This window comes from Plantactinospora solaniradicis (assembly GCF_042658085.1).
Lineage (GTDB): Bacteria > Actinomycetota > Actinomycetes > Mycobacteriales > Micromonosporaceae > Plantactinospora > Plantactinospora solaniradicis.
In genome coordinates this window covers 56,993-417,034 of sequence record NZ_JBHSPR010000020.1, presented here as the reverse complement: position 1 = coordinate 417,034, position 360,042 = coordinate 56,993, and the positions used below count along the sequence as shown (strand labels likewise).

Annotated in this window: 331 protein-coding genes, 5 tRNA genes, 4 pseudogenes and 1 riboswitch (1 of these 341 running past the window's edge); of the genes and pseudogenes, 220 read left to right on the top strand and 120 right to left on the bottom strand. The window is 70.8% G+C overall.

The genetic code is table 11. The features are described 5' to 3' along the window. Positions 1 to 41 precede the first annotated feature (41 nt). On the bottom strand, positions 42 to 536 hold the full coding sequence (locus ACFP2T_RS26310) for a YajQ family cyclic di-GMP-binding protein (protein WP_377425892.1): 495 nt from the start codon (positions 534 to 536) through the stop codon (positions 42 to 44). Between the two features lie 145 nt (positions 537 to 681). Between ACFP2T_RS26310 and ACFP2T_RS26305 the strand changes: the two genes are divergently transcribed. Further along, positions 682 to 765 (top strand) — tRNA-Tyr (locus ACFP2T_RS26305). Between the two features lie 277 nt (positions 766 to 1,042). On the opposite strand, the gene ACFP2T_RS26300 is transcribed toward ACFP2T_RS26305, so the two are convergent. After that, on the bottom strand, positions 1,043 to 1,978 hold the full coding sequence (locus ACFP2T_RS26300) for an aminoglycoside phosphotransferase family protein (RefSeq protein ID WP_377426235.1): 936 nt from the start codon (positions 1,976 to 1,978) through the stop codon (positions 1,043 to 1,045). 215 nt (positions 1,979 to 2,193) lie between these two features. Here ACFP2T_RS26300 and ACFP2T_RS26295 point away from each other — a divergent pair, with 215 nt between their 5' ends. After that, complete coding sequence (locus tag ACFP2T_RS26295) at positions 2,194 to 2,799, top strand: DinB family protein (RefSeq protein WP_377425889.1); 606 nt, start codon at positions 2,194 to 2,196, stop codon at positions 2,797 to 2,799. A 78-nt stretch (positions 2,800 to 2,877) separates the two neighbouring features. Here ACFP2T_RS26295 and ACFP2T_RS26290 read toward each other — a convergent pair whose 3' ends face one another. From ACFP2T_RS26290 to ACFP2T_RS26280, 3 genes are all read right to left on the bottom strand, one after another. Further along, complete coding sequence (locus ACFP2T_RS26290; RefSeq protein WP_377425887.1) at positions 2,878 to 3,780, bottom strand: hypothetical protein; 903 nt, start codon at positions 3,778 to 3,780, stop codon at positions 2,878 to 2,880. Further along, positions 3,777 to 4,109 (bottom strand): PadR family transcriptional regulator, encoded by a 333-nt coding sequence (locus tag ACFP2T_RS26285; RefSeq protein WP_377425885.1) that lies wholly within the window; start codon positions 4,107 to 4,109, stop codon positions 3,777 to 3,779. The genes ACFP2T_RS26290 and ACFP2T_RS26285 overlap by 4 nt, the downstream gene beginning before the upstream one ends. Positions 4,110 to 4,354: 245 nt before the next feature. Further along, positions 4,355 to 5,233, bottom strand: coding sequence for a fructosamine kinase family protein (locus tag ACFP2T_RS26280; RefSeq protein WP_377425882.1), 879 nt, complete (start codon positions 5,231 to 5,233; stop codon positions 4,355 to 4,357). 230 nt (positions 5,234 to 5,463) lie between these two features. Between ACFP2T_RS26280 and ACFP2T_RS26275 the strand changes: the two genes are divergently transcribed. Continuing rightward, the gene (locus tag ACFP2T_RS26275; RefSeq protein WP_377425880.1) at positions 5,464 to 6,102 is read left to right on the top strand and encodes a class I SAM-dependent DNA methyltransferase; all 639 of its coding nucleotides are present in this window, start codon (positions 5,464 to 5,466) and stop codon (positions 6,100 to 6,102) included. A gap of 134 nt (positions 6,103 to 6,236) precedes the next feature. Here ACFP2T_RS26275 and ACFP2T_RS26270 read toward each other — a convergent pair whose 3' ends face one another. Then, on the bottom strand, positions 6,237 to 6,698 hold the full coding sequence (locus tag ACFP2T_RS26270; RefSeq protein WP_377425877.1) for a hypothetical protein: 462 nt from the start codon (positions 6,696 to 6,698) through the stop codon (positions 6,237 to 6,239). A 50-nt stretch (positions 6,699 to 6,748) separates the two neighbouring features. Further along, positions 6,749 to 7,060 (bottom strand): hypothetical protein, encoded by a 312-nt coding sequence (locus ACFP2T_RS26265; RefSeq protein ID WP_377425875.1) that lies wholly within the window; start codon positions 7,058 to 7,060, stop codon positions 6,749 to 6,751. 29 nt (positions 7,061 to 7,089) lie between these two features. On the opposite strand from ACFP2T_RS26265, the gene ACFP2T_RS26260 reads away from it, so the two are divergent. Further along, the gene (locus ACFP2T_RS26260) at positions 7,090 to 7,434 is read left to right on the top strand and encodes a cupin domain-containing protein (RefSeq protein WP_377425873.1); all 345 of its coding nucleotides are present in this window, start codon (positions 7,090 to 7,092) and stop codon (positions 7,432 to 7,434) included. A gap of 102 nt (positions 7,435 to 7,536) precedes the next feature. Here ACFP2T_RS26260 and ACFP2T_RS26255 read toward each other — a convergent pair whose 3' ends face one another. From ACFP2T_RS26255 to ACFP2T_RS26240, 4 genes are all read right to left on the bottom strand, one after another. Next, positions 7,537 to 8,592: a hypothetical protein gene (locus ACFP2T_RS26255; protein ID WP_377425871.1), complete on the bottom strand. Its 1,056-nt coding sequence runs from the start codon at positions 8,590 to 8,592 to the stop codon at positions 7,537 to 7,539. Beyond that, positions 8,589 to 8,936 (bottom strand): PadR family transcriptional regulator, encoded by a 348-nt coding sequence (locus ACFP2T_RS26250; RefSeq protein ID WP_377425869.1) that lies wholly within the window; start codon positions 8,934 to 8,936, stop codon positions 8,589 to 8,591. The genes ACFP2T_RS26255 and ACFP2T_RS26250 overlap by 4 nt, the downstream gene beginning before the upstream one ends. 83 nt (positions 8,937 to 9,019) lie before the next feature. Further along, complete coding sequence (locus ACFP2T_RS26245) at positions 9,020 to 9,520, bottom strand: universal stress protein (RefSeq protein WP_377425867.1); 501 nt, start codon at positions 9,518 to 9,520, stop codon at positions 9,020 to 9,022. A 102-nt stretch (positions 9,521 to 9,622) separates the two neighbouring features. Beyond that, positions 9,623 to 11,287 (bottom strand): MDR family MFS transporter, encoded by a 1,665-nt coding sequence (locus ACFP2T_RS26240; protein WP_377425864.1) that lies wholly within the window; start codon positions 11,285 to 11,287, stop codon positions 9,623 to 9,625. 183 nt (positions 11,288 to 11,470) lie between these two features. On the opposite strand from ACFP2T_RS26240, the gene ACFP2T_RS26235 reads away from it, so the two are divergent. The 3 genes from ACFP2T_RS26235 (at position 11,471) to ACFP2T_RS26225 (ending at position 14,582) form a co-directional block, all read left to right on the top strand. After that, positions 11,471 to 12,055: a TetR/AcrR family transcriptional regulator gene (locus ACFP2T_RS26235; protein ID WP_377425861.1), complete on the top strand. Its 585-nt coding sequence runs from the start codon at positions 11,471 to 11,473 to the stop codon at positions 12,053 to 12,055. 102 nt (positions 12,056 to 12,157) lie between these two features. Next, positions 12,158 to 12,790 (top strand): acyl-CoA-like ligand-binding transcription factor, encoded by a 633-nt coding sequence (locus tag ACFP2T_RS26230; RefSeq protein ID WP_377425858.1) that lies wholly within the window; start codon positions 12,158 to 12,160, stop codon positions 12,788 to 12,790. A gap of 226 nt (positions 12,791 to 13,016) precedes the next feature. Then, positions 13,017 to 14,582 (top strand): FAD-dependent monooxygenase, encoded by a 1,566-nt coding sequence (locus tag ACFP2T_RS26225; protein WP_377426233.1) that lies wholly within the window; start codon positions 13,017 to 13,019, stop codon positions 14,580 to 14,582. A 15-nt stretch (positions 14,583 to 14,597) separates the two neighbouring features. On the opposite strand, the gene ACFP2T_RS26220 is transcribed toward ACFP2T_RS26225, so the two are convergent. Further along, positions 14,598 to 15,494 (bottom strand): Vgb family protein, encoded by an 897-nt coding sequence (locus tag ACFP2T_RS26220; RefSeq protein WP_465264270.1) that lies wholly within the window; start codon positions 15,492 to 15,494, stop codon positions 14,598 to 14,600. A 12-nt stretch (positions 15,495 to 15,506) separates the two neighbouring features. Beyond that, positions 15,507 to 17,156: pseudogene (gene abc-f / locus ACFP2T_RS26215) on the bottom strand (ribosomal protection-like ABC-F family protein). A 242-nt stretch (positions 17,157 to 17,398) separates the two neighbouring features. On the opposite strand from abc-f, the gene ACFP2T_RS26210 reads away from it, so the two are divergent. From ACFP2T_RS26210 to truA, 57 genes are all read left to right on the top strand, one after another. Next, positions 17,399 to 17,983: a TetR/AcrR family transcriptional regulator gene (locus tag ACFP2T_RS26210; RefSeq protein ID WP_377426228.1), complete on the top strand. Its 585-nt coding sequence runs from the start codon at positions 17,399 to 17,401 to the stop codon at positions 17,981 to 17,983. Positions 17,984 to 18,584: 601 nt separating this feature from the next. Beyond that, positions 18,585 to 21,116, top strand: a complete 2,532-nt coding sequence (locus ACFP2T_RS26205) for a putative bifunctional diguanylate cyclase/phosphodiesterase (RefSeq protein ID WP_377425856.1) — start codon at positions 18,585 to 18,587, stop codon at positions 21,114 to 21,116. Positions 21,117 to 21,229: 113 nt separating this feature from the next. Next, positions 21,230 to 21,302 (top strand) — tRNA-Thr (locus ACFP2T_RS26200). Between the two features lie 26 nt (positions 21,303 to 21,328). Continuing rightward, a tRNA-Met gene (locus tag ACFP2T_RS26195) sits at positions 21,329 to 21,401 on the top strand. A 131-nt stretch (positions 21,402 to 21,532) separates the two neighbouring features. Continuing rightward, on the top strand, positions 21,533 to 21,700 hold the full coding sequence (gene rpmG, locus ACFP2T_RS26190; RefSeq protein ID WP_046567246.1) for a 50S ribosomal protein L33: 168 nt from the start codon (positions 21,533 to 21,535) through the stop codon (positions 21,698 to 21,700). Positions 21,701 to 21,897: 197 nt separating this feature from the next. Continuing rightward, complete coding sequence (locus ACFP2T_RS26185) at positions 21,898 to 22,344, top strand: FAS1-like dehydratase domain-containing protein (protein ID WP_377425854.1); 447 nt, start codon at positions 21,898 to 21,900, stop codon at positions 22,342 to 22,344. A gap of 1 nt (position 22,345) precedes the next feature. Continuing rightward, the gene (locus ACFP2T_RS26180) at positions 22,346 to 22,738 is read left to right on the top strand and encodes a MaoC family dehydratase (RefSeq protein ID WP_377425852.1); all 393 of its coding nucleotides are present in this window, start codon (positions 22,346 to 22,348) and stop codon (positions 22,736 to 22,738) included. Positions 22,739 to 22,938: 200 nt separating this feature from the next. Then, a tRNA-Trp gene (locus ACFP2T_RS26175) sits at positions 22,939 to 23,011 on the top strand. 274 nt (positions 23,012 to 23,285) lie between these two features. After that, positions 23,286 to 23,684, top strand: coding sequence for a preprotein translocase subunit SecE (gene secE / locus ACFP2T_RS26170; RefSeq protein WP_377425850.1), 399 nt, complete (start codon positions 23,286 to 23,288; stop codon positions 23,682 to 23,684). 38 nt (positions 23,685 to 23,722) lie between these two features. After that, complete coding sequence (gene nusG / locus ACFP2T_RS26165; protein WP_192765411.1) at positions 23,723 to 24,448, top strand: transcription termination/antitermination protein NusG; 726 nt, start codon at positions 23,723 to 23,725, stop codon at positions 24,446 to 24,448. Positions 24,449 to 24,684: 236 nt separating this feature from the next. Next, positions 24,685 to 25,116, top strand: coding sequence for a 50S ribosomal protein L11 (gene rplK / locus ACFP2T_RS26160; protein ID WP_377425847.1), 432 nt, complete (start codon positions 24,685 to 24,687; stop codon positions 25,114 to 25,116). 85 nt (positions 25,117 to 25,201) lie between these two features. After that, complete coding sequence (rplA, locus tag ACFP2T_RS26155) at positions 25,202 to 25,915, top strand: 50S ribosomal protein L1 (protein WP_377425844.1); 714 nt, start codon at positions 25,202 to 25,204, stop codon at positions 25,913 to 25,915. A 105-nt stretch (positions 25,916 to 26,020) separates the two neighbouring features. After that, entirely contained in the window at positions 26,021 to 26,911 is an 891-nt protein-coding gene (locus ACFP2T_RS26150) for an ATP-binding cassette domain-containing protein (protein ID WP_377425842.1), read from the top strand. Then, entirely contained in the window at positions 26,908 to 27,597 is a 690-nt protein-coding gene (locus ACFP2T_RS26145) for a hypothetical protein (protein WP_377425840.1), read from the top strand. Before ACFP2T_RS26150 ends, ACFP2T_RS26145 begins: the two co-directional genes overlap by 4 nt. A gap of 330 nt (positions 27,598 to 27,927) precedes the next feature. Then, positions 27,928 to 28,467 (top strand): 50S ribosomal protein L10, encoded by a 540-nt coding sequence (rplJ, locus tag ACFP2T_RS26140; RefSeq protein WP_101368155.1) that lies wholly within the window; start codon positions 27,928 to 27,930, stop codon positions 28,465 to 28,467. 61 nt (positions 28,468 to 28,528) lie between these two features. Continuing rightward, positions 28,529 to 28,912: a 50S ribosomal protein L7/L12 gene (rplL, locus tag ACFP2T_RS26135; protein WP_377425836.1), complete on the top strand. Its 384-nt coding sequence runs from the start codon at positions 28,529 to 28,531 to the stop codon at positions 28,910 to 28,912. Positions 28,913 to 29,569: 657 nt separating this feature from the next. Beyond that, the gene (gene rpoB, locus ACFP2T_RS26130; RefSeq protein ID WP_377425834.1) at positions 29,570 to 33,001 is read left to right on the top strand and encodes a DNA-directed RNA polymerase subunit beta; all 3,432 of its coding nucleotides are present in this window, start codon (positions 29,570 to 29,572) and stop codon (positions 32,999 to 33,001) included. A gap of 132 nt (positions 33,002 to 33,133) precedes the next feature. Next, entirely contained in the window at positions 33,134 to 37,027 is a 3,894-nt protein-coding gene (locus ACFP2T_RS26125) for a DNA-directed RNA polymerase subunit beta' (RefSeq protein ID WP_377425831.1), read from the top strand. A 105-nt stretch (positions 37,028 to 37,132) separates the two neighbouring features. Beyond that, complete coding sequence (locus tag ACFP2T_RS26120; RefSeq protein ID WP_377426226.1) at positions 37,133 to 37,486, top strand: hypothetical protein; 354 nt, start codon at positions 37,133 to 37,135, stop codon at positions 37,484 to 37,486. A gap of 160 nt (positions 37,487 to 37,646) precedes the next feature. Further along, positions 37,647 to 38,639: a hypothetical protein gene (locus tag ACFP2T_RS26115; RefSeq protein ID WP_377425829.1), complete on the top strand. Its 993-nt coding sequence runs from the start codon at positions 37,647 to 37,649 to the stop codon at positions 38,637 to 38,639. Between the two features lie 475 nt (positions 38,640 to 39,114). Further along, complete coding sequence (rpsL, locus tag ACFP2T_RS26110) at positions 39,115 to 39,489, top strand: 30S ribosomal protein S12 (RefSeq protein ID WP_101368150.1); 375 nt, start codon at positions 39,115 to 39,117, stop codon at positions 39,487 to 39,489. Between the two features lies 1 nt (position 39,490). Next, positions 39,491 to 39,961: a 30S ribosomal protein S7 gene (gene rpsG, locus ACFP2T_RS26105; protein ID WP_377425825.1), complete on the top strand. Its 471-nt coding sequence runs from the start codon at positions 39,491 to 39,493 to the stop codon at positions 39,959 to 39,961. A 90-nt stretch (positions 39,962 to 40,051) separates the two neighbouring features. Next, entirely contained in the window at positions 40,052 to 42,148 is a 2,097-nt protein-coding gene (gene fusA / locus ACFP2T_RS26100; protein WP_377425823.1) for an elongation factor G, read from the top strand. A 238-nt stretch (positions 42,149 to 42,386) separates the two neighbouring features. Next, positions 42,387 to 43,580: an elongation factor Tu gene (gene tuf / locus ACFP2T_RS26095; protein ID WP_377425821.1), complete on the top strand. Its 1,194-nt coding sequence runs from the start codon at positions 42,387 to 42,389 to the stop codon at positions 43,578 to 43,580. 348 nt (positions 43,581 to 43,928) lie between these two features. Further along, positions 43,929 to 44,237: a 30S ribosomal protein S10 gene (gene rpsJ, locus ACFP2T_RS26090; protein WP_007073037.1), complete on the top strand. Its 309-nt coding sequence runs from the start codon at positions 43,929 to 43,931 to the stop codon at positions 44,235 to 44,237. 11 nt (positions 44,238 to 44,248) lie between these two features. Further along, complete coding sequence (gene rplC / locus ACFP2T_RS26085; protein WP_377425819.1) at positions 44,249 to 44,914, top strand: 50S ribosomal protein L3; 666 nt, start codon at positions 44,249 to 44,251, stop codon at positions 44,912 to 44,914. Beyond that, positions 44,911 to 45,564 (top strand): 50S ribosomal protein L4, encoded by a 654-nt coding sequence (gene rplD, locus ACFP2T_RS26080; protein ID WP_377425816.1) that lies wholly within the window; start codon positions 44,911 to 44,913, stop codon positions 45,562 to 45,564. Before rplC ends, rplD begins: the two co-directional genes overlap by 4 nt. Next, on the top strand, positions 45,561 to 45,863 hold the full coding sequence (gene rplW, locus ACFP2T_RS26075; protein WP_192765397.1) for a 50S ribosomal protein L23: 303 nt from the start codon (positions 45,561 to 45,563) through the stop codon (positions 45,861 to 45,863). Before rplD ends, rplW begins: the two co-directional genes overlap by 4 nt. Before the next feature lie 15 nt (positions 45,864 to 45,878). Then, positions 45,879 to 46,718: a 50S ribosomal protein L2 gene (rplB, locus tag ACFP2T_RS26070; RefSeq protein WP_192765396.1), complete on the top strand. Its 840-nt coding sequence runs from the start codon at positions 45,879 to 45,881 to the stop codon at positions 46,716 to 46,718. Between the two features lie 15 nt (positions 46,719 to 46,733). Continuing rightward, complete coding sequence (gene rpsS, locus ACFP2T_RS26065; RefSeq protein ID WP_101368142.1) at positions 46,734 to 47,015, top strand: 30S ribosomal protein S19; 282 nt, start codon at positions 46,734 to 46,736, stop codon at positions 47,013 to 47,015. Between the two features lie 37 nt (positions 47,016 to 47,052). Further along, positions 47,053 to 47,547, top strand: a complete 495-nt coding sequence (rplV, locus tag ACFP2T_RS26060; protein ID WP_192765395.1) for a 50S ribosomal protein L22 — start codon at positions 47,053 to 47,055, stop codon at positions 47,545 to 47,547. Further along, the gene (gene rpsC / locus ACFP2T_RS26055) at positions 47,547 to 48,428 is read left to right on the top strand and encodes a 30S ribosomal protein S3 (protein ID WP_377425811.1); all 882 of its coding nucleotides are present in this window, start codon (positions 47,547 to 47,549) and stop codon (positions 48,426 to 48,428) included. Before rplV ends, rpsC begins: the two co-directional genes overlap by 1 nt. A gap of 3 nt (positions 48,429 to 48,431) precedes the next feature. Beyond that, complete coding sequence (gene rplP, locus ACFP2T_RS26050) at positions 48,432 to 48,857, top strand: 50S ribosomal protein L16 (RefSeq protein ID WP_192765393.1); 426 nt, start codon at positions 48,432 to 48,434, stop codon at positions 48,855 to 48,857. Further along, positions 48,857 to 49,093: a 50S ribosomal protein L29 gene (rpmC, locus tag ACFP2T_RS26045; protein ID WP_101368138.1), complete on the top strand. Its 237-nt coding sequence runs from the start codon at positions 48,857 to 48,859 to the stop codon at positions 49,091 to 49,093. The genes rplP and rpmC overlap by 1 nt, the downstream gene beginning before the upstream one ends. Continuing rightward, positions 49,090 to 49,368 carry a 30S ribosomal protein S17 gene (gene rpsQ, locus ACFP2T_RS26040; RefSeq protein WP_377425808.1) on the top strand — a complete coding sequence of 93 codons (279 nt, stop codon included), beginning with the start codon at positions 49,090 to 49,092 and terminating at the stop codon, positions 49,366 to 49,368. Before rpmC ends, rpsQ begins: the two co-directional genes overlap by 4 nt. A gap of 114 nt (positions 49,369 to 49,482) precedes the next feature. Next, entirely contained in the window at positions 49,483 to 49,851 is a 369-nt protein-coding gene (rplN, locus tag ACFP2T_RS26035) for a 50S ribosomal protein L14 (protein WP_015619002.1), read from the top strand. 3 nt (positions 49,852 to 49,854) lie between these two features. After that, positions 49,855 to 50,169 (top strand): 50S ribosomal protein L24, encoded by a 315-nt coding sequence (rplX, locus tag ACFP2T_RS26030; RefSeq protein ID WP_377425805.1) that lies wholly within the window; start codon positions 49,855 to 49,857, stop codon positions 50,167 to 50,169. After that, positions 50,166 to 50,735, top strand: coding sequence for a 50S ribosomal protein L5 (gene rplE, locus ACFP2T_RS26025; protein ID WP_377425803.1), 570 nt, complete (start codon positions 50,166 to 50,168; stop codon positions 50,733 to 50,735). Before rplX ends, rplE begins: the two co-directional genes overlap by 4 nt. Before the next feature lies 1 nt (position 50,736). Continuing rightward, a complete protein-coding gene (locus tag ACFP2T_RS26020; protein ID WP_007073023.1) occupies positions 50,737 to 50,922 on the top strand; it encodes a type Z 30S ribosomal protein S14 in 186 nt (61 codons plus the stop codon). 154 nt (positions 50,923 to 51,076) lie between these two features. Then, the gene (gene rpsH, locus ACFP2T_RS26015) at positions 51,077 to 51,484 is read left to right on the top strand and encodes a 30S ribosomal protein S8 (RefSeq protein ID WP_132180521.1); all 408 of its coding nucleotides are present in this window, start codon (positions 51,077 to 51,079) and stop codon (positions 51,482 to 51,484) included. Positions 51,485 to 51,500: 16 nt separating this feature from the next. Further along, a complete protein-coding gene (rplF, locus tag ACFP2T_RS26010) occupies positions 51,501 to 52,043 on the top strand; it encodes a 50S ribosomal protein L6 (protein ID WP_377425799.1) in 543 nt (180 codons plus the stop codon). Next, positions 52,040 to 52,429 (top strand): 50S ribosomal protein L18, encoded by a 390-nt coding sequence (gene rplR, locus ACFP2T_RS26005; RefSeq protein WP_465264269.1) that lies wholly within the window; start codon positions 52,040 to 52,042, stop codon positions 52,427 to 52,429. The genes rplF and rplR overlap by 4 nt, the downstream gene beginning before the upstream one ends. A 32-nt stretch (positions 52,430 to 52,461) precedes the next feature. Beyond that, the gene (gene rpsE / locus ACFP2T_RS26000) at positions 52,462 to 53,076 is read left to right on the top strand and encodes a 30S ribosomal protein S5 (protein ID WP_192765387.1); all 615 of its coding nucleotides are present in this window, start codon (positions 52,462 to 52,464) and stop codon (positions 53,074 to 53,076) included. Beyond that, positions 53,076 to 53,258, top strand: a complete 183-nt coding sequence (gene rpmD / locus ACFP2T_RS25995; RefSeq protein WP_013735939.1) for a 50S ribosomal protein L30 — start codon at positions 53,076 to 53,078, stop codon at positions 53,256 to 53,258. Before rpsE ends, rpmD begins: the two co-directional genes overlap by 1 nt. Beyond that, positions 53,258 to 53,701, top strand: coding sequence for a 50S ribosomal protein L15 (rplO, locus tag ACFP2T_RS25990; RefSeq protein WP_377425794.1), 444 nt, complete (start codon positions 53,258 to 53,260; stop codon positions 53,699 to 53,701). Before rpmD ends, rplO begins: the two co-directional genes overlap by 1 nt. Before the next feature lie 237 nt (positions 53,702 to 53,938). Continuing rightward, positions 53,939 to 55,270: a preprotein translocase subunit SecY gene (secY, locus tag ACFP2T_RS25985; protein WP_377425792.1), complete on the top strand. Its 1,332-nt coding sequence runs from the start codon at positions 53,939 to 53,941 to the stop codon at positions 55,268 to 55,270. Next, positions 55,271 to 55,924, top strand: a complete 654-nt coding sequence (locus ACFP2T_RS25980) for an adenylate kinase (protein WP_377425790.1) — start codon at positions 55,271 to 55,273, stop codon at positions 55,922 to 55,924. A gap of 10 nt (positions 55,925 to 55,934) precedes the next feature. Continuing rightward, complete coding sequence (map, locus tag ACFP2T_RS25975) at positions 55,935 to 56,789, top strand: type I methionyl aminopeptidase (RefSeq protein ID WP_377425787.1); 855 nt, start codon at positions 55,935 to 55,937, stop codon at positions 56,787 to 56,789. Positions 56,790 to 56,907: 118 nt separating this feature from the next. After that, positions 56,908 to 57,483 (top strand): DUF1707 SHOCT-like domain-containing protein, encoded by a 576-nt coding sequence (locus ACFP2T_RS25970; protein WP_377425785.1) that lies wholly within the window; start codon positions 56,908 to 56,910, stop codon positions 57,481 to 57,483. A gap of 214 nt (positions 57,484 to 57,697) precedes the next feature. After that, positions 57,698 to 57,919 carry a translation initiation factor IF-1 gene (infA, locus tag ACFP2T_RS25965; protein WP_007073013.1) on the top strand — a complete coding sequence of 74 codons (222 nt, stop codon included), beginning with the start codon at positions 57,698 to 57,700 and terminating at the stop codon, positions 57,917 to 57,919. Positions 57,920 to 58,049: 130 nt separating this feature from the next. Next, on the top strand, positions 58,050 to 58,163 hold the full coding sequence (gene rpmJ, locus ACFP2T_RS25960) for a 50S ribosomal protein L36 (protein ID WP_043965539.1): 114 nt from the start codon (positions 58,050 to 58,052) through the stop codon (positions 58,161 to 58,163). Between the two features lie 231 nt (positions 58,164 to 58,394). Then, the gene (rpsM, locus tag ACFP2T_RS25955; RefSeq protein WP_192765382.1) at positions 58,395 to 58,775 is read left to right on the top strand and encodes a 30S ribosomal protein S13; all 381 of its coding nucleotides are present in this window, start codon (positions 58,395 to 58,397) and stop codon (positions 58,773 to 58,775) included. 21 nt (positions 58,776 to 58,796) lie between these two features. After that, on the top strand, positions 58,797 to 59,204 hold the full coding sequence (gene rpsK / locus ACFP2T_RS25950; protein ID WP_030329919.1) for a 30S ribosomal protein S11: 408 nt from the start codon (positions 58,797 to 58,799) through the stop codon (positions 59,202 to 59,204). A gap of 16 nt (positions 59,205 to 59,220) precedes the next feature. Beyond that, positions 59,221 to 59,847 (top strand): 30S ribosomal protein S4, encoded by a 627-nt coding sequence (gene rpsD, locus ACFP2T_RS25945; protein WP_196203006.1) that lies wholly within the window; start codon positions 59,221 to 59,223, stop codon positions 59,845 to 59,847. 117 nt (positions 59,848 to 59,964) lie between these two features. Then, positions 59,965 to 60,987: a DNA-directed RNA polymerase subunit alpha gene (locus ACFP2T_RS25940; RefSeq protein WP_192765380.1), complete on the top strand. Its 1,023-nt coding sequence runs from the start codon at positions 59,965 to 59,967 to the stop codon at positions 60,985 to 60,987. A gap of 68 nt (positions 60,988 to 61,055) precedes the next feature. Then, a complete protein-coding gene (rplQ, locus tag ACFP2T_RS25935) occupies positions 61,056 to 61,616 on the top strand; it encodes a 50S ribosomal protein L17 (RefSeq protein WP_377425780.1) in 561 nt (186 codons plus the stop codon). A gap of 115 nt (positions 61,617 to 61,731) precedes the next feature. After that, positions 61,732 to 62,562, top strand: coding sequence for a tRNA pseudouridine(38-40) synthase TruA (gene truA, locus ACFP2T_RS25930; protein WP_377426220.1), 831 nt, complete (start codon positions 61,732 to 61,734; stop codon positions 62,560 to 62,562). Between the two features lie 71 nt (positions 62,563 to 62,633). Here the strand turns inward: truA and ACFP2T_RS25925 are convergent, their stop codons facing one another. Beyond that, the gene (locus ACFP2T_RS25925; protein ID WP_377425777.1) at positions 62,634 to 63,401 is read right to left on the bottom strand and encodes a hypothetical protein; all 768 of its coding nucleotides are present in this window, start codon (positions 63,399 to 63,401) and stop codon (positions 62,634 to 62,636) included. A gap of 1,929 nt (positions 63,402 to 65,330) precedes the next feature. On the opposite strand from ACFP2T_RS25925, the gene ACFP2T_RS25920 reads away from it, so the two are divergent. The 5 genes from ACFP2T_RS25920 to ACFP2T_RS25900 all read left to right on the top strand — a co-directional run bounded on the left by ACFP2T_RS25920 (position 65,331) and on the right by ACFP2T_RS25900 (position 71,066). Next, positions 65,331 to 65,936, top strand: a complete 606-nt coding sequence (locus ACFP2T_RS25920; RefSeq protein ID WP_377426217.1) for a class I SAM-dependent methyltransferase — start codon at positions 65,331 to 65,333, stop codon at positions 65,934 to 65,936. A 101-nt stretch (positions 65,937 to 66,037) separates the two neighbouring features. Beyond that, complete coding sequence (locus ACFP2T_RS25915) at positions 66,038 to 67,720, top strand: ABC-F family ATP-binding cassette domain-containing protein (RefSeq protein ID WP_377425775.1); 1,683 nt, start codon at positions 66,038 to 66,040, stop codon at positions 67,718 to 67,720. A gap of 74 nt (positions 67,721 to 67,794) precedes the next feature. Then, entirely contained in the window at positions 67,795 to 68,868 is a 1,074-nt protein-coding gene (locus ACFP2T_RS25910) for a lysylphosphatidylglycerol synthase domain-containing protein (RefSeq protein ID WP_377425772.1), read from the top strand. A gap of 45 nt (positions 68,869 to 68,913) precedes the next feature. Further along, positions 68,914 to 70,233 carry a glycosyltransferase gene (locus tag ACFP2T_RS25905; RefSeq protein ID WP_377425770.1) on the top strand — a complete coding sequence of 440 codons (1,320 nt, stop codon included), beginning with the start codon at positions 68,914 to 68,916 and terminating at the stop codon, positions 70,231 to 70,233. Further along, the gene (locus tag ACFP2T_RS25900; protein WP_377425768.1) at positions 70,230 to 71,066 is read left to right on the top strand and encodes a class I SAM-dependent methyltransferase; all 837 of its coding nucleotides are present in this window, start codon (positions 70,230 to 70,232) and stop codon (positions 71,064 to 71,066) included. Before ACFP2T_RS25905 ends, ACFP2T_RS25900 begins: the two co-directional genes overlap by 4 nt. Positions 71,067 to 71,106: 40 nt before the next feature. Here the strand turns inward: ACFP2T_RS25900 and ACFP2T_RS25895 are convergent, their stop codons facing one another. Both ACFP2T_RS25895 and ACFP2T_RS25890 read right to left on the bottom strand, forming a co-directional pair. Then, a complete protein-coding gene (locus tag ACFP2T_RS25895) occupies positions 71,107 to 72,729 on the bottom strand; it encodes an ArnT family glycosyltransferase (protein WP_377425765.1) in 1,623 nt (540 codons plus the stop codon). Positions 72,730 to 72,734: 5 nt separating this feature from the next. Next, the gene (locus tag ACFP2T_RS25890) at positions 72,735 to 73,721 is read right to left on the bottom strand and encodes a glycosyltransferase family 2 protein (RefSeq protein ID WP_377425762.1); all 987 of its coding nucleotides are present in this window, start codon (positions 73,719 to 73,721) and stop codon (positions 72,735 to 72,737) included. Between the two features lie 237 nt (positions 73,722 to 73,958). Between ACFP2T_RS25890 and ACFP2T_RS25885 the strand changes: the two genes are divergently transcribed. After that, positions 73,959 to 74,906 (top strand): aldo/keto reductase, encoded by a 948-nt coding sequence (locus tag ACFP2T_RS25885; protein ID WP_377426215.1) that lies wholly within the window; start codon positions 73,959 to 73,961, stop codon positions 74,904 to 74,906. Between the two features lie 46 nt (positions 74,907 to 74,952). Here the strand turns inward: ACFP2T_RS25885 and ACFP2T_RS25880 are convergent, their stop codons facing one another. Further along, positions 74,953 to 75,891, bottom strand: a complete 939-nt coding sequence (locus tag ACFP2T_RS25880) for a DUF559 domain-containing protein (RefSeq protein WP_377425760.1) — start codon at positions 75,889 to 75,891, stop codon at positions 74,953 to 74,955. 119 nt (positions 75,892 to 76,010) lie between these two features. Further along, positions 76,011 to 76,119: riboswitch (TPP riboswitch) on the top strand. Between ACFP2T_RS25880 and thiE the strand changes: the two are divergent. The 7 genes and pseudogenes from thiE to thiC form a co-directional block, all read left to right on the top strand. Further along, a pseudogene (thiE, locus tag ACFP2T_RS25875) lies at positions 76,114 to 76,731 on the top strand (thiamine phosphate synthase); the annotation flags it as partial. It overlaps the preceding riboswitch by 6 nt. A 185-nt stretch (positions 76,732 to 76,916) precedes the next feature. Then, complete coding sequence (thiO, locus tag ACFP2T_RS25870; protein ID WP_377425757.1) at positions 76,917 to 78,167, top strand: glycine oxidase ThiO; 1,251 nt, start codon at positions 76,917 to 76,919, stop codon at positions 78,165 to 78,167. Then, positions 78,158 to 78,358 carry a sulfur carrier protein ThiS gene (gene thiS, locus ACFP2T_RS25865; protein WP_377425754.1) on the top strand — a complete coding sequence of 67 codons (201 nt, stop codon included), beginning with the start codon at positions 78,158 to 78,160 and terminating at the stop codon, positions 78,356 to 78,358. Before thiO ends, thiS begins: the two co-directional genes overlap by 10 nt. Before the next feature lie 95 nt (positions 78,359 to 78,453). Then, complete coding sequence (locus ACFP2T_RS25860; protein ID WP_377426213.1) at positions 78,454 to 79,242, top strand: thiazole synthase; 789 nt, start codon at positions 78,454 to 78,456, stop codon at positions 79,240 to 79,242. 65 nt (positions 79,243 to 79,307) lie between these two features. After that, entirely contained in the window at positions 79,308 to 80,018 is a 711-nt protein-coding gene (locus ACFP2T_RS25855) for a thiamine phosphate synthase (protein WP_377425752.1), read from the top strand. Beyond that, on the top strand, positions 80,015 to 80,833 hold the full coding sequence (gene thiD, locus ACFP2T_RS25850; RefSeq protein ID WP_377425750.1) for a bifunctional hydroxymethylpyrimidine kinase/phosphomethylpyrimidine kinase: 819 nt from the start codon (positions 80,015 to 80,017) through the stop codon (positions 80,831 to 80,833). Before ACFP2T_RS25855 ends, thiD begins: the two co-directional genes overlap by 4 nt. A gap of 52 nt (positions 80,834 to 80,885) precedes the next feature. Continuing rightward, the gene (gene thiC / locus ACFP2T_RS25845; RefSeq protein ID WP_377425747.1) at positions 80,886 to 82,478 is read left to right on the top strand and encodes a phosphomethylpyrimidine synthase ThiC; all 1,593 of its coding nucleotides are present in this window, start codon (positions 80,886 to 80,888) and stop codon (positions 82,476 to 82,478) included. Between the two features lie 92 nt (positions 82,479 to 82,570). Here the strand turns inward: thiC and ACFP2T_RS25840 are convergent, their stop codons facing one another. The 3 genes from ACFP2T_RS25840 to ACFP2T_RS25830 all read right to left on the bottom strand — a co-directional run bounded on the left by ACFP2T_RS25840 (position 82,571) and on the right by ACFP2T_RS25830 (position 87,457). Continuing rightward, positions 82,571 to 85,192: a hypothetical protein gene (locus ACFP2T_RS25840; RefSeq protein WP_377425745.1), complete on the bottom strand. Its 2,622-nt coding sequence runs from the start codon at positions 85,190 to 85,192 to the stop codon at positions 82,571 to 82,573. A 126-nt stretch (positions 85,193 to 85,318) separates the two neighbouring features. Further along, positions 85,319 to 86,143 (bottom strand): ABC transporter ATP-binding protein, encoded by an 825-nt coding sequence (locus ACFP2T_RS25835; RefSeq protein ID WP_377425742.1) that lies wholly within the window; start codon positions 86,141 to 86,143, stop codon positions 85,319 to 85,321. A gap of 132 nt (positions 86,144 to 86,275) precedes the next feature. Then, complete coding sequence (locus tag ACFP2T_RS25830; RefSeq protein WP_377425740.1) at positions 86,276 to 87,457, bottom strand: ABC transporter substrate-binding protein; 1,182 nt, start codon at positions 87,455 to 87,457, stop codon at positions 86,276 to 86,278. A 456-nt stretch (positions 87,458 to 87,913) separates the two neighbouring features. On the opposite strand from ACFP2T_RS25830, the gene ACFP2T_RS25825 reads away from it, so the two are divergent. From ACFP2T_RS25825 to ACFP2T_RS25805, 5 genes are all read left to right on the top strand, one after another. Beyond that, entirely contained in the window at positions 87,914 to 91,057 is a 3,144-nt protein-coding gene (locus ACFP2T_RS25825) for a sensor histidine kinase (protein WP_377425739.1), read from the top strand. Beyond that, positions 91,054 to 91,464: a roadblock/LC7 domain-containing protein gene (locus tag ACFP2T_RS25820; protein WP_101368105.1), complete on the top strand. Its 411-nt coding sequence runs from the start codon at positions 91,054 to 91,056 to the stop codon at positions 91,462 to 91,464. The genes ACFP2T_RS25825 and ACFP2T_RS25820 overlap by 4 nt, the downstream gene beginning before the upstream one ends. 63 nt (positions 91,465 to 91,527) lie before the next feature. Further along, the gene (locus ACFP2T_RS25815; protein ID WP_192765361.1) at positions 91,528 to 91,896 is read left to right on the top strand and encodes a DUF742 domain-containing protein; all 369 of its coding nucleotides are present in this window, start codon (positions 91,528 to 91,530) and stop codon (positions 91,894 to 91,896) included. After that, positions 91,877 to 92,515 (top strand): GTP-binding protein, encoded by a 639-nt coding sequence (locus tag ACFP2T_RS25810; protein ID WP_377425735.1) that lies wholly within the window; start codon positions 91,877 to 91,879, stop codon positions 92,513 to 92,515. The genes ACFP2T_RS25815 and ACFP2T_RS25810 overlap by 20 nt, the downstream gene beginning before the upstream one ends. Before the next feature lie 78 nt (positions 92,516 to 92,593). Beyond that, positions 92,594 to 93,313 carry an SDR family oxidoreductase gene (locus tag ACFP2T_RS25805; RefSeq protein ID WP_377425732.1) on the top strand — a complete coding sequence of 240 codons (720 nt, stop codon included), beginning with the start codon at positions 92,594 to 92,596 and terminating at the stop codon, positions 93,311 to 93,313. Positions 93,314 to 93,423: 110 nt separating this feature from the next. Here the strand turns inward: ACFP2T_RS25805 and ACFP2T_RS25800 are convergent, their stop codons facing one another. The 7 genes from ACFP2T_RS25800 to ACFP2T_RS25770 form a co-directional block, all read right to left on the bottom strand. Beyond that, a complete protein-coding gene (locus tag ACFP2T_RS25800; RefSeq protein WP_377425730.1) occupies positions 93,424 to 94,200 on the bottom strand; it encodes an ABC transporter permease in 777 nt (258 codons plus the stop codon). A gap of 182 nt (positions 94,201 to 94,382) precedes the next feature. Further along, positions 94,383 to 95,402 carry an ABC transporter substrate-binding protein gene (locus ACFP2T_RS25795; protein ID WP_377425727.1) on the bottom strand — a complete coding sequence of 340 codons (1,020 nt, stop codon included), beginning with the start codon at positions 95,400 to 95,402 and terminating at the stop codon, positions 94,383 to 94,385. 449 nt (positions 95,403 to 95,851) lie between these two features. Beyond that, positions 95,852 to 96,940, bottom strand: a complete 1,089-nt coding sequence (locus ACFP2T_RS25790) for a uroporphyrinogen-III synthase (protein ID WP_377425724.1) — start codon at positions 96,938 to 96,940, stop codon at positions 95,852 to 95,854. Then, on the bottom strand, positions 96,940 to 97,308 hold the full coding sequence (gene nirD / locus ACFP2T_RS25785; protein WP_377426211.1) for a nitrite reductase small subunit NirD: 369 nt from the start codon (positions 97,306 to 97,308) through the stop codon (positions 96,940 to 96,942). The genes ACFP2T_RS25790 and nirD overlap by 1 nt, the downstream gene beginning before the upstream one ends. Before the next feature lie 2 nt (positions 97,309 to 97,310). Next, positions 97,311 to 99,890, bottom strand: coding sequence for a nitrite reductase large subunit NirB (gene nirB / locus ACFP2T_RS25780; RefSeq protein ID WP_377425722.1), 2,580 nt, complete (start codon positions 99,888 to 99,890; stop codon positions 97,311 to 97,313). After that, a complete protein-coding gene (locus ACFP2T_RS25775) occupies positions 99,887 to 101,353 on the bottom strand; it encodes an FAD-dependent oxidoreductase (protein WP_377425719.1) in 1,467 nt (488 codons plus the stop codon). The genes nirB and ACFP2T_RS25775 overlap by 4 nt, the downstream gene beginning before the upstream one ends. 64 nt (positions 101,354 to 101,417) lie before the next feature. After that, complete coding sequence (locus ACFP2T_RS25770) at positions 101,418 to 103,538, bottom strand: molybdopterin oxidoreductase family protein (protein WP_377425717.1); 2,121 nt, start codon at positions 103,536 to 103,538, stop codon at positions 101,418 to 101,420. A gap of 232 nt (positions 103,539 to 103,770) precedes the next feature. On the opposite strand from ACFP2T_RS25770, the gene ACFP2T_RS25765 reads away from it, so the two are divergent. From ACFP2T_RS25765 to glmM, 7 genes are all read left to right on the top strand, one after another. Beyond that, entirely contained in the window at positions 103,771 to 104,472 is a 702-nt protein-coding gene (locus tag ACFP2T_RS25765) for a class I SAM-dependent methyltransferase (protein WP_377425714.1), read from the top strand. A 32-nt stretch (positions 104,473 to 104,504) separates the two neighbouring features. After that, positions 104,505 to 104,762 carry a DUF6364 family protein gene (locus ACFP2T_RS25760; protein ID WP_377425711.1) on the top strand — a complete coding sequence of 86 codons (258 nt, stop codon included), beginning with the start codon at positions 104,505 to 104,507 and terminating at the stop codon, positions 104,760 to 104,762. Further along, complete coding sequence (locus ACFP2T_RS25755; protein ID WP_377425709.1) at positions 104,752 to 105,045, top strand: type II toxin-antitoxin system PemK/MazF family toxin; 294 nt, start codon at positions 104,752 to 104,754, stop codon at positions 105,043 to 105,045. Before ACFP2T_RS25760 ends, ACFP2T_RS25755 begins: the two co-directional genes overlap by 11 nt. Positions 105,046 to 105,179: 134 nt before the next feature. Then, the gene (locus tag ACFP2T_RS25750; RefSeq protein ID WP_377425706.1) at positions 105,180 to 106,670 is read left to right on the top strand and encodes a nitrate/nitrite transporter; all 1,491 of its coding nucleotides are present in this window, start codon (positions 105,180 to 105,182) and stop codon (positions 106,668 to 106,670) included. 263 nt (positions 106,671 to 106,933) lie between these two features. Continuing rightward, on the top strand, positions 106,934 to 107,377 hold the full coding sequence (gene rplM / locus ACFP2T_RS25745; protein WP_377425704.1) for a 50S ribosomal protein L13: 444 nt from the start codon (positions 106,934 to 106,936) through the stop codon (positions 107,375 to 107,377). 20 nt (positions 107,378 to 107,397) lie between these two features. Beyond that, positions 107,398 to 107,850 (top strand): 30S ribosomal protein S9, encoded by a 453-nt coding sequence (gene rpsI, locus ACFP2T_RS25740; protein WP_377425701.1) that lies wholly within the window; start codon positions 107,398 to 107,400, stop codon positions 107,848 to 107,850. 113 nt (positions 107,851 to 107,963) lie between these two features. Further along, positions 107,964 to 109,322, top strand: coding sequence for a phosphoglucosamine mutase (glmM, locus tag ACFP2T_RS25735; protein ID WP_377425699.1), 1,359 nt, complete (start codon positions 107,964 to 107,966; stop codon positions 109,320 to 109,322). 30 nt (positions 109,323 to 109,352) lie between these two features. Here the strand turns inward: glmM and ACFP2T_RS25730 are convergent, their stop codons facing one another. Further along, entirely contained in the window at positions 109,353 to 110,528 is a 1,176-nt protein-coding gene (locus ACFP2T_RS25730) for a pyridoxal phosphate-dependent aminotransferase (RefSeq protein ID WP_377426208.1), read from the bottom strand. Between the two features lie 40 nt (positions 110,529 to 110,568). Beyond that, positions 110,569 to 111,756, bottom strand: coding sequence for an MmpS family transport accessory protein (locus ACFP2T_RS25725; protein ID WP_377425697.1), 1,188 nt, complete (start codon positions 111,754 to 111,756; stop codon positions 110,569 to 110,571). Positions 111,757 to 112,009: 253 nt separating this feature from the next. Between ACFP2T_RS25725 and glmS the strand changes: the two genes are divergently transcribed. The 7 genes from glmS to ACFP2T_RS25690 all read left to right on the top strand — a co-directional run bounded on the left by glmS (position 112,010) and on the right by ACFP2T_RS25690 (position 119,497). Further along, a complete protein-coding gene (gene glmS / locus ACFP2T_RS25720; RefSeq protein WP_377425694.1) occupies positions 112,010 to 113,926 on the top strand; it encodes a glutamine--fructose-6-phosphate transaminase (isomerizing) in 1,917 nt (638 codons plus the stop codon). Between the two features lie 29 nt (positions 113,927 to 113,955). After that, positions 113,956 to 114,324 (top strand): holo-ACP synthase, encoded by a 369-nt coding sequence (locus tag ACFP2T_RS25715; protein WP_377425691.1) that lies wholly within the window; start codon positions 113,956 to 113,958, stop codon positions 114,322 to 114,324. A gap of 60 nt (positions 114,325 to 114,384) precedes the next feature. Next, on the top strand, positions 114,385 to 115,854 hold the full coding sequence (locus ACFP2T_RS25710) for an NAD(P)H-hydrate dehydratase (protein WP_377425689.1): 1,470 nt from the start codon (positions 114,385 to 114,387) through the stop codon (positions 115,852 to 115,854). Between the two features lie 47 nt (positions 115,855 to 115,901). Next, positions 115,902 to 117,023, top strand: a complete 1,122-nt coding sequence (alr, locus tag ACFP2T_RS25705; protein WP_377425686.1) for an alanine racemase — start codon at positions 115,902 to 115,904, stop codon at positions 117,021 to 117,023. A 38-nt stretch (positions 117,024 to 117,061) separates the two neighbouring features. Next, positions 117,062 to 118,195: an alpha/beta fold hydrolase gene (locus ACFP2T_RS25700; protein ID WP_377426206.1), complete on the top strand. Its 1,134-nt coding sequence runs from the start codon at positions 117,062 to 117,064 to the stop codon at positions 118,193 to 118,195. Then, a complete protein-coding gene (tsaE, locus tag ACFP2T_RS25695) occupies positions 118,188 to 118,691 on the top strand; it encodes a tRNA (adenosine(37)-N6)-threonylcarbamoyltransferase complex ATPase subunit type 1 TsaE (RefSeq protein ID WP_377425685.1) in 504 nt (167 codons plus the stop codon). Before ACFP2T_RS25700 ends, tsaE begins: the two co-directional genes overlap by 8 nt. 119 nt (positions 118,692 to 118,810) lie before the next feature. Further along, positions 118,811 to 119,497: a uracil-DNA glycosylase gene (locus tag ACFP2T_RS25690; RefSeq protein WP_377425681.1), complete on the top strand. Its 687-nt coding sequence runs from the start codon at positions 118,811 to 118,813 to the stop codon at positions 119,495 to 119,497. Here ACFP2T_RS25690 and ACFP2T_RS25685 read toward each other — a convergent pair. Beyond that, entirely contained in the window at positions 119,486 to 120,178 is a 693-nt protein-coding gene (locus tag ACFP2T_RS25685) for a GNAT family N-acetyltransferase (protein ID WP_377425678.1), read from the bottom strand. The genes ACFP2T_RS25690 and ACFP2T_RS25685 overlap by 12 nt on opposite strands. A gap of 304 nt (positions 120,179 to 120,482) precedes the next feature. On the opposite strand from ACFP2T_RS25685, the gene tsaB reads away from it, so the two are divergent. The 8 genes from tsaB to ACFP2T_RS25645 all read left to right on the top strand — a co-directional run bounded on the left by tsaB (position 120,483) and on the right by ACFP2T_RS25645 (position 129,061). After that, positions 120,483 to 121,184 (top strand): tRNA (adenosine(37)-N6)-threonylcarbamoyltransferase complex dimerization subunit type 1 TsaB, encoded by a 702-nt coding sequence (gene tsaB / locus ACFP2T_RS25680; RefSeq protein WP_377425676.1) that lies wholly within the window; start codon positions 120,483 to 120,485, stop codon positions 121,182 to 121,184. A gap of 13 nt (positions 121,185 to 121,197) precedes the next feature. Continuing rightward, on the top strand, positions 121,198 to 121,677 hold the full coding sequence (gene rimI / locus ACFP2T_RS25675; RefSeq protein ID WP_377425674.1) for a ribosomal protein S18-alanine N-acetyltransferase: 480 nt from the start codon (positions 121,198 to 121,200) through the stop codon (positions 121,675 to 121,677). Continuing rightward, complete coding sequence (tsaD, locus tag ACFP2T_RS25670; protein WP_377425672.1) at positions 121,670 to 122,716, top strand: tRNA (adenosine(37)-N6)-threonylcarbamoyltransferase complex transferase subunit TsaD; 1,047 nt, start codon at positions 121,670 to 121,672, stop codon at positions 122,714 to 122,716. Before rimI ends, tsaD begins: the two co-directional genes overlap by 8 nt. Before the next feature lie 43 nt (positions 122,717 to 122,759). Continuing rightward, on the top strand, positions 122,760 to 123,014 hold the full coding sequence (locus tag ACFP2T_RS25665; RefSeq protein WP_377426203.1) for a hypothetical protein: 255 nt from the start codon (positions 122,760 to 122,762) through the stop codon (positions 123,012 to 123,014). A 57-nt stretch (positions 123,015 to 123,071) separates the two neighbouring features. Then, positions 123,072 to 123,710, top strand: a complete 639-nt coding sequence (locus ACFP2T_RS25660; RefSeq protein WP_377425670.1) for a hypothetical protein — start codon at positions 123,072 to 123,074, stop codon at positions 123,708 to 123,710. A gap of 57 nt (positions 123,711 to 123,767) precedes the next feature. After that, entirely contained in the window at positions 123,768 to 124,382 is a 615-nt protein-coding gene (locus ACFP2T_RS25655; RefSeq protein ID WP_377425668.1) for a hypothetical protein, read from the top strand. 1,125 nt (positions 124,383 to 125,507) lie between these two features. Next, positions 125,508 to 127,220: an ABC transporter ATP-binding protein gene (locus ACFP2T_RS25650; RefSeq protein ID WP_377425666.1), complete on the top strand. Its 1,713-nt coding sequence runs from the start codon at positions 125,508 to 125,510 to the stop codon at positions 127,218 to 127,220. After that, positions 127,217 to 129,061 carry an ABC transporter ATP-binding protein gene (locus ACFP2T_RS25645; RefSeq protein WP_377425663.1) on the top strand — a complete coding sequence of 615 codons (1,845 nt, stop codon included), beginning with the start codon at positions 127,217 to 127,219 and terminating at the stop codon, positions 129,059 to 129,061. Before ACFP2T_RS25650 ends, ACFP2T_RS25645 begins: the two co-directional genes overlap by 4 nt. Here the strand turns inward: ACFP2T_RS25645 and ACFP2T_RS25640 are convergent, their stop codons facing one another. Then, complete coding sequence (locus ACFP2T_RS25640) at positions 129,062 to 129,304, bottom strand: hypothetical protein (RefSeq protein WP_377425661.1); 243 nt, start codon at positions 129,302 to 129,304, stop codon at positions 129,062 to 129,064. Positions 129,305 to 129,938: 634 nt separating this feature from the next. Between ACFP2T_RS25640 and ACFP2T_RS25635 the strand changes: the two genes are divergently transcribed. Together ACFP2T_RS25635 and ACFP2T_RS25630 are read left to right on the top strand one after the other, a co-directional pair. Beyond that, positions 129,939 to 130,628 carry an ArsR/SmtB family transcription factor gene (locus tag ACFP2T_RS25635; RefSeq protein WP_377425660.1) on the top strand — a complete coding sequence of 230 codons (690 nt, stop codon included), beginning with the start codon at positions 129,939 to 129,941 and terminating at the stop codon, positions 130,626 to 130,628. After that, positions 130,621 to 131,907, top strand: a complete 1,287-nt coding sequence (locus ACFP2T_RS25630; RefSeq protein WP_377425658.1) for an MFS transporter — start codon at positions 130,621 to 130,623, stop codon at positions 131,905 to 131,907. The genes ACFP2T_RS25635 and ACFP2T_RS25630 overlap by 8 nt, the downstream gene beginning before the upstream one ends. On the opposite strand, the gene ACFP2T_RS25625 is transcribed toward ACFP2T_RS25630, so the two are convergent. The 5 genes from ACFP2T_RS25625 to ACFP2T_RS25605 are packed head-to-tail and all read right to left on the bottom strand — an operon-like array spanning position 131,885 to position 135,940. Continuing rightward, positions 131,885 to 132,628 carry a copper homeostasis protein CutC gene (locus ACFP2T_RS25625; RefSeq protein ID WP_377425656.1) on the bottom strand — a complete coding sequence of 248 codons (744 nt, stop codon included), beginning with the start codon at positions 132,626 to 132,628 and terminating at the stop codon, positions 131,885 to 131,887. The two genes, ACFP2T_RS25630 and ACFP2T_RS25625, sit on opposite strands and share 23 nt — an antisense overlap. A 17-nt stretch (positions 132,629 to 132,645) precedes the next feature. Further along, positions 132,646 to 133,539: an amino acid ABC transporter permease gene (locus ACFP2T_RS25620; protein WP_377425654.1), complete on the bottom strand. Its 894-nt coding sequence runs from the start codon at positions 133,537 to 133,539 to the stop codon at positions 132,646 to 132,648. 16 nt (positions 133,540 to 133,555) lie between these two features. Beyond that, positions 133,556 to 134,200 (bottom strand): amino acid ABC transporter permease, encoded by a 645-nt coding sequence (locus tag ACFP2T_RS25615; RefSeq protein ID WP_192765325.1) that lies wholly within the window; start codon positions 134,198 to 134,200, stop codon positions 133,556 to 133,558. Between the two features lie 16 nt (positions 134,201 to 134,216). Beyond that, positions 134,217 to 135,191, bottom strand: a complete 975-nt coding sequence (locus tag ACFP2T_RS25610; RefSeq protein WP_377425652.1) for a glutamate ABC transporter substrate-binding protein — start codon at positions 135,189 to 135,191, stop codon at positions 134,217 to 134,219. Positions 135,192 to 135,211: 20 nt separating this feature from the next. Next, positions 135,212 to 135,940: an amino acid ABC transporter ATP-binding protein gene (locus ACFP2T_RS25605; RefSeq protein WP_377426202.1), complete on the bottom strand. Its 729-nt coding sequence runs from the start codon at positions 135,938 to 135,940 to the stop codon at positions 135,212 to 135,214. 213 nt (positions 135,941 to 136,153) lie between these two features. Between ACFP2T_RS25605 and ACFP2T_RS25600 the strand changes: the two genes are divergently transcribed. Next, a complete protein-coding gene (locus ACFP2T_RS25600) occupies positions 136,154 to 137,320 on the top strand; it encodes an ROK family transcriptional regulator (RefSeq protein ID WP_377425649.1) in 1,167 nt (388 codons plus the stop codon). 68 nt (positions 137,321 to 137,388) lie between these two features. On the opposite strand, the gene ACFP2T_RS25595 is transcribed toward ACFP2T_RS25600, so the two are convergent. From ACFP2T_RS25595 to ACFP2T_RS25565, 7 genes are all read right to left on the bottom strand, one after another. After that, positions 137,389 to 138,585: an ROK family protein gene (locus ACFP2T_RS25595; protein ID WP_377425647.1), complete on the bottom strand. Its 1,197-nt coding sequence runs from the start codon at positions 138,583 to 138,585 to the stop codon at positions 137,389 to 137,391. 8 nt (positions 138,586 to 138,593) lie between these two features. Continuing rightward, the gene (locus ACFP2T_RS25590) at positions 138,594 to 139,856 is read right to left on the bottom strand and encodes a sugar ABC transporter permease (protein WP_377425645.1); all 1,263 of its coding nucleotides are present in this window, start codon (positions 139,854 to 139,856) and stop codon (positions 138,594 to 138,596) included. 150 nt (positions 139,857 to 140,006) lie between these two features. After that, positions 140,007 to 140,843, bottom strand: a complete 837-nt coding sequence (locus ACFP2T_RS25585) for an ATP-binding cassette domain-containing protein (protein ID WP_377425642.1) — start codon at positions 140,841 to 140,843, stop codon at positions 140,007 to 140,009. Between the two features lie 263 nt (positions 140,844 to 141,106). Beyond that, entirely contained in the window at positions 141,107 to 142,198 is a 1,092-nt protein-coding gene (locus tag ACFP2T_RS25580) for a sugar ABC transporter substrate-binding protein (protein WP_377425640.1), read from the bottom strand. 391 nt (positions 142,199 to 142,589) lie between these two features. Beyond that, a complete protein-coding gene (gene ybaK, locus ACFP2T_RS25575) occupies positions 142,590 to 143,069 on the bottom strand; it encodes a Cys-tRNA(Pro) deacylase (RefSeq protein ID WP_377425638.1) in 480 nt (159 codons plus the stop codon). A 9-nt stretch (positions 143,070 to 143,078) separates the two neighbouring features. Beyond that, entirely contained in the window at positions 143,079 to 144,308 is a 1,230-nt protein-coding gene (locus ACFP2T_RS25570) for a THUMP-like domain-containing protein (RefSeq protein WP_377425635.1), read from the bottom strand. 127 nt (positions 144,309 to 144,435) lie between these two features. Beyond that, on the bottom strand, positions 144,436 to 144,810 hold the full coding sequence (locus ACFP2T_RS25565; RefSeq protein ID WP_377425632.1) for a MerR family transcriptional regulator: 375 nt from the start codon (positions 144,808 to 144,810) through the stop codon (positions 144,436 to 144,438). 53 nt (positions 144,811 to 144,863) lie between these two features. Here ACFP2T_RS25565 and ACFP2T_RS25560 point away from each other — a divergent pair, with 53 nt between their 5' ends. The 4 genes from ACFP2T_RS25560 to ACFP2T_RS25545 all read left to right on the top strand — a co-directional run bounded on the left by ACFP2T_RS25560 (position 144,864) and on the right by ACFP2T_RS25545 (position 150,074). Next, the gene (locus ACFP2T_RS25560; RefSeq protein WP_377425629.1) at positions 144,864 to 145,865 is read left to right on the top strand and encodes an aldo/keto reductase; all 1,002 of its coding nucleotides are present in this window, start codon (positions 144,864 to 144,866) and stop codon (positions 145,863 to 145,865) included. 297 nt (positions 145,866 to 146,162) lie between these two features. Beyond that, a complete protein-coding gene (gene groES / locus ACFP2T_RS25555) occupies positions 146,163 to 146,477 on the top strand; it encodes a co-chaperone GroES (protein ID WP_192765319.1) in 315 nt (104 codons plus the stop codon). A 78-nt stretch (positions 146,478 to 146,555) separates the two neighbouring features. Continuing rightward, a complete protein-coding gene (gene groL / locus ACFP2T_RS25550; protein ID WP_377425628.1) occupies positions 146,556 to 148,199 on the top strand; it encodes a chaperonin GroEL in 1,644 nt (547 codons plus the stop codon). A 195-nt stretch (positions 148,200 to 148,394) separates the two neighbouring features. Continuing rightward, positions 148,395 to 150,074, top strand: coding sequence for a molybdopterin-dependent oxidoreductase (locus tag ACFP2T_RS25545; RefSeq protein ID WP_377426199.1), 1,680 nt, complete (start codon positions 148,395 to 148,397; stop codon positions 150,072 to 150,074). A 97-nt stretch (positions 150,075 to 150,171) separates the two neighbouring features. Here ACFP2T_RS25545 and ACFP2T_RS25540 read toward each other — a convergent pair whose 3' ends face one another. Then, complete coding sequence (locus ACFP2T_RS25540) at positions 150,172 to 150,567, bottom strand: WhiB family transcriptional regulator (protein ID WP_377425625.1); 396 nt, start codon at positions 150,565 to 150,567, stop codon at positions 150,172 to 150,174. A gap of 371 nt (positions 150,568 to 150,938) precedes the next feature. On the opposite strand from ACFP2T_RS25540, the gene ACFP2T_RS25535 reads away from it, so the two are divergent. Continuing rightward, positions 150,939 to 151,910 carry a response regulator transcription factor gene (locus tag ACFP2T_RS25535; RefSeq protein ID WP_465264271.1) on the top strand — a complete coding sequence of 324 codons (972 nt, stop codon included), beginning with the start codon at positions 150,939 to 150,941 and terminating at the stop codon, positions 151,908 to 151,910. Between the two features lie 43 nt (positions 151,911 to 151,953). Here the strand turns inward: ACFP2T_RS25535 and ACFP2T_RS25530 are convergent, their stop codons facing one another. Then, a complete protein-coding gene (locus ACFP2T_RS25530) occupies positions 151,954 to 152,385 on the bottom strand; it encodes a DUF5319 domain-containing protein (RefSeq protein WP_377425622.1) in 432 nt (143 codons plus the stop codon). A 244-nt stretch (positions 152,386 to 152,629) separates the two neighbouring features. On the opposite strand from ACFP2T_RS25530, the gene guaB reads away from it, so the two are divergent. The 5 genes from guaB to ACFP2T_RS25505 all read left to right on the top strand — a co-directional run bounded on the left by guaB (position 152,630) and on the right by ACFP2T_RS25505 (position 157,965). Then, a complete protein-coding gene (gene guaB, locus ACFP2T_RS25525) occupies positions 152,630 to 154,192 on the top strand; it encodes an IMP dehydrogenase (protein WP_377426197.1) in 1,563 nt (520 codons plus the stop codon). Positions 154,193 to 154,239: 47 nt separating this feature from the next. Then, the gene (locus tag ACFP2T_RS25520) at positions 154,240 to 155,358 is read left to right on the top strand and encodes a GuaB3 family IMP dehydrogenase-related protein (protein WP_377425621.1); all 1,119 of its coding nucleotides are present in this window, start codon (positions 154,240 to 154,242) and stop codon (positions 155,356 to 155,358) included. Positions 155,359 to 155,381: 23 nt separating this feature from the next. Then, positions 155,382 to 156,800: a M1 family metallopeptidase gene (locus ACFP2T_RS25515; protein ID WP_377426196.1), complete on the top strand. Its 1,419-nt coding sequence runs from the start codon at positions 155,382 to 155,384 to the stop codon at positions 156,798 to 156,800. Between the two features lie 46 nt (positions 156,801 to 156,846). Continuing rightward, positions 156,847 to 157,395: a pyridoxamine 5'-phosphate oxidase family protein gene (locus tag ACFP2T_RS25510; protein ID WP_377425620.1), complete on the top strand. Its 549-nt coding sequence runs from the start codon at positions 156,847 to 156,849 to the stop codon at positions 157,393 to 157,395. A 336-nt stretch (positions 157,396 to 157,731) separates the two neighbouring features. Then, a complete protein-coding gene (locus tag ACFP2T_RS25505) occupies positions 157,732 to 157,965 on the top strand; it encodes a GntR family transcriptional regulator (protein ID WP_377425618.1) in 234 nt (77 codons plus the stop codon). Between the two features lie 86 nt (positions 157,966 to 158,051). Here the strand turns inward: ACFP2T_RS25505 and ACFP2T_RS25500 are convergent, their stop codons facing one another. Both ACFP2T_RS25500 and ACFP2T_RS25495 read right to left on the bottom strand, forming a co-directional pair. Further along, positions 158,052 to 159,335: a barstar family protein gene (locus ACFP2T_RS25500; protein ID WP_377425616.1), complete on the bottom strand. Its 1,284-nt coding sequence runs from the start codon at positions 159,333 to 159,335 to the stop codon at positions 158,052 to 158,054. Between the two features lie 20 nt (positions 159,336 to 159,355). Further along, complete coding sequence (locus ACFP2T_RS25495) at positions 159,356 to 160,489, bottom strand: LCP family protein (protein WP_377425613.1); 1,134 nt, start codon at positions 160,487 to 160,489, stop codon at positions 159,356 to 159,358. Positions 160,490 to 160,651: 162 nt separating this feature from the next. Here ACFP2T_RS25495 and ACFP2T_RS25490 point away from each other — a divergent pair, with 162 nt between their 5' ends. Beyond that, positions 160,652 to 162,469, top strand: a complete 1,818-nt coding sequence (locus ACFP2T_RS25490) for an FAD-dependent oxidoreductase (RefSeq protein WP_377425611.1) — start codon at positions 160,652 to 160,654, stop codon at positions 162,467 to 162,469. Positions 162,470 to 162,571: 102 nt separating this feature from the next. Beyond that, on the top strand, positions 162,572 to 164,125 hold the full coding sequence (gene guaA / locus ACFP2T_RS25485; protein ID WP_377425608.1) for a glutamine-hydrolyzing GMP synthase: 1,554 nt from the start codon (positions 162,572 to 162,574) through the stop codon (positions 164,123 to 164,125). A 146-nt stretch (positions 164,126 to 164,271) separates the two neighbouring features. Here the strand turns inward: guaA and ACFP2T_RS25480 are convergent. Further along, positions 164,272 to 164,574, bottom strand: a pseudogene (locus tag ACFP2T_RS25480) (PspC domain-containing protein); the annotation flags it as partial. Positions 164,575 to 164,762: 188 nt separating this feature from the next. On the opposite strand from ACFP2T_RS25480, the gene ACFP2T_RS25475 reads away from it, so the two are divergent. The 3 genes from ACFP2T_RS25475 to ACFP2T_RS25465 all read left to right on the top strand — a co-directional run bounded on the left by ACFP2T_RS25475 (position 164,763) and on the right by ACFP2T_RS25465 (position 168,029). After that, entirely contained in the window at positions 164,763 to 165,710 is a 948-nt protein-coding gene (locus tag ACFP2T_RS25475; RefSeq protein ID WP_377425606.1) for an NUDIX domain-containing protein, read from the top strand. Between the two features lie 61 nt (positions 165,711 to 165,771). Further along, positions 165,772 to 166,734 (top strand): NUDIX hydrolase, encoded by a 963-nt coding sequence (locus tag ACFP2T_RS25470; protein WP_377425603.1) that lies wholly within the window; start codon positions 165,772 to 165,774, stop codon positions 166,732 to 166,734. Positions 166,735 to 167,024: 290 nt separating this feature from the next. Next, positions 167,025 to 168,029, top strand: a complete 1,005-nt coding sequence (locus tag ACFP2T_RS25465) for a CDP-alcohol phosphatidyltransferase family protein (protein WP_377425601.1) — start codon at positions 167,025 to 167,027, stop codon at positions 168,027 to 168,029. A gap of 105 nt (positions 168,030 to 168,134) precedes the next feature. Here ACFP2T_RS25465 and ACFP2T_RS25460 read toward each other — a convergent pair whose 3' ends face one another. From ACFP2T_RS25460 to ACFP2T_RS25450, 3 genes are all read right to left on the bottom strand, one after another. After that, positions 168,135 to 169,388, bottom strand: a complete 1,254-nt coding sequence (locus tag ACFP2T_RS25460; RefSeq protein ID WP_377425599.1) for a phosphatidylserine decarboxylase — start codon at positions 169,386 to 169,388, stop codon at positions 168,135 to 168,137. A 180-nt stretch (positions 169,389 to 169,568) separates the two neighbouring features. Further along, positions 169,569 to 170,024 carry a hypothetical protein gene (locus tag ACFP2T_RS25455; protein ID WP_377425597.1) on the bottom strand — a complete coding sequence of 152 codons (456 nt, stop codon included), beginning with the start codon at positions 170,022 to 170,024 and terminating at the stop codon, positions 169,569 to 169,571. Beyond that, positions 170,021 to 171,850 carry a PspC domain-containing protein gene (locus ACFP2T_RS25450; protein ID WP_377425595.1) on the bottom strand — a complete coding sequence of 610 codons (1,830 nt, stop codon included), beginning with the start codon at positions 171,848 to 171,850 and terminating at the stop codon, positions 170,021 to 170,023. The genes ACFP2T_RS25455 and ACFP2T_RS25450 overlap by 4 nt, the downstream gene beginning before the upstream one ends. Before the next feature lie 262 nt (positions 171,851 to 172,112). Between ACFP2T_RS25450 and ACFP2T_RS25445 the strand changes: the two genes are divergently transcribed. From ACFP2T_RS25445 to ACFP2T_RS25415, 7 genes are all read left to right on the top strand, one after another. Continuing rightward, complete coding sequence (locus ACFP2T_RS25445) at positions 172,113 to 173,309, top strand: ATP-binding protein (protein ID WP_377425593.1); 1,197 nt, start codon at positions 172,113 to 172,115, stop codon at positions 173,307 to 173,309. A 5-nt stretch (positions 173,310 to 173,314) separates the two neighbouring features. After that, positions 173,315 to 173,998: a response regulator gene (locus ACFP2T_RS25440; RefSeq protein ID WP_377425590.1), complete on the top strand. Its 684-nt coding sequence runs from the start codon at positions 173,315 to 173,317 to the stop codon at positions 173,996 to 173,998. Between the two features lie 435 nt (positions 173,999 to 174,433). Then, positions 174,434 to 176,062 (top strand): peptide ABC transporter substrate-binding protein, encoded by a 1,629-nt coding sequence (locus ACFP2T_RS25435; protein ID WP_377425587.1) that lies wholly within the window; start codon positions 174,434 to 174,436, stop codon positions 176,060 to 176,062. A gap of 181 nt (positions 176,063 to 176,243) precedes the next feature. After that, entirely contained in the window at positions 176,244 to 177,170 is a 927-nt protein-coding gene (locus tag ACFP2T_RS25430) for an ABC transporter permease (RefSeq protein ID WP_377425586.1), read from the top strand. Between the two features lie 92 nt (positions 177,171 to 177,262). Next, on the top strand, positions 177,263 to 178,201 hold the full coding sequence (locus ACFP2T_RS25425) for an ABC transporter permease (RefSeq protein WP_377425585.1): 939 nt from the start codon (positions 177,263 to 177,265) through the stop codon (positions 178,199 to 178,201). 8 nt (positions 178,202 to 178,209) lie between these two features. Further along, a complete protein-coding gene (locus ACFP2T_RS25420; RefSeq protein ID WP_377425582.1) occupies positions 178,210 to 179,256 on the top strand; it encodes an ABC transporter ATP-binding protein in 1,047 nt (348 codons plus the stop codon). Then, entirely contained in the window at positions 179,237 to 180,262 is a 1,026-nt protein-coding gene (locus tag ACFP2T_RS25415; protein ID WP_377425580.1) for an ABC transporter ATP-binding protein, read from the top strand. Before ACFP2T_RS25420 ends, ACFP2T_RS25415 begins: the two co-directional genes overlap by 20 nt. Positions 180,263 to 180,446: 184 nt before the next feature. Here ACFP2T_RS25415 and ACFP2T_RS25410 read toward each other — a convergent pair whose 3' ends face one another. Further along, positions 180,447 to 180,764, bottom strand: a complete 318-nt coding sequence (locus ACFP2T_RS25410) for a chorismate mutase (RefSeq protein WP_377425577.1) — start codon at positions 180,762 to 180,764, stop codon at positions 180,447 to 180,449. 311 nt (positions 180,765 to 181,075) lie between these two features. On the opposite strand from ACFP2T_RS25410, the gene pcrA reads away from it, so the two are divergent. Beyond that, a complete protein-coding gene (pcrA, locus tag ACFP2T_RS25405; protein ID WP_377425574.1) occupies positions 181,076 to 183,481 on the top strand; it encodes a DNA helicase PcrA in 2,406 nt (801 codons plus the stop codon). A 33-nt stretch (positions 183,482 to 183,514) separates the two neighbouring features. On the opposite strand, the gene ACFP2T_RS25400 is transcribed toward pcrA, so the two are convergent. Next, complete coding sequence (locus tag ACFP2T_RS25400; RefSeq protein ID WP_377425572.1) at positions 183,515 to 184,498, bottom strand: GntR family transcriptional regulator; 984 nt, start codon at positions 184,496 to 184,498, stop codon at positions 183,515 to 183,517. Positions 184,499 to 184,651: 153 nt separating this feature from the next. On the opposite strand from ACFP2T_RS25400, the gene ACFP2T_RS25395 reads away from it, so the two are divergent. Further along, on the top strand, positions 184,652 to 185,761 hold the full coding sequence (locus ACFP2T_RS25395) for an FAD-dependent monooxygenase (protein WP_377425569.1): 1,110 nt from the start codon (positions 184,652 to 184,654) through the stop codon (positions 185,759 to 185,761). A gap of 59 nt (positions 185,762 to 185,820) precedes the next feature. Here ACFP2T_RS25395 and ACFP2T_RS25390 read toward each other — a convergent pair whose 3' ends face one another. Continuing rightward, positions 185,821 to 186,735 carry a M23 family metallopeptidase gene (locus tag ACFP2T_RS25390; protein WP_377425566.1) on the bottom strand — a complete coding sequence of 305 codons (915 nt, stop codon included), beginning with the start codon at positions 186,733 to 186,735 and terminating at the stop codon, positions 185,821 to 185,823. A 271-nt stretch (positions 186,736 to 187,006) separates the two neighbouring features. Next, positions 187,007 to 187,729 carry a M23 family metallopeptidase gene (locus ACFP2T_RS25385; RefSeq protein WP_377425564.1) on the bottom strand — a complete coding sequence of 241 codons (723 nt, stop codon included), beginning with the start codon at positions 187,727 to 187,729 and terminating at the stop codon, positions 187,007 to 187,009. A 445-nt stretch (positions 187,730 to 188,174) separates the two neighbouring features. On the opposite strand from ACFP2T_RS25385, the gene ACFP2T_RS25380 reads away from it, so the two are divergent. From ACFP2T_RS25380 to ACFP2T_RS25365, 4 genes are all read left to right on the top strand, one after another. Further along, positions 188,175 to 188,582: a cobalamin B12-binding domain-containing protein gene (locus tag ACFP2T_RS25380; protein WP_377425563.1), complete on the top strand. Its 408-nt coding sequence runs from the start codon at positions 188,175 to 188,177 to the stop codon at positions 188,580 to 188,582. Positions 188,583 to 189,110: 528 nt separating this feature from the next. Then, positions 189,111 to 190,289, top strand: coding sequence for an ADP-forming succinate--CoA ligase subunit beta (gene sucC / locus ACFP2T_RS25375; protein WP_377425560.1), 1,179 nt, complete (start codon positions 189,111 to 189,113; stop codon positions 190,287 to 190,289). A 1-nt stretch (position 190,290) separates the two neighbouring features. Then, entirely contained in the window at positions 190,291 to 191,178 is an 888-nt protein-coding gene (gene sucD, locus ACFP2T_RS25370) for a succinate--CoA ligase subunit alpha (RefSeq protein ID WP_377425557.1), read from the top strand. A 148-nt stretch (positions 191,179 to 191,326) separates the two neighbouring features. Next, the gene (locus ACFP2T_RS25365) at positions 191,327 to 192,673 is read left to right on the top strand and encodes a cell division protein PerM (protein ID WP_377425555.1); all 1,347 of its coding nucleotides are present in this window, start codon (positions 191,327 to 191,329) and stop codon (positions 192,671 to 192,673) included. A 112-nt stretch (positions 192,674 to 192,785) separates the two neighbouring features. On the opposite strand, the gene ACFP2T_RS25360 is transcribed toward ACFP2T_RS25365, so the two are convergent. Together ACFP2T_RS25360 and ACFP2T_RS25355 are read right to left on the bottom strand one after the other, a co-directional pair. Further along, entirely contained in the window at positions 192,786 to 193,463 is a 678-nt protein-coding gene (locus ACFP2T_RS25360; RefSeq protein ID WP_377425553.1) for a DUF4190 domain-containing protein, read from the bottom strand. A 30-nt stretch (positions 193,464 to 193,493) separates the two neighbouring features. Further along, the gene (locus ACFP2T_RS25355; RefSeq protein WP_377425551.1) at positions 193,494 to 193,781 is read right to left on the bottom strand and encodes a CD225/dispanin family protein; all 288 of its coding nucleotides are present in this window, start codon (positions 193,779 to 193,781) and stop codon (positions 193,494 to 193,496) included. Between the two features lie 231 nt (positions 193,782 to 194,012). Here ACFP2T_RS25355 and purH point away from each other — a divergent pair, with 231 nt between their 5' ends. Next, positions 194,013 to 196,211 carry a bifunctional phosphoribosylaminoimidazolecarboxamide formyltransferase/IMP cyclohydrolase gene (gene purH, locus ACFP2T_RS25350; protein WP_377425549.1) on the top strand — a complete coding sequence of 733 codons (2,199 nt, stop codon included), beginning with the start codon at positions 194,013 to 194,015 and terminating at the stop codon, positions 196,209 to 196,211. 103 nt (positions 196,212 to 196,314) lie between these two features. Here the strand turns inward: purH and ACFP2T_RS25345 are convergent, their stop codons facing one another. The 6 genes from ACFP2T_RS25345 to ACFP2T_RS25320 form a co-directional block, all read right to left on the bottom strand. Further along, positions 196,315 to 196,842, bottom strand: coding sequence for a hypothetical protein (locus ACFP2T_RS25345; RefSeq protein ID WP_377425547.1), 528 nt, complete (start codon positions 196,840 to 196,842; stop codon positions 196,315 to 196,317). A gap of 86 nt (positions 196,843 to 196,928) precedes the next feature. Next, positions 196,929 to 198,026 (bottom strand): ABC transporter ATP-binding protein, encoded by a 1,098-nt coding sequence (locus ACFP2T_RS25340; RefSeq protein WP_377425544.1) that lies wholly within the window; start codon positions 198,024 to 198,026, stop codon positions 196,929 to 196,931. After that, positions 198,013 to 199,056 (bottom strand): ABC transporter ATP-binding protein, encoded by a 1,044-nt coding sequence (locus ACFP2T_RS25335; protein WP_377425542.1) that lies wholly within the window; start codon positions 199,054 to 199,056, stop codon positions 198,013 to 198,015. Before ACFP2T_RS25335 ends, ACFP2T_RS25340 begins: the two co-directional genes overlap by 14 nt. 4 nt (positions 199,057 to 199,060) lie before the next feature. Then, positions 199,061 to 199,981 carry an ABC transporter permease gene (locus ACFP2T_RS25330; RefSeq protein ID WP_377425539.1) on the bottom strand — a complete coding sequence of 307 codons (921 nt, stop codon included), beginning with the start codon at positions 199,979 to 199,981 and terminating at the stop codon, positions 199,061 to 199,063. Positions 199,982 to 200,038: 57 nt separating this feature from the next. Continuing rightward, positions 200,039 to 200,977, bottom strand: coding sequence for an ABC transporter permease (locus ACFP2T_RS25325; protein WP_377425536.1), 939 nt, complete (start codon positions 200,975 to 200,977; stop codon positions 200,039 to 200,041). Positions 200,978 to 201,073: 96 nt separating this feature from the next. After that, positions 201,074 to 202,705 (bottom strand): peptide ABC transporter substrate-binding protein, encoded by a 1,632-nt coding sequence (locus ACFP2T_RS25320; protein ID WP_377425533.1) that lies wholly within the window; start codon positions 202,703 to 202,705, stop codon positions 201,074 to 201,076. A gap of 476 nt (positions 202,706 to 203,181) precedes the next feature. On the opposite strand from ACFP2T_RS25320, the gene ACFP2T_RS25315 reads away from it, so the two are divergent. Continuing rightward, on the top strand, positions 203,182 to 204,063 hold the full coding sequence (locus ACFP2T_RS25315) for a bifunctional methylenetetrahydrofolate dehydrogenase/methenyltetrahydrofolate cyclohydrolase (RefSeq protein ID WP_377425531.1): 882 nt from the start codon (positions 203,182 to 203,184) through the stop codon (positions 204,061 to 204,063). Positions 204,064 to 204,306: 243 nt separating this feature from the next. Further along, positions 204,307 to 205,257 (top strand): malate dehydrogenase, encoded by a 951-nt coding sequence (gene mdh / locus ACFP2T_RS25310; RefSeq protein ID WP_377425529.1) that lies wholly within the window; start codon positions 204,307 to 204,309, stop codon positions 205,255 to 205,257. Between the two features lie 62 nt (positions 205,258 to 205,319). Here mdh and ACFP2T_RS25305 read toward each other — a convergent pair whose 3' ends face one another. Together ACFP2T_RS25305 and ACFP2T_RS25300 are read right to left on the bottom strand one after the other, a co-directional pair. After that, positions 205,320 to 206,903 (bottom strand): alkaline phosphatase D family protein, encoded by a 1,584-nt coding sequence (locus ACFP2T_RS25305; protein ID WP_377425528.1) that lies wholly within the window; start codon positions 206,901 to 206,903, stop codon positions 205,320 to 205,322. A gap of 62 nt (positions 206,904 to 206,965) precedes the next feature. Continuing rightward, the gene (locus ACFP2T_RS25300; RefSeq protein ID WP_377425525.1) at positions 206,966 to 207,853 is read right to left on the bottom strand and encodes an MBL fold metallo-hydrolase; all 888 of its coding nucleotides are present in this window, start codon (positions 207,851 to 207,853) and stop codon (positions 206,966 to 206,968) included. Between the two features lie 83 nt (positions 207,854 to 207,936). On the opposite strand from ACFP2T_RS25300, the gene ACFP2T_RS25295 reads away from it, so the two are divergent. Next, on the top strand, positions 207,937 to 209,154 hold the full coding sequence (locus tag ACFP2T_RS25295; protein ID WP_377425523.1) for an NADP-dependent isocitrate dehydrogenase: 1,218 nt from the start codon (positions 207,937 to 207,939) through the stop codon (positions 209,152 to 209,154). Positions 209,155 to 209,574: 420 nt separating this feature from the next. Here ACFP2T_RS25295 and ACFP2T_RS25290 read toward each other — a convergent pair whose 3' ends face one another. After that, positions 209,575 to 210,018: a VOC family protein gene (locus ACFP2T_RS25290; protein ID WP_377425520.1), complete on the bottom strand. Its 444-nt coding sequence runs from the start codon at positions 210,016 to 210,018 to the stop codon at positions 209,575 to 209,577. A 47-nt stretch (positions 210,019 to 210,065) separates the two neighbouring features. After that, on the bottom strand, positions 210,066 to 210,644 hold the full coding sequence (locus ACFP2T_RS25285; protein ID WP_377425518.1) for a hypothetical protein: 579 nt from the start codon (positions 210,642 to 210,644) through the stop codon (positions 210,066 to 210,068). Between the two features lie 131 nt (positions 210,645 to 210,775). Between ACFP2T_RS25285 and ACFP2T_RS25280 the strand changes: the two genes are divergently transcribed. From ACFP2T_RS25280 to ACFP2T_RS25270, 3 genes are read left to right on the top strand one after another with little or no spacing between them, the layout of a single operon-like run. Next, positions 210,776 to 211,432, top strand: coding sequence for a response regulator transcription factor (locus tag ACFP2T_RS25280; RefSeq protein ID WP_377425517.1), 657 nt, complete (start codon positions 210,776 to 210,778; stop codon positions 211,430 to 211,432). 5 nt (positions 211,433 to 211,437) lie between these two features. After that, complete coding sequence (locus tag ACFP2T_RS25275) at positions 211,438 to 211,965, top strand: sensor histidine kinase (protein WP_377425515.1); 528 nt, start codon at positions 211,438 to 211,440, stop codon at positions 211,963 to 211,965. Beyond that, positions 211,914 to 212,660 (top strand): sensor histidine kinase, encoded by a 747-nt coding sequence (locus tag ACFP2T_RS25270; protein WP_377425512.1) that lies wholly within the window; start codon positions 211,914 to 211,916, stop codon positions 212,658 to 212,660. Before ACFP2T_RS25275 ends, ACFP2T_RS25270 begins: the two co-directional genes overlap by 52 nt. Positions 212,661 to 212,691: 31 nt before the next feature. Here the strand turns inward: ACFP2T_RS25270 and ACFP2T_RS25265 are convergent, their stop codons facing one another. From ACFP2T_RS25265 to cysC, 5 genes are all read right to left on the bottom strand, one after another. Continuing rightward, entirely contained in the window at positions 212,692 to 213,873 is a 1,182-nt protein-coding gene (locus ACFP2T_RS25265; protein WP_377425509.1) for a serine hydrolase domain-containing protein, read from the bottom strand. A gap of 80 nt (positions 213,874 to 213,953) precedes the next feature. Next, entirely contained in the window at positions 213,954 to 215,033 is a 1,080-nt protein-coding gene (galT, locus tag ACFP2T_RS25260) for a galactose-1-phosphate uridylyltransferase (protein WP_377425507.1), read from the bottom strand. Positions 215,034 to 215,096: 63 nt separating this feature from the next. Beyond that, the gene (locus ACFP2T_RS25255) at positions 215,097 to 215,876 is read right to left on the bottom strand and encodes a DeoR/GlpR family DNA-binding transcription regulator (protein ID WP_377425504.1); all 780 of its coding nucleotides are present in this window, start codon (positions 215,874 to 215,876) and stop codon (positions 215,097 to 215,099) included. After that, complete coding sequence (locus ACFP2T_RS25250) at positions 215,876 to 218,017, bottom strand: beta-galactosidase (protein ID WP_377425502.1); 2,142 nt, start codon at positions 218,015 to 218,017, stop codon at positions 215,876 to 215,878. Before ACFP2T_RS25250 ends, ACFP2T_RS25255 begins: the two co-directional genes overlap by 1 nt. A 120-nt stretch (positions 218,018 to 218,137) precedes the next feature. Then, complete coding sequence (gene cysC / locus ACFP2T_RS25245; RefSeq protein ID WP_377425499.1) at positions 218,138 to 219,667, bottom strand: adenylyl-sulfate kinase; 1,530 nt, start codon at positions 219,665 to 219,667, stop codon at positions 218,138 to 218,140. Between the two features lie 309 nt (positions 219,668 to 219,976). On the opposite strand from cysC, the gene ACFP2T_RS25240 reads away from it, so the two are divergent. The 5 genes from ACFP2T_RS25240 to ACFP2T_RS25220 all read left to right on the top strand — a co-directional run bounded on the left by ACFP2T_RS25240 (position 219,977) and on the right by ACFP2T_RS25220 (position 224,171). After that, complete coding sequence (locus ACFP2T_RS25240; RefSeq protein ID WP_377425497.1) at positions 219,977 to 220,930, top strand: ABC transporter ATP-binding protein; 954 nt, start codon at positions 219,977 to 219,979, stop codon at positions 220,928 to 220,930. Then, a complete protein-coding gene (locus ACFP2T_RS25235) occupies positions 220,927 to 221,811 on the top strand; it encodes an ABC transporter permease subunit (protein WP_377425495.1) in 885 nt (294 codons plus the stop codon). The genes ACFP2T_RS25240 and ACFP2T_RS25235 overlap by 4 nt, the downstream gene beginning before the upstream one ends. 52 nt (positions 221,812 to 221,863) lie before the next feature. Continuing rightward, entirely contained in the window at positions 221,864 to 222,775 is a 912-nt protein-coding gene (locus tag ACFP2T_RS25230; protein ID WP_377425492.1) for an ABC transporter ATP-binding protein, read from the top strand. A gap of 5 nt (positions 222,776 to 222,780) precedes the next feature. Continuing rightward, positions 222,781 to 223,491, top strand: a complete 711-nt coding sequence (locus tag ACFP2T_RS25225; protein ID WP_377425488.1) for an ABC transporter permease — start codon at positions 222,781 to 222,783, stop codon at positions 223,489 to 223,491. 182 nt (positions 223,492 to 223,673) lie between these two features. Then, positions 223,674 to 224,171 (top strand): hypothetical protein, encoded by a 498-nt coding sequence (locus ACFP2T_RS25220; RefSeq protein WP_377425486.1) that lies wholly within the window; start codon positions 223,674 to 223,676, stop codon positions 224,169 to 224,171. Positions 224,172 to 224,249: 78 nt separating this feature from the next. Here ACFP2T_RS25220 and ppc read toward each other — a convergent pair whose 3' ends face one another. Next, positions 224,250 to 227,036 (bottom strand): phosphoenolpyruvate carboxylase, encoded by a 2,787-nt coding sequence (ppc, locus tag ACFP2T_RS25215; RefSeq protein WP_377425483.1) that lies wholly within the window; start codon positions 227,034 to 227,036, stop codon positions 224,250 to 224,252. A gap of 280 nt (positions 227,037 to 227,316) precedes the next feature. Next, complete coding sequence (locus ACFP2T_RS25210) at positions 227,317 to 228,174, bottom strand: hypothetical protein (protein WP_377425480.1); 858 nt, start codon at positions 228,172 to 228,174, stop codon at positions 227,317 to 227,319. 99 nt (positions 228,175 to 228,273) lie between these two features. Between ACFP2T_RS25210 and ACFP2T_RS25205 the strand changes: the two genes are divergently transcribed. Further along, a complete protein-coding gene (locus ACFP2T_RS25205; RefSeq protein ID WP_377425478.1) occupies positions 228,274 to 229,329 on the top strand; it encodes a S66 family peptidase in 1,056 nt (351 codons plus the stop codon). A gap of 236 nt (positions 229,330 to 229,565) precedes the next feature. Then, positions 229,566 to 230,537 (top strand): alpha/beta fold hydrolase, encoded by a 972-nt coding sequence (locus tag ACFP2T_RS25200; protein ID WP_377425476.1) that lies wholly within the window; start codon positions 229,566 to 229,568, stop codon positions 230,535 to 230,537. On the opposite strand, the gene fxsT is transcribed toward ACFP2T_RS25200, so the two are convergent. From fxsT to ACFP2T_RS25170, 6 genes are all read right to left on the bottom strand, one after another. Then, the gene (gene fxsT / locus ACFP2T_RS25195; RefSeq protein ID WP_377425475.1) at positions 230,531 to 234,487 is read right to left on the bottom strand and encodes an FxSxx-COOH system tetratricopeptide repeat protein; all 3,957 of its coding nucleotides are present in this window, start codon (positions 234,485 to 234,487) and stop codon (positions 230,531 to 230,533) included. The two genes, ACFP2T_RS25200 and fxsT, sit on opposite strands and share 7 nt — an antisense overlap. Beyond that, positions 234,484 to 235,635 carry a TIR-like protein FxsC gene (locus ACFP2T_RS25190; protein ID WP_377425472.1) on the bottom strand — a complete coding sequence of 384 codons (1,152 nt, stop codon included), beginning with the start codon at positions 235,633 to 235,635 and terminating at the stop codon, positions 234,484 to 234,486. Before ACFP2T_RS25190 ends, fxsT begins: the two co-directional genes overlap by 4 nt. Continuing rightward, on the bottom strand, positions 235,622 to 236,305 hold the full coding sequence (locus ACFP2T_RS25185; protein ID WP_377425469.1) for a TIR-like protein FxsC: 684 nt from the start codon (positions 236,303 to 236,305) through the stop codon (positions 235,622 to 235,624). The genes ACFP2T_RS25190 and ACFP2T_RS25185 overlap by 14 nt, the downstream gene beginning before the upstream one ends. A gap of 95 nt (positions 236,306 to 236,400) precedes the next feature. Next, positions 236,401 to 237,201, bottom strand: a complete 801-nt coding sequence (locus tag ACFP2T_RS25180) for an AAC(3) family N-acetyltransferase (RefSeq protein ID WP_377425466.1) — start codon at positions 237,199 to 237,201, stop codon at positions 236,401 to 236,403. After that, complete coding sequence (locus ACFP2T_RS25175) at positions 237,198 to 239,537, bottom strand: FxsB family cyclophane-forming radical SAM/SPASM peptide maturase (RefSeq protein WP_377425463.1); 2,340 nt, start codon at positions 239,535 to 239,537, stop codon at positions 237,198 to 237,200. Before ACFP2T_RS25175 ends, ACFP2T_RS25180 begins: the two co-directional genes overlap by 4 nt. Positions 239,538 to 239,965: 428 nt before the next feature. After that, positions 239,966 to 240,778, bottom strand: a complete 813-nt coding sequence (locus ACFP2T_RS25170) for a TetR/AcrR family transcriptional regulator (RefSeq protein WP_377425460.1) — start codon at positions 240,776 to 240,778, stop codon at positions 239,966 to 239,968. Between the two features lie 386 nt (positions 240,779 to 241,164). Here ACFP2T_RS25170 and mfd point away from each other — a divergent pair, with 386 nt between their 5' ends. From mfd to ACFP2T_RS25155, 3 genes are read left to right on the top strand one after another with little or no spacing between them, the layout of a single operon-like run. Continuing rightward, on the top strand, positions 241,165 to 244,794 hold the full coding sequence (gene mfd / locus ACFP2T_RS25165; protein ID WP_377426193.1) for a transcription-repair coupling factor: 3,630 nt from the start codon (positions 241,165 to 241,167) through the stop codon (positions 244,792 to 244,794). 13 nt (positions 244,795 to 244,807) lie between these two features. Continuing rightward, the gene (locus ACFP2T_RS25160; RefSeq protein WP_377425458.1) at positions 244,808 to 245,551 is read left to right on the top strand and encodes a hypothetical protein; all 744 of its coding nucleotides are present in this window, start codon (positions 244,808 to 244,810) and stop codon (positions 245,549 to 245,551) included. 42 nt (positions 245,552 to 245,593) lie between these two features. Further along, positions 245,594 to 246,574 (top strand): nucleoside triphosphate pyrophosphohydrolase, encoded by a 981-nt coding sequence (locus tag ACFP2T_RS25155; RefSeq protein WP_377425455.1) that lies wholly within the window; start codon positions 245,594 to 245,596, stop codon positions 246,572 to 246,574. Between the two features lie 112 nt (positions 246,575 to 246,686). Here the strand turns inward: ACFP2T_RS25155 and ACFP2T_RS25150 are convergent. After that, positions 246,687 to 247,628: pseudogene (locus ACFP2T_RS25150) on the bottom strand (DMT family transporter); the annotation flags it as partial. Between ACFP2T_RS25150 and pdxR the strand changes: the two are divergent. Further along, entirely contained in the window at positions 247,621 to 249,132 is a 1,512-nt protein-coding gene (gene pdxR / locus ACFP2T_RS25145) for a MocR-like pyridoxine biosynthesis transcription factor PdxR (RefSeq protein ID WP_377425452.1), read from the top strand. The pseudogene ACFP2T_RS25150 and the gene pdxR overlap by 8 nt on opposite strands. Before the next feature lie 9 nt (positions 249,133 to 249,141). Then, the gene (locus tag ACFP2T_RS25140; RefSeq protein ID WP_377425449.1) at positions 249,142 to 250,764 is read left to right on the top strand and encodes a DUF885 domain-containing protein; all 1,623 of its coding nucleotides are present in this window, start codon (positions 249,142 to 249,144) and stop codon (positions 250,762 to 250,764) included. A 238-nt stretch (positions 250,765 to 251,002) separates the two neighbouring features. Here the strand turns inward: ACFP2T_RS25140 and ACFP2T_RS25135 are convergent, their stop codons facing one another. Together ACFP2T_RS25135 and ACFP2T_RS25130 are read right to left on the bottom strand one after the other, a co-directional pair. After that, positions 251,003 to 251,707 (bottom strand): hypothetical protein, encoded by a 705-nt coding sequence (locus tag ACFP2T_RS25135; RefSeq protein ID WP_377425446.1) that lies wholly within the window; start codon positions 251,705 to 251,707, stop codon positions 251,003 to 251,005. A gap of 214 nt (positions 251,708 to 251,921) precedes the next feature. After that, complete coding sequence (locus tag ACFP2T_RS25130; protein ID WP_377425443.1) at positions 251,922 to 253,679, bottom strand: carboxylesterase/lipase family protein; 1,758 nt, start codon at positions 253,677 to 253,679, stop codon at positions 251,922 to 251,924. Between the two features lie 309 nt (positions 253,680 to 253,988). Between ACFP2T_RS25130 and eno the strand changes: the two genes are divergently transcribed. The 5 genes from eno (at position 253,989) to ACFP2T_RS25105 (ending at position 258,203) form a co-directional block, all read left to right on the top strand. Continuing rightward, positions 253,989 to 255,272 carry a phosphopyruvate hydratase gene (eno, locus tag ACFP2T_RS25125; RefSeq protein ID WP_377425440.1) on the top strand — a complete coding sequence of 428 codons (1,284 nt, stop codon included), beginning with the start codon at positions 253,989 to 253,991 and terminating at the stop codon, positions 255,270 to 255,272. 31 nt (positions 255,273 to 255,303) lie between these two features. Continuing rightward, on the top strand, positions 255,304 to 255,984 hold the full coding sequence (locus tag ACFP2T_RS25120; RefSeq protein ID WP_377425438.1) for an FtsB family cell division protein: 681 nt from the start codon (positions 255,304 to 255,306) through the stop codon (positions 255,982 to 255,984). Next, positions 255,981 to 256,547: a DUF501 domain-containing protein gene (locus tag ACFP2T_RS25115; RefSeq protein WP_377425435.1), complete on the top strand. Its 567-nt coding sequence runs from the start codon at positions 255,981 to 255,983 to the stop codon at positions 256,545 to 256,547. The genes ACFP2T_RS25120 and ACFP2T_RS25115 overlap by 4 nt, the downstream gene beginning before the upstream one ends. A gap of 80 nt (positions 256,548 to 256,627) precedes the next feature. Further along, positions 256,628 to 257,125, top strand: coding sequence for an amino-acid N-acetyltransferase (locus tag ACFP2T_RS25110; protein ID WP_377426192.1), 498 nt, complete (start codon positions 256,628 to 256,630; stop codon positions 257,123 to 257,125). Positions 257,126 to 257,231: 106 nt separating this feature from the next. Then, entirely contained in the window at positions 257,232 to 258,203 is a 972-nt protein-coding gene (locus tag ACFP2T_RS25105) for a Ppx/GppA phosphatase family protein (protein ID WP_377426190.1), read from the top strand. A 148-nt stretch (positions 258,204 to 258,351) separates the two neighbouring features. Here the strand turns inward: ACFP2T_RS25105 and ACFP2T_RS25100 are convergent, their stop codons facing one another. The 5 genes from ACFP2T_RS25100 to ACFP2T_RS25080 form a co-directional block, all read right to left on the bottom strand. After that, positions 258,352 to 258,720, bottom strand: coding sequence for a hypothetical protein (locus ACFP2T_RS25100; RefSeq protein ID WP_377425433.1), 369 nt, complete (start codon positions 258,718 to 258,720; stop codon positions 258,352 to 258,354). A gap of 229 nt (positions 258,721 to 258,949) precedes the next feature. Beyond that, positions 258,950 to 259,543 carry a GNAT family N-acetyltransferase gene (locus ACFP2T_RS25095; RefSeq protein WP_377425430.1) on the bottom strand — a complete coding sequence of 198 codons (594 nt, stop codon included), beginning with the start codon at positions 259,541 to 259,543 and terminating at the stop codon, positions 258,950 to 258,952. A 10-nt stretch (positions 259,544 to 259,553) separates the two neighbouring features. Continuing rightward, the gene (locus tag ACFP2T_RS25090; protein WP_377425429.1) at positions 259,554 to 261,239 is read right to left on the bottom strand and encodes a hypothetical protein; all 1,686 of its coding nucleotides are present in this window, start codon (positions 261,237 to 261,239) and stop codon (positions 259,554 to 259,556) included. 11 nt (positions 261,240 to 261,250) lie between these two features. Then, positions 261,251 to 262,210 (bottom strand): SDR family oxidoreductase, encoded by a 960-nt coding sequence (locus ACFP2T_RS25085; RefSeq protein ID WP_377425428.1) that lies wholly within the window; start codon positions 262,208 to 262,210, stop codon positions 261,251 to 261,253. Positions 262,211 to 262,418: 208 nt separating this feature from the next. Further along, positions 262,419 to 263,024 (bottom strand): DUF3558 family protein, encoded by a 606-nt coding sequence (locus tag ACFP2T_RS25080; protein ID WP_377425426.1) that lies wholly within the window; start codon positions 263,022 to 263,024, stop codon positions 262,419 to 262,421. Between the two features lie 145 nt (positions 263,025 to 263,169). Here ACFP2T_RS25080 and ACFP2T_RS25075 point away from each other — a divergent pair, with 145 nt between their 5' ends. Next, the gene (locus ACFP2T_RS25075) at positions 263,170 to 263,601 is read left to right on the top strand and encodes a hypothetical protein (protein WP_377425424.1); all 432 of its coding nucleotides are present in this window, start codon (positions 263,170 to 263,172) and stop codon (positions 263,599 to 263,601) included. A 16-nt stretch (positions 263,602 to 263,617) separates the two neighbouring features. Here the strand turns inward: ACFP2T_RS25075 and ACFP2T_RS25070 are convergent, their stop codons facing one another. Both ACFP2T_RS25070 and ACFP2T_RS25065 read right to left on the bottom strand, forming a co-directional pair. Then, positions 263,618 to 263,809 carry a DUF397 domain-containing protein gene (locus tag ACFP2T_RS25070; protein WP_377425423.1) on the bottom strand — a complete coding sequence of 64 codons (192 nt, stop codon included), beginning with the start codon at positions 263,807 to 263,809 and terminating at the stop codon, positions 263,618 to 263,620. After that, positions 263,802 to 264,680: a helix-turn-helix domain-containing protein gene (locus tag ACFP2T_RS25065; protein WP_377425421.1), complete on the bottom strand. Its 879-nt coding sequence runs from the start codon at positions 264,678 to 264,680 to the stop codon at positions 263,802 to 263,804. Before ACFP2T_RS25065 ends, ACFP2T_RS25070 begins: the two co-directional genes overlap by 8 nt. A gap of 256 nt (positions 264,681 to 264,936) precedes the next feature. Between ACFP2T_RS25065 and ACFP2T_RS25060 the strand changes: the two genes are divergently transcribed. Continuing rightward, entirely contained in the window at positions 264,937 to 265,749 is an 813-nt protein-coding gene (locus ACFP2T_RS25060; RefSeq protein WP_377425419.1) for a class I SAM-dependent methyltransferase, read from the top strand. Between the two features lie 276 nt (positions 265,750 to 266,025). Further along, positions 266,026 to 266,355 carry an ArsR/SmtB family transcription factor gene (locus ACFP2T_RS25055; protein ID WP_377425417.1) on the top strand — a complete coding sequence of 110 codons (330 nt, stop codon included), beginning with the start codon at positions 266,026 to 266,028 and terminating at the stop codon, positions 266,353 to 266,355. A gap of 30 nt (positions 266,356 to 266,385) precedes the next feature. Here the strand turns inward: ACFP2T_RS25055 and ACFP2T_RS25050 are convergent, their stop codons facing one another. Continuing rightward, entirely contained in the window at positions 266,386 to 266,817 is a 432-nt protein-coding gene (locus tag ACFP2T_RS25050) for a hypothetical protein (protein WP_377425415.1), read from the bottom strand. A gap of 76 nt (positions 266,818 to 266,893) precedes the next feature. Between ACFP2T_RS25050 and ACFP2T_RS25045 the strand changes: the two genes are divergently transcribed. From ACFP2T_RS25045 to ACFP2T_RS25000, 10 genes are all read left to right on the top strand, one after another. Continuing rightward, entirely contained in the window at positions 266,894 to 267,226 is a 333-nt protein-coding gene (locus tag ACFP2T_RS25045) for a PadR family transcriptional regulator (protein WP_196206101.1), read from the top strand. Positions 267,227 to 267,299: 73 nt separating this feature from the next. Beyond that, positions 267,300 to 268,343, top strand: coding sequence for an HAAS signaling domain-containing protein (locus tag ACFP2T_RS25040; RefSeq protein ID WP_377425412.1), 1,044 nt, complete (start codon positions 267,300 to 267,302; stop codon positions 268,341 to 268,343). Positions 268,344 to 268,553: 210 nt separating this feature from the next. Further along, the gene (locus ACFP2T_RS25035) at positions 268,554 to 269,249 is read left to right on the top strand and encodes a dienelactone hydrolase family protein (RefSeq protein WP_377425411.1); all 696 of its coding nucleotides are present in this window, start codon (positions 268,554 to 268,556) and stop codon (positions 269,247 to 269,249) included. 10 nt (positions 269,250 to 269,259) lie between these two features. Then, entirely contained in the window at positions 269,260 to 269,982 is a 723-nt protein-coding gene (locus ACFP2T_RS25030; RefSeq protein WP_377426187.1) for a uracil-DNA glycosylase, read from the top strand. A gap of 22 nt (positions 269,983 to 270,004) precedes the next feature. Continuing rightward, complete coding sequence (locus ACFP2T_RS25025) at positions 270,005 to 270,820, top strand: DUF4129 domain-containing protein (RefSeq protein ID WP_377425409.1); 816 nt, start codon at positions 270,005 to 270,007, stop codon at positions 270,818 to 270,820. Next, the gene (locus ACFP2T_RS25020) at positions 270,817 to 271,410 is read left to right on the top strand and encodes a hypothetical protein (RefSeq protein WP_377425407.1); all 594 of its coding nucleotides are present in this window, start codon (positions 270,817 to 270,819) and stop codon (positions 271,408 to 271,410) included. Before ACFP2T_RS25025 ends, ACFP2T_RS25020 begins: the two co-directional genes overlap by 4 nt. After that, positions 271,407 to 272,423: an AAA family ATPase gene (locus ACFP2T_RS25015; protein WP_377425405.1), complete on the top strand. Its 1,017-nt coding sequence runs from the start codon at positions 271,407 to 271,409 to the stop codon at positions 272,421 to 272,423. Before ACFP2T_RS25020 ends, ACFP2T_RS25015 begins: the two co-directional genes overlap by 4 nt. 62 nt (positions 272,424 to 272,485) lie before the next feature. After that, positions 272,486 to 273,904, top strand: coding sequence for a DUF58 domain-containing protein (locus tag ACFP2T_RS25010; RefSeq protein WP_417629211.1), 1,419 nt, complete (start codon positions 272,486 to 272,488; stop codon positions 273,902 to 273,904). Between the two features lie 49 nt (positions 273,905 to 273,953). Next, complete coding sequence (locus tag ACFP2T_RS25005; RefSeq protein ID WP_377425401.1) at positions 273,954 to 274,502, top strand: hypothetical protein; 549 nt, start codon at positions 273,954 to 273,956, stop codon at positions 274,500 to 274,502. Between the two features lie 136 nt (positions 274,503 to 274,638). Further along, positions 274,639 to 275,985, top strand: coding sequence for an NAD(P)/FAD-dependent oxidoreductase (locus tag ACFP2T_RS25000; protein ID WP_377425399.1), 1,347 nt, complete (start codon positions 274,639 to 274,641; stop codon positions 275,983 to 275,985). A gap of 89 nt (positions 275,986 to 276,074) precedes the next feature. Here ACFP2T_RS25000 and ACFP2T_RS24995 read toward each other — a convergent pair whose 3' ends face one another. Continuing rightward, positions 276,075 to 277,919, bottom strand: a complete 1,845-nt coding sequence (locus ACFP2T_RS24995) for a hypothetical protein (RefSeq protein ID WP_377425397.1) — start codon at positions 277,917 to 277,919, stop codon at positions 276,075 to 276,077. A 100-nt stretch (positions 277,920 to 278,019) separates the two neighbouring features. On the opposite strand from ACFP2T_RS24995, the gene ACFP2T_RS24990 reads away from it, so the two are divergent. From ACFP2T_RS24990 to ACFP2T_RS24975, 4 genes are all read left to right on the top strand, one after another. Further along, a tRNA-Leu gene (locus tag ACFP2T_RS24990) sits at positions 278,020 to 278,100 on the top strand. Between the two features lie 112 nt (positions 278,101 to 278,212). Next, entirely contained in the window at positions 278,213 to 279,037 is an 825-nt protein-coding gene (locus tag ACFP2T_RS24985; protein ID WP_377425395.1) for a Bax inhibitor-1/YccA family protein, read from the top strand. Between the two features lie 211 nt (positions 279,038 to 279,248). Then, on the top strand, positions 279,249 to 280,004 hold the full coding sequence (locus ACFP2T_RS24980; protein ID WP_377425394.1) for a Bax inhibitor-1/YccA family protein: 756 nt from the start codon (positions 279,249 to 279,251) through the stop codon (positions 280,002 to 280,004). 34 nt (positions 280,005 to 280,038) lie between these two features. After that, a complete protein-coding gene (locus ACFP2T_RS24975) occupies positions 280,039 to 280,380 on the top strand; it encodes a hypothetical protein (protein WP_377425393.1) in 342 nt (113 codons plus the stop codon). Positions 280,381 to 280,432: 52 nt separating this feature from the next. Here the strand turns inward: ACFP2T_RS24975 and ACFP2T_RS24970 are convergent, their stop codons facing one another. After that, a complete protein-coding gene (locus tag ACFP2T_RS24970; protein ID WP_377425391.1) occupies positions 280,433 to 281,692 on the bottom strand; it encodes an acetyl-CoA C-acetyltransferase in 1,260 nt (419 codons plus the stop codon). 54 nt (positions 281,693 to 281,746) lie between these two features. Further along, complete coding sequence (locus ACFP2T_RS24965) at positions 281,747 to 282,382, bottom strand: TetR/AcrR family transcriptional regulator (protein WP_377425390.1); 636 nt, start codon at positions 282,380 to 282,382, stop codon at positions 281,747 to 281,749. Positions 282,383 to 282,505: 123 nt separating this feature from the next. On the opposite strand from ACFP2T_RS24965, the gene ACFP2T_RS24960 reads away from it, so the two are divergent. Further along, positions 282,506 to 283,180 carry an NAD(P)-dependent oxidoreductase gene (locus ACFP2T_RS24960; protein ID WP_377425389.1) on the top strand — a complete coding sequence of 225 codons (675 nt, stop codon included), beginning with the start codon at positions 282,506 to 282,508 and terminating at the stop codon, positions 283,178 to 283,180. 66 nt (positions 283,181 to 283,246) lie between these two features. On the opposite strand, the gene ACFP2T_RS24955 is transcribed toward ACFP2T_RS24960, so the two are convergent. Together ACFP2T_RS24955 and ACFP2T_RS24950 are read right to left on the bottom strand one after the other, a co-directional pair. Next, entirely contained in the window at positions 283,247 to 284,077 is an 831-nt protein-coding gene (locus ACFP2T_RS24955) for an SGNH/GDSL hydrolase family protein (RefSeq protein WP_377425388.1), read from the bottom strand. Further along, positions 284,074 to 285,177 (bottom strand): SGNH/GDSL hydrolase family protein, encoded by a 1,104-nt coding sequence (locus tag ACFP2T_RS24950; RefSeq protein WP_377425386.1) that lies wholly within the window; start codon positions 285,175 to 285,177, stop codon positions 284,074 to 284,076. The genes ACFP2T_RS24955 and ACFP2T_RS24950 overlap by 4 nt, the downstream gene beginning before the upstream one ends. Before the next feature lie 275 nt (positions 285,178 to 285,452). On the opposite strand from ACFP2T_RS24950, the gene ACFP2T_RS24945 reads away from it, so the two are divergent. Next, positions 285,453 to 285,809, top strand: coding sequence for a YkvA family protein (locus tag ACFP2T_RS24945; RefSeq protein ID WP_377425385.1), 357 nt, complete (start codon positions 285,453 to 285,455; stop codon positions 285,807 to 285,809). A gap of 154 nt (positions 285,810 to 285,963) precedes the next feature. Further along, the gene (locus tag ACFP2T_RS24940) at positions 285,964 to 287,340 is read left to right on the top strand and encodes a cystathionine beta-synthase (RefSeq protein ID WP_377425384.1); all 1,377 of its coding nucleotides are present in this window, start codon (positions 285,964 to 285,966) and stop codon (positions 287,338 to 287,340) included. An 83-nt stretch (positions 287,341 to 287,423) separates the two neighbouring features. Here ACFP2T_RS24940 and ACFP2T_RS24935 read toward each other — a convergent pair whose 3' ends face one another. After that, on the bottom strand, positions 287,424 to 288,380 hold the full coding sequence (locus ACFP2T_RS24935; protein ID WP_377425383.1) for a S1C family serine protease: 957 nt from the start codon (positions 288,378 to 288,380) through the stop codon (positions 287,424 to 287,426). A 102-nt stretch (positions 288,381 to 288,482) separates the two neighbouring features. Further along, entirely contained in the window at positions 288,483 to 289,010 is a 528-nt protein-coding gene (locus tag ACFP2T_RS24930; RefSeq protein WP_377425382.1) for a GNAT family N-acetyltransferase, read from the bottom strand. A gap of 26 nt (positions 289,011 to 289,036) precedes the next feature. Between ACFP2T_RS24930 and ACFP2T_RS24925 the strand changes: the two genes are divergently transcribed. Further along, positions 289,037 to 289,366 (top strand): MmcQ/YjbR family DNA-binding protein, encoded by a 330-nt coding sequence (locus ACFP2T_RS24925; RefSeq protein ID WP_377426184.1) that lies wholly within the window; start codon positions 289,037 to 289,039, stop codon positions 289,364 to 289,366. On the opposite strand, the gene ACFP2T_RS24920 is transcribed toward ACFP2T_RS24925, so the two are convergent. Then, positions 289,326 to 290,453 carry a ribonuclease Z gene (locus ACFP2T_RS24920; RefSeq protein ID WP_377425381.1) on the bottom strand — a complete coding sequence of 376 codons (1,128 nt, stop codon included), beginning with the start codon at positions 290,451 to 290,453 and terminating at the stop codon, positions 289,326 to 289,328. The two genes, ACFP2T_RS24925 and ACFP2T_RS24920, sit on opposite strands and share 41 nt — an antisense overlap. 369 nt (positions 290,454 to 290,822) lie before the next feature. Here ACFP2T_RS24920 and ACFP2T_RS24915 point away from each other — a divergent pair, with 369 nt between their 5' ends. After that, a complete protein-coding gene (locus ACFP2T_RS24915; RefSeq protein ID WP_377425379.1) occupies positions 290,823 to 291,446 on the top strand; it encodes a DUF6461 domain-containing protein in 624 nt (207 codons plus the stop codon). A gap of 113 nt (positions 291,447 to 291,559) precedes the next feature. Here ACFP2T_RS24915 and msrA read toward each other — a convergent pair whose 3' ends face one another. Then, entirely contained in the window at positions 291,560 to 292,222 is a 663-nt protein-coding gene (gene msrA / locus ACFP2T_RS24910; RefSeq protein ID WP_377425378.1) for a peptide-methionine (S)-S-oxide reductase MsrA, read from the bottom strand. Positions 292,223 to 292,328: 106 nt separating this feature from the next. Beyond that, entirely contained in the window at positions 292,329 to 292,748 is a 420-nt protein-coding gene (locus tag ACFP2T_RS24905) for an HIT family protein (protein WP_377425377.1), read from the bottom strand. A gap of 23 nt (positions 292,749 to 292,771) precedes the next feature. On the opposite strand from ACFP2T_RS24905, the gene ACFP2T_RS24900 reads away from it, so the two are divergent. From ACFP2T_RS24900 to ilvA, 3 genes are all read left to right on the top strand, one after another. After that, a complete protein-coding gene (locus ACFP2T_RS24900; protein WP_377425375.1) occupies positions 292,772 to 293,914 on the top strand; it encodes a cystathionine gamma-synthase in 1,143 nt (380 codons plus the stop codon). Positions 293,915 to 294,034: 120 nt separating this feature from the next. Further along, positions 294,035 to 295,435 carry an amidase gene (locus ACFP2T_RS24895; protein ID WP_377425374.1) on the top strand — a complete coding sequence of 467 codons (1,401 nt, stop codon included), beginning with the start codon at positions 294,035 to 294,037 and terminating at the stop codon, positions 295,433 to 295,435. 261 nt (positions 295,436 to 295,696) lie between these two features. Further along, positions 295,697 to 296,917: a threonine ammonia-lyase gene (gene ilvA / locus ACFP2T_RS24890; protein WP_377425372.1), complete on the top strand. Its 1,221-nt coding sequence runs from the start codon at positions 295,697 to 295,699 to the stop codon at positions 296,915 to 296,917. A 133-nt stretch (positions 296,918 to 297,050) separates the two neighbouring features. Here ilvA and greA read toward each other — a convergent pair whose 3' ends face one another. Beyond that, positions 297,051 to 297,548, bottom strand: a complete 498-nt coding sequence (gene greA, locus ACFP2T_RS24885; RefSeq protein WP_196200524.1) for a transcription elongation factor GreA — start codon at positions 297,546 to 297,548, stop codon at positions 297,051 to 297,053. A 195-nt stretch (positions 297,549 to 297,743) separates the two neighbouring features. Further along, positions 297,744 to 298,178: a DUF4307 domain-containing protein gene (locus ACFP2T_RS24880; RefSeq protein WP_377425370.1), complete on the bottom strand. Its 435-nt coding sequence runs from the start codon at positions 298,176 to 298,178 to the stop codon at positions 297,744 to 297,746. Positions 298,179 to 298,376: 198 nt separating this feature from the next. Between ACFP2T_RS24880 and mca the strand changes: the two genes are divergently transcribed. The 8 genes from mca (at position 298,377) to purE (ending at position 308,581) form a co-directional block, all read left to right on the top strand. After that, the gene (gene mca, locus ACFP2T_RS24875) at positions 298,377 to 299,258 is read left to right on the top strand and encodes a mycothiol conjugate amidase Mca (RefSeq protein ID WP_377425369.1); all 882 of its coding nucleotides are present in this window, start codon (positions 298,377 to 298,379) and stop codon (positions 299,256 to 299,258) included. 57 nt (positions 299,259 to 299,315) lie between these two features. Beyond that, positions 299,316 to 299,618, top strand: a complete 303-nt coding sequence (locus ACFP2T_RS24870) for a hypothetical protein (protein ID WP_377425368.1) — start codon at positions 299,316 to 299,318, stop codon at positions 299,616 to 299,618. Positions 299,619 to 299,889: 271 nt separating this feature from the next. After that, complete coding sequence (locus tag ACFP2T_RS24865) at positions 299,890 to 302,397, top strand: putative bifunctional diguanylate cyclase/phosphodiesterase (RefSeq protein ID WP_377426181.1); 2,508 nt, start codon at positions 299,890 to 299,892, stop codon at positions 302,395 to 302,397. Between the two features lie 139 nt (positions 302,398 to 302,536). Beyond that, entirely contained in the window at positions 302,537 to 303,928 is a 1,392-nt protein-coding gene (locus ACFP2T_RS24860; protein WP_377425367.1) for an RAD23 family protein, read from the top strand. Positions 303,929 to 304,006: 78 nt separating this feature from the next. Continuing rightward, positions 304,007 to 304,756, top strand: coding sequence for a MerR family transcriptional regulator (locus ACFP2T_RS24855; RefSeq protein ID WP_377425366.1), 750 nt, complete (start codon positions 304,007 to 304,009; stop codon positions 304,754 to 304,756). A gap of 138 nt (positions 304,757 to 304,894) precedes the next feature. Beyond that, entirely contained in the window at positions 304,895 to 306,895 is a 2,001-nt protein-coding gene (locus ACFP2T_RS24850; protein ID WP_377425364.1) for a thioredoxin domain-containing protein, read from the top strand. Between the two features lie 13 nt (positions 306,896 to 306,908). Continuing rightward, positions 306,909 to 308,084, top strand: a complete 1,176-nt coding sequence (locus ACFP2T_RS24845; protein ID WP_377425362.1) for a 5-(carboxyamino)imidazole ribonucleotide synthase — start codon at positions 306,909 to 306,911, stop codon at positions 308,082 to 308,084. Then, a complete protein-coding gene (gene purE, locus ACFP2T_RS24840; RefSeq protein ID WP_377425361.1) occupies positions 308,081 to 308,581 on the top strand; it encodes a 5-(carboxyamino)imidazole ribonucleotide mutase in 501 nt (166 codons plus the stop codon). The genes ACFP2T_RS24845 and purE overlap by 4 nt, the downstream gene beginning before the upstream one ends. Positions 308,582 to 308,667: 86 nt before the next feature. Here the strand turns inward: purE and ACFP2T_RS24835 are convergent, their stop codons facing one another. Beyond that, positions 308,668 to 313,767: an SCO7613 C-terminal domain-containing membrane protein gene (locus ACFP2T_RS24835; protein WP_377425359.1), complete on the bottom strand. Its 5,100-nt coding sequence runs from the start codon at positions 313,765 to 313,767 to the stop codon at positions 308,668 to 308,670. A gap of 261 nt (positions 313,768 to 314,028) precedes the next feature. Further along, positions 314,029 to 315,456: a UDP-glucose dehydrogenase family protein gene (locus ACFP2T_RS24830; RefSeq protein WP_377425358.1), complete on the bottom strand. Its 1,428-nt coding sequence runs from the start codon at positions 315,454 to 315,456 to the stop codon at positions 314,029 to 314,031. Positions 315,457 to 315,964: 508 nt separating this feature from the next. Here ACFP2T_RS24830 and ACFP2T_RS24825 point away from each other — a divergent pair. Then, a complete protein-coding gene (locus ACFP2T_RS24825; RefSeq protein ID WP_377425357.1) occupies positions 315,965 to 318,823 on the top strand; it encodes a M14 family zinc carboxypeptidase in 2,859 nt (952 codons plus the stop codon). Positions 318,824 to 318,890: 67 nt separating this feature from the next. On the opposite strand, the gene ACFP2T_RS24820 is transcribed toward ACFP2T_RS24825, so the two are convergent. Next, entirely contained in the window at positions 318,891 to 319,211 is a 321-nt protein-coding gene (locus ACFP2T_RS24820; protein WP_377425356.1) for a hypothetical protein, read from the bottom strand. A 60-nt stretch (positions 319,212 to 319,271) separates the two neighbouring features. Here ACFP2T_RS24820 and ACFP2T_RS24815 point away from each other — a divergent pair, with 60 nt between their 5' ends. The 6 genes from ACFP2T_RS24815 (at position 319,272) to ACFP2T_RS24790 (ending at position 324,363) form a co-directional block, all read left to right on the top strand. Next, entirely contained in the window at positions 319,272 to 319,409 is a 138-nt protein-coding gene (locus ACFP2T_RS24815) for a hypothetical protein (RefSeq protein WP_377425355.1), read from the top strand. Positions 319,410 to 319,881: 472 nt separating this feature from the next. Beyond that, on the top strand, positions 319,882 to 320,664 hold the full coding sequence (locus tag ACFP2T_RS24810; protein WP_377425354.1) for a helix-turn-helix domain-containing protein: 783 nt from the start codon (positions 319,882 to 319,884) through the stop codon (positions 320,662 to 320,664). Continuing rightward, positions 320,654 to 320,845 (top strand): DUF397 domain-containing protein, encoded by a 192-nt coding sequence (locus ACFP2T_RS24805; protein WP_377425353.1) that lies wholly within the window; start codon positions 320,654 to 320,656, stop codon positions 320,843 to 320,845. The genes ACFP2T_RS24810 and ACFP2T_RS24805 overlap by 11 nt, the downstream gene beginning before the upstream one ends. 136 nt (positions 320,846 to 320,981) lie before the next feature. After that, on the top strand, positions 320,982 to 321,521 hold the full coding sequence (locus tag ACFP2T_RS24800; RefSeq protein ID WP_377425352.1) for a SigE family RNA polymerase sigma factor: 540 nt from the start codon (positions 320,982 to 320,984) through the stop codon (positions 321,519 to 321,521). Continuing rightward, entirely contained in the window at positions 321,518 to 322,936 is a 1,419-nt protein-coding gene (locus ACFP2T_RS24795; protein WP_377425351.1) for a hypothetical protein, read from the top strand. Before ACFP2T_RS24800 ends, ACFP2T_RS24795 begins: the two co-directional genes overlap by 4 nt. Before the next feature lie 257 nt (positions 322,937 to 323,193). Next, complete coding sequence (locus ACFP2T_RS24790) at positions 323,194 to 324,363, top strand: acyl-CoA dehydrogenase family protein (protein WP_377425350.1); 1,170 nt, start codon at positions 323,194 to 323,196, stop codon at positions 324,361 to 324,363. A 66-nt stretch (positions 324,364 to 324,429) separates the two neighbouring features. On the opposite strand, the gene ACFP2T_RS24785 is transcribed toward ACFP2T_RS24790, so the two are convergent. Next, positions 324,430 to 325,479 carry an aldo/keto reductase gene (locus ACFP2T_RS24785; RefSeq protein WP_377425348.1) on the bottom strand — a complete coding sequence of 350 codons (1,050 nt, stop codon included), beginning with the start codon at positions 325,477 to 325,479 and terminating at the stop codon, positions 324,430 to 324,432. 77 nt (positions 325,480 to 325,556) lie between these two features. Here ACFP2T_RS24785 and ACFP2T_RS24780 point away from each other — a divergent pair, with 77 nt between their 5' ends. Further along, the gene (locus tag ACFP2T_RS24780) at positions 325,557 to 325,937 is read left to right on the top strand and encodes a MerR family transcriptional regulator (protein ID WP_377425347.1); all 381 of its coding nucleotides are present in this window, start codon (positions 325,557 to 325,559) and stop codon (positions 325,935 to 325,937) included. 92 nt (positions 325,938 to 326,029) lie between these two features. On the opposite strand, the gene ACFP2T_RS24775 is transcribed toward ACFP2T_RS24780, so the two are convergent. Both ACFP2T_RS24775 and ACFP2T_RS24770 read right to left on the bottom strand, forming a co-directional pair. Beyond that, positions 326,030 to 327,064 (bottom strand): hypothetical protein, encoded by a 1,035-nt coding sequence (locus tag ACFP2T_RS24775; protein WP_377425346.1) that lies wholly within the window; start codon positions 327,062 to 327,064, stop codon positions 326,030 to 326,032. Positions 327,065 to 327,173: 109 nt separating this feature from the next. After that, positions 327,174 to 327,845: a hypothetical protein gene (locus tag ACFP2T_RS24770; RefSeq protein ID WP_377425344.1), complete on the bottom strand. Its 672-nt coding sequence runs from the start codon at positions 327,843 to 327,845 to the stop codon at positions 327,174 to 327,176. 163 nt (positions 327,846 to 328,008) lie between these two features. On the opposite strand from ACFP2T_RS24770, the gene ACFP2T_RS24765 reads away from it, so the two are divergent. Next, entirely contained in the window at positions 328,009 to 328,530 is a 522-nt protein-coding gene (locus ACFP2T_RS24765; RefSeq protein ID WP_377425342.1) for an acyl-CoA thioesterase, read from the top strand. 197 nt (positions 328,531 to 328,727) lie between these two features. Beyond that, on the top strand, positions 328,728 to 330,734 hold the full coding sequence (locus tag ACFP2T_RS24760; protein ID WP_377425341.1) for an acetoacetate--CoA ligase: 2,007 nt from the start codon (positions 328,728 to 328,730) through the stop codon (positions 330,732 to 330,734). Between the two features lie 110 nt (positions 330,735 to 330,844). Here the strand turns inward: ACFP2T_RS24760 and ACFP2T_RS24755 are convergent, their stop codons facing one another. After that, positions 330,845 to 331,552, bottom strand: coding sequence for a TIGR03089 family protein (locus tag ACFP2T_RS24755; protein ID WP_377425340.1), 708 nt, complete (start codon positions 331,550 to 331,552; stop codon positions 330,845 to 330,847). 227 nt (positions 331,553 to 331,779) lie between these two features. Here ACFP2T_RS24755 and ACFP2T_RS24750 point away from each other — a divergent pair, with 227 nt between their 5' ends. Both ACFP2T_RS24750 and ACFP2T_RS24745 read left to right on the top strand, forming a co-directional pair. Continuing rightward, positions 331,780 to 332,925, top strand: coding sequence for a glycosyltransferase family 4 protein (locus tag ACFP2T_RS24750; protein ID WP_377425339.1), 1,146 nt, complete (start codon positions 331,780 to 331,782; stop codon positions 332,923 to 332,925). Positions 332,926 to 333,039: 114 nt separating this feature from the next. Next, positions 333,040 to 334,140, top strand: coding sequence for a mannose-1-phosphate guanylyltransferase (locus ACFP2T_RS24745; RefSeq protein ID WP_377425338.1), 1,101 nt, complete (start codon positions 333,040 to 333,042; stop codon positions 334,138 to 334,140). Here the strand turns inward: ACFP2T_RS24745 and ACFP2T_RS24740 are convergent. After that, positions 334,109 to 334,678, bottom strand: a complete 570-nt coding sequence (locus tag ACFP2T_RS24740; RefSeq protein ID WP_377425336.1) for an NUDIX hydrolase — start codon at positions 334,676 to 334,678, stop codon at positions 334,109 to 334,111. The two genes, ACFP2T_RS24745 and ACFP2T_RS24740, sit on opposite strands and share 32 nt — an antisense overlap. Before the next feature lie 36 nt (positions 334,679 to 334,714). Here ACFP2T_RS24740 and ACFP2T_RS24735 point away from each other — a divergent pair, with 36 nt between their 5' ends. Further along, positions 334,715 to 335,812 carry a hypothetical protein gene (locus ACFP2T_RS24735; RefSeq protein ID WP_377425335.1) on the top strand — a complete coding sequence of 366 codons (1,098 nt, stop codon included), beginning with the start codon at positions 334,715 to 334,717 and terminating at the stop codon, positions 335,810 to 335,812. 245 nt (positions 335,813 to 336,057) lie between these two features. Beyond that, complete coding sequence (locus ACFP2T_RS24730; protein WP_377425333.1) at positions 336,058 to 337,077, top strand: ArsR/SmtB family transcription factor; 1,020 nt, start codon at positions 336,058 to 336,060, stop codon at positions 337,075 to 337,077. A gap of 103 nt (positions 337,078 to 337,180) precedes the next feature. Here ACFP2T_RS24730 and ACFP2T_RS24725 read toward each other — a convergent pair whose 3' ends face one another. After that, positions 337,181 to 338,380 carry a coenzyme F420-0:L-glutamate ligase gene (locus tag ACFP2T_RS24725; RefSeq protein ID WP_377425332.1) on the bottom strand — a complete coding sequence of 400 codons (1,200 nt, stop codon included), beginning with the start codon at positions 338,378 to 338,380 and terminating at the stop codon, positions 337,181 to 337,183. Further along, positions 338,377 to 339,348, bottom strand: a complete 972-nt coding sequence (gene cofD, locus ACFP2T_RS24720; RefSeq protein ID WP_377425331.1) for a 2-phospho-L-lactate transferase — start codon at positions 339,346 to 339,348, stop codon at positions 338,377 to 338,379. Before cofD ends, ACFP2T_RS24725 begins: the two co-directional genes overlap by 4 nt. 99 nt (positions 339,349 to 339,447) lie before the next feature. On the opposite strand from cofD, the gene ACFP2T_RS24715 reads away from it, so the two are divergent. The 3 genes from ACFP2T_RS24715 to ACFP2T_RS24705 all read left to right on the top strand — a co-directional run bounded on the left by ACFP2T_RS24715 (position 339,448) and on the right by ACFP2T_RS24705 (position 343,840). After that, a complete protein-coding gene (locus ACFP2T_RS24715; RefSeq protein ID WP_377425330.1) occupies positions 339,448 to 340,548 on the top strand; it encodes a hypothetical protein in 1,101 nt (366 codons plus the stop codon). Positions 340,549 to 340,673: 125 nt separating this feature from the next. After that, complete coding sequence (locus ACFP2T_RS24710; protein WP_377425329.1) at positions 340,674 to 343,232, top strand: bifunctional FO biosynthesis protein CofGH; 2,559 nt, start codon at positions 340,674 to 340,676, stop codon at positions 343,230 to 343,232. Between the two features lie 350 nt (positions 343,233 to 343,582). After that, a complete protein-coding gene (locus tag ACFP2T_RS24705; protein ID WP_192765159.1) occupies positions 343,583 to 343,840 on the top strand; it encodes a WhiB family transcriptional regulator in 258 nt (85 codons plus the stop codon). Positions 343,841 to 343,873: 33 nt separating this feature from the next. Here the strand turns inward: ACFP2T_RS24705 and ACFP2T_RS24700 are convergent, their stop codons facing one another. Then, on the bottom strand, positions 343,874 to 344,323 hold the full coding sequence (locus ACFP2T_RS24700) for a metallopeptidase family protein (protein WP_192771793.1): 450 nt from the start codon (positions 344,321 to 344,323) through the stop codon (positions 343,874 to 343,876). A gap of 184 nt (positions 344,324 to 344,507) precedes the next feature. On the opposite strand from ACFP2T_RS24700, the gene ACFP2T_RS24695 reads away from it, so the two are divergent. The 8 genes from ACFP2T_RS24695 (at position 344,508) to ACFP2T_RS24660 (ending at position 352,017) form a co-directional block, all read left to right on the top strand. Continuing rightward, a complete protein-coding gene (locus ACFP2T_RS24695) occupies positions 344,508 to 344,876 on the top strand; it encodes a DUF3499 domain-containing protein (RefSeq protein WP_192765158.1) in 369 nt (122 codons plus the stop codon). A 164-nt stretch (positions 344,877 to 345,040) separates the two neighbouring features. Next, positions 345,041 to 345,634, top strand: a complete 594-nt coding sequence (locus ACFP2T_RS24690; RefSeq protein ID WP_377425328.1) for a histidine phosphatase family protein — start codon at positions 345,041 to 345,043, stop codon at positions 345,632 to 345,634. A 260-nt stretch (positions 345,635 to 345,894) separates the two neighbouring features. Beyond that, positions 345,895 to 347,088, top strand: a complete 1,194-nt coding sequence (locus tag ACFP2T_RS24685; protein WP_377425327.1) for a polyamine ABC transporter substrate-binding protein — start codon at positions 345,895 to 345,897, stop codon at positions 347,086 to 347,088. A 3-nt stretch (positions 347,089 to 347,091) separates the two neighbouring features. Continuing rightward, a complete protein-coding gene (locus ACFP2T_RS24680) occupies positions 347,092 to 348,384 on the top strand; it encodes an ABC transporter ATP-binding protein (RefSeq protein ID WP_377425325.1) in 1,293 nt (430 codons plus the stop codon). Between the two features lie 16 nt (positions 348,385 to 348,400). Next, positions 348,401 to 349,258: an ABC transporter permease gene (locus ACFP2T_RS24675; protein ID WP_377425324.1), complete on the top strand. Its 858-nt coding sequence runs from the start codon at positions 348,401 to 348,403 to the stop codon at positions 349,256 to 349,258. A 2-nt stretch (positions 349,259 to 349,260) separates the two neighbouring features. Then, positions 349,261 to 350,064, top strand: coding sequence for an ABC transporter permease (locus tag ACFP2T_RS24670; RefSeq protein ID WP_377425323.1), 804 nt, complete (start codon positions 349,261 to 349,263; stop codon positions 350,062 to 350,064). A gap of 61 nt (positions 350,065 to 350,125) precedes the next feature. Continuing rightward, a complete protein-coding gene (locus tag ACFP2T_RS24665) occupies positions 350,126 to 351,163 on the top strand; it encodes an aldo/keto reductase family protein (protein WP_377425321.1) in 1,038 nt (345 codons plus the stop codon). Between the two features lie 179 nt (positions 351,164 to 351,342). Continuing rightward, positions 351,343 to 352,017, top strand: coding sequence for an NAD(P)H-binding protein (locus ACFP2T_RS24660; protein ID WP_377425319.1), 675 nt, complete (start codon positions 351,343 to 351,345; stop codon positions 352,015 to 352,017). A gap of 58 nt (positions 352,018 to 352,075) precedes the next feature. Here ACFP2T_RS24660 and ACFP2T_RS24655 read toward each other — a convergent pair whose 3' ends face one another. Together ACFP2T_RS24655 and ACFP2T_RS24650 are read right to left on the bottom strand one after the other, a co-directional pair. Then, a complete protein-coding gene (locus ACFP2T_RS24655; RefSeq protein WP_377425318.1) occupies positions 352,076 to 352,435 on the bottom strand; it encodes an immunity 51 family protein in 360 nt (119 codons plus the stop codon). 34 nt (positions 352,436 to 352,469) lie between these two features. Continuing rightward, complete coding sequence (locus ACFP2T_RS24650) at positions 352,470 to 353,267, bottom strand: TIGR02452 family protein (RefSeq protein ID WP_377425317.1); 798 nt, start codon at positions 353,265 to 353,267, stop codon at positions 352,470 to 352,472. Between the two features lie 53 nt (positions 353,268 to 353,320). Here ACFP2T_RS24650 and ACFP2T_RS24645 point away from each other — a divergent pair, with 53 nt between their 5' ends. Next, the gene (locus ACFP2T_RS24645) at positions 353,321 to 353,998 is read left to right on the top strand and encodes a phosphotransferase (protein ID WP_377425315.1); all 678 of its coding nucleotides are present in this window, start codon (positions 353,321 to 353,323) and stop codon (positions 353,996 to 353,998) included. A gap of 72 nt (positions 353,999 to 354,070) precedes the next feature. Here the strand turns inward: ACFP2T_RS24645 and ACFP2T_RS24640 are convergent, their stop codons facing one another. Continuing rightward, positions 354,071 to 355,996: a zinc metalloprotease gene (locus tag ACFP2T_RS24640; protein WP_377425314.1), complete on the bottom strand. Its 1,926-nt coding sequence runs from the start codon at positions 355,994 to 355,996 to the stop codon at positions 354,071 to 354,073. Positions 355,997 to 356,204: 208 nt separating this feature from the next. Next, the gene (locus ACFP2T_RS24635; RefSeq protein WP_377425313.1) at positions 356,205 to 357,080 is read right to left on the bottom strand and encodes an oxidoreductase; all 876 of its coding nucleotides are present in this window, start codon (positions 357,078 to 357,080) and stop codon (positions 356,205 to 356,207) included. 167 nt (positions 357,081 to 357,247) lie between these two features. Between ACFP2T_RS24635 and ACFP2T_RS24630 the strand changes: the two genes are divergently transcribed. Continuing rightward, positions 357,248 to 357,913 (top strand): hypothetical protein, encoded by a 666-nt coding sequence (locus ACFP2T_RS24630; RefSeq protein ID WP_377425312.1) that lies wholly within the window; start codon positions 357,248 to 357,250, stop codon positions 357,911 to 357,913. 43 nt (positions 357,914 to 357,956) lie between these two features. On the opposite strand, the gene ACFP2T_RS24625 is transcribed toward ACFP2T_RS24630, so the two are convergent. Next, the gene (locus ACFP2T_RS24625) at positions 357,957 to 358,844 is read right to left on the bottom strand and encodes an oxidoreductase (protein ID WP_377425311.1); all 888 of its coding nucleotides are present in this window, start codon (positions 358,842 to 358,844) and stop codon (positions 357,957 to 357,959) included. A 114-nt stretch (positions 358,845 to 358,958) separates the two neighbouring features. Next, complete coding sequence (locus tag ACFP2T_RS24620; RefSeq protein WP_377425310.1) at positions 358,959 to 359,675, bottom strand: SDR family oxidoreductase; 717 nt, start codon at positions 359,673 to 359,675, stop codon at positions 358,959 to 358,961. A gap of 104 nt (positions 359,676 to 359,779) precedes the next feature. On the opposite strand from ACFP2T_RS24620, the gene ACFP2T_RS24615 reads away from it, so the two are divergent. Then, positions 359,780 to 360,042 carry the 5' end (the start) of a helix-turn-helix transcriptional regulator gene (locus ACFP2T_RS24615; protein ID WP_377425309.1) on the top strand. 568 nt of this gene lie beyond the right edge of the window, so 263 of the gene's 831 nt are visible here — the first part of the coding sequence; it begins with the start codon at positions 359,780 to 359,782; the stop codon falls past the right edge of the window.

Here is a 360,042-nt window from a genome sequence, read left to right as displayed (position 1 = left end):
GGGATCCTCGATGATCCCGGGCGCCGGAGTCCGGGCGGGGCTTAGCGGTAGTTCGTAAACTGGAGGGCGAGGCCGAAGTCCTCGGTCTTCAGCAGGGAGATGACGGCCTGTAGGTCGTCCTTCTTCTTGCCGGTCACCCGAAGCTGGTCGCCCTGGATCTGCGCCTGTACGCCCTTGGGGCCCTCGTCGCGAATCTTCTTGCTGATCGCCTTGGCCTTGTCCGAGTCGATGCCCTGGATGACCTTGCAGTCGATCTTGTGCACCTTGCCGGACGGACGCGCCTCGCCGGCGTCCAGGGACTTCAGCGAGATGTTCCGCTTCACCAGCTTCTCTTTGAAGACCTCCAGGGCCGCCTTGACCCGTTCCTCCGTCTCGGCCTGGAGGCTGATCCCCTCCTCGCCCGACCAGGAGATGTCGGCGCCGGTGCCACGGAAGTCGAAGCGGGTGGAGAGCTCCTTCTCCGTCTGCCGGAGGGCGTTGTCGATCTCCTGCCGGTCGACCTTGCTGACGATGTCGAACGACGGGTTGGCTGCCATGATCCGCTCCTGCTGTATACGACATGAAGGTGTACCGGTGCCGCCGAGCGGCGGTCCGACATGCCGACCGTACCCGCTTGCGCGACTGCCCGGTGCAACCGCTATCCTTGCTTCCGCTGCCGCGTTGTACGTGGCGGCACGCCCTGGCGGGTTGCCCGAGCGGCCAATGGGAGCGGACTGTAAATCCGTCGCGAAAGCTTCAGAGGTTCGAATCCTCTACCCGCCACCAGGTGCGAAAACAGCCCTTGACCAGGCATAACGCCGGTCGAGGGCTGTTCTCGTCTGTCCAGCCGTCAACGGCGCTGCCCGGCCGTCAACGGGTGCCCACGGAGAATGCGCGGAGAAGTTTCCGGGGACTCAGGTGGTCCCGTCGCCCTGGTCGTCGTCGGGGTTCAGCGCCTCCTCGATCCGGCGCCGGGCAAGCTCGTCCTGCCCCACGATGCACTTCGCGTAGGTCCGTCAGGCTTGCTCGGCGGAACGCTGGCCAGCAGGGGAGCCGCAGATCCTCACGATGCGCTTGAGTCGGCCATGACCTCGTCGATCGTGTACTTGGCCTCGGCTGCCAGGGTGGGTTCGATATCCCGGTAGTAGTGGAGCCCGCCGAGTGATATCGACAGTGCGCGGGCACGGGCTCGTGCCCAGATGGCTTCATCGCATCCGACTCTCGATCGGAAGGCCCGTCGGACGCTGGCGGGCAGAACGGTCCAGGCGACGATCAGGTCGCATGCCGGATCGCCGATGCCGACGGTCGCGAAATCGATGACCGCGCTGAGCCGACCATCCAGGGTCAGGATATTGCCGGGTAACAGGTCCGCGTGGACCCAGGTGGGCGGACCGTCCCATGAGGGAATGTCCAGTGCCTCGTCCCAGATGGCAGTGGCCGTGTCGGTGTCGATCGTGCCTTTCAATCCCGCAATGGCGCCTCGCGTCTGCCCATCCATGCGCGCCAGTGGTCCGCCGCGGTAGGCCCTGGGTCCGTCGGGGATGTCGATGGCGCGAAAGGCGCTGACGAACTCGGCCAGGTCGTCGGTGAGATTGGCAGGCGCGGTGAGGTTGCCGGGGACTGGGTTCGAGCCAGGAAGCCAGCGAAGGATCGACCAGGTCCAGGGGTATTCGTCGGTAGGCTGACCCACGGCGACAGGGGCAGGGATGGCGACGGGCAGGTAGGGGGCCAGTTGCCGCAGCCATCGTTGCTCCTCGGCCTCGTCGCCCGCTGCCCATGGCACGCGGCACAGCCGCACAACCAGGTCAGGTCCCAACCGGAACAGCGCGTTGACGGTGCCGGTTGAGGGCACTCGTCGCAGGGGAAGACCCGCCCAGTGGGGAAACTGTCCGGCGATCAGCCGTGCGACGGTGTCGACCGAGATGTCGATCTCATCGGCGTGCATCTTCCGATCGGGCAGAACACCCTCCTGATGAAGCGCGGTCGTCGCGTCGAGCATCTCCAAGTAGCGATCCCGAGGCAACCGAATCCCGTCTCGAAGACAGGATCCACCGATTCCGCAAGGTCGACCGTCGACATGGCGGGAACACCTCGGGCCGCTACCCGGGCATGGCAGGGCGCAGGCACGGCGTGAGAGTGGGGTCACTGACGGGTGTCGGGGCCTTCCGGAGCCCGCGTGGATGAGTGGCAGGGCGCGTGGCAGGCTCGTGCCCCATGATCGATGAATTCGCGAAAGAGTACCTACACAGCGACCTGCGACGCCTCCGCGAGACGATGCTGTGGAAGCTCGACGGGTTGTCCGAGTACGACGTCCGCCGCCCTCTGACCTCGACGGGAACCAACCTTCTCGGGTTGGTCAAGCACCTGTCGGTATGCGAGTCCAGGTACTTCGGTGAGGTCTTCGACCGGCCGTTCCCCGAGCCTCTGCCGAGGTGGGACGACCTGGGGGCGAGGGGTTTCGACATGTGGGTGACTGAGCAGGAGACGCGTGAGGACATAATCGACCGCTACCGTCGCGCATGGGAGCACTCGGACACGACGATCAGCGCCCTCGCCATCGACTCGCCTGGCCACGTGCCGTGGTGGCCACGTCCCGATGTGAAGCTGTTCAACATCCTGGTCCATGTGCTCAGGGAGACCAGCCGGCACGCCGGTCACGCCGACATCTTGCGCGAACATCTCGACGGCTCGACAGGGACGTCGGCCGAGTACGCGAACTCCGAGCGCGACGCGGCGTTCTGGGAAGCTAGGTGCGAGGCGATTGAGCGGGCTGCCAAGGCGGCGGTGGTTCCATCAACGCGCACGGCTGAACCGGACTGACGCCCTGATCAGCTAGCCACGCTTGCCCACCCACTCAGCAACGTCGCCTGGCCGAAGCGACGGGGCCGGCTTCCGTGTCTACATGCGGGCTTGGCGGCGGCTCGCGATCGTGCTGGCAGCGAGCGTGGCCGCCATGAGGCCGGTGAGGATTAGGAGAGGGGTACCGGAAATACTCATCACAGGGGCGTTTCCGATACACAAGACGTGGTATGTAGCGCGGGTCAGGGCCGGGATCAGGAGAAGCGTGAAGGCGACAATCGGCACCCGTGCATCGATCGGTGCGGCGATGATGGCTAACACCGCGAACGCGTAGAGGGACATGGTTGGAACGCCCGACCAATCGTTGATTGGATTTGGCGTCAATGCCGCGACTGCTAGCGCGCCGAGAAGCAGCCAGATCCACGGCTTTGTTACGGCCCTTCGCGGTGCCCGGAGAAGTGGGAGCAAGGTCAGCAAGGGCAGCAGCAGAGACCAAAGAAGGATGTCTGACATATACCAGAGCTCTTCGGCACGCGAAGTGGACGCCCAAGGTCTCACCCCCCACAGAGAGGTCAGCACAGCCAGTACCATGGCGCCAAGTGCTAGCTTGTACCTACCCCACGCCGTCGTGAGAACTGCTATGGCCAGCATCGTGAGCACGACGACGACCCACGGGGGTATGTGGTACGCGTACTCTGATGACAGAACCGACACCCAATAGATCGGCTGTTCGGCCCAACGCGTTACGCCATAGATAAGTAACGCCAGTGTGCATAGCCGCAACGTGGAGTGGCGCGCCGCCTGGGCGTCGAGTCGGTCGGCGCCTGTGCGAGCGCGAAGACCGCCGATCACCAGGGCCCACGATTCTCGTAGGCTCGGTCGCCGGTGCCCTTCGTCGGCTGGGGCTAGCACGATCTCCAAGATTTCGTCTGCGCGGTACTCGCGATAGGAGCGCGGGTACGCCTTCAGTAGCCACCGGTAATGACGTTCGAGGTCGGTCACGTCAGCGCCGTCCGAGCCACCGCAACCGACCGCGCTTGGCGACCGCGCACCGCTTGTGCGGCGGCGACCATCCGCTCTGCTTCCGCATGCAGTGCGGACAGACCCCGGTCGGTCAGCTCGTAGGTGCGGCGGGCGCGACCGTTGACCACGGACTCATCCGCCACCCGCACCATCTCTTCGCTGGTGAGCCGGTCCAACGCGGTGTAAAGGGTGCCCGCCAACAGGCGCACCCGCCCCCCAGACAACTCCTCCGCCCGCTTGACGATCGCGTAGCCGTGCAACGGCTCATCCTGCAAGGCGGCCAGGATGAAGTAGGTGGGCTCGCGCATCGGCCCCGGCCTTCCAGTCATGGCGTCAATATATACAGATGATCGAAGTATCGGTCAAGCATGACTCAACGCCCCGTGGGCGAACGTCCGTGGTGATCGCGATCGCGGGCAAGGACAGTGGCCACCCAAACGCTGTCGGGGGCCTTCGTCGTTCTGTCCCACCATGTCCCGCTGGACGTCGTTGACGCTCGCCGTTAGGGGCGTATCCGGGGGAAGATCACCGCGGTCAGCCGTCTGGCCTCTGCTCACGATCGCGTCCGGAACGGGGCAAGGGTGGCCCGGATCTGGTCGCCCGCGCCCCAGTCGTCGTCGAACTGGGCCAGCACGGCGAGGTGTTGTCGCAGCTGGACAATCGGCATCCGGGCCCGCCAGTCGCCGTCAAGCGAGGTCAGGTCCGCGTAGACCTCGAAGAACCGTTGTGCCTCGGGCGGGGGCGAGGTCGTCCACACATGGGCGAGGTCGACCTCGGCCCACATGTAGGACACGGCCGGGTCGATCAACGCGGGCTGCCCGTCCGGGGTGGCCAGGATGTTCTGTGCCCACAGGTCGCCATGCGTCAAGCACGCCGGCCGGTCCGGCAGCAGGTCGGGCAGTCGGTGACACAGCCGCTCCAGCGCCGCCCGGTCTCCGGCGTCGAGTGCCGCCTCGACGCGGGGCTCCCCGAGCCACCGAAGCAGCCGGTGCTGTGCGAAAAATACGAAGCCGTCGTCATCCCAGGTATTGATCTGGCGGCGGCGGCCCAGCCAGTTGTCGCGGTGCCATCCGAAGCGAGGATGGGTCGTGCTCATGTGCATGCGGGCGAGCGCGTGCGCGAACTGCTCCCAGAAGATCTCGCTGTGCGGCCTGGGCCGCAGCACCGACAAGACAAGCAGTTCCCGGTGCGCCAGGATCACCTCGGGCGTCGCCACGCCACCGAGCTCGCGCAGGGCGGCCAGCCCTTCGGCCTCCGCGGCGAAGACGTCGTCGGCCGGCGGGTCGACGAAGGCCTTGACGAACACCGACGGCGCGTCCCGGCGGGTGGCTATGCCCGCGAGCGCCGCGAGCCCGCCCGTCGCCGGCTCCACGGTGATGACCTCGCGCATCCCGGCCCGGAGCAGGCGCTCCAGCAGGAACGTCGAGCGCATCAGGACGAACTCCTCTTGTCCGGGGTGCTGGTTCGCCAGAGCTTATGTGAACAACAGTCGACGGCCTCCCGAGGATTGGCGTCCGACCCAAGGTCAGACGACACAACATGCCGTGATCCGCGCCCCTGCCGCAGACCGTGGGGGCCTCCACGGGCGTCTTGACGATCATGTCTGCGTCAACCGCTGTCCGTCCAAGCGGCCACCACTTGAGTCGGGCTACCGTGCCGGGCATGCGTGTTCCCGGCTGGCTCGACGACACCCGGACCTCGTACGACGCCGTGGCGGTCAGTTACGCCGATCTGCTGCGCGACGCACTCGCATGCGAGCCGTTCCAGCGGGGCATCCTGGCGCTCTTCGCCGAGCTGGTGCGCGCTCAGGGGAACGGGCCGGTCGCCGATGTCGGCTGCGGTCCGGGCCGGATCACCGGCTACCTGCACGATGCCGGCCTGGACACGTTCGGCGTCGACCTGTCGCCCGCGATGATCGACGTGGCGCGGCGGGACCATCCCGGCTTGCGATTCGAGGTCGGTTCCATGACGGGTCTCGAACTGCCCGACGGTCGCCTGACCGGCCTGCTCGCCTGGTTCTCCTTGATCCACGTCCCCGATGACGAGGTACCGGCGGTCCTCGCCGAGTTCTTTCGGGTAATGCGGCCCGGTGGGGCGCTGCTGGTGGGCTTCCATGCCGGTGAGGGCAGCAACCTCAAGACGGAGGGCTACGGCGGGCACCCGATGAACGTCTATGTACACCGTCGCTCACCGGCGCGGGTCGCGGCCTGGCTGGAAGCTGCCGGCTTCACCGTCGAGGCCGAGATGTTGCATCGCCCGGCCCCGGACCTCGAAGGTGGATTCGTCTTCGCCAACCGGTGAGGGTGCCGAGACTGCGGCGTCGACCTGGCCGAACTGCTCGTAGTCCGGCCGTCGACGGTATGCCAACACGAGAAGATCGAGCCCGGCTGGGCCGCATGGTCCTGGCCGAGACGAAGCCGCCGCTAGCGGTGTCGTCACCGGCGGCTGGGCCAGCGCCGCCAGCGCCACCGCCCGGTGCTCGGGTCGACGTACTTGAGGCGGTACACCAGGGTGTCCCAGCCCATGTCCCCGAGCAGGGATCCCGAGTGGTAGTGGCGCCACGAATCGTCCTTCGATCCGAGGTGCCAGGCGATCGCGGCCACGAATCCGCCGGCGACACCGATGGCCATCCCGCCGACAGCTCCCACCACCGCGCTCCGGCCGAGGCCGACCGCGTCAACGAACAACCCGCCGAGGACGGTCAGGGGGAGAGCGACTATCAGGCCTGCCATCCCACCTCGCAGGAGCGCTGCGGGCATCTTCCACCGGCCCGCCTGGGTGTAGCAGCTGAACCCGGCGGAAATGGCCGGAATCAGTGCGAGCGGAGCAGGGATCAGTACCAGCAGCCAGGCCGGCCACGCGAACAGGTTGATCAGTTGGCGCCATAGCTCGGCCACGCCACGAGACTATCCAGCACGGTCCATCGATGTCATGCCCGACGAGGTCCTCAGCTCAGTCCATACAGGACCCGCAGGTCAAGTAGATGGTGGCCGTAGACCGTATCGTGCCGCAGGTCGAGGACCAGTACGAGGAACACGTTCGGTGTCTCACAACTGATGAGCACATGCTGGTGATTCGAGATCGGCATGGTCCAGGCGTGGGTGACAACGCCTGCGGAGAAGTCATGGCCGTCGAGATCGCTGTCGTCGATCGAGTCGAAGTAGGGCCAGAAGTCGAACGGTGGAGGGCTGTCCTGGTCGACGCGCACCGGGTGCGGGTCCATGGTGGCGCGGTACTGGGACTCGGTTAGCTGGACCACGCCTCGTCCTCCCTGACTAGACTTCCGCCATGCTGATCATCGAAGGTGCGGGGGTGTGGACCGCGCCTGCCGAGGCGGCCAACGACTGGGTGGAGCACCTGCGGGTGCCGGACCTGTCGGTGGGAACGTACTGCATCCCGGCGGGCGGTCTCGACGATCAGAGCCCGCACACCGAGGATGAGATCTACGTGGTCACCGCGGGCCGGGCCAGGATCGTGACGCCGGACGGTACGGCCGAGGTGGGCCCCGGTTCGGTGATCTTCGTTCCGGCGGGCGAGGAGCACCGGTTCGAGGAGGTGACCGAGGACCTGGCGCTGCTGGTGGTGTTCGGTCCGGCGTACGGCTCGCGCGCGCCGGACCAGCGAGCCAAGTAGGCCCAGGTCGGCTGCTAACGGATCGGATTTCTCCACCACCAATAGGGGTAGTAAGCGGCTACTGACCAGATCCGGCAGGGCCCGTAGCTCGGGCCCGGCGTTCTATTCCTCGCCGTCCGGTGGAGAGCTACGGGGTCCGACCGGGCGTGCCAGCCGACTGGCGGAGTTGTCGAGCGCGAGTACCCGCGCCGACCGTTCCCACCGGTGCACCGCCGCCACCGCGACCGCCAGCGTCGACAGCGGGACCAGCGCCAGCAGCAGCCACTGGGTCAGGTTCAGACCGGCCGGAACTCCCGCGTCGAACGGTCTGTCCATAACCGACGAGTACCTGAGCCCGACCCGGCTGAGCAGCAACGACGCGCCGACCGGGACGAGTAGCGCGAGGATCCGCCGTCGCAACGTCGCGTTGAGGCTCAGCACCGTGAGGAGGCCGATCGTGTATCCGACGGAGAGCAGCAGCGCTTCCAGATAGGTGACGTTGTTGGTGAAGATCCAGGGAGTCCGGAAATTGCCGACGTCCGTGACGGAGAAGGACGGCAGGACGATCGCCGCGATCGCGGGCGCGCTGCCGAGCATCAGTGTGGCAAGGGCCAGCAGAGCGAGCCGCCAGCGCCCGAGCAGGATCGCGCCCGAGCGGGGTCCTGCCACGGTCAGCGCCACCGCGGCCAGCACGGCAAGCGCCGTGGGCCACAGGTTGAACACGGACAGGTAGTCGTACCGGCCGTCCGCCCGTGCCACCTCGAGTGCGGCGGCGGGCCAGGCCAGTACGGCTGCCGGCCGGTGCCATCCGATCGCGGCCAGTACGGCCACGGTCAGCCAGATTGACGCCCAGGTGAAAGGTAGGGGAGAGTCGACCCATCCCTGGCTGAGGTACAACAGCGGCAGACGCGCGGTGTACGCGAACATGACGAGCGGGGCGAGCAGGCCCAGTATCGCCGCCGCATTCCGCCACGGCTGCTCGGACAGTCTGGTGGCGGTGCATCGGAAATGGGCCCGCAGCGCGCTTCCCAGCAGGTCGAGTACGTCCCGAACCCGTGGCCGGCGCTGCTGGGGACCGGCGTCGTCGAGCAGTACGCCGAGCAGCTCTTCCTCGTACTCCCGGCGGTATTCCCACGGGTAGCAGGCCAGCAGGCGGCGGTATCCGCGTTCCAGTGTCATGCCACACCACCATCGGCGAGCAGGCCGGCACGGCGTAGCCGTACCGTGGCGGCGTCGACGTTGCTGCGCAGCCGGGCGGTCTCCTCGGCCAGGCGGCGGGCGCCCAGTGCGGTGAGCCGGTAGTAGCGGCGCAGCCGTGACTGCACCAGTTCCTCGCGCTCGACCTCGGCCAGCCCGTCGGCGCGCAGCCGGTCGAGCACGGCGTACAGCGTGCCGGCGCGCAGGTTGACCCGCCCGTCGGAGATCCGCCGGACCTCCTCCAGAAGCGCGTATCCGTGCTGGGGCGCCTCGACCAGGGCGGCGAGGATCAGATAGGTGGGTTCCCTCATGGGCGGGTCACTCATCGCAGTAGCATATACCTTCCACAGGTATATGCAACGTCCTTGCGCCCGCAGGGAGCCCGGCCCGGCCGGCGGCCTCTTCCCGGTCAGGGGACGACCACGACAGGCCAGCGGCCGAGCCGGACCAGACGGGTCGCGATGGACCCGACGAACCGATGCCCGGCCTGGGCGGACACCCCGACGACCACCAGGTCGGCCCGGACCCGGTCCGCGGCCTGCCGCAGCTCCAGGTAGGGGTCGCCGCGCCGGGTCACGAAGGTGGTCGGGACGCGGTACTCGTCGGCGATGAGGCGGACCTCGGCCCGCAGGTCGGCTGCGAGTTCCTGACATGCCTTCTCCCGCGCCTCGGCGGCGACCCCGGACATCGCGGCGACGAAGGACGCGGGTGCGACCACGAAGACGACGACCAGACGGCACCGCTGCCGTCTGGCCATCCCACAGGCGTACGACGCCGCGTGCATCGACGTCGGGCTCCCGTCGATCCCCACCATGATCACTCGCGGTCCGTCGAAGCCCCGTTCGACGATCAGTTGCTGCTCTGTGGGTCCGTAGTGTTCGTCCTCCGGGGTGGCAACGGGCATGTCCATCTGCCTTCGTCCTCCGCGTAGATCGATCGTGGGGGCGGTTGCCGGACGGCCGCCCGCCGGCACTCGGCACCCGGCGAGCGGCTTCAGGCGTACTCCGGCGGCTCAGCTCCCGGATGGCCGCCGCGTCGCCGCCTCGGTGGCCTGCGGTTCGGTGCTGGCCAGGTCGGTCGGCGGCGCCCCGTCGACGGCGCCGGCGGCGGTGGCGGTCGTGTGCCCCGCATCGGGCAGGTCCAGGCTGGACCGGAGGAAGATCGGCCTGAGCAGGGCCGCGGCGATCACGCCGACGAGCGCGATCGCGGCGGAGATAAGGAAGATGTGCCCGGTGGCGTCGCCGTACGCGTTGCGCACGATGTGCCGCACCGCGTCCGGCAGCCCGTTCAGGTTGAGGCTCCCGCCGGCGTTGCCGGAGGCCGAGGCCGGAACACCGGCGGCGGACAGATCGTGGGTGATCTGGTCGGTGACCCGGCGGGCCAGGACCGCGCCGAGGACGGAGACGCCGATCGTGCCGCCGAGAGAGCGGAAGAACGCGACCGTGGCGCTGGCGGCGCCGATGTCGCGCAGCGGTACGGCGTTCTGCACGGCGAGCACCAGGTTCTGCATGGTCATCCCGACTCCGATGCCGACGAGCAGCATCGCCGCGCCGACGAAGACCAGGGACGTCTCGTGGTCGATGGTGCCGAGCATGAGGAAGCCCGCGACGAGGATGATCGAACCGGTGACGATGTACGGCTTGATGCGCCCGGACCTGGTGATCAGGCGACCCGCGATGATCGACGAGGCGAGCACGCCGGCCATCATCGGGATGGTGAGCAGGCCGGCCTCGGTCGGGGTGTAGCCGCGCCCGATCTGGAAGTACTGGCCGAGGAAGACGGCTCCGCCGAACATGGCCATCCCGACCGCGAGGCTGGCGATGATGGCGAGCGCGGTCGTGCGCTGCCTGACGATGTCGAGCGGTACGACCGGTTCGGCGGCCCGGGACTCGACGAGCACGGCGAGGGCGAGCAGGACCAGCGAGCCGCCGACCATCACCCCGGTCTGCCAGGAGACCCAGCCGAACGAGCTGTCGACGAACGAGATCCAGATGAGCAGCAGGCTGACCCCGGCGGCGATCAGGGCGGCGCCGAGGTAGTCGATCTTGACGTTCTCGCGCCGGACGGTGGGCAGCCGCAGGGTGGCCTGGAGGACGATCATGGCGATGATCGCGATCGGTACGCCGACGAAGAAGCACCAGCGCCAGCCGAGCCACGAGGTGTCGACGATCAGGCCGCCGAGCAGCGGCCCGCCGACGGTCGCGACCGCCATCACGCCGCCGAGGTAGCCGTTGTACCGGCCGCGCTCGCGGGGCGGGATCATCGCGGCGATGACGACCTGGACGAGGGCCTGCAAGCCGCCGACGCCGATGCCCTGGAAGGCGCGGGCGGTGATGAGTTGACCGGCGTTCTGGCTGAGGCCGCTCACGATCGAGCCGAGCACGAAGATGACGATCGCGGCCTGGACGAGGGTCTTCTTGTTGAACAGGTCGGCGAGCTTGCCCCAGATCGGCGTGGTCGCGGTCGCCGTGAGCAGGGTGGCGGTGACCACCCAGGTGTACTGCGTCTGCGAGCCGTCCAGTGCGCCGATGATCTTCGGCAGCGCGGTCGAGACGACCGTACTGCTGATCATGGCGACGAACAGCACCAGCAGTAGGCCGCTCAGCGCCTCCAGCGTTCGCCGCCGGTCCAACGGCTCCGCAGTCGGCGCGGCGGTCGTGGTTGTGGGTGCGCTCATCGTGCGGTCTCCTGCCTGTGCTGGGAGCTGGGCGGCTCGGTGGGCCGGTCGAGGCTGGCCCCGATGCCCGCGCCGCCTCCCTCGCTCCCGATCGTGTTTTCCCATACGAGCTTCACGGGTTCTTGCTCATTGCGCAAGTTTGCTCACTGGGAAATAAGTCACCGCCACGTAGGCTTGTTCCCGATGGACACGACGGTCGGACGCCGGGAGCGTAAGAAGGCCGCGACCCGGCAGACTCTGCACGAGGTCGCGCTCCGGCTCGCCGCCGAACAGGGACTTGACCGGGTCACCGTCGAGGCCATCGCGGACGCCGCTGACGTCTCCCGGCGTACCTTCTCGAACTACTTCGCGAACAAGGAAGAAGCGCTCTTTCACGCCGATCTGGTCCGGATCCGCCGGCTACTGGAACTGGTGCGCGGCCGGCCCGCGGACGAACGCCCCTGGACCGCCCTGAGCCGGGCCGGCGAGGAGCTGACCGCCGGGAGTGACTACCTGGACCCGCAGTGGCTGGCCCAGCGCCGCCTGATCCGCGCCCACCCGAGCCTCGCGGCGCACCAGATCACGGTGTACGGCACGGTCGAGCGGGAACTGACCGCCGAGATCTCCCGACGGCTGCCGGACAGTCCGGATTCGCCGCTGCGGGCGCGGGTGCTCGCCGCGGCATTCCTCAACGCGCTCCGCGCTGCCACGCAGCACTGGATCGATCATCCGGACCGACCCCTCGCCGAACTGGTCCATGACGCCCTCACGTATCTCACGGACCGGTGACCGGCCGGCCGGAGCGGGCCGTCGACCGACGGCCGACGGCAGGAATAATTTTGCGTGGCCCGCATCTTTGCGTGTCACGCAAGAAGAGCTAGGGTGGATGACGTGAGCATCGAAGGCGGCGGGCGGGTCGGACTCCGGCAGCGGAAGAAGGCCGAGACCAGGGCGATGCTCAGTTGGGCCGCCATCCGGCTCGCGGTCGAACGGGGGTTCGACAACGTACGGGTGGAGGACATCGCCGAGGCGGCCGGCGTGTCTCCACGTACCTTCAACAACTACTTCTCCAGCAAGGGCGAGGCGATCGTCGCCCGTCATCTCGACCGTTCCCTCAGGGTGGCGGCGGAACTGCGCCGCCGGCCCGCGTCCGAGCCGCTCTGGGAGTCGATCGTCCACGCGGTGCTCGTACAGCTCGATCCGGGACCGGAACTGGCCGGGCAGCCGATGCCGGAGCACCAACAGTGGGTCGCCGGCACTCGGCTGATGATCGCCGAGCCGTCGGTGCAGGGCGAGTTCCTGCGGGCGAGCGCGCTCGCCGAGGCCGAGATCGCCACGGCCGTCGCCGAGCGCACCGGCACCGACGTCCGGCGCGACCTGTATCCGCAACTCGTGGCCGCCGCCGTCATGGCGGCCACCAACGTGGCAACGCAGCACTGGATGCGCGCCGATCCGCCGGTCGACATGAAACCGCTGCTGACCGAGGCTCTCCACCAGCTCGCTGCGGGACTGCCGACGCCGTAACCCCGGCACCTCACCCGTTCACCTCAACCCGGCACCGCCGGGCCGATGCCCCCTGCGTCGATGCCCCTGCGGTCGATGCCCCGTGCGCCGACGACCCGCCGCGTCGACGGCCCCGCACCGACACATCTCACTCGACACATCTCACGTCGACACACCCCTCGTCGACGCAGCCCGCGCGAACAGCGGATCCCACCCACGGAGGTTTCACCATGTCCGACGATGTCTCATCGCCGGCGCCGGGCCGAACGGCCTGATGCTGGCCTGCGAACTGGCCCTGGCCGGCGTGCGACCGCTGGTGCTGGAGCGGCTGACCGGCCCCACCGACGAGCAGCGGGCCAACGGGCTCGTCGGCCAGGTCGTCCGGATGCTCGATCGTCGAGGGCTGCACGAACGGCTCAGTGGCAGCCCGGCAGCACCGCGCCCGGCACCGTCCTACATGTTCGGTGCGTTTCCGCTCGACCTGTCCGTACTCTCCGACAATCCGGTCTACCTGCTGATGGTGCCGCAGCGTCGGCTCGAACAGATGCTGGCGGAGCGGGCCGCCGAGCTCGGCGTCGAGATCCGCCGCGGGCACGAGGTGACCGGACTGGTCCGGCAGCCCGACGCGGTCACGGTCGAGGTGACGGGGCCGGCTGGCCCGTACCGGATCGAGACCCGGTTTCTGGTCGGGGCCGACGGCGGGCGCAGTGTGGTCCGCAAGCTCGCCGGCATCGGCTTCCCGGGCGTGACCACGGACCGTACGGTCGCCCGGAGCGGCCACGTCAGCGTGCCCGCCGAGCTGATCGATCCGGCGAGCGGTGGTCTGGCGATACCCGGATACGGAATCGTTCCGCCGTTCCTGCACCACCGCACCGAGCGGGGGCTGCTCGCCTGGGCGCCGTTCCCGAGCGGCCCGCCCGCGCTGAACACCCTGGAGCTGCGACCACCCGGCGACGAGGGCCGGGACTTCCCGGAGCCGCTCACCATCGCCGAGCTGCGGGAGAGCGCACGGCGGGTACTCGGCGTCGACCTGCCGCTCGGGCCACCGGAAGGCGCCGGCCCGCACATGCTGCGCAGGCTGACCGGCGGCAACACCCGACTGGCCGACCGGTACCGCGACGGCCGGATCCTGCTGCTCGGCGACGCCGCGCACGTGCACTCGGCGATCGGCGGACCCGGGCTGAACCTGGGTCTGCAGGACGCGGTCAACCTGGGTTGGAAGCTCGCCGCCGAGGTGCGCGGATGGGCGCCACCGGGACTGCTGGACAGCTACGAGAGCGAGCGCCGGCCAGCCGGCGAACGGGTCACCATGCACACCCAGGCGCAGGGCGTGCTGGCCGGGCCGGGCATCGACATCAGCGCCCTGCGTGCGCTGTTCAGCGAACTGCTGGCGGACCGACGTACGGTGCGGCATCTCGCGGACCTGTTGGCCGGCGCGGACATCCGGTACGACATGGGGCCGGACCTCGCCGCCGAATCGTCCCCGCCGATCGGCCGTTGGGCGCCCGATCTGCTGCTGCACACCGAAACCGGCCCGGTACGGCTGGCCGAACTCACCCGCCGGGCCCGGCCCCTGCTCCTGGACCTCAGCGACGGCGGCACGCTGACCGGCGACGCCGCCAGCTGGCGTGACCGGGTCGACGTGGTGACCGCACGGGCGGAGGATCCGACCGTCACCGCGCTGCTACTGCGGCCGGACTGCTACGTCGCCTGGGCGACGGCGTCTCCCCGGCCGGACGACCGGGACCGCGAGGCGCTGCGATCGGCCCTCGTCCGCTGGTTCGGTGCTCCGGCCGAGACCGCCGGTAGCTGACGGAGTGCCGCCCGATCACGGCGTCAGCCGGGCGATGCCGCCGATCTCCAGGGCCACCCAGATCGCCCCGTCCGGGCCGACCGTTATCCCGTGCGGTTCGGAACCGGGCGTCGGCAGGTCGTACCCCCAGATCTCGCCCTCGACCGTGACCCGCCCGACCCGGTTGGCGCCCCACTCGGTGAACCAGCAGCCACCGGCCGGGTCCGCGACGATGGCGTGCGGCCGGGCGGCCCGGTCCGGCAGCGGAAACTCCTGGATCCGGCCGTCCGGAGTGATCCTGCCGAGCTGACCGGCCCCGATCTCGACGAACCAGACGGCGCCGTCGGACCCGGCGGTGATGCCGACCGGTGCGGCGCCCGGCGTGGGCAGCGGATGCAGGGCCGGTACGCCGCCCGGGCCGAGCCGGCCGATCGAGTTCGCCTGGTTGAGGGTGAACCACAGCGCGCCGTCGGGCCCGGCTGTGATCACACTGGGCAGCCCTCCGGAGGTGGGTAGCGGATACTCCGTGACCGTTCCGTCGGTGCTGATCCGGCCGATCCGGTCGGTGTTCATCTCGGTGAACCAGAGCGCACCGTCGGGGCCGGTCGTGATGCCGAACGGCCCACAGTCCGGCGTCGGCAGCGGGTACGAGGTGACCTCGCCCCGGGTGGTGATCCGACCGATCCGATGGTCCCGGAACCGGGTGAACCAGAGCGCACCGTCCGGGCCGGAGGCGATGACCGACGGCCCGCACGACGGATCGTCGAGCGGGTAGCTGTCGACGTGGCCGTCCACGCCGAGTCGGACAATCCGGCCGGCATGCACCAGGGTGCTCCAGAGCGCGCCGTCCGGCCCGGCCGTGATGCCGTACGGCCCCGCGTCAGGGCCTGACACCGGCATTTCCTGGATCGACGGTGGGACGTGTCGTCGCATCGCATTTCCTTCCTACCTCGAAAGTCTTCCTCGAACGCGTGAATCCGAGTCCGTCTCCAGCCGCCCGTCGGTCATCGCGCGGTGCTCGCCACGCCACCGTTGGCGCAGTCGCCGGTCGTGGCTCACCACGAGCAGCGCGCCCGGATAGTCCGCGAGCGCCGCCTCCAGTTCCTCCACCAGACCGGGGGAGAGGTGGTTGGTCGGTTCGTCGAGTAGCAGCAGGTCGGCGGGCCGACTGAGCAGCCGTGCGAGGGCGAGCCGTTGTCGCTGCCCGGTGGAGAGGTCCGACACGGGTACGTCGAGCCGGTCGCGTTCGAACAGCCCCAGGGACAGCAGTCGGTCGCGGTGTGTGTCCGGCGGTCCGGGCAGCCCCCGGCCGAAGGCCGTCAGCAGGGTCTCCCGGGGACGTGTGACCGACGTCGTCTCCTGGGGCAGGTATCCGATCCGGGCCCGGCGGTCCAACCGGCCCGCGTCCGGGGCGAGTTCACCGGCCAGCACCCGCAGCAGGGTGCTCTTCCCCGCCCCGTTCGGCCCGCCGATCAGCAACCGGTCCCCGCCGCGCACGGTCAGCCGGACATCGAGAAGCCGGCCGGCGACCGTGACTCCCGAGACGTCCAGCAGGATGCCGTCGGTCGCCGTGCCGGGCAGCGGCGGAGTGAACCGGAGCGGCTCCGGAGGCGGCGGCACCGGTTGGTCGTACAGGCGCCGTAGCCGTTGTTCGGCGTTGCGGACCCGGCTCGCGACGGACTGTTGGACCCGGCCGGCGTCGCGGTCGTACGCCATCTTGTTGCGGTCCTTCATCAGCCGGCCCGGTGCCACCTGGCGCGCGGTGGTCGCCGCGGCCTCACGTGTCCGGTCGACCTCGGTCCGCCATCGGAGGTGGGCCTCCGCCCAGCGCCGCCGCGCCGCCGCCCGTTCGGCCAGGTAGCCGGCGTACCCGTCGCCGTACCGGGTCAGGGTGTGGCGGTCACCGTCCACGTCGATCAATGTGCTGGTGACCCGTTCGAGGAAGAGGCGGTCGTGCGACACGACGACGGTGGTCCCGACTCTGCCCCTTAGGTGCTCCTCCAGCCAGGTCAGCGAATCGTCGTCGAGATGGTTGGTCGGCTCGTCGAGCAGCAACACCTCGGAGCCGGCGGCCAGGACCGCCGCCAGGTGCAGCCGGGCCCGCTCGCCCCCGGAGAGGCTGTCGAGCCGCCGCTCGTGGTCGACACCGGCCAGGCCGAGCGCGTGCAGGGTGCGCGCCACCCGGGCGTCGGCGCCGTACCCACCACGCAGTTCGAAGACCGTCGCCAGGTCGCCGTACTCGGTCAGCTGCCGGTCGTCGCCGTCGGCGAGCAGCGGCTCCAACTCCCGCAGCCGGGCCTCGATCGCGCGTAGTTCGGCGAGGGCGCCGTCGATGACCTGCCGCACCCGCAGGTACGTCGGCAGCGGTGCTTCCTGTCCGAGCTACCCGACACCGGCGGTGGCGACGACGGTCACCTGTCCCTCGTCGGGCCTCTCCCGACCGGCGAGCAGACGCAGCAGCGTGGACTTGCCCGAACCGTTCTCGCCGATGATCCCGGCGCGTTCGCCGGGGGCGACGGTGCAGGTGACCCCGTCCAGCACGGTCCGGTCGCCGTAGGTCTTGCTGACGGCGTGCAGGCTGATCTGGGTAGGCATTCCGATACTCCTGTACTCCTGGGCGTCGAGCGGTCGGCGTCCGTCGAGGTGACGGCACGGGACGCGGTGAACGCTTCACAGGAGCATCGGAGAGACCTCGCTTAAGGCGACGGATGTAGCAATAAGATACTGCCATGACCCCGCAGCGACCGCCAAGCGACTTCTCCGCCGTACCGGCCGGAGCGGTGCGGCCGGGGCCGGCCCGGCGGCCGGGTGGACGTACCGCGCAGGTGCGCCGCCGGGTGCTCGACGCCGTCCGTGCCCACCTGCTGGAGTACGGATACGACGCCCTGGCCGTGGACGCCGTGGCGGACCGGGCGGGCGTGCACCGCACCACGGTCTACCGGCGCTGGCGTGATGTCGGCGGGCTGCTCGCCGACGTTCTCGCCGAGGCCGCCGACGACGGGTGGCACCCGCCGGACACGGGCTCGCTCGAAGGCGATCTGATCGCGGTCAACCGGGAGGTGTACGCCGCACTGACCGGCGGTTCGCCGATCACGATTGCGCTGATCTCCGCGTCGTTCCGGTCGCCGCAGGCCGCGGAGGCGCTCCGCGCGTTCTGGACCGACCGGTACGCCCGTTGCGAGGTCATCGTGCGGCGGGCCGTGGCGCGGGGCGACATACCGGCGGAAAGTGCCGCACGTCGGCTGATCGTCGCGGCCACCGCGCCGCTCTACCACGAACTGGTGCTCCTGCGGTCGCCTGCCGACGGGCAGCTTGCCGAGCGGGCGGCCCGGGACGCCGCCGCAGCAGCTCGTGCGGGCGCATTCACGGAGGGTGACTCTTCCCGTCCCGTCCAGGCCACCGGCCGATCCGGCGAACACTGAGCGCTCCGCAGTGGACAGCTGCCTCTACTCTGCGGTCGAGGAGGCCGTCGATGGAGACTCCGTCCGTAATGGGCAGAGTCAGATAGATAAAGCGGTTTAACCGATATCTGTCGACGACGGTATTTGATGTAGCTGACCATGTACGGGTGGTGAGTCTTATTGAGCAGTGAGTGAATCATGTCGGCCATTTGCCGGCGAGGTGGTTGCGGCCGGCCGGGGGAGTTGTCCCTACCGAACGGTTAGACTTCGGCGATCCCCGGGTGGTCGCTCTTCCGATGGCTTTGCCGGTTCACCGGACTGTGGCACCATCATGGAACATCTAGCTTCTATGACACATCACTCGACGGGAGCAACCAATGCCTGCATGGAGGTTGGGCCGGTTCGTTGGCTCCCTTCTTGTGCTCGCCGTGCTCGCCGTAGGTGGTTCAGTCGTGAGCGTGGGCGTGATCGACGGGGCGGGCATGAGGGTAGTGACGGCCTCGGAGACGTCTGACGAGGGTATGCAGCCCACCCCTAGGGGCGCCTTCCAGGCCTTCGGCTTCGAGTGGACATAAGAGGGCCGTCCTCGCCGAGGAGCGATCCCCCATAGACGGGGAGTGATATGCCTAGGGGCTCTGCAGTGACACGTCGGTCTCCCGAGCATGCCTGGCTCGTTACCGGTCCGCTCGGAATCCTTGCCGTCGTGCTGACGGCGGCACTCGGCGTACTTGGCGAGAGTCCCATCGGCGAGTGGCCCTTGGCCGCCCTGATCTTCGGCTTGGTCCTGGTCTCCGAGATACCGATGTTCCACTTCGTCGTCCGGCGCCAGACGATGTCGTTCACCATCACCGAGATCCCGCTGCTCTTCGCGCTCTTTGCGCTGCCGCCGCTGACCGTGGTGCTGGTCTTCACCCTGGGCTCGCTCATCACCCAGGTGCGCCGCCGGTTCGCCCAACCCAAGGGCTGGTTCAACGTCGCAAAGGCGGCGACAGCCAGTTCGATGGCCAGCCTCGTCCTACTGGCCCTGCCGGACATGCGCGGGTTCGGGCCGGGCACCTGGGCCATCCTGTTCGCCGCCGTCGGCAGTCACACCCTGGTCACGCTCGGGGCCGTCGTCGCGGTGATCGCCGTGATCCACGGGGCACCGGCCGGCTGGGAGATGATTCGTTCCTCCGGACCGGGACTGGTCGCCGCCACGATCAACGTCGCGGTGGGCCTGGTCGTCATGCTCTGCATCCGGACCACCTGGTGGTCCGCGCTGCTGCTGCTCGCGCTCGCCTGCGCCGTGGCGGTGCTGTACCGGTCGTACGCACAGTTCTTCCGCCAGCACCGCACGCTGGCCGACGTCTACGAGATGACCAAGGCGATGAGCGAGCGCGGCCAGGACGGGACGCTGGCCGACTCGCTGCTGGTGCGGGTCCGGGCCATCATGCAGGCCGAGGCCGCCACCCTCTGGCTGCCGGCCCAGGGGCGCCACCCGGAGGTGCTGTTGACCGCCCGGGTCGACGAGCGCGGGCTGCTCGACATCTCCCGCACCCCGGTCATTGCCCGGCAGCGGGCGTGCGACGAAGGTCGCACGGTTGCCGCCGGCGCCAGGGTGGGCGGGGATCGGGATGTCCGGGAGGCACTGCGTGGGGCGGGAGTCAAGGACGTCATCGTCACCCCGTTGCGATCCGGCCAGGCGGTCATCGGCTCCCTGGAGGTGGTGAACCGACTCGGCGATATCGGCCACTTCACAACGGGCGACCTGCCGATCCTCGAAACGATCGCGGCACACGTGGCGGTGGCACTCGAGAACTCGCGACTGGTTGACCGGCTGCGCCACGACGCTTACCACGACGGGCTGACCAACCTGCCGAACCGGCGACGGGTGAGCGACGCGCTCGAGAAGGCGGTCGGAGTACGCGCCCCCGGCGAGGTGGTGGCCGTGATGCTGTTCGATGTGGACTCACTCCGCCAGGTCAACGAGTCGGTGGGGCACGCGGCGGGTGACCAGGTGCTGACCGAGGTGGCGAACCGACTGCGCGCCTCGGCGCCACCGGCCGCGTTGGTCGGCCGGATCGGCAGCGACGAGTTCGTGGTGACCCTGCGGATGGAGAGCGTGGACGCGGTGCTCGAACTGGCCGCGCAGTTGCGTGAGCAGATCCGTGACCGGATGGTCTTCGACGCGCTGGTCCTCGATGTCGACACCGTGGTCGGAGTGGCAGTGCATCCCGACCACGGCAGTGACTCGGCCACCCTGCTGCAACGGGCCGATCTCGCCGTGACCAAGGCCAAGTCGGCCCCGGACGGGATCCAGTTGTTCAGCCCCGGGCTGGAGTCGCGGTCGTCACACCGGCTCGGTCTCGCCGGGGACCTGCGGCGGGCGCTGGACAACGCCGAGGTACAGGTCTACTACCAGCCCAAGGTCACGCTGCGGAACCGGCGGTTCGTCGGGGTGGAGTGCCTGGCCCGTTGGGAGCATCCGGCACACGGTGCGGTCGCTCCGGAGGACTTCGTGGCGGTGGCCGAGCACACCGGCCAACTCGGCCGGCTGACCGAGCTGGTCCTCCGGGAGGCGCTCCGGCGCAGTCGTGACTGGAGCATCGGTGGTGAGCCGCTGGCGGTCTCGGTGAACGTCTCCGCGCGGACCCTCGGCGACCAGCAGTTCCCCGCCCAGGTGCAGGAACTGCTCACCGAGTACGGCGTCGCCCCGGAACTGCTCACCCTCGAGATCAAGGAAGCCGGTGTGCTGGACGGCACCGAACGCGCGGTGCCGGGGCTGCGCCGGCTGCGTGACATCGGGGTACGTCTGGCGGTCGACGACTTCGGCACCGGCCACTCCTCGCTCTCCTACCTGCGCCGGCTGCCGGTCAACGAGGTCAAGGTCGACCGCTCCTTCGTGCAGGGCATGGCGACCGACCCGGTGGACCTGGCGATCGTGAACGCGGTGGTGACGCTCTCCCAGCAATTCGGTCTGGCCGTGGTCGCCGAGGGCGTGGAGAGCGAACTCACCCTGGAACTGCTACAGGACATCGGCTGCCAGATCGGGCAGGGATTCCTGTTCAGCCGTCCGCTGCCGTACGAGCGGCTGGAGGCGTGGTTCGCCGCCCAGTCGGAGTCCGAGGCCCACCCGAGCGGCGCCGACGTACGGCGGCTGCGGGCGGTGCCGTGAGCCGGTCCACCGGCCGGTTCGATGCCCCGGAACGCTACCGGGGATCTGATTTCACCTCGTGCCGTACGCCGTGTACTCTTACCTCTGCGCGCCAGCGGGAAAGATCGCGCGGTGCCCCCTTAGCTCAGTCGGCAGAGCGTCTCCATGGTAAGGAGAAGGTCTACGGTTCGATTCCGTAAGGGGGCTCAGAGGGTTCAGCTGGACCCGCTCACAGCGGTGTAGCTCAGTTGGTAGAGCAAACGGCTCATAATCGTTGTGTCGCCGGTTCAAGTCCGGCCACCGCTACTCTCGGTCGCCGGTTAGCCCCGGGGGCTGGACCGGGGGGCGCCACTGGTGCCCGCTTTGCAGATCCGCGTGGCAGGCGTCTACGCTGGTACATCGTTAGTCGAAACCGTTGATGAGGAAGGCGCCCCACCGTGGCCAAGGCGACTGATGTCCGTCCGAAGATCACTTTGGCGTGTGTGGAGTGCAAAGAGCGCAACTACATCACGCGCAAGAACCGCCGTAACGACCCGGACCGCATCGAGCTGAAGAAGTTCTGCCCCCGGGACGGCAAGCACACTCTCCACCGCGAGACCCGCTGACGCGGGCCGACGCGAGTCGGCTCACCCAGAACCAGGATCGCCGTTCCGATCCCGGCGAGCGCGCCCCAGGCCCGCTCCGCCGGTGGTCGGGGCGGCGATTTGTTGTGTTCAACGCCGGTTATCCGGTTTCGGTGGCGTTCGTCCCGGTCGCTCCGTGATATCCGGGCGGCTCGCCGGCGCCGTGTAGGTTCGGCGACATGTCCCTGGACCCGTCCTTCGTCGGCCGTACCTACCCGCCGACGGCGCCCTACCAGGTGGGGCGCGAGAAGATCCGAGAGTTCGCCACGGCGATCGGGGCCGAGGAGCCGGCGTACCACGATCCGGACGCCGCCCGGGCCCTCGGCCACCCCGACGTGCTGGCGCCGCCGACCTTCCCGATGACGATCACCATGGCGGCCAGCCGCCAGATCGTCGAGGACCCGGAACTCGGCATCGACTACAGCCGGGTGGTCCACGGCGACCAGCGGTTCCGTTACACCCGGCCGGTGGTGGCCGGCGACGAGCTGGTCTGCGTCAACACGGTCGAGGACATCGTCTCGCGTGGCGGACACGGCTTCCTGACCACCCGTACCGAGGTCAGCACGACGGCCGGGGAACCGGTGGTCACCGTCTGGTCCAAGCTCGTCGTACGCGGAGAGGGCTGACATGGATCTGTCTCCCCGGACCTACCGGATCACCCGCGCGGACCTGGTCCGCTACGCGGGAGCCTCGGGTGACTTCAACCCGATCCACTGGAGCGACCGGATCGCGACCAAGGTGGGCCTGCCCGGGGTGATCGCGCACGGCATGTTCACCATGGCGCTCGTCGGACGCGCGGTGACCGAGTGGGCCGGCTCCCCGGACGCGGTGGTCGAGTACGGCGTCCGGTTCACCCGGCCGGTCGTGGTGCCGGACGACGACGAGGGCACCGAGATCGAGGTGACCGCCGTCGCCCGGGACGCGGGTGAGCCCGGACTGACCCGGCTCGACCTGACCGCCACCTGCCTGGGCGAGAAGGTGCTGGCCCAGGCCCGAGCCGTGATCCGTACGCCGGCCTGACGGTCGTGGCGGTGGGGCCGGGGGTCCGGCGTGGGTCCGTGGCCGTCCGGGACCTGGCCGGCAGGTCGGAGCGGTGTCTCACCGGCACGCTTCGGCGCACCGGTTGGGAAACTCGTGCCTCTACCCGTACACTGGTCCGCCGTGGGGCAAGTGGCCTCTACTCAGGCGTGCGTGCCCGAGTGGGGTCCGGCTGCCCGCACAGGGGTGTAGCTCAATTGGCAGAGCAGCGGTCTCCAAAACCGCAGGCTGCAGGTTCAAGTCCTGTCACCCCTGCGCCTACGGCCTGACCGGTCCCGGGATCGGCGTCGTCATCATTTGGCGACCGGCTCGTGTTGGTGGTAACGGCGGGGTCGACCCGAGGTGGCAATGTCCGCCAGGGTCCGCTCCATCGGGTCCGCCGGTCGCGGGCCGTTCCGGGGGACGGTCGTCCGGGGGTTCGGTCGCGGGCGGTCGGTGCCCGTGGCGGAGACCCCGGTTCCGGCCGGCGTGACCAGCGCAGCGCGCGTTCACCGACGCGCGTACCAACCACCCGGCGACGGAGGGCGAAGTGGCCGAGAAGAATCGGCGCGACGAGGACGACAACGACCGTCTCGAGGACGAGGCGATCGATGACGTCGTCGACGATGACGCCGACGACGACGAGGATGAGGACGAGCCGGTCTCGCGTGGTGGTACTGCCACCCGGGCCCGTACCAAGGCCGACTCGGCGGACAGTCGCCCCAAGACCAAGACGGAAACGGGCCGGGTCGGAATATTCGGCCGGCTTGCCCGGTTCTTCCGCGAGGTCGTGGCAGAGCTGCGTAAGGTCATCTGGCCGACCCGTAAGGAGCTGCTGACCTACACCGCCGTGGTGGTCGTGTTCGTCGCCGTCGTGCTGACGATCGTGGCCGGGTTGGACTACGCCTTCGCCAGAGGCGTGCTGTGGGTCTTCGGCGGCTCCAGCTGACCACCTGCCCCACCTGATAGTGACGGAAGTGAGCGAGCGTGCCTGAGTACGACGAGAGCGCCGAGGCCCCGGACGAGCAGTCCGCGGTGGCGACGGCGGGCAGTGCCGAGTCGGTCGAGGCCGCAAACGAGTCGGAGTTCCCCACGGCGGAGCCGGAGCCGGACGAGGACTTCGATCCGGTCGCCGAGCTGCGGCAGAAGCTGCGCTACGCGCCGGGTGACTGGTACGTGGTCCACTCGTACGCCGGTTACGAGAACAAGGTCAAGACGAACCTGGAGACCCGGATCACGAGCCTCGACATGGAGGAGTTCATCTACCAGGTCGAGGTGCCGACCCGGGAAGAGGTCGAGGTCAAGAACGGCAAGCGCCTCCAGGTCCAGAACAAGGTCTTCCCGGGCTACATCCTGGTCCGGATGGAGCTGACTCCGGAGTCGTACTCCTGTGTCCGCAACACCCCCGGGGTGACCGGCTTCGTCGGCGCGACCGACCGGGCGGACCGGCCGGCGCCGCTCTCGCTCGACGAGGTGCTGAAGTGGCTCGCCCCGGCGGTGGAGACCGAGGCTGCCAAGAAGGCCAAGCCGGAGATCAAGGTGTTGGACTTCGAGGTCGGCGACTCGGTCACGGTCACGGACGGCGCCTTCGCGTCGCTGCCCGCCACGATCAGCGAGATCAACGCCGATCAGCAGAAGCTCAAGGTCCTGGTGTCGATCTTCGGTCGGGAGACCCCGGTCGAACTCAACTTCAACCAGGTCGCCAAGATCTGATTCTGGCTGCCGATCCCGGCGGTCGGCGCCCGGCAGATGCCGTACGGCGTACCGACCGCCCGGGTGGCGCTCCCGCACCGCAGCGACCGCCCGGGTGGCCTCGGCCGACCTCGGCGCGTCGCCCGAGGCGGTCCTGCGCTACTCTTGAACGTCGCCCCACGCGAGGCGCGCTTGACCGTGCGCGCCGACGGGTGACCTCAGGTGCACGTTCCCCAGTTTCAAGCCCAGGAAGAGACATGCCTCCGAAGAAGAAGCTCGTCAAGACGTTCACGCTTCAGCTGCCGGCGGGCCAGGCCACTCCGGCACCGCCGGTTGGCCCGGCGTTGGGCCAGCACGGCGTCAACATCATGGAGTTCTGCAAGTCGTACAACTCGCAGACCGAGTCGCAGCGCGGTGACATCGTGCCGGCCGAGATCAGCGTGTACGAGGACCGGACCTTCACCTTCGTGCTGAAGACCCCGCCCGCCGCCCGGCTGCTGATCAAGGCCGCCGGCGTGCAGAAGGGCTCCGGCGTCCCGCAGAGCCAGAAGGTCGGCTCGGTCACCCGCGCACAGCTGCGCGAGATCGCCGAGAAGAAGATGTCCGACCTCAACGCCAACGACGTGGAACAGGCCGAGAAGATCATCGCCGGCACCGCCCGGTCGATGGGCATCACGGTCAAGGAATAGCTCCACCCCCACCTCCAGCACGATCAGTTCGTGGGAGGGCACGCGGCACCCGCGTACCCGCCAGACACCACAGGAGTGTTCAGACATGCAGCGCAGCAAGAGCTACCGCAAGGCAGCCGAAGCCATCGACCGGGACAAGCTCTACACCCCGGTCGAGGCCGTACGGCTGGCCAAGGGGAGCAGCAACGTCAAGTTCGACGCCACGGTCGAGGTCGCGATGCGCCTCGGCGTCGACCCCCGTAAGGCCGACCAGATGGTCCGGGGCACGGTCAACCTGCCGCACGGTACCGGCAAGACCGCCCGCGTGATCGTCTTCGCGGCCGGCGCCAAGGCCGACGAGGCGACCGCCGCCGGGGCGGACGTGGTCGGTACCGACGAGCTGGTGGCCCGGATCCAGGAGGGTTGGCTGGAGTTCGACGCGGCGATCGCCACGCCGGACCAGATGGCCAAGATCGGCCGGATCGCGCGGATCCTGGGCCCGCGCGGTCTCATGCCGAACCCGAAGACCGGCACGGTGACCATGGACGTCACCAAGGCGGTGTCGGAGATCAAGGGTGGAAAGATCACCTTCCGGGTGGACAAGCACTCGAACCTGCACCTGATCATCGGCAAGGCGTCGTTCACCGAGGCGCAGCTGGTCGACAACTACGCCGCGGTGCTCGACGAGGTCCTCCGGACCAAGCCGTCCGCGTCCAAGGGCAAGTACCTGCGCAAGGTCACCCTGGCCACCACCATGGGTCCGGGCGTTCCGGTCGACCCGAACGTGGTGAAGAACCTGCGGGAGGGGACCGAGGCCTGAGCCTCGCCCGACCCGTAGCTCGTTCAGCCCGACACGGGGCGCCCAGCGGAGATCGCGGGCGCCCCGTGTCGGCATTTCCGGTGCCGCTGTGGCAGTCTCCTTTCCGTGCGTCTGGATCAGGTCTGGCTGCGGTACGGCACGCGTGCGCCGTGGGTGCTGCGCGCCGTCGAGGTCGAGATCGGCCCCGGCCAGAGCGCGGTGGTGCTCGGCCGGAACGGCGCCGGCAAGTCGACGCTGCTCCAGGTGGCCGCCGGGGTGCTCACCCCGAGCCGGGGTGTGGTCCGGGACCGCCCACGGACGATCGGTTGGGTGCCGGAGCGGTTTCCCGCCGACCAGCCGTTCACCGTCGCGCAGTACCTCACCGCGATGGCCAGGATCCGCGCGCTCTCCGGTCCGACGCTGACCCGGACCGTGGACGGCTGGATCGAGCGCCTCGGCATCGCCCCGTACCGGGACGTCCGGCTGCCCGCCCTGTCCAAGGGGACGGCCCAGAAGGTGGGTCTCGCCCAGGCGCTGCTCCGGTCGCCTGATCTGCTCGTCCTCGACGAGCCCTGGGAAGGGCTGGACGCGGCGACCCGTGAGCTGGTCCCGGAGTTGATCAGGGAGGTCCGCGAGGCCGGCGGCGCCGTGCTGGTCAGTGACCACCGGGGCGAGACGATCCGGCTCCCCGACGCGCAGCAGTGGAGCGTCGCCGACGGCACCGTCGCGGTCGTCGTTCCGGCGACCGGCAACGGCGCGAGTTCCGGGGCCGGGTCCGAGACGATGTCCGTCGTGGAGATCGCGGTCCCGGCCGCCCGTGCGGCCGCGACCGTCGCCGACCTGCGCGCCGCCGGCCACCAGGTGCTGCGGGTACGGCCACCCGACCCGGCCGCCCCACCCGCCCGGCCGGATCGGTTCCCCGCTCCGGCCGAGTCCACTCCGCCGGCCGGTCCGGCCCAGCCGGGTCAGCGGGCCGCATCGGTCGGGGCGGACGGCACCGGGAAGGTGGTGCCGTGATCCCGCTGATCGGGATGCGGTTGGCCGGGTTCGTCCGGTCCGCCCGGGCGCTGCCTCCGTTGATCGCCGGACTCGTGGCACTCACCGTGCTGCACGGGGGCACGGGGGCACAGGCAGCCGAGGCGTACGGGGTCTCCGCCGTCGTACTGTTCCCGATCCTGGCCTGGCAGAGCCGGCTGCTGCTGGACACCGAGCCGGACGTCCAGCGCCGGCTCGCGGGAGTCGTCGCCGGTCGGCGGACGGAACTCGCGGCCGGCGTACTCGCCGCCGTGGCGGCCGGGTTGGCCTTCGCGCCGATCGCGTTGCTCGTGCCGTGGCTGGTCGGCGGGGTCACCGGCCCGGAGCGGCCCGGCGATCTGCCGATCATGCTGGGGCTGGCGGTCGGGCTGTGGGCGTACCTGCTGATCCTGCCGGCGGCGATCGCCTTGGGCGCGCTGGCCAGCCGGGCGGCGACGGCGAGTCCGCTCTACGGGTTGGCCGTCCTGGTCTGCGGGGTGGTCGGCGCGTTCGTGTTCGGGCTGAAGACCTCGGTGGTGCCCTGGCTCGCACCGCCGGTGCTGGCGACCGCCCGGGCGAGTACGGCAGGCCCGACCGCGGGCACGCTGACCCTGCTGACGGCGCACGCGCTGGCCTGGAGTGCCGTGGCGCTGGCGGGCTACGCCTGGTTGCGCCGTCGGCGGGCGTGACCGGGACCACCTCGGGTGATTTGGCCGTCACCCGTGACGTACCGTAGGCTGTGATTCTGTCCGTGTTTCTGCGGGCGGAAATCGTAATCACCCAGAGACCGCTGGTCACCGTGCTTCGGCATGGTCGAAGGTCCCGTTGAACGGGGCGGCCCGCGCAGGGCGAGACGGATAGCGTGCCAGGTCATGATCATGTGATCTTCCCGCCCCGTGCGCCGTGCGCCGGGGCGTTTCTCGTTGTGGCGGAGCCTCCGACGCTCCCGTTGCCCGATCGAGCCCGAGGGCCGATCGGTGTCGATGGTGACCAGCCTGGAGCAACGAGAGAGGAGGGACATGGCGGACAAGCCGGTTCGGGCCGACAAGGCCACCGCCGTCGCCGAGCTCACCGAGTACTTCCGCAACTCGGGCGCCACCGTGCTGACCGAATACCGTGGTCTGACGGTTTCCCAGCTGACCCAGTTGCGTCGCTCGCTCGGTCGGGACACGACCTACGAGGTCGCGAAGAACACGCTGGCGAAGCGTGCCGCGACGGATGCTGGCATTGCCGGCCTCGACGAGCTGTTCACCGGTCCTACCGCGCTGACCTTCGTCTCCGGGGACGTGGTCGAGGCGGCGAAGGGTCTGCGGGAGTTCGCGAAGGCCAACCCGAAGCTCGTCATCAAGGGTGGCGTCTTCGAGGGCCGGGCGATCACCGCGGACGAGGTCAACAAGCTCGCCGACCTTGAGTCCCGTGAGGTGCTGCTGGCCAAGATGGCCGGCGCGATGAAGGGCAGCCTGAGCAAGGCCGCTGCCCTGTTCCAGGCGCCGCTGGCGCAGACCGCCCGGTTGGCGGCTGCCCTGCAGGACAAGCGTGAGAAGGAGGGGCAGGCCTGAGGCCAGCCCCGCCGATACCCCGATATTCGTGTAACAGATTGAGGAAAGGACGCCAGACATCATGGCGAAGCTCAGCACCGACGAGCTGCTCGACGCGTTCAAGGAGATGACGCTGATCGAGCTGTCGGAGTTCGTGAAGCAGTTCGAGACGACCTTCGAGGTCACCGCCGCGGCACCGGTCGCGGTCGCCGCCGCCGGTGGCGGTGCGGCACCGGCCGAGGCCGAGCCGGAGCAGGACGAGTTCGACGTGATCCTCGACGCCGACGGTGGCAAGAAGATCCAGGTCATCAAGGTCGTCCGCGAGCTGACCGGCCTGGGCCTCAAGGAGGCCAAGGACCTGGTCGAGGCCGCGCCGAAGGCCGTCCTGGAGAAGGCCAACAAGGAGACCGCCGACAAGGCCAAGGCGAAGCTCGAGGCCGAGGGCGCCAAGGTCACCCTCAAGTAGTTCGCACCACGGCATCCGTCCGGCCCGACCGTTCCGTCCCCGCTCCGCCGAGTGGGACCCGACGGGGTACGGGCCGCGGCGGGTGTCCGCGTCGGGTCGAGTGAGCTGACGCACAGCAATTCGCCACGGGCGGTGATCCGGCGCCGGATCGCCGCCCGTTCCCGTCCGCTGACAGGCTGCGACCGTCGATGATCAGGGCTTTGGTGCCTCCGAGCGTGGGCGTACGGCCGCCCGGGCGGCCAGCGTCGGATGGCGACCCGGGTAAAGACGTCGCCCGACCCGGGCATCAGGCCTTGACGCGGCACGAAGCGGCAGGCACGCTGACATCAGCAAGACCTTCCGCGCTTGCGACGGCCGACACCTGGGTAAGAGCCGACGGCAGCACCACGAGCCGCTGGTATCAGACAGGCCTAGCGGGATGCGTGCGGGAACGTGTAAGCGCGCTCAGCGCGCGCCGACCGAGTGTCGGCGACACGTTCTGCAACGCCCTGCCGTGGTGGGCTGGACAGCGGTTAGCCGCTCGGCTACACTGCTAGTTTGCGCTGCCTTCCGACTTGACCCCTGCTCGGAATGTCCGATTATGGATATTTGGAGTGGGGCCATTGGAGTGCACGCGTAACAGCCGTTCTGCAGCACCGGTCCTCGGAAGGACGCATCTTGGCAGCTTCCCGCCCTGCGAAGACCAGTCGTACGTCGAGCGCTTTCGCGCCCCGCCGAATTTCCTTCGGCAGGATTACCGAACACCTCGAGGTCCCCAACCTCCTTGCCATCCAGAACGAGTCGTTTGACTGGCTGGTCGGCAACGAGGCTTGGCAGGGCCGGTCGGCCGACGACCCGCACGCTCGATCGGGTCTCGCTGAGATCCTCGACGAGATCAGTCCCATTGAGGACTTTTCTGGCACTATGTCGCTATCTTTCTCCGCGCCGCGCTTCGACGAGGTCAAGGCCTCGATCGAGGAGTGCAAGGAGAAGGACCTGACCTACTGCGCCCCGCTGTTCGTGACCGCGGAGTTCACCAACAACACCACTGGCGAGATCAAGAGCCAGACGGTGTTCATGGGCGACTTCCCGATGATGACGCCGAAGGGCACCTTCATCATCAACGGCACCGAGCGCGTGGTGGTCAGCCAGCTCGTCCGGTCCCCGGGCGTCTACTTCGACAAGCAGCCGGACAAGACCTCCGACCGCGACCTCTCCAGCGTCAAGGTCATCCCGAGTCGGGGTGCCTGGCTGGAGTTCGACATCGACAAGCGAGACACCGTAGGTGTCCGCATCGACCGCAAGCGCCGGCAGGCCGTCACCGTCCTGCTCAAGGCCATCGGTTGGACCAACGAGCAGATCCGCGAGCGGTTCGGCTGGTCCGAGCTGATGATGACCACCCTGGAGAAGGACCACATCGCCGGGGTGGACGAGGCGCTGCTCGACATCTACCGCAAGCTCCGGCCGGGCGAGCCCCCGACGCGGGAGAACGCCCAGACCCTGCTCGACAACCTCTTCTTCAACCCGAAGCGGTATGACGTAGCCAAGGTCGGCCGATACAAGTTCAACAAGAAGCTCGAAGTCGGCGTACCCATGAACAAGGGCACGCTGACCGAGGACGACATCGTCGCAACCGTGGAATACCTCTGCCGGCTGCACGCCGGTGAGGAGGGCTACGAGGCCGACGACATCGACCACTTCGGCAACCGCCGGCTCCGTACCGTGGGCGAACTGATCCAGAACCAGGTTCGGGTCGGCCTGTCCCGGATGGAGCGGGTCGTCCGGGAGCGGATGACCACCCAGGACGTCGAGGCGATCACGCCGCAGACCCTGATCAACATCCGCCCGGTGGTGGCGGCGATCAAGGAGTTCTTCGGTACGTCGCAGCTGTCCCAGTTCATGGACCAGACCAACCCGCTGGCGGGCCTGACCCACCGGCGCCGGCTGAGCGCGCTCGGCCCGGGTGGTCTGTCCCGGGAGCGGGCCGGCTTCGAGGTCCGGGACGTGCACCCGTCCCACTACGGCCGGATGTGCCCGATCGAGACGCCGGAAGGCCCGAACATCGGCCTGATCGGCGCGCTGTCCACCTTCGGCCGGGTGAACCCGTTCGGGTTCATCGAGACGCCGTACCGGAAGGTCGTCGAGGGCCGGGTCACCGACCAGATCGACTACCTGACCGCGGACGAGGAGGACCGGTTCGTCAAGGCGCAGGCCAACACCGCGGTGCGGGCCGACGGCGCCTTCGCCGAGGACCGGGTCCTGGTCCGGCGGAAGGGCGGCGAGATCGACTACGTCGCACCGGGCGCCGTCGACTACATGGACGTGTCGCCGCGCCAGATGGTGTCGGTGGCTACGGCCATGATCCCGTTCCTGGAGCACGACGACGCCAACCGGGCACTGATGGGCGCCAACATGCAGCGCCAGGCGGTGCCGCTGGTCAAGGCCGAGTCGCCGCTGGTGGGTACGGGCATGGAGTACCGGGCCGCGGTCGACGCCGGTGACGTTGTCGTCGCCGAGGTCGGCGGTGTGGTCGAGGACCTCTGCGCCGACTACGTGACGGTGCACCAGGACGACGGCCACCGGCGTACCTACCTCCTGCACAAGTTCCGCCGCTCGAACGCCGGCTCCTGCGTCAACCAGAAGCCGGTCGTCTTCGAGGGCGACCGGGTGGAGGCCGGGCAGGTCATCGCCGACGGTCCCTGCACCGACGAGGGCGAGATGGCGCTCGGGCGTAACCTGCTCGTCGCGTTCATGCCCTGGGAGGGCCACAACTACGAGGACGCGATCATCCTGTCGCAGCGCCTCGTGCAGCAGGACGCCCTCACCTCGATCCACATCGAGGAGCACGAGGTCGACGCCCGCGACACCAAGCTGGGCCCGGAAGAGATCACCCGCGACATCCCGAACGTCAGCGAGGAAATGCTCGCCGACCTCGACGAGCGCGGCATCATCCGGATCGGCGCGGAGGTCGTGACCGGCGACATCCTGGTCGGCAAGGTCACGCCCAAGGGCGAGACCGAGCTGACCCCGGAGGAGCGGCTGCTCCGGGCGATCTTCGGTGAGAAGGCGCGTGAGGTCCGGGACACCTCGTTGAAGGTTCCGCACGGCGAGACCGGCACGGTCATCGGCGTACGGACCTTCTCCCGGGAGGACGGCGACGAGCTGCCTCCGGGCGTGAACGAGCTGGTCCGGGTCTACGTCGCCCAGAAGCGGAAGATCCAGGACGGCGACAAGCTCGCCGGCCGGCACGGCAACAAGGGCGTCATCTCCAAGATCCTGCCTGTCGAGGACATGCCGTTCCTGGAGGACGGCACGCCGGTCGACATCGTGCTCAACCCGCTCGGCGTGCCGAGCCGGATGAACATCGGCCAGGTACTGGAGACCCACCTCGGGTGGGTGGCCAAGACCGGTTGGAAGGTCGATGGCGAGGACGCCGACTGGAAGAACGCGCTGCGCGCGATCGACGCCCACGAGTCCGAGCCGGACACCAACGTGGCGACGCCGGTCTTCGACGGCGCCAAGGAGGAGGAGATCTCCGGTCTGCTCTCGTCGACCCTGCCCAACCGGGACGGCAAGCAGCTGATCGGCGCGAGCGGAAAGGCGCAGCTCTTCGACGGACGCTCCGGCGAGCCGCTGCCCGATCCGATCGCGGTCGGCTACATCTACATCCTCAAGCTGAACCACCTGGTCGACGACAAGATCCACGCTCGGTCGACCGGCCCGTACTCGATGATCACGCAGCAGCCGCTGGGTGGTAAGGCGCAGTTCGGTGGACAGCGGTTCGGCGAGATGGAGTGCTGGGCGATGCAGGCGTACGGCGCCGCGTACGCCCTGCAGGAGTTGCTGACGATCAAGTCCGACGACGTCCTCGGCCGGGTCAAGGTGTACGAGGCCATCGTCAAGGGCGAGAACATTCCCGAACCGGGCATCCCGGAATCCTTCAAGGTGCTGCTCAAGGAGCTGCAGTCGCTGTGCCTCAATGTTGAGGTGCTCTCCAGCGACGGTGTGGCCCTGGAGATGCGCGAGACCGACGACGAGGTCTTCCGCGCTGCGGAGGAACTCGGCATCGACCTGTCCCGGCGCGAGCCGAGCTCGGTCGAAGAGGTGTAGGTGGGTGGTGGGTTTGGGGCGGCACAACCCGCTCTGGGCGGTCAGGCTTGATCCCGACGCGGGTTGCGCCGCCCCAAACCCCAGCCCCGGTGAGCTAGCGGTAAAAACGACACGACACGAGGGACATATAACGTGCTCGACGTCAACTTCTTCGACGAGTTGCGGATTGGTCTGGCCACCGCTGACGACATTCGTCAGTGGTCGCATGGCGAGGTCAAGAAGCCTGAAACGATCAACTACCGCACCCTGAAGCCGGAAAAGGACGGACTCTTCTGCGAGAAGATCTTCGGTCCGCAGCGGGACTGGGAGTGCTACTGCGGTAAGTACAAGCGGGTCCGGTTCAAGGGCATCATCTGCGAGCGCTGCGGCGTCGAGGTGACCCGCTCCAAGGTGCGTCGTGAGCGGATGGGCCACATCGAACTGGCCGCGTCGGTCACGCACATCTGGTACTTCAAGGGTGTGCCGAGCCGGCTGGGCTACCTGCTCGACCTGGCGCCCAAGGACCTCGAAAAGATCATCTACTTCGCGTCGTACGTGGTCACCAGCGTGGACGCGGAGGCGCGGCACCGTGACCTCTCGACGGTGGAGAACGAGATTCTCGCCGAGAAGCGGCAGGCCGAGAACAGCCGCGACTCCGAGATCGAGAAGCGGGCCGCCAAGCTCGAGGCCGACCTGGCCGAGCTGGAGGCCGAGGGTGCCAAGGCCGACGTGCGGCGCAAGGTCAAAGAGGGCGGCGAGCGCGAGATGCGCCAGATCCGCGACCGGGCGCAGCGCGAGATCGATCGTCTCGACGAGGTGCTGGACACGTTCCGCAAGCTGGAGCCGAAGCAGCTGGTCACCGACGAGCTGCTCTACCGCGAGCTGCGGGACCGGTTCGGCGAGTACTTCACCGGCGGGATGGGTGCCGAGGCGATCAAGGCGCTGGTCCAGAACATGGACCTGGACGCCGAGGCCGACAACCTCCGCGAGATCATCCGGTCCGGCAAGGGCCAGCGGAAGATCCGGGCGCTCAAGCGGCTCAAGGTCGTCGCGGCGTTCCTGAACACCCGGAACTCGCCGCTCGGCATGGTGCTGGACTGCGTACCGGTGATCCCGCCGGACCTGCGCCCGATGGTGCAGCTCGACGGTGGCCGGTTCGCGACCTCGGACCTGAACGACCTGTACCGGCGTGTGATCAACCGGAACAACCGACTCAAGCGGCTGATCGACCTCGGGGCACCCGAGATCATCGTCAACAACGAGAAGCGGATGCTCCAGGAGGCCGTGGACGCCCTGTTCGACAACGGGCGGCGCGGACGGCCGGTCACCGGGCCGGGTAACCGGCCGCTGAAGTCCCTGTCGGACATGCTCAAGGGCAAGCAGGGGCGGTTCCGGCAGAACCTGCTGGGCAAGCGGGTCGACTACTCCGGTCGTTCCGTCATCGTGGTCGGTCCGCAGCTCAAGCTGCACCAGTGCGGCCTGCCCAAGCAGATGGCGCTGGAGCTGTTCAAGCCGTTCGTGATGAAGCGGCTGGTCGACCTGAACCACGCGCAGAACATCAAGTCCGCGAAGCGGATGGTGGAGCGGCAGCGGCCGGTCGTCTGGGACGTGCTGGAAGAGGTCATCGGCGAGCACCCGGTTCTGCTGAACCGGGCGCCGACCCTGCACCGGCTGGGCATCCAGGCGTTCGAGCCGCAGCTGGTCGAGGGTAAGGCGATCCAGATCCACCCGCTCGTCTGCACCGCGTTCAACGCGGACTTCGACGGTGACCAGATGGCGGTGCACGTGCCGCTGTCCGCCGAGGCGCAGGCCGAGGCGCGGATCCTGATGCTCTCGTCGAACAACATCCTCAAGCCGGCGGACGGCAAGCCGGTCACCATGCCCACCCAGGACATGGTCATCGGCCTCTACCACCTGACCCACCTGACTCCGGGTGAGGTGGGCGAGGGCCGGGCGTTCAGCTCGGACGCCGAGGCGCGGATGGCGTTCGACAACGGCGAGCTGCACCTGCAGACGCCGGTGCGGATCCGGCTGCGTGGCGTGACCGAGGTGGACAACGGCGCCGGTGCGCAGCGGTGGACCGAGCCCGAGGGCTGGACCCCGGGTGAGCCGTTGACCGTGGAGACCACCCTGGGTCGGGTGCTGTTCAACGAGACGCTGCCGAAGGGCTACCGTTTCGTGAACTACGAGATCCGCAAGGGGCAGCTCTCCGCGATCGTCAACGACCTCGCCGAGCGGTTCCCGAAGGTGGCGCTGGCCGCGACCCTCGACGGGCTCAAGGAGGCCGGTTTCCACTGGGCCACCTGGTCCGGCGTGACGATCGGCATGGAGGACGTCATCGCGCCGCCGCGCAAGCGGGAGATCCTGGAGCGGTACGAGAAGGAAGCCGAGCGGATCGACAAGCAGTACCAGCGTGGTCTGATGACCGCCGAGGAACGTCGCGGCGAGCTCATCGAGATCTGGACCAAGGCGACCAACGAGGTCGCCAAGGAGATGGAGACCGCGCTGCCGCAGGAGAACCCGCTGTGGAAGATGATCAACTCGGGTGCTCGCGGTAACCTGCTCCAGCTCCGGCAGATCGCGGCGATCCGTGGTCTGGTGGCCAACCCGAAGGGCGAGATCATCCCGCGGCCGATCAAGGCCAGCTACCGGGAGGGTCTCTCCGTACTGGAGTACTTCATCTCCACCCACGGTGCCCGGAAGGGTCTGGCGGACACCGCGCTGCGGACCGCCGACTCGGGTTACCTGACCCGTCGTCTGGTGGACGTCTCGCAGGACGTGATCATCCGCGAGGAGGACTGCGGGACCGACCGCGCCATCTCGATGCAGATCGCGGTTCAGCTCGACGGCAAGCTGGTGGCACACGAGCACGTGGAGACCGGGGTGCACGCCCGTACCCTGGCCGACGACATCAAGGGGCCGGACGGCAACCTGGTGGCGGAGCGGGGTGTCGACCTCAACTCGATCTCGGTTGACAAGATCGTGGCTGCCGGGGTCGACACGGTCCGGGTCCGCAGCGTGCTCACCTGCGAGTCGAAGCTGGGCGTCTGCGGTGCGTGCTACGGCCGCTCGCTGCCGACCGGCAAGACCGTGGACGTCGGCGAGGCGGTCGGCATCATCGCCGCCCAGTCGATCGGTGAGCCGGGTACCCAGCTGACGATGCGTACCTTCCACACCGGTGGCGTCGCGGGTGAGGACATCACCCAGGGTCTGCCCCGGGTCCAGGAAATCTTCGAGGCCCGGGTCCCCAAGGGCAAGGCGCCGATCGCCGACACCCCTGGTCGGATCCGGATCGAGGACGGCGAGCGGTCGCGGAAGATCATCATCGTGCCGGACGACGGCACCGACGAGATCGTCCACGACAAGATCTCGAAGCGGGTCCGGCTCCGGCCGGGCGTGCACGACGGCGCGCACGTCGCGGTCGGCGAGAAGCTCACCGAGGGCACGATCGACCCGCACGAACTGCTGCGGATCCTCGGCCCGCGGGCGGTCCAGGTCCACCTGACCCAGGAGGTCCAGGAGGTCTACCGGTCGCAGGGTGTGCTCATCCACGACAAGCACATCGAGATCATCATCCGCCAGATGCTCAAGCGGGTGACGGTGATCGACTCCGGCGCGACCGAGTTCCTGCCGGGCGTGCTGGTCGACCGGGCGCTCTTCGAGTCGGAGAACCGCCGACTCGTCTCCGAGGGTGGCGAGCCCGCGGCGGGGCGGCCGGTGCTGATGGGCATCACCAAGGCGTCGCTGGCCACCGACTCGTGGCTGTCGGCGGCCTCCTTCCAGGAGACCACCCGGGTGCTCACCGACGCGGCGATCCACGCCCGGAGCGACTCGCTGATCGGTCTCAAGGAGAACGTCATCATCGGAAAGCTCATCCCGGCCGGTACGGGCATCAGCAAGTACCGCAACATCCGGGTGGAGCCGACCGAGGAGGCGAAGGCCAAGGTCTACTCGATGACCGGCTACCCGGAGACCGACTACGGATTCGGGCCGGCCAGCGGGCAGGCAGTGCCGCTGGACGACTTCGATTTCGGGTCGTACCGCTAGGCAGGGTGAAGGCAGGGAGGCGCCCCGCTCGTCGTTCGACGGCGAGCGGGGCGCCTCGCGTTCGGAATCGGGTTGTCGGGTTTGTAGGCTGTCATCGTGAAGACGATGCCGGTCGCCGGCGCCGTCCCGACGATGCGCCATCCGCTCGACCCGGATCCGGTGCGCTCCACCAAGTCGCGGACGGTGTTCGCGCTCGGCCTTGCCGCCGTGCTGACCGGCCTGTTCGTCGGGGGCATCGTTCCCGCGACGGTCGCGCTGATGCTGGCCCGGCAGGCCCGCCGCGAGGCGTACGCCTCGGGTGGTTATCTCACCGGGGCCGCCTGGCTGCGTCGGGGTGAGCAGTTGGCCTGGGTCGCGATCGCGCTGGCCGCCACCGCGGTGGTGGTGGCGACCGTCATCGGCGTGATCAATCTGGCCGACAGTTCCGTCGGCCGGGATTTCGCGCCCGGAGTCGACTAGGCGGCGCACCCACGCGTCACCACGGGGCACATGGGGATTGGGCGTGCGGCGGTAGCCTGGCGCTTGACAGGGGCACCGGTGCCGGTACGGCTGCGGTGGTCGTCCGATCGGCTCCGGCGCGCGGTAGGCGACGGCTCGGTGGTCATCAGGGGGGATGTTCGTGACGGAGGAGGCGCAGCCACCGGCGGTGGACCGCCCGGCGGAACACACGCCGGAGACGCCGCCCGGATACCAGCCCCGCTACCTCGAACCCTCGTACACCCTGCCGGCGGATTCCGCGTTTGCGGCGGAGTCCGTGTCCGCGCCGGGGTCCGCGTCCGCGCCGGATTCCGTGTCCGTGACCCCGACGGAGCGGGTGGGCCAGCCGAGCGCGTGGGCCCGTCCGGTGTCGGACGGGTCAGCAGGCGCGGCGGTACCGGGATCCGGCGGTGGTCCGACGCCAGGGTCGACGGCGGTTCCGGCGTATGGCCCGGAACCGGTTTCCGCGCAGGCTCAGGCACCGGTCTCCGGTGCGACCCCGACGGCGTTCGCCGGTACGCCGTACCCGGTGACCGGCACTCCGGTCCGGGCCGCCGTCCCTGGCTCGTACCCGTCGCCGTCCGGTATGGGACCGGTGCCGACGTACCCGGGAGCGGCCGGACGGCAGGCCGGCGGAGTTCAACCGTCGCAGGTGCCGGCGCCGCCCCGGGAGTCCCTACGGGCACCCCGGCGCGTCGACGCCGTGCCGGGTACACCGTTCGGCCTGGTGTACCTCGACGTGGCGCCGGTCACCTCGGGGCCGGCGGTCGCGGCCCTGGTCACCGGGATCGCCTCGGTGCTCGTCGCGTTCGGGGCGGGCTGCATGGGGCTGCTCGGTCTCAGTGGCGGTTGGGGTGGCTGGGCGGCGGGCGCCTTCGCGGTGCTCGCCGGGCTGCTCGGCATCGTCGGGGTGCTCCTGGGGGAACTGGGCCGGCGGCAGACCACGGCGGCGGGCTCGGCGGCCCGGCCCGGCGCGAAGCGGCGACCGGTGGCGTGGCCACCGGTTGCCGAGGGCGCCCCACCGGTCCGGTACACCGGGCACGGTCTGGCGGTGGCGGGACTGATCTGCGGTGGCGTGGGTCTCGCGCTGACGGTCCTGGCGCTCGCGGTGTCGGTGTTGTTGCAGGTGGCCTGAGCGACCGGGGCGGTCCGGCCGGCCCGGATGACCGGCCCGCCGAGCCGTTCCGCGAACGAGCCGGTACACTGGAAGGCCGGTGGTGCTTGCCGGCAGTGACGCGAGGATCCGGGCCTGGAAGAGGGTTGTTGACAACCTTCCGAAGTTCTGTTTTGACGTGCCCACTTACGGTAGGTACTCTTTCCTCTCGTGCCCGGGCATGCCCGGGCAACTCGTGCGTGCGCCCGAGCCCATCTGCGGCGATCGGGTGACCACGACAAAGTCGAAAAGGTCGGCCACGTACACGCGTGCCGACCGGCTGGAATCCGGCGCCGGGAACGACGTCGGAAACCGTGAGCGGGCGACACGCCCGACCGCGGGTGCCGGGACCACCCCGAGGTGGCCCTGGTTGGAAGGTAAGAGAGTCACCCGAGAGGGCGGCTAGAGACTCACAGCGCGGCCGCAGACAGACGGCCGAAGGGAGCGGAGAAACCCGGTGCCCACGATCCAGCAGCTGGTCCGAAAGGGCCGTCAGGCGAAGACGAGTAAGACCAAGACGCCAGCGCTGAAGGGAAGCCCTCAGCGGCGCGGCGTCTGCACGCGCGTCTACACCACCACCCCCAAGAAGCCGAACTCCGCGCTGCGCAAGGTCGCTCGTGTGAAGCTCAGCAGCCAGATCGAGGTGACCGCCTACATCCCGGGCGTGGGTCACAACCTCCAGGAACACTCCCTCGTGCTGGTCCGTGGTGGCCGGGTGAAGGACCTTCCGGGCGTGCGTTACAAGATCGTCCGCGGCTCGCTGGACACCCAGGGTGTCCGCAACCGCAAGCAGGCACGCAGCCGCTACGGCGCGAAGAAGGAGAAGAGCTGACATGCCGCGTAAAGGCCCCGCTCCGCGCCGGCCGCTGGTCGCGGACCCGGTATACAACTCGCCGCTGGTGACCCAGCTGGTGAACAAGATCCTGCTCCGTGGCAAGCGTCAGCTCGCCGAGCGCATCGTGTACGGCGCGCTGGAGGGGTGCCGGGAGAAGTCCGGCACCGACCCCGTAGTCACCCTCAAGCGGGCGATGGACAACGTGAAGCCGACCCTCGAGGTCCGCAGCCGCCGTGTCGGTGGCGCGACCTACCAGGTGCCGGTCGAGGTGAAGCCGACCCGGGCGACCACGCTCGGGCTGCGTTGGCTGGTCACCTACTCCCGCGCCCGCCGCGAGAAGACCATGATCGAGCGGCTGATGAACGAGTTGCTCGACGCGAGCAACGGTCTTGGTGCCGCCGTCAAGCGGCGCGAGGACACCCACAAGATGGCCGAGTCCAACAAGGCCTTCGCGCACTACCGCTGGTAAGGACCTTCGGGTTCCGGTGCGGTCCGCCGCACCGGAACCCGGTAACGGTCGCGATTCACGCCGACGAGACGACGATAAGTAGGGATTGAAGTGGCCGCCGCAGACGCGCTCGCCAAGGTACGCAACATCGGCATCATGGCGCACATCGATGCCGGTAAGACCACGACCACTGAGCGGATCCTGTTCTACACCGGTATCACGTACAAGATCGGTGAGGTCCACGAGGGCGCTGCCGTCATGGACTGGATGGAGCAGGAGCAGGAGCGGGGAATCACCATCACCTCCGCCGCCACGAAGTGTGAGTGGAAGGGCCACACGATCCAGATCATCGACACGCCCGGCCACGTGGACTTCACGGTCGAGGTCGAGCGGTCGCTGCGGGTGCTCGACGGTGCCGTCGCCGTCTACGACGGTGTCGCCGGGGTCGAGCCGCAGACCGAGAACGTCTGGCGGCAGGCCGACAAGTACAACGTCCCCCGGATGTGCTTCGTCAACAAGCTCGACCGGACCGGCGCGGACTTCGACCGCTGCGTGCAGATGATGATCGAGCGGTTGAACGCCACGCCGCTGGTGCTGCAGGTGCCGATCGGGCTCGAGGGTGACCACATCGGTGTCGTCGACCTGATCGGGATGCGTGCGCTGACCTGGCGTGGCGAGACCCAGAAGGGCGAGGACTACGCGGTCGAGGAGATCCCGGCCGATCTCATCGACGCGGCCACCGCGGCGCGGGAGAAGCTGATCGAGACCCTCGCCGACGTTGACGACGCGGTGATGGAGAAGTACCTCGAGGAAGCGGAACTCTCGGTCGAGGAGATCAAGGCCGCGATCCGCCGGGCCACCATCGCCGGCAAGGCCAACCCGGTGCTCTGCGGTTCGGCCTTCAAGAACAAGGGCGTCCAGCCGATGCTCGACGCGGTGGTCGACTTCCTGCCGTCGCCGCTGGACGTTCCGGCGATCGAGGGCACCGCGACCGACGGCGAGACCCCGCTGCTGCGTAAGCCGGACAAGAGCGAGCCGTTCTCCGGGCTGGCCTTCAAGATCCAGACCGACAAGCACCTCGGCAAGCTGACCTACGTGCGGGTCTACTCCGGCACGGTCGAATCCGGTTCCCAGGTGATCAACTCCACCAAGGACCGCAAGGAGCGGATCGGCAAGATCTACCAGATGCACGCCAACAAGCGGGAAGAGCGCAGCTCGGCCCAGGCTGGCGACATCATCGCGGTGCAGGGGCTCAAGCAGACCACCACCGGCGACACCCTGTGCGACCCGGCTCACCCGGTCATCCTGGAGTCGATGACGTTCCCGGAGCCGGTCATCGAGGTCGCGATCGAGCCGAAGACAAAGGCCGACCAGGAGAAGCTCGGCACCGCCATCCAGCGGCTCGCCGAGGAGGACCCGACGTTCCGGGTCAAGCTCGACCAGGAGACCGGCCAGACGGTCATCTCCGGCATGGGCGAGCTGCACCTGGACATCCTGGTCGACCGGATGCGCCGCGAGTTCAACGTCGAGGCCAACATCGGCAAGCCGCAGGTGGCGTACCGCGAGACCATCCGCCGCAAGGTGGACAAGGTCGAGTACACCCACAAGAAGCAGACCGGTGGATCGGGCCAGTACGCCCGGGTCATCGTCAGCGTCGAGCCGCTGCCGCTGGACAACGAGTCGCCCACGTACGAATTCGCCAACGCGGTCACCGGTGGTCGGATCCCGCGGGAGTTCATCCCCTCGGTGGACGCCGGCGCCCAGGACGCCATGCAGTACGGCATCCTGGCCGGCTTCCCGCTGGTGGGTGTGAAGCTGACCCTGCTCGACGGCCAGTACCACGAGGTTGACTCGTCGGAAATGGCATTCAAGATCGCCGGCTCGATGGTGCTGAAGGACGCGGCCCGCAAGGCCGATCCGGCACTGCTCGAGCCGATGATGTCCGTCGAGGTCACGACGCCCGAGGAGAACATGGGCGACGTGATCGGCGACCTCAACTCCCGCCGTGGCATCATCCAGGCGATGGAAGAGCGCAGCGGCGCTCGCATCGTCCGGGCACTGGTGCCGCTTTCGGAGATGTTCGGCTATGTCGGCGACCTGCGGTCGAAGACCCAGGGCCGGGCTAGCTACAGCATGCAGTTCGACTCCTACGCCGAGGTTCCCGCGAGCGTGGCGAAGGAGATCATCGCGAAGGCGACGGGTGAGTGAGCGGAAACGCCGCACTCACCCGGTGCCGGGCCGGTGATACCGCGAGCGTGGCGGGCGGGTAATCTCGCCCGCGGCGCTCACGGGCCGGGCTGCGAGACCGGGCCTGAAGGTTTCACCGCCGCAAGACCCACATGACTTCCCGATCGGGAGTACCTCGGTCGGAAAGGCTGTCGACAGAGTCCTAAGCGCCAGGTGGCGCGCCGGGCGTACGAACCAAGAAGTCCACAGGAGGACACCAGTGGCGAAGGCGAAGTTCGAGCGGACTAAGCCGCACGTCAACATCGGCACCATTGGTCACATCGACCACGGTAAGACGACGCTGACGGCGGCCATCACTAAGGTCCTGCACGACAAGATGCCGGACCTGAACCCGTACACGCCGTTCGACGAGATCGACAAGGCGCCGGAGGAGAAGGCCCGCGGCATCACGATCTCGATCGCACACGTCGAGTACCAGACCGAGGCGCGGCACTACGCACACGTGGACTGCCCCGGTCACGCCGACTACATCAAGAACATGATCACCGGTGCCGCGCAGATGGACGGCGCGATCCTGGTGGTCGCGGCGACCGACGGCCCGATGCCGCAGACCCGCGAGCACGTGCTGCTGGCCCGTCAGGTCGGCGTGCCCTACATCGTGGTGGCGCTCAACAAGAGCGACATGGTCGATGACGAGGAGCTGCTCGAGCTGGTCGAGCTCGAGGTCCGCGAGCTGCTGTCGGCGCAGGAGTACCCCGGCGACGACCTGCCGGTCGTGCGGGTCTCGGCGCTCAAGGCGCTCGAGGGTGACCCGGAGTGGACCGACAAGCTCATGGACCTGATGAGCGCTGTCGACACCGCGATCCCGCAGCCGGAGCGCGAGACCGAGAAGCCGTTCCTGATGCCGGTCGAGGACGTGTTCACGATCACCGGTCGTGGCACGGTCGTCACCGGTCGGGTGGAGCGCGGTGTGCTCCTGCCGAACGAGGACGTCGAGCTGGTCGGTATCAAGGAAAAGGGCTTCAAGACCAAGGTCACCGCGATCGAGATGTTCCGCAAGACCCTGGACGACGCTCGCGCAGGCGAGAACGTCGGCCTGCTGCTGCGTGGTACCAAGCGCGACGAGGTCGAGCGCGGCATGGTCGTGGTGAAGCCGGGTACGAACACCCCGCACACCGAGTTCGAGGCGACCGTCTACATCCTCTCCAAGGAGGAGGGTGGCCGGCACACCCCGTTCTTCCAGAACTACCGTCCGCAGTTCTACTTCCGGACCACGGACGTCACCGGCGTCGTCACGCTGCCCGAGGGCACCGAGATGGTCATGCCGGGCGACAACACCTCGATGACCGTGAAGCTCATCCAGCCGATCGCGATGGAGGACAACCTCAAGTTCGCGATCCGCGAGGGTGGCCGTACGGTCGGCGCGGGTTTTGTTAGCAAGATCCTCAAGTAATCGAGTAATCAAGGTAACCCCGATTAGCGCTGCCGTGCGGTAGTACGGCATACTGGTCAGGTTGCGTACCGGCAGGGTGGCTGGCTGCCCGGCAGTCAGCCACCCTTGCTGGGCGTCTGGGGCGTGGTCCGCCACTCCCGGCGCCGCCGAACTTCCCGCAGGGGCGGGGCCGCTTCGGATTTCCGTGGTGGAGTCTGGCCCCGGGGTGCGACACGCCCGACCGCGGGGGTCGGACAACACGGGAAATCGGCAGCGTCCGGGCCAGGCAGGGAAGATTCCGCTCCAGAAGCGGGCTCCGTTGGGGCGGGCGTGCGGACGGACAAGGCGAGAGAAGGAACAGAGGGCACCATGGCGGGACAGAAGATCCGCATTCGGCTCAAGGCATACGACCACGAGGTGGTCGACTCCTCGGCGCGCAAGATTGTTGAGACGGTGACGCGTACCGGGGCTCAGGTCGCGGGTCCGGTGCCGCTGCCCACGGAGATCAATCGCTTCTGCGTGATCCGTTCGCCGCACAAGTACAAGGACTCGCGTGAGCACTTCGAGATGCGCACGCACAAGCGTCTGATCGACATCATCGACCCGACCCCCAAGACGGTCGACTCGCTCATGCGCCTCGACCTGCCGGCTGGCGTCGACATCGAGATCAAGCTGTAGGGACCGGACTAATGGACAGGGAAGTTAAGGGCATCCTGGGCGCCAAGCTCGGCATGACCCAGATCTGGGACAACAACCGTGTTGTCCCGGTGACGGTGGTGCAGGCCGGGCCGTGTGTCGTGACCCAGGTCCGCACGGCTGACAAGGACGGCTACTCCGCGGTCCAGTTGGCCTACGGCGTGGTCGACCCCCGGAAGGTCAAGAAGCCGATCAGCGGCCACTACGCCAAGGCGAACGTGGCGCCGCGCCGGCACATCGTCGAGCTGCGCACCGTCGACGCCGGCGACTACGAGCTGGGCCAGGAGGTCAACGTCGAGACGTTCGCCGCCGGCAGCACCATCGACGTGACCGGCCGGACCAAGGGCAAGGGCTTCGCCGGTGTGATGAAGCGGCACGGCTTCCACGGTCTGCGCGCGAGCCACGGTGTCGAGCGCAAGCACCGCTCGCCCGGCTCCATCGGCGCCTGCGCGACCCCGGGTCGCGTCTTCAAGGGCGTCAAGATGGCCGGCCGGATGGGTGGCGTGCGCTTCACCGTGCAGAACCTGACCGTCCAGGCGGTCGACGTGGACAACAACCTGCTGCTCGTCCGGGGCGCCATCCCCGGCCCCAAGGGCGCGCTGGTGCTGGTCCGGTCGGCAGCCAAGGCCGAGGCGAAGAAGGGTGGTGCTGCCAAGTGACCACCGTTGACGTGCTGAACGTCGAGGGTGCCAAGAGCGGCTCCGTCGAGCTGCCCGCCGCCGTCTTCGACGTACAGGCGAACATCGCGCTGATGCACCAGGTCGTGGTCGCACAGCTCGCCGCCGCGCGGCAGGGCACGCACAAGGTGAAGACCCGCGGCGAGGTCGCCGGCGGCGGCAAGAAGCCGTACAAGCAGAAGGGCACCGGTCGGGCCCGCCAGGGTTCGATCCGCGCGCCGCAGTTCGCCGGTGGTGGCGTCGTGCACGGGCCGGTCCCGCGCGACTACAGCCAGCGGACCCCGAAGAAGATGAAGGCCGCCGCGCTGCGCGGTGCCCTGTCGGACCGGGCCCGCAACGGCCAGGTGCACGTGGTGGAGAGCTTCGTCAGCGGCGACAAGCCGTCGACCAAGGCGGCCATCACCGCACTGGAGAAGGCGACCTCGGCCAAGCGGGTCCTGGTGGTGCTGAGCAGCACCGACGAGCTGAACTGGCTGTCGCTGCGCAACGAGCCCCGGGTGCACCTGCTGGAGGCTGGCCAGCTCAACACGTACGACGTGCTGGTGGCCGACGATGTGGTCTTCACCAAGGAGGCCCTGGACGAGTTCCTGGGTGTCCGCGGTGGGGCGCAGGACGAGGAGAGCGAGAAGTGACCACGATCGCCGACCCGCGAGACATCATCTTCGCGCCGGTCGTCTCGGAGAAGAGCTACAGCGAGCTGAACCAGAACTGGTACACCTTTCTGGTGCACCCGGACGCCAACAAGACGGCGATCAAGATTGCGATTCAGCAGATCTTCAACGTCCGCGTCCTGACGGTGAACACGCTCAACCGCGAAGGTAAGCGCAAGCGGACCCGTACCGGGTACGGCAAGCGCAAGAACACCAAGCGGGCGATGGTGAAGCTGGCTGACGGTGACCGCATCGAGGCCTTCGGCGGCCCGGTCAGCTGAGGGGTATAGACAACAATGGCTATCCGTAAGTACAAGCCGACGACGCCGGGCCGGCGTGGCTCAAGCGTCGCCGACTTCGCTGAGATCACCCGGTCGACCCCGGAGAAGTCGCTGCTGGTTCCGCTGCCGAAGAAGGGCGGGCGTAACGCCCACGGCCGGATCACCACGCGGCACCACGGTGGTGGGCACAAGCGCCAGTACCGTCTGATCGACTTCAAGCGGGTCGACAAGGACGGCGTACCGGCGAAGGTCGCGCACATCGAGTACGACCCGAACCGCACCGCGCGGATCGCGCTGCTGCACTACGCCGACGGCGAGAAGCGGTACATCCTCGCGCCGAAGGACCTGAAGCAGGGCGACCGGGTGGAGTCCGGCCCGGGCGCCGACATCAAGCCGGGCAACAACCTGCCGCTGCGCAACATCCCGGTGGGTTCCACGATCCACGGGGTGGAGCTGCGTCCCGGCGGTGGCGCCAAGTTGGCGCGGTCGGCCGGCGTCGGCATCCAGCTGCTGGGCCGGGAAGGCGCGTACGCCACGCTGCGGATGCCCTCCGGCGAGATCCGGCGGGTGGACGTGCGTTGCCGGGCGACGATCGGTGAGATCGGCAACGCCGACCAGTCAAACATCAACTGGGGTAAGGCTGGCCGGATGCGGTGGAAGGGCCGGCGCCCGACCGTTCGTGGTGTGGCGATGAACCCGGTCGACCACCCGCACGGTGGTGGTGAGGGTAAGACCTCCGGTGGTCGTCACCCGGTGAACCCGCAGGGTAAGCCCGAGGGTCGTACCCGTCAGAAGGGCAAGGCGAGCGACCGCCTCATCGTCCGCCGCCGCTACGCCACCCGCAAGCGCGGCTAAGGGAGATAGGTAGACATGCCTCGCAGCCTGAAGAAGGGCCCGTTCATCGACGACCACCTGCTCAAGAAGGTGGAGACGCAGAACGAAAAGGGCTCGAAGAACGTCATCAAGACCTGGTCGCGCCGCTCGACGATCATCCCGGACATGCTCGGGCACACGATCGCTGTGCACGACGGGCGCAAGCACGTCCCGGTGTTCATCACCGAGGCGATGGTCGGGCACAAGCTCGGCGAGTTTGCGCTGACCCGCACGTTCAAGGGTCACGAGAAGGACGACCGGAAGAGCCGCCGGCGCTGAGCGCCGACCACGGATTAAGGATCAAGGGGTTTCAGCGATGCCAGTAAAGGGCGACGCTCCGGTGCTTCCGGGCGCGCGGGCGGTTGCGCGACACGTGCGCATCTCGCCGACAAAGGCGCGCCGGGTGGTCAACCTCGTCCGCGGTCTGCCCGCGAAAGAGGCGCTCACGGTGCTGCAGTTCGCGCCGCAGGCGGCGAGTGAGCAGGTCTACAAGGTGCTCGCGAGCGCGATCGCCAACGCGGAGAACAACGAGCGGCTGGACCCCGACGCGTTGCTCGTCAGCGAGGCGTTCGTCGACGAGGGCCCGACGATGAAGCGCTTCCAGCCACGGGCGCAGGGCCGGGCGTACCGGATCCGCAAGCGGACCTGCCACATCACCATCGTGGTCGAGGCCGTCGCGCCGGCCACGCCGGCGAAGCGGGCCGCGGCGAAGAAGGCCGCACCGGCCAAGTCGACCGAGTCGGCGCAGGCCGCACCGGCGGCCGAGACCGGGGCCGGCGAGACGCAGAGCAAGACGGAGGGTGCCGAGTAATGGGTCAGAAGGTTCACCCGCACGGGTTCCGGCTCGGCATCTCGACCGACTGGAAGTCCCGCTGGTACGCGGACAAGCTCTACAAGGACTACATCGCCGAGGATGTCAAGATCCGGCGGATGATGTCCAAGGGCCTGGAGCGGGCCGGCATTTCCAAGGTCGACATCGAGCGGACCCGGGACCGGGTCCGGGTCGACATCCACACCGCGCGGCCGGGCATCGTCATCGGCCGTAAGGGCGCCGAGGCGGACCGGATCCGTGGCGAGCTGGAGAAGTTGACCGGCAAGCAGGTGCAGCTCAACATCCTCGAGGTGAAGAGCCCGGAGTCGGACGCGCAGCTTGTCGCGCAGGGCGTGGCGGAGCAGCTGTCCAGCCGGGTGAGCTTCCGGCGGGCGATGCGTAAGGCCATGCAGTCGGCGATGAAGAACCCGCTCGTCAAGGGCATCCGGGTGCAGGTCTCGGGTCGTCTCGGCGGCGCGGAAATGAGCCGCACCGAGTTCTACCGCGAGGGTCGGGTTCCGCTGCACACGCTGCGGGCCAACATCGAGTACGGCTTCTTCGAGGCCCGGACCACCTTCGGCCGGATCGGCGTGAAGGTCTGGATCTACAAGGGCGACGCCGTACCCGGTCGGGAGGCACCGGCCGAGACGGGCCCGGCGCGTCCGCGCCGCGAGCGTGGCGACCGTCCCGAGCGGCCGCGTCGCGGCCGGTCCGGATCGTCCGGCACGACCGCCGGCGGCACCGAGGCCGGTCGGGCGGCGGCGGCGGAGATCTCCGGCGTCCCCGCTGAGGCCACGAACGAAAACGCCGCGCCGGCCACGGCCGCGCCGGCCGCACCGGCCGCTCCGGCCGGGGCGGACAGCTCAGCGCAGGAGGGCTGACAGATGCTGATGCCGCGCAAGCCCCCGAAGGGCTTCCGCAAGCCGCACCACCCCGACCGCCACGGCGCGGCCAAGGGTGGCACCCGGGTGGTGTTCGGCGAGTTCGGAATCCAGGCGCTCGAGTCCGCGTACCTGACCAACCGGCAGATCGAAGCGGCCCGTATCGCGATGACCCGGCACATCAAGCGTGGTGGCAAGGTCTGGATCACGGTGTTCCCGGACCAGGCCCTGACCAAGAAGCCGGCCGAAACCCGGATGGGTTCCGGTAAGGGTTCGCCCGAGTGGTGGGTGGCCAACATTAAGCCGGGGCGGGTGCTCTTCGAGATGTCCTTCCCCAACGAGCAGATCGCGCGAGAGGCGATGCGTCGCGCGATCCACAAGCTCCCGATGAAGTGCCGCATTGTGACGCGCGAAGTGGGTGAAAGCTGATGGCCGCGGGCGTTAAGGCCGGCGAGCTGCGTGAACTCTCCGAGGAGGAGCTGGTCAGCAGGCTGCGGGAGGCCAAGGCGGAGCTGTTCAACCTTCGCGTTCAGTCGGCGACCGGCCAACTGGACAACAACCGCCGGCTGCAGGTCATCCGTCGGGAGATCGCCCGGATCTACACGATCATGCGTGAGCGCGAGCTGGGGCTTTCGGCCGCGCCGACTGAGGTGACTGCATCATGAGTGAAGAGACCACCACCGCGACGCCGCGGGCCCAGCGCAAGGTCCGCGAGGGCCTCGTGGTGAGCGACAAGATGGACAAGACCGTGGTCGTCGAGGTCGAGGACCGGGTGAAGCACGCGCTGTACGGCAAGGTCCTGCGCCGCACCAGCAAGCTGAAGGTGCACGACGAGCAGAACGCGTGTGGTACCGGTGACCGGGTCCTGATCATGGAGACCCGTCCGCTGTCCGCCACCAAGCGCTGGCGGATCGTGGAGATCCTCGAGAAGGCCAAGTAAGAGCCGTACCGCAGGCTCAGGGTTCCGCCAAGCTCAGTCGGCACAGGTCTTCGGTTCGGAAGGCACGGGTCGGAGAGACTGCCGGCTGAGAACTGGCAGACATAGGAGATAGACGTGATTCAGCAGGAGTCGCGACTGCGCGTCGCCGACAACACGGGTGCCAGGGAGATCTTGTGCATCCGGGTCCTCGGTGGCTCCGGTCGGCGCTACGCGAGCATCGGCGACGTCATCGTGGCCACGGTCAAGGACGCCATCCCCGGTGCCGGTGTGAAGAAGGGCGACGTCGTCAAGGCGGTCATCGTCCGCACCGCGAAGGAGAAGCGGCGGCCGGATGGCTCGTACATCCGATTCGACGAGAACGCGGCCGTGATCATCAAGGATGGTGGCGACCCGCGCGGTACCCGTATCTTCGGCCCGGTGGGCCGTGAGCTGCGGGACAAGCGGTTCATGAAGATCATCTCGCTCGCGCCGGAGGTGTTGTAAACCGTGAAGGTCAAAAAGGGCGACACGGTGATCGTCATCGCCGGCAAGGACAAGGGTGCCAAGGGCAAGGTCATCGCGGCCTACCCGAGGCAGGACAAGGTCCTGGTCGAGGGCGTGAACCGGGTCAAGAAGCACACCCGTATCCGCACCACCCAGCGCGGTGCGAAGACCGGTGGCATCGTCACCCAGGAGGCCGCGATCCACGTCTCGAACGTGCAGGTCGTGGACTCCGACGGCAACCCGACTCGGGTCGGGTACCGGATCGACGAGAGTGGCCAGAAGGTCCGCATCGCGCGTAGCACCGGTAAGGACCTGTGATGACGGCAACCGAGACCAAGACCCTGCCGCGGCTCAAGGAGCGGTACCGCAACGAGATCGCGGCCCAGCTGCGCGAGCAGTTCAACTACGGCAACCCGATGCAGGTGCCGGGCCTGGTCAAGATCGTCGTCAACATGGGCGTCGGTGAGGCCGCGCGGGACGCGAAGCTGATCGACGGCGCCATGCGGGACCTGGCCACCATCTCCGGTCAGAAGCCGCAGGTGCGCCGGGCCCGGAAGTCCATCGCGCAGTTCAAGCTCCGCGAGGGCATGCCGATCGGCGCCAAGGTCACCCTGCGGGGCGACCGGATGTGGGAGTTCCTCGACCGCCTGCTCTCGATCGCGCTGCCCCGAATCCGCGACTTCCGCGGTCTGGACGGGCGCAAGCTCGACGGGAACGGCAACTACACGTTCGGGTTGACCGAGCAGTCGGTGTTCCACGAGATCGACCAGGACCGGATCGATCGGGTACGGGGCATGGACATCACGGTGGTAACCACCGCGACGACCGACGACGAGGGCCGGGCGCTACTCAAGCTCCTGGGCTTCCCGTTCAAGGAGAACTGAGATGGCGAAGAAGGCGCTGATCCTCAAGGCGGCCGCGAAGCCGAAGTTCTCGGTTCGCGCGTACACCCGCTGCCAGCGGTGCGGGCGGCCGAAGGCGGTCTACCGCAAGTTCGGCCTCTGCCGGGTGTGCATCCGGGAGATGGCCCACCGCGGCGAACTGCCCGGCGTGTCGAAGGCTTCCTGGTGACACTGCGCCCCATCCGCGGGTGGTGGAGCGAGGACCGCGACACGACCTGGTTTGGGCCCAGCCGCGTCCCGACTGATGTTCGGGGCGAGGATCGCAACGCCGTAGGCCTGGGCTACTGCCCCGGGAACCCCGGCGAGAAAGGCTGACGAGATCCATGACGATGACCGACCCGATCGCAGACATGCTGACGCGTCTGCGTAACGCCAACCAGGCGTACCACGACCGGGTGACGATGCCCTACTCGAAGATCAAGGCGAACATCGCCGAGGTCCTCAAGTCCGAGGGTTACATCGCCACCTGGTTGGTCGAGGAGCCCGAGGAGGGCGCCGTCGGCAAGCGACTGGTCGTCGAGCTGAAGTACGGCCAGAACCGCGAGCGGAGCCTGGCCGGCATCAAGCGCGTATCCAAGCCCGGTCTGCGGGTGTACGCCAAGTCGGACGGGCTCCCGCGGGTGCTCGGTGGGCTGGGCGTGGCGATCATTTCGACGTCCCAGGGGCTGCTCACCGACCGGCAGGCCCGCAAGCGGAGCGTTGGCGGGGAAGTCCTCGCCTTCGTCTGGTAACGGGAGACAGGTAGAAATGTCGCGTATTGGACGTAAGTCGATCCCGGTGCCGTCCGGTGTCGAGGTGACCATCGACGGTTCGACCGTCAAGGTCAAGGGCCCCAAGGGCGAGCTCGCGCACACCCTGGCCGAGCCGATCACGGCGGAGCGGGGCGAGGACGGTCAGTTGCACGTCAACCGGCCGAACGACGAGCGGCGGGCCAAGGAACTGCACGGGCTCAGCCGTACCCTTGTGGCGAACATGATCACGGGTGTGACCGAGGGCTACCGCAAGACCCTGGAGATCGCCGGTACCGGTTACCGGGTGACCGCCAAGGGCAGCGACCTCGAGTTCGCGCTCGGGTTCTCGCACCCGGTGCAGGTGAAGGCCCCGAACGGGATCACCTTCACGGTCGAACGGCCCACGCTGTTCCACGTGGCCGGCATCGACAAGCAGCAGGTCGGCGAGGTCGCCGCAAACATCCGGAAGATCCGCCCGCCGGAGCCCTACAAGGGCAAGGGCGTCAAGTACCAGGGCGAGATCATCCGTCGCAAGGCTGGAAAGGCAGGTAAGAAGTGACCGCCACGCTGCTCAAGCGCCGCCGCGGCGTCGCCGCCCAGCGCGCCATCGGGCGGGCGCGTCGGCACTTCCGGGTCCGCAAGAACGTCACCGGAACGGCCGAGCGTCCGCGCCTGGTCGTCACCCGTTCGCTGCGCCACATCACCGCCCAGATCGTGGACGACGGCCGGGGGCACACCCTGGCTGCCGCCTCGTCCCTGGACGTGTCGATCAGGGGCTCCGAGGGTGACAAGCGTGCCGTTGCCGGTAAGGTCGGCGCACTGCTCGCCGACCGGGCCAAGGCGGCCGGGATCTCCAAGGTCGTCTTCGACCGCGGTGGCAACCAGTACGCGGGCCGGATCGCCGCGCTGGCCGACGCTGCCCGCGAAGCCGGGCTTGAGTTCTAGAACCCCGTCACGATGAGAGAGGAAGGCTGCTGATGCCAGGTCAACAGCGCCGTGGCGGCGGGTCCGGTGGCAACGAGGGTGGTCGCCGCGACAACCGCCGTGAGGGCGGCCGCGGAAACGCGCCCGCCGAGAAGACCCCGCATCTTGAGCGGGTCGTCGCTATCAACCGTGTCGCCAAGGTCGTGAAGGGTGGTCGTCGCTTCAGCTTCACCGCCCTCGTGATCGTGGGCGACGGCGACGGCACGGTCGGTGTGGGCTACGGAAAGGCCAAGGAGGTGCCCGCGGCCATCGCCAAGGGCGTCGAGGAGGCCAAGAAGCACTTTTTCAAGGTGCCGAGGATCGGTGCCTCGATTCCGCACCCGGTGACGGGCGAGGACGCCGCTGGCGTGGTTCTGCTCAAGCCGGCCAGTGCCGGTACGGGTGTCATCGCCGGTGGTCCGGTGCGTGCCGTGCTGGAGTGCGCGGGCATCCACGACGTGCTCTCCAAGAGCCTCGGATCGTCGAACCCGATCAACATCGTGCACGCCACGGTCGCGGCCCTGAAGGGGCTGGAGTCGCCGGAGGCGGTCGCGAAGCGTCGGGGTCTGCCGGTCGAGGACGTAGCGCCGGCCGCGATGCTCGCGGCTCAGGCGGGGGTGACGTCCTGATGGCACGTCTGAAGGTGACCCAGGTCCGGTCCGGGATCGGGACCAAGCACAACCAGCGCGAGTCGCTGCGTTCGCTAGGTCTCAAGCGGATCAACGACGTGGTGGTCAAGGAGGACCGCCCCGAGATTCGGGGCATGATCTTCACCGTGAGCCACCTCGTGAAGGTCGAGGAGGTCGAGTAATGACGATCAAGGTCCACCACCTGCGCCCGGCTCCCGGGTCCAAGACCGCGAAGACCCGGGTGGGTCGCGGTGAGGGCTCGAAGGGGAAGACCGCCGGTCGAGGCACCAAGGGTTCCAAGGCCCGGAAGAACATCTCGGCGGCGTTCGAGGGTGGGCAGATGCCCATCCACATGCGCCTGCCGAAGCTGAAGGGCTTCAAGAATAAGTTCAAGGTCGTCTTCCAGGTCGTCAACCTGGACCGGCTCGCCGAGCTGTTCCCGCAGGGCGGCCAGGTCGGCCCGCAGGAGCTGGTCGAGGCCGGCGCCGTCCGTAAGGGTCAGCCAGTCAAGGTTCTCGGTACCGGGGACCTGGGCGGGGTCACTCTCCAGGTGTCGGCGCAGGCGTTCAGCGCGTCGGCCAAGGAGAAGATCGCCGCTGCTGGCGGCTCGACCACGGAGCTGTAAGGACAACGCGGTCGCGGCGCTCGTTCAGTTCTCGGCAACTGGCGGGCGCCACGGTCTACTAGGGGGCCCATTCGCCCCGTTAATATCGGAAGCGGTGAATGTTCTCCGGGTGGATCTGCCCGGGAGCGCGCCGGACTGTTAGAGTCCGATCCCAGCATGGGTATCGGGTCGATCGCCCGACAGCCACCCCGTCCCGCCACGAACCACCGGCGGCCCGCCTCGCGCAGGAGGAAGAAGTTGCTCTCCGCCTTTCTCAGTGCGTTCCGCACGCCTGACCTGCGCAAGAAGCTGCTGTTTACAGTAGCCATCATCGCGGTCTACCGGCTCGGGGCGACACTGCCCAGCCCCGGCGTCTCGTACGGGAACGTCCAGCAGTGCATCAAGACCATGGAGTCGGGCGAGGGCAACGGTGTCTTCAACCTGCTCAACCTGTTCTCCGGCGGGGCGCTGCTCTCGCTGTCGGTCTTCGCGCTGGGCATCATGCCCTACATCACCGCGTCGATCATCCTGCAGCTGCTCACCGTGGTCATTCCCCGGCTTGAGCAGCTCCGCAAGGAGGGTCAGTCCGGTCAGGCGAAGATCACCCAGTACACCCGGTACCTGACCCTCGGCCTGGGTGTCCTGCAGGCCTCGGCGTTCGTGGCGCTGGCCCGGTCCGGGCAGCTCTTCAACGGCATGTGCCAGGAGTTCCCGATCATCCCGGAGGGCCACGGCCTGCCGGGCTGGCTCACCGTCAGCGTTCTGGTGATCACCATGACCGCCGGTACCGGCATGGTCATGTGGCTCGGTGAGCTGATCACCGACCGGGGCGTGGGCAACGGCATGTCGGTGCTGATCTTCACCTCGATCGCGGCCCGGCTGCCCAGCGAGGGCTGGACCATCAAGAACAACAAGGGCTGGGGCATGTTCGCCCTGGTACTGGTGCTGGTCCTGGTGGTCATCACCGCGGTGGTCTTCATCGAGCAGGCGCAGCGCCGGATCCCGGTGCAGTACGCGAAGCGCATGATCGGCCGTCGGATGTACGGCGGGACCTCCACCTACATCCCGCTGAAGGTCAACCAGGCGGGTGTGATCCCGGTCATCTTCGGCTCGTCGCTGCTCTACCTGCCGACGCTGCTGCTCCAGTTCTTCGACCAGAACAACCTGAACAGCTGGCAGACCTGGGTACAGAACCACCTGGTGCAGCCGGACAGCCCGACGTACATCAGCGTCTACTTCCTGCTGATCATCTTCTTCACGTACTTCTACGTCTCGATCACGTTCAACCCGACCGAGGTCGCGGACAACATGAAGAAGTACGGCGGGTTCGTGCCGGGCATCCGGCCGGGCAAGCCCACCGCCGACTACCTCGACTTCATCCTGAGCCGGATCACCCTCCCGGGCGCGCTCTACCTGGGTCTGATCTCGATCCTGCCGAACTTCTTCTTCATCTGGCTGGACAACCAGCAGTTCCAGAACTTCCCGTTCGGTGGTACCGCTGTGCTGATCATGGTCGGCGTCGGTCTGGAGACCGTGAAGCAGATCGAGAGCCAGCTCATGCAGCGGAACTACGAAGGGTTCCTGCGCTAGATGCGACTCGTTCTGGTTGGTCCCCCCGGGGCGGGCAAGGGGACCCAGGCCGAGTTCATCGCCGCCCACCTGGCCGTGCCCAAGATCTCGACCGGGGACATCTTCCGGGCCAACGTCACCCAGGGCACGCCCCTGGGGGTCGAGGCCAAGCGGTACATGGACGCCGGCAAGCTGGTGCCCGACGAGGTGACCATCAACATGGTCCGGGAGCGGCTGGCCCGGGCGGACGCGGCCGAGGGATTCCTGCTCGACGGTTTCCCTCGGACGACCCCGCAGGCGGCCGCCCTGGACAAGCTGCTGGCCGATCTGGGCACCGCCCTGGATCTGGTCATGGAGCTGGTGGTCGACGACGACGAGGTCATCCGGCGGCTCTCCGGTCGGCGTACCTGCCGGGGCTGCGAGAAGGTCTGGCACATCGAGTTCGACGCACCCTCCGTGCCGGGGGTCTGCGACCGGTGTGGCGGGGAGCTGTTCCAGCGGGACGACGACAAGGCGGAGACGATCGCCGAGCGGCTGCGGGAGTACGCGAACAAGACCGCGCCGTTGATCGACTACTACGGTGCTCAGGGCAAGCTCGTCGGGATCGACGCGACCGGGCCGGTGGAGGATGTCACCGTCCGGGCTATCGACGCCCTGCGCTCGTACGGCGGATAGGCTGGGTTTCATGCGCCGTTCCCAGCTGGACATCCAGCTGAAGACCCCGGAGCAGATCGACCTGATGCGGGCCGCCGGGCTCGTCGTCGCGGCGGCCCTGGACCGGATGCGCGCGGCCGTGGCGCCGGGCGTCTCCACCGCCGACCTCGACGAGATCGCCGAGTCGGTGATCCGCGAGGCCGGAGCCGTCCCCTCCTTCAAGGGCTACCACGGCTTTCCCGCGTCGATCTGCTCGTCCGTCAACGAGCAGGTCGTGCACGCGATCCCGGCCAAGAGCCAGGTGCTCCGCGACGGCGACCTGATCTCCATCGACTGCGGTGCCGTGCTGGACGGCTGGCACGGCGACGCCGCGATCACGGTCGGCGTCGGCGAGGTGCGGCCGGAACTGCTCCGGATGGCGACGGTGGCCGAGGACGCGATGTGGGCCGGGATCCGCGCCGCCGCGCGCGGCATGCTCAGCGGGCGGGGCCGGCTGACCGACATCTCGTACGCGGTGGAGCGTGCGGTCCGGGCCGCCGGCCGGTACGGCATCGTGGAGGGGTACGGCGGGCACGGCATCGGCACCGAGATGCACCAGGATCCGCACGTGCTCAACCACGGTCGACCGGGCCGTGGGCCGCGTCTGGTGCAGGGGCTGGCGCTGGCGATCGAGCCGATGCTGACCATGGGCTCGCCCCGGACGGTGGAACTCGACGACGGCTGGACGGTGGTCACCCGGGACGGGTCGGTCGCGGCCCACGTCGAGCACTCGATGGCACTGCTGGAGGACGGCGTCTGGGTGTTGACCGCGTCGGATGGTGGTCGGGCCCGGCTCGGTGACCTGGTGACCGCCCGGGAGCCCGCTGAGTCCTCCTCAGCCGGCTAGCGGCCCACTCCGGTAGGGGGCCTGGTCCCCCCTTCCGCGCCGATCGCGGGAGCCGGAGCCGACGGTCGGACGATCGCTCGGCGATCCGGGGCTTCGCGGATGTTGGACCGGTGGTGGCATGCTCGTAGTCATGGACCGGCGGGAGCAGATGCGCGCTGCGGACTCGGATCGGGCGGCCGTGGCCGAGCAACTTCTCCGGGCGCTGAACGAGGGCCGGCTCGACCTGGCCGAGTACGAGGACCGGCTGCAACGGGTGTACGCCGCGAAGACGTACGGGGATCTCAACAGCAGCGGGTTGCTCGACGACCTGCCGGGGACGGTGCCGGTCGGCCAGGCACAGGTGGTGCCGATCGGCGAGGGCGGCGCACCGGGCCTGGTGCCGGGTCCGGACGGCCGCTACCCGGGCGCGACGCGGAACTGGCTGGCCGAGACCTGGAACGGCTACTTCGGCGTCGTGACGATCGTCGTGACCATCTGGGCGATCACCTCCCTGGTCTCCGCCGAGTTGCTCTACTTCTGGCCGATCTGGGTGGGTGGACCGTGGGGGGCCGTGCTGCTGCTCGGTACCGTACGCGGGCTGGCGACCGGGGAGCCGCAGCGTTGGGCCGCCAGGCGGGCGGCGAAGCGGCAGGCCAAGATCGAGAAGCGGAATCGCTGGCGCGCTGAGCAGGCCGAAGAGGGCGAACCCGCCTGATATAGTCGCGTTCGTCCGGTCAGCCAGCCCGAGAGTCCCCGGGTTGGCGCTGACGTGCGGGCGCGCGTACACTGGCAGATCGGCGCACAGCGTCCACTCCGGCATGCCCACCCGCGCTTCGGTGGGGCCGGAGCCGCGGCTGGCTCGGGTGCACTCCACCCGGGAAAGGCGTTGTGAGCCGTCCGGAGTAACCGACGTCAGGACAGCGGAGGACATGCCGAAAAAAGACGGAGCCATCGAGATCGAGGGCCGGGTGATCGAGCCACTCCCGAACGCCATGTTCCGGGTGGAGCTCGCCAATGGTCACAAGGTGCTGGCTCACATCAGCGGCAAGATGCGGCAGCACTACATCCGCATCCTGCCCGAGGACCGGGTCGTCGTTGAACTTTCACCGTACGACCTGACCCGAGGGCGCATCGTCTACCGCTACAAGTGAACATTGCCGGGCCGGCCCGTCGGTCCGGGAAGTTTGCGAATCGCCTGATGACGGCCGGGTGTCCGTGTCCGTCCTCAAGACTCGTCGGCGTCAGCGCGCTGCCGGGCAAAGATGGGAAAGTAAGGCAACCGTGAAGGTCAAGCCGAGCGTCAAGCGGATCTGCAACAAGTGCCGGGTTATCCGCCGGCACGGCCGGGTCATGGTGATCTGCAGCGACCCGCGCCACAAGCAGCGCCAGGGCTGATCCGTGTCCGCCGGCCGGGAGAACGGGCCGGCGGAGCAGACGGAACAGCCGGGTCGTAGATCCGTACAACAACACAAGCTCGTCCCAGCCGCGAGCAGCGAAGATCGCCTAGCATGCGTGACCCGCAGTCGTGGCTGACCCCCGGTCGGAGGCCGGGGCCCGTCGGTTCAGGGCAGGCGGGGTGGGGCGGGTCCACACCTCCGTGAGAAAACATGAGGAGTACGCCCGCACATGGCACGGCTAGCTGGCGTCGATCTTCCCCGCGACAAGCGGCTGGAGATCGCGCTCACCTACATTTTCGGGGTCGGACGGACCCGGGCGGTCGAGACGCTCGCCGCCACCGGCATCTCCCCGGACAAGCGCGCCAAGGACCTCACGGACGAGGAGCTGGTCCAGCTCCGGAACCACATCGAGGCCAACTACAAGGTAGAGGGCGACCTGCGCCGCGAGGTCGCCGCTGACATCCGCCGCAAGGTCGAGATCGGCTGCTACGCGGGCATCCGGCACCGCCGGGGACTGCCCGTTCGTGGCCAGCGGACCCGTACCAACGCGCGGACCCGGAAGGGCCCGAAGCGGACCGTCGCCGGCAAGAAGAAGCCCGGCAAGAAGTAATAACTAGGAGCGCACAGACTTATGCCACCGAAGGCTCGTGCCGGGGCCGCCGTCAAGAAGGTCCGGCGCAAGGAACGCAAGAACGTCGCCCACGGGCAGGCGCACATCAAGAGCACCTTCAACAACACCATCGTCTCCATCACGGACCCGACCGGTGCGGTCATCTCCTGGGCCTCCGCCGGCCAGGTTGGCTTCAAGGGGTCCCGCAAGTCGACTCCGTTCGCCGCGCAGCTGGCCGCCGAGGCCGCCGCGCGTCGGGCCATGGAGCACGGCATGCGCAAGGTCGACGTGTTCGTCAAGGGTCCCGGCTCCGGCCGGGAGACAGCCATCCGTTCGCTGCAGGCCGTCGGTCTGGAGGTCGGCCAGATCGCCGACGTCACGCCGCAGCCGCACAACGGGTGCCGTCCGCCGAAGCGTCGTCGGGTCTGAGAGGTAGTAGACAAAGATGGCTCGTTACACCGGTCCCGACTGCCGCCGTTGCCGTCGGGAGAAGATGAAGCTGTTCCTCAAGGGCAGCAAGTGCGATGGCCCGAAGTGCCCGTTCGAGTCCCGGCCGTTCCCGCCCGGGCAGCACGGTCGTGGGCGTACCAAGGAGACCGAGTACCTGCTCCAGCTTCGTGAGAAGCAGAAGGCCCGCCGGGTGTACGGCGTGCTGGAGAAGCAGTTCCGCGGTTACTACGAGGAGGCCGTCGCCAAGAAGGGCAAGACCGGCGAGATCCTCCTGCAGATCCTCGAGTCGCGGCTCGACAACGTCGTGTACCGGTCCGGCCTGGCGAAGTCGCGTGACCACGCGCGGCAGCTCGTCAAGCACGGTCACCTGACGGTGAACGGCCGCAAGGTCGACATCCCGTCGTACCGGGTCAAGGAGCACGACATCGTCGAGGTCCGGGCCAAGTCCAAGGAGATGACGCCGTTCATCGTGGCGCAGGCCGAGGCTGGCTCGAAGACCGTCCCGGCATGGCTGGAGGCGATCCCGAGCCAGATGAAGGTGCTGGTCCACTCGCTTCCGGCCCGGGGTGTCATCGACACCCAGGTCCAGGAGCAGCTGATCGTCGAGCTCTACTCGAAGTAGTTCTCCGGCATCGCCGGTGGTTGGCTCCGGTGGGCGCGTGCCCGACCGGAGCCAACCACCGAGTGCCGAACAGTTTGGGCATCAAATAGCGGGTGCCCCGAACGAAAAGGAAACAACATGCTCATCACCCAGCGGCCGACCCTCACCGAGGAGTCGATCAGCGAGACCCGGTCCCGGTTCACCATCGAGCCGCTCGAGCCGGGTTTCGGTTACACCCTGGGCAACTCCCTGCGGCGTACCCTGCTCTCCTCGATCCCCGGCGCGGCCGTCACGTCGATCAAGGTCGACGGCGTGCTGCACGAGTTCACCACCATTCCGGGCGTCAAGGAGGACGTGGTCGAGCTCGTCATGAACGTGAAGGAGCTCTGCGTCAGCTCCGACCACGACGAGCCGGTCAGCATGTACCTGCGCAAGCAGGGCCCCGGCGACGTCACCGCCGGTGACATCCAGCCTCCGGCCGGTGTCTCCGTGCACAACGCCGACCTGAAGCTCGCCACCCTGAACGGCAAGGGCCGGCTCGACATGGAGCTGACCGTCGAGCGGGGTCGCGGTTACGTCACCGCGGCGCAGAACAAGCAGGCCGGTGCCGAGATCGGCCGGATCCCGGTTGACTCGATCTACTCGCCGGTGCTGAAGGTGACGTACCGGGTCGAGGCGACCCGGGTCGAGCAGCGTACCGACTTCGACCGCCTGATCATCGACGTCGAGACCAAGGCGTCGATCGGGCCGCGTACCGCGCTCGCCTCCGCCGGTTCCACCCTGGTCGAACTCTTCGGGCTGGCCCGGGAGCTGGACGAGAGCGCCGAGGGCATCGACATCGGCCCGTCGCCGCAGGACGCGCAGCTGGCCGCCGACCTGGCGCTGCCGATCGAGGAGCTCGACCTCACGGTCCGCTCCTACAACTGCCTCAAGCGCGAGGGCATCAACACGGTTGGCGAGCTCATCGGGCGTACCGAGGCCGATCTGCTCGACATTCGGAACTTCGGTCAGAAGTCGATCGACGAGGTCAAGATGAAGCTCGCGGGCATGGGGCTGGGCCTGAAGGACTCGGCGCCCAACTTCGACCCGGCGCACGTCGTGGACTCCTTCAGCGAGGCGGACTACGACACCGACGACTACCGCGAGACCGAGCAGCTTTAGTCCGGGGCTAGCCGGAGATCCGGCCACCCACTGGAGATCCGGCCACCCACTATTGAGGAGCACCAAGAATGCCCACGCCCACCAAGGGCTCCCGCCTCGGCGGTAGCCCCGCGCACGAGCGGCTGATCCTGGCCAACCTGGCCACCGCGCTGTTCCAGCACGGCCGAATCACCACGACCCACACCAAGGCCAAGCGGCTGCGCCCGCTCGCGGAGCAGCTCATCACCAAGGCCAAGCGGGGCGACCTGGCGGCCCGCCGCCGGGTGCTGACCGTCGTACGGGACAAGGACGTGGTCTTCAACCTGTTCGACCAGATCGCGCCCCGGTTCGCCAACCGCAACGGTGGCTACACCCGGATCGTGAAGACCGTCCCGCGCAAGGGCGACAACGCGCCGATGGCCATCATCGAGCTGGTCGAGGAACTGGTCGTCGCGCCGGAGGCCCCGGCGAAGAAGACGGCCGCGCGCAAGGCGGCACAGCAGAACAAGGTCGAGGCGCTCGCCCCGGACGAGGAGACCCCGCGTGCCTCGTCAAGCGCCGACCAGGACGCCGAGGCACCGGAGTCGGTCTCCGGTGACACCGCGGCGGCCCGGGAGGACACGGACGAGGCGGACAACAGCAAGTCCTGAGTACGGACCCGCCGTGGCCCGGCATCCCTCGCGGGGTGTCGGGCCACGGCATTTTCCCAGCCGGTTCATCGAGCAGCAGGTGGTCGTGGAGCAGCAGATGGTCGTCGAACACGAGGTGGACGGAAACACCCGGGTACGGCTGGACGTCGCCTACGCCGGAGCCGACTTCTCCGGCTGGGCCGCCCAGCCCGGTCGACGTACCGTCGCGGGGGTTCTGACCGACGCGCTCGGGATGATCGTCGGAGCGGGTCGGGCGACGGGGCTGACCGTGGCGGGGCGTACCGACGCCGGGGTGCACGCCACCGGACAGGTCTGTCACGTCGACCTGCCGACCGGGGTGTGGCGACAGTGGTCGGAGACGCTGCTGCGCCGGCTCGCCGGAGTGCTTCCTCCCGATGTCCGGGTACGCGCCGTCACCGAGGTGCCGGCCGAGTTCGACGCCCGGTTCTCCGCGACCTTCCGCCGGTACGAGTACCGGGTCACCGACGCGCCGTACGGCGCCGAGCCGCTGCGCCGGCACGAGGTGCTCGCCTGGCCCCGTCCACTGGACCTGGCGGCGTTGAACCGCGCGGCGGCGGGACTGGTCGGCGAGCACGACTTCGCGGCGTACTGCCGGCGCAAGGAGCACGCGACGACGGTGCGGGAACTGACCCGGCTGGACTGGCGGCGGGACCCGGACGGCGTACTGGTCGCGACCGTGCAGGCCGACGCGTTCTGTCAGTCGATGGTGCGGAGCCTGGTCGGGGCGATGCTGGTGGCCGGTGACGGGCGACGTCCGGTCGAATGGCCGGGCGGCCTGCTCGGGCGCCGGGAGCGGGCCAGCGAGGTGACCGTCGCACCGCCGCACGGGCTCGCCCTGGTCGCGGTCGGCTACCCGGAGAACGCGGCCGAGTACGCGAGCCGGGCACTACGGACCCGTCGGCTGCGCCTGCCCGCGTCGTCCTGACCCGACGGCGGCCACGACGGCCGGCGTCGCCCTCTGTCGTCGCGGCCCTCTGTCGTCGAGGAACCGCGCGTCTAGTTGGGGGACTGCGCGGGGTCGGCTGGCGCGGACGGCGCGGTGGCGCGCTGCTCCAGGACCTTGCCCCGCAGGTGTGCCTCGATCATGTCGGTGAGGACCTGCCGGGCGAAGACGTCCTCTTCGCCGATGGTGCTGCCGTTGGCCTTGGCGACGACACAGTAGATCAGGAAGTGCCCGCGTTCGTGCCAGCCGGCCTGCGCCGAGTCGCGCGTGACGGCCTCGGTGCCCCGACCAGCGGACAGGCCCAGGAAACGCCCCTTCTTGCCGGCCACGATCGGCTCGATCTTCTCGTGTGCCGAACTCGCCCCTGCCGCGTCCGTCAGGTTGACGATGCCGGCCGTCGCCAGGTACGCGCCGGTGGGAGAGCGTACGGTGCCCCGGACGAACTGGCTGCATCCGAGGTCGACCAGGAGGGCGCCGAGTTCACCGTCGGCGGCCAACTCGCAGTCCTCCGACGCCTGCGTCTTGAGCAGCTCGTACTTCGATTCCTCGGCGGCGATCACGACTTCCTTGCCGGGGAACACCTCTTTGACGGTGAGCGGCGTCGGATCGGCGGCCCGGGAGCTGATGTCCCGGGTCAGGTTGGCCGGCGGCGGTGTGCTGTCGGCGGTACGGGCGTCCCGACCGTATGGCTCGTCGACCACGAAGAAGTAGGAACTCAGCCCGCAGATTCCGAGTAGCACTAGTACGCCGAGCGAGCCGACGACCCACTGCCAGGTTCGTTTGGAGGTCCGCAGCGCCCCTCCGGCGGCCCCGGACGGCACGAGCGCGGTCGAGGGTGCCTCGGCCGGTTTGGTCGGCGTGGCGACCGTCTTGACGGCCGGCGCGGGTGCCGGTGCCGGCGCGCGATCCGGACCCGCCGGTCGGGCCGGGGGCTGCGACCGTGGTGCGGTCGGCGGCGCGGAGCGTGCGCCCGGTGCCGGCCCGGGCCGGGCGCCGCCGGGTGGTCCGGAGCGTGGTCCGACGGGTGATCCTGGCGGGCGGTCCAGGGGTGCGGCGCCGGGTGGTCCGGAGCGGGCGGCGTCGGGTGGTCCGGAGCGGGCGCCGCCGGGTGGTCCGGATCGGGCGCCCGGGGCCGGTCCGGAGCGGGTACCGGGGGCCGGTGGCCCGGAGCGGACGCCGCCGGGTGGTCCGGAGCGTGGTCCGACGGGTGATCCCGGTGGGCGGTCCAGGGGTGCGGCGCCGGGTGGTCCGGAGCGGGCGGCGCCGGGTGGTCCGGAGCGTGGTCCGACCGGTGATCCCGGTGCCCGGTCCGGTGGCGCGGCGCCGGGTGGTCCGGTGCGCCCGGATCTGCCCCGCTCACCGACGGGTCGGGGACCACCTTCCGCCCCGGGGCCGGTCGGTCGGGTACGCGGCGGCGGAACCGGGTTCCGGGACGCTCCGGGTTCCGGGCCCGGCCGGAGCTGTCCGGGGGAATTCCGGGTACCCGCCTGACCTGCCGGCGAGTCGGGTGGGACCGGTCTACCCGGTCGCCGCCCGGAGGGGCGCTCGCTACCCGGTGGTGGTGGCGCCGTCCGCCCCATCGACGCGCGGGGCGGCAGTCCCCGGTCATCGCGACGGTCCGCGGGTCCGGCGCCCGATGTCGGGCCCGTCCGGTCGGCCGATCTGCGTCCGGTGGATGGCGGGATGGGCTCGGGCAGGACCGGGCGGGCCGGATTCTGCTCGGCCGAGGGGGCACGGCGCTGCCGTGGTGCCGGCGTGGACCGACGACCGGACGTCCACGGCTCTTCGGGGCCGGGGCGGAACGGCGCGTCCGGTCCCATCGGATCGGGCTGGGCGCGGCGCCGGCCCCCGCCCGGGGCACGGTCTCCGGGCTCGACCGTGCGGGGTGGAAGCGAGCCCGACGTGGGGGTGCGGATCGGAGCCCTCGGCTCACCGGAGGGGCGCGGCTCGCCAATCGTCGGCGACCGTCCATCGGGGAACGGACGCGTACCGGCCGGAGCCGTCCGGTCGGCGGGAGCCGGCCTGGCGCCCGGGACCGGTTGGCCGCCGGGAACCGACCTGCCTCCCGGAACGGGCCGCCCGGCGGCACCGGGCCGACCTCCGTGGACGGGCCGATCGTCGGGGGCGGACCTGCTGCCGGGGATGGGACGACCGGGGGGCATCGACCTGCCGCCCGGAACGGGCCGACCCGGAGCATCGGGGCGGTCCGCCGGAGTGGCCAGGTGGCGTCCGCCGTCGGCCGGACGTGACGGACGACCTGGCCTGCCGAGCGGCGGATAGCCGCCGGCCGGGCCGAGGACGTCGGGTTCCGGTGCCCCGTGCCGGGATCGCCGCGACCGGCCCGGGCCGTCGGCCGACCCGGTCAGGCCGTCGGCCTGTCGGCCGTACGGGGTGGCCGGTGGACGTGGGTCCGAGATGGACGGATCGAAGGGCGGGACCGGCGGCGACCCCTCCGGCCGCTCGGCGCCGGAACGGCGCCGGGCGGCCCGTCCGGCCGGCGGACCGGCCGCCGTTTCCGGGTCGACCGAGGGCTGATCGGCGCGATCTCGCCGTGACCGTGGCGGCTCCCCGCCCGGTCCAGATCCGCGCCCGTAAACCATGTCGCACAGGGTAACGGAAATAAATGAGAGCGGGCTTCCGCGGATGAATCACGGTTGGTGAACGAGCGGGCATTTGGCCGGTAAGCGGGGCGAAGCCGGTGGCCTGACCACCGGGCAGGGCCGTCGGCACGGTAGGCGAGAATGCGTGGCGTGACCGGCGACCACTATTTCAGCATCGATCCCGCAGTCAGTGCCCAGCGGCGCGAGGTGACGTTCTCCGTCGAGGGGCACGACTACTCGTTGACCTCGTCGACCGGGGTCTTCTCCGCCGACCGGCTCGATGCGGGAACCGCCGTACTCCTGCGCAAGGCCGAGCTGCCCGGGCCGGAGACCTCGGGAGCGCTGCTCGACCTGGGCTGCGGGTACGGGCCGATCGCCTGCGTACTCGCCACCCGGGCGCCGCAGGCGCAGGTCTGGGCGGTCGACGTCAACGCCCGGGCCCGCGAACTCACGGTGGAGAACGCCGCGCGGCTCGGCGTCGCCGACCGGGTCCGGGTCAACGCGCCGGACGAGGTTCCGGACGACGTCACCTTCACCCAACTCTGGTCGAATCCGCCGATCCGGGTCGGCAAGGAGGAACTGCACGGCATGCTGCGGCGCTGGCTCCCCAGGCTGGCGCCGGACGGGGTGGCCTGGCTGGTGGTGGCCCGGCATCTCGGCGGCGACTCGCTGCAGCGCTGGCTCGTCGAGAACGACTGGCGGGTCGAGCGGCATGCCAGTCAGAAGGGTTACCGGGTGCTCCGGGTCAGCCGGTGACCGCGGCCGACGGCCCGACCCGGGCGCGCCGGCGGATGCCCGACCGGCCGGAGTGCAAAACTCGCTGTCCGTAACCGGCGCGGTTCGGGCAGGATGCCGGCGTGGGATACGTGGACGTGGCCGGAGTCGGATACACGCTGCCGGACGGCCGGCAGCTGTTCTCCGAGGTGTCCTTCCGGGTCGGTGAGGGCGCCAAGATCGCCCTGGTCGGGCCGAACGGCGCCGGCAAGACGACGCTGCTCCGGATGGTGGCCGGCGACCTGCCCACCCGAGCCGGTGCCATCGCCCGGTCCGGCGGTCTGGGCGTGATGCGGCAGTTCATCGGCATGATCGGCGACGAGTCGACGCTGCACGACCTCGTACTGTCGCTGTCGCCGCCGGCACTGCGCGCGGCGGGGGAGCGGCTCGCGGCGGCCGAGACCGCACTGCACGCCGCCGAGGTGCGCGGCAAGTTCAGCAGCGCGGCCGGCAAGGCCCAACTGGCGTACGCGGAGGCGCTGGCCGCCTGGGGCGAGGCCGGAGGGTACGACGCCGAGGTGCTCTTCGACACCGTCTCCACGATCGTGCTGGACCTGCCCTGGGAACGGAGCCGGACCCGCCCGGTACGCACGCTCTCCGGTGGCCAGCAGAAGCGGTTCGCCCTGGAGTTGCTGCTCCAGGGCGCCGACGAGGTGCTGCTGCTCGACGAGCCGGACAACTTCCTCGACGTACCGGGGAAAAGGTGGTTGGAGGGGCGGCTGCGCGAGTCGCCGAAGTCGGTGCTGTACGTCTCGCACGACCGTGAGTTGCTGGCCCGGACCGCGGACCGGGTGGTCGCCGTGGAGGGCGGCAGCGCGTGGGTGCATCCCGGCGGGTTCGACAGTTGGCACGCTGCCCGGTCCAGCCGGCACGACCGGCTGGAGGAGCAGCGTCGACGGTGGGACGAGGAGCATCAGAAGCTGCGCGAGCTGATGCTGATGTACAAGCAGAAGGCGGCCTACAACAGTGGCATGGCCTCGCGGTACCAGGCGGCGCAGACCCGGCTGCGCAAGTTCGAGGAGGCCGGGCCGCCGCCCGTACCACCGAAGGACCAGGACATCCGGATGCGGCTGACCGGCGGGCGTACCGGTAAGCGGGCCGTCGTCTGTGAACAGGTGGAGATGGAGGACCTGACCTTCCCGTTCGACCTGGAGGTCTGGTACGGCGACCGGGTCGCCGTGCTCGGCGCCAACGGAACGGGAAAGTCGCACTTCCTCCGGCTGCTCGCCCGGGGCGGCACCGACCCCGATCCGGCCAACGCACCGGTGGACGGCGCTCCGGTGCTGGCTCCGGTCCGGCATGGCGGCGTGGCCCGGCTGGGGGCGCGGGTCCGGCCCGGCCACTTCTCGCAGACGCATGACCGGCCGGAGCTGCTGGACCGCACGCTGGTCGAGGTGCTGTGGCGGGGCGACGACCATCGGGCCGGGATGGACCGACACGCCGCGATGCGGGCGTTGAACCGGTACGAACTGGCCGGGCAGGGTGATCAGCGGTTCGGGACCCTGTCCGGCGGTCAGCAGGCCCGGTTCCTGGTACTGCTGCTGGAACTGTCCGGGGCGACGCTGCTGTTGCTCGACGAGCCCACCGACAACCTGGACCTGGCCTCGGCCGAGGCCCTGGAGACCGGCCTGCGGGCCTTCGAGGGGACGGTGCTGGCGGTCACCCACGACCGGTGGTTCACCCGTTCGTTCGACCGCTTCCTGCTCTTCCGGGGCGACGGCGACGTGATCGAGACGCCGGAACCCGTCTGGGACGTCGGGGGCTGATCGTCGCCCGGCCGGTCCCGTCGGTCCCGCGTGGCCGGCGGGCCGGTGGCCCCGAGCCCGGTATCGTGCCAGCTGTGACGCTGCCCACACCCGGCAGATCGCGGTTGGTCCGGCGGATCCTGCAGGTCGGGATCACCGTGGCGTTCCTCGGCTTTCTCGGCTGGTCGCTGGCGCAGCGGTGGGCCGAGGTTCCGGAGGTACTCGCCGACCTCTCGGTCTCCGGGCTGGTACTGGCCGGGCTGGCCGCCATGGCGGGCGGCTGCTGCGGGTTCCTGGCCTGGCGGGCGATCCTGGCGGACTTCGGCGTCGACCTGCCGGCCAGCGCAGCCATGCGGATCTTCTTCGTCGGGCAGTTGGCCAAGTACGTCCCGGGCAAGGTCTGGCCGATCCTGCTCCAGGCCCGGCTGGGCCGGGGGTACGGGGTGCCGGGGCGGGCATCGGCCGCGGCGGCGCTGCTGGCCATGCTCATCACCCTGGGGACCGGCCTGCTGCTGACCGCCGGAGCGCTGCCGCTGCTCGACGACCGGGCGTTCGCGCGCTTCTGGTGGACCCTGCTGACCGTTCCGTTGGCCCTGACCGTGCTCTGGCCGCCCCTGCTCAACCGGATCATCGGCCGGCTGCTGCGGCTGACCCGCCGCGACCCGTTGCCCCGGCCGCTGACCCTGCGCGGCGTCGGTGGGGCCGTCGGCTGGTCGCTGGCGACCTGGCTCGGGTACGGCGTGCACCTCTGGGTGCTTCTCGTCGACATCGGCGCGGACGGGCCGGACCTGTTGGCCCGGTCGATCGGTGCCTTCGCCGGGTCCTGGTCGATCGGATTCTTGCTCGCCGTCGCGCCGGCCGGCGTCGGGCCAAGGGAGGTGGCGCTGCCGCTGCTGCTGGGTTCGACCGTCGCCCAGCCGGCGGCACTGGTCGTCGCGGTTGTGTCCCGGTTGCTGCTGACCGCCGCAGACCTGGCACTTCCGGTCCTGGCGGTACTCGCCGCCTGGACGCGGCGTCGGAGAGCCGGGGTGGAGGCGTCGGCCGGGGTGGTGGCGTCGGCCGGGGTGGAGACGTCGAACAGCGTGGGGAGGCCGGGCGGGATGGCGCTGTCGGACGGGCCGACCGTGGAGCGGGTGACGACGTCGGAGCCGGCGACGCGCCAGCCGTAACCACGGAACGTGCCTGAATGCCTACGGCACGCTACGCTGCTTGCCGTGCGATGGCTGGTGTTCGGCAGTTACGACGTGCGCCGACACCCTCGGGTCGGCGTGCTCATCCAGGGACTCCGGGCGGCCGGCGACGAGGTCGACGAGGTGAACGTGCCGCTGGCGCTGGACACCGCGGGGCGGGTCGCCGTACTCCAGCAGCCGTGGCGGCTCCCCGTACTCCTCGGCAAGCTGGCCCGGTGTTGGGCGCTGCTCGTCCTGCGGACCTGTCGACACCGATCCCGGCGGGCCGACGGCCCGGTCGACGCCGTGCTCGTCGGTTACCTCGGACACTTCGACGTCCGCCTGGCCCGGTGGCTCTTTCCGGGTACCCCGATCGTGCTCGACCATCTCGTCTCCGCCGTCGGAACGGCCCGGGACCGTGGACTCGCCGACGCCGACGACGGCGTCCGGGGCCGGTTGATGCGGGCGATCGACGACGGCGCGTTACGACGGGCGGATGTCGTCCTGGTGGACACGGCCGAGCACCTGGCCGGGCTGCCGAGGTCCACGAGGGACCGGGGGGTGGTCGTGCCCGTCGGCGCCGGCACCGAGTGGTTCGAGGCCGGCGCCCGCACCACCCGGCAGCGTTGGCACGGCGGACCCGCCGACGCCAGCGGTTCCTCCGCCTCCTCCTCTGTCTCCTCCGCCGGGTGGCGATTGCGGGTCGTCTTCGTCGGACTGTTCACCCCGTTGCACGGCACCCGGACCTTGGGCGCCGCCCTGGCCACGCTGGCGGCCGACGAGTCGATCGAGGTGACCATGGTCGGCAACGGCCAGGACCACCGGGCCTGCCGGCAGGCGGCCGCCGGCAATCCGCGAGTGACCTGGTACGACTGGGTGGGCTCGGCCGAGCTGCCGTCGTTCGTCGCCCAGCATCACGTCGCGCTCGGCATCTTCGGCGACACCGAGAAGGCGCGTCGGGTGGTCCCGACCAAGGTGTTCCAGGCAGCGGCGGCCGGCTGTGCCGTCGTCACCTCCGACACGGCCCCGCAGCGGCAGGCGCTCGGCGACGCGGCGCTGTTCGTACCGCCGGGCGACGTCGACGCGCTCGGTGCCGCCCTCCGTGAGCTGGCCGCCGATCCGGACCGGCTCGCCCGACTGCGGCGGGCGGCCCGACGGCGGGCTGTCGAGTGGTTCTGGCCGGCCACCGTCGTCGCACCGCTCCGGCGGCGGATGACCGCACCGGTCAGCCCGGATGCGTTCCCCGGCCAGGTCGAAGTGGACGCGGCCGATGCGGCGGATGCTGCCGCTGTGGTTGAGGCGGCCGGTGTGGTGGACGCGGACGATGTGGCGGATGCGTCCGGATCGGCGCGGGGGGTCCGATGAGCCTGTCGTCGGCCAACCCGCCGCTGCCGCCCCGGGCGGCACTGCGCTGGCACGTCGTGCGCCGGATCGTGGCGGAGCGCCGGCCCGGCAGCATCCTGGAACTCGGCTGTGGCCTCGGCTCCGTCGGCACCCGGCTGGCCCGGATGGCGACGTACACCGCGGCCGAGCCGGACCTGCGGAGCTTCCGGGTCGCCCACCGCCGGATCACCCCGCTGGGCGGGACGGTGCTGAACGGTGATCACCGGCGGGTGCCGGCATCGGGTCGGTACGACCTGGTCTGCGCGTTCGAGGTACTGGAGCACATCGCCGACGACGCGGGCGCACTGGCCGAGTGGCTGCCACTGGTCAGGCCCGACGGCCACCTGCTGCTGTCGGTGCCCGCCGACCCGCACCGGTTCGGTGCCTGGGACACGCTGGTCGGGCACTACCGGCGGTACTCCGCGGGGCAACTCCGGCAGCGGCTGCTCGACGCCGGAGCGACCGGGGTACAGGTGATCCACTATGGCTGGCCGCTCGGCTACCTGCTCGACTCGGTACGGGACCACTGGGCGGGCCGCCGTGCCACCGGATCCGGGCCGACGACGAGCCCGATCGCCGCCCGCCCGGATCCGGCGGAAGGCGCGGGTGTGCCGCCGTACGGAGAGGACGGGCCGGTGGCGGGAGCGGGCGGTACCGCCGAGGAGCGCACCCGCACGTCGGGACGGATTCTGCAACCGAGCGGCGCACTGGCCGGTGGGGCGATCCGGATGGCGGTCTCGCCGTTCGCCGTACTCCAGCGGATGCGTCCGGATCGGGGTCCGGGGCTGGTGGCGCTGGCCACCCGTCCCGGATAGGTCGAGGAGCCGGACCGGAGCGGGCCGGCGGCCGACGCTCTCAGTCGCGGACGGCGGCCCGGAGGGTGGCCACCGGAAAGAGGGCGTACGGCCCGTCCCGCGCCACGGCCCGTGCCTCGATCGACGCGGGCAACCAGTCCGGGCGCTGCCGCAGGTTCATCAGCACCAGGTCGTCGGGGCGAGCGGTCGGATCGGTACGCAACGTCTCGGCGGTGAGCATCCGGGGCGCCAGCCGCCAGTAGTAGGCGAACCAGCGTGGCGTCGTCACGCTCGTCCCGGCCACCCAGGCGTACCGCTGTCCCGCTGCCGGCGGGTGCTCGGCGACGAGCCGCCCGGCCTGGGTCGGCTCGGTCAGCAGTCGGTGCCGGACCGAACCGGCGACCAGCCCCGCGCCGAGGTACGTCCCGAGGGCGGCCCAGATCAGCACGACGGTGACCAGCCCGGCGGACCGCCGGCCCACGATCCGGGAGAGCGGCCGGGAGCCGCGCCGCGCCGCCTCCGGGCCCGGCGCCAGGGCCGTCGCCGTCGCCAGGGCCGTCGGCGGGGCCGTCGCCGGGGCGGGGGTCGGCTCCACCGGTCCGTCGACCAGGCGCTCCACGATCCGGTCGAGGAGTACGCCCATGCCGACCAACCCGACCACGAGGACCGGATACGACCAGTACGAGTGGACGTACGCCCCGTTGCTCAGCCCCAGCACCCAGGCAGCCGTGAAGCCGATCGCCATCGCCAGGTAGCCCCGGGTCCGCCGGTCCAGCAGCCCGGCGGTCGCGCCGAGCGGCAGCGCGCCGAGATACCAGACCGGAAGCAGCAGGTACGCGAAGTGCCACTGCCGGCCGAGGAACTGCGGAACGGTGTAGTCGCCGCCCGTACTGCGTAGCTCGGCCTGGCCGCCGAGCAGGCCCGCCCCGGTGACGCCGACCACGAAGGCGAGGCTGATCGCGAGCCCGGTCAGCATGCCGGCCGCCACCAGGATCGTCGTCCGGTCGATCCGCCGGGCCAGGAACAGCCACAGCCCCAGCGCGGCGGCGAACGCGATGCCGGGCCAGGACACCAGCGTGGTCAACAGGGCGGCGGCACAGGTGCCGGCGACGAGGGCGCGGCCGGGATCGGGTCGCGCGCGCAGCCGTACGACGGCGGCGGAGAGCGCCAGGATGGGGCCCAGGTCGAACATCAGCGGGCTGTAGACCCAGTAGAAGGGCGTGGCCACCATCAGCCCGACCGCGAGCAGGGTGGCCGACCAGCGGATCCCGAACCCGCGCAGCAACGCGGCGCCGGCCGGGATGATCAGCAGGGCGAGCAGGTACGGCGGCAGCCACACCCGGTATTCGGCGTCGCCGGGCAACAGTCCGGTCAACGCGGTGAGGAGATTGAGCAGGGGCGGATGGTGTGCGTACGGGGACGAGGCGTACGGCGCCCAGTCGGCACCGAACTGCGAGCCGAGGATGCCCTGCTCCTGTAGGTTCCGCTCGTGCAGGGCGTACCGCCCGACGATCCGGCCGAGGTGGTTGTCGCCGAACGGTGCGCCGAGCAGTGGTACCCAGGTCGACGCGACCACGGCGGTGATCCCGCCGACCGCGCTCCAGCCCAGCCGTTCGGTCCGACGTCCGGCGCTCGGAGCGGAAACCGAGGCGGGAGCGGAAAGCGTTACGGTCGTCGGCGACATCCCGCTCACGATCGTTTTCCGGGCGGCCAGTCGATTCTGGACCTGACGATGAGGTCGGCGAGGAGAGCCACCGCTCCGACGATCAGGCCGGCGCAGAGTAGCAGCACGGTGTTGGTGGCGATTCGGACCGGATGCGCGATCAGGTCGTAGACGACTTTTCCTGATCCAATGCCCAGCAGGAAGAGCGACGGCGGCATCAGGACCTTGAGTGGATTGAAATACATCACCATTCGGAGCACCTGGAGGATGTACCGGTAGGCGTCTCGGACGAAGTGGAACTTCGACGATCCCGACCGCCGGGAATAGGTGATCGGAAGGTAGTGCACGTCGTGCTGGTTGTGCAGAAACGCCATCGTGATGGTGGTGACGCAGGAGAATCCGGGCGGAAGCAGTCGGAGGTACGGCAGCGAGACGTCGCGCCGGAATGCCCGGAGCCCGGAGTTGAGGTCCGGGATACGGGTGCCGGCCAACCGTTCGGCGATCTTGCGGATGAGCCACTTCGCGGGAACCCGGAGAAACTTGTGTGAGCCCTGCTCGCTGGTCCGGGCGCCGACGACCTGGTCAACGTGCGGGTCGCGGAGGAGCAGCCGGACGAATTCGGGGATGCGTTCGTTCGGATAGGTCATGTCCGCGTCGGTCCAGACCACGATGTCACCACGAGCCTGTTCGGTGCCGATCCGACGCGCGGTGCCGGAGCCGCCGTTGCGGTGGAAGGCCAGTATCCGCAGCTGCGGAAAGCGGTCGGCGGCCTCGCGCAGGACCTCCAACGTGTGATCGGTGGACGCGTCGTCGATCGCCAGCAATTCGTACCGGAGACCGCTGCGGTCCATCGCCGTGGTGATGCGCTCTATCTCGGTCAGTACGTGCGCCTGCTCGTTGTAGCACGGCAGCACGATGGTCACCTCGGTCGGCGCGCTGTTGTCCCTGCTGACCTGAGCGGGGACGATGGAGGTGTCCGCGCCGGGGCGGTCGAATCGGCCGTTCACCGTCATGTGAACCCCCGCCTCCGACAGTCGCACGGCGACCATGGACGGCACGGGTTTCGTAGCGGTCGCCGAATTCGTGCCCACGATATAGCAGTTTTCGGGCTTCGCACGCGACGCGCCGCCGATGACGATATAAATGGCCATGAAACTGTTTTGTGAATGTCTTTTCCTTCGCCGGGTGTACCGACGGTGGCGGGAGGGCCGGGCCGGGACCGGGAGCATAAGGTTGATCACGTGACTGAGATGACCTACCGCCGGTTGGGCGACTCCGGGCTCGTGGTGTCCGTGGTCGGCGTCGGCTGCAACAACTTCGGCCGCAAGCTCGACGCCGCCGGCACCCGTGCGGTCGTCGACGCCGCGCTGGACGCCGGGATCAACTTCTTCGACACCGCCGACATCTACGGGGAGCCGCACGGCGGGTCGGAGGAGCAGCTCGGTGCCGCCCTGCGCGGTCGCCGGGACGACGTCGTGCTGGCGTCCAAGTTCGGCATGGACATGTCCGGGATGAACGGGCCGGACCATGGTGCCCGGGGGTCCCGGCGCTACCTCGTACGGGCGGTCGAGGCGTCCCTGCGCCGGCTGGGCACCGATCACATCGATCTCTACCAGCTTCACGAGCCCGATCCGGGTACGCCGATCGAGGAGACGCTGAGCGCGCTCGACGACCTCGTACGGGCGGGGAAGGTCCGCTACCTCGGCAACTCGAACTTCAGCGGCTGGCAGATCGCCGACGCGGCGTGGACGGCGCGCACCCGGGGGTTCACGCCGTTCGTCAGCGCCCAGAACCACTACAGCCTGCTGCATCGCGAGGTAGAGGCCGAGGTGGTGCCGGCCGCCCAGCGGTTCGGCCTCGGCCTGCTGCCCTTCTTCCCGCTCGCCGACGGACTGCTCACCGGCAAGTACAAGCGGGGAGCCGACGCGCCGTCGGGCAGCCGCCTGGCCGGCAGCGCTCCGCGCTACGCCGCGCGCCTGGCGTCCGCCCCGTGGGACACCATCGAGGCGATCGAGAAGTACGCGGCCGAGCGCGGTCTCTCCCTACTGGACGTGGCGATCGGTGGCCTGGCCGCCCAGCCCGCGGTGACGTCGGTGATCGCCGGCGCGACCACCCCCGACCAGGTGCACGCCAACGCCCAAGCCGCCCGCTGGCACCCCACCCCCACCGACCTGGCGGCCCTGCTCACCCTCCTCTAGCGCCCGGAGGCGTGACTGGAACGCCAGTGCTGTTTCGGCGGGGTTGTTACCTCGCTGATGTTCCAGTCACGCTCCGCCGAGTGCCCGTGAGCGTGCGTTCGCGGATCGCCTGGGAGGCCAGGCGGGTGATTTGGGTGGGATTACGGAGTACGTCGTCGGCGGTGAACCGGAGCACGATCCACCCGGCGGCCCGAAGGGCGTTCAGTCGGGCGACGTCCCGGCGAAAGTGCTGCCGATCCCGATGGTGGTCACCCTCGTATTCCAACGCGATCCGCCAGCGCGGATAGGCGAGATCCACCCGCCCGAGGAAGCGCCCCTGAGCGTCGTACACGTCGTACTGGGGAGTCGGTGCCGGCAGGTCGGCGTCGACCAGTACCAACCGGAGCCGGGTCTCCATCGGAGACTCGCTCTCGGGCTCGGCCAGGGACAACACCTCGCGCAGCAAGGCAACCCCGGGCCAGCCGGCACGGTCCACGAAATAGCCGGACAGCGCGGCGGGCTTCACCAGCCGGCGGTTGAACAGTGCGTCGATCGCGACGACCGCGCTGGTCCGAGGTGGCCGCCGGCCAAGGTCGAACGCGGTGCGAACCGGCGTGGTGACCGGCAGCCCCGCGAAGGTGGTGACATCCTGCGCCGACAGCGTGGAACGGGTGACGGTCAACTGAGGACGGGGTCGTAGCCGCACCGCCTCGGGCAGCACGACCGAGACCGGACCGGTTCGCGGAAGCAGGTCGACGCCCCACAGGTACGCCGCGCTGAGTCCGCCGATGGCGGCGCCAGGCGGCAGGACGAGCGCCGCCGCGTCGCACCACATCCGGTGGTCGTTCTCGCGATAGCCGTCCACGTGCACGTACACGTCGGGCAGCAGCCGATGCCAGGACGGACCACGCAACATGGCCTTCGTGAGCAGCCCCTCGGCGACCGCCCGGCTGCCCACGAAGGGGAGGAAGGCCAGCTGCCGGGGCATGGTGGACACGCGAGGCATCGACCGAGCATGTCGTAACCGGTCGGTACCCCGCTGCCCCGCCGACGCCGTACCCGAAATGGGTGTGCGGTGGGTCACGGGTCTTTACGTCACCGTTACAAAGCGCGTACGCTCGCCGACAAGTAACCCACGGGAGCCCGGTGCACCGGGCTGAGAGGGGGGCTGAAGCCCCCGACCGTTGAACCTGATCCGGGTAATGCCGGCGCAGGGAGGAGCGTTGCCGTGTCGTCTCTTGGTCGCCTGCATCTCATCACCGACACCCGCCCCGGGCGGGATCCGCTCGCGGTGGTCCGGGCCGCCCTGTCGGTGGCCGGTCCCGAACTGGTCGTCCAGGTACGGGTCGAGGACGACACCGACGACCGCACGGCGTACGAGTTGGCCGGCCAGGTGCTGGCGCTGTGCGCGGCGGCGGGAGCGTCGTGCCTGGTCAACGACCGGTTGCACATCGCGCTCGCGATCGGTGCGTCGGGCGGGCACGTCGGTGGGCGTGATCTTCCGGTGAACGTGGCCCGGCGGGTGCTCGGTCCGGCGGCGGTGCTCGGCGCTACGGCCCGCGATCCGGATGCCGGGGTGGCCGCGGTGACGGCCGGCGCCAGCTACCTCGGCGTCGGCCCGTGTCACGCCACCACCACCAAGTCGGGGCTTCCGGCGCCGATCGGGCCGGACGGGGTTCGCCGGGTCGCCTCGGCGGTGTCGGTACCGGTGATCGCGATCGGCGGAGTCACCGCGGTGCGGGTGCCCGAGCTGCTCGCCGCCGGGGCGTACGGCGTCGCCGTGGTCGGGGCGCTGTCCCAGGCAGCGGATCCGGCCCGGGCCACCCTCGAACTTCTCCACGCGCTGCGTCGACCGACGCTGCCCGCGAACCAGGCCGCCCCGGTCGCGAACCAGACCGCCCCGGTCGCGGCTCAGACCGCCCCGGTCGCGGATCAGGGGCGGCGTGAGGTGCCGGCGCCGGTGATGGGATCCGGCCGAGGCCATCCGCCAGGTGGGGGTGTCGCCGTCGCGCCTCCCGCCGGAGCGGCGGAGTGCTAGCCACCGGCCTGCCCGACGTAGCGGTCATCGGTGCCGGTCCGATCGGACTGGCCATCGCCTGGCGGTGTGCCACTCGGGGGATGCGGGTCACGGTGTACGACCCCGATCCCGGCTCCGGCGCGTCCGACGTCGCGGCCGGCATGCTGGCCCCGGTCGCGGAGACGTACTTCGGCGAGCGGATGCTGACCGGGCTGCTGGTCGAGTCGGCCGCCCGATGGCCGGGCTTCGTGGCCGAACTGGCCGAATGCGCCGGACTGGATGTCGGCTACCGCACCGAGGGCACCCTGACGGTGGCGCTCACCGGCGACGACCTGGCCGAGGCGGAGCGGCTGTGGTCGTACCAGCGGGAGTTGGGCCTGCCGGTGACGCCGCTGCGCCCGGCGGAGCTGCGGGCCCACGAGCCGTCGCTGGCACCAAGATTGCGCGGTGGCGCCCTCGCCCCCGGCGACCACCAGGTCGACCCGCGCCGGCTGGTCGCCGCGCTCCGGATCGCGGCCCGGCGGGCTGGGGTGTCCCTGGTGGAGACGCCGGTACGCCGACTGTCCGACCTGGCCCGCCCGGCGGGCGTGACCGTGGTGGCTGCCGGCTGCGGTACGGCGGCACTGACCGGCCTGCCGATCCGGCCGGTCAAGGGGCAGGTGCTCCGGCTGCGAGCGCCGGGTGGCGCCGGGCCCGGCTTCCGGCGGGTGATCCGCGGATACGCGGACGGCCGGTCGGTGTATCTCGTGCCACGGGCCGACGGTGAGGTGGTGATCGGCGCGACCGTCGAGGAGCGGGGCGATCTCGACGTCACCGCCGGGGCGGTGCTCGATCTGCTCCGGGCCGCGACGGACCTGCTGCCGGAGATCGCCGAGTACGAGTTGGTGGAGGCCCGCGCCGGCCTGCGTCCGGGTACGCCGGACAACGCGCCGCTGATCGGCTCGCTGGTGCACCGGCCGGAGGTGGTGGTGGCGGCCGGGCACTACCGGCACGGGATCGTGTTGACCCCGATCACCGCCGACCTGGTCGCCGACCTCCTGGCGACCGGGGTGGCCGATCCACTGCTCGGGCCGTTGGCTCCGGACCGGTTCACCGCCGAGCGCGGCCCCGACGTCGACGCCCCGCACCGTGCTCCCGCCGTGGAGCGACCGAGCGACCACACCGACCTCGACGCTCCGCCCGGCGGCCCGGCCACCGGGTACGCGAGCGACCGCCCTGTTGTCGATGACCAGCCGTCCCACCTCGGGAGGATGCGATGGAGCTGACCGTGAACGGTGTCGAACGCCGGCTGCCGGGCGAGGTGACCCTGGCGGATCTCGTCGCCCAGTTCACCGGGGAGAGCCGAGGTGTGGCGGTCGCGGTGAACGGTGAGGTGGTGCCCAGGACCGGCTGGCCGGCGCGGGCGTTACGGGACGGGGACCGGGTCGAGGTACTGACCGCGGCCCAGGGCGGGTGAGCGCCGTGTCGACCCCGCCGCCCGCCAGCCTCGTGTCGTCGTCCGCCGAGCAAGGTTCGCCCCGTGTCGGGCGGGTGTCGTCGCCCGACGGGTCGGTGACGCCGGCCGCCGAGTCGGGGTTCGTGCTCGGCGGGAAGACGTTCGGTTCCCGGCTGATTCTCGGCACGGGCGGGGTGACCAGCCCGTACATGCTGGAGCAGGTGGTCCGGGCCAGCGGCGCCGAACTGGTCACCGTCGCACTCCGCCGGATCGACAGCACCGCGACGATGGGCGGCGGGATGCTGGAGGTTCTCGCACGGTGCGGCGTACGGCTGCTGCCGAACACCGCCGGCTGTCGTACGGCCACCGAGGCGGTGACCGTCGCCCACCTTGCGCGGGAGGCGTTCGAGACACCGTGGATCAAGCTTGAGGTGATCGGGGACGAGCGCACCCTGCTACCCGACGCGGTCGAACTGGTCTCCGCCGCCGAGCGGCTGGTCGCCGACGGCTTCACGGTGTTGCCGTACACCACCGACGATCCGGTGCTGGCCCGACGGCTCGCCGACGCCGGCTGTGCCGCGGTGATGCCGGCGGGTGCGCCGATCGGTTCCGGGCTCGGCATCGGCAACCCGCATCACCTGCGGCTGCTCCGGCAGAGCGTCGAGGTACCGGTGATCCTGGACGCCGGCATCGGTACGGCCTCCGACGCGGCGCTGGCGATGGAGCTGGGCTGCGATGCGGTGCTGTTGGCCAGTGCCGTGACCCGGGCGGCCGATCCGGTGCGGATGGCGACGGCCATGCGGCTCGCCGTCGAGGCGGGTCGACTGGCGGCCGGTGCGGGGCGGATTCCCCGGCGGTTCCACGCCCTCGCGTCCACACCGGACGAGGGGCGGCCGGAACTGTGAACCGAGGAACGGCCGGAACTGTGAACCGGGGATCGGCCGGAGCGGTGGACCGAGGAACGGCCGGTGTGCGTGCTGGGCGGGGCGACGTACCGGACGGGATCGTGCTGGTCACCGACCGTCGGCAGGCTGCCCGGCCGATCGACGAACTGGTCCGGGCCGCGGTCGGTGGCGGGGTCCGCTGGGTGCTGCTGCGTGAGCGGGATCTGCCGCGTGACGAGCGGCTGGACCTGGCCGGGCGGCTGCGCGCGATCCTCGCCGAGGTCGACGGCGCCCTGATCGTCGCCGGACCGGATCCGCTCGGCGGGGACGCGGTGCACCTGACCGCCGCCGGGCCCTATCCGCCGCCGGAACTGGGCCTGGTCGGACGTTCCTGCCACGACCCGTCCGAGTTGACCCGACTAACCACCGAGGACTACGTGACCATTTCGCCGGTCTTCCCGACACCCTCCAAGCCCGGGTACGGGCCACCGCTGCGCCCCGCCGGGCTGGCCCGACTGGTTGCCCGGACCCGGGTTCCGGTCCTCGCCCTCGGTGGGGTCGGCACCGCGCAGCACGTCGAGGCGTGCGTCGCGGCCGGTGCGGCCGGGGTGGCGGTGATGGGCGCGGTGATGCGGGCCGAGGATCCCGGCAAACTGGTACGCGACCTCTGCGCGGCCGTCGGCACCGAAGCCTCGCCCGCCGCGTCGCCCGTCTCGCCCGCCCCGCCCGCGCCGGCCGCCCCGCCCGCCGCGTCGCCCGTCTCGCCTGCCTCGCCTGCCGGGCGGTGGACCCGGTGACCCCGCCGGTCGTGTTGACGGTGGCGGGTTCCGATTCGGGTGCCGGTGCCGGTATCCAGGCCGACCTGAAGGTCTTCGCCGCGATGCGGCTGTACGGCACCTCCGTGATCACCGCGATAACCGCACAGAACACCCGTGACGTCCGGGCGATCTTTCCGGTGCCGGCCCAGATGGTGACCGAGCAGCTCACCGCGTTGGCCGACGATCTGCCGCCGATCGCGGTGAAGACCGGAATGCTCGGCAGTACGGCGGTTGCGGACGCGGTGTCGGTGGCCGCGCGGTCCGGGATGCTGCCCAATCTGGTCGTCGATCCCGTGCTGGTCTCGACCAGCGGGCGGCGGCTCGGTGTGGTCAACGCCATCGAACGGCTGTTGCCGTACGCCATGGTGGCGACCCCGAACCGGGCGGAGGCCTCTGCGATCCTCGGTTGGACGGTGTCCACTGCGGACGACATGGCGAAGGCGGCCGGGCAACTCGCCGCGACCGGCTCCCGGTACGTGGTGGTGACCGGTGGAGATGCCGACGCGGAGTCGTCGGCCGACGGCGCCGTGGACGCGTTGTGGACCGGTGCCGAGGTGCAACTCCTCCGGGGGCCGTGGGTCGACACCCGCAACACCCACGGCACCGGATGTTCGTTCTCGGCCGCGATCGCCGGGCGGCTCGCGCTCGGCGACGCGGTGCCGGACGCGGTCGCGTTCGCGAAGAAGTACGTCGCCCGCGCGCTGCTCGGCGCCCAGAACTGGGAGTTGGGCGGCGGTCACGGGCCGCTGGACCACCACGGCTGGTCCGGCGGGGACGGGCGCGGATCGGATTGATCCGACGACCGCGCCGCTCAGCGAGAGCGGCAGGAAACAGGGAGGTTGTCTCATGAAGGCTCGTCGCAAGGTCTATGTGACGGGGGTGCGGCCGGACATCCGGGTGCCGTTCGCCGAGGTCGAGTTGACCGGGACGGAACCGTCGGTCCGGCTCTACGACACCTCCGGCCCCGGGTCGGATCCGGCCGAGGGACTGCCGCCGCTACGCGGACCGTGGATCGCCGAACGGGGGGACGTGGCTCCGGTACGCGGCGCCGGCACCCCGCTGGCGGGGCGGGACGGGCAGCGGCCCACCCAACTGCAGTACGCCCGTGCCGGAGTGACGACGCCCGAGATGGAATTCGTCGCGCTCCGCGAGGGAATTCCTGTTTCAGTCGTACGGGAGGAAATCGCCGCAGGTCGGGCCGTACTGCCGGTGAACGTCAACCATCCGGAGTCGGAGCCGATGATCATCGGCAGCCGGTTCCTGGTGAAGGTCAACGCCAACATCGGCACCTCCGCCGTCACCTCGTCGATCGCCGAGGAGGTGGAGAAACTGACCTGGGCGACCCGGTGGGGCGCGGACACGGTGATGGACCTGTCCACCGGCAAGCGGATCCACGAGACCCGGGAGGCGATCGTCCGCAACTCGCCGGTGCCGATCGGGACCGTGCCGATCTACCAGGCCCTGGAGAAGGTCGACGGCGACCCGGTGAAGCTCTCCTGGGAGGTCTTCCGGGACACCGTCATCGAACAGGCCGAGCAGGGCGTCGACTACATGACCGTGCACGCCGGGGTCCTGCTCGAATACGTGCCGCTCGCGGTCAACCGGGTCACCGGGATCGTCTCCCGGGGCGGCTCGATCATGGCCGCCTGGTGCCTCGCGCACCACCAGGAGAACTTCCTCTACACGAACTTCGCCGAGCTCTGCGACATCCTCGCCCGGTACGACATCACCTTCTCGCTCGGCGACGGGCTCCGGCCCGGGTCGATCGCGGACGCGAACGACGAGGCACAGTTCGCCGAGTTGCGTACGCTCGGCGAGCTGACCTCGGTGGCCTGGGAGCACGGCGTACAGGTGATGATCGAAGGGCCCGGCCACGTGCCGATGCACAAGATCAAAGAGAACGTGGATCTCCAGCAGGAACTCTGCCACCAGGCGCCGTTCTACACCCTCGGCCCACTGACCACGGACATCGCGCCGGCGTACGACCACATCACCTCGGCGATCGGCGCGGCGATGATCGGGATGTTCGGCACCGCCATGCTCTGTTACGTCACTCCGAAGGAACACCTCGGGCTGCCCGACCGCGACGACGTGAAGGCGGGCGTGATCGCGTACAAGATCGCGGCGCACGCGGCGGACCTGGCGAAGGGGCACCCCGGCGCCCAGGCGTGGGACGACGCGCTGTCCAAGGCGCGGTTCGAGTTCCGCTGGGAGGACCAGTTCAACCTGTCGCTCGACCCGGAGACCGCGCGGGCGTACCACGACGCGACCCTGCCGGCCAGCCCGGCGAAGACGGCGCACTTCTGTTCCATGTGTGGGCCGAAGTTCTGCTCCATGAAGATCACCCAGGAGCTCAAGGAGTACGCGGCGCAGGGCATGCAGGAGAAGTCGACCGAGTTCCTGGCGTCGGGCGGCAAGGTGTACCTGCCGCTGGCCTGACCCACGGCAGATCCGGTTGGTCCGCCCGGCACTGGTGTCGCCGGACGGGCCAGCCGGGACCGGCCCGGCCGTACGGGGTGGTCGCTCCGGTGTCAGTCGGCGTGGTGGCGACCGGTCGAGCGCAGTGACCGCCGTACGCCGGATTCCCGGCTCAGATCGTCCGTCGCCGGATCCGGCTCGCTCAGCCCGCTCACCCATTCGACGTATTCCTCGTCGCGGGCCGGTACCGGTTCGTCCGTGCGGTTGCGGCCCTTCGGCTCCCGCTGCTTCGGCTCCCGCTGCTTCGGCTCCGCCGGGCCGGTGTCGGTGGCCCGGGACTGTTCCGGTGCGGACTGGGCGCCGGACCGGTTGCGGCGGAACAGGCCGCGCCGGATCCGCCCGGTCGAGGTGACCGGATCTCCGGTGCCGGCCGGCGTCGTGTCCTGGTCGGAGGTGGCCTCGGGCCGGCTGCCTTCTGCCGCTTCCAGATCGGTCCGGGTCGCGTCGGCGCCGAACCCGTCGGATCCGCCCCGGTGCGCATGGCCCGAGTCGGTCTGGCCCGAGTCGGTCTGGCCCGGGTCGATTCTGTCCGTCTCCCGTCGGCCTGTCTCCGTCCGGCCTGTTTCCGTCCGGCCCGGCTCCGTCCGGCCCGGCTCGGGCAGGGTCGCGTGGCTCGGACTCGCCGGGGCCCCGTTCGGCCGCTCCGCGTCCGCCCGGGTGGCAGGAGCCCGATAGGTACTGATCGGCGCCTGGTCGTCGCCCAGTTCGATGGATTGGTGGAACGACCAGGTCGGCGTCGTATCGCGGTCGGAGCGGGGCCGGCTGCTCGGAGCGAAGGCGTCCCAGCTGTCGTCCGTCCGGGTGGGCACGCTCGGGATTGACTGCTCGTCGCCGCGCGGCCGGGCGGTGGCCGCCGGGCTCACGGTCGAGGCCTCGTCGGACGGCTCGTCGTTGACCCGTCCGTCCCGTCCCGGCGAGCCTGCGTCCGACCCGCCGACCGGGGGTGGCGCGGTGCTCCGCCCGCTGACCGGAGATGGTGCGGTGCCGCGTGCGGTGACCGGGGGCGGTGCGGTGGGAGGTGTGGTGATCGGCGAGGGCGTCGCGGCGGGGCGGGCCACCGGTGGCGGGGCCGCCGGCCCTGGAATCACCGGTGGCGGGGTCGCCGGTCCCGGTATCACCGGCGGCGGGACTGCCCGTCCCGGTACCACCGGTGGCGGCGCCGCAGGCGGGGTGGCTTCTGCCGGTGCTGCCGCCGCTCGCGTCGTCGCTTCTGCTCGCGGTGTGGTCTCTGTGGGTGGTGCCTTGTCCGCCGGTGACTCGGTCGGCCAGAAGTCCTCGGTACGCAGGCGCCGAACCCCGGACCAGCCGGTGGAGAACTCGGCCGGTGCGGATCCACCGGCCGGGCTTCCGCCGAGGCCAGCGGCGCCGGTGACCGGATTGTCGGGCCGGGTGGCCGGCTCGTCCTGCGGTTTCCCGGGCTCGGCATGGGGCGTACCGAAATCGGCCCGGCCGGTGGCGGAGCCGAACCCCCCGACGGGGCCGTACCGGTCGGCCAGCGGCCACTGGATGTCGCTGATCCGATCGGTGGCGGCGGAGTGGTCGGACCCGACGGGTTGATCGGAAACGACGGGTTGCTGTTCGGTCGACAGGCGGGGCGCCGGGATGTCGGCCACGGTGCCGAACGACCGGGTGTCCGAATCCCCGAGCTGCCCGTGTGCCGTCCCCGGGTTGTCGCCCGGCTCTGTGGCGTCGTCAGCGATCGGGCGGAACTGCCAGGTGGTGGCCGGGCTCGGTTCGTCGATGGTGACTCCGGTCGCGGTCGTGGTGGCCGGGGAAGTGGTGTCGACCGTCGGCGTCGGCTCGCCGGGTTCCGGCGTACCGGCGGTGGTCAGCGGCCAGCGGGCCATGGCGGCCAGTACGGACCCGAGACCGCCGGCCGCGACCGCGATCAGCGCTCCCCAGTACGGCGCAGCCTGGTACCCGTCGGACGAATTGCCGGGCCCGGCCACCAGGTATGCCAGCGCGAGCAGCGCCGGCCCGGCGACGCCGCAGCTCGCCACCGCCGGCATCGGCAGCCCGCGCGACCGGGCGAGCGCTCCGGCGAGGGCCCCGATGACCAGGGCCAGCGCCGGCATGGTGACGACCGCGAGACGTTGGGCGGTGCCGGCGCCCAGCCAGCTCGGATCCAGCACTCCGAGACGTACGGCGGGTAGCGGATCGTCAGGTCCGAGGGAGGGCATCACCGACAGCACCGCGAGGAACCAGACGGCCGCGACGACTGCGCCGACGTTCCACCTGATCGGGCGCTGGACGAGCACGGCCAGGGCGGCGACGAATCCGATCCCGGCTCCGAGTGCCGCGATCACGCCGACCGACACCACCGGGTCGGCCGAGGCGACCTGGGCCGTCCGCGCCGGCTGCATGGAGAGCGGTGCGACGACGAGCGCGCCGAGGGCGGCAGCGGCAGCGGTGGCTGCCTGCACACCAGGTGTGGTGGGTAGGTCGTACCGGCGGGCCAGCCGGTCCGCGATCAACGCACCGGTGACCGCCGCCACCATCGCGAACCAGCCCACCCAGACCCGCTGGGCAGGCCACTGGTTCGCGGTGACCGCGTCGAAGGTGCGGTTGAAACGGACGAGGCCGAGCCCGTACGCGATCCCCAACTGGCCGGCGCCGGATACGACCCCGACGCCGAGTGCGGCGAGCAGCACCTTGCCCCAGGTCCGGAAGGCCATGCGGGGCACGTTACGCACTCGCCCTCGGGCACCGCCACCCTGGGCGGGCCGTTCCGCGCCATCGAGCGGTACGGAACGGCCCGGTTACTCGTAGTTATCGACGTGGCGGTCGAAATCGTCGGTCGGTCAGGCCGGTCGGTCGGTCTGACCACTTCCGCTCAGCGCCAGGCCGGGCCCGCCGTTGGCGTCGCCCTTGTCGTGGTCGATGAGGAGTTCGTGCAGCTCCGCGCTGCACCGGGCAACATCCTCGAAGTGCGCGTTGCGGCCCAGGGAACGGGGGCGGGGGATGTCGATGTCGAGCACCTTGCGGATCCGCCCCGGACGCGGACTGAGTACGACGACCCGGTCGGCGAGCAGCACCGCCTCGTCGATCGAGTGCGTGACGAAGACGATCGTCGCCGAGTGCTCCATGTGGATCCGTTGCAGCTCGACCGACAGCTCCTCCCGGGTCAGCGCGTCGAGCGCCGAGAACGGCTCGTCCATCAGCAGGACCTTGGGCTGCTGGATCAATGCCCGGGCCAGCGAAACCCGCTGCTGCATGCCGCCGGACAGCTCGTGCGGCAAACGCTTCTCGAACTCGCTCAGTCCGACCAGATTCAGCAGGTCCCGGGCCCGGGAGCGGTGCTCGGCCTTGCTCCAACCGAAGATCTCGGTAGGCAGCAGCACGTTGTCGAGCACCGAGCGCCAGGGCAGCAGCGCGGGGCGCTGGAAGACCATCGCGATGTCCCGCCGCGGTTTGCTGACGACCGTCTCGCCGACCCGCACCTCGCCGTCGCTGACCGGTAGCAGACCCGCTATCAGTCGGAGCAGAGTGGACTTACCGCAACCGGAGCGGCCCACCACGGCGAGGAACTCCCCGTCCGCGACGTCGAGGTCGATCCCGCGGAGTGCCTCCACCGCGCTCCCGGACCGACTGCCGAAGGTCCGGGATACTCCGGTGAGTCGGATCATCGCTAGGCCACCTCATTCAACGGGTCGACAGTGCCGACAGGCTAACCCGGATGTCTTTACGGAGGCGAGGAGTGCTCCTCGCCGGATTTCCGGCACGGCCGTCCGGTTCCCGCCCGGTACGCCCGCCCCGGCTCAGCTCGCCAGGCGCCACCGTCCGCCACGGGCCACCAGCAGCGTCAGGGCCTGGGGCATCAGTCCGGAGTGGTTCTCCGGGGTCATCCGGATCGGACCCGAGAGCCCGTCGGTCTCCGCGGTCTCCAACAGGTTACGAATGCTGTCCCGGTTCGGCGTCTCGTCGCGGCTGTCGGCGCGGACGGCGGCGTCCACGATCAACTGAATCGCGTCCGCGGCGAACGAGGAATAGCCGTAATAGCCCCCGAACCGGGCGGTGTAGTCCCGGAACCACTGCTTGCGGGCGGCCTTGGCCGGAGTGGTCGCGATGACGTCGTCGATCACCATGGTCTGGGTGAACACCATGGTGGTGTTCTCGGCCGAGTCGGTGCCGCCGCCGACGAACAGTTCACCCGCCGCCACGGCGTCGAAGAAGACGTGGCCGTCGAACTTCTCCTCCTGAATGCTGGTGGAGGCGAGCGTCGCCTGCTCGGCCGGAGTCCAGACGATCAGTGCCTCGGGCTCCTCGGTGACCAGTGTCCGTACCGACTGGCTGACGTCGGTGTCGGTGGCCTTTACCGTCCGCTGGGCAAGGAGGTCGATGCCGGCCTGACCGAGTTCGAAGTCGAGTAGGTCCGATCCCTCCTTGCCGTAGCTGTCGTCGGTGCGCAGCAGGGCCGCCGACTTGACGTTCCGGGCGCGGAGTTCGGCGACGATGGCGGCGACGTTGTCTCGGGCATTTGGCCCGAGTTTGAACATGTAACGTCGTTCGGCCGCCGGGCTGGACACGTCGCCGGCCGGTGCCAGAGCGATCGTCGGAACCTGCTTGTCGTTGACGGTTTTCGCGGCGCCGATGGCGCAGTCGTTGCAACTGCCCATGATGATGCCGCTGATCGCCGGGTTGGACGTGAAATCACCGATGTTGCCCGCCGACACGCTAGGGTCGAATCGATTGTCCCGGACGTCCAGTTTGACCGTGCGGTCGCCGAGCGCGCCGGACTCGTTGAGCTGCTCGACCTTGAGCTCCAGGGCACGCTGGTACGCCTTGCCGACCTGGGCGGCCGCGCCGGAGAGTTCCAGGTCGGCACCGATCAAGATCTCCCCGCCCTCTTCTTCGGGTGCGCCGAACTGGCAGCCGGTCAGCGAGGTTGCCAGGATGGCCGACGCGAGCAGCGCGGGTATCGCGGAGCGGATGGGCCTCAACTCAGTCCTCCAGTTATCCGGCACGGGCGGGGGGCTTGCCCAACCGCCGGTCGGGTCGTCCACAATGGATGGCGCGTGATCTGCCGTATGGTTCGCACGAAACCTTCAAACCCGCAAAACCTTGCCAATGCCGGCCGCCCGGGTCAAGCGCGGGATACCTCGGCCGGTTTCGGGATGACCGGTCCCACATAGTGATAAGAGGGGGTACGGGTGCGGCATTACTTTCCAGATACAAACGACCACTCTAGAGATATATGTGCTGATCAGAGACTTGGCGGTTGGTCGATCTCTCGGGTACGAGGGTAGTAGACACCCCATGATGGCCCTTTGCTGCCCTGCCGTCGCTTCCCAAAGCGGCCTTCTTCTGATGAAATCGCGGCCGTGCCGCGTGCGGCTCGATCCGCTGCAGCAGGCATCGGTCGACGGGTCACGTAAAGAAACGACGGAGGCGATGTCGTGAGCACCGGACCTACGACCCTGCCCGCTAAAGGCCCGCGGGAGGGCGCTGCACCGCGCCGCTGGCTCCCCCGGCTACGGGATACCCGGATCCGGTCCAAGCTCGCGCTGATCCTCGTCGTCCCCGTTGCCGCCGTACTCGCGCTGGCCACGATCCGGCTGGTCGACATCGGCCAGGGCGCCTACGACGCCGGAGTGGTGCGGTCGCTGACCGAGCTCTCCGCCGACGTCTCGGCGCTGACCCAGGACGTGCACAAGGAGCGGATGGCGGCGTCGCGACTCCTCGCGGACGACAAGGCGAGGACCGAGATCTACAACGCGCACGTGAAGCGCACCGACGCCCGGATCGCCGCGTACAACGACCGGCGCGCGCAGGTGAGTGACATACCCTCCTCGGTGGAGGACCGGCTCGCCGCCATCGACGACCACCTGGCAACCCTCAACGGCACCCGGCAGGAAGTGTTGGACCGCAAGCAGATGGCCCCGTCCGAGGCCGCGCTGCGGTACGGCGTGATCATCACCGACCTCGTCTCGTACGGCGAGGCGCTCGGCCAGATCTCCGGTGAGAGCGCCGTCGGTGACAGCCTGCGTACCCTCTCCGCGCTCGCCCAGGCCAAGGAGGCCGTGGCCGAGGAGGAGGCGGTCGTCTACAGCGCCCTGGTCGGCGGCAAGCTCGACGAGGAGCAGTTCTCGGCCTTCGTCGCCACCCTGACCAGTCAGCAGGAGGCGCTGCTGACCTTCGCGGCCTCCGCCGACTCGCGCCAGCGGGCGGTGGTGAACGGCGCGGTCACCGGTGACGCGGCGGTCCTCGCCGACCAGGTGACCCGCGATCTGACCGGGTCGGTCGGGAACACGAGCCCGATCAACGCCAACTCGGCGGCGATCGCGATCGGCGCGATCAACGACCTGATGCGGTGGGCCGAGACCCAGCTCGAAGCCGATCTGCTCGCCCAGGCCGACCAGGCCCGGTCCGAGGTCGTCCAGCAGGCGATCATCGAGTCGGTGATCGTGCTCATCACGCTGATCGTCGCGCTCGCGCTCGCCGTGGTGCTGGCCCGCTCGCTCAACCAGTCGCTGCGCCGGCTCCGCGAGGGTGCGCTCTCGGTGGCCAACCACGACCTGCCCGAGGCGGTCAAGCGGCTGCGCGACATCGGCAACATCGGCGACGGCGGTGTCGACGAGATCGTCCGGCAGGTCCGGGACCCGATCCGGCTGGACAACAAGGACGAGGTGGGCCAGGTCGCGCTGGCCTTCAACGTGGTCCACAAGGAAGCCGTCCGGGTCGCGGCCGAACAGGCCGCCCTGCGGACCAGCGTGTCGACGATGTTCCTGAGCCTGGCCCGCCGAAGCCAGACGCTGGTCGACCGGATGATCGGCGAGCTGGACGCGATCGAGCGCGGCGAAGAGGACCCGAAGCGGTTGGCCCAGCTCTTCGAGCTCGACCACCTGGCCACCCGAATGCGCCGTAACGACGAAAACCTGCTCGTCCTCGCAGGCGCCGACTCGACCGCGCCACGTCGGGACGACGCCCTGCTCATCGACGCGTTGCGGGCCGCGCAGTCCGAGGTCGAGCTCTACAACCGGATCGAGTTCGGCACCGTCGACCCGGACATCTCCGTCGCCGCGCACGCCGTCAACGACGTGGTACGGCTCGTCGCCGAACTGCTCGACAACGCGACCCGGTTCTCGCCGCCGCACACCACGGTGGTCGCCGACGCCCGGCGGATCCGCGACTACGTGCTGATCCAGGTGGAGGACCGCGGCCTCGGGCTCAGCGAGGAGCAGATGGACGCCCTGAACCGGCGGCTGGCGGAGCCGCCGGCCGTCGACGTGGCGGCGTTCCGGCTCATGGGTCTCGCGGTCGTGGGCCGGCTCGCGTACCGGCACGGCATCCGGGTGGACCTGCGTCGCAACGTCGAGGGCGGCACGGTCGCCCAGGTCACCCTGCCCGGTAGCACCGTCGTGCTGCCCAAGCCGCGCGGTCGTGACCAGATCCTCGGCCGTCCCCGGCAGCCGCTGGCCGTCGAGCCGGGGCCGTCCGCGGCCGCGTCGTCGTCCGGTGGCGGCTGGCAGGAGACCCTGGCACCGGTCGGCACGCCCCGTTCCGCCGGCACGCTGACCGAGCAGTGGCGCAACGCGCCGCCGAACCAGTGGCAGACGGCCGGGGATTCCACCGGCCAGCTGCCGGCCAACGCCGGGGGGCTGACCAGCCAGCCGGTGACGCACCTGACGGCGACCCAGTTGCCGGCCAGCCCGTCGCCGTCGTACCAGACGATGGCACCGGCCACGCCGTCGTACCAGCAGGCCACTCCCACGTACCAGCAGGCGGCGCCGGCCACCCCGCAACCCCACCAGGGGTTGGCGGGTGCGTCCGGGGTCAGCTCGCCGACGGTGGCGTACCCGACGGTCGGGTCGTTGCCGCAGCGCGGCGCCGGGGCGGGCACCGCGCACACCATGAACCCGGGGGCGGCCGGCCAGTCCGGCCTGCCGTCCGGACCGGTGGCCGGTACCCCGGTCGGCGGCGCGGCCGCGGTCGCACCCCGGGTGGAGGACACCGGCGAGGCGCCGATCTTCCGGGAGATGGAAGCCGTCTGGTTCCGGTCCCACGGGCAGGACTCGACCGCGATCTTCACGGTTCCGCCGGGTGGTTACCAACAGCCCCCCGCCCCCGCCGCGTCGTCGACGACGGCGCCGGCAACTCCGGGCCGAACCCCGCTGGCGTCCCGTACTCCGGGTCGTTCGGCGCCGCCACCGGCCCCGTACGCACCACCGTCGCCCCCACCCGCCGCAGCCACGCCGCCTCCGGCCGTGCCGCCGCCCGCCGCACCCACCCCACCCCCGGCCGCTCCCGTCTCGCCGCCCGACGGCGCCTGGCGTACCGCGGCCGACGAGGGCTGGGCCCGGGCCAGCCGTGCCGCTGAACCGGCCACCGCCGGCACCACCCGGTCCGGCCTGCCCAAGCGGGTACCGCAGGCACAACTGGTACCCGGTGGCGTGGACAACAAGGCAGGACGGGAGCCGACCCGGCGGACTCCGGACGAAGTGCGGGGTCTGTTGTCGGCCTACCACCGTGGCGTACAGCGCGGTCGGACGGCCGGTTCCGAGCAGAACGGCATGACCTCAATCAAGGAGACGAGCGGATGAACAGGCCAGCAGCGATGCAGGATATGGGTTGGCTGCTCAGTAACTTCGCCGACAGCGTCGCGGGCATCGCGCACGTCGTGGCGGTCTCGGCGGACGGCCTGCTCCTCGCCTCCTCCCGGGACCTGCCGCCGGACCGGGCCGACCAGCTCGCGGCGATCACCTCGGGAGTGGTCAGCCTGACCGACGGCGCGTCACGGATGTTCAGCGCCGGCGGCGTGCTGCAAACGGTGATCGAAATGGACAGTGGCTACCTGTTCCTGATGTCCATCAGCGACGGATCGTCGATGGCGGTCCTGGCCGCCCGGAGCTGCGACGTGGGTCAGGTGGGTTACGAGATGGCGCTCCTCGTGGAGCGGGTCGGCGCAGCGCTCGTGCCGCTGCCGCGCGAGGCAGTTTCTCGTCCGTAGCACCGGCTGATCAAGGATGGATTCGGTGAAGCCGCAACTCGACCACAGGGAGGTGACCACGGCATGGACGGACGACGAGATGATCCACGGGGAGCGCTCGTCCGGCCGTACGCGGTCACCCGTGGTCGCACCGAACCTCGTCAGGACATCGCGCTCGAGGCGGTGCTCGTGGCGAGTCCGGCCGCGGTCGTCGAGTCCCGGTTCGCCGGTCATGACAAGCACCGCATCGCCACAATCTGCGAGGGCCGGGCGCAGTCGCTGGCGGAGATCGCCGCGTACACCCGGCTGCCGTTGGGTGTCGCCCGGGTGCTGGTCGCCGACATGGTGGCGGACAGCCTGCTGACACTGCACAGTGCCGCTCCACCGGCAGAGGCGTTCGAGGAGCGGATGGAACTGCTTGAGAGGGTGCTAAGTGGACTTCGCAGGCTATGACCCGGAGAGGTCGCGGCGCGGCGGTGGAGGTGGCGGTGGAGGGATCACCTCCGCGAAGATCGTCATTGCCGGCGGATTCGGGGTCGGCAAGACGACGCTCGTGGGTGCGGTCTCGGAGATCACCCCGCTGACCACGGAGGCGGTGATGACCGCCGCCGGTGTGGGGATCGATGATCCGTCCAAAGTGCCGGGTAAGGAGACCACCACCGTCGCCATGGACTTCGGTCGGATCACCATGGCCCAGGACCTGATCCTCTACCTCTTCGGTACCCCGGGTCAGACGCGGTTCTGGTTCATGTGGGACGAGATCATCCGAGGCGCGGTCGGCGCGGCGGTGCTGGTCGACACGCGGCGAATCGCCGACGCGTTCGCGCCGTTGGACTACTTCGAGAACCGGCACCTCCCGTACGTGGTGGCGTTGAACTGCTTCGACGGCGCCCCACAGTACGAGCCGGAGGAGGTACGCGAGGCGTTGGCGATCGCGCCTCACGTACCGCTGGTGATGTGCGACGCGCGGCACCGTGAGTCGGTCAAGCACGTGCTGGTGAACGTGGTCCAGCACGCGATGGCGACGCTGCGGGCGGAGCACGGGCGGGGGCAGCCCACGCCGGTCGGCTGAGCCCTCGTCGAGCGGCAGGCTGACCGGGGCTCGGGGAGGCTACGCGGTTCAATCCTGCACAACGAGAGGGACAGACATATGCCACAGCGTGACGGTCCCGACGGCGGCTGCGTAGTCGTCGTCGGGGGTACCTCCGGCCTTGGTCGGGACGTGGCCGAGCACTACGCGAAGCGGGGCCGTGAGGTCGTCATCACCGGGCGCGAGGCCGCCCGGACCGAGGCGGTGGCGGCCGAGATCGGCGGCCGCACCACCGGAGTCGCTGTCGATCTCGCCAGGCCCGAGAGCATCGCCGCCGCACTCGCCGGGATCGGCGAGGTCAAGCATCTTGTCCTCTCCGCGTTCGTCCGGGACGTGAACAAGGTCTCGGACTACCAGATCGACCGCGCGGTCAGCCTGGTCACGGTCAAGCTGGTCGGCTACACCGAGGTGGCACACACCCTGCAGTCCAGGATCTCGCCGGACGGGTCGGTCCTGCTCTTCGGCGGTGGCTCGAAGGACCGTCCGTTCCCGGGTTCGGCGACCGTCTCGACGGTGAACGCCGGGGTGGTGGGCCTGGTGAACGTACTCGCCGCCGAACTGCGGCCGGTCCGGGTGAACGCCCTGCACCCGGGCATCGTCGGCGACAGCCCGTTCTGGGCCAAGCAGCCAGCCGAGATCCACCAGACCTACACCGCTCGTACCCCGACGGGCCGGCTCACCACGATGGCGGATGTCACCGACGCCGTGGTGTTCCTGTTGGAGAACCCGGCCGTCAACGCGGTGAACCTCGACCTCAACGGCGGCGCCGGGGTGGTGTAGCGCGCTCTGGCTGACTGGATGGGTCGGGACCGACCTGCCAGTCGGCCCGGTACGGCCAGGAGCCGGTGGACTCCCGCCCGAGCGGGGCCACCGGCTCCTGGCCGTACCGGTTATGCCGAGATCTGCCGGGCCCAGGGCACCGCCAGCCGTTCTGCGGCGACCACCAGATAGAACAGGCTGACCCCGAGCATCGCCAGCAGCGCGATCGCGGCGAACGCCAGTGAGGTGTCCGCCGACTGACCACTGACCGAGATGATCGAGCCGAGGCCGCCGTTCGGGCTCTGGATCTCGGCCACCACGGCACCGATCAGGGCGAGGGTGATGCCCACCTTCAGTCCGACGAACAGTTGGGGCAGCGCCCACGGCAGCCGTACCTTGAGGTAGGTCTTCAGCCGGGACGCGGACAGCGACCGGGTGAGTTCGCTGAGGTCGGCCGGCGTCGAGGTCAGACCCGCCATGGTCGAGACCAGGATCGGGAAGAACGCGATCAACACCACCAGCGAGATCCTCATCTTCGGCCCGTAGTCCACCCAGACGATCAGCAGTGGAACCAGCGAAACCTTTGGTACGGCGTTGAATGCCACGATCATCGGTAGGGTGGCCTGCTCGACCAGTCGCGAGCCGGTCAGCAGTATCGCGCCGAGCGTCCCGGTGAGTGCTGCGGCGCCGAATCCGACGAGCGTCACCCAGAGCGTCGCCCAACTCTCCTGGAACAGGTAGTTGGGTTCCCGGGAGAACGCGTCGACGACGTCCGGTGGGGCCGGCAGGAAGAACGTCCTGATGTTGAAGACGATGGTCACCAGCCACCACAGGCCGATCGCGACCACGGTGCCCACGATGGGCAGTCCGATCTTGGAGCTACGGGGCAGCTCGGCCTTACTCGCCATGGAACCCGTCCCGGCCGGGTCTGCGGCGGACGGGGTGGAACTCCGGGTGACCCGGCGGGTCGATGGTGTCGAGGGCAGCGCCGCCCGGACGGGTGGACACGTTCAACGCGTTCTCCTCTGGTCGGAAAAGGGGACGGCGAGTGGGTGTCCACTCGCCGTCCCCGAAGCGTGCGCGCCGTTGGTCAGGCCTTGGGCGCGATGGTGAAGTCGATGACCTTCTCCGGGGTCAGGCCCCCTGGGACGAGTCCGGCGCCCTGCAGGATGGCGATGGCCCGAGCGGCACGCTGCTCGTCGAGGGCACCGACCACACCGCCGGGTGCGGACGTCACGTACGGCGTCATCAGCTTGATCTCCGCAGCGGCGCCCTGCTCGTTGACGGCCGGGTTGTTGGCCTTCATGATCTTAGCCGCTTCCTCGGGGTGCTCGATCGTGTACTGCAACCCCTTCAGCGACGCGTCCCGGAACCGCTTGACGATGTCCGGGTTGTCCTTCGCGTACCCCGCCGTGGTGGTGATTCCGGTACCGAGCAGGTCCCGCAGGTAATCGGTGAGCGGCAGGACATTCATCTTCTGCCCGGTCACCGTCTCGGCCGTGTTCCGGGTGATGACGAACGTGCTCAGCACGTCGACCTTCTTGCCCGCGAGCAGACCCACCAGGCCCTGCGGCGGGCTCTCCACGAACTTGAGCAGGGAGGCGTCGAAGCCGGCGAGCTTGCCGTACGCGGGCAGCAGGGTCTTGGTGATCGAGCCGGCCGCGACGCCGACCCGCTTGCCCTCCAGGTCCTTGGGCTTGGTGATGTTGGAGCCCTCGGGGGCGAAGATCGCCACCAGCGTGCTCTGGTGCACCGCTGCGATGACGCGCATCTCGGTGACCTGGTTGTTGCCGGTCTGGATCATCAATTGGGTCACGTCGCTGTAGGTGAACTGTGCCTTGCCGGAGAGCAGGCCCTGGTTGTTCGTGGCCGGAGCGCCCAGCTGCACGTCGACGTCGAGCCCGGATTCGGTGAAGAAGCCCTTCTCCTTGGCCACCCATGCGAAGGCGTCGTGACCACCGGTGCCGAACCCGGTAAGGTACGTCACCTTGTCCGGTGCCTTGCCGTTCTGCCCCGCGTCGGAGTCACCGTCGGAGCCCGAGCAGCCGGCCGAGACCATCAGGGTCGTGGCCAGGGCCGCAGCGGCCAGTACGCGTATACGCCTCGTCATTCCTACCTATCCTTTGAGGAGAAATCCGTTCAGGATGCAGACACGTTGCGGAGGTTTGTGATGCCCGCGTTCCGCCAACGACCTGCGGGTGCAGGTGGCTGTTGACGGGCACATTGACCGACATCTGTCATGATCGTAGTGCTTCGACAGATCTTCCGGCAGTCCTCCTGACGCGAACGCGAGTAGGGCTCGACGCAACCTGGAATCTCTTTGCTACCAGGGTGGCGACGTGCCTATTCGGGGTCCTCTGTGCGCAGATCCGTGGCTGTGGGCGGTGATCCGCCGATGCGCCGCGCACTACCCTGCCAACCGCATGCCCGCCAGTCAAGGAAAGCAATGCGACCGTTACCGGACCCGTCGAAGATCTACTAAGGGCATATGGGGTCAGTCGATGAGCCAGAAAGGCGCTGCTAGATCCCTTGATGATCTAGAAAAGGAACCGGCCAGGATCAGTCAACGGGGAGCCGGTAACCGCGCTTGACCACGGTCTGCACCACGCCGGGCGTACGCAGCCCGGCACGCAGCCGGGCCACCGCCATCTCGACGGCGTGTTCGTCGGCGCCCCGGGGCAGGGTGCGCAGCAGCGCGGCCCGGGACATCACCCGACCGGGTGTGGTCGCCAGCGCCCGCAGCACCGCCATCGGCGCGGGAGCCAGCGGACGCAGCTCGCCGTCCAGAATGGCCGCGTGACCGCGCAGGGTCAGCAGGTGACCCGCCACCTTGACACTGATCGCCCGGGGCGGGAGTTCGTCCACGATGGTCCGGACCAGTGCGCCGAGCCGGGCCCGGTTCGGCGCGACCACCGGCACCCCGTGCCGACGCAGCGGGGCGGCGGTGACCGGGCCGACGCAGGCGGCCAGCACGTCGGAGCGCATCGCGTCCAACACCGCATCGGTACTGGTCCCGGCGGCCCGCAGTAGCGCTCCGACGGCCGGCGCGGAGGTGAAGGTGACCGCGTCCACCAGCCGCCCGGCGATCAGGTCGACCAGCCGGTGCAGCGGCGCCGGATCGGTCGGTGCGGCCCAGCGGTAGACCGGGACCTCGATCACGGTGGCGCCGGCGGCCTCCAGCGCGGCCGTGCACTCGGGCTGTCGTTCGCCGTGCAGTTGCATCGCGATGAGCTGCCCGCGTACGCCCCGCTGCCGGAGGTGCGCGATCACCTCGTCACAGCTCTCCGACGCCGGAGACCACTCGTCGTGCAGCCCCGCCGCCCGGATCGCGCCCCGGGCCTTGGGCCCCCGGCTGACGATGTAGGCCCGGGACAGCACCGAGCGCAGCGGCTCGGCCAGCCCCCAGCCCTCGGCCGCCTCCAGCCAGCCGCGCATCCCGATCCCGGTGTTGGCCATCAGGACGTCGGGCGGGTTGTCCAGGCAGGCCCGGGTGGCCGCGCGAAGCTCGGTGTCGTCGGCCAGCGGCACGATCCGCAGCGCCGGGGCGAGCACCACCCGGGCGCCGCGCCGCTCCAGCATCGCGGTCAGTTCGTCGCGTCGGCGGTCCGCGGTCACCCCGACCGTGAAACCGGACAATTCCTCGGACATCAGCTTTCCCCGGTGGGCCGGCGCCGGGGCGCCACCTCGACCAGGCCGTCGCGGCAGCGCACCCGGTAGGTCGGCACCGCCACGCCGGGCACGTCGAGGCAGTGCCCCGTCCGCAGGTCGTAGACCTGCTTGTGCAGCGGAGAGGCGACCGTCGGGGCCTCGCCACGGCTGCCCACGATGCCCCGGGCCATCACGTACGCCCCGGCGATCGGGTCCTGCTGGCCGATGGCGAAGAGCTGGCCGTCGTAGGTGCGGAAGACCGCCACCTGCTCGCCGTCGACCAGCGCGGCCACCCCGCGCTCCGGCTCCAATCGGGGGTACGCGCAAACCGTCGTCCACCGCACGTCGTCGTTGATCGTGGTGTCCAGAGTCAACTCGGTACCCCCATGGTCGTCGGGAGGCCGAGCGTCACCGGTCGGCGTTCTCCCATGGCCGGAACGGGCTGGCCCCGCTCCACCTCGAACGTGATCGACGGATCCGGTACATCCGGTGCGTTGACGAAGGAGATGAACCGGCGCAGCCGGTCCGGGTCTTCCAGGGTGTCGCGCCACTCGTCCGAGTACGACCCGACGTGCCGGGCCATCGCGGCGTCGAGTTCGGCGCAGAGCCCGAGCGAGTCGTCGACGATGACTGCCCGCAGGTGCTCCAGGCCGCCCTCCATCGCCTCGATCCAGGCGGCGGTGCGTTGCAGCCGGTCCGCGGTGCGGATGTAGAACATGAGGAACCGGTCGACGTACCGGACGAGTTCCTCGGTGGACAGGTCGGTGCCGAAGAGTTCGGCGTGCCGGGGCCGGAAACCGCCGTTGCCGCCGAGGTAGAGGTTCCAACCGTTGTCGGTGGCGATGATCCCGAAGTCCTTGCTGCGGGCCTCGGCGCACTCCCGGGCACAGCCGGAGACGGCAGACTTGATCTTGTGTGGGGCGCGCAGGCCCCGGTACCGCAGTTCGAGGGCGATCGCCAGGCCGACCGAGTCCTGCACCCCGTACCGGCACCAGGTGGAGCCGACGCAGGACTTGATCGTGCGCAGCGCCTTGCCGTACGCGTGCCCGGACTCGAACCCGGCGTCGACCAGCCGACGCCAGATCTGCGGCAACTGCTCGACCCGGGCACCGAACAGGTCGATCCGCTGCCCGCCAGTGATCTTCGTGTAGAGCTGGAAGTCCCGGGCCACCTCGCCGATGACGATCAGCTTCTCCGGGGTGATCTCACCGCCCGGTATCCGCGGCACCACCGAGTACGTCCCGTCCCGCTGGATGTTCGCCAGGAAGTGGTCGTTGGTGTCCTGCAAGGACGCCTGCTCGCCGTCGAGCACGTAGCCGTTGCCGAGCGAGGCCAGGATCGAGGCGACCGCCGGCTTGCAGATGTCGCAGCCCCGGCCGGTCCCGTGCTCGGCGACGAGCCGGGAGAAGGTGCGGATCTCCCGGACCCGGATGATCTCGAAGAGTTCCTGCCGGCTGTGCGCGAAGTGCTCGCAGAGCGCCTTGCTCAGGCTGACCCCGGAGACCGCCAGCAACTGCTTGAGCATCGGTACGCACGATCCACAGCTCGTGCCGGCCCGGGTGCACGCCTTCAGCCCCGGTACGTCGACACAGCCCTCGGCGATCGCGCCGACGAGCTGGTCCTTGGTCACCCCGTTGCAGGAACAGACCTGGGCCGCACCGGGCAGGGCGGCGATGCCGGACCCCGTACCGGTGCCGTCGCCGGCCGGGGCGAGCAGGGCCAGCGGAGGACCGGGGAGGGGACCGCCGACGCTGGCCCGAAGCGCGGGATAGGCGGTCACGTCACCGACCAGAACCCCGCCGAGCAGGGTCTTGGCGTCGTCGGAGAGGACGAGTTTGGCGTAGACCCGGGTGGCCGGGTCGGTGAAGGTCACGTCCAGGCAGCCCGGGGTGGTGCCGTGCGCGTCGCCGAAGGCGGCCACGTCCACCCCGAGCAGCTTCAACTTGGTGGACATGTCGGCGCCGGGGAAGCCCGCCGTACCGCCGACGAGCCGGTCCGCCACCACCTCGGCCATCGCGTATCCCGGTGCGACCAAGCCGTAGCAGGTCCCCTCGACGGCGGCACACTCGCCGATCGCCCAGATCCGCTCGTCGCTGGTCCGGCAGCCCGCGTCGACGCGTACTCCGCCGCGCTCGCCCAGGGTCAGCCCGGCGTCCCGGGCCAGCTCGTCCCGGGGACGGATTCCGGCGGCCACCACCACCAGGTCGGTGGGGAGCCAGCCACCGTCGGAGAGGGTCAGACCGGCGATCTCGCCGTCCGGCCGGGACCGGATCGCGGTGGTCGCCACCCCGAGGTGCGGAACGACGTCCAGCTCCTCGACGTACCGGCGCAGCATCGCGCCGCCGGCCTCGTCGACCTGCACCGGCATCAGCCTCGGGGCGAACTCCACCACGTGGGTGCCGAGACCCAGCAGGCGCAGCGCGTTCGCCGCCTCCAGCCCGAGCAGTCCGCCGCCGATCACCGCGCCGTTGCGCCGGCCCTTGGCGAAGTCGCGGATCGCGGTCAGATCGTCGAGCGTGCGGTAGACGAAAACCCCCGGCCGCAGCGACGGCGTCGGGCCGACCGCGTCCGGGCCCGCGTCGACGTACGCGCCGTCGATCGGCGGCACGAACGGGTACGACCCGGTCGCCAGCACCAGGGCGTCGTACGGGTACTCGCCGGCACCGGTCCGCACCCGGCGACGTTCCCGGTCGATGGCGACGACCGGTTCGCCGAGCCGTAGGTCCACGCCGTCGTCGGGCTGGTGCAGGCTGAGTTCCTCGGCGCTGACCCCGTCGAAGAACGCCGACAACCGGACCCGGTCGTACGCCGCCCGGCTCTCCTCGGCCAGCACCGTGACCCGCCAGCGTCCGTCGCCGTCCCGGGACCGCAACGCCTCGACGAAGCGCTGCCCCACCATGCCGTTACCGACCACGACAAGCTCGCCGCGCTGGCTGCCTCGCTCGGTCACGCCGCCACCTCTTCCGCCGTCTCGGGGGTGTCTATCGCGGACAGCCAGCCGAGGATTCCCTCGACGGCGTCCCGGCAACTGCCACAGCCGGTGGTGGCCCGGGTACCGGCGACAAGCTCGTCCATGGATCTCGCCCCGGCCCGCCAGCAGCGCACCAGCGCGCCCTTGCGGACCGTGTTGCACTGGCAGACCGTCGCCGAGTCGGGCATCAGTGCCGGCGACTCGACCGGCGGCGCGCTCGCCACGTCGCGACTGCGGCCCAGCAACAGCGTCCGCCGGTCGATCGGCACCGGAGCGCCCCGGTCGAAGAGCTGGATCACGGTGCCGACCGCCGGGTTGTCGCCCAGCATGATCGCCCCGGTGAGCCGTTCGCCGACGATCCGCAGCCGGGCGTACGTTCCCCGGACCGGGTCGGAGAAGCTGAGTTCCTCGACGTCGGGGTCGAGGCCGAAGCCCGGATCACCCATCGCGGCGAGGTCGATGCCGGCCGCCTTGAGCCGGGTCACCGAGGGCCGGGGACGGTAGCGGGCCCGGGTGTCCTGCCCGGTCAGCACCTGGGCCAGCACCCGGGCCTGTTCCCAGGCCGGCGCGACCAGTCCGGTCACCACGCCCGCGTGCTGGGCACAGTCGCCGATGGCCGAGATGTGCGGGTCGCTCGTCCGCAGCCGGTCGTCGACCACCACACCCCGGTCGACCGTCAGCCCGGCGGACCGGGCCAGGCCCACGTCCGGGCGTACCCCGCAGGAGAGCACCAGCAGGTCGGCGGCGAGTTCCCGCCCGTCGGAGAGGGTCAGGGTGACCCCGTCGGCGCGGGCGTCCACCGCGCTGGCCGCCACCTCCAGGTGCGCGGTGACGCCGAGCCCGGCCAGGGTACGGGCCAGCACCGCGCCGGCCGCCGGATCGAGCTGTCGTTCCATCAGGTGCCCGACCGGGTGCACGACGTGGACCTCGAGGCCCCGGGTGGCCAGGCCGCGGGCCGCCTCCAGCCCCAGCAGCCCACCGCCGAGCACCAGGGCCCGGCGCGCTCCGGTGGCGACGGAGAGGATCCGCCGGCAGTCGTCGAGGGTCCGGAAGACCGCGACCCGGTCCGGCAGCCGGTCCGGGTCGAGCCCCGGCAGCGGCGGCACCAGCGCCCGTCCGCCGGTGGCGAGCACGAGATGGTCGTACCCGAGGAGGTCGCCCCGGCTCGTCGTCACCGTGCGCGCCGCCGGGTCGACGGCAGTGACCTGGACGCCGGGCTGTACGTCGATTCCGTGCCCGGCCGCCTCGGTCAGCTCCACCCCGGCCTCGTCGACCTTGCCGGCGAGCAGGTTCGACAGCATGATCCGGTTGTACGCGCGATGCTGCTCCGCCCCGAGTACGGTGATCTTCGCGTCGCCGGTCCGGGCCGGCAGCTCGGCTGCCAACCGGGCGCCGGCCATGCCGTGGCCGACGATGATGATCCGGTTGCCTGACTCGCTCACGCCGCCGCCCCGTTCCGTTGGCTTCCGCCGCCGCCTGGCCGATGTCCTTCGCTGTCCTGTTCGCTCACGCCTTCTCCACCCTGACCGCGCAGACCTTGAACTCCGGCATCCGGGAGACCGGATCGAGGGCGTCGCTGGTGACCGAGTTGATCCGGGCCGCGCCCGCCCAGTGGAAGGGAGCGAAGACCGTGTCCGGCCGGATCGTCGCGGTGAGCCGGGCCGGGGCACGCATCTCGCCCCGGCGGCTGGTCACCAGGACCTCGTCGCCGTCCTCCACCCCGAGCCGGGCCGCCAGGTCCGGGTGCAGCTCCAGGAAGGCGCCGGGTGCGGCCCGTTGCAGCGGCGCGATCCGCCGAGTCTGTGCCCCGGACTGGTACTGCGCCAGCACCCGCCCGGTGGTGAGGTAGACCGGATAGTCGGGACAGACCTCCTCGGCGACCGGGCGGTGCTCCACCGGTAGGAACCGGGCCCGCCCGTCCGGGGTGGGAAACCCGTCGGTGAACAGTCGCGGCGTGCCCGGCTCGTCCTCCGTGGGGCAGGGCCAGAAGACGCCGTCCTCGGCGTCGATCCGCTCCCAGCTGATGCCCGCATAGTCGGCCACCCCACCGGCGGAGGCCCGGCGCAGCTCCTCGAAGACGGCCCGGGGGTCCACCGGAAACCGGGGCCCGGCAACGGAGCCGGCGCCGAGCCGCTCGGCCAGCTCGGCGAGCACCGCCAGATCGGTGCGTACGCCCGGCGGGGGTGGGCGGAGGGCACGGCGGCGCAGCACCCGACCCTCCAGATTGGTCATCGTGCCGTCCTCTTCGGCCCATTGCGCCGTGGGCAGCACCACGTCGGCGATCGCCGCCGTCTCGGATCGGACGAAGTCGGCGACGACCAGCAGGTCGAGGTCGCGCAGCCGGCTCTCGACCCGGTTCGCCCGGGGAGCCGAGACCACCGGGTTGGAGCCGAAGACGAGCAGCGCCTTCGGGCCGTCCGGGGTACCGAGCGCGGTCAGCAGCTCGTACGCCGAGATCCCCGGGCCGGGCAGTTCCTCCGGGCGTACGCCCCAGACTCCGGCGACGTGCGCGCGGGCGGCCGGCTCGTCGATGCGACGGTAGCCGGGAAGCTGGTCGGCCTTCTGCCCGTGTTCCCGTCCACCCTGGCCGTTGCCCTGCCCGGTGAGGCAGCCGTACCCGGAGCCGGGACGGCCGGGCAGGCCGAGTGCGAGGGCGAGGTTGACGAAGGCGGTCACCGTGTCCACGCCCTTGGCGTGCTGCTCGGCACCCCGGGCGGTGAGGATGATCGCCCGGTCGGCCGCGCCGAGCGCCCGCGCCGCCGCCTCCAGGTCGGCCACCGGTACCCCGGACAACTGCTCGACCCGGGCCGGCCAGTAGCTCGCCGCCACCCGGCGTACCGGCTCGAAACCGGTGGTACGGGCGTCGACGTAGTGCTTGTCGACCCACCCCTCGGCCAGGGCGATGTGCAGCAGGGCGTTGGCCACGGCCAGATCGGTGCCCGGGGTGGGTTGCAGGTGCAGGGTGGCCTGCCGGGCGGTCGCGGTGGCCCGGGGGTCGATCACGATCAGGGTGCCGCCGCGCTCCCGCTGCTCGACCAGGTAGCGGACCAGCGGCGGCATGGTCTCGGCGACGTTCGCGCCGACCAGCAGGAGGGTGTCGGCGGTGGCGAGGTCGGCGAGGGGGAACGGCAGTCCCCGGTCGATCCCGAAGGCCCGGATCCCGGCGGCGGCGGCCGACGACATGCAGAACCGGCCGTTGTAGTCGATGTTGCGGGTGCCGAGCGCGACCCGGGCGAACTTGCCCAGCGCGTACGCCTTCTCGTTGGTCAGTCCACCGCCGCCGAAGACGGCGACCGCGTCCCGGCCGTGCCCGGCCTGGATCCGGCGGATGCCGGTCACCACCCGGTCCAGCGCCTCAGGCCAGCTCGCCGGTCGAAGCTGCGCCCCGGGCCGGTCCCGGATCAGCGGAGTGGTCAGCCGGTCCGGATGGTCGAGTAGTTCGGCGGCGGTCCAGCCCTTCTGGCAGAGGCCGCCCCGGTTGGTCGGGAACTGCCGGGGGAGCACCTCCACCCGGTCGGCGGTACGCCGCAGCGTCATGCCGCACTGCAACGCACAGTAGGGGCAGTGTGTGGCCACGTCCTGGGACACATCCCCCGAATGCGTCGCAGCCCGTGCACCGTCCGTCATGTTCCGAAGCGTGCAGGCGTCCGGTTTCACGGTCGGGTCTCTCTTGTTTCGGGCCTGTCAAGAGCCGCTCACACGAATCCGGGGCAGCGAGCCGGCCGGCATCCGGCCTCGTCGATCGGAGCCGTCGGTCCGGAGTGGAGCGGACGCGGCGGCTGGCGCGGGCCCGGGGCGACGGGCCTAAGATGAACGGCGTTATATGAGAAGAACGTTCCGTATGTCAGGAGGCGCTTCGATGGCGGTGGTGTCGCTCTTCGAAGCCGTGGCCGGGTCGTACGACGAGTCCCGCCGCAGGTTGGTGCCGTGCTTCGACGACTTCTACGGCACCGCCGTGGAGGTGGCTTCCCCGCCGCTGCGCCGGGCGCTGGCGTCCGGGCGCATCCCTACCGTACTTGATCTAGGTGCCGGTACGGGACTGCTGTCGATCCTCCTCGGCGCCGCCGTACCGGGCATCCGGCCCACCCTGGTCGACGGGGCACCGGCGATGCTCGCGGTCGCCGAGAGGCAACTCGGTCGGCGCGGCGTACCGCACGAGACGGTGGTCGCCGACCTGACCGGGCCGCTGCCCGGCGGCCCGTACGACGCGGTGGTCTCCGCCCTGGCCATCCACCACCTCGACGACGCCGGCAAGCGGGACCTCTACCGCCGGATCCGGCAGGTGCTGGTCCCCGGTGGGGTGTTCGTCAACGCCGAGCAGGTGGCCGGGGCCACACCCGACCTGGACCACCGGTACGACGAGGTGTGGCTGGCCCAGGTCACCGCGCTCGGCGCGAGCGAGGCGGAGATCGCCGGCGCCCGGGAACGGATGCGGCACGACCGCCCGGCGCCCATGCCGGACCAGTGCCGGTGGCTGGTCGAGGCCGGCTTCGTCGGTGTCGACTGTTTCTACAAGTCGTGGCGATTCGCCGTGTTCGGCGGTCGGCGCGAGCTGGAATGACGGTCGGTCATACCGTCGGTAGGCTGGGCGGCATGACTGCCAAGGTGACCCTCTCGTTTTCGGACGAGACGATCGAAGAGGCGCGACAGTTCGCGAAACGCGACGGCATGTCGCTTTCCGCCTGGATCGATCAGGCCGCCCGGGAGAAGGCCCTCCGGGAGGTCTTCGCGGCGCACGCGGCGGCCGTCGGCCGGGCCCGCCTGGACATCGAGACCGCCGCGCTCGCCGACGCCCAGGAGGCCGCGATGGTCGACGCGGCATTCCGCGGCAGGCGCCCGAGTGCTGCGTAGGGGCGAGATCTGGCGCATCGACGGAGCCCGGTCCCGCCTCGGCCTGGTGGTCAGTTCCGACGTCTACAACGCCACCGACGTACCGATCGTGATCGTGGCGGAGGTGGTCGACGAACAGTTGCTGCGTGACTCTCCGCTCGCGGTCACCATGGGCAACTACGTGGTGATGCCCGACCGGCTCTCCTCGCCGATGAAGAAGTGGTTCACCGAGTACGTCGGTGCGGCCGACGCCGACGCCATGTTCCGGGTCAGCCGGGCGCTACGGATCCTGCAGGGCATCTGAGCGTCCCCCGGGCGCATCTCACTAGTCCCCGGGCGCATCTCACTACCGGACGCCGTGCGCCGTGCGCCGTCCGTTGCCGGCCCGACCCCGAGCGCGAACGGCCGGGAAACCACCCGGCCCTACTTTCGGGCGACATGACGAATACCGCCGTCCCCACAGGCACGCAGGCCGCCCTCGATACCGACAGTACGGCCGCCGCCCCGGCGGCGGTCAGCACCGGCACCAGCACCGGCACCAGCACCGGCACCGGCATCGGCATCGGTCCCGGAGCCCCGCCCGGGGCCGCCCGACCGGGCCGCCGGCACCAACTCGACGACTGGCGCCCGGAGGATCCGGCCTTCTGGCGTACCACCGGCGCCCCGATCGCCCGGCGCAACCTGATCGTCTCGATCACCTCCGAACACATCGGCTTCTCGGTGTGGAGCCTCTGGTCGGTGATGGTGCTGTTCCTCGGTCCGGAGTACGGCATCGACCCGGCCGGCAAGTTCCTGCTGACCGCCGTACCGACGGCGCTCGGGTCGGTGCTGCGGCTGCCGTACACCCTCGCGGTGGCGAGGTTCGGCGGGCGGAACTGGACCATCGTCAGCGCGCTCCTGCTGCTCCTGCCGGCGGTCCCGATGACGATCCTGATCGAGCCAGGGGTGTCGTACGGCACGTTGATGGTGCTCGCCTGCCTCGCCGGGGTCGGCGGCGGCAACTTCGCCTCGTCGATGGCGAACATCAACCTCTTCTATCCGCAGCGGCTCAAGGGCTGGGCGCTCGGGCTGAACGCCGGTGGCGGCAACATCGGGGTCGCCGCCGTGCAGCTCGTCGGGCTGGCGGTGCTGGCGACGGCGGGAGCTGCGTACCCACGCCTGGTTCCGGCCGTCTACCTTCCGTTGATCGTGTTCGCCGCGCTCGCCTCGGCCCGGTACATGGACAACATCAGGGGGGCCCGGAACGAGAAGGGCGCGATGCGGGAGGCGGCCCGTGACCCGCACACCTGGATCATGTCCCTGCTCTATATCGGCACCTTCGGGTCGTTCATCGGGTTCGGCTTCGCCTTCGGGCAGGTGCTCCAGGTCCAGTTCAAGGAGCAGTTCGCCACGCCGATCGACGCGGCCTACCTGACCTTCCTCGGGCCGCTGGTCGGTTCGCTGATCCGGCCGGTCGGTGGCTGGCTGGCCGACCGGTTCGGCGGCTCCCGGGTGACCCTGGTGAACTTCGCGGCGATGGCGGCCGGCGCCGGACTGGTCTACTTCGCGTCCCGGGAGCGCTCGCTGCCGCTCTACCTGATCGGGTTCATCGGGCTCTTCGTCTTCTCCGGAATCGGCAACGGATCGACGTACAAGATGATCCCGGCGATCTTCCGGGCCAAGGCGACCCTGGCGGTGAACGCCGGGGAACTCGACGCCGCGGCCGCGGAGCGGCGGGCCTGGCGGCTCTCCGGAGCGCTGATCGGCATCGCCGGCGCGGTCGGCGCGTTCGGCGGGGTCCTGGTCAACATCGCCTTCCGGCAGTCGTTCCTGACCTACCAGACGGCCGACGCCGCCTATCTCGCCTTCATCGCCTGGTACGCCATCTGCCTGGCGATCACCTGGGTGGTCTACCGGCGCCCGTCGCGGCACCGCCTCGCCGGAGTGTAAGGAAGGGCCCCTTCTTATCGCTTTCTGCATAGGAAGGGCCCCCTGTTAACCTGTGCCGCAGCCGCGCGGACGCCGAGCGGAGGCACTCGGGGTGTGCCGTTTTGACCCCGGAGCAGGCGACCGGGTATCGTTGCCTGCTGTTGTGTGACAACCAAGTTTTTCACGTGACAGCCGAAGGCGTGCCGCTCAGGTACGCTTGGTCGTTTGTGCGTGCCTGGTGACCGGTACGCGACCCCAGACCGACGACGAGACAAGGTAGACCTGTGCGTACGTACAGCCCGAAGCCGGGTGAAATCGAGCGTCAGTGGCACGTCATCGACGCGTCAGACGTCGTGCTGGGCCGTCTGGCCACCCACGCCGCCACGCTGCTGCGGGGCAAGCACAAGCCGACTTTCGCGCCGCACGTCGACACCGGTGACTTCGTCGTCATCGTGAACGCGAGCAAGGTGGCGTTGACCGGCAACAAGCGACACACCAAGATCGCCTACCGGCACTCCGGTTACCCGGGTGGCCTGAAGCAGGTCCGTTACGACGACCTGTTGAACTCGCGCCCCGACCGCGCCATCGAGTTGGCCGTCAGGGGCATGCTCCCGCACAACAAGCTCGGCCGTAAGCTGATCGGGAAGCTGAAGGTCTACGCCGGTGCCGAGCACCCGCACGCCGCGCAGCAGCCGGTGCCGTTCGAGATCAAGCAGATCGCGCAGTGAGCGCGGACGAAGGAAGCAGCATGACCGACACCATCGCGACCGCCGAGGCCCCGGTGCCCGCACCGGTGGTCCGGGCTCCCCGTGGCGACCGCCCGATCCAGACCGTCGGCCGCCGCAAGGAGGCCATCGTCCGGGTCCGGATCATCCCCGGCTCCGGCAAGATCACCTGCAACGGTCGCGAGCTGGAGGCGTACTTCCCCAGCAAGGTGCACCAGCAGCTCATCAAGGAGCCGCTGGTGACCGCCGAGAAGGTCGAGACCTTCGACATCATCGCCAACCTGCGCGGTGGCGGCACCACCGGTCAGGCCGGCGGGCTGCGGCTGGCCATCGCCCGGGCGCTGATCACGAACGACCCCGACGACCGTCCGGCCCTGAAGAAGGCCGGCTTCCTCACCCGGGACGCCCGGGAGAAGGAAAGCAAGAAGTACGGTCTCAAGAAGGCTCGCAAGGCGCCCCAGTACTCCAAGCGCTGATCAGCGACCACACCTTGTACGTCTGATTGGAATGGCCGGAAACCGCCCCCTCACGCGGTGGCGCTTTCCGGCCATTCTGTTTTCCATCGGTGCGCTCTCCGGAGGTTTCGCGCATGGGGCGGCTGTTCGGCACTGACGGTGTACGCGGACGCGCGAACGCTGACCTCACTCCCGAGTTGTCACTCGCGGTCGCGGTGGCGGCCGCGCACACCCTGGCCGAGCAGGACCGGAGTCATCCACCGCTCGCGGTGGTGGGCCGGGACACCCGGGCCAGCGGCGAGATGCTGGAGGCTGCGGTGGTGGCCGGGCTGACCAGCGCCGGCGCGAACGTGATCCGGGTCGGGGTGCTTCCGACGCCGGGAGTGGCGTACCTGGTCGGCGAGGCCAAGGCCGACTTCGGGGTGATGCTCTCCGCCTCGCACAACCCGATGCCGGACAACGGGATCAAGCTCTTCGCGGCCGGCGGGCACAAGCTCCCCGACGAGGTCGAGATGCGGATCGAGGCCGCCGTCGAGGCGAACGGCGCCGCCGGTTGGCAGCGCCCGACCGGGGCCGGGGTCGGCCGGGTGCACGATCTGCTCGACGGCGCCGAACACTACGTACAGCACCTGGTCGGCACGGTCCCGCACCGGCTCGACGGGTTGAAGATCGTCGTCGACTGCGCGAACGGCGCGGCCTCGGAGGTCGCCCCGGTCGCGTACCAGGAGGCCGGCGCCGAGGTCATCTCGATCCACGCCGAGCCGGACGGCCTCAACATCAACGACGAGTGCGGGTCGAACCACCTCGACGCGCTCCGGGCCGCGGTACTGGAGCACGGGGCGGACCTGGGTATCGCGCACGACGGCGACGCCGACCGGTGCGTCGCGGTCGCCGCCGACGGCACCGAGGTGGACGGGGACCAGATCATGGCGATCCTGGCCCTGGCCATGCGGGACGCCGGGACGCTGACCCAGGACACCCTGGTCGCGACCGTGATGAGCAACCTGGGTCTGCGGCTGGCCATGTCGGCCGAGGGCATCCGGCTCATCGAGACCAAGGTCGGCGACCGGTACGTGCTGGAGGAGCTGCGGGCCTCCGGGTTCGCGCTCGGCGGCGAGCAGAGCGGGCACGTGGTGCTGCCCGCGTACGCCACCACCGGCGACGGCATCCTCACCGGCCTGCACCTGATGTCCCGGGTGGCCGCCACCGGGCGCACGCTGGCCGAGCTGGCCGCCGTGGTGACGAAGCTGCCGCAGGTGCTGATCAACGTCCCCGTCGCCGACCGTACCGTCGGGGCCGGAGCGCCGGCGGTGCTCGCCGCCGCCCAGCGGGCCGAGGCGGAACTCGGCGAGACCGGCCGGGTGCTGCTCCGGCCGTCCGGCACCGAACTGCTGGTCCGGGTGATGGTCGAGGCGCCGACGGTGCAGCTGGCCCAGGAGGTGGCCGAGCGGATCGCGGTCGAGGTGCGGAACGCCAGCCCCGTTCCGGCCTAGGCGAACACCGTAGCCGGCTGAGAGCGCGGCCTAGGCGAGCGCCCGCAGTCGGGAGACCGCCTCGGCGAGCACCTCCGGGCGCTTGCAGAACGCGAACCGGACCAGCCGCCGCCCCGCCTCGGCATCGTCGTAGAAGACCTGCGTCGGTACGGCCACCACGCCGCAGCGCTCCGGCAGCGCGCGACAGAACTCCATCCCGTCCCGACCACCCAGCGCGGTGATGTCGGTCGTGACGAAGTAGGTGCCCTCCGGGGAGAGCACCCCGAAACCGGCCTCGGTCAGCCCGGCGACGAGCTGGTCCCGCCGGGCCTGGAGATCGGCCCGGAACCCGTCGTAGTAGCTGTCCGGCAGGGCCAGCGCCACCGCGACCGCCGGTTGCAGCGGCGCACCGCCCGCGAAGGTCAGGAACTGCTTGACCCGCATCGTCGCGGCGACCAGTCGCGCCGGCCCGCTGGCCCAGCCGACCTTCCAGCCGGTGCAGGAGAACGTCTTGCCGGCCGAGGACACCCGCAGGGTGCGCTCCCACATCCCGGGCAGGCTGGCCAGCGGGACGTGTCCGGAGTCGGCGTCGGTGAAGACCACGTGCTCGTACACCTCGTCGGTGACCGCGTAGGTGTCGTACTCCTGGCACAGCTCCGCGATCAGCGCCAGTTCGGCGGCGTCGAAGACCTTGCCGGTCGGGTTGTGCGGCGAGTTGAGCAGCACCAGCCGGGTACGGGGGCCGAACGCGGCCCGCAGGTCCGCCGGGTCGAACGCGTACCGTCCGTTGTCGGCCGGGCGGAGCGTCACCGGCCGGCGGACCGCGCCGGCCAGCGCGATCGAGGCCGCGTACGAGTCGTAGTAGGGCTCGAAGCAGACCACCTCGTCGCCCGGCTCGCACAGTCCGAGGATCGCGGCGGCGATCGCCTCGGTCGCCCCGGCGGTGACCAGCACCTCGCCGTCCGGGTCGTACTCCAGGTTCCAGAACCGGCGCTGGTGCCCGGCGATCGCCGCACGCAGGGCCGGAATGCCGGGACCGGGCGGGTACTGGTTCTGACCGCCGCGCAGCGCGTCGGCCGCCGCGGCCAGCATCTCGGCGGGCCCGTCGGTGTCCGGGAAGCCCTGACCGAGGTTGACCGCGCCGGTGCGCACCGCCAGCGCCGACATCTCCGCGAAGATGGTGGTGCCGAACGGGCGCATCCGGCGTACCAGGGGATCGGAGTCCATCGTCGTCGTCACCCCGTCACCCTAGGCGCTCCGCCCCGGCTCACCCCGTGGTGAACCGCGAGCAGGTGGCGGTCGCGAAATCACCGCTGCCGGTCTTGGTGACGACCTCCTGCCCGTTGACGGTGACCTTGCAGGTGATATCGCCGGAGCCCCCGCCGGTCCGGATCGCGGTCAGGATCTTGGGGCGGTCCGCCGGAATCTTGAGTTCCTTCTTCCACGGCAGGTCGACGGTGCTGGCGTGGGTGGGCCGGCCGGACTGGTCGGTGTACGACAGCGTGGCGCGTCCCGAGCCGGTCACCTCGTAGACCACCGTCTGGCCGCTGCCGGAGTTACCGGAGTCGCCGGTGTCGCCGCTCGGTCGGCCGGAGTCCGGCACGGAGGTGATCTCCGGCGGGTCGAAGTCCTGGCTGTTCTCCACGCTCTTCCGGAACTGGTCCATCGCGGCGAACGGGCCGAGGCAGATCGCGACGCAGGCGCCGAGGACCAGGACCACCCCGATTACGACGATCACGATGATCGTCTTGTTGCTCTTCTTGGGCGGTGCCGGCGGGAACGGCCCACCGGGGGCGCCCGGCTGTCCCGGCTGGCCCTGCTGGTAGCCCGGGTAGCCGGGGGTGGCGCCGTACGGGTCGGGCCCGGGTGGGCCGGACTGCGGCGGGTAGACCCCGTAACCGGCGTCCTGCGGGTTCGGCGCTCCGCTGGTCGGGTAAGGCGTGGCCGGAGGAGCGGACTGCGGCGGGTACGCCTGGCCGGCACCGTAGGGCTGCTGCGGCTGCTGGCCGTAGCCGGGCTGTTGCGGCGGCTGGCCGTACGCCGGCTGCTGGCCGTAGCCGGGCTGCTGGCCGTATCCCGGCTGTTGCGGCGGCTGGCCGTACGCGGGCTGCTGTGGCGGCTGGCCGTACGCGGGCTGCTGTCCGGGCTGTCCCCAGCCGGGGCCCGACGTCGGCTGCTGCTCGTACGGGGTGGGCTGGGGCGGTTGGCCGTAGGTGCCGGGTTGCGCCGGCTGCGCCGGTTGGCCGTACGTCGTCGGTTGCGACGGCTGCGACGGCTGCGACGGTTGTCCGTAGGTGGACGGCTTGGGGGCGAACTTCGCCGTCGGCTGATCCTCCTCGGGTTCCGACGGGTCGGCAGGCCGGGGCTGCGGGGGGCCGTACTTCGTCGTCGGCGGCTCGTACTCCGAGGTGGGATCGTTCGGGTCGTACGACGAGGGGGGCGGCGAGTCGGTCATCGGGTCTGGCTCCAGATATGGCGGACAGCAGGGGGCGCGGCGGCGGAGGTGGTGCCGGGGGCGATGGCAGCGAATGCGCCAGTCACGGTACCGCGTCCCCGCTGGTCGCGATGTACCGGTGAAGAGTAGGCACGGCATTCAACAGGCCGCTCGTCCGGTTGATCCGATGGAGCACCATAACGAGCAGGCGGTGTGATCGAACGACCATGTTTCGAGCACGCCATATGAGCGAACTTAGGTTAGGCTGCGGGCCATGTGCGGAATCGTGGGATACGCCGGCGCCAGGCCGGCGCTGGGCATCGTGCTGGACGGGTTGCGGCGGCTGGAGTACCGCGGCTACGACTCGGCCGGCGTGGCGGTCGTCTGCGAGGGCGAGCTGCTGACCGAGAAGAAGGCCGGCAAGTTGGCCAACCTGGAGAAGGTGTTGGCCGAGCGGTCGGCGGCGGACCCGGTCTGCGGCGACGGCGCGACCGCGCCCGGCATCGGGGTCGGGACCACCGGGATCGGACACACCCGGTGGGCGACCCACGGCGGGCCCACCGACCGCAACGCGCACCCGCACAAGGCGCGGGACGGGCGGGTGGCGGTGATCCACAACGGGATCATCGAGAACTTCGCGAAGCTCCGGGCCGACCTGGAGGCCGAGGGCGTCGAGTTCAGCAGCGACACCGACACCGAGTGCGCCGCACACCTGATCGCCGGCGAGCTGGACCGGCTGCGCGCCGCCGGTGAGCCCGACGGGCCGAGGCTGCTCGCGGTCGCCATGCGGCAGGTCTGCCAGCGGCTGGAGGGCGCGTTCACCCTCCTCGCCGTCGACGCCGGGATCCCCGGTGCGGTGGTCGGCGCCCGGCGCAACTCGCCACTGGTGGTCGGTCGGGGGATCGGGGAGAACTACCTGGCCAGCGACGTCTCCGCGTTCATCGAGCACACCCGCGAAGCGGTCGAGCTGGGCCAGGACCAGGTCGTACTGATCACCGCGGACGACATCGAGATCACCGACTTCGCCGGAGCGCCCGCGAGCGGCAAGGACTTCCACATCGACTGGGACGCCTCCGCCGCCGAGAAGGGCGGCTACGACTACTTCATGCTCAAGGAGATCGCCGAGCAGCCACAGGCGATCGCGGACACCCTGCTCGGCCGGCTCACCGAGAACGGCGAGATCGCCCTCGACGAGGTCCGGCTGAGCGACCAGGACCTGCGCGACGTCGACAAGGTCTTCATCGTCGCCTGCGGCACCGCGTACCACGCCGGGATGGTGGCGAAGTACGCCATCGAGCACTGGACCCGGATCCCGTGCGAGGTCGAACTGGCCAGCGAGTTCCGCTACCGCGACCCGGTCCTCGACCGGTCGACGCTGGTGGTGGCGATCTCCCAGTCGGGCGAGACCATGGACACCCTGATGGCGCTCCGGCACGCGAAGGAGCAGAAGGCCCGGGTGCTGGCGATCTGCAACACCAACGGCTCCACCATCCCGCGCGAGTCCGACGCGGTGCTCTACACCCACGGCGGTCCGGAGGTCGCGGTCGCCTCGACCAAGGCGTTCCTCACCCAGTTGGTGGCCTGCTACCTGATCGGCCTGCACCTCGCCCAGGTGCGCGGCATCAAGTACGCCGACGAGGTCGCCGCGGTGGTCGCCCAGCTCCAGGAGATGCCCGACAAGCTGCGGGAACTGCTCGCCGGCATCGAGCCGGTCCGGGAACTGGCCCGCGACATCAAGACGGCGCCGACCGTGCTCTTCATCGGCCGGCACGTGGGCTTCCCGGTCGCCCTGGAGGGCGCGCTCAAGCTCAAGGAGCTGGCCTACATGCACGCCGAGGGGTTCGCGGCGGGCGAGTTGAAGCACGGGCCGATCGCACTGATCGACCAGGGCACTCCGGTGGTCTGCGTGGTGCCCTCGCCGGCCGGTCGGGGGATGCTGCACGACAAGATCGTGTCGAACATCCAGGAGATCCGGGCCCGGGGCGCCCGGACCATCGTGATCGCCGAGGAGGGGGACACGGCGGTGACGCCGTACGCCGACCACCTGATCTACGTGCCGCGTACGCCGACCCTGTTGGCGCCCCTGGTGACCACGGTTCCGTTGCAGGTGCTCGCCTGCGAGATCGCCGCGGCCCGGGGGCACGACGTCGACCAGCCGCGCAACCTGGCCAAGTCGGTCACCGTGGAGTGAGTGCCCGCGCCCGCCGGTAGGGTGGGGCGGTGATCGTCGCAGTCGGCATCGACGTCGTTCTGGTCGATCGGTTCGCCCGGGCGCTCGCGCGCACACCGTTGCTGGCCGATCGGTTGTTCACCGAGGCGGAGCGCTGTACGGGGTCGGGCAATCCACGCTCGCCCGAGTCGCTCGCCGCCCGGTTCGCCGCGAAGGAAGCGGTGGCCAAGGCCCTGGGTGCGCCGGCCGGCCTGCACTGGCACGACTGCGAGGTGGTCTCCGATCCCGACGGCCGGCCGTGGTTGACGGTCTCCGGCACGGTCGCCGCCGCCGCCACCGAGCGCGGGGTGCAGCGCTGGCACCTGTCGCTGTCCCACGACGGCGGCATCGCGTCGGCAATGGTGGTGGCGGAGCAATGAGAATGGTGGCGGAGCGATGAGGCCGGCGTGGCGGGTCGCCGACGTACGGGCGGCGGAGCGATGAGGCCGGCGTGGCGGGTCGCCGACGTACGGGCGGCCGAGGACGGCCTGCTGGCCACACTGCCGCCGGGCACCCTGATGCAGCGGGCGGCCGGCGGACTGGCCGGACACTGTGCACGGCTGCTCGCCGACCGGGGCGGCGTCTACGGTGTCCGGGTGCTGCTGCTCGTCGGCGCCGGCAACAACGGTGGCGACACGCTCTACGCCGGTGCCCGACTGGCCGGGCGGGGCGCCGCCGTCGCCGCCCTGCTGCTGGCACCGGACCGGGTGCACGGCGATGGACTGGCCGCGCTGCGCTCGGCCGGTGGGCGGGTGGTGGCGGAACTGCCGGACCGGGCCGACCTGGTGCTGGACGGCATCGTCGGGATCGGTGGCTCCGGTGGGCTGCGTGAGCCGGCGGCCAGGGTGGTGGCGGCGCTGTCCGGCCTGCGTACCCGTTCCGGGGAACGGCCGCCGGTGGTCGCGGTCGACGTACCGAGCGGGGTCGAGGTGGACTCCGGCGACGTACCCCGGTCGGTCGGCGGGCCGAGCACGGTCACGGCCGACCTGACCGTCACCTTCGGCTGTCTGAAGCCGGCCCTGGTGGTCGGGCCGGCGGCCGCTCGCGCCGGGCGGGTCGAACTGGTCGACATCGGACTGGAGCCGTGGCTGCGGGCCGATCCGGCGCTGCGGGTCAGCGAGGCGTCGGACGTACGCCGCTGGTGGCCCCGACTCGGGCCCGAGGAGGAGAAGTACAGCCGGGGCGTGGTGGGTCTGGCCACCGGCTCGGCGACGTACCCGGGTGCGGCGGTGTTGTCGGTCGGCGGCGCGGTCGCCGGCCCGACCGGCATGGTCCGGTACGCGGGCGGCGCCAGGGCCGAGGTGTTGCGCAGGTACCCGTCGGTGATCGCCACCGAACGGGTCACCGAGGCGGGCCGGGTGCAGGCCTGGGTCTGCGGTTCCGGGCTCGGCACCGGCGATTCCGCCACCACCGAACTGCGCTGCGTCCTCGCCACGTCGGTACCGGTGGTGCTGGACGCGGACGCGCTCACGCTGCTGGTGGACGGGTCGATGGCCGACCGGCTGCGGGACCGGGACGCGCCGATCGTGGTGACTCCGCACGACCGGGAGTACGCCCGGCTCTGCGGCGAGCCACCCGGTGCCGACCGGGTCGGGGCGGCGCTCCGGCTGGCCGCCTGGATGAACGCGGTGGTCCTGCTCAAGGGGGACCGGACCGTGATCGCCACCCCGGACGGGCGGGCGGTGGCGAACCCGACCGGCACCCCGGCACTGGCCACCGGCGGCACCGGAGACGTGCTGGCCGGGTTGCTCGGTTCCCTGCTCGCCGCCGGTCTGCGCGCCGACCGGGCCGCGATCGCCGCCGCGTACCTGCACGGGCTGGCCGGGCGGGAGGCGGCCCGGCACGGCCCGGTGACCGCCGCCGACGTGGCCGCCGCGCTGCGCCCGGTGATCGCCGCGCTGCCCCGGTAAGCGGCCACCCGGGACCAACTCGATCTACCGAACAGTAGGCTGGGCGCATGTGGCAGGCCGAGGTACGCGTCGACCTTGACGCGATCCGCGACAACGTGTCCCGGCTGCGGGCCGGGACGACCGCCGAGCTGATGGCCGTGGTGAAGGGCGACGGGTACGGCCACGGCATGCTGCCCTCCGCCCGCGCCGCGCTCGATGCCGGCGCGGACTGGCTGGGCGTGTGCACCCTCGACGAGGCGTTGACGCTGCGCCGGGAGGGCGTCACCGCGCCGGTGCTGGCCTGGCTGCTCGCCCCGGGGCTGCCGCTGCACGACGGTGTCACGGCCGGGGTGGACCTGGCTGCGGCGAGCCTCGGCCAGCTCGCCGAGCTGACCACCGCCGCCGAGCGGGCCGGCCGCCCGGCCCGGACCCACCTCAAGATCGATACCGGCCTGTCCCGGGGCGGCGCGACCCTCGACGACTGGCCCGAGCTGCTCGAAGCCGCCGCGAAGGCACAGGCCGACGGGGTGGTCGAGGTGGTCGGGGTGTGGAGCCACCTGGTGTACGCGGACGCGCCCGGCCACGCCACCATCGACCGGCAACTGGCGGCCTTCCACGAGGGGCTCGCCCTGGCCGAGCGGGCCGGACTGCGGCCCCGGTACCGGCACCTGGCGAACTCGGCGGCCACGCTGACCCGCCCCGACACGCACTTCGACCTGGTCCGGCCGGGGATCGCGCTCTACGGGCTGTCGCCGGTGCCGGGCGAACAGTTCGGGCTGCGACCCGCGATGACCGCCCGGGCCCGGGTGACGCTGACCAAGCGGGTACCGGCCGGCACCGGGGTCTCCTACGGGCACACGTACCACACCGAACGGGAGACGACGCTTGCCGTCGTACCGCTGGGTTATGCCGACGGGGTGCCCCGGCACGCCTCCAACGTCGGCCCGGTCCAGCTCGCCGGCCGGACCCGCACGGTTGCCGGCCGGGTCTGCATGGACCAGATCGTGGTCGACTGCGGCGACGACCCGGTGGCACCGGGGGACGTGGCGACGCTGTTCGGCAGCGGCGCGGACGGCGGACCGACCGCCGACGACTGGGCCGAGGCGATCGGCACCATCAACTACGAGATCGTCACCAGGTTCGGCGGGGTCCGGGTGCCCCGGGTGTACGACGGGCAGGAGCCCCGGTGACCGGGCGGCCCAGAAGCCGGAAGTTGCCGACACCACGGATACCCGCTCAGCGGCAGCCCAGCCGGCGCCCGGCGACCCGGACGGGGCTGTTCCGGGTGGCCGGCATCCTCGGCGCGGCGGCCGGGGTCGCGGCGGCCGGGATCGCGGCGGGGGTGGCCGCCGAACGGGCGGTGGTACGCCGTTCCAAGGCGGCACCGGGTGACCGGTACGCGACCGAGGAGTTCGGCGCGCTGCCGTACGGCGAGTCGTACGAGATCGAGACCCCGGACGGCACCGACATCCACGTGGAGCTGGTCGGGCCGGTGTCCGGGCCGGAGCGGCCGACGCTGGTCTTCGTGCACGGCTTCTGTCTCGACATGGGCACGTTCCACTTCCAGCGCAAGGTGCTCACCGAACAGGGCGAGGACCGGATGGTCTTCTACGACCAGCCGGGACACGGCCGGTCGGGTCGGCTGGAGTCGGGCGAGTACCAGCTCCAGGCGCTCGGCGAGGCGCTCCGTTCGGTGATCGACCGGACGGCACCGACCGGGCCGCTGGTGCTGATCGGGCACTCCATGGGCGGGATGACGATCATGGCGTTCGCCGAGCGGTACCCCGAACTCTTCGACGAGCGGGTGGTCGGCACCGTGCTGATGGCCACCTCGGGCGGCCTGGTCGCGGAGACCAAGTTCGGCCTGCCGGCGATCGTCGCCCGGGCCGGTGCTCCGCTGCTGCCGGTGGTCGACAACGCCACCCGGCTCACCGGTACGGTGATCGACCGGGCCCGGCGGGCCTCGGCGAACCTGGCCTGGCTGCTCACCAGGCGGTACGGCTTCGGCACCCCCACACCCAGCCCGGCGCTGGTCTCCTACGTGGAGAAGATGAACTCCCGTACCTCCACCGAGACCGTGGCGCGTTACCTGCGGACGATCTACACGCACGCCCGCTATCCGGCCCTGGCCGCACTTCGGAACACGCCTACTCTGGTCATCGTCGGCGAACGTGACATGATCACGCCGGTCACCCACTCCGAGGAGATCATCCGCTGGCTGCCGGAGGCCGAGTACGTCAAGATCCCGGACAGCGGGCACGTGGTGATGCTGGAACACGCCGACGAGGTCAACGAGGCCCTGCTGGACTTCCTCGACCGGCTGCCGGGACGGGTAAAGGATCGGGGCACCTCGGATGAGTGATGCGGTACGCGGAACAGACCTGGTACGCGAGCTGCCGACCGTGGCGGACACCCGGGACTTCGGCCGCCGCCTCGGCGGGCTGCTGCGCCCCGGGGACCTGCTGGTGCTCACCGGACCGCTGGGCGCCGGCAAGACCGCCCTGGTGCAGGGGATCGCCGCCGGCCTGCGGGTGCTGGGCGACATCACCTCGCCGACGTTCGTGATCGCCCGGGTGCACCGCCCCGATCCGGCCCGGGACGGCCGGACGACGCTGGTGCACGCCGACGCGTACCGGCTGGGGGACGCCGTCGATCCCCGGGCCGAGATCGACGATCTCGATCTGGACGCGTCGGTGGACGACGCGGTCACCGTGGTCGAGTGGGGCGAGGGCATGGTCGAGCACCTGGTCGACGCCCACCTGCGGGTGTGCATCGACCGTCGGGACGACGACACCCGGACGATCGAGCTGGTTCCGGTCGGCGGCGACTGGGCCGACCGGCTCGCCGGACTGCGCTGACACCGCCGTTCCTCGTGTCGTCGGACCGGTCTTCTGTTGTGTCGTCGTACCGGGCTTCTGCCGTGTCGTACCGGACTTCTAGAGTGCGGGAAACGATCGTGGAATCCGAGAGGTTACCGATGACTTTGGATCTTCCGGCCCTGCTGCCTCCGGCCTGGCAGGCGGCGCTGACGCCGCACCTCGACCCGGCCGAGACGGCGGCCCTGGGCGAGTTCGTCGCCGGGGAGTACGCGACGCAGACGGTCTTCCCGCCGGTGGAGGACCTGTTCTCGGCCTACCGGCTGTGCGCGCCGGAGGACACTCGGGTGCTGATCCTCGGTCAGGATCCCTACCACAAGGCGGGGCAGGCACACGGGCTCAGCTTCAGCGTCCGGGACGGTGTCTCCGTTCCGCCCTCGCTGCGTAACGTCTTCAAGGAACTGGCCGAGGACCTGGGTGTGCCGGTGTCGCGCAAGGGCAACCTGACCCGTTGGGCGAACCAGGGTGTGCTGTTGCTGAACGCGGTGCTGACCGTGCGGCAGGCCACCCCCAACTCGCACGCCAACAAGGGCTGGGAGGCCTTCACCGACGCGACGATCAAGGCGCTGGACGCCCGACCCGACCGGGTCGTCTTCCTGCTCTGGGGCGGGTACGCCCGGAAGAAGGCCGCGCTGGTGACGAATCCGGCGCACGTGGTGCTGGAGGCCGGCCACCCGAGCCCGATGAACCCGCGCGGCTTCCTCGGCAGCCGCCCGTTCAGCGCCTGCAACAAGGCGCTCGCCGACGCCGGTCGGCCGACCATCGACTGGGACCTGTCAGCCGGCTGAGTCCGTCCCCGACTCCCGCTCGCGCTGGTCGAGGTGTCCGAGCCGGCAACCGCCGACCTGTTGCGCCGCCGGCGCGAGCGGCAACGCCCACATCTCGCGGGTCATCTCGTATTCGACCTCGCCCAACTCTGCTCCCGGCAGCGGATCATCGAAGGGAGGGAAGTATGTGCGTACGTACTGCATGCCGATGGCCTCCATCACGCCGCGGGACCCGGTGTTCACCGCCATGGTCTGCGCGATGACCCGGCTCTGCCCGACGGTGTCGAAGGCATGCCGCAGCAGGGCACGGGACGCCTCGCTGGCCAGGCCCTTCCGCCAGTACCGACGGACGAGGCGGTAGCCCAGGTCTGTGACGGTGGGGTCGTCAGGCTGGTCGGGGCCGTGCGCTGGTGGGAGCATCAGCAGCCCGATGAACTCACCGTCGTCCTCACGTGCCGGCGGCGTCGAGCCACGTGCGCCGCCATCAGACCCGAACGCCATCCAAAAGCCCAGGCCGTCGACCTTGCGTGCCAGGGCCATCCTCCGCGAATGGGATTTGACCACCTCGTCCCTGGATCGCGCCCTGCCGCTGATGTACCGAAGCACCTCCGGATCGGAGTCGAGCTGAACTTCCAGGTCGAGGTGTCCGTCGGCAAGTGGGACCAGCAGCAGACGGTCAGTGCGCAAGATCGGTTGGGGCATCCGGCAACGATCGCATGGTGGTGTCAGCGGCGCGATCCGATTTGTTGCATGCTGGGTCAGGCCGTTCCGACCAGTGCGATGCCACCGAGTCATAAAGATGACTCGGTGGAATATATGCCCCGCAAAGCATATTTTTTTCCTCACTGGGCCACCGCCGCTGACGTCATCGTGGTGAGGACCAGACAAATTACGGGCCGGTGGCCAGGTCAGGCCACGTCCACCGCAGCCGGGGACCGGTGAGGGCCCGCGTCACGCTGGCCCGGGTCGTGCCAGCGGTCGGCGGCCGCCCGGTTAGGGTGCCTATGTGCTCGTACTCGTGCTGGACTCGTCGACCCCGGCGGTGACCGCGGCCCTGGCGGAGATCACCGCCGACGCCGTTCTGCTACGCGCCCAGCGGAGCGTCGTCGACGCGCGGGCCCATGGAGAGCTGCTCGCACCGCAGGTGGCCGAGGTGCTCGCCGAGACCGGCGCGAAACCGACCGACCTGGCCGCCGTCGTCGTCGGGCTCGGACCCGGACCGTTCACCGGGCTGCGGGTCGGCCTGGTGACCGCGGCGAGCATGGGTCAGGTGCTGGGCATCCCGACGTACGGCGTCGGCTCGCTGGACGCCATCGGGTACGCCGCCACCCATCCCCGCTCGGACGCGGCGCCGGAGATCGGCCCGGTGCTGGCGGCCACCGACGCCCGACGTCGGGAGATCTACTGGGCGGTCTACGACCTGACCGGGGAACGGCTGGTGGGCCCGTCGGTCGACGCCCCCGCCGTCGTCGCCGAGCGGGCCCGGGAGCTGGCCGTCCGGGTCGCGGTGGGCGAGGGGGCACAGCGGTACGCCGACATCCTCGCGCTGTCGCCACGGGCCGGGCTGGACTACCCCCCGCCCTACGCCCTGGCGGAGCTGGCGGCCGACCGGGTCCGGGCCGGTGCGCCCGGTGACCAGCTCACGCCGCTCTACCTGCGCCGACCCGACGCCGTCGCGGCGGCCAGCCGGAAGCCGGTCCTGCAGTGAGGACACGTCTGAAGTGACCAGGCTGAGTCCGTTCCGCTGGTGGCACATCTCGGAGGCGCTGCCGATCGAGGAGGACCTGTTCGGCGCCGAGCGGTGGTCGGCCGGGATGTTCTGGAACGAGCTGGCGAACGGGCACTACTACCTGGCGGCGCTGGACTCGACGGATGCGCTGATCGGGTACGCCGGACTCGCCGTCGCGCCGCCGGACGAGGCCTGGGTGCAGAACGTGGCCGTACGCCGGGACGCCCAGCGCAGCGGCATCGGCCGTACCCTGCTCACCGCACTGCTGGCCGAGGCGACCCGGCGCAAGGTCCGGAGCGTCCTGCTGGAGGTGGCGGTGGACAACGCTCCGGCCCAGCGCCTCTACGCCGCGTACGGCTTCGAGCCGATCGGGGTGCGCCGGGGCTACTACCAACCGAGCAACACCGACGCGCTGGTGATGCAGGCCGACGTGGAGCTGGCAAGAGAGAGCGAGCAGGCGAAAGATGGCTGACGAACCGCTGATCCTCGGGATCGAGACGTCCTGCGACGAGACCGGCGTCGGGATCGTCCGGGGGCACACCCTGCTCGCCGACGCCATCGCGTCCAGTGTGGAGGAACACGCCCGGTTCGGCGGGGTGGTGCCGGAGGTGGCCAGCCGGGCACACCTGGAGGCCATCGTGCCGACCATGCGTCGCGCGCTCGACGACGCGGGGGTGACCCTGGCCGACATCGACGCGATCGCCGTCACCGCAGGCCCCGGCCTGGCCGGCGCGCTGTTGGTCGGAGTGGCCGCCGCCAAGGGGTACGCGCTGGCCGCCGACAAGCCCGTCTACGGGGTGAACCACCTGGCCGCGCACGTCGCGGTGGACACCCTGGAGCACGGGCCGCTGCCCGAGCCGGCGATCGCGCTGCTGGTCTCCGGCGGGCACTCCTCGCTGCTGCTGGTGGACGACCTCGCCACCGGGGTCACGCCGCTCGGTGCCACCATCGACGATGCTGCGGGCGAGGCGTTCGACAAGGTGGCCCGGCTGCTCGGGCTGCCCTTCCCGGGCGGCCCGCCGATCGACCGGGAGGCGCGGGCCGGTGCGGCGGATGCGATCCCGTTCCCGCGCGGCCTGACCGCGCCGAAGGACCTCGCTGCACACCGGTTCGACTTCTCCTTCTCCGGGCTCAAGACCGCGGTGGCCCGCTGGGTGGAGGCGAAGCAGCGGGCCGGCGAGCCGGTGCCGGTGCCGGACGTGGCCGCCTCGTTCCAGGAGGCGGTCTGCGACGTGTTGACCAGCAAGGCCATCGCGGCCTGCCGGGACCGGGGCGTCGAGACACTGGTGCTCGGCGGCGGGGTGGCGGCAAACTCCCGACTGCGGGTGCTCGCCGAGCAGCGGGCGGCGAAGTACGGCATCCAGGTCCGGGTGCCCCGTCCGAAGCTGTGCACCGACAACGGCGCCATGGTCGCCGCACTCGGCTCGCACCTGGTCGCCGCCGGAGTCGCACCGAGTCGGCTGGACCTGCCCGCCGATTCCGCGATGCCACTCACGATCGTCAGCGTGTAGTGTTCCGGCGGCATCGGGGGCGGCGGGAGGAGCGATGACCGACGTGATCGTACGGATGTGGGAGGTACGCGCCGAGCGGGCCGGGTTCGCCGACCTCATCTCGTGGGTCTGTGACACGGCTCTGCCCGACCTGGAGCACAACCCGCTGCACATCTCCAGCGAGGTCTTCTCCTCGACAGACAACCGGCTCGTGGTCATCTCCAAGTGGCGCGGCGACCCGGTCTCGTTGCCCGATCCGCCGGCCCGGATGCTCGCCCGGACCCCGCACGTATGGGATTTCGCCCAGGTCGACCGCTGACCCTCTGTCGTATTCTCGACCACCCCACGTGTCGGTCCGGTCTGCCATCATGGCCGGGTGCAAAGTGGAAGGCATCAATATCGTCTTGCGGTTGGCTTCCAGCGAGGAATCGAACTCGGCTTCATGGTCGTGTATCTGACTGGCGCTGTGGCCGCCATTGTCGCGGTCTGCAGTGGCTACGCTCTGGGGAAGTTCCTGGTGCAGGTGGTCGCCGACGGCGTCGACCCGCTGAACTGGGGGCCTTTCTCCCTGCCGTCCGTGATGACCGTGATTTTGGTCGTACCGCTGTGGTTCTGGATGCTGGTCGTGATAAGGAGCATCTATCCCGGGGCGTGGTTGATGGGCACACGGCTGACTGTGCAAGATGGCCTCCGCCGCGTCATCGACCTGGCTGATGCCCGGTCGATGTCACTGCATTCGACCACCGAGAGGCTGGCCGTTCCGGCGTCGGTCAGCGGTGTGGGTTCGCCTCCGATGGTCCCGCTGCTTCTCGTGTGCTCGGACAGTCGTGAGGTGCGGCTGCGGCTGGCCAGTCGCGAGCGGGTGCTGCTGCCACCGGCGCAGTTGGTCCTGTTGGCCAACGCCCTGTCCGCCGCGCGCTGTCCCGGCGCGGCGGAAACGGTCGCCTGGCTGCGTGCCACGGCGGCGTCCACACAGGCTTATCGCTGGAGCCCGTATCCTCCGGGCCGTCGCTGACTCACTGTCGTAATCTTGACCACCCCACGTGTCGGTCCGATCTGCCATCATGGCCCGGTGCACACCGGGGTACATCGATATCAACTGTCCGTAGGGTTCCACGGCTCCCGTGCGATCCGGGCGGTGCTCGTGGCGGTGCTCGGCGGCATGGCCGCGCTCGCGTCTGGATGTTTGGGACTAATCATCGGAATGATGATGCTGTGGGTCGTCCCCGATGAACCCAGTACTCCGAAAGCCTGGGCCTATCTGCCGTTCGCGCTGGCCGGAGTGCTTACCACGGCGGTAGTGATCTATGTCGTGCTGACGATGACGTTCGGCATCAGGCTGGATGCCTGGCTGGAGGGGACCCGGCTGACAGTGCGGGGTCTCCGGCAGCGAACGGTCGACCTGGCTGCCGCGCGTACGGTCGCGCTGCGGCGGACCAACCAGAGGCTGGTGGCTCCGGTACGCCGTAGCGGGGTGGTCGGGCCTACCCAGTCGGTGGCTTTGCTGGTCGTGACCACTGATGCTGGTGCTGTCCGGTTGCGGTTGGCCACCCGCGAGGGGATTCAGCTACCACCGGAGCAGTTGCTCGCGCTCGCCAATGCGTTGTCGGTCGCACGCTGTCCGGGCGCCACGGAAGTGGTGGCTTGGCTGCGTGGTACGGCTGTCCATGTCCAGAGTGGCCCATGACGGCAGACGCCTGATCGATGTCCTCGGCCGTCCAGGTGTGGAGCCGTCCACGAATAGGTCTGTTAGTCCTAACGCCAGTTGATTACGTCTTTGGGGGGACATGAACACCGAGCGCGACATTGTTCGGCTCAAGCGGGAAGCCGAGCAGATTGCCTGGCAAATGGATGGCTCTGACATTGCGGGAACAGGTGCCGACGCGTCTGGACTCGTGCGGGTGTGGCTCGACGGTGCGGGACAGATGGAGCGAGTAGAAATCGGCCGGGATTGGTGGCGTGATATCGGTCCGGACCGACTGTCAGCAGCGATCCTCGACGCGCTAAATCGGGCGGTCAGCGATCGGTTGGTGGCATGGTCTGCCCGAGTGGTTGATCGCCAGAGAAGCGAGCCGCCCATCGATTGGCAACCCCCGAACGACCGGGCATCAAACAAGAGCATGCCGGAGTTCGGGGATGCCGGGCAGGTTCCTGTAGGAGACGACCGGGCCGATCGGGTGTCGCAGGTACTTGACTTGCTCAATGCTGCAATGTCTGAGTTGGATGATTACCGCCAGCGGGTCGACGAACAAGCTCGGAGACAAGTGAACGGCCGTAGCGGAGGCGACCGGGTCACCGTCGTCATGGCGGGTGCCGAGGTGACGCAGTTAGAAATCAGTCGGCGTTGGCTGCACGAGCAGCCGACGGGACAGGCTATCGCCGCTGAAGTTCGCGACGCCTGCCGTGACGCGTATATACGGGTGGCTCAGCAGAGTGCTGCGACCCTGGCATCCGTACCGGCCGTGGCGCAGGTGGCGGGGATCCTGCGGCGAACGGCGGAACTCCGGCCCGGACGACTCCTGACGGGACATGGGCGTAGACCTCTCGAAGATCGGGCGGTGGGAACCGTTGCTCCCGGCGACCTCGGGTTGGGACGGTCGCGGGTGGCGTCAGCCGTCCGTCTGCACAGGCGGAGCGGTACAGCGGCGGGGCCGGTACAGCGGCAGAGCGGTACAGGCACGCGGGCCCCGAAACGGCTCGCACCCGATCGAGGACAGGACTATCACGGGAGGTGGCATCCCGGCTACCCCGAGTCAAATCCACTGTGAAAACCGGTGGCGATCGTGGCGATTGGTCCCATAGCGTCGCCGGGATGCGCTCATTACCTGTTCCCGATCCCGGCGTGGCGGACCAGCGTTCGGCGACCAGGTTTCTGCTCTGGCTCGCGGCACGGATCTGGCCGACCCTCGTCGGCGGGATGGTGCTGGGCATCGTCAGCTTCGTCGGTCAGGCGCTGATGCCGGCGGTGCTCGGCAAGGCGATCGACGCCGGTCTGGTTGCCCGGAACACCGACGCGCTGGTCCGCTGGGGGCTGCTCCTGCTCACCCTCGGCATCTCCCAGGCGATCGTCGGGATCGTCCGGCACCGGTTCGCCAGTTTCAACTGGCTGGCCGGGGCGTACCGGACCGTCCAGCTCACCGCCGACCAGGCCAACCGGCTCGGCGCGACGCTGCCCAAGCAGCTCGCCACCGGCGAGGTGGTCAGCATCGGCACCGCCGACATCAACCACATCGGCGGGGCGCTCGACATCCTCTCCCGGGGTACCGGGTCGCTGTTCGCCGTTCTCACCATCACCGCGATCCTGCTGACCACCTCGGTGCCGCTCGGGCTGGTGGTGGTGCTCGGCGTACCGGTGCTGATGACCGTCGTCGCGGTGCTGATCCGGCCGCTGCACCGGCGCCAGGAGACGTACCGGGACCAGCAGGCGACCCTCACCACCCGGGCCAGCGACATCGTGGCCGGGCTGCGGGTGCTGCGCGGGGTGGGTGGCGAGGCGGTCTTCGCGGCGCGGTACCGGGCGGAGTCGCAGACCCTCCGGCACGGTGGGGTACGGGTGGCCAGGGTGGAGGCGCTACTGGAGTCCACCCAGATCCTGATGCCCGGCATCTTCCTGGTGCTGGTGACCTGGCTCGGCGCCCGGTTCGCGCTGCGCGGTGAGATCACCGTTGGCCAGCTCGTCTCGTTCTACGGTTACACCGTCTTCCTGATCGGCCCGTTGCGGATGCTGACCGAGGTGATTGACCGGCTCACCCGGGGACACGTTTCCGCGCGTCGGGTGGTCGGGATGCTCAACCTGCGGCCGGAGATCGAGGAGCCCGCCCGCCCGGTCCAGGTTCCCGAGGGGGCCGGCGAGCTGGTCGACGTGGAGTCGGGACTGGCGGTGCGGCCGGGCAGGCTGACCGCGCTGGCCGCAGCCGCCCCGGAGGACGCCGTCGCCATTGCCGACCGGCTCGGCCGGTACGCCGACAGCGAGGCGACGCTGCACGGCGTACCGCTGCGGGAGCTGGCGCTGGGAACGGTCCGGCGCCGGATCATGGTGGCCGACAACGACGCGCGGCTCTTCTCCGGGCCGCTCCGCACCGAGCTCGACCCGCACGACCGGGCCGACGACGCGACCATCGACGCGGCTTTGGTGGCGGCCAGCGCCATGGACATCGTCGAGGCGCTGCCCGGCGGACTGGACGGTCGGGTCGCCGAGCGGGGCCGGGAGTTCTCCGGCGGGCAGCAGCAGCGCCTCCGGCTGGTCCGGGCGCTGGTGGCGGATCCGGAGATCCTGATCCTGGTCGAGCCGACCAGCGCGGTGGACGCGCACACCGAGGCGCGGATCGCGCGGCGGCTCGGTCCGGCACGGCGCGGCCGGACCACCCTGGTCTGCACCACCAGTCCACTGGTCCTGGACCAGGCCGACCACGTGGTCTTCGTCTCCGACGGCAAGGCGGTCGCCGAGGGCCGGCACCACGAACTGCTCGATTCCGAGCCGCGCTACGCCGCCGTCGTCACGCGGGTCGAGGAGGGAGAGGCATGAGTACGGCGTTGCCGGTCGCGGACGCGGCCCAGGTCCGGCAGTACGCGCGGGTGCTGATCCGCCGGCATCCCCGGGCGCTGGCCGGTGCCCTCGGCCTGCACGCGCTGGCCGCGATCACCGGGTTGGCGGCGCCACGGCTGATCGGTGACCTGGTCGAGGGGATCTCCCGGGGCGTCGGCACGGTCACCGTGGACCGGATCGCGCTCGCGATCGCCGGCTTCGTGCTCGCCCAGGCGGTGCTGATGCGGTTCGCGCACTTCGCCTCGGCCCGGCTCGGCGAGCGCGTACTCGCCGAACTGCGTGAGGAGTTCATCGACCGGATTCTCGCCCTTCCGTTATCCACTGTGGAGAAGGCCGGCACCGGTGACCTGCTCACCCGGACCACCCGGGACGTCGCGGCGCTGTCCAGGACGGTCCGGTTCGCCGTTCCGGAGACGCTGATCGCGATCGTGACGGCGTTCTTCGTCGTCGGCGCCGTGCTGCTGACCGATCCGCTGCTGATCCTGCCCGGCCTGGTCGCGGCACCGGTGCTGTGGCTGTCCACCCGGTGGTACCTGCGCCGCGCCACCCCCGGTTACCTGGCCGAGAACGCCGCCTACTCGGACATCACCGACGGGATCAGCGAGACCGTCGAAGGCTCCCGCACCACAGAGGCGCTGCGGCAGCAGGCCCGGCGGCGGGCGCGTACCGACGCGGACATCGGCCGGTCGTACCAGGCCGAGCGGTACACGCTGTTCCTGCGTACCGTCTATTTTCCGATCGCCGAGACCGGTTATGTCCTGCCGGTCGTCGCGACCCTGGTCCTCGGCGGCTGGTTCTACGTCGAGGGCTGGGTGACCCTCGGCGAGGTCACCGCCGCCACCCTCTACGTCCAGCAGTTGATGGACCCGATCGACCGGCTGCTGTCCTGGTTGGACGAGCTTCAGGTCGGTGGGGCCTCGATGGCCCGGCTGCTCGGCGTGGCCCGGCCCGGCGGCGACAGGCCGGCGCCGGCCGGAGAACAGCCGGAAGAAGAACAGCCGGGAGAAGAACAGCCGGGACAAGAACAGTCGAGAGAGCGGCGGCTGGCCGCCCGCGATGTCCGGTACGCGTATCAGCAGGGGCGGGACGTGTTGCACGGCGTCACGCTGGACCTGGCGCCGGGGGAACGGCTGGCCGTCGTCGGCCCGTCCGGGGCCGGTAAGTCAACCCTCGGGCGACTGCTCGCCGGCATCCACCGTCCGCTCGCCGGGTCGGTGACCGTCGGTGGGGTGCCTCTGGCGGACCTGCCACTGGCCGACCTGCGCACCGAGGTCGCGCTGGTCACCCAGGAACACCACGTCTTTCTCGGTACGCTCCGCGACAATCTCACGATGGCCCGGCCGGACGCCACCGACGAGCGGGTACGCGCCGCGCTCGCCGCCGTCGACGCGCTCGACTGGGCGGAGCAGTTGCCGGACGGCCTGGACACGATGGTCGGCTCCGGAGGGCATCCGCTCGCTGCCGCCCAGGCCCAGCAACTCGCCCTCGCCCGGCTGGTGCTCGCCGATCCGCACACGCTGGTGCTGGACGAGGCGACATCGCTGATCGATCCACGGGCGGCCCGGCACCTGGAGCGGTCGCTGGCGGCGGTGCTGCGGGGCCGTACCGTCGTCGCCATCGCGCACCGGCTGCACTCCGCGCACGACGCGGACCGGGTGGCGGTGGTGGAGGACGGCCGGATCACCGAGCTGGGGCCACACGCCGAGCTTGTCGCGGCCGGCGGCTCGTACGCGGCACTCTGGCGCTCGTGGCACGGCGACCGGGACCGTGCGCAGACCCACCCCGAGCCGGAGGAGGACCCGAGGCGGGTCGGCGGGTGATCAATTCTTCGGTGCCAGGATGCCCTTGTCGATTCGATGGCCTTCGGCGACCTTGGCGAGTTCTTCGTACAGTCGGTCCGGTTGATTGGGATCAAGTTCGACGCCTGGCGGCACCTCAATCTCCGTCGCGCGTAGACCGGGATGTCCCGTGGATACAACCTCTACGGGCGTCGAGTCGCCCGACGGGGAGGCCGCCAGGCCCACAATATTGCCGTTGTTGTCGTGGTAAGCCGTCAGGCGCATCGAGAACCTCCTCAAGGTCCAATTACGGTCAGCGCAACGGAGAAATATCTCACCGTATAGTTGCCACGGTTCCAGATATTGAATCCCGCGTAGGCGTAGGTGAAGACGAGATCTCCCTGTCGCGAGGGAACCATGGTATTGAAGACCTCGGGCACAAGTAGGGTCTGGGTAGCATGTGTGGTGCTGGTGCCCACTAGAGTGTCCGGGCAGCACATTGCCTGGACGGTGCCAGTCTTGTATCGATCGCTCGGCCCATACGACAACCACAGGCCTTGTCCTGGGGCCAGGTTCCAGGTCCAGTACTGGATTTGATGGAAGACACTTGCCATGATTCCGCCTAAGAGATCGGAAGAAAGTGTGCGCGACCTATTTCCCGGTAGCGTCACGCTCATGGCCATGACCATAACTCAGGAAAATGGTCAACAGTTGTTAGTGTCAACTCTCTGACCTGGGGCGTTGTTTATGGATCTCGCGACCAGGGGTCGAAGAACGGTTTCCTGACCGCTGTTATTAGCGTAGTCGTTCTCAATTTCCTTCGGCCGGCATGACGTTCGTGCCGTCGTGCGCGGCCCTCGGCGAGCGGGCCGCGCCGCCCCACTTGCAAAGAAGTCTTTGCAAGGCTACCTTTGCCAACATGTCTAGGGATGAGGTTCGGCTCAGTCCGACGTCGCTGCGTGGTCTGGCCCATCCACTGCGGGTGCGGATGCTCAACGTGCTCCGGGAGGACGGTCCCGCCACGGCCACCCTGCTCGCCCAGCGGCTCGGCCAGTCGACCGGCGCCACCAGCTACCACCTGCGGCAACTCGCCCAGTACGGGTTCGTGGTCGAGGAGCCCAAACGCGGTCCTGGCCGGGAGCGGTGGTGGCGGGCCGCCCACCAGAACACGATCCTCGACCGCGAGGTCGGCCGGGACGCGGTGGCGGATGTCGAGACCTATCTGCGGGCGGTGGCCTCGCTGTACGCCGAGCGGGTCGACCGCTGGCTGAACGAACTGGGGAACATCCCCGAGGAGTGGGAGGACAAGGCCACCCTCAGCAACTGGCGGTTCCGGCTGACCGCCGCCGAGGCGGGCGAACTCTACGAGGCGTTGCACGAAGTGCTCGGCCGCTACCGGCGCGACGATCCCGACGTCCCGGCACCGGACGGCGCCGAGGCGTACGTCGTGCAGGCGCAACTCATGCCCTTCTTCCAACAGCGCGGCGACGACGACGGGTCGGTCGAGGGCAACGACGGGTCGGTCGGGGGCGACGACGGATCGGTCGGGGGCGACGACGGATCGGTCGGGGGCGACGACGGATCGGTCGGGGGTGGCGACGATGAGTAGGGACCGCCGGCCACTGATCGGGTTGCTGACCGCCGGGACGATCTCGACGACCGGCAGCGTGATGAGCCTGGTCGCGCTGCCCTGGTTCACCCTCGTGGTCACCGGCAGCGCGGCCCGGACCGGGGTGGTGGCGTTCGCCGAGATGCTGCCGTTCGTCCTCACCTGCGCGCTCGGCGGTCCGCTGATCGACCGGCTGGGGGCCCGCCGGGTCAGCATCGTGGCCGACCTGGGCAGCGCGGTGGCGGTCGCCGCCGTACCGCTGCTGCACCGGGCCGGCGGACTCGGGTTCGGCACGCTCGTCGGCCTGGTCGCCGTGGCGGGCCTGCTGCGGGGATTCAGCGACTCGGCGAAGCGGGTGGTGTTCCCGAAGGCCGTTGCGGCGGCGGGAACCCCGATGACCCGGGCGACGAGTCTGAACGACGGACTGAGCCGGCTCGGTACGCTCCTCGGCGCACCCTTGGCCGGGCTGCTGGTCGCCGTGTTCGACGCACCGACGGTGCTGCTGATCGACGCGGCGAGCTTCGTGGTCGGGGCGGGGCTGTTGACACTGGCGCTACCTGCCCGGACGTTCGGCGGCCCGGAGTTGGCGGCCCGCGCCGCCGACCGGGAGCCGTACCTGACCGCGCTCCGCGCCGGCCTGCGCTTCCTGCGCGGGGAGCCCCTGGTGCACGGCATAGTCCTGCTGCTCTTCGTCACCAACCTGGCGGACGCCGCCTACAACTCGGTCCTGCTTCCGTTCTGGGCCAAGGAGGTCGTCGGGTCCTCGGCCGCGCTCGGCTTCCTGACCGGTTCCTTCGCCCTGGGTGCGGTACTGGGCAACGCGGTCTTCACCGTCGTGGCGCCCCGGGTTCCCCGGTTCGCGGTCTTCGCGGTGGGGTTCCTGATCGCCGGGGCCCCCAGATTCGTCGCGCTCGCCTTCCTGGACCCGCTCTGGGCGATCTACCTGGTCTCCTTCGTCGCCGGGGTGTCGATCGCCGCGATCAACCCGATCCTCGGCGCGGTCAGCTTCGAACGGATTCCGGAACACCTACGGGCCCGGGTGCTCGGGCTGACCCAGGCGGCGGCCTGGGCCGGCATCCCACTCGGCGGGCTGCTCGGCGGGGCGGCCGTCCAGGGCGTGGGGCTGCCGGCCGCATTCCTGCTGTTCGGCTCGGCGTACCTGGTGGTGACCCTGATGCCGTTCGTCCTGCCGGTCTGGCGGGAGTTGGATCGGCGGCCCTCCCCGACCGCCGATCCCACCCCCATCCCCGCCCCCGTTACGGGCGCACCGTCCCGATGATCTGGCCGATCCGCTCCTGCGAGGTCTCCGAGCGCTGGTATTCGGAGCGGCTCAGCACGCCGCCCATCTTCGGTACCGGGTTGCGGTGGATCGCCGGACCGTCCGACGTGACCATCGCGGCGAAGTGGAACTCGTCGGCACCGGTCGCCGCGACGACCCGGGCGACGGTCCGCTCGTTGATCCCGCCGGCGGGCATGACCACGATCCGGCCGTCGGCCTTGCGGACCAGTTCGGCGAGAAGCGGGGCGCCGGCCAGCGCGCTGTCCTCCTGGCCGGAGGTGAGCACCCGGTCCACCCCGAGTTCGATCAGTTGCTCCAGTGCCTCGAACGGCTGCCGGACCATGTCGAAGGCCCGATGGAAGGTGATGCTCGCGCCGTCGGCCGCCTCGATCAACCGTCGGGTGGTCGGCACGTCGACGTCACCCTCGGGGGTCAGCGCCCCGATCACGATGCCGTGCGCGCCGACCGTCGCCGCCGCCTGCACGTCCCGGACCATCGCCTCGATCTCCAGCGGCGAGTAGATGAAGTCACCGGCCCGGGGCCGCACGATGACGTGTACCCGGATCCGGCTCACGCTCCGCAGCGCCACCTCGATCGTGCCGATGCTCGGCGTCAACCCACCCTCGAACAGCGCCGAGCAGAGTTCGACGCGGTCGGCACCGGCCCGTTCCGCGGCCATGGCCCCCTCGACGCTGTCGATGCAGATCTCGAACCTGGTCATCCTGTCTCTCTCTCCTGTCATCGGGTGGTGGTGGCGCCGTCGGTGAGCAGCGTGGCAGCCGGGTCCACCGCGGCCGGGTCCGTGCCGGACCCCGAACGGCGACGGCCGAACAGCCGGCCGTCACGGGCCTGCAACACCCGGGCGAACTTGGACAGCGACGCGTTGACCGCCAGGTAGAGCACGGCCACCACCAGGTAGGTCTGGATCAGCAGATGGGTGTACGAGGCGAGCACCTGGCCGCTGTACAACAGCTCGGTGAAGCTGACCACGAACCCCAGCGAGGTGTCCTTGAGCAGTCCGACGAGCTGACTGACCAGCGAGGGGGTGAGCTTGAGCAGTGCCTGGGGGAGTACCACCAGCCGCATCACCTGGGCCGGGCGCAGCCCGATCGCCTGACCGGCCTCCGCCTGACCCCGGTCCAGCGCCCTGATGCCGGCCCGGAAGATCTCGGCGAAGGCGGCCGAGTTCGCCACCACCAGCGGTACGACCAGTTTCCAGAACAACGAGAAGTTCAACCCGTACGCCGGCAGCGCGAAGAGCGTCACGTAGATCAGCAGCAGCACCGGTACGGTTCGGAAGATCTCGACGTACGCCCCGGCCAGCAGTCGAAGGCTACGGCGCCGGGACAGCCGGCCGAGTGCCAGCAGCAGCCCGAGTGCGGCGCTGAGCACGGCGGTCACCGCGGCGGCCCGGAGCGTGGCCCAGAGCGCGATCAGCAGGTACCGCCAGATCGGCCAGGTGCCGAACGGACGCCACCGGTCGGCGGCCAGTTCCCCGTGCGCGGCGAACTGGTAGATCGCGACGGCCAGTCCGGCGGCGATGGCCAGCACGCCGAGCACGGTGGCGATCCGGATCCGGCGCCGCCCGCGCGGTCCCGGCTCGTCGAAGAGCAGCCGCTGCGGATCGTTCATCGCCGCCCCTCCCCGTTCATCGGACGATCGCCAGTCTGCGTTCGAGCCGGCCGGTGACCAGCCCGATCACCAGGGCGAGCAGCATGTACGCCAGCCCGGCGCCGGTGAAGATGAGGAGCGGCTGCGCCTCGACCAGGTTGACGTTGTTGGCCGTCTGGGTCAGCTCGACCACGCCGACGGCGGCGGCCAGCGAGGTGTTCATCAGCAGCGCGATGCTGATGTTTCCCATCGGCTGGATGACCGCCCGGAACGCCTGGGGCAGGATGACGTACCGCAGCGACTGGCTGAAGGTCAGCCCGATCGCGCGGGCCGCCTCGGCCTGACCGATGCCGACCGTGTTGATGCCGGCCCGGATCGCCTCCGCGAAATACGCGCCCTCGTACGCCGCGATGACGATGGCGGCGGAGGTGAACAGCGGGAACGTGATTCCGAGCTGCGGCAGCGCGAAGACGAACAGCACGAGCAGGGCCAGCAGCGGCAGGTTCTGCAGCACCTCGACGTAGACCAGTCCGACGGTGCGCAGCAGCGGCACGGGACAGATCCGCAGGGTGGCCACCACGACGCCGAGCAGCAGCGCCGCGACGGTGGTCACGACGGTCAGTTCGACCGTCGTGACCAGCCCGTGGCCCAACTCGGTGAGGTATCCGGAGAACGGGTTCATCGCCGTCGGACGCTGCTCAGGAACCCTGTGCGGACCCGATCGCCGGCGGGGTGGGCGCGCCGCCCTCCACCACCGTGCCGAGGGTGGCCTGCCACACCTTGGCCCAGGTGCCGTCCGCCTGGATCTTCGTCAGCCAGTTGTTGACGAACTCCTTGAACTGGGCGTCGTCGCGGTTCAGCCCGATGCCGTACGGCTCCGTGGTGAACGGCTGGCCGACCACCTTCATCCCCGGGTTCACCTTGGCGTTCGAGGCGAGCAGGGTGAAGTCCTGGACGTACGCCTCGCCCCGGCCCTGGAGCAGTGCCTGCACCGCCTGCGGGTCCGTGGCGAAGGCGACCTGCTCGGAACCGGGCGCGGCGGTCGGCAGCGCGGTCACCGCCGGGGTGTTCGTTCCCACGACCACCTTCTTGCCGGCCAGGTCCTGCACGCCGTGGATGGTGGTGTTCTCCTTCTTCACCGCCACGGCCAGCCCCGAGGTCAGGTACGGGCCGGCGAAGGCGATCTGGGTGGCCCGCTCGGGGGTGATCGTGTACGTCTGGAACACCGTGTCGACCGACTTGGCGCGGAGCAGCGCCTCGCGGGTCTGGGTGCCGATGGTCACGGTCTCGACCTCGGGCTTGCCGATGATGTACTTCGCCAGCAGCCGGGCGAGGCTGGCGTCGAAGCCCTCCACCTTGCCACTCACCGGGTCCTGCTGGGACAGCAGCGGAGCGTCCAGGGAGCCGCCGACCAGGAGTTTGCCCCGCTGGCGGATCTTCTCCATCGTGGAACCGGCCGGGATGTCGGCGTCGGTGGCGACGGGGGCGGCGTCGTACACCGCCTGGTCCACCACCCCGGTGCCGCCCAGGCCCGGTACGCCCGCCCCGCCCGGCGTACCGGGGGTGCTCGAACCGCCACCGCCGCAGCCGGCGGCGGCCATCGCCACCGCGACCGAGGCGGCGGCGATGGCCACCGTCCGCCGTGGCCGCAGCCTCTTGGTCAGGATCGACATGTCACTCCTCGGGAAAAACATCAGTGCTGAAGGATCTTGGAAAGGAAGTCCCTGGCCCGCTCGCTGCGCGGGGCCGCGAAGAAGTCGTCCGGACCGGCCGACTCGACGATCCGGCCGTCGTCCATGAAGACGACCCGGTCGGCGGCGCGGCGGGCGAAGCCCATCTCGTGGGTGACCACGATCATGGTCATTCCGTCGGCGGCGAGCGACACCATCACGTCGAGCACCTCGTTGACCATCTCCGGGTCGAGCGCCGAGGTCGGTTCGTCGAAGAGCATCACCTTCGGGCGCATCGCCAGGGCGCGGGCGATCGCGGCGCGTTGCTGCTGGCCGCCGGAGAGTTGTGCCGGGTACGCGTCGGCCTTGTCGGCGATGCCGACCCGGTCGAGCAGGGCGCGGGCCTCGGTCTGGGCCCGGGCCCGGGGGACCTTGCGGACCTTGGTCGGGCCCAGCGTGATGTTCTCCAGCACGGTCCTGTGCCCGAACAGGTTGAAAGACTGGAAGACCATTCCGACGTCGGCCCGGAGCCGGGCCAGTTCACGCCCCTCGGCCGGCAACGGTCGACCGTCGATCTCGATGCTGCCCTGACCGGCGACCTCGAGCCGGTTGAGGCAGCGGCACAGGGTGGACTTGCCGGAGCCGGAGGGCCCGATCACCACCACCACCTCGCCGGTCGCCACCGTCAGGTCGACGTCCCGGAGGACGTGGTTGGTCCCGAACCACTTCTGTAGGCCCCGTACCGCCACCATCGGCGTCGTCGGGTGTTCCGCCGCCTGTTCTGCCGCCCGAAGATCAGCGAGAGGGTTCCCTGTCATGGCGGGCTACCTGCTCCAATCTTCGAACTTTCTCCAACGACCGAACTAAGTTTGCGATTACTTGGAGTAACAGTGGCTTTCTAATGTACCCACGCCAAGTAAGTCAACTGCTTGCCTGGAGGAACTTTGGGTGCTAGGAACCTTGTCGTGACGGATGACGAGGCGCCCGGGGTGGCCGTCCAGGGCACGAACGCCGGAGAGATGCTGCGGCTGGTGGCCACCGGGGCGGCCGCCAGTCGTGCCGACCTGGCCCGGTTGTCCGGATTGTCTCCGTCGACCGTTTCCCAGCGGGTCGAGACGTTGATCGGGCGCGGGCTGCTCCGCGAGGTGGGCGCCGGCAAGTCCCGGGGCGGACGGCGACCCAGACAGCTCGAAGTGCCCGTCGACGGAGTGGTGATCGGCGCCGTCGACCTCGGTGCACACCACGCCCGGATCGGCACGCTCGACCTCGCCGGCCGGGTGGTCGAATCCCGGTCCCTGGAGGTACGGGTCGAGGACGGCCCCGAGTCGGTACTCGGCACGCTGCTCACCGAGGTTACCGAGCTGATGCGCGGCGCGTCCGGGCCCGGTGCCGTACTGCGGGGTATCGGGGTCGGCATCCCGGGGCCGGTCCAGCACAGCACCGGCCGGATCGTCTCGCCGTCCCGGATGCCCGGCTGGAACGGCTTCGACGTGGTCAGCTTCTTCGCCGGCCGGACCGACGTGCCGGTGGTGGTCGACAACGACGCCAACCTGATGGCGCTGGGCGAACACCGCTGGAAGCACCCGGAACTCGACCACGCCGTCTACGTGAAGGCCGGCACCGGAATCGGCGCCGGGGTGATCTCCGCCGGCCGGCTGCACCGGGGCGGGCAGGGCTCGGCCGGCGACATCAGCCACTGCCAGGTCTTCACCGCCGACCCCGCACCGCTGTGCAGTTGCGGCAACACCGGCTGCCTGGAGGCGGTGGCCAGCGGAGCGGCCCTGGTCAGCGCGCTACGCGAGCGCGGTCTGCCGGTGCAGAGCCTGCCCGACGTGATGCGCCTGATCGACGACGGCGACCGGCACGCCACCGCGCTGGCCCGCAACGCCGGCCGGTCGATCGGGGAGATCCTCGCCGTCGTGGTCAACTTCTTCAATCCCCAGGCGGTCGCGATCGGCGGCCTGCTGGCCGACTGCGAGCCACTGCTGGCCAGCATGCGGTCGGTGCTGTACGAGCGCTGTCTGCCGCTGGCCACCCAGACGCTGCTGATCGAGCGCCTCAGCACCGGCGCCGACGTCGGCATCCTCGGCGCCGGCCAACTGGTCATCGACCGGGTGGCCGATCCACTCTGACGGATTCGGCGTTAAGAAGGGGCCCTTCTTCTACAGAAAACGATAAGAAGGGGCCCTTCCTTACATCCTCAGCTGGCGTCGAGGGGGTCGGCGAGGAGGTGTTCGAAGGCGAGTTCGGCGGCGCCGATCAGGGCGGCGTCCTCGCCGAGCTGGGGCGTACGCAGGCGTACCTGCTCGCGGGCGGCGGGCAGGGCGAGGGAGTTGAGCCGGCTGCGGACCCGGGCCGCGGCGGCGAGGTAGACGTCCCGGAGGGTTCCGCCGAAGATGACCACCCCGGGGTTGAAGATGTTCACCAGGTTCGCGACGCCGAAACCGAGCCAGTCGCCGACCTGGCGTATCGCGGCCTGGGCGTTGGCGTCGCCCCGGGCGGCGGCGTCGACCAGCCGCAGCACGGCGTCCCGGCCGACGGCGTCGCCCCGACCGGCGGCCTGGAGCATCGCGTACTCGCCGATCTCGGTCTCCCAGCAGCCGTGCGAGCCACAGCCGCAGGGTCGCCCGCCCGGGTGCACCACCATGTGTCCGACCTCGCCGGCGTACCCGCCCTGGCCGGTGAGCCGCCGGCCGCCGACGATGATCCCGGCGTCGATGCCGACGTCCCGGTGCAGGTAGATGAGGTCGTCGTAGCCGTTGGCGGCGCCCCGGGCGTGTTCGGCCACCGCGCTCGCGTCGGCGGCGTTGCTGACCAGGATCGGGCGCTCCGACGGAAGGATCTCGCCCAGGGCCTCGCCCAGTGGCTTGTCCATCTCCCCGTTGCCGGCCCAGTCACTGTCCGGGCGGATGTGTACCGCGCCGTCCGGGCGGCGCAGCCGACCACAGACCGCGACGCCGCTGCCGACGTAGACCGAGCCATCGGCCACCGACTGGTGCATCTCCTTCACGAAGCCGGCCAGCAGGGGGAGGCTGTCCTCCGCCAGCAGGCCCGGTGGGCGGTCCGCCTGCCGCCGGTCCAGCACCACCCCGCCGAGACCGATCCGGGCGGCCCGCAGCCGGTCGACCTCGATGCTGTACGCGTACGCGAAGACCCGGGCCGACTCGGGCCGGACGACCAGCGACGGTCGCCCGGCCCGGCCGGTTTCCCGAGGTGCCCGCTCGCTGACCAGCCCCGCCGACGCGAGTTCGGCGGTCAGCGCGCCGATGGTGCTGCGGTTCAGTCCGAGCGAGGTGGTCAACTCCGCCCGGGAGGTGGCGCCGTGGATGTGTACGTACCGCAGCAGCGCGCCGAGATTCTGCCGGCGAATCTCCTCCTGGCTCGGCCCTGCGCGCATGGTGCCCCTTATCGATTACCGGTCGCGGCGGCCCGGCGTCGGGACAGCGCGTCGACGCTGGCCGCGAGCAGCAGCACCAGTCCGGTCACCACGAAGGTGAATCCGGAACTCCGGCCGAGCAGCCCCATCCCGTTGTCGATGACCGCGATGACCGCGCCGCCGAGCACCGCGTCCACGATCCGGCCCTTGCCGCCGAAGAGGCTGGTGCCACCGATCACGGCTGCGCCGACGGCGTAGAGCAGGACCTTACTGCCACCGGTGTTCGCGTCGACCGAGCTGGCCCGGCTGGCCGCCACGATGCCGCCGATCGCGGCCATGAAGGAGCAGATGACGAAGACCGAGATGCGGATCCGGTCCACGTTGATGCCGGCCCGGCGGGCCGCCTCCCGGTTGCCGCCGACCGCGTAGACGTGCCGGCCGTACGCGGTGCGCTGGAGGACGAAGGTCCAGACGATCAGCAGGACGACGATGATCGGCACGACGATCGGTACGCCCTTGAGCGAGACGAGCTGGTTCCGGCTGCGTTCGAGGTTCAGCAGGTAGACGGCGGTGCCGACGATCAGTGCGAGGCTGCCGATCCGGATCAGCACCACGGCGAGCGGCTCGGTGATCAGCCCGAGCGCGGTGCGGTTGCGGTGCCGGAGCAGTTGTACGGCCGCGTAGCCGGCGACGCCGAGCAGGGTCAGGGCCCAGCCGAGCCACGGTGGCATGTTCCGGTTCGAGATCGCCACCAGCACCTCGTCCCGGACCGAGACGTTGGTGCCGCCCTTGATCAGCAGCAGCACGATGCCCTGGAAGGCGAGGAACGCGGCGAGGGTGACCACGAAGGACGGTATGCCGATCTTCGCTACCAGGAAGCCGATGACGAGCCCGATCACCACGCCGGTGACCAGGGCCGCGGCGACCGCGACGTACCAGGGATAGCCCTGGAGGGTGACCAGTTGGGCCAGCACCGCGGCGCAGACACCGCTGGCGAAGCCGGCGGAGAGGTCGATCTCGCCGAGCAGCAGGACGAAGACCAGGCCCATCGCGATCAGCATCACCGCCGCGCCCTGGGTGAACAGGTTGGCGAAGTTGCCCTCGGTCATGAAGTTCGGCCGCAGAATGGTGAAGACCGCGCAGAGGACGATCAGCCCGAGCACGGCCGGCAACGACCCCATGTCGCCGCCGCCGACCCGGGCCAGGTAGTCCCGGAGGTGGCTGCCGACCGTGGGTACCGGCGGGGGCGGCACCTCGACCGGCTGCACCGGGGCGGTTGTAGGGGCGCTCATGCCCTCTCCTCGCTTCGCTCGTCGACGTCATGAGCTTGGAAACTGAGCTCGCTGATTCGCTCGCTGCGCTCGCTCATGCCCTCTCCTCGCTTCGCTCGTCGACGTCATGAGCTTGAAAACTGAGCTGGCTGATTCGCTCGCTGCGCTCGCTCATGCGTCGGCTCCTGCGCTCGTCGTCGTCTCGGTGTTCTGGGTGTCGCGCTTCCCGTTGCCATTGCCGTTGCCGTTGTCGCCGGCCAGCCCGAGGCCGCCGCTGCGGCCGGCGGTGATCAGCTCGACCACCTGGGCGTGGGTGACGTCGCTGGTCTTCAGCTGGGCGACCATCTGGCCGAGGTAGAGCATGGCGATCTGGTCGGAGACGGCGAAGACATCGTTCATGTTGTGCGAGATGAGCACAACGGCCAGTCCGTTGTCGGCCAGCCGCCGGACCAGCTCCAGTACCTGGGCGGTCTGCGCCACGCCCAGCGCGGCGGTCGGCTCGTCGAGGATGACGACCCGGCTGTTCCAGAGCACGGCCTTGGCGATGGCCACGGTCTGGCGCTGTCCGCCGGAGAGGCTGGACACGTGCTGGCGCAGCGATTTCACCGTCCGGACCGAGAGACCGGCCAGGGTCTCGGCGGCCATCTGTTCCATGCTCGGCTCGTCCAGGACGAGGCCGCTGCGCTTCTCCCGGCCGAGGAACATGTTCTGCACGATGTCGAGGTTGTCGCAGAGCGCGAGGTCCTGGTAGACCACCTCGATGCCGAGCGAGGCGGCGTCGCGGGGACCGCCGATGTGCACCGGTCGGCCGTCGAACAGGACCTCTCCGCCATCGGACGAGTAGATCCCGCTGATGCACTTGACGAGAGTGGACTTGCCGGCGCCGTTGTCGCCGACGAGTGCCGTCACCTCGCCGGGATTGACCGTGAGGTCGACGTTTCGGAGGACCTGCACGGGACCGAAGCTCTTGTCGATCCCGCGCAGTTCCAGCAGGGGTGTGGCGGACACGGTGGGTCTCCTTTACACGGGTGTCCGATCGCGGGGGCCGATCGAGGGGGTTCGATCGCAGTCCGATCGCGTGCCACGACCGGGTATCCGATCGTGGTCCGATTGGGCGGTCCGGTCCAGTGCTCCGACGGGCGGGTGCGCCGCCCGGCACGGATCGCTCCGTGTCGGGCGGCGCATCCGGCGGCGGTGCCGGGCGGCTCCGTCGGTGCGTCGCGGCGCACCGGCGGAGCCGTCGGCGGGGCCAGCCGAGGCGTCGATCGGGGTCAGCTCACGCCGGCCTGGGTGCACAGTGCGGCGAAGGCTCCGGCGCAGAGTGCGTCCTTGGTGACGAAGCCGTCGGTGACGACGTCCTTGACGTTCTCCTTGTAGATCGCCTTCGGTTCGAGCAGCACCGACGGAACGTCCCGACCACCCTCCGGGTCCTTCACCGTCTTCTCGGTGGTCTTCTTCTCGCCCTTGGCCAGCGCGATCGCCAGTTCGGCGGCCGCGTCGGCCTCCTTCTTGATCGCCTTGTAGACGGTCATGCACTGGTCACCGGCGAGGATGTTCTGCAGACCCTGCACGGTCGCGTCCTGGCCGGTCACCGGCACCTTGCCGTTGAGCTTGTTCTTCTTGAGCATGGAGATCACCGCGTTGCCCAGGCCGTCGTTCGCGGCCAGCACGCCGTCGATCTTGCCATTCTGCTGGGTCAGCATCTGCTCGAAGATGGTGCCGGCCTGGGCGTTGTCCCAGCCGGGCACCCACTGGTCCGGGCCCTTGACGTACTCGCCGGAGTCGTACTTGGCCTTCAGCACCCCGTCGTAGCCGTTCTTGAACAGGGTGGCGTTGTTGTCGGTCTCCGCGCCGTTCAGTTCGGCGATGACCGGCTTCTGCACGTTCTTGTCGGTCAGGCACTTCACCAGACCCTCGCCCTGCAGCTTGCCGACGGCCTCGTTGTCGAAGCTGACGTAGTACTCGGCGGAGCCGCCCAGCGTGAGCCGGTCGTAGTCGATGGTGAGTACGCCCTGGGTCTTGGCCTTGTCCAGCACGGCCTTGCCGGTGCCGGAGTCCAGGTTGACGATCATGAGGACGTTCACGCCGTCGGTCATCATCTGGTCGGCGATGGTCTGGAACTGGGCCTTGTCGCCCTGGGCGTTCTGGATGACGGAGTCAACGCCGGCGGCCTTGAACGCCTCCTCCAGGTACTTGCGGTCCGCGGTCTCCCAACGGTCCGAGGAGGCGCTGTCCGGAAGGATGACGCCGATCTTCGGCGTCTTCTCGGTGTCACCGCCGCTGCCGGAGTCCTCGCCGCACGCGGCGAGGCCGCCCGTGGCCAGCAGGCCCACGGCGGCGATGGTGAGGATCCCTCTGCGCATTGCACGGGTCCTTTCGGGGGTGGGTGTGGTGTCTCGGATCGGGGTGGTGCGGTGGTACACCTGAACGGGCCGGTCGGCGTTCCTGGTGGGCTGCGGCGACCCGTCCGCCACACTTTTGTTGTGTCCGGCAACGTATTGCGCCCGGAGCCGACGGGGCAAGGCTGCCGAGGCCACGAGTTTGTTGTCGCCGATAACAATTCAGCAACGTGGTGGACATGCATCGTCATCGTCCGGGACCGATGCCTCGAACCAGGATGAAGGGCCCAGGGCCGGCGACATGGCGCGGCGGGCCTGCGCGGGACCGGCCGCGGCGAGGATCAGGGGTGGCGCCCGGTCGTCGAATCAGGGGCGGCGCCCGGCCGTGGGCTCGGGCGGTGGCGCGGCCGTGGGATCAGGGGGCGGCGAGCGGCGCGGTGGTGGCGGTGGTGAGCCGGATCAGGTCCGCCGGGTCGAGTTCGAGTTGCAGGCCCCGGCGCCCGGCCGAGACGTAGATCGTCGGAAAGCGTTCGGCGGAGGCGTCGACCACCGTGGGCAGTGCCTTGCGCTGGCCCAGCGGGCTGATGCCACCCCGTACATAGCCGGTGGTCCGCTCGGCCAGGGTCCGGTCGGCCAGCGTCGCCCGCTTGCCCCCCACCGCCGTCGCCAGCGTCTTGAGGTCCAGTTCCCCGGTGACCGGCACGACCGCCACGGTCAGCACACCGTCGACGGCGGCGACGAGCGACTTGAAGACCCGCTCCGGGGGTACGCCGAGCGCGGCGGCCACCTCGGCACCGTAGTTGGGCGTCTCCGGGGCGACGTCGTACGGATGCAGGGTGTGCGGAACGCGCTGCCGGGTCAGCAGCGCCGTCGCCGGTGTTCCCTTGCCCGCCACCATCGCACCCTATCGCCGCTCGGCCGCATCCGCGCCGGGCGGTGGTACCGGCCGGCAGAGCAGCACCACGGGCGCGTCGGCGATCCGGGTCAGCACCAGGCTGATCGGTTCGGTCCCGGTCAGCCGCAGGTCGCGACGGAGCCGCTCCGGCTCCAGTGCGGATCCGCGCTTCAGGATCTCGACCCGGCCGATGCCGAGCCCGCGCAGCAGGGTGCGGAGCCGCTTGAGCGAGAAGGGGAGCGAGTCGACGACCTCCAGGCACCGGGCGAACGGGGTCGGCCGGGCGGAGTCGGCGTAGACGTAGGCGATGTCGGGGTCGGCGAGGGTGCCGTCGACCGTCTCGGCGAACTCGGCGACCAGGTGGGACCGGACCACGGCGCCGTCCGGGTCGTACAGGTAACGCCGGACGGGGCCGACCGGAGCGCGTACGGCGCCGGTGCCGGTCAGTTCGTGCGTCGCCGCCCCGGTCAGCAGGGTGGCCCGGCGCGGCGCGGCGCCGAGCGGACCGCACCAGACGGTCGCCTCGACCAGGTCGCCGCCGACGCTCACCCACTCGCCCTCGGCGCCCGGCGGCAGCAGCGCGTGGTCGATCCCGGGGGCGACCTTGAACACCGTCCGGGGGATCCGGTCGGCGAGGCCGAGCAGGAAGTCCCAGGGCGGGGAGTAGGCGGCCGGGTCGAACACCCGGCGACCGGTGCCGGCCCGCCGCCGCGCCGGATCGCAGAACACGGCGTCGACCGGTCCACCGTCGACGTCGGTGACATCGAACCGGGTGGCGTCGCCGCGACTCACCGTGAACCGGTCGGCCACGCCCGTCGCCCCGGCGTTCGCGGCGGCCATCGCCGCGGTGACCGGGTCGGCCTCCACGCCGTACACCCGGATGCCGGCGCGGGCGGCGGCGATCGCGTCCGCGCCGAGGCCGCAACCGAGATCGGCCAGCGTCCGCACCCCGGCCGCGCGCAACCGGACGGCGCGGCGGTCCGCGACCACGGACCGGGTGGCCTGCTCCAGCCCGGCCCGGGTGAAGAACATCCCGGCGGCGTCCGGGCCGAACTTGGCCACCGCGCGACGCCGCAGTTCGGTCTGGGTGAGCGCGGCGGCGGCCAGCCCGGCGGGTACCCCGGCCGAACGCAGCGCGGCGGCCGCGGCCAGCGGGTCGCCGCCGGCCACCGCGCCGGCCGCGGTCAGCGCGGTCATCCCCGCCGGGGTACGCAGCGCGGCGAGCTGGTCGGAGTCCACCGCTGCATTGTGCCCAGCGGGACCCCCGGCAGGCGTGTCGGGATGGCACTCTCCCTGACGGAGCGCCGGTCGCCGGCATCACCTGCGGTCAGCGCTTCCGATCATGCCGCGGCCCAGTTCGCACCGCTCACCGCGACTGAGCGCCGGTCCGTTCGGCGTAGTAGCGGATCTTGTCTTCAAGGTGGGCGTACTGCCTGCCCAGGAGCCGCATCTGTTCCTCGACCCGGACGGCGTGTTGCCGCAGGAGCGCGAGGCGTTCGGGTTCGCTGTCGGCACCAGCACGACAGAGTTCCGCGTAGGTCGCCATCTGGGCTATCGGCATGCCGGTATCACGCAGACAGCGCAGGACGCCGAGCCAACCGAGATCATCGTCGGTGAAGACACGTTGGCCGCCGCTGGTGCGCTCGATGTCGGCAAGCAGACCGATTTTTTCGTAGTAGCGCAGGGTGTCCAGGCTGAAGCCACTGCGCCGGGCCGTCTCCGCCGGCGTATAGACGCTCATTGACGAAAGATACCCTTGACCTGGAGTGCACTCCAGTTCCTAACGTCGAGGTCGTGCAGACGATCGAATTGGGCAGGACCGGCGTCCAGGTGAGCCACCTGGCGCTCGGAGCCATGCAGATGGGCAACGCGACCGACGAGAAGGACTCGATCCGGATCCTGGACCGCTACCGCGAGGTGGGCGGCTCCTTCATCGACACCGCGGACTGCTACGAGTGGTGGGCCGTACCCGGCAGCCGGGGTGGGCACAGCGAAGAACTGCTCGGCCGCTGGCTGACCGGCAAACGCGACGAGATCTTTCTGGCCACCAAGGGCAGCGCGGTGCCGAAGTTCGACCCGGCGCTCTGGGCCGACGATGGCACCGCGAACTGGCAGCTGGCCCGCAGGACCTTCGCCGGTGCGGGTGCCGACACTCTGCGGCACGCGCTGGACGGCAGTCTGAAGCGGCTCGGCACCGATCACATCGACCTGTACTACGTCCACGTCGATGACCGGGCCACGCCGCTGGCGGAGACCCTCGAGGCCCTGGCCGGGTTCGTGCGGGCCGGCAAGGTGCGGTTCATCGGCTGGTCGAACGTCCGGACGTGGCGGCTGGAGCGGATACGCGGGCTCTGCGAACGCAACGGCTGGCCGCTGCCGGTGGCAATCCAGCAGCAGCACTCCTACCTGCGGCCGAAGCCGTCCGCGAACAGCATGTCGATCGTGGGCCACGAGCAGCTGGACTACCTACGGGAACACGAGGACCAGACGCTGGTGGCGTACTCGCCGATCCTCAAGGGCATCTACGACGACGAACGTAAGCGCAACGGGCACTGGGCGATGGAGTCGTACGCCGGGACCGACTCGGACGTGCGCCTCGCCGCTGTGGCCGAGGTGGCCGACGAGGTGGGCGTCACGCCGAACCAGCTGGTGCTGGCCTGGCTGATGCATCAGACGCCGCGGACGGTCCCGCTGATCGGTCCGCGCACCCTGAAGCAGTTCGAGGACTCGCTGCCGGCCCTTGACGTGAAGCTCTCGCAGGAGCAGCTCGACCGCCTGGATGCGGCCGGAGCGTGAGCGGTCGACCGGCTGGTGAGCACGAGTCCAACTTTCGGGGCTCCGCGGGCCGGGTTGACCTGGAGATCTTGTGAACACGCCGGTAGGAGGGTTGGCACTCTCCTTGACGGAGTGCTAGCCGTCGGCATAACCTGCGGTTAGCACTCTCAGACCGAGGGTGCCAGCTTTCGGGCTCATGTCCGGGAGCTGAACGCCAGGCGGACCGGCACCCGCGACGACGGCCCCGCCCGGTGGCATGTGGCAGATTGACGCTGGCCGGCTCGCCGGCCGGTAACGAAACCAGTACCCCAGGAGGGTATGCCCGTGACTACCGCGACCAAGGTTGCGATCAAGCCGCTCGAGGACCGGATCCTGGTCCAGGCGAATGAGGCTGAGACGACCACGGCGTCGGGCATCGTGATTCCCGACACCGCCAAGGAGAAGCCGCAGGAGGGCACTGTCCTCGCTGTCGGCCCCGGCCGTTTCGACGACGACGGCAACCGGATCCCGGTTGACGTGAAGGTCGGCGACACGGTCCTCTACTCGAAGTACGGCGGCACCGAGGTCAAGTACGCCGGCGAGGAGTACCTGGTGCTCTCCGCCCGCGACGTCCTCGCTGTCATCGAGAAGTGATCTGACTGATTCAGTGACGCTGCCCCGGACCGGCCCTGCCGGGCCGGGGCAGCGCTGCGTGAAGGGACCCTGTAACAGATGGCGAAGATTCTGAGTTTCTCGGATGACGCCCGGCACCTGCTGGAGCACGGTGTCAACACGCTCGCGGACACGGTCAAGGTCACTCTCGGCCCACGCGGGCGCAACGTCGTCCTGGACAAGAAGTTCGGTGCACCGACGATCACCAACGATGGTGTGACCATCGCCAAGGAGATCGAACTCACCAACCCGTACGAGAACCTTGGCGCGCAGTTGGTCAAGGAGGTGGCGACGAAGACCAACGACGTCGCCGGCGACGGGACCACCACCGCCACCGTGCTCGCCCAGGCGATGGTCCGGGAAGGTCTGCGCAACGTCGCGGCCGGTGCCGGTCCGGCCGGGCTCAAGCGGGGCATCGACGCGGCCGCCGAGAAGATCTCCGCGGCGCTGCTGGAGAAGGCCGTCGAGGTGGGCAGCCGCGAGTCGGTCGCACACGTCGCGACGATCTCCGCGCAGGACGCCACCATCGGTGACCTGATCGCCGAGGCGATGGAGCGGGTCGGCCGCGACGGTGTGATCACCGTCGAGGAGGGCTCGACCCTGGCCACCGAGCTGGAGGTCACCGAGGGCCTTCAGTTCGACAAGGGCTTCATCTCGCCGAACTTCGTCACGGACACCGAGGCGCAGGAGGCGGTGCTCGACGACCCGTACATCCTGATCACCACCCAGAAGATCTCCTCGATCGAGGAGCTGCTGCCGCTGCTGGAGAAGGTTCTCCAGACGGGGAAGTCGCTGCTGATCATCGCCGAGGACGTGGAGGGGCAGGCGCTCTCCACCCTGGTGGTCAACTCGATCCGCAAGACCGTCAAGGTCTGCGCGGTGAAGGCGCCCGGCTTCGGCGACCGCCGCAAGGCGATGCTCCAGGACATGGCGATCATCACCGGCGGCGAGGTCGTCGCTCCGGAGCTCGGCTACAAGCTCGACTCGGTCGGCCTGGAGGTGCTGGGCAGCGCCCGGCGCGTGGTGGTCGACAAGGACAACACGACCGTCATCGACGGCCGGGGCCGGGACAACGAGGTCACGGAGCGGGTCACCCAGATCCGCAAGGAGATCGAGGCGTCGGACTCGGACTGGGACCGGGAGAAGCTGGCGGAGCGGCTGGCGAAGCTCTCCGGCGGCATCGCGGTGATCAAGGCGGGCGCGGCGACCGAGGTCGAGATGAAGGAGCGCAAGCACCGCATCGAGGACGCGATCGCCGCCACCAAGGCCGCGGTCGAGGAGGGCACCGTTCCCGGTGGTGGCGCCGCGCTGGCGCAGATCGCCTCGGTGCTCGACGACGGCCTCGGCTTCACCGGCGACGAGAAGGTGGGTGTCTCGATCGTCCGTAAGTCGCTGGTCGAGCCGCTGCGCTGGATCGCGCAGAACGCCGGACACGACGGCTACGTGGTCGTGCAGAAGGTCGTCGACGGCAAGTGGGGCACCGGCCTCGACGCCGCCGTCGGCGAGTACCGCGACCTGGTCAAGGCCGGCATCATCGACCCGGTGAAGGTGACCCGCAACGCGGTCACCAACGCCGCCTCGATCGCCGGTCTGCTGCTGACCACCGAGAGCCTGGTCGTGGAGAAGCCGGAGAAGGCCGAGCCGGCCGCCGCCGGTGGTGGCCACGGTCACGGCCACGGGCACCAGCACGGTCCCGGCTTCTGACCCACCCGGTCCCGGCGCCTAGCCGGGACCGCCTGGTCAAAGCGAGATCCGCGTGAGCAGCTAAGTTCCGGCTCACGCGGATCTTCGTGTTCCCGGCCCGGGTTCCGCGCCCTGAGCGCGGTCCTGAAGGTGATTACGAAGCGCTGACGTCCCCTACCGGCCCGGTGCCCGGCCGGTGACACTGGTCCGGTGAGGGTGACGTCTGGTTCGGGAACGACAGGGTCGAAATGGCGGACGACGGCACCGCGAGGGTTCGGCGCGCTCGCCGGGGTGGCGGCCGCGGCCGTGGCCATCGGCGCGGCCGAAGCCGTGGCGGTGCTGACCGGATCGCGCTCCGCGCCACTGATCGCGGTCGGCGGCGCGGTGGTGGACCTCGCGCCCGGACCGCTCAAGCAGTTCGCCACGGACGTCTTCTACGTCTACGACAAGATCGCCCTGCTGATCGGCACGGCGGTGCTGCTGGGCGGGTTCGCCGCACTCGTCGGACTGGTGGCGGTCCGGTCGCTGCGGCTCGGACTCGCCGGAATCGGGCTCTTCGGTGTGCTCGGGGTCGCGGCGGCGCTGACCCGGCCCGGCGCCGGTCCGGCCGCCGCCCTGCCGTCGTTGATCGGCGCCGCCCTCGCCGCCTGGCTGCTCCGGCTGCTCCTCGCCGGACCGCTCGGCACGTCGCTGGTCGGACCGCCGCCGTCCGGCCCCGCCGACACCCCGCCGTCGGCGCCGGAGTCCGGCCGGGGCGATGGCCCGCCGTCGACGCCGGAGTCCGGAGCTGTCGGGAGCCCGGTCGCGCCGATCCCCGGGCCCGTCGACCCGGTGGCCCGGCGGCGGTTCCTGACCGGGGTCGGCGCCGCGCTCGGTGTCGCGGCGGTCGCCGGGTTCGGTGGGCGGTGGCTGTCGACCCGCCGTGGTGTCTCCGCCGCCCGCGCGGCGATCGAGTTGCCGGCACCGGCCAGCCCGGCCCGGCCGCTGCCGGCGGGCGCCGAACTCCGGATCCCGCAGCTGTCGCCGTTCGTCACACCGAACCGGGACTTCTACCGGATCGACACGGCACTGGTCGTACCGCAGGTCGATCCGGAGCAGTGGCGGTTGCGGATCCACGGTCGGGTACGGAACCCGATCACGCTCAGCTACGCCGACCTGCTCGCCCGGCCGATGATCGAACGCCACATCACCCTCGCCTGCGTGTCGAACGAGGTCGGCGGCGAGTTGATCGGCAACGCCCGCTGGCTCGGCGTGCCACTCGGTCCGCTGCTGGCCGAGGCCGGGCCGCTGGCCGGGGCGGATCAGGTGGTGGGCCGTTCCGTGGACGGCTGGACCTGCGGCAGCCCGACCGCCGTACTCACCGACGGTCGGGACGCGATGCTGGCCGTCGGGATGAACGGCGTACCGCTGCCGATCGAACACGGCTTCCCGGTCCGGGTGGTGGTACCCGGGCTGTACGGCTACGTGTCGGCGTGCAAGTGGGTCGTCGAACTGGAGTTGACCAGCTTCGCGGACTTCGACGCGTACTGGGTGCCCCGGGGTTGGGCGGCGAACGGACCGATCAAGACCCAGTCGAGGATCGACACGCCACGGGCCCGGCGGACGCTGGCAGCCGGGCCGGTCACCGTCGCCGGGGTCGCCTGGGCACAGCACGTCGGCATCCAGCGCGTGGAGGTACGGGTCGACGACGGCGAGTGGCAGCCGGCGACCCTGGCGCCGACGGTGGGCGCCGACACCTGGGTGCAGTGGTCCTGGCAGTGGGCGGCGACGCCGGGCGAGCACACCCTGCGGGTGCGGGCGACCGACGCCACCGGTGCGGTGCAGACCGGGCAGGCCCGCCGGATCGATCCCGACGGCGCCACCGGCTGGCACACCGTACCGGTGACGGTGGACTGAGCGGTGCTGCCGGGGAGGGCTGGGAGGGAGCCCTCGCCCGGCCCGGAAAGTCGTATCTCGGGCGTGACCGGCCGGGTCGGTGGCCGGTCACGGTCGGTCAGGATCGGCTGCCGGCAGGCGAGCGCTGGGCCGGTATCGCCGACTTGTGCGGGCGACCGAGCCGGGCCTCCAGCCGGCCGACGTCCACCCGGCTCTGCCGACGGTCGGCCAGGTCCTCCCAGCCGACGGCGAGCAGCCGGAGCCGCTCGGATTCGCTGAAGCCACCCCACACCCCGTACGGCTCACGGACGGCGAGGGCGTGGGCGGCGCATTCGGCCCGGACCGGGCAGGCCCGGCAGACGGACTTGGCATCGGTCTCCCGGCGGTTGCGGGAAGATCCTCGTTCGCCCTCGGGGTGGAAGAACTGGGCGCTGTCGCGTCCTCGACAGGCGCCGAGCCGTTGCCACTCCCACAGATCGACGATGGGTCCGGGCAGTCTGCGTACGTTCGACATCAGCACCCTCCTCCCGCGCGGCACCGCGTGATCTTCGTCCGGTCGGGATCCGGGCGGCGGGCCGCGCAGGCGCACCGATCCGACCTTCGGGTCCGGTACCCCGGGTGTCGACGGCTCACACGTACTTCATGGGTGAGTTATTGCGGGAAACTCGATCGGTGGGGCGAATCGTCCAAAAAGTTTGTGGTTCATCCGTGGAAACTCATCATGATCATTCACCGCCGTGGTCTGCTCGTTTCGGAGAGGAGACCACCGTGCGTACCGTTCTTGTCTGCGTCCGGACGCCGCTCGCGGCGCAGAACGTCGCGGCCGCGGCAGCCCGGCTCGGATTGGCCGCCGCAGTCCGTACCGCGGTGTCCGATCCCGAGGCCATGCTCCGGCTCGCCGAGCGGCCGGCGGACGTCGTGCTCGCCGACACCGCGCTCACCCGCCCGGACAGCGTCGGGTTCACCCGACGGGTGCTGGCCAGATCACCGGGCGCGGCGATCCTGCTGCTCGGCGCGGAGGATCCCGGGGTGGCCGCGGCGACCATCGCCGCCGGTGCCCGAGGGCTGATCCAGGGCGGCGACCACGATCTGGTCAGCGTGGTGGCGAAGGCGATCCTGCTGCTCGGGGCCGCCGGCCGGGCCAGCCGGGGCGGGGGCAGCCTGGCCGGCGGTGGAACGCTGGCCGGCGGCGGCCCGGTCGGGCCGGGCCGGGCCGGGGAACTCGGCGAACCCGGCACCCAGCCGGCGAGCGGCCAGCGCCTGGGCAGTGCGGTGCGGGCGCCGACCGGACCCGGCGGCGGGCCCAGCCCGGCCGGCGCGGGTGCGGGGTCGACGCTGGGACGACCGTCGTCGGAGGAGGCGTCCGCGGGTACCGGCCGACCGGACGACCCGGGCTCGCGCGGCGTCGCCGGCGGCACGGCCAGCGACCAGCCGGCCGGACCGGCGGTCGTGCCGGCGCAACGCGGTGACGATCCGGACACCTCGACCGACCCGGGGACTCCGGGTGGCTCCGGTCCGTCGGACGCCCAGGGCCAGGGACCGGGGGCACGCGGTGCCGCCAGCCCGGCGACGCCCGGCGGCACCGGCCCGGAGGTGCCGGGTGGCGATCCTCGCCCGGCCGGGAAACGGTCCGAACCCGGACGCGCCGTACCCGCCCGCCGCCCGGTGCTGACCGAGCGCGAGATGCAGGTGCTGGTCGGAATGGCCGACGGCAAGAGCAACGCGGAGATCGGACGAGAACTCTTCGTCTCCGAGGACACCGTGAAGACCCACGCCCGCCGGTTGTTCCGCAAGCTGGGGGCCCGGGACCGGGCGCACGCCGTGGCGGCGGGCTTCCGGGCCGGGCTGGTGGCCTGACCGCCCGGCCGATCACCGCGACGGACGACCGGGTACGGCCGGATCAGCGTTCGGCGGTGCTCCCGCCCTCGCGCTCGCCCTCGTCCTCGTCGGCGGTCTCGGTCAGGGTGTCGTGCACCCCGTCGGCGTAGCCCCGGGCGTACTCCCAGGTGACGTAGTGATCCGGGTCGGGGTCGTACGCCGGCTCGTGCACCCGGGGGCGGCCGGAGTTGAGCAGGTGCCGCAGGTTGCCCCGGAGCAGATCCCAGTCGAAATAGTGTGGTTCGCGGCAGTCCTCGCACTCGATGACGAGGCCGCGTACCCCGACCGGGCCGAGTAGTGCCTGGTAGATTTCCAGGTCAGCGAGGTCTTCGAGCACGTCCTGTCGCTCGACCTCGCTGAGCGGGTCGAGTTCGGCCTCCTCGCCCGGGTCGTCAAGGCTGGCGGAGGGATCGGCGGGGTCTCCGTTGAACGGGTCGATCGGCTCCTCGTGCACCCCTCCACCGTAGTCCCAACACCGGCCGCCGTGGTCACCCGTTGTGGCCTGGACCGCCCGGCCCGCCCGCGCCGTCGGACGCCGGGCCGGCGTACTGGGTACGATGAACCATCGCGCCCCGGCGGGGGCGAGCCGTTGACGCGCCCACGGTGGCGACCAGCCCGTCCAACCAGCTCGAGCGCCGACGCCTTCGCCTCGGCCAGGGATGCCAACCGACGACAACTTCAGCAGCAGGGGACACATCGTGGAGAACCGACCCACCAACGACCTACCGCTGGGCGCCGAGACCGACCAGCTCGCCGGGCACCTGCCCGAAATGCCGGCGGGCTCGGCCCGGGTGGTGCCGCTCGGGTTGACCTTCGACGACGTGCTGCTGCAACCCGGTGAGTCCGAGATCATTCCGAGCCGGGTGAATACCATCACCCGGCTGAGCCGGAACGTCAACCTCTCGATCCCGCTGGTTTCCAGCCCGATGGACACGGTGACCGAGGCCCGGATGGCCATTGCGATGGCCCGGCAGGGCGGCATCGGGGTGCTGCACCGCAACCTCTCGATCGAGGACCAGGCGCTCCAGGTCGACCTGGTCAAGCGCTCCGAGGCCGGCATGGTCACCAACCCCATCACCTGTGGCCCGGACGACACCCTGCGGGACGTGGACGCGCTCTGCGGGCGCTACCGGATCTCCGGCGTGCCGGTCACCGACGCCGAGGGCACGCTGGTGGGCATCGTGACCAACCGGGACATGCGGTTCGTCACCGACGGGGCCACCCCGGTACGCCAGATCATGACCCCGATGCCGTTGATCACCGCTCAGGTCGGGGTCAGCAAGGAGGAGGCGATCGGGCTGCTCCGCCGGCACAAGGTGGAGAAGCTGCCGATCGTCGACCCGAGCGGCCGGCTGCGGGGCCTGATCACGGTCAAGGACTTCGCCAAGAGCGAGCAGTACCCGAACGCCACCAAGGACGACGCCGGCCGGCTGCGGGTCGCCGCCGCGGTGGGCGTCGGCGAGGACGCCTACAAGCGGGCCCGCGCCCTGGTCGACGCCGGGGTGGACGTGCTGGTCGTGGACACCGCCCACGGGCACCAGCGGGCCGTGCTCGACATGGTCGGCCGGCTCAAGAAGGACACCACTGTCGACGTCATCGGCGGCAACGTGGCGACGTACGCCGGGGCGCGGGCACTGGTCGAGGCCGGTGCCGACGCGGTCAAGATCGGCGTCGGGCCCGGTGCGATCTGCACCACCCGGATCGTCGCCGGGGTCGGCGTGCCCCAGATCACCGCGATCATGGAGGCGGCCCGGGCCTGTCGTCCCGCCGGAGTGCCGGTGATCGCCGACGGTGGCATCCAGTACTCGGGCGACATCGCCAAGGCGCTGGTGGCGGGTGCCGACACGGTGATGCTCGGCAGCCTGCTGGCGGGTTCCGAGGAGAGCCCGGGGGAGCTGCTGTTCATCAACGGCAAGCAGTACAAGGCGTACCGGGGGATGGGCTCGCTGGGCGCGATGCAGTCGCGCGGCCAGGCCCGCTCGTACTCCAAGGACCGGTACTTCCAGGACGACGTCACCAACGAGGAGAAGCTGGTTCCCGAGGGCGTCGAGGGTCAGGTACCTTACCGTGGCCCGCTGGCCCGGGTGGCCCACCAGCTCATCGGTGGACTGCGGCTGGCAATGGGGTACGTCGGCGCGGAGACCGTGCCGGAGCTGCACCGCCGTGGCCAGCTCATCCGGATCACGGCGGCCGGGCTGAAGGAGAGCCACCCGCACGACATCCAGATGACGGTCGAGGCACCGAACTACCACACCCGCTGACGGTCACCGCCTCCTCCCGCCAACCCCCTTCTACTCTGGAGTGACCCATGCGTGACGTGGTCGAGATCGGGCTGGGCAAGACCGCACAGCGCGGCTACCACCTGGACGACATCGCGATCGTGCCGAGCCGGCGTACCCGGGACGTCGACGACGTCTCCACGGCCTGGCAGCTCGACGCGTACCCGTTCCGGATCCCCTGCGTCGGGCACCCCTCGGACGCCACCATGAGCCCGCAGTCGGCGGTCACCCTCGGCCAGCTCGGCGGGCTCGGGGTGCTGAACGTCGAGGGCCTGTGGACCCGTTACGAGGACCCGGCCAAGATCCTGGAGGAGCTGTCCCGGCTGGACGAGGGGACCGCCGCCACCCGCCGGCTCCAGGAGGTGTACGCCGAGCCGATCCGGCCGGAGTTGATCGCCGAGCGCGTCCGGCAGATGCGCGAGGGCGGCGGCACGGTCGCCGTCCGGGTCTCCCCGCAGCACACGCTGACGCTGGCTCCGGTGATCCTCGACGCGGGCGTCGACATCCTGGTGATCCAGGGCACGATCGTCTCCGCCGAGCACGTCTCCACCACCGACGAGCCGCTCAACCTCAAGGAGTTCATCGCCGACCTCGACCTGCCGGTCGTCGCCGGTGGCTGCACCGACTACAAGACCGCGCTGCACCTGATGCGGACCGGGGCGGCCGGGGTGATCGTGGGGCTCGGCGGCGACGAGTGGTCGACCACCGAGTCCGTGCTCGGGATCCGGGTGCCGATGGCCACCGCGATCGCCGACGCCGCCGCGGCCCGCCGGGACTACCTCGACGAGACCGGTGGCCGGTACGTGCACCTGATCGCCGACGGTGACCTCCAGACGTCCGGCGACATCGCCAAGGCGCTGGGCTGCGGAGCCGACGCGGTGATGCTCGGCGAGCCGCTGTCGCTCTGTGCCGAGGCGCCGGCCGGGGGCGCGTGGTGGCATCCCGCCGCCAGTCACCCGAACCTGCCGCGCGGGGCGTACGGGGTGGCCAACGAGGCGCTCGGCTCGATGGAGCAACTCCTGTACGGACCGGCGGACGACCCGGAGGGGCAGCTCAACCTCTTCGGCGGGCTGCGCCGGGCGATGGCGAAGTGTGGCTACCGGGACCTGAAGGAGTTCCAGAAGGTCGGGCTCGTCCTCGACCGGTGAGCCGCCGACCCAGAGAGCGGATGATGATCAGAACGGGACGTCCGGCGCTGGCCGGCACGCTGGTGGCGGTGCTGCTGGCGGTGTCGGCCGGCGGCTGCACCGGCACTCGCCGGGACGACCGGGACCCGGAGGGCTTCCGGCCAGGCGCACCGGGGGTCGGGGACCTGTACTTCCCGACCTACGGCAACGGCGGCTACGACGTCGCGAGCTACCGCCTCCAGGTGCGGTACGACCCGGCGACCGACGAACTGACCGGCGACGCCACCATCGAGGCCACCGCGACCGAGAACCTGTCCCGGTTCAACCTCGACCTCTTCGGCCTGACCGTCTCGCGGGTACGGATCGACGGCGCCGTGGTCCCGCACGCCCGTGCCGACGACGAGTTGGTGATCACCCCCTCCGCCGGCCTGGGCAGGGGCAAGCGGTTCCGGGTCCGGATCGAGTACGCCGGGAAGCCGACCCCGATCAACAGCCCGGACCTGGGCGAAGGCGGCCTGCTCGCCACCGGGGACGGTGCGATCGCGCTCGGTCAGCCCGAGTCGGCGAGCACCTGGTACCCGGTCAACGACCATCCGCTGGACAAGGCGACGTACGAGATCGAGGTGACCGTCCCGGACGGCCTGGCCGCGCTGAGCAACGGGGTGTCCGGCGGTACCGAGACGTCGGCCGGCTGGACCACCTGGCGCTGGGCCGAGCGGTCTCCGATGGCCAGTTACCTGACCACGCTGGTGATCGGCCGGTACCGGGTGCGTACCGGTACGCACGACGGCAAGCCACTGGTCACCGCGATCGCGTCGAGCCTGCCGCCGGGCGGTCCGGCCGAGAAGTCGCTGGACCGTACCGGCGAGATCGCCGACTTCCTGGCCACCCGGTTCGGGCCGTACCCGTTCGAGTCGTACGGCGGCATCGCGGTCGCCGACAACCGGATCGGGTACGCCCTGGAGACCCAGTCCCGCCCGGTGTACGGGCCGGCCTTCTTCACCACCGGCCCCGACACGACCGTGGTGGCCCACGAGTTGGCCCACCAGTGGTTCGGCGACAGCGTCTCGATCCGGAGTTGGCGCGACCTCTGGCTCAACGAGGGGTTTGCCAGTTACGCCGAGTGGCTCTGGGAGGAGCACGACGGCGGCCCGTCCGCGCAGGCGACCTTCGAGCGGGAGTACGCGGCCACCGACTGGGCCAAGCCGGCGTTGGATCCCGGCCGGTCGGAGATCTTCAGCCGGGCGGTCTACAAGCGCGGTGCGCTGGCCGTGCACGCGCTGCGGCGGGCGGTCGGCGACGAGACGTTCTTCCGGATCCTGAAGACCTGGACCGCGGAGAAGCGCAACGGCAACGCGAGTACGGCCGACCTGGTCAGTCACGCCGAACGGATCTCCGGACGGTCGTTGCGTCCGCTCTTCGACGCCTGGCTCTCCGGCACCAGGGCGCCATCCGTCCCCTGACCGGCCCACCGTCGGTGGTGTCGACCCAGGGCTGCAAGGATGGATCATGCCCGTGACGAACCCCTGGCTGGCCGGACCGGCGCCGAAGAAGCGACTTGATCGCGCGCTTCTGGAAGAACGCATCGCCAACCTGCTGTCGTCGCAGAACATGTGCGTGCTGGCGACGACCGGGCCGGACGGCCCGCTCGCCACCCCGGTCCGCTACTTCCACCTCGACTTCGCGGTCCTGTTCACCGCGTCGGCGGCGTCGCCGAAGATGCGCAACATCGCCGCCGATCCCCGGGTCTCGATCGGCGTCTTCGCTCCGCTGGTCGGCCAGGCCAGCAGTAGGGGCGCACAACTCTTCGGCCGGGCCCGGATCCTCACTCCCGGGGACCCGGACTTCGCCCACTACTGGCCGGCCTACCGCTGGCAGTCCGACCACGTCGAACGGTCCCGGAGCCTGGACGATCCACCTGCCGGGCCACTCGTGGTGGTGGACGCCGACCGGATCGTCTACACCGAGCACTGGCTTCGCCGCGACGGCTACGCCCCGCGCCAGGTCTGGACCGGGCCAGACGACGGCGACCAGGACCAGCGATCGGAACGGACTTGACAATTCCGTTGCCACTCACGGTTTTCCCCCAGGCCAGTGACCCCGGTTTATCGGGACCAGGCGCCGCGTTCGACAAGGTAGGTCTGAGCCGCACCGACAGATCCGGCGCCACCTGGTCCATGACCAGATCGGCCGATGCCGTCCGGCCAGCCTCAGCGCGACGGCCGACAGGTACTCGTTGTACGACACACGCCTGCGCATCGACACTCCTCGCCGCCGAGTGAGCCGGCCCGCCTGAACGGCAATCACGGACGATCGTAGATGTGTACAAGCATGTACGTCTAGAGACGTACTCAAAGGATCAGTCTTGTATCTGGTCATCTAGCGTTCTCATTCATGATCGATCCAGACGGCCCGGTGCCGGTCTACCAGCAGGTGGCGGACGTACTGGCCGGGCGGATTGCCAAGGGCGACCTTGTTCCACACCGGCCGATTCCGAGCGAGGCCGCGATCGTCCAGGAATTCGGCGTCGCTCGCGGCACCGCCCGCCGAGCCGTCGCGTTGCTCCGTGACCGCGGTCTCGTCTACACCGTGCCGCAGCGCGGAACATATGTGGGACAGCCAGAGTAATGCCGCTGGCGATGACGCCTGACGGTCATAAAATGCCTCGTAGGCATACTGCCTAACGGGCATATTGCTCGGTGGCGTGCCGAAGCTCAGCGCAGTTCGACGCTCACGCCGTGCTCCCGGAACATCCCCAGCAGGTAATCCAGGGTGACGGCCGGGTGGAGGCGCCACCGGTCGTAGCCGGGGACGAGATACTGCCGCGCCACGTCCGCGTCGTGCCAGACGAGCCGGAACGGAGTCGCCGCGCCCCACCCGCCGCGCAGGCAGTCGTCCAGCGCGTCCAGGTTCCAGCCAAAATACCCACCCGGGCCGTTGACCGCCTCGCCGACGGCGCAGTAGAAGCCCTCCACGTCGGTGACGTACCGGCCGTCGAGGTGGTACGTCCGCCCGGCCCGTCGGTCCGGGCGCCCGTCCCGGTGATGTGCCAGGGCGGCACCGGACCACTGGTGCCGGACCTCCCGGTCGTACCCGGCCCAGAGGTTGGGCACGCGGGGCCGGCCGTCGTACCACCGTCGCCAGATCTCCTCGGCGCCGCTGGGCAGCGGTTTGGAGAACCCGCCGTCCAGGGTGATGTCGACGAGAGCCCCGTCCAGTTCGGAGGGACGGGATCCGGTGACGGTGCCGGCCAACCCGTCGAAGGGGATCGACACGGCGACGCCGTTGCCGTCGACCGCGTACAGCGCGGCCCGGACCCGACGCCGGGCGGCGGCCCGCCGCGTCACGGGACCGTCCGGCAGCGGCTCCAACGCCGTCCGCAGCGGCGGTTCGGGCCGGCAGCCGACCAGGGTCACCGGAGGTACGGCCGGAACGGGCCGCTCCCGGAACACCCCGCCGGTCTGCCGACAACCGCCCAGCGGCTCGTCGTCGTGCGAGCCGCTGAGGCGGAAGCCGTCCGCGTCCGGGGGACGGGCGGCGGGCGGGCGGTCTCCGTCGATGACCTGGATGTGCCCCCACAGGTCGATGTCGACGAGTCCCGGACCCAGCGTCGACGGTTGGGAATCGAGCACCACCAGGTCGAGAAGCTCTTCCGAGCAGGAGCATCCGGTGCCGTAGCGCTGACATCCCGGGTCCGGCCGCCCCGGGCCGTGCACCGGATCGAGCACGACATTGCCCAGCCGGGCCGCGTCGGTGCCGATCCGGTCCAGCGCCGCCCGCAGCCGCCCCGCCGGCTCGCAGCCGAGCAGGGTGTAGCGCTCGGGTTCCCGCGCCGGCACGGGATCGACGAACAGGCCGTCGAGGTGCGCGCAGGCCCCGAGGACGACGTCGGGGCCGTTCCGGCCGCCGGTGTCCTCGTCGACCAGCAGCCAGCGCAACGGCACGTCCCGGTCCCACCTCCAGATCCGGTCGCTGATCCCTACTGGCCGGCCGGTCACGGCCGGATCGTCCGCCTCGGTCAACTCTTGATCACGAGTTTCGGGTTGGCCCTGAGGTACGCCTCGGCCCGGCCGGCGCGCAGCTCGGAGATGAACTTCTTGCCCACCGACGTGAGTTGCTCGCCCCGATAGCCGCTGCCGCTGCCCACCCCGGAGCCGGGCAACGCGACAAGGGTCATCGCCTCCGGCCGGAGCCGGCTGAGGGCGTACCCGAATTCGATGATGTCGCGACCCCGGCCCTGGAAGGTCAGCGCGTCGCCGAGGGTCCGGACCACCTGCTCCAACTTGGCTTGGTCCCGGGCCAGGTCCTGGCTGAGGATCTTCTGCATGATGGCCTTGATCAGTTGCTGGTGGTGCCGCTGCCGGGTGTACGCGCCCCCGGCGGTGTAGCGCTGCCGGGCGTAGTCCAGCGCCTGCCAGCCGGACAGCTTCCGCCGGCCCTTCTCGTAGGTCATCTGCGGCCCGGTGTAGCCACCACCCCGCAACGTCCGGAGCTTGCCGTCCGGGCGCCGATGCTGCGAGACCACCTTCTGGTCGACGTACAGGTCCACGCCGCCGAGCGCGTCGACCAGGTTGTCGAAGCCGCCGAAGGTGAGCACCGCGCCCGCGTCGAACCTCTTGATCCCGGTGTATTTGCTGACCGTGGCGGAGAGCAGTTCGAAGCCCTGGGAGGTGCTCGGACGCTTGTTCTTTCCGGGCACCCGGCTGCCGTAGCTCATCGCGTGGGTCAGCTTGGTGCGCTCGCCGGGAAAGTTCGCCTTCGGGAACTTCGGGATGTCGACCACCAGGTCGCGGGGGAGCGCGAACAGGTAGGCCCGGTCCAGTTCCTTCGTGACGTGCAGGATCAGCACCGCGTCGGAGTGCGGCTCCCAGTCCGGCTTGCTGATCCGGGTGTCGACACCGACCAGCAGCAGGTTGAGCGGACCGGTGATGTCGGCGCCGGGTTCCGGCGTCGGACTCGGCGTCGGGATCGGGGTGGCGGACGGCGTGGCCGGGTCACTCGGCCGGGCTGCCGGATCACTTCCCCCGCCGGTACCCCAGAACCGGTTCGCGGCGTACGCCGTGCCGCCCAGCAGCACCGCGACCGCGACGATCGCGGCGAGCAGGCCGATCCGCCGCCGATTGGGTCTTCCCGTTTCCCCGCTGTCTGCCACGCGTCCCACTTCCCCTTTGCCCCGGGCGGTCTGCCAGGACCGCCCTATGTCAAGACGCATCCGTGGGGCGCCGACGTTGCACCGCCGGAGCGTCACGGCAGCAGGAATGATGGCGCAATCCCGCCCTGGCGCGATAGCTACCGGTCGGTAATGATGACCGGCATGGGGCACAGCGCCGGCCGTGAGCCGGAACCGCCCGCCGGGTCGGACCCCGACCTCGACTTCGATGTGGTCGTCATCGGGTCCGGCTTCGGCGGCAGCGTCGCGGCGCTCCGCCTCGCCGAGAAGGGTTATTCGGTCGGCGTGCTGGAGGCGGGGCGGCGGTTCGCCGACCACGAACTGCCGGAGACCTCCTGGCGGATCCGCCGCTTCCTCTGGGCACCGGCGCTCGGATGCTACGGAATCCAACGCATCACCCTGCTCCGCGCCGCCGGACGGCGGGACAAAACCGGACGGCGGGACAAAGCCGGATCCTCCGCAGCCGGCGGCAGCGCCGGTACGCCTCCCGCGAAGGTGCTGGTGCTCTCCGGAGCGGGTGTCGGCGGTGGCTCCCTGGTCTACGCGAACACCCTCTACGAGCCGCTGCCCGCGTTCTACGCCGATCCACAGTGGCGGGACATCGCCGACTGGCGCACCGAACTGGCCCCGCACTACGACCAGGCGAAGCGGATGCTCGGCGTGACGACGTACCCGAGACAGACCTCGGCGGACCGGGCGATGCGGGCGGTCGCCGACCGGATGGGGGTCGGGCACACCTTCCACGCCACCCCGGTCGGGGTGTACCTCGGCGAGCCGGGAGAGCGGGTCGCCGATCCCTACTTCGGTGGCGTCGGGCCGGAGCGCACCGGATGCCTGCACTGTGGCGCGTGCATGACCGGCTGCCGGTACGGGGCCAAGAACAGCCTGGTCAAGAACTACCTCTGGCTGGCCGAACGACTGGGCGTCGAGGTACGCCCGCTGACCACCGCCACGTCGATCCGGCCCGCGCCGTCCGGCACCGGCTACCAGATCGAGACGGTACGCACCGGCGCGTGGTCACCGCGGCACCGGCAGCGGATCCGCGCCGGGCAGGTGGTCCTGGCGGCCGGCGCGCTCCAGACCCAGCGGCTGCTGCACCGGATGCGGGCCACCGGCGCGCTGCCCCACCTCTCGCCCCGGCTCGGCGCGCTGACCCGGACCAACTCCGAGGCGATCCTCGGCGCCACGGTGCCGCTGCGCACCGCCCGCCGCGACGGCGTCGACTACTCCGACGGGGTGGCGATCACCAGTTCGTTCCATCCCGACCCGGTGACCCACATCGAACCGGTCCGGTACGGGCACGGCGCCAACCTGATGGGACTGCTCCAGTCGGCGCTGGTCGACGGCGGGCCGCACCGGATCCGGCGTTGGCTGGGCATCCTGGGCCGACGCCCGCTGACCTACCTGCCACTGCTGTCGGTCCGGGACTGGTCCCGGCGCACCGTGATCGCGCTGGTCATGCAGTCGCTGGACAACTCGATGACCGTGCACTACCGCCGGAGCCGGTTCGGCTGGCGCCGGCTGGCCACCGGTCCCGGGCACGGAGCGGCCAACCCGACCTGGATCCCGGCCGGCAACCGGGCGGTCCGACTGCTCGCCGAGCGGATCGGCGGCATCCCCGGCGGCTCGGTGACCGACCCCTTCAACGTGCCGGTGACGGCCCACCTCCTCGGCGGCGCGGTGATCGGTGCCACACCGGCGGACGGAGTGATCGACGCGTACCACCGGGTCTTCGGGCACCCGGGACTGCACGTCGTGGACGGGGCGGCGGTCTCGGCCAACCTCGGGGTGAACCCCTCGCTGACCATCGCGGCCCAGGCGGAGCGCGCCCTGTCGTACTGGCCGAACCGGGGTGAACCGGACCCCCGCCCCCCGCTCGGCGACCCGTACGCCCCCGTCGCGCCGGTCCCGCCGGCCCACCCCGCCGTCCCACCCGCCGCCCCCACCGCCCTGCGCTGGTAGAGCTGTAAGGAAGGGCCCCTTGTTATCGCTTTCTGTATAGGAAGGGCCCCCTATTAACGGCTGCATCGGCTCGGTCTCCGGCCTTGGGTAGGCTTCGTACACATGAACACGCCGCGCCCGGTCCTGGTGGTGGACTTCGGAGCCCAGTACGCCCAGCTGATCGCCCGCCGCGTGCGGGAGGCCCGGGTCTACTCGGAGATCGTCCCGCATTCGATGCCGGTGGCCGAGATGCTGGCCAAGGACCCGGCCGCGATCATCCTGTCCGGCGGTCCGGCCAGCGTCTACGCCCCCGGCGCCCCGCAGGTCGACCCGAAGCTGTTCGACGCGGGGGTGCCGGTCCTCGGCATCTGCTACGGCTTCCAGGCGATGGCCCAGGCCCTCGGCGGCACGGTGGCGCACACCGGCGGCCGGGAGTACGGCGGCACGACCCTGCGGACCCGGCCCGACGCGACCGTCCTGCTCCGCGACCTTCCGGCCGAGATGTCCGTCTGGATGAGTCACGGTGACTGTGTGACGGAGGCGCCCAGCGGGTTCACCGTGACCGCCGAGTCGTCCGGGGCGCCGGTCGCCGCCTTCGAGGACCTCGCCGGCCGTCGGGTCGGTACGCAGTTCCACCCCGAGGTGGGGCACACCGAGCACGGCCAGCGGATGCTGGAGCGCTTTCTCTACGACGTCGCCGGGATCGAGCCGACCTGGACGCCGGAGAACATCATCGACGACCAGATCGCCGAGATCCGGGCCCGGGTCGGCGACAAGGAGGTCATCTGCGGCCTCTCCGGCGGCGTCGACTCGGCGGTGGCCGCCGCGCTGGTGCACCGGGCCGTCGGTGACCAGCTCACCTGCGTCTTCGTCGACCACGGTCTGCTCCGGGCGGGCGAGGCCGAGCAGGTGGAGAAGGACTACGTCGCGGCCACCGGGATCAAGCTCAAGGTGGTCGACGCGGCCGACCGGTTCCTCGGCGCACTGGCCGGGGTGACCGATCCGGAGCAGAAGCGCAAGATCATCGGCCGTGAGTTCATCCGGGTCTTCGAGGCGGCGGCCCGGGAGGTGGCTGCCAGCGGGGACGTCGAGTTCCTGGTGCAGGGCACCCTCTACCCCGACGTGGTCGAGTCCGGCGGCGGCACCGGCACCGCCAACATCAAGTCGCACCACAACGTCGGCGGCCTGCCCGAGGATCTGAAGTTCTCACTGGTGGAGCCCCTGCGCACGCTCTTCAAGGACGAGGTACGCCAGCTCGGCCTGGCCCTGGGCCTGCCCGAGGCGATGGTCTGGCGGCACCCGTTCCCGGGCCCGGGGCTCGCGATCCGGATCATCGGGGCGGTGGACCGGGAGCGGCTCGACCTGCTCCGGGCGGCCGACCTGATCGCCCGGGAGGAACTCACCGCCTCCGGCCTCGACCGGGACGTCTGGCAGTTCCCGGTGGTGCTGCTCGCCGACGTACGCAGCGTCGGGGTGCAGGGCGACGGGCGCAGTTACGGGCACCCGGTGGTGCTCCGGCCGGTGTCGAGTGCCGACGCCATGACGGCCGACTGGTCCCGACTGCCCTACGACCTGATCGCCCGGATCTCCACCCGGATCACCAACGAGGTGGCCGAGGTGAACCGGGTGGTGCTCGACGTCACGAGCAAGCCTCCGGGCACCATCGAGTGGGAGTGAGCTGACCCTCACGGCGCGCTGTTCGGCGGGACCGAGGGCGCGCTGTTCGGCGGGACCGAGGGCGCGCTGTTCGGCGGGGCCGACGGGGTGCCGGACGGCGTACCCGCGGGCGGCGGCGTGCTGGCGGTGGGCCCGGCGGTCGCGTCGGTGGGGCCCTGGGCTCCGCTGGCCGGCCAGGCCGGCGGCCAGACCGGACCGGCGTTCGGCGCCGGATACGGCCAGGCCGGTGCGTTGGCCGGCTCCTCCGGCATCAGGAACCACATGACCGGGTACGCCAGCAGGCCGAGACCGCCGGTGAGCACCGCGAATCCGGCGAAGACCACCCGGACCAGGGTGGGATCGACGTTGAAGTAGCGGCCGAGTCCGCTGGCCACCCCGGCGATCATCCGGTCCGTGGTCGGTCGGCGGAGCTGCTTGTACGGGGGCTGGTGGAGCGGGATCTGTGTCATGTCTCCACGGTCCGTCCATCCGCCGTCGGCGGCCTCGGTGACCGCCCGGATACCGACCCTGATCGCCCCCTGACCGGTGCCGTTCATCGCCCGAGGGTCAGCCTGGCAATCCGGCACTGGCCGGGCAACTGTCAGGAATCCGACTCTTTTCGTGGTCGGATCCAATGATCAAGGGAGAATTTGGTCCTGTGACCCCCGCGCTGGAACCGATTCGCAGGATCGCCGCGTACGCGATTTGCACCGATTCAACCGATCGGGTGCTCCTGGTCCGCGCCTCGGCCCGGTCCGGAACGCCCGGTGTGTGGTCGCTGCCCGGCGGCGCCATCGACCACGGCGAGGACCCCAACCACACGGTGGTACGCGAGACGGCCGCCGAGACCGGCCTCTCCGTCTCCGTCGTCGGTCTCCGGGACGTCCTCGCGGACATGAGATCGTTGCCGCACCGGGGTGTCACCATCCACACCGACCGGCTGCTCTACCAGGTCTCCGTGCGGGGTGGGACGCTCTGCGACCGGATCGGCCAGCCGACCGACCTGGCCCGGTGGCACACCGTCGAGGAGGCGGCGAAGCTCCTCCTGCGTCCGTTCACGGCGCGGGCCCTGGGGCTGCCGAGCGGGCCGATCGACCTGCGCCCGGACGAGGCACCTGAGTTCCCGTCCTTCCACGCGGTCCCCGGCCCGGACGGACTGCACCGGGCCCAGCGCTTCGCGGCGTACGCGGTGGCCACCGATCCGGACGGTCGGGTGCTGCTGACCCGGGTCGCCGACGGGTATCCGGGAGCGGGCTGCTGGCATCTGCCCGGCGGCGGCACCGACTACGGCGAGCAGCCGGGCGCGGCGCTCATCCGGGAACTGGTCGAGGAGACCGGCCAGCGTGGCCGGCTGGTGGAGTTGATCGGGGTGGCGAGCCATCGGGACGCGGCCTCGCTCGGCCCGGAGGGCTATCCGATCGACTGGCACGGCGTGCGCGCGTTCTACCGGGTGGTGGTCGACTCGCCGGCCACGCCGACCGTCAGCGACGTCGGCGGTTCCACCTCCGAGGCCCGGTGGTTCGGCCGGGACGAGTTGGAGGCGCTGCCCGCCGAGCGCCTGACCGAGGTGACCGCCGAGGCGGTCCAGGCGGCCCGACTCGGCTGACGCCGCGATTTCCCGACCCGCCCGTGCTCCGGGTCACCCCGCCCGGCATGATCGATATGGCGTGCGGGAGGGGGCGGCGGTGGAGCGGCGACGGCGGATCGGGGCGTACGGGCTGTGTCGGGACGGAGATCGGGTGCTGCTCGCCCGGGGGTCCGGGACCTCTGCGTTTCCCGGGCTCTGGCAGGTGCCCGGCGGCGGGGTCGAACACGGTGAGGATCCGGCCGCGGCGGTGCTGCGGGAGTTCGCCGAGGAGACCGGCCTGACCGTCGAGGTGACCGGACTCCGCGCGGTGCTCGCCGACGTGGCCCGGCTGGCCGGCGACGACGGTCCGGTGGCGGAGCACACCGACCGGATCATCTACGACGTCGCCCGGCCGGGTGGGGTGCCGGCCGCGGATCCCGACGCCCAGCCTCCGCACGTCGACCCGGACGGCGGAAGTGACGCCGTCGCCTGGTTCGGTCCCGGGGAACTGGCCGGGCTCGCCCTGATGCCGTTCACCGCCGAACTGCTCGGCCGACCGGTGGACCCGCTGCCGGAGGGTGCCCGGGTGCCGCGTGCCGGGGCGCCGGCACGGTCGGCGTCGGTCGACCGCCGCCAGCGCTTCGCCGCGTACGGGCTGGCCACCGATCCCGCCGGCCGGATCCTGCTCGCGCGGATCGCGGACGGCTTTCCCGGCGCCGGCCGATGGCACCTGCCCGGCGGTGGCACCGACCACGGCGAGCAGCCGGCCAGCGCGCTGCTGCGGGAGCTGGTGGAGGAGACCGGTCAGCTCGGGCGGGTCACCGCGCTGCTGCACGTCTCGCACCGGCACAACACCTCCGAGTTCGGTCCGGAGGGCCGCGCGCTGGACTGGCACGGGGTACGGGCGATCTATCGGGTCCTGGTCGACGCCCCCACCGAGGCGAAGGTCACCGAGGCGGCGGGAGGGTCCACCGCGAGCGCCGGCTGGTTCCCGCCGGCCGAGGCGGCGGTGCTGCCGCGTACCGAGGTGGTGGATACGGCGTTGTCCCTGCTGGTGCCCTGAAGATCGTCTCCGGAGGTCCGAGGATCTTGGCCGAATCGGTCGTTGTGACTGGTTCGGATAGAGTTGCAGGGGTCGGTGCCGCCGCTGGACGGGGGTAGCGTCCCGGATAGGGAGGTCTGGGTGCCTCGGGCGGTTTGGGGGAAATACCCCCCAGGCAGCTATCGCGAATCCCCTGCGTCTGTGCAATGGTGTAGGCCGCAATTGGTTGCCGGCCAAGCAGTCCCGGCGCTCGATGGCGTTGGGCCGGCCCGCCACGGTGGCGGACAAGTTGATCCGTTGATGGAGGAAACGTGCCGAGAGCCCCATGGCGTCGGCGTCGTACGTCGGACAGTCCGCGCCCGGCAGGGCGCCGCTGGGCGGGTCGGTTGCGCCGCAGCGGCACGTTCGCCCGCCAGGTGCTGCTGGTCCGGGTCGGACGCCGGGAGCAGTTGCTGGACGGCACCAGTGCCCTGGACGTGTCCGACCGCTACTACCACGACGCCTCCGGCCCGATCGACGCGTACGGCGTGGGCCGGCTGACCGCTGCGGAGATCGAATCGGTCGTTCCGGTCAGCCCGGCGATCGGCCCGTCCGACGCGGTCGACGCCGCAGGCTCGGCGATATCCATTCCACTGCTGCCCGGCGACCGGACCATGGCCCGCCGGATCAAGTTCGCGGTGGTGAACGCCTGCACCCTCGCCAGCCTGACCCTGGGACTGCTCGCGATCTTCCAGGCCATGCAGGGTGACGTGCGCATCGCGGCGTACTGCCTGATCGCCTGCGTGGCCTTTGACGGACTCGACGGGGCGCTGGCCCGCCGGATGGGCGTGGCCAGTCCGTTCGGCGCCCAGATGGATTCGCTGGCCGACATGTGCTCGTTCGGGCTGGCCGCCCCGGTCGTGGTCTACGCCTCGCTGGTGGGTTCGGTCTCGACCGCCGCCGCCGCGGTCGCCTGCGCCCTCGTCGCCGCCTGCGCGGCGATCCGGCTCGCCCGGTTCAACGTCTCGCCGAAGGACGGCCGGTTCTTCTGCGGCGTCCCGACCACCATGGCCGCGGCGGTGCTCGCCCTGGCCGTGCTGATCGGTCTGCCGGTCTCCGGCGCGCTCCAGGTCGCCGGCGTCGGGCTGCTCGCCTTCGCGATGGTCTCCAGCTTCCCGTACGCCAAGCTGGCCCGGCTGATCAAGCTGCCGCCGTGGGTGTGGCTGGCACCGGTGATCGGCGCCCTGATCGAGCCCCGGCTCACCTTCGCCCTCCTGGTAGTGGGCTACCTGGTCAGCGGGCCACTGCTCTGGCTGCGCCAGCGCCGTACCGCCTGACCCCGACCCTGACCCGCCGTCTGCCGTACGTACATCGCCCACCGGCCTGAGCCGGTGGGCGATCGACGGTTTCCGGCCCGGTCGAGGGCCGGGGCGGTGTCGGGGTCAGCGCCAGCGGGCGATCACCGAGGCTCCGCCGACTACCCGCTCGCCCGGACCGACCAGCGGCTCGGCCGCGTCGGCGGGCAGGTAGACGTCGGTACGGGAGCCGAACCGGATCAGGCCGAAGCGCTCGCCCCGGGCCAGCAGCGCGCCGACGGGTGCCCGCTGCACGATCCGCCGGGCGATCAGGCCGGTGCGCTGGGCGACCACCACGGTCCCGTGCTCGGTGTCGAGCACCGTGTACGCGGCCACGTTGTGCTCCGCGTCCGGCTTCATCGCGGCCGCGAAGCCACCGTCGGCGACGAAGTAGTCGACCACCTTGCCCGCCACCGGCGAACGGTTGACGTGCACGTCCAGCACCGAGAGGAAAACGGCGATCCGGAGGAACTCGCCGTCGCCGAAGCGCTCGTCATGGAGCCGCTGTACGGAGAGCACCTGGCCGTCGGCCGCGGCGACGACCGCGGCCTCGTCCTCCGGGACGTCCCGCTCCGGATCCCGGAAGAACGCGGCCACCGGGCCGGCGGCCAGGGCGGGCAGCAGCCAGAGCCGGGACTTCGGCCGGGTGAGTCGGGTGAACGCGGCGATTCCCAGGGCGATGCCGGCCGCGGCGACCCCGTTCGAGTCGATGTGCATGCCCCTGGTCAGCGGCACGCTCGACGTGCGATAGGCGGGAGCCAGCCGGGCCGCCACCGCGACCTCGGCCGCGGTGTAGCGCAGCCGGTGCACCCGGACCGGTGGCTGGTTGACCAGGACGAGGTCGGTGCCGACGCCGAACAGCGCACTCTGCCGTTCGAGTTCGCCGACCGCACCCGGAGCCCGGCCGGGCAGTGCGGGCACTGCGACGCTCAGCACGCCACCCTCGGTCAGGTACTTGGCCAGCGCGTCCAGGCCGGTCCGGGTCTCCTCGGCGGTCCCGGCGAGCGGCTCCGCGGCAACCACCACGTCCGCCGCGTCCGCCTCGGCCAGCGAGTCGACGACGCGTACCCGTTGGGAGACCCACTGCCCCAGGGCCGTGACGTGGTCCCTGAGCTGGTGCGCGGCGAGCGCGTCCGCCGGTACCACGGTGAGCGCGTCGCCGGGCAGTAGCGCGTCGACGGACGCGGCCAGCACGGGTGAGTCGGTGGCCGCCCCGACCAGCAGGGTGGTCTTCGGACCGTGGTGCCGGGACATCTCGGTGGTGAGGACGCGGGCGGCGCGCTCGCCGACGCGGACCGGACGGCCGGAACCGGTGCTGCGTACGGCGGGGGACTGGGTCATGTCGGGCGGGCTCCTCGCGAGGTCAGGACGGACGGCTGCCGATACCGACGCAGGCTACGCGGTGCCGATGACGACGGAGGCTGCGCGGCGGGGCGGTTTCCGACCGCCTGTCGGGATCGGCCGGCGGAGGTGGAAACCTCCGCCGGCCAGTTTAGGCATCGTCCGACCGAGCCGCATCGATCACGGACGCCGCTCCTCGCCCCGGTCGGAGCCGCCGGGGTCCCCGGTCCGGTCCCGGGGTCGGTCGAACAGGTCGGCGGTGGGCCGGTCGAGCGCTACCGTGCTCGGTTCGTCGACACCGGGCCGGTCGAACTCCCTGGTGGGGGCATCGACCGCTCCGGCGCCGAAGATGTCGGCGTCCGGCGTCGAGATGTCGGCCCCCCGCGTGGTCGACGCGGCGGAGGGCTCCGTGGTCGTCGTGCCTTCCGGCTGGGTCGCCTGCCGCCGCCCGGACCGGTTGGAGCGCAGGGCACCGACCAGCCCCAGTGCGCCGATCGCGATCAGGGCCGAGGCGAGCAGCCAGCCGACCGCCGGTAGCGCGAGCTGGGTGAGCTGCGCGAACAGCCACCAGGCCGCGACGCCGAGGAAGATCAGGGCGAATGTCAGGGACACCCCGTCGGTACGGTGCGCCTTCATCGTGTCACCTCCGCGGTTGCCGCGTTGATCTGTAGGGAGAGCAGCAGCCGGCCGCCACCGGCCCCGTCCTCGCCGTAGTCGGTCACTTCCCGTTGTGTGCCGGGGAAATTGCCGTACCGGTGGCCCAGGATGTACGCGTCGCCCGCGTTCACGTCGACCTGCACGGTCACGTCGACGTGCGGCGGCAGGATCACCTTCACCTCGCCGAGGTTGACCTCCACGCTCACCTTGGCGTCATGGCCGGCGAAATCCAACCGGGTGAGGTCCAGGGTCGCGTTGCCCAACCTGGTCTCGTAGCGGTCGGCCATCACCTCGTAACTGGCCGGGGCCCAGACCACGTCCTCCTCGCTGCGGACCCTCTTGTACGACTCGGCGACCGTCGAGATGCCCAGGGCGAACGCCGCGACCAGTCCGAGGGCGATGAGCCAGCGGGCCCGGCCGAACCACGCGCCGACCAGCAGCCCGAGGGCGATGGTCACCAGGACGGCGGCGAAGTAGGTGGACGGCATCACCCGGACCAGGTTGGTCAGGTCCAGGATCGCGACGAGACCGACCGCCACGAAGATCATGGAGAAGGTGGCGGCGCCCAGCGAGGACCGCTCGCGGGGCCGTTTCGGCTGCTTCGTCTTGGGGGCCGGTGCGGGTGCGGGCGTGGGCGCGGGCCGGGCTCCGGCGGCGTACGGGCCGTGCGGCGCGAACGGGGGGCGGTAGCCGGTGGGAGTGGTCGGTACGCCCAGCGAGGGAGCGGCCGGCGCCGCCGGGGCGTACCCGGTGGGCCAGGCCGGCGGAGGTGGTGGTGCCGCCGCCGGTGTCGGTACGGGCTGCCCGACGGAGCCGCTCGGAGCGGTCGTGGACGCCGCTGGCGCGTACCAGCCGGGGTATCCGGCCCCGGGCGTGGCAGGCGGGTACGGCTGGCTGGGGTGCGGCGGGTAACCGGCCGGCGGACCCGTCGGCGGTGGCGGCCCGCCACCGGCCCCCGGTTGCCAAGCCGAGCCGGCCCGGTTCGGGTCCCGGTGCAGCAGTAACGCGCCGCCGATCAGCACGGCCGCGCCGAGCAGGACCGCCCGGAAGGCGTCGGTGACGATGAAGCCGAACATCAGGGCGACGAGGATGCCGAGCACGAGCACGGTGACCGGGGACATGCTCGACCGGCCCCGGCCCAGCATCGACTCCACGGGAGACGCGGTGTCGCCCTCGGACGGGATGATCAGCCAGGCGGCGAGGTACACCAGGATGCCGATCCCACCGAAGAAGCCCAGTACGGCGAGAAGGACGCGCCAGAGGATCGGGTCGCTGTTCGTGGCCCGCCCGATCGCGGCGCAGACGCCCGCGAGATAGCGCCCCTGGCTCGGGCGGACGAGCCCGTACCGCTGGGTGAACCCGAATCCCGGCGGTGGCATGCTGCCCGGTCCCGGTGGTGGCGTCCCGCCCGGTCCCGGCGGCGGCGTCCAGCCCGCCCCGGGTGGGGGCGTTCCGCCTGATCCCGACGACGGTGGCGGCGTCCAGTCGGGCCCCGGTGGCGGTGCCGGCGGCGTCTCGGCCCATCCGGCACCCGCGCCGACCTGACCGGGCGGCGCCGGGCGCTCGTCGTGCGCTCTGGGCTCGTCGTGCGCTCTGGGCTCGTCTGCCCGGCGCTCGTCGTCGACCGGGCCGGGGTGTTCGTTCGCCAGCGTCGGGTGTTCGTCCGCGAGAGTCGGTTGTTCGTTCGCCAGCGTGGGGTGTTCGTCCGCCCGGTCGGGGCCGGTGGCTCGGCCGGCGCTGTCCGCTCGGTCGGGGCCGCCCTCCGGACCAGGCGTTCCGCGCGTGGCGGCAGCATCGTCGGTCATGGTTCGATCCTGCGCCGTCGCTGGTCGCCCGGCCTCAGGCGCCAACCCTGAGCCCACCCTGAGATATCTGGTACGCGATGTCCGGGGAGTCCCCATGGCTGTCGACGGGGACCGCGTGTGACCATCGAAGCGTCGGTGCCAGGGCTGTCGCGGGGGTAGTCCCCGGGGCCGGCCGCCGGCCACCGTCACCCGTCACGACGAGGAGCATCCGATCCCTACCGCCACCGAGTCACCCCGGCTCTACCGCGCCCGCGACCACCGCATGGTCGCCGGCGTGGCCTCCGGCATCGCCTGGCATCTGGGCATCCGGGTGGTGTGGGTGCGGATCGCGTTCGTTCTGCTGCTCGGGTTCAGCGGGCTGGGCCTGCTGCTCTACGCGGCGTTCTGGGCGGTCGTGCCGCCCCGGCCGGGCGGGACCGAGCCGCCACCTCGGCGCAACGTCTTCCAGCTGCTCCCGTTCGTGGCCATCGGCCTCGCGGTGATCCTGGTCGAGGTCGTGATCTTCAAGTCCGACGGGGTGGCCGGAACGGCCGGTTGGCTGGTTTCGATCATCGCCGTCGGTGCCGGCGTGATCTGGCATCAGTCCGCTCCCGAGCGCCGGTGGCAGTGGAGCGAGTCACTGCCGGTGCCGTGGCTCGGCGCGGTGGTGGAGGAGAGCGACCGGCGCGCGTTCATCCTGCGGTTCATCGGCGGCGGGGTCCTGGTCGCGGTCGGCCTGATCGGTGTGGTCGCGGTGTACCGGCCGCAGGGGAACTTCGACGCGGTGATCAACGGGGTGATCTTCGCCCTGGTCGCGCTCGCCGGCGTCGGCGTGGTGGCCGCTCCGGTGCTCTGGCGGACGTACAACCAGTTGAGGGCGGAGCGGGAGGGGCGGATCCGGGAGCAGGAGCGGGCCGAACTCGCCGCCATGGTCCACGACCAGGTGCTGCACACCCTGGCCCTGATCCAGCGCAACGCGGCCGACGTGAAGACGGTCCAGCGGCTCGCCCGTGGTCAGGAACGATCACTGCGGAGCTGGCTGTACAAGCCCGCCGGATCGCCCACCGAGCGGCTGGCCGCGGCCCTGGAACAGGCCGCCGCCGAGGTGGAGGACACGTTCGCGATCACCGTCGAGGCGGTGGTCGTCGGTGACCGGGAAACGGACGAGCGGGTCGGCGCGCTGGTCGCCGCCGCCCGGGAGGCGCTGGTCAACGCGGCGCGGCACGCCAAGGTCGAGACCGTGTCGCTGTACGCCGAGGTCGAGCCGGAACAGGTGAGTGTCTTCGTCCGCGATCGCGGAGCGGGCTTCGACCTGGCTACGGTGGAGGACCACCGGCACGGCGTACGCGGCTCGATCATCGGACGGATGAAGCGGCACGGTGGGCGGGCCGAGATCCGCAGTACGCCAGGCGACGGCACCGAGGTGCGACTCTTCCTGCCCATTCCGCGGGAGGGCACACCACCAGGGAAGGACAGGTAACAACCATGGTCGAGACGACGGAGCCGGCGCAGGACGGCACGCCCGAGCCACGGCGGCTGCGGGTGTTCCTCGTCGACGATCACGCGATGTTCCGGGCCGGCGTACGGGCCGAGCTGGGCGCGCACGTCGAGGTGATCGGCGAGGCCAGCACGGTTGCCGAGGCGGTCACCCGGATCGCCGCCACCGAGCCGGACGTGGTGCTGCTCGACGTGCACATGCCCGACGGAGGTGGCCGGGCGGTGCTCGAGGCGGTTCGGCGTACCCGTCCGGAGGTCCGGTTCCTGGCGCTCAGCGTGTCGGACGCGGCCGAGGACGTGATCGGGCTGATCCGGGCCGGCGCCCGGGGGTACGTCACGAAGACGATCTCGCCCGACGAGTTGACCGCCGCGATCCGTCGGGTCGCCGACGGTGACGCGGTCTTCAGTCCCCGGTTGGCCGGGTTCGTGCTGGACTCCTTCGCCTCGCGGCCGGACGCCCCGGTCGCCGACCCGGAGCTGGACCAGCTCACCAACCGGGAGCGGGAGGTGCTCCGGCTGCTCGCCCGGGGATACGCCTACAAGGAGATCGCCAAGGAGCTGTTCATCTCCATCAAGACGGTGGAGACGCACGTGTCGAACGTGCTGCGCAAGCTTCAGATGTCCAACCGGTACGAGCTGTCCCGCTGGGCCGCCGACCGCCGTCTGGTCTGAGTACGCCCGCACCGGTCTGAGTAGGCGGGTGCGGGCCCACCTGTTTTCGGAGCCATCGGTGTCGATTCGGTGACGATCAGGTACATTACATCGATGACGATGAGTATCGTGCTGCCCCGGGTGCCCCCCGCACCGACGTCCACATCGTCCAGATGGCCAGATACGGCAAGTACTCGCTTGACATCGGAGAGCGCGCGTACCGACGCGGGATAGGTCACAATGAGCGTCCGACGCGGCCTCCACGGCCCTCGGGTCGGGTGACGTTTTGGCTGCTCACCTTCGTGGCGCGGCGCCGTCGGCCGGGCCGGTCCACAGGTGTGAAACATTGCCGGCAACTAACGGGTTGATAACGGCACCTTTCCGCGCTAGGCAGCTCAGTGTCACAGTGTCAGTCACCTCACAGTCCCTCGTGAGCGCCCTGAGGAGGCTCTACTCATGCGCGGGCAATTCCCGTTAAAGATGGCGGTCGGCGCGACCGCCATAATGTTGTTGGCGGCAGGCTGCGGTGGCGGCGGAGATGAGACCGAGGCCGCTGATGCGGTGATCTCGATCGGCATCGGCGAGCCGCAGCACATGCTCCCCTCCAACTGCACCGAGTCCAACTGTGCGGAGGTGCTGGCCGCACTCTTCAGCCCGCTGGTCGACTTCGACGCCGACAACAAGCCGTACCTGGTTGCCGCCGAGTCGGTGGAGTCGACGGACAACAAGGTCTGGACGATCAAGCTGAAGGACGGCTACACCTTCCACAACGGCGAGAAGGTCGGCGCCGACAACTACATCAACGCCTGGAACCACGCGGCGTACGGCCCGAACGGCAACGGCGGCTCGTACTTCCTGGAGCGGGTCGAAGGCTACAAGGACCTGCAGTCCAAGGACCCGGACGACGACGGCCCGCAGAAGGCACCGGACCCGGTCGCGAAGACCCTCACGGGGCTGAAGAAGGTCGACGAGCTGACCTTCACCGTGACGCTGAGCGAGCCGTTCTCCGGCTGGCGTTCGGTCATGGGCTACACCACCTTCTACCCGCTGCCGGCGGCGGCGTGGCAGTCCGAGGGTGTGCTCAAGGAGGACTTCGAGCAGGCTCCGATCGGCAACGGCCCCTTCAAGATGAAGGGCAAGTGGGAGCACGACGCCAAGGTCGAGGTCGAGGCCTACGACGCGTTCCCCGGCGACAAGCCGAAGGTCGGTGGCGTCAACTACCGCATCTTCCAGGAGCAGACGGCCCAGTACGCCGAGCTGATGGGCGGTGGCCTGGACGTCGTCACCCAGATCCCGATCGAGAACCTGGCCAGCGCGCCGACCGATCTGGGCGACCGCTTCAAGACCAGCCCGAACTCCGTCTTCCAGTTCGTCGGCTTCCCGACGTTCCAGCCGGAGTTCGCGAAGGTCGAGGTGCGTAAGGCGATCTCCATGGCGATCAACCGCGAGGAGATAACCACCAGCATCTTCCGGGGCTCGCAGACCCCGGCGACGTCGTTCGTCTCCCCGGCGGTGGCCGGCTACCGCGAGAACAGCTGCGGCGAGGCCTGCACCTACGACCCGGCCAAGGCGAAGACGGCGTACGACGCCGCGGGCGGCCCGAAGCAGATCAAGATTACGTACAACGCCGACGGTGGCCACAAGGCGTGGGTCGACGCGACCTGCAACCAGCTCAAGGCCAACCTGGGCGTGGACTGTGTCGGTACGGGTGAGCCGAAGTTCGCCGACCTGCTGACCAAGGTCGAGAACAAGGAGCCGGTGGGCCTGATCCGGCTCGGCTGGATCATGGACTACCCGCTGATGGAGAACTACCTGGGCCCGCTGTACGGCACCGGTGGTTCGTCGAACTACTACGGTTACAGCAACCCGGAGTTCGACAACCTGGTCAAGCAGGGTTCGGCCGCGCCGACCCAGGAAGAGGCCATCAAGTTGTGGCAGCAGGCCGAGGACATCCTGGCCCGCGACATGCCGGTCATCCCGCTGCGGCTCGGCCAGAACGTCTTCGGCCACTCCGAGCGGGTGAAGAACGTCGAGGTCGACAAGTTCCAGAAGGTCGAGATCCTGAAGATCGAGGCCACGAGCTGACCTGATCGCGCCAAGCGACGGACGGTCCGGTCGACCGGGCCAGCCCAGGGCAGACCGGACCGTCCGTGCGAGCCTCACCAACCCGACCCGGGTCTGGTGAGGCTGCGGTCGCTACCGTCCCATCGCGGTCCGGCTGCCCCTCAGGCAGTTGCCGATGCTCGTCTTGCGAAGGACTTGAGATATGTTCCGCTACTTCGTGCGGCGCCTGCTGCAGGGGGTCCTGACGTTCTTCGGGGCCACCTTCATCGTGTACGCGCTGATGTTCGCCAACCAGAGCGACCCGCTCCAGGCGCTGGCGGGTGAGCGACCACTTCCGGAGAACGTCCGGCAGGCGCTCACCGAAAGGTATCACCTCGACGACCCGTTTATCCTCCAATATGGCTATTACATGAAGGGCCTGCTGACCGGCGATTTCGGCATCTCGCTGACCAACCGGCCCATCGTGGAGATGATGGAGCAGGCCTGGCCGACGACCATCCGGCTGGCGCTCTTCGCGATCATCATCGCGGTGCTCGTCGCCGTGACCGCCGGCATCGTCTCCGGCATCCGGCGCGGCGGCGTCTTCGACACCACGACGCTGGTCATCACCCTGCTGCTGCTCTCGATGCCGATCGTGGTGCTGGCGCCGCTGGCACAGCTCATCTTCGGAATGCGGTTGCAGTGGGTTCCGGCCACGGCCGGCGCCGATTCAGGATGGTTCGCTCTCGTACTGCCGGCGTTCGTACTGAGCAGCCTGGTGATTGCCACCCAGCTCCGGGTCACCCGGGCCTCGGTGGCGGAGAACCTGCGTTCGGACTACGTCCGTACCGCGCGGGCCAAGGGCCTCGCCAACCGGCGGGTGATCGGCGTGCACGTGCTGCGTAACTCGCTGATCCCGGTCGTGACCCTGATCGGTGTGGACCTCGGCAACCTGATGGCCGGGGCGATCGTCACCGAGGGTGTCTTCAATATCCCCGGCGTCGGGTTCATGCTGGTGCGTGGGATCCGTACGGAGGACGGCCCGCTCGTCGTCGGCTTCGTCAGCATCCTGGTGATCGTCTTCCTGGTGGTCAACCTGGTGGTCGATCTGTTGTACGCGGTTCTTGACCCGAGGATCCGCTATGAGTAAGCGAAGCGCACGAATCAGTCAGCTCAGCGTGTGTGTGCCTCATGGCGGCGCCGAGCGCAGCGAGGTGGCGGCATGAGTAAGCGAGGCACCCGATGAGCAACATCGAATCTGTGACCCAGGCCGAGGTCCCCACGGCCGTCGGCGTGCCGGTGTCACCCGAGAGCGGGCACGAGAAACCGCGCAGTCTCACCGGAGACGCCTGGGAGGACCTGCGACGCAACTGGATCTTCTGGACGGCCGCCGTCCTGGTCGTGCTGGTGGTCCTCATGTCGGCCGTCCCCGGCCTGTTCACCTCGACCGACCCGGGATCCTGCGCGCTGGCCCGCCAGCACCAGGGCCCGAGCGGCGCTGCGCTCTTCGGGTACGACTTCCAGGGCTGTGACGTCTACGCCCGCACCATCTACGGTGCCCGTAACTCGGTGCTGATCAGCCTGATCGCCACCACCATCGCCGGCCTGATCGGTCTGATCGTGGGCATGGCGGCGGGTTACTTCGGCGGCTGGGTGGACGCGCTGCTGGCTCGCGGTATCGACATCGTGCTGGGTATACCCACCCTGCTCGCCGCGATCGTGCTGGCGCGCCGGCTCTCCTCCGACCCGAACGACTCCGGCTTCTGGGCCGTGGCGCTCACCCTGGGCTTCATCACCTGGACCACCGGTGCCCGGATCATGCGGTCGTCGGTCATCTCGGCCAAGAGCCAGGACTACGTCGCGGCGGCCCGGATGCTGGGTGCCGGACCCGGCCGGTTGATGATCCGGCACATCCTGCCGAACGCCTCCGCGCCGTTCGTGGTGGTGCTGACCATCCTGCTGGGCGTCAACATCGCCACCGAGGCCACGCTGACGTTCCTCGGTGTGGGCCTCAAGGGCGATGCGATCTCCTGGGGTATCGCCATCTCGGAGTCGGCGCCGTACGTGACGGAGACCGCCCGGCCGCTGGTCTGGCCGTCGGTGTTCCTGGCGCTGACCGTGCTGGCGTTCATCATGCTCGGCGACGCGATCCGCGACGCCTTCGACCCGAGGCTGCGGTGAGCTCATCCATGACCGATATCAAAGCCGAGATCGACGTCCTGCCCGGACTGGATTCCAGTGCCCGGTTGCTGGACGTCGAGAATCTGCACGTCGAATTCCGTACCCAGGCCGGCGTGGCCCGGGCGATCAACGGGGTGGACATCCATCTCGACCCGGGGGAGACGCTGGCGATCCTGGGTGAGTCCGGATGTGGCAAGTCCGTGACGGCCCAGGCCATCATGGGCATCCTCGACTCGCCGCCCGGCTTCGTCACGAAGGGTGCCATCCGGTACCGGGGTGTCGACCTGCTGAAGCTGCCGGAGGAGCAGCGCCGCAAGGTGCGGGCCAACCACATCGCGATGATCTTCCAGGACGCGCTCTCCGCGCTGAACCCGGTCTTCTCGGTCGGCTACCAGCTCGCCGAGCTGTTCCGGGTCCACCGTGGAACGTCCCGGCAGGACGCGCGGCGGCGGTCGATCGAGTTGCTCGACCTGGTCAAGATCCCTGCCGCCAAGCAGCGGATCAACGACTATCCGCACCAGTTCTCGGGCGGTATGCGGCAGCGCGTGATGATCGCGATGGCGCTGGCGCTGGATCCCAAGGTGCTGATCGCGGACGAGCCGACCACGGCGCTCGACGTCACGGTCCAGGCGCAGATCATGAACCTGCTCGCCGAACTGCGGCGCGAACGGAACATGGGCCTGATCCTGATCACGCACGACATGGGCGTGGTCGCCGACGTCGCCGACCGGATCTCGGTGATGTACGCCGGCAAGGTGGTCGAGGAGGCGCCGGTCCTGGACATCTACGCCCGGCCGGCACATCCGTACACCAAGGCTCTGCTGGAGTCGATTCCGCGGCTGGACATGAAGGGTCAGCAGCTCAATGTGATCAAGGGCCTGCCGCCGAACCTGCTCCGGATCCCGGCCGGCTGCCCGTTCCATCCGCGCTGTGCGTACGCCCGGGACGTCTGTCGGGCCGACCCGCCACCCCAGCAGTACGACGTGGCGCCGGCCCGGACCGCGCGTTGCCATTTCTGGACGGAGGTGGTGGGCGATGAGCCAGCCGGAAGCTAAGGATGTGGTGCTGGAGACCAGCAGCCTGGTCAAGCACTTCCCGATCACCCGGGGCATCGTCTTTCAGACCCAGATCGGTGCGGTACGCGCCGTGGACGGCGTCGACCTGAAACTGCGCCGGGGCGAGACCCTCGGTGTGGTGGGGGAGTCGGGCTGCGGCAAGTCGACGCTCGCGAAGTTGCTGGTCGGGCTCGAGAAGCCGACCAGCGGCTCGATCAACGTGCGTGGGCAGGACATGACCCGGCTGCGCGGCGCCGAGCTGCGGCGGGCCCGTCGCAACATCCAGATGGTGTTGCAGGACCCGTACACCTCGCTCAACCCCCGGATGACGGTCGGCGACATCATCGGTGAGCCGTTCGACATCCACCCCGAGGTCGCTCCCCGGGGCGAGCGGAAGGAGCGGGTCCGGGAGCTGCTGGATCTGGTCGGGTTGAACCCGGAGCACATCAACCGGTATCCGCACCAGTTCTCGGGCGGTCAGCGGCAGCGGATCGGAATCGCCCGGGCGCTGGCGCTCAAGCCGGAGATCATCGTCTGTGACGAGCCGGTGTCGGCGCTGGACGTGTCGATCCAGGCGCAGGTGATCAACCTGCTGGAGCGGCTCCAGGACGAGTTGGGGCTGTCGTACATCTTCATCGCGCACGACCTGTCGGTGGTCCGGCACATCGCCGACCGGGTCGCGGTGATGTACCTGGGCAAGATCGTGGAGCTCGGTGTCGAGGACGAGATCTACGAGCGGCCGACGCATCCGTACACCCAGGCGCTGCTCTCGGCGGTGCCGGTGCCGGACCCGACGCTGCGCGGACAGCGGGACCAGATCGTCCTGGAGGGTGACGTCCCGTCGCCGGCCAACCCGCCGTCGGGTTGCCGGTTCCGTACCCGGTGCTGGAAGGCGCAGGACATCTGCGCCGAGCAGGAGCCGGCGCTGACGGTGCGGGACAGCTCCGCACACCCGAGCGCCTGCCACTTCGCGGAGGAGCGGGACGTGGTGCACGCGGTCGAGTAGACCGCTCAGGCGCCGGTGGTGGGCCTGACCCGGCCAGACCACCGGTGAAAGTAGAACGCCTCCTCATTGCCCGGGGCGCGGGCCGTCATCCATGCGGCCGGCGTCCCGGGCTCGCGTCTGGCGCTGTCGTGGCGAGAGCTGCCGGGTCCGGCGCTGTCGTGGCGAGAACCGGCCCGGCGGCGGCTCAGAGCGGGCCGCGTCCGGCCCGCAGCAGCAGGAGGGCGAGCTGGGTGCCGTCCGCGCCCAGCGCCTCCCGGAACCGGTCCAGGATCTCGCGCTCGCGGGACAGTACGAGCCGGGTGCCACCGGAGGCCATCCGGGTCCTGCCGACCTGCTGGGACAGGGCGGCACGCTCCTGCCAGAGGGCGATCAGTTCGTGGTCGATCTCGTTGATCCGCTCCCGCAGCCCGAGGATGCGCTGCGCGGCGTCCGGCTCACCCGTCCCGGTCGGGACGTCGGCGCCGGTCGCCTCGATGGACTGCTCTGCGACCTCTGCCGCCATGGGGTCCTCCTTGGGAGATAGGTCCCCGGTGCCCGGATCCGGATGCGAAAAGCCCCGGGCTCCAGGAGCCCGGGGCTTTTCGTAGGTCATGTTCAGGCGCGACCCACGGCTGCCGGACTCCCGGAGCCGTAGTAAAAGTAAGGCAGCGCCTGATGGATCACGGCCTGAGTATGCCCAGCCAGCGGTGCCCTTGGCAAGCGCCTTGGCGATCCTGGGGCGACATTGCCCAGGAACCCGACCGATTCCGGGGCCGTCGGATGCGGCGAGCGGAGGCGTGGGTTGTCCGCCCGGCGGCATAGACTCGCCAGGCGATGCATGCTCTCTTCGAACCCCCGCCGCCCCACGTCCCGCCGACCCAGGATCCGCCCCGGCGCCGCCCGTCGGGCCTCGACCCACAGGCACTGCTGGACGGGCTGAACGGGCCCCAGCGGGACGCGGTGACCCATTCGGGCTCACCGCTGCTCATCGTGGCCGGTGCCGGCTCGGGCAAGACCCGGGTGCTCACCCACCGGATCGCATACCTGCTCGCCGCCCGGGACGTGCATCCCGGGGAGATCATCGCGATCACCTTCACCAACAAGGCGGCCGGGGAGATGAAGGACCGGGTCTCCGCGCTGGTCGGGCCCAGGGCCCGGTTGATGTGGGTCTCGACTTTCCACTCGGCCTGCGTACGCATCCTCCGGGCCGAGCACGAGCACGCCGGGCTGAAGTCGACCTTCTCGATCTACGACGCCGACGACTCGCGCCGGCTGATGCAGCTCGTCACCCGCGAACTCGACCTGGACCCGAAGCGCTACCCGGCCCGGGGACTGACCGCCCAGGTGTCCAACCTGAAGAACGAGCTGGTCGATCCGGAGACGTTCGCCGCCCGGGCGAGCGGGCCGAACGAGCGGGCGCTCGCCGAGGCGTACACCCGTTACCAGCAGCGGCTCGTCGAGGCGCACGCGCTGGACTTCGACGACCTGATCATGGCGACGGTGCATCTCCTCCAGTCGCACCCGCACGTCGCGGAGAGCTATCGCAGGCGCTTCCGGCACGTCCTCGTCGACGAGTACCAGGACACCAACCATGCGCAGTACACGCTGGTGAAGGAGCTGGTCGGCGGCACGGCCGGGATCGAACCGGCCGAGCTGTGCGTGGTCGGCGACGCCGACCAGTCGATCTACGCGTTCCGGGGCGCCACGATCCGGAACATCCTGGAGTTCGAGCGGGACTTCACCGACGCCCGGACCATCCTGCTGGAGCAGAACTACCGGTCGACCCAGACGATCCTGAACGCGGCCAACGCGGTGATCGACAACAACACCTCGCGCAAGCCGAAGCGGCTGTGGAGCGAGGAGGGCGCGGGGGAGCAGATCGTCGGCTACGTCGCCGACACCGAGCACGCCGAGGCGGACTGGGTGGGCCGGGAGATCGACCGGCTCTGTGACGCCGACGAGGCCCGCCCGGGTGACGTGGCCGTCTTCTACCGCACCAACGCCCAGTCCCGGGTCTTCGAAGAGGTGTTCATCCGGGTCGGGCTGCCGTACAAGGTCGTCGGCGGGGTGCGGTTCTACGAGCGCAAGGAGGTCCGGGACGCCCTGGCCTACCTGCGGGCCGTGGTAAACGACGACGACACGGTGAGCATCCGGCGCATCCTCAACACCCCCCGGCGGGGCATCGGCGACCGCGCCGAGGCCTGCGTGGAGGCGCTCGCGACCCGGGACCGGATCTCGTTCGGCCAGGCGCTGCGCCGGGCGTCTGCGGCGCCGGGCATCTCCACCCGGTCCGCGAACGCGATCGCCGAGTTCGTCACCCTGCTCGACGAGGTGCGCGAGCTGGCCGCCACGGCGCTGCCGGAGGAGGTGCTGGAGGCGGTGCTGACCCGCTCCGGCTACCTCAGCGAGCTGGAGGAGAGCCTCGACCCGCAGGACGCGGGGCGGGTCGAGAACCTCCAGGAGCTCGTCAGCGTCGCCCGGGAGTACACCGAGCGGGTGGAGGCGCTGGCCGAGGAGGGGGACGCCGGTGCGACCCTGGCCGGCTTCCTGGAGCAGGTCGCGCTGGTCGCCGACGCCGACCAGATTCCCTCGGACGACCCCGACCACCAGGGCGTGGTCACCCTGATGACGCTGCACACCGCCAAGGGCCTGGAGTTCCCGGTGGTGTTCCTGACCGGCCTGGAGGACGGCGTCTTCCCGCACCTGCGTGCGCTCGGAGACACCCGCGAGCTGGAGGAGGAGCGCCGGCTGGCGTACGTCGGGATCACCCGGGCGCGGCAGCGGCTCTACCTGTCCCGCGCGGTCACCCGGTCGGCCTGGGGCCAGCCCTCCTACAACCCGCCGTCCCGGTTCGTCGACGAGCTGCCGGAGGACCTCGTCCGCTGGGAGCGCACCGGGGCCGCGTACACCTCGTGGTCGGGCACCGGCGGCGGTGTCGGTGGCCGGTCCGGGTCCGTGGACCGGTCCGGCGGGTTCCGGGGCGGCGGCTTCGCCGGGGGTACGCCCAGGGCCCAGCAGCTCGCCCAGCGACTCGGTGTGGACGGCAGCCGGCTGACCACGGCGAGCGAGTTGCCGCAGGCGCCGAAGGTCGTGGTCGGGGACCGGGTCAACCACCAGCGGTACGGCCTCGGCCGGGTGCTCGCGGTCGAGGGGCACGGTCCGGGCGCTCGGGCGCAGATCGACTTCGGCGACCAGACGCTCTGGCTCGTCCTGCGGCACGCGCCGATCGACAAGCTCTGACCCACCCGGCACCGCCCCGGTGCCGGGCCCGGCTCAGCCGGCCGACCCGGGGCGCTGCCCGGCCCGCTCCTGCACCAGTACGGCGAAACCGTCGAGCAGGGCCCGCAGACCGGTCTCGAAGAGCCGGTCGAGGTCGAGGTCGTACCCGGTCCGGGCGAAGCTGTCCAGCACCTTGACGTAGGTCGGGTGGTTACCGGAGCTGGCCAGTGCGTCGATCGCCGGAGCCTGGCCGTCGATCCACTCCTCCTCGGAGATGCCGGTGGCGGCCCTGGCCTGGGCCTCCCGTTCGAGGTTCGTGGCGAGACCCTGCACGAAGCTGTAGATCAGGATGTTCAGGTCGAGCATGGTGGCCGGGTCGAGACCGAGGCCGTCCAGGGCGGCGAGCACCCATTCGCCGTGCACCATCAGGTTGGGCAGCGGCAGTGGCCTGGTGAGCGGGCTGAGCTGGGCCAGCCAGGGATGGCGCTGGTGCAGTTCCCACAACGTGCGCGCGCCCAGCTCCAGCCGGGCCCGCCAGCCGGCCGGCGCCGGCTCGGGATAGCCCCGCTCCCCGTACGCCGCGTCGGCCATCAGCAGCGTCAACTCGTCCTTGCTGTGCACGTAGCGGTACGGCGACATGGTGGCCACGCCGAGCCGGGCCGCGACCCCGCGCATCGAGAGCGCCTCCAGCCCCTCGGCGTCGGCGATTCCGATGGCGGCGCCGACGACGCGTTCGCGGGTCAGTTCGGGTTCGGTCGACTGAGTGGGGTTCGGGGTGGCGCGTCGCCGGTTCCGGCTCGGTTCCGGCTCCGTGTCCGGGGCGGCGACCACGGTGCCGACCCGGGGCTGGGCCCGTACGACGCCGTCCTGGCTCAGCGTGGTGAGCGCCCTGGTGGCGGTGGCGAGGGCGACGCCCCACTGGGTGGCGATCTGCCGGGTCGACGGCACCCGGTCACCGGGCCGGAGTTCCCCCTCGGCGATGCGTCGACGGATGTCCCTGACGATGCGCAGGTAGGGCGGCTCGGTTGTGGCGGCCACCGCTCACCTCCCTCTCTGTCCTAGTACAGATGCTACCGGACCGAACGCCTGACATGGATACTGTCCTAGTACAGGAACAGGGATATTGCCTGTTGCGGAGGCTGAATGTACGCCGTACATTGGGACGCACATACAACGTATCAGGAGGCTTTGATGGACAGCGTTCTCATCTCCGGAGCCAGCATCGCCGGTCCCGCACTGGCGTACTGGCTCCGTCGCCACGGCTTCGCCGTCACCGTGGTCGAACGGGCTCCCGCACCGCGTACCGGAGGGCAGGCCATCGACATCCGCGGCGTGGCGCTGGACGTGGTCGACCGGATGGGCATCCTGGAGGCGCTGCGCCAGGTCCGGACCCGGATGCGGGGCATGTCGATGCTCGACGGCGACGGCAACGAGATCATGCGCTCCACCGAGATGGCTCTGAGCAGTGGTCGGCTCGACAGCGCGGACATCGAGGTGTTGCGCGAGGACCTGACCCACCAACTGCACGAACTGACCCGGGCCGACGTCGAGTACGTCTTCGACGACTCGATCAGCCGGCTGGTCCAGGACGAGCACGGCGTACGGGTCGAGTTCGAGCGGGCCGCTCCGCGTACCTTCGATCTCGTGATCGGTGCCGACGGCCTGCACTCCACGGTGCGCCGGCTGGCCTTCGGCCCGGAGACGGAGTTCGTGCACCACCTCGGCACCTACCTGGCGGTCTTCCGTGCGGAGAACTTCCTGGACCTGGCGGACTGGCAGGTCTGGATGCGGGACGGCACGGCCGGCTGCGGCATCTACCCGGTACGGGACAACACCGAACTGCGGGTCAACCTCGGTTTCGAGTCCGAGCCGATCCACTACGACTACCGCGACACCGACCAGCAGCGCCAACTGCTCGCCGACCGGCTCTCCGGACTGCGCTGGGAGATCCCGAGGCTGTTGAAGGCGATGTGGCAGGCGCCCGACTTCTACTTCGACGCGATGGCGCAGGTCCGGATGGAGACCTGGTCGACGGGGCGGGTGGCGCTGCTCGGCGACGCCGGTTACTGCGCCTCGCCGCTGTCCGGCCAGGGCACCAGCCTCGCCCTGGTCGGCGGCTACATCCTGGCCGACGAGCTCGGCGCGGCGGCCGGCGACCACCGGGCGGCGCTGCTGCGCTACGAGCAGCGCATGCGCCCGTTCGTCCAGCTCAACCAGGCACTCGCCACGGAGAACCCGGGCGGACCCGCCGCGGAGGAGTCGATCGAGCGGGCCAAGAACGCCATCTCACTGGCCCGTTGAGTCCAGGTCGACCGGTGGGGCGGAACCGTGTCCCGGCGTCGGGACGGCAGCGGTGCCGCTCAGCAGCCGAGGTCCACCCCGTGCTCCCGCATCCAGGGTCCCGGGTCGACCTGGTTCCACAGCCCGTTGTGCACCTCGAAGTGCAGGTGCGGACCCGTGGCATCACCGGTGGCACCCTCGTACCCGATCACGTCCCCGGCGGCGACGTGGGCGCCGACGCTCACCACGGTCCGGTTCTGGTGGGCGTAGTGGGTCAGGTAGCCGTTGCCGTGGTCGATGACCACCGAGATGCCGTACCCGGTGTAGGCCCAGCCGGCGGTCACGACGGTGCCGGCCCCGGCGGCGCGGATCGGGGTGTTCTCCGGCATCGCTAGGTCGATGCCGGCGTGCATCGTCCCCCAGCGAGGGCCGAAGCACGAGGTCGTCTCGGCTCCCGGCATCGGATCGACCCATCCGGCGGTACGCCGGGTCGCGGTCGACTTCGAGGCCGGCGCGGAGCCATCCGACCGGGCGGCCTTGGCGGCCGGCGGCCGGCTGCTCGTCGAGGGCGCGACGGTCGGGCTGGGGACGGGCGTCGGGGCGAGCGTGGGGGTGGCGGGATCCCGCTCCGACCGGTCCGCGCGCTGTGCGGCGGAGGCACGGGCCGATTCGTCCGCCGCCACCGTTACCCGGTCGGCGCGATCGTCGGCGCCGCCCGCCATCGCCACGGCTCCGCCGGCCACGCCGAGACCGAGCAGCGCGACCAGCCCGGCGGCGAGGTACGGAGTCCGGCCGGCGAGCCTGCGCCGGGACCGGTGCCGGGCCGGTTGTGCGGAGCTGGCGTCGTACCCGCGCCGGGGCCCGCCGTCGGCGAGCCGGCTGCCGTCAACGGGCTGGCCGCTGTCGTCGGGCTGGCTGCTGCCGGCGCGCCGGCTGCCGTCGTCGAGGTGCTGGCTCTCGATCGCCTCGGGCTTGCTCGGGTCGGTCTCCGGCACGGGTCGGTCCCTTCGGGTGGCGGTGTGGACCCGAGAATGCTTGTCGATGGCCTGGCCGGGCCGTGCCGTCGGGTGCCCGGTGAGGGACGGAAGCAGTGGCCGGAACCCCGGCACGATGCCGGAAATCGGGCTGGTTGACCGCTACGCCCGACCCGCTGGCTGTGGCGTCGCTCATACCGGTCGGTGTGGCGAACGGAACTTCACAGAGGAGCGGCCAAAAGAAAACCGCCCAACCGGTGAGGGTTGGGCGGCGAACCGGCGTGACGCGGAGTCAGGAGGCGGCTACGTCGCTGTACGGATCGTCGACCTGTAGCTGAAGGTCCACTTTCCGCTCCCGGAGATAGGGGATCGGGTCCGTCGGCTTGCCGTTGACATGCAGTTCCAGATGCAGGTGTACGCCGTAGGAGTGGCCGGTCATGCCGACCAGGCCCAGCTGCTCGCCGGCCTTGACCTCCTGGCCCTCCTGGACCAGCACCCGCGACGAGTTCCCGTAGATCGCCTCGGTGCCGTCGGGGTGCTGGACGATCACGCAGTAGCCGTACCCGCCGAACCAACCGGCCTTGATCACCGTGCCCGCGTGGACCGCCTTGTAGGGCGTGCCCTCGGGAGCCGCCAGGTCGACACCGGCGTGCAGCTTGTTCCACCGCATCCCGTACGGCGAGGTGAAGCTGTAGTCGTCCAGTGGGAGCCGCCAGACGTCGGGGGCGGCGGCCAGCGTGGACGCCAGGCCGCCGCGTTCGTCGTCCCGGGAGGAGCGCTGGGCGTCGGTTGCCCGGTCGCTCCGGTCCTGGCTGGTGGCGGCGGCGTTCTCCAGATCCGCCAGCGCGGACGGGCTGACCGCCTTGGCGTCCGGCAGGGCGCCCGCGCCGAGTGCGACGACGCCCGCTCCGACGAACGCGGTGGTGACGACTGCGGCGTAACGGCTGCGCGGGGGTGTGGGGACGCGACGTCGCCCTCGATAGCGATCGGGCTCAGACGACAGGCGCTGGCGCACGCACACCCTCCGTTGTCGGGTCAGTGTTGCGACCGTCGCCGGTGTTCGGATGATCAAGGTGAACTCCGGCTGACCGCGTTGTCACCGGACCGTGGACCTGATGACAACCGTGGGCCACGGTAACCAACCCCTAGGCCCGCCACAAGTCGCAGCGCCAGATTGCCGACGAGCTGTGCGGGTGTCCGTCATGGAATGCCATATCTCGTAACCTTTTGCGGCCGACCTCGTTAGTAGCGTTCGGTTACCCTCTGTGCAGCGGACCGTGATCGAGGTGGTGAGGTCGGGGAATCTGCCGGCGGGGACCCTTAGGGGACGGCGCGGCGTTTCCCGGCTGACTCGCCGAGTCCGACGGGCGGTGGCGGTGAGGGGGATTTCCGGGTGGCCGGCAACCGGGTTACCGTTCGTTAAGGTAATTCCGGCGGTGTCCTGGAGAGGTGTTGTGCTGATGAGTTCTCGGATCCGGGTCGTCGTCGCCAAACCCGGTCTGGACGGCCATGACCGGGGTGCCAAGGTGGTCGCGCGGGCCCTCCGGGACGCGGGCATGGAAGTCATCTACACCGGGCTGCACCAGACGCCCGAGCAGATCGTCGAGACCTCGATCCAGGAGGATGCCGACGCGATCGGCCTGTCGGTGCTCTCCGGCGCGCACATGACGCTGTTCCGGCGGGTACTGGAGTTGCTCGCCGAGCGCGACGCCGGGGACGTGGTCGTCTTCGGCGGCGGCATCATCCCCGACGCGGACATTCCGGAACTGGAGCGACTGGGGGTAGCCAAGATCTTCACGCCCGGGGCCACCACCGGTTCGATCGTGGACTGGGTCCGGAAGAACGTGGGTCAGCCGGTCGGCGGCTGAACCGCAGGCCCTACCACTCCGCCCGTCCCCCCGCTCCACCTGCGCGCCCGTTCCACCTGGCGCGCCTGTTCCGCTTCCGACCGCGGGCGGTCTGCGGTACGTGGAATGGGGGAGAGGCCGGACGCACCCCTCACACGTCCGGCCTCTCTATGCGCGATGCCCCGCCGCCACCCCTCGACCGACAGGGCATCGGCCGCCTCCGTCGCCGCGCTCCCCCAGCGCTCCGACACCAGGCTCAACGACGTCCTTTACGCCGGGTTACGCCGCCGGGCAAATCTTTTGTCCGACGGTGCGGCCAGGCCGTTCCGTCGGCGCCCACGACGTCTGGCTTACGCGCTGACTTTTGCGTGATCCGCTGCTTCGCCCGGTGTGCGTTACCGCACACCGAGCACCCACGTGGATGCCCCCCGTGGTCACCTCGCTAGGCTGCGGCCGATGGCCTGTTGTTCCTTATGGCGGGCGTCAACCCATTAACACGCTGGCGGCGGTGCGACGGCGCGCCGCGGAGACGGGACGGGACGCGCAATCGTGGACCTGTACGAATACCAGGGGCGTGAGCTGTTCGAGCGGCACGGGTTGCCCGTGCTCGCCGGCGGTGTCGCGACGACCCCTGAGGAGGCCCGTACGATCGCCGAGCGCCTCGGCGGCCGAGTGGTCGTCAAGGCTCAGGTGAAGGTCGGCGGCCGGGGCAAGGCCGGCGGTGTCAAGCTCGCCGAGGGCCCCGACGAGGCGGTGGCCCGCTCCACCGACATCCTCGGGATGGACATCAAGGGCCACACCGTGAACAAGGTCATGATCACCGTGACCGCGGACATCGCCGAGGAGTACTACTTCTCCTACCTGCTCGACCGGGCGAACCGCACCTTCCTCTGCATCGCCAGCGTCGCCGGTGGCATGGACATCGAGCAGGTCGCGGCCGAGACGCCGGAGCGGGTCGCCAAGGTGGCCATCGACGCGAACACCGGAGTCGACGAGACGAAGGCCCGGGAGATCGTCGAGGCCGCCGGATTCCCCGTCGACGTCGCCGACCAGGTGGTGCCGATCGCGGTACGGCTGTGGCAGGCCTTCGTGGCCGAGGACGCGACCCTGGTCGAGGTCAACCCGCTGGCCAGGACGGCGTCCGGTGAGGTGCTCCTGCTCGACGCGAAGGTCACGCTCGACGAGAACGCCGGTTTCCGGCACCCTGACCACGAGGCGCTGGTGGACCAGGCCTCGGTGGATCCGCTGGAGCAGCGGGCCAAGGAGAAGGACCTCAACTACGTCAAGCTGGACGGCGAGGTCGGCATCATCGGCAACGGCGCCGGCCTGGTCATGTCCACCCTCGACGTGGTCGCCTACGCGGGCGAGTCGCGGGGCGGCGTCAAGCCGGCGAACTTCCTCGACATCGGAGGCGGCGCCAGCGCCGCGGTGATGGCCAACGGGCTGGAGATCGTCCTGTCCGACCCCTCCGTACGCAGCGTGTTCGTCAACGTCTTCGGCGGCATCACCGCCTGCGACGAGGTCGCCAACGGCATCATCCAGGCGCTGGCGCTGCTCGAGGAGCGGGGCGAGAAGGTCGAGAAGCCGCTCGTGGTGCGACTCGACGGCAACAACGCCGAGGCGGGACGCGCCATTCTCGACGGCGCCGCCAACCCGCTCGTCGAGCGGGTGGACACTATGGATGGCGCGGCCCAGCGGGCCGCCGAGCTCGCGGCTGCGGGGGTCTGAGATGGCAATCTGGCTGACCAAGGAATCAAAGGTCATCGTCCAGGGGATGACCGGCTCCGAGGGTTCCAAGCACACCAAGCGGATGCTGGCCGCCGGCACCAACGTGGTGGGTGGGGTGAACCCCCGCAAGGCCGGTCAGAAGGTCTCCTTCGACGGTGTCGAGCTGCCCGTCTTCGCCAGCGTCTCGGACGCGATGGCGAGCACCGGCGCGGACGTCACCGTCATCTTCGTACCGCCGCAGTTCACCAGGGGAGCGGTGGTCGAGGCGATCGACGCCGGCATCCCGCTGGCCGTGGTGATCACCGAGGGTGTGCCGGTGCACGACACCGCCGCCTTCTGGGCGTACAACCTGGCCCAGGGTGAGCGGACCCGGATCATCGGGCCGAACTGCCCCGGCATCGCGTCGCCGGGTGCCTCGAACGCGGGCATCATTCCGGCCGACATCACCGGTTCCGGCCGGATCGGCCTGGTCAGCAAGAGCGGCACCCTGACCTACCAGATGATGTACGAGCTGCGGGACATCGGCTTCTCCACCTGCGTCGGCATCGGCGGTGACCCGATCATCGGCACCACCCACATCGACGCGCTCGCGGCGTTCCAGGCCGACCCCGAGACCGACGCGATCGTGATGATCGGCGAGATCGGCGGCGACGCCGAGGAGCGGGCGGCCGAGTTCATCAAGGGCAACGTGACCAAGCCGGTCGTCGGGTACATCGCCGGATTCACCGCGCCCCCCGGCAAGACGATGGGACACGCCGGCGCGATCATCTCCGGTTCCGCCGGCACCGCCGAGGCAAAGCAGGCCGCGCTGGAGGCCGTCGGCGTGAAGGTCGGCAAGACGCCGAGCGAGACCGCCCGGCTGATGCGACAGATCATGTCCGGCAACTGATCCGATAGCCATCCCCGGGGTGGTCGGCCCACGCCGACCGCCCCGGCGGCCGTCGGTACGCCGGATCAGCGGGTACCGCCCGGCCCGGGGCCTCCGTACGGTGGTGTCGTGAACCGGCCGACCCGCCGCCGTGCCAGAGTAGGCCCTGATGCCACCCACCGTCCCTGATCGGCCCCGCCGTTCCGACGCTCCGCAGACCGGTCTCACCGAGCCGGTCGAAGGTCCGGAGCCGGACGGGCGTGACCGGCCGGAGTCCCCGCGTACCAGGCCCGTCGAGCGGGACCGGAGGCCGCCTCGGCCGGCGCCGAAGCAGAGATCGGCTGGCCGGCGCACCGGGCGGGCACCCCTCCTGGTCGCCGCCGCGGTGGCGAGCTGCTGGGCGGCCGTGGTCTCGTACCTGCCGGTGGCCGTCGTGCTCGGGGTGGCCCAGTTCGCCGAGGAGAGCGGCTCGATCGTCGGCGCCGCCCGGCTGGGCCTCGCCGGATGGCTGCTCGGGCACGGCGTACCGCTGCACACCGAGGCCGGGCCGCTCGGCCTGGCCCCGCTCGCCCTCGCCATGCTGGCCGCGTGGCGACTGGCCAGGGCCGGCGTGCACGTCAGCCGTGCGGTCCGGGCCCGGGAACACCCGACGATGGGCCGGGCGATCGGTGTCGCGGGCACGATCGGGATCGGGTACGGCGCACTCGGCGGGCTCGCCGCGCTCCTGCTCGGTGCCGGCGGGCCCACCGTCTCGGCGCCCCGGGCCATCGGCACGCTGACCGCCTTCGGCACCCTCGCCGCCCTGGTCGGCGCGTTGCGTACCACCGGTGCCCTGGGTGTGCTGGCCCGGCGTACTCCGATGGCCCTCCGGCACGGGCTGCGTACCGGGGTGGTCGCCGCCTTCCTGCTGCTCGGCGCGGGTGCCGGAGCCGCCGGGCTCGCGGTGGCCACCGGGGGCGGCGAGGCCGGCGACATGATCGGCGCCTACCACACCGGGGTCGTGGGTCAGGCCGGCATCACCGTCGTCAGCCTCGGCTACGCGCCGAACGCCGCCGTCTGGGCCGCCAGTTACCTGCTCGGCCCGGGATTCGCGGTCGGCACGGACACGGTGGTCCGTACCTCGGAGGTGTCCATCGGTGCGCTGCCGGCCGTACCGCTGCTGGCCGGGCTCCCACAGGGGCCGCTCGGTGGTGTCGGCGGAGCCGTACTGGCCGTGCCGGTGCTGGCCGGGATGGGCGCGGGCTGGCTGCTCGCCCGGCGGATGATGCGGGTGGCCGCCGACCGGAACCTGCCGGCACCCGGCTGGGGCACGCTGCTCTGCTCGGCGGCGCTCGGCGGACCGGTCGCCGGGGCGGTGCTCGGCGGCGCCGCCTTCATGTCGGGCGGACCCCTCGGCGGAGGTCGGCTCGCCGAGGTCGGCCCGGCCTACCTACAGGTAGCGGCGGGCGCGACCGTCGTCGTGCTGATCGGCACCCTGATCGGCGCCGCTGCCACCCGGGCCGTCGCCCGGAGCTGACGCCGGACGCGTCCCGGGGGGCCGGAACGCCCCGGGGGCGCCCCGAAAGCTCGGAGCGCCCCACGGTGGACTGTTCTCGTGCCGACCGGCGAAGTCGCCGCGCGGCGGTTCGTTACGGGTAACTGAAGCTGTTGACGTTCAGCACGACGGCGAGCACCACGTTGGCCACGGCGAGCAGCAGGCCGATGCCACCGCAGATCAGACCGGCCATCACCTGACCCGAGTTGCTCGCCTCACCCCTGCTGACCTTGCCCCGGCCCATGATGCCGAGCACGATGGCGGCGATGCCCGCCACGATGCCCAGGATCGCGCAGCAGGCCGCGGGGATCGAGATGATGCCCACGATCATCGAGATCAGGCCGAGGGTGTTGTTCTGTCCCTGTCCCACCGGCGCGTAGCCCGCGCCCGGATATCCCGGCGCCGCACCGTACGGCTGGCCCGGCATCGGCTGCTGGCCGTACGGATCCTGGTACGGCTGCTGCGCGTCCTGGTACTGCGGCTGCCCGTACCCGGGCTGTCCCGGGGCCGGCTGGCCGTACGGCTGCCCCGACGTCGGTTGCCCGTACGGCTGTCCCGACGTCGGCTGGCCGTACGGCTGCCCCGACGTCGGCTGCCCGTACGCGGGTTGTCCCGAGGTCGGCTGGCCGTACGGCTGTCCTGAGGTCGGCTGCCCATAGGGCTGTCCCGATCCGGGCTGTGGTGGTTGCCCGTACGGATCCTGGTGCTGTGGTGCGTTCGGATCCGACGGTTGCTGCCCGTACGGGTCCTGGCCTGGGTAGCCGGGCTGCATGACAAGACTCCTTTGAACAGGCGGTGCCGGTCAGACGTTCGCGGCGTTCACGTTGATGATGACACTGATGACGCAGCACACGAGACTGACCGCCCACAAGCAGATGCCGATGATCAGGGCGAGCTTCGACCACTTCTTGGACTCGGCCGCGGCGGCCTGCGCTGCGGGATAGTTGCCCTGCTGCAGCAGCGGGTTCACCTTCGAGGCGGCCATGATCGCCGGGATGGCGAGCGGCCAGAACAGGAAGATGGCGACGATGGACATCGTCATGTTGTTATTGATCTGTTGCGGCGGGTGCGAGGGGTAGCCGGGTTGCATGGGTGTTGAACTCCTTGAGACTGCACTCAGCGCTTACAAAGGATTACCGAGGGTCGATGTCCGAGGGGTGGCCATCGCCCTGAGCGTCCGGCAGCGTACCTAATCAACACCACTTTGGGGTGCCGCCCGAGTCCGACATGCCGAACGCGGGGCCGAGGCCCGGGCCGCCGTGCCGTGAGGCCGGGCCGCGCCCCCGGAGAGCCGGCCTGACCTGCCCGGTAGGGTTTGGGGGTGACTGAGCCCGTGTCGGCAGCCCGCATCGTCGTCCTCGTCTCCGGCTCCGGGAGCAACCTGCAGGCGCTGCTCGACGCGTGCGCCGACCCCGCGTACGGCGCCCGGGTGGTTGCCGTCGGCGCCGACCGCGACGGCATCGCGGGGCTCGACCGGGCCACCGCCGCCGGCGTACCCGTCTTCGTCGACTCCGTCGCGGCGTACCCGAGCCGGGAGGACTGGGACCGCGCCCTCACCGCGCACGTCGACGAACACCAGCCGGACCTGGTCGTCTCCGCAGGGTTCCTCAAGCTGGTCGGCGCGCACTTCCTGACGGCCTTCGGCGACCGGTACGTCAACACCCACAACTCGCTGCTGCCGGCCTTTCCCGGCATGCACGGCCCACGCGACGCCCTCGGCTACGGAGTCAAGCTCGCCGGGGCCACCCTGTTCTTCGTCGACGCCGGGGTCGACACCGGGCCGATCATCGCCCAGGTGGCGGTGCCGGTACTCGGCGACGACGACGAGGAAACCCTCACCGAGCGGATCAAGGTGGCCGAGCGACGACAGCTCGTCACCCAGGTCGGCCGACTGCTCCGGGAGGGCTGGACGATCACCGGAAGGAAGGTCACGATCGGAGTGAGCGACAGGAGTTCCACGGCGGACGGCCGGCGGCCGATCCGGCGCGCGCTGGTCAGCGTCTACGACAAGACCGGGCTGGTCGAACTCGCCCAGGCCCTGCACGCCGCCGGGGTGGAGATCGTGTCCACCGGCAGCACGGCGGGGACCATCGAGGGGGCCGGAGTGCCGGTCACCCCGGTCGAGGCGCTGACCGGGTTCCCGGAGACGCTGGACGGCCGGGTCAAGACGCTGCATCCCAAGGTGCACGCCGGGCTGCTGGCCGACCTGCGGCTCGACAGTCACGCCGCCCAGCTCGACGAACTCGGCATCGCGCCGTTCGACCTGCTGGTGTCGAATCTGTACCCGTTCACCGAGACGGTGGCGTCCGGCGCGGACGACGACCAGTGCATCGAGCAGATCGACATCGGTGGGCCGGCGATGGTCCGGGCGGCGGCTAAGAACCACGCCTCGGTGGCGGTGGTGACGTCGGTGTCGGCGTACCCGTCGGTGCTGGCGGCCCTGGCCGACGGCGGGTTCAACCAGGGGCAGCGGCGGGCGCTCGCGGCGCGGGCCTTCGCCGACATCGCCGAGTACGACGTGGCCGTGGCCAACTGGTTCGCGGTGCGCTCGGGCCCGGAGGACCTCCAGTGGCCGGCGTACGCCGGGCTGTCCCTGCACGCGACGACCGGCCTGCGGTACGGCGAGAACCCCCACCAGCAGGCGGCGCTCTACACCGACCCGTCAGCGCCGGCCGGACTCGCCCAGGCCGAGCAGTTGCACGGCAAGGAGATGTCGTACAACAACTACGTCGACGCGGATGCGGCGTGGCGGGCCGCGAACGACTTCGCCGACGTACCGGCGGTGGCGATCATCAAGCACGCCAACCCGTGCGGCATCGCGGTCGGTGCGGACGTGGCCGAGGCGCACCGCAAGGCGCACGCCTGCGACCCCGTCTCCGCGTACGGCGGCGTGATCGCGGTCAACCGGCCGGTCTCGGTCGAGCTGGCCCGGCAGGTGGCGGAGATCTTCACCGAGGTGGTCGTGGCACCGGACTTCGAGCCCGGCGCGGTCGACGTACTGACCGGCAAGAAGAACATCCGACTGCTGCGGGCTCCCGCCTGGTCGCCGTTGCCGGCCGAGTGGCGCCAGGTCAGCGGGGGCGTACTGGTGCAGATGGCCGACCGCGTCGACGCCCCCGGCGACGACCCGGCCACCTGGACCCTGGCCGCCGGGGAGCCGGCGGACGAGGCGGTACGCCGCGACCTGGCCTTCGCCTGGCGGGCCGTCCGGGCGGTCAAGAGCAACGCGATCCTGCTCGCCGCCGACGGGGCGACCGTCGGGGTCGGGATGGGGCAGGTCAACCGGGTCGACTCGGCGCACCTCGCCGTGTCCCGGGCGGGTGCCGACCGGGCCCGGGGCTCGGTTGCCGCCTCCGACGCGTTCTTCCCGTTCCCGGACGGGCTGAAGGTGCTGACCGACGCCGGGGTCCGGGCCGTCGTACAGCCCGGCGGGTCCGTCCGGGACGACGAGATCGTCGCGGCGGCGCGGGAGGCCGGCATCACCATGTACTTCACCGGCACCCGCCACTTCTTCCACTGACGGCCGCCGCCGCCCGGTGTGGTGGATTCGTGATTCTCGGCGACCGGTTCACCACGTGCCCGGTCGCCGAGAATCGTGACCGGCGTCGCGCCCGCGGCGCCGGTCAGCCGACCGGCAGGGCGAGGGTGCCGGTCGCTCCGCCGGCCCGGCTGGCCTGCACGGTCCAGCAGCCTGCGGTGGGGAAGTTCCAGGTGGTGCCCCACTCGTCGCCGGGCCTGCTCCAGGAGCTGCTCTGGTGCGGGATGGGGTCCGTGGCGGGTTCGATGGTCGCCCCGTCCGGGCCGGTGGCCTGGATGCGGAGGGCACCCGACCCGGTCATCCGCCAGACGATCTTCTCTTCCTCGCCGGAGTTCAGTCCCGCGCGGCCGCGTGGGAACAGCAGTGCCCAGAGCGAGTTGCCGGCGTCCGCGACGCCCTGGAGTTCGGACAGCGGGGTGGCAGAGGTGGTGGGCGGGCAGGTCGCGGCCGGGCCGCCCGGCCTAGCCGGTCCGGTGCCGGTCGTCGGCTCCGCGCTGGACGGCGCCGAGCCCGCCGCCGACGGATCGGCGGCGGTCGGGTTGTCCGCGCCACATCCCGCCACCGGAACCGCCACGGTCAGCAGGGCGAATATCGCGAGCAGTCTTCGGGGCATGTAGACGAGAGCCCGGGAACCACCCCCTGGTTCCCGGGCTCTCTGCTCTGTCGCCGCTGGGGCGACTCGGTTCGCCGATCGACGGCTCAGGCGACGACGTGCTGCTTGAGTTCGGCGAAGTGGCAGGCCGACGGGTGCGGCTCGACGGCGCGGAGCACCAGCTGCGGCTCGGTGGTGGCGCAGATGTCCTGCGCCTTCCAGCACCGGGTGCGGAACCGGCAACCCGACGGCGGGTTGGCCGGCGACGGGACGTCGCCGTCCAGCCGGATGATCTCACGCTGGGCCCGGGCCTTCGGGTCCGGCACGGGCACTGCCGAGAGCAGCGCCTGGGTGTACGGATGCGTCGGCCGCTCGTAGATCTCGTCCTCGGTGCCGATCTCCACGATCTTGCCCAGGTACATCACCGCGACCCGGTCGGCGATGTGCCGGACCACCGACAGGTCGTGCGCGATGAAGATGTACGACAGCCCCAACTCGTCCTGGAGGCTCTCCAGCAGGTTGATCACCTGCGCCTGGATCGACACGTCCAGCGCCGACACCGGCTCGTCACAGACGATGATCTCCGGCTTGAGCGCCAGCGCCCGGGCGATTCCGATCCGCTGCCGCTGACCGCCCGAGAACTGGTGCGGGTACCGGTTGATGTGCTCCGGGTTCAGCCCCACGAGTTCCAGCAGTTCCTGCACCCGCTGCCGGCGCTCGCCCCGGGGAGCGACCTCGGGGTGGATGTCGAACGGCTCACCGATGATGTCGCCGACCGTCATCCGGGGGTTCAGCGAGGTGTACGGATCCTGCATGACCATCTGCACGTTGCGGCGCATCCGGCGCAGCTCCCCGCCGGAGAGCTTGAACATGTCCCGGCCTTCGAGCATCGCCCGCCCGGCGGTCGGCGTCTCCAGCCGCATGAGCAGCTTGGCGAGCGTCGACTTGCCGCAGCCGGACTCGCCGACGATCCCGAGTGTCTCGCCCCGGTTCAGTTCGAAGCTGACCCCGTCGACCGCCTTCACGGCGCCGATCTGCCGTTTGAAGACGACGCCCTGGGTGATCGGGAAGTGCTTGACGACGTTCTCGACCCGCAGCACCGTCTCACCGCGCGGCTTGGTTCCGGCGGTGTGGGCCGGTCCCGTGCCGTTGGTGGTGGCGCCACCGGTGGTGGCCTTCGGGTTCGTCGGATCAGATGCGGCCATCGAGCACCTCCTGAGCGAAGTGGCAGGCGCTGGTCCGGTCGTTGCCGAGGGAGCGGACGGTCGGCACGACGTCGACACACTCCTGTCGGGCGTACGGGCAGCGCGGGTGGAACGGGCATCCGCTGGGGATACGCATCAGGTTCGGCGGCAGGCCACGGATCGTGGTGAGCCGCTGGCCCTTGTGGTCCAGCCGCGGAATCGACTCCAGCAGACCCTTGGTGTACGGGTGCGCGGGCGCCTCGTACAGCGAGTGCACGTCGGCGTGCTCGATGATCCGGCCCGCGTACATGACGGCGATCCGGTCCGCGACGTCGGCGACGACGCCGAGGTCGTGGGTGATCAGGATCATCGCCATGTTGAGGTCCCGGCGCAGTTCCCCGAGCAGGTCCATGATCTGCGCCTGCACCGTCACGTCCAGCGCGGTGGTGGGCTCGTCGGCGATCAGTACCGCCGGATCCAGGGCGAGCGACATGGCGATCATGACACGCTGCCGCATTCCACCGGAGAACTGGTGCGGGTAGTCGCTGATCCGCTGCCTCGCGGCGGGGATCTTGACCAGTTCCATCAGTTCGATCGCCCGGCGCTTGGCGTCGGCCCGGGACATCCCCTCGCGCAGTCGCAGCATCTCGCCGATCTGCCAGCCGACCGGGAAGACGGGGTTCAGCGCCGAGAGCGCGTCCTGGAAGATCATCGAGATCTGCTTGCCGCGCACCTTCCGGCGCTCGTCCTCGGAGAGGGTGAGCAGGTCGGTACCCCGGTAGAGGATCTGACCGGACGGGATGACCGCCGGCGGCATGTCGAGGATGCCCATGATGGCCTGGGCGGTGACCGACTTGCCGGAACCCGACTCACCCAGTACGGCCAGCGTCTCACCGGCGTCCAGGTGGTACGAGACGCCGTTGATCACCTTGGCCGCACCGTCCCGGGTGTGGAACTCGACGAACAGGTCCCGCACCTCCAGCAGGTGCCCGCCGTCAACCGCGACACCCTGCGGGCTGGTCAGTCCGTTCGGTCCGCTTCGCTCGTTCATGTGATCACCGCAGCTTCGGGTCGAAGGCGTCGCGGATCGCGTCGCCGAGCATGATGAACGCCAGTACGGTCAGCGCGAGGAAGGCCGAGGGCACCACCAGGGGCAGCGCCGACTCCCGCATGTGGGTCCGACCGGCGTCGATGTCGATGCCCCACGAGATCGTCGGTGCCTTCAGACCGATGCCGAGGAAGGACAGCGTCGCCTCGGCGGCGATGAACGACCCGAGCGCGATGGTCAGCACCACGATGACCGGTGCCAGCGAGTTGGGCAGGATGTGCCGCCACATGGTCCGGCCGTTGCCGGCGCCCAGCATCCGGGCCGCCGCCACGTAGTCCTGCTGCTTGGCGCTGATCACCGAGGACCGGATGACCCGGGCAGCGGTGGTCCAACCGAGGATCGCCAGTACGAAGATCACGGCCATGATCCGGACGTTCGGGCTGTCGCTGCTGATTCGCTTCAGCATCACGATCGCGGCCAACAGCAGCGGGATGCCGAGGACCACGTCGATCAGTCGGGACAGCACCGAGTCGATCCACCGGCCGAAGTAGCCGGCGAGCATCCCGACCACCACCGCGATCACGCCGGTCAGCAGCGCGGAGAACGCGCCGACCAGCAGCGAGGCGCGGGCGCCGAAGACCGACCGGGCGTAGATGTCGCAGCCCTGGAAGTCGTACCCGAACGGGGCGCCGCCGCCGGGCCCGGCGTGCTGCCGGCCGAGCGTGCAGTCCTGCGGGTTGTTCGAGGTGAACAGGCCGGGGAACGCCGCCATGGCGGTCACGGCCAGGACCAGGACCAGTGAGATCCAGAAGATGGGGTTACGGCGAAGGTCGCGCCAGGCATCGCCGGCCAGGCTGCGCGGCCGGTTGCTCGGGTCGCCCGCGCCACCGCTCAGCTCCGCCGCCGCAACGGTCTGCATCTCGCTCATGCCGCCACCTCGCTGCGCTTACGCATGGTCAGTACCTCGCTCATGCCTGCCTGTGCCTCACTCATAGCGAATCCGGGGGTCGAGAACGGCGTAGAGGATGTCGACCACGAGGTTCGACACCAGGAAGACCACGACCAGGACGCTGACCAGGCCGACCACCAGCGGGCCGTCCTCGGTCTTGATGCCGCGGAAGAGGTTGAATCCGACGCCCGGGATGTTGAAGACGCCCTCGGTGATGATCGCGCCGCTCATCAGGTTGCCGAGTTCGACGCCGAGGAACGTGATCACCGGGATCAGCGAGTTCCGCAGCACGTGCACGCTGACGATGCGCCGGGTCGGCAGGCCCTTGGCCTTGGCGGTCCGGACGTAGTCGGAGCGGAGGTTCTCGGCGACCGAGGTCCGGGTCAGCCGGAGCGCCGTGGCCAGCGACAGCGAGCCGAGCACGATGCCGGGTAGCAGCAGCGCGTACAGGCTGGGGTCGGCACCGGCGGTCGGCGGGAAGAGCGGCAGCTTGACGCCGAGGAAGTACTGGGCGAGCGGGGCGAGCACGATGGTCGGCACGCCCAGGACCAGCAGGGTCAGCGCGAGGGTGGCGTTGTCGAAGATGCCGCCACGGCGCAACCCGGCGATGACCCCGGAGGTCACGCCGACCACGATCGCCACCAGGAGACCGATGACCGCGAGTTTCATGGTGACCGGCCAGGCCTGCGCCAGCATGTCGCTGATCTTCCGGCCGGTGAGCGAGTCGCCGAGGTCGCCACGGAGCAGGTTGCCGATGTAGTCGAAGTAGCGGTAGAAGAAGCCGCCGATCCCGGTGTGGTCGAGATGGAACTTCTCGGTCAGGTATGCCCGCTGCGCCTCGCTGACCGGGCGCTCACCCGCGAGTGCCTGGATGGGGTCGCCCTGTCCGGCGAACATCAGCGCGTAGACGATCAGGGTGGTCCCGAAGAAGGCCAGGACCATCTGAAGCAGGCGCCGCACGATGTAGCGGAACATACTTGCTTACTCTCCGTGGGGGGTGGGTTGTGCGGAGTTGGGAACGGTCCGGACCACCCAGGATCACCGGGTGGCCCGGACCGGGCCTTCGTCAGCTCAGCTGACGACCTCGATCTTCGTCATGTCGACCACCTGGAACAGGTCGACCTCGACGTTCTTGACCTTGGTCGAGTGCGCGTAGACGTTCTGACCGAACCGCAGCGGGATCACCGGCATGTCCTTGGCCAGGATGTCCTCGGCCTGCTGGTACTTCTTGATCGCCTCTTCCGGGGACGGGGCGACCGTGCCTTCCTGCACCAGCCGGTCGAAGTCCGGGTTGCTGTACCCGTAGTAGTTCGACGACCCGTTGGTGGTGTACAGCGGGCCGAGGTAGTTCTCCATGGACGGGTAGTCCATGAGCCAACCCATCCGGATCAGACCGACCGGCTGCTTGGCCTTGACCTTGGTCAGCAGGTCAGCGAACTTCGGCTCGGCGGCACCGACGCACTCCACGCCCAGGTTGGTCTTGAGCTGGTTGCAGGTCGCGTCGACCCAGTCCTTGTGGCCACCGTCGCCGTTGTACGTGATCTTGATCTGCTTCGGGCCGCCGGCAGCCTCGTACGCCGCCTTGGCCTTGGCCGGGTCGAACTCGCACGCCTCGCCGCAGGTGTCGTCCCGGTAACCGGCGACCACCGGCGAGACGAACGAGCGGGCGGAGATCTGCGAGTCCTTGAAGATCGACTTGGTGATCTCGTCCCGGTCGATCGCCATGGAGATCGCCTTGCGGACCTCGGGCTTGCTGAACTCGTCCTGGAACGTGGGGAACGCCACGAACTGGAACGCCGAGGCCGGGCTCTGCTGGAACCGGTCACCCAGGTCCGTCGCCGCGGTGCTCAGGTTCTCGGTCGGGACGGTCACGTCCACGTCGAGGTTGTCCGACAGCACGTCCGCGTAGGCCGCGGTGAGCTGCTGGTAGATCCGGAACTCGGCGCCAGCGACCTTCGGCTTGTCGCCCGCGTACGCGTCGTACCGCTCGACCTCGACCTTGGCGTCGTGCTGCCAGGTGCCCTTCATCTTGAAGGGTCCGTTGCCGATCGGGGCGTCCTCGAAGCCGTCCTTGATCACGCCGGGGCTCGCGAAGGCGGCCTGCGGCAGCGGGAGGAAGGCGTTGTAGCCCAGGATCGTCTTGAACTCGCTGTACGGCTTCGACAGCGTCACGGTGAAGGTCAGGTCGTCGATCTTCTTGAGCCCGGTCAGGGTCTTGGCCTTGGGCTCCGACGCCTTCTTCGGTCCGGTGCCGTCCGGGTCAGCCGCCTGCAGGTCGTCGTAGCCGGCGACCTTCTCGAAGAAGTAGCTGTTGTTCTGGCCGTTCGGCGCGTAGGCGCCGTAGTTCCAGGCGTTGATGTAGCTGTCCGAGGTCACCTTCTCGCCGTTGTGGAAGGTGTAACCGTCCTTCAGCTTGATCGTCCAGACCACGTTGTCGGTGGACGTCACGGACTCCGCCCCGACCTCGTACGGCTTGTTCTGTGCGTCGTACTTGATCAGCGGGGTGAACAGGGCCGCAAGCACCTGGTTGCCGCTTGACTCGTTCGTGTTGGTCGGGATCAGGTGCTGCGGTTCCGCGATCTGGATCGAAACCGTGGCATTCGGATCGCTATCCCCCGAGTCTCCGCCGCCGCCACAGGCCGCGAGGCCGAGGGTCGCGGCAAGGGGGAGGGCGGTCCAGGCAGCGAGCCTACGAACCTGCATTGAGCCTCCTCGTCTCCTTACGCTGAGCAGTCGCTCCCATGGCTGGGTGACGCTGAGCAACGCTGGGCAAAGGTAGGTCGTAGCAGGACCCCGGGCCAAACTGGATGATTACAAGTCAATAACGCAGGTGGCCCCCAGCACTTGCACAGGTCGGCACTGAGCTGCTAAAGGGGGCGGCCCTCAGGTCATGTGCTGATTTGGTCATCTGGCGCCTATTACCATGAAGCAGGACTACTTCGGGCCCGACATCCACTGATTGGTGGGTGGGCGGATGATCCTGATTGCGCCCTCGCGGCCGGTCCATATTGTGGACAACGCCACAAGTTCTCACTCAGGGTGACTAAAAACACGGTTACGTATAGTTAACATCCGGTGCCGGTCGGGCGGCTGACCGGTAGCTGGCCGAGTGGCTGACCCGGGCGCCCGACCAGGCGGGTGCCCGACCGACCGGGGTCGCCCCGTGAGACGATCTGGCTGTGACGGCCACCCTCCTCGACGGCAAAGCCACTGCGGCACACATCAAGGACGAACTGCGCAGCCGGGTCAAGGCGCTGGCGGAGCGCGGCGTCGTGCCGGGGCTGGGCACCGTACTGGTCGGTGAGGATCCCGGCTCCCAGGCGTACGTCAACGGCAAGCACCGGGACTGCGCCGAGGTAGGGATCGCCTCCATCCGCCGGGAACTGCCCGCCGAGGCGACCCAGGAGCAGGTCGACGCGGTGGTCGCCGAGCTCAACGCCGACCCGTCCTGTCACGGGTACATCGTGCAGTTGCCGCTGCCCGCCCACCTGGACACCCAGCGCGTGCTGGAGATGATCGACCCGGACAAGGACGCCGACGGCCTGCACCCGGTCAACCTGGGTCGGCTCGTACTCGGTTATCCCGGTCCGCTGCCCTGCACCCCGCGCGGCATTGTGGAACTGCTCCGCCGGCACGACGTGGCGTTGCGCGGCGCCGAGGTGGCGGTGGTGGGCCGGGGCAACACGGTCGGTCGTCCGCTCGGCCTGCTGCTGACCCGGCGCAGTGAGAACGCCACCGTGACGCTCTGCCACACCGGCACCCTGGATCTGGCCGCACACACCCGGGCGGCCGACATCGTGATCGTGGCGGCCGGCGTGCCGGGGCTGCTCACCGCCGACATGGTCAAGCCGGGCGCGGTCGTGGTCGACGTCGGGATCACCCGCGTGGTCGGCGCGGACGGCAAGGGCCGCTACACCGGGGACGTCGGCCCGGAGGTCGCCGAGGTGGCCGGGGCGTTGGTGCCGATGCCGGGCGGGGTGGGCCCGATGACCCGGGCGATGCTGCTGACCAACGTCGTGGAACGTGCCGAATTCGAGCGGGAGCGCGCCGAGCAGGGCTGAGCCGACCACGGCTCCGCCCGTCGGGGATCTCCGACGGCGCCGAAGACCTGCCCCGGGAGGTCCGGAACGGGCACCGACGGGGAAATTCGGACGACCGGCCCCGGACGTACTGCCGGAGGACGGGCGGGGCGACCCGCCCCGAGTGTGAGCGACGGCGGGCAAATCCGCCCCTGGCCAGATCCGAACACCCTTGACTGATACCGTCCGGAAATAACCCGACCGGTATCAGAGAGTGGGACGACCATGGGCAAAAAGGTCACCGTCGTCGGCGCCGGCTTCTACGGCTCCACGACCGCGCAGCGCCTGGCGGAGTACGACGTCTTCGACACGGTCGTGATCACCGACATCATCGAGGGCAAGCCCGAGGGCATCGCGCTGGACCTCAACCAGTCGCGCCCGGTCGAGGGCTTCGAGACCACCGTCGTCGGCGTGACGACGGGTAAGAACGGCGAGGGCTACGAGCAGCTCGAAGGCTCCGACGTCGTGGTGATCACCGCCGGTCTGCCCCGCAAGCCGGGCATGAGCCGGATGGACCTGCTGGAGACCAACGCCCGGATCGTCCGCCAGGTTGCCGAGAACGTCGCCAAGTACGCGCCGAACGCCGTGGTCATCGTCGTCTCCAACCCGTTGGACGAGATGACCGCGCTCGCCCAACTCGCCACCCAGTTCCCGAAGAACCGGGTGCTCGGCCAGGCCGGCATGCTCGACACCGCCCGGTTCACGAACTTCGTCGCCGAGGCGCTCTCGGTGCCGGTGGCCTCGGTCCGGACCCTCACCCTCGGCTCGCACGGCGACACCATGGTGCCGGTGCCGTCCCGGAGCACCGTCGACGGCAAGCCGCTGCGCGACGTGATGCCGGCCGAGAAGATCGAGGAACTGGTGGTCCGGACCCGCAACGGTGGGGCCGAGGTCGTCGCGCTGCTGAAGACGGGTTCCGCCTACTACGCCCCGTCGGCCGCCGCCGCCCGGATGGCCCGGGCCGTGGCCACCGACTCCGGAGAGGTCCTGCCGGTCTGCGCCTGGGTCGACGGCGAGTACGGGATCGCCGGTGTCTACCTGGGCGTGGAGGCCGAGATCGGCCGCGAGGGCGTCCGGCGGATCGTCGAGACCCCGCTGGACGCCGACGAGACGGCCAGCCTGCTCGCCGCCGCCGAGGCAGTCCGGGCCAAGCAGGGCGACGTCGCCAACATGTAACCGGGTCAGGTGGTTGGGAAGGGGCCCTTCTTATGCAGAAAACGATAAGAAGGGCCCCTTCCTCACTCCTGGCTGACCACCGAGATGCCCGGCTCGCCGGCGACCACGACGAACTCGGCGGCGGTCCGTACCGTGGCCGTCGGCGCCCAGACCGTGTCGACCAGTCGGAGCGAGCTGAGCATCCGTTCCTGGGTCACGTCGCAGACGACGTACCCGCGCTGGTTGTCGATGTACTTCCAGTGCGGGCTCTCCGCCATGATCGGGTCGTACGTGCGGTGGAAGGCGGCGGTGTCCGCGTTGCCGCCCGAGGTGATCGACGTACCGGTGATCTCGGCGCCGACCACCGGTGAGGCCGGGTCGTCGAAGTCCGGTTTCAGGTCGCAGACCCAGGTGCAGTGCCGGTCTCCGGTCAGCACGACCGGGTTGTCCACCTGGCCGGAGCCGAAGAACTCCAGCAGCCGACGCCGCTGCGCCCGGTACCCGTCCCAGTTGTCCAGGTCGAACGTCTGGACCGGTCCGGCCTGCCGGTCGTTCGAGGCCCACATCACCTGGTTGGCCAGCAGGTTCCACCGGCTGCCGGACGAGCGCAGCCCGTGCACCAGCCAGCGCTCCTGCTCCGGCCCGGTCATCGACAGCTCGGGGTTGGCGGCGTCGGCCAGGGTGGCCGGCTGGTCGCTGCGGTACTGCCGGGTGTCCAGCACGTGCATGCTGGCCAGGTTGCCGAACCGCAGCCGCCGGTAGAGCCGCAGGTCCAGGCCACGGGGAAGGGCCGACCGGCGCAGCGGCATGTGCTCGTAGTACGCCTGGAAGGCGGCCTTGCGCCGGGCCCGGAACGCCTCCGGGGTCTGCAGGTCCGGGTCCTGCGGGATCTCGTCGGCCCAGTTGTTGTCCAGCTCGTGGTCGTCGAAAGTGACGATCCACGGGAAGGCACCGTGTGCGCGTTGCAGGTCGGGATCGGTCTTGTACTGGGCGTGCTGGTTCCGGTAGTCGGTCAGCGAGTACGGCTCGTCGGTGCCCTGGTGCACCCGGTACGCCGCCGGATTCGGCCGGTTCTCGTAGATGTAGTCGCCGAGGAAGGCGACGAAGGCGAGATCCTCTTCGGCCAGGTGCTGGTGCGCGGTGTAGGCGCCGGCCTGGTAGTCCTGGCAACTCGCGAACGCGAACCGGAGCCGCCGGGGCCGGGCGTGCTCGGCCGGGGCGGTCCGGGTCCGGCCGACCGGGGAGACCTCCTGGCCGACCCGGAACCGGTAGTGGTACTCGCTGTCCGGGCGCAGTCCGGAGACCTCGACGTGCACCGAGTGGGCCAGGTCGGGGTGCGCGAGCGCGGTGCCGCGGCGGCGGACCCGCCGGAACCGCTCGTCCTCGGCGACCTCCCAGTGCACCGGCACCGGCCGGGCGGGCATGCCACCGCCGAGCAAAGGCTGCGGGGCGAGTCGGGTCCACAGCACCACGCCGTCGGGCAGTGGATCGCCCGAGGCGACACCGAGGGTGAAAAGGTTGCCGGGCAGGGGTCCGCCGGCACTGGACGGGATGTGCGCGGCGGCGCCGTCGGGGGTCAGCAGCATCGGTCCGACCACGATGCCGGCGGTCGCGGCGCCGGCCGCCGAGACGAAGCGCCGGCGGCTGAGCGGGTACGGAGAAGTCATGCCATCGATGATCGTCAGGTGGCGCGAACCGCACCACCGGCACCAATCGACCTGAAGTGGTACTACAGCGGAACGAAGGGTGTACTCAGGTGCGGGGTGCCCAGCCTGGCTCCCGGCCGTCGGGCCAGCTCGCCGAGCACCCTCTCCCGGGACCGCCGGGCCATGACCGCATCGTCCTCGTGGGCGTACGGCAGCTCGGGCGCGACCAGCTGCACCATGTGCACCAGCAGGTCGCCGGTGAGCAGCAGAGCCTCAGCGGTAAGGAAGGGCCCCTTCTTATCGCTTTTTGTAGAAGAAGGGCCCCCTGTTAACCGATCAGCCTCGACCAGCACGGACTGGTGGCCGGGGGTGTGACCGGGGGTGGAGAGGACGCGTACGCCGGTGGCCAGTTGTTCGTCGCCGTCGACGGCGCTGAGCTGGCCGGTGGCGAGGAGTGGGTCGAGGAGGTGTTCGGCCAGGCCGGGGGCGCCGTTCCGGCGGATGGCGTCGATCTCCGCCCGTTGCAGCAGATAGCGGGCGTTCCGGAAGTACGGGGTCGGCGGGTTCCCCGTCACGGCCCAGCCGATGTGATCGGTGTGCATGTGGGTGAGCACCACCGTGTCGACCTCGTCCGGCGTGATGCCGGCGGCGGCCAGTTCGGCCGGCAGCCGGCCCGGCACCGGAGCCCAGCTTTTCGCCGGGGCGTCGGCCGGTCCGACGCCGGTGTCGACCAGGATCACCCGACCACCGTCGTTGCCGTTGTCCGGATCGCCGTCGAACCGGATCGCGAAGCATCGGAACGGCAGTCGCCACTGCCCGTCGGCGGTCACCGCGGCCGCGTCGCGCTCGTCGGCCAGCCGCCAGTGTTCCGGGGTCGCGGTGGGGAACGCCTCGGCGCGGGGCTGGAAGAACAGCCCCTCGGCGTCCGGCAGGGCGATGACGGTGGCCCGACCGACGGAACAGTTGACCATGGCAGGCAGTGTACGGACCCTCGGCGCGCTGCAGTACGCTCGTACTGCTAGAGAGCATGTGTCCCGGAGAGGAGCGCCGGCCGATGGCGAAGATCAAGGTTACGAACCCGGTGGTAGAACTCGACGGCGACGAGATGACCCGGATCATCTGGAAGCAGATCCGCGAGCAGTTGATCCTGCCGTACCTCGACGTCGACCTGCACTACTACGACCTGTCGATCCAGTACCGCGACGAGACCGACGACCAGGTCACGGTCGATGCCGCGAACGCCATCAAGCAGCATGGCGTCGGCGTCAAGTGCGCCACCATCACCCCGGACGAGGCCCGGGTCGAGGAGTTCGGCCTCAAGAAGATGTGGCGTTCGCCGAACGGCACGATCCGGAACATTCTCGGCGGCGTGGTGTTCCGCGAGCCGATCATCATGTCCAACGTGCCCCGGCTGGTGCCCGGCTGGACCAAGCCGATCATCATCGGCCGGCACGCGCACGGCGACCAGTACAAGGCCACCGACTTCGTGGTGCCGGGGCCGGGCACGGTGACCATCACCTACACCCCGGCCGACGGTGGTGCCCCGGTCGAGATGGAGGTCGCGAACTTCCCCGGCGGCGGCGTCACGATGGGGATGTACAACTTCGACGACTCGATCCGGGACTTCGCCCGGGCCTCGCTCCGGTACGGCCTGGACCGGGGTTACCCGGTCTACCTGTCGACGAAGAACACCATCCTGAAGGCGTACGACGGTCGGTTCAAGGACATCTTCGCCGAGGTGTTCGAGAGCGAGTTCAAGGCCGAGTTCGACGCCGCCGGGATCACCTACGAGCACCGGCTGATCGACGACATGGTGGCCGCCGCGCTGAAGTGGGAGGGCGGCTTCGTCTGGGCCTGCAAGAACTACGACGGTGACGTGCAGTCCGACACGGTGGCGCAGGGCTTCGGTTCGCTGGGCCTGATGACGTCGGTGCTGATGACCCCGGACGGCCGTACGGTCGAGGCCGAGGCGGCACACGGCACGGTCACCCGGCACTACCGGCAGTGGCAGAAGGGCGAGAAGACCTCGACCAACCCGATCGCGTCGATCTTCGCCTGGACCCGGGGTCTGGCCCACCGGGGCAAGCTGGACGGCACGCCCGAGGTGACCCGGTTCGCGGAGGCTCTGGAGCAGGTCTGCGTGGAGACTGTCGAGGGTGGCCAGATGACCAAGGACCTGGCCCTGCTCATCTCCCGGGACGCCCCGTGGCTGAGCACCGACGAGTTCATGGCCGCGCTGGACGGCAACCTGGCCAGGAAGCTCGCCGCCTGACGCTTCGCCGTCCGCGATGTTCGAGATGTTCGTTCGCGACTGTCGTGATGTTCGTTCGTGATGTTGACGACTTGTGGTCGTTCCGACGGCGACAAGTCGTCAACATCCACGGATACCACCTCGGGTGGCGTCCAGGTGCGACCGATTTCTACCGTTACCACCCTTCGGTCAGCCTCGTTGGACAGGGTGGACGTGATGCCAGTCGCGTCCAGGAAGACCGGTCCGGTCGAGGCCGCCGCGAGAGGCCCGTACCGGTAGGACGGTCTTCCCGGCTGTTGCGCACAGCCGGCCGTCCCTTCCCTGCGGGGGGCCCTGTCCCGGGCCCCCCGCGCCCTCATTCCCGTCCGTGATCGCCACCGCGGCGGCGGCAGTAGCCGCAGCAGCAGCAGCAGCGGATCGGGGCGCTCCGGATCGGGCCTGCTACTCCTCGGCCGCGCCGAGGATGACGGTCCCGTCGTCGGCGACCCGCCAGCCCGGGTTGTGGGCGACCTCCCACAGCACCTCGTTCGGGTCGGCGAAATATCCGTGGTAGCCGCCGAAGGCTGCCTGCCGCCCCGGCTTGACGATCCTCGCCCCGGCAGCGAGCGCCTGGCTCAACACCCGGTCGACATCCTCGGCGCTGTCGACGTTGTGCGAGAGGGTGAATCCGCTCGGCGCGGCCGCGAGTGCGGATCCAGCGTCGATGTCGGCGAGGAACGCGTCCGCGTCGAAGAGGCCGAGCACCACTCCCGGAGCCACCTGAAAGAAGATGATCTCGTCCGGTACGTCGAGCGTCGGCGTCCAGCCCAGACCGTCGACGTAGAACCGTCGGGCCGCGTCGAGATCGAGCGTCGCAGCCGTGATGAAATGAACGCGTTTCTCCATAGACGTGTATTTTGTCAGCCCGGCTCGGTGCGCCTGATCCGGCTCGCTCAGCCGTCGTCGCTCCGGTTGCCGCTGTCCGTGGCGCCGGACGGCCCCAGCGGTCGGTGCTTCGCGCACTCCCGCTCGGCCGCCCGGAAGACCTCGGACTTCGGGTCGAGGTCGGGACCGCCCTCGATGCTGATCCCACCGTTCTCGTCGGGGTCCGGGAACTTCGGTACGCCGTTCGCGCGCATGCATTTCGCGTACTCCCGTATCTGTTCCCGCGCCGCCGGGTCCAACTTTGCCGGCTCACCACCATTGGGCAGGTGCTGCTTGCACTTCTGCTGCGCCGCCTCGACCTTCTGCCGATCCGTACCCTCCGGCAGCGACAGGTTGACCGCGCCGCCGTCGAACTCCGGGTCCGGGTACTCCGGCACGCCGTTGGCGCGCATGCACTGGGCGAACCGCAGCAATTCCTCCTGCTGGCCCTGACGATCGCTCGGCTCCGGACTCGCTCCGGCGGCGCCGGTCGGACCGCCACCCGCGGTGGCCACCCCGTCGCCGCCGTTGTCGGCCGGGCCGCAACCGGGCACGGCTACCGCCAGAGCGAGCAGCAGACCGAGTACCAGCCTCGTCCTGGTCCGCATCGTCGTCCACCTCCTGCTGTCCGGGCCGGACGGTCGCCGGCCACCGGTGGAAGTAGAACCGAACCGACCTTTCCCGGCCGTCACGGAAAAGGTTGACGCCGAGGTGACCTGGTCCGGATCACCATTGAGACATGCGGATCCTGCTGGTCGAGGACGAACGGCTGCTCGCCGACACGGTCGCCCAGGGGCTGCGCCGGGGCGCCCACGCGGTGGACGTGGTGCACGACGGTGGCGCGGCGCTGGAACGGATCGACGTACACGACTACGACGTGGTGGTGCTCGACCGTGACCTGCCGGTCGTGCACGGCGACGAGGTGTGCCGGGCGATCGCCCGACAGGAGTCCCCGGTACGGGTGCTGATGCTCACCGCCGCCGCCGAGATCGACGACCGGGTCACCGGGCTGGCCCTGGGTGCGGACGACTACCTGCCCAAGCCGTTCGCGTTCCGGGAACTGGCCGCCCGGGTGAGCGCGCTGGGCCGGCGGTCCCGGTCGGCCGCGCCGCCGATCCTGGAACGCGCCGGGGTACGCCTCGACCCGCACCGCCGTGAGGTCTACCGCGACGGCCGGTACGTCCCGCTGTCCCGCAAGGAGTTCGCGGTCCTCGCCGAACTGCTCCGCGCCGACGGTGCGGCGGTCTCCGCCGAGCAGTTGCTGGAGAAGGCCTGGGACGAACATGCGGATCCGTTCACCCACGCGGTGCGGATGGCGATCCTCAAACTGCGGCGCAAGCTCGGCGATCCCCCGCTCGTGCTGACCGAACCGGGAGTGGGGTACCGGATCCCGTGAACCGGATGTGGTCCACCAGGCTGACCATCCGGGCCCGGCTGACGCTGGTCTACGGCGGACTCTTCCTGCTCGCCGGGCTGTTGCTGCTCGGGGTGACGTACGCCCTCGTCTCGCAGCAACTGCCGGACCACTCCTCTATCACGGTGTCGGGTCCGGACCCGGCGGGTGGTCAGCAGGCCGACCCGGACGCGGCGGGCGGCCAGCAGACGTCATCGCCGACGCGGTCCGGTGATGCCGAGCCGCCGTCCTTACCGGAGAACCTGCAACAGGTGACCCGGACGGCCCCCGACACCCGGCGGGACGCCCTCGACGCGCTCCTCACCCAGGGCGGAATCGCCCTGCTCGTGGTGGGTACCGCCGCGGTGGCCCTCGGCTGGCTGATCGCCGGACGGCTGCTACAACCGCTGCATCGGGTGACCGAGACGGCCGACGCATCGCCGGTGCCCCGGACGCCGATCGTGGCCTGCACGAGCGGATCGCGTTGGCTGGCCCACCCGACGAGATCAAGGAACTCTCCGACACCTTCGACGTGATGCTGGAACGTCTCGACCACGCCTTCGACGGACAACGGCGGTTCATCGCCAACGCCTCACACGAACTGCGTACGCCGCTCACCCTGAACCGGACGTTGCTGGAGGTCGCTGTCGACAGCGACACGGCGTCTGCGGAACTGTGCCAGCTCGGCACGACGCTGCTGGCGGTCAACGCCCGGCACGAGCGGCTGATCGACGGGTTGCTCCTACTGGCCCGCTCCGAACGCGAGGTGGCCGACCGCGCCTACCTGGACCTGGCGGACGTCGTGGAGCACGTGGTCGCACAGGTGCCGCCGGGCCCGGTCGTCGTACACGCCGAGGCGGCCGAGGCGCCGACCACCGGCAACTCCGTCCTGCTGGAACGGCTGGTGCAGAACCTGGTCGAGAACGGGGTACGGCACAACGCCCCGCAGGACGGCTGGGTACGGATCAGCAGCGGCGCCGGGCCGGACGGTTCGGTCGTGGTGCGGGTCAGCAACACGGGGCCGGTCATACCCCGGTACGAGGTGCCGAGCCTGTTCGAGCCGTTCCGTCGGCTCGACACCGACCGACTCGCTGCCGGCACCGCCGGTGCGGGACTCGGACTGTCGATCGTCCGGGCGGTCACCCTGGCGCACGGCGGCACCGTGCACGCCGAGCCCCGCGAGGGCGGCGGCCTCGTCGTCACGGTCAGCCTGCCGGCCGCCGCCGACTGACGAAGACTTCCGAACCGCCAGGTGCCAGCGGTCAGGCCAGCCGCTGGAACTCCGTCAGCCCGCCGTTGAACAGGAAGTCGACCGTCTGGGTCAGCGCGATCGCGATCAGATCCCGGTGGGGGTCGTTGAACCAGGACGTGCCGTAGCCGCCGTCCCAGCCGTACCGGCCCGGCACCGGGGACACCTCGTCCGGCACGGTACTGACCGCGAGGCAGTAGCCCCAACCCTGTCCGTCCAGTACCGGCCCGCCCCCGGCGATCTGCTCCGGCGTCAGGTGGTTGGTCGTGATCAACTCGACGGAGCGCTCCGACAGCAGCCGCTCACCCCGGTGGACTCCCCGGTGCAGTAGCATTCGGGCGAACGCCAGGTAGTCGTCCACGGTGGAGACCAGGCCAGCCGCGCCGGACGGGAACACGGGCGGCTCGGCCCACTCGCCCGGCATGGAGAGCTTCTGTTCCGCCAGCGCGCCGGTCTCCGGGTCGGTCGCGTAGTAGCCCGGCAGCCGGTCGAGGTCTCCGGTGGGCAGCGAGAAGCCGGTCTCGGTCATGCCGAGCGGCGCGAAGATCCGGGCCCGGAAGAAGTCCGGCAACGACTGCCCGGCGGCGCGGGCGACCAGGACCCCCAGCACCAGCGCGGCGCTGTCGTACTCCCACCGTTCGCCGGGCTGGTGCAGCAGCGGCAGCGTCCCGAACTGTCTGATCCACTCGTCCGGGTCGTGCGGCGTACGCGGATCCGGCGGCCCGATCCGCAGTTGCCGTTCGTCGGTCGCGGCGACGACCGGGTACGGCGGCTGGAAGCTCGGCTCGAAGATCAGGCCGAACCCCATCCGGAACGTCAGCAGGTCCTCGACCGTGGTCGGCCGGTGGGCCGGCACGGTGTCGTCGAGCGGGCCGTCGAGCCGGCGCAGCACGCCCTGTCCGGCCAACTCCGGCAGCAGGCGGTCGATCGGCTCGTCCAGGGCGAGTCTGCCGTCCTCTACCAGCATCATCGTGGCGACCCCGAGCACCGGCTTCGTCATCGAACCGATCCGGAAGATCGTGTCGCGGCGCATCGGCACGGTGCCGCCGAAGGTCAGCGTGCCGATCGGGTCGACGCGGACGTCGTCGCCCCGGGCGACCAGGGTGACCAGGCCGGGCAGCTCACCGGCGGCCACCCGGGCCACCATCGCCGTGGCCAGCCCGTCGGCACCGGCCGGAGCCGTCGAGTGGGTCATGCCGGCAGCCTAGGGCCACCCCCCGACAGGGATGGCCGGATCGCCCCGCCTCAGGTCGTCTCGCCTCAGGTCGCCTCGCCTCAGGCGAGGTCCCGCAACATCTGGGCCGCCCGCTCCGGCGGAATGTCGTTGATGAAGACGCCCATCGCCGACTCCGATCCCGCCAGGTACTTCAACTTGTCCGCCGCCCGCCGGATGCTGAACACCTGTAGGTGCAGGTGACCCAGGCCCGGCGCGGCGTGCACCGGCGCCTGGTGCCACGCCGAGATGTACGGCAGTGGCCGGTCGAAGAGCGCGTCGAGGCGGCGCAGCAGGTCGAGGTAGAGCGGCCCGAAGGCGTCCCGCTCGGCGTCGTCCAGCGCCGGGATGTCCGGCACCGGCCGGTGTGGCGCCAGATGCACCTCGAACGGCCAGCGGGCGGCGGCCGGCACGTACGCCGTCCAGTGCTCGTTCTCGGCCACCACCCGGTCCCCGGCAGCCCGCTCGGCGGCGAGGACGTCCGCGTACAGGTTCCGTCCACCGGTACGTTCCGCATGCCGCTCGGCCGCGTTCAGCATCGCCCGGCTGCGCGGTGGCAGGAACGGGTACGCGTAGATCTGGCCGTGCGGATGGTGCAGGGTGACCCCGATCTCCACGCCCCGGTTCTCGAAGCAGAAGACCTGCTCCACTCCGGGCAGCCCGGCAAGCGCGGCGGTACGGTCGGCGAGCGCCTCCAGCACGGTGCGGACCCGGGTCGGGGGAAGGGTGCCGAACGAGGCGTGGTGGTCCGCGGTGAAGCAGACCACCTCGCACCGCCCGGTCCCCGGCCGGACGGCGGTGTACGGGGTGACCTGTCCGGGTGGGTCCCCGGGCCGGTCGCTGAAGGACGGGAAGCGGTTCTCGAAGACCGCCACGTCGTAGTCGTACGCTGGGATCTCGCTGGACCGTTCCGGAGTGGACGGACACAGCGGGCACTGGTCGCTGGGCGGTAGGAAGATCCGGCCCTGCCGGTGTGCGGCGATCGCCACCCACTCGTCGACCAGCGGGTCGTACCGGAGTTGCGAGGCGGGTGGCGGCAGCGGCAGGTCCCGCCGGTCCGGCCCCTCCCGGACCGCGTCCGACCGCTCGTCGAAGTAGATCAGCTCGCGCCCGTCCGCGAGCTTCACCGACGTACGCCTCATGCCGCGCTGAGCTGACTGATTCGATCGCTCCGCTCGCTCATGCCACCTCCCCGCTCCGTTTGTTCATGCCGACAGCTCGCAGATCAGTAGTTCGGTGACCTGGGCGGCCAGGGCCGTCCGGGCCGGTTCGGGCAGGTGGGCGTCGGAGACGACGGTGTGCGCCTCGGACAGTTCGGCGAACGAGGAGATGCCGACGGTCGCCCACTTGGTGTGGTCGGCGAGTACCACCAGTCGGTCCGCCGAGGCCAGCAGCGCCCGGTTCGTCTCGGCCTCCAACAGGTTCGGCGTGCTGAAGCCGGCCCGCTCGCTCATTCCGTGCACGCCGAGGAAGACCAGGTCCAGGTGGAGCGACCGGATCGCCGCGACCGCCACCGGCCCGACCAGCGCGTCGGACGGTGTGCGTACCCCGCCGGTGAGCACCACCGTCTGGTCCGGGCGTCCGGACCGGTGCAGGATCTCGGCGACCGGGATCGAGTTGGTGACCACGGTCAGCGCCGGTATCCCGGTCAGCCGGTGGGCGAGTTCGGCGGTGGTCGTACCGGCGGAGAGCGCGACCGCCATCCCCGGGGTGACCAGCCCGGCGGCCTCCCGGGCGATGGCGGCCTTCTCGGCCCGCTGCCGGACGGACTTGGCCGCGAAACCCGGCTCGTCGGTCGAGCCGGGCTGGGCCGTGGTCGCCCCGCCGTGCACCTTGGCCAGCAGGCCGCGTTCGGCCAGCGCCTCCAGGTCGCGTCGGATCGTCATGTCGGAGACGCCGAACTCGGCGGCCAGTTCGGTCACCCGGACCCCGCCAGCGGTGCGGACGCGGCTCAGGATCGCCTCCTGGCGTTGCTGGGCCAGCATCAGCGTCTGGCCCCGGTGGGCGGCTCCGCGCCGGCTCCCCGCCGGGCGGACGGCTCCGCGGACCGCTCCGCGCCGGCTCCCCGCCTGGCGGGCGGCTCCGCGGACTGCTTCGCGCCCGTCCGCTGCGCCGGGAGCGGCTGCCCGGCGAGCACGGTGACGCCGTGCGGTTCGACCCTGGTCGGGCCGGTCCATTGGACACCGGTGAGCAGGTCGACCCCGGCCGCGTCGACCTCCGCCGGCCGGTCACCGTGGTTGAGCAGGAACAGGTACGACCGTCCGTCCGGGTGCCGTCGCCGTATCGCCTCGACTCCGGGTACGGGTACCTGGGTGGGCCCGGCACCGGCGGTGTCCGCCACGGTGGTCAGCAGGCGACCGAGCGCGGCGTCGTCCAGTCGGGTGCCGAGGTACCAGGCCGGACCGCCGGCACCGGTCCGGCGGGTGATCGCGGGACCGCCCGGAACGGGACCGTCGGCGTACCGGGCCAGTACCTCGGCGTCCGGCGCGGTCAGCGCCTCCGTCCAGACCGCCGCCGTCGCGCCGTCGTCGAGTCGTACCGTGCCGGCGGCGGGCAGCGGGAAGAACTCCTCGACCCGGATGCCGAGCAGTTCCGCGAAGGCGCCGGGCAGGGGGGCCGGCCGGACCTGGTCCCGCTCGTCGACCAGCCCGCTGTACGGGCCGACGACCAGGGTGCCGCCGGACCGGACGTACCCGGTGAGGTTGTCGATCCCCGCGTCGTCCACGGCGTAGAGCGCCGGGGCCAGCACCAGCCGGTACCCGCTCAGGTCGGCGCCGGGCAGGGCGAGGTCGGCGGTGATCCCGGCCCGCCAGAGCGCGCTGTGCCAGCGCCGGATCTCGTCGAACGCGACCATGTCCGTGCTGGGCTGGTTGGCCGCCTCCTGGGCCCAGACGCTGCCGTAGTCGAGCAGTACCGCGACGTCCGCCTCGGTCCGGGAGCCCTCGATCTCGGCCAGCGCCCGCAGGTGGCCGCCGAGCTGGACCACCTCACGCCAGATCTTCGAGTCGGTCCCGGCGTGCGGCAGCATCGCCGAGTGCCACTTCTCCGAGCCGGCCCGGCTGGCCCGCCACTGGAAGAAGAGCGCGCCCTCCGAGCCCCGGGCCACGTGCGCCAGGGCGTCCCGGACGAGCTGTCCGGCCGGTTTGGCCAGGTTGCGGGGCTGCCAGTTGACCGCGCTGGTGGAATGCTCCATCAGCAGCCACGGCCCACCGGCCAGCGATCGGCTCAGGTCGGCGGCGAACGCGATCTGGGCCGGCAGTTCGAGCGGGTGCTCGCCGAGCAGGTAGTGGTCGTTGGAGAGCAGCCGGTCCGGGCCGGTGAGTTCCCGGCCCCAGTCCCAGTAGTCGAGGTTGACGCAGCTCGCGGTCATCAGGTTGGTGGTCACCGGTACGCCGGGGGAGAGCCGGTGCAGCAGGTCCCGTTCGGCGGTGAAACAGGCCAGGTGCTCGTCCGAACTGAACCGCTTGAAGTCCAGCACCTGCCCCGGGTTCGACGAGGTCGGGGTGGCCCGGGGCGGTTGCACCTGCGCCCAGTCGGTGTACGTCTGCGACCAGAACGCCGTACCCCATGCCGCGTTGAGACCGTCGAGGTCGCCGTACCGGTGCTGGAGCCAGCTCCGGAACGCGGCGGCCGAGGTGTCGCAGTAGCAGTGCGCGTTGTGACAGGCGTACTCGTTGTGCACGTGCCAGACGGCCAGCGCGGGATGGTCGGAGTAACGCCGGGCGAGTTGCTCGGTCAGGGCCAGTGCGGCCTGCCGGTACTCGGGGGAGCTGGCGCAGATCGCCTGTCGGCTGCCGTACGTGAGGCGTCGGCCGTCGGCGTCCACCGGCAACGTCTCGGGGTGTGCGTACGAGAACCAGGGCGGCGGCGAGGCGGTGGCGGTGGCCAGGCAGACCTTGATCCCGCCGGCGTGCAGCCCGTCCATGATCCGGTCCAGCCGGTCGAAGGCGTACCGCCCGGGGGCCGGTTCCAGCCAGGCCCAGGCGAAGACGCCCACGGTGACCAGGTTGACCCCGGCCTCCCGCATCAGCGCTACGTCCTCCGGCCACACCTGCTCGGGCCATTGTTCGGGGTTGTAGTCGCCGCCATAGCTCAGGCCGTCGATGCCCGGCACCAGACTTCCCACACCCGCCTCCACCGTGCTCGCACGCAATCCAACAGATACGAACACTAGCGCTCAGGTGGGGGTGTTAAGAAGGGGCCCTTCCTATGCAGAAAGCGATAAGAAGGGGCCCTTCCTTACACCTCAGGCGGGTTGTAGGCGGGGTTCTACCCAGCCGGTTTCCGTTAGGCGGGTTAGGACCGTGCGGATGCAGTCCTCGATTGGGAGGTCGGTGGTGTCCAGCACCAGGTCGGCGTCGGTCGGTTCCTCGTACGGGTCGTCGATGCCGGTCATCCCGGTGAGCTGACCGGCTCGGGCGCGGGCGTACAGGCCCTTCCGGTCCCGCTGCTCGCAGACCGCCAGCGGGGTGGCGACGTGGATCAGCATGAACCCGGCGCCGGCGGCCTGGGCCATCTCCCGGGCGGCGGACCGGGCCCGGGCGTACGGCGCGATCGGGCAGCAGATCGCCAGCCCCCGGTGCCGGGCCACCTCGGCGGCGACCCAGCCGATCCGGCGTACGTTGAGATCGCGGTCGGCCCGGCTGAAACCGAGGCCTGCGGAGAGTTCCCGCCGGACCACGTCGCCGTCGAGCAGGGTGACCGTCCGGTCCCCGCTTTCCCGCAGCGCGTCGGCCAGGCCCCGGGCGATCGTCGACTTGCCCGAGCCGGAGAGCCCGGTGAAGAAGACCACGAGTCCCCGGTGCCGACGGGGTGGTCGGGCCCGGGTCAGCTCCTTGGCCACGGCCGGCGGGGTGTGCCACTCGGGCAACGGGAAGCCCCGGTCGAGCAGGTCGTCGATCTCCTCCTGGCTCAGCGCCAGTCGCCGGTTGCGGGGCGGGATGTCGTCCCGCCACCGCCACTGGCCGTCCCGGTTGTCGTAGGCCAGCTCTCGCGGCACCAGCATCCGCAGCCCGCCGCCGGTGAGCATCTCGGTGGTGGAGAGGACGTGGGTCACCCCGTAGGCGCGGGCCACCCGGGCCCGGAGGAGTGCGTCCCAGACCTCGTCGCCGCGCCGGGCGATCGGCACCGCGACGATGGTGGCCGGCGGCATCCGGTCCCGCGCCCCGAACACGCTCCGCACCAGTACCTCCGGCGGCAGCCCGTCCGGACTGCTGTCGGCGACCGGGATGAGGATGAGCAGGTGGGCGGCGAGCGTCCGGACCGCGTGGGCGATCTGCGCCAGTTGTGGGCGGTGCAGCGGACGGTCGGCGATCACCCCGAGCACCCGGCCCGGCGGCAGCAGTTCGCGGACCTCGCCCGGCGCCCGGCGTAGCCGCTGGAACGGGCCGTGCCCGCCGTCGCCGATCCGGCGGACGGTGCCGCCCACGCCGTACGCGCCCTGACGGTTCGGCCAGAGGTCGGTGACCTCCAGCAGCGCGGTCGGCGCCCCCTCGGGATCGGTGAGGACCAGTCCGCGTTCGGCCGGATTGGCCAGGTCGAGTCCCTTGGTCAGCTCGGGCGGGATCTGCAGGGTCACCGGTACCGGCCAGGGCGTGGCGTTGGCGAGCCGCCCACGCCGGGCCACCGAAGCCAGGTCGGCACGACCCATGAAGCCGTCGAGCGGGGCGTACGCCCCGGAGAGCAGCAACTCCAGGTCGGCCAGCTCAAAGGGGCGCGGCGTGTACGCCGGAGCGTCACGCAGCAACTCGTCGGGCAGCACCCACCCGTTGCTCATCGCACTCCCCACTACCCCGCCGGCCCACAGTTTCTCAGCCTGCCGCCGATCGGTCGAGACCGCCACTCCCGATTGGACGTCCCGATCGGCAGCACGGTGTTCGATCGGTGGCCACGAGGAGATTACCCAACCGACGGGAGTTCGGAAGCGTCGAATGACCGGGCCAACCGGATCGGTGGTCCGGGGCACCAGGTTGGCTGGTTTTGTCCGTCCGGCCGTGCCGGATTAGGGGGCGCCCGCAAGGATCAGGGGAACCCTCAGGGTCTGTCCCGGACCCACTGCGGGGCGCCGGGGCTCTAGGGTGACGGCGTGACACTGATCGCGACCCAGTCGCTGACCAAGACGTACGGCAACCGGGTGACCGCGCTGTCCGACCTGACGGTCACCGTAGAGCCGGGGATCGTCGGTCTGGTCGGGGCCAACGGGGCCGGCAAGTCGACCTTCATCAAGATCATGCTAGGTCTGCTCGGCCCGACCAGCGGGCAGGCCAGGGTGCTCGGGCTCGACCCGACCGTGGACGGGCACGAGGTCCGGACCCGGGTCGGCTACATGCCCGAGCACGACTGCCTCCCGCCGGACCTGTCGGCCGCCGAGTTCGTCACGCACATGGGACGGATGAGTGGGCTGCCTCGGACGACCGCCCGGGAACGGGCCTCCGAGACGCTGCGGCACGTCGGCCTCTACGAGGAGCGCTACCGGCAGGTCGGCGGTTACTCGACCGGGATGAAGCAGCGGGTCAAGCTGGCCCAGGCGCTGGTGCACGATCCGGATCTGCTGCTGCTCGACGAGCCGACCAACGGCCTGGACCCGGCCGGTCGGGACGCCATGCTCGCCCTGATCGAACGGATCGGCACCGAGTTCGGCATCTCCGTGCTGGTCTGCTCGCACCTGCTCGGCGAGGTCGAACGGATCTGTGACGCCCTCGTCGCGATCGAGGGCGGCCGGTTGCTCCGGTCCGCGCAGCTCTCCGACATGACCACGGTGACCGAGGTGCTCTCGATCGAGGTCAGCGAGGGAACCGAGGAGTTGGCCGCCCGGCTGACCGAGGTGGGCCTGTCGGTACGCGCCGAAGGTCAACTGCTGCTCGTACCGCTGCTCGACGACACGACGTACGACCTGATCCTGACCGCCGTCGCCGAACTGGACCTGCCGTTGCACCGGCTCGACCAGCGGCGGCACCGGGTCGCGGAACTCTTCGCCACCGAGCCGGCCCAGCCGGATGACCTGGCCGACGCCGGCACCACCTGGGGAGGACTCCAGTGACCACGCTCGACGCCCAGCAGGCCGCCAGGCCGACCGGGGTCATCCATGACATCGGCTACCAGCGGTACTCCGGTCCCCGGCTCGGCCGGCGACACATCGTCGGTGCGCTGTTCCTGCACGGACTACGGGCCGCCTTCGGGCTCGGCCGCACCGCGAAGGCGAAGATCTTCCCGTGGCTGGTGGTCGGGGTGGTCGGAGTCGTCGCCGTGGTGCTGACGGCGGTACGGGCCCAGACCGGCGAGGTGGTGCTGCGCTACGCCGAGTTTCCCGAGGTACTGACGATCCTGATCATCTTCTTCTGCGCCATCGTCGCACCGGAACTCGCCTCCCGCGACCTGCACAGCGGCGTGATGCCGCTGTACTTCGCCCGCCCGCTGCACCGCGCCGACTACGCGCTGGCCCGGCTGGCGTCCCTGATCTGCGCGACCTTCCTGCTGCTGGCCGGGCCGATGACGGTGATGTTCGCCGGTGCCGCGTTCACCGTGGGCGACGTCGGCCTGGTGTGGGACGAGTTCGGTGACTACATGGCCGCGTTGGCCTACGTCGCCGTCCACGCGCTGGTCTTCGGTGCGGTGGCGCTGCTGATCTCGTCGGTGATCCGGCGGCGCGCCATCGCGGCCGGGGCGATCGTGGGTGCCTTCATGCTCACCACCCCGATCGTGGTGGTGCTGACCCTGATGCCGAACGCGACCGCGAACCAGCTTGCCGGCCTCGCCAGCCCGGTCAGCCTGGTCAGCGGGGTCGGCGACTGGGTGTTCGAGTCGACCGGCGAGGCCGGCATCGGCGGCTACGGCCCGCTGTACGGCTTCGTCACGGTCGCCCTGGTCACCGGCTGCGTCCTGCTGCTGCTCGCCCGCTACCGGAAGGTTGCCGCCAAATGAGCGCGAGAAGCGCGCGTTCCGTGAGCCGGTCGGGAATGAAAGGTCGCTCAGCATGACGAACGTGGACCTCAACGGCGTGTCCCGCTGGTACGGCAACGTGGTGGCGGTCAACGACGTGACGATGAGTCTCGGCACCGGGGTGACCGGCCTGCTGGGACCGAACGGCGCCGGCAAGACGACCGTGCTGCACATGATGGCCGGGTTCCTCGCCCCCTCCCGGGGCACGGTGTCGCTCGGCGGTGAACCCACCTGGCGTAACCCGGCCGTCTACCGCCGACTCGGCCTGGTCACCGAGCGCGAGGCCGTCTACGACTTCCTCAGCGGGTACGAGTTCGTGCTGGCCAGCGCCCGGCTGCACGGGCTGGCCCAGCCGGACACGGCGGCGCAGCGGGCGATCGACCTGGTGGAACTGGCCGACGCCCAGGACCGCCGGATCGGCACCTACTCCAAGGGCATGCGCCAGCGGGCGCGGGTCGCCGCCGCGCTCGTGCACGATCCCGAGGTGCTGCTGCTCGACGAGCCGTTCAACGGCATGGATCCGCGACAGCGGATGCACATGATGGAGCTGCTGCACTCGCTCGGCGGTGCCGGCCGGACCATCCTGTTCAGCTCGCACATCCTGGAGGAGGTCGAGCAGGTCTCCGGCACGGTCCAGGTGATCGTCTCGGGCCGGCTGGCGGCCTCCGGCGACTTCCGGACGATCCGGCGGCTGATGACCAACCGGCCGCACGTCTTCGCGGTGCAGTCCAGCGACGACCGGCGGTTGGCGGTCGAGCTGATGGGCCAGCCGTCGGTCAACGGCGTGGACATCGACCGCGACGGACTGACCGTCCGGGCCGGTGACTACGGCAGCTTCACCCGGGCCCTGCCGAAGATCGCCCTGGCTTCGGGCATCCGGGTACGCCGGCTGCTGCCGTCGGACGAGTCCCTGGAGAGTGTCTTCTCCTACCTTGTGGAGGCGTGAGACCGGTGTCGACTATCTCCTGGATCACCGCACGCGGTCTCTTCGGCCGTCGGCGGTTCCTGCTGTTGTTCCCGCTGCCGATGCTGCTGGTCCTGCTGGCGGCGATGTCCCGGGCGGCCGGGGTCGACCCGGGTCAGTGGGGTTCGCCGATCATCTACGGCCTCGGCCTCGGGGTGGTGCTGCCGGTCATCGCGCTCATCGTCGGTACCGCGGTGCTGGGTTCCGAGATCGACGACGGGACCCTGGTGCACGTCCTGACGAAGCCGTTGCCCCGCTGGCAGATCGTGCTGCCCAAGCTCGGGGTGGCCACCCTGGTCACCGCGCTGACCGCCGCCGTTCCGCTCTACGTCGCCGGGGTGCTGGCCAATTCGATCCGGTTCGGGCTGGGGCTGGTGGTGGCCACCGCGGTCGGTGCGCTGGTCTACTCGGCCTTCTTCCTGGCACTCAGCCTGGTCACCCGCCGTCCGGTGCTGCTCGGCCTGGTGTACGTGCTGATCTGGGAGGGTCTGCTCGGCAACGTGGTCAGCGGTACGACGGTGTTGTCGATCCAGCACTACGTGATGACGGTGGCCGACACGATCGCGCCGACGACGTTGCTGGAGGGCAAGGTGTCGCTGCCGGTGGCGATCGTGATGTCCGGCGTCTTCACGGTCGGCTTCACCGTGCTCGCCATCGACCGCCTCCGCTCGTTCAGCGTGGCCGGCGAGACGAGCTGACCGAGCCGTCCACGCTGGTCGTCGAGGCCACGATCGACCTTGTCGACCAGCGTGGTCAGGGGACGACCGTCGGGATCCGGTCCCTCCAGTCGCGCTACAGATTCTGTCCAGTGCCGGGCGCCATAGTCGGTTTCTCCCGATGGCGGAGTCGCCCCATCGGAACCCGACCGAGGAGCTGGCACATGAGTCGACTGTTCGCCGGATCGAGGTCCGGCATCGTAACCCCGCTGCGGCTGGCGGTGACCGCGCTGGTCATGGTGGCAGCGTCTGCCTTCATCGCGGCACCAGCCTCTGCGGCACCGGCACCGGCACCGGCACCGGCACCTGCGCCTGCACCGGCCGGCGATCTCGCCGCGGGCAAGGGCCACCCGGTGGCCACGGAGATCTTCACCATCCAGAAGACGAAGCCCGACCTGTCCCGGATGACGGCGATCCGGGCGTCCAGCAAGACCGCCGCCGTGTCGCAGTTCAACTGCTACTACGGGTACTACCCGCCGGGCTACTCCATCGACTTCTACTGCGAGGTCTACACCGGTGCGATCCAGATCTACCTGGAATGCACCGATCCGCTGATCCGTGGGTTCAGCCCGGTAATGCCGGCGGTGGGGGCGTACAGCATTCGCGCCGTCTGCGGGCCGCCAGCGGTGTGGTCCTACTTCAACGTCGTGGACGCGTTCTAGCGGCTCTCGTCAACCGAGCCGGGGCGGCCGAGCTGAATGCCGGTCGCCCTGGCCCCTGCGTTCCCGGGGGAAGTACACCTAGCCGGTGTTGCGCATGCCGGCGGCGATGCCGTTGACGGTGGTCAGCAGGGCCCGTTCCAACGCCGTACCGTCGCCGGGGGCGCGTCGACCGCCCGGGGCGGTGGCCACGGCCCGTCCGGCGGCCCCCGAGTCGCGATACTGCCGCAGCAGGGCCACCTGGAGGTGGTGCAGCGGCTCCAGGTAGGTGTCCCGGACGGCCAGCGTACGTTGCAGCACCGGCGAGTTCTCCAGCAGCGCGGGTGAGGAGGTGATGGCCAGCACCTCACGCTTGGTCAGCTCGTACTCGGCCTCGATCATGTGGAAGATCGGGTGCAGCGGCTCCGGCACCAGGGTCTCGACGTACCGCCGGGCGATGTTGAGGTCGGTCTTGCTCAGCATCATCTCGACGTTCGACAGGAACGTCCCGAAGAAGTGCCAGGCCCGGTGCATCTCGCAGAGGACGTCGAACATTCCGGCCTCGCGGGCGGCGGCCAGCCCGGAGCCGACGCCGAACCAGCCGGGGACGATCTGCCGGGTCTGGGTCCAGCCGAAGACCCACGGGATCGCGCGCAGCCCGCCGAGCCCGGCCCCGGTGTTGGGGCGTTTCGCCGGCCGCGAGCCGATGTTGAGCGCGCCGAGCAGTTCGGTCGGGGTGGAGGCCCAGAAGTACGCGGGCAGGTCAGGGTTCTCGACCAGCGACCGGTACGACCGGTACGCGGCACCGGAGACGACGTCCATCGTGGAGTCCCACCGGTCCAGCGCCTCGGCGGGTTGGCGCGGGGTGGTGTGCAGCAGCGTGCTCTGCAACACGGCGGCCAGGGTCAACTCCAGGTTCTCCCGGGCCAGCGACGGCAGGGTGTACTTGTCGGAGATGACCTCACCCTGCTCGGTCACCTTGATCTCGCCGTCCAGCGTGCCGTACGGCTGGGCCAGGATCGCCTCGTGCGTCGGCCCGCCGCCCCGGCCGACCGTACCGCCCCGGCCGTGGAAGAGCCGCAGCCGTACGTTGTGCCGGGCGGCCACGTCCCGCAGCGCGCGCTGGGCGCGGTGGATGGACCACTGCGAGGTGGTGATGCCCGCCTCCTTGTTGGAGTCGGAGTAGCCGAGCATCACCTCCTGCACGTCGCCCCGGGCCGCCACCAGCGACCGGTACGCCGGCAGTGAGAGCAGTTCGTCGAGCAGTTCGCCACCGGCGTCGAGTTCGGCCGGGGTCTCCAGCAGCGGGACGAAGCCGATCCGGGCCCGGCCGGTGTGCACGTCGACCAGTCCGGCCTCCCGGGCCAGCACCACCGCCGCGAGTACGTCGTCCACGCCGAGCGTCATCGAGATGATGTACGACTCGATCACCTCGACGCCGAACCGCTCCTGGACCTCCCGGATCGTGCCGAAGACGTCGAAGGTCTTCCGGGCCGCCTCGGTCAGCGGGGTGTCCATGGTGGACAGCGGTCGGCGCCCGGTCAGCTCTTCGGCGAGGAGTTTGGTCCGCTCCGTCCGGCTCAGCGCCGCGTAGTCGGGCACCTCGCCGACAGCCGTGTAGAACTGCCCGAGCACGGCGTGGTGCGCCTCGGCGTGCTCCCGGATGTCCATCGTGGCCAGGTGCGGGCCGAACGCCGCGACCGTCCTGATCGCCGAGGCGAGCCGACCGACGGCGGTGAGCTGGCCGGAGTTGCGGGCCAGCGAGGCGCGCATCAGTTCCAGGTCGGCGAGCAGGTCGGCGGAGCCCCGGTAGTCCCGGCCCGACACGTGCGGGGTGCCCTGGCCCAGTCGGCGCCGGGTGTTGGCCAGCTTCGCCCGGACGCACCGCGCCTTGAGCCGGTACGGCTCCTCGGCGTTCACCCGGCGGAACCGGGCCGCCACCTCGGGCAGCGCGTCCAGGTCCTTGGCGAGGCTGGCGGAGAGGTCGAGCGAGACCCCGCGCAGCCGCCGGGAGACCGAGATCTCGTTGATCAGCGACTCCATCGCCGCCTCGGTCGCCTGGATGCCGTGCTCGTACTGGATCAACAGCACGTCCCGGGTGACCTGCGGGGTGACGAAGGGGTTGCCGTCCCGGTCCCCGCCGATCCAGGTGCCGAACGTCAGCGGCCGGGCCGTCGGCGCGGTCTCCACGCCCAGCCCGCGCAGGGTGTCGGCGAGATCGTCGAGCACCTGGGGCGCCGCCTCGGCGTACAGGTCCCGCAGGTAGTAGATGGCGTTGCGGGCCTCGTCGGTCGGATCCGGCCGGTCGAGCCGCAGCTCGTCGGTCTGCCACAGCAGGTCGAGGAGTTCGGCGAGTCGCCGGTTGGCCGGGCCCTCGTCGCTGGCGCCGTACAGGATGGCGGCCGCCGCCTCGGCGTCGAGCTCGTCGGCGACGGCACGCAGCTTGGAGAGGATCGACCGGCGGGCCGCCTCGGTGGGGTGGGCGGTGAAGACCGGACGGACGGCGAGCCGGCGCGCGGCCGAGGCGATCTCCTCCGGCGGCACCCCCCGCTCGCGGATCAGCCGGGCGGCCTGGTCCAGCCAGCCGCCGTGCGCGGCCCGCTGCCGGCGCAGGTCCCGGGACCGGTGTACCTGTTCGGTGATGTTGGCCAGGTGGAAGTAGGTGGAGAAGGCGCGGGCCAGCTTGGTGCCGGTGGTCACGTCCATCGCGCCGAGCCGCCCGGCGGCGGCCTCGGCGTCGTGCCGGACCAGGGCGCGGATCTCCTCGACCAGGTCGAGGAGCGGCGGGCCCTCCTGCCGGGCGAGGGTCTGACCGAGGAGCTTGCCGAGCCGGCGGATGTCAGCGCGCAGCGCCGCGTCCGGGCCGTCGTGATCATGCTGGTCGGTCACCGTGCGCTCCTTGATCGAGTACGGAGGACAGCGCTGTCCGACACCGTGGATGTTATCGGCGGCCGGTCGCCGACGCGAACGTGGTCCGCGCCGAACCGATCGTCGCCGTACACCCGTCGAGCGTATCCGGCCGGGGGTAGCCGCAGGTCAGCCGATCGTGTTTGCGGCAGGCCGAACTGTGGGCCGGTGATCGTTAGCTTGCTCACCCGGGCGCCGCCCGGCCCGGTCGGCGGTGGCGTCGGTCACCGCCGACCGAGCGGTCGACGGTGACCGGCGTTGATCACCAGGTGATCGGGCAGCGTCCGGCGCTGAAGTGGGTGACGGCCGCCATGATCTCCGCCTCCGGCTTGTCGGCGAAGTTCAGCGTGGCGGTGAAGCCGGAGCCGTAGAAGAGTTTCAGCAGGCCGGCGTCGACGGCCGTGAAGGCGCCCAGGTTGCTGTCGGCCCGCGGGTCGCGGGGCTTGACCACCACCATCTTCTCCAGGCTCCACCGGCGCCGGGAGATGTGCGCGATGCCCTCCCAGGGCAGCCAGATCGCCTGGCCACGGGTGGGACGGGTCTTGATCCACATTCCGGCCGGGCCGACCGCCATCACCGGCCCGCCCGAGGCGATGAGCCACAGTTGGAAGCCGAGTGGCAGCGCGATCAGCACCAGCATGCAGCCGAAGAAGGCGAGCGCACCGAGGATGGACCCGCTGCCGCCGGCACCGGAGGTGTCCGAGTTCAGCAGGCCGACTCCGACGACGCAGATGATCAGGCTGAGCGGCAGCACGGCGACCGAGCCGAGCAGCAGGCCCCGCTTGAGCGCGTTCGGACGTACCACGAACGGCTGGTCCTCGGGGATCCGCTTGGTGGTCGGCGGAGGCGCCGACGGTTGTCCGCCCGGCACTCCCGGCGCCGGGCCGTACCCGGGCGGCGGACCGTAGCCGGGCGCGGCGCCGTACCCGGGCGGAGGGCCGTACCCGGGCGGTGGTCCGTAGCCGGGGGGTGGTCCGTAGCCGGGGGCGGCGCCGTACCCGGGCGGTGCTCCGTAGCCCGGCGGCGGAGGCCCGGGTGGGCCGGAGGCTGGCGGGCCGGACGCGGGTGGACCGGAGTCGGGTGGCTGCCACCCGGGTCCGGGCGGGGGAGGAGTGGTCACGAGAACTCCGGCATCTCTCGGGCCGTCGGGTGGACGATCAGGGTACGACGACAGGGCTTCCCGTGGAGATCCCGTCCGGCCCGGCACTACCCTCTCGGCATGCCCGATCTCTCCATCCCGAGGCCGAGGTACCCGGCCAAGCCCCGCCCGGGGGACCGGGTCGCGGTGCTCTCCCCGTCCGCCGGACTGCCGGCGATCTTTCCCGAGGCGTACGAACTCGGCCTGCGCCGGCTGCGCACCGAACTCGACCTGGTCCCGGTGGAGTATCCGACGACCCGGGTGATGGACGCCGACCCACGGGACCGGGCCCGCGATCTCACCGCGGCGTTCGCGGATCCGTCGGTGACGGCGGTGCTGGCCAGCATCGGCGGCGAGGACCAGATCCGGGTCATCCCGCACCTGGACGACGCGGTGCTGCGGGCCAACCCGAAGCCGTTCTACGGCTACTCCGACAACACGAACCTGCTCGCCCACCTGTTCGACCTGGGCATCGTCGGCTACCACGGCGGATCGGTCATGGTGCACCTCGGCCGGGGCGGGGCGATGCACCCGATGACCCTCGACTCGCTGCGGACCGCACTGTTCGACACCGGGTGGCACGAACTGCCGGAGGTCACCGAGTACACCGACGAGCCCGGCGACTGGCGCGACCCGACCGGGCTCGACCGGGCCCCGACCATGTACCCGGCCTCCGGCTGGACCTGGTACGGCCCGCGACGACTGGTCGAGGGGCGGATCTGGGGCGGCAACCTGGAGGTGCTGTCCTGGCTGCTCCGGGCCGGCCGGATCGGGCCGAGCGAGGCGTACGCGGGATGTGTGCTGCTGGTCGAGACGTCCGAGGAACTGCCGTCGGACGTCGAGGTGTACCGGATTCTGCGGGACATGGGGGAGCGGGGGCTGCTGGGCGGCTTTCCCGCCGTACTGGTCGGCCGGGCGAAGGCGTGGGACCGCGACCGGCCGAACGACCCGGAGCAGAAGCGGGCGTACGCGCGGGCGCAGCGGGACGCGGTACGCCGGGCCTGCGCCGAGTACGCCCCGGACGCCGTACTCGTCTTCGACCTGGAGATCGGACACACCGATCCGCAGTTGATCGTCCCGTACGGCGGCGAGGTCCGGGTCGACGCGACCGCGAAGCGGATCACCGTCCGATATTGACCGGGGTTGCGGGTGGCGCGACGCGTACGTCAGGCTGTGCCTGCCGATGTGCTGGAAGGCGATCGCCGGTCAGCGTCGTTTCCGACAGATCCGGCTTGGTGTCGCGCGTGCCGTAGCGGCGTGCACCGATGGACGGTTACGCTCGAAGACTGAGCGGAGTTCGGTACGACCTGGCGGAATTCACTCCGCGACGAGGATGACTGAAGTTGGTGGGGCAGCACTGAGAGGCGGCTAGGGTGGCCCGAGAAGGGGAGCCGGCAGAATCCGAATTCGCGTATCGCGCCGACAGCAAGCGCGTGGCGTACGAGGTTTCCGGTGCTCCCGACGGCTTCCCGGTCTTCCTGATGCACGGCACCCCGGGCAGCCGTACGGGCCCGGCACCGCGCGGCATCGTCCTGCACCGGCTCGGGGTCAAGCTGATCAGCTACGACCGCCCCGGCTACGGCGACTCGGACCGCGTCGAGGGCCGGCACGTCGCCGACGCCGCCCGGGACGTCGAGTTGATTGCCGACACGTTGGGACTGGAGCGATTCTCGATCGCCGGCCGTTCGGGTGGCGGACCGCACGCCCTCGCCTGTGCCGCCGACGAGCACCTGCGCCGCCGGGTCGTCCGGGTGGCGGTCCTGGTCAGTCCCGCCCCCTCGGACGCGGCCGAGCTGGACTGGTTCGACGGCATGAACGCGGGAAACGTCCGCGGCTTCGGCGCCGGCGCCACCGACACCGTGTCGATGGTGGAGGAGATCCGCCGACGCGCCGAGCGGGCCGCCGAGGACCCGAGGTTCCTGCTCGAGGACCTGATGCGGGAGATGCCCGCCGCCGACCGGCGGGTGGTGAACAGCCCGGCGATCCGGCGACTCCTCGCCGACACCTACGAGATCGCGATGAAGACCGGTCCGTACGGGTGGATCGACGACGTACTGGCACTGCGCCGGAGCTGGAAGTTCGACCTGGGGGACATCGATGCCAGGGCGACGAAGATCCGGCTGTGGCACGGGGCCGAGGACACGTTCGCCCCGGTCAGCCACGCGCAGTGGCTTGGCGCCCAACTTCCCGGGGCCGAGATAGAGGTCCAGCCCGGCGCGGCGCACTTCGACGCCGTGGAGGCGCTGCCGCGCATCCTGCACTGGCTCGCCACGCCCGCGCTCGCCACGCCCGCGCCCGCCCCTGTGGCCCGGAACGTGCTGATCGGCGCACCCACCGGTCAGTAGGGGTGCGGGTCGAGCAACCGGCGCACATAGCGTCCCTCCCGCAACGCCGTGACGCTCGGGTGATGCTGGCCGACCCGGTCCGCGAGCCGGTCGGCGATCCGCATCCGCGCGATGCTCGCCGCCGCCGGTGACTGCTCCTGGCCGGCGGTGGCCAGGTTCCCCTGGCTACGCAGCGCGTCCGGATGGTCCTCGCCGAGCAGTTCGCCCATGCGGTCGACGATGGCCGTCAACTGGGTGTGGCCCAGCTCCGGTTTCCCGGAGAGGATGGTGAAGACCGCCAGGTTGTTCGCCGCAGCCATGGTGAACGGGTGCGCGTCGCCCAGCGTGTCGGCCAGCGACCGCGCGGTGGCGGTCGTCAACGCCAGGCTGGCCGTTTGGTTGCCGACGTCCCACAGCGTCACGCCCAGGTTCTTCCGGCACACCAGTACGTAGGGGTGTTCGGCGCCGAACAGTTTGACGAACATCTGTTCGACCTCGACCAGTTCCAGGCGGGCCTGTTCGACCTTGCCCGACATCTGGAGGGTGGTGGCTCGGCTGAGCCGGGCGAACATGGTGTCCGGATTCGCTGGTCCGAGGCTCGCCCGGAGTCGTTCGCAGGCCTCGTCGAGCAGCTCCGCCGCCCTGTCGAGCTCTCCCATGCTGCGCAACGAAGCGGCCAGATTGGTCTTCGAGACGAGGACGTCCCGGGACTGGTCGCCGAAGAGGTTGCGGTAACCCTCCACCACCCCCTGGAGCAGGGTCACCGATGCCTTGTAGTCGCCGGCCTCCCGCAGGTCCCGCGCCAGGTTGTTGGCCGTTGTCAGGCTACGGGGATTGTCGGGGCCGAGCACCACCCGCAGCCGGCGGTGGGCGCTCCCGTCGCCGTCCAGGGCGCGCCGGAAGTCGCCGATGAGGCGGTAGGACGCGGCGAGGTTGTTCGCGGCGATGAGCGTGCGGCGGTTGTCCTCGCCGAACACCTCGACCGAGGCCGCGTACGTCTTCAGGTCGCGGTCGAGTGCGTCGCCGTACCGGCCGAGGGCACGCAGGTCGCCGCCGTAGCCGCCGGCCGTCATCAGCGTGTGCGGGTGGGTCTCGCCGATCAGCTCCTCCTGCTGGCGCAGGATCTCCTCGTCGAGCCGGTGCGCCTCGGCGAACCGGCCGAGACTCCGGATCAGGTTCGCCTTGTTGAACTGCAGGTGTAGCAGCTGGACCTGCAGTTTGCGGTGCCGCTGGCTGTCCGGGGACAGCCCGGTCAGCAGCTCCGCCCAGGCCGCCTCCGCCTGCTCGGCGTACTCGAGGCCCTGCTCGTAGCCGCCCAGCAGATAGATGTACCGGATCCGGTCGATGACCAACTGCCGGACGTTCTCGTCCGGGCAGGAGACGGCGCCCGAGCCGTCGAGGTGCGGCCAGAGGATGCGGAACCCCGGGTGCGACGCCGGGTCGTCGACCTCGCCGGAGGGGCGGGACCCCGCGAGGACCAGGTGTACGTCGTGCTGCACCTCGGCCAGCTCATCCGTCGACATCCGGGCGCGAAGGGCGGCCTGGAGGAGCCGGTGGACCTGCACCTGCTGCGCCTGGAAGTCGACCTTGATCAGTGCGAGTCGGTTGATCCGCTGCACGAGCGCGGCCGCGATGTCCCGCTCGGAGACCCGGTCCGCGACCCGGGCCGCGACCATCGGGTCGTACGCCGCGATCACCTTCGCGACCTGGTCGCCGTAGAGCAGGTCGAGTGATATCTCCGGTGCCAGCACGGAGGCGAGCTGGAGCAGCCGGTACGCGCCGGCGGACCCTTCCTTCAGCCGTTCCAGGGACTGGTCCCACGGATCTCTCGCCGGCCCGCTCCGTTCCAGCCCGGCCAGGTAGTCGACCACCGGGGTGCCGGTGTCCGCGAGCCACGCGCCCGCCATCTCGACGAAGATCGGTACGTTCTCGACGGCATCGGCGACCTCCCCCGCCTCGGCGACGCCGATCGAGTCTTCGCCGATCCGGGTGCGCAGGTACGCCACGCTCTCCGCCCGCTCGAACGCCGCCACGTCGACCGCCCGGGCCAGGTCCCCCCACTCCGGATTCCTGGTCGTGACGAGGATGTGGCCCTTGCCCTGCTGCGGGAGGAAGTCCCGGACATGGTCGTACTGGTCGGCGTTGTCGAAGATGAGCAGCCACTGCATCGGTGCCCCGCCGTCGGGACGCCGGTCGGCCCGGGTCAGCTGCTGTCGCACCGCCCGGGTCATCTCCGGCACGGTCGGCTGGTGGGGGATGCCGAGTTCCGGGCCGAGGTCGCCGACCCTGATGTCGACGAACTGGGGCGGGTCCGCCGGGACCCACCAGATGACGTCGTACGCGCCACGGAACCGGTGGGCGTACTCGATCGCGAGCTGGGTCTTGCCGATCCCCGCTCCGCCGCGCAGCGCCACCGGCATCCCCTCGGTGCTACCGGCCTTCAACTCCTCACGGAGTTTCAACAGCAGTTGCTCGCGGCCGGTGAACCGGGCGTTGCGGGCGGGCGGGTTGAACACCGCCGCCGTGACGCCCGGGTAGCGGATGCCGCGCACGCCCGGCCCGCCCTCGCCCGGCTGTACCCGATCGACGAGTTCGAGCAGCAGCCGGCTCGCCTCGCTGGCGGTGAGTTCGTGCAGGGAGATCCGGTTGCCCACCGGGACGTCGGGGGCGGGTGTCGAGTCGTCGACGTACACCGCGAGTGGCGGGGACGCGGAGGTGCGGGACAGGCCCGGGTGGAACTGGTCGTGGTGGGCGGCCAGATAGGCCCGGGAGAGCAGCACCAGATCGCGGAACGCGGTCCCGGTCGCCACCGCTGCCGGTGCGGTCACCGGCTGGGTCACCGGTGCGGTCAGCACCCGCAGACCCGCCGCGCTGAGTACGGCGTGCACCCACTCCGCCCAGGCCTGGTCCGCCGGAACGTACCGGAGGACGATCAGCTCGTCGACGATCGCCGGCTTGCGCTCGAACCGGCTGACCGTCCGCCGGCGCAGCGCCTCGTCCATCGGCGGCAGCGAGGTGATCCGATTGCCGGTGATGTGCGCGGTCAGCCGCTCGTACGCCGACAGCAGCGTGGTCTGGCTGCCCGGCACGTCGCCGAAGGTGGCGAGGGTCTCCTCGTAGGCGTAGTAGACCCGGTAGGGCACCGCGAGGGTGAGCCAGTAGACCTGCCGTTCGTTGTCCGTCATCCCGGCCGGCAGCCCGGCGAAGCGTTGCATCGCCACCGCCAGGCCGGCATCGGCCTTTGCCTTCTCGCCCTCGTCGACGCGCATCGGCACGGGCAGCACCCGTCGTGCCCGCGCGCCCACGTAGTCCTGGACCCGGGCAGCGACGGACGCGGCGCCGTCGATGCCCTGTTCGCTCAGGGTGAAGCAGTCGACCAGCACGTCGGGCAGGTGGATGGTGCAGATCTCGGCGACGTCGCTGATCCCGGTCCGGCTGTCGATCAGCGTGTAGTCGTAATGCCGCTTCATGTCCTCGCGCAACGCGTCGAAGAACAGCGCGCCGCCGAGCCGGTTGTAGAAGTTGTCCCAGTTGAGGCCGGTGACGTTGCCGGGATAGTCCGGGGTGTGCTTGCCTGCGAGCAGCAGGTCGAGGCTGCCACCGCCCGGGAAGTCCCAGCCGATGGTGAAGGCGTACTTGTGGACCTTGGCGTACCGGCGGTGCCAGTCGGGCGGGGGCGTGCCGGCCGAGGGCTGCCCCGCCGCGCTCGCCTCCTTGTGCCGGCGGGTGTTCTCCCACTCGTACTCGAGGATCAGGTCCATCACGCCGCCGGTGGTGGCCACCTGATCCGGCTCCAGGAACGGGGCGAAGAACCGGTGCAGGCCCGGTGACTCCAGGTCCCAGTCGGCGACCAGCACCCGCTGGCCGTTCGCGGCCAGGATCCACGCGGTGTTGGCCAGCGCCATCGTGCGGCCGGTGCCACCCTTGTACGAATAGAAGGTGATGACCTGGCCGTCACGCTCCGGGGTCATAGGTCCTCCTCCTGCGGTTGCCGTACGTTGAAGGTCTCGCCCGGCCGAAGGCTCGGTCGCGATCGTGCCGGCCCGGCCGGCGGATTCACCGGACCGTGCCGCAGGAACTGTCGGCGTGCCTCGATCACCAGCTGCGGTGCGGTCCGCTCGAACTCGTCCGCCTCGCGTACCGGCCGCACCGGAGGGAATCCGGCGTTCCGCAGGGTGTCGGCGATCACCTCGGCGGTCGCGCCGGGATCGGCGGCGATGACCAGCGGCACCACCCAGCGTGGCAGCCCGTCGATCGCGGCTCGGACCGCGGCCTCGCCCAGATCGCTGTTGATCAGCACGATGGCCGGGCTGTCCGGCGCCTGGTCCCGGGCCAGCCCGAACTCGACCACCCGGGTCGGCAGGCCCAGCCGCGCGGCCGTGGCCGCGACGTGGTCGGCCACCGCCAACTCGTGCACCGGGTACGGCCGCCAGTTCGCCCTGCCATCCGGCGCCAGCACGGTGACCAGCAGCGCGGTGTCGTCCCCGTCGGTCGTCGGACTGTCGCTCACCGCTGTCGCCGCTGACCGGGGGAGCGGCTCCCCCTCCGTCACCGCGATGATCCGCTTGGCCAGCGTCTCCACGATCCTGGCGTACTGGCGCTGGTAGAAGCGGAGCATGCAGAACGCCCGCAGGCCGTTCTCGGCGTACTCGGTGTCGTCGCCGACCAACTCCAGCGCCTCGGTCGTCTCGGGGCGGTCGTCCCAGGGCGGCAGCGGAATCCACAGCACCGGCAGAACGTGCCGGTCGGCCTCGCTCCTGCGGAGCTTCGCCAGCCGGGACCAGAACGAGGCGCGCTCACCGAGGGCCCAGGTGTTGCTGAAGTAGTTCGGCGAGTAGAGCGGCACGAAGACGTGCGCGACGCTGAGCGCCTCGGTGAGTACCTGCTTGAGGTCGGCGCCCGGGGTGACCAGGCCGTCGAAGAACCCGATGTCGGTCTCTCCGGTCCGGGTGACGCCGGCGCGCACCGCGTCGCGCAGGTCGTTGAAGAACTTGGTGACCCAGTAGTCGGTGTCCGGTTTGGCCGCCGCGGAGAGCGGGACGGAGTGCGCGTAGCTCAGGAAGAAGTAGGTGTCGGGGCGGGCACCGGCGCTACCCGGGACGCGGTCAGCCCAGCTCATGCGCGTCCTCCTCGAACGTGTCACGGAGTTCCGTCAGTCTCTCCGGGACGCGCGGCTCGACCCAGTGCGTGTGGAACGCCCGGGCGACCCTCTGGGCCAGTCGCCAGACCACCGCGTCGTACGCCTCCTTGCCGTTCGCACCGAGGCTCAGCAGGCCGTAGATGCCCTCGTCCCGGTACTGCGGGGCGATGTGCGGCGGTAGCCGGGTCGGTTGAAACATCTGCCGCTGCGAAATGGCCCACGGGACCTGCCTGCCGCCCACTGCCGACCAGTTGACCGGGATGATCGGGGCCTCCCCCGGTGTCGCCTCGGCGCCGGGACGCAGCTTGTACGGGCGTCGGGCGAACGCGTCCCATTCGCGGGCGCACCACCTGCTGTTCATGTACTTGGCGGAGATGAGCGCGACGAAGACCTGAGAGTGCCCCGCCGCGAATGCCAGATCCTCGGTCCACATCTGCCCCCCGTCGAGGACGGCCTGGTCCATGAAGCCGGCCGTACCGCCGGCCGGCAGACCGAGCAACTGGACCACGTGGTCGGAGAGGTCGACGAAGAGTTGGAAGGCCTTCTGGTTCGTGTCACGTTGTGGTGCCGCCGTAGGGTGCGTCGCCCGGGCATAGCTGAGGAAGAAGGCGGGCGCCCTTGGGTGCGCTCGGAATTCGTCCTCGGTCACCGACCGCTCCCAGTGGGTGGAGACGCATTTCGACGGCCAACAGTCCCGTTGCTGCCAACAGTATCGACATCGGCAACCCTTTCGAACTATCACAGCTACGGTTTGCGATGTTCATCCATCCATCGGCCGGCGTAGTCGACGGCGGGTCGCATCCGGATCAGCCGGCAGAGTGCGCCGCCCACTCGGCCGATCCGGACGAACGACATGTCGTCGAGTGCTCGGCCGATCAGTGGGAAGTCCCCGTCGTCCAGGTCCAGCGCGCGGAAGTCGCGCCGGACCCGCCTGCCCTGGTGGTCGAGCAGGTAGGCACGGTACGCCCGATGGGGCGCCGGTCGACGGCGCCGGTATTCGGCGAGGTGCAGGGCGGTGCAGGCGGAGTAGTCGACGCCGAGCAGCAGGACCAGGGCGTCGGCCGCGTAGAGCGCGCCGAGCGGTGACCGCTCCCCGAGATGACACTCCAGGTCGTGTACGGCGGTCACCGCCGCCGCGTCGGCGCCGAGCGCGGCGAACGACACCTGCGGGTGGTGGCTGCGTACCGCGTCGTCGCGCTGTCGCAGGTGCTCCGCCAGTGCACCCATGCCCTGCGACGGACTGTTGGCCGGGTCGAATGGCGGGATCCGGGCCTCCGCCGCCGCAACCTGCTCGGCGCTCAGCCCCGCCGTCGCCGCCAGGAACGCCCGGGACGTGATGGAGTTTCCCGGAGTCTGTGTCGGCATCACCACGGTCCCGGCCTCGCCCAGCACGTCCAGCAACGCCGCCAGCAGCGTGGCCGGACCACCGGGCACCGGTTCGATCCGTGACATGGCACAGTTCACCAGGACGGTCGCACCGCCCGGTATGCCCAGCGCCCGCAGCCCGGCGGCCAGCCCGGCACGCCCGATCACCTCGACGGTCACTCCCAGGCGTCCAATGTCTCGCGCATCCGCCCCACGAAGCGCTCACCGGACGCGGTCAGGGCGCCGAGGTCGAGCAGGTCGTCCATCGCGGTCGCCGTCCAGTCCCGGTATTGCCGGAACTGCTCGACGGCGGAACCCGACCACTTCCCGGCGCGGGACCGGTCACGCCAGAGGTCCGCCACCGCGAGGTGTGCGTAGATGCCGTGCAGCACGCCACCGACCGGGCGGGGATCTTCCCGCCAGGGCACGACGATCCTCCGGGTCTCGCCCGGGTCGTACAACTCGCAGACGTCCAGCACGGCGTTCAACTTCAGGTGTTGCACCTCGTGGACCAGCAGGATCGCCAGGGCCAGGTCATCGGGCGCCGGCGCGACGGCGACCGCGCCGAACGCCGCCGAGGCCGAGGCACTGCGCTGCCAGCCGGCGTCGTCCGGCCGGAGCGGTACGACGGCGTGCAGCAGCGTCTGGACGCTCGCGGCGTACCCGGGGGCCTCGGCATCGATCCACCGGACCGCCCGGTCCAGCTGCCCGGCCCAGCGTGCCGCCGCGCTGTCGGACAGCCGGCCGGCGACCGGGTACGGGCGGTAGCAGTCCCGGTGCGGGTCGGTGTCCTCCAGCAGCAGCGGTCGGCCGCCGGCCGGTACGTGGCGCACCGGTTGCCAGCCCGGCCCGTTGCCGGCACCGCCCGGCCGCACGGTGTCGACGTCACCGTCGGCGCGTACCCGGAACTGCCCCGGGGAGGCGGTGAACAGCGCCGTGTCGGTGCCCGGGCCCACGGCCAGCGCACCGACCGTGGGTAGGGTCAACATCCCGTTCCGGACCGGCACGACCAGCTCGGTCCCGTGTCCGGCGTGCACCGCGGCGGCCGCCGCGACGCACGCCAGATACGGCAGCTCGGCGGCGGTGGACCGGGACGAGGGGTCCAGACAGGTCTGTGCCCAGCTCCGCACGAACGGATGGGTCAGGACGGCCCGCACGGCGGCCGGCGCCTCGACGTCGAGCCGGACCAGCAGGTCCCAGCCGTCCTCCGCGACCGGCACCCCGGCCACCCGCGCGCCGAGCGTGACCAGTAGCGCGCGGGTCATCCCGAGATGGATGTCGGCGAGCTGCCGGACCGAATCGTCGGTCCCGCGCCCCGAGCCGAGGTCGTCGAGCACCGGCTGGCTCAGCTCCTCGGAACGGTGTGGCCGGTCCGGGACGTTCGGTGACGGGTACGCGGTGGTGGACATCGACCGGATCAGTTCCTTCAGGTCGGCACAGTAGACCGATGGGTTGTCGAAACCGCTGCCGGACCGGTACCGGTGGGCGAAGAGCCCGCCACCGCACTGCCGGACCAGCGCGCACGCCCGGCAGGTCGCGGAGAGCCCGGCCACGCCGGCCTGTCGGACGGCGATCATCGGGTGCGACGCCACGTCGTCCACCCGGTGGGCGAAGACGTCCAGTCCGGTCGCCGGTGCGCCGTCGAAGGCGGACTTCAGGGAGTCGACCTGCTCGAACGTGCCGTCGGTCTCGATGACGGCCAGGTCGGCCGGGGTCAGCCCGACGGCCTCGGTCCGGCTGCCGCCGCCGGCCGCGACGGCGATCAGGGACTCCAGCAACCGGATCGGCATCGGTCGGTCGTCCGCCGACCAGCGGCGGTGGATCGCCAGCAACCAGGCGGCGTACGGGGTCGGCTCACCCTCGGGACGGGCCGGTGGACGGTCCCAGTTGGCGTGCGGTAGTAGGAAGTCGACCTGCGGCGGCTCCTCGGCCAGCAGGGCCTCGTACACCCGGATCGGGTCGTTGGCGAGATCGATCGTGCACAGTAGACCGGCGTATTGCGGGCGGTAGGCGGGACGGCGCAGCAGCGCGAGGGCCGACCGCACCCGGGCGTGACTGCTCGCGCCGTTGGCGTACCGGCGGTGCCGGTCGTTGGCGGCGAGGTCGCCGTCGAGCGAGATGCCGATCCGGACGTCGTACTCGGTGAGCACGTCGCAGATCTCCGGGGTGAGCAGTACGCCGTTGGACTGCATCCGCAGGTCGAGCCGGGTCACCGGGTCGAGCCACCGCCGCAGTTCGGCGGCGGTACGGCGCAGTCCCGCGGCACCGGCGAGCAACGGCTCGCCGCCGTGCAGGACGACCCGGACCGATTCGAGTTCGTGTGCGGTCGCGTGTTCCGCGATCCGCTTCGCCGTCATCGTCACCGTGGCCGGCGTCATGACGAACGGCTGGCGCCGCCAGCTCTGGTCGGGGTGCTCGTAGACGTAGCAGTGGTCGCAGGCGAGGTCGCAGCGGCTGACCAGCTTCACCACGTATTGACTGAGGGCGGTGGCGCGGCCGGACCGGGCCGACCGCATTGTGGAACTGCTGGGATCAGATCGAGGAGTAGAAGGCTGCGACATCAACGGCCGCCTGGCGGTCCCTCTCGGGATCGGTCGAGCGTGCCACGGCGTGGGCCCGGGCGAGCGGGATCCGGCCGAGCGGCGTGCGCCGGAGGTCATCCAGCGGTGGCGGGGTGGTCGGCGTCGATTCCGACTGGCCTGGGATGCGATCCACGGGTTTCCCCCATCGGACTTGAAGGGTCGCGGGCGGTCACCTTGCGGTAGGTTGCACGACGGTCGTGAACGAGCATATATAAAACCGTGGGTGAAGTCACCGCTGCTGTACGTTGTTTCCCCAGGGCTGGGACGGTGTTTCCGGCAATCTTGAGTTCGACCTGGCTGCCCGGACCGGGCCCGACCACAGTGGAGATACGATCCGCCGGCGGAGCCATTTCTCCGCCGGACTACTGACGGGTCGCCTCGATGGTGCGCTCGATGCCGTCGAGCAGGAGTCGCAACCCGAACTCGTACGCGTCGACCATCGCCTCGGCGGTGCCGACGAATCCGTCCGCCTCCCAGGTCCGGGTCATCGCGGGAAACCGCTCGACGTCGAAATGGTCCTCCCAGAACGAGTTCCGGTCCGACCACCACTCGTCGGTCGACTGTCCGGTCGCCCGCTCGGCCTGCTCGCTCTCCGCCTGCTGGCCGGCGGCGGCGTCGACGAAGGTGGCGATCGCGTCCGTGGCGGCGACCACCTGCCGGGCGGACAGGCCGGTGTCGGCCAGCGCCGCGAGCAGGTACTCCCGCTGGCCGAGCAGACCCGGCCCGAGCGGCGGGCGCACCATGGAGACCTCCCGGAGCCATGGATGACGCCGGTACGCGGCCCGGGTCCGCTCCGCGTACAGGACGATCCGGGCCCGCCAGCCCGACGGGCGTACGTCGTCCGGGCCGGGCAGGTCACGCTCGCTCAGCACGCTGTCCACCATCAGGTCGATCAGTTCGGCCTTGCCCGGGACGTACGTGTAGAGCGACATCGTGCCGACCCCGACCTCCTCGGCGACCCGGGCCATCGACATCGTGGCCAGTCCGTCCCGGTCGGCCACGGCGACGGCGGCGAGCCGGATCTGTGCCAGGGTCAGCCGAGGTGGGCGTCCCCGGGCGGGTTTCCCGGCCGACCCCGGGCGACCTGCCGACGGCTGGGCACTCCAGAGCAGCGCCAGGGTCCGGACGGGATCTCCACCGCCACTGCGCTCCACCGACATGGTCCGCCTCTCCACGGGTACGCCCTGATCGTATGTTCTCGTATCCTGTACGCGAATGGCGGCCGGACGCGGTCCGAACATCCGGGTTCCGGACGGGTCGGCGGGCGGAACCGCCCCACCGGCATCGCCGGGTTGTCGCCGCCTGGTCGCCCCGGCGATGGCAGGACCCCCGCGGCCGGGACTCCAACAAACATCCCCTGCTCAGGCCGCCCCACTGCCGGCCGCCAGCCGTACTCCAGCTTGTCCGCCTCAGGGGATAGGCTTTGGGTGCGGTGTTAAGAGGGGGCCCTTCCTATACAAAAAGCGATAAGCGGGGGCCCTTCCTTTCGCCCGTACACCCCCCGCCCGGCCTGGGCGCGGGGTAGTTTCCGTGTGCCCACCCAGAGGTTGTGATCATGACCGTGCTCGCCGGTCTGCTGTCCGCCGCGCTTCGAGACCCCGCGCTGGCCCGAGCCCGGGCGTTGGCCCGTGGCGGTGGCGCGGAGGCGGACGGGCTCGATCTGACCGCGCCGCCGGCGCTGCGGCCGTTCATGGTCGCCGCCGTGGCGGCCGGAGAGGACCAGGGCGGCGCGGGGCGGCCGGTGCTTGCCGTGACCGCCACCACCCGGGAGGCCGATGATCTTGCCTCGGCGTTGGGCAGCCTGCTGCCGCCGGGGCAGGTCGTGGTCTATCCGGCCTGGGAGACGCTGCCGCACGAGCGGCTCTCGCCCCGGTCGGACACCGTCGGGCGGCGGCTCGGGGTGCTGCGCCGGCTGGCCCATCCGGAGCTGGCCGAGCACGACGGGCCGGTCCGGGTGGTCGTCGCACCGGTCCGGTCGGTGTTGCAGCCGCAGCTCAAGGGGCTGGGTGAGCTGGAGCCGGTTCGGCTGGCGGTAGGGGTGGAAGCTGGTCTGGAGGAGACCTCGCGTCGGTTGACCGACCTGGCGTACGCCCGGGTCGACCTGGTCACCAAGCGCGGGGAGTACGCCGTCCGGGGCGGCATCCTCGACGTCTTCCCGCCCACCGACGAGCACCCGTCCCGGGTCGAGTTCTGGGGCGACGAGGTGGAGGAGATCCGTACCTTCGCCGTCGCCGACCAGCGGACCATCGAGGCGGTACCGGCGCTCTGGGCGCCGCCGTGTCGGGAGCTGCTGCTCACCGACCCGGTCCGGCAGCGGGCCGCCGAGCTGGCGGCGGAGCATCCGGAGCTAACCGAGATCCTGGACAAGCTGGCCGAGGGGATCCCGGTCGAGGGGATGGAGTCGCTCGCCCCGGCACTGATCGGCGACGACTCCCTCGAACTGCTGCTGCACTGCATGCCGACCGGCACCCACGTACTGCTCTGCGACCCGGAGCGGATCCGGACCCGGGCGCACGACCTGGTGCGTACCTCGGCGGAGTTCCTGGAGGCGAGCTGGGCCGCGGCGGCCGTCGGCGGCCAGGCCCCGGTCGACCTCGGCGCCGCCGCCTTCAAGACGCTGGCGGAGGTACGCGCGACCGCCGCCGGCCTCGGCCAGCCCTGGTGGTCGGTGTCCCCGTTCGGGCTGACCGAGGCGCCGGCCGGGCCCGTCGTGCAGCCGTGGGAGGTCGAGCCGGAGTCGGTGGTTTCCGTCACGCCGGACGCGGGCGAGTCGGTGGTGCTGGCCGCCCGGCCGGTGCCGCTCTACCACGGCGAGACCGCCCGGGTGGTCGACGACCTCAAGCGGTGGGTCGGCGAGGGCTGGGGCGTGGCGCTGGTCTTCGAGGGGCACGGCCCGGCGCAGCGCGCGGTCGAGGTGCTCCGGGACGCCGGGCTCGGCGCCGCGCTGACCGAGACGATTCCGGCTCCGCCGGGCGCCGGCGAGCTGGTTGTCGCCTGCGGGTCGCTCAACCACGGCTTCCTCGACGCCGCGTCCCGGTTCGCGGTCGTCACCGGCAACGACATCACCGGCGGCCGGGGCTCGTCGACCCGCGACATGCGCAAGATGCCGAGCCGGCGGCGCAACACCATCGACCCGCTGGAGCTGCGGGCCGGCGACTACGTCGTGCACGAGCAGCACGGCATCGGCCGGTACGTCGAGCTGGTACAGCGCACGGTGAACGGCGCCGAGCGGGAGTACCTGGTCATCGAGTACGCCGCGAGCAAGCGTGGGCAGCCCGGCGACCGGCTCTTCGTCCCCACCGACCAGCTCGACCAGCTCTCCCGGTACGTCGGCGGCGAGACGCCCACGCTGCACAAGATGGGCGGCGCGGAGTGGCAGAAGGCCAAGGCCCGGGCCCGGAAGGCCGTCAAGGAGATCGCCGCCCAGCTCGTCCAGCTCTACGCCGCTCGGAAGGCGTCCAAGGGGTACGCGTTCGCCCCGGACACCCCGTGGCAGCGGGAGCTGGAGGACGCCTTCCCGTACACCGAGACGCCAGATCAGCTCGCCGCGATCGAGGAGGTCAAGCGGGACATGGAGCAGTCGATCCCGATGGACCGGCTGATCTGCGGCGACGTCGGGTACGGCAAAACCGAGATCGCGGTCCGGGCCGCGTTCAAGGCGGTGCAGGACGGTAAGCAGGTGGCCGTGCTGGTGCCCACCACGCTGCTGGCCCAGCAGCACTACAACACCTTCGCCGAGCGGATGGGGCAGTTCCCGGTGCAGATCCGGCAACTGTCCCGGTTCCAGACGCCGAAGGAGGCCGAGCTGACCCTGGAGGCGGCCGCCGACGGCAGCGCGGACATCGTGATCGGCACTCACCGGCTGCTCCAGGCGGCCACCCGCTTCAAGTCGCTCGGCATGGTGGTGGTGGACGAGGAGCAGCGGTTCGGGGTCGAGCACAAGGAACACCTCAAGACGCTGCGTACCGCCGTCGACGTGTTGACCATGTCGGCGACGCCGATCCCCCGGACCCTGGAGATGGCGATCACCGGCATCCGGGAGATGTCGACCATCGCCACCCCGCCGGAGGAGCGGCACCCGGTGCTGACCTTCGTCGGCGGGTACGACGACAAGCAGGTCGCGGCCGCGATCCACCGCGAGCTGCTCCGCGACGGCCAGGTCTTCTACCTGCACAACCGGGTCGAGTCGATCGACCGGGCGGCCCGGCGGATCCGGGAGCTGGTGCCGGAGGCCCGGGTCGCGGTCGCGCACGGCCAGATGGGCGAGGACGCCCTGGAGAAGGTCATGGTCGGCTTCTGGGAGAAGGAGTACGACGTCCTGGTCTGCACCACGATCGTGGAGTCCGGCATCGACATCCCGAACGCCAACACGCTGATCGTGGAGCGGGCCGACCTGCTCGGGCTGGCGCAGTTGCACCAGATCCGGGGCCGGGTCGGCCGGGGCCGGGAGCGGGCGTACGCGTACTTCCTCTATCCGCCGGAGAAGCCGCTGACCGAGCACGCGCACGAGCGGCTGGCCACCATCGCCCAGCACACCGAGCTGGGCGCCGGGATGTACGTGGCGATGAAGGACCTGGAGATCCGGGGCGCCGGCAACCTGCTCGGCGGGGAGCAGTCCGGACACATCGAGGGGGTCGGGTTCGACCTCTACGTCCGGATGGTCGGCGAGGCGGTGCAGACCTTCAAGGGGGAGGCGCCGGAGGAGGAGGTCGACATCAAGGTCGACCTGCCGATCGACGCGCACCTGCCGCACGACTACATCGGGGTGGAGCGGCTGCGGCTGGAGATGTACCGCAAGCTGGCCGAGGCCCGGGACGCCGCCCGGCTGACCGAGGTCGTCGCCGAGATGACCGACCGGTACGGCGAGCCGCCCGAGCAGGTGGCGAACCTGGTCGCGGTGGCCCGGTTCCGGCTGCTCGCCCGGGCGTACGGGCTCACCGACGTCTCCGTCCAGGGCAAACATGTCCGGTTCGGTCCGCTGCCGCTGCCGGACTCGAAGCAGCTCCGCCTGAAGCGGTACCACCCGGACGCGGTCTACAAGGCGGCGACCGACCAGGTCAGCGTGCCCCGCCCGATGACTCGGCGGATCGGCGGCGATCCGCTGCGGGACCAGGCCCTGCTGGACTGGTGCGGCCAACTCCTCAAGGATGTGCTGGGTGACCCCGTGCCGTCGGTGGCGGCGGGTGCGTGAGAGAGTGTCGGGCATGCAGCGTGCCCGTCGTCTGGCTTCGATCGCGGTGATTGCCGTGCTCGGCACCACCGTCCTCTCCGCCTGTCGGTCCGACTCCACGGTCGCCGCGTACGTCGGTGATCGGAAGATCACCGAGGACGAGGTGACCAAGGTCCTCGACGACGCCCGGAGCAAGGTTCCGCCGGGTGGCCACGTGCCGAGCGCGGCGGCGGACCCGAGCACTCCTCCGGATCCCAACACTCCGCCGGGAGAGGCCGAGGTGAAGGCCCCGACCCGGTCCGAGGTCGTCCGCGTGCTGGTGATGGAGGAGGTCTGCCAGCGATTCGCCGCCGGCAAGAACTTCACCTCGCCGCAACGACCGCCGGCCGACGAGTGGGCCAAGCAGCAGGGCCTGCCGCCGGGATCCCGCTACGTCGAGGACTCGCTCGACCTGGCGATCTGCGTCGCGGGCATCCCCGAGGGCCAGGCGGAGCCGACGAAGGAGGAGCTGAAGGCCCTGGTGGCCCTGGGCAAGAGCACCAATGCGGTGCCGCAGGACGCGAAGGACGACGAGGCCGGGAAGCAGCTCGACCAGCCGCAGTTGCGCAGCGGTCTGGCCCTGCGTAACACGCTGGCCCAGGCGGTGGCCGACCAGAACGTCACGATCAACCCGCGATACCGCCCGCTCGAATACCCCGTGCTCTTCCTCGGCGGCACGCCGGCGGTGAGTGTCACGGTCGGTGAAGGCGCCCTGGACACGGTTGTCGACGCGCGCTGAGCGACGAGTGGACGCCCCGCGTAGCGCGACACCCGTACCGCGATGAGCCGGATCGTACTGCTGGTCACCTCGCCCCGGCTGCCGGCCGGGCTGATGACGGCGGCAGCCTGGGACGTCGTACGCGCCTTTCCGGTATTGGCCGGTGCGGAGAGCGAGCTGACCACGGCCGTACGGGTCACCGGTGCCGAGGTCACCATCACCGGTACGCCGGTTGCCGCCCTGCTGGACGCGGCGGCGGCGCACGGTACGGCGGTCTGGCTGGCTGGTCCGGCCGGTGACGAGTCGCTGGCCCGGGAGTTGGGGTTGCGGCTGGCCCGGGAGCCCGGCCTGGCCGAACTGGAGCTGATGTACGGGTCCTGGGATCCGCCCGGCGCCCGGCTCCTCGACGCGGTCGCCGTGATGGACCGGCTGGCCTCGCCCGGCGGGGATCCGTGGAAGCGGTCGCAGACCCACGCCACCCTGGCCCAGTTCCTGCTGGAGGAGTGCTACGAGGCGTACGACGCCATCGCCGCCGGGGACCTGGTGGCACTCCGCGAGGAACTCGGTGACGTGCTGTTGCAGGTGGTGCTGCACGCCCGGCTGGCCGAGGATCTGCCCGACGACCAGCGGTGGACGATCGACGACGTGGCCGGTGGCCTGGTCGACAAGATGATCCGCCGCAACCCGCACGTCTTCGCCGGTGCTCCGGTCGGCACCATCGAGGAGATCACCGAGAACTGGGAGCAGATCAAGCGGACCGAGAAGCCCCGGGATTCGGTGCTGGACGGGGTCGCGCTGTCCCAGCCGGCGCTGGCGCTGGCGGCGAAGATCCTGCACCGGGTGGAGCGGTCGGGGCTGGACCTGCCGACGCCGGAGCCGTCGGCGGAGCTGGATCCCTCGGCGCGGCTCGGCGCGAGCCTGCTCGGCGAGGTCGCTCGGGCTCGGGCGGCGGGGCTGGACGCCGAGGCGGCACTGCGCCAGGCGACGCTGGAGTACGCCGCGACGGTCCGGGCCGCCGAGGGCGACTCAGTCCCGCCCTCCTGACGCCGGTCGCTCGTTCCTGACGGCCCACCGGAACATCCCGGTACGCGTCCCGTTGCCGCCCCGCCCGGTTCGGATGCGAAACTCCCGCACGCAGGCCGGCGGCGAGCCCGATCGCCACCACCAGCACTCCGGCGCTCTGTCCGAGGTCGGGCGCTCGGCCGGCCTGCACTGCCGCGGTGACGAGCGTGGCCACCGGCATCAGGCCGACCAGCACACCGGCCCGTTCGACCCCGAGCTGGCGCAGTCCGGTGAACCAGGCGAGGAACGCGACCACGGTCATCAACGCCGCGAGGTAGCCGAGGGTGGTCGCCTCCACCGCGCTCGGCAGGCGCCACCGGGCGACCTCGCCCGCCGGCAGCGCCGCCAGCAGCAACAGCGGTACGGCCAGCGCGCAGCTGTAGGCGGCCACCCGTACCGGCCCGAGCCTCGGTAGTACGGCGGCGGCCAGCAGGGAGAAGGCGATCTCGCCACCGAGCGCGCCGACCGAGGCCAGTACGCCGATCGCGTCGGTCCGTCCGTTGCCCTGCACCAGCGCGGTACCGGCGACGACGATCCCGGCCGCGGCCACCAGTCGGATGGTCGGGCGGCGGCCCCGCAGCAGCGGGCCGAGCAGGGCGAGCCCGAGTGGCGCCGCCCCGATGAAGGTGCCGACCACCGCCGGATCGGCGTGCGGCAGCGCGATCAGGATGCAGGCGTTGAACCCGGCGAGTCCGGTGCCGGCGAGTGCGGTCAGGATCACCCATTCGCGCCGGGTCGGCCGGCCGGCTCCGTCCGGACGGGCCGGGTCGGCGTCGCCGGTCAGGAAGGCCGGCGCGGCGCGGGCGATGACGGACAGCACGAGGGCGGCGAGCGCGTACCGCGCGGCCTGCCCGGTGAGGTGCGGGTAGCCGACGACGAGTTGGCTGATCGAGACCGAGCTGCCGACGATCACCATGCCGCCGACGCAGAGCAGTCCCGCGACCGGGTTCGAGATGTTCACCGGGCCGACGCTATGGTGCAAGTGGTTCGGGCTTAAGAGCCAATCGCGACGGCTTTTGGGGGACCAATTGGCCATCCTGGAGGCGTTGGTCGAGCTGGACCGGGACCGTCCCGGCCTGGCCGACCGGCTCACCGTCGCCCTGCGCGCGGCGATCGTGGACGGTCGGCTCGCCCCGGGAAGCCGACTGCCGTCGAGCCGCGATCTCGCCACCGACCTGCGGCTGTCCCGGGGCGTGGTGGTGGAGGCGTACGAGCAACTGGTCGCCGAGGGCCGGCTGGTGGCCCGGCGCGGCTCGGGCACGACGGTGTCGACCGGCCAGCACGGGACCGCGGCGGTGTCGACCGGCCAGCACCGGCTGGCGACGGCGGGAGGGACGGCCGGGGCAACGGCTGGGGCCACGGCCGGGAAAGCGGTTCGACCGAGTCGTGAGCCGGCCGCGCCCGCCCGTAACGGCGATGGTCGACGTGTCACCGACCCGGCGGGCGTACCCACCGGTCGGGGTGGGGTGCTGCCGCTGCGGCCGGGGGTGCCGGACCCGGGGCTGTTCCCCCGGACGGCGTGGCGCCGCGCCTACGAGCGGGCGCTGGACCGGGCCGGCGCCGCCGACCTCGACTACGGCGATCCGGCGGGTGCGCCCCGGCTCCGGGCCGAACTCGCCGGCTACCTCGGCCGGGTCCGGGCCGCCCGGGTACGGCCGCTCGACCTGCTCGCCACCACCGGCGCCGCCCAGGCGTTCGGTCTGCTCGCCGGGGCGCTCCGGTCCGTCGGGGTGGACGCGGTCGGTCTGGAGGACCCCGGCAGTGAGGGCATCCGGGCGCATCTCGTCGCACACGGACTGCGGCTCGTGCCGATCCCGGTCGACGACGGCGGGCTGGACGTCGCCGCCCTGGCCCGGACCGGCCTGCGGGCGGTACTGGTGACCCCGGCCCACCAGTTTCCGACCGGCGTGGTGCTGGCACCGGACCGCCGGGCCGCCCTGCTCGACTGGACCCGTCGGGTCGACGGGCTGGTCATCGAGGACGACTACGACGCCGAGTTCCGGTACGACCGCGACCCGGTCGGCTGCCTTCAGGGGCTCGCCCCGGACCTGGTGGCGCACATCGGCTCGGCCAGCAAGGCCCTCGCCCCGGCCCTGCGGCTCGGCTGGCTGGCCGTACCGCCGGGGCTGCGGTCGGCGGTGCTCGCCGCGAAGGCGGCGGCCGACCTCGGCGGACCGGTGCTCGAACAGCTCGCCTTCGCCGAGTTGCTGGCCGGCGGCGGCTACGACCGGCATCTGCGCCGGCTCCGTCGGGTGCACCGGCAGCGCCGGGACGCCGTGGTGGCGGCCGTCCGTCGGCACCTCCCGGCCGCCAGGATCTCCGGTGTCGCGGCCGGACTGCACCTCGTGGTGGAACTGCCGGAGCACATCGACGACGTACCGCTGGCCGACGCCGCGCACCGGGCCGGGCTGGGGCCGGCGCCGCTGTCCCGGCTGCGGCTCGCCCCCGGCGGCCCACCGGGACTGGTTCTCGGGTACGCGACGCACCCGCCTGACGTACTGGGCCGCGCGGTGGCGACGCTGGCGGAACTGATCGTCTAGGTTTGCCGCATGCCGCCATTCGTTCCCCTCGCCGAGCGGATCGTCGACGCGCTCCTGTCGAGCGATCCCGCCCTGGCCTCGTCCGTCGGTGACCACGGCGTCGACGACCAGTTGCCGGACCGGTCCGTGGACGCGGTGGCCGGGCAGGTGGCGATGCTGCGGGACGCCGCCCACGCGCTGTCCGAGGTCGACGCCGAGGAACTGGAGCCGCCGGAGCAGGTCGACCACGCCGTACTGTCGGCCTCGGTCGATCGCGGGATCTTCGAACTGACCGAGGTGCGCGGCCACGAGTGGAACCCGCTGGCCCACAACCCCGGACCGTTGCTGTACGCGCTGCTCGACCGGCCGTTCGCCCCGGCCGACGTACGGCTGACCAGTCTCGCGGGACGGCTGGCGGCCGTACCGGACGCGCTGGCCACCGCGCGGGCGGTGCTCCGCGACATTCCCCGGATCCACGCCGAGACCGCGGTCGGGCAGTTCGACGGTGCGGCGGCGCTGGTCCGCGACCAGGTGCCGACGCTGCTGGCCGAGGCACCCGGGTTGCGGAGCACGGTCGAGCCGGTCGCCCGGGCGGCGGTACGCGAGCTGACCGGGTTCGCCGACTGGCTGCGTACCGGCCTCCGGGACGATGCCGGCCCGGGGCGGGACCCGAGGTTGGGCCGCCGGCTCTGGGAGGCGCAGCTCTGGCACACCCTGGACACCGAGCTTTCCGCCCGGGAGGTGCTCGACCGGGCCTGGGCGAATCTCGACCGGGTCACCGAGGAGATCCGCGCGGCAGCGGTCGAGCTGGTCGGTGGTCCGGCCTCGGACGCGACGGTACGTCAGGCGCTGAACCTGCTCGCCGACGAGCACCCGGACGACGCCTCGATCGTGCCGCTCGCCCGGCTGACCCTCGGCGACGCGACCGACTTCGTCGCCGACGCCGAGCTGGTGTCGCTGGTCGACGATCCCTGCGTGATCAAGGAGATGCCCGAGCACGATCGCGGCGTCGCGGTCGCCTACTGCGACGCGCCGGGGCCGTTGGAGACCGCCGAGGTGCCGACGTACTACTGCATCGCGCCCACCCCGGCCGACTGGTCGGCGTCCCGGATCGAGTCGTTCTACCGGGAGTACAACGACCACATGATCCGCAATCTGACCGTGCACGAGGCGATGCCGGGGCACTTCCTTCAGTTGGCGCACGCCCGGCGCTACCGGGGCAGCAGCCGGGCCCGGGCACTCGGCCACTCCGGCCCGTTCATCGAGGGCTGGGCCGTCTACGCCGAGCAGGCGATGGCCGAACGCGGCTTCGGTGGTCTGGCGGTCCGGTTGCAGCAGCTCAAGATGCAGCTTCGACTGACCATCAACGCGATCCTCGACCAGCTGGTGCACTGCGAGGAACTGCCCGAGGCGGACGGGCTCGCGCTGATGATGGAGCGGGGCTTCCAGGAAGAGGGCGAGGCGGCCGGAAAGTGGCGGCGGGCGCTGCTCACCTCGACGCAGCTCTCCACGTACTTCGTCGGATACAGCCAGGTCGCCGAGATCGCCGCGCGGCGGCCGGCTGGGGTACCGGTCCGGCAGTGGCACGACGCCATGCTCGCGCACGGCTCTCCGCCGCCCAGGCACCTTCCCGTGCTGCTCGGCCTGATCTAGGGCGGTCGGAGGTGACGGGTCAGGCCCGTCCGCTCTCCTCCGCCGTCCGGTTCCGGGCAAATGCGCTGGTTGGCGGCGGGCCGCTGGGTAGCCTGCGAATGGCAACGTTCCTTGGCCCTCGCCGCCGACGGGATCGGCACGGAGGTCATGGCGCCGCCGGATGCTCCGTCGACGTCGGCTCAGGGCGCCACCAGGGCCGGCGTCGACGGGCTACCCGGGTTGTCCGGGCGGACGCCGCCTACTGCGGGTCCGGCCGCCGGTCGACCACTCCGGCACCGGGCGGCAGGTCGAAGGCGGAGCCCTCCACCACGTCCCGGTAACGGCTCAACGCCACGTCGAGTTCCTTGCCGTCGAGTACGCCGGTGAAACTGCCCAACGCGCCCTCGCTGATGATGCAGGCGTCGAATCTGGCGGTGGGAGCGTCGCTGAGCTGCTCGACCTCCACGCAGGTGGCGTGCCGCCCGGCGACCGTCGTGTCGTGCTGCCGGATGACCGCGTCGGGGTCGATGGCGGCGGCGGTGAGCAGGCCGATCACCACCGGCGGGGTGACCAGCCCCCGCTTGTTCATGTCCGTGAAGACGGCGATCGCCGGCTTGGTGTTCGTCGCCGGCGGTGCGGTGACCGTACAGGTCGGTTTCTTTCCGGTGGTGTCGCATGCCGTGGTGGCGTCCGAGGTGACCGTCAGCATGCCGCCCGGATAGGCGTACGCGGCGCGCAGCGGATCCTGGGACTGCGAGATCGAGGCGCTCTTGCCACCCGGCAGCTGGTAGTCGGCCGAGTAGGTGAGTTCGTTCGACCGGTCCAGGCGGGCGGCGAGGTCGTTGACCAGATCGGCCCGGCTGATGACGCGGCCGGCGCCGTCCAGGGTCTGGCACCCGGAGATCGTCAGTACGGAAATGATCGCCCCCGCGAGTACCCGGAGTGAGATCGACACAGCCGGCATGGCCCACAGCCTTGTCGATCGGGTCAAGGTCTCGCAAACCGGTTCCCACGTACCGTGAAGGAAATCCACAAATGTCGGACCGTCGGATGGCCGCGCGACCACGGTGGCGTGGTGGTCGCGCGGCCATCCGGCGAAGAGAACCGCGGGTCATCCGGCGTCAGCGGAACTGCGGCCGCTCGGCGCGGAAAAATCCGATCAGGACTGGGAAATCCGGTCAGGACCGCCAGAAGCCGCAAGCGTGCTCCCGGCCCAGGTCGACCTGGCCGATCCCACCGGGGCCGGGGGCGAGCACCTGGACCCGGTCGCTGGCCGGGCTCATCCGGGGCCAGGTCGGCAGGCCGGGGCCGTTGGGGTTGCCGGTGTGCGCGAAGCGGGCCCAGTAGCGGACCATCTGGTCGGAGAGGTGGCGCTGGTCGGCGGTCTGCGGTCCGGGGAACTGCTCGTCGTCGAAGAGGTACTGCAACTCGGCCGCGTGGAACGCCCCGGTCGGGTACGTCGGCGCCGGTGCCGCGCTGAACCAGGGAGCCTGCTCGTCGGCGAACTCGAAGGCGTACGTCGGCACGTGCCGGCTCAGCAACTGGTTGGTGGTACGGGCCGGGCAGGCCCAGGCGGAGTCGGTCCAGACCGTGGCGGCGGCGAGACCGGCGGAGCCGTACCGGCTGACGGGGTAGCGGTCCAGCACCTGCGCCGCCCGCTCCGGGCCGAAGAACCCGGTCAGCTCGGCGACGTACGACTCCTCGGTGGTGGGCTGGCCACCGGCCATCGCCTCCAGCGCGGCCTGGAAGGTGATGTGCTCGTCCCGGGTGGTGCCGTGCAGCACCGGTACCCGGTTGAACCGGCCGGTCCGGATCGCCTCCACCGGGTTGACCGGCAGTACGCCCGGCCCGACCACCGGGCCGAATCCGTACCCGCCGTTGGAGGCCGCCAGCAGTCTCTCGACCGACGAATCCTCGCTCGACGGATCCTCGCGCCGCAGGCAGGCGACCGCCGCCGCGTCCGGTGCCACCGGGCAGCCCAGCGCGGTGAGCACGCCCGTCGCCATCCGCTCGGCCTCGGCCCGAGGCCGGGCCACCCAGTTCCCGCCGTCCAGGTACGGCCACTGGGTGGTCAGCGCGCACGGCCCGCTCTGAATGACGGCCCGGTGGAACAGTCCGGCCGAGCCGGGTGCGGCGAGATGCGCGCAGGTGCTGACCGCGCCGGCCGACTCGCCGGCCACCGTCACGTTGCCCGGGTCGCCGCCGAACGCCGCGATGTTGCGGCTGATCCAGCGGAGTGCCGCCTGCTGGTCCTGGAGGCCGTAGTTGCCGGAACTCTGGTCCGGATTCGGGCCGTCCAGCCCCGGGTGGGCCAGGAAACCGAAGACCCCCAGCCGGTAGTTCACGGTGACCACCACCACGTCGCCAGCGGTGGCCAGGCGCTGGCTGCCGTAGATGTGCCCGGAGCCGGAGAAGAACCCGCCGCCGTGCAGCCACAGCAGGACCGGCCGGTCCCGCCCGTCCCGTCGGGTCGGGGTGGTGACGTTGAGGTATAGGCAGTCCTCGGTGATGCTCGGCTCGTCGCCCAGGAAGCCGTTCGCCTGCGGGCAGGCCGGTCCAGGTCGGGTGGCGTCGCGGGGCTCCACCCACCGGGTGACCGGCTGGGGCGGCTGCCAGCGCAGCGGCCCCTCCGGCGGCGCGGCGTACGGGATGCCCTGGAAGACCCGGTGGTCGGCCGCGACGGTGCCCCGGACCGGACCGCTGTCGGTGCGCACCACCGCCGGCTCGGGCCGGGCCGGCGCCAGGTCGAACTGACCCGACGTCTGCTCGGCGCGGGTCGGCGCCGCGGCGGCTGCGGCCGGCCCGCCGATCAGTGCGGTGAGGATGGCACCGGCCAGGCCGGCCGCCAGGACGGCCCGAACGGGTCGGCGGCCCGCCCGGCGTGCGGGGCGGGATGTCGTCGGGATGATGCTCGATGATTGCCGGCGCTTCGTCATGTGAAGAACGCTAGGCAGCCTGGCAGCCTGCGGAAATCCGGTTAGGGTGCCAGCGGAAGTGGTGCCAGCACCCTTGAACCGGCGCAGAGGTCGGGACCGCGACGGTGGGCAAGCCGGGGCCGCAACGGTGGGCAAGCCGGGGCCGACCCGGCGCGGAGTCGGGCCGTTGCGCAGGTCCGCCATGCGGCGCCCGCGGGCCCGGACCGGCCCGATAGGCTGGTCGTGGAGGCCTCAGCCGCACCGTCGCGGCCCGGACCGGACCGCCATCGTCATCCGATGGACCGACATCGACAACTGAGGAGCACGACAGTGGCCACCATCGAGGGAATCGTCGCTCGGGAGATTCTCGACTCGCGCGGCAACCCGACCGTCGAGGTCGAGGTCGGACTGGACGACGGTACGGTCGCCCGCGCCGCGGTGCCGTCCGGCGCGTCCACCGGAGCCTTCGAGGCGATCGAGCTGCGCGACGGTGACTCCGGCCGCTACAACGGCAAGGGTGTCGAGAAGGCCGTCGCCAACATCGAGGACCGAATCGTCGACCAGCTGGTCGGCTACGAGGCCAGCGAGCAGCGGCTGATCGACCAGAAGATGCTCGACATCGACGGCACCGACAGCAAGTCGGAACTCGGCGCCAACGCCATCCTCGGCGTCTCGCTGGCGGTCGCGAAGGCGGCGGCGAGCAGCTCCGAGCTGAGCCTGTTCCGCTACCTGGGCGGCCCGCACGCGCACCTGCTGCCGGTACCGATGATGAACATCCTCAACGGTGGTGCGCACGCCGACTCGAACGTCGACGTGCAGGAGTTCATGATCGCCCCGATCGGCGCGTCCTCGTTCCGGGAGGCGCTGCGCTCCGGCGCCGAGGTCTACCACGCGCTGAAGTCGGTGCTGAAGAAGAAGGGCCTGGCCACCGGGCTCGGTGACGAGGGCGGCTTCGCGCCCGACCTGCCCACCAACTCCACCGCACTCGACCTGATCGCCGAGGCGGTCGAGAAGGCCGGTTACCGGCTCGGCACCGACATCGTCTTCGCGATGGACGTGGCCGCGACGGAGTTCTTCTCCGACGGCACGTACACCTTCGAGGGCGCCACGAAGTCGGCGGACGAGATGACCGCCTACTACCACAAGCTGATCGACGACTACCCGATCGTGTCCATTGAGGACCCGCTGGCCGAGGACGACTGGTCCGGCTGGGCCAACCTGACCGCCTCGATCGGCGACCGGATCCAGATCGTCGGCGACGACCTGTTCGTCACCAACCCGCAGCGGATCGCCCGGGGCATCGCGGAGCGGTCCGCGAACGCGGTACTGGTCAAGGTGAACCAGATCGGCTCGCTGACCGAGACCTTCGAGGCGGTGGACCTGGCCCACCGGGCGGGCTTCAAGTGCATGATGAGCCACCGCTCCGGGGAGACCGAGGACACCACCATTGCCGACCTGGCGGTCGCGATGGGCTGTGGCCAGATCAAGACCGGCGCACCGGCCCGGTCCGACCGGGTGGCGAAGTACAACCAACTGCTGCGGATCGAGGAGGAGCTGGCCGACGCGGCGCGGTACGCCGGCACCAGCGCCTTCCCGCGTTACCGTTCGGTCTGACGTAGAACCTCGGGGGGAGGGTGCGACGGCGATGACGCAGCGCCGTACACCGAGCGGCCAGGGCCCGGCCCGGCGGCCGGATCGTGCCGGCCGGGCCGGGGTGCCCCGGCCCGGCCGCGCCGCGTCCCGTGACCCCGGGGCCCGGTCCGAACCGAGGCAGGGCCCGGTCCGGGCGTCCGGAAATGTCCGGGCGTCCGGCTCCACCCGTGGCACCGGCGCCAGCCGGAGCGCGGACGGACCCAGGTCGGGCAGCCGGCCCGGGGCGGCCCGCCGGACCGGTGCCGCCCGGACGGTGAAGCGCACCTACGCCCAGCAGCCCCGCCGGTACACCGGCCGGGCGACGGTGCTGGCCGGGGTCCTGGTCGCGCTCGCTCTCGCCTACACCTATCCGGTCCGGGTCTACCTCAACCAGCAGTCCGACATCGCGCGGATCGAGGCGGCCCAGCAGGCCCAGCGGAAGCTGATCGGCGACCTGACCGAGGAAGCCGCGCTCTGGGACGACCCGGAGTACGTCAAGATCCAGGCACGGGAGCGGTTCTTCATGGTGCTGCCCGGCGAGGTGCCGCTCGTGGTGCTGACCGACCACGAGGGCGCGGCCCGGGATGCCGGAGTCGTCCCCGACTCGACGCAGCGGCGCACCCCCGACCCCTGGTACGACACCCTCTGGTCGAGCATCCAGGCGGCGAACGAGCAGGAACGGGCCGGTCAGTGAGCCGACCCGACGCGGTCGACGTACCCGGGACGGGGTCGGCGGCGGACTCGGTGCCGGCACCGGTGCGGGAGCCGGCCACCACCGGCGACCTGGCAGCGGTGGCCGCCCAGCTCGGCCGTACCCCGCGTGGTACCCGTGCGGTGGCCCACCGGTGCCCGTGCGGGCTGCCGGACGTGGTGGAGACCACCCCACGGCTGGCCGACGGTACGCCCTTTCCGACGCTGTTCTACCTGACCTGCCCCCGAGCGGTCGCCGGATGCAGCCGGCTGGAATCCGCCGGGGTGATGCGGGAGATGGCCGAGCGGTTGGCGGCCGACCCGGAGCTGGCCGAGCGCTACCTGGCCGCACACCAGGACTACCTGGCCCGACGGAACGCGATCGGGCAGGTGCCGGAGATCGACGGGATCTCCGCCGGTGGCATGCCGGGCCGGGTGAAGTGCCTGCACGTGCACCTCGGGCACGCGCTCGCCGCCGGCCCCGGGGTCAACCCCTTCGGCGACGAGGTGCTGGAACTGCTCGAACCCTGGTGGGCCGCCGGCCCCTGCGTGGAGCCGCCCGAATGACCCCTCCGGAACCCGACCAGGAACCGGAGTCGGTGCCGAATTCGGTGCCGGATTCGGTGCCGGAGTCGGTGCCGGCCGAGCTGGTCATCCGACGGGCCCGGACGGCCGACGTACGGGGAATCCGGGAGCTGATCGACACCTACAGCTCCGAGCGTCGACTGCTCAGCAAGGCGACCGTCACGCTCTACGAGGACGTCCAGGAGTTCTGGGTCGCGGTGGATCCGAGCGACGAGACGGTGGTCGGCTGCGGGGCCCTGCACGTGATGTGGGAGGACCTGGCCGAGATCCGGACCGTGGCGGTGCACCCGGGCTACCGGGGCCGCAAGATCGGTCAGCGGATCGTGACGGAGCTGCTGGCGACCGCCCGCGAACTCGGCGTCTCCCGGCTCTTCTGCCTCACCTTCGAGACCGGGTTCTTCGCCTCGTTCGGCTTCGTCGAGATCGACGGCGCCCCCGTCCCGCAGACCGTCTTCGAACAGCTCCTCCGGTCGTACGACGAGGGGGTCGCGGAGTTCCTCGGCCTGGAGCGGGTCAAGCCGAACACCCTCGGCAACGTCCGCATGCTGCTCCGCATGTAAGGCATGTAAGGAAGGGCCCCTTCTTATCGTTTTCTGTCGAAGAAGGGCCCCTTCTTAACACCCGGCCTTCGGCTATCGGCGGGTTAGTAGTCTGGCGTCCGTGACGATGGAAACGGTCTTTGAGCGGGTCGCCGCGATCGACTGCGGCACGAACTCGATCCGGCTGCTCGTGGCCGACCTGCCCGACCCCGCCGCCGGGCCGGAGGCCGAGCTGGTCGACGTGGTCCGCCGGATGGAGATCGTCCGGCTCGGCCAGGGCATCGACCGGACCGGCCGGCTGGCGCCGGAGGCGATCGAACGTACCCGGCTGGCACTGGTCGGGTACGCGACCGAGATCGAGTCGCTGGGCGTTGCGAAGATCCGGATGTGCGCCACCTCCGCCTCCCGGGACGCGTCGAACGCCGACGAGTTCCGGGCGATGGTGCTCGACGCGCTCGGCGTCGAGCCGGAGGTGGTGACCGGCGACGAGGAGGCCCGACTCTCCTTCACCGGGGCCGTACGCGGGCTGGACGCCGACGTACGGGAGCCGTACCTGGTTGTCGACATCGGCGGCGGGTCCACCGAGTTCGTGGTAGGCCGCCGTCCGGCCACCGGCGGTACGGCCAGGGTCGACGCGGCGGTGTCGGTGGACATCGGCTGTGTCCGGATGACCGAGCGGCACCTGTCCGGCGATCCGCCGACGGCGGAGCAGGTCGCGGCGGCCGAGGCCGACATCACGGCGGTGGTGGACCGGGCGCTGTCGATGGTGCCGGGACGGGAGGCGGCCACCCTGATCGGGCTGGCCGGGTCGGTCACCACGGTCGCCGGTATCGCCCTGGGCCTGCCGGAGTACAGACCCGAGCGGATCCACCACGCCCGGGTGTCGTACGCCGACGTGGTGAAGGTGACGACGGACCTGCTGGCCCGGTCGGCGGCCGAGCGGCTGACCATCCCGGTGATGCACCCCGGCCGTGCCGACGTGATCGGCGCGGGCGCCCTGGTGCTCCAGGTCATCATGCGGCGGGCCGGAATGTCCTCGGTGATCGCCAGCGAGCACGACATCCTCGACGGGATCGCCTACAGCCTGCTGCCGGCGTAGCGACGGGTGGACGCCGGCAGGGCGCGTTGCACGACGGCCAGTTCGGCCAGGGCGGGCATGGCCCCTCGGGGGTTGGCCATGCGGGATGGGAGCCGGTCCGGAAAGCGACCGGCCCCCACCGCAGGCGCTTCTCGGGCTGGCGACCGGCCTATCGGAGCCAGTCGTCGATGGTGTCGGCGGCCAGCCGGGTGAAGTTCTCCATCACCTCGGGCCTGGTCTCGAAGCCCGACTCCCAGCCGATGTCGTGCAGGATCGTCACCACCGGCCCGATCCGGACCACTGTGACCAGGTTGTCGGCGGTGCCGGTGACCTCGTCGGTGTTGATGTCGACGACGTCGCGGCGGATCCGGATCAGCAGTGCCTCGTCGCCCTGGTCGGGAGCTGTCAGCAGGCTGTACCGGGTCGTGCGGGGACCATCGGACTCCTGGCGGCAGTCCTGTACGGCATCGGCGAGCTGGTCCATGAAGGCTGCCGCCGACCGGTCTTCGTAGCATGCGCGTCCCGCATCGGCTGCCACCCTCCTCTCCGTATCCGATCTCCTAATCGGATTACGGGTGGCCGACTCGTCAGGTTGCGGCCGGTGTCGAGGTGATGACTGGCGAGCGACGATCGGTGCAGAGCGAGGACGATCAGTGGAGAGCGGGCGACGATCGGCTCTGGGTGGCGACGATCGGCTCAGAGTCGTGATCGGCTCAGAGTCGTGATCGGCTCAGAGTCGTGATCGGCTCAGAGTGGCGACGATCGGCTCAGAGCGGCGACGGGTCGCCGCGCAGCCGGCTGTAGAGCCAGCCGTCGCGCCAGCGACCTGCCCGGAACTCGACCGAGCGCACCACTCCCTCGAGGCGGAAGCCCGCCTTCTCCAGAGAGCGCTGCTCCGCGGTGTTCTCCGGATGGGTCCCCGCCTGGATGCGTTCGACGGGGGTGTGTGTGAACAGGTAGTCGCAGAGCGACGCCTGGGCCCGCCAGCCGATACCCTGGCCACGCCACTGCGGCAACAGGGCGATCCCGATCTCCCAGAAGCGGGCGGTGCCGGGCCCGGTCGCGTGCCAACTCACGAATCCGGCCGCGACCCACTCCGCTGTGACCGGCTCCGCTCCGGCCGGCTCCGCTCCGGGCGTCTCCGCTGCCGCCGTCTCCGCTTCGGATTCGCCGCCGACCTCGACGATCAGGCGGCTCTGTTCGGCACCGAGGTAGCCGTCGGTCGCAAAGCGTCGCGCCGGCTCCTGGGCGTCGCGGAAGCCGGCCCAGTCGAGACCGATCAGGCCGGGCTCGGTCAGGAACCGTTGGAACATCACGAGATCGCTCTCGACCACGGGTCGCAGCCGGACGGATGGTGTCACGTCGTTCTCCCTACGCTGGCCGATCGAGGACCGGAAAGGCGGCACGGGCAGCGGCGAACAGGCGAGGGTAGCCGTTGCCGTGGGCGTACGCGGCGGCATGCAGCGCGTCGACGGCGGCCACCAGCGGGTCGTCCCGGGTGACGGCGAAGATCGTCGGCAGCGCGATGGCCTGCTGGGAACAGTTCGGTGTGCCGTCGGGGATGGTGACGACCGTGCTCGGCACCCGCCGGTCGGCCCAGAGCCGCTGCCAGGTCCGGACCTCGTCGTCGAAGGGCGGCGGTGGTGCCGTGCCGCGCTCGACGGCGGCCAGTGCCCCGGCGATCCAGTCGACGGTGTCCAGTCCGGAGATCGCGCAGGCCCGACGCATCGCCCAGCGGGCGACGTTTCGTTGCTGCTCCGGGGTTGCCTCCGCCAGCGCGTCCAGCAGGTCACGATCGAGCCGGGCCAGGCCCAGGGTGTTGGCCGGCAGGTCGCGCAGCCGGTCGGAGGGTGGTCGGCCACCCCACCGCGTCGATTCATGGAGGAAACGCCGATGCCGGGCCGCAGTCGCCTCTTCGGCGGCCCGCGCGGCGATCTCATCGAACAGCGGCTGCCACGGATGCGGTGCCACGGGAGCACCGTCGGCCAGCCGCTGGGCGCGATGCAGCAGATGGTCCCAGACCAGACCGAGCAGGACGGCGTCTTCGCCGCGTACGCCACGGTGCAGCGCGGTGAGTTCGGCGGTGCCGTCGCCAGGCTGGGGACGCAGCCGCAGCTCGACCGTACTCGTGTCGGGATCGGGCGGCGTGGACGTCGATCCGGGCGCCGTCGACCAGCGCCAGGTCGCGGTGAACGTTTCCGCCGACCCGGGACGGGTCTCAGTCGCAGTCCCGGTCCCGGTCCGGACGGCGCGCAGCCTGATCTGCACACTCCCGGCCGGCACGACCAGCTCGTCGCCGTCCGGAACGGCACCGAGGAGGTCGCCGGGTCGCTGCCACAACGCCGCAGCCCGGTCCGCCGGCAGGAGACAAGCACGGTGTACGTCGACGCGTGGCACCTGCACGCCGCCCTGCTCCCGGACGGCGCCGCCCGTACCCGCTGCTCGGGCGGCTGACGCTGCCGCAGCGGCTCGGAGATTGGCGATCCGTGGATCGGGATTGGCCCTCGCCAGCAGCCGGACCATCGCCCAGCCCGCTCCCGCCGCAGGCTTCGGTGTCCAGGCGACCGGTGACAGGTCGTCGGTGTCCCGGGTGTGCAAGCCGGTCTCCTCGGAGACCGGCCAGGCGAGTACCTCGTACTCCTCGGGTGGGTCCGATGCCGGGCCGGTGTCCTCCGGGCGGCGGTTTCGGGCCCGGACCCGAACCCGGACCAGGCCGGGCCCGGTGACGGTGACGGCGACATCCCGGAAAGCGTCGGGACAGTCGCCCATCAGCCCGCACACGCTGATCCGGCCCGTCGCGCACCACAGGGTGGCATCGCTGACGGCCTCCCAGCCGTCGTCGGAGTCGGCGGCGGGCGGCCGCGCCAGGATCACCAGGCGTACGCCGACCCAACCAGTGTGCGGCCCGGTCATCACCGTCAGCACGCTCTCACCGGTCAACTGCACCAGGTCGTCGCCGACGGTGTAGAGCGGTAGGTCGCTGTTCTCGTGGCCGGTCGCCACCTGCAACTGATGGTACGAAACGAAGACCTGTTCGGTGCCACCCACGACGTCCACGTCTCCTCGACTCAGGCGGGCTGGTGCGCCTTCGGGTAGGTCACGCCACTGAGCTGTTCCGAGACGTCCCAGAGCCGGGTTGCGTCCTCGTCGTTCAGCGCACGGGCGGGGATCTTCGCCGGTGCCGCGCCGCCACGCAGTTCGCCGAACCCGTCCGGGCCGTAGTATCCGGCGCCCTCGGCATCCGGGCTGGTGGCGGCGTAGAGGGCGGGCAGGACGCCGGCGGGGACCTCCTGCCACACCCCGGGCACGAGGTAGAGGAGCCGGTTCCGGATCCGGTTGAGCCGGACCGAACGTCCACCGTGGGTAGGGCCGGTGACCTGGAGGTTCGTGATGGTCGCGCCCGGATGGGCGGCGTTGCTGCGGATGCCCCAGCCGCCGGCCACGCTGCGCCGGTCGAGTTCCCGGGCGAAGACGAGCTGGGCGAGCTTGGAGACGCCGTACGCGAGCACGCCCTGGTAGCGACGTTCACTCTGCAGGTCGTAAAAGTCCAACCGTCCCAGGCGGCTCATCAGGCTGCTGACCGACACCACCCGGGCCGATCCGGCGGCCCGCAGCAGCGGCAGCAGGTGGCCGGTCAGGGCGAAGTGCCCCAGATAGTTGGTGGCGAACTGGAGTTCGAACCCGTCCGAGGTGACCGCCCGGCGACGCGGGGCCATGATCCCGGCGTTGTTGGCCAGGAAGTCGACCGGCCGACCGGCCTTGTTCAGATCGGCGCCGAGCGCCGCGACGCTGGCCAGGGAGGACAGGTCCAGTTCCCGCAGGCTGAGGACCGCGTTGGGTACCCGGTCGCGGATCTTGGCGATCGCCTCGGCACCCTTCCGCTCGTTGCGGACCGCGAGGATCACCTCCGCGCCCGCCTGGGCGAACCGGCCGCTGAGGCCGAAACCGATTCCGCTGTTGGCTCCGGTGACGACCGCGAGCCTGCCGCTGAGATCCGGTACGTCGATGTCGGGTGCGCTACGTGGCATGGCCCCATTTTCCGGCCGATCCATCGACGATGGGGACCCGCTACGCCGTACCGGTGCCGCTATGTGTCGCAGTCGAGCATCGTCGAGGGAGGTGGTGCGGTGCGAATCGAGGTCGAGGGACGACTCCCGATCGTGGCCCGGCATTCTGGGCGCGGGTGCCGTGCCGGGTACCTGACCTCGACGTCGGACAAGGGCTCCTCCGGCCGGCTCATCCCAGGTGGGCGAGGATCGCTGTCGCGAAGGTGGTGTTGCGGGGACAGGATTTCGACCCGGCCGCGTCTTCGCCGAGAGGGCTGGCGATGAGCCGGAACGACTGCCTGGCCCCGATCGCGACGAGCGTGGTGCATCCTCCGCGTGCGGTGGTGCCCTGGACCGCCCGATGCCCGTCGATCTTGATCTGCTTCAGGTGCCGGAACTCCTTGGCCGCCGTCTGGTCAACCGACGGGTACGGGGTGAAAGCCACTACTCCATCCAGGATCCCCCATTGGCAGGACTTGCCGTCGAGGTCGGTCTCCGACCCTTCGATGATGATGCCGAGTTTGCCGCTGTCCTGCTGGTCGAGGGCGCGGCAGGGCTGCCGCGCCAGCTCGGCGAGGGTGGCGGCGGGGCCGGCGACCGTGGTGCTCGGCGTCGCCGCCTGGGCGGGAGTGGTGACGGTGGATGCCGGGGTGGTTCCGGCCGTACGCGGTTCGTCCCCGTCCCCCTCTCCGCCGCAACCGGCGACCATGACCGACGCTGCGACCAGGGCCGCCGCCATGGTCGTACGCCACCTCGGTCGCCGCCGACTTCCCGGTTCGCTGTCGCCCTGGGCCATGACCCCGACAGTACCGCCGGCACTCGGGACCGGTCCCCAGTGGCCGTAGCTCCAATCCTGGTCGCTTCGATGATCCGGGGGCTCAGGCTGGCTGCTGCCACTGTTGTGTCCAGGCGGGCGAGACGGCACCCGTACGCTGCCGTCCGTGACAGATCAACACAATGCCTCCGGCACCGTACGGCGGAGTCGGCGCGCTCTCGTCGTCGGCGCCGTCGCGGCCCTCTGCGTACTCGGACTCGTCTGGGCGGGGCTGGTGCTGCTCGGGGACGACCGGGAGATCCGGCTGGAGGCCACCACCCGGTCTGGCGAGGCGACGAGCATTTCCTGGAGCGGACCCGATGACAACGGCAAGGGCCACGATGTCGGCGACGGCCCGATGAGCGTCGTCAAGACTCCATGGTCCAAGGACATCGAGGTGGCGGTCGAGAGCGGGAGGATCAGCCTCAACGTCATCGCCGTGCTGGGCGACACCGCGACATGTCGTCTGCTCGTCGGCGACAGGGTGGTCGTGGAGGAGACGGGCAGGCCGGCTGCCCACTGCCTGGTGTCGGTGGAGCGGGCGTTCCCGGTCAACTGACCCCCGAGTGCATGACTCACGACCGCCTGGGTGGCTCGGCGACAAAGGACCGCCAGGCGTCGGACCGGAAGGTCAGGATGCCGCCGTCGCGGTCCTTGGTGTCGCGTACCAGCACCCGGCCGGGCAGGTTGCCCGCGACCTCGACGCAGGCGCCCTGATTACTGCTGCGGGTGCTCTTGTGCCAGCTCGGGATGGTCGGCTCAGTCATCGACAGCCTCCTTGATGATGGCGGTCAGCAGATCCTCGGAGTCCTCCTGGCTCAGGGCCAACTCTCCCAGTCTCTGCCAGACCTGATCGTAGACCGCCACCTCGGCCGGCTTGTCCAGGTAAAGGGCGCCGGTCAGGTTCTCGCTGTAGATGGTGGTTGGCTCGGGCGGTCGGGTGCCGATGGCCGGGAACTCGAAGATGTGGAACGAGTTGGCGACCGAGGCCAGGTGCGGACCGACCCCCGACGGCAGGATCCGGACGGTGACCGAGGGCACCCGGTTGGAGTTGGCCAGGTGAGCGAGTTGGGCCAACCAAGCGTCGTGATCGGCGATCGGACGGCGCAGCACCGCCTCGTCCACGATGACCTCCAGGTCGGGGGCCTTGGGGCGACGCCGGGTCAGGATTCGTTGCCGCTCAAGCCGAAGCGCCACCTTGGCGGCGACCTCCTGCTCGGTCACGTCCGGCTTGGTGCGGATCACCTCGGCGGCGTAGTCCGGGGTCTGGAGGAGTCCGGGAATCAGGGACGACTCGAACTGTCGGATCCGGGAGGCGGTCGCCTCCATGCCGACGTACAACTGGAACCAGGACGGGATCACTTCGCCGTAGGCGTGCCACCAGCCCTTGGCCTTGGACTCCCGGGCCAGGCCCAGCAGTACGTCGGTCATCTTCGTGGTCACGCCGTACAGCCGGCACATGGCTTCGACGTCGTGGGTACGTACCGTCGTCTCGCCCCGCTCGATCCGGTACATGCGGGCCCTCGACCATTCCAGGGTCTTGGCCGCCGGTTCGAGGTTGATCCCCGCCTCCTCTCGGGCGAGCTTGAGATGACGGCCGAGCTGACGCTGCGGTACCGATGATCCGTGGATGCCCACGATGCCGCTCCATTCTCGATGGACGGTTTTGAACGGCTCGAACGAGACACCGATATCGGGTCGGCCGAGCCGATGTCAATATTTCTCAGCAAATCTCGCACCATACTTCTGGCAAAGCGGCTAATCGATGTCGAAAACTTCCCGGCATGCGGTCGCGCTCGGTGGAACACGGGGTTGTTGGTCCCGGGTGCGACCTGCGGGGGGTCGCCGGTATCGGCAAAACCGGCGACCCCCTTCCACACACCGGGAGGTTGCGATGTCGTTCGCCGCACGCCCGCACGAGCCACAGCGGCCGATCTGGCTCTGCCGGGCGTGCGCCCGCCCCTGGCCCTGCCCGATCGCCCGCGCCCGGTTGACGATCGAATACGCCGCCGACCCGGTCGCACTGCACGTCTATCTCGGCACGGTCCTCCAGGACGCGATCGACGACCTGTACCGGCTCAATCCGCAGCCCGGTCCCGATCCGGCCGCCATGTACGCACGGTTTCTCGCCTGGGCCAGGCCACGACTGCGCATGATCGGCGCGTACAGTCCGGTCGTGGTGGGGAGTGCGATTCCGGAGCGGCTGCGCTGGGCCGTCCAGACAATGGATGTTGCACCCGGCGATCATTTGTTGGAGATCGGCTGTGGGACCGGAGTCGCGATCTCGTTGGTCTGCGATCGACTCGTCGACGGAACGATTACCGCGATTGACCGGTCGGCATCTGCGATCCGACAGGCGGAGCAACGGAATCTGCGGTACGTCTCGACGGGCCGGGCGGTCATCCGGCTCGGAACGCTGGAAGACTCCGATCTGGACGGCGAGCGGTTCGACAAGATCTTCGCCGTCAATGTCAATCTTTTCTGGGTACGCTCGCCGGCCCGCGAACTCGCGATCGTCAAGCGGCTGCTGAAGCCGACCGGGAGGCTCTACCTCTGCTACGAGCCGCCGGGCGCGGACCGGGCGGCCGAGTTGGCGCAGCGGTTGCCGGTCGTACTCGCCGAACACGGCTTCGACAGCAACACGGTCACCTCGACGACGACCAGGTCCGGCTCGCTGCTCTGTGTCACCGGCTCAGTCGAACGTTAGAGGCGCGGGTGCGCGCTGGCCTTCGTTCCGGACCACGAGCGGGGCGAGCCCACGGATATCGACCTCCGCGGGGCCGCGTCCTCGTCCGGGCGCTGGGCCAGCCACTCGGTGAGGTGCGGAAGATTTCCCCGTACGAAGTCCGCCCGTTGCCCGTCGGGTTCGGGCGTCGGCGCCTGGTCCTGGAGGACGAAGCCGGAGGGTCGCGAGGAACTGAGAGGCGCTTCGTCCTGAGTACATCTATCGCTGTATCCAGTAATTGCTGTATTGTTGCCCGGCATGGAGACCCTGACGCACGGCCAGGTCCTCGCGCGGTTCGGTCACGCGCTCTCGGACCAGACCCGGGCGCGGCTGTTGCTGGCGCTCCGGGACGGCCCGGGATATCCGGCCGAGTTGGCGGAACTGCTCGGGGCGACCCGGCAGAATCTCTCCAACCATCTCGCCTGTCTGCGCGGCTGTGGCCTGGTGGTGGCCGTACCGGAGGGGCGCCGGACCAGGTACGAACTCGCCGACCCCCGGATCGGGCACGCCCTGACCGACCTGCTCGGGGTCGTGCTGGCGGTGGACCCGGCGGCCTGCCCGGAGAGTGCGACCAAGGAGTGCTGCTGATGGCCGCCTGGGCTGACGGAGGGATCCGGCTCAACCGCTGCGGCGCAGGTCGGCCCGGGACTGCTCCCGGGGCTCGCCCTCGTCCCGGGACCACCACCAGGCGTAACTGATCTCTCCCGGCCGGGGCGTACGCAACACGATCCGGGCCACCAGCGGACCCTCGTACGCGGTGAAGTGGCCGGGAGTCTGCTGGGTGAAGCGCACCATGCCGGGCAGTTCGAGGCTGGCGACGTGCAGTTCGAGCCGACCGCCGCCGCCCAGCACCAGCACGCTGTGCTCGACGTGCCGCAGACCGTCCCGGTCGTTGGTGGCCTCGTAGTCCAGAATGGCGGCACGCCCGTTCAGGCTGGTGCTCACCGCCATCCGGGCCAGGAACGGCCCGCTCTCGGGGCCGTCGCCACGGCCCCGGTACACCCCGGTCGTCGCGGTGAGGCAGCGCAGTACGTCGGTCTCGGCAGGCACGGCGCCACCGTAGCCCCGGTGCGCCACGCTAGTACATTGTTGACGGTACTACGGATTGAACAGTAGCATCCTCGGCGTGGACACCACCCAGTTGCTCAAAGGTGTGCTGGACCTCGCGGTCCTCGCCGTGTTGAAGGACGAGGACGGCTACGGCTACGACATCATGCGCCGCCTGCGCGCCGCCGGTCTCGAGGAGATCGGTGACGCCTCGGTCTACGGCACCCTGCGCCGGCTCTTCCAGGGCGGACTGCTGACCACCTATGTCGTGCCCAGTGAGTCGGGGCCGCACCGCAAGTACTACGCGCTGAACGCGGCCGGACGGGACCAGCTCACCCGGTCGGGCAAGGTGTGGCGATCGTTCGCCAACACGATGGAGACGCTGCTCGACGACCGGGGGATGGCGGCATGACCGAGCGGAGCGAAGGCATCAGCCAGCCCAGTCGACGGGGTCATGGTGACGACGAGCGCAGCGAGGAGACGCCATGACCGAGCGGAGCGAGGGCACCGTGGTGACCGAGCAGGAGATCGCCCGGTACGTGGGCCAGGTCCGTGCGGCGCTGGGCGACCTCGCGCCGCCGGTCCGCGACGAACTCCTCGAAGACCTTCCGGAACACCTCGCCGAGGTGGCCGCCGAGGGAGAGGGCTCGCTGGTCGAGCGGCTCGGCCCGCCCGAGATGTACGCGGTCGAGCTGCGTACTGCCGCCGGGGTGGCCCCGCCCGTCACCGTCGTCAACCTGGACCAGCGGATCGCCAGCGTCGTCCGCAAGAGCCGCGACCGGCTGCGCGCGGTGGACTCGCGGCTCGGCCCGCCGATCGGGTACGGCCGGCTCAGTGAGTTCCTCCTCCTGTTGCGCCCCGCCTGGTGGGTGCTCCGGGGCTACCTGGCCGCCATGCTGATCACCGCGATTCTGACCGGTACCTCGTTCGGCCTGCTGCCCCGGCTCGGCGGCAGCGGCCTGGCCGCGATCCTGCTGCTGGCCGCGACCGTCGCCGGGTCGATCTGGCTCGGCCGGCGTACCGACCGGTTGGGTCGGCGCCCCAGGTGGATCCTGCACCTCGGCGCGGTGCTGCTGGTCTTCTTCGGCCTGGTCGGCTTCTTCGAGGCCGACAGCCGGGCCGTCGGTGGGTACGAGAACAACTACTCGCCGGTCTACACCGACCAGTACTCCGGAGTGCAGGACGTCTACGTCTACGACAGCGAGGGTCGACTGCTGACGGACGTACGGCTGTTCGACCAGAACGGTGAGCCGATCCGGCTCGGCAGTCCGTGGTGCGAGGAGGCGCAGCAGCGGTTGCAGCCCGGTCCGGACTATGTCGACCCGATGCGGCAGCCGTACCCCTACTGCCCGCAGAGCGCTCCGTTCCAGGTGCGCCCGACCGCACCGCCGCCCCTCTCGCCCACCGGATCCGCTGAGCCGACAGACAGCGTGGGCCCGACGCCGCCGGCCACCCCGAGTGGTTCCCCGGCGCCGGGGACGAGCCCGACCGGAGCCGTTCCGACTCCCACCCCGACCCCCACCACCTGATCCGTAGGCCCCGGGGGCGGGGCGAACGGCAACGACGTGGCGTACACCTCCGCAACAGGAGGTGTACGCCACGTCGCCGTTACCTTCCATCCCTCCGGTCGAGCGTGGCAGGCTACCCGCACACCCGACATGCAAGACCCGACCACCGGACATCGGTCGGAAAAAACTGTGCGACCAGCCAACGATGACTGACCGACAGGAGGGCCACCGATGGGCGAGATGGTGAGTTACCGCAGTAACGGCGGAACCAGCGAGGGATACCTCGCGGTACCCGTCGACGGCGCGACCGGGCCGGCCGTCATCGTCATCCAGGAGTGGTGGGGACTGGTGCCACACATCACCTCGGTCGCCGACCGGTTCGCCGAGGCCGGCTTCGTGGCGCTCGCCCCCGACCTCTACCACGGCACCTCCACCACCGAGCCCGACCACGCCGGAAAGCTGATCATGGGTCTGGCCATGGACCAGGCCGCCCGGGACATCGCCGGGGCCGCCGACTACCTCGCGGAGCGGCCGGAGGTGGTCGGCAAGGTCGGCTGCGTGGGCTTCTGCGCCGGTGGCAGTCTGGCGCTCTGGTCGGCGACGCTCTCCGACCGGATCGTCGCGACCGCAGGTTTCTACCCGGTGCTGCCGTGGGAACGGATGAGCCCGGACTGGGCGAACTACGCCGGCAAGGCCGCGGTGATCCACTGCTCGGAGGAGGACGGCACCTCGGCCGCCGACGGCGTCAAGGCGGCCCGGCGGGCGATCGAGGCGGCCGGTGGCGACTGCACCCTGCACGACTACCCCGGGACCCGGCACGCGTTCTTCAACGACGACCGCCCCGAGGTCTTCGACCAGCAGGCGGCGGCCAGCGCCTGGGCCCGTACCCTCGAACTCTTCCGGACCCGGCTTGGCACAGCCGCGTAACCCGCAGGACGTGCTCGCCCGCGCACCGCGGGCGAGCGGCCTGGCCGAGTTGGACCGCGAGGTTTCCGACTGCTTCGCCTGCCCGCGCCTGGTCGCCTGGCGCGAGGAGGTCGCCACCGTCCGTCGTGCCGCCTTCCGTGACCAGGAGTACTGGGGTCGGCCGGTGCCCGGCTTCGGCAGCCCGGACGCCCGGATCGCGATCCTCGGCCTGGCGCCGGCCGCGCACGGCGGCAACCGGACCGGGCGGATCTTCACCGGCGACCGGTCCGGGGACGTGCTCTTCGCCGCGCTGTACCGGGCCGGGCTGGCCAACCAGCCGACCAGCGTGGCGTCCGACGACGGGCTGAGCCTGCGGCACACCCGGATCGCCGCCGCCGTCCGCTGCGCGCCGCCGGACAACAAGCCCACCCCGGTCGAGCGGGACACCTGCGCACCCTGGCTGCACCGGGAGATCGAACTGATCAGGCCCACCCTGCGCGTCGTGGTCACCCTGGGCGCGTTCGCCTGGGCGGCGTGGTGGCCGACGCTCCGGCACGTGTACGGCGTCCGCCCGCCCACCCCGCGACCCCGGTTCGGCCATGGGGCACACTGGTCCGGAGATGCCGTACCGCAGGTCCTCGGCTGTTACCACGTCAGCCAGCAGAACACCTTTACCGGACGGCTCACACCGGCAATGCTGGACGAGGTGTTCACCCGGGCGAGGCGCCTGGCCGGGCTGGACGACTTCCGCTAGACGGCTCGAAGGGGCGGTGGCGATGACCGACGGGCACTCCGGTCGTGCCCGTCCGGGGGAGCAGCCGACCCGATCCACGGTGACCTCCGCCCTGCTGCGGACGCTGTGGCCGCTGGCCGCCGTCACCGGACTGCTGGGCCTGGCCGCCCTCGCGGCGGCCAACTCGTCGATCGGGTTCGAGCGGATCGAGCCGCCGGCCGACATCGTGCCGACCCTGCCCGAGCCGCAGTCGGCGGCGCCCGCCCAGGGCCAGGTGACCGCCGCTCCCGAGACCGGGCCGACCCTGCCGGACTGGATCCCGATGGTCGGCGCGCTGCTCTGCGGCGCGGTGGTGGCGGTCGTGCTCGGGGTGCTGGTCTGGGCCCTGGTCCGGGATCTGCTGCGGCGCCGGAAGGGACTCGCCAGGAGCACCGGCCGGCGGTCGGTCCGGTCCGCGACGGAAACCGCCGAGGAGGTGGTCGCCGCGCTCGACGCCGGACTGGTCGACCTCTCCGACAGCGACGCCGACCCGCGCAAGGCGGTCATCGCCTGCTGGGTCCGGCTGGAACAGGCCGCCTCGGCGGCCGGCGTCGAACGTCGGCCCGGCGACACCCCGACCGAGCTGGTGACCCGGCTGCTCGGCGCCGACCGGCCGGTCAGCGCCGACGTGCTGGCGGCGTTCGCCGAGGTCTACCGGGAGGCGCGGTACGCCACCCACACCGTGGACGAGCGGATGCGCGCCCAGGCCCGCTCCGCGCTGCAACGGCTGCGTACCGAACTCACCACCGCGCAGGGTGGTCCCGTGACCGCCGGCGGCGAGCGTTCCACGCGGTCCGGAGCCGAGGGCAGGTTCGGATGAGCGAGTCCAGCGCAAGCATCTACGACCTGCTCGAACACGAGGAGGAACAGCAGCCCAGGGCCGCCCGCCGCAGCAGTGGCGTACGGGCCTGGCTGCGGAGCGCGTTCGCCGCCGCGGCGCTCGCCGCCGCCGTCGTACTCGGGCTGCGGATGGTCGGGGTCGGAGTGTCGCCCGCCGCGATCTTCGCCGGCTTCCTGGCGCTGCTGCTGATCCGCCGGGTCGCCCAGGCGCTCACCCCACCGCCGCCGCCCCGGATCCGGTTCGCCCGGGACCCCGAGCGGGGCGAGGAGGACGGCAGCTACAACTGGGCCGTCCGGGACGCCCTGGGTAGCTCGGTCAACCGCTGGGAGGCCAAACTGGTCTGGTCGCAGGGGGAGCCGGAGCGGTTCAATCGGGCGGTGCTGCCGGTGCTCGCCGAACTCGCCGACGAACTGCTCCGGCAGCGGCACGGGATCACCCGGGCCGGCGATCCGGTCCGGGCCCGCGCACTGCTCGGCGAGCCCCTGTGGCAATTTCTCGGTACGCCTGCCAAGCGCACTCCGCCGCCGCGCGACCTCGCGGCGTACGTCGCCCAATTGGAGAAGCTATGAAAGACGCGGACCAGGTCACCACCTTCGACGTGGGGCGGCTCGCGCACGCGGTGCTGGACCAGGTCGGCACGGTGGTGGTGGGCAAGCGGGACGCCCTGGAACTGGTGCTGGCCGGGATCCTGGCCGGCGGGCACGTGCTGCTGGAGGACCTGCCGGGGCTCGGCAAGACGCTGACCGCCCGCTCGTTCGCGCAGGCGCTCGGGCTCGACTTCCGCCGGTTGCAGTTCACCCCGGACCTGCTGCCCGCCGACGTCACCGGGTCGTTCCTGTACGACCAGCGCACCGCCGACTTCACCTTCCGGGCCGGTCCGGTCTTCACGAACCTGCTGCTCGCCGACGAGATCAACCGTACGCCGCCGAAGACCCAGGCGGCGCTGCTGGAGGCGATGCAGGAGAAGCAGGTCTCGGTGGAGGGTGTCACCTACCGGCTGGACCCCCCGTTCCACGTGATCGCCACCGCCAACCCGATCGAGTACGAGGGCACGTACCCGCTGCCGGAGGCGCAGCTCGACCGCTTCCTGCTCCGGGTCTCGTTCGGCTATCCCACCCACGACGAGGAGTGGGACGTGCTGCGCCGCCGGATGAACCGCCGCCAGGAAGAGGCGGAGCTGAAGCCGGTGGTCGACGCCAACCTGCTCCGGGCGATGCAGGCGGCCCTGGAGAACGTGGTGGTGGAGGACTCCATCGGCCGCTACATCGTCGCGCTGACGGCGGCCACCCGTGAGCACGCCTCGGTGCTGGTCGGGGCCTCGCCCCGGGGCTCGCTCGGCCTGCTGCTGCTGGCTCGGGCGAAGGCCGCGTTCGCCAACCGTGACTACGTGATCCCCGAGGACGTCAAGGCGGTGGCGGTGCCGGTGCTGGCGCACCGGATCACGCTGCGGCCCGAGATGTGGCTGCGCCGGGTCGACCCGTCGTTCGTGGTGAACGAGGTCCTGGATTCCACGCCCGCGCCGGCCAGCGGCGCGCTGCCCAGTTACGCCGCCCGACCCGCGGGGGCGGCGCTATCGCCATGACGACGACCGAACCATACGTGCGACCCGCGGTACCCGGTCAGCGCAGGGCCGGGTCCACCGACGTGGCCGAGGAGCCGGGGCCAACCTGGGTCCCGACTCCGGCGCTGCGCCGGGCGGTGCTGCTGACCGGGCTGTTCCTGGTGGCCGGAGCGCTGCTCGGGCGGGTCGATCTCGTCGTCCTGGCCACGCCGTTCGCGCTCGGCACCGCGTTCGCGCTCCGGCGCCGTCCCTCGCTCGCCCCGGAACTGGCGATCGGGGTCGACGACACCAACCTGGTGGAGGGGACCCCGCTGGTCGGCGCGATCAGTGTGGGCAACCGGGACGAGGTCGGCTACGACCTCGTCATGATCCGTACCGTGGTGTCGAAGTGGCTCCGGATCGACCGGGTGACCTTCACCGCCGAGGACGTCGAGCCGGACACCGCCACGGCGGACGCCCCGGCCAGGGGCGGCAGCAGCCCGGAGCCGGAGCAACCGGCGCGGCGCAGCGCCACGGACCGCCCGTACGGCTTCACCGTGCCGGCCGGCACCATCTCCGACCTCGAACTGCGCGGCGAGACGCTGCGTTGGGGACGGCACTCCGTGGGTCCGGCCGCCGTCCGGGCCGCCGCCTGCGACGGGCTGCTGGTGAGCCAGACAGTGCTCAGCGACGCGCGGATGGTGCCCGTCTATCCGGTCACCGAACCGTTCGACGCCGACCAGGCGATGCCCCGGGCCGCCGGACTGGTCGGCGGACACCGGTCCCGTCGCCCCGGCGAGGGCGGCGAGCTGGCCGGGGTCCGGATCTTCGGGCCCGGTGACCGGCTGCGCCGGATCGACTGGCGCGTCTCGCTGCGGGCCCGGCAACTGCACGTCGCCGCGATGCTCTCCGACCGGGACGCGGAGGTGGTGCTGCTGCTCGACGTACTGGCCGAGGCCGGTCGCTCGGGGGGCATCCGGGGCAGCGCGTCGGTGCTGGACACCTGCGTCCGGGCCGCCGCCGCGATCGCCGAGCACTACCTGCACCGGGGCGACCGGGTGTCGCTGCTCGAATACGGCCCGTCCGCCCGTCGGCTGCGTCCCGCCACCGGCCGCCGGCAGTACCTGACCCTGCTGGAGTGGCTGCTCGACGTCCGGGTGGAGCAGTCGCCACACGAGCCGTACGACCAGGTCTTCGGCCCGCAACTGCTCTCCTCCAACGCCCTGGTGGTGGTGTTCACCCCGCTGGTGGACGGCAGGTCGGCGAAGATGCTGGCCCGGTTGGCCCGGTCCGGCCGGTTCGTGGTGGCGGTGGACACGCTGCCCCCGGCAGCCACCCCGCCGGCCCGGGGCCAGTGGACCGACGTGGCGCACCGGCTCTGGCGACTGGACCGGGACAACACCATCGGCCAGCTCCGCGAGCACGGTGTGCCGGTGGTCACCTGGGCCGGTGCCGGCAGTCTCGACCTGGTGCTCCGGGACGTGGCCCGGCTCGCCTCCGCGCCCCGGCCCGCGCTCCGGTGAGTCCCGTGGCGGCGAACGGACCCATGTCGGCGAACGGAGGAGCCCGGTGGTGACCCGGATCATGCGGCTCTACGCGGCGATCGGTCGGATCACCCTGGCACCCCTGCTGGTGCGGGTCGGGGTCTTCCTCTGCGCGTTCGTCTCCCTCCTGCTGGCGTACCCCGCGATGCCCGCCGACGTCCGGCTGCTCGGCCTGCTGGTGGTCGCGGCGCTGGCGCCGGCGATCGTTCCGCGCCGGGCCTGGACCACCGTGATCCTGGTGGCCGCCGCCGGGGCCTGGGTGGTGGCCACCGGCTGGTACGACGAGCCGGTGGAGCTGTGGCGGCTGCTCGGGCTGGCCACCTTCCTCTACCTGACGCACAGCCTCGCGGCGCTGGCCGCCCTGCTGTCGTACGACGCGGTGGTGGCCCCCGAGGTCCTCGCCCGGTGGGTGTCCCGGGCGCTCGGGGTCGCGCTCGCCTCGGCGGTGCTGGCGGTGCCGCTGCTCGCGGTGGAGGGGCAGTGGGGCGACCGGGGCTTCGTCGTCGCGCTGCTCGGCGGTCTCGTCCTGGCCGTGCTCGCCGCCGTACTGCTCGGCTGGATGTTCCGGCGCAGGTAGCGGGTCCTGCGCGGCGATCGGCAGAGATCGGCCGGCCAGATCCGGCAAACTGGGGTAACGCGGGTCACCTGGCGTCGTCAATCACAGAAGGGGCATCTGGCCCGCATCGGCAGGCCGGTGGGGGAAAGATAGAGGCGTGAATCCGCAGCGGATCCTTGTGGTAGGTGCCGGTCACGTCGGGCTGTACGCGGCCCTGCGCCTGTCGAAGAAGCTCCGGTCGCGGGAGGCCGAGGTCATCGTGGTCGACCCGCAGCCGCACATGACGTACCAGCCGTTCCTGCCGGAGGCGGCGGCCGGCAACATCTCCCCCCGACACTCCGTGGTGCCGCTCCGGCGTGAGCTGCGCCGCTGCACCATCGTCTCCGGTACGGTCACCCGGATCGAGCACGCCCGGAAGACCGCGACGGTGCAGCCGATCATCGGTCCGGCCCGGGAGATCGGGTACGACCACATCGTGGTGGCGCCCGGCTCGGTGTCCCGGACCCTGCCGATTCCCGGACTGGCGGAGCAGGGCATCGGGTTCAAGACCATCGGTGAGGCGATCTTCCTGCGCAACCACGTGCTGGACCGGCTCGACGTGGCGGCCGCCACCACCGACCCGGACACCCGGCGCTGCGCGCTGACCTTCGTCTTCGTCGGCGGCGGGTACGCCGGCATCGAGGCGCTGGCCGAGATGGAGGACATGGCCCGGGACGCGCTGAAGTACTACCCGGAGCTGAAGGCCGACGACATGCGCTGGGTGCTGGTGGAGGCGACCCTGCGGGTGCTGCCCGAGGTGGACCGGGACATGGGCGCGTACACGGTCGCCCAGCTGCTGAAGCGCAAGATGGACATCCGGCTGGAGACCCGGCTGGAATCCTGCGTGGACGGACTGGTCCGGCTCTCCGACGGCGACAGCTTCCGGGCCGACACCATCGTCTGGACGGCCGGGGTGAAGCCCTCGCCGATGCTCGCCCAGACGGATCTGCCCCGGGACGACCGGGGGCGGGTGACCTGCGTTCCGACGCTCCAGGTGGTCGATGGTGACCGGATCGTCGATGGGGCCTGGAGCGCCGGTGACTGCGCGGCGGTGCCCGACCTCACCGGTCCGCCCGGAACGTACTGCTCGCCGAGTGCCCAGCACGCGGTGCGGCAGGCGGCGCGGATGGCCGACAACATCCGGGCGGTGATCCGGGGCCGGGTTCCGGTGGACTACAAGCACAAGCACGCGGGCAGCGTCGCCAGCCTGGGGCTGCACAAGGGCGTGGCACAGGTCTACGGGATCAAGCTCAAGGGGCTGCCGGCCTGGTTCATGCACCGGACGTACCACATGAGCCGGATCCCGTCGTTCAACCGCAAGGTGCGGGTGGTGGTGGACTGGAGCCTCGCCTTCTTCCTCCGCCGCGAGGTCGTCGCGCTGGGCCAGTTGCACGACCCCCGGGAGGAGTTCGTCGAGGCGTCAGCGGCGGCGGGTAGCCGGCCGGGCGACCGCAGGCCGGTCTGACCCCACTGGGTCTGACCGGACTGGTCTGATCCCGGGCCGGGTCGCGTCCGACTCGCTGGCCGGCCGCCGTGGCGGCCGGCCAGCGCCGGTCAACCGACCCGCCAGGTCCAGGCGTCGGCGATCCGGGTGGACGGGCCGAAGAGTGCCTCCAGGGTGATCCGCAGGCTCTCCGCGTGTACGGCGTCGTCGGACAGCACGACGCAGGATGCCTTCCAGAACCTGACATCCCGCTGGGCCTGTTCGCGTTGCTCGGCGCTGACCGCCGGCACGGCACCGCTGGTCGTCACGTCCGTCAGCAGTTGCGAGGTCGGCTGCTTGTAGGTGCCCATCGACGCCTTGCCGCCGGCCGCGTAGGGGCCGATGAAGAAGCCCTCCGGGAGCGAGAACGACGCGTCCGCCGCGGCGGCCCAGCGCATCGGCCAGGGCTCCTTCGGGGTGGGCAGTGGCACGGGAACGAGCACGCCACCCGGCTCGACACAGTCGCGCCAGTGTCCGGCGGTGATGAACTCCGGCACCGGCGGCCGGGCAGCGGTCGCCATCTGGGTCGGGAAGATCGGCAGCAGGGCGAGGGCCGCCGCCACCGGCACCAGGATCCGGACCTGTGTCCGGTCCGCCGCCAGTCCCCGGTCCACGGCGAGTACCAGCACCGTGGCGATCAGCGGCAGCAGCGCCAGGGCGAACCGCATCGGCAGCGCACCGTCGACCACCGGCACTCCCAGCAGCAGCGCGTACGGGCCGCTGAGGTCGGTCGGCTCCCGGTTGACCACCACCGTCGGGCCCAGCGACAGCGCCGCCATCCCGAGCCCGGCCGCGACGCAGGCGATGACGATCGGCCGCCGGATCAGCCAGCCGGCGGCGACGACCGTGGCCAGCAGGAGCGGCCAGCCGAGGAAGGTGTTGTACTCGGCCGCTCCGGTGGTCAACTGGGCGGCCCCGGCGGAGCCGGCGATCGACAGCGGCGAGATGGCGGGCCAACTGGCCAGGTCGGCATAGAAGTAGTACGGACTGAACATGCCGTTCGGTACGCTCTGCGGCCCGGCGAACTGGAACCAGAGCGGGTACGCCAGCACGGCACCGGCCAGCGCGACGGCGAGCAGCATTCCGGCGAGGAACCCGGGCAGCACCCGGCGGGCCAGCGAGCGGTTCGCGGCGGCGTACGCCAGGCTGAGGATGATCATGGCGACGGCGGTGAGGAACAGCACCTCCTCGCCGATGAAGACCTGCACCGAGACGGTGGCGGCCAGTCCGACCGCCGAGGTCACGACGCGGCGGCGATCGACGCCGGGCCGGTCGGGTCGGCCCTGCGGATCGGCGGCCCGGACCAGCCGGACGACCAGCCAGACCAGCACCGGCACCAGCCACTGGGCGGTCATGTGCAGGTGGCTGTTGCTCTGCGAGAGCATGCCCGGGCCGAAGCCGCAGAGCCCGGCGCCCAGTGCGGCGGCGAGCCGCCGGACGCCCAGCATCCGGGTGAAGAGCAGGTACCAGGCGATGGCGGTGCCGGCGAGGTTGCCGGCGACGAGCAGCGCGAAGGTGGCGGGCGCACCGGCGACCAGGGTGATCGGCGCGAACAGCATGCCGAGGGCGATGACCGTGGTGTTGGCCATCAGATTCACCCCGGTCGGGGCGTTGAGCCGGTCACTGAGCAGGGCGAAGTCCCCGTGCAGGACCCGGGAGTCGACGGCCAGGAACCACTCGTACAGTGCCTGGTCCTCGGGGTTCAGGGAGAGGACCCGGGCACCGGGATCCGGCCACATGCCGGCGGTCAGCCAGCCGGCGAGGAGAAGGAAGAACAGGCCGATCGCCAGGTCGGTGCGGTGCCGACGGAACGCGACGGCCCAGCGTCCCCGTCGGGATCCGTTCTGGTCCGGATCGGTGCCTGTCGTGGCCTGGCCGGAGTCGGCGTCCTGCGCCGCGCGGGCTGTGCTGGTCACGACAGTGACCCTAGTGCCGATCCGGGAACGGGGTGCGCCCGGTGGGGGTTCACCGGCTACCGTGGCAGGCACCGGGCCCGATCGCGTCCGGTGCCGCCCTGCCCGGGTGGTGGAATGGCAGACACGGCCGCCTTAAAAGCGGCTGCCGCAAGGCGTGCGGGTTCGATCCCCGCCCCGGGCACATCTTCTCGCCACGGGCGCCAATTGACGTGGATCTCCACAACATCGCCGCCGACCATTACCCTGGAAAGGGCACGGTCACCGTGCACCGACCTTCCAGGAGGCTTGACACAGTGAAGACGTCCAACCCGGTGCTGGCCCGACTCGGCCAGGCGGCCGAGCGGGAGCGGGCCGCCGGGTACGCCCCGGCCGGCGCATACGGACAGCCCGGCTACGGGCAGCCGTACCCGACGGCGGATGGCTACCCGGCCGCGCCGCCCACCGTACAGCCAATGTCCATCGACGACGTCGTCGTCAAGACCGTCACCCTGCTCGGCATCACCGGGTTGTCCGCCGCGGTGGCCTGGGTGCTCGTGCCGAACGAGCTCGTCGGCGCGGCCTGGATCGGTGCCGCCGTGGTCGGGCTGGTCCTCGGCCTGGTCATCTCGTTCATGCGGATGGCGAACCCGGCGCTCGTGATCACCTACGCGGTGATCGAGGGCGTCTTCGTCGGCATGGTCAGCAAGTTCTTCGAGTCGATCGCCGGGTACGACGGCATCGTCCTACAGGCGGTGATCGCCACCTTCGGCGTCTTCTTCCTGATGGCCGGGCTCTACAAGGTCAAGGCCATCCGGGCGACGCCGAAGTTCGTCCGGGGCGTCGTCGCGGCGATGGTCGGAATCTTCGCGGTCATGCTGATCAACTTCGTGATCACGCTGACCACCGACATCGACACCGGCCTGCGCAGTGGTGGACCGGTGGCCATCGGCTTCAGCCTGATCTGCATCGTGATCGCGTCGCTCAGCTTCATCCTCAGCTTCCACGAGGTGGAGGAGGGCGTACGGATGGGGCTGCCGCGTCGTTACTCGTGGACCGCCGCGTTCGGCATCCTGGTCAGCCTGGTCTGGCTCTACATCGAGATCCTGCGGTTGCTCAGCTACTTCCAGGGTGACGACTGAGCCGAGCCTCAGCCGCGCTGAACTCGGCTGAGCCGAGCGGACGACGACTGAGCCGACGTCACCCGGTGGCGCCACCCGGCGCCGCCATGATCTGTCCCGACGCCCGTCCCCGGATCCCGGGGGCGGGCGTCGGTCGTGCGTCCGGGTTCCGCGCCGGCCCGGGCGGGCACGAGTTCTGCGGAGAGAAATGTCCGAGTTGTTAGGGTAGGGCGTGGAAAGTTCGAACCCGGTGCTGAGCCGCCTGGACGACACCGCCCGGGTCGAGCGCCAGGTACTCGGCGCCGGAGCCGTCCGGGCCATGACGGTCGACGACGTGGTGGTCCGCACCGTCGTACTGCTCGTCCTGACCGGCGGCACCGGCGCGATCGCCTGGACCTTCCTGACCGACGGCTGGGCCGGCGCGGCGGGGGTCGGCTCGGCCCTGGCCGGGCTGGTCCTGGCCCTGGTGATCTCGATCCGCCGGATCACCAACCCCGTCGTCATCGGCGCGTACGCGATCCTCCAGGGCGTGCTGCTGGGCGTCGCGAGCCGGGGTTTCGAGGCGGTATACCCCGGCATCGTGGTGCAGGCCGTGGTCGGCACCTTCGGCGTCTTCGCCGGGATGGCGGTGCTCTACGGGCTCCGGGTGCTCCGCGCCACCCCCCGGTTCACCCGGATGGTGATCGGCGCGCTGATCGGGGTGGTGGTGCTGAGCCTGGTCAACTTCGTCGTCTACCTGATCGCCGGCCGGCAGGCGTTGGAGATCTACAGCACCACCAGCAAGGTCGGCTGGCTGCCGTACGTCTTCGCCCTGGTCTGCATCACGGTGGGTGCGTTGACCTTCATCCTCGACTTCGACCTGGTGGAGCGGGGAGCCAGGGACGGCCTGCCGACCCGGTACGCCTGGTACTGCGCGTTCGGGTTGCTGGTCGGCCTGATCTTCCTCTACTGGCAGATCCTCCGCCTGCTCAGCTACATCAGGCGCTGAGATCCACACCCCGCTGAACGTAGACTCAGCCGCGATGAACGCAGCCGAACCGGGACGCCCAGGGGAGTCGCTGGCCCGCCAGGTGGACCTGCTGGTGCGGCAGGTGGCTCACTGGACCGCGCCGCGCTGGGGCGCGCCGGCCACGTCCGGCAACTCGGCCCGTTCCGACCTGCTGCACCGGCTCGTCCAACTGCTCGCCAACCTGGCTGCGGACACGGTGGGGGAGCGGCGCCGGACCGTACCCCGGTTGGAGAACGACCTGGCCCTGCCCGACCAGCTCCGGGTGGTGGCGGCGGATCTGATCGCCGCCGACCCCCCGGCGGCGGTCCTGGCCGAGGCCGAGGTCGAGGTCGCCGCGACCCGTCGCGCCCTCTGACCCCGCTCACCGTTGGGCGCGTGCCGGACGGAGCCCGTCGGCGGCCGGCGGTTCAGCTCAGCCGCTCCAGCACCATCGCCATGCCCTGGCCGCCGCCCACGCACATGGTCTCCAGCCCGATGCTCTTGTCGTGCCAGTCCAGCGCGTTCAGCAGGGTGCCGGTGATCCGGGCACCGGACATCCCGAACGGGTGCCCGACGGCGATCGCGCCGCCCATCACGTTGAGCTTGTCCAGCGGGATGTCGAGCTGCCGGTACGACGGGATCACCTGGGCCGCGAACGCCTCGTTGATCTCGACCAGGTCGACGTCGTCGATGGTCATGCCGGCACGGCGGAGCGCCTGCCGGGACGCCTCGACCGGGCCGAGTCCCATGATCTCGGGGGACAGCCCGGTCACTCCGGTGGAGACGATCCGGGCCAGCGGAGTGATCTCCAGCTCGCGGGCCCGTTCCGCGCTCATCACGATCACGGCGGCGGCGCCGTCGTTGAGCGGGCAGCAGTTGCCGGCGGTGATCCGACCGTCGGGCCGGAACACCGGCTTGAGCCCGGTCACCCCGTCCAGGGTCACGCCCGGCCGAGGGCCGTCGTCGGAGTCGACCCACTCGCCGGAGGGCAGGGTGACCGGGGTGATCTCCCGGGCCCAGAAGCCGTCGGCGATGGCCTTCTCGGCGCGGTTCTGGCTGCGTACGCCGAACTCGTCCATGTCGGCCCGGCTGACGTCGTACACCTCGGCCAGGTTCTCCGCGGTCTGGCCCATCGTCAGGTAGATGTCCGGCAGTCCGCCCTGGAGTCGAGGGTTCTCCCAGACCGGGGCACCACCCTTGGCCCGGGTCGCCGACCGGGCCCGCGCCGCGTCGAACCTCGGGTTCTGCCAGCCACCGACGATCTCCTGCGCCTGCGGCGGAAGACCGTCGGAGGTGCCCCGGACGTACCGGGAGACGCACTCGACCCCCGCCGAGACGAAGATGTCGCCCTCGCCGGCCCGGATCGCGTGGAACGCCATCCGGGTGGTCTGGAGCGACGAGGCGCAGTACCGGGTGAGGGTGGCGCCGGGCACGGTGTCCAGGCCGAGCAGGGTGGCCACCACGCGGGCCATGTTGAAGCCCTGTTCGCCGCCGGGTAGGCCGCAGCCGAGGTAGAGGTCGTCGATCTGCGTTGGATCGAGTTGCGGCACCTTGTCGAGCGCCGCCTGGACGATGGTGGCGGCGAGGTCGTCGGCGCGGAGTTCCCGGAGGGAACCCTTGTGCGCTCGGCCGATCGGGGAACGGGCGGTCGCGACGATAACGGCTTCGCGGGGGGACGCGGTCGACATGAACAAACGTTAACCCGATCCGGCCCCGGGGTCACCAGGGGGCGAGGTGCGCCGTCATCCGGATCGTTCCTCGGCCGGCGGCGTCGGGGCGTACGGCATCGCCGCGACCAGTTCCTCGACGAACCGGTCCGGATCGTGTTCGAGGAACCGGTCGCGACCGGTCGGACCGAGGAAGGCGACCAGGAAGGCGCGCTGGAAGCACGCGCCGAGGAAGAGGTCGGCCAGCGCGACCGGGCTCGCCGTCGGTGCTATCCGGCCGAGTTGCTGCTCCCGCCGGAGGTACTCGGCGAAGAGGAGGTTCGCATTGTGCGGCCCGTGGCCGGTCTGGTCGAACACCGCGCGCTGTCGTGCGAGCAGCGCGGGTTCGGCGAACAGCGCCATGGCGAGTTGGCCGGAGTCCTCGTACACCCGGAGCATCTCGTGGCCGAGGTCCGTCAGGTGCGCCGGTACGGTGCGGGTGCCGGCCTTCTCGGGCAGCCGGACCATCAGCCCGATGAACGGGGCGAGCCGGATCCGCATCACCGCCAGGAAGAGGTCCTCCTTGCCCTGGAAGTGCTTGTAGAGGGTGGCTTCGGAGTAGCCGGCGGCCCGGGCGATCTCCTTCGTCGTGGTGTGCGCGAGGCCCTGGTCCCGGATCACCGTGGACGCGGCGGCCAGGATGCGCTCCCGGGTCGTCTCGGCTCGACTCATCGATCGTCTTCCACTCGGCTCGGTTGTCGGATGTCTGGGAGTTACGTCGTCGGGTCGGTTGACAGGTGGTGAGTACTCACTACCCTAATGGTTAGTAAGCACTTACTCACCCCTGGGAGTGCCATGAAACTCACCCTCTTCGCGGCCACCGGCGGCATCGGTCGCCATCTGCTGACCCGGGCGGTCGCCGCAGGTCACGACGTCACGGCAGTGGTACGGAACCCGGCGACGCTGAGCGCCGAACACGGCGGCGTACGACTGGTCACGGCAGATCTGACCGCTGCCGACCCGACGGTGCTCGCCGACGCCGTCGACAAGGCCGACGCGGTCCTCTCCGGCCTGGGCCCGCGCTCGATCGCCGACTCCGGGGTGACCTCGCGAGGCACCGGGGCGATCATCGCGGCGATGCGGGCCAGGGACGTACGCCGGATCGTCGTGGTCAGCGCCGCGCCGGTCTCGACCGTGCCGTCACCGGGTCGGCCCAATCCGCCCCGACACGATCCGGGCGAGGGATTCCTGATGCGGAACCTGCTGAGCCCGCTGATGAAGTCCATCCTCCGGAAGCACTACGCGGACCTCGCGGTGATGGAGGACATGCTCCGGGACAGCGACCTGGACTGGACGGTGGTACGGCCGCCGAAGCTGACCGACAAGCCACCGACCGGCACCTACCGGACGGCGTACGGGCAGAATCTGCCCCGTGGTGCCGTCGTCCCGCGCGCCGACGTGGCGCACTACATGCTCCGGGCGCTCGACCAGCCCGAGACGATCCGGCAGGCCGTCGGAATCGCCACCTGAACCGACCGGACTACCGCCGGTGGCTGCCGACGGTCGGACTACAACTGGCGGCTGCCGACGGTCGGACTACCGCTGGCGGGTGCCGGCGGCGGCCCTGGCCACGGCGGGCAGCAGCGCGTGCGCCCAGACCCGGTAGCCGTCGGCCGACGGGTGGTAGCCGTCGTGGCAGAGCGTTCCGGCGTCGGCCCGGAACACCGCACCGGTCTCGGCGCCGAGATCGACCACGGTGCCACCCGCCTCGATCACGGCGACGGCCTGGGCCCGGGCGGTGTGCCGGCCCAGCCAGCCGGCGAGCTGGCGCAGCGGCGGTGCGATGGCCCGGACCGCGCCGAGGTCGGGACAGGTGCCGACCACGACCCGGACCTGGGCGTCGCGGAGTCGTCGTACCGCCGCGCCGAGGTACGCCGCCGCCTCACCGGGTCGGCGGAGCCCCACGACGTCGTTCGCGCCGATCAGGATCACCGCGACGTCCGGGCGTTCGCCGAGCAGCGCCCGGGCCACCTGCGTGGCCAGGTCAGTGGAGCGGGACCCCGAGACGCCGACGCTGGAGAGCCACACCTGGCGTTCGCCGCCGGCCGCCGGGCCGGCCCCCTCGGAAAGCAGCCGGGCGAGTTGGCCACCGACCGTGTCGTCGGCCCGGTCCACGCCGACGCCGAGCGCCGCCGAGTCGCCGAGCAGGACCAGCCGGACCGGCGGTGCGCCGGTACGACCGATGGTGGAGCGCAGCGCCAGCCCCAGTTCGGGCTGGGCGTACTCCCGGTTACGGGCCAGGAACATCTCGCCGACCAGCAGCGCGATTCCGCCGACCGCACCGGCGGCCAGCGTGACCGCGGCTCCCCGGGCGAGGCGGGTGGCCATGCCGGACATCACCGTTCCGGTCGTGTCTAGTCCCGTCATGCGCGTTCCTCTACTGTGGAGGTCGCTGCCCCGTCCAGCGATGCCGGTGTCCGTGTCTCTGCCTCCGCCGGGCTCTCAGTGTCACCCGAACGGGGGTGGCCGAACCAGGCCCCGCGACGGCGCAACTGCGCCCACCGCCCGCCCGGCCCATGTTCGTGACCGCCGACCCGGACTCCCCGGACCTCGGTGCCAGCGTGCCGGGCCGCCTCGTGCGCCGCCTCCGGAAGGGACCGTACGCCCTGGTCCCCGGTCTGCGTCGGCCGGCGCTCCGGACCCGCCCCGAGCGCGGCCAGTACGGTCGGCAGCAGCGCCGCCGCCGCGATCGCGTACCCCTCGGCGGACGGGTGGAAGTGGTCCCAGGCGAACATCCGGGTCGGTTCGGCCGCGAACCGGGGACCGAGCAGGTCACCCAGGGACACCGTCTGGCCGCCGGCCTCGACCACCGCGACGGTCTGCGCGGCGGCCAGTTGCCGACTCCACCGCCGGGCGAGCCAGCGCAGCGGCGGCTTGATCGGCTGGATCGCACCGAGATCCGGGCAGGTGCCCACGACCACCTCGGCACCGGCGGCACGGAGTTCGCGTACCGCGTCGACGAGGTAGCGTACCGCCACCGACGGCGGCGTACGGTTCGTGACGTCGTTGCCGCCGATCAGGATCACCGCCAGATCGGGCTCCCGCTCCAGGGCCGCGTCGATCTGCGGGCGCAACCCGGCCGAGAGGCAGCCCACCACGGCGAACCGGTACAGCCTTACGGGCCGGCGCAGCCGGCGGGAGGTGCCGGTGGCGAGCAGCGCGCCGGGCGTCTCCCGGGGGCGGTGCACGCCGTAGCCGGCGGCGGACGAGTCGCCCAGGATCACCATCGTGATCGGCCGACCGGGAAATCTGGCGCCGTAGACACCGTCGCCACGCGGCGGCGGAGCCTCGGCCAGCGGGATGATCCGGCGGGCCTGTCGGGCCTGCCCGACCAGCAGCCCGGTCGCGGCCACGGTGGTGATCGCGGTCAGGCCCACTCCGACGGCCGCCGCCTTCGCGACCCGCCGGGCGACCAGCCACGACTGCTCCCGCTGCCACGACGGCTCGCGCCGCGGCGACTGTCCCAACCACGACGCGCGCGCCCACCGCGGCGACTGCTTTCGCGACTGTTTCCGCCACGACGACTGTTTCCGTCGCACCGATCCGGCCGGACTCATCAAGGCCCCCCGCCTGTCATGCCGTACCCCGCGACCTTTGAGATTATCTCGGTGGCACACCTCGCGCTGTCGCCGTCCCGCCTCTTCCCGGGGTCAGTTCCCGACCCCGGTCGGACCGCCGCCGGTTCCGCACCGAGCGGCGGTTTGCGTACGGATGCATGATGAATCGACAAGGAGGCGCGGAGATGGCCAAGACACTGAAACGCACCGCCGCATTCAGGGCGTTGTTCCAGGCGTTGACCGCAGGCTCCCGGGGGGGACCGTCGCTGGGCAAGCGGCTTGCCGCCCTGCCCCGGATGATCCGGGCGACCACCCGGGGAGAGTACGACGGCGGCCTGCGGCTGGCGATGATGACGGCGGCGACGGCGTACGTGCTGTCCCCGATCGACCTGGCACCCGAACTTGTGCTGATGCTCTTCGGGCTCGCCGACGACGCGCTCATGGTCACCTGGCTGGCCGGCGCCGTACTGGCCGAGACGGAGCGGTACCTGGCCTGGGAGGCCCGCCGGGAGACCGTGATCCCCGGCCGGGTGGTGACCTGATCCGGCCTGAGGATCCCCGCCCACGTGCCGGGCCGGGGGCACGTAGGCTGGCCGTGAACACGCCATCCTCCGCCCCGACCGCACGCCACCAGCACCGACTCCGTGCCCGGCCAGTGCCGACCGGGCGGCGAGCACTGGAGAAGGGCACAGCGACGTGCGCTACTACGACAACGTCATCGAACTGATCGGTGACACACCCCTGGTCCGGCTCCGGCAGGTCACCACGGGCATCTCGGCGACCGTGCTCGCCAAGGTGGAGTACTTCAACCCCGGTGGCTCGGTCAAGGACCGCATCGCGCTGCGGATGGTCGAGGAGGCGGAACAGGCGGGCCTGCTGAAGCCGGGCGGCACGATCGTCGAGCCGACCAGCGGCAACACCGGCGTCGGGCTGGCGCTGGTGGCCCAGCTCAAGGGCTACAAGTGCGTCTTCGTCTGCCCGGACAAGGTCAGCGAGGACAAGCAGAACGTGCTGCGGGCGTACGGCGCGGAGGTCGTGGTCTGCCCCACGGCGGTCGCTCCGGAGGACCCCCGCTCGTACTACAACGTCTCGGACCGGCTCACCCGCGAGATCCAGGGCGCCTGGAAGCCCAACCAGTACGCCAATCCGGCGAACCCGCGCTCGCACTACGAGACCACCGGGCCGGAGCTGTGGGACCAGACCGGCGGCCGGATCACCCACTTCGTCGCCGGGGTGGGCACCGGGGGCACCATCTCGGGCACCGGCCGCTACCTCAAGGAGGCTTCCGGCGGGGCGGTACGGATCATCGGCGCCGACCCCGAGGGCTCGGTCTACTCCGGCGGAACCGGCCGGCCGTACCTGGTCGAGGGGGTCGGTGAGGACTTCTGGCCGGAGACGTACGACCGGAGCATCTGCGACGAGATCGTGAAGGTCTCGGACAAGGAGTCCTTCGAGCTGACCCGGCGACTCGCCCGCGAGGAGGGACTGCTGGTCGGTGGCTCCTGCGGAATGGCGGTGGCGGCGGCCCTGGAGGTGGCCCGGAGCGCCGGACCGGACGACGTGGTCGTGGTACTGCTGCCGGACGGCGGCCGGGGCTACCTCTCGAAGATCTTCGACGACGAGTGGATGGCCCGGTACGGCTTCATGGACACCAGTGCCACCGAGGCGACCGTGGCGGACGCGCTGGCCAGCAAGCCGAACGGCATGCCGGAGTTGATCCACGTACATCCGACCGAGACGGTCCGGGACGCCGTCGACTACATGCGCGAGTACGCCGTGTCGCAGCTTCCGGTGCTCAAGGCCGAGCCACCGGTGGTGACCGGCGAGGTCGCCGGCTCGATCGCCGAGCGGGACCTGCTGGACGCGCTCTTCACCGGCGAGGCGAAGCTGCACGACACCATCGAGCGGCACATGGGCCCACCACTGCCGATGATCGGCGGGGGTCAGCCCGTGAGCGAGGCCGTCGGCCTGCTGGAGAAGTCCGACGCCGCCCTCGTCCTCGTCGACGGTAAGCCGAAGGGCGTCCTCACCCGGCAGGACCTGCTCGCCCACCTCGGCGCCCGCCCCCGCTGAACATGTAAGGAAGGGCCCCTTCTTATCGTTTTTTGTAGAAGAAGGGGCCCTTCTTAACAGGCCGACAGGCCGACAGGGCGGCGTCAGCGGGTGAGTTCGGTGGGTACGGCGATGACGTCGACGAAGGCGGACCGGCGGAGCAGGGTCATCGGCAGTCGGCTGCCGATCGCCGGGCCGAGCATGAGCCGTTGCAGACTCTGCCCGTTGGCCACCGGTCGGCCGCCGGCCGAGATGATCACATCGCCGAGGTAGATCCCGGCGATCCCGGCCGGGCTGTCCGGGACCACCTCGACCACCCGTAGTCCGCGCTGCTGCCCGGTCCGCTCCGCGACGGCCGGCGGCAGCGGTACGGGCACTCCGGCGACACCCAGCCAGGCCCGGCGGACCCGCCCATTGCCCACCAGGTCGCCGATGATCTGACGGGTGGTGGAGTTGATCGGCACCGCCAGGCCCAGGCCGTAGCCGGCGACGGCGGTGTTGATCCCGACCACCCGGCCCGCCGAGTCGGCGAGGGCGCCGCCGGAGTTGCCGGGATTCAGCGCCGCATCGGTCTGGATGACATCCTCGATCAGCCGGACGACCCGACCGTCCCGGGCCGGCAGCGACCGGCCCAGCCCGGAGACCACGCCAGCGGTGACCGAACCGGCCAGCCCGAGCGGATTGCCGACGGCGACGACGAGCTGCCCGATCCGGAGCGGATCGGCGTCGCCGAGTTCGGCGGGTGGGACGGCCGTGGCCCGGACCCGGAGGACGGCCAGATCGGAAAGCGGGTCGGCGCCCACCACGTCGAACCGGGCCTCCGCACCGTCGCCGAAGGTGGCGACGCCGCCGTCGGCGCCCTGTACCACGTGTGCGCTGGTAAGCAGGAATCCGTCGTCCGTGAAGGTCACCGCCGAGCCGGCCCCGGCGCCGCGCGGGCTCCGTACGGCCAGCGCCGCCACGCTCGGCAGCACCCGCGCCGCCACGGTGGTGACCACCTGTGAGTACGCGTCCAGGGCGGCCGATTCGGCGCGCTCCGGTTCGAGTTGTTCGGTGCTCATGTGCCGGACAACGCCCCGACGAGTCCTGTCGATGCCCGGTGGGTGCCCGGCGGTGCTCCGCTCAGAGCGAACAGGTGGGAGTTCGGGGAGGTGCGGGATCTCTCAGGGGAGGTCCCGGACGTGCCGGAGTTGCCGGGTCAGCACCGGGCCGATGTCGCCCTCCCGCTCGACCCCGTCCGGAATCCAGCCACCCCGGACGTAGAAGTCCCGGGCGTGGGCGTTGTCGGCGAGCACCCAGAGCACCGCCCGCCGCCAGCCCTGGGCGTGCAGCTTCGCCAGGGCGTCGACCATCAGCGCCCGACCCACCCCGCGACCCTGCTCCGCCGGATCCAGGTGGATGGCGTACAACTCGCCGACGTCCGGCCCGGCCGAGTCCGGTTCCTCCGGGTCGTGCGGCCCGAGATAGGTGAAGCCGACCAGCCGGCCGTCCCGCTCCGCCACCGTCATCAGGTGACTGTCCCGCTCGTACGTCCAGCGCTCCGTCCAGTACCGGCCCATCATCTCCCCGCTGACCGAGGCCAGCGCGTGCGCCGGAATGAACTCGCGGTAGGCGGCCGACCGCGAACGGTAGTGAAGATCTCCGATGGCCATCAGATCGCCGGCGACCGCCGGGCGCAGGGTGAGTGTCACTTGTCGATCGTAGTAACGTGGCCGATATGGTCACCTGGGACAGAGTGTGTGATCTGGTGTCCGTGTTGCCCGAGGTGGAACAGGGCACCTCATATGGGACGCCAACCTGCAAGATTCGCGGCAAGCTGTTCGTCCGGCTGTTGGAGGACGGCGAGCGGCTCGCCATTTTCACGCACGAGCGGGAGGCGCTGGTCGCGGCGGCCCCGCAGACCTTCACGGTTCCGGCGCACTACGTCAACTACCCGATGGTGGTCGTCGCGCTCGACACCGTCGACCCCGTCGAGCTGGCCGAACTGCTGGCGGAGTCCTGGCGGATCAGGGCGCCGAAGCGGCTGGCGGCGTCGCTACCGCGCTGACCGGCCTGGCCGGGACGGACACCCGGATCAGGTCCTCCGCCACCACGAGTTCACCGTCGAAATGCTCCCGCGCCTCGGCCGCGAAGCGCTCCGCCGCTGACGTCGCGACCGTCGACAGCGAGGCCGCTGACGTCGCGCCCGTCGACAGCGAGGCCGCCGACAGCGAGGCTGCCGCCGACGCCGAGGGCACCGCCGTTGCCGAACCCGCGCCGGCCGCCGGCCCGGTGTCGGCAACGGGTCCGCCGGTCACCGGCTTCCGCCTGGGCGCCGGGCCGTACCGCTGGGAGAAGTGGGTGAGCACGAGTCGACGTACCCCCGACTCGGCCGCCACCCGCCCGGCCTGCGCCGCCGTCAGGTGGCCGACCTCGGCGGCGAGCGCGGCGTCCTCGGTCAGGAAGGTCGACTCGATCACCAGGAGGTCGGCCCGCTCCGCCAGCGCGAACACCGCGTCGCAGAGGCCGGTGTCCATCACGAAGGCGAACCGCTGGCCGGGGCGCGGCGCGCTCACCTCGGTCAGCAGCACGCGACGTCCGGGCAGGTCGAGGTGGCCGGTCCGGGCCAGCTCTCCGACGGCCGGACCATGGATCCCGTACGCGGCCAGCCGGTCCGGCAGCATCCGGCGGTCGTCCGGCTCCACGAGCCGATAGCCGTACGTCTCCACCGGATGCCGGAGTCGTCGCGCCTCCAACCGGCCGGCGGAGGTCTCGAAGGTCTGACCGTCCGCCAGCACCGGACGTTCGCGGATCTCGGCGGTCTCGTAGAACGAGCTGGCGTGCCGCAGCCGGGCGAAGTACTCGCCGTTGCCGGCCGGGAAGTGGGCGTCGACCGGGTGCGCGACCCGGTCGAGCGAGAGTCGCTGGATCACCCCGGGCAGGCCCAGGCAGTGGTCGCCGTGGAAGTGGGTGACACAGATCCGGGTCAGGTCACTGGCGGCGATCCCGGCCAGCAGCATCTGCCGCTGGGTGCCCTCGCCGGGGTCGAAGAGGATGACCTCCCGGTCCCAGCGCAGCAGGTACCCGTTGTGGTTGCGATGCCGGGTCGGCACCTGACTGGCCGTACCCAGCACCGCCAGTTCCCGTACCGACACGGCCGGTCCTCCCGGTGCGACGCCTTCCGACGCCGGAAATGGTCGACCCCCGGGGTGTCCGCGTGAGCATTGTCACGCGGACGCCGGCTGGACTGTGGCCGGACTCCCCGGGGGTCGGGTGGCTGTCGTGGATTCGCCGCACCGCTGCCACACGGTCTCGACGACTTGCAACTGCCCGCTTGCGGCGGACACCGAAACTGTCAAGGACAGCGGCTAGCGGACAGCCACCTCACGAGTCCCATTGCTATACAAAGCTCGGACCACCTCCCTTCCCGTGTACGGCCACGCTATCCATCCCTGCCCGCCACCGGCAACGGTTTTTGCGCACACTCAACGAGCTGCCAGGTCGGCGGAGGGAGCACGGAGGCGATGGTGGCGGGCGTTCCGCAGGGCGGGGACTGGGACTGGGTACGTCCGCACCTGTCGCTCGGGTTCTGCCTGGCCCTGGTGCACGGCCGGACCGAGGCGGAGCTGGTGACCGCGTTCGGCGTGTACGAGCCCTGGGCGGAGGTGCTGGACTTCGACACGGCGGCAGACCAGTTCGACCCGTACGAGATGATCCGGATGGGCCGGGTCGGCGACTGGGCGTTCGCCTGGCAGGAGCCGGCCGGCGGGACGGCCGACCAGGACGTGCTGCGGGAGCTGTCCGTCGGGGGCCGGGCGTTGAGCGTTCTCCAGACCGGCAGTGCCCTCGCCTGGTTCGGCCTGATGGTCGACGGTGTCGAGGAGTTGGCGTTCGAGCCAATGTTCCCGACCCACCGGCGGGGCTCCCGCCCGGACGAGTACGTACCGCTGATGACCGAGGTCGGGCTGTTGCCGCCGGCCCATCCCGACAATCCGGGCCGGCCCAGCCCGACCCTGGCGGCGTTGTCCCTGGCCACCGCCGTGACCGGGGTGACCCTGTCGGTGGCGACGATCACCGGCCCGTTGCTGACCGGCGAGATCGGGAACTACGACCTCGGCGAGGACGACGGTCCGCACGGTCCGTGGTGAGGGCCGACTGCCGACCAGGCGGTCTGCCGATCGTCCCCGGCGGAAACAGTGAACTGCCGCGCCGGAGGTCCGGCGCGGCAGCATCTGTCACGTGTTTCGGTACGGGTGGCTGGCTACGCCTCGGTGCGGGCCACGCCGACCGGGCAGGTCATGCCGTTGGGGCCGTGCGTGCAGTAGCCGTTCGGGTTCTTCGTCGGCGCCAGGTACTGCTGGTGGTAGTCCTCGGCGTAGTAGTACTTCCCCAGCTTGTCGATCTCCGTGGTGATCTCGCCCTTGCCGGCCCTCGCCACCACCGGAGCGAACGCGTCCCGGGACGCCTGCGCGGTCGCCAACTGCTCGTCGGTCGTCGTGTAGATCGTCGACCGGTACTGCGTACCGACGTCGCCCGCCTGCCGCATGCCCTGGGTCGGGTCGTGGTTCTCCCAGAACACCTTCAACAGGTCCTCATAGGCGATCTTCGAGGGGTCGTAGACCACCTGGACGACCTCGGCATGCCCGGTCCCGCCGGAACACACCTCTTCGTACGTCGCGTTCGGGGTGTAACCGCCCGCATAGCCCGCAGAGGTGGAAATCACCCCGGGCAGGGTCCAGAACAGTCGCTCGGCTCCCCAGAAACAGCCCATCCCGAAGACGGCGACCTGCGCCCCCTCGGGCCACGGGCCCTTCAGCGGGGTCCCGAGCACCTCGTGCCGGTCGGAGATCGGCATCGCGATCAGCCGGCCGGGCAGCGCCTGGTCGGGGGAGGGCAGTTCGGCCTTCATTCGCCGTAGGAACACGGTGGAACTCCTCTCGTACCTCTGCCGGGTGTAACGCGGCGCGGCAACAGATCCTTACCCGTAACCGCCGTCAGCAGACCGAGCCCGCTCGACAATGGGGCCAGGGCTAGGCCTCGGCGAGGGCGGCGGTGATCCGGTCGGCGTACGACCGGGCCTCGTCGTCGGAGGCGTACTTCGTCCGGGGCCAGAAGAAGCCACGCAGGCCGTCACCCTTGGTCCTGGGCACGATGTGGGTGTGCAGGTGCGGCACCGATTGCGACACCCGGTTGTTCATCGCCACGAAGGTGCCACCCGCGCCCAGACCGGACTCCACGGCGACGGCCAGGCGCTGGACCAACCCGAAGTATCCCGGCAGGGCGGATGCCGGTAGTTCGCTCAGCACCTCGAGATGATCGCGGGGCACCACCAGCAGATGTCCCCTGAACACCGGGCGGGTGTCGAGGAAGGCCACCCCGTCGGGAGAGTCGACCGCCCGGAACGCCGGCACCGAACCCGCCACGATCCCACAGAACACGCAGCCCGCCACCAGGGCAGACTAGCCTCATCCAAATGAGTCACGGGTTCGAGACACTCGCCATCCACGCCGGCCAGGAACCGGAGCCCCGCACCGGGGCCGTGGTGCCGCCGATATACCAGACCAGCACGTACGCGCAGGACGCCGTGGGCGCACCCCGACTGGGGTACGAGTACAGCCGCTCCGCCAACCCCACCCGGGACGCCCTCCAGGAGTGCCTCGCGGCGCTGGAGGGCGGCCCGGTCGCGCTGACCTTCGCCAGTGGGCTGGCCGCCGAGGACACCGTGCTGCGTACCGTCTGCCGGCCGGGTGACCATGTGGTGATCCCGGACGACGCGTACGGCGGCACGTTCCGGCTGTTCGCCCGGGTGGCGGAGCAGTGGGGACTGACCTGGACCCCGGCCCGGATCTCCGACGTCGACGCGGTACGGGCCGCCGTCCGGCCCGGCCAAACCAAGGTCATCTGGGTGGAGACGCCCACCAACCCACTGCTCGGGATCGCCGACATCGCCGGGCTGGCCTCGGTGGCGAAGGACGTCGGCGCCCTGCTCGTCGTCGACAACACCTTCGCCTCGCCGTACCTCCAGCAGCCGATCGCGCTCGGCGCCGACGTTGTCGTGCACTCCACCACCAAGTACGTCGGCGGGCACTCCGACGTGGTCGGCGGCGCCCTGGTCGCGGCGAGCGCCGGACTGGGCGAGGAACTCCGCTACTACCAGAACGCCATGGGCGCGGTGAACGGCCCGTTCGACGCCTGGCTGACCCTGCGCGGCGTCAAGACCCTCGGCGTACGGATGGACCGGCACTGCGACAACGCCGAGCGGATCGCCGACTACCTCAACGGGCACCGATCGGTCGCCCAGGTCCTCTATCCGGGGCTGCCGGAACATCCGGGGCACGAAATCGCGGCGAAGCAGATGCGCCGGTTCGGCGGAATGATCTCGTTCCGGGCCTCTGGCGGCGCTGAGCAGGCGGTACAGATCTGCAACCGGGCGAAGCTCTTCGTTCTCGCCGAGTCGTTGGGCGGGGTCGAATCCCTGATCGAACATCCGGGCCGAATGACGCACGCAAGTGCCGCCGGCTCGGCGCTTGAAGTTCCCGCCGATCTCGTGCGACTGTCTGTCGGCATCGAGACCGCCGACGACCTACTCGCAGATCTGGAGCAGGCGCTCGGCTGACCGCTGTCCGGACGTGCGTACCGGACGGGCCGCGTGGGATGGCGCGGCGCGTCCGGGCCGGCGCGGTGGGTGGGACCGCCCCGCCCGCCCGGACAGCCCTGCGGACAAGCCGATGGGGAGGTGGCCGTGCAGGACATCATGCCGACCTGGGTGGGCGCGACCGCGAAGCAGATCGCCCGGGCGGTGCGCCGTGGTGACGCCTCCGCCACCCAGGTGGTGGCGGATCACCTCGACCACGTCGACCGGACGGATCGCGAGCTGTCGGCGTTCCGGGTGGTGCGGGGTGGCGAGTCGATCGTCGAGGCGGAGAAGGTCGACGAGCAGGACGACCTGGCCAACCTTCCGCTGGCCGGCGTGCCGGTCGCGGTCAAGGAGAACACCGCCGTGGCCGGGCTACCGACGTGGAACGGGTCGGAAGCCGCCCGTACCCCGGTCGCCGAGTCCGACCACGAGGTGGTCCGGCGGCTGCGCGGCGCGGGAGCGATCATCGTCGGCGTGACCCGGATGCCCGAGTTGGGGCTGTTCGCGTTCACCGACGACGAGACGGCGGTGACCCGCAACCCGTGGCGTACCGATCGCACCCCGGGCGGATCGTCGGGTGGTGCCGCCGCCGCGGTGGCCTCGGGAATGGTGCCGATCGCACAGGCCAACGACGGCCTCGGCTCGATCCGGATTCCGGCCGCCTGCTGTGGGCTGGTCGGGCTCAAGCCCGGCCGTGGCGTGGTGCCCTGCCAACTCGGCACGAACGACTGGTTCGGTCTGACCGAACACGGCATCCTGGCCACCACCGTGGCCGACGCCGCGGTCGGCTTCGCCGTGCTCGCCGGACGTCGCCCGGACAAGCTGGTACCGCCGGACCGTCTGCGGGTCGCCGTGTCGCTGCGCTCGCCGGTTTCCGGCGTACGCCCGGACCAGGCGAACCGGGACGCGGTGGCCGCCGGTTCCCGACTGCTGGCGGCGGCCGGACACGACGCGGTGTCGGTCGACCCCGTCTATCCGACCTCGCTCGGCCTGCGCGGCATCGCGACCTGGTTCGCGTCGGCGGCCAGCGAGGTGGCGGCGGCCGGGCTGGACCCGTCGACGCTGCAACGGCGTACCCGTCGGCACGCGGCGCTGGGCGGCTGGGCGCAGCGGCGAGGGCTCGTCCAGGAGAAGGACCGGGCCGCGTGGCGGGAGCGGTCGATCGGCTTCTTCAGCGACCACTCCGTGGATCTCCTGCTCACCCCCGCGCTGGCCAGCGCCCCACCGGCGGCGCTCGGCTGGGCCGCCCGCTCCTGGCAGTCCAACCTGCTGACCTGCATCCGGTACGCCCCGTACGCCGGACCCTGGAACATCGCCGGGCTGCCGTCGCTGGTGGTCCCGGTCGGGTTGCGTCCGGACGGCCTGCCGGTCGGGGTGCAGTTGGTCGGCCCACCCGGCTCGGAACTGCTGCTGCTCGGGGTGGCCGGGCAGTTCGAGCTGACCGCGCCGTGGCGGCGGCACGCGCCCGGTTGGCCGAAGGTGCCGACCCCGGCGAGCTGAGCCCTGGCGGCCCGGGTGTCGTCGCTGTAGCGCCCGGCCGGTCGTCTCTGTAGCGCCCGGCCGGTCGTCGCCGCGGTGCCCGTCGGCGTCCGGCGGCTGATCGTCGCCGGTTGGTTGGCCGGTCCACCGGCTGGCCAGCCGGCGGTCGGCGCCGGCATCGTCGGCGGCCGAGTCGATCCCGGTGCCGCCGGGCGGTGACCTCCGGCACGAGCGCACGGCGCCGCCGATGGGCGGTCGAGCGCGGGATGCGACGATCTGAGGATGACGGAGCTGGTCGGACTCGCCGAGGTCGTCGCCGCCCGCGAACTGCTCGCCGGGGTCATCCGGGCCACTCCGCTGGAGCCGTCCCGGCCGCTCTCCGCCGCGCTCGACGGGGAGGTCTGGCTCAAGAGCGAGCATGTTCAGCGGGCCGGTTCGTACAAGGTCCGGGGGGCGTACGTGCGGATCGCCCGGCTCTCGGCGCAGGAGCGGGACCGTGGGGTGGTGGCGGCGAGCGCCGGCAACCACGCCCAGGGGGTGGCGCTCGCCGCCGGGCTGCTCGGCACCACCGCGACGGTCTTCATGCCGGTGGGCGCGCCACTGCCGAAGGTGGCGGCCACCAAGGGGTACGGCGCCCGGGTGGAACTCGTCGGCAACACGGTCGACGAGTCCCTGGTCGCGGCGGAGGACTTCGCCACCCGTACCGGTGCGGTCTTCATCCATCCGTTCGACCATCCGGACGTGATCGCCGGGCAGGGCACGGTGGCGCTGGAGATCCTGGAACAGTGCCCGGAGGTACGCACGATCGTGGCCGGGGTCGGTGGCGGCGGCCTGATCTCCGGGATCGCGGTGGCCGCGAAGGCGCTCCGCCCGGACGTACGGGTGATCGGGGTGCAGGCCGCCGGGGCGGCGGCCTTCCCGCCCTCGTTGCTGGCGGGCGAGCCGGTCCGGCTGCCCGCGTTCGCCACCATCGCCGACGGGATCGCGGTCGGCCGGCCGGGCGAACTCACCTTCGCGCACGTGAGCAAGCTGGTCGACGAGGTCGTGACCGTCTCGGACGACGACATCTCGCGGGCCCTGCTGATGCTGCTCGAACGGGGCAAGCAGGTGGTGGAACCGGCCGGGGCGGCCGGCGTGGCGGCACTGCTGGCCGGGGCGGTCCAGGTGGAGGCGCCCGTGGTGGCGGTGCTCTCCGGCGGCAACATCGATCCGCTGCTGATGTTGCGGGTCATCGAGCACGGGCTGGCGTCGGCGGGCCGGTTCCTCCGGATCAGCGTCCGCTGCGCGGACCGACCCGGGCAACTGGCGTCGCTGCTGGGCCTGATCGGCGAGTACCGGGGCAACGTGGTCGACGTGGTGCACCAGCGGCAGAACCCGCACCTGCGGCTCGGCGAGGTGGAGGTGGCGCTCTCGGTGGAGACGCGCGGCCCGGAGCACTCCGACCGGCTGATCAGCGCGCTGCGGGGCAGCGGCTACCAGGTCGACGTCGCCCAGCCGGGATGAGCCGGCTGGGACCTCAACGTCGGGTTGGTCGTGCTTCGTGGGCTGCGCTGCGCTGTCCTCGGGAGCCGGCCGTCAGCGGCCGGAGATCGCCGGCCGTGCGGGGGCAGCCCCGGCCAGGCGGGCGCCGGTCGGCTCAGGCGCCGTACGCCTCGAACCGGACCACCGTGACCTTGATTTCGGCGCCGCTGGGTGCCGTGTAGGTGACGGTCTGGCCGGGTCGGGAGCCGAGGATCGACTTGCCGAGGGCTGACGCCGGGCTGTAGACGGTCAGGTCGGTGGTGGCGGCGATCTCCCGGGAGCCGAGCAGGAAGGTCTCGGTGTCGTCGGTGTCGTCGTCGAAGTGGATCGTGACGACGCAGCCGGGTGCCACCACGTCCGCGCTGGGTGCCTCGCCCACCTGGGCGGTGCGGAGCAGTTCCTGGAGCTGGCGGATCCGGAACTCCTGCTTGCCCTGTTCCTCCCGGGCGGCGTGGTAGCCGCCGTTCTCCCTGAGGTCACCCTCTTCGCGCCGGGCGTTGATCTCCGCGGCGATCGCAGGTCGGGCGGCGATCAGCTCGTTGAGCTCCGCCTGCAGCCGGTCGTAGGCCTCCTGGGACAGCCAGGTGGCCGCCGCGCGGTCGGTCGTGGACACAGACGATCTCCTCGGGTAGTCGTGCGCGGACAGGGACGAATTACCAAGTTACCAGTGCGCTACACACCGGACGCCACGTGATTTATCGCCACCCCGGGGCCGGAGCGCCACCGCGCGGTCGCCGCCGCGTCGGCGTGGGGTGTTAATAAGGGGCCCTTCTTCTACTGAAAGCGATAAGAAGGGGCCCTTCCTTAACTAGCTGGCGGGGCGGCACCGGACGACTTCGCCGAGGATCGCCCGGCCGGTGGTGGCGAGCCGGTGCCGGGCGGTCAGGTGCCGCTGCCCCGGCTCGGCGGTCACCGGCACCTCGTCGCGGCCGACCTCGGCGCCGTCCCGGGAGCGGGCCCGGACCACACAGACCGCCGAGCCGCCGGCCGGTACGGTGACCCGGAAGTCGAGCACCAGCTGCGACTCGGTGATCTCGGTGTAGGTGATCACCTGAGCGTCGTAGTTCGGGTCGCCGTACTGGCGGTAGAGCCGGTAGGAGACCGCTCCCATCACCGCCAGCAGGGCGACCACCAGCAGGCCCGCGACCCAGGGCCGGCGTTGTCGGGGCGCGCGTCGGTGGCCGTACCGGCCGGGTGGGAACACCGGGGCGGCAGGTGCGGATGTGGCGGGCGTCTCGGGCACCGGCGGGGATCTCCTGGGACTGATGTCGGTGGCATCGGCAAGAATGGGTAAGTCCATCTTCTCAGCCGCCGGCGGGGCCGAGTGTGGCAGGTCGTTCAATAGCGGAACGGCCGGCCGGGGCCGCAGGCCGGCGAGAGGGTCGGACGGCTCGTCGGGACGAGCCGATCCGGCCAGGCGCGACGAGGGAGCACACCGGAGTTGGCAGAGCAGCTACGTCTGATGGCCGTCCACGCCCATCCCGACGACGAGTCGAGCAAGGGTGCGGCGACCATGGCGAAATACGTCGCCGAAGGCGTGCAGGTCCTCGTCGTCACGTGTACGGGCGGCGAGCGGGGCAGCGTACTCAATCCCAAACTTGACCGGCCGGACGTCTGGGCCAACATCGCCGAGATCCGCCGGGCGGAGATGGACTCGGCGCGGGCCATCCTCGGCGTCGACCAGGCCTGGCTGGGATTCGTCGACTCGGGGCTGCCCGAGGGGGATCCGTTGCCGCCGTTGCCCGAGGGATGTTTCGCGTTGCAGGACGTGGAGGTCGCGGCCGGCCCGCTCGTCCGGCTGATGCGCGAATTCCGGCCGCACGTGGTGACCACGTACGACGAGGAGGGTGGCTACCCGCACCCCGACCACATCATGTGCCACAAGGTGAGCGTGGCGGCGTTCGACGCGGCAGGTGACCCCGAGCGCTTTCCTGAACTGGGCGAACCGTGGCAGCCGTTGAAGCTCTACTACGACATCGGTTTCTCCAAGGCCAAGATCACGGCGTTGCACGAGGGCATGCTGGCCCTCGGCAAGGAGTCGCCGTACGCCGAGTGGCTGGAGCGCTGGGAGGGGCGGCCCGACAAGGGGCCGCGGATCACCACCCGGGTCGAGTGCGCCTCCTACTTCCCGGTCCGGGACGACGCGCTGCGGGCCCACGCGACCCAGGTCGACCCGGACGGCTTCTGGTTCCACGTTCCGATGGAGTTGCAGCAGCAGGCCTGGCCGACCGAGGATTTCGAGCTGGTCCGTTCGGTGGTCGACAGCCCGATGCCCGAGTCCGACCTGTTCGCCGGGGTACGCGAGACCATGCATGCCCGCTGACCGGTGACAGGCGTACCGTAAGGGAGTGGATAGACCGCACATCGGAGGATCCCTGCCATGCTGACCGCTGCACAGGTGCTCGCGGAGAACAACTTCGGTGACACCCGGACCGGTGGCCTGGCAGGGCCGATGGGCCTCTTCATGATCACCGTGCTGGCCATCGCCACCGTGCTGCTGATCCGCAACATGAACGCCCGGCTGCGCCGGTTGCCCGACCGGTTTCCGGAGCAGCGGGCCGACGAGCCGGACGAGTCGGATCCGGCCGGTTCCGAACCCGCCGGGGCGACCACGCCGGAGGAATCTGGTGGAAGCGCTCCCAATACCCCTCACCTGGACCGGAACGGCCCTTCCGCGCCATGATTCACGCTAATCCGACCCGGCGCCCTCTGTTGCGCCGAATCGGATTGGCTTAGCCTTCCGCCGGGGACCAAAAGTCCCCGCACCGTGCGCGGGAGGGGGCGCCGATGATTACCAGACCCGACGCCCAACGCCATACGCGGGCCGGACACGTCGCGCAACGACGGCTGACGAACGGCGGCGATCCGTGATCTCGGGTCGCCGACCGGGACGTCTCCTTGCTCTGGTCGGCATCGCGGCGGCACCTCGCCGGGTGCGCGTGCTTACCTTCACCATGCTCGCGCTCGCGCTGGGCGGCGCCGTGGCCGGGTTCCTGATCCCCACGGAACTGCCGGCGGACGACCCCCTGCCGGCACTGGCCCGGCTCGGCACCGCCGCCGCGGTGGTGGCGATCGCGCAGCTCTTCCGGCTCAGGTTCCGGGTCGGCTCCGGCATGGTCAGTGTCACCTGGGGCGAGGCGGCGTTCATCATCGGCCTCTCCCTGGTCCCGCCCGGTTGGCTGCCGGCCGCCGCCCTCGTCGGGGCGGGGTTGGCCTGGGCGCTGATGACCATCTTCGTCGACCAGCGTTCGGTGCTCGATGCCGTACACACCACCGTCGCGCTGGCGACCGGCGTGGCGCTGGCCACCGCCACCACCCTGGGCACCATCGTCGTGCTGGGTGCCTCGGCCACGGACCTACTGAGCGTGCCGGTCGCCGCCGGCCTGACGCCGCAGCTGATCGCCGCGCTGGCCGTCGGGTCGCTGACCTACCTGCTGGCCACCGCCGGAATCGCCGGGCTGACCCTGTCACTCAAGCACGCGGTGGCGCTGAGGCCGGCGCTGCTGCGCGCACTTCAGGGCAAGTTGCTGATGTTCGTCGGCAACGTGCTCGTCGGGCTGGCCGTCGTGGCCGTGGTCGAGTACGACCCGCGCTGGCTGCTGCTCCTGCCGCCCGTCCTGTGGCTGCTGCAACAGACGTACAGCCATCGGCTGCGGGCCGACGACGAGCGCCGCGCCTGGCGGGCCCTTGCCGAGGCCACCGGCGCGCTCAACCAGCTCGACGAGCACGGCGTCGCGACGGCCGGGGTGACCGGCCCGCTGGCCCTGTTCGGGGCGGAGCGGGTCGAGGTGGACGTGCTCCGCGGCGACGGCCGGTGGCGGCGCTACCGGGGCGAGCCGGGTCGGCCGGTGGTGCACCGCGATCTGGTCGGGACGGATCGGACCGGGGCCGGCGAGCGGACCGACCAGGAATTGATCCGACCGCTGATGGTCGGCACCGTCCAGGTCGGCGAGCTGCGGGTCCGGCTGCCCCGAGCGGTGGCGCCGCAGCAGCGCGAACAGGATGCCCTGTCGGCCTTCGGCGACGCGCTGGCGTCCGCGCTGCACGACGCGGCGACCAACCGTGAGCTGCGGCTGGTGACGGCGCGGTCGTCGTACGAGGCGGTGCACGACGCGCTGACCAACCTGATCAACCGGGCGGCGTTGCTGAGCAAGGGCGACGTCGCGCTGCACCAGCTCGGCCACGATCATCCGGTGGCGCTGCTGCTGCTCGACATCAACCACTTCAAAGAGGTGAACGACACCCTCGGGCACGCGGCCGGCGACGAGTTGCTCCAGGTGACTGCGGACCGGTTGGACGTTCTGGTCCGGCCGGGCGAGTTGCTCGGACGGCTCGGCGGCGACGAGTTCGCCCTGCTGATCCCGTCGCCCGCGGTGCTGTCCGAGTCGACCACGGTGGCCGAGCGGTCGCCGACGCCGAACGTGCTGCGGCGGGCCCGCGAGATCGTCGAACTGCTCGCCACCCCGATCGAGGTGGCCGGGGTACGGATGTCGGTCGAGGTGTCGGTCGGGGTGGTGGTCGCGGGCGCGGGTACGGCCGACATGACCGAGTTGCTGCGCCGGGCCGACATCGCGATGTACCAGGCGAAGCAGGGTGGCGGCAGCGTGGCCTCGTACGACAGCGCCCGGGACGCGGCCAGCACCGACAAGCTCGCCCTGCTGGCCGAGCTGCGGGAGGCGCTCGACGTCGACGACCAGCTCGAACTGGCCCTCCAGCCGGCGGTCGACCTGTCCACCGGGGAGCCGACCGGGGTGGAGGCGCTGATCCGCTGGCGACACCCCCGTCGGGGCCGGTTGAATCCGATCGACTTCGTCCGGACGATCGAGGGCAGCGAACTGCTCGGCGCGTTCACCCGGTACGTCGTCGACAAGGCCCTCGGGGTCGCCGCCGACTGGGCGCGGCACGGTCTCGACGTCCCGATCTCGATCAACCTCTCGGCCCGTAGCCTGCTCGACCCGCGCCTGCCGGCCGAGGTGGCCGAGTCGTTGCGCCGGCACCAGGTACCGGCACGCCGACTCGTTCTGGAGATCACCGAGACGGTGGTGATGAGCGAGCTGGAGGTCATCGACGAGGTGCTCTCCGCGCTGCGCGCGATGGGCGTGCAGCTCGCCGTCGACGACTTCGGCACCGGCTTCTCGTCGCTGACCTTCCTGACCCGGATCTCGGTCGACGAACTCAAGGTCGACCGGTCGTTCGTGATGCGGATGGCGGAGTCGCCGGAGGCCGCGGCCATCGTGCGTACGACCGTGGACCTCGGGCGCGAGTTGGGTCTGCGGGTGGTCGCCGAGGGGGTGGAGACCGCCGACCAGCGGGCCGCACTCGCCGAGCTGGGCTGTACGGCCGCGCAGGGCTACCACTTCTTCCGGCCGATGCCCTCGGACAAGATCGTCGCTGTGCTCCGCTCGCTGCTCGACTCCGCCCAGGCCCGGATCTTTCCGCTCCGGGCCGACGGCGCCTCGTAGCGGTCCCGTCGGCCACGGCTGAGTAGCCGGGCCCAGGCGTGCGATGGACGCCATAGGCGAGACTGGCCCGATGGGGGAGATCGAAGGCGGCCAGGTGAGGCGATCGAGGGTCAGGCGATCGAGGGTCAGGCGATCGACGGTGGCGCTCGCGGCGCTGGTCGTGGCGGTGACGATGGTCGGCTGTGCCGGCGGGCCCGGTGCCGGCGGCGGGTCGTCGGGCATTCCGGACGAGGTCATGCTGAGCAGCGACGACCTGGGTGGCGCCACGATCTCCTCCGGCGGTCCGGACGGCACCCATCCGCTGCCACCGCGACCGTGCGCCTCGGTGACCGGACCGGCCACTCCGGCCGCGTCGGTGACCGGACAGGCCACTCCGGCCGCGTCGGTGACCGGCCCGGCCACTCCGGCCGCGTCCGGACCGACCACTCCGGCCGCGACCGGACCGTCCGCCTCGCCCGGGTCGGCATCGGACGGTCCGCAGCCGCTGGCCGAGCGCACGATCAACGCGACCGTCGGCCAGTACCGGATCTACGAGTACGTGGCGCGGTATCCGGCCGGGCTCGCCCAGGAGGCGATGGACGTGCTGCGGGACGAGTTGTCCCGTTGCCGCCGCCCGGCCGAGGGCGAGGACTGGAAGGTGCTCGCGGAGGACGACGCCGGGCTGCTCGTCCTGCGCTCCTATTCCGACGGCGACGCGACCGCCGCGTACTACGTCGGGCGGGCCGGGGAGCACCTGGTGGCCGTACTGGTGATCGGCACCCGGATGCCCAACGGCGACCCGACGACCGCCTCCGGGCTCGGCAGCGCGGCGTTGGCCCGGGCGGGTGGCACCCGGGGGACTCCGGTGCCGCCCACCACCGCGGCCGGTCCGGCGGTCTGGAGCACGTACCAGGCCGAGGTGACGGGCGTACGGCGTGGGCCCGATCCGCGCACCCTCCTGATCGACGTGGAGATGTTGGCCGGCCATCCGGAATGTGCCCGGAACCCCCGGACCGACTACTACACCGAGGAGAACGGGCTGATCTACGCCAACGTGGTGCTCGACTCGGCGCGGGCCGACGCGCGTAACGGCTGCCTGAGCAAGGTCCCGGGGGTGGCCCGGCTGACCTCGTCCACCCCGATCGGCAACCGGGTGGTGGTGCTCAACAACGAGCCCTGGGCGCCGGACGGGGCCGGCTACCGGCGCTGCGACCCGAACCTCGGCTGTACGCCACCGGCCGACCACTGCGACTCGACCTGGGTGCTCGCGGCGATCAAGGGGATGGACGTACCCCGGAACAGCTCGCGGAACGTGGAAGCGTGCGACGGCGCCTGGCTGGTGATGACGCTGAACCTGAACAGCACGCAGTGCGGCGCGGGCGGCCGCCCCGGCTGCTCCGCGCCACCGGCGCTGTACCGGTACTTCATGCGCTTCGAGGAGGCGGGCTGGCGGACCATCCTCCGGACCACCGCGCCGGGCTGTGCCGACGTCCTGAGGGTGCGGGCGGACTTCCCACCGGCGCTCTGTCGGACGCTGCCCGCCCCCGGCTAGCCCATCGGGGTTGACTTTGACGTTACGTCAACTTCTACCGTTATCCCCGGACGACGAGATCGGGGATGGGGGACGACGGTGGAATGGTCGATCCAGGAGATCGCCCGTTCGGCCGGCACCACCAGCCGGACGCTGCGCCACTACGGGCAGATCGGGCTGCTGACGCCGAGCCGGATCGGCCGGAACGGCTACCGCTACTACGACCAGGAGTGCCTGCTCCGGTTGCAGCGGATCATGCTGCTCCGCGAGCTGGGACTGAGCCTGCCCGACATCGGCAGGGTGCTGGACGGGCAGCGGAACGGCGCCGTCGCGCTCCGTACCCACCTGCGGATCCTGGAACAGGAACGGACCCGGATCGGGCGACAGATCGAGTCGGTACGCACCACGTTGCGCAAGGTGGAGGGAGGTGAACAACTGATGGTGGAGGAAGTGTTCGAGGGATTCGACCACACCCGGTACGAGCCGGAGGTGACGTCGCGCTGGGGCCGGGACGCGTACCAGCGGGGTGACCGCTGGTGGCGCTCGCTCGGCGATGCCGAGAAGCGGGCGTTCCAGCAGCGGCAACTCGACATCGCCGCCGACTTCGGCCGGGCCAGCGCGGCCGGGTTGGCGGTGGACGGCGACGAGGTCCAGGCGATCACACAGCGGCAGTACGAGTGGTTGACCGAGACCGGGAACCCGGTGTCGAAGGAGTACTTCGTCGGACTGGCCGAGATGTACGTCGAGGACCCACGGTTCGCGGCGAACTACGACCGGCACGGCCGGGGCTTCGCCGAGTTCGTCCGGGACGCGATGAAGGTCTACGCGTCTCGGCGTCTCGGCGGCTGAGCCACCGGGCGGGGCTGCAGACCCGCCCGGTAGCGGCCGGCGCGACGAGCCCGGCGGGACCGCCGCCGGCGCGGGCATCTCCGGCACGCGACGCCGGTACGAACGGCGGTGCCGGGTCGGGGAGGTTATGGTCGTCGGGTGAATCGACTGGCCAGTGCGACCAGCCCGTACCTGCTCCAGCACGCGGACAATCCGGTCGACTGGTGGCCCTGGTCGGCGGAGGCGTTCGCCGAGGCGCGCCGTCGGGACGTACCGGTGCTGATCTCGGTCGGCTACGCGGCCTGCCACTGGTGCCACGTGATGGCCCACGAGTCGTTCGAGGATCAGGCCGTCGGCAAGCTGATCAACGACAACTTCGTCGCGATCAAGGTGGACCGCGAGGAGCGGCCGGACGTCGACGCCGTCTACATGACCGCCACCCAGGCGATGACCGGCCAGGGCGGCTGGCCGATGACGGTCTTCGCCGCCCCGGACGGCACCCCGTTCTTCTGCGGCACGTACTACCCGAAGCCCAACTTCGTCCGGCTGCTCCAGTCGGTCACCGAGGCCTGGACCGGGCAGCGGGAGGCGGTGCTGCGGCAGGGCGCCGCCGTGGTGGAAGCGCTCGCCGGGGCCCAGGCCATCGGCGGTCCGACCGCACCGCTGACCGCCGACCTGCTCGACGCCGCCGCAGACCAGCTCGGCCAGGAGTACGACGAGGTCAACGGCGGATTCGGCGGAGCGCCGAAGTTTCCCCCGCACATGAACCTGCTATTCCTGCTCCGGCACCACCAGCGCACCCGCTCGGTCCGGGACCTGGAGATCGTCCGGCACACCTGTGAGGCGATGGCCCGGGGCGGCATCTACGACCAGCTCGCCGGCGGCTTCGCCCGCTACTCCGTGGACGGGCACTGGACGGTGCCGCACTTCGAGAAGATGCTCTACGACAACGCGCTGCTGCTCCGGGTCTACACCCAGCTCTGGCGGCTGACCGGCGACGAGCTGGCCGGCCGGGTCGCCGCCGAGACCGCCGCCTTCCTCCTGGACGACCTCGGCACTCCCACCGGTGGCCTGGCCTCGGCGCTGGACGCGGACACCGAGGGCGTCGAGGGCGCCACCTACGCCTGGACCCCCGGGCAGCTCGCCCTGGCGCTCGGCGCGGACGACGGCGCATGGGCCGCCGACCTGTTCAACGTCACCACCGCCGGAACCTTCGAACACGGAACGAGCGTGCTGCGGCTGGCCCGGGACATCGACGACGCCGATCCCGAGGTGCGGGAACGCTGGCAGCGGGTCCGGCTCGCGCTCCGCGAGGCGCGGGACCGGCGCCCACAGCCGGCCCGGGACGACAAGATCGTCGCCGCCTGGAACGGCCTGGCGGTCACCGCCCTGGTCGAGTACGCCACCCTCACCGCCGACCCGGTCACCGCAGCCGCGGCGGTCACCATCGCCGAGGTGCTGGCCGACCGGCACCTCGTCGACGGGCGGCTGCGCCGGGTCTCCCGGGACGGCCAGGTCGGGGAGCCAGCGGGGGTACTGGAGGACTACGGTTGCGTCGCCGAGGCGTTCTGCGCCGTGCACCAGCTCACCGGGGACGGGCGCTGGTTGCGGCTCGCCGGTGAGCTGCTGGACACCGCACTGGCCCGGTTCGGCACCGGCCAGGGCGGGTTCTACGACACCGCCGACGACGCCGAGGAGTTGATCAGCCGACCGGCCGACCCGACCGACAACGCCACCCCGTCCGGGCTGTCGGCGGTGGTGGCGGCGCTGGTGACGTACTCCGCGCTGACCGGGGAGCCGAGCGACCGGAAGGCCGCCGAGACGGCACTCGGCACGGTGGCGCCGATCGTCGCCCGGCACGCCCGGTTCACCGGGTACGCCGCCGTGACCGGCGAGGCGCTGCTCTCCGGCCCGTACGAGATCGCGATCGTCACCGCCGAGCCGGCCGGTGACCCGCTGCTCGCGGTGGCACACCGGAACGCCCCACCGGGCGCGGTGGTGGTGGCCGGCAGTTCCGGGCAGCCCGGCGTACCCCTGCTCGCCGACCGCCCGATGGTCGACGGCGTACCCACCGCGTACGTCTGCCGGGGGTTCGTCTGCGACCGGCCCGTGACCACCCCGGATGACCTGCTGGCGCAGCTTCGGACCGGCGGAGGTTAGGCTTGCGCCCGCTATGGATTCCCGCACGGGTCTGCCCGTTGTCGGCATGGTGGGCGGCGGCCAACTGGCCCGGATGACCCACCAGGCCGCGATCGCCCTCGGTCAGTCGCTCCGCGTCCTCGCGCTCGGTCCCGAAGACGGTGCCGCGCTGGTCGCCTCCGACGTCCGGTACGGCCAGCACACCGATCTCGCCGCGCTGCGGGAGTTCTCGGCCGGCTGTGACGTGGTCACCTTCGACCACGAGCACGTGCCGACCGAGCACATCCGGGCCCTGGCGGTGGACGGTGTCGTGGTCTACCCGCCGGCGGAGGCGCTGATCTTCGCCCAGGACAAGCGGGCGATGCGGGAGCGCCTGGCCGCACTCGGCGCCCCGGTCCCGCGCTGGCGCCCGGTGACCGAACCGGACGAACTGGTCGAATTCGGTACGGAGCTGGGCTGGCCGGTGGTCCTCAAGGCGGCCCGGGGCGGGTACGACGGCCGGGGCGTCTGGGTCGTCTCCGACCCGACCGAGGCGGCCGAACTGGTCGGCACGCTGCGTGCCGCCGGTACCGACCTGATCGCCGAGGAACGGGTCGCGCTGCGCCGCGAACTGGCCGTCCAGGTCGCGCGTTCGCCGTTCGGCCAGGTCGCGGCGTATCCGGTGGTGGAGACCGTGCAGTCCGACGGGATCTGTGTGGAGGTGCTGGCCCCGGCACCGAGACTGCCGGAGGAGGTGGCGCTGCGGGCCCAGCAGCTCGCGATCGACCTGGCCACCTCGCTCGGCGTGGTCGGGCTGCTCGCCGTGGAGCTGTTCGAGGTGACCGGCGCCGACGGCGAGCCCGCTCTGGTGGTCAACGAGCTGGCCATGCGACCGCACAACTCGGGGCACTGGACGATCGAGGGTGCCCGTACCTCCCAGTTCGAGCAGCACCTGCGGGCGGTCCTCGACTACCCGATGGGGGACACCGCGTTGACCGCGCCGGTGGTGGTGATGGCGAACGTGCTCGGCGGTCCGGACGGCGGCATGTCGATCGACGAGCGGCTGCACCACCTGTTCGCCGAGGATCCGGGCGTCAAGGTGCACCTCTACGGCAAGCAGGTCCGGCCCGGCCGGAAGATCGGGCACGTCACGGTGCTCGGCGACGACCTGGAGAAGGTACGCGCCCGTGCCGTCCGGGCGGCATGGTGGCTACGGGAGGGACGGGCATGAGGCAGGCGGCGCCCCCGGTCGGCGTGATCATGGGAAGCGACTCGGACTGGCCGACGATGCGCGCCGCCGCCGAGGCCCTGACCGAGTTCGACGTCAACTACGAGGTCGGCGTCATCTCGGCGCACCGCACCCCGGTCAAGATGATCGATTACGCGAAGGCCGCCGCCGGACGGGGAATCCGGGTGATCATCGCCGGTGCCGGCGGTGCCGCCGCCCTACCGGGCATGGTGGCCGCCGCCACCCCACTCCCGGTGATCGGCGTCCCGGTGCCACTCAAGCACCTCGACGGCCTGGACTCGCTCCTCTCCATCGTGCAGATGCCCGCCGGCGTACCCGTAGCGACCGTCTCCATCGGCAACGGCCGCAACGCCGGCCTGCTCGCCGTACGGATCCTCGCCGCCTCCGACGAGACGCTCCGGCACCGCATGTCGGCGTACCAGGCCCAGCTGGAGGAACTCGTCGCGCAGAAGGAAGCCGCACTCAAAGCAGCACTGTAAGGAAGGGCCCCTTCTTATCGCTTTTTGTAGAAGAAGGGGCCCTTCTTAACACTTCTCCAGTGCGGGGTCAGCGCATGCCGCGCAGCTCAGCGCATGCCGCGTACGGCGCGGAAGCGCTCCTGGGTACGGCGGCGGTTCTCGTTGTTGGCGCCGAACGCGAGGAGCAGCAGACCGACCGGGATCAGCACCAGCCACGGGCCGAAGCTGAACAGCGCCCGGAGCGCGGCGAGCGCGGTGACCACCGCACCGATGATCACCGGAGCCTGCTGCCGACGGTTGGAGCCGAAGATCAGCGTGGCCACCCCGCCGAGCAGCAGCAGTACCTGCCGCAGCGCGCTGTCGTTGCCGGTCATCACGATGACCATGGTGGGCAGGAACGCCGCCACCAGCGCCGGGCCGTACGCCACCCAACTGCTCAGGTCGGACCGGTGCCGGAGTTCCAGCAGTCCGACCAGCAGTGCGAGCGCCGCGAACGGCAGCGTGTACGCCTCCGGCAGGGCGACGTCGGCCAGTGCCATCAGCAGCCACCAGGCGATGATCTCGCAGGCGACCGCCGACCAGAACAGGGTGCGCCGCTCGGTGGGGTTCCGGTACGGCCGTACGGCGGCCATCCCGAGCACCGCGCCCCAGGCGGCGAGCAGCGCGGCGATGTGCCGGGGCGAGTCGTAGGCCAACGCGGCGGCGATGAGCGCGGCCCCGTAGCCGCTCCACTCCACGGTGTTCGCCTCGCGCATCGCCTCGGGGCGGCGCAGCCGGGGCAGCATCGCCGCGACCAGCAGCAGGATCGCGCCGACCGCCAGCACCCCGAACGCGGACCACGCCGGGTCGAGGCCGAACACCAGCCCCGTGGTGAAGACGAAGGTCTGGGCCATCACCGAGGCGAACAGCCAGCCGAGAATGCGGGCGTTCTGGGTCCGGCCGCCCAGCGCGGCGACGGCACCGACTCCCACCGCCGCGCCCAGGGTGAACAGGGTCAGTTGCCGGGTCGCCAGCGCGCCGGCCAGTCCGGCGCCGCCGGCCGCCATCCCGATGCCGAAGACCAGGATCCGGGTGAGCCGCAGGGAGCGGGCCACCTCGGCGTCCGGCGGCGGCGGGGTCAGCGCCAGTCCGAGCATCGCCAGGGTGAACACCGCGAGCGCGGCCATCGTGCTGTGCGGCCAGCCCATGCCCAGCGAGATCGGGGTGATCAGCAGGGTGATCGCGGCCCCCGGCAGCACCACCGGAATCGCCCGGGCCGGTCGGCCCCCGCTGAACCCGGTCGCGGCCAGTCCGGCGGCGATGGTCAGCAGCAGCGCCGCCAGGACGTTGGCGCCACCGTCGACGACACCGGCGGGGGCGCCGAGAAGCGAGGCCGGCGGACCGTCCCAGATGTGGCTGAGGATCTGGTACGGCTCGACCAACGCCGTGGCCAGGGCCGGGGCGAGTGCCGCGACGGCCAGCGCGGTCGGCACGGTGGCGGCGACCATCGCCCCGACGGCGGGACTGACCGACCAGCGGCCGGTCCGGGCGGGCTCGGGCAGCCGGCGCATCGCCCCGCCGAGCATCACCGACCAGCGGCGGATCGGCTCACGGAGCGGGGTTGGCGCCGGGGTGACCGCCCGGACCAGTTCGGCGAGTACGCCGAGCAGGACGGCCGCGGCGGCGTACACGCCCCACGGCAGGCCGGCGAGGAGCGCCGCGATCGCGGTCGCCGTCGCGCCGCCGACGATGCCGATCGTGGCGTACGGCAGGTATTGCGGAACCTGCCGGCGGACCAGCGCCACCACCGCGACACCGAGGCTCGCCGCGCCGAGGTTGGCGAGGACGACGACCTCGGCAGGCCAGCCCAGCGAGGCGGCCAGCGCGGCGAGTGAGCCGGCGAGCGCGAACAGGGCACCACCGGCGGCGAGCCCGCCGATCTGGGCGGTCTGCGGCGGCAACGTCCAGGACTCGGCCTCCTCGGCCGGGCCGGAGAGGGTACCGACCGCTCGGGCGAGGGCGGCGACGACGACGCCGATCAGGGCGACCACGCCCAGGGCGACCGCGGTGGTCCACGGCCGGACCAGGCTCGCCCCCACGGCGTGTACGGCGACCGCGGCGGCGACGGTGGCCCGGGCCAGCCCGGCCCGGGGATCGGCGGCGACGACCGCGGTGACCCCGTAGACGGTGGCGACCGCGCCGCCGACCACGATCGGGGACCACCAGGGCAGCCCCAGCGCCGCCGGGGCGCCGATGGTGGCGAGCCCGACGCAGACGCCGGCCACGTCGTACGCCCAGGGGCGGGGCAGCGCGATCGCGGCGGCTCCGGCCAGCAGTACCAGGGCGACCGGCGCCTGCCAGCCGTTGCCGGCCCCACCGACCGGCCAGTCGGCGAGGTTGGCCTCCCACAGCCGGCCGGGAGTGGCCAGTACCCGCAATCCGCCGCTCAGCGCGGTCCAGCCGGCGATCAGGGCGACGACGCCGCCGGTCAGCGCGATGCCGAGGATCGGACCCCGGCGCCAGTCGGCCGGCATGGCCCGGATGCCGGCGGCGACGACCAGGATCAGGAACGCGGCGGCGGCGAGTTCGACACCGTCGCCGAGGATTCCGGCGATCCTGGCCAGCGTGCCTACCAGTGCGGCCGTCACCGCCGCGGCGGCGATGTCGGAGCCGTCGAGCAGCCGGTCGGCCCGCCGGCCGGCGTCGATCGACGGCGCCAGCACCAGCAGTACCGCGCTGACCAGGAGCAGTCCGCCGACCCAGGCGTCGGCGAGGGTGGCGCCGGGGGCGCCGAAGGCCGCCGCCGTCACCGCGAGCGCGCCGAGCCCGGTGCCGAGGGCCAACGGCGGGCTGATCCGCCGCTGGGCCACCTGGGTGACCGCGGCGTAGCAGAGGACCGCGCAGACGGCCAGGAAGCTGGCGGCGAGCACCGGCTCGGTGGCCTCGCGGACGGAGGACACGGTCGGCGTCGGGTCGACCGGCACGGTCGCGGCGACGAACGCCGCCACCGCGCCGGGGAACGCGAACGCGGCGCCGCCGGCCGCCCAGTCGGCGACCAGCCCGGCCGACTGGCCCAGCGGGGCGGCCCGGACGAGCGGCGCCGCCGCGATCAGCGCTCCGGCGACGGCGAGAGCGAACAGGGCGGCGGCGGTCAGTCCGGGGCGGGCCACCGAGGTGGCGGCTCCGGCGAGCCCCACCCCGGCCGCGGCTACGGCATGGGCCAGCGCGCCGCGCCGGGTGTCGGCGGAGAGGCCGACCAGGCCGATGCCGATCGCGGTCAGCACCGCCGGCCAGGGGGCCGCCGCCCAGGGCAGGCCGAGCGAGGCCGGCATCGCCAGCGCGGTCAGCGCCGCACCGACCACGGCGAATTCGCGGCGTATCTCGGGCGGTGACGAGAGCACGGCGGCGATGGTGAGCAGGAAGGCGGTCGCGACGAGTTGCCAGGAGGTGGCGCCCACCCCGGCGGCGAGCGTTCCGGGATAGTCGGCGAGGTCGGCCTCCCAGACCGGCAGAGCGGCCCGGATCGGTGCCATCGCCGCGCGGAGCGCGCCGCCGGCCACCACCACGCCGATCACGACCAGGGCGGCCGCCGACGCCAGTTGCGGGCCGCGGCGGGCCGCCTCCGGTACCGCCCGTACGCCGAGTCCGGTGAGCGCGATGACGGCGGCGATCACCACCAGGGCCCGGCCGGGCAGCGCGACGGCGGCGACCCGGCCGGCGGCGCCGATCACGGCCAGGGTCAGGATGGCGGCGCCGATGTCCGGCAACGGTGGCTGGCGCAGGGCCAGCGCGCCGACCAGGCCCACGACGGCGGCCAGTAACAGCGCGGTCCCGGCGCGGGCGGCACCCGGCACGGTGTCGGCGTTCACCAGCGCGGCGACCGCGCACACCACGGCGGCGGCGAAGGCCAGGGCGTGCAGCGTCCAGGTCAGTTCTCGTACCCAGGGGGTCGGCGTGGGGCGGGCACTCGCGGTCCGGACCCGGTTGCCGGAACCGCCCTGTTCCGGATCCACCTGGAGGACCGCGTCCGCCTCCTCCGGGAAGGTCTCCGGCCGATCCGGTCCGGGGCCGTCCTGCTCCGGTGGTTCGGGGCCGTCCGGGCCGGTGGTCCGGCCTGGACGGTCGGGGCCGCCCGGCGTCCGGACCGCCGGGCCGGTGGTCCGGAACTCCGCGGAACCGGCCGGGCCGAACTCCCGCGCGGCGGGGCCGAACCGGAACCGGGCGGGCCAGCCGGTCAACCGACCGTCGTCGGTGAACAGCCGGCTGAGATAGAGGTTGCCGACGGCCACCGCCGTCAGCACCACGGCCCAGCCGGTGGGACCGCGCAGCCAGGTGTACGCCAGCAGCGGCAGGATCGGCTGGACGGCCAGCACCGCCGCGTACCGGGGGGCGTTCAGGCCGGTGGCTGCGGCGTACGCCGCCGCGACGACGGCGCTGAGCAGGAAGACCAGCCCCGCGAAGACCGACCCGGGCAGCCCGCTGTCCCCGAACCGGTTGACCGTCCAGAGGGCGTAGCCGACGAGGGGCACCAGGAGCAGTCCCACCGCCGCGACGGTCTCGGCGGTGGCGACCAGGCCACGCCGGGCCACCCGGGGCGGAACGGCCAGCATCAGCGCGGTCGCCAGCACCAGGATGGCGACCCGGCTGAAATCGTCCAGCGAACTGAGGGCCACGGCCGCGAAGACCACCGCCGCGATGCCGAGCAGCAGTGCGCCGAGCCCGAGCAGGATGTTCTGGACCTCGCGGGTCGATGCCTCGGGGCGGGCCGTCGATCCCTCGTCCCAGGTGGGCTCCGCGCCCGGTGACGGCGGGGGTGGCGGAGCCGGCGGGGTCATCCGGTCCGCTCCGCCGCCCTTCGGCTGCCGGGGTACCCGGGGCGGCGGCGAACTGGGCGTGACCGTCGGTGGGGTCGGGGTCATCGGACCGGCCGCCGCCGGACTCCGGCGGTTGGCCTTGCGGCGGAGTACCCGGCGCGGCTTGGTGCTCTGCTTACGCCGCTGGTCCGCCGCGTGCGAGAGGATGTCCCGCTGGAACAGCGCCGCCTGCATCTGGGAGGCGATCGTCTTCTGCTCCTTGGCGATCGCCGCCTCGCGGATCTTCATCTCCGCGATCGACCGTTCGATCCGGGCCAGGTCGTCCAGCCGCTCTGACTGCTCGGCCCCGCAGTGCGGGCATCGGGGGGCCGGCTCGATCTCCCGGCCACACGAGGAGCACTGGTACGTACTCACGGCACCCCCTCCAGCCGGCGCTGACGTCGCATCACGGGCTTCCACCGAAGCATGCCCAAGTCGGGCAAGCGTTGAACAGCCCCCGATCGCGTGCGATGCCCGACTGAGGAGATCCTAAGAGTCCGGCCGTGGACCTGTTCGGGTCCACGGCCGGCAAGTCGTCGTCGAATTCATGATTGTCGCGCTGCGGCGACTCCGCTATGAGCGCTGCGGCGACTCCGTTAGGAGCCCTGCGGTGACTCCGTTAGGAGCCGAGCACGGCTACGGGCGGCCCATGCCCCGGTACTCCCAGCCGGCCTGGGTCCACAGTCCTGAGTCGAGGCAGTTGCGGCCGTCGACCACCCGGCGCCCCGAGGCCAGCTCGCCGAGCGCGACCGGATCGGCGTTGCGGAAGTCGGCCCACTCGGTCAGTACGCAGACCAGGTCGGCACCGCGTACGGCGTCGTTCATGCTGGCCTCGTACGTCAGCTCGGGGCGCTCCCGACGGGCGTTCTCCATGCCCTGCGGGTCGTAGACGTGCACGTCGGCACCGGCCTTGGCCAGCGCGGCGGCCACGGCGAGCGACGGGGCGTCCCGGACGTCGTCGGAGTTGGGTTTGAAGGTGGCGCCCAGTACCGCCACCCGGGTGCCGGACAGGTCGGGACCGGCCGGACCGTACCGGCGGCCGAGCAGTTCGGCGGCGAGCTGGAGCACCCTGCTCCGGCGGCGCAGGTTGATCAGGTCCACCTCGTGCAGGAAGCGCAGCGCCTCGCCGGCACCGAGTTCCTGGGCCCGCGCCTGGAAGGCCCGGATGTCCTTCGGCAGGCAGCCGCCGCCGAAGCCGACACCGGCCTGGAGGAACCGGTTGCCGATCCGGGGGTCGTAGCCGATCGCCCGGGCGAGCTGGGTGACGTCCCCGCCGGCCACCTCGCAGACCTCGGCCATCGCGTTGATGAACGAGATCTTGGTGGCGAGGAAGGCGTTCGCGGCCACCTTGACCAGTTCGGCCGTGGCGAAATCGGTCACCACCAGCGGAACTTCGCGATCCTCGGTGGCGGCGAGGTCGAAGACGCCCTTGTGCGAGGCGTAGAGCATCCCGTTCGCCCACTCGGTCTTGACGCCCACCACGATCCGGTTCGGGCGCAGCACGTCCTCGACGGCGAAGCCCTCCTGGAGGAATTCGGGGCTCCAGGCGACCTCGACTCCGAGATCGGCGGCGGCGTGCTTGCCGACGAGCTGCTCGATCCACTCCGCCGTGCCGACCGGCACCGTGGACTTGCCCACGATCAGGGCCTTGCGGATCAGGTGCTGGGACAGCCCGGTCACCGCCGCCTCGACGTACGACAGGTCGGCGCCCATCCCGTCGGCCCGCTGCGGGGTGCCGACGCAGATGAAGTGGACGTCGCCGAAGACGGCGGTCTCGGCGATGTCGGTGCTGAACCGGAGCCGACCGGCCGCCAGGTTCCGCTTGAGTAGTTCGTCCAGGCCCGGCTCGTGGAACGGCACCTCACCGCCGGCCAGCTTGGCGATCTTCTCCGCGTCGACGTCGAACCCGATCACCTCGTAGCCGAGTTCGGCGAAGCAGATCGCGTACGTCGCGCCCAGGTAGCCGGTCCCGAGGAAGGTCAGTCGCGGTCGGGCGGCCCCGGAGGGCGGAGTCACCGCCGGAATCGTCGGCATGGGCTGAGTGCTCGGGTACGGGATCGTCACGCCTGTGTTCTCCGCTCGCAGTGGCGGCGCTTCATTGCGTCGCGGTCGGGAGGTCGGCGCCGGAGGAGAGCACCGATGTCGGACATTGTGGGCCTTGTTCACCTGGGTGTCGCGGCTGCGCGGTCGGCGAGTCGGCTGCCCGCGCGAGGGACGACAAGCGCTGAGCCTACGCGGACGGCGCTTCCCGGCGCACCTTCGGTCGGCATCTTCACAGCCGGCCCCACCACCGGCGGGCGGCCTGGCCAGCGGGCCGACCGGCGACCGGGAGGGGTGGGCTGGCCAGGTGGCCGACCCCTCCGATGGTGCTCCGATCGAGGTGTGACCGCCCGACCGGTGGTTCCGGTCGACGACGGACGTCGAGGCTATTCCCCCGATTTTGGCTGGTAGGCGTGCTTCGTGACCGGCGTCGTGCCGCCGTCCTCCAAGATCTTGACCGCCGGAAATGCCTGATCATAGGCTCCGAGCCACCCTTACGCCGATTCTGAAGAGAAGGGAACGCGAACTTCTGATGACCGTTCTGAAGTTCCCCCCGTACTTCCCTCCGAAGCCCCCGAACTCGGTCCTGGCCCGGCGACTCGGTGGTACCGCCGTCGCGGCGCTCCTGCTCGCCCCGCTGTCCCTGCTGCCCGGCACGCCGGCCGGTGCCCACCCCGGCGGGCCGTCCGGCCCGAACGGTTGCAGCCAGAACCCGGCGGCCCGGCTGGCCGACGTACCGAGTCCGGAGACCCATCTGGGCTTCCCGCTCGGGGTCGGCCAGGAACGGGTCGTCACCGACGACGAGATCCGCTCCTACCTCAGCGCCGTGGACGGCGCCTCGGACCGGGTGATCACCGGCAACCTCGGCAACAGCGTGCTCGGCCAGTCGATGCCGTACGCGATCGTCTCGGACTCGGCGCACCTGCGCCGGGGCGAGCTGGCCGAGATCGCCGAGGAGATCCGCGACCTGCGTGACCCCCGCAAGCTGTCGGACCGGAAGGCGGCGGAGACCGCCGCGAAGGGCCCGGCGATCGTCTGGGTCACCGGCAACGTGCACGGCGGCGAGAAGTCCGGTGCCGACGCCGCGCTCAAGACGCTGTACGAGCTGGCCGCCGGCCTCTCCTGCGACGTACGGGAGCGCAACGACAACCTCGTCACGATCATCGTGCCGACCCAGAACCCGGACGGCCGGGACGCCACCCGGCGGCAGAACGAGTACGGCTTCGACCTGAACCGGGACTGGTTCGCCCGGACCCAGCCGGAGACCGACGCCAAGCTGGAGATGCTCCGGCAGTACCCGCCGCAGGTCTACATCGACGCGCACGAGATGGGTGGCCGGGAGTACTTCTTCCCGCCGAACGCGGACCCGATCCACCACGAGATCGCCGACGAGGCGGTCGACTGGATCGACCGGATCGGCGCGGCGAACGCCGCCGGCTTCGGATACAACGGCGCGTGCACCGAGACGGTCACGGCCGAGTGCTACTTCAACTACGACACCTACGACATGTTCTTCATGGGCTACGGCGACACGGTGCCGACCACCGGCTTCGGTGCCGCCGGGATGACGTACGAGAAGGGCAGCTCGTCGGCGGTCCAGGACCGGGTGCAGCAGCAGTTCAACACCCAGTGGGCCACCCTCGGCTGGGCCTCGGCCAACAAGCGCGAGGTGCTGTCCGGCTACTACGACATCTGGAAGGACGCCCTCGCCGAGGGCCGGGCCGGCGCGTTGCAGCCCAACGAGGTGGTCCAGCCGACGAACGAGGTCCAGTTCCCGGTCCCGGACGTCACGATCCGGTCGTACTTCCTGCTGCCGGACCGGCAGCTCGGCGACGTACGGCAGCTCGTCGAGCGGCTGCGCCGGATGGATGTCGAGGTGTACGAGCTGACCCGGTCGGTGAAGGTGCCGAACGCGCGGATCTTCGGCGGTCGGTCGGCCCGGAACCTGACCGTGCCGGAGGGCGCCTACTGGATCCCGATGGACCAGCCGCAGAAGCACTGGATCCAGGCGATCATGGGCGAGGACCCGTACGTCCCGTTCCCGTACTTCTACGACGTGTCGTCCTGGAGCAACCCGCTGCTGATGGGCGTGCGGACGGTCTACACCGGTGACCGGCTCTCCCCGAAGGCCGAGCGGGTCCGCGACATCGACGGCGGGCGGGACGGCAGCGCGCCGAAGTACGGCTCGTACGCGTACCCGCTCGACTCCGCGGCGGCGGCCGAACTCACCTTCACGCTCCTCGGCGCGGGCGTCGCACTGCGCCGGGACCAGGCCACCGGCGTCGTCACCCTGCCGGCGGCCAGCCTCACCGGCACCCGCGACCGGCTCGCCGAGTCCTTCGGGGTGACCCTGACCCCTCGCCGGACCCCGGCGACCGGGACCGCGCTGGCGCTGCCCGACGTCGGCCTGTACGCCGGCACCGGCATCTCCACCACCTCCGGCTCGCACGGCGAGGCCCGGTACGTGCTCGGCAAGCGGTGGGGCCTCGACCTCAAGCCGGTGACCACGGCGGACATCAACGACAACACGTCGGCGTTCACCGGCCGGAGCGTCCTGCTGGTACCGGACGGCAGCAGCGCGACCGGCGGGCTCACCGCCGCCGGTCAGGCCAACCTGCGGGCCTGGGTGGCCGGCGGAGGCACCTACCTCGGGCTGCGCAACCAGGGCACCCGGATGGCCCGGTCGGCCGGACTCACCTCGACGACCGAGGTGGCGAAGCCGACCGACTACACGGTGATCGGCTCGCACCTGCGGGTCGACGTGGACCGGAGCAGCCCGGTCGGGCTGGGCCGACCGGCGGAGGACTTCGAGTTCAACAACAACGACTCGATCCTGAGCCCGAGCACCACCGGGACGAACGTGCTGACGTACCCGACCGACGACCGGTTCTGGCTCAACGGGTACACCGTGCACGCGGACGCGCTCAAGGGCACGGTGGCGCTGGTCGACGAGCCGACCGGTGCGGGCAGGGCGGTGCTGTTCGCGTTCAACCCACTGTTCCGGGCGTACAACGAGTCCGGCCTGCACCTGGTGGCGAACGCACTGCTGGCACCACGCCCGGCCTCGGCGGCCTCGCCGTCACCGAACGCGCGGCCAACGGCTCCGGCCGTACCGCCGGCTCGGGCCAGCGCCGCCGCGGCACCGGCACCGGAGAACCTCGGCGGCGAGTGGCGACCGATCACCATCCAGGTGGCCGCCACCGACCTCGACCGCACCCGTGCCATCGTCACCCGCCACACCGCCGACGCCCGCACGGCCACGGCGAACGATTCCGCCTACCTCACCATCCCCAACCCACAGGGCCTGTCGTCGGACGAACACCCATTCCTCCGCGACCTGGTCCGCGAAATCCGCGCGGCGGGAATTCCGTTGCGCTCCGTCGTAGCGTAAGACTGTAAGGAAGGGCCCCTTCTTATCGCTTTCTGCATAGGAAGGGGCCCTTCTTAACACCCCGGCCTCATGATCGAGGAACCCAGCCGAGAAAACGGGTCGAGAGTTGGGCAGGGTCCAGGTTGGGCAGATCGTGCAGCGCCCGGTGTAGTTGTCCGGCCAGGTACACGAGCAGTCCGATCCGGTCGCCGCGATACGCGAGCAGTAGGGACAGCCGGGCGGGTTGGCACGGCCACGGGGCGCCGCAGGCGCGGCACCGGAAGGCCGGCCGGGTCGCCGTGTGCGCCCGGAAGCGGGCATAGGGCCGCCAGATCGGCTCGCCGCCCGCTGCGGTGACACTGCCTTCCGGGTACGGCTGCTCCGACGCCGGACCGGTCGGCGCGGTCATATCCGTTCGGTACTGCGGACGGGTGCGGGCTGCCCGGGGCTCAGTTGCCCGGAGCGGCTGTTGAGCAGGTGTGACCCGGCCGCGCTGGCGCCGACCGCCCGGCGGTTCGTCAGCCGGCTGGCCCGGGGCGGTCGGCTGACCGGGGTCGGCTGGGCCGACGAGCCGACCAGATCGCGGATGGTCGTCGGCTGGCCGTGACCGGCCCGGGGAAGCGGATCGGGCGTGGGCGGCGTCCAAGTCGGGCCGGATCCCGGGTACGCCGGTCTGCCAGGTCGCCCCGAGCGGGGGTACGCCGGTCTGCCAGGTTGCCCCGGGCGGGGGTACGGCGGGGTGGCTGGTCGCCCCGAGTTGGGTAGGCAGTGGGGGCCGGGCCAGCGGCGTCCGCAGGCGCAGAAATACCACAGGAAATACCACGCGCGGTGGTGCGGTATCCCCAGTCGGTGTCGGCGAGACATTGATCTTTCCTCCTTCCGGAATGGATGCGGGAAGCGCGGTGATTGCCGTCGCGCGCTTCCCGCTCGGTTCCGCCCTTGCGTATATCGCGGGGAGCGGTTCCGCTAATTCCACCCTGGACTGTCCGCCCACGGCGCGGGAAGATGCCGGTGGCGCAACTCTGATTCGTAAGGATTCCGTCGAGCCGGGTAAGGACGGGTAGAAATGAGTAACCGACATGGGTAGTTCGCTCGCCCGCGTCATGCGGCACTTCCGGTCGTCCCAGGGGTTCACCCAGGAGCAGGCTGGCAGCGCGATCAAGGTCTCCGGGTCGTTGATCGCCGCCTTCGAAACCGATCGCCGCATTCCGAAGCCGGATACGGCGAAACGGTTGGATGCGCTGTTCGGCACCGGCGATCTCATGGCGGGTCTGGCCGCCGATGCCCGGAAGGGTTACGCGCCGGACTGGTTCCGGCCGTTCGGCGAATACGAGCGCGAGGCGCTGGCACTGCGAACATACGAACCGCTCTACGTTCCCGGATTGCTCCAGACCGAGGCGTACGCCCAGGCGGTGCTGGCCGGCGGCCTGCTCGACCCGGAGAAGGCCGAGGAACTGTTGGCGGTCAGGTTCGAGCGGCAGGCCGCGATCCTCGACGGCCCCCGCCCGCCGCTGACGACGTTCGTGATCGACGAGGTGGCCCTGCTGCGCGGCGATTCGCAGATCATGAAGGAGCAGTTGCGGCACCTGCTCGACCTGGGCGCGCGCTCCCGGATCTCGCTGCACCTGGTGCCGCTCTCCGCCGGGCTCTACGTCGGGCAGAGCGGCCCGTTCACCCTGGCGTCGCTTGAGGACGGCGCCGACGTGGCGTTCCTGGAAGACCAGTTGGCCGGCCGGGTGATCACCGATCCCGAACAGGTCGCCGCGCTGACGCGGGTCTGGGACGGAGTACGCTCGGTGGCACTACCCCGGAATCTGACCCACGACGCGATTTCGAAGATGGTGAACGGATATGACCGCTAGCACCCCCGCATGGCGGAAGTCGTCGCGCTCCAACTCCAACGGCGGCAACTGCGTCGAGGTCGCCGCCGAGCTGGCGCCGGGTGTGGTCGGCGTACGGGACAGCAAGGACCGGCAGGGGCCGGTGCTGACCTTCGACCAGCCCGCCTGGCGGGCGTTCGTCCGGGAGATCGTCGCCCCCTGACGGGGCCGGACCCCGGAGACAGGATCGGGCACCCTCCCGTGTGACGGCGACCGCGTCCACACTCAACCCCGGCGGGGGCCGGAGGCGTCTACCTCGCATCCGAGCAGCGACACGCTGCGGATGACCTGGAGGTGGCGTGGCTAAACGCGAACACGAGGAACACGAGGAACAGTTTCGACTGTTCGTGCGGGAGCAGTGGGGGCCGTTGACCAGGACGGCCTACCTGCTGACCGGTGACCGGGGCACCGCCGAGGACCTGGTGCAGTCGGCGTTGGAGAAGACCCACCGGCACTGGGGGCGGATTCTCCGGAAGGACGCGCCCGAGGTCTACGTACGCCGGGTGATGGTCAACACGGCGATCAGTTGGCGCCGGAGACGCCGGCCGGTCGAGGTGCCACTGCTGGCGTCGGACACCGAGCCGGTGCCCGACGCGTACGCCCGGGTGGAGCAGCGGCAACAACTCGTCATGGCGCTGCGGCAACTGCCGCGCCGGACCCAGGCGATTCTGGTGCTGCGTTACTTCGAGGACCTCAGCGAGGCGGACACCGCCAGCATTCTCAGCTGCTCGGTCGGTTCGGTGAAGAGCCAGGCGTCGCGGGGCCTGGCCCGACTGCGGGCCCAGTTCGCCCCGACCGCTCCGCCCCCACCGGTACGCCTCCAGGGAGAACCAGCATGACCGAGGACCTTGTGGAATCGACGCTCCGGGACACGTTGCAGCGGGAGGCGAGCGGCATCGGCGTACTCGAAGATCCGTGGCCGGGATTCGCCAAGCGTGAGGTACGGCACCGCCGGACCCGGCGGCTGGGAACTCTCGCGGTCGTCGCCGGGTTCGTCGCCGCCGCCGTCGGTGTCCAGGCCAACGTCGTCCCGCTGCCGGGCTGGCCGTCCAGCATCGAGACCGCCTCGGCACCGTCGGGACTGGCCGAAGGACCGACCAGAGGTTCGCTCGCCGGTGACCGGGCGTGGCTGACCGCCTTCCGCGAGCAGGTCGACGGGTTCGACGACCCGCAGGGCAGGGGCCGGTGGGAGGTGGCGGACCGGAAGGAGATCCGGATCGTGTACGCCAGCGACCGGCCCGGAGTCCGGCTCGGGCTCGTCTTCGCCCCACTCCGGCTCGGCTCCGGCACCGAGTGGCACTTCCTCTGGTACGAGGGACCGACCGGTGCCGATGCCCGACAGATGAGAGAGAGCGGCGGCGAGCAGAACACCGACCCCTCCGTGCTGGCCTTCCTGCGCGCCACCCCGGAGGACGGCGGCTTCGCGATTGCGATCGGACCGCCCGACTCGACCGTGACGATCATCGGGGAACCCCATTACTCGCCGAGCGGCAGAGTCGAGCCCCGGCAGATGGGTGTTCCGGACGGGTCCGGGGTCGCAGTGGCGGTCCTGCCGCCGTCACGGTTGCCGTCCGGCCTCCTCGCCCGGGTGACCCGGGACGGTGATCTCGTCCACCAGGAGCGGTTGGCCGGCGGTGCGTTCGGGCCGTCGTTCGGGCTTCCGGGTAAGTCGACCGACACGGTGCTCGACGCCGCCGTGCAGGGAGCCCGAGGGCCGGAACTGGACCGAACCATCTTGACGGACTTCATCTCGACGGCGCTCGAGGAGAGTTGCCTCCCGCCGACCGGGGTGGCCGTACGGCTGCTCTGGTCGGGCCCGGTGCAGGGCCAGACCGCCGCGCTGTTCACGGTGCAGCCGACCGACGGCGGGGTCATCGCGTACGTCATGCGGAGCGGCACCGACGGGTCCCGTTGGACGGATATGCGGCTGCTGCTGCCGGCCGAGGGTGCGCAGCGGCGGCCCATCGGATGGCGGCTGCGCGCCGAAGGCTCGCAGACCCGGACGGACAAGGTGATGGTGGTGGCCCCGGCCGACGCCGCTACCGCCTCGGTCACGATCGGCGGCGGGACACCCGTTCCGGTTCCACTGGACTCGTCGAAGGCCGGCACCGTCACGGTGCCACTGGACCAGTCCGCGACCGTCACGGCGTACTCCGCCGACGGTTCGGTGTTGGCGAGCACCCCCGTACCGCCGGGAACGGACGACTCGTCCGGGCTGCCGGGCGACACTCCCGGTACCCGCGTCGTCCCCTGACGATCAGCCGACGGCGTTTTTCGCGCGATCAGCCGACGGCGTCGTCGCGCCTCCGGACGGATCAACGGACGGATCGACGGGGAGTCTCGGTGGGGTGGGAACTTCGCCGAGACTCCCCGTCGTGACTACTGGGCGGGGGAGTCGGGCGGGGGTTCCGTGGCCTTGGTTACTGGCGGGTATCCTCCCTTCGTTACTGGCGGGTATCGTCAGGGCACGAGGCGGACGCCGCCGGGGTACGAGGAACGGGGAGGGCCGCGATGACCAGTGAGTCGTCGTTCGACGCATACCTGCTGCCGGAGGAGCACGAGGCGGTCCGCGAGGCCGTCCGGGCCGTCTGTGACGCCAAGGTCGCTCCGCACGCCGCCGAGGCCGACGAGACCGGCGAGTTCCCCAAGGCGTCGTACGAGGCGCTGCGGGCCGCCGACTTCCACGCCCCGCACATCCCGGTCGAGTACGGCGGTGCCGGTGCCGACGCGCTCGCCACCGCGATCGTGATCGAGGAGGTGGCCCGCGCCTGCGCGGCGTCCTCGCTGATCCCGGCCGTGAACAAGCTCGGCACCCTGCCGCTGCTGCTCTCCGCCTCCGAAGAGTTGAAGCAGCGCTACCTGCCGCAGGTGGCCCGAGGCGAGGGGATGTTCTCGTACTGCCTCTCCGAGCCGGAGGCGGGCAGCGACGCTGCCTCGATGGCCACCCGGGCGGTCCGGGATGGCGACCACTACGTCCTCGACGGCGTCAAGCGGTGGATCACCAATGCGGGGGTCTCCGAGTACTACACCGTCTTCGCGGTGACCGATCCGTCGGCGCGGTCCCGGGGCATCTCCGCCTTCGTCGTGGAGAAGTCGGATCCGGGGGTCAGCTTCGGCGCGCCGGAGAAGAAGCTCGGAATCAAGGGCTCGCCCACCCGAGAGGTCTACCTCGACAGCGTACGGATCCCGGCGGACCGGATGATCGGTGATCCGGGTACCGGCTTCGGCACCGCGATGCGGACCCTGGACCACACCCGGGTCACCATCGCGGCCCAGGCGGTCGGGATCGCCCAGGGGGCATTGGACTACGCCAAGGGGTACGTGAAGGAGCGCAAGCAGTTCGGCAAGGCGGTCGCCGAGTTCCAGGGGATCCAGTTCATGCTCGCGGACATGGGCATGAAGCTGGAGGCGGCCCGCCAGTTGACGTACGCGGCGGCGGCCAGGTCGGAGCGGAACAGCCCCGACCTGACCTACTTCGGCGCGGCGGCCAAGTGCTTCGCCTCCGACGCCGCCATGGAGATCACCACCGACGCGGTGCAGTTGCTCGGCGGGTACGGCTACACCCGGGACTATCCGGTGGAGCGGATGATGCGGGACGCCAAGATCACCCAGATCTACGAGGGCACCAACCAGGTGCAGCGGATCGTCATGGCAAGGCAGCTGCTCAACGCCGTCGTCTGATCGTGGCAAGGCAGCCGCTCGACGCCGCCGTCTGATCGTGATGGCCCGCCGAACTCCGCGAGGACCTCAGGCGGCGGCGCGGTCCGGCACCGGACGACGTCGCCGGGCCGGATCGGTCAGTACGGGTGACCGCCAGGCACCGTCCGGCTGGTACACGTTCGTTCCCGGCGGCACGATCTCGTCGATCCGGTCCAGGGTGGCGTCGTCGAGGGCGAGCGTGGCCCCCCTGAGCAGCCCGTCGAGCTGCTCCATCGTGCGCGGTCCGATGATCGCCGAGGTGACGGCGGGATGCGCCACGGTGAAGGCCACGGCGAGTTCCGGAAGCGTGCAGCCGAGCCCGTCGGCGAGTTCGACGAGCTGCTCGACGATCTCCAGCTTGGTGATGTTCACCGGCAACGAGGGATCGAACCGGCCCGGGTTGAGCGCCGCCCGCCCGGTGGACAGGTCGACCGGGCGGTCCTTGCGGACCTTGCCGGAGAGGAAGCCGGAGGCGAGCGGGCTCCAGACCAGCACACCCATCCCGTACCGCTGGCAGACCGGAAGCACGGACGTCTCGATTCCCCGGGCCAGGATCGAGTACGGCGGCTGCTCGGTCCGGAACCGTCCGAGGGCCCGGCGCTCGGCGACGTGCTGGGCCTCGACGATCTCCTCGGCCGGGAAGGTCGAGCAGCCGAAGGCGCGGATCTTGCCCTGGCTGACCAGGTCGGTCAGCACCGAGAGGGTCTCCTCGATCTCGGTGGTGTGGTCCGGCCGGTGGACCTGGTAGAGATCGATCCAGTCGGTCCCCAGCCGCTTCAGGCTCTCCTCCACCGCGCGGAGGATCCAGCGCCGGGAGTTGCCGCTCCGGTTGCGGCCCTCACCCATCTGGAAGTGCACCTTGGTCGCGAGTACGACCTCGTCCCGCCGTCCCCGCAGGGCCTTGCCGACGATCTCCTCCGACTCGCCGCCGGAGTACATGTCGGCGGTGTCGACGAAGTTGATGCCCTGGCCGAGGGCGGCGTGGATGATCCGGATGCTGTCCTCGTGGTCGGAGTTGCCGACCGAGCCGAACATCATGGTGCCGAGGCAGTGCACGCTGACCTCGATGCCGGTGCCGCCGAGTACGCGATAGCGCATGATCGTCTTCCTTTCGACCACGGCACCGTATGACCTGGAGTCGGCTCTAGGTCAAGCTCGCTCGTACCCTTGGCGCCATGCCCGACTCCGAAACCGCGCTGACCATCGGCCAGGTCGCCGAGCGGACCGGTCTCAGCGCGCACACGCTGCGGTTCTACGAGCGTGAGGGGATCCTGGCCCACGCCGTACGCCGTGACGGGGGTGGCCGCCGCGTCTACACCGAGCACGACGTTGACTGGCTGACGGTCTGCGTGATCCTCCGTGCCTCCGGCATGCCCCTGCCGGCGATCCGCCGGTACACCGAACTGGTCACGGCGGGCGCCGGGAACGAGGCGGAACGGCTCACCCTGATGCGTCAGCACCGTGAGCGGGTGACGAGCCAGATCGCCCAGCTCACCCGCTCGCTGGACCTGATCAACTACAAGGTCGGGGTGTACGAGGACATTCTCGGCGAGTGAGCAGGTAACGGCCGGTGACCCCGGTTCGGGGACACCGGTTTCGATGATCGGCTGTCGGCTGTCGGCTGGAGTCGTCCTGCAATCGTCCGCTTCTACATCGGGCGGGTGTCGTCGCCGAGTCGGCGGGTCGCGCCGTCCGTGCCGTCGTCGTCCGGGCCACCGGTGAACTGGGTGGTCTCGTCGGTACCCGGATGGCCGGGCCGGCCCGGCGGCGGCGGTAGCGGGGAGAAGGTCGGCGGCATCGGCGGCGCGGAGGTCGGCGGCCCGGGTACCGGTGGGCCCGAGATCGGTGAGCCCGGGGCCTGCGGGCCGGGCGTGCGGAACTGTCCCGGTGTCGGCGGTGGTCCGTAGTACGGCGTTCCGGGTGGGGTGTTGTGCGCCGTTCCCGACGGGTTGTTGTGCGACGGCGCCGTCGGGCCGTAGTTCGGCGGTACCGAGGAGCCGTAGTTCGGCGGGCCCGTCGGCGCGTAGCTCGGGCTCGCCGAGGGGCCGTAGTTGGGGCTGGCCGCAGGGCCGTAGTTCGGCGGGTGCCCGGCCGGACCGCCGGACGGGAACTGGCCACCGGCGGGTACCTGGGCACCCGGCTGGTACTGGCCACCGGACTGGTACTGGTCACCTGGCTGGTACTGGCCGCCCGGGGGCACCTGGCCGGGGGGCGAAACCTGGCCGGGCGGTGCGAACGGCGGGTATCCGGACTGCCCGGCAGCCCCCGGATAGGGGGCGGCAGCCGGACGGTTGCCCCGCCAACGGTGCGGGAGAGCGACGGTGGCGAGTAGCGGGATCGCGATCAGTACGGAGAGCGCGCCGACCGGGATCGTCAGGGCGAACTCGGTGCCGAGGAAGTTTCGCGGCATCAGCTCGATGATCGAGCTGATGTCGATCAAGGCCCACAGCGCCATGATCATGAACAGCCCGCCAGCGGCGGCCGGACCGAGTGGGGACCATCGGGGCAGTAGCAGTGCGGCCAGCAGGGCGGCGGCGACGATCAGGACGACGAACCCGAGGATCGCTCCTCCGGTGGACTCTTCGTTCAGTGCGAAGTTGAATCTGGCCCACCCGATACCGGTCAGCACCCAGAGTATCGGCGCGCTCACGATCCCCAGAACCAGCGATCCAAGGTGCCGCATTCCAACCTCCTCAGCCGGTCGCTTCACGGCACCGTACCCGCACAGGGCAAGGTCGGCCTCCCCGTGTTGGTCCGGGGCGGATCGACCGAACGACCCGCCCCGGGCATCGTCAGCTGGTCGGACTGTCCGCCGAGTCGTCGCGCTTCGCGCTGGTCCGGGGCGGGGCCGACCACGGCGACCCGGACGGTGACCCGGCGTCGCGGCGTGGCAGCGGCGGCAGCGGGGCGGTGTCCGGCTCCGGGTAACCCAGGGTCGGCGGGTTGATGTCGTGCTCCGGCGGGTTGTTCAGCATCGACCAGTCCGTCGGCGTCGGCTCGTCCACACCAGACTCGACCGGAGCGGCGGTGGTGACCGTACGGGGCCACCGTCGCCATCGCTGGACACTGAACGTCGCCATCAACAGCAACACGCCGATCAGGAAGATCGTGCCGTTGTCCAGGACCTGGATCAGTGGCAGCGGGTCGCCGAAGACCTTCCAGTTCGTCGGCACCGCGTCACGCACAGTGAACGGGTCGACGAACAGCCCGACGTACGGGGCGACGAGCAGCAGACCGGCGACGAGCGGGCCGAGCGGCGACACCCGCAGCGTCCCGAGCAGGCCGAGCAGGACGCCCGCGACTCCGAGATAGACGGCGGCCTGGATCAGGTTGGCCGTGTTGTACGTACCGAGTTCCACCCAACGGGTGACGGTGCGGGCCGACCCGTCCTGGCCGAGCGCGATCAGTGCCCAGGAAAGTGGCGCCGCCACCACTCCGGCGAGAAAGCTCCAGAGATGTCGCATCCGCGCACCGTACCGCCTTCGGCGGGATCGGGCAGCCTGCGCAGCGCCGGGCAGTTCGATCTTGCTCCCCGTCACCGCCGAGTAACCAGCGTCACGGGACGGGGCGAGGCCCCTGGCCAGCGCCGTACCGTTGCCGCATGATCGAGCGCAGCGAGGAGACGCCGTGACCGAGCAATCCGTCCTGCCGCCGGCCGGGAAGCCGACCTCGTACTCGCGGGTGACGCTGAGTCGGATCATGACGGCGGTGGACGTGAACCTCTACGGCACGGTGCACGGTGGCGTACTGATGAAGTTCGTCGACGACGTCGCCGGAGCCTCGGCCGCCCGGCACTCCGGCGGTACGGCGGTGACGGCCGCGATCGACGAGATCGTCTTCGCAGAGCCGGTCCGGGTCGGTGACCTGGTACACGCGCACGCCCAGGTCAACTGGACCGGGCAGACCTCGATGGAGGTCGGGGTCCGGGTGGTAGCCGAGCGCTGGGACAGCGCCGAGGACGATCCGATCGTGGTGGCCACGGCGTACCTGGTCTTCGTCGGGGTGGACGTGGCCGGCAACCCGCGTCCGGTCCGTCCGGTCCTGCCGGAGACGCCGGTCGACGAGCGCCGGTTCCGCGAGGCGGAGATCCGCCGGGCGCACCGCCTCGCCAAGCGCCGAGCCATCCAGGACCACCGCGCCGTGAGCTGAGCCGGGCGTTAAGCGGGGGCCCTTCCTATACAGAAAGCGATAAGAAGGGGCCCTTCCTTACACCCTCATGCCCACATATGTGGGTTGGGCACGCATGCGGGGGCCGGCGCCGGGCGCAGAATTGCGGATCGGGGTACGGCAGGATGGCGACCGGGCGGCACAGCGGCGTGCTGGCCGGGGGAGGGAGGAGCGGGACCATGGTTGGCGAGGTGCTCTGGAGCCCACCGGCCGACGTACGTGACCGGACCCGGGTCGGCGCCTATCTGGACTGGTTGCGTGCCAATCGGGGACTCGAGTTCGACGACTATGCCGCGCTGTGGCGCTGGTCGGTGACGGACCTCGACGGGTTCTGGCGGTCGATCTGGGACTACTTCGAGATCAAGGCGTACGCCGAGCCGACCGCGACGCTCGTCGATGCCGGGATGCCAGGGACGCGCTGGTTCCCGGGGGCGACCCTGAACTACGCCGAGCACGTGCTCCGGATGCCGGGGCTGGCCGACGACGCGCCGGTGGTGCTCGGGCACAGCCAGACCCGGGCGCCGGTCACCCTGACCGCGGCCGAACTGCGCGATCAGGTACGCCGGGTCCGGGCCGGTCTGGTCCGGCTCGGGGTCGGCACCGGCGACCGGGTCGCGGCGTACGCCCCGAACGTTCCCGAGACGTTCGTACTGATGCTCGCCACCACCAGCCTCGGCGCGATCTTCTCCTCCTGCGCGCCCGAGTTCGGCACCCGGAGTGTGCTGGACCGCTGGCGGCAGATCGAGCCGACCGTGCTGGTGGCGGTGGACGGCTACCGGTACGGCGACAAGCCGGTCGATCGCCGTACCGAGGTGGCGGCGCTCCGGGCCGCGCTGCCGTCGGTGGTACACACGGTGGTGGTGCCCTATCTGGAGCCGGATGCCGCACCGCCGTACGGCGCCCTGGGCTGGGCGGACCTGGCGGCCGAGACGGACGAGCCGCTGACCTTCGCGGCGGTGCCGTTCGACCATCCGCTGTACGTGCTCTACTCCTCCGGAACCACCGGGCTGCCGAAGCCGATCGTGCACGGACACGGCGGGATCCTGCTCGAACATCTGAAGATGCTGGCGTTGCACCATGATCTCGGGCCGGCGGACCGGTTCTTCTGGTTCACCACGACCGGCTGGATGATGTGGAACTTCCTGGTCAGCGGGCCGGCGGTGGGTGCGGCGATCGTGCTCTTCGACGGGAACCCGGCGGTGGCGGCCGAGCCGGGTCAGCCGGCGCGGCCCGATCTCGGCACCCTGTGGCGGCTCGCCGCCGACACCGGGACCAGCTACTTCGGTACCTCGGCGCCGTTCCTGCTGGCCTGCCGCAAGGCCGAGTTGCGCCCGGCGGACCTGGTCGACCTGTCCGCGCTGCGCGGGGTCGGATCGACCGGTGCGCCGCTACCCGCCGAGGGCTTCCGCTGGGTGTACGACGCGGTCGGCGCCGACCTGCGACTGGATTCGATCTCCGGTGGCACCGACGTCTGCACCGGGTTCGTCGGCGGGGTGCCGCTGCTGCCGGTACGGGCCGGTGAGATCGCCTGCCGTTGTCTCGGTGCCCGGGTCGAGGCCCGGTCGGCGGACGGCTCGCCGGTGGTCGACCAGCTCGGCGAACTGGTGATCACCGCGCCGATGCCCAGTATGCCGGTGGGATTCTGGAACGACCCGGACGGCGTCCGCTACCGGGAGGCGTACTTCGACGTCTATCCGGGCGTGTGGCGGCACGGGGACTGGATCACCATCACCGAACGGGGGAGCTGTGTGATCACCGGCCGCTCCGACGCCACTTTGAACCGGGGCGGGGTACGGCTCGGCACCGCCGAGTTCTACTCCGTTGTGGAGGGGTTGCCCGAGGTGATCGACTCGGTGGTGGTGCATCTGGAGGACGACGAGGGCGGCGCCGGTGAGCTGCTGCTCTTCGTGGTGCTGGCCGAGGGGCTGGAGTTGGACCGGCCGCTGACCGCGAAGATCGCCCGCGAGCTGCGTACCGGGTTGTCGCCCCGGCACGTGCCCGACGAGATCCACCAGGTCGGTGCGGTGCCCCGGACCCTGTCGGCCAAGAAGTTGGAGGTGCCGGTGAAGAAGATCCTCACCGGGGCACCGGTGGACTCGGCCGCCGCCACCGGGGCGTTGGCGAACCCGGAGTCGCTGCTCGCCTTCGAGCGGTTCGCCCGGCAGCGTGGCGGAGGAGCCGGGTAGCGGGCAGCGGCGGGTGGCGCCCGACGGCTGAGCGGGCCGGATGGCGGAGCGGGCCGGACGGCGGCGCGGCCCCGGACGGCGGGGACCGGGCAGGGGCGCGCCGCGGTGGGTCAGGTCAGTTGCACGGTGACCTTTTCCGTGGTCGCCCGGTCGGGAAGTCGGGCGGGGTCGAGGTGCCCGCAGAGCACCAGGCTGGCCCCGGCGTGCAGCGGGGCGAGCAGCCAGTCCACCGGGTCCGGGTACCGGGCCGCGTCGACCAGCACCCGGTCGCCGGCACCGATGCCGAGTTCGGTGGCCCGCTGGGCGGCCCGAGCGGCGAGCGCGGCGTCCTGGGGGCCGTCCTGCGGGTCGGGGTTGAAGTGGTCGCCGTGTCCGCGTACCTCGATCACGTAGTCGGCGAAACCGGCCGGCAGGTCGCGTACCGGGGCGGCGAGCGGGGCGAGCGCGAGGGCGTACCGGTCGCCGGCCGACCAGGCCGCCGCCTCGGTGACCCGGTCGGTGGCGGCGAAGAGCACGTCGACCGGGCGGCTCGCCGGCTCGCCGGGTCGGCCCCCGGTCACCTCCAGCTTGGCCGACCAGCAGCCGAGCAGGACGGCGGCGGTCTGCCAATGTGGTGGCAGCAGCACCCCGGCGGAGTCACCCGGCGCCAGCCCGGCCGAGTCGACCAGCAGGTTGGCGGTCTTGGCGACCCAGTTGGCCAGGGTCGCCCCGGAGAGTTCGGTACGGTCGCCGGTCGCGTCGTCGTACCAGGTCAGCAGGGGTCGGGTCGGGTCGGCGGCGATCGCGGCGGCGAAGATCCCGGCAATGTTCTCGGTCATCGCCCGCGACGATACCGACCCGGACGGCCGGTGGCGGAGCATCTGCGGTCGTCAGTACCTGATTCGTACGGTTCTGGTACCCACCGTGACCGCCGACACCCGCGAACCATTTGAGTCACCGGAAAGACAGTTGCCCGACGGGTCGCAGTCGACGCGCTCGGGCGGGCGCGGCGTAGGCTTGGATCCAGTGTTGTTCCCCACACCACACCATTTCGAGGAGTCGCCCAGTGACCGCCGGTCGTCCGCCCCGCGTGCTCATTGACGCCACCAGCGTGCCCGCCGACCGGGGCGGCGTTGGTAGATACGTCGACGGGCTGCTCGGCGCCCTGGGCAAGGTCATCGGACCGGGCCTGGAATTGGTCGTGGTCGCGCTGCGCACGGACGGTGAGCGGTACGCCCGGATGCTGCCGGCGGCGGAGGTGATCCCGGCACCGGCGGCGGTGGCGCACCGGCCGGCGCGGCTCGCCTGGGAGCAGACCGGGCTTCCGCTGCTCGCCCAGCAGGTCGGCGCGCATGTGCTGCACTCGCCGTTCTACACCTGCCCGCTCCGGGCCGGCTGTCCGGTGACCGTCACCGTGCACGACGCCACCTTCTTCACCGAGCCCGAGCACTACGACAAGTCCAGGCGGACCTTCTTCCGTAGCGCGATCAAGACGTCGCTGCGTCGGGCGGACCGGGTGATCGTGCCCAGCAAGGCGACCCGGGACGAGTTGATCCGGTTGCTGGATGCCGATCCGACCCGGATCGACGTGGCGTACCACGGGGTCGACCAGGCGGCGTTCCACGCGCCGAGCGACGAGGAGAAGGCGCGGGTACGCGCCCGCCTCGGTCTGGGCGCGAACAGCTACGTGGCGTTCCTCGGATCCAAGGAGCCGCGCAAGAACGTGCCCAACCTCATCCGTGGCTGGGTCCTCGCGGTCAAGGACCGGGCCGCCCCGCCGGCCCTGGTGATCGCCGGTGGCCAGGGTCACGACGACGAGATCGACCGGGCCGTCGCCGACGTACCGGCGCACCTGCGGTTGCTGCGCCCCGGCTACCTGCGCTACGCCGACCTGCCCGGCTTCCTCGGTGGCGCGCTGGTCGCCGCCTACCCGTCCTACGGTGAGGGTTTCGGCCTGCCGATCCTGGAGGCGATGGCCTGTGCCGCACCGGTGCTGACCACGCCGCGACTGTCGTTGCCGGAGGTGGGCGGCGACGCGGTCGCCTACACCAGCGAGGACCCGCAGCAGATCGCGACGGATCTCGGCGCGCTGCTGGACGACGAGTCGCGGCGCCTCTCGCTGGCGAAGGCGGGCTTCGACCGGGCCAAGGAGTTCACCTGGGAGTCGAGCGCCGAGGTGCACATCGCGGCGTGGAGCCGGGCTCGCGCATGATCATCGGGATATTGCCAGGTCAGCGAGGCTTTCGTTGCTTTCCGTGCCGGGTTGATCGCATACCGTCGCGACAAGCCGGAGTGATCGGGCACACGTGTCCGGCATGATGTGCTGATGCTCTTCGCCGTCATCCCGGCGGGCGGTAGCGGTACACGTCTGTGGCCGCTGTCCCGTGCCGGTCATCCCAAGTTCCTCCATCCGCTCACCGGCACCGGCGACTCGCTGTTGCAGGCAACGGTCAACCGGCTCGGGCCGCTGACCACGCCGGAGCGGACCATGGTGGTCACCGGTGCCGCGCACGTGGCCGCGGTCGCCCGCCAACTGACCGGCCTGCCCGAGGAGAACATCCTGGTCGAGCCCTCGCCCCGGGACTCCTGCGCGGCGATCGCGCTGGCCGCCGCGGTGATCGCGCTGCGCGAGCCGGAAGCGGTGATGGGTTCGTTCGCGGCGGACCACCTGATCGGCGACCCGGACGGTTGGGCCGCGACGGTGCGGGAGGCGGTCGGCGGTGCCGAGCAGGGCCTGCTGATGACGGTGGGCATCAAACCCACCCGGGCCGAGACCGGGTACGGCTATCTCCAGTGCGGCGAGCTGCTCGGCTCCGGCCCGCTGCGCCGGGTCGAGGAGTTCAAGGAGAAGCCGGCGGCCGATGTCGCCGAGGCGTACCTGCGCTCCGGTCGGCACCTGTGGAACGCGAGCATGTTCGTCTGGCGGGTCGACGTCTTCCTGACCGAGCTGGCTCGGCAGCAGCCCGCGCTGCACGCCGGGCTCACCACCATCGCGCAGTCCTGGGACACGCCCGAGCGGGAGGAGGTGCTCGGCACCGTCTGGCCCACGCTGCCCAAGATCTCCGTCGACTACGCCGTGATGGAGGGTGCCGCCACGGCCGGGCGGGTCGCCACCGTGCCGGGCGACTTCGGCTGGAACGACGTCGGCGACTTCGACACGCTCGGCGAGGTGTTGCCGGCCGACGAGGCCGGCAACGTGGTGCTCGGTGCCGAGCAGGTCGAGCCGAAGCCCGGCGTCCTGCTCCGGGACTGTGAGCGTCTGGTGGTGGTGCCGCAGTCCGGCCGGCTGGTCGCCGCGCTGGGCGTCCGGGACCTGATCGTGGTGGACACCCCGGACGCGGTGCTGGTCTGCCCCCGCGACCGGGCCCAGGACGTCAAGAAGCTGGTCGACGAGCTCAAGGAGCGGGGCGAAGAGAACTACGTCTGAACGCCGCCAGTGCCGGCGCCACCAGTTGCTCGGTGGCGCCCGCCAGCGGCTCGGGCAGCCCGTCGGGCGGAAACCAGCCGAGTTCGACCGACTCGGCGCTGACCCGCTCGACCGCGCCCGCCGGGGCGATCGCGGCGAACCGAACGTCGTGGTGCAGGGAGCCGCCGCCGCAGGGCACCGGATGGATGTCCAGGTCGATCGGTACCGGGTCCAGCCAGAGCCCGTCGATGCCGGACTCCTCCGTCGCCTCCCGCAGCGCCGCGCCGGCCAGGGTCGGGTCGGTGGCCTCGCAGTGCCCGCCGAGCTGCACCCACCGGCGGAAGCGCCCGTGCAGGCAGAGCAGCACCCGGCCGCCGGTCGAGTCCAGCACCAGCGTGCTGGCCGTGACGTGACCGGGGCGGTGCTCCCGGGTCATCGCCACCGGCCCGCCGTCGTGAAGCAGTCGGAGGGTCCGGTCCAGGGCGCCGGCCGCACCGGTGGTCGGCGGTTGCCAGGCGGTGAGCAGGGTCAATGCGTCGTCGTACAGGGCGTCCAGCACACCGGTCACCCTAGGCGAGACTCGTAACATGATCCTATGACCCGCCCCCTGCGTACGGTCGAACTCGGCGTCGCCGGCAACGAGGCGAGCGACCTGTTGCCGGTACGCTCGCCCGCGCTGCTCGCCGCGCACGGCGCACGACGTGCCTTCTGGACGGTGCTCGACGAGGGGTCGGTCGAGCACTGCCTGGCCCTGCTGATCGAGCGGTACGACGGCGGGTGGGTGACCCACCACCTGCCGATGGACGCCGGTGCGGAGAACGGCCGGACCGAGGACGGCGAGGCGCTGGCCCGGTACGGCGAGTGGATCTACGTGCTCGGTTCGCACTTCGGCTCGAAGCGCGGACCGCTGCGTCCCCGTCGCGCCTTCGTGGCGCGGTTCCGGGAGGCCGACGCGGTCGTCCCGGTGCCCCGGCTGCACGTGGTACGCAACCAGTTCCGGCTGCATCGGGCCGTGAACGACGCCATCGTGGCCGCCGGCATCACCGTGCTACCGCCCGGTGAGCAGGTTCGGCACCGGTTCATCGTCGCCACCCGGGACCGGGGTACCGCGCGGGCGAAGACCTGGGTGAGCCGGTTGGCCGACAACGACCTGCCGGTGAACGTGGAGGCGGCGGCCTTCACCCCGGCCGGCACCCTGCTGCTCGGGCTGCGCTTCCCGGTGACCGACCGGGGCGAACCGATCGTCGTCGAGGTGGCGGACCTGGCTGGGATGTTCGACCGGCGGACCTGGCCCCGGGTCGTCGGGGCGTACGCGGTGACCGGGGTGACCCGGCCCGGCGAACTCACCGGGTTCCGGGGGCTCTCGTCCCGGGACGACGGCTCGTACGACGCCGTGATCGGCTCGATCGACGCACTCGGCAAGGGCTCGGTGCTGCTCGACGAGCACCCCACCGGGGGAGACGTCACCAGTCGACACGTGCGGTTCCGGTGGGTCGCGGGTCAGGAAGGCCCGGTGCTGGCCGGTGAGCTGGTCTCGGACCTCGCGCCGCTGCACAACGTGGAGGGTCTGACCGAACTGGACGGTTCCCGGTACTACGTGACCGACGAGGATCACCGGGTCGCGCTCTGGATCGCGGTGGGGGATCGGCATGCTGCGGAAAGCGACTACCCGGACGGCACCCTTCGCGGATGAAAGGGCCGCGAACCCTCGTTGGGACCGTCCGGGTGCCGCATTCCTCCCCCTACCCCGGCACACCGCGGGGCCGGTCCAGCGTCGAAGACGCCGGTGACCCCGATAGCGGCACAGTGAGCATGCCCGGTGGGTCCGCTGGCCGTCGAGGTCTTTCAGCCAGAGCTGAAAGACAGAGATAGATGGCACCGGGGTAGAGTTCGACGGGTTGCCGGGCACCCTCATCCGGCGACTCGGGAGTGCGTGCGATGCTGAGAATCTTCTTCTCCAGCGAGGACATCGCCCGGACCCGCGTCGCCCCTGCCGCCGACCAGGTCTGGGAGCTTGTCCTCAGCCTGCACCTGTTGCAGGGCCGGAGCCGCGATCCGGTGATGGCCGGCTGGCGGCGTGACGTGTCGGGCGGGCTCCGCCGGGACAGCGTGCTCGGCCAGCTACGGCTGCTGCTCGCACTCAACCCGCCCCGTGGCTACTTTCCCGACTTCCTGACCCCGTACCAGAGCCTGCACGGGCTGGAGGCGGGGCTGGACACCATCCGGTCCACGCCGATCACCGCGCTGGAGCGGGACCTGAACGTTCTCGCCGTGGAGAACCCGCTGTCGCTGCCCAGTTCGGCGAACGCCCTGGCCCGGGGGGACGGCGAGGTGCTGCGGCACCTGACCGATTCGATGCGGACCTACCAGGTGACGGCGATCGAGCCGTACTGGGCGCGGATCCAGGCGGCCGTGGAGGCGGACCGGAGCCGTCGGGCCCGGGCGCTGCTCGACGGTGGCGCCGAAGGACTGCTGGCCAGCCTACGCCCGGCGATGCGCTGGGACTCCGGGGTGCTCGAGGTGCCGGACTATCCCGTCGTCCGGGAACTGCACCTCGACGGGCGAGGGCTGCTCCTGGTGCCGTCGTTCTTCTGTGCCCGTATCCCGGTGACCCTGGTCGACCCCGAGTTGCCTCCGGTCCTGGTCTACCCGGTCGACCGGCTGGGCGGCCTGACCCCGGCCCCGGGCGAGGGCGCCGGTCCCGTCGCGGCGGTCGGGCAGGGTGGCGGGCAGGCGGCGCTGGCGGCGCTCATCGGGCGTACCCGGGCGAGGGTCCTGGAGGTGGTGGGCGACGGCTGCTCCACCGGGGAGGTCGCCCGCCGGCTGCACATCTCGCCGGCCGCCGCGAGCCAGCACACCTCCGTGCTGCGCAACGCGGGGCTGCTGGTCAGTCACCGGGACCGCAACACCGTGCTGCACACCCTGACCCCGCTCGGCCGCGCGATGCTGGACGGCTGACCAGCACCGTCCGTCCGGCGCGAGCGGTGGGCGACCGGGCGGGATCACGCTGGCGACGGGCGACCAGGCGGGGCCGGACCGGCGGGGGTCAGAGTGGCGGGGGTCAGAGTGGCGGGACGGCCGGGGCCGGGGGGCCGGTGACCACCAGGGTCGCTCCGCCGCCGTCGGCGGGTGCCGGAAGTACGGCCGAGTCGACGCCCTCGGCGGCCAGCGCGGCACGCAGCCGGTGCAGGTCGGCACCGAACCGGATGAGCGCGCCGGGATCCACCACGTTCCGGCCGGCGGCGTACGGATCGGTGCCGCGCGGTACGGGCGGGCGGGGCGGCCAGCAGTCGATCATCGCGGTGGCGCCGGACGGTCCGGTCGGCGCCGTACCGGCGAGCCGGGCCCGTACCCGCTCGTCGGTGACCAGGGTGAAGACCGTGCCCGGGGCGACCACCCCGGCCACCGTGCCGATCGCCCGGTTCACCGCCGTGACGTCGAGCATCCCGGTCGGCTCGTCCGGACCGGCGGCCCACCGGCCGGGCGTGGGAGTCGAGTCGCCGAGGACGGCGGCGGCGCGCAGCCCCTCCGCCCGTGCTTCGGCGGTGCCCAACGCGAAGAGGTCGTGCGCGGCGTCCCGGACCAGGGTCGCCGCGCCGGCACCGTCGTCCGGGTCGGCGGCGTTCAGGTAACCGCGGATCACCGCGACCGGCACCTGGTCGCACTTGCCCTTCACCAGTTCCCCCGCGCCGGCCAACTCGTCCACCACGGCCATCTGGGTGATGCTCAGCTTGTTGCCGTACGGGTCGACCTCGCCCCGGTGGTCGCGGACCGCCGGCATGCCGGCGACGCCGAGCGCCACGTCGGTGAGCCCGTTGCGCCACGGGCGTCCCATCGTGTCCGAGACGATGACCACCACGTCGGCGCCGTGCTGCTCCCGGATCGCGGCCCGTAGCCCCCGGGCGGACGCGTCCGGGTCCTTGGGCAGCAGTACCAACCGCGAACGGTCCACGTTGGAGGCATCGATCCCGGCGGAGGCCATCACGAAACCGTGGTGCGTCTGCACGATCCGGGTCGAGCCACGCCGGGCCACCGGGCGGGCGGTCTCCCCGGCGAGGATCTCGGTCCGGGCCGCCTCCCGCTCCGGCCCGTCGACCGGTACGTCGACCACCCGGCCCTCCGCCTTGGACACGATCTTGCTGGTCACCACCAGTACGTCGCCATCGCGCAGCCAGGGCGCGGCGGTCGAGATCAGCGCCGCCAGGTCGTCGCCCTCGATGATGTCGCCGAGGCCGAGCACGGGTAACACCTCTAGTCTCATCGGAGCTCCATCGCGGTCCGAACCATCGTCACGGTCGCCGCCTCGTCGGTCATCCACAGCGGTGCCGCCCGCACGGTCAGGCCCGGGACCTCGGCACCGGCGTCGGTGGTGTCCACCAGCCAGGAGTCCAGGATGCCACCGCCGGAGCGAGGACCGTAGAGCCCGCCCACCCCGGCCGCGGTGCAGGGCACCCCGAGCACCGCCAGGCAGCGGTCGGCCATGCCACGTACCGGGGCGCCACCGATGATCGGGGAGATTCCGATCACCGGCGCGGTGCCCGCGACCAGCGCGTCCCGGATCCCCGGCACGGCGAGGATCGGCGCGATGCTCACCACCGGATTGCTCGGGGCGAGCAGGACGACGTCGGCCTCGGCCAGCGCGTCCAGGACCCCGGCCGCCGGCTTGGCCGCCTCGGCGCCGACGAATACGAAGCGGTGGGTGGGCAGTGCGCCCCGGTGGCGTACCCACCACTCCTGGAAGTGGATGGCGCGCTGGGCGTCCGGGGTGTCGGTCGTACCGTCGTCGGCTCCGCTCACCACGACGTGGGTCTCCAGGCGGTCGTCGGTGGCGGGCAGCAGTCGTACGCCCGGTTCCCAGCGTGCGCAGAGCGCCTCGGTCACCGCCGAGAGCGGATATCCGGCGCCCAGCATCGAACTGCGGACCAGGTGGGTCGCCACGTCCCGGTCACCGAGACCGAACCAGGTCGGCTCCGCGCCGTACGCGGCCAGTTCCTCCTTGACGGTCCAGGTCTCGCCGGCCCGTCCCCAGCCCCGTTCCCGGTCCGCGCCACCACCGAGGGTGTACATGACGCTGTCCAGATCCGGACAGATCTTCAGTCCGTGCAGGAGGACGTCGTCCCCGACGTTGACCACCGCGGTCACCTCGGCGCCGACCTGACGGGCGTACGCGCGGACGCCGGTCAGGAAGCGGGCGCCGCCGATGCCCCCGGTCAATACCACGATGCGCATGTTCCCCATCCTCGCCCATCCGCTCTGTGCGGGCGGCGGGCGGGTTGGCCGACTAGGCTCAGGCGTCGCCACCGTCCGTAAACTGCCTGAGGGGGAATTTTGACCAGCCAGCCCGGGCCCGCGCCGACCGACGCGCCGCAGGCCAGCCAGACAACCAAGCCGCTACGCGAGCTGATCGCGCTGGTGCTGCTCGGCGCCAACGCCCTGTTCCTGTTCAGCGGCATGATCGAGCTGTTCTTCGGTGGCTGGGAGGGTTCCGACTTCGGCGACCGCTCCCTGAGCGCCTACTACTCCTTCGTGGGCATCGAGCAGACCGTGCTTCCGGTGCTCGCCGTGCTGCTCGCGACGCACATCCAGCCGGTGGTCGGCCAGGCCCGCCTGATCACCCTCGTCGCGCTCGGCGAGTACGCCTTCTCCGCGCTGTTCGGCGTGATCACGCTGCTCGCCGGGCTCACCAGCCTGCTGGCCGATGCGGAGTTCCGACGGGCGTTCAGCGGAACCCTGCTGATGGTCGGCGCCTTCGCCCTGCTCGCCGTCGCGGCCTTCGTGGTCTTCCGGGTGTGGCGGGCGCTCTTCTACGTACCCAAGCCGAAGCCGCAGCCCGGTGTCTACGGCCAGCCCCAGCCGCACGGGCAGGCGCCGTACGGCCAGCAGCACCCCTACGGCCAGGCGCCGTACGGTCAGCAGCCGTACGGCCAGCCGGGCTACCCGCCGGCCGGCTACCCCCAGGGCCAGGGCGGCGACCCGAACGCCTACGGCCAGCCGACGGCCTACGGCCAGCCCACCGAGTACGGCCAGCCGGCCGGGTACCCGCAGCCCAGCGGCTACGGCCAGCCGACCGCGTACGGCCAGCCCGTCTCCGGCCAGCCAATCTCCGGTATCCCGGCCTCCACCCCGCCCGCGTCCGCACCGCCGGCCGCTCCGTTCGGGGCGCCGGGGTCCGGCACCACGCCCGCCGGCCCCGTCTCGGCACCGCCGTCCCCCGCCCCGTCGGCCGGTCCCGCCCCGTCGGCCAGTCCCGCCCCGTCGGCCGTACCCGAGCCGGACGAGGACGAGGAGGCCGGGCGGACCCAGGTGATCCCGCAGCGCACCGCCGACCGCACGCAGCGGATCAATCCGGCCAGCCAGCAGCCGTCGGCGGGTACCCAGCCGCCACCGGCCGACCGGGACGACGACCCGACCCAGCCACACCAGCCGTGAGCCGATCGGGAGGGTGGGCGCCAGGGCCATCCTCCCGACGGCTGTGACCGTTGCCACCCGAGTTCGGCCCCCTGCGGGGGCTCGCCGACCACCGTCCCGTCGGTTCCACGGCCTAGGCTGCACGAGTGGCTGATGGGACTGACGGGGCACCGACCACCGCGAGCCTGCGCCGGGCGTTACGTCGGGCGGCGGACGGCCGGGCCCTCGACCCGGACGAGGCGACGGCGCTGCTCGCCGCGCGCGGCGAGTTTCTCGACGACCTGCTGGCGATCGCCGGCCGGGTGCGCGACGCCGGGCTGGTCGATGCCGGCCGCCCCGGGGTGGTCACCTTCTCCAAGAAGGTCTTCATCCCGCTGACCCGGCTCTGTCAGGACCGCTGCCACTACTGCACCTTCGCCACGGTGCCGCACCGGCTGCCCGCCGCCTACCTGGAGCGGGACGAGGTGCTGGCGATCGCGGCGGCGGGTGCGGCGCAGGGCTGCAAGGAGGCGCTGTTCACCCTCGGCGACCGGCCGGAGGAGCGCTGGCCGCAGGCCCGGGAGTGGCTGACCGAGCGGGGCTTCGACTCGACCCTGGACTACCTGCGGGCGTGCGCGATAGCGGTGCTCGAGGAGACCGGCCTGCTGCCGCACCTCAACCCCGGCGTGCTCTCCTGGGCGGAGCTGCAACGGCTCAAGCCGGTGGCGCCGAGCATGGGCATGATGCTGGAGACCACCGCGACCCGGCTCTGGTCCGAGCCGGGCGGCCCGCACTACGGCTCGCCGGACAAGGAACCCGCGGTGCGGCTGCGGGTGCTCGCCGACGCCGGGCGGGTCTCCGTGCCCTTCACCACCGGCATCCTGATCGGCATCGGTGAGACGCCCGCCGAGCGGGTCGACTCGATCTTCGCGATCCGGCGCAGTGCCCGGGAGTACGGCCACATCCAGGAAGTCATCGTGCAGAACTTCCGGGCCAAGCCGGACACCGCGATGCGGGGGATGCCCGACGCGGAGCTGCACGACCTGGCGGCCACGGTGGCGGTGTCCCGGATCCTGCTGGGCCCGGGAGCCCGGATCCAGGCGCCGCCGAACCTGATCGAGGGGGAGTTCGACCTCCTGCTGCGGGCCGGCATCGACGACTGGGGTGGCGTGTCGCCGGTGACCCCGGACCACGTCAATCCGGAGCGCCCCTGGCCGCACCTGGACGAGTTGGCGGCCCGGTCCAGGGCCGCCGGGTTCACCCTCCAGGAGCGGTTGACGATCTACCCCGAGTACGTCCGGCGCGGCGACCCGTGGCTGGACCCCCGGCTCGCCGCCCACGTGGCCGCGCTCGCCGACCCGGTCACCGGGCTGGGCGTCGCGCAGGCGCGTCCCACCGGTCGTCCCTGGCAGGAGCCGGACGACGCCTTCGTGCCGGGTGGTCGGGTCGACCTGCACGCCACGATCGACACCACCGGGCGGACCGGTGACCGACGCGGCGACTTCGACCAGGTCTACGGCGACTGGGCCGAGGTCGGCGCCCGGATTCCCGGAGCGGTTCCCGTACCGGCGTCCGGGGGGCAGCCCCCAGTGCTGCGTGGCGGGGTCCCGGCCGACGGTGACCGCGACCTGCGCGCCGGACTGCGGCTGGCCGCCGACGATCCGGCCGCGCTGCTGGAGCCCCGGCACGAGGCGGCGGCGCTGGCGCTGTTCGCCGCCGAGGGGGCGGCCCTGGACGAGGTGTGCCGGATCGCCGACGACGTCCGCCGGGCGACGGTCGGCGATGACGTGACGTACGTGGTGAACCGCAACATCAACTTCTCCAACGTCTGCTACGTGGGCTGCCGGTTCTGCGCGTTCGCGCAGCGGGAGCGGGACGCCGACGCGTACCGGCTCTCGGCCGGGCAGGTCGCCGACCGGGCGGAGGAGGCCTGGGCGGCCGGTGCCACCGAGGTCTGCATGCAGGGCGGGATCGACCCCAAGCTGCCGGTCTCGGCGTACGCGGAGCTGGTCCGGGCGATCAAGACCCGGGTGCCGGGCATGCACGTGCACGCCTTCTCACCGATGGAGATCGTCACCGGTGCCGCCAAGGCGGGCGTGCCGGTCCGGGACTGGCTCACCGAGCTGCGCGACGCTGGCCTGGACACCATCCCGGGAACGGCGGCGGAGATCCTCGACGACGAGGTGCGCTGGGTGCTCACCAAGGGCAAACTGCCGGCCGCCACCTGGGTCGAGGTGGTCAGCACCGCGCACGAGCTGGGCATCCGGTCCAGCTCGACGATGATGTACGGCCACGTCGACCACCCCCGGCAGTGGCTGGGACACTTCCGGGTGCTGGCCGGGGTGCAGGACCGTACCGGCGGGTTCACCGAGTTCGTCGGCCTGCCGTTCGTACACACGAACGCCCCGATCTACCTCGCCGGGATCGCCCGGCCCGGTCCCACCTGGCGGGAGAACCGGATCGTGCACGCCATGGCCCGGCTGCTGTTGCACGGGCGGATCGCCAACATCCAGTGCTCCTGGGTCAAGCTCGGCGACTCCGGGACGGCGGAACTGCTCCGGGGCGGCTGCAACGACTTGGGCGGCACGCTGATGGAGGAGACGATCTCCCGGATGGCGGGATCGGATCATGGTTCGGCCCGTACCGTCGCCCAGCTCGAGCGGATCGCGGCGGCGGCCGGGCGGCAGGCCCGACGCCGGACCACGGTCTACGGGCACGCCGGTTGACCGTTCCGGCCAGCGGCCCACGGATACCACTCGTAAGCGGGACGCCACAGGGCGCGCCGGGCGCGAAACGCCGATATCTGACGCAACTCGCCGAGCGGGGCGTTACCCCTGCCGGGTCTGAATCGATAGGGCAGGTTGCGAGACCGCGATGACTCCACAGTCGTCCGGGCACGCGGTAAGGGTGACTCCACTTAGCAGGTTCGGCTTGACGACGCACGTATAACACACGTGTAATTTCAGTGGGGTCGTTCGTACGGAGCGCATCAAATCGCTACCGGGCGGACAAACACGCCTTCCGCGTGGGGGGTTGCGCCGGCTGCCACGCCGGTGCGCGATAAGGAGGCAACTGGATGGACGGCCGACTCGAGGTGGCCGACCTGCTCGGAAATGCTCCGGAGTGGCAAGAGCGCGCGCTGTGCTCGCAGACCGATCCGGAGGCGTTTTTTCCCGAGAAGGGCGGTTCGACCCGCGAGGCGAAGCGGATCTGCTCCCGGTGTGAGGTCAAGACCGAGTGTCTGGAATACGCGCTCGGGCATGACGAACGGTTCGGGATCTGGGGCGGGTTGTCCGAACGCGAACGGCGCAAGTTGAAGCGTCGCGTCGCCTGACCGGCCGCGCCCGGGTGGTGGGGGCCGCCCGGGTCAGGCCAGTTCGTCGGGATCGACGCCGAGCAGGTTCGCGACCTGCTCGATGATCACGTCGTGCACCAGGTCGGCGAGGTCCTCGCGGTCTATCGCCCGGAACTCCAGGGGGCGGCGGTAGAGCACGATCCTCGGCGGCACCTCCTGCCGGCCGGGCCTACCGGGCAGCAGGCGGGCGAGGGGTACCTCGCCGTCCTCCAGGACGTCCGAGTCGTAGACGTTGAGGTCCGGCGGCACGTCCTCGACCGCGAACTCGACCCCGGCCAGTTCCTTGGCGAACCGCCGTTCCAGGGTCTCCACGGTGTCCAGCACCAGATCGTCGAAGATCTCCGACTTCGTCCGGGCCAGCGGAACCGTGGCCGGGACCAGCCGGCCGCGCAGCCCGCGCCCGTGCCGATCCCGGCGGGACCGGCGCCCGGGGTCGGGCCGGCGATTCTCCGGACTGGTCATCTCGAACCCCGCTCCACTCGTCGTGAACGTCCCGCCACGTCGACAGGGTAGACCCGGGGCGATCAAGATCGGCTCGTGGATTCGGCCGTGTCTCCAGGCGGAAGCCCGAATTGTGATCACCACTACCGGCGTGTCGGAAGCCCAAGCGGAGCGGCGGAGCCGGTAATGGAGATACCGTGCCGCCGTGAGGTCACCACGGCGTTGCTCCCGCAACGGCTGCCCCCGACAGGCCGTAGCCACGCTGACCTATGTCTACACCGAGTCGACCGCGGTGGTGGGTCCGCTCGCGGCCTTCGCCGAGCCGCACACGTACGACCTCTGCGAGCCGCACGCCCGGAGCCTGACCGCGCCGCGTGGCTGGGACGTGGTCCGGCACGAGGGGGAGTTCGAGCCCCCGCCCCCGACCACCGACGACCTGGTGGCGCTGGCCGAGGCGGTCCGGGAGGCGGCCCGCCCGGCCCCGCCGCGCCCCGACGAGGCCGGGGTCGACCCCAACACCGGCCAGCAGACCGGCCGCCGTGGCCACCTCCGGGTCATCCCACCCAGCCACTGAGGGTGTAAGGAAGGGCCCCTTCTTATCGCTTTTTGCATAGGAAGGGCCCCCTCTTAACACCTCTCGGCACCTCTGCGCCCACCCACGTCCGCTCTGCCGCGCTGTGGGATCGTTACCGACACGGATGACGATCATGAGAGCGTCGCGGCGGAACGGAGGGGTGCGTGACCAACCGGTTCCTGTACCTGGCCCGGCACGGGGAGGCCGTCGGCGACGGTGAACTCAGCCCCGCCGGACAGCAGCAGGCTCGTCTGCTGGGGCAACGCCTCGCTACCGCGCCCCTGACGGCCATCCACCACGGCCCGCTGCCCCGCGCCGCGCAGACCGCCCATCTGATCAGCCAGTTCCTTCCGCACGTCCCCCTGCACTGCTCCGAGGTCGTCGGCGACTACATCCCGCCGGTTCCGGATCCGTCGGCCCTGCCCGAGATCCACGCGCGGTTCCTCGACGGCGTGTCCGCCGACGAGTACGCCGAAGGAGCCAGGCTGGCCACCGCCGCCCTCGAGCGGTACGCGGTGCCCGGCGCAACGGACACCCATGAACTCGTCGTCACCCACAGTTTCCTGATCGCCTGGTTCGTCCGCCACGCCCTCGACGCTCCCGACGAACGCTGGCTCGGCCTCAACGCCGCGAACTGCGCCCTCACCGTCATCCTCTACCGGCCGCACCGCCCACCGGCGCTGGTCAGCTTCAACGACACCAGCCACCTCCCTCGGCACCTGCGCTGGACCGGGTTCCCGCCCGAGATGAACGTCTGACGGATACGGATAGCGCGTCCGACACACACTTCGGACAGTCAGGGACGTCCTGGGGACCTCTGGCACGCCCGCTGGTCCCGTCGACCCCGAGCACACCCGCTGACTCTGCGTACACCTCTCGGAAACTGGTAGACCCTCTCGGGTGGCCGCGCGGCAGCATGCCAGGATCGGCATCTGATCGGATCTCCCGCGACGCCTCCGGCCAGCGGGCCGACCCCGCCTGCCCTGCCCGTCGGCACGACCCCCGGAGGAGCCGTCTCATGCGCGACCGCCCGCATCCCCTGCCGAGGCTGCCCCGGCGTGCCCTGCTGCGTGGCGCGGCCGGCTCGGCGGCCCTGTTCGCGATGACGGCCGCCCTGGGCGGCTGCGGGACGAAGGGCGCCCGGCAGACCGAGGCGAGCTGCGTCAGCGAGGATCTCTCCGGAGCCGAGAAGAAGCTGATCTTCTCCAACTGGCCGCAGTACCTGGACGTGGACGAGGAGGACGGCTCGAAGCGGCCCAGCCTCGACGCGTTCCAGGCGCGGACCGGCATCCAGGTGACGTACACCGAGGACATCAACGACAACAACGAGTTCTTCGGCAAGGTACGGCCGCAGCTCAGCTCCTGCCAGCCCATCGGTCGGGACATCATCGTGCTCAGCGACTGGATGGCGGCCCGGGTGATCGGGCTCGGCTGGGTGCAGCGACTGGACGGGGCGAGGCTGCCGAACGTCGGACGGAACCTGCTGCCCTCGCTGCGCGACCGCCCGTACGACCGGGAGAACGTGCTCGCCATCCCGTGGCAGTCGGGTCTGGCCGGACTGGCCTACAACGGCAACGTGACCAAGCCGGTCCAGACCGTCGACGAACTGCTCACCCGGCCCGACCTGAAGGGCAGGGTCACCGCGTTGAGCGAGATGCGGGACACCATGGGGCTGCTGCTCCAGGCGGACGGGCACGATCCGGCGAACTTCACCGCCGATCAGTTCGACGAGGCGCTGGGCAAGCTCAAGAAGGCCGTCGACGGCGGACAGATCCGCCGGTTCACCGGCAACGACTACGCCCCGGAACTCGCCAAGGGGGACATCGCCGCCTGCGTCGCCTGGTCGGGCGACGTCATCCAGCTCGCCGCCGAGGACGAGCGGATCCGTTTCGTGGCCCCGGATTCCGGCGCGATGCTCTACTCCGACAACATGTTGGTGCCGAACCGGGCGACCCACCGGGCGAACGCCGAGGCGCTGATGGACTACTACTATGAGCCGGCGGTAGCGGCCCGACTCGCGGCGTACGTCAACTACATCTGTCCGGTGCAGGGCGCGCAGGCCGAGATGGAGAAGATCGACCCGGAGTTGGCGGCCAATCCGCTGATCTTTCCCGACCAGGCGCTGCTGGCCAGGTCGACGGTGTTCATGCCCCTCGACGAGGCCCGAGAGCGGGAGTACGAGTCGAAGTTCCAGCAGGTGATCGGGGGGTAGGGGGTGGCGAGCGAGGAGGCGGCCGGGCAACTGCGGCTGGCCGACCTGACCAAGCGGTTCGGCCCGACCGGCCGACGCTTCGGCCCGACGGGCCGACGGTCCGCGCCGTCGGGCAGTGCCGTCACCGCGGTGGACCGCCTCGACCTGAGCGTGCCGGCGGGATCGTTCTTCGCCCTGCTGGGCCCCTCGGGCTGCGGCAAGACCACGACCCTGCGGATGGTGGCCGGGCTGGAGGAGCCGACGAGCGGGCGGATACTGCTCGGCGGGGAGGACATCACCCGGCTGCGACCGTACCGGCGGCCGGTGAACACCGTGTTCCAGAGCTACGCGCTCTTTCCGCACCTGGACGTCTTCGAGAACGTCGCGTTCGGGCTGCGTCGGCGGGGCGTACCGGACGTGGTCGGGCAGGTGCGGCGGATGCTGTCACTGGTGCAGCTCGACGGGTACGACCGGCAGCGGCCGACCCGGCTCTCCGGCGGCCAGCAGCAGCGGGTGGCCCTGGCCCGTGCGCTGGTCAACCGGCCCCGGGTGCTGCTGCTGGACGAGCCGCTCGGTGCACTCGACCTCGCGCTGCGCCGCCGGATGCAGCTCGAACTCAAGCGGATCCAGACCGAGGTGGGCATCACCTTCGTACACGTCACCCACGACCAGGAGGAGGCCATGACGCTGGCCGACACCGTCGCGGTGATGAACGCCGGCCGGATCGAACAGCTCGGCCCTCCGGCGGAACTGTACGAGTTCCCGGCCACCGCCTTCGTGGCCAACTTTCTGGGCCGGTCCAATCTGCTCGCCGGCACGGTGCGCGGACGCGGCGGCGACGATGTCCTGGTCGAGGCGTACGGCCGGCGCTTCTCGGTGCCGACGGTCCGGGCCCGGGCCGACGCCGGCGCGGTGCTGCTGGGGGTACGGCCGGAGAAGCTGCGGCTGGTCGGAACGGTGGAACAGGTGCCGGACGGCCACCAGTGGATCGACGGCACGGTCGCCGATGCCGCCTATCTCGGGGTGAGTACGCAGTACCTGGTCCGTGCCGGTCACGGTGTCGAGTTGTCGGTCTTCGCCGCCGCCGACGGGGAGGCGCCACGGATTCCGGTGGGCAGCGCCGTGGTCGCGTACTGGCACCCGAGGCACGCCTTCCTCCTCGCCGACGCCGACGCCGACGCCGACGCCGACGCCGACACGGACGCGGACGCCGACACAGACGCCGACGCCGACACGGACGCCGATGCGGAGACAGACGTCGACGCCGACACCGGCCCGGCGGCGGACGCCGGTCCGGTGGAAGCGACCCGGTCGTGACCCGGGCGGGGCGGCGGTGACCAGGGTACGGCGGGGCCGGTTACTGCCGTACCTCCTGCTTGCGCCCGGCGGGCTCTGGCTGGTGGTTTTCTTCCTGGTCCCGGCGGTCCAACTCGGCGCCACCAGCCTCTACGACCCGGCCGGCTCGCTGACCGACGGCTACGCGATGACCTGGTCGTTCGGCAACTATCCGGACGCGCTGGCCGGGTACTGGCCGCATCTGGGCCGGTCCTTCGGCTACGCCGCGCTCGCCACCGCGCTGGCGTTGCTGCTCGGCTATCCGCTGGCGTACGTCCTCGCGCTGCGCGCCGGGCGTTGGCAGAACCTGCTGCTGGTCTGCGTGGTCGCACCGATGTTCACGAGTTTCCTGGTCCGGACCCTGGCCTGGAAGACCATCCTGTCCGACGGCGGTGCCCTGGTCGGGCTGCTCCGTGACCTGCACGTGCTCGGCCCGGACGGCCGGCTGCTCGCCTCACCGGTCGCGGTGGTGACCAGCCTGACCTACTGCTACCTGCCGTTCATGGTGCTGCCGATCTACGCCAGCCTGCAACGGCTGGACCGCCGGCTGCTGGAGGCCGCGCAGGACCTGTACGCGGGCCCGAGCCAGGTTCTCCGGCGGGTCATGCTCCCGCTGTCGATGCCGGGGGTGGTGGCCGGGACCCTGCTGACGTTCATCCCGGCGAGCGGTGACTACATCAGCGCGGAACTGCTCGGCACCCCGAACGAGTACATGATCGGTAACGTCATCGACTCCGCGTTCCTGGTCCGGCTGGACTATCCCCAGGGGGCGGCGCTCTCCGTGCTGCTGCTGGGCGCGATCCTCGCGATGGTCGTCGGGTATGTCCGGCGGGCCGGCGCCGCGGAGGTGGGATAGCCGTGGGTGGGCGGTTCGGGCGCTGGGTGGCCGATCACTGGCCGGTCGCCGTCGCCGCCTGCGTACTCGGTTACCTGCTGCTGCCGGTCGTGGTGGTGGCCGGGCTGTCGTTCAACCGGCCGTCGAGCCGGTTGTCGTACGACTTCCACGAGTTCACCCTCGACAACTGGCGGGATCCGTGCGGCAGCGCCGGCATGTGCGAGGCGGTGGTGCGGAGCGTACAGATCGGGTTCGTCGCCACGACGGTGTCCACAGTGCTCGGTACGCTGATGGCGTTCGCCCTGGTCCGGCATCGGTTCCGGGGCCGACCCGCCGTCAATTTGCTGGTCCTGGCGCCGATGGCCACCCCGGAGGTGGTGCTGGGCACCTCGTTGCTCGCCCTGCTGGTGGCCGCAGGGGTGCCGCAGGGCTTCTGGACCGTGGTCATCGCGCACGTGATGTTCTGCGTCTCGTTCGTGGTCGTGACCGTCCGGGCCCGGCTGTCCGGAATGGACCGTCGGTTGGAGGAGGCGGCGCTGGACCTCTACGCCAGCGAGTGGCAGGCGTTCCGTCGGGTCACCCTGCCGCTGGTGCTGCCCGGCATCGTGGCCGCCGCGCTGCTCGCCTTCTCGCTCTCCTTCGACGACTTCGTCATCACGAACTTCAACTCCGGCACCACCGTCACGTTCCCGATGTACGTCTGGGGAGCCAACCAGCGGGGCATCCCGCCCCAGGTGAACGTGGTCGGCACCGCGATGTTCGCGATCGCGCTGCTGATGTTGCTCGTGGTACAGGTGCGGGGACGAAGGCCAGCGGCGTCCGAGTAAGGCCCGGCGCTCAGCCACACCAGGTACGTCGAGTGATGTTCGAGGATTAGGCTGGGCCGCCATGGAGCATCGTCATCTCGGTCGCAGCGGCCTGCTCGTCAGCGAGATCACCTACGGGAACTGGCTCACCCACGGCGAACTGGTGGCCAGGGCGGCGGCACTGAGCTGCGTACGGGCCGCACTGGACGCGGGTGTCACCACCTTCGACACCGCCGACGTCTATGCCCGGGGTGCCGCCGAGGAACTGCTCGGCGAGGCGCTGCGTGGCGTACGTCGCGAGTCGGTGGAGATCGCCACGAAGGTGTGCCTGCGGACCGGCGACGGACCCAATGACCAGGGTCTGTCCCGCAAGCACATCCTGGAGTCCTGCAACGCCTCGCTGCGCCGGCTCGGTACGGACTACGTCGACCTCTACCAGGCGCACCGGTTCGACGACGAGACACCGCTGGACGAGACGCTGATCGCCTTCGACGACCTGGTACGTCAGGGCAAGGTGCTCTACCTCGGCGTCTCGGAGTGGACGGCGGCACAGATCCGGGCGGCCCTCGACCTCGCCGACCAGCTCGGGCTGCGCAACCGGATCGTGTCCAACCAGCCGCAGTACAACATGCTCTGGCGGGTCGTCGAACCCGAGATCCTGCCGTTGTCCGTGCAGGAGGGGATCGGCCAGATCGCCTTCCAGCCACTCGCCCAGGGCGTGCTGACCGGCAAGTACCGGCCGGGTCAGCCCCCGCCGGTCGGCTCCCGGGCGGCCAGCGGCGGTCGCGCGCCGATGTTCATCCGGCGGGTGCTCGGTGACGAACTGCTCCGCCGGGTCCAGGAGCTCCGTCCCATCGCCGACGAGGCCGGCCTGTCGATGGCCCAGCTCGCGGTCGCCTGGACGTTGCGCCGCCCCGGGGTCAGCACGGCGCTGATCGGCGCGTCCCGGCCCGAACAGGTCACCGAGAACGCGGCGGCGGCCGGCGTCCGGCTGGACGACGAGGCGATGCGCCGGATCGACGAGACGCTCGGCGACCTGGTCGAGACGGACGCCACGAAGACCGCCCGGATGATGGCCGTCAAGCCCGACTGGGCCCGCTCGGAATCGGCGTCGGGGTAGCCCGGAGAGAGTAGCGGAGACTCCTGCGGTAAGCCGCGGCCGGATATCGGCCGTCGGAGTCTCACCTCGTCAACGGGGCCGGATACCGCCGTTGGAGCCGGATACCGCCGTCGGAGTCGTACCCTCGACACCGACGGTCGGCGGACCGGCGCGGACCCTACCTCCGGGGAAGGCACGGCATGAAGGTCATCCTGTTCGGCGCGACCGGCATGGTGGGGCAGGGCGTGCTCCGGGAGTGCCTGCGGGACCCGAAGGTCGAGGCCGTCCTCTCGGTTTTGCGTACCCCGAGCGGGCAGCGGGATCCGAAGCTGCGGGAGCTGGTCCGGAAGGACTTCCTCGACTTCACCGACGTGGCGGGCGAGTTCGCCGGCTACGACGCCTGCTTCTTCTGTCTGGGCGTCTCCTCGTTCGGGATGAGCGAGGAGGACTACACCCGGGTCACCTACGACTTCACCATGGCCGCGGCCCGGACCCTCGCGGAGGTCAATCCCGACCTGACCTTCGTGTACGTCTCGGGGCAGGGCACCGACGGCACGGAGCGGGGGCGCAGCATGTGGGCCCGGGTCAAGGGCCGTACCGAGAACGCGCTGATCGCGCTGCTGCCCAACGCGTACGCATTCCGGCCGGGCTTCATCCAGCCACTGCACGGCGTCCGGTCCAGGACCCGGTGGTACCGGCTCCTCTACGTGCTGATATCGCCGTTCGGCACGCTGCTCCGGCGGCTCTTTCCGCGCGCCGTCACCACCACCGAGCAGTTGGGGATCGCCATGCTGGCGGTCGCCGAGGGCGGCTTTCCCCGGCGGGTACTGGAGAACCGGGACCTGACCGGGTTCGGCCCGGAAGCTCGCCGCTGAGCGGAGAACGGACAACCCCCGGGCCTGCGCCGGGCTGGTGCTGGCGGTCGCCGAACGCTCAGTCGAACCAGTCGCGGTCGCCGGTCCGGATCAGGGTGGCGAGGGTGGGCCCGTCCTGGAAGGCCCTCTGGAGCAGTCCGCCGAGTCGGCGTAGGGCCGCCGGGTCCGTCCCGTGGGCGACGAACGTTCCGGCCTCCGGGTCGTACTCCAGCCGGTCGGCGATTTCCGGGGCGTGCGTCCGTACCGCCGAGCGCGCGACGCCGGACCAGTCGTAGCCGTTGCCGACGTATCCGCACTCCTCGAAGACGTCCGACACCTTGACCATGTCCAGGTCACTGAGCATGAGGCAGTAGTTGCCGGGATCGTGGTCGTACTCGAAGAGCTTGAGCGGGTTCAGGGAGTCGCCTGCTTCGATCACGCCAGGATCTTAGGCCGGGCCGCCGACAGGGCGGTCAACCGAAGCTCTTCCGGAACGCGGCGTAGGTCGGGGTACCGGACTGCCGGTCGAACACGGCGAACACCACGTGCGCGAACCACGGGCTCTGCCGCAGGGCGTCGGCGAACGCGTCCGCAACGGTCGCCGGCTCGTTGCCGAAGACGCCGCATCCCCACGCGCCGAGGACGAGGGTCCGGTGTCCGTGCGCCGCGGCCACCGCGAGCACCCGGGCGGCCCGGCGGCGCAGGATGGCCGGTAGCTCGGCGAGGTGTTCGGGCTGGTTGCGCAGCATCGCCGACCGGTTCGGCGCCGCCGAGGTCAGGAACGAGGTCGGGTACGGCGCCGCCAGCGCAGCACCACCGTCGTCCCGGAACACCGGTACGGCCGGGGAGTAGATGACCCGGTCGCTGTAGCCGAGGTACGGATCGGCGCGGTGCCGGGCGTAGAAGTCCCCGGCGGCGCGGAGGCAGGGGTACAGCGCCGAGCCACGGGCGACGCTCTCCTCCTGGGCCTGCGCTCCGTTGAGGAAGCCGCCGCCCGGGTTCCGCGCCGAGGCGAAGACCAGACAGGCCGGGTCACCGCCGAGCCGGCGGGTCGCCGCCAGGGTCGTTTCGTTGGTCACCTCCACCACGGGCGGGCCTTCGGTCGGCGAGGGCGCCGGCAGCACCTCGTCCGGCAGGTACAGCCGGGTGCCGGCCACCGCCGCGGTCACCTGGTCGGCGATGACCACTTCCGCGCCCCGTTCCGTACGGTAGGAACCGCGTTCCACGGCCGCGACCGTCTCCTGGGCGATCGCCCTCAGCCGTCTGCTCACGCAGCCATCATGCGCGATCGGCCCGGCGGTCCTCGACCGGTTATCGTTCCGCCATGGATGACCAGGTGCTGCTCGGCTCCGGCCGGGACGCGGACGTCTTCGCCCTCGACGAGGGGCGGGTACTGCGCCGGTACCGTGCCGGTGGTGACGTGGCGGCCGAGGCGGCGATCATGGCGTACGTGGGGAGCCTGGGGTACCCGGTACCCCGGGTCGACCGGGCCGAGGGCCCCGACCTGGTGATGGAGCGGATCGACGGCCCGACCATGCTGCGCGCGATGGTCGAGGGCGAGCTGGCCATCACCGACGGCGCCGAGATCCTGGCCGACCTGCACCGCCGGCTGCACGAGTTGCCGCCCCGGCCGAACAGTGCGCCCGGCACCCGCGTCCTACATCTCGACCTGCACCCCGACAACGTCCTGCTCGGTCCACGCGGACCCGTCGTGATCGACTGGCTCAACGGCACCGACGGTGAACCCGAGCTGGATCTCGCGCTCTCGGCGCTGATCGCCGCCGAGGTGGCGGTCAACGACATGTTCGGATCGGGCGCCCTCGCCGAGTCGTTCCTGAGGGTCTTTCTCGGCGCGGTGTCGGGGGACCCGCTGCGGCTGCTGGACTCCGCCGTGGCGAGGCGCCGGGGCAATCCCACGCTCAGCGCCGAGGAGGTCAGCCGGCTCGATTCGGCGGCCACGCTGGTCCGGGCGCTGTCCACCGATGTGCGCCAGGCCGGCTGATCGAGAGGCCGCCGAGGACGACCGTCGGGTGGGGACGCGAGATCTGGCGTCCCCACCCGACGGTGCCTACGGTCAGGACTGGGCGCGCGGCCCGTCCGGGTCGAGAGTGTCGATGAACTCGTGCGGCTGGTTCGCCTCCGCGCTGGTCCGGGCGGCCTTCGCCTCCTCGGCCATCTGCTTGGCGACCTTGTCGGTCGGTACGCCCGCCTCCCGGGCGCCGTCGACCACCGCCGCGTACGCCTGGTCGGCGTACGCGTACGCCGACCGGTACTGGTGGTCGGCCAGGGCCGCCTTGGCCCGACCGAGCAGCCGGTCCGCCGCCTGCAACTCGTCGTACGCCCGGTGCGCCCGGGGCGCGTCGAGGACGTCGGCGGCGAGCCGGTTGGCGGCCTCGTTGTAGGCGGCGGTCAGGAACCGGTCGCTGTTGTCGTGGTCGAACTGGCTGAAGTCCCAGTTCAGGTCGATGTAGCTCATCATCGAGTTGGTCTCGTCACCGGCGTTGACGAAGAAGAACTCGTCGGCCGGTACGTAGTCCACGCCGGACGCGCTGTCGTAGCCGTCGTGCGGGTGGCTCATCCCGACGTGGTGGCCCACCTCGTGGATGAGGGTCGTGGTCAGCCCGTACCCGGCTTCGACGATCTCCGGCGAGACGAACGCGAAGACGTACGACTGGGTGCCGTCGACCCAGTTGTCGTCGGCGAAGCCGAGGGCCGGGGTGGGAGTTCCCTCCGGTACGGCGTAGCTGAAGATCGGCAGCTCGTAGTCGACCTTGCCCTGGTCGTCCTGGGTACGCGCCAGCTCACGCTGGTTCTGTAGGTAGAAGTTGGCGAACCCGCCGTAGCCCAGTTCCGGGTAGCAGGACTCGTCCGCCACCGCCAGCCGGTAGCAGCGTTCGGCGTCACCGGTGAACGGCAGGTCCTGGCTGTCGTAGTCGAGCCGGTTGCGCCAGCGCAGTTCCCGCAGTTCGTCGAGGAGCAGGTCCTGGTCGATGTACCGGCTGGAGGCGTTCACGCCCGGCCAGCCCTCGTAGACGTTGCTGTCGAGGTTGATCGAGCGCGGCGGTTCCGCCGTCGGCAGTTCCGTGGGGTAGAGCGGCGAGGTGGTGAAGAGGAGGTTCAGCGCGACGTATCGGGTGATCTTGCTCAGGTCTCCGGCTAGCGCGCCCGGCGCCCGGTAGCCGCCGGGGGTGTATTCCCAGGTCGCTGGCATTCGGTAGTCCTCGACGCCGTTGCCGTCGAGGTCCGGGTCGTCCACGTTCCAGTTGTAGGTCCAGGACTCCGGCCCGGCCGAGAGGTCGTGGAACCAGATCCGGTGGGTGGAGCCGAGCCCGTTCTCCTCGTCGTTGGCGGTGGTGCCGCCCCACGCGATGATCTTGCGGCTCTCCCGCTCGGTCCCGAAGTTGTATCCGGTGTCCGGGTCGGGCTCGTTGGTCTTCGTGTAGACGTGGAACCGGAAGTCCGGCCGGCCGTACCAGTTGATCAGGAAGACCGTGTTCCGCCGGGTGTCGACCCCGGCGGGCGGGTTCTTCGCCAGCCACCGCTCCACACTGGGCGCGTCGATGTTGTGGTTCTTGGTGATGTCGAGAACGTTGCCCTGCTGCTCGTTGTAGAGCGTCTGGTACTCGCTCAGTGGCGCCGGCCGGGCCAACCGCTTCAGTTCGCCGAAGAACCTGTCCTCGTAGCGCTCGTCGGTGTAGCTGATCCGGTAGTCGTAGCTGTAGTGCAGGCCCAGTTTCTCCTGCGTCATGTACATCAGCCGGGACCGGACCACCGGGTCGTACCCGGCGGGCAGGCCGGCCTGGAACGTCGACCGGGGCACCTGGGCCGGCGAGTAGCCGAGGAAGACCACGTTGACCGGGACCCGTTCGGTCAGCCGTGGCTGCCCGCCGGGATTCAGGTGCGGGTAACGGGGTGCCGCGGCCTGGCTCGCCGGTGCCAGCGCCAGCACGGTGAGCACCGCTGTGGCGGCAGCCACCAGGATGGTGCGTCTCGTTCTCATTCCGACCCTTCCGCCGTCCGGGGAGATCCGTCTGTCCGTGTCGGGCCGGACGACCCACCCGGGCGGGGAGCGGCGACCCGACCCCCGACCGGGCGTGCCCGTCATGGGGCCCGCGTCCGCCGAGCGTACGTCCCAGGTAGAACGTGGGCTATCCGTGAACGTCAGTTTCTTCGATCGACCGCGGTCCTTCGCCGGGGCTTCCCGAGGGTCAGCCGCCGAGCTCGGCGAGATCCTCTTCGGACAGGCGCAGGTCGGCCGCTGCCATGTTCTCCTCGAGGTGCTCCGGTGAACCGGTGCCGGGGATGGCGAGCATGACCGGAGAGAGGGCGAGCAGCCAGGCCAGGGCCACCTGGGCGACGGTCGCGTCGTGGCGTGCCGCGATCCGCTCGTACCGGCTCGGGTCGAGCGGCCGGTTGCCGCCGCCGAGCGGGAAGAAGGGCGCGTAGGCACTGCCCAGGGCCGCACACCGGGCGAGCAGTTCGGCGTCGTCCCGGTGCTGGAGGTGGAAGTGGTTCTGCACCGCCGCCACCGGGGCGATGGCCTCGGCCTCGGCGTACTGGGCCGCGTCGACGTTGCTGACCCCGAGATGCCGGATCAGCCCCTCCTCGCGGAGCGCCGCGAGCACGCCGTACCGCTGCGCGATCGACTCGCCGCCGATCGGGCCCAGGCCGCCGACCCGGAGGTAGACCAGGTCGAGCCGCTCCAGGCCGAGCCGGCGCAGGTCCTCCTCGACCAGGCCCCGGAGCTCGTCGGCGGTGGCCTCCCGGGAGGGGATCCCGGTCGCCTCGTCCCGAAGCGGGCCGACCTTGGTGGCGATCACCAGATCCTCCGGGTACGGGGAGAGCGCCTCCCGGATCAACTCGTGGGCGTGCACCTCGCCGCTGCCGTAGAAGCCGGCCGTGTCGATGTGGTTGACCCCGAGTTCGACGGCTCGGCGGAGCACGGCGATACCGGTCCGGGGATCCCGGGACGGTCCGTGCAGGGAGTTCGCGGCGAGCCGCATCGCCCCGAAGCCGAGCCGGTTGATCCGCAGGTCGCCGCCGAGCAGGAAGGTCCCGGCGCTGGTCGGTGTGTTCGTCGTCATGACACCGAGCCTGGCGCCGCCGAGTGACCGGCGCGGAGATTGGCAACAAGTGGCCAGTCCGCCGCCGGTCCCACCACGGGTCCGCCGCCGGTCCACGACGGGTTCGCCGCCGGTCCGGCGCCGGGGCGGAGTTGCCGCTGGTCGGATGCCGGAGCCAGACTGGGTGGATGGCGGAGGAGCAGGTGATCACCGTACGCGGCGAGGAGGAACTCGTCCGGCGTGCCGGTCATCTCTTCGTCGGCGCGCGAACCGAGTTCGTGTGCGCCGCGACCGACCTGGAAACCTGGTCCCGGACGAGCGCGCGGATGGCGGTCGCGACCGGAGTGCGCCGCCACGTGGGGGACGGCCTCGTCGTGCGGAAGCTCTACACCTCCGCCGCGCTCGACACGGACGAGCACCGCGCCCATCTGCGCGACGCCACGGCGGCGGGTATCCGGGTACGCATCTCGTCGGCTCGGTTGCCGCAGGAGACGATCATCATCGACCGGCGGATCATGATCCTGGCCGGTCCGCCGGACGGTGCGGACCGGACATTCACCGTGACCACCGCGGCCGGCCTGATCGACGGGGTGCGAGCGCTGTTCCGGGCCGCCTGGGACGCGGCCGAGCCGCTGGACGCCTGGCTGCGCAGGCGCGGGCCGCAGCTCGACCCGGCGGATCGGGTGATCCTGCGTTCGCTCGCCTCCGGCCTCACCGACGAGGCTGCGGCGCGGCGGCTCGGCATCCCGCTCCGGACCTACCGGCGGCGGGTGGCCGAACTGATGCGGCAACTGGGTTCGGATTCCCGGTTCCAGGCCGGTGTGGAGGTCGGGAAGCTCGGCCTGAACCGCTGATCCGTCGTACCCGTCGTCGGCCCGTCAGTTCGTTCTCGGCCCGTCAGTTCGTTCTCGGCGCGAGCATGGCCGCGACCGGTGTCCGGGCGAAGTCGGGGCTCCCGTCGTAGTCGGTACTCCGGCTCACGTCGGCCCAGGCGGTGGTCTCCTGCGCCCGCGACTGCGCGGCCTGCTCGGTGAGGCGGAGGGCGTCGGTGCCGAGGAGCAGCCGGAGCGGTGGCGCCGCCAGGCCGACGATGTCGGCGATGACCTTCGCCGCGCGTACCGGATCGCCGGCCTGCTGGCCGTCCATCTCCTGCCGGAGGCCGTGCAGGCGGCCGACGGTCTGCTGGTAGTCCTCGCCCACCTTGCCCAGCCGCATGGACGAGCCACCCCAGTCGGTACGGAAGGCGCCGGGCTCGATGATCGTGACCTTGACCCCGAACGGCTTGACCTCGTTGTAGAGCACCTCGGAGAACCCTTCGACGGCGAACTTGGCGGTCTGGTAGGCGCCCAGCCCGGGTGTCCCGCCGACGCGCCCGCCCACCGAGGAGAACTGGAGGAAGTGCCCGGACCGCTGGGTACGGAGGATCGGCAGCGCCGCCTTGGTGACGTTGACGACGCCGAAGAGATTGGTCTCGACCTGTGCCCGGAAGTCGTCGTCCGGGGTCTCCTCGATCGCGGAGCTGTTGGCGTAGCCGGCGTTGTTGGCGACGACGTCCAGCTTGCCGAACGCCTGCACGGCCGACACGACCGCCGCCCGCGCGGCGGCCGGGTCGGTGACGTCGAGGGCGAACGGCCGGATCTGGTCGCCGTACCGGTTGACCAGCTCGTCGAGCTGTTCGGGTCGCCGGGCGGTGGCGAGGAGGTTGTCACCCCGGGCCAGGATCTCCTGACTCAGCGCCCACCCCAGCCCTCGGGAACTTCCGGTGACGAGCCATGTCCTGGCCATGATTCTCCATCCCCCTCGTACCTCTTCCTCCAGTGCTCGACTCTGCTATGTCCGCCCCCGTGGGCTGGGGAAAACGCGATGTCTACGCTCGTAGAAATACCCTGGGTCGCTGGTCTACCAGGGCACCGGGCCGGTGTCGGACTGGAACTCTCCGCTGGGGCCGTCCTCGCCGAGCAGGGCGAGCCGGACCACGACGGCCGCTCCCTCGGCGGGGTCGCGTGGCCCGGTGTGGTGGTTCAGGTCGGTGGCGCAGTATCCGGGGTCCGCCGAGTTGACCTTGATGTCCGCCGCCCGCAGTTCGGCGGCGTACGCCACGGTCAGGCCGTTCAGGGCCGACTTCGAGGAGCTGTACGACATCATCGGAATCCCGCTGTCGGGAGCGGCGATCCGGGTCAGCGAGCCCATCGAACTCGACACGTTCACGATCCGGGCGGCGGAACTGCGCCGCAGCAGCGGCAGCATCGCGTTGGTCACCGACACCACGGCGAAGACGTTCGTCTCGTACGCCTGCCGGAGATCGTCGGCGGAGAGCTCGCTCGGTGGGCCCCAGCCCGTCATGATGCCGGCGTTGTTGACCAGGATGTCCAGCCGGCCGTGCTCGTCCTCGATCCGTTTCGCCGTCTCCGTCACCGACGCCGGATCGGTCACGTCGAGGCGTACCGGTGTGGCCGGTACACCGTCGGCGCGGAGCCGTTCGGCGGCTTCGGCGCCCCGACCGGAGTCCCTGGCGCCGAGCAGTACGGTGGCGCCGGCCCGACCCAGCAGCCGGGCGACTTCGAGCCCGATACCCTTGTTCGCTCCCGTCACGAGAGCGATCTTCGTGTCTTCCATGGCCGCCAGCGTCCGGCAGTTCCCGGAGCGTCATAAGGGGTCGGTGCCAGCCACGGACTGGCGAGTCCCTGGTTCGGCCGGCGGAGTCGAGGCACCATGTGCGGATGAACCGCCGACACCTCGCCGACTTCCTCCGGGCCCGGCGCGCCCGGGTGCAGCCGGCCGACGTCGGCGTCACCGCCGGCCGACGCCGACGTACGCCGGGACTGCGTCGCGAGGAGGTCGCCCAACTCGCCTGCATCTCGGTCGACTACTACGCCCGGCTCGAACAGGCCCGGGGACCGCGGCCGTCCCGGCAGGTGCTGGTGGCCCTGGCCCGGGCACTGCGGCTGACCGACAGCGAACGCGAACACCTCTACCAGCTCAC

Excerpts from the sequence above, each read along its gene's own strand:
- ACFP2T_RS26310 (WP_377425892.1), bottom strand. The coding sequence starts at position 536 with ATGGCAGCCAACCCGTCGTTCGACATCGTCAGCAAGGTCGACCGGCAG.
- ACFP2T_RS26300 (WP_377426235.1), bottom strand. The coding sequence starts at position 1,978 with ATGCTCGACGCGACGACCGCGCTTCATCAGGAGGGTGTTCTGCCCGAT.
- ACFP2T_RS26295 (WP_377425889.1), top strand. The coding sequence starts at position 2,194 with ATGATCGATGAATTCGCGAAAGAGTACCTACACAGCGACCTGCGACGC.
- ACFP2T_RS26285 (WP_377425885.1), bottom strand. The coding sequence starts at position 4,109 with ATGCGCGAGCCCACCTACTTCATCCTGGCCGCCTTGCAGGATGAGCCG.
- ACFP2T_RS26280 (WP_377425882.1), bottom strand. The coding sequence starts at position 5,233 with ATGCGCTCGACGTTCCTGCTGGAGCGCCTGCTCCGGGCCGGGATGCGC.
- ACFP2T_RS26275 (WP_377425880.1), top strand. The coding sequence starts at position 5,464 with ATGCGTGTTCCCGGCTGGCTCGACGACACCCGGACCTCGTACGACGCC.
- ACFP2T_RS26260 (WP_377425873.1), top strand. The coding sequence starts at position 7,090 with ATGCTGATCATCGAAGGTGCGGGGGTGTGGACCGCGCCTGCCGAGGCG.
- ACFP2T_RS26255 (WP_377425871.1), bottom strand. The coding sequence starts at position 8,592 with ATGACACTGGAACGCGGATACCGCCGCCTGCTGGCCTGCTACCCGTGG.
- ACFP2T_RS26250 (WP_377425869.1), bottom strand. The coding sequence starts at position 8,936 with ATGAGTGACCCGCCCATGAGGGAACCCACCTATCTGATCCTCGCCGCC.
- ACFP2T_RS26245 (WP_377425867.1), bottom strand. The coding sequence starts at position 9,520 with ATGGACATGCCCGTTGCCACCCCGGAGGACGAACACTACGGACCCACA.
- ACFP2T_RS26240 (WP_377425864.1), bottom strand. The coding sequence starts at position 11,287 with ATGAGCGCACCCACAACCACGACCGCCGCGCCGACTGCGGAGCCGTTG.
- ACFP2T_RS26235 (WP_377425861.1), top strand. The coding sequence starts at position 11,471 with ATGGACACGACGGTCGGACGCCGGGAGCGTAAGAAGGCCGCGACCCGG.
- ACFP2T_RS26220 (WP_465264270.1), bottom strand. The coding sequence starts at position 15,494 with ATGCGACGACACGTCCCACCGTCGATCCAGGAAATGCCGGTGTCAGGC.
- ACFP2T_RS26205 (WP_377425856.1), top strand. The coding sequence starts at position 18,585 with ATGCCTAGGGGCTCTGCAGTGACACGTCGGTCTCCCGAGCATGCCTGG.
- ACFP2T_RS26185 (WP_377425854.1), top strand. The coding sequence starts at position 21,898 with ATGTCCCTGGACCCGTCCTTCGTCGGCCGTACCTACCCGCCGACGGCG.
- ACFP2T_RS26180 (WP_377425852.1), top strand. The coding sequence starts at position 22,346 with ATGGATCTGTCTCCCCGGACCTACCGGATCACCCGCGCGGACCTGGTC.
- rplK (WP_377425847.1), top strand. The coding sequence starts at position 24,685 with ATGCCTCCGAAGAAGAAGCTCGTCAAGACGTTCACGCTTCAGCTGCCG.
- rplA (WP_377425844.1), top strand. The coding sequence starts at position 25,202 with ATGCAGCGCAGCAAGAGCTACCGCAAGGCAGCCGAAGCCATCGACCGG.
- rplJ (WP_101368155.1), top strand. The coding sequence starts at position 27,928 with ATGGCGGACAAGCCGGTTCGGGCCGACAAGGCCACCGCCGTCGCCGAG.
- rplL (WP_377425836.1), top strand. The coding sequence starts at position 28,529 with ATGGCGAAGCTCAGCACCGACGAGCTGCTCGACGCGTTCAAGGAGATG.
- ACFP2T_RS26120 (WP_377426226.1), top strand. The coding sequence starts at position 37,133 with ATGCCGGTCGCCGGCGCCGTCCCGACGATGCGCCATCCGCTCGACCCG.
- rpsG (WP_377425825.1), top strand. The coding sequence starts at position 39,491 with ATGCCGCGTAAAGGCCCCGCTCCGCGCCGGCCGCTGGTCGCGGACCCG.
- rpsJ (WP_007073037.1), top strand. The coding sequence starts at position 43,929 with ATGGCGGGACAGAAGATCCGCATTCGGCTCAAGGCATACGACCACGAG.
- rplC (WP_377425819.1), top strand. The coding sequence starts at position 44,249 with ATGGACAGGGAAGTTAAGGGCATCCTGGGCGCCAAGCTCGGCATGACC.
- rplB (WP_192765396.1), top strand. The coding sequence starts at position 45,879 with ATGGCTATCCGTAAGTACAAGCCGACGACGCCGGGCCGGCGTGGCTCA.
- rpsS (WP_101368142.1), top strand. The coding sequence starts at position 46,734 with ATGCCTCGCAGCCTGAAGAAGGGCCCGTTCATCGACGACCACCTGCTC.
- rplV (WP_192765395.1), top strand. The coding sequence starts at position 47,053 with ATGCCAGTAAAGGGCGACGCTCCGGTGCTTCCGGGCGCGCGGGCGGTT.
- rpsC (WP_377425811.1), top strand. The coding sequence starts at position 47,547 with ATGGGTCAGAAGGTTCACCCGCACGGGTTCCGGCTCGGCATCTCGACC.
- rplP (WP_192765393.1), top strand. The coding sequence starts at position 48,432 with ATGCTGATGCCGCGCAAGCCCCCGAAGGGCTTCCGCAAGCCGCACCAC.
- rpmC (WP_101368138.1), top strand. The coding sequence starts at position 48,857 with ATGGCCGCGGGCGTTAAGGCCGGCGAGCTGCGTGAACTCTCCGAGGAG.
- rpsQ (WP_377425808.1), top strand. The coding sequence starts at position 49,090 with ATGAGTGAAGAGACCACCACCGCGACGCCGCGGGCCCAGCGCAAGGTC.
- ACFP2T_RS26020 (WP_007073023.1), top strand. The coding sequence starts at position 50,737 with ATGGCGAAGAAGGCGCTGATCCTCAAGGCGGCCGCGAAGCCGAAGTTC.
- rpsH (WP_132180521.1), top strand. The coding sequence starts at position 51,077 with ATGACGATGACCGACCCGATCGCAGACATGCTGACGCGTCTGCGTAAC.
- rplF (WP_377425799.1), top strand. The coding sequence starts at position 51,501 with ATGTCGCGTATTGGACGTAAGTCGATCCCGGTGCCGTCCGGTGTCGAG.
- rpsE (WP_192765387.1), top strand. The coding sequence starts at position 52,462 with ATGCCAGGTCAACAGCGCCGTGGCGGCGGGTCCGGTGGCAACGAGGGT.
- rpmD (WP_013735939.1), top strand. The coding sequence starts at position 53,076 with ATGGCACGTCTGAAGGTGACCCAGGTCCGGTCCGGGATCGGGACCAAG.
- rplO (WP_377425794.1), top strand. The coding sequence starts at position 53,258 with ATGACGATCAAGGTCCACCACCTGCGCCCGGCTCCCGGGTCCAAGACC.
- ACFP2T_RS25980 (WP_377425790.1), top strand. The coding sequence starts at position 55,271 with ATGCGACTCGTTCTGGTTGGTCCCCCCGGGGCGGGCAAGGGGACCCAG.
- map (WP_377425787.1), top strand. The coding sequence starts at position 55,935 with ATGCGCCGTTCCCAGCTGGACATCCAGCTGAAGACCCCGGAGCAGATC.
- ACFP2T_RS25970 (WP_377425785.1), top strand. The coding sequence starts at position 56,908 with ATGCTCGTAGTCATGGACCGGCGGGAGCAGATGCGCGCTGCGGACTCG.
- infA (WP_007073013.1), top strand. The coding sequence starts at position 57,698 with ATGCCGAAAAAAGACGGAGCCATCGAGATCGAGGGCCGGGTGATCGAG.
- rpsM (WP_192765382.1), top strand. The coding sequence starts at position 58,395 with ATGGCACGGCTAGCTGGCGTCGATCTTCCCCGCGACAAGCGGCTGGAG.
- rpsK (WP_030329919.1), top strand. The coding sequence starts at position 58,797 with ATGCCACCGAAGGCTCGTGCCGGGGCCGCCGTCAAGAAGGTCCGGCGC.
- rpsD (WP_196203006.1), top strand. The coding sequence starts at position 59,221 with ATGGCTCGTTACACCGGTCCCGACTGCCGCCGTTGCCGTCGGGAGAAG.
- ACFP2T_RS25940 (WP_192765380.1), top strand. The coding sequence starts at position 59,965 with ATGCTCATCACCCAGCGGCCGACCCTCACCGAGGAGTCGATCAGCGAG.
- rplQ (WP_377425780.1), top strand. The coding sequence starts at position 61,056 with ATGCCCACGCCCACCAAGGGCTCCCGCCTCGGCGGTAGCCCCGCGCAC.
- ACFP2T_RS25900 (WP_377425768.1), top strand. The coding sequence starts at position 70,230 with ATGAGCCTGTCGTCGGCCAACCCGCCGCTGCCGCCCCGGGCGGCACTG.
- ACFP2T_RS25895 (WP_377425765.1), bottom strand. The coding sequence starts at position 72,729 with ATGTCGCCGACGACCGTAACGCTTTCCGCTCCCGCCTCGGTTTCCGCT.
- ACFP2T_RS25890 (WP_377425762.1), bottom strand. The coding sequence starts at position 73,721 with ATGACGGTGAACGGCCGATTCGACCGCCCCGGCGCGGACACCTCCATC.
- ACFP2T_RS25885 (WP_377426215.1), top strand. The coding sequence starts at position 73,959 with ATGACCTACCGCCGGTTGGGCGACTCCGGGCTCGTGGTGTCCGTGGTC.
- ACFP2T_RS25880 (WP_377425760.1), bottom strand. The coding sequence starts at position 75,891 with ATGCCTCGCGTGTCCACCATGCCCCGGCAGCTGGCCTTCCTCCCCTTC.
- thiS (WP_377425754.1), top strand. The coding sequence starts at position 78,158 with ATGGAGCTGACCGTGAACGGTGTCGAACGCCGGCTGCCGGGCGAGGTG.
- thiC (WP_377425747.1), top strand. The coding sequence starts at position 80,886 with ATGAAGGCTCGTCGCAAGGTCTATGTGACGGGGGTGCGGCCGGACATC.
- ACFP2T_RS25840 (WP_377425745.1), bottom strand. The coding sequence starts at position 85,192 with ATGGCCTTCCGGACCTGGGGCAAGGTGCTGCTCGCCGCACTCGGCGTC.
- ACFP2T_RS25835 (WP_377425742.1), bottom strand. The coding sequence starts at position 86,143 with ATGATCCGACTCACCGGAGTATCCCGGACCTTCGGCAGTCGGTCCGGG.
- ACFP2T_RS25820 (WP_101368105.1), top strand. The coding sequence starts at position 91,054 with ATGAACAGGCCAGCAGCGATGCAGGATATGGGTTGGCTGCTCAGTAAC.
- ACFP2T_RS25815 (WP_192765361.1), top strand. The coding sequence starts at position 91,528 with ATGGACGGACGACGAGATGATCCACGGGGAGCGCTCGTCCGGCCGTAC.
- ACFP2T_RS25805 (WP_377425732.1), top strand. The coding sequence starts at position 92,594 with ATGCCACAGCGTGACGGTCCCGACGGCGGCTGCGTAGTCGTCGTCGGG.
- ACFP2T_RS25800 (WP_377425730.1), bottom strand. The coding sequence starts at position 94,200 with ATGGCGAGTAAGGCCGAGCTGCCCCGTAGCTCCAAGATCGGACTGCCC.
- ACFP2T_RS25795 (WP_377425727.1), bottom strand. The coding sequence starts at position 95,402 with ATGACGAGGCGTATACGCGTACTGGCCGCTGCGGCCCTGGCCACGACC.
- ACFP2T_RS25790 (WP_377425724.1), bottom strand. The coding sequence starts at position 96,940 with ATGTCCGAGGAATTGTCCGGTTTCACGGTCGGGGTGACCGCGGACCGC.
- ACFP2T_RS25770 (WP_377425717.1), bottom strand. The coding sequence starts at position 103,538 with ATGACGGACGGTGCACGGGCTGCGACGCATTCGGGGGATGTGTCCCAG.
- ACFP2T_RS25765 (WP_377425714.1), top strand. The coding sequence starts at position 103,771 with ATGGCGGTGGTGTCGCTCTTCGAAGCCGTGGCCGGGTCGTACGACGAG.
- ACFP2T_RS25760 (WP_377425711.1), top strand. The coding sequence starts at position 104,505 with ATGACTGCCAAGGTGACCCTCTCGTTTTCGGACGAGACGATCGAAGAG.
- ACFP2T_RS25750 (WP_377425706.1), top strand. The coding sequence starts at position 105,180 with ATGACGAATACCGCCGTCCCCACAGGCACGCAGGCCGCCCTCGATACC.
- rpsI (WP_377425701.1), top strand. The coding sequence starts at position 107,398 with ATGACCGACACCATCGCGACCGCCGAGGCCCCGGTGCCCGCACCGGTG.
- glmM (WP_377425699.1), top strand. The coding sequence starts at position 107,964 with ATGGGGCGGCTGTTCGGCACTGACGGTGTACGCGGACGCGCGAACGCT.
- ACFP2T_RS25730 (WP_377426208.1), bottom strand. The coding sequence starts at position 110,528 with ATGGACTCCGATCCCCTGGTACGCCGGATGCGCCCGTTCGGCACCACC.
- ACFP2T_RS25725 (WP_377425697.1), bottom strand. The coding sequence starts at position 111,756 with ATGACCGACTCGCCGCCCCCCTCGTCGTACGACCCGAACGATCCCACC.
- glmS (WP_377425694.1), top strand. The coding sequence starts at position 112,010 with ATGTGCGGAATCGTGGGATACGCCGGCGCCAGGCCGGCGCTGGGCATC.
- ACFP2T_RS25710 (WP_377425689.1), top strand. The coding sequence starts at position 114,385 with ATGAGGCCGGCGTGGCGGGTCGCCGACGTACGGGCGGCCGAGGACGGC.
- alr (WP_377425686.1), top strand. The coding sequence starts at position 115,902 with ATGTGGCAGGCCGAGGTACGCGTCGACCTTGACGCGATCCGCGACAAC.
- tsaE (WP_377425685.1), top strand. The coding sequence starts at position 118,188 with ATGAGTGATGCGGTACGCGGAACAGACCTGGTACGCGAGCTGCCGACC.
- ACFP2T_RS25690 (WP_377425681.1), top strand. The coding sequence starts at position 118,811 with ATGACTTTGGATCTTCCGGCCCTGCTGCCTCCGGCCTGGCAGGCGGCG.
- ACFP2T_RS25685 (WP_377425678.1), bottom strand. The coding sequence starts at position 120,178 with ATGCCCCAACCGATCTTGCGCACTGACCGTCTGCTGCTGGTCCCACTT.
- tsaD (WP_377425672.1), top strand. The coding sequence starts at position 121,670 with ATGGCTGACGAACCGCTGATCCTCGGGATCGAGACGTCCTGCGACGAG.
- ACFP2T_RS25650 (WP_377425666.1), top strand. The coding sequence starts at position 125,508 with ATGCGCTCATTACCTGTTCCCGATCCCGGCGTGGCGGACCAGCGTTCG.
- ACFP2T_RS25645 (WP_377425663.1), top strand. The coding sequence starts at position 127,217 with ATGAGTACGGCGTTGCCGGTCGCGGACGCGGCCCAGGTCCGGCAGTAC.
- ACFP2T_RS25640 (WP_377425661.1), bottom strand. The coding sequence starts at position 129,304 with ATGCGCCTGACGGCTTACCACGACAACAACGGCAATATTGTGGGCCTG.
- ACFP2T_RS25635 (WP_377425660.1), top strand. The coding sequence starts at position 129,939 with ATGTCTAGGGATGAGGTTCGGCTCAGTCCGACGTCGCTGCGTGGTCTG.
- ACFP2T_RS25630 (WP_377425658.1), top strand. The coding sequence starts at position 130,621 with ATGAGTAGGGACCGCCGGCCACTGATCGGGTTGCTGACCGCCGGGACG.
- ACFP2T_RS25625 (WP_377425656.1), bottom strand. The coding sequence starts at position 132,628 with ATGACCAGGTTCGAGATCTGCATCGACAGCGTCGAGGGGGCCATGGCC.
- ACFP2T_RS25620 (WP_377425654.1), bottom strand. The coding sequence starts at position 133,539 with ATGAACGATCCGCAGCGGCTGCTCTTCGACGAGCCGGGACCGCGCGGG.
- ACFP2T_RS25615 (WP_192765325.1), bottom strand. The coding sequence starts at position 134,200 with ATGAACCCGTTCTCCGGATACCTCACCGAGTTGGGCCACGGGCTGGTC.
- ACFP2T_RS25610 (WP_377425652.1), bottom strand. The coding sequence starts at position 135,191 with ATGTCGATCCTGACCAAGAGGCTGCGGCCACGGCGGACGGTGGCCATC.
- ACFP2T_RS25605 (WP_377426202.1), bottom strand. The coding sequence starts at position 135,940 with ATGGTGGCGGTACGGGGCCTACAGAAGTGGTTCGGGACCAACCACGTC.
- ACFP2T_RS25595 (WP_377425647.1), bottom strand. The coding sequence starts at position 138,585 with ATGCGCGCAGGGCCGAGCCAGGAGGAGATTCGCCGGCAGAATCTCGGC.
- ACFP2T_RS25590 (WP_377425645.1), bottom strand. The coding sequence starts at position 139,856 with ATGAGCGCCCCTACAACCGCCCCGGTGCAGCCGGTCGAGGTGCCGCCC.
- ACFP2T_RS25580 (WP_377425640.1), bottom strand. The coding sequence starts at position 142,198 with ATGCGCAGAGGGATCCTCACCATCGCCGCCGTGGGCCTGCTGGCCACG.
- ACFP2T_RS25565 (WP_377425632.1), bottom strand. The coding sequence starts at position 144,810 with ATGAGCGTCTATACGCCGGCGGAGACGGCCCGGCGCAGTGGCTTCAGC.
- groES (WP_192765319.1), top strand. The coding sequence starts at position 146,163 with ATGCCCGTGACTACCGCGACCAAGGTTGCGATCAAGCCGCTCGAGGAC.
- groL (WP_377425628.1), top strand. The coding sequence starts at position 146,556 with ATGGCGAAGATTCTGAGTTTCTCGGATGACGCCCGGCACCTGCTGGAG.
- ACFP2T_RS25540 (WP_377425625.1), bottom strand. The coding sequence starts at position 150,567 with ATGTCGAACGTACGCAGACTGCCCGGACCCATCGTCGATCTGTGGGAG.
- ACFP2T_RS25535 (WP_465264271.1), top strand. The coding sequence starts at position 150,939 with ATGCTCCGGCTCGCCGAGCGGCCGGCGGACGTCGTGCTCGCCGACACC.
- ACFP2T_RS25520 (WP_377425621.1), top strand. The coding sequence starts at position 154,240 with ATGCGTGACGTGGTCGAGATCGGGCTGGGCAAGACCGCACAGCGCGGC.
- ACFP2T_RS25515 (WP_377426196.1), top strand. The coding sequence starts at position 155,382 with ATGATCAGAACGGGACGTCCGGCGCTGGCCGGCACGCTGGTGGCGGTG.
- ACFP2T_RS25510 (WP_377425620.1), top strand. The coding sequence starts at position 156,847 with ATGCCCGTGACGAACCCCTGGCTGGCCGGACCGGCGCCGAAGAAGCGA.
- ACFP2T_RS25505 (WP_377425618.1), top strand. The coding sequence starts at position 157,732 with ATGATCGATCCAGACGGCCCGGTGCCGGTCTACCAGCAGGTGGCGGAC.
- ACFP2T_RS25490 (WP_377425611.1), top strand. The coding sequence starts at position 160,652 with ATGGGGCACAGCGCCGGCCGTGAGCCGGAACCGCCCGCCGGGTCGGAC.
- guaA (WP_377425608.1), top strand. The coding sequence starts at position 162,572 with ATGAACACGCCGCGCCCGGTCCTGGTGGTGGACTTCGGAGCCCAGTAC.
- ACFP2T_RS25460 (WP_377425599.1), bottom strand. The coding sequence starts at position 169,388 with ATGACCCAGTCCCCCGCCGTACGCAGCACCGGTTCCGGCCGTCCGGTC.
- ACFP2T_RS25455 (WP_377425597.1), bottom strand. The coding sequence starts at position 170,024 with ATGAAGGCGCACCGTACCGACGGGGTGTCCCTGACATTCGCCCTGATC.
- ACFP2T_RS25450 (WP_377425595.1), bottom strand. The coding sequence starts at position 171,850 with ATGACCGACGATGCTGCCGCCACGCGCGGAACGCCTGGTCCGGAGGGC.
- ACFP2T_RS25445 (WP_377425593.1), top strand. The coding sequence starts at position 172,113 with ATGGTCGCCGGCGTGGCCTCCGGCATCGCCTGGCATCTGGGCATCCGG.
- ACFP2T_RS25440 (WP_377425590.1), top strand. The coding sequence starts at position 173,315 with ATGGTCGAGACGACGGAGCCGGCGCAGGACGGCACGCCCGAGCCACGG.
- ACFP2T_RS25435 (WP_377425587.1), top strand. The coding sequence starts at position 174,434 with ATGCGCGGGCAATTCCCGTTAAAGATGGCGGTCGGCGCGACCGCCATA.
- ACFP2T_RS25430 (WP_377425586.1), top strand. The coding sequence starts at position 176,244 with ATGTTCCGCTACTTCGTGCGGCGCCTGCTGCAGGGGGTCCTGACGTTC.
- ACFP2T_RS25425 (WP_377425585.1), top strand. The coding sequence starts at position 177,263 with ATGAGCAACATCGAATCTGTGACCCAGGCCGAGGTCCCCACGGCCGTC.
- ACFP2T_RS25420 (WP_377425582.1), top strand. The coding sequence starts at position 178,210 with ATGACCGATATCAAAGCCGAGATCGACGTCCTGCCCGGACTGGATTCC.
- ACFP2T_RS25415 (WP_377425580.1), top strand. The coding sequence starts at position 179,237 with ATGAGCCAGCCGGAAGCTAAGGATGTGGTGCTGGAGACCAGCAGCCTG.
- ACFP2T_RS25410 (WP_377425577.1), bottom strand. The coding sequence starts at position 180,764 with ATGGCGGCAGAGGTCGCAGAGCAGTCCATCGAGGCGACCGGCGCCGAC.
- pcrA (WP_377425574.1), top strand. The coding sequence starts at position 181,076 with ATGCATGCTCTCTTCGAACCCCCGCCGCCCCACGTCCCGCCGACCCAG.
- ACFP2T_RS25395 (WP_377425569.1), top strand. The coding sequence starts at position 184,652 with ATGGACAGCGTTCTCATCTCCGGAGCCAGCATCGCCGGTCCCGCACTG.
- ACFP2T_RS25380 (WP_377425563.1), top strand. The coding sequence starts at position 188,175 with ATGAGTTCTCGGATCCGGGTCGTCGTCGCCAAACCCGGTCTGGACGGC.
- sucD (WP_377425557.1), top strand. The coding sequence starts at position 190,291 with ATGGCAATCTGGCTGACCAAGGAATCAAAGGTCATCGTCCAGGGGATG.
- ACFP2T_RS25365 (WP_377425555.1), top strand. The coding sequence starts at position 191,327 with ATGCCACCCACCGTCCCTGATCGGCCCCGCCGTTCCGACGCTCCGCAG.
- ACFP2T_RS25360 (WP_377425553.1), bottom strand. The coding sequence starts at position 193,463 with ATGCAGCCCGGCTACCCAGGCCAGGACCCGTACGGGCAGCAACCGTCG.
- ACFP2T_RS25355 (WP_377425551.1), bottom strand. The coding sequence starts at position 193,781 with ATGCAACCCGGCTACCCCTCGCACCCGCCGCAACAGATCAATAACAAC.
- ACFP2T_RS25345 (WP_377425547.1), bottom strand. The coding sequence starts at position 196,842 with ATGCCCCGAAGACTGCTCGCGATATTCGCCCTGCTGACCGTGGCGGTT.
- ACFP2T_RS25340 (WP_377425544.1), bottom strand. The coding sequence starts at position 198,026 with ATGGCCGCATCTGATCCGACGAACCCGAAGGCCACCACCGGTGGCGCC.
- ACFP2T_RS25335 (WP_377425542.1), bottom strand. The coding sequence starts at position 199,056 with ATGAACGAGCGAAGCGGACCGAACGGACTGACCAGCCCGCAGGGTGTC.
- ACFP2T_RS25330 (WP_377425539.1), bottom strand. The coding sequence starts at position 199,981 with ATGAGCGAGATGCAGACCGTTGCGGCGGCGGAGCTGAGCGGTGGCGCG.
- ACFP2T_RS25325 (WP_377425536.1), bottom strand. The coding sequence starts at position 200,977 with ATGTTCCGCTACATCGTGCGGCGCCTGCTTCAGATGGTCCTGGCCTTC.
- ACFP2T_RS25320 (WP_377425533.1), bottom strand. The coding sequence starts at position 202,705 with ATGCAGGTTCGTAGGCTCGCTGCCTGGACCGCCCTCCCCCTTGCCGCG.
- mdh (WP_377425529.1), top strand. The coding sequence starts at position 204,307 with ATGGGCAAAAAGGTCACCGTCGTCGGCGCCGGCTTCTACGGCTCCACG.
- ACFP2T_RS25305 (WP_377425528.1), bottom strand. The coding sequence starts at position 206,903 with ATGACTTCTCCGTACCCGCTCAGCCGCCGGCGCTTCGTCTCGGCGGCC.
- ACFP2T_RS25300 (WP_377425525.1), bottom strand. The coding sequence starts at position 207,853 with ATGGTCAACTGTTCCGTCGGTCGGGCCACCGTCATCGCCCTGCCGGAC.
- ACFP2T_RS25295 (WP_377425523.1), top strand. The coding sequence starts at position 207,937 with ATGGCGAAGATCAAGGTTACGAACCCGGTGGTAGAACTCGACGGCGAC.
- ACFP2T_RS25290 (WP_377425520.1), bottom strand. The coding sequence starts at position 210,018 with ATGGAGAAACGCGTTCATTTCATCACGGCTGCGACGCTCGATCTCGAC.
- ACFP2T_RS25285 (WP_377425518.1), bottom strand. The coding sequence starts at position 210,644 with ATGCGGACCAGGACGAGGCTGGTACTCGGTCTGCTGCTCGCTCTGGCG.
- ACFP2T_RS25280 (WP_377425517.1), top strand. The coding sequence starts at position 210,776 with ATGCGGATCCTGCTGGTCGAGGACGAACGGCTGCTCGCCGACACGGTC.
- ACFP2T_RS25275 (WP_377425515.1), top strand. The coding sequence starts at position 211,438 with ATGTGGTCCACCAGGCTGACCATCCGGGCCCGGCTGACGCTGGTCTAC.
- ACFP2T_RS25265 (WP_377425509.1), bottom strand. The coding sequence starts at position 213,873 with ATGACCCACTCGACGGCTCCGGCCGGTGCCGACGGGCTGGCCACGGCG.
- galT (WP_377425507.1), bottom strand. The coding sequence starts at position 215,033 with ATGAGGCGTACGTCGGTGAAGCTCGCGGACGGGCGCGAGCTGATCTAC.
- ACFP2T_RS25255 (WP_377425504.1), bottom strand. The coding sequence starts at position 215,876 with ATGCTGGCCCAGCAACGCCAGGAGGCGATCCTGAGCCGCGTCCGCACC.
- cysC (WP_377425499.1), bottom strand. The coding sequence starts at position 219,667 with ATGAGCAACGGGTGGGTGCTGCCCGACGAGTTGCTGCGTGACGCTCCG.
- ACFP2T_RS25230 (WP_377425492.1), top strand. The coding sequence starts at position 221,864 with ATGACGAACGTGGACCTCAACGGCGTGTCCCGCTGGTACGGCAACGTG.
- ACFP2T_RS25220 (WP_377425486.1), top strand. The coding sequence starts at position 223,674 with ATGAGTCGACTGTTCGCCGGATCGAGGTCCGGCATCGTAACCCCGCTG.
- ACFP2T_RS25205 (WP_377425478.1), top strand. The coding sequence starts at position 228,274 with ATGCCCGATCTCTCCATCCCGAGGCCGAGGTACCCGGCCAAGCCCCGC.
- fxsT (WP_377425475.1), bottom strand. The coding sequence starts at position 234,487 with ATGACCCCGGAGCGTGACGGCCAGGTCATCACCTTCTATTCGTACAAG.
- ACFP2T_RS25190 (WP_377425472.1), bottom strand. The coding sequence starts at position 235,635 with ATGAGCTGGGCTGACCGCGTCCCGGGTAGCGCCGGTGCCCGCCCCGAC.
- ACFP2T_RS25175 (WP_377425463.1), bottom strand. The coding sequence starts at position 239,537 with ATGCGGTCGGCCCGGTCCGGCCGCGCCACCGCCCTCAGTCAATACGTG.
- ACFP2T_RS25160 (WP_377425458.1), top strand. The coding sequence starts at position 244,808 with ATGCAGCGTGCCCGTCGTCTGGCTTCGATCGCGGTGATTGCCGTGCTC.
- ACFP2T_RS25155 (WP_377425455.1), top strand. The coding sequence starts at position 245,594 with ATGAGCCGGATCGTACTGCTGGTCACCTCGCCCCGGCTGCCGGCCGGG.
- ACFP2T_RS25140 (WP_377425449.1), top strand. The coding sequence starts at position 249,142 with ATGCCGCCATTCGTTCCCCTCGCCGAGCGGATCGTCGACGCGCTCCTG.
- ACFP2T_RS25135 (WP_377425446.1), bottom strand. The coding sequence starts at position 251,707 with ATGCCGGCTGTGTCGATCTCACTCCGGGTACTCGCGGGGGCGATCATT.
- ACFP2T_RS25130 (WP_377425443.1), bottom strand. The coding sequence starts at position 253,679 with ATGACGAAGCGCCGGCAATCATCGAGCATCATCCCGACGACATCCCGC.
- ACFP2T_RS25120 (WP_377425438.1), top strand. The coding sequence starts at position 255,304 with ATGACGCAGCGCCGTACACCGAGCGGCCAGGGCCCGGCCCGGCGGCCG.
- ACFP2T_RS25105 (WP_377426190.1), top strand. The coding sequence starts at position 257,232 with ATGGAAACGGTCTTTGAGCGGGTCGCCGCGATCGACTGCGGCACGAAC.
- ACFP2T_RS25085 (WP_377425428.1), bottom strand. The coding sequence starts at position 262,210 with ATGCCACGTAGCGCACCCGACATCGACGTACCGGATCTCAGCGGCAGG.
- ACFP2T_RS25080 (WP_377425426.1), bottom strand. The coding sequence starts at position 263,024 with ATGGCCCAGGGCGACAGCGAACCGGGAAGTCGGCGGCGACCGAGGTGG.
- ACFP2T_RS25070 (WP_377425423.1), bottom strand. The coding sequence starts at position 263,809 with ATGACTGAGCCGACCATCCCGAGCTGGCACAAGAGCACCCGCAGCAGT.
- ACFP2T_RS25060 (WP_377425419.1), top strand. The coding sequence starts at position 264,937 with ATGTCGTTCGCCGCACGCCCGCACGAGCCACAGCGGCCGATCTGGCTC.
- ACFP2T_RS25055 (WP_377425417.1), top strand. The coding sequence starts at position 266,026 with ATGGAGACCCTGACGCACGGCCAGGTCCTCGCGCGGTTCGGTCACGCG.
- ACFP2T_RS25040 (WP_377425412.1), top strand. The coding sequence starts at position 267,300 with ATGACCGAGCGGAGCGAGGGCACCGTGGTGACCGAGCAGGAGATCGCC.
- ACFP2T_RS25035 (WP_377425411.1), top strand. The coding sequence starts at position 268,554 with ATGGGCGAGATGGTGAGTTACCGCAGTAACGGCGGAACCAGCGAGGGA.
- ACFP2T_RS25025 (WP_377425409.1), top strand. The coding sequence starts at position 270,005 with ATGACCGACGGGCACTCCGGTCGTGCCCGTCCGGGGGAGCAGCCGACC.
- ACFP2T_RS25020 (WP_377425407.1), top strand. The coding sequence starts at position 270,817 with ATGAGCGAGTCCAGCGCAAGCATCTACGACCTGCTCGAACACGAGGAG.
- ACFP2T_RS25015 (WP_377425405.1), top strand. The coding sequence starts at position 271,407 with ATGAAAGACGCGGACCAGGTCACCACCTTCGACGTGGGGCGGCTCGCG.
- ACFP2T_RS24975 (WP_377425393.1), top strand. The coding sequence starts at position 280,039 with ATGAACGCAGCCGAACCGGGACGCCCAGGGGAGTCGCTGGCCCGCCAG.
- ACFP2T_RS24970 (WP_377425391.1), bottom strand. The coding sequence starts at position 281,692 with ATGTCGACCGCGTCCCCCCGCGAAGCCGTTATCGTCGCGACCGCCCGT.
- ACFP2T_RS24965 (WP_377425390.1), bottom strand. The coding sequence starts at position 282,382 with ATGAGTCGAGCCGAGACGACCCGGGAGCGCATCCTGGCCGCCGCGTCC.
- ACFP2T_RS24960 (WP_377425389.1), top strand. The coding sequence starts at position 282,506 with ATGAAACTCACCCTCTTCGCGGCCACCGGCGGCATCGGTCGCCATCTG.
- ACFP2T_RS24955 (WP_377425388.1), bottom strand. The coding sequence starts at position 284,077 with ATGACGGGACTAGACACGACCGGAACGGTGATGTCCGGCATGGCCACC.
- ACFP2T_RS24945 (WP_377425385.1), top strand. The coding sequence starts at position 285,453 with ATGGCCAAGACACTGAAACGCACCGCCGCATTCAGGGCGTTGTTCCAG.
- ACFP2T_RS24935 (WP_377425383.1), bottom strand. The coding sequence starts at position 288,380 with ATGAGCACCGAACAACTCGAACCGGAGCGCGCCGAATCGGCCGCCCTG.
- ACFP2T_RS24925 (WP_377426184.1), top strand. The coding sequence starts at position 289,037 with ATGGTCACCTGGGACAGAGTGTGTGATCTGGTGTCCGTGTTGCCCGAG.
- ACFP2T_RS24915 (WP_377425379.1), top strand. The coding sequence starts at position 290,823 with ATGGTGGCGGGCGTTCCGCAGGGCGGGGACTGGGACTGGGTACGTCCG.
- ACFP2T_RS24900 (WP_377425375.1), top strand. The coding sequence starts at position 292,772 with ATGAGTCACGGGTTCGAGACACTCGCCATCCACGCCGGCCAGGAACCG.
- ilvA (WP_377425372.1), top strand. The coding sequence starts at position 295,697 with ATGACGGAGCTGGTCGGACTCGCCGAGGTCGTCGCCGCCCGCGAACTG.
- ACFP2T_RS24870 (WP_377425368.1), top strand. The coding sequence starts at position 299,316 with ATGCTGACCGCTGCACAGGTGCTCGCGGAGAACAACTTCGGTGACACC.
- ACFP2T_RS24865 (WP_377426181.1), top strand. The coding sequence starts at position 299,890 with ATGCTCGCGCTCGCGCTGGGCGGCGCCGTGGCCGGGTTCCTGATCCCC.
- ACFP2T_RS24845 (WP_377425362.1), top strand. The coding sequence starts at position 306,909 with ATGGATTCCCGCACGGGTCTGCCCGTTGTCGGCATGGTGGGCGGCGGC.
- purE (WP_377425361.1), top strand. The coding sequence starts at position 308,081 with ATGAGGCAGGCGGCGCCCCCGGTCGGCGTGATCATGGGAAGCGACTCG.
- ACFP2T_RS24825 (WP_377425357.1), top strand. The coding sequence starts at position 315,965 with ATGACCGTTCTGAAGTTCCCCCCGTACTTCCCTCCGAAGCCCCCGAAC.
- ACFP2T_RS24820 (WP_377425356.1), bottom strand. The coding sequence starts at position 319,211 with ATGACCGCGCCGACCGGTCCGGCGTCGGAGCAGCCGTACCCGGAAGGC.
- ACFP2T_RS24810 (WP_377425354.1), top strand. The coding sequence starts at position 319,882 with ATGGGTAGTTCGCTCGCCCGCGTCATGCGGCACTTCCGGTCGTCCCAG.
- ACFP2T_RS24805 (WP_377425353.1), top strand. The coding sequence starts at position 320,654 with ATGACCGCTAGCACCCCCGCATGGCGGAAGTCGTCGCGCTCCAACTCC.
- ACFP2T_RS24795 (WP_377425351.1), top strand. The coding sequence starts at position 321,518 with ATGACCGAGGACCTTGTGGAATCGACGCTCCGGGACACGTTGCAGCGG.
- ACFP2T_RS24790 (WP_377425350.1), top strand. The coding sequence starts at position 323,194 with ATGACCAGTGAGTCGTCGTTCGACGCATACCTGCTGCCGGAGGAGCAC.
- ACFP2T_RS24785 (WP_377425348.1), bottom strand. The coding sequence starts at position 325,479 with ATGCGCTATCGCGTACTCGGCGGCACCGGCATCGAGGTCAGCGTGCAC.
- ACFP2T_RS24780 (WP_377425347.1), top strand. The coding sequence starts at position 325,557 with ATGCCCGACTCCGAAACCGCGCTGACCATCGGCCAGGTCGCCGAGCGG.
- ACFP2T_RS24775 (WP_377425346.1), bottom strand. The coding sequence starts at position 327,064 with ATGCGGCACCTTGGATCGCTGGTTCTGGGGATCGTGAGCGCGCCGATA.
- ACFP2T_RS24770 (WP_377425344.1), bottom strand. The coding sequence starts at position 327,845 with ATGCGACATCTCTGGAGCTTTCTCGCCGGAGTGGTGGCGGCGCCACTT.
- ACFP2T_RS24760 (WP_377425341.1), top strand. The coding sequence starts at position 328,728 with ATGGTTGGCGAGGTGCTCTGGAGCCCACCGGCCGACGTACGTGACCGG.
- ACFP2T_RS24755 (WP_377425340.1), bottom strand. The coding sequence starts at position 331,552 with ATGACCGAGAACATTGCCGGGATCTTCGCCGCCGCGATCGCCGCCGAC.
- ACFP2T_RS24745 (WP_377425338.1), top strand. The coding sequence starts at position 333,040 with ATGCTCTTCGCCGTCATCCCGGCGGGCGGTAGCGGTACACGTCTGTGG.
- ACFP2T_RS24735 (WP_377425335.1), top strand. The coding sequence starts at position 334,715 with ATGACCCGCCCCCTGCGTACGGTCGAACTCGGCGTCGCCGGCAACGAG.
- ACFP2T_RS24730 (WP_377425333.1), top strand. The coding sequence starts at position 336,058 with ATGCTGAGAATCTTCTTCTCCAGCGAGGACATCGCCCGGACCCGCGTC.
- ACFP2T_RS24725 (WP_377425332.1), bottom strand. The coding sequence starts at position 338,380 with ATGAGACTAGAGGTGTTACCCGTGCTCGGCCTCGGCGACATCATCGAG.
- cofD (WP_377425331.1), bottom strand. The coding sequence starts at position 339,348 with ATGCGCATCGTGGTATTGACCGGGGGCATCGGCGGCGCCCGCTTCCTG.
- ACFP2T_RS24705 (WP_192765159.1), top strand. The coding sequence starts at position 343,583 with ATGGACGGCCGACTCGAGGTGGCCGACCTGCTCGGAAATGCTCCGGAG.
- ACFP2T_RS24700 (WP_192771793.1), bottom strand. The coding sequence starts at position 344,323 with ATGACCAGTCCGGAGAATCGCCGGCCCGACCCCGGGCGCCGGTCCCGC.
- ACFP2T_RS24685 (WP_377425327.1), top strand. The coding sequence starts at position 345,895 with ATGCGCGACCGCCCGCATCCCCTGCCGAGGCTGCCCCGGCGTGCCCTG.
- ACFP2T_RS24665 (WP_377425321.1), top strand. The coding sequence starts at position 350,126 with ATGGAGCATCGTCATCTCGGTCGCAGCGGCCTGCTCGTCAGCGAGATC.
- ACFP2T_RS24660 (WP_377425319.1), top strand. The coding sequence starts at position 351,343 with ATGAAGGTCATCCTGTTCGGCGCGACCGGCATGGTGGGGCAGGGCGTG.
- ACFP2T_RS24645 (WP_377425315.1), top strand. The coding sequence starts at position 353,321 with ATGGATGACCAGGTGCTGCTCGGCTCCGGCCGGGACGCGGACGTCTTC.
- ACFP2T_RS24640 (WP_377425314.1), bottom strand. The coding sequence starts at position 355,996 with ATGAGAACGAGACGCACCATCCTGGTGGCTGCCGCCACAGCGGTGCTC.
- ACFP2T_RS24635 (WP_377425313.1), bottom strand. The coding sequence starts at position 357,080 with ATGACGACGAACACACCGACCAGCGCCGGGACCTTCCTGCTCGGCGGC.
- ACFP2T_RS24630 (WP_377425312.1), top strand. The coding sequence starts at position 357,248 with ATGGCGGAGGAGCAGGTGATCACCGTACGCGGCGAGGAGGAACTCGTC.
- ACFP2T_RS24625 (WP_377425311.1), bottom strand. The coding sequence starts at position 358,844 with ATGGCCAGGACATGGCTCGTCACCGGAAGTTCCCGAGGGCTGGGGTGG.
- ACFP2T_RS24620 (WP_377425310.1), bottom strand. The coding sequence starts at position 359,675 with ATGGAAGACACGAAGATCGCTCTCGTGACGGGAGCGAACAAGGGTATC.